General features: G+C 42.0%; 417 protein-coding genes, 14 tRNA genes, 3 rRNA genes, 1 other RNA gene, 1 pseudogene and 2 riboswitches (1 of these 438 only partly in view). Of the genes and pseudogenes, 253 read left to right on the top strand and 183 right to left on the bottom strand.

Annotated features, from left to right (window positions below; translation table 11 throughout):
• On the top strand, positions 1-430 hold the end of the coding sequence (locus C727_RS0102210) for an alginate lyase family protein (protein WP_026052516.1). 1,805 nt of this gene lie to the left of the window's left edge; the window shows 430 of its 2,235 coding nt (coding positions 1,806-2,235); the start codon falls outside the window, past its left edge; the stop codon is at positions 428-430.
• Between the two features lie 139 nt (positions 431-569).
• Positions 570-1,172, top strand: coding sequence for a uracil-DNA glycosylase family protein (locus C727_RS0102205; protein WP_017443991.1), 603 nt, complete (start codon positions 570-572; stop codon positions 1,170-1,172).
• Here the strand turns inward: C727_RS0102205 and C727_RS17805 are convergent.
• Positions 1,150-2,298, bottom strand: a complete 1,149-nt coding sequence (locus tag C727_RS17805) for a DUF1570 domain-containing protein (protein ID WP_017443990.1) — start codon at positions 2,296-2,298, stop codon at positions 1,150-1,152. The genes C727_RS0102205 and C727_RS17805 overlap by 23 nt on opposite strands.
• A gap of 198 nt (positions 2,299-2,496) precedes the next feature.
• On the opposite strand from C727_RS17805, the gene C727_RS0102195 reads away from it, so the two are divergent.
• Together C727_RS0102195 and C727_RS0102190 are read left to right on the top strand one after the other, a co-directional pair.
• Positions 2,497-5,637, top strand: a complete 3,141-nt coding sequence (locus C727_RS0102195) for a DEAD/DEAH box helicase (RefSeq protein WP_017443989.1) — start codon at positions 2,497-2,499, stop codon at positions 5,635-5,637.
• Between the two features lie 35 nt (positions 5,638-5,672).
• On the top strand, positions 5,673-6,677 hold the full coding sequence (locus tag C727_RS0102190; RefSeq protein WP_017443988.1) for a YecA family protein: 1,005 nt from the start codon (positions 5,673-5,675) through the stop codon (positions 6,675-6,677).
• 340 nt (positions 6,678-7,017) lie between these two features.
• Here C727_RS0102190 and C727_RS19945 read toward each other — a convergent pair whose 3' ends face one another.
• The 5 genes from C727_RS19945 to ubiE form a co-directional block, all read right to left on the bottom strand.
• Positions 7,018-7,206 (bottom strand): phage integrase central domain-containing protein, encoded by a 189-nt coding sequence (locus C727_RS19945; RefSeq protein WP_420196312.1) that lies wholly within the window; start codon positions 7,204-7,206, stop codon positions 7,018-7,020.
• Positions 7,207-7,541: 335 nt separating this feature from the next.
• Positions 7,542-8,414, bottom strand: coding sequence for a YicC/YloC family endoribonuclease (locus tag C727_RS0102180; protein WP_017443986.1), 873 nt, complete (start codon positions 8,412-8,414; stop codon positions 7,542-7,544).
• A gap of 22 nt (positions 8,415-8,436) precedes the next feature.
• A complete protein-coding gene (gene ubiB, locus C727_RS0102175; protein WP_017443985.1) occupies positions 8,437-10,065 on the bottom strand; it encodes a ubiquinone biosynthesis regulatory protein kinase UbiB in 1,629 nt (542 codons plus the stop codon).
• A 9-nt stretch (positions 10,066-10,074) separates the two neighbouring features.
• The gene (locus C727_RS0102170; protein WP_017443984.1) at positions 10,075-10,692 is read right to left on the bottom strand and encodes a ubiquinone biosynthesis accessory factor UbiJ; all 618 of its coding nucleotides are present in this window, start codon (positions 10,690-10,692) and stop codon (positions 10,075-10,077) included.
• On the bottom strand, positions 10,692-11,447 hold the full coding sequence (gene ubiE, locus C727_RS0102165; RefSeq protein WP_017443983.1) for a bifunctional demethylmenaquinone methyltransferase/2-methoxy-6-polyprenyl-1,4-benzoquinol methylase UbiE: 756 nt from the start codon (positions 11,445-11,447) through the stop codon (positions 10,692-10,694). Before ubiE ends, C727_RS0102170 begins: the two co-directional genes overlap by 1 nt.
• A 231-nt stretch (positions 11,448-11,678) precedes the next feature.
• On the opposite strand from ubiE, the gene C727_RS0102160 reads away from it, so the two are divergent.
• Positions 11,679-12,188, top strand: a complete 510-nt coding sequence (locus C727_RS0102160) for a DUF3087 family protein (RefSeq protein ID WP_017443982.1) — start codon at positions 11,679-11,681, stop codon at positions 12,186-12,188.
• Here the strand turns inward: C727_RS0102160 and dsbD are convergent.
• The 4 genes from dsbD to C727_RS0102140 all read right to left on the bottom strand — a co-directional run bounded on the left by dsbD (position 12,182) and on the right by C727_RS0102140 (position 17,334).
• Complete coding sequence (dsbD, locus tag C727_RS0102155; RefSeq protein WP_017443981.1) at positions 12,182-13,951, bottom strand: protein-disulfide reductase DsbD; 1,770 nt, start codon at positions 13,949-13,951, stop codon at positions 12,182-12,184. The two genes, C727_RS0102160 and dsbD, sit on opposite strands and share 7 nt — an antisense overlap.
• Before the next feature lie 160 nt (positions 13,952-14,111).
• Positions 14,112-15,689 carry an alkyl hydroperoxide reductase subunit F gene (ahpF, locus tag C727_RS0102150; RefSeq protein WP_017443980.1) on the bottom strand — a complete coding sequence of 526 codons (1,578 nt, stop codon included), beginning with the start codon at positions 15,687-15,689 and terminating at the stop codon, positions 14,112-14,114.
• 71 nt (positions 15,690-15,760) lie between these two features.
• Complete coding sequence (ahpC, locus tag C727_RS0102145; protein WP_017443979.1) at positions 15,761-16,330, bottom strand: alkyl hydroperoxide reductase subunit C; 570 nt, start codon at positions 16,328-16,330, stop codon at positions 15,761-15,763.
• Between the two features lie 110 nt (positions 16,331-16,440).
• On the bottom strand, positions 16,441-17,334 hold the full coding sequence (locus C727_RS0102140; protein WP_017443978.1) for an FAD:protein FMN transferase: 894 nt from the start codon (positions 17,332-17,334) through the stop codon (positions 16,441-16,443).
• A 162-nt stretch (positions 17,335-17,496) separates the two neighbouring features.
• On the opposite strand from C727_RS0102140, the gene C727_RS0102135 reads away from it, so the two are divergent.
• The 3 genes from C727_RS0102135 to C727_RS0102125 are packed head-to-tail and all read left to right on the top strand — an operon-like array spanning position 17,497 to position 19,743.
• Positions 17,497-18,063: a hypothetical protein gene (locus C727_RS0102135; RefSeq protein ID WP_017443977.1), complete on the top strand. Its 567-nt coding sequence runs from the start codon at positions 17,497-17,499 to the stop codon at positions 18,061-18,063.
• Entirely contained in the window at positions 18,063-18,875 is an 813-nt protein-coding gene (locus C727_RS0102130) for an ion transporter (protein WP_017443976.1), read from the top strand. Before C727_RS0102135 ends, C727_RS0102130 begins: the two co-directional genes overlap by 1 nt.
• Positions 18,868-19,743, top strand: a complete 876-nt coding sequence (locus C727_RS0102125; protein ID WP_017443975.1) for a DMT family transporter — start codon at positions 18,868-18,870, stop codon at positions 19,741-19,743. Before C727_RS0102130 ends, C727_RS0102125 begins: the two co-directional genes overlap by 8 nt.
• Here the strand turns inward: C727_RS0102125 and C727_RS0102120 are convergent.
• Both C727_RS0102120 and C727_RS0102115 read right to left on the bottom strand, forming a co-directional pair.
• A complete protein-coding gene (locus tag C727_RS0102120) occupies positions 19,740-20,177 on the bottom strand; it encodes a DUF2214 family protein (protein ID WP_017443974.1) in 438 nt (145 codons plus the stop codon). The genes C727_RS0102125 and C727_RS0102120 overlap by 4 nt on opposite strands.
• Before the next feature lies 1 nt (position 20,178).
• Positions 20,179-21,135 (bottom strand): tRNA-dihydrouridine synthase, encoded by a 957-nt coding sequence (locus C727_RS0102115; protein WP_017443973.1) that lies wholly within the window; start codon positions 21,133-21,135, stop codon positions 20,179-20,181.
• 155 nt (positions 21,136-21,290) lie between these two features.
• Here C727_RS0102115 and traF point away from each other — a divergent pair, with 155 nt between their 5' ends.
• From traF to C727_RS0102100, 3 genes are all read left to right on the top strand, one after another.
• On the top strand, positions 21,291-22,523 hold the full coding sequence (gene traF / locus C727_RS0102110) for a conjugal transfer protein TraF (protein WP_017443972.1): 1,233 nt from the start codon (positions 21,291-21,293) through the stop codon (positions 22,521-22,523).
• Positions 22,524-22,692: 169 nt separating this feature from the next.
• Positions 22,693-23,307, top strand: coding sequence for a cytochrome P460 family protein (locus C727_RS0102105; RefSeq protein ID WP_017443971.1), 615 nt, complete (start codon positions 22,693-22,695; stop codon positions 23,305-23,307).
• Between the two features lie 21 nt (positions 23,308-23,328).
• Complete coding sequence (locus tag C727_RS0102100) at positions 23,329-23,874, top strand: cytochrome P460 family protein (protein ID WP_017443970.1); 546 nt, start codon at positions 23,329-23,331, stop codon at positions 23,872-23,874.
• A 16-nt stretch (positions 23,875-23,890) separates the two neighbouring features.
• Here C727_RS0102100 and atzF read toward each other — a convergent pair whose 3' ends face one another.
• From atzF to C727_RS0102060, 8 genes are all read right to left on the bottom strand, one after another.
• Positions 23,891-25,672, bottom strand: coding sequence for an allophanate hydrolase (gene atzF / locus C727_RS0102095; RefSeq protein WP_017443969.1), 1,782 nt, complete (start codon positions 25,670-25,672; stop codon positions 23,891-23,893).
• A gap of 10 nt (positions 25,673-25,682) precedes the next feature.
• Complete coding sequence (gene uca, locus C727_RS0102090; RefSeq protein WP_017443968.1) at positions 25,683-29,279, bottom strand: urea carboxylase; 3,597 nt, start codon at positions 29,277-29,279, stop codon at positions 25,683-25,685.
• Between the two features lie 88 nt (positions 29,280-29,367).
• The gene (locus C727_RS0102085) at positions 29,368-30,009 is read right to left on the bottom strand and encodes an urea amidolyase associated protein UAAP2 (RefSeq protein WP_017443967.1); all 642 of its coding nucleotides are present in this window, start codon (positions 30,007-30,009) and stop codon (positions 29,368-29,370) included.
• A gap of 16 nt (positions 30,010-30,025) precedes the next feature.
• The gene (locus C727_RS0102080; RefSeq protein ID WP_017443966.1) at positions 30,026-30,736 is read right to left on the bottom strand and encodes an urea amidolyase associated protein UAAP1; all 711 of its coding nucleotides are present in this window, start codon (positions 30,734-30,736) and stop codon (positions 30,026-30,028) included.
• Positions 30,733-31,518, bottom strand: a complete 786-nt coding sequence (locus C727_RS0102075; protein WP_017443965.1) for an ABC transporter ATP-binding protein — start codon at positions 31,516-31,518, stop codon at positions 30,733-30,735. The genes C727_RS0102080 and C727_RS0102075 overlap by 4 nt, the downstream gene beginning before the upstream one ends.
• Positions 31,515-32,336: an ABC transporter permease gene (locus C727_RS0102070; protein WP_017443964.1), complete on the bottom strand. Its 822-nt coding sequence runs from the start codon at positions 32,334-32,336 to the stop codon at positions 31,515-31,517. Before C727_RS0102070 ends, C727_RS0102075 begins: the two co-directional genes overlap by 4 nt.
• Before the next feature lie 19 nt (positions 32,337-32,355).
• Complete coding sequence (locus C727_RS0102065; protein WP_017443963.1) at positions 32,356-33,387, bottom strand: putative urea ABC transporter substrate-binding protein; 1,032 nt, start codon at positions 33,385-33,387, stop codon at positions 32,356-32,358.
• A 58-nt stretch (positions 33,388-33,445) separates the two neighbouring features.
• A riboswitch (guanidine-I (ykkC/yxkD leader) is annotated at positions 33,446-33,570 on the bottom strand.
• Between the two features lie 180 nt (positions 33,571-33,750).
• Positions 33,751-34,704 carry a LysR family transcriptional regulator gene (locus C727_RS0102060; RefSeq protein WP_017443962.1) on the bottom strand — a complete coding sequence of 318 codons (954 nt, stop codon included), beginning with the start codon at positions 34,702-34,704 and terminating at the stop codon, positions 33,751-33,753.
• A gap of 152 nt (positions 34,705-34,856) precedes the next feature.
• On the opposite strand from C727_RS0102060, the gene C727_RS0102055 reads away from it, so the two are divergent.
• The 7 genes from C727_RS0102055 to C727_RS0102025 all read left to right on the top strand — a co-directional run bounded on the left by C727_RS0102055 (position 34,857) and on the right by C727_RS0102025 (position 44,804).
• Positions 34,857-36,047 carry an efflux RND transporter periplasmic adaptor subunit gene (locus C727_RS0102055; protein ID WP_017443961.1) on the top strand — a complete coding sequence of 397 codons (1,191 nt, stop codon included), beginning with the start codon at positions 34,857-34,859 and terminating at the stop codon, positions 36,045-36,047.
• A gap of 13 nt (positions 36,048-36,060) precedes the next feature.
• Positions 36,061-39,213, top strand: a complete 3,153-nt coding sequence (locus C727_RS0102050) for an efflux RND transporter permease subunit (protein ID WP_017443960.1) — start codon at positions 36,061-36,063, stop codon at positions 39,211-39,213.
• 2 nt (positions 39,214-39,215) lie between these two features.
• Positions 39,216-40,604: a TolC family protein gene (locus tag C727_RS0102045; protein ID WP_017443959.1), complete on the top strand. Its 1,389-nt coding sequence runs from the start codon at positions 39,216-39,218 to the stop codon at positions 40,602-40,604.
• Between the two features lie 10 nt (positions 40,605-40,614).
• Positions 40,615-41,628 carry a zinc-binding dehydrogenase gene (locus C727_RS0102040; protein WP_017443958.1) on the top strand — a complete coding sequence of 338 codons (1,014 nt, stop codon included), beginning with the start codon at positions 40,615-40,617 and terminating at the stop codon, positions 41,626-41,628.
• 197 nt (positions 41,629-41,825) lie between these two features.
• Positions 41,826-42,428, top strand: coding sequence for an MlaC/ttg2D family ABC transporter substrate-binding protein (locus C727_RS0102035; protein ID WP_017443957.1), 603 nt, complete (start codon positions 41,826-41,828; stop codon positions 42,426-42,428).
• An 80-nt stretch (positions 42,429-42,508) separates the two neighbouring features.
• Positions 42,509-42,853 (top strand): DUF952 domain-containing protein, encoded by a 345-nt coding sequence (locus C727_RS0102030; RefSeq protein ID WP_017443956.1) that lies wholly within the window; start codon positions 42,509-42,511, stop codon positions 42,851-42,853.
• A gap of 88 nt (positions 42,854-42,941) precedes the next feature.
• Entirely contained in the window at positions 42,942-44,804 is a 1,863-nt protein-coding gene (locus C727_RS0102025; RefSeq protein ID WP_017443955.1) for a sulfatase-like hydrolase/transferase, read from the top strand.
• A gap of 53 nt (positions 44,805-44,857) precedes the next feature.
• On the opposite strand, the gene glmU is transcribed toward C727_RS0102025, so the two are convergent.
• Together glmU and C727_RS0102015 are read right to left on the bottom strand one after the other, a co-directional pair.
• On the bottom strand, positions 44,858-46,234 hold the full coding sequence (glmU, locus tag C727_RS0102020) for a bifunctional UDP-N-acetylglucosamine diphosphorylase/glucosamine-1-phosphate N-acetyltransferase GlmU (RefSeq protein WP_017443954.1): 1,377 nt from the start codon (positions 46,232-46,234) through the stop codon (positions 44,858-44,860).
• A gap of 19 nt (positions 46,235-46,253) precedes the next feature.
• Positions 46,254-46,826 carry a hypothetical protein gene (locus tag C727_RS0102015; protein ID WP_017443953.1) on the bottom strand — a complete coding sequence of 191 codons (573 nt, stop codon included), beginning with the start codon at positions 46,824-46,826 and terminating at the stop codon, positions 46,254-46,256.
• 197 nt (positions 46,827-47,023) lie between these two features.
• On the opposite strand from C727_RS0102015, the gene C727_RS0102010 reads away from it, so the two are divergent.
• The 6 genes from C727_RS0102010 (at position 47,024) to C727_RS0101985 (ending at position 52,814) form a co-directional block, all read left to right on the top strand.
• A complete protein-coding gene (locus tag C727_RS0102010; protein WP_017443952.1) occupies positions 47,024-47,935 on the top strand; it encodes a hypothetical protein in 912 nt (303 codons plus the stop codon).
• On the top strand, positions 47,935-48,771 hold the full coding sequence (locus C727_RS0102005) for a hypothetical protein (RefSeq protein ID WP_017443951.1): 837 nt from the start codon (positions 47,935-47,937) through the stop codon (positions 48,769-48,771). Before C727_RS0102010 ends, C727_RS0102005 begins: the two co-directional genes overlap by 1 nt.
• Positions 48,768-49,901, top strand: a complete 1,134-nt coding sequence (locus C727_RS0102000) for a hypothetical protein (RefSeq protein ID WP_017443950.1) — start codon at positions 48,768-48,770, stop codon at positions 49,899-49,901. Before C727_RS0102005 ends, C727_RS0102000 begins: the two co-directional genes overlap by 4 nt.
• Positions 49,902-51,032 carry a hypothetical protein gene (locus C727_RS0101995; protein ID WP_017443949.1) on the top strand — a complete coding sequence of 377 codons (1,131 nt, stop codon included), beginning with the start codon at positions 49,902-49,904 and terminating at the stop codon, positions 51,030-51,032.
• 1 nt (position 51,033) lies between these two features.
• Positions 51,034-51,906, top strand: a complete 873-nt coding sequence (locus C727_RS19675; RefSeq protein WP_017443948.1) for a hypothetical protein — start codon at positions 51,034-51,036, stop codon at positions 51,904-51,906.
• Positions 51,907-52,037: 131 nt separating this feature from the next.
• The gene (locus C727_RS0101985; RefSeq protein ID WP_017443947.1) at positions 52,038-52,814 is read left to right on the top strand and encodes a sulfite exporter TauE/SafE family protein; all 777 of its coding nucleotides are present in this window, start codon (positions 52,038-52,040) and stop codon (positions 52,812-52,814) included.
• Between the two features lie 3 nt (positions 52,815-52,817).
• Here C727_RS0101985 and C727_RS0101980 read toward each other — a convergent pair whose 3' ends face one another.
• The gene (locus C727_RS0101980; RefSeq protein WP_017443946.1) at positions 52,818-53,594 is read right to left on the bottom strand and encodes a 3-keto-disaccharide hydrolase; all 777 of its coding nucleotides are present in this window, start codon (positions 53,592-53,594) and stop codon (positions 52,818-52,820) included.
• 200 nt (positions 53,595-53,794) lie between these two features.
• Here C727_RS0101980 and C727_RS0101975 point away from each other — a divergent pair, with 200 nt between their 5' ends.
• Both C727_RS0101975 and C727_RS0101970 read left to right on the top strand, forming a co-directional pair.
• Positions 53,795-57,175, top strand: coding sequence for a DUF7133 domain-containing protein (locus C727_RS0101975; RefSeq protein WP_081579160.1), 3,381 nt, complete (start codon positions 53,795-53,797; stop codon positions 57,173-57,175).
• Positions 57,176-57,177: 2 nt separating this feature from the next.
• The gene (locus tag C727_RS0101970) at positions 57,178-58,053 is read left to right on the top strand and encodes a sugar phosphate isomerase/epimerase family protein (RefSeq protein WP_017443944.1); all 876 of its coding nucleotides are present in this window, start codon (positions 57,178-57,180) and stop codon (positions 58,051-58,053) included.
• On the opposite strand, the gene C727_RS0101965 is transcribed toward C727_RS0101970, so the two are convergent.
• Positions 58,050-59,960, bottom strand: coding sequence for a DNA topoisomerase III (locus C727_RS0101965; RefSeq protein WP_026052510.1), 1,911 nt, complete (start codon positions 59,958-59,960; stop codon positions 58,050-58,052). The genes C727_RS0101970 and C727_RS0101965 overlap by 4 nt on opposite strands.
• 203 nt (positions 59,961-60,163) lie before the next feature.
• On the opposite strand from C727_RS0101965, the gene C727_RS0101960 reads away from it, so the two are divergent.
• Complete coding sequence (locus tag C727_RS0101960) at positions 60,164-61,429, top strand: sensor domain-containing diguanylate cyclase (RefSeq protein WP_202803552.1); 1,266 nt, start codon at positions 60,164-60,166, stop codon at positions 61,427-61,429.
• A gap of 91 nt (positions 61,430-61,520) precedes the next feature.
• Here C727_RS0101960 and C727_RS0101955 read toward each other — a convergent pair whose 3' ends face one another.
• Together C727_RS0101955 and mutY are read right to left on the bottom strand one after the other, a co-directional pair.
• The gene (locus C727_RS0101955) at positions 61,521-61,793 is read right to left on the bottom strand and encodes an oxidative damage protection protein (protein ID WP_017443941.1); all 273 of its coding nucleotides are present in this window, start codon (positions 61,791-61,793) and stop codon (positions 61,521-61,523) included.
• A gap of 1 nt (position 61,794) precedes the next feature.
• Positions 61,795-62,871, bottom strand: a complete 1,077-nt coding sequence (mutY, locus tag C727_RS0101950) for an A/G-specific adenine glycosylase (RefSeq protein WP_017443940.1) — start codon at positions 62,869-62,871, stop codon at positions 61,795-61,797.
• A 104-nt stretch (positions 62,872-62,975) separates the two neighbouring features.
• Here mutY and mtnK point away from each other — a divergent pair, with 104 nt between their 5' ends.
• Together mtnK and C727_RS0101940 are read left to right on the top strand one after the other, a co-directional pair.
• Positions 62,976-64,187 carry an S-methyl-5-thioribose kinase gene (gene mtnK / locus C727_RS0101945; protein ID WP_017443939.1) on the top strand — a complete coding sequence of 404 codons (1,212 nt, stop codon included), beginning with the start codon at positions 62,976-62,978 and terminating at the stop codon, positions 64,185-64,187.
• Positions 64,188-64,502: an SUI1 family translation initiation factor gene (locus C727_RS0101940; RefSeq protein WP_017443938.1), complete on the top strand. Its 315-nt coding sequence runs from the start codon at positions 64,188-64,190 to the stop codon at positions 64,500-64,502. It abuts the gene before it with no gap.
• Here C727_RS0101940 and C727_RS0101935 read toward each other — a convergent pair.
• Positions 64,499-65,521: a diguanylate cyclase domain-containing protein gene (locus tag C727_RS0101935; protein ID WP_017443937.1), complete on the bottom strand. Its 1,023-nt coding sequence runs from the start codon at positions 65,519-65,521 to the stop codon at positions 64,499-64,501. The genes C727_RS0101940 and C727_RS0101935 overlap by 4 nt on opposite strands.
• Before the next feature lie 91 nt (positions 65,522-65,612).
• Positions 65,613-66,890 carry an O-acetylhomoserine aminocarboxypropyltransferase/cysteine synthase family protein gene (locus C727_RS0101930; RefSeq protein WP_017443936.1) on the bottom strand — a complete coding sequence of 426 codons (1,278 nt, stop codon included), beginning with the start codon at positions 66,888-66,890 and terminating at the stop codon, positions 65,613-65,615.
• 118 nt (positions 66,891-67,008) lie between these two features.
• Between C727_RS0101930 and C727_RS17800 the strand changes: the two genes are divergently transcribed.
• A complete protein-coding gene (locus C727_RS17800; protein ID WP_081579159.1) occupies positions 67,009-67,941 on the top strand; it encodes a 1-aminocyclopropane-1-carboxylate deaminase/D-cysteine desulfhydrase in 933 nt (310 codons plus the stop codon).
• On the opposite strand, the gene C727_RS0101920 is transcribed toward C727_RS17800, so the two are convergent.
• From C727_RS0101920 to ilvG, 6 genes are all read right to left on the bottom strand, one after another.
• Positions 67,877-69,718 carry an EAL domain-containing protein gene (locus tag C727_RS0101920; RefSeq protein ID WP_162131382.1) on the bottom strand — a complete coding sequence of 614 codons (1,842 nt, stop codon included), beginning with the start codon at positions 69,716-69,718 and terminating at the stop codon, positions 67,877-67,879. The genes C727_RS17800 and C727_RS0101920 overlap by 65 nt on opposite strands.
• A 249-nt stretch (positions 69,719-69,967) precedes the next feature.
• Positions 69,968-71,530, bottom strand: a complete 1,563-nt coding sequence (gene ilvA, locus C727_RS0101915; protein WP_017443933.1) for a threonine ammonia-lyase, biosynthetic — start codon at positions 71,528-71,530, stop codon at positions 69,968-69,970.
• A 6-nt stretch (positions 71,531-71,536) separates the two neighbouring features.
• Positions 71,537-73,378 carry a dihydroxy-acid dehydratase gene (gene ilvD, locus C727_RS0101910; RefSeq protein ID WP_017443932.1) on the bottom strand — a complete coding sequence of 614 codons (1,842 nt, stop codon included), beginning with the start codon at positions 73,376-73,378 and terminating at the stop codon, positions 71,537-71,539.
• A gap of 113 nt (positions 73,379-73,491) precedes the next feature.
• Positions 73,492-74,421, bottom strand: a complete 930-nt coding sequence (locus tag C727_RS0101905) for a branched-chain amino acid transaminase (RefSeq protein ID WP_017443931.1) — start codon at positions 74,419-74,421, stop codon at positions 73,492-73,494.
• An 18-nt stretch (positions 74,422-74,439) separates the two neighbouring features.
• Positions 74,440-74,709 (bottom strand): acetolactate synthase 2 small subunit, encoded by a 270-nt coding sequence (gene ilvM / locus C727_RS0101900; RefSeq protein WP_017443930.1) that lies wholly within the window; start codon positions 74,707-74,709, stop codon positions 74,440-74,442.
• The gene (ilvG, locus tag C727_RS0101895; protein WP_017443929.1) at positions 74,706-76,352 is read right to left on the bottom strand and encodes an acetolactate synthase 2 catalytic subunit; all 1,647 of its coding nucleotides are present in this window, start codon (positions 76,350-76,352) and stop codon (positions 74,706-74,708) included. Before ilvG ends, ilvM begins: the two co-directional genes overlap by 4 nt.
• Positions 76,353-76,797: 445 nt before the next feature.
• Here ilvG and C727_RS19450 point away from each other — a divergent pair, with 445 nt between their 5' ends.
• The 5 genes from C727_RS19450 (at position 76,798) to C727_RS0101865 (ending at position 80,638) form a co-directional block, all read left to right on the top strand.
• Positions 76,798-77,895 carry a polymorphic toxin-type HINT domain-containing protein gene (locus C727_RS19450; protein ID WP_155949144.1) on the top strand — a complete coding sequence of 366 codons (1,098 nt, stop codon included), beginning with the start codon at positions 76,798-76,800 and terminating at the stop codon, positions 77,893-77,895.
• A 47-nt stretch (positions 77,896-77,942) separates the two neighbouring features.
• Entirely contained in the window at positions 77,943-78,107 is a 165-nt protein-coding gene (locus C727_RS19445; RefSeq protein WP_017443926.1) for a hypothetical protein, read from the top strand.
• Positions 78,108-78,137: 30 nt separating this feature from the next.
• Positions 78,138-78,374: a hypothetical protein gene (locus tag C727_RS0101875; RefSeq protein ID WP_017443925.1), complete on the top strand. Its 237-nt coding sequence runs from the start codon at positions 78,138-78,140 to the stop codon at positions 78,372-78,374.
• Between the two features lie 189 nt (positions 78,375-78,563).
• The gene (locus C727_RS0101870; protein WP_017443924.1) at positions 78,564-79,658 is read left to right on the top strand and encodes a nucleoid-associated protein; all 1,095 of its coding nucleotides are present in this window, start codon (positions 78,564-78,566) and stop codon (positions 79,656-79,658) included.
• Complete coding sequence (locus tag C727_RS0101865) at positions 79,613-80,638, top strand: GTP pyrophosphokinase (protein WP_017443923.1); 1,026 nt, start codon at positions 79,613-79,615, stop codon at positions 80,636-80,638. The genes C727_RS0101870 and C727_RS0101865 overlap by 46 nt, the downstream gene beginning before the upstream one ends.
• 311 nt (positions 80,639-80,949) lie before the next feature.
• Here C727_RS0101865 and C727_RS0101860 read toward each other — a convergent pair whose 3' ends face one another.
• The 10 genes from C727_RS0101860 to metJ form a co-directional block, all read right to left on the bottom strand.
• Complete coding sequence (locus C727_RS0101860; RefSeq protein WP_017443922.1) at positions 80,950-81,858, bottom strand: tyrosine-protein phosphatase; 909 nt, start codon at positions 81,856-81,858, stop codon at positions 80,950-80,952.
• Positions 81,859-81,873: 15 nt separating this feature from the next.
• Complete coding sequence (locus tag C727_RS0101855) at positions 81,874-84,414, bottom strand: TonB-dependent receptor (RefSeq protein ID WP_017443921.1); 2,541 nt, start codon at positions 84,412-84,414, stop codon at positions 81,874-81,876.
• A gap of 136 nt (positions 84,415-84,550) precedes the next feature.
• Positions 84,551-85,726, bottom strand: a complete 1,176-nt coding sequence (locus C727_RS18935) for a hypothetical protein (RefSeq protein ID WP_017443920.1) — start codon at positions 85,724-85,726, stop codon at positions 84,551-84,553.
• Complete coding sequence (locus tag C727_RS0101845; RefSeq protein ID WP_017443919.1) at positions 85,711-86,553, bottom strand: hypothetical protein; 843 nt, start codon at positions 86,551-86,553, stop codon at positions 85,711-85,713. The genes C727_RS18935 and C727_RS0101845 overlap by 16 nt, the downstream gene beginning before the upstream one ends.
• 59 nt (positions 86,554-86,612) lie before the next feature.
• Complete coding sequence (locus C727_RS0101840; RefSeq protein WP_017443918.1) at positions 86,613-87,716, bottom strand: phosphoribosylaminoimidazolesuccinocarboxamide synthase; 1,104 nt, start codon at positions 87,714-87,716, stop codon at positions 86,613-86,615.
• Positions 87,717-87,788: 72 nt separating this feature from the next.
• Complete coding sequence (locus C727_RS0101835; RefSeq protein ID WP_017443917.1) at positions 87,789-89,168, bottom strand: ATP-binding cassette domain-containing protein; 1,380 nt, start codon at positions 89,166-89,168, stop codon at positions 87,789-87,791.
• A gap of 7 nt (positions 89,169-89,175) precedes the next feature.
• Positions 89,176-89,895 (bottom strand): DUF1499 domain-containing protein, encoded by a 720-nt coding sequence (locus tag C727_RS0101830; RefSeq protein ID WP_017443916.1) that lies wholly within the window; start codon positions 89,893-89,895, stop codon positions 89,176-89,178.
• A 4-nt stretch (positions 89,896-89,899) separates the two neighbouring features.
• Complete coding sequence (locus C727_RS0101825; protein ID WP_017443915.1) at positions 89,900-90,625, bottom strand: DUF1499 domain-containing protein; 726 nt, start codon at positions 90,623-90,625, stop codon at positions 89,900-89,902.
• Positions 90,626-90,655: 30 nt separating this feature from the next.
• Complete coding sequence (locus tag C727_RS0101820; RefSeq protein WP_017443914.1) at positions 90,656-92,998, bottom strand: DNA polymerase II; 2,343 nt, start codon at positions 92,996-92,998, stop codon at positions 90,656-90,658.
• A gap of 25 nt (positions 92,999-93,023) precedes the next feature.
• The gene (gene metJ / locus C727_RS0101815) at positions 93,024-93,350 is read right to left on the bottom strand and encodes a met regulon transcriptional regulator MetJ (protein ID WP_017443913.1); all 327 of its coding nucleotides are present in this window, start codon (positions 93,348-93,350) and stop codon (positions 93,024-93,026) included.
• Positions 93,351-93,522: 172 nt separating this feature from the next.
• Here metJ and metB point away from each other — a divergent pair, with 172 nt between their 5' ends.
• The 8 genes from metB to C727_RS0101775 all read left to right on the top strand — a co-directional run bounded on the left by metB (position 93,523) and on the right by C727_RS0101775 (position 102,474).
• Entirely contained in the window at positions 93,523-94,680 is a 1,158-nt protein-coding gene (metB, locus tag C727_RS0101810; RefSeq protein ID WP_017443912.1) for a cystathionine gamma-synthase, read from the top strand.
• Between the two features lie 180 nt (positions 94,681-94,860).
• On the top strand, positions 94,861-95,874 hold the full coding sequence (gene argC, locus C727_RS0101805) for an N-acetyl-gamma-glutamyl-phosphate reductase (protein WP_017443911.1): 1,014 nt from the start codon (positions 94,861-94,863) through the stop codon (positions 95,872-95,874).
• 3 nt (positions 95,875-95,877) lie between these two features.
• Positions 95,878-96,654, top strand: a complete 777-nt coding sequence (gene argB, locus C727_RS0101800; RefSeq protein ID WP_017443910.1) for an acetylglutamate kinase — start codon at positions 95,878-95,880, stop codon at positions 96,652-96,654.
• Between the two features lie 15 nt (positions 96,655-96,669).
• Positions 96,670-97,581, top strand: coding sequence for an ornithine carbamoyltransferase (locus C727_RS0101795; RefSeq protein WP_017443909.1), 912 nt, complete (start codon positions 96,670-96,672; stop codon positions 97,579-97,581).
• A gap of 10 nt (positions 97,582-97,591) precedes the next feature.
• The gene (locus tag C727_RS0101790) at positions 97,592-98,815 is read left to right on the top strand and encodes an argininosuccinate synthase (protein ID WP_017443908.1); all 1,224 of its coding nucleotides are present in this window, start codon (positions 97,592-97,594) and stop codon (positions 98,813-98,815) included.
• Positions 98,816-98,817: 2 nt separating this feature from the next.
• On the top strand, positions 98,818-100,182 hold the full coding sequence (gene argH / locus C727_RS0101785; protein ID WP_017443907.1) for an argininosuccinate lyase: 1,365 nt from the start codon (positions 98,818-98,820) through the stop codon (positions 100,180-100,182).
• Positions 100,182-101,513, top strand: coding sequence for an amino-acid N-acetyltransferase (gene argA / locus C727_RS0101780; RefSeq protein ID WP_017443906.1), 1,332 nt, complete (start codon positions 100,182-100,184; stop codon positions 101,511-101,513). Before argH ends, argA begins: the two co-directional genes overlap by 1 nt.
• Positions 101,514-101,733: 220 nt before the next feature.
• The gene (locus tag C727_RS0101775) at positions 101,734-102,474 is read left to right on the top strand and encodes an acyl-homoserine-lactone synthase (protein ID WP_017443905.1); all 741 of its coding nucleotides are present in this window, start codon (positions 101,734-101,736) and stop codon (positions 102,472-102,474) included.
• Here the strand turns inward: C727_RS0101775 and coaD are convergent.
• The 3 genes from coaD to C727_RS0101760 form a co-directional block, all read right to left on the bottom strand.
• Positions 102,471-102,959 carry a pantetheine-phosphate adenylyltransferase gene (coaD, locus tag C727_RS0101770; protein WP_026052505.1) on the bottom strand — a complete coding sequence of 163 codons (489 nt, stop codon included), beginning with the start codon at positions 102,957-102,959 and terminating at the stop codon, positions 102,471-102,473. The genes C727_RS0101775 and coaD overlap by 4 nt on opposite strands.
• A 58-nt stretch (positions 102,960-103,017) precedes the next feature.
• Positions 103,018-103,554, bottom strand: a complete 537-nt coding sequence (locus tag C727_RS0101765) for a DUF2878 domain-containing protein (RefSeq protein ID WP_017443903.1) — start codon at positions 103,552-103,554, stop codon at positions 103,018-103,020.
• A 90-nt stretch (positions 103,555-103,644) separates the two neighbouring features.
• Positions 103,645-104,898 carry a DUF2252 family protein gene (locus C727_RS0101760; protein WP_017443902.1) on the bottom strand — a complete coding sequence of 418 codons (1,254 nt, stop codon included), beginning with the start codon at positions 104,896-104,898 and terminating at the stop codon, positions 103,645-103,647.
• Positions 104,899-105,037: 139 nt separating this feature from the next.
• Here C727_RS0101760 and C727_RS0101755 point away from each other — a divergent pair, with 139 nt between their 5' ends.
• Genes C727_RS0101755 through cydB form a run of 3 tightly spaced genes read left to right on the top strand, consistent with a single transcriptional unit; the run spans position 105,038 to position 107,953 of the window.
• Positions 105,038-105,580: a GbsR/MarR family transcriptional regulator gene (locus tag C727_RS0101755; RefSeq protein WP_017443901.1), complete on the top strand. Its 543-nt coding sequence runs from the start codon at positions 105,038-105,040 to the stop codon at positions 105,578-105,580.
• Positions 105,581-105,594: 14 nt separating this feature from the next.
• Positions 105,595-106,962 (top strand): cytochrome ubiquinol oxidase subunit I, encoded by a 1,368-nt coding sequence (locus tag C727_RS0101750; RefSeq protein WP_017443900.1) that lies wholly within the window; start codon positions 105,595-105,597, stop codon positions 106,960-106,962.
• Entirely contained in the window at positions 106,955-107,953 is a 999-nt protein-coding gene (cydB, locus tag C727_RS0101745) for a cytochrome d ubiquinol oxidase subunit II (RefSeq protein ID WP_017443899.1), read from the top strand. Before C727_RS0101750 ends, cydB begins: the two co-directional genes overlap by 8 nt.
• On the opposite strand, the gene C727_RS0101740 is transcribed toward cydB, so the two are convergent.
• Together C727_RS0101740 and typA are read right to left on the bottom strand one after the other, a co-directional pair.
• Positions 107,950-108,201 (bottom strand): hypothetical protein, encoded by a 252-nt coding sequence (locus C727_RS0101740; protein ID WP_017443898.1) that lies wholly within the window; start codon positions 108,199-108,201, stop codon positions 107,950-107,952. The two genes, cydB and C727_RS0101740, sit on opposite strands and share 4 nt — an antisense overlap.
• Positions 108,202-108,349: 148 nt before the next feature.
• Positions 108,350-110,173 carry a translational GTPase TypA gene (gene typA / locus C727_RS0101735; protein WP_017443897.1) on the bottom strand — a complete coding sequence of 608 codons (1,824 nt, stop codon included), beginning with the start codon at positions 110,171-110,173 and terminating at the stop codon, positions 108,350-108,352.
• A gap of 416 nt (positions 110,174-110,589) precedes the next feature.
• On the opposite strand from typA, the gene glnA reads away from it, so the two are divergent.
• The 5 genes from glnA to C727_RS0101705 all read left to right on the top strand — a co-directional run bounded on the left by glnA (position 110,590) and on the right by C727_RS0101705 (position 116,257).
• Positions 110,590-111,996 (top strand): glutamate--ammonia ligase, encoded by a 1,407-nt coding sequence (gene glnA / locus C727_RS0101725; RefSeq protein WP_017443896.1) that lies wholly within the window; start codon positions 110,590-110,592, stop codon positions 111,994-111,996.
• A 114-nt stretch (positions 111,997-112,110) separates the two neighbouring features.
• Positions 112,111-112,644: a DUF4124 domain-containing protein gene (locus C727_RS0101720; RefSeq protein ID WP_017443895.1), complete on the top strand. Its 534-nt coding sequence runs from the start codon at positions 112,111-112,113 to the stop codon at positions 112,642-112,644.
• A gap of 91 nt (positions 112,645-112,735) precedes the next feature.
• On the top strand, positions 112,736-113,797 hold the full coding sequence (gene glnL, locus C727_RS0101715) for a nitrogen regulation protein NR(II) (RefSeq protein WP_017443894.1): 1,062 nt from the start codon (positions 112,736-112,738) through the stop codon (positions 113,795-113,797).
• Positions 113,794-115,212, top strand: a complete 1,419-nt coding sequence (gene glnG, locus C727_RS0101710) for a nitrogen regulation protein NR(I) (RefSeq protein WP_017443893.1) — start codon at positions 113,794-113,796, stop codon at positions 115,210-115,212. Before glnL ends, glnG begins: the two co-directional genes overlap by 4 nt.
• A gap of 55 nt (positions 115,213-115,267) precedes the next feature.
• The gene (locus C727_RS0101705) at positions 115,268-116,257 is read left to right on the top strand and encodes an alpha/beta fold hydrolase (protein WP_017443892.1); all 990 of its coding nucleotides are present in this window, start codon (positions 115,268-115,270) and stop codon (positions 116,255-116,257) included.
• 11 nt (positions 116,258-116,268) lie between these two features.
• On the opposite strand, the gene C727_RS0101700 is transcribed toward C727_RS0101705, so the two are convergent.
• The 3 genes from C727_RS0101700 to C727_RS0101690 all read right to left on the bottom strand — a co-directional run bounded on the left by C727_RS0101700 (position 116,269) and on the right by C727_RS0101690 (position 119,857).
• Positions 116,269-116,733, bottom strand: coding sequence for a tRNA (cytidine(34)-2'-O)-methyltransferase (locus C727_RS0101700; protein ID WP_017443891.1), 465 nt, complete (start codon positions 116,731-116,733; stop codon positions 116,269-116,271).
• Between the two features lies 1 nt (position 116,734).
• Positions 116,735-117,079 carry a ribonuclease E inhibitor RraB gene (locus C727_RS0101695; RefSeq protein WP_017443890.1) on the bottom strand — a complete coding sequence of 115 codons (345 nt, stop codon included), beginning with the start codon at positions 117,077-117,079 and terminating at the stop codon, positions 116,735-116,737.
• Positions 117,080-117,157: 78 nt separating this feature from the next.
• Positions 117,158-119,857, bottom strand: coding sequence for a response regulator (locus tag C727_RS0101690; RefSeq protein WP_017443889.1), 2,700 nt, complete (start codon positions 119,855-119,857; stop codon positions 117,158-117,160).
• A 208-nt stretch (positions 119,858-120,065) separates the two neighbouring features.
• Here C727_RS0101690 and pckA point away from each other — a divergent pair, with 208 nt between their 5' ends.
• A complete protein-coding gene (pckA, locus tag C727_RS0101685; protein ID WP_017443888.1) occupies positions 120,066-121,670 on the top strand; it encodes a phosphoenolpyruvate carboxykinase (ATP) in 1,605 nt (534 codons plus the stop codon).
• Positions 121,671-121,674: 4 nt separating this feature from the next.
• Here pckA and C727_RS0101680 read toward each other — a convergent pair whose 3' ends face one another.
• From C727_RS0101680 to C727_RS0101670, 3 genes are read right to left on the bottom strand one after another with little or no spacing between them, the layout of a single operon-like run.
• A complete protein-coding gene (locus C727_RS0101680; protein WP_017443887.1) occupies positions 121,675-122,184 on the bottom strand; it encodes a CC0125/CC1285 family lipoprotein in 510 nt (169 codons plus the stop codon).
• 24 nt (positions 122,185-122,208) lie between these two features.
• Positions 122,209-122,898 (bottom strand): anti-sigma factor family protein, encoded by a 690-nt coding sequence (locus C727_RS0101675; protein ID WP_017443886.1) that lies wholly within the window; start codon positions 122,896-122,898, stop codon positions 122,209-122,211.
• Positions 122,888-123,391 (bottom strand): RNA polymerase sigma factor, encoded by a 504-nt coding sequence (locus tag C727_RS0101670; RefSeq protein ID WP_017443885.1) that lies wholly within the window; start codon positions 123,389-123,391, stop codon positions 122,888-122,890. The genes C727_RS0101675 and C727_RS0101670 overlap by 11 nt, the downstream gene beginning before the upstream one ends.
• Before the next feature lie 143 nt (positions 123,392-123,534).
• Here C727_RS0101670 and C727_RS17790 point away from each other — a divergent pair, with 143 nt between their 5' ends.
• Positions 123,535-124,854, top strand: a complete 1,320-nt coding sequence (locus C727_RS17790) for a S8 family serine peptidase (protein WP_017443884.1) — start codon at positions 123,535-123,537, stop codon at positions 124,852-124,854.
• On the opposite strand, the gene C727_RS0101660 is transcribed toward C727_RS17790, so the two are convergent.
• The gene (locus C727_RS0101660; protein ID WP_017443883.1) at positions 124,837-125,748 is read right to left on the bottom strand and encodes a surface lipoprotein assembly modifier; all 912 of its coding nucleotides are present in this window, start codon (positions 125,746-125,748) and stop codon (positions 124,837-124,839) included. The genes C727_RS17790 and C727_RS0101660 overlap by 18 nt on opposite strands.
• 101 nt (positions 125,749-125,849) lie before the next feature.
• Entirely contained in the window at positions 125,850-126,617 is a 768-nt protein-coding gene (locus C727_RS0101655; RefSeq protein ID WP_017443882.1) for a hypothetical protein, read from the bottom strand.
• 423 nt (positions 126,618-127,040) lie between these two features.
• On the opposite strand from C727_RS0101655, the gene C727_RS0101650 reads away from it, so the two are divergent.
• From C727_RS0101650 to C727_RS0101625, 6 genes are all read left to right on the top strand, one after another.
• Entirely contained in the window at positions 127,041-127,358 is a 318-nt protein-coding gene (locus C727_RS0101650) for an ElaB/YgaM/YqjD family protein (protein WP_017443881.1), read from the top strand.
• A 12-nt stretch (positions 127,359-127,370) separates the two neighbouring features.
• Positions 127,371-127,769, top strand: a complete 399-nt coding sequence (locus tag C727_RS0101645) for a phage holin family protein (protein WP_017443880.1) — start codon at positions 127,371-127,373, stop codon at positions 127,767-127,769.
• A 26-nt stretch (positions 127,770-127,795) separates the two neighbouring features.
• Positions 127,796-128,038: a hypothetical protein gene (locus tag C727_RS0101640; RefSeq protein ID WP_017443879.1), complete on the top strand. Its 243-nt coding sequence runs from the start codon at positions 127,796-127,798 to the stop codon at positions 128,036-128,038.
• A 103-nt stretch (positions 128,039-128,141) separates the two neighbouring features.
• Entirely contained in the window at positions 128,142-129,053 is a 912-nt protein-coding gene (glyQ, locus tag C727_RS0101635) for a glycine--tRNA ligase subunit alpha (protein WP_026052502.1), read from the top strand.
• 10 nt (positions 129,054-129,063) lie between these two features.
• Positions 129,064-131,133 (top strand): glycine--tRNA ligase subunit beta, encoded by a 2,070-nt coding sequence (gene glyS, locus C727_RS0101630; RefSeq protein WP_017443877.1) that lies wholly within the window; start codon positions 129,064-129,066, stop codon positions 131,131-131,133.
• 12 nt (positions 131,134-131,145) lie between these two features.
• On the top strand, positions 131,146-131,631 hold the full coding sequence (locus C727_RS0101625) for an early set domain-containing protein (protein WP_017443876.1): 486 nt from the start codon (positions 131,146-131,148) through the stop codon (positions 131,629-131,631).
• A gap of 89 nt (positions 131,632-131,720) precedes the next feature.
• Here C727_RS0101625 and C727_RS0101620 read toward each other — a convergent pair whose 3' ends face one another.
• The 5 genes from C727_RS0101620 to C727_RS0101600 form a co-directional block, all read right to left on the bottom strand.
• The gene (locus C727_RS0101620; protein ID WP_017443875.1) at positions 131,721-132,338 is read right to left on the bottom strand and encodes a thiol:disulfide interchange protein DsbA/DsbL; all 618 of its coding nucleotides are present in this window, start codon (positions 132,336-132,338) and stop codon (positions 131,721-131,723) included.
• A 49-nt stretch (positions 132,339-132,387) separates the two neighbouring features.
• The gene (locus C727_RS0101615; RefSeq protein WP_017443874.1) at positions 132,388-133,380 is read right to left on the bottom strand and encodes a serine/threonine protein kinase; all 993 of its coding nucleotides are present in this window, start codon (positions 133,378-133,380) and stop codon (positions 132,388-132,390) included.
• Positions 133,381-133,398: 18 nt separating this feature from the next.
• Entirely contained in the window at positions 133,399-134,268 is an 870-nt protein-coding gene (locus tag C727_RS0101610; protein ID WP_017443873.1) for a DUF72 domain-containing protein, read from the bottom strand.
• Positions 134,268-134,642: a DUF2750 domain-containing protein gene (locus C727_RS0101605; RefSeq protein ID WP_017443872.1), complete on the bottom strand. Its 375-nt coding sequence runs from the start codon at positions 134,640-134,642 to the stop codon at positions 134,268-134,270. The genes C727_RS0101610 and C727_RS0101605 overlap by 1 nt, the downstream gene beginning before the upstream one ends.
• Before the next feature lie 70 nt (positions 134,643-134,712).
• Positions 134,713-136,572: a sulfatase-like hydrolase/transferase gene (locus tag C727_RS0101600; RefSeq protein WP_017443871.1), complete on the bottom strand. Its 1,860-nt coding sequence runs from the start codon at positions 136,570-136,572 to the stop codon at positions 134,713-134,715.
• 164 nt (positions 136,573-136,736) lie between these two features.
• On the opposite strand from C727_RS0101600, the gene C727_RS17785 reads away from it, so the two are divergent.
• The 7 genes from C727_RS17785 to trmH all read left to right on the top strand — a co-directional run bounded on the left by C727_RS17785 (position 136,737) and on the right by trmH (position 143,174).
• Positions 136,737-137,294: an RNA polymerase sigma factor gene (locus C727_RS17785; protein ID WP_017443870.1), complete on the top strand. Its 558-nt coding sequence runs from the start codon at positions 136,737-136,739 to the stop codon at positions 137,292-137,294.
• On the top strand, positions 137,291-138,778 hold the full coding sequence (locus C727_RS0101590; RefSeq protein WP_017443869.1) for a hypothetical protein: 1,488 nt from the start codon (positions 137,291-137,293) through the stop codon (positions 138,776-138,778). The genes C727_RS17785 and C727_RS0101590 overlap by 4 nt, the downstream gene beginning before the upstream one ends.
• A 50-nt stretch (positions 138,779-138,828) precedes the next feature.
• Positions 138,829-139,461 carry a guanylate kinase gene (gene gmk, locus C727_RS0101585; protein WP_017443868.1) on the top strand — a complete coding sequence of 211 codons (633 nt, stop codon included), beginning with the start codon at positions 138,829-138,831 and terminating at the stop codon, positions 139,459-139,461.
• A gap of 58 nt (positions 139,462-139,519) precedes the next feature.
• Positions 139,520-139,795: a DNA-directed RNA polymerase subunit omega gene (gene rpoZ, locus C727_RS0101580; protein ID WP_017443867.1), complete on the top strand. Its 276-nt coding sequence runs from the start codon at positions 139,520-139,522 to the stop codon at positions 139,793-139,795.
• Between the two features lie 158 nt (positions 139,796-139,953).
• Positions 139,954-142,062, top strand: coding sequence for a bifunctional GTP diphosphokinase/guanosine-3',5'-bis pyrophosphate 3'-pyrophosphohydrolase (gene spoT / locus C727_RS0101575; protein WP_017443866.1), 2,109 nt, complete (start codon positions 139,954-139,956; stop codon positions 142,060-142,062).
• 18 nt (positions 142,063-142,080) lie between these two features.
• Entirely contained in the window at positions 142,081-142,473 is a 393-nt protein-coding gene (locus C727_RS0101570) for a RidA family protein (protein ID WP_017443865.1), read from the top strand.
• Positions 142,473-143,174, top strand: coding sequence for a tRNA (guanosine(18)-2'-O)-methyltransferase TrmH (trmH, locus tag C727_RS0101565; RefSeq protein WP_017443864.1), 702 nt, complete (start codon positions 142,473-142,475; stop codon positions 143,172-143,174). Before C727_RS0101570 ends, trmH begins: the two co-directional genes overlap by 1 nt.
• A 5-nt stretch (positions 143,175-143,179) precedes the next feature.
• On the opposite strand, the gene C727_RS0101560 is transcribed toward trmH, so the two are convergent.
• From C727_RS0101560 to lptM, 10 genes are all read right to left on the bottom strand, one after another.
• Complete coding sequence (locus C727_RS0101560) at positions 143,180-146,860, bottom strand: AAA family ATPase (RefSeq protein WP_017443863.1); 3,681 nt, start codon at positions 146,858-146,860, stop codon at positions 143,180-143,182.
• A gap of 2 nt (positions 146,861-146,862) precedes the next feature.
• Complete coding sequence (sbcD, locus tag C727_RS0101555; RefSeq protein ID WP_017443862.1) at positions 146,863-148,059, bottom strand: exonuclease subunit SbcD; 1,197 nt, start codon at positions 148,057-148,059, stop codon at positions 146,863-146,865.
• A 7-nt stretch (positions 148,060-148,066) separates the two neighbouring features.
• A complete protein-coding gene (locus tag C727_RS0101550; protein ID WP_017443861.1) occupies positions 148,067-148,399 on the bottom strand; it encodes a DUF1820 family protein in 333 nt (110 codons plus the stop codon).
• A gap of 60 nt (positions 148,400-148,459) precedes the next feature.
• Positions 148,460-149,152 (bottom strand): TetR/AcrR family transcriptional regulator, encoded by a 693-nt coding sequence (locus C727_RS0101545; RefSeq protein WP_017443860.1) that lies wholly within the window; start codon positions 149,150-149,152, stop codon positions 148,460-148,462.
• A gap of 83 nt (positions 149,153-149,235) precedes the next feature.
• Positions 149,236-151,308 (bottom strand): ATP-dependent DNA helicase RecG, encoded by a 2,073-nt coding sequence (gene recG, locus C727_RS0101540; protein ID WP_017443859.1) that lies wholly within the window; start codon positions 151,306-151,308, stop codon positions 149,236-149,238.
• Between the two features lie 70 nt (positions 151,309-151,378).
• Positions 151,379-152,119 carry a ParA family protein gene (locus C727_RS0101535; protein ID WP_026052500.1) on the bottom strand — a complete coding sequence of 247 codons (741 nt, stop codon included), beginning with the start codon at positions 152,117-152,119 and terminating at the stop codon, positions 151,379-151,381.
• Between the two features lie 16 nt (positions 152,120-152,135).
• The gene (locus C727_RS0101530) at positions 152,136-153,605 is read right to left on the bottom strand and encodes a CHAD domain-containing protein (protein ID WP_017443857.1); all 1,470 of its coding nucleotides are present in this window, start codon (positions 153,603-153,605) and stop codon (positions 152,136-152,138) included.
• Positions 153,606-153,611: 6 nt separating this feature from the next.
• A complete protein-coding gene (locus tag C727_RS17780; RefSeq protein ID WP_017443856.1) occupies positions 153,612-153,791 on the bottom strand; it encodes a hypothetical protein in 180 nt (59 codons plus the stop codon).
• Positions 153,792-153,893: 102 nt separating this feature from the next.
• Positions 153,894-155,147 (bottom strand): diaminopimelate decarboxylase, encoded by a 1,254-nt coding sequence (gene lysA / locus C727_RS0101520; protein ID WP_017443855.1) that lies wholly within the window; start codon positions 155,145-155,147, stop codon positions 153,894-153,896.
• A 12-nt stretch (positions 155,148-155,159) separates the two neighbouring features.
• Positions 155,160-155,291 (bottom strand): LPS translocon maturation chaperone LptM, encoded by a 132-nt coding sequence (gene lptM, locus C727_RS19250; protein ID WP_017443854.1) that lies wholly within the window; start codon positions 155,289-155,291, stop codon positions 155,160-155,162.
• Positions 155,292-155,351: 60 nt separating this feature from the next.
• Here lptM and cyaY point away from each other — a divergent pair, with 60 nt between their 5' ends.
• Genes cyaY through C727_RS0101500 form a run of 3 tightly spaced genes read left to right on the top strand, consistent with a single transcriptional unit; the run spans position 155,352 to position 157,822 of the window.
• On the top strand, positions 155,352-155,690 hold the full coding sequence (cyaY, locus tag C727_RS0101510; RefSeq protein ID WP_017443853.1) for an iron donor protein CyaY: 339 nt from the start codon (positions 155,352-155,354) through the stop codon (positions 155,688-155,690).
• 20 nt (positions 155,691-155,710) lie between these two features.
• Positions 155,711-156,379, top strand: a complete 669-nt coding sequence (locus C727_RS0101505; protein ID WP_017443852.1) for an alpha/beta hydrolase — start codon at positions 155,711-155,713, stop codon at positions 156,377-156,379.
• Positions 156,380-157,822 (top strand): sensor domain-containing diguanylate cyclase, encoded by a 1,443-nt coding sequence (locus C727_RS0101500; RefSeq protein WP_017443851.1) that lies wholly within the window; start codon positions 156,380-156,382, stop codon positions 157,820-157,822.
• 4 nt (positions 157,823-157,826) lie between these two features.
• Here the strand turns inward: C727_RS0101500 and dtd are convergent, their stop codons facing one another.
• The 3 genes from dtd to C727_RS0101485 are packed head-to-tail and all read right to left on the bottom strand — an operon-like array spanning position 157,827 to position 160,049.
• Positions 157,827-158,264, bottom strand: a complete 438-nt coding sequence (gene dtd / locus C727_RS0101495; protein WP_017443850.1) for a D-aminoacyl-tRNA deacylase — start codon at positions 158,262-158,264, stop codon at positions 157,827-157,829.
• Positions 158,261-159,223, bottom strand: coding sequence for a prolyl aminopeptidase (gene pip, locus C727_RS0101490; protein WP_017443849.1), 963 nt, complete (start codon positions 159,221-159,223; stop codon positions 158,261-158,263). Before pip ends, dtd begins: the two co-directional genes overlap by 4 nt.
• The gene (locus C727_RS0101485; RefSeq protein ID WP_017443848.1) at positions 159,192-160,049 is read right to left on the bottom strand and encodes a YihY family inner membrane protein; all 858 of its coding nucleotides are present in this window, start codon (positions 160,047-160,049) and stop codon (positions 159,192-159,194) included. Before C727_RS0101485 ends, pip begins: the two co-directional genes overlap by 32 nt.
• A gap of 136 nt (positions 160,050-160,185) precedes the next feature.
• On the opposite strand from C727_RS0101485, the gene uvrD reads away from it, so the two are divergent.
• Entirely contained in the window at positions 160,186-162,354 is a 2,169-nt protein-coding gene (gene uvrD / locus C727_RS0101480; protein ID WP_017443847.1) for a DNA helicase II, read from the top strand.
• A 38-nt stretch (positions 162,355-162,392) separates the two neighbouring features.
• Positions 162,393-163,145, top strand: coding sequence for a lipase family protein (locus C727_RS0101475; RefSeq protein ID WP_017443846.1), 753 nt, complete (start codon positions 162,393-162,395; stop codon positions 163,143-163,145).
• Positions 163,146-163,239: 94 nt separating this feature from the next.
• Here C727_RS0101475 and gpsA read toward each other — a convergent pair whose 3' ends face one another.
• The 4 genes from gpsA to C727_RS0101455 are packed head-to-tail and all read right to left on the bottom strand — an operon-like array spanning position 163,240 to position 165,465.
• Entirely contained in the window at positions 163,240-164,247 is a 1,008-nt protein-coding gene (gene gpsA, locus C727_RS0101470) for an NAD(P)H-dependent glycerol-3-phosphate dehydrogenase (protein ID WP_420196311.1), read from the bottom strand.
• Positions 164,244-164,756, bottom strand: coding sequence for a protein-export chaperone SecB (secB, locus tag C727_RS0101465; protein WP_017443844.1), 513 nt, complete (start codon positions 164,754-164,756; stop codon positions 164,244-164,246). Before secB ends, gpsA begins: the two co-directional genes overlap by 4 nt.
• 19 nt (positions 164,757-164,775) lie before the next feature.
• Complete coding sequence (gene grxC, locus C727_RS0101460) at positions 164,776-165,030, bottom strand: glutaredoxin 3 (RefSeq protein ID WP_017443843.1); 255 nt, start codon at positions 165,028-165,030, stop codon at positions 164,776-164,778.
• 6 nt (positions 165,031-165,036) lie between these two features.
• Positions 165,037-165,465 carry a rhodanese-like domain-containing protein gene (locus C727_RS0101455; RefSeq protein WP_017443842.1) on the bottom strand — a complete coding sequence of 143 codons (429 nt, stop codon included), beginning with the start codon at positions 165,463-165,465 and terminating at the stop codon, positions 165,037-165,039.
• Positions 165,466-165,671: 206 nt separating this feature from the next.
• Between C727_RS0101455 and gpmM the strand changes: the two genes are divergently transcribed.
• The gene (gene gpmM / locus C727_RS0101450) at positions 165,672-167,219 is read left to right on the top strand and encodes a 2,3-bisphosphoglycerate-independent phosphoglycerate mutase (RefSeq protein ID WP_017443841.1); all 1,548 of its coding nucleotides are present in this window, start codon (positions 165,672-165,674) and stop codon (positions 167,217-167,219) included.
• A gap of 12 nt (positions 167,220-167,231) precedes the next feature.
• A complete protein-coding gene (locus C727_RS0101445) occupies positions 167,232-168,410 on the top strand; it encodes a murein hydrolase activator EnvC family protein (protein WP_017443840.1) in 1,179 nt (392 codons plus the stop codon).
• Here the strand turns inward: C727_RS0101445 and amt are convergent.
• Positions 168,407-171,790 carry an ammonium transporter gene (gene amt, locus C727_RS0101440; RefSeq protein WP_017443839.1) on the bottom strand — a complete coding sequence of 1,128 codons (3,384 nt, stop codon included), beginning with the start codon at positions 171,788-171,790 and terminating at the stop codon, positions 168,407-168,409. The two genes, C727_RS0101445 and amt, sit on opposite strands and share 4 nt — an antisense overlap.
• Before the next feature lie 193 nt (positions 171,791-171,983).
• Here amt and C727_RS0101435 point away from each other — a divergent pair, with 193 nt between their 5' ends.
• The gene (locus tag C727_RS0101435; RefSeq protein ID WP_017443838.1) at positions 171,984-174,329 is read left to right on the top strand and encodes a Tex family protein; all 2,346 of its coding nucleotides are present in this window, start codon (positions 171,984-171,986) and stop codon (positions 174,327-174,329) included.
• Between the two features lie 10 nt (positions 174,330-174,339).
• Here C727_RS0101435 and C727_RS0101430 read toward each other — a convergent pair whose 3' ends face one another.
• The gene (locus C727_RS0101430; protein WP_017443837.1) at positions 174,340-176,583 is read right to left on the bottom strand and encodes a bifunctional diguanylate cyclase/phosphodiesterase; all 2,244 of its coding nucleotides are present in this window, start codon (positions 176,581-176,583) and stop codon (positions 174,340-174,342) included.
• A 157-nt stretch (positions 176,584-176,740) separates the two neighbouring features.
• Positions 176,741-178,072, bottom strand: a complete 1,332-nt coding sequence (gene pmbA / locus C727_RS0101425; protein WP_017443836.1) for a metalloprotease PmbA — start codon at positions 178,070-178,072, stop codon at positions 176,741-176,743.
• Between the two features lie 79 nt (positions 178,073-178,151).
• On the opposite strand from pmbA, the gene yjgA reads away from it, so the two are divergent.
• Positions 178,152-178,691, top strand: coding sequence for a ribosome biogenesis factor YjgA (yjgA, locus tag C727_RS0101420; RefSeq protein WP_017443835.1), 540 nt, complete (start codon positions 178,152-178,154; stop codon positions 178,689-178,691).
• Positions 178,692-178,781: 90 nt separating this feature from the next.
• On the opposite strand, the gene C727_RS0101415 is transcribed toward yjgA, so the two are convergent.
• Positions 178,782-179,147, bottom strand: a complete 366-nt coding sequence (locus tag C727_RS0101415; protein WP_017443834.1) for a histidine triad nucleotide-binding protein — start codon at positions 179,145-179,147, stop codon at positions 178,782-178,784.
• A 254-nt stretch (positions 179,148-179,401) separates the two neighbouring features.
• Between C727_RS0101415 and gorA the strand changes: the two genes are divergently transcribed.
• Together gorA and C727_RS0101405 are read left to right on the top strand one after the other, a co-directional pair.
• A complete protein-coding gene (gene gorA / locus C727_RS0101410; RefSeq protein ID WP_017443833.1) occupies positions 179,402-180,751 on the top strand; it encodes a glutathione-disulfide reductase in 1,350 nt (449 codons plus the stop codon).
• 203 nt (positions 180,752-180,954) lie between these two features.
• Positions 180,955-181,872 carry a class I SAM-dependent methyltransferase gene (locus tag C727_RS0101405; protein ID WP_017443832.1) on the top strand — a complete coding sequence of 306 codons (918 nt, stop codon included), beginning with the start codon at positions 180,955-180,957 and terminating at the stop codon, positions 181,870-181,872.
• Here the strand turns inward: C727_RS0101405 and C727_RS17775 are convergent.
• The 6 genes from C727_RS17775 to C727_RS0101375 all read right to left on the bottom strand — a co-directional run bounded on the left by C727_RS17775 (position 181,869) and on the right by C727_RS0101375 (position 187,815).
• Positions 181,869-182,627 (bottom strand): NUDIX hydrolase, encoded by a 759-nt coding sequence (locus tag C727_RS17775; RefSeq protein WP_017443831.1) that lies wholly within the window; start codon positions 182,625-182,627, stop codon positions 181,869-181,871. The genes C727_RS0101405 and C727_RS17775 overlap by 4 nt on opposite strands.
• A gap of 89 nt (positions 182,628-182,716) precedes the next feature.
• The gene (locus tag C727_RS0101395; protein ID WP_017443830.1) at positions 182,717-183,673 is read right to left on the bottom strand and encodes a carbohydrate kinase family protein; all 957 of its coding nucleotides are present in this window, start codon (positions 183,671-183,673) and stop codon (positions 182,717-182,719) included.
• A gap of 455 nt (positions 183,674-184,128) precedes the next feature.
• Positions 184,129-185,403, bottom strand: a complete 1,275-nt coding sequence (locus tag C727_RS0101390) for a glycerophosphodiester phosphodiesterase family protein (protein ID WP_017443829.1) — start codon at positions 185,401-185,403, stop codon at positions 184,129-184,131.
• A 150-nt stretch (positions 185,404-185,553) separates the two neighbouring features.
• Positions 185,554-186,393, bottom strand: a complete 840-nt coding sequence (gene fghA / locus C727_RS0101385; RefSeq protein WP_026052497.1) for an S-formylglutathione hydrolase — start codon at positions 186,391-186,393, stop codon at positions 185,554-185,556.
• A gap of 15 nt (positions 186,394-186,408) precedes the next feature.
• Entirely contained in the window at positions 186,409-187,386 is a 978-nt protein-coding gene (locus C727_RS0101380) for a hypothetical protein (protein WP_017443827.1), read from the bottom strand.
• A gap of 18 nt (positions 187,387-187,404) precedes the next feature.
• On the bottom strand, positions 187,405-187,815 hold the full coding sequence (locus tag C727_RS0101375; protein ID WP_017443826.1) for an MAPEG family protein: 411 nt from the start codon (positions 187,813-187,815) through the stop codon (positions 187,405-187,407).
• Between the two features lie 93 nt (positions 187,816-187,908).
• Here C727_RS0101375 and C727_RS0101370 point away from each other — a divergent pair, with 93 nt between their 5' ends.
• Positions 187,909-189,699 carry an alkaline phosphatase D family protein gene (locus C727_RS0101370; protein ID WP_017443825.1) on the top strand — a complete coding sequence of 597 codons (1,791 nt, stop codon included), beginning with the start codon at positions 187,909-187,911 and terminating at the stop codon, positions 189,697-189,699.
• A 73-nt stretch (positions 189,700-189,772) separates the two neighbouring features.
• Here C727_RS0101370 and C727_RS0101365 read toward each other — a convergent pair whose 3' ends face one another.
• The 6 genes from C727_RS0101365 to hemC form a co-directional block, all read right to left on the bottom strand.
• A complete protein-coding gene (locus tag C727_RS0101365) occupies positions 189,773-191,035 on the bottom strand; it encodes a hypothetical protein (protein ID WP_017443824.1) in 1,263 nt (420 codons plus the stop codon).
• Positions 191,016-191,459, bottom strand: coding sequence for a hypothetical protein (locus C727_RS0101360; RefSeq protein ID WP_017443823.1), 444 nt, complete (start codon positions 191,457-191,459; stop codon positions 191,016-191,018). Before C727_RS0101360 ends, C727_RS0101365 begins: the two co-directional genes overlap by 20 nt.
• Positions 191,460-191,719: 260 nt before the next feature.
• Complete coding sequence (locus tag C727_RS0101355; protein WP_017443822.1) at positions 191,720-192,931, bottom strand: heme biosynthesis HemY N-terminal domain-containing protein; 1,212 nt, start codon at positions 192,929-192,931, stop codon at positions 191,720-191,722.
• Positions 192,928-194,400: a uroporphyrinogen-III C-methyltransferase gene (locus C727_RS0101350; protein ID WP_017443821.1), complete on the bottom strand. Its 1,473-nt coding sequence runs from the start codon at positions 194,398-194,400 to the stop codon at positions 192,928-192,930. The genes C727_RS0101355 and C727_RS0101350 overlap by 4 nt, the downstream gene beginning before the upstream one ends.
• The gene (locus tag C727_RS0101345) at positions 194,390-195,124 is read right to left on the bottom strand and encodes a uroporphyrinogen-III synthase (RefSeq protein ID WP_017443820.1); all 735 of its coding nucleotides are present in this window, start codon (positions 195,122-195,124) and stop codon (positions 194,390-194,392) included. The genes C727_RS0101350 and C727_RS0101345 overlap by 11 nt, the downstream gene beginning before the upstream one ends.
• Positions 195,125-196,054, bottom strand: coding sequence for a hydroxymethylbilane synthase (hemC, locus tag C727_RS0101340; protein WP_017443819.1), 930 nt, complete (start codon positions 196,052-196,054; stop codon positions 195,125-195,127).
• Positions 196,055-196,132: 78 nt separating this feature from the next.
• On the opposite strand from hemC, the gene C727_RS0101335 reads away from it, so the two are divergent.
• Entirely contained in the window at positions 196,133-196,972 is an 840-nt protein-coding gene (locus C727_RS0101335; protein WP_017443818.1) for a DUF6279 family lipoprotein, read from the top strand.
• A 112-nt stretch (positions 196,973-197,084) separates the two neighbouring features.
• Here the strand turns inward: C727_RS0101335 and C727_RS0101330 are convergent, their stop codons facing one another.
• The 3 genes from C727_RS0101330 to rhlB form a co-directional block, all read right to left on the bottom strand.
• Positions 197,085-197,612, bottom strand: a complete 528-nt coding sequence (locus tag C727_RS0101330; protein WP_017443817.1) for a hypothetical protein — start codon at positions 197,610-197,612, stop codon at positions 197,085-197,087.
• Positions 197,613-197,804: 192 nt separating this feature from the next.
• Positions 197,805-199,292 carry a guanosine-5'-triphosphate,3'-diphosphate diphosphatase gene (gene gppA, locus C727_RS0101325; protein WP_017443816.1) on the bottom strand — a complete coding sequence of 496 codons (1,488 nt, stop codon included), beginning with the start codon at positions 199,290-199,292 and terminating at the stop codon, positions 197,805-197,807.
• A 34-nt stretch (positions 199,293-199,326) separates the two neighbouring features.
• Positions 199,327-200,601, bottom strand: a complete 1,275-nt coding sequence (gene rhlB / locus C727_RS0101320) for an ATP-dependent RNA helicase RhlB (protein ID WP_026052494.1) — start codon at positions 200,599-200,601, stop codon at positions 199,327-199,329.
• Between the two features lie 109 nt (positions 200,602-200,710).
• Between rhlB and trxA the strand changes: the two genes are divergently transcribed.
• The 4 genes from trxA to C727_RS0101300 all read left to right on the top strand — a co-directional run bounded on the left by trxA (position 200,711) and on the right by C727_RS0101300 (position 204,765).
• Complete coding sequence (gene trxA / locus C727_RS0101315) at positions 200,711-201,040, top strand: thioredoxin TrxA (RefSeq protein ID WP_017443814.1); 330 nt, start codon at positions 200,711-200,713, stop codon at positions 201,038-201,040.
• A 193-nt stretch (positions 201,041-201,233) separates the two neighbouring features.
• Positions 201,234-202,502, top strand: coding sequence for a transcription termination factor Rho (gene rho / locus C727_RS0101310; RefSeq protein ID WP_017443813.1), 1,269 nt, complete (start codon positions 201,234-201,236; stop codon positions 202,500-202,502).
• Between the two features lie 154 nt (positions 202,503-202,656).
• Positions 202,657-204,606, top strand: coding sequence for a CASTOR/POLLUX-related putative ion channel (locus tag C727_RS0101305; RefSeq protein WP_017443812.1), 1,950 nt, complete (start codon positions 202,657-202,659; stop codon positions 204,604-204,606).
• Positions 204,607-204,688: 82 nt separating this feature from the next.
• Positions 204,689-204,765: transfer RNA gene (locus C727_RS0101300), tRNA-Arg, on the top strand.
• 11 nt (positions 204,766-204,776) lie between these two features.
• On the opposite strand, the gene C727_RS0101295 is transcribed toward C727_RS0101300, so the two are convergent.
• Both C727_RS0101295 and C727_RS0101290 read right to left on the bottom strand, forming a co-directional pair.
• Entirely contained in the window at positions 204,777-205,631 is an 855-nt protein-coding gene (locus C727_RS0101295) for a family 16 glycosylhydrolase (RefSeq protein ID WP_017443811.1), read from the bottom strand.
• Between the two features lie 203 nt (positions 205,632-205,834).
• Positions 205,835-206,908 (bottom strand): alkene reductase, encoded by a 1,074-nt coding sequence (locus C727_RS0101290; protein WP_017443810.1) that lies wholly within the window; start codon positions 206,906-206,908, stop codon positions 205,835-205,837.
• Between the two features lie 182 nt (positions 206,909-207,090).
• Between C727_RS0101290 and C727_RS0101285 the strand changes: the two genes are divergently transcribed.
• The 7 genes from C727_RS0101285 to C727_RS17770 all read left to right on the top strand — a co-directional run bounded on the left by C727_RS0101285 (position 207,091) and on the right by C727_RS17770 (position 212,925).
• Positions 207,091-207,582 (top strand): DUF2165 family protein, encoded by a 492-nt coding sequence (locus C727_RS0101285; RefSeq protein ID WP_017443809.1) that lies wholly within the window; start codon positions 207,091-207,093, stop codon positions 207,580-207,582.
• Positions 207,583-207,884: 302 nt separating this feature from the next.
• A complete protein-coding gene (locus tag C727_RS0101280; protein WP_017443808.1) occupies positions 207,885-208,634 on the top strand; it encodes a DUF3450 domain-containing protein in 750 nt (249 codons plus the stop codon).
• Positions 208,635-208,661: 27 nt separating this feature from the next.
• Positions 208,662-210,047, top strand: coding sequence for a MotA/TolQ/ExbB proton channel family protein (locus C727_RS0101275; RefSeq protein WP_017443807.1), 1,386 nt, complete (start codon positions 208,662-208,664; stop codon positions 210,045-210,047).
• 1 nt (position 210,048) lies between these two features.
• On the top strand, positions 210,049-210,567 hold the full coding sequence (locus tag C727_RS0101270; RefSeq protein ID WP_017443806.1) for a MotA/TolQ/ExbB proton channel family protein: 519 nt from the start codon (positions 210,049-210,051) through the stop codon (positions 210,565-210,567).
• A gap of 41 nt (positions 210,568-210,608) precedes the next feature.
• A complete protein-coding gene (locus C727_RS0101265; RefSeq protein WP_017443805.1) occupies positions 210,609-211,016 on the top strand; it encodes an ExbD/TolR family protein in 408 nt (135 codons plus the stop codon).
• A 10-nt stretch (positions 211,017-211,026) separates the two neighbouring features.
• Positions 211,027-211,677: an energy transducer TonB gene (locus tag C727_RS0101260; protein ID WP_017443804.1), complete on the top strand. Its 651-nt coding sequence runs from the start codon at positions 211,027-211,029 to the stop codon at positions 211,675-211,677.
• A 12-nt stretch (positions 211,678-211,689) separates the two neighbouring features.
• Positions 211,690-212,925 carry a tetratricopeptide repeat protein gene (locus C727_RS17770; RefSeq protein ID WP_017443803.1) on the top strand — a complete coding sequence of 412 codons (1,236 nt, stop codon included), beginning with the start codon at positions 211,690-211,692 and terminating at the stop codon, positions 212,923-212,925.
• A gap of 15 nt (positions 212,926-212,940) precedes the next feature.
• Here the strand turns inward: C727_RS17770 and C727_RS0101250 are convergent, their stop codons facing one another.
• Positions 212,941-213,327 carry a RidA family protein gene (locus tag C727_RS0101250; protein WP_017443802.1) on the bottom strand — a complete coding sequence of 129 codons (387 nt, stop codon included), beginning with the start codon at positions 213,325-213,327 and terminating at the stop codon, positions 212,941-212,943.
• Positions 213,328-213,527: 200 nt separating this feature from the next.
• Between C727_RS0101250 and C727_RS17765 the strand changes: the two genes are divergently transcribed.
• Genes C727_RS17765 through C727_RS0101225 form a run of 5 tightly spaced genes read left to right on the top strand, consistent with a single transcriptional unit; the run spans position 213,528 to position 219,924 of the window.
• Positions 213,528-214,805: an amidohydrolase family protein gene (locus C727_RS17765; RefSeq protein ID WP_017443801.1), complete on the top strand. Its 1,278-nt coding sequence runs from the start codon at positions 213,528-213,530 to the stop codon at positions 214,803-214,805.
• Positions 214,798-216,222: an FAD-binding oxidoreductase gene (locus C727_RS0101240; RefSeq protein WP_017443800.1), complete on the top strand. Its 1,425-nt coding sequence runs from the start codon at positions 214,798-214,800 to the stop codon at positions 216,220-216,222. Before C727_RS17765 ends, C727_RS0101240 begins: the two co-directional genes overlap by 8 nt.
• 2 nt (positions 216,223-216,224) lie before the next feature.
• On the top strand, positions 216,225-217,184 hold the full coding sequence (locus tag C727_RS0101235) for a PDR/VanB family oxidoreductase (protein ID WP_017443799.1): 960 nt from the start codon (positions 216,225-216,227) through the stop codon (positions 217,182-217,184).
• A gap of 17 nt (positions 217,185-217,201) precedes the next feature.
• Positions 217,202-218,533, top strand: coding sequence for an MFS transporter (locus tag C727_RS0101230; RefSeq protein ID WP_017443798.1), 1,332 nt, complete (start codon positions 217,202-217,204; stop codon positions 218,531-218,533).
• Between the two features lie 2 nt (positions 218,534-218,535).
• A complete protein-coding gene (locus C727_RS0101225) occupies positions 218,536-219,924 on the top strand; it encodes an amidohydrolase family protein (RefSeq protein ID WP_017443797.1) in 1,389 nt (462 codons plus the stop codon).
• Positions 219,925-219,971: 47 nt separating this feature from the next.
• On the opposite strand, the gene C727_RS0101220 is transcribed toward C727_RS0101225, so the two are convergent.
• Entirely contained in the window at positions 219,972-220,781 is an 810-nt protein-coding gene (locus tag C727_RS0101220) for a creatininase family protein (RefSeq protein ID WP_017443796.1), read from the bottom strand.
• A gap of 428 nt (positions 220,782-221,209) precedes the next feature.
• Between C727_RS0101220 and C727_RS0101210 the strand changes: the two genes are divergently transcribed.
• The 9 genes from C727_RS0101210 to C727_RS0101170 all read left to right on the top strand — a co-directional run bounded on the left by C727_RS0101210 (position 221,210) and on the right by C727_RS0101170 (position 231,572).
• The gene (locus C727_RS0101210; RefSeq protein ID WP_026052492.1) at positions 221,210-223,657 is read left to right on the top strand and encodes a TonB-dependent siderophore receptor; all 2,448 of its coding nucleotides are present in this window, start codon (positions 221,210-221,212) and stop codon (positions 223,655-223,657) included.
• A 56-nt stretch (positions 223,658-223,713) separates the two neighbouring features.
• Entirely contained in the window at positions 223,714-224,532 is an 819-nt protein-coding gene (locus C727_RS0101205; protein ID WP_017443793.1) for an ABC transporter ATP-binding protein, read from the top strand.
• Positions 224,529-225,317: an ABC transporter permease gene (locus C727_RS0101200; protein ID WP_017443792.1), complete on the top strand. Its 789-nt coding sequence runs from the start codon at positions 224,529-224,531 to the stop codon at positions 225,315-225,317. The genes C727_RS0101205 and C727_RS0101200 overlap by 4 nt, the downstream gene beginning before the upstream one ends.
• A gap of 17 nt (positions 225,318-225,334) precedes the next feature.
• Entirely contained in the window at positions 225,335-226,306 is a 972-nt protein-coding gene (locus C727_RS0101195; RefSeq protein WP_017443791.1) for an ABC transporter substrate-binding protein, read from the top strand.
• A gap of 12 nt (positions 226,307-226,318) precedes the next feature.
• Positions 226,319-227,488 carry an MFS transporter gene (locus C727_RS0101190; protein WP_017443790.1) on the top strand — a complete coding sequence of 390 codons (1,170 nt, stop codon included), beginning with the start codon at positions 226,319-226,321 and terminating at the stop codon, positions 227,486-227,488.
• 100 nt (positions 227,489-227,588) lie between these two features.
• A complete protein-coding gene (locus C727_RS0101185) occupies positions 227,589-228,293 on the top strand; it encodes a sulfite exporter TauE/SafE family protein (RefSeq protein WP_155949143.1) in 705 nt (234 codons plus the stop codon).
• A 322-nt stretch (positions 228,294-228,615) separates the two neighbouring features.
• On the top strand, positions 228,616-229,161 hold the full coding sequence (locus C727_RS0101180) for a YgjV family protein (protein ID WP_017443788.1): 546 nt from the start codon (positions 228,616-228,618) through the stop codon (positions 229,159-229,161).
• A gap of 191 nt (positions 229,162-229,352) precedes the next feature.
• The gene (locus tag C727_RS0101175) at positions 229,353-230,606 is read left to right on the top strand and encodes a glycerate kinase type-2 family protein (RefSeq protein WP_017443787.1); all 1,254 of its coding nucleotides are present in this window, start codon (positions 229,353-229,355) and stop codon (positions 230,604-230,606) included.
• Between the two features lie 72 nt (positions 230,607-230,678).
• Positions 230,679-231,572, top strand: coding sequence for a prohibitin family protein (locus C727_RS0101170; RefSeq protein ID WP_420196307.1), 894 nt, complete (start codon positions 230,679-230,681; stop codon positions 231,570-231,572).
• A gap of 18 nt (positions 231,573-231,590) precedes the next feature.
• Here C727_RS0101170 and C727_RS0101165 read toward each other — a convergent pair whose 3' ends face one another.
• From C727_RS0101165 to C727_RS0101145, 5 genes are all read right to left on the bottom strand, one after another.
• A complete protein-coding gene (locus tag C727_RS0101165; RefSeq protein ID WP_017443785.1) occupies positions 231,591-232,727 on the bottom strand; it encodes a transglycosylase SLT domain-containing protein in 1,137 nt (378 codons plus the stop codon).
• Positions 232,728-232,845: 118 nt separating this feature from the next.
• Positions 232,846-233,667 (bottom strand): sulfite exporter TauE/SafE family protein, encoded by an 822-nt coding sequence (locus tag C727_RS0101160; protein ID WP_017443784.1) that lies wholly within the window; start codon positions 233,665-233,667, stop codon positions 232,846-232,848.
• A gap of 25 nt (positions 233,668-233,692) precedes the next feature.
• Positions 233,693-235,255, bottom strand: a complete 1,563-nt coding sequence (locus C727_RS0101155) for a gamma-glutamyltransferase family protein (protein ID WP_017443783.1) — start codon at positions 235,253-235,255, stop codon at positions 233,693-233,695.
• 3 nt (positions 235,256-235,258) lie between these two features.
• Entirely contained in the window at positions 235,259-236,443 is a 1,185-nt protein-coding gene (locus tag C727_RS0101150) for an amidase family protein (protein ID WP_017443782.1), read from the bottom strand.
• An 8-nt stretch (positions 236,444-236,451) separates the two neighbouring features.
• Complete coding sequence (locus C727_RS0101145; RefSeq protein ID WP_017443781.1) at positions 236,452-236,943, bottom strand: putative 4-hydroxy-4-methyl-2-oxoglutarate aldolase; 492 nt, start codon at positions 236,941-236,943, stop codon at positions 236,452-236,454.
• A 130-nt stretch (positions 236,944-237,073) separates the two neighbouring features.
• Here C727_RS0101145 and C727_RS0101140 point away from each other — a divergent pair, with 130 nt between their 5' ends.
• The gene (locus C727_RS0101140) at positions 237,074-237,757 is read left to right on the top strand and encodes a GntR family transcriptional regulator (RefSeq protein ID WP_017443780.1); all 684 of its coding nucleotides are present in this window, start codon (positions 237,074-237,076) and stop codon (positions 237,755-237,757) included.
• A gap of 20 nt (positions 237,758-237,777) precedes the next feature.
• Here the strand turns inward: C727_RS0101140 and C727_RS0101135 are convergent, their stop codons facing one another.
• Positions 237,778-239,427 (bottom strand): alpha-glucosidase family protein, encoded by a 1,650-nt coding sequence (locus C727_RS0101135; protein ID WP_040459126.1) that lies wholly within the window; start codon positions 239,425-239,427, stop codon positions 237,778-237,780.
• Positions 239,428-239,921: 494 nt separating this feature from the next.
• Here C727_RS0101135 and C727_RS0101130 point away from each other — a divergent pair, with 494 nt between their 5' ends.
• Genes C727_RS0101130 through C727_RS0101110 form a run of 5 tightly spaced genes read left to right on the top strand, consistent with a single transcriptional unit; the run spans position 239,922 to position 250,334 of the window.
• On the top strand, positions 239,922-242,729 hold the full coding sequence (locus C727_RS0101130) for a TonB-dependent receptor (protein WP_017443778.1): 2,808 nt from the start codon (positions 239,922-239,924) through the stop codon (positions 242,727-242,729).
• Positions 242,730-242,778: 49 nt separating this feature from the next.
• Entirely contained in the window at positions 242,779-244,599 is a 1,821-nt protein-coding gene (locus C727_RS17760) for an alpha-amylase family glycosyl hydrolase (RefSeq protein ID WP_017443777.1), read from the top strand.
• Positions 244,599-246,077: an MFS transporter gene (locus tag C727_RS0101120; RefSeq protein ID WP_017443776.1), complete on the top strand. Its 1,479-nt coding sequence runs from the start codon at positions 244,599-244,601 to the stop codon at positions 246,075-246,077. The genes C727_RS17760 and C727_RS0101120 overlap by 1 nt, the downstream gene beginning before the upstream one ends.
• Before the next feature lie 13 nt (positions 246,078-246,090).
• Positions 246,091-248,478: a glycoside hydrolase family 15 protein gene (locus tag C727_RS0101115; protein WP_017443775.1), complete on the top strand. Its 2,388-nt coding sequence runs from the start codon at positions 246,091-246,093 to the stop codon at positions 248,476-248,478.
• Entirely contained in the window at positions 248,478-250,334 is a 1,857-nt protein-coding gene (locus C727_RS0101110; protein ID WP_017443774.1) for a glycoside hydrolase family 13 protein, read from the top strand. Before C727_RS0101115 ends, C727_RS0101110 begins: the two co-directional genes overlap by 1 nt.
• On the opposite strand, the gene C727_RS0101105 is transcribed toward C727_RS0101110, so the two are convergent.
• On the bottom strand, positions 250,318-251,364 hold the full coding sequence (locus C727_RS0101105) for a LacI family DNA-binding transcriptional regulator (protein WP_017443773.1): 1,047 nt from the start codon (positions 251,362-251,364) through the stop codon (positions 250,318-250,320). The two genes, C727_RS0101110 and C727_RS0101105, sit on opposite strands and share 17 nt — an antisense overlap.
• 126 nt (positions 251,365-251,490) lie before the next feature.
• On the opposite strand from C727_RS0101105, the gene C727_RS0101100 reads away from it, so the two are divergent.
• Positions 251,491-251,577: transfer RNA gene (locus tag C727_RS0101100), tRNA-Leu, on the top strand.
• A gap of 160 nt (positions 251,578-251,737) precedes the next feature.
• Positions 251,738-252,658 (top strand): sensor domain-containing diguanylate cyclase, encoded by a 921-nt coding sequence (locus C727_RS0101095; protein WP_017443772.1) that lies wholly within the window; start codon positions 251,738-251,740, stop codon positions 252,656-252,658.
• Position 252,659: 1 nt separating this feature from the next.
• On the opposite strand, the gene C727_RS0101090 is transcribed toward C727_RS0101095, so the two are convergent.
• The 4 genes from C727_RS0101090 to C727_RS0101075 all read right to left on the bottom strand — a co-directional run bounded on the left by C727_RS0101090 (position 252,660) and on the right by C727_RS0101075 (position 256,040).
• The gene (locus C727_RS0101090) at positions 252,660-253,535 is read right to left on the bottom strand and encodes a spermidine synthase (RefSeq protein ID WP_017443771.1); all 876 of its coding nucleotides are present in this window, start codon (positions 253,533-253,535) and stop codon (positions 252,660-252,662) included.
• Positions 253,528-254,145, bottom strand: a complete 618-nt coding sequence (locus tag C727_RS0101085; protein WP_017443770.1) for a fused MFS/spermidine synthase — start codon at positions 254,143-254,145, stop codon at positions 253,528-253,530. Before C727_RS0101085 ends, C727_RS0101090 begins: the two co-directional genes overlap by 8 nt.
• Positions 254,146-254,213: 68 nt before the next feature.
• Complete coding sequence (locus C727_RS17755) at positions 254,214-254,414, bottom strand: hypothetical protein (protein WP_017443769.1); 201 nt, start codon at positions 254,412-254,414, stop codon at positions 254,214-254,216.
• A 78-nt stretch (positions 254,415-254,492) separates the two neighbouring features.
• Complete coding sequence (locus tag C727_RS0101075; RefSeq protein WP_017443768.1) at positions 254,493-256,040, bottom strand: hypothetical protein; 1,548 nt, start codon at positions 256,038-256,040, stop codon at positions 254,493-254,495.
• Between the two features lie 126 nt (positions 256,041-256,166).
• Between C727_RS0101075 and C727_RS0101070 the strand changes: the two genes are divergently transcribed.
• Positions 256,167-257,090, top strand: a complete 924-nt coding sequence (locus C727_RS0101070; RefSeq protein WP_017443767.1) for a Dyp-type peroxidase — start codon at positions 256,167-256,169, stop codon at positions 257,088-257,090.
• Here C727_RS0101070 and C727_RS0101065 read toward each other — a convergent pair.
• The 4 genes from C727_RS0101065 to coaBC are packed head-to-tail and all read right to left on the bottom strand — an operon-like array spanning position 257,062 to position 260,255.
• Complete coding sequence (locus C727_RS0101065; RefSeq protein WP_081579153.1) at positions 257,062-258,048, bottom strand: WD40 repeat domain-containing protein; 987 nt, start codon at positions 258,046-258,048, stop codon at positions 257,062-257,064. The genes C727_RS0101070 and C727_RS0101065 overlap by 29 nt on opposite strands.
• Entirely contained in the window at positions 258,009-258,599 is a 591-nt protein-coding gene (slmA, locus tag C727_RS0101060; protein ID WP_017443765.1) for a nucleoid occlusion factor SlmA, read from the bottom strand. The genes C727_RS0101065 and slmA overlap by 40 nt, the downstream gene beginning before the upstream one ends.
• A gap of 11 nt (positions 258,600-258,610) precedes the next feature.
• Positions 258,611-259,069, bottom strand: coding sequence for a dUTP diphosphatase (gene dut / locus C727_RS0101055; protein ID WP_017443764.1), 459 nt, complete (start codon positions 259,067-259,069; stop codon positions 258,611-258,613).
• Positions 259,038-260,255, bottom strand: coding sequence for a bifunctional phosphopantothenoylcysteine decarboxylase/phosphopantothenate--cysteine ligase CoaBC (coaBC, locus tag C727_RS0101050; RefSeq protein WP_017443763.1), 1,218 nt, complete (start codon positions 260,253-260,255; stop codon positions 259,038-259,040). Before coaBC ends, dut begins: the two co-directional genes overlap by 32 nt.
• 99 nt (positions 260,256-260,354) lie before the next feature.
• On the opposite strand from coaBC, the gene radC reads away from it, so the two are divergent.
• The 4 genes from radC to C727_RS0101030 all read left to right on the top strand — a co-directional run bounded on the left by radC (position 260,355) and on the right by C727_RS0101030 (position 262,125).
• On the top strand, positions 260,355-261,029 hold the full coding sequence (gene radC, locus C727_RS0101045; protein WP_017443762.1) for a RadC family protein: 675 nt from the start codon (positions 260,355-260,357) through the stop codon (positions 261,027-261,029).
• 134 nt (positions 261,030-261,163) lie between these two features.
• Complete coding sequence (gene rpmB, locus C727_RS0101040; protein WP_017443761.1) at positions 261,164-261,400, top strand: 50S ribosomal protein L28; 237 nt, start codon at positions 261,164-261,166, stop codon at positions 261,398-261,400.
• An 11-nt stretch (positions 261,401-261,411) separates the two neighbouring features.
• Positions 261,412-261,567 (top strand): 50S ribosomal protein L33, encoded by a 156-nt coding sequence (gene rpmG, locus C727_RS0101035; protein ID WP_017443760.1) that lies wholly within the window; start codon positions 261,412-261,414, stop codon positions 261,565-261,567.
• Positions 261,568-261,660: 93 nt separating this feature from the next.
• Entirely contained in the window at positions 261,661-262,125 is a 465-nt protein-coding gene (locus C727_RS0101030) for a hypothetical protein (protein ID WP_017443759.1), read from the top strand.
• 42 nt (positions 262,126-262,167) lie between these two features.
• Here C727_RS0101030 and nagB-II read toward each other — a convergent pair whose 3' ends face one another.
• Genes nagB-II through C727_RS0101005 form a run of 5 tightly spaced genes read right to left on the bottom strand, consistent with a single transcriptional unit; the run spans position 262,168 to position 266,552 of the window.
• Positions 262,168-263,166, bottom strand: a complete 999-nt coding sequence (nagB-II, locus tag C727_RS0101025) for a glucosamine-6-phosphate deaminase NagB-II (protein WP_017443758.1) — start codon at positions 263,164-263,166, stop codon at positions 262,168-262,170.
• Positions 263,167-263,189: 23 nt separating this feature from the next.
• Positions 263,190-263,774, bottom strand: a complete 585-nt coding sequence (locus C727_RS0101020; protein WP_017443757.1) for a BON domain-containing protein — start codon at positions 263,772-263,774, stop codon at positions 263,190-263,192.
• 2 nt (positions 263,775-263,776) lie between these two features.
• Positions 263,777-264,361: a D-sedoheptulose-7-phosphate isomerase gene (locus C727_RS0101015; RefSeq protein ID WP_017443756.1), complete on the bottom strand. Its 585-nt coding sequence runs from the start codon at positions 264,359-264,361 to the stop codon at positions 263,777-263,779.
• 14 nt (positions 264,362-264,375) lie between these two features.
• The gene (locus C727_RS0101010) at positions 264,376-264,732 is read right to left on the bottom strand and encodes a YraN family protein (protein ID WP_017443755.1); all 357 of its coding nucleotides are present in this window, start codon (positions 264,730-264,732) and stop codon (positions 264,376-264,378) included.
• Positions 264,732-266,552: a penicillin-binding protein activator gene (locus C727_RS0101005; RefSeq protein ID WP_017443754.1), complete on the bottom strand. Its 1,821-nt coding sequence runs from the start codon at positions 266,550-266,552 to the stop codon at positions 264,732-264,734. Before C727_RS0101005 ends, C727_RS0101010 begins: the two co-directional genes overlap by 1 nt.
• 106 nt (positions 266,553-266,658) lie before the next feature.
• Here C727_RS0101005 and rsmI point away from each other — a divergent pair, with 106 nt between their 5' ends.
• Together rsmI and rnpB are read left to right on the top strand one after the other, a co-directional pair.
• Positions 266,659-267,504 carry a 16S rRNA (cytidine(1402)-2'-O)-methyltransferase gene (rsmI, locus tag C727_RS0101000; RefSeq protein ID WP_017443753.1) on the top strand — a complete coding sequence of 282 codons (846 nt, stop codon included), beginning with the start codon at positions 266,659-266,661 and terminating at the stop codon, positions 267,502-267,504.
• Positions 267,505-267,537: 33 nt separating this feature from the next.
• An RNA gene (rnpB, locus tag C727_RS18960) (RNase P RNA component class A) lies at positions 267,538-267,902 on the top strand.
• 36 nt (positions 267,903-267,938) lie between these two features.
• Here the strand turns inward: rnpB and C727_RS0100995 are convergent.
• From C727_RS0100995 to C727_RS0100985, 3 genes are all read right to left on the bottom strand, one after another.
• On the bottom strand, positions 267,939-268,133 hold the full coding sequence (locus tag C727_RS0100995) for a hypothetical protein (RefSeq protein WP_017443752.1): 195 nt from the start codon (positions 268,131-268,133) through the stop codon (positions 267,939-267,941).
• A gap of 289 nt (positions 268,134-268,422) precedes the next feature.
• Positions 268,423-270,183, bottom strand: coding sequence for a DEAD/DEAH box helicase (locus C727_RS0100990; protein WP_017443751.1), 1,761 nt, complete (start codon positions 270,181-270,183; stop codon positions 268,423-268,425).
• A 357-nt stretch (positions 270,184-270,540) separates the two neighbouring features.
• Positions 270,541-271,257 carry a ZIP family metal transporter gene (locus tag C727_RS0100985; RefSeq protein WP_017443750.1) on the bottom strand — a complete coding sequence of 239 codons (717 nt, stop codon included), beginning with the start codon at positions 271,255-271,257 and terminating at the stop codon, positions 270,541-270,543.
• Between the two features lie 129 nt (positions 271,258-271,386).
• On the opposite strand from C727_RS0100985, the gene C727_RS0100980 reads away from it, so the two are divergent.
• Complete coding sequence (locus tag C727_RS0100980) at positions 271,387-272,280, top strand: phosphoribulokinase (protein WP_026052484.1); 894 nt, start codon at positions 271,387-271,389, stop codon at positions 272,278-272,280.
• Position 272,281: 1 nt separating this feature from the next.
• On the opposite strand, the gene plsB is transcribed toward C727_RS0100980, so the two are convergent.
• Entirely contained in the window at positions 272,282-274,738 is a 2,457-nt protein-coding gene (gene plsB, locus C727_RS0100975; protein ID WP_017443748.1) for a glycerol-3-phosphate 1-O-acyltransferase PlsB, read from the bottom strand.
• A gap of 138 nt (positions 274,739-274,876) precedes the next feature.
• Between plsB and lexA the strand changes: the two genes are divergently transcribed.
• The 13 genes from lexA (at position 274,877) to amrA (ending at position 285,127) form a co-directional block, all read left to right on the top strand.
• Entirely contained in the window at positions 274,877-275,506 is a 630-nt protein-coding gene (lexA, locus tag C727_RS0100970; protein WP_026052483.1) for a transcriptional repressor LexA, read from the top strand.
• A 229-nt stretch (positions 275,507-275,735) separates the two neighbouring features.
• A complete protein-coding gene (coxB, locus tag C727_RS0100965) occupies positions 275,736-276,830 on the top strand; it encodes a cytochrome c oxidase subunit II (protein ID WP_420196310.1) in 1,095 nt (364 codons plus the stop codon).
• Between the two features lie 11 nt (positions 276,831-276,841).
• Entirely contained in the window at positions 276,842-278,431 is a 1,590-nt protein-coding gene (ctaD, locus tag C727_RS0100960) for a cytochrome c oxidase subunit I (protein WP_017443746.1), read from the top strand.
• An 8-nt stretch (positions 278,432-278,439) separates the two neighbouring features.
• The gene (locus C727_RS0100955) at positions 278,440-278,988 is read left to right on the top strand and encodes a cytochrome c oxidase assembly protein (protein ID WP_017443745.1); all 549 of its coding nucleotides are present in this window, start codon (positions 278,440-278,442) and stop codon (positions 278,986-278,988) included.
• 16 nt (positions 278,989-279,004) lie between these two features.
• A complete protein-coding gene (locus tag C727_RS0100950; RefSeq protein ID WP_017443744.1) occupies positions 279,005-279,889 on the top strand; it encodes a cytochrome c oxidase subunit 3 in 885 nt (294 codons plus the stop codon).
• Positions 279,890-280,597, top strand: a complete 708-nt coding sequence (locus tag C727_RS0100945) for an SURF1 family protein (protein ID WP_017443743.1) — start codon at positions 279,890-279,892, stop codon at positions 280,595-280,597.
• Entirely contained in the window at positions 280,587-281,093 is a 507-nt protein-coding gene (locus tag C727_RS0100940) for a hypothetical protein (RefSeq protein WP_017443742.1), read from the top strand. The genes C727_RS0100945 and C727_RS0100940 overlap by 11 nt, the downstream gene beginning before the upstream one ends.
• Positions 281,093-282,097: a COX15/CtaA family protein gene (locus C727_RS0100935; protein ID WP_017443741.1), complete on the top strand. Its 1,005-nt coding sequence runs from the start codon at positions 281,093-281,095 to the stop codon at positions 282,095-282,097. The genes C727_RS0100940 and C727_RS0100935 overlap by 1 nt, the downstream gene beginning before the upstream one ends.
• Complete coding sequence (cyoE, locus tag C727_RS0100930) at positions 282,058-282,996, top strand: heme o synthase (protein WP_420196309.1); 939 nt, start codon at positions 282,058-282,060, stop codon at positions 282,994-282,996. The genes C727_RS0100935 and cyoE overlap by 40 nt, the downstream gene beginning before the upstream one ends.
• Positions 282,993-283,589: an SCO family protein gene (locus tag C727_RS0100925; RefSeq protein ID WP_017443739.1), complete on the top strand. Its 597-nt coding sequence runs from the start codon at positions 282,993-282,995 to the stop codon at positions 283,587-283,589. The genes cyoE and C727_RS0100925 overlap by 4 nt, the downstream gene beginning before the upstream one ends.
• On the top strand, positions 283,589-283,936 hold the full coding sequence (locus C727_RS0100920; protein WP_017443738.1) for a response regulator transcription factor: 348 nt from the start codon (positions 283,589-283,591) through the stop codon (positions 283,934-283,936). The genes C727_RS0100925 and C727_RS0100920 overlap by 1 nt, the downstream gene beginning before the upstream one ends.
• Before the next feature lie 115 nt (positions 283,937-284,051).
• A complete protein-coding gene (locus tag C727_RS0100915) occupies positions 284,052-284,435 on the top strand; it encodes a MaoP family protein (protein ID WP_017443737.1) in 384 nt (127 codons plus the stop codon).
• A 107-nt stretch (positions 284,436-284,542) separates the two neighbouring features.
• Positions 284,543-285,127: an AmmeMemoRadiSam system protein A gene (gene amrA, locus C727_RS18930; RefSeq protein ID WP_017443736.1), complete on the top strand. Its 585-nt coding sequence runs from the start codon at positions 284,543-284,545 to the stop codon at positions 285,125-285,127.
• On the opposite strand, the gene C727_RS17745 is transcribed toward amrA, so the two are convergent.
• Positions 285,093-286,895 (bottom strand): GGDEF domain-containing protein, encoded by a 1,803-nt coding sequence (locus C727_RS17745; protein ID WP_017443735.1) that lies wholly within the window; start codon positions 286,893-286,895, stop codon positions 285,093-285,095. The genes amrA and C727_RS17745 overlap by 35 nt on opposite strands.
• Positions 286,896-287,084: 189 nt before the next feature.
• Here C727_RS17745 and C727_RS0100895 point away from each other — a divergent pair, with 189 nt between their 5' ends.
• Positions 287,085-288,803 (top strand): acetolactate synthase 3 large subunit, encoded by a 1,719-nt coding sequence (locus tag C727_RS0100895; protein WP_017443734.1) that lies wholly within the window; start codon positions 287,085-287,087, stop codon positions 288,801-288,803.
• Complete coding sequence (ilvN, locus tag C727_RS0100890; protein ID WP_017443733.1) at positions 288,803-289,300, top strand: acetolactate synthase small subunit; 498 nt, start codon at positions 288,803-288,805, stop codon at positions 289,298-289,300. The genes C727_RS0100895 and ilvN overlap by 1 nt, the downstream gene beginning before the upstream one ends.
• Here ilvN and C727_RS0100885 read toward each other — a convergent pair.
• The 4 genes from C727_RS0100885 to queG form a co-directional block, all read right to left on the bottom strand.
• Complete coding sequence (locus C727_RS0100885) at positions 289,297-291,033, bottom strand: bifunctional protein-serine/threonine kinase/phosphatase (RefSeq protein ID WP_017443732.1); 1,737 nt, start codon at positions 291,031-291,033, stop codon at positions 289,297-289,299. The genes ilvN and C727_RS0100885 overlap by 4 nt on opposite strands.
• Positions 291,034-291,050: 17 nt before the next feature.
• The gene (locus C727_RS0100880) at positions 291,051-291,860 is read right to left on the bottom strand and encodes a formate/nitrite transporter family protein (RefSeq protein WP_017443731.1); all 810 of its coding nucleotides are present in this window, start codon (positions 291,858-291,860) and stop codon (positions 291,051-291,053) included.
• A gap of 44 nt (positions 291,861-291,904) precedes the next feature.
• Entirely contained in the window at positions 291,905-292,345 is a 441-nt protein-coding gene (gene cynS, locus C727_RS0100875; protein WP_017443730.1) for a cyanase, read from the bottom strand.
• 192 nt (positions 292,346-292,537) lie between these two features.
• Positions 292,538-293,674, bottom strand: coding sequence for a tRNA epoxyqueuosine(34) reductase QueG (queG, locus tag C727_RS0100870; RefSeq protein ID WP_017443729.1), 1,137 nt, complete (start codon positions 293,672-293,674; stop codon positions 292,538-292,540).
• Between the two features lie 79 nt (positions 293,675-293,753).
• Here queG and C727_RS0100865 point away from each other — a divergent pair, with 79 nt between their 5' ends.
• The 26 genes from C727_RS0100865 (at position 293,754) to C727_RS19240 (ending at position 316,327) form a co-directional block, all read left to right on the top strand.
• Positions 293,754-295,259 carry a bifunctional ADP-dependent NAD(P)H-hydrate dehydratase/NAD(P)H-hydrate epimerase gene (locus tag C727_RS0100865; protein ID WP_017443728.1) on the top strand — a complete coding sequence of 502 codons (1,506 nt, stop codon included), beginning with the start codon at positions 293,754-293,756 and terminating at the stop codon, positions 295,257-295,259.
• Positions 295,256-295,711 carry a tRNA (adenosine(37)-N6)-threonylcarbamoyltransferase complex ATPase subunit type 1 TsaE gene (tsaE, locus tag C727_RS0100860; protein ID WP_017443727.1) on the top strand — a complete coding sequence of 152 codons (456 nt, stop codon included), beginning with the start codon at positions 295,256-295,258 and terminating at the stop codon, positions 295,709-295,711. The genes C727_RS0100865 and tsaE overlap by 4 nt, the downstream gene beginning before the upstream one ends.
• Positions 295,708-297,030 carry an N-acetylmuramoyl-L-alanine amidase gene (locus tag C727_RS0100855; RefSeq protein ID WP_017443726.1) on the top strand — a complete coding sequence of 441 codons (1,323 nt, stop codon included), beginning with the start codon at positions 295,708-295,710 and terminating at the stop codon, positions 297,028-297,030. Before tsaE ends, C727_RS0100855 begins: the two co-directional genes overlap by 4 nt.
• Positions 297,030-298,949, top strand: a complete 1,920-nt coding sequence (gene mutL, locus C727_RS17740; RefSeq protein ID WP_017443725.1) for a DNA mismatch repair endonuclease MutL — start codon at positions 297,030-297,032, stop codon at positions 298,947-298,949. The genes C727_RS0100855 and mutL overlap by 1 nt, the downstream gene beginning before the upstream one ends.
• A gap of 34 nt (positions 298,950-298,983) precedes the next feature.
• Positions 298,984-299,889, top strand: coding sequence for a tRNA (adenosine(37)-N6)-dimethylallyltransferase MiaA (gene miaA, locus C727_RS0100845; protein WP_202803555.1), 906 nt, complete (start codon positions 298,984-298,986; stop codon positions 299,887-299,889).
• A gap of 51 nt (positions 299,890-299,940) precedes the next feature.
• Positions 299,941-300,207: an RNA chaperone Hfq gene (gene hfq, locus C727_RS0100840; protein ID WP_017443723.1), complete on the top strand. Its 267-nt coding sequence runs from the start codon at positions 299,941-299,943 to the stop codon at positions 300,205-300,207.
• A 23-nt stretch (positions 300,208-300,230) separates the two neighbouring features.
• The gene (hflX, locus tag C727_RS0100835) at positions 300,231-301,517 is read left to right on the top strand and encodes a ribosome rescue GTPase HflX (RefSeq protein ID WP_017443722.1); all 1,287 of its coding nucleotides are present in this window, start codon (positions 300,231-300,233) and stop codon (positions 301,515-301,517) included.
• Between the two features lie 17 nt (positions 301,518-301,534).
• Positions 301,535-302,704 (top strand): FtsH protease activity modulator HflK, encoded by a 1,170-nt coding sequence (gene hflK, locus C727_RS0100830; protein WP_017443721.1) that lies wholly within the window; start codon positions 301,535-301,537, stop codon positions 302,702-302,704.
• On the top strand, positions 302,705-303,580 hold the full coding sequence (gene hflC / locus C727_RS0100825) for a protease modulator HflC (RefSeq protein WP_017443720.1): 876 nt from the start codon (positions 302,705-302,707) through the stop codon (positions 303,578-303,580).
• Positions 303,581-303,628: 48 nt separating this feature from the next.
• Positions 303,629-303,814, top strand: coding sequence for a DUF2065 domain-containing protein (locus C727_RS0100820; protein ID WP_017443719.1), 186 nt, complete (start codon positions 303,629-303,631; stop codon positions 303,812-303,814).
• A gap of 87 nt (positions 303,815-303,901) precedes the next feature.
• Complete coding sequence (locus C727_RS0100815; RefSeq protein WP_017443718.1) at positions 303,902-305,197, top strand: adenylosuccinate synthase; 1,296 nt, start codon at positions 303,902-303,904, stop codon at positions 305,195-305,197.
• 82 nt (positions 305,198-305,279) lie between these two features.
• Positions 305,280-305,597, top strand: a complete 318-nt coding sequence (locus C727_RS0100810; RefSeq protein ID WP_017443717.1) for a peptidylprolyl isomerase — start codon at positions 305,280-305,282, stop codon at positions 305,595-305,597.
• Between the two features lie 136 nt (positions 305,598-305,733).
• Positions 305,734-306,117: a 30S ribosomal protein S6 gene (gene rpsF, locus C727_RS0100805; RefSeq protein ID WP_017443716.1), complete on the top strand. Its 384-nt coding sequence runs from the start codon at positions 305,734-305,736 to the stop codon at positions 306,115-306,117.
• 2 nt (positions 306,118-306,119) lie between these two features.
• Positions 306,120-306,428: a primosomal replication protein N gene (gene priB, locus C727_RS0100800; protein ID WP_017443715.1), complete on the top strand. Its 309-nt coding sequence runs from the start codon at positions 306,120-306,122 to the stop codon at positions 306,426-306,428.
• Positions 306,429-306,438: 10 nt separating this feature from the next.
• Positions 306,439-306,666, top strand: a complete 228-nt coding sequence (gene rpsR, locus C727_RS0100795) for a 30S ribosomal protein S18 (protein ID WP_017443714.1) — start codon at positions 306,439-306,441, stop codon at positions 306,664-306,666.
• A gap of 30 nt (positions 306,667-306,696) precedes the next feature.
• Positions 306,697-307,149, top strand: a complete 453-nt coding sequence (gene rplI / locus C727_RS0100790) for a 50S ribosomal protein L9 (RefSeq protein WP_017443713.1) — start codon at positions 306,697-306,699, stop codon at positions 307,147-307,149.
• 132 nt (positions 307,150-307,281) lie between these two features.
• Positions 307,282-307,668, top strand: coding sequence for a MerC domain-containing protein (locus tag C727_RS0100785; RefSeq protein ID WP_017443712.1), 387 nt, complete (start codon positions 307,282-307,284; stop codon positions 307,666-307,668).
• 99 nt (positions 307,669-307,767) lie between these two features.
• Positions 307,768-309,774 (top strand): ATP-binding response regulator, encoded by a 2,007-nt coding sequence (locus C727_RS0100780; protein ID WP_017443711.1) that lies wholly within the window; start codon positions 307,768-307,770, stop codon positions 309,772-309,774.
• A 158-nt stretch (positions 309,775-309,932) separates the two neighbouring features.
• Positions 309,933-310,472, top strand: coding sequence for an RNA pyrophosphohydrolase (rppH, locus tag C727_RS0100775; RefSeq protein WP_017443710.1), 540 nt, complete (start codon positions 309,933-309,935; stop codon positions 310,470-310,472).
• Positions 310,469-312,739: a phosphoenolpyruvate--protein phosphotransferase gene (gene ptsP / locus C727_RS0100770; protein WP_017443709.1), complete on the top strand. Its 2,271-nt coding sequence runs from the start codon at positions 310,469-310,471 to the stop codon at positions 312,737-312,739. The genes rppH and ptsP overlap by 4 nt, the downstream gene beginning before the upstream one ends.
• Before the next feature lie 13 nt (positions 312,740-312,752).
• The gene (locus C727_RS0100765; protein ID WP_017443708.1) at positions 312,753-313,556 is read left to right on the top strand and encodes a sulfite exporter TauE/SafE family protein; all 804 of its coding nucleotides are present in this window, start codon (positions 312,753-312,755) and stop codon (positions 313,554-313,556) included.
• 15 nt (positions 313,557-313,571) lie between these two features.
• On the top strand, positions 313,572-314,387 hold the full coding sequence (lgt, locus tag C727_RS0100760; protein WP_017443707.1) for a prolipoprotein diacylglyceryl transferase: 816 nt from the start codon (positions 313,572-313,574) through the stop codon (positions 314,385-314,387).
• The gene (locus C727_RS0100755; RefSeq protein WP_017443706.1) at positions 314,384-315,235 is read left to right on the top strand and encodes a thymidylate synthase; all 852 of its coding nucleotides are present in this window, start codon (positions 314,384-314,386) and stop codon (positions 315,233-315,235) included. The genes lgt and C727_RS0100755 overlap by 4 nt, the downstream gene beginning before the upstream one ends.
• A gap of 203 nt (positions 315,236-315,438) precedes the next feature.
• Complete coding sequence (locus C727_RS19245) at positions 315,439-315,615, top strand: DUF1328 domain-containing protein (protein ID WP_017443705.1); 177 nt, start codon at positions 315,439-315,441, stop codon at positions 315,613-315,615.
• A gap of 84 nt (positions 315,616-315,699) precedes the next feature.
• Positions 315,700-315,957 (top strand): hypothetical protein, encoded by a 258-nt coding sequence (locus C727_RS0100745; RefSeq protein ID WP_017443704.1) that lies wholly within the window; start codon positions 315,700-315,702, stop codon positions 315,955-315,957.
• Positions 315,958-316,153: 196 nt separating this feature from the next.
• Positions 316,154-316,327 carry a DUF1328 domain-containing protein gene (locus C727_RS19240; RefSeq protein WP_017443703.1) on the top strand — a complete coding sequence of 58 codons (174 nt, stop codon included), beginning with the start codon at positions 316,154-316,156 and terminating at the stop codon, positions 316,325-316,327.
• Positions 316,328-316,377: 50 nt separating this feature from the next.
• On the opposite strand, the gene hemL is transcribed toward C727_RS19240, so the two are convergent.
• The 4 genes from hemL to C727_RS0100720 form a co-directional block, all read right to left on the bottom strand.
• The gene (hemL, locus tag C727_RS0100735; protein WP_017443702.1) at positions 316,378-317,664 is read right to left on the bottom strand and encodes a glutamate-1-semialdehyde 2,1-aminomutase; all 1,287 of its coding nucleotides are present in this window, start codon (positions 317,662-317,664) and stop codon (positions 316,378-316,380) included.
• Positions 317,665-318,687, bottom strand: coding sequence for an aspartate carbamoyltransferase (locus C727_RS0100730; protein WP_017443701.1), 1,023 nt, complete (start codon positions 318,685-318,687; stop codon positions 317,665-317,667).
• 63 nt (positions 318,688-318,750) lie between these two features.
• Complete coding sequence (gene hemJ, locus C727_RS0100725; RefSeq protein ID WP_017443700.1) at positions 318,751-319,179, bottom strand: protoporphyrinogen oxidase HemJ; 429 nt, start codon at positions 319,177-319,179, stop codon at positions 318,751-318,753.
• Entirely contained in the window at positions 319,176-320,879 is a 1,704-nt protein-coding gene (locus tag C727_RS0100720; RefSeq protein ID WP_026052480.1) for a chloride channel protein, read from the bottom strand. The genes hemJ and C727_RS0100720 overlap by 4 nt, the downstream gene beginning before the upstream one ends.
• A 144-nt stretch (positions 320,880-321,023) precedes the next feature.
• Here C727_RS0100720 and C727_RS0100715 point away from each other — a divergent pair, with 144 nt between their 5' ends.
• Positions 321,024-321,677 (top strand): DUF6776 family protein, encoded by a 654-nt coding sequence (locus C727_RS0100715; RefSeq protein WP_155949142.1) that lies wholly within the window; start codon positions 321,024-321,026, stop codon positions 321,675-321,677.
• Positions 321,678-321,741: 64 nt separating this feature from the next.
• A complete protein-coding gene (gene erpA, locus C727_RS0100710) occupies positions 321,742-322,077 on the top strand; it encodes an iron-sulfur cluster insertion protein ErpA (protein WP_017443697.1) in 336 nt (111 codons plus the stop codon).
• An 8-nt stretch (positions 322,078-322,085) separates the two neighbouring features.
• Here erpA and C727_RS17735 read toward each other — a convergent pair whose 3' ends face one another.
• The 3 genes from C727_RS17735 to efp form a co-directional block, all read right to left on the bottom strand.
• On the bottom strand, positions 322,086-322,607 hold the full coding sequence (locus C727_RS17735) for a TlpA family protein disulfide reductase (protein ID WP_017443696.1): 522 nt from the start codon (positions 322,605-322,607) through the stop codon (positions 322,086-322,088).
• A gap of 90 nt (positions 322,608-322,697) precedes the next feature.
• Positions 322,698-323,666, bottom strand: a complete 969-nt coding sequence (gene epmA, locus C727_RS0100700; protein ID WP_017443695.1) for an elongation factor P--(R)-beta-lysine ligase — start codon at positions 323,664-323,666, stop codon at positions 322,698-322,700.
• Positions 323,667-324,233 carry an elongation factor P gene (gene efp, locus C727_RS0100695; RefSeq protein ID WP_017443694.1) on the bottom strand — a complete coding sequence of 189 codons (567 nt, stop codon included), beginning with the start codon at positions 324,231-324,233 and terminating at the stop codon, positions 323,667-323,669.
• 141 nt (positions 324,234-324,374) lie between these two features.
• Between efp and epmB the strand changes: the two genes are divergently transcribed.
• Positions 324,375-325,379, top strand: coding sequence for an EF-P beta-lysylation protein EpmB (gene epmB, locus C727_RS0100690; RefSeq protein ID WP_017443693.1), 1,005 nt, complete (start codon positions 324,375-324,377; stop codon positions 325,377-325,379).
• On the opposite strand, the gene C727_RS0100685 is transcribed toward epmB, so the two are convergent.
• A complete protein-coding gene (locus C727_RS0100685; protein ID WP_017443692.1) occupies positions 325,376-325,567 on the bottom strand; it encodes a putative motility protein in 192 nt (63 codons plus the stop codon). The genes epmB and C727_RS0100685 overlap by 4 nt on opposite strands.
• Before the next feature lie 111 nt (positions 325,568-325,678).
• Between C727_RS0100685 and C727_RS0100680 the strand changes: the two genes are divergently transcribed.
• On the top strand, positions 325,679-326,020 hold the full coding sequence (locus C727_RS0100680; RefSeq protein ID WP_017443691.1) for a hypothetical protein: 342 nt from the start codon (positions 325,679-325,681) through the stop codon (positions 326,018-326,020).
• A 2-nt stretch (positions 326,021-326,022) separates the two neighbouring features.
• Here C727_RS0100680 and prmA read toward each other — a convergent pair whose 3' ends face one another.
• The 4 genes from prmA to aroQ form a co-directional block, all read right to left on the bottom strand.
• Positions 326,023-326,901 carry a 50S ribosomal protein L11 methyltransferase gene (gene prmA, locus C727_RS0100675; protein ID WP_017443690.1) on the bottom strand — a complete coding sequence of 293 codons (879 nt, stop codon included), beginning with the start codon at positions 326,899-326,901 and terminating at the stop codon, positions 326,023-326,025.
• Between the two features lie 78 nt (positions 326,902-326,979).
• Complete coding sequence (accC, locus tag C727_RS0100670) at positions 326,980-328,323, bottom strand: acetyl-CoA carboxylase biotin carboxylase subunit (RefSeq protein WP_017443689.1); 1,344 nt, start codon at positions 328,321-328,323, stop codon at positions 326,980-326,982.
• 10 nt (positions 328,324-328,333) lie between these two features.
• Positions 328,334-328,786 carry an acetyl-CoA carboxylase biotin carboxyl carrier protein gene (gene accB / locus C727_RS0100665; protein WP_026052479.1) on the bottom strand — a complete coding sequence of 151 codons (453 nt, stop codon included), beginning with the start codon at positions 328,784-328,786 and terminating at the stop codon, positions 328,334-328,336.
• A 24-nt stretch (positions 328,787-328,810) separates the two neighbouring features.
• Complete coding sequence (gene aroQ, locus C727_RS0100660) at positions 328,811-329,269, bottom strand: type II 3-dehydroquinate dehydratase (RefSeq protein ID WP_017443687.1); 459 nt, start codon at positions 329,267-329,269, stop codon at positions 328,811-328,813.
• A 276-nt stretch (positions 329,270-329,545) separates the two neighbouring features.
• Here aroQ and C727_RS0100655 point away from each other — a divergent pair, with 276 nt between their 5' ends.
• Positions 329,546-330,019, top strand: a complete 474-nt coding sequence (locus C727_RS0100655) for an FxsA family protein (protein WP_017443686.1) — start codon at positions 329,546-329,548, stop codon at positions 330,017-330,019.
• Positions 330,020-330,041: 22 nt separating this feature from the next.
• Complete coding sequence (locus C727_RS0100650) at positions 330,042-332,483, top strand: hypothetical protein (RefSeq protein ID WP_017443685.1); 2,442 nt, start codon at positions 330,042-330,044, stop codon at positions 332,481-332,483.
• 139 nt (positions 332,484-332,622) lie between these two features.
• Here the strand turns inward: C727_RS0100650 and C727_RS0100645 are convergent, their stop codons facing one another.
• The 6 genes from C727_RS0100645 to C727_RS0100615 form a co-directional block, all read right to left on the bottom strand.
• Positions 332,623-333,564: an alpha-L-glutamate ligase-like protein gene (locus tag C727_RS0100645; protein WP_017443684.1), complete on the bottom strand. Its 942-nt coding sequence runs from the start codon at positions 333,562-333,564 to the stop codon at positions 332,623-332,625.
• On the bottom strand, positions 333,554-335,086 hold the full coding sequence (locus tag C727_RS0100640; protein ID WP_017443683.1) for an inactive transglutaminase family protein: 1,533 nt from the start codon (positions 335,084-335,086) through the stop codon (positions 333,554-333,556). The genes C727_RS0100645 and C727_RS0100640 overlap by 11 nt, the downstream gene beginning before the upstream one ends.
• Before the next feature lie 13 nt (positions 335,087-335,099).
• Complete coding sequence (locus C727_RS0100635; protein ID WP_237742285.1) at positions 335,100-335,819, bottom strand: ATP-dependent zinc protease family protein; 720 nt, start codon at positions 335,817-335,819, stop codon at positions 335,100-335,102.
• A 218-nt stretch (positions 335,820-336,037) separates the two neighbouring features.
• Positions 336,038-337,756 (bottom strand): bifunctional ornithine lipid synthase OlsF, encoded by a 1,719-nt coding sequence (olsF, locus tag C727_RS0100625; protein ID WP_017443681.1) that lies wholly within the window; start codon positions 337,754-337,756, stop codon positions 336,038-336,040.
• Between the two features lie 136 nt (positions 337,757-337,892).
• On the bottom strand, positions 337,893-338,699 hold the full coding sequence (locus C727_RS0100620) for a UDP-2,3-diacylglucosamine diphosphatase (protein WP_017443680.1): 807 nt from the start codon (positions 338,697-338,699) through the stop codon (positions 337,893-337,895).
• 103 nt (positions 338,700-338,802) lie between these two features.
• Positions 338,803-340,176 carry a M28 family peptidase gene (locus C727_RS0100615; protein WP_017443679.1) on the bottom strand — a complete coding sequence of 458 codons (1,374 nt, stop codon included), beginning with the start codon at positions 340,174-340,176 and terminating at the stop codon, positions 338,803-338,805.
• 199 nt (positions 340,177-340,375) lie between these two features.
• On the opposite strand from C727_RS0100615, the gene C727_RS0100610 reads away from it, so the two are divergent.
• A complete protein-coding gene (locus tag C727_RS0100610; protein WP_017443678.1) occupies positions 340,376-343,261 on the top strand; it encodes a putative bifunctional diguanylate cyclase/phosphodiesterase in 2,886 nt (961 codons plus the stop codon).
• A gap of 61 nt (positions 343,262-343,322) precedes the next feature.
• On the opposite strand, the gene rpsT is transcribed toward C727_RS0100610, so the two are convergent.
• A complete protein-coding gene (rpsT, locus tag C727_RS0100605; RefSeq protein ID WP_017443677.1) occupies positions 343,323-343,583 on the bottom strand; it encodes a 30S ribosomal protein S20 in 261 nt (86 codons plus the stop codon).
• 181 nt (positions 343,584-343,764) lie between these two features.
• Between rpsT and murJ the strand changes: the two genes are divergently transcribed.
• From murJ to ubiA, 14 genes are all read left to right on the top strand, one after another.
• Entirely contained in the window at positions 343,765-345,321 is a 1,557-nt protein-coding gene (murJ, locus tag C727_RS0100600) for a murein biosynthesis integral membrane protein MurJ (RefSeq protein WP_017443676.1), read from the top strand.
• 51 nt (positions 345,322-345,372) lie between these two features.
• On the top strand, positions 345,373-346,305 hold the full coding sequence (ribF, locus tag C727_RS0100595; protein WP_026052477.1) for a bifunctional riboflavin kinase/FAD synthetase: 933 nt from the start codon (positions 345,373-345,375) through the stop codon (positions 346,303-346,305).
• 21 nt (positions 346,306-346,326) lie between these two features.
• A complete protein-coding gene (ileS, locus tag C727_RS0100590; RefSeq protein ID WP_017443674.1) occupies positions 346,327-349,152 on the top strand; it encodes an isoleucine--tRNA ligase in 2,826 nt (941 codons plus the stop codon).
• Positions 349,152-349,655, top strand: a complete 504-nt coding sequence (gene lspA / locus C727_RS0100585; RefSeq protein ID WP_017443673.1) for a signal peptidase II — start codon at positions 349,152-349,154, stop codon at positions 349,653-349,655. The genes ileS and lspA overlap by 1 nt, the downstream gene beginning before the upstream one ends.
• Positions 349,645-350,085 (top strand): FKBP-type peptidyl-prolyl cis-trans isomerase, encoded by a 441-nt coding sequence (fkpB, locus tag C727_RS0100580; RefSeq protein ID WP_017443672.1) that lies wholly within the window; start codon positions 349,645-349,647, stop codon positions 350,083-350,085. Before lspA ends, fkpB begins: the two co-directional genes overlap by 11 nt.
• Before the next feature lie 11 nt (positions 350,086-350,096).
• Entirely contained in the window at positions 350,097-351,026 is a 930-nt protein-coding gene (ispH, locus tag C727_RS0100575; RefSeq protein WP_017443671.1) for a 4-hydroxy-3-methylbut-2-enyl diphosphate reductase, read from the top strand.
• Between the two features lie 119 nt (positions 351,027-351,145).
• A complete protein-coding gene (gene pilV / locus C727_RS0100570) occupies positions 351,146-351,697 on the top strand; it encodes a type IV pilus modification protein PilV (protein WP_017443670.1) in 552 nt (183 codons plus the stop codon).
• Positions 351,698-351,705: 8 nt separating this feature from the next.
• Positions 351,706-352,740, top strand: a complete 1,035-nt coding sequence (locus C727_RS0100565) for a PilW family protein (RefSeq protein WP_017443669.1) — start codon at positions 351,706-351,708, stop codon at positions 352,738-352,740.
• A complete protein-coding gene (locus C727_RS0100560; RefSeq protein ID WP_017443668.1) occupies positions 352,728-353,204 on the top strand; it encodes a pilus assembly PilX family protein in 477 nt (158 codons plus the stop codon). Before C727_RS0100565 ends, C727_RS0100560 begins: the two co-directional genes overlap by 13 nt.
• Position 353,205: 1 nt before the next feature.
• Positions 353,206-356,928, top strand: a complete 3,723-nt coding sequence (locus tag C727_RS0100555; protein ID WP_017443667.1) for a pilus assembly protein — start codon at positions 353,206-353,208, stop codon at positions 356,926-356,928.
• Between the two features lie 2 nt (positions 356,929-356,930).
• Positions 356,931-357,377 carry a type IV pilin protein gene (locus C727_RS0100550; protein ID WP_017443666.1) on the top strand — a complete coding sequence of 149 codons (447 nt, stop codon included), beginning with the start codon at positions 356,931-356,933 and terminating at the stop codon, positions 357,375-357,377.
• Positions 357,349-357,672 (top strand): hypothetical protein, encoded by a 324-nt coding sequence (locus tag C727_RS0100545; RefSeq protein ID WP_017443665.1) that lies wholly within the window; start codon positions 357,349-357,351, stop codon positions 357,670-357,672. The genes C727_RS0100550 and C727_RS0100545 overlap by 29 nt, the downstream gene beginning before the upstream one ends.
• Before the next feature lie 64 nt (positions 357,673-357,736).
• On the top strand, positions 357,737-358,270 hold the full coding sequence (locus tag C727_RS17730) for a chorismate--pyruvate lyase family protein (RefSeq protein WP_017443664.1): 534 nt from the start codon (positions 357,737-357,739) through the stop codon (positions 358,268-358,270).
• A complete protein-coding gene (ubiA, locus tag C727_RS0100535) occupies positions 358,257-359,129 on the top strand; it encodes a 4-hydroxybenzoate octaprenyltransferase (protein WP_202803551.1) in 873 nt (290 codons plus the stop codon). Before C727_RS17730 ends, ubiA begins: the two co-directional genes overlap by 14 nt.
• Here ubiA and yacG read toward each other — a convergent pair.
• The 7 genes from yacG to C727_RS19855 form a co-directional block, all read right to left on the bottom strand.
• Positions 359,126-359,347: a DNA gyrase inhibitor YacG gene (gene yacG, locus C727_RS17725; protein ID WP_017443662.1), complete on the bottom strand. Its 222-nt coding sequence runs from the start codon at positions 359,345-359,347 to the stop codon at positions 359,126-359,128. The genes ubiA and yacG overlap by 4 nt on opposite strands.
• A complete protein-coding gene (gene zapD, locus C727_RS0100525) occupies positions 359,341-360,087 on the bottom strand; it encodes a cell division protein ZapD (RefSeq protein ID WP_017443661.1) in 747 nt (248 codons plus the stop codon). Before zapD ends, yacG begins: the two co-directional genes overlap by 7 nt.
• Before the next feature lie 4 nt (positions 360,088-360,091).
• Positions 360,092-360,721 (bottom strand): dephospho-CoA kinase, encoded by a 630-nt coding sequence (gene coaE / locus C727_RS0100520; RefSeq protein WP_017443660.1) that lies wholly within the window; start codon positions 360,719-360,721, stop codon positions 360,092-360,094.
• Positions 360,718-361,599 carry a prepilin peptidase gene (locus tag C727_RS0100515; protein ID WP_017443659.1) on the bottom strand — a complete coding sequence of 294 codons (882 nt, stop codon included), beginning with the start codon at positions 361,597-361,599 and terminating at the stop codon, positions 360,718-360,720. Before C727_RS0100515 ends, coaE begins: the two co-directional genes overlap by 4 nt.
• Entirely contained in the window at positions 361,599-362,840 is a 1,242-nt protein-coding gene (locus tag C727_RS0100510) for a type II secretion system F family protein (RefSeq protein ID WP_017443658.1), read from the bottom strand. The genes C727_RS0100515 and C727_RS0100510 overlap by 1 nt, the downstream gene beginning before the upstream one ends.
• A 28-nt stretch (positions 362,841-362,868) precedes the next feature.
• Positions 362,869-364,557, bottom strand: a complete 1,689-nt coding sequence (pilB, locus tag C727_RS0100505; RefSeq protein WP_017443657.1) for a type IV-A pilus assembly ATPase PilB — start codon at positions 364,555-364,557, stop codon at positions 362,869-362,871.
• 254 nt (positions 364,558-364,811) lie between these two features.
• The gene (locus C727_RS19855; RefSeq protein ID WP_017443656.1) at positions 364,812-365,282 is read right to left on the bottom strand and encodes a pilin; all 471 of its coding nucleotides are present in this window, start codon (positions 365,280-365,282) and stop codon (positions 364,812-364,814) included.
• Between the two features lie 485 nt (positions 365,283-365,767).
• Positions 365,768-365,939, top strand: a riboswitch (molybdenum cofactor riboswitch).
• Here C727_RS19855 and moaA point away from each other — a divergent pair.
• From moaA to C727_RS0100470, 6 genes are all read left to right on the top strand, one after another.
• The gene (gene moaA / locus C727_RS0100495; RefSeq protein WP_017443655.1) at positions 365,927-366,901 is read left to right on the top strand and encodes a GTP 3',8-cyclase MoaA; all 975 of its coding nucleotides are present in this window, start codon (positions 365,927-365,929) and stop codon (positions 366,899-366,901) included. Its footprint overlaps the riboswitch before it by 13 nt.
• 3 nt (positions 366,902-366,904) lie before the next feature.
• Positions 366,905-367,489 carry a molybdenum cofactor guanylyltransferase gene (gene mobA / locus C727_RS0100490; protein WP_017443654.1) on the top strand — a complete coding sequence of 195 codons (585 nt, stop codon included), beginning with the start codon at positions 366,905-366,907 and terminating at the stop codon, positions 367,487-367,489.
• Positions 367,486-368,031, top strand: a complete 546-nt coding sequence (gene moaB, locus C727_RS0100485; RefSeq protein ID WP_017443653.1) for a molybdenum cofactor biosynthesis protein B — start codon at positions 367,486-367,488, stop codon at positions 368,029-368,031. Before mobA ends, moaB begins: the two co-directional genes overlap by 4 nt.
• 1 nt (position 368,032) lies before the next feature.
• Positions 368,033-368,524: a cyclic pyranopterin monophosphate synthase MoaC gene (gene moaC / locus C727_RS0100480; protein WP_017443652.1), complete on the top strand. Its 492-nt coding sequence runs from the start codon at positions 368,033-368,035 to the stop codon at positions 368,522-368,524.
• 9 nt (positions 368,525-368,533) lie between these two features.
• A complete protein-coding gene (locus C727_RS0100475) occupies positions 368,534-368,788 on the top strand; it encodes a MoaD/ThiS family protein (RefSeq protein ID WP_017443651.1) in 255 nt (84 codons plus the stop codon).
• Positions 368,789-368,914: 126 nt separating this feature from the next.
• Positions 368,915-369,808: a tetratricopeptide repeat protein gene (locus tag C727_RS0100470; protein ID WP_017443650.1), complete on the top strand. Its 894-nt coding sequence runs from the start codon at positions 368,915-368,917 to the stop codon at positions 369,806-369,808.
• Positions 369,809-369,812: 4 nt separating this feature from the next.
• On the opposite strand, the gene C727_RS0100465 is transcribed toward C727_RS0100470, so the two are convergent.
• Together C727_RS0100465 and C727_RS0100460 are read right to left on the bottom strand one after the other, a co-directional pair.
• Entirely contained in the window at positions 369,813-370,436 is a 624-nt protein-coding gene (locus tag C727_RS0100465) for a tetratricopeptide repeat protein (RefSeq protein ID WP_017443649.1), read from the bottom strand.
• A gap of 119 nt (positions 370,437-370,555) precedes the next feature.
• A complete protein-coding gene (locus tag C727_RS0100460; protein WP_017443648.1) occupies positions 370,556-371,050 on the bottom strand; it encodes an RDD family protein in 495 nt (164 codons plus the stop codon).
• Between the two features lie 194 nt (positions 371,051-371,244).
• Between C727_RS0100460 and C727_RS0100455 the strand changes: the two genes are divergently transcribed.
• Positions 371,245-371,331: transfer RNA gene (locus C727_RS0100455), tRNA-Leu, on the top strand.
• A gap of 129 nt (positions 371,332-371,460) precedes the next feature.
• Here C727_RS0100455 and C727_RS18925 read toward each other — a convergent pair.
• Together C727_RS18925 and C727_RS18920 are read right to left on the bottom strand one after the other, a co-directional pair.
• Positions 371,461-372,024: pseudogene (locus C727_RS18925) on the bottom strand (alkaline phosphatase D family protein); the annotation flags it as partial.
• A gap of 75 nt (positions 372,025-372,099) precedes the next feature.
• Positions 372,100-372,903 carry a DUF7800 domain-containing protein gene (locus C727_RS18920; RefSeq protein WP_017443646.1) on the bottom strand — a complete coding sequence of 268 codons (804 nt, stop codon included), beginning with the start codon at positions 372,901-372,903 and terminating at the stop codon, positions 372,100-372,102.
• A gap of 308 nt (positions 372,904-373,211) precedes the next feature.
• On the opposite strand from C727_RS18920, the gene C727_RS0100445 reads away from it, so the two are divergent.
• The 7 genes from C727_RS0100445 (at position 373,212) to C727_RS0100415 (ending at position 381,521) form a co-directional block, all read left to right on the top strand.
• A complete protein-coding gene (locus C727_RS0100445; RefSeq protein WP_017443645.1) occupies positions 373,212-374,699 on the top strand; it encodes a hypothetical protein in 1,488 nt (495 codons plus the stop codon).
• Positions 374,700-374,782: 83 nt separating this feature from the next.
• The gene (locus tag C727_RS0100440) at positions 374,783-375,700 is read left to right on the top strand and encodes a LysR family transcriptional regulator (protein ID WP_017443644.1); all 918 of its coding nucleotides are present in this window, start codon (positions 374,783-374,785) and stop codon (positions 375,698-375,700) included.
• Between the two features lie 137 nt (positions 375,701-375,837).
• Positions 375,838-377,526, top strand: a complete 1,689-nt coding sequence (locus C727_RS0100435) for a GMC oxidoreductase (RefSeq protein ID WP_017443643.1) — start codon at positions 375,838-375,840, stop codon at positions 377,524-377,526.
• On the top strand, positions 377,527-378,099 hold the full coding sequence (locus tag C727_RS0100430; RefSeq protein WP_017443642.1) for a gluconate 2-dehydrogenase subunit 3 family protein: 573 nt from the start codon (positions 377,527-377,529) through the stop codon (positions 378,097-378,099).
• 78 nt (positions 378,100-378,177) lie between these two features.
• On the top strand, positions 378,178-378,894 hold the full coding sequence (locus C727_RS0100425; protein WP_237742284.1) for a 3-keto-disaccharide hydrolase: 717 nt from the start codon (positions 378,178-378,180) through the stop codon (positions 378,892-378,894).
• Positions 378,895-378,977: 83 nt separating this feature from the next.
• Positions 378,978-380,519, top strand: a complete 1,542-nt coding sequence (locus C727_RS0100420; RefSeq protein ID WP_155949140.1) for a carboxylesterase/lipase family protein — start codon at positions 378,978-378,980, stop codon at positions 380,517-380,519.
• A 12-nt stretch (positions 380,520-380,531) separates the two neighbouring features.
• Positions 380,532-381,521: a phospholipase A gene (locus tag C727_RS0100415; protein ID WP_017443639.1), complete on the top strand. Its 990-nt coding sequence runs from the start codon at positions 380,532-380,534 to the stop codon at positions 381,519-381,521.
• Here the strand turns inward: C727_RS0100415 and C727_RS0100410 are convergent.
• A complete protein-coding gene (locus tag C727_RS0100410) occupies positions 381,504-382,457 on the bottom strand; it encodes a helix-turn-helix domain-containing protein (protein WP_017443638.1) in 954 nt (317 codons plus the stop codon). The two genes, C727_RS0100415 and C727_RS0100410, sit on opposite strands and share 18 nt — an antisense overlap.
• A 202-nt stretch (positions 382,458-382,659) precedes the next feature.
• Between C727_RS0100410 and C727_RS0100405 the strand changes: the two genes are divergently transcribed.
• Genes C727_RS0100405 through eat form a run of 3 tightly spaced genes read left to right on the top strand, consistent with a single transcriptional unit; the run spans position 382,660 to position 386,290 of the window.
• Positions 382,660-384,051 carry an ethanolamine ammonia-lyase subunit EutB gene (locus C727_RS0100405; protein WP_017443637.1) on the top strand — a complete coding sequence of 464 codons (1,392 nt, stop codon included), beginning with the start codon at positions 382,660-382,662 and terminating at the stop codon, positions 384,049-384,051.
• A gap of 9 nt (positions 384,052-384,060) precedes the next feature.
• A complete protein-coding gene (gene eutC / locus C727_RS0100400; RefSeq protein WP_017443636.1) occupies positions 384,061-384,891 on the top strand; it encodes an ethanolamine ammonia-lyase subunit EutC in 831 nt (276 codons plus the stop codon).
• Position 384,892: 1 nt separating this feature from the next.
• Positions 384,893-386,290 (top strand): ethanolamine permease, encoded by a 1,398-nt coding sequence (gene eat, locus C727_RS0100395; protein WP_017443635.1) that lies wholly within the window; start codon positions 384,893-384,895, stop codon positions 386,288-386,290.
• 49 nt (positions 386,291-386,339) lie between these two features.
• On the opposite strand, the gene C727_RS0100390 is transcribed toward eat, so the two are convergent.
• The gene (locus C727_RS0100390) at positions 386,340-386,528 is read right to left on the bottom strand and encodes a hypothetical protein (protein ID WP_017443634.1); all 189 of its coding nucleotides are present in this window, start codon (positions 386,526-386,528) and stop codon (positions 386,340-386,342) included.
• A gap of 169 nt (positions 386,529-386,697) precedes the next feature.
• Between C727_RS0100390 and C727_RS0100380 the strand changes: the two genes are divergently transcribed.
• The 23 genes from C727_RS0100380 to arcB all read left to right on the top strand — a co-directional run bounded on the left by C727_RS0100380 (position 386,698) and on the right by arcB (position 410,494).
• Complete coding sequence (locus tag C727_RS0100380) at positions 386,698-387,132, top strand: DUF3859 domain-containing protein (RefSeq protein WP_017443632.1); 435 nt, start codon at positions 386,698-386,700, stop codon at positions 387,130-387,132.
• The gene (gene murB / locus C727_RS17715) at positions 387,132-388,148 is read left to right on the top strand and encodes a UDP-N-acetylmuramate dehydrogenase (RefSeq protein ID WP_017443631.1); all 1,017 of its coding nucleotides are present in this window, start codon (positions 387,132-387,134) and stop codon (positions 388,146-388,148) included. Before C727_RS0100380 ends, murB begins: the two co-directional genes overlap by 1 nt.
• 13 nt (positions 388,149-388,161) lie before the next feature.
• Complete coding sequence (locus C727_RS0100370) at positions 388,162-389,124, top strand: biotin--[acetyl-CoA-carboxylase] ligase (protein ID WP_017443630.1); 963 nt, start codon at positions 388,162-388,164, stop codon at positions 389,122-389,124.
• Positions 389,124-389,834 carry a type III pantothenate kinase gene (locus tag C727_RS0100365; RefSeq protein ID WP_017443629.1) on the top strand — a complete coding sequence of 237 codons (711 nt, stop codon included), beginning with the start codon at positions 389,124-389,126 and terminating at the stop codon, positions 389,832-389,834. Before C727_RS0100370 ends, C727_RS0100365 begins: the two co-directional genes overlap by 1 nt.
• A gap of 109 nt (positions 389,835-389,943) precedes the next feature.
• Positions 389,944-390,019 (top strand) — tRNA-Thr (locus C727_RS0100360).
• 17 nt (positions 390,020-390,036) lie between these two features.
• Positions 390,037-390,121 (top strand) — tRNA-Tyr (locus tag C727_RS0100355).
• A gap of 32 nt (positions 390,122-390,153) precedes the next feature.
• Positions 390,154-390,228, top strand: a tRNA-Gly gene (locus tag C727_RS0100350).
• Positions 390,229-390,234: 6 nt separating this feature from the next.
• Positions 390,235-390,310, top strand: a tRNA-Thr gene (locus C727_RS0100345).
• Between the two features lie 75 nt (positions 390,311-390,385).
• Positions 390,386-391,570 (top strand): elongation factor Tu, encoded by a 1,185-nt coding sequence (tuf, locus tag C727_RS0100340; protein WP_017443628.1) that lies wholly within the window; start codon positions 390,386-390,388, stop codon positions 391,568-391,570.
• A gap of 59 nt (positions 391,571-391,629) precedes the next feature.
• Positions 391,630-391,706: transfer RNA gene (locus C727_RS0100335), tRNA-Trp, on the top strand.
• A gap of 62 nt (positions 391,707-391,768) precedes the next feature.
• The gene (gene secE, locus C727_RS0100330) at positions 391,769-392,149 is read left to right on the top strand and encodes a preprotein translocase subunit SecE (protein ID WP_017443627.1); all 381 of its coding nucleotides are present in this window, start codon (positions 391,769-391,771) and stop codon (positions 392,147-392,149) included.
• A 4-nt stretch (positions 392,150-392,153) separates the two neighbouring features.
• Positions 392,154-392,696, top strand: coding sequence for a transcription termination/antitermination protein NusG (gene nusG / locus C727_RS0100325; protein ID WP_017443626.1), 543 nt, complete (start codon positions 392,154-392,156; stop codon positions 392,694-392,696).
• A 103-nt stretch (positions 392,697-392,799) separates the two neighbouring features.
• Positions 392,800-393,228, top strand: a complete 429-nt coding sequence (gene rplK, locus C727_RS0100320) for a 50S ribosomal protein L11 (protein ID WP_017443625.1) — start codon at positions 392,800-392,802, stop codon at positions 393,226-393,228.
• Positions 393,229-393,231: 3 nt separating this feature from the next.
• A complete protein-coding gene (gene rplA, locus C727_RS0100315; protein ID WP_017443624.1) occupies positions 393,232-393,936 on the top strand; it encodes a 50S ribosomal protein L1 in 705 nt (234 codons plus the stop codon).
• 260 nt (positions 393,937-394,196) lie between these two features.
• Complete coding sequence (gene rplJ, locus C727_RS0100310) at positions 394,197-394,691, top strand: 50S ribosomal protein L10 (protein ID WP_017443623.1); 495 nt, start codon at positions 394,197-394,199, stop codon at positions 394,689-394,691.
• Positions 394,692-394,747: 56 nt separating this feature from the next.
• Positions 394,748-395,116, top strand: a complete 369-nt coding sequence (rplL, locus tag C727_RS0100305; protein ID WP_017443622.1) for a 50S ribosomal protein L7/L12 — start codon at positions 394,748-394,750, stop codon at positions 395,114-395,116.
• A gap of 172 nt (positions 395,117-395,288) precedes the next feature.
• Positions 395,289-399,317: a DNA-directed RNA polymerase subunit beta gene (gene rpoB / locus C727_RS0100300; protein ID WP_017443621.1), complete on the top strand. Its 4,029-nt coding sequence runs from the start codon at positions 395,289-395,291 to the stop codon at positions 399,315-399,317.
• A 74-nt stretch (positions 399,318-399,391) separates the two neighbouring features.
• On the top strand, positions 399,392-403,612 hold the full coding sequence (gene rpoC / locus C727_RS0100295; RefSeq protein ID WP_017443620.1) for a DNA-directed RNA polymerase subunit beta': 4,221 nt from the start codon (positions 399,392-399,394) through the stop codon (positions 403,610-403,612).
• A gap of 156 nt (positions 403,613-403,768) precedes the next feature.
• A complete protein-coding gene (gene rpsL, locus C727_RS0100290) occupies positions 403,769-404,143 on the top strand; it encodes a 30S ribosomal protein S12 (protein WP_017443619.1) in 375 nt (124 codons plus the stop codon).
• 77 nt (positions 404,144-404,220) lie between these two features.
• Positions 404,221-404,691 carry a 30S ribosomal protein S7 gene (rpsG, locus tag C727_RS0100285; RefSeq protein WP_017443618.1) on the top strand — a complete coding sequence of 157 codons (471 nt, stop codon included), beginning with the start codon at positions 404,221-404,223 and terminating at the stop codon, positions 404,689-404,691.
• Between the two features lie 27 nt (positions 404,692-404,718).
• Positions 404,719-406,815 (top strand): elongation factor G, encoded by a 2,097-nt coding sequence (gene fusA / locus C727_RS0100280; protein ID WP_017443617.1) that lies wholly within the window; start codon positions 404,719-404,721, stop codon positions 406,813-406,815.
• A gap of 53 nt (positions 406,816-406,868) precedes the next feature.
• Positions 406,869-408,053 carry an elongation factor Tu gene (gene tuf, locus C727_RS0100275; protein WP_017443616.1) on the top strand — a complete coding sequence of 395 codons (1,185 nt, stop codon included), beginning with the start codon at positions 406,869-406,871 and terminating at the stop codon, positions 408,051-408,053.
• Positions 408,054-408,142: 89 nt separating this feature from the next.
• Entirely contained in the window at positions 408,143-410,494 is a 2,352-nt protein-coding gene (gene arcB, locus C727_RS0100270; RefSeq protein ID WP_017443615.1) for an aerobic respiration two-component sensor histidine kinase ArcB, read from the top strand.
• Between the two features lie 53 nt (positions 410,495-410,547).
• Here the strand turns inward: arcB and arcA are convergent, their stop codons facing one another.
• On the bottom strand, positions 410,548-411,258 hold the full coding sequence (gene arcA, locus C727_RS0100265; protein WP_017443614.1) for a two-component system response regulator ArcA: 711 nt from the start codon (positions 411,256-411,258) through the stop codon (positions 410,548-410,550).
• A 357-nt stretch (positions 411,259-411,615) separates the two neighbouring features.
• Here arcA and C727_RS0100255 point away from each other — a divergent pair, with 357 nt between their 5' ends.
• Positions 411,616-412,029: a DUF3293 domain-containing protein gene (locus C727_RS0100255; RefSeq protein ID WP_017443612.1), complete on the top strand. Its 414-nt coding sequence runs from the start codon at positions 411,616-411,618 to the stop codon at positions 412,027-412,029.
• Here the strand turns inward: C727_RS0100255 and C727_RS0100250 are convergent.
• From C727_RS0100250 to C727_RS0100235, 4 genes are all read right to left on the bottom strand, one after another.
• Complete coding sequence (locus C727_RS0100250; protein ID WP_155949139.1) at positions 411,998-412,324, bottom strand: hypothetical protein; 327 nt, start codon at positions 412,322-412,324, stop codon at positions 411,998-412,000. The genes C727_RS0100255 and C727_RS0100250 overlap by 32 nt on opposite strands.
• 31 nt (positions 412,325-412,355) lie before the next feature.
• Positions 412,356-413,789 (bottom strand): glycogen synthase GlgA, encoded by a 1,434-nt coding sequence (gene glgA / locus C727_RS0100245; protein WP_017443610.1) that lies wholly within the window; start codon positions 413,787-413,789, stop codon positions 412,356-412,358.
• Positions 413,790-413,792: 3 nt separating this feature from the next.
• Complete coding sequence (gene glgC / locus C727_RS0100240; protein WP_017443609.1) at positions 413,793-415,025, bottom strand: glucose-1-phosphate adenylyltransferase; 1,233 nt, start codon at positions 415,023-415,025, stop codon at positions 413,793-413,795.
• A gap of 125 nt (positions 415,026-415,150) precedes the next feature.
• Complete coding sequence (locus tag C727_RS0100235; protein WP_017443608.1) at positions 415,151-416,146, bottom strand: methyltransferase; 996 nt, start codon at positions 416,144-416,146, stop codon at positions 415,151-415,153.
• Between the two features lie 35 nt (positions 416,147-416,181).
• On the opposite strand from C727_RS0100235, the gene C727_RS0100230 reads away from it, so the two are divergent.
• The 6 genes from C727_RS0100230 (at position 416,182) to cysC (ending at position 425,247) form a co-directional block, all read left to right on the top strand.
• Positions 416,182-419,481: a hybrid sensor histidine kinase/response regulator gene (locus C727_RS0100230; protein ID WP_017443607.1), complete on the top strand. Its 3,300-nt coding sequence runs from the start codon at positions 416,182-416,184 to the stop codon at positions 419,479-419,481.
• Between the two features lie 103 nt (positions 419,482-419,584).
• A complete protein-coding gene (gene cysD / locus C727_RS0100225) occupies positions 419,585-420,493 on the top strand; it encodes a sulfate adenylyltransferase subunit CysD (protein WP_017443606.1) in 909 nt (302 codons plus the stop codon).
• A gap of 19 nt (positions 420,494-420,512) precedes the next feature.
• The gene (locus C727_RS0100220) at positions 420,513-421,475 is read left to right on the top strand and encodes a hypothetical protein (RefSeq protein ID WP_017443605.1); all 963 of its coding nucleotides are present in this window, start codon (positions 420,513-420,515) and stop codon (positions 421,473-421,475) included.
• 11 nt (positions 421,476-421,486) lie between these two features.
• Complete coding sequence (cysN, locus tag C727_RS0100215) at positions 421,487-422,905, top strand: sulfate adenylyltransferase subunit CysN (protein WP_017443604.1); 1,419 nt, start codon at positions 421,487-421,489, stop codon at positions 422,903-422,905.
• A gap of 10 nt (positions 422,906-422,915) precedes the next feature.
• Positions 422,916-424,640, top strand: a complete 1,725-nt coding sequence (locus C727_RS0100210; RefSeq protein ID WP_017443603.1) for an SLC13 family permease — start codon at positions 422,916-422,918, stop codon at positions 424,638-424,640.
• 13 nt (positions 424,641-424,653) lie between these two features.
• Positions 424,654-425,247, top strand: coding sequence for an adenylyl-sulfate kinase (gene cysC, locus C727_RS0100205; RefSeq protein WP_017443602.1), 594 nt, complete (start codon positions 424,654-424,656; stop codon positions 425,245-425,247).
• Here the strand turns inward: cysC and yrfG are convergent.
• Positions 425,216-425,905, bottom strand: a complete 690-nt coding sequence (gene yrfG, locus C727_RS17710; protein ID WP_040459117.1) for a GMP/IMP nucleotidase — start codon at positions 425,903-425,905, stop codon at positions 425,216-425,218. The genes cysC and yrfG overlap by 32 nt on opposite strands.
• Before the next feature lie 43 nt (positions 425,906-425,948).
• Between yrfG and nudE the strand changes: the two genes are divergently transcribed.
• From nudE to glpG, 5 genes are read left to right on the top strand one after another with little or no spacing between them, the layout of a single operon-like run.
• Positions 425,949-426,509, top strand: a complete 561-nt coding sequence (gene nudE, locus C727_RS0100195) for an ADP compounds hydrolase NudE (RefSeq protein WP_017443600.1) — start codon at positions 425,949-425,951, stop codon at positions 426,507-426,509.
• 4 nt (positions 426,510-426,513) lie between these two features.
• The gene (gene cysQ / locus C727_RS0100190; RefSeq protein WP_017443599.1) at positions 426,514-427,350 is read left to right on the top strand and encodes a 3'(2'),5'-bisphosphate nucleotidase CysQ; all 837 of its coding nucleotides are present in this window, start codon (positions 426,514-426,516) and stop codon (positions 427,348-427,350) included.
• Positions 427,340-427,927: a YceI family protein gene (locus C727_RS0100185; RefSeq protein WP_155949138.1), complete on the top strand. Its 588-nt coding sequence runs from the start codon at positions 427,340-427,342 to the stop codon at positions 427,925-427,927. The genes cysQ and C727_RS0100185 overlap by 11 nt, the downstream gene beginning before the upstream one ends.
• Positions 427,927-428,250 carry a thiosulfate sulfurtransferase GlpE gene (gene glpE, locus C727_RS0100180; protein WP_017443597.1) on the top strand — a complete coding sequence of 108 codons (324 nt, stop codon included), beginning with the start codon at positions 427,927-427,929 and terminating at the stop codon, positions 428,248-428,250. Before C727_RS0100185 ends, glpE begins: the two co-directional genes overlap by 1 nt.
• Positions 428,251-428,270: 20 nt before the next feature.
• Complete coding sequence (gene glpG / locus C727_RS0100175; RefSeq protein ID WP_017443596.1) at positions 428,271-429,095, top strand: rhomboid family intramembrane serine protease GlpG; 825 nt, start codon at positions 428,271-428,273, stop codon at positions 429,093-429,095.
• Here glpG and C727_RS0100170 read toward each other — a convergent pair.
• The 8 genes from C727_RS0100170 to gltX all read right to left on the bottom strand — a co-directional run bounded on the left by C727_RS0100170 (position 429,092) and on the right by gltX (position 432,809).
• Complete coding sequence (locus tag C727_RS0100170; RefSeq protein ID WP_017443595.1) at positions 429,092-429,505, bottom strand: flagellar basal body-associated protein FliL; 414 nt, start codon at positions 429,503-429,505, stop codon at positions 429,092-429,094. The two genes, glpG and C727_RS0100170, sit on opposite strands and share 4 nt — an antisense overlap.
• A 75-nt stretch (positions 429,506-429,580) precedes the next feature.
• Positions 429,581-430,150, bottom strand: a complete 570-nt coding sequence (locus tag C727_RS0100165; RefSeq protein ID WP_017443594.1) for a GspH/FimT family protein — start codon at positions 430,148-430,150, stop codon at positions 429,581-429,583.
• A gap of 115 nt (positions 430,151-430,265) precedes the next feature.
• Positions 430,266-430,859, bottom strand: coding sequence for a GspH/FimT family protein (locus tag C727_RS0100160; RefSeq protein WP_017443593.1), 594 nt, complete (start codon positions 430,857-430,859; stop codon positions 430,266-430,268).
• Between the two features lie 61 nt (positions 430,860-430,920).
• Positions 430,921-430,996, bottom strand: a tRNA-Glu gene (locus C727_RS0100155).
• 39 nt (positions 430,997-431,035) lie between these two features.
• Positions 431,036-431,111: transfer RNA gene (locus C727_RS0100150), tRNA-Glu, on the bottom strand.
• Between the two features lie 22 nt (positions 431,112-431,133).
• Positions 431,134-431,209: transfer RNA gene (locus tag C727_RS0100145), tRNA-Glu, on the bottom strand.
• Positions 431,210-431,262: 53 nt separating this feature from the next.
• Positions 431,263-431,338: transfer RNA gene (locus tag C727_RS0100140), tRNA-Ala, on the bottom strand.
• 61 nt (positions 431,339-431,399) lie between these two features.
• The gene (gene gltX / locus C727_RS0100135) at positions 431,400-432,809 is read right to left on the bottom strand and encodes a glutamate--tRNA ligase (protein ID WP_017443592.1); all 1,410 of its coding nucleotides are present in this window, start codon (positions 432,807-432,809) and stop codon (positions 431,400-431,402) included.
• 225 nt (positions 432,810-433,034) lie between these two features.
• Here gltX and C727_RS0100125 point away from each other — a divergent pair.
• From C727_RS0100125 to C727_RS0100100, 6 genes are all read left to right on the top strand, one after another.
• Positions 433,035-433,110, top strand: a tRNA-Val gene (locus C727_RS0100125).
• Between the two features lie 9 nt (positions 433,111-433,119).
• Positions 433,120-433,195, top strand: a tRNA-Val gene (locus C727_RS0100120).
• 126 nt (positions 433,196-433,321) lie between these two features.
• A complete protein-coding gene (locus C727_RS0100115) occupies positions 433,322-434,665 on the top strand; it encodes a 23S rRNA (uracil(1939)-C(5))-methyltransferase (RefSeq protein ID WP_017443590.1) in 1,344 nt (447 codons plus the stop codon).
• 12 nt (positions 434,666-434,677) lie between these two features.
• Complete coding sequence (relA, locus tag C727_RS0100110; RefSeq protein ID WP_017443589.1) at positions 434,678-436,879, top strand: GTP diphosphokinase; 2,202 nt, start codon at positions 434,678-434,680, stop codon at positions 436,877-436,879.
• A complete protein-coding gene (mazG, locus tag C727_RS0100105; protein WP_017443588.1) occupies positions 436,872-437,687 on the top strand; it encodes a nucleoside triphosphate pyrophosphohydrolase in 816 nt (271 codons plus the stop codon). Before relA ends, mazG begins: the two co-directional genes overlap by 8 nt.
• A 65-nt stretch (positions 437,688-437,752) precedes the next feature.
• A complete protein-coding gene (locus C727_RS0100100) occupies positions 437,753-438,412 on the top strand; it encodes a hypothetical protein (RefSeq protein ID WP_017443587.1) in 660 nt (219 codons plus the stop codon).
• A gap of 12 nt (positions 438,413-438,424) precedes the next feature.
• Here the strand turns inward: C727_RS0100100 and bfr (C727_RS0100095) are convergent, their stop codons facing one another.
• The 5 genes from bfr (C727_RS0100095) to C727_RS0100075 all read right to left on the bottom strand — a co-directional run bounded on the left by bfr (C727_RS0100095) (position 438,425) and on the right by C727_RS0100075 (position 442,233).
• Positions 438,425-438,892, bottom strand: a complete 468-nt coding sequence (gene bfr, locus C727_RS0100095; RefSeq protein ID WP_017443586.1) for a bacterioferritin — start codon at positions 438,890-438,892, stop codon at positions 438,425-438,427.
• Positions 438,893-438,904: 12 nt separating this feature from the next.
• Entirely contained in the window at positions 438,905-439,369 is a 465-nt protein-coding gene (bfr, locus tag C727_RS0100090) for a bacterioferritin (protein ID WP_017443585.1), read from the bottom strand.
• A 202-nt stretch (positions 439,370-439,571) separates the two neighbouring features.
• Positions 439,572-440,807, bottom strand: coding sequence for a phosphoglycerate dehydrogenase (gene serA, locus C727_RS0100085; RefSeq protein ID WP_017443584.1), 1,236 nt, complete (start codon positions 440,805-440,807; stop codon positions 439,572-439,574).
• A gap of 96 nt (positions 440,808-440,903) precedes the next feature.
• Complete coding sequence (gene rpiA, locus C727_RS0100080; RefSeq protein ID WP_017443583.1) at positions 440,904-441,560, bottom strand: ribose-5-phosphate isomerase RpiA; 657 nt, start codon at positions 441,558-441,560, stop codon at positions 440,904-440,906.
• A gap of 73 nt (positions 441,561-441,633) precedes the next feature.
• Positions 441,634-442,233: a 5-formyltetrahydrofolate cyclo-ligase gene (locus tag C727_RS0100075; RefSeq protein WP_017443582.1), complete on the bottom strand. Its 600-nt coding sequence runs from the start codon at positions 442,231-442,233 to the stop codon at positions 441,634-441,636.
• Between the two features lie 255 nt (positions 442,234-442,488).
• Between C727_RS0100075 and C727_RS0100070 the strand changes: the two genes are divergently transcribed.
• The 10 genes from C727_RS0100070 (at position 442,489) to acnB (ending at position 455,418) form a co-directional block, all read left to right on the top strand.
• Positions 442,489-444,099, top strand: a complete 1,611-nt coding sequence (locus tag C727_RS0100070; protein ID WP_017443581.1) for a hypothetical protein — start codon at positions 442,489-442,491, stop codon at positions 444,097-444,099.
• 71 nt (positions 444,100-444,170) lie between these two features.
• Positions 444,171-446,843, top strand: a complete 2,673-nt coding sequence (locus C727_RS0100065) for a TonB-dependent receptor plug domain-containing protein (protein WP_017443580.1) — start codon at positions 444,171-444,173, stop codon at positions 446,841-446,843.
• 173 nt (positions 446,844-447,016) lie between these two features.
• Complete coding sequence (locus C727_RS0100060) at positions 447,017-447,781, top strand: DUF3450 domain-containing protein (protein ID WP_017443579.1); 765 nt, start codon at positions 447,017-447,019, stop codon at positions 447,779-447,781.
• Positions 447,782-447,795: 14 nt separating this feature from the next.
• Complete coding sequence (locus C727_RS0100055; protein WP_017443578.1) at positions 447,796-449,181, top strand: MotA/TolQ/ExbB proton channel family protein; 1,386 nt, start codon at positions 447,796-447,798, stop codon at positions 449,179-449,181.
• A gap of 1 nt (position 449,182) precedes the next feature.
• A complete protein-coding gene (locus tag C727_RS0100050; RefSeq protein WP_155949137.1) occupies positions 449,183-449,710 on the top strand; it encodes a MotA/TolQ/ExbB proton channel family protein in 528 nt (175 codons plus the stop codon).
• 16 nt (positions 449,711-449,726) lie between these two features.
• Positions 449,727-450,134, top strand: a complete 408-nt coding sequence (locus C727_RS0100045; protein WP_017443576.1) for an ExbD/TolR family protein — start codon at positions 449,727-449,729, stop codon at positions 450,132-450,134.
• Between the two features lie 4 nt (positions 450,135-450,138).
• The gene (locus tag C727_RS0100040; protein WP_026052469.1) at positions 450,139-450,744 is read left to right on the top strand and encodes an energy transducer TonB; all 606 of its coding nucleotides are present in this window, start codon (positions 450,139-450,141) and stop codon (positions 450,742-450,744) included.
• Between the two features lie 11 nt (positions 450,745-450,755).
• Entirely contained in the window at positions 450,756-452,042 is a 1,287-nt protein-coding gene (locus C727_RS0100035) for a tetratricopeptide repeat protein (RefSeq protein WP_017443574.1), read from the top strand.
• Positions 452,043-452,280: 238 nt separating this feature from the next.
• Positions 452,281-452,688 carry an HIT family protein gene (locus C727_RS0100030; protein ID WP_017443573.1) on the top strand — a complete coding sequence of 136 codons (408 nt, stop codon included), beginning with the start codon at positions 452,281-452,283 and terminating at the stop codon, positions 452,686-452,688.
• 132 nt (positions 452,689-452,820) lie between these two features.
• Positions 452,821-455,418: a bifunctional aconitate hydratase 2/2-methylisocitrate dehydratase gene (gene acnB, locus C727_RS0100025; RefSeq protein WP_017443572.1), complete on the top strand. Its 2,598-nt coding sequence runs from the start codon at positions 452,821-452,823 to the stop codon at positions 455,416-455,418.
• Positions 455,419-455,466: 48 nt separating this feature from the next.
• Here acnB and greB read toward each other — a convergent pair whose 3' ends face one another.
• On the bottom strand, positions 455,467-455,940 hold the full coding sequence (greB, locus tag C727_RS0100020) for a transcription elongation factor GreB (RefSeq protein WP_017443571.1): 474 nt from the start codon (positions 455,938-455,940) through the stop codon (positions 455,467-455,469).
• Positions 455,941-456,442: 502 nt separating this feature from the next.
• On the opposite strand from greB, the gene C727_RS0100015 reads away from it, so the two are divergent.
• From C727_RS0100015 to rrf, 3 genes are all read left to right on the top strand, one after another.
• Positions 456,443-457,970 (top strand): 16S ribosomal RNA (locus C727_RS0100015).
• Between the two features lie 266 nt (positions 457,971-458,236).
• Positions 458,237-461,110: ribosomal RNA gene (locus tag C727_RS0100010) — 23S ribosomal RNA — on the top strand.
• 100 nt (positions 461,111-461,210) lie between these two features.
• Positions 461,211-461,324: ribosomal RNA gene (gene rrf, locus C727_RS0100005) — 5S ribosomal RNA — on the top strand.
• Together the 16S, 23S and 5S rRNA genes form the textbook arrangement of a ribosomal RNA operon.
• The last annotated feature ends 49 nt before the right edge of the window (positions 461,325-461,373 follow it).

Raw genomic sequence — 461,373 nt, 5'->3', positions numbered from 1 at the left:
CGCTGGTGACTTCACTCAGTTTGCCTGGATGGGCAACGGTAAATATTACACTTTAAGCTCAGCGACTCAGTCGAGTGATGAAATTTTACTTACTCGTTTAGGCGCTAACGACCCTGATTTTAATTTACGTCGTGACCCTGGCATCATTATTCGCCGGAACGAGGCCAAAGACACAATATTTGCCTCTGTCATCGAGCCTCATGGCAGTTACAGCCCGGTTAATGAGTTATCTAAAAACTCAAATAGTCATATTGCTCATTTAGCGGTGGTTCATGACGATGAACAATATACGGCTGTTAAAATCACTGATTTAGACGGTAACCAGCAGTTATTTATTGTTGCAAATCAGCAAGCGAGTCAATCGGCTCAGCACCAGCTGAAGATCAATGGTAAAAGCTACCGCTGGAGTGGTCCATATTTATATCAATAAGCTTTAAGTTAAACTTTGTTTTAGCCCCAGAATGTCTGGGGCTAAATTTTATCTGCTTGACGCCCTCTACTATCCTTGCCACCCTACCGATAATCTAGCACTAACCAAGCGCAAATCTTTAGCAAGATATTTTTAAGTTATGAATACTGATTTATTAAATCGTGTACACCAATGTACAATTTGCGAGCCACAACTGCCACTGGGCGCGCGACCTGTACTGCAATGTCATCAAGAAGCCAAAATTCTAATTGCCGGCCAAGCGCCTGGTTTAAAAGTGCATCAAACCGGCCGCCCCTTTAATGATGCCAGTGGCAAGCGATTGAGAACATGGTTAGGGGTGACTGAGCAGAGTTTTTATAACGCAAAACACTTTGCCATTTTACCTATGGGTTTTTGTTACCCAGGCAAAGGAAAATCGGGTGACTTACCACCACGTAAAGAATGTGCACCGGCTTGGCGAGCTGAGTTGCTGGCCGCAATGCCAAATATTAAGCTGACTATTGTTTTGGGAAAATATGCCCAAGCCTACCATTTACCGTGCAGTAAACATTTGCCATTAACTGAGTTAGTTAAAGCTTGGCAAGATTATTGGCCTAATTATTTACCCTTGCCGCATCCAAGCCCAAGAAACAATATCTGGTTAAAAAAGAACCCTTGGTTTGGACAAGAAGTGGTACCTGAGCTCGCCGCGCGCATTGACGCTCTGCTCACCGGTGGTATTAAAACTTGTGGGCAGTCATAGGCTGCTGCATTCTTTTATTAAACTGCTGTCGTAAATTAGGGTAAGCGTTAGTCAAAAAATGAATGCCTTTGTTTGCGTTGAACCGTTCGCACGGCTGCTGTTGCTCTTGCTTGATGTAGTTAGCTAATGCTTGTTTACCGCGTTGGGAATCCATTAAAAAGTATATTAAAGCCCAACTGCTTGCGTAGAACTGAGCTTGCGACGAGAGTGGCCAATTATCTGGCGTTTGTAATAATTGCTCTGGCGATAAAACAGCATGATTTAGCTTGTTTTGTTTTACCCAGCTTGGATTTGCATGAATGATGCGTTGCTGATGTATCACTTGGGTTCGCTCAAAGTATTCGGCCAAACCTTCATTTAACCATCTAGGCGAGCGCCCAATAAGAGTATGGTTTATGGCGTGAACGGCCTCATGCACGGCGGTTTGCATTGTTCTGGTTTCCCCGCGGTATTCTATCAGTGCGGTATTGCTTGCATGAAGGTACATTCCTATATTGCCATTTGAGTTGCCCCCGTGGCGTGATATTGCAGCTTGATAGGCGGCTCGATCCGGTAAAATGTGTAAATTAAGCTTAACCTTTTTTAAAGCTTGTTTGCCGAGTAATTCGGCATAAGCCCTGAATACTGTATTCAGTTTAACTTTTAAGGTATTTTTAAAAGCTACTGGCAAGCTTTCTGCGGTGAGTGTTAAATCAAAATAATCAAGCACATCGGTGGTTGTTAGGTTAAGTTTGGACACGTTTGTAGCTTCGGGTTTCTGATCGCTAATATTGCGGATCCCGCGTTCATCAACCCAAGTGTATAAACCTTGTACTTTTTGATATTGTACCTCGCCCAGCCCTTGTTGTTGGCAAACAAATTTATCAAGGACATGATGAGGACGGGGATTTGGCAGGGTTTGATGCTGTGTTTGTATCAGGTTATTTTGTTGCCGACTATCTTCGGCCACTGGCTGTGAATGCTGTGGTGGTTCGAACATGTGTTGTATTTGCTCAACGACAGATTGAGTGCTTTGTTCGATTTGATTAAAAAAAGATTGTTGGAAGAAAAATTGTCTATCCGTAAAAAACAGCGTTAGGCCAATAGATAAAATAATAATTAATGTGATGGTTATTCCTTTAAACATATTTTTCGCCTGAACATCTCCATGACTTTAGTCTTCAAATTATAACCTAAGCGAATTTAACTGTCTTTAACTCGAGGTGTTAGATAGAGTAGGCACCTAAAATAATCTTGCGCTGTTATTACTGATTAGCTTGGCGTGGATACTGTGGCACCTATGGGTTTTGTTATTTGATTTAGCCTTGGAGTAAAAGGAACTAACATGCAGCAAACTGGAATTTACGAGCAATTAATAACTCAGCTTATCGCTAGCCAAATAGACCGAGAACGTTTTTATGTCGGTGAGCGTGAGATGGATAGTAGCGAAGCATCGGTTTGGTTGTCCCGTTTTTTATCTCATATCTTAGAGTACGCGATTGAGTCGGTGCCGGCTGGTGACGACCGTCTACAACAGCAAATTGCTTTGTCCAATCAATTGTTATTATGGCTAAAAGCTCAGATTCAACAAAGTGATTTTATCGAAGACAATTTGCTTGCCAGTCAAGGTAAACTATTAACTGCGCTGTACGAACTTGAAAATCCAGTTTCAGCTGATTTAAAAAATTATATTAAAGATATTTTTCCTTTAACTGGCCTCACCCAAAGCGAGCTATTTTGCGGTAGTAATGCGGGGTTATCACTTGAATCAGAATTAAAGCGCGAGATCTTATCAGCGGATAAAATCTACTGGCTAGTCTCATTTATAAAGTGGGCTGGAATACGGATTTTCCGAAAAGAACTTGAGGCGTTTACTAAAAGCGGTCGTGAGTTAAAAATTATCACTACATCTTACATGGGGGCAACTGATGCTAAAGCCGTTGAGTTTTTAGCTGGTTTACCGAATACTCAAGTCAAATTAAGCTACAATACTGAGCGCGAGCGTTTACATGCTAAAAGTTATCTATTTTTACGTAATACTGGTTTCCATACCGGTTATATAGGTTCTTCCAATCTCTCGCATTCAGCTTTAACCAATGGGTTGGAGTGGAATTTAAAAATAACCTCGCAAGAAATTCCACACATTATTACAAAATCTTTGAGCACCTTTGAAACTTACTGGGCATCTGACGATTTTGAGTTGTTTAGCGGTGATGCGGTTAGTAGCGAAAAGCTAAATAAAGCTTTGAATCAGCAGCGTGGAAACTATAACGTCAACTCAACGTATTTTTTTGACATAACCCCTTTACCTCATCAAAGTGAAATCTTAGAGCAACTTGCGGTAGAGAGAAATATTCATAATCGATTTCGTAATTTGGTTGTGGCGGCCACTGGGACAGGGAAAACTTTGATTTCAGCCTTTGATTTTGCCCGGTTTAGCAAACAAAAACCGCAAGCCAAGTTTCTTTTTGTGGCGCACCGAGAAGAAATTTTAAAACAAGCTAGAGCAGCCTATCGTGGTGTACTGCGCAATAGTACTTTTGGTGAACTTTGGGTCGGAGGGCATACGCCAGAGCACTACCGGCAATTGTTTGTGTCTATCCAAACACTGAATAATCAGTTAAACCAAGTAAATTTAACAGCTGATTTTTACGATTATATAGTGATTGATGAGGTACACCATATTGCGGCATCTAGCTATCGAGCTGTGTTGGAATATTTTTGTCCGTCAATATTATTGGGTCTGACAGCTACACCTGAGCGTCATGATGGGGGAGATATTTTAGCCGATTTTGGTGACGTAATCGCTGCCGAAATCCGTTTGCCCGAAGCGATTAATCGTCGTCACCTATGCCCGTTTCAATATTTTGCTATTGATGATGAGACAGATTTGCGCGATGTTTCATGGAGTCGAGGGCGTTATGATATTGCGCAACTAACCAACCTCTACACCCACAATCAGGCTCGCTTTGACAAGATTTTATTGAGCATGCAAGAAATAGTTACGGATATAAGCAAAATAAAAGCTTTGGCTTTTTGTGTGAGTAAAGAGCATGCGCAGTATATGGCGAAACAATTGTTGCTGAGCGGCATTAACGCAGATGTACTGACCAGCGACAACAGCCAAGAACGCCAACAAAAGCAGCAAGCAATCCGCTCTGGTGGTATTAACGTGCTCTGTGTGGTTGATATTTTTAACGAAGGTGTTGATATTCCCGAAGTTGACACCCTGATGTTTTTACGGCCAACAGAAAGTTTAACAATCTTCTTACAGCAGCTGGGGCGTGGTTTACGGTTAGCTGATGGCAAAGAATGTTGTACAGTTTTAGATTTTGTTGGCAACTCACGCCCTGAGTATGATTTTGCCAATAAATTTAGAGCCTTAGTAGGTAAAAGTAATAAAGCCATAAGCGATGAGATAAAGCAGGGGTTTCCTCATGCGCCACTTGGCTGTCGAATCGAATTGAGCAAACGAACTCAAGAAATGGTGCTTAAAAACATTCGTCAAGCTTCGTTAACCTTGAAGCGTTTAGTTGATATGATTCGAGAATATCCTCAGCACTCGTCACTTCCATTAACACTTTCGAATTTTTTAACCATAAATCCTCATATCGATTTAAATGAACTTTATAAGCGAGGGAGTTGGTTCCAGCTTGTCCGGCAGGCGAAAAATGAGATTAGCGAAAATTTGTCTGATGAAAAGCTTTTGTCCATGCTAAAAAAAGCGATTTATAATCGAATTTTGACCTGTGATGATCATGCTTATTTGAGTTTTTTAAAGCGGCTCTGCCAACATAGCTTTGTTATTGAACAGGTGAACTTTCGTTATGCTTTAATGTGTCATTACGATTTTTGGCAGAAAACAGGACCAGAATGCGGGTTTGAGTCTATTGAGCAGAGCTTGCAAGCACTCAACTTTTTTGAATTAAAAGCAGAGTTAATGGATGTACTAAATTGGCAACTTGCGAAAACTAAACATGAGCAACGTCGAATGGAAGCTTTACCTGCTGCTTCGTTAAGATTGCATGCTCGATATGCGCGGGAGCAAATATTGGTTGCCTTTGGAGCAACAAAATTCAAACGCAAACCGCCAGCACGAGAAGGCGTTTTTGTTCTGAAAGATCAAAACATAGAGCTGATGTTTGTGACCTTAGATAAAAATGAAAAGCAGTTTTCGCCCACCACTATGTATCATGATTATGCGATTAATGAGCAGCTTTTTCATTGGCAGTCACAAAATAGTGCCAGACCCGATCGTGGGCGCGGCTTAGATTATATCCAGCATAAAAAATTGGGTAAACGACTATTTTTGTTTGTGCGTGAACGAAGCAAAGATGAATACGGACGTACTATGGGCTTTGTTAATTATGGCGAAGTGGAATATGTATCGCACACTGGTTCGCAACCGATGAATATTAGGTGGCAGTTAAAAGAGTCGATGCCGCACTTTATGTGGCAAGAGGCCGCTAAGTTGGCGGTAGGTTAGCTTTGCTTTATCAGCAACAAAACGGAGGAACACCAATGAAGCTCGGTCGAAACGACCCATGTCATTGTGGCAGCGGTAAAAAATACAAACGTTGTTGCATGGACAATGCATCTAAGCAACATGCCCAAGTATTCGATGAAGTTGAAGCCATGTTGGCAATGAACCCAAATTTGAGCCTTGATGAGCTCAACGCAGCGGTACAGCATAAAATGCACGACCGTAATAATCAACCACACCCCGACTTTTGTGGTGTCACACCAACACAAATGAACAACTGGCTTTATGCCCCGTTTGATGAATTACAGGGGGTGACAATCAGCACCCCAGACAGCCTTTCTGCTAGCCCAGTGATGCGTTATCTAGCCCTTATAATTGACGAGGCTATGGCACAAGGTGGATCTTTTAAAGCCACGAGCAAAGGCAATTTACCAGTTAAGTTAGTCAAGCAGGCCAGTGAGCTTTTACCTGAGTTTGCCGTAGCTCAATTCGAACTTAATATAAGTATCAGTGAGTTTGCGGGCAGTAACGAAGATAAATTTAATGCTTTGCACTACACCCGAGTGCTAGCCGAAATTAGTGGTATTATTTATCGACGTAGCGGCCGCTACCATGTTAAAAAATCTGCGCAAAAACAGTATCAGACATTAGGTATACAGGCATTTTTTAAGCCGATGTTAGAGGCCGCCACCAGCAAATATAACTGGGGCTATTTAGACGCTTTTAACATCGATGCCGACTTACGTATTTTTTGGCTGTTTATGCTTTGGCGAATTCAGAACCACCACAATGTGGATAAGCTGGTTAATGAAGTGATGACAGCTTTCCCTGATTTACTCATGTCCGTGCCAGAGGATGCCTACTCCTCGCCAGAGAGAAACTTAAGCTTGTGCATAGAAACACGATTTATTGAGCGGTTTTTGCAGTTTTGGGGATTTGTGACTATTGACCCAAGACGTTATTTAAACGGTGAGCCGGTTGTTAGAGTCGTGCAGGTACAGCCATTGTTTAAACAAACGTTTTGTTTCGCCATTAATGCATAAAAAATAACGCATAAGAAGTGCCCACCTTAAGGTCTACAAATTGTTACCTATAAAGTCACCTTGTGTAGACCTATAACCGCTGAGTTCCTCATTCTGTAAAACGCATAGACGAGTACTTTACTTGTATTTCAAACTTTTGAGGCGGTATGGGGCAAACTCCTAAGAAAACTTAACAGATTAGTACGGCTTAGTTGGGAAAACATAGAAACAATGAACCCAACGACACAATCACCCAGAACTCAGTACACCCAGTGTGTCAGCAGCGGATTTTGCGTTTGCCCGAGGTAAAGGACAAAACCTGTCAAGTTAATTGTCGCGAACCGGCCAAGCTAATTGTCGCCTAATAATCTAGCTTGTTGGCATGCCGGAACAGTTGCTTCATATACATGAGAGTATCGTTAGCGATGGTTGGCCGATTGCTATCAAAAATTCGCCGAATAATTTCTCGTACATCCAGTGCTGTTACCTGATCTATTTTAAGCTTCCCAATTACCGGTTGGATCTCTTTGGTGTAAACACGCTTTGGAATGTGTGGGTGCTTGAGCCTGTCTTTAAGATCATGCTCAAACCAGTCTTTAAACAGGTCATCGATGGTTTGAATACCGGACCGTTGGCGACGTTGTCGTTCTGCCAGTGGATTGATGCCTTGTTGGATGAGCTTACGTTGTTGGAAGGCGGCATCACGTGCGTCAGCCAGGGAAAGTTACTCACCATTTAAGGGCATACTAGATCAATCCTACTCACCACTAAACTCACCAGTTGGTTGAAAACAGAGGCAAAGACCTGAAATCTTCTGAAAACAAAAAAGCCCCTATTTACAGGGGCTTGGTAAACTTAAGTAAGCTTAGAGAGACTCAAAAAAACTTATTCAATATTCTGGATCTGCTCACGCATCTGCTCAATCAACACCTTAATCTCTACTGCTGCATTCGTCACTCTGCTGTTAATGCTCTTGGATGCCAATGTATTAGCTTCTCGGTTAAACTCTTGCATCATAAAATCTAAGCGGCGGCCGCATGGGCCGCCTTTTTTTAAGATTTTGTCGCGGGTTTCACTAATATGCGAGCCTAAGCGGTCGAGCTCTTCGGCCACATCAATACGCTGGGCAAGCATAATCAGCTCTTGCTCTAATCGGTTTTCGTCAACTTGCTCTTTTAGCTCGGCTAAGCGGGTGGTTAGGCGCTCGCGCTGCCATTGCAGTACCGCTGGCATTTCTTCACGAACAATCGCCACTTGCTCAGCAATGCCGGTTAAGCGGGTTTCTATCATAGCTTTAAGGTTTTCACCTTCGCTTGCTCGGGCACTGATAAAGTCTTTTAGCAATTCGTCAAAGGCACTGAGCAGTTCTTTTTGTTGACTATCAGCATCCCCTTCTTCGGTTTGCATAACGCCAGGCCAGCGCATGATATCCACAGGGTTAACCACAGAATTTTCAGGTAGTTTTTGCGCGATTTGGCTGGCGTGCTGGCATAGCTGTTCAACCAGAGCTTGATTAATACTTAGCTGGCCTGAGCTTTTATCTTGGTCTGATAAACGCAAGTTTATTTCTATTTTTCCGCGTTGCATGGCTTTACGGAGCTTTTCGCGCAGGGCGGGTTCTAAGCTTCTAAATTGCTCTGGCATTCTAAAATAGGTTTCTAAATACCTTTGGTTTACCGAGCGAATTTCCCAGCTAAAAGTGGCCCAATCGGCTTTAGTTTCGCGGCGGGCAAAAGCCGTCATGCTATGAATTGCCATTAGTTTGTATCTCCGAAATCTATTATTTTTTGCGGCTGCTAACCCACCAGCAGGCGGCTCCAGCGACGGCCAGTGCAATACCAGCGGCTAGCTGGTCTTTAAGGCAGTAAACTAAAACACCGGCAATTACCATCACATGACCAATTTGAGGTAATAGGCTAGGGCGGGCATTTCGCTTTTCTAATGTTTGTATTAAATGCTGTTGCTGATGCTGTAGCTCTCTATGACTGTGTAGCGCATCATAAACTAAATCCGGCAGCTCAGGCAGTTTTTCTCCCCAAAAAGGGGCGTTCTCTTTAACTGAGCGAATAATGGCGTTAATCCCTACTTGATCATGCACCCAGTTTTCTAAAAAGGGTTTGGCAGTTTTCCACAGGTCTAATTGTGGATAAAGTTGGCGGCCTAACCCCTCTATATATAATAAAGTTTTTTGCAATAAAACCAGTTGTGGTTGCACTTCCATTTGAAACCGTCGGGCGGTATTAAACAAGTTCATTAATACGTTGCCAAATGAAATTTCGGCAAGGGGTTTTTCAAAAATGGGTTCGCAAACGGTTCTAATCGCAAACTCAAAATCTTCAATATTTGTATCTCGTGGTACCCAGCCAGAATCTACGTGAAGCTCGGCAACTTTACGATAATCACGGTTAAAAAACGCTATAAAGTTATCGGCTAAATAGCGTTTATCGTCTTTATTTAAGGTGCCAACAATGCCGCAGTCTATGCCTATGTACATGGGCTCTTCAGGCGTTTCACGTGAAACGAATATGTTGCCCGGGTGCATATCAGCATGAAAAAAGCTATCTCTAAAAACTTGCGTAAAAAATATTTCTACACCGCGCTCAGCCAATAGCTTCATGTCGGTACCTTGGGCTTTTAAGGCATCAATGTCACCCACGGGGATGCCATAAATGCGTTCCATAACCATCACGTTAGAGCGGCAAAGGTCAGAAAAAACGGCTGGAATGTAAAGGCTTTTAGAGTTGGCAAAGTTGCGTTTAAGCTGAATGCTGTTCGCGGCTTCGCGCATTAAATCAAGCTCATCGAATAGCGTTTTTTGATATTCTTTTACCACTTCGACCGGCCGTAAGCGCTTACCGTCCGGCAATACTTTTGCTAATACCTGAGCCATGCTTTTCATCAGGTCTACATCGGCGCGCATAGTTTCGGCAATGCCGGGGCGAATTACTTTAATTACTATATCTTGATGGGCAAATGGCGCGCCTTCGTGCAATTGTGCAGCATGTACTTGCGCAATCGATGCCGAAGCTAACGGGGTTTCATCAAATTCGGCCAGATATTCATCTAAGTTGTCTACTTTCCAGGCTTTGGCTATTAATTCGCGGGCTTGTCTGCCGTCAAATGGGGCGACTTTATCCTGTAATATTTTGAGTTCTTCAGCTAATGCGGGCGATAACAGGTCTCGGCGGGTAGATAACATTTGGCCAAATTTTATAAACACTGGGCCTAACGATTGCAGCGCAAGTCGCAGACGGACTTCAACCGGTTCATCAGGATATTTGTTTTTTAGCCAAAAAGCGCAGTTGCGTAGTAGTTTAAACTGCCAGCGCTGAAAACGTTTAGGAATTAAGTCATCCAATCCATAAGTTAACAGGGTTCTAAAAATAATATAAAAACGCCAGATGCTCACTGTGGTTGTCTACCTGTTATTTATTGTTTGCTCAAGTTGCTCAATACGTGCGGTTAGCCGATCAGTATCTTGCCTTAATTGACGCAGATCCTGAACAAAGACTTTAACTTCGAGGGGGTGGGGCGCTAATCTTTTTTCATCCCAAATAATATTACCAAAATTGCGTTGACTGTTTTGCAGTTGCTGTTGTGCTGCCGCTGCAAATTGTTCACCAGCCTGCGTTAATTTTGCCGCAACAGGGTCAGATACAATACCCGCTAATACATCTTGCCAATAAATCAGGCTACCTTTTAGCCAATCGGCGTAGGCTTGGGCCAGTTGCACATCGCCCTCTATATCGACTTCGCCTGCTTTTATGAGAGCGGTTATTTGCTCTGGCTGCTGTAGTTTAATTAAACCACCTAAGGTGGTTATAATATGGCAGTCAGCATTATTCACCGGTGACCAAATCGATAAGTAGCCATCTTCTTGTATGTGCATCTGCAGCTGCAGGTTTAACTCGCTAATCGAAATGGCTACTTGTTTATTAAGCAATCTGGCAGGCACTTGCTGGTGACTACCGGTTTGTTTTAACCAGTAGTTTATTGTGTGTTCTAACAGGCTGCTAATAAGGCTGGCGGCTGGCATTAAAATTTAAATCCTTTATGTAGGGCAACAATGCCACCAGTTAGGTTTTGATAGCTGACTTCTTCAAAACCAGCGGTTTCCATCATGCCTTTTAGGGTTTTTTGATCAGGGTGCATGCGAATAGACTCAGCAAGGTAGCGATAGCTATCGGCATCCTGTGTGATCATCTTGCCCATTTGCGGCAAAATATTAAACGAGTACCAGTCGTACAGTTTGGCAAAGTTGTCACTAACAGGTTTAGAAAACTCTAATACCAATAAACGTCCACCTGGTTTTAAAACTCGGTAAATAGAGGCTAATGCTGCGTCTTTATCTGTGACATTGCGTAAACCAAAAGCGATTGTAACTATATCAAACTGATTGTCGGCAAACGGGAGGCATTCGGCATTAGCTTGTACACACTCAATATTGCCAACTATGCCTAGGTCGTGCAATTTAGCACGGCCAACTTGCAGCATAGATTCGTTGATATCGGCTAAAATTACTTTGCCTTGCTCGCCAACAATGCGCGAGAATTTGGCTGTTAAATCACCTGTACCACCCGCTAAATCTAAAATTTGTTGACCCGAGCGTGCGCCACTGCAAGCTATGGTATGGCGTTTCCAAATACGATGAATGCCTGCTGACATTAGGTCGTTCATAATGTCATACTTAGCGGCAACCGAATGAAAAACTTCTGCTACTTTTTCAACTTTTTCGTCTTTGGCGACGGTTTGAAAACCAAAATGAGTGGTGTTGTCCTGCTTATCTGTCATGCCGTTTCCTGCCCGATTTAAACTGCCTCTAGTGTAACTGATATTAATCAAATTTTTTAATTTTTCATCGCACTGTGTGGATTTGCCGTATAAAAAACCTCAGATCAAAGCTAACTGTTTAGTTTGGTGATAAATAAATCTGCCAACTGTCACTATAAAACTGGTTTGGCTATGTTTAAGATCATAAAAATTGAGTTAAACTAGCGCCACTATGCCCGTTAGGAATTTGTTATGATTCAGTTTGAAGCGGTTGATAAAAGCCGTTACCGAAACCACCTTAATAAAATTATTGTTGCCTCTATTGTTGTTTTAGCTGGATTAAGCTTAGCAATTTCACAAACGCTTATTTTGTTGTTTCCCGATCCGGATGGCAGTCACTTTCATTGGAATTTGTCTGGCGTAATACTCGGCTGTGTTGCGGTAGGATTGTTACTGCGTCATTTTAAAGCACACCCCTTTATGACAGAGGTTTATTATGTTTGGCGACTCAAGCAGCATTTGAACTGGATCCAACGTAAAAATAAAAGTTTAAAAACGGCGGTGGACCAAGGCGATGCGCAAGCGATGCAAATTTTATGGTTTTATTACCAAGGCTTACGTAAGCTTTGGCAATTAGATGACAATACTATCACTATGGAAGAGCTAGCTATTTGGCAAACTGAGTTAGAGAGCAAAGCAAATCAGGAGAATGTGCAATTGAGCAAAACTCAGTTTGATAAAAGCGAGTTATCGCCTTATTGAGCTTTCAGCCAACTCTTAAATTGGGCCAAGGTAAATTCGGCTTGATAAGTAAAAATAGCCTTGTTTGCCTTTTCTGGTGCAAAAATCAATAGTGATGGAGGCCCAAACAATTTGTGTTGGGCTAAAAAGTTTTGTTTAGCTGTGCTCATTTCGGTTAAATCAAGCTGCACAAACTGATAATCAGGGTAATCGCTGGCTGCAATCTTTTTAAACACTTCTTCTTCAATGATCACACAACTTACACACCAATCAGCATATAGATCCACAACCACTTTTTTATTCGATATTTGCAATAAACCATTTAAAGCCTCCACATTATCTACTCGGGTAAATAAACTAGGGTGGGTTTGTTCTAATGCAGTATCGCTTGTTTGATGGATACTTCGATCGGTTTGATAAAAATGATAAGCTGCAGCCAACAATATTAACCAAGCGAGTGCCTGACGGGATTTTTGCCAACCGCTTGCTGGTTTAACGCCACTACGTAAGCCAAGTTGCAGGGCAAGCCATAAACCAAAAGCAGACCATAAAGCAGCCGCTAATAACTCGGGTAAAATACGAGCGACAATCCATACGGCCATGGCCAGCATTAGAACGCCAAAAGTTTGTTTTACCAGTATCATCCAGCTACCGGCTTTCGGTAGTGCCTGACCTAAGCCTGCGCCCATTAAAATAAGCGGTAGACCCATGCCTAAACTCAATACAAATAAGGCGCTACCACCCAGTAAAGCATCACCCGTGGCCGAAATATATACTAATGCGCTGGCAAGTGGAGCCGAAACACAGGGAGAAAGCGCCAGCGCCGACACTCCACCGGTTACAAAGGTTGCAATCAACCCTTTTTTACCAGACCCTTGCTGGGGCAATTTTTCACGTAGCCAAGCGGGAAGTTGCAACTCGTATAAACCAAACATCGACAATGCCATGGCAATAAAAAACACAGCAAACAGTGCCACAATCCAAGGCTCTTGCAAATAAAGCTGCACATTAAATTGAGCACCAAAATAACCGACTAAAACTCCGCTTAAGGTATAAAACAGTGCCATACCTAGTACATAGGCCAGCGAGAGCAATAAACTGCTTTTTACCTGGGTGCTTTTTTGGCTGCTAATAATGCTGCTTAATATTGGCACCATAGGTAATACACAAGGGGTCAGTGACAAACCTATACCTAATACAAAAAAGCCTAATAAAGTCATTGTTAAACTATGTTCAAACAAGTCGTTAGAAAGCCCAGTTGGACCAGTGCTTTCAGTTATTTTTTGATTAACTGTACTTTGTGCGCTGAAGTTTTCAGTGGTTTGCGGCGAGCCAGTTAAAGTGGGGGTGATCGGCAGTTCTAATAATTTAGGGGGGTAACATAAACCGGCATCAGCACAGCCTTGATAAGTTAGCAGTAGAGTTTCGCCTTGTACATTTTTTAAGTCGATATTAATGTCTAATTTGTCCCTAAACACAGTCACTTCGCCAAAATACTCATCCTGTTTAAGTTTGCCCGGCTGGATAAAGTTAATCGGTAAGATACGATCGTCGGCTTTAGCTTTGGTTTGAGCTTTATATAAATAATAACCGTCGGCAATTTGCCAGCTCACTTTTAAAAACGAACCAGTTTGTACAAAGTCCATTTCAAATGCTTGCTCTACGGGTAAAAATTCGTCATCGGCAGACTGTTTTAAAAAGTCTAAATTGGCAGCTTGCACCGGCAGGCAAATAAGCAGTAATAGGCTAAGGCAATAGCTGTAAATTAACTTCGTACTGTTCAAAATGTCCCCTGTGACAATCAATTTTTATTTTAGTTTTTATAATGACATAAAAAGTGGGCAAATTGTTTCAAACTAACTGAGAAATATTGCAGACAAAAAAAAGCACAGGCGGGCGCCTGTGCCAAAGTGCACATCCTTGTTGAGAACAACACAGTAACTGTTACGCGGCTTGGCTACTATCGTCCGCATCCGGTTGGAGGCGGATGAGATAGTCAAATGCGCTGAGTGATGCAGTCGCGCCACTGCCCATTGCAATAATAATTTGTTTGTATGGACTGGTGGTTACATCACCGGCAGCAAATACGCCAGGCATCGATGTTTCACCCTTGTGGTCAATGATTATTTCACCACGAGGGCTCAACTCTAAAGAGTCTTTTAAAAACTCGCTGTTTGGCACCAAACCAATTTGCACGAAGATACCCGCCAGCTCAATTTGGTGTTCGCTATTGTCGCGGCGATCCAAATATTTAAGTGCGGTCACTTTTGCACCATCCCCAACCACTTCAGTGGTTTGGGCTTGTTTAATAATTTTGATGTTCGGTAATGAGTTGGCTTTTTTCTGTAACACTTCATCGGCTCTTAAAGTGTCAGCAAACTCTAATACAGTGACATGTTCAACAATACCGGCCAAGTCAATTGCGGCTTCTATACCTGAGTTACCGCCACCAATGACCGCCACTTTTTTGCCTTTAAATAACGGCCCGTCACAGTGCGGGCAATAAGCAACGCCTTTGCCTCGATACGCTTGCTCGCCAGGTACATTCATTTCGCGCCAGCGCGCACCGGTTGCCAAAATAACACTTTTGCTTTTTAGCTGAGCGCCACTTTTCAGTCCTACTTCAATTAAATCATTGCGGCTAAGTGAGCTCGCTAACTGATTTTGAATAATATCCACGTCGTAATCTTTAACGTGCTCTTCTAAACCGGCAACTAATTTAGGTCCTTCGGTCGCTTTAACCGAAATAAAGTTCTCTATTCCGACTGTGTCCATGACCTGACCGCCAAAACGCTCAGCAACAATGCCAGTTTTTAAACCTTTTCGAGCCGCATAAATGGCTGCGGAAGCACCCGCAGGGCCACCACCTACAACTAATACGTCGTAGTCATCTTTTTGGTTCAAAGCTGCCGCTGCTTTTTCAGCCGCACCAGAATCTACTTTATTTAAAATCTCTGCTAACGAGATACGCCCCTGTGCAAATGACTCGCCATTTAAGTAGACCGACGGAACCGCCATTATATTGCGTTGTTTAACTTCATTTTCAAATAATGCCCCATCGATCATAGTGTGCTCTACATTCGGATTTAACAGAGCGATTAAATTAAGTGCTTGCACAACCTCAGGGCAGTTTTGACAGCTCAACGAAATATAAGTCTCAAACTTTAATGGCTGATTTAACCCTTTAATTTGTTCTATGACCTCGGCTGACTGTTTAACTGGATGTCCACCAGCTTGCAGCAAGGCTAAAATTAGTGATGTAAATTCATGCCCCATAGGGACACCAGCAAATTGCACTTTATTTTGATCATTGGCGTTTTTTACAACCAACACAGGGGCACGATCTGCTTGCGCTTCGTTTTCACTGATCTCTATCAGTGGACTTAACGAGGCTAAATCTTCGGCCAAGGTGATTAATTCTTTTGCCTTGGCGCTGTCATTTACTTTAAGGCTAAGTTCTACTTTGTTTTTAAGGGCAGCAAAATGACTTTGTAATTGCTGTTTTATTTTAGTGTCTAACATAACAACTCCAGGGGAAAAAAATTATTGAGCATAAAGCTGCCAAATGGCAGCTTTATCTGAGCTCAGTTCGCTTAGATTTTGCCAACTAGGTCTAATGAAGGTGCTAAAGTTTCTTCACCTGGCTGCCAAGATGCAGGACAAACTTCACCATCGTGCTCTGCAACATATTGAGCCGCTTGTACTTTACGCACTAATTCTTTTGCGCTACGGCCAATGCCCAAGTCATGTACTTCAGCTACTTTAATTTCACCTTCTGGGTTGATTACAAAAGTACCGCGTAGTGCTAAGCCTTCTTCTTCAATCAATACTCCAAAATTGCGTGAAATTTTACCTGTTGGGTCACCTATCATTGGAAATTGGATTTTGTTAATAGTGTCTGACGAATCATGCCACGCTTTGTGAGTAAAATGCGTGTCAGTGGATACTGAATAAACTTCTACGCCCATTTCTTGCAGTTGTGCATAATGGTCAGCTAAGTCGCCTAATTCAGTTGGGCATACAAAAGTAAAATCAGCCGGGTAAAACATGACAACCGCCCACTTGCCAGCTAAATCTTTGTCAGATACTTCAACAAAGTCACCTTTGTGATAAGCAGTTGCGTTAAATTCTTTTAATTTAGTGTTGATAATAGATACAGTCATTTGTTTGTCTCCTGTGTTTTTGCTTAATTGCTTTCGACAGGGATTATATTACGCAGAGTGTTTTAATCTGTATAATTGACTGTTTCGATTGTTTTGTTCGGTTTTTTCGATTATAGCTCTATGTGATAGTTAACACCGCGGCTCAATAAAAATTCAGACGCTTGTTCCCCTTTTAACATAGCAATGGTTGCTAGGCTGCCTGCTTGGATACAATTAGGGGCCATCACTGTCACGCTCGAAGGCGCATTTTCAACTGGCCAGCCTGTTTTAGGGTTTAAAATATGGCTATATGTGCGGCCATCAATTTCGGCAAAGCGACTCGCTTGACGGCTACAGGCTAACGCACCATCGATTAATTCAAATGTTTTGGTTTTGGCGGTTTGTTTTGAACCAACGGGTAACTCAAGCAACCAAGGCTGTCGGTTTTTTCGTGGCTGGGTGATCTGAATATCGCCACCTAAATTAATTAAAATAGACAAATCAGGGGTTAATTGACGACAGGCTTGTGCAATTAAACCCGCTGCATATTCTTTTGCTATTGCACCAAAATCTATTTCCATGCCAGGCGGCATTGTAATAGTGTTTTGGTTATATTCAATTTTTTGCCAACCGACTAACTGCAATAAGGCTTTGATACGCATTTCGTTTGGCGTGCTCGTATATTCATCAAACGGCCAAGCGCGCCGTAAAATGCCTGAGGTTAAATCAAATAAACCATCGGATGACTGATAACACTTATCTGCATAGGTTAATAAGCGATACAGTTCAGCATCAATAGGAATGGTATCGCCACGGCTGGTATTGATGCGATAACAAATGTTGTCAGTACGGTAGCGGCTAAACTTATGCTCAATTCTCAATACTTGGTGATAGGCCAAAGCGGCAATCTGCTCAACTGTCGCTGCGCCTAAAGTATCGACTCGGATCTCACAATCCCCTGTCATTGCGGTAAACAAAATGCTGGCGTAATCTTGCTGGTAGCGTATTTTATAGTCAGGAGTCATAATAAGTGCTAGTGATATTCATAAGCTTATAATACTGTTTGAAATAAATAATGCTACATAAATGAAATAACTGGCCGCTTTCACATAACTCAGCTGTCTGTCTTTGCAATTCGCGAGCCGTTGCATACACTAAAGCTAACCCGTAAAAAATAGGAATTTACTATGTTTAAAAAAGCCATTCAGGCCATCTTTTTATTTGTTTTTGCCGCATCTGTACATGCGATTGATTTGTCATCGTCACAAATCGAAAAATGGATTTCAGCCGCACCTACTGTTGGTAAGTGGATGGCAAAAAATCAAGATGTACTCGATCAAGATACCAAAATTAACTTTTTTAAAGACTCTCCGGTACAAATTGCTGCCAGCGCTATGAGTGTGCTTAAAGACGCTGGTTTATATGGCGAGTTTAATAAGTTGCTGCAAACCTTTGGTTACCAGTCGGTCGAATCATTTTTTCTGCAACACTCACAAATTATTCAATCTTTTGTTGAGTATCAAATGCAAGCTTCTGGAACCATGGATGAAGCTGAAAAAGGATTAAACAGTGCGTTATCCGAGCTAAATAAATCAGAGGAGCTAAGCGAATCACAAAAAGAGATGTTAGCCGGTCAAATGCAAGGATTATTGGGTCAGTTGAAGAAAAAAGAAGAACCTAAAAATGATAACCTAAGTATCATTAAACCCTATGCACCGCAAATTCAAAAGTTATTAGAAAGCTTTGGTGACTAATGATGTTTGATGGTTTAAAGCAGCAGGAACAACAGCAGGTCCCTAGTCCATTTGATATAGCCATGATGCTGTTATCCGCCGTGTCTATGGCCATTGTTGTGGCCATTTTTATTTTGCCTAGAGGCTCAGAAACACGTCTTCTATTATTGTCTATCGATACTATGATCTGCGTGCTTTTTATCATTCATTTTATCGCCAATATGGTGATGTCTAAAAAGCCTTGGGGATACTTCAAAAGCCACTGGTTAGAGTTGCTAGCCAGTATACCCATGATAGAGCCGCTGCGTTTATTAAGGTTTTTACAGATATTTCGGGTTATACGCATGATCCGACTTGCCCGCAGTGTAATTGTTCCTATGCTGCGACAGCGGGTGCAAACGACGCTAGCGGGTTTATTGGTTTTAATGGTGTTAATAGTAGCTGGTAGTGCGATTTCTATCTTTTTGGTCGAAAGTGATGTTGAAGGTGCCAATATCAAAAACGCCGAAGATGCGCTTTGGTGGGGACTGGTAACTGTGTCGACTGTTGGTTATGGAGATTATTATCCGGTCACTAATTTGGGCCGTATCATCAGTGGGTTGTTAATAGTGAGTGGCGTGAGTTTATTTGGTGTGATTAGTGGTTATATTGCATCTAGCTTTACCTCGTCTAATCAAGAAGAAAGTGATACCCCACCGCTATGGGCGAGAAACCTGCTACAACAGCGCGAAAAACAAGAGCAAACCACACAGGCACTTAAAGACGAAGTCGCTCGTTTAAACCAGCAGGTTAAAAAACTCTCCGAGCAGCTCGACCAGCAAAAACATGATTAAAGCCCAAGGGACTATTCTGCTGGCGACCTTGTTGGTGGCTGGCTCATTTATCTCGGCGGATTATTTATCCCAATATTATCATCCTGTGCTGCTTACATGGTTAAGGTTTGTATTGGCCGCTTTGTTATTAGTCCCCTTTGTTGCGTGGCAGCCAAATGCAGGCAAACAATGCTGGGCATTATTCCCTAAAGCCGCATTAATTAGTTTGTTTTATTGCGGATTTTTTATTGCTATGTTTGCAGCGCTTGAGCAAACCAGTACTTTGAATACTGCTAGTATTTACACCCTGATCCCGCTGTTAACCGCATGTTTGTGTTTTGTTTTTTATCGTCAAAAAATGCTTTTACAAGATTTTGTTTTATATCTGTTTGGGGCTATTTGTGCACTCTGGGTGATCTTTGATGGTGATTGGCAAAAACTACAAAGTTTTAGTTTTAATCCTGGCGATAAGCTATTTTTTGTTGGTTGTTTGTCGATGGGCGCGTATGCAGCTTCATTGCGCTTGGTTTCAGACTCAGAATCTCGTTTATTAATGACATTTGCTATTATTTTAATGGCCGTTGTTTGGCTTTCGTTGGCGCTATGGGCAATGTCGGTGCCTTTGGCGTTAAATCAAATCACCAGCACAGCTGTTTGGCATTTAATCTACCTGGTCGTAGGCACTACCTTATTAACTTTATATTTGTACCAAAAAGCCACTTTGGCTTTGGGCCCCAAACGGGTGGTGGCTTATGTGTATTTAAACCCGATTTTAGTTGCAGTATTAGATTATCTGTTCAATCAGCAGGCAATAAATATTGCTGTTTTGCCTGCTGTATTGGGGGGCGTTGCAGTAACTTGCTGGTTGCAACGTCAGAAGCGTGCTTAATTTAAACCAACCCCACGTGCCATGCATACGGCTAATGCTGGGATAATTAAAATAATTAACTTTTGTACACGCAAAAACATTAAATATTTTTTAGGTATTTGGATATGACTACCACTAAAGTTTCGATTTTTTAAATAAAAAACGGTGGCCGGTAGGCTTAGTACAGCAGCGACAATAAACAGGGTAAATTTAATATGGAATAGAAAATTTCCTGTGTAAAATTCGGCTGGTTTGCCAACTGCATGCCATAAGGTCATGCCAGTTAAAAATACAATCAATGCTGAAATGCCATACATAGCATCAATACGGACAAGCTTAATAAATTGTTTTTTACTCATTTCAGCTTCAATGAGCAGGTGTTGAGCAACCATGGCAGAAACTAGAAAAAAGATCCCGAGAAAGTGAAAATAACGAACAACAAGTTCACTAGTCATATTAACTCCGTGTGGCTAAGGTTGATTGTAAATATTTTAAAATGTCAGCTTTATTATTGAGTTTTCGGATCTGCTGCAATAACTCGCTTGCTTGAGGATAGCTTATTTTGAGGTATTTTAACCACTGTTTTACCCGGTTTGCATAATATAAACCTTTTCCTTGCTCGTTGGCATGCTCACTATAGTCAATTAATACCTGCACCGCTTGAGCCCATGTGTAAGGGGTAGCATTGTGTTTAATCACTTGTGCCAAATTTGGCATGGCAAGGACACCGCGCCCGGTCATTAAACGATTGCAGCCGCTTTTAGCTATACAGTTAAACGCATCCTGACGTGTCCAAACTTCGCCATTAGCAATGATAGGTATTCGGCTAAGGGGTAAGATTTTTTTGATCTCAGACCAATAGGCAGGGGGTTTATAGCCATCTTGTTTGGTTCTTGCATGAATCGCCAACTCGCTAGCACCTGCCTCGACGACTGCTTGTACATTTTGTTCGAATAACTCGCTGTTTTCATAACCCAAACGGATTTTGGCACTGACAATATGTTCACGCGGAACAGCCTCGCGAACCGCTTTTATAATTTGGTATAAAGTTTCTGGTTCTTGCAACAAAACCGCCCCTCCTTTGGAGTTGTTTACGGTTTTTGCTGGACAGCCAAAGTTTAAATCAACACCATGCGAGCCTAATTCAATTGCTCGATACGCATTTTCAGCAAGATAAGAAGGCTGGTTGCCTAATAGCTGTACCCTTATTTTAGTACCTGATGGTGTATGTCCCTTATTGAGCTGCAACTCAGGCGCCAAGCGGTAAAAACTGCGGGCGGGGAGTAGGCCTTGGCTAACGCGCAAAAACTCAGTCACACAGAGATCAAAACCACCAATGTCACTAAGCAGTGCCCTTACTGCATGGTCAACGACCCCTTCCATAGGCGCCAATGTTAGGCTATTTATGGTCATGGTGATCTTCTTGGTTGTTAAAAAAGCGGCAGTATAGCGGATTGTTTCAATAATTACTCATGGTCTTTTTTAACTGGCTGAGTATACTTAAATTCAGCATTAAAAAATGACTTTTTGATGCATCTGTCCTGTAGTTGTTATTTGAGGAAAATAAAATGATAAAAAGATACGGAAAACTAACCGCAGTTGCCGCTGTGGTTGCAACAGTCAGTCTGCCTGCTCTGGCAAGTGGGGATGCAAGAAACATGGGCTTAGGTGGTGTAAATACTGTGGGTGGCCATTATTTAAATGCGCCGTCGGGTAACCCAGCGTTATTATCATCACAAGCGCGTGAAAGCGACGATTTTGGTTTTATGCTGCCAAACTTTAGCGCGCGTGCTGAAGATCCAGATGAGTTATTTGATTCAATTGACGATTTGCAAGACTCTATTGATGAATTAGACGAAGCCATTGATAATGCCTCAGGTTCACAAAACGTTGAAGATGCCGAGCAAGTAAAAGCCGCTCGTGATCAGGTTGTGGCTGATTTTGCAAAAACTGAAGGCGAAATTTTATTAGGTGTGAACCTAGGAACTGTAATAGCAACACATACAGGCGCGGGTTCTTTTTCATTGTCAGTATTAGGTAACTTAGATTTAATCGGTGTGACGGATATTGATGATGGCGATATTGTTGGTTTAAATGACGCCGAAACCGTTGAAGAATTAGAAGAACAATTAGATAACTTAGACTCTAAAGCTGGCATTATTGCTGCGGCGGTTGTTGATGCAGGTTTAACTTATGCTAATAAATATCAAATTGATGGTCATCAATTTGCATTTGGTACTACGTTAAAAGCTCAGCGCATTGACGTCTTTAATTACCAAGATTCTATTTCAGATTTTGATGACGAAGACTTTGATGAAGATCAGTATTTAGCAGACGACACTCAGTTTAACCTAGATTTAGGTGTTGTTTACCAGCTTAGCGAAAGCTGGACAGTAGGTTTATCGGCTCGCAACGTGTTAGGCGGTGAAGTTGAATCACAACCAATTGAAGTTGGCGGTGAAACTGTGACTTATAAAGTATCTCCTCAGGCTGCTGTGGGTATTGCCTATCAAAACCGTTTTGTGACCTTAGCCGCTGATGTTGAGTTAATGGCAGAAGAAAGATTTCTTGAATCAGAAAAAGACGATAGCCAATATGCCTCTATTGGTGCAGAATTTGATTTATACCGCTGGGCGCAATTACGCGTCGGTTTTGCTTCTGATTTAGAAAGCAACTATGAAGATAAATACACTGCGGGTATCGGCTTGAGCCCATTTGATGTACTGCACATAAACATTGGTGCACAGTACGCCGATGACCGTAAAGGGGCTGCCGGTGTGCAGCTTGCATTTACTTTTTAAAATTGTTCGCTTTTTAAACAAACTCATCTATATTCAAGGTGATAATGGCTGGTCAAACAGCCAGCCATTAATTCTCTTCTCTAGCGGTTCCTGTCGCATTTTCTGTCGTTGTTCATCAGATACAGGCTTACGAGTTTTTATTTCTAATTAAAACAAACTCGAGGTGGGTATGTTAAAAAATCTAGTAGGCGCTACTGCGCTAGTTTCTATGTTTTCGTTATTCAGTTTTTCTGCTCAGGCAGATCCTGCTTACACTATTAAAGATGGTCAGTTAGAGCGACCAACGGGCTATCGTGAGTGGGTTTATGTGGGTACGCCGGTAACCCCCAATGATATGAACAATGGTAAAGCCGCTTTTCCAGAGCACCATAATGTTTATATCGATCCGGCCAGTTGGGATTATTGGAAAAAAACCGGCAAATTCAGAGATGGCACTATTTTAGTTAAAGAACTAGTGAGCAATGGTTCTAAAGTCGCAGTGAGTGGTAATGGCTATTTTCAAGGGGAATATATCGGACTGGAAGCCACCATAAAAAGTAAAACAGATTTTCCAAATGAACCTGGCAACTGGGCGTACTTTACCTTTTCAACACCGGATCATAAAAGTTTAACTGAAACGGCAAAAGCTTTTCCAGCCGCGTCCTGCAACTCATGTCACAAAGCCGCTGCAGCCGATGATTTTGTCTTTACCCAGTACTACCCAGTATTAAGCGCTGGTAAGGGTAAAGGAAAAATAGCAAGTGGTGGTTTTGAGTCTAAATTGTCTAATAGTTATAAAAACTAATCGCACTAGCAGGAGGTTTTTATGTTTTACAAAACTTTTTTATTTATCGTTTTTATACTGCTCTCATCTATTGGGTTAACGGCCAGCGCCGGCGAGTTTTCCCCTTATGTAGATAAAAAGGGGAACATCAGCTTGCCGAAAAATTTTGAGCTAAATATGGTTCATCTTGGTGCTTGGTTTGTGCCAAGCGGCGGTGCCAGTGGATTTCATAGTGTTTTTACGACCAAAGATGCGGTTGAGTATTTTCAAAATCAGGGGCACTTTCCTGATGGTGCTGTACTGATTAAGGAGCTTAGAGCAGATATTAAAAAAGATTATACGACGGGCAGTAATGTGAGTTTTGCAACCGATGTTAAACAATGGTTTGTGATGGTTAAAGACAGTAAAAATCGTTTTAATGATCATCCTAACTGGGGGGAAGGCTGGGGGTGGGCGTTATACAAGCCTGACGATCCGGCCAAAAATCTATCAACTAACTATCAAACCGATTGTTTAGGTTGTCATGTACCCGTTAAAGACAAAGACTGGGTCTACACAGAGGCATACCCAGTTTTATTTAACAAATGACGTCTTGTGATCTCAATTAGACGGCAGCTTGGTATTTTCGCCAGCTGCCGTATTTACTAATATTGTTGCCGGTGGCGGCAGTGGCTTCGGCAATAAAACCTGTTTCCCAGCGGCCATCCGCTAATTCAACTTTGCCAAGTCCCAGCGGCGCTGCAATCCCTTGTAAAAAGCTACCAACATGCTCAATCGGTAGTCGCCAAACTTCAACTTCGAATGCATAACCTTGTTCACTACGAATTAATGCCGGGCGTTCAACTTGACCCGCCACAGAATACATTTGGTAGTGAGCGGCTGTGGTTGTGGTTTCTACTAATACAGCTTGTCTTTGTTGCAGTTGAATATTTAACGGCATGCCCGACAAGTGTGCGCCGCAGACCACCAAGTCTAAATAGCCAGTTGCTGCGCTGGTTTGTGGCTGGTTGGCGGGCAGTTGCCAATCGGTTGCACCTAACGGTAGTGAGCAGGCTTGATGAATGCGCTCAGCGTACGTTAGCAGGTTTTGATCGGATAAAGCAGAGGTAAACAATGTTATGCCGAAGGGGCGTTTACCGTTAATCAGCTGCGTTGGTACGGCAATTGCACTAAAATCTAACAGGTTCATAAAATTAGTATAATAACCTAAGTTAGAGTTGTAGGTTATCGGTTGCTCGGCAAGTTCTGCTCGGGTGTAATGACGGCCAGCCGTTGGGGTGACCATAAAGTCAGCTTTTATTATGATCTGGTCGGCTTGGCGTTTGAGTTTTTGTAATTTATAAAGGGCTGCAAACATATCGGTCGCATTTGCTTTATCGCCCGCACTAATTATCGTTCGGGTGACGTCGAGCATAGCTTCTGGATTTTTAAGGAGTATGTCTTGAGTTGCTAACCAGCGTTCAGCCACCCATGGCCCTTCGTATAGTAATTTGGCTGCCTGTAGCATAGGCTCAAAATCAAGCTCTATTTTTTTCCCCCCCAAGGCTTCCAATTGTTTAACCGAATCGGCAAATGCTTGTTGATAAATTGAATCACCAAAAAATGCCAATTGTTCGGCTTTGGGTATCGCAAACGTAAATTGAGGTGCAACTGTGGAGCCAGTTTGGTTGTATAGCGGGTTTGGGCGAGCAAATTCGTCTGATGCGTCAAATACGCTTGTTACGTTAAATACTTGTCTGGCATCACTCGCTGTTAATGCAAAAATGCTGACACAGTCTAAGCTGCGACAAGCAGGCACAACACCAGAGGTAGATAATAAACCTTTGCTTGGTTTTAAACCAACCAAGTTGTTAAAGCAGGCCGGAACACGGCCTGAACCGGCCGTATCCGTACCCAGTGAAAAACTCACAACACCAGCAGCCAGAGCCACCGCTGAGCCAGAGCTCGAACCGCCAGAAATATATTCAGGGTTAAACGCATTGGGGGTTTCACCATATGGTGAACGGGTACCCACCAGACCCGTTGCAAATTGGTCTAAATTGGTTTTACCCAGCGGAATAGCGCCAGCAGCAATGAGCTGCTCGACGACAAATGCAGAGGTTTCGGGGGTATAGGCGAACTCTGCACAAGCAGCTGTGGTTGGAACACCCGCTAAATCAATATTATCTTTAATCGCAAAGGGCACACCATATAAAGGATGTGTTTCGGGTGACTTGTCCACTAATGCGTCTAAATAGGGTTTGAGCTCGTCATCATTTAATAAATAAATCCAAACATTCTGTTGTTGTTTAGCTTTGGTTAATAAATCAGTGATCAGCTCAGCCGGTGTGCTTTCGCCACTTTTATAAGCGGCATGTAAACTATTGATATCAAGTTGTATTGTCATTGTATTTATCCTATTCGATTGTTTCCAATACCATTAATGCCTGACCAGCCTGTACTTGTTGGCCTGCTTTAACCAAAACCTTAACCACTTTGACTTTTTCTGGTGCAGGGATATCAATTTCCATTTTCATTGATTCTAAAACGGCTAATGTTTGGGCGGCATCCACTGTATCTCCAGCATTGGCGACGAGCTGCCAAACACTGCCACCGGCGTTTGATTCCACTAAAAACTGGTTCTCGCTAAGCTCGATTGCATCCGTTTTATCGGCTTGTGCTTCTTGGTATTGGTAATTGAGTTGCCCTGTGCGTTTCCATTCGGCCATTTCGGCAGCAAATGCCTGTTCCCGCTGCTCAGTAAAGGCTCTTATTTCAGCTTCTCGCTCTGCCCATTGGCGGCTCAACTCTGGCATCGAAATTTCGCTTTCTTCAATTTTCGGTGTCCAGCGACCGGTTGGAAAATCTGCCCGCATTTGGTTTAGTTCATCATGGCTGACTGGATAAAAACGGATCTGATCAAAAAATCTTAATAACCAAGGCTGCTCAAATGCCTGAGTTTGTCGGTAGCGATTCCACATCTGCACTGTGCGGCCAACAAATTGATATCCGCCTGGACCTTCCATGCCGTAAATACACATATAAGCACCGCCAATACCCACTGAATTTTCAGCGGTCCAAGTTCGTGCTGGGTTGTATTTAGTGGTCACCAACCGATGACATTGATCAAGAGGGGTCGCGACAGGTGCGCCTAAATACACATCACCTAGCCCCAATACTAAATAGCTGGCATCAAATACAATCTTTTTAACTTGTTCAATACTATCAAGACCATTAATTCGTTTAATAAATTCTAAATTCGACGGGCACCAAGGTGCATCTGGACGGACCGATTGCATGTATTTTTCGATTGCTGTTCGACATGCTTCATCGTCCCACGATAGCGGTAAGTGCACGATTCGAGATTTAAAGGTTAGTTGGCGGGTATCACCCAGTTTAAGATCAAGCTGCTTAATGCGCTCAATTAGATCACTGACAGGCAGTATTAAACTATCGTAATGAACTTGCAGCGAACGTATGCCTGGAGTCAGTTCTAGAACACCTGAAATTTTTTCTGCTTGTACTGCCTCGAGCAAGGCTTGCACTCGTGCTCGTAACGTTAAATCAAGTACAAGTTCGCCGTATTCAACCAATAAAAACTTATCACCTGCCTGCCTAAATACCAGATCCGGCTCACCATCTTCTGTCGTTAAAGTATCTAAAATAGGGCTTGTAATAGGTACTTGTTGGTACTCAACAGGAACGGGTTTCAGCAATTCAATTTGTTCAGCCTGGGCACGTTCAATCTGATTGGCGCTGGTTATATCGACCACCTCAAACCTAACTTTGTCATCGGCTTTTAGCTGGCCTAATTTCCACAAGTCAGCACTGATCACAGTGAAAGGGCAAACAAATCCACCCAAACTTGGCCCATCAGGACCTAAAATGACAGGCATGTCGCCGGTAAAATCGACGGTACCAAACGCATACGCATTGTCATGAATATTTGACGGGTGTAAGCCAGCTTCACCACCCGTTTCTCTCGCCCACTCTGGTTTTGGGCCGATTAAGCGTATCCCTGTGCGGCTGGAGTTATAGTGAATTTTCCATTCACTTTGCTGAAAGGTTTTTATATCCGCTTCGGTAAAAAAGTCTGGTGCGCCGTGCGGCCCATAGATTACCCGCAAGGTCCACTCATGGTTAATGTCAGCCTGAACTTGGCTATCCGCTGTAATTATCTCTTGTGATTGAATAAGTGGTAGTAGCTGTAAAAAGTCACCGACTCGCAGAGCACGGCCGCTGTGGCCACCAAACTGACCTAACGTAAAGGTGCTTTTACTGCCTAAATAATCGGGGCATTGAATACCACCTGCTATCGCTAAATACGCACGAGCACCGGCATTTTTGACTTGTCCTAACTGTAAGGTTTGACCCGCTTTTATATTTATAACCTGATTCGCCTGACACTCGAGGTCGTCCAGTTTGATGTCAATTTGAGCACCACAGACAGCCACTTGGGTATCGGCATAAAACTTAAGGCTTGGTCCTTGAATGGTGATCTCTAGGCCGGCCGCATCCTCCGGGTTGTTTAACAGTCGGTTTGCTAATTTAAACGAATAAAAATCAAAAGGCCCAGAAGGTGGGATCCCTATGCTCCAGTAACCTTCGCGTGCGGGGTAATCTTGGATCGTGGTCATAGTGCCAGATTTAATCACTTCAAAGCCGGTATAACTGGCCGTAAAGTCATTGAGCGTGCGGGTAAATATTTTGCCATCAACAAAAGGCTGTGACGCTAAAATTTGTCTGGCGTAATCTATGTTGGTGACTATGCCGTAAATCTGGCTGTCAGCCAGTGCTTCGTCGAGGGCCTGAATGGCCTCTTCACGACTATTTTGATGGGTGATAACTTTGGCCAGCATAGGATCAAAAAATGGCGAAACTTGAATACCGGCTTCTAACCAGTGATCAATTCTAAGGCCATCTGCTTTAGGCCATTCAACCTGAGTTAATAAACCAGCCGCTGGTTGAAAGTTTTTCATCGGATTTTCGGCATAAACCCGTGCCTGAATAGCATGACCTTGGGGGCTTAATTGTGCAAGTTCAGATAGGTCTGTACCTTCGTTGGCTGCTATTTTTAACATCCACTCAACCAGATCGATATTGTAACAAGCTTCTGTTACACCGTGTTCAACCTGTAAGCGTGTGTTTACTTCTAAAAAGTAAAACTGGTCAGCGTCATGGTCGTAAATATATTCAACGGTGCCCGCATTTAAATAATGAATAGATTGCATTAAAGCTTTAGCCGTCGCAAACATCGCTTGGCGAGTGTCTTCTGGCAGATTAGGTGCTGGACTTTCTTCAATGACTTTTTGGTTACGGCGCTGGCTAGAACAATCCCGTTCACCTAAAGTGACTACTTGTCCGCTACCATTCCCTAAAACTTGTACTTCGATATGGCGCGCTTTTTCAACAAATTTTTCTAAAAATACACCATCATTGGCAAAGTTTTGTGCGCCTAAATGTTTAACATTTTTAAAGGCTTTTTCTAATTCGGCTTCGCTGTCACATTTTTGCATGCCGATGCCGCCGCCACCAGCAGTACTTTTTAGCATCACAGGATAGCCAACTTGTAGGGCGAAAGATTTTACTTCGCTGATGTCTTCTAATAATCCACTGCCGGGTACTAATGGTACCCCAGCTTTTTCGGCGAGTGCGCGCGCTTCATGTTTTAAACCAAACTCTAACATTTGCTGGCCACGAGGCCCGATAAAAGTAATATTTTCTTGTTTAAGGCGATCGGAAAATTGTGCGTTTTCGCTTAAAAAACCATAACCTGGATGCACGGCTTGAGCGCCAGTTTGCTGGCATATTTTTATTATTTTATCTTGATCAAGGTAGGTGGTGGCTGCAGCACCTTCGCCTAAACTATAGGCTTCATCGGCGGCACTAACATGTAAAGATTCACGATCGGCTTCTGCGTAAACAGCAACGCTTTTGATACCAAGTTTTTTTAATGTGCGAATAATTCGACAAGCGATAGCGCCACGGTTAGCGATTAATACTTTAGAAAACATGATGACAGACTCCCAAATGCGGGTCGTCCCGCGAAAAACTTTTTAGTTGGTAAACAGGCCGTCCTGATACCAAAAATTTAACAGTTACTTATTGATCCCAGACCAGTACTTGAATTTGAGTCGGGTTATATGCGTTGCATGGGTTATTAAGTTGTGGACAGTTTGAGATTAGGATGATGGTGTCCATCAAAGCTTCTAGTTCAACATATTTGCCTGCTCCACTAATACCGTCAGCAAAGCTTAAACCGCCTTCAGGCGTGACAGGGACATTCATAAAAAAGTTAATGTTGTGGGTGATGTCTTTTTTTGACAAACCCAGTTCTTCGTTTTCAGCAATCGCTAACAACCAGCTATCGCGGCAGGCATGCATGCATTTTTTGTCTAATGCATAACGTACTGTGTTACTTTCAGTCGCACAAGCACCGCCTATAGTGTCGTGACGACCACAGGTATCAGCCACTATTTTTAACATAGGGTTCATATGGTTAGACAAAAGTACACTACCCGCAGTTAGGTATACTTGGCCTTGCTCACGTATGGTGTCGGTGGCGCTATAACGTTCTGCCGGATCTGCGGCACTATAAAATAAAGTATCTGCGGCTTGGTTACCTTCTACATCTAAGATGCGAACAATTTGGCCTTTTTTAATCACTTTAAGGTAATAATCGCCAGCATCAACCGTATCGCTGACCACAGCGTTTTCGGCTTTCAATTCACTTTCTACAATCACGGTTATCTTCCTTCTGTTATAAACCTAAGTGGTAAAGTCGGTTGTTTTCGAAACCACGTTGGTTTTCACCACACAGGTTTTTGCAAAAATCATCGTCAGCGACTGGGGCTGATTTTTTAATCTGATATTCAACCGGCTTAAACGGATATTCACTGGCAGGGTTTAGAGGATGCGGGCAGGTGTGCATTAATACCAATGTATCCATTTCAAACCTCAACTCAATAAAATCACCGGCTTTTGAAGCGTTTGCATGATAAATCAGCTTGCCGTTTTCATCTGGGCTGACTTTGCTAAATAAATTCAGGTTGGCTGCAAGATCTTGTTGATTTAACCCATATTTAGCGGCTTCAACCAAAAAAGCATCATGGCCATTTTGTAACCAGTTATTGCGATCGGTTTGGTAATCGCGTTTGCCATATTTTGCTGTAACATGTTTGGCATGCAGGTTACCCGACAAAGTATCATGCCACGCAAACGTATCTTCGGTGATTGAGCAAAAAATGCGCCCCATATCCGAATATAAACAATGGCCACGAGTGAGCTTAAAAGTGTGTTGGCACTTTAGTGTATCGGGTGCGTTGTAACGCTCTAAAAGGTTTTCAGGGTTGTAGAACAACATGCCGACATTGGCACCGCCTTCAATATCAATTAAACGTAAACTAGTGCCGCGACGCATCCGCATTGACCAGTGTTTACCACCGGGTAGCGTGTCTTGATATAAAATCATGGTTTAGTGACCTCCTTTTGAGTCATATTGGCTGAAATCTGCTGCAGACCAGCATCTTTAGTTTGTCGATCCAATTTTAAGTCGTAGGTGATCTGGGCCCCGTAAGCGTTTGGTGCTTGTGGATCATGACGAACTTTGTCAAACACCCATAAACGAGAACCCAATTCAAAACCTTCTTGAATGTCGTGAGTTACCATAAATATAGTAAGTTTGTTTTTTTGCCATATTTCGCGCACCAACTTGTGCATATCTTGAGTGATGCCAGGATCAAGTGCCCCGAACGGCTCATCAAGCAATAAAATTTTTGGAGATTTCATTAATGCTTGGGCGATTGCCAAGCGTTGCTGCATGCCTCCAGAAAGTTGGTGCGGGTATTTATCCAGCGCATGGTTTAAACCAACCGCTTCGATAAACTGCATAGCTTTATCTTTGATTTGTCGCTTTTTAGCGCCAAAACAGCGACCTAAAATCGGGGCATTGGCCACTTCATCTGCCAGCATCACGTTTTTTAGCACAGTTAAGTGAGGAAAAACCGAATAACGCTGAAAAACAATGCCGCGCTCAGCATCAGGCTCAGCAACCAAGGGTTTGCCTTCTAACAAAATTTCGCCGCGGGTTTGTTGTTCGCTGCCTAAAATCATTTTTAGCAGGGTCGTTTTGCCACAACCTGATGCGCCCACCATAGAAACAAACTCACCTGCCTCTACATCTACTGATAAGCGCTCTAAAATTTGTGCATCACCGTAGGATTTCCAGACATTTTTTATTTGTAAAAAACTCATTTGCCGGCCTCCTGATGAAACCACGGAAAACAGAGCTCTGATATTTTGCGCAGACTAAAGTCCATGGCAAAAGCCAGTGTCGTGATCCAAAAAACGTACGGTAAAATAATATCCATCGACATATAACGACGAACTAAAAATATCCGGTAACCTAAACCGTCTTGCGCGGCAATGGCTTCGGCCGCAATTAAAAATAACCAAGCGGCGCCGAGTGACAAACGAACAGATGCAATTAATCTAGGCATTATCTGCGGCAAAATAATACGCAAGGTCACCAACCAAGTTGAAGCCCCGAGGGTTTGTGCTTTTATTAATTGTTCGCTGGGTAGTTGCTCTACGTGAGCTTGAATGTCGCGCATAATTACTGGCGCAGTGCCAATGATCACCAACATCATTTTAGATAGCTCACCTAGCCCAAAAGTAATAAAAAGAATGGGTAAGATAGCCATCGGCGGAATTAGCGAGATGACAGTGACTAACGGTGAAAATCCTGCTCGCACCGTTGGTAAAATACCCGTTAATAAACCAACCAGCAGGCCAGCCAGTGCACTGATTGCGATGCCTGTTAAAATACGCGATAAGCTGGCACTGGTATCTTGCCAAAATAAATATTCACCAGTGCGTTTGCTTTCGGTAAAGGCATAGCGATCGATAGCGTCTGCTATTTGAGTAAAGCTGGGCAGCAGACGGTCATTCGGGTTTTCTGCGAGCCTTGCATCTGATGCGCTCCAATATAGAAGTAGCAACAAGATAAAAGGCAGCAGGGTGAGGAACAGTCGCACGGGGCGCGAAGGTTCCAGATTCATGAGACGTTTCATAATCGCGACCCCTAACTATTTATAGTTTGCCTTCGGCTGCCATTTTTACGAAGCTGGCATCAAATCTAAGCTGAATATTATTACTGTCACCAACAATACCGGCTGGCGTTTCAATGCCTATAAAACCTGCATCTGGCGCGCCTTCGCCTAATAAACCATGGTCAAAAGAGAAGTCAGCAACCTTTTTTAACAGATCTGGCAGTTCTTTGCTGGTTACAAAATCAAGCGCATTTTGGGCTTTATAAAACAGGTAGGTGCTGGCAACTTGGTTTTTGTAACCGGCGAGATCTGTACCTGAAGCGTCTGCCATATGCGAAAGCACTTTATCGTCATTCATTAACGCGAGTGTTTCGTACCAAGCGCCGGTTAACGCTTTTCCTAGTTCTGGATTGGCCTGTAACGTTGCTGTGTTAACAACCATCATATCTAGAATTTCACCAGGAATTTGTTTTGAGGTATAAACTAAGTTCGCGTCAGGTTGTTTAATAATTTCTGACAACATAGGGTTCCAAGTGACCACAGCAGTTACATCGTTGGTTGAATAGGCTGCAACTAAATCAGCATCAGCTGTGTTAACTACTTTAATATCACGCTCTGTCAAACCAACTGATTCTAGCGCTCGTGCTAAAAAGTAGTGTGAAACAGATAGCTCAACCAGGTTAACTTGTTGGCCTTTAATATCTTTAAGGCTATTTTTGCCTTTAAGTACAACGCCATCATTACCGTTAGAATAGTCACCGACAATTAAGGCGGTGCTGTCGACAAAACTGGCGGCTGGTATGGTTAGCGCATCCATGTTTGTCATAGTGCAGGCATCAAACTGACCTGAAGTGTATTGGTTGATCGATTCTATGTAGTCGTTAATTTGCACAACTTCGATTTCGATATCATATTTATCAGCCCATTTTTTTATAATGCCGTGACTGTTGGCATATTCCCAAGGCATCCAGCCAGCATAAATTGACCAACAAACAGAAAATTTATCTTTTGCGAACGAGTTAAATGAGGTGAGTAAAGCAAGTGCGAGCGTAAGGGTTTTTATGGCTTTCATAGTTGCATTCTCCAAAGTTTACACGGTTTTCGGGCACAGGGAGGCTCATTTAAATTTATCCTCCCGGGCTTTTGTCCCGCCGTGTAACCCCTGCAAATAGCAACCTGTGTTACCACAGTCACCTGGGTTGATAACTCTCGGACCAGTCACTGATAAACAGTCGGAACCCTAGATATCTCTTTGGTGAAGTCGGCTCAATTTAAATGAGCTCCTGCTGAATAGAACTATGCAGATCTTGTTCCAAGTTTTAAAATTGTAGATAAAAATATTAAAACTCAGTCGTTTAGCCTATGATTCCCTGTTTTATAAAAGTCTAGCTGGGTTCGCTAACTTGATATTTTGCACCATTTTGGTGTGTTTGCACTAACTTGGTTTGTGACCGTACATTTTTTCGAATCCCGGAATATTATGCTCCCAAATTGGGATCTCCGAGCCTATATATTCTTTCACTGCATCAAAAAAAAGCTGCGAGCGAGCGGGTAAACCTCGGTGGGGGTATACCACATTCATCTTATGATATTCAGGCAGGTGGATATGCTGCATGATAGGAATAAGGGATCCTTTGATGATTTCATCGTTCACAATAAATGCGGGTACTGCGGTATAAGCGGTACCTGAGATGACTTTAGCAAGCAATAGTTCACCATCATTGGCGCGGTATACACTGCGCATAGGTGTGGCAACTTCTTTGCCATTTTTATCTATATGTAATAACTCATGCACTTTTTTAGAATCACCGGCATAAATTGCGGCTGGCAGCTCTGCTAATTCTTCAATCGTTTTTGGCTCGCCATAGGTTTGAATAAATTCAGGAGCTGCCAAAATAAGTAAACGAGTGCGGGCGAGTGGGCGTGCGATTAAATTAGAGTCACGCGGTGGGCCAACCCTAAAAGCCAGATCATAACCTTCACCTACAATATCAACCACCCTGTCTTCGAGCCTTAACTCGACTTCCACTTGTGGAAAGCGTTTTTGAAAATCATTAATAACTGGTTGAATATAACGTTTACCCAAGATGGAAGAGCTGGTGAGCTTGAGTAGGCCTCTGGGTTCGCTATGGTAATTTTCAGCAATTTGCACGGTTTCACTTAACATTAGCCTTAGCTCCTTGGCTTTTTTTACCATTTCCGCCCCCGCCGCTGTCAGTGAAAAAGAACGTGTCGAGCGATTAAGCAAACGCACCCCAAGTTCCTCTTCTAATTTGTTTAGCTGTTTAGAAACTACAGAGCGATCTACATTTCTAAGTTCGGCTGCCCGGGCAAGGGAACCCTGCTCAACAACTTCTAAAAATATCATCAGCTTATTGGTAATATCCACCTGTAAAACCTCTAAAAAAAATACCAAACATCTAATATTTTAGCGATTCTACTCTATTGTTGCCGTTATGGCACTAATGAGTTTACTTTTGCTGTCTATTTGTTTGTTCTGCTTTTCCCTACCATATATGTAATATTCTATGGAGGTACCAAATGTTTAGAACAAAACGATATATAACCAGTGTTTTTGTGGCCGTTAGCGCGTTGTTGTTGAATGCATGCAGCCAAGCTGATTCATCAGCGAGTGCAACCCAATCTGCCGCTCCAGCTTTGCCAATTGAAGTGGCTGCTGTGGTTCAACAACCAGTACAGAGTTGGTTTACTTATACAACTAGGTTGGAGTCGCCGCAACAAATTGCACTGCGCCCGCGTGTTTCAGGTGTGGTCGATAGTGTTGAATTTGTTGAAGGTGAACAGGTAAGCCAAGGGCAATTATTATTTAAGTTAGACCCTCGTCCATTCGTCGCTGAAGTGGATCGTTTGCAAGCTCAGTTAGATAACGCCCAAGCGTTATTGGAACAAGCTCGCAATGAAGCAGCGCGCTCACAGCGCTTAAAAGCACGTAATGCCATTTCTGCCGAAGATGCCGAGTCTCGCGAAACCGCGGTTAAACAGGCACAGGCCTCACTATCTGCGATTCAAGCCCAACTTAAACTGGCACAGTTGAATTTAGAGTTTACTGAAATTACCTCGCCAATTGATGGTCTGATTTCACGTGCAGAGATTACTAAAGGTAATACGGTAACGGCTAATCAAAGTGTGCTAACTCGAATTGTTTCAAATCAAAAAATGTTTGCTTATTTTGATATCGACGAGCGAACTTGGAATCAGCATTTTGCCAACGCATCTGCTCAACAAGGTATCAGAGTTGCCATGCAGCAATTAGGCAGTGATGAGTTTTCAAAACAAGGGAAAATCGACTTTATCGACAATCAAATAGACCCGGCTACGGGCACGCTCAGAGTGAGAGCTTCGTTTGTTGATGGCGAAAATCAGCTTAGAGCCGGTTCATTTGCACGCATTCGGGTTGCTAGCCAAATGGCCACCGAACAAGTATTAATTCCTGAAACCGCATTAGGTACAGATTTAAAAAACCGTTTTGTTTTAACGGTAGATGAAAATAATACCCTGCAATATCGACCCGTTGAATTAGGCGACCGCTACGGTGACTTTCGCGCTATTTTAACCGGTTTAAAAGCAGGCGATAAAATTGCAGTAAAAGGACCGGCTCGAGTCGGTCCTGGCATGCCAATTAATCCCCAGATGATTGAATTAGACACATCTGAAATTGCGCTGACATTATTTTACGATAATAAAGAGCCAGTTTTGGCCGCTGCACAATAAAAAGGCTTAGTTTATGAATTTTTCGCACTTTTTTATTAAGCGGCCGATTTTTGCCGCCGTGCTGTCACTTATTATTTTAATTGGCGGTGCCATTTCTCTATTTAATTTACCTATTAGCGAATATCCAGAAGTGGTGCCGCCAACGGTAGTGGTGACTGCCAATTATCCGGGTGCTAACCCCAAGGTTATAGCGGAAACAGTTGCTACGCCATTAGAACAAGAAATTAATGGTGTTGAAAACATGTTATATATGTTTTCACAAGCGACCAGTGATGGCCGCATGACATTGACGGTAACCTTTGCGTTAGGCACAGATTTAGATAAAGCCCAGCAACGTGTGCAAAACCGTGTTAATTCAGCGATCCCTCGTTTACCGCAAGAAGTTCAGCGGCTGGGTGTGGTGGCAGAAAAATCATCGCCCAATTTAACTATGGTGGTGCATTTATACTCGCCAGATGAGAGCCGCACCTCAGATTATTTATCAAATTACGCTGATTTATATGTTAAAGACCAAATTGCTCGAATTGGTGGGGTAGGAAACGTCCGCGTATTTGGTGGTGGTAAATATGCCATGCGTGTCTGGTTAGATCCAGATGCGCTATCAGCTCGTCAGATCACGGCCGGTGATGTTATTGCTGCTTTACGCGAGCAGAACCAGCAGGTCGCTGCGGGATCTTTAGGTTCGCAGCCAGTCCCTAATTCGGCAAAGTTTCAAATATTATTAAATGTTAAAGGTCGCTTACAAAGCATAAAAGAATTTGAACAAGTGATTGTAAAAGTGGGTGAGCGTGGGGCTATTACTCGTTTGCAAGATGTTGCCAGAGTTGAAATCGGGCAAGATTCTTACGCTTTGCGTTCTCTACTCAATGGTCAACAAGCTGTGGCTATGCCTATCTTCCAGCGTCCAGGTTCAAATGCTATTGAGTTGTCGGATGAAGTTAGAAGCACCATGGCAATACTCGCAAAAGATTTTCCGGCGGGCATGACGTATGACATAGTTTATGATCCAACCGTTTTTGTTCGCGGCTCTATCGAAGCCGTGATTAAAACCTTATTAGAAGCAATTGTTCTTGTTGTTATTGTTGTTGTATTGTTTTTACAAACATGGCGCGCCTCTATAATTCCTTTGATAGCAGTCCCTGTTTCGCTCATTGGTACCTTTGCGGTGATGCAATGGTTGGGGGTGAGCATTAACACCTTGTCACTGTTTGGTTTGGTGTTGGCGATAGGGATAGTTGTTGATGATGCAATCGTGGTAGTAGAAAATGTTGAGCGCAACATTGAAAATGGACTGTCCCCGATGGAAGCCACTCGGGTTGCGATGAGCGAAGTAACAGGACCTATCATTGCGATTGCTTTGGTGTTATGTGCTGTGTTTATTCCAACCGCCTTTATCACTGGTTTGTCTGGGCAGTTTTATAAGCAGTTTGCATTAACTATCACAATATCAACCATTATCTCTGCAATTAACTCATTAACCTTGTCCCCTGCATTATCGGCTATTTTATTAAAGCCGCATCATGCTAAACCGGATCTTTTAACACGGGTAATGAATAAATTATTTGGTGGCTGGTTATTTAAACCGTTCAACCGTATGTTTGATAAAGCATCCAATGCGTATCAGGCAACCATTAAAAAACTTGTTAGATTCAGCATTATCGTTGCTGTGTTATATGTTGCTTTGCTGGGGTCGACTGTCTCTTTGTTTAATGCAGTGCCTGGCGGGTTTATTCCAGCGCAAGATAAACAGTATCTAGTTTCTATTGCTCAATTGCCGGACGCATCTAGTTTAGATCGCACTGAGGCGGTTGTTAGACAAATGTCAGAAATAGCTGGGAATGTGCCTGGTGTAGCAAACTCAGTTGGTTTTCCTGGGCTATCAGTCAATGGTTTTATCAACAGTCCAAATAGTGCAGTGGTTTTTACCCCGCTAGAAGACTTTAGTGACCGTCAGGGACCGGGAATGTCAGCCGGCGCTATTGCTGCTGAATTAAATAAGCGCTATGCAGTGATTGACGAAGCTTTTGTGGCAGTGTTCCCACCCCCACCAATTTTAGGTTTGGGGACAACGGGTGGTTTTAAATTGCAATTAGAAGACAGAGGGAACTTAGGTTTTGAAACCTTGTTTGGCACTTTGCAAAAGGTGATAGCGGCTGGCAACCAAAGACCTGAACTTATGGGCTTATTTTCAAGCTTTCGTATTCAGGTACCCCAAATGGATATTGAAATCGATCGCGAGCAAGCGTTATTGCAAGGGATCCCATTAAACGGTGTGTTTGAAGCGCTGCAAGTGTATTTAGGTTCTGTGTATGTAAACGACTTTAATATGTTTGGGCGCACTTATCAGGTGAATGCACAGGCCGACGCAGAGTACCGTCTGGATGCCAAACAAATACTTAACCTAAAAGTTCGAAACAGTGCTGGTGATATGGTGCCCTTGGGGGCGGTATTAAAAGCCACGCCGACCACAGGGCCTGATCAGGTGATGCATTATAACGGTTATCCAAGTGCCGAACTGAATGGTAATCCAGCACCAGGTTACAGCAGTGATCAAGCGAAACAAGCAATTGAAGCGGTTTTAGCTGAGCAATTACCTGAGGGCATGGCATTTGAGTGGACTGAAGTAACCTATCAGCAAATTTTAGCGGGTAATACTATGGTATATATTTTTCCGCTGGTGGTGTTATTAGTTTTTATGGTGTTAGCCGCTCAGTACGAAAGTTTACGATTACCGCTAGCTATCATTCTAATTGTACCTATGACCATATTCTCGGCGCTATTGGGGGTTTGGTTAATGTCGGGTGATAATAATATTTTTACTCAAATAGGTTTAATTGTTCTGGTTGCACTGGCTTGTAAAAACGCCATCTTGATGGTTGAGTTTGCTAAAGAGCAGCAAGAGACAGGTATGACCCGATTACAAGCTATTATTCATGCCGGACGCTTGCGTTTACGGCCTATATTAATGACTTCTATTGCTTTTACTGCCGGTGTCATTCCTCTGGTGTTAGCTTCAGGCGCTGGGGCTGAGATGCGTCAAGCAATGGGAATCGCTGTATTTTCTGGGATGATAGGCGTGACCTTATTTGGTTTGTTATTTACCCCTGTTTTTTACGCTTTAGTGGCTCGCGAGAGCAAAGTGCAAACAAACCAGAAGGAAGTATAATTATGAGTTTGTTAAAAACACCATTAACAGCTATGGCCGCAGCTTTGCTGCTGGCCGGTTGCGCCAATTTTAAATCACATGAGTTGGTTGAAAGTCAAAATCATGCTTATTTTGCCAGCCAAGCCTATTTAGAGCAGCAAGCAGTAACAGAGCAGGGTTTATGGTGGCAGTTTTATCAAAATAGTGAACTAAATCGTTTAATCGCTCAAGCCCTGAACGATAATCATGCACTGCAAGCGGCTGACTATAGGTACCGTGCGAGCTTAGCGCAATTAGGATACCAAGAAAATCAGCAGCTACCGCAAGGCGGACTCGCGGCTGAATTTGAGCGTCAAAAAGTGAGCGGTCAGATCACAGAGCAAACCAGCGTAGGGTTGTCAGCGACATGGCAACTAGACCTGTTTGGTCGGATATCATCCTTGGTTAATGCCGCTAAAGCACAAACTTACCAAGCCGCTGAAGCGCGTATTCAGCTTAAAGCTGAAATAGTGACGGGTGTTGCACGCAGTTATTATGAGTGGCAAGGGAACCGCCTAAAATTGAACTTAGTGCAAGCTCAAATTAAAGCTTTGGAAGAAAGCCTGGCGGTGTTGCAAGCTAGGGTTGATGAAGGCTTTGTTTCTAACTTAGATGTTGAAAGGACACTGGCGCAGCTCAATCAGCAAAAAACACTACTGCCTATTGTGCAGCAGAGCTTATTCAGAAGCCAAGCAAGTTTAGCTGTGTTGTTAGGCGTCCCAGCTGATTCTATCAATTTAACCTTTGTGAAATCAGCGTTGGATGATGCTGTCGATATTCCATTTGAAATATATCAGCCAGAAGCAGCCGTAAAACTAAGACCAGAAATTAATTTAGCTTTATACGAGCTGGCTCAACAGTATGCGTTAGATGATGCAGCCCAAGCGGCGCTTTATCCGTCGATTAGCGTGACTGGTTTTGCTGGTTTATTGAACCCAAACGGAAACAATTTGTCTGGAAAAGAAAGCTGGCAGATAAGCCCTGGCATCAATTGGTCGATTCTGAGCTGGCCTGCGTTAACGGCTCAGGCAAATGCCCAACATGCGTTAACTAAAGCGGCCTATGCCGAGTATGAAAATACCTTGGTGAATGTGATCTCAGATGCACAAACCGCGCTTAAAAACTTATATTATGGTGCGCAACTGAATGATTATTCGAGCCAGCGAGTGATGCATGCGTTAAATGCATTAGAACAAGCTCAAGCGCTTTACGAAGAGGGGAGTGTCCCTTATTTAGACTTACTAAATGCACGTCAAGAAGCCCTGCAAGCAGAGCGTGATGCATTAGATGCCAAACTTGATTTGATTCAAACCCGAATTTCCGGTTATAAAGCTTTTAGCGGCGGCTGGAGTAGAACTTTATTATCTCAGTGAGGTGACATTAATGACCCAATTCCCTAAAACCATGAAAGCAATTGTGTTAGATAGAGCTGCGGATGATTTTCAATTATCCGAAAAGCAATTACCATTGCCTGAGTGTCAATTGGGTCAAGTTTTAGTAAAAGTTGAAAAAGTGGGTTTGAATCCGCTCGATAGTAAGCTGGCTAAAGTAGGGTTAGCCGGTTGGCAATATCCCCATATTCCCGGCCTAGATGCAGTCGGCACTGTGGTACAAGCACAGCCGGGCACAGTGCCTACAGTTGGGCAGCGAGTTATGTGGCACACGGATATCCAAGGGCAAGGCACCTTAAGTGAATATGCGGTCATTGCTAATCATGCGGTTAGCATAGTGCCAGAAGAGGTTTCTAGTGAGGTGGCCGCCTCACTGCCTTTTAGTGGTATGACGGCGCAAATTGCGCTTGAAAAAGTGCAAATAAAAGAGGGAGATACGCTACTGGTTGATGGTGCTGGCGGTGCGGTCGGCCAATTGGCTATTCAATTGGCACAGTTAAAAGGCGCTCGTGTATATGCCTTGGCGGGTAAACGGCATCATGCTCGGATAAAAAAACTGGGTGTGGAAGCTGTGTTTGATCCAGCACAAGCGAACATTGATAAACAATTAAACTTATCCATTGGACCACAAGGGTTTGACGCTATCATTGATGTGCTCGGTGGACATCATACAGAGCGCAATATCGCTTGGTTAAGATTTTGTGGCCGCATTGCTTGTTTAAATGGTTTAACTGAACTTTCGCCAGAACTATTAGACAAAAAAGCACCCAATATTTGCATTGTTTCTTTGGCCGGCGCTTGGTTAATGAAGAGCGTATGTGCACAACAACGAATGCTGTTTTTTAATAACGCATTATTAGAAAAAGTTGCCTCGGGCCAGTTAATGCCTTGCCCGTTGCTTGATGTAGAGTTTACAGCGCAAAGTGTCAAAACGGCGCTGGATAAACAATTAGGGAGAGGTTTAGGAGGCAAACAAATCGTTCATGTGGAAAGTAAGCTGCGATAAAGGTCACTGATTCCACTATACGAGTAAAAAAATACTTCTTAAAATAATAGGTACTTGCGCTAATTCTCAGCTATAACTAACTCATTAGAATGATGTCATTGTTGCCAAATCGGCAATAATTAGTTTCTAGTAAAGGGCTAATTGAGCAAGGGTAATTTAGGTATAATAGCCTTATTGATTTGAACGGAGCTAAATTTATGACCATTCTAAAAAAATATATAGTGACAGCACTAGTCGCAATACCATTGTTATTTTCTACAGTGTTACAGGCTGCACAATCTCCAAATGCTCTATTAAGCAAGGTTGGTCAGCAGTTGTTTACTGAGATAAGCCAAATTGAGTCAGACCAAGCAGATAAAAAAAATCAACTTAAACAATTAGTTAAAAACCAATTGTTGCCTCATATTGATTTAAACTTTGTTTCTTTTAAGTTATTGGGAAAACATGTCCGCAACGTTAAAAAAGAACAATTAACAGAGTTTGTGGCAGCCGTCGAAGAAAACTTAAGCAGTACCTACGCCGCAGCATTAATGGGTTACAAAGGGCAAAAAGTGATTTTTGATGAAGCTGGCCAGCAAATTGACGGCAAATATGCCACTGTTAAAGCTCGCTTATTAGACAGCAGTGCGCCTGCAATTGATTTACAGTTTAAACTTCGCCAAGGCAATGATGGGGAATGGAAAGTATATGACATGGTCGCCGAAGGGATTTCATTGCTAGGTGCCAAACAAAAAGAAATTACCCGCCGTGTTTCTGAGGTTGGTTTAGATAAAGTGATTACCGAGTTAAAAAATAGCTAGTTCCTCCACACTGCGTTTTTGCCTGCCAACTCCTGGCAGGCTTTTTTTTAGCTGCATATGAATTGGGAGCAAAGAGAATAATGCAGTCAACCAGTATTTATGTGATTGTATCGCAACAAGAGTATTTAGCCGCCATTGAGGTTGGTGAATTAAACAAACCTTCCTTACAAGACGAAGGTTTTATTCATGCTAGTGGTGCTAACAATCTAACCCGAGTGGCTAATAAGTTTTATCTGCAAACTGAGTTGCCTATATTGTTGCAAGTTGAGTCGGCTGAAGTCACGGCTCCAATAAAATGGGAAACCGCGGCGAATAGCTTATATCCACATATTTATGGGCCTCTTAATATGTCTGCAGTGATTAATGCAGTGGCAATCGCTAAAAATGATCAAGGCCTTTTTGAGTTAGATAATTTTTCTGTATAAAAAATGTTGTTTATTTTGCTTTTCAGTGTCATTTTTGGTGATTGTTGACAATAATTTGATATCAACTTTTTCCGATACTGGAGTGCTTATGAAAACTTACTTGGCCGGGATAGCAGCATTAACTGTTTCTATGACAGTAGCAGCTAAACAACAGCCCAATATTTTATGGATTATTACTGACGATCACAGACCTGATTCAATTCAAGCCTATAACAGAGCCACCACGGGCAAAGATCATAGTGAACTTGGTTATGTTTCTTCGCCAAATATTGACAAGTTAGCAGAAGAGGGCGTTTTATTTACTCGAGCGTATAACCAGTCGCCTGCCTGTGGCCCATCAAGAACTTCGATGCATACCGGCCGTTACCCGTTTCGTAATGGTAAATATGCATGGGAAGCGACCCATCAGCAAGCTGACTTTACGCGGCCAGCCATCTCCCAACAGTTGTCTAGTGCAGGTTATGGTACAGCCATTATTGGTAAACAACATTTAGGTATCAGCGTATACCCGGGTTATAAGGGTAAAATTTTTGATTTTGATATTGAGTTTAACCGCGACTTGCATGCAAATGGTTTAGGTGGTTTACACTCAACTGGTGCATATGGTTTAAAAGATTCGTTGTTGTTGCGCCGAGATGCTACTGAAACGGTCAATTATGCGAATGGTGAGAGCATTACCTATACTATTTCAAAAGCTGATCGTTTATTAAATGACGAAGAACAAGCGATTAAACAAAAAGTAGAAAAAGAGTTTGATATCTTACGGGCGTATACTCGCATTAATAAAGGGTTGATACTAGGTGGTGAAAACCCTCAACCAGCAGACAAAACAGTCGATGCATACATTGTAAAAGCGTTCGAAAATTACATTAAAAACAGTGATCGCGAATATCAATCTAATTTTGGTAAAAAACTCACCGGGGCAAACTCAGACAAACCTTTGTTTGTTAATTTAGGTTTCCATCTGCCGCATACGCCTGTATTACCACCGAAAAAATTCCGTGATATGTTCAAAGATAAGGTATATGACTTGCCTAAGTTTGATACCGAAGAAATGTCGACCTTTGTTCCTCAGCAAATGCAAATTTTTAACGAATCTAAAACGCATGCTATGACGGACGCTGAAAAGCAACAGGCAATTCGAGATTATTATGCATTTACTGCATTTGGTGATCATTTAATTGGCCAAGCAGTGAAATCATTTAAAGAATATTCTGAAAAACAAGGTCGTGATTATTTAATTGTATTTACCGTTGGCGATCATGGTTGGCATTTAGGTGAGCAAGGCATAATGGCTAAGTTTGCGTCATGGAAACAATCGTTAAATGGCGCTGTTATTGTCGCAGGATCTGATACTAAAACATTTCAGCCGGGCAAAGTGGTTGATAAGCTTGTTGAGTATGTGGATTTTGCACCAACTTTCATGGCAGCCGCTGGTTTGGATTTAACACAACCTGAATATGACTATTTAGATGGTACTGACTTGGCTGTGGTGGCAAATGATAAAAAGTTTCGTCGTGATTATATTTTAGGTGAAATGAATTTAGTCAGTGGTCACAGAGCTTATCTACGTAGTAATGAGTTTGCGTTTTCGATGCGCAGTAGAGATCGCAGAACACCTGCCAAAGCGCCTTTGTTAAATGATGATATTCGCTGGGCGTTAGAAACGCATCCATTAAAAGCAGAGATGGCATTATATGATTTGCGTAAAGATCCAGATGAACGCAACAACCTAGCTTACACTTTAGAGTACAAACCACTGGCTGAGTGGTTTAGAAAAAAACTAGGTAACATAGTTCTAGGTGATGGACGGGTAGAGATGGATTGGTCAACTGAAAATAAATATAACCTGAGCAATTTTGCCGCTGGCGCTGATGATAAAAAGTTAGAGATCCCAGCACAGCTAATTCCGGATATTCCGTTAGATAGAGTGCAGCGTCCTAACTATTAAGTAAAACAGTATTAAAAAAGGCCGCTAATGAGTGGCCTTTATTTTTGTTGCGGTTATTTCGCTTTTTTCTGCGGCCGTTGCCAGCCGGTTATGTGGCGTTGTTTAGGTCGTGCAATCACCAAGTCATCTGTTTGAGTATCTTTGGTAATAGTAGAACCTGCACCCACTGTTGTGCCTTCAGCGAGTGTCACTGGGGCAACCAAAGCCGAATTGGAACCTACAAATACTTTGTCTTCAATAATGGTTTTAGATTTGTTGGCACCATCATAATTACAGGTAATAGTACCTGCACCTATATTGACGCCTGAGCCTATTTGGCTATCGCCTAGGTAAGTCAAATGGTTGGCTTTTGAACCTGCCGCGATTTGTGTATTTTTAGTCTCAACAAAGTTGCCAATATGAACACCGGATGCAAATTCTGAGTTTGGTCTAATGCGCGCAAAAGGACCAATAAAACAGCCGTCAGCAATTGTAGATGACTCAATCATACTATTGGCTTTAATGTGAGTATTATCGCCAATTTTACAGTCTTTTAAGATACAGTTGGCATCAATTTGCACATTGTCACCAAGTTCTACCTGACCTTCAAAAATAACATTTACATCAATACGCACATCTTTGCCGGCAGTAACTTGGCCTCGAATATCAACTCGATCCGGATCGGCTAGACTAACCCCCTCAACCATCAAAGCTTCAGCTTGATTGCGCTGATAAATACGTTCCAGGGTTGCTTGTTGTAGTCTATTATTCACACCTTCAACTTCGTAACTACTAGTTGGTTGGGCGGTTGCCACAGGGTAGCCTTGCTCAGCACACATTTTTATAATGTCAGTTAAATAATATTCGCCTTGCGCGTTGTCGTTATTTAACTCAGCTAACCAAGCTTTGAGTAGTTTACTGGGTGCTGTTAAGATGCCGGTATTGACTTCATTAATTTGCTTTTGCTGATCGTCGGCGTCTTTTTCTTCAACGATGGCAGCCACATTGTTTTCACTATCGCGAATGATACGGCCATAGCCTGTCGGGTTTGCTAAATTAACGGTTAACAAACCTATGCCTTGGGTCGGTGCGGCCGATAATAGGTTTTCTAATGTTGTACGGCTGATCAATGGCACATCACCGTACAAAATTAATACTTGTTCATCATCGCTTAAATGAGGAACCACTTGCTGCACTGCGTGACCCGTGCCAAGTTGTTCAGCTTGCTCTACCCAAATCAGTGACTCGTCGGCCAGTGCCGATTTTAATTGTTCGCCACCATGGCCATAAATGGCGATAATTTTCTCACTCGCAGGCAAAGATGCGGCTGCGTCAATCACGTGTTTTACCATGCTTTTTGCGCCAATGGTATGTAACACTTTGGGTTTATTAGATTTCATGCGGGTGCCTTTACCCGCAGCTAAAATCACACTGGTTGTCGATAAAGACATAATGCTCCCTGTTATTTTTTTAATTGCTTAACCGCTCGATCTCTTTAGCAAGATCTTGTTGTGCTTTATAAGCTTTAAATTCTTGATATAAAAACTTTTGATCTTGTGGATTAATATCTACGTTAGCGGTAGACACCAATTTGTCTAACATAGCTTGGGTTTGTGCTGGGCTGAGTTCCATCTTTGAACACACCTGATCAACACCGCCAATTTGAATGATGTCTGTTTTTACAACCCGAGCCCCATTCAAGGTTTGCTGGGTAATTTGTTTGCTTACTTGGCTAAAAACATTGCTAATGGAAGATTCGTCATTGGCATCGGTACGCGCAGCGTAAGTTTTGTCCATAGCTTCAATTTTGGTTGAAATTTGCTGAGCCAATTCCACACGAGTGCTGGCAGCAACCATTTTTGAGTCAACGGACAAATTACCTGAATAACGCACGCAGTCGGTTGCCGCTAAACCACTATCCGACGTTGGGTTTAACACCCAATCTGGGATTTGATCTGCAACTGGAGAACTTTGTGGGGTATTTGAACAGGCACTTACTAATAGCGCCACACTGCCGGCAGCCAAGAGTTTATAAACTTTCATATAACTTCCTTATGTATTGTAACTGGGTTGGCATGATAACTTGTTATCTTGCTATAGATACGCAAAGCATGTGCAATTATACTTTAAAAGTAAAGTTAAAAAATGACGACAGATAGGCTTGTTATCTATTTAAGTAAACTTTAAGGTTAGCGTTAAAGCTTTTGGTGTCTCACAAACAAAGTATCATGGAGTGAGTTGTGCGTTTAATTTGTCTTGTTTTGATTAGTTTGTGCAGTATTTTGGCCTGTGCCCAGTCGGCAAAAGTGCCGGATTTTGTGGCCCAACCGGTAGCGGATAGCGATAGCCATTTTGTAACCTATGGTGCAGGTACAACAGAAACGCTGGCAACTAAAGATGCTTTGGCAAAATTGAGCTTACGCTTAAGCTCGCAGGTTAGTGCCAAAGTATACACCTTGTTAGCGCAAACAGGGCAGGGACAAAAAACTAATCAGCAGCAAGGTTATTTAGAACAGAGCGAACAAATCGCAAGGCGATTTACATTTAATAATTATCAACAAATAAAAAAACAACAATTAGACGAACAAGTATACGTTGTATTAGCCGTTGAACGGCGCTCATTTTTTGCTTCGTTGTTGCAACAAAGTGAGCAACGGCTGAATACTATCGTTCAATTACAGCAGAGTAGTCTCTCACAAAAGCAAACCGCACGATTAGCACTGACACAATTTGAACTGGCCGCAATCGCGGCGCAAATTTATGCCGACGCAGCGTTGTTAAACGCGTTTAATTATCCTAATCAACTACTCACTGAGCATAAAAATGCTTTGCAGCGGGCCCAGCAGGCAGCGGCAAGCTACGACTATGAATTTGTATTGCCCCCTAAGCTAAATTTTTTAAATCCGGCTTTAAAAAACTATCGCCAAGGGGTTGGTTTTACCGCGGGTCAAGCGCCGGTGCGAATATTTATCACAGGTGCATTATTAAAAGGCCAAGTTAACCAGCAAGATGCCACTAAAGTGAGCTTTCAATTGCATTGGCTTAACCCGCAAGGACAAATGCAGCCATTTAGCCAGGTCATTGAACTAATTGGTCGTGGTGAGCAAGCTAAATCGCAAATTTTGACTCAATTGGTCGAGCGAGGGCTATAGTGAGAGCCGTTTTATTATTCTGTTTAATTGCAATCCTAGCGGCCTGTAAAAGCACAGATGTTGCTCAATTTAGAGCAGCATTACAGCAAGCTGCAGATAACATGAAACATCCGCCAAATAATAAAAAATCGGCGAACCAATCAGTCGCAGATAGCTTTGTATTGATGGCGGGTATTCGTTACTTTTCACCGCTAGAAGAAAATATGATCCTCGCGAACGAGCATCAGGTTACGGCCCCCGAAGATTTTAGCGAGTTGTCACGAGACGAGCGTGAGCAAGTATTAGAAAAAGACATTGAAGCCATGGGCACTGCGATATTCGATATTTCAAGTACCTTTAATAAAATTCAGCAAAGCACTAGTTTATATGCGCGGGAGCAATATCAACTGGTATCCCGTTATTCAGAGATTGCGCGTTATCACAGAGATGTACAGTCGTTTTTGAAAGCAAACGAGGGCAAATCAAAAGAAGAAATTGCACAAGCAGTAAAGCAGTTTGATCAAGGCGCCCGCACCAAAGCAGAAAAAATTGGTCCTAAACTAGCTGCTTATGAAAAAGCGAATCAAAAAATTTTTAGCTCAAATGCTAAATTAACCGCGTTAATTGGCCTGCAAGTGACCGAAGTTGCCGCTGCCATCAGCCGTGATGCAAGTGTATTTTGGGCAAACGAAGGCACCCAAATGTTGCTGAATTTGGGAAAGCTGCAAAAAGCAAGTCAGTTGATGCTTAACCGCCTCACTGTGGCTGAAAATGCAAACCAATTGATAGCAGATGACAAAGCCCTGATTGAGGTCACTCAGCAGATCCAGCAGCAACAAGATGCGAGGATAAAGTGAACAGATTTTTAAAGTTAACGTTTGCCGCTTTGGTATTAGCTGGCTGTGCTTCTAAAGCTAAAATTGAATATCCCAGCGAGCAGACAAATAAAACAGATAACCAAGTGGCTTCTAGCCGTTTGCAATATGCGAAGTCACCTTGGCAATTTGATGATAAAGACATTGAGGTTCCTGCTTATTTTGCCACTCAAAGTCTTAAATATTGTACTTTTGAGCGTAACAACGAAGATCCTCGCTGCCCGCTTAAAAAACCCAGCATCCGAGTGTATTTTGATGAAAACCTGGTGGTTGATAAAGATCAGCAAACCAGTGCGTTAAATCAAATTAATAATCAGCAACTGACCAATATGTTTGAAAACCTAGTGGCTGGCATTAATCGTTTTCGAATCATTACCCAAGATCAAGCAAGCTTGCAAAAAGAGCTAGAAATGCAACTTAGCCAGGATCCCGCCGCGGCAGCATTAAAAAGAGCCCAGCAAAAAGCCATTTTACCGGACTATCTCTTAAAAATAGATACCTTAAAAGCAGCCGATCGGTTTTACGCAGAATATAACGGCGTTGCTCGCTATCGGGTTGAGCTAACAGCATCTGTTTTAGATCCCTACACGGGTGAAAAAATGCCGTCTCCTAATATAGGTGTGATCCGAGTTGAGTCTAATCAAGTTCGTGAGCCGGATGAATTAGTTTTTACCGAAGTATCTGGGCGCTACTATTCGGGTTTTAATTATAGCGATCAAAAAAACGTCTTATCGGTTGTATCAGATATGATCAGCAGAGGTTTTAGAGTCTTGTTAACGCGCTTGTTAACCGAGCTACCAGCTTCCGGGCAAGTATTAGCCGTTAATGGCAATCAAATATCAATCGACAGAGGACAAAATGCAGGCATTTTACCAAAAGAAACTATGATAGTGTTTCGCTACCAGGCTGGTTTTGTGCAGCCTATTGGGGTTGCTGAAGTGACGCCAGCTAAAAACTCCTCGCTAGGCCGTATTGTTAAATGGAAAGATTCAAAAGTTGCGAAGCAAGTGCTACAGCAAGCAAAAGATACTATTTATCAACCAGCAGACAATGAAAAACTTTATGTAGTCAGTGTCGGAGCGCCCGAAGATTACCTAACAAACAGGTTATAAATGATTAAGCAGATATTATCGGCCGCGGTGTTATTCGCGGTGACCCTAACAAGCTTAGCAGACGTTGCAGTGACTGTGACAGATGACGCTTTGATATTGAACGATCAGGTTTGCGAATATGGTCGCGGGCGCACCGTTGCTGACGAATTAGAGCGGCAGATAGTGCTGAATTTTATGCAATTTTTAACCCGAGATAACCTGCTAAAAGTGGCCGAGCAGACAGCTAAAACGAAGGATCTGATCGCGGCGATTAAACCTGAAGCTGTGCGTGATGCGCTGGTCAATAATCAACTTGCTTTAAGCAATCAAAAAACTTTTTTTCAAGGTTCTGACACTTGTTTAATGGCACAACTGGTATTAAGTCCAGCTAATATGGTACAGACTGAAACGGAGAACGGGGTATGGCAGTTGCCCGAAGTATTATTTGTATATGCACAAGGTCAGGCACGGATAGAAAATCCGGCTGCAGCGTATGCAGCACAGCAAGATGCTGTTATTAATGGGCTGCGTAAAAGTCTCAATCTAATTGAGCAAAAATCGCCTGAGATTTTGAGTTTTTTAAAACAATACCAGCAAGCTGAGTTTAACGCCTTAGCGACACAAGCTTTGGCCGAACAAGATCTTTCGGCTTTATTAATAAGCCAACAAAGCTTGTTGAACTATCAAGATGAAAAAAACGTATACAGTCACCTATTGGTCTCAATTGGTAGTAATGAGCTAAAACAAAGGTTTTTAGCTATGATTAATACCGTGGCTGAGAGCCAGCTGGTATTGCAAGCCAGCCCGCTCAGTTTGCAACAGGCGTTGCGTCAATTATTAACAAAACAGGGCATAACAATTACAGAGCAGCGGCAAATGGGGCGTTTGCAGCTAACAGCGAATAGCAAAATGATTTCGGTCAGTCGCGGCTACCAAGCTTTGGTGGAACTACAATTGCTGGATGACAAGGGGAATCAACTTTGGGGTTGGCAAAACCAACCTTCGTTGATGACTGTTTCTAATAATACAGATAGTCAACTTCAGCAATTATTAATGGCGCATTTATCACTGCCCGACAATCAACAGACAATTATTCAGCAACTCGATCAGGCGTTGTTTAGGCAAGCCTTAAAAAATATAAGCAGGGAATAAAATGAAAAAATTAACGATAGCGAGCTGTTTATTAGCCGCCTTAGCGGGGGGGCAAACAGTGACTGCTCAAGCAGCTTCTAATGACCAAATTTATACTAAATTGCTCGAAAAACTAAAAAAGAGTTATGTGTCGTTAATGATCACCGAACGTCAAACGGAACATTTACGGGATAGCTTTTTGCAGTGTCAGCAAAAAGAAGTCAGTTTTGAGCAAAAACAGCAACAATTACAACAGCAACTCGATCGCCAACAAAGTATTTTTAATAGCGCCAACTCATCTGCCGAGATGCAAATTGCAGAGCGCGAAAAAATGGCACTTGAAAGTAAACAAAAAGATTTAGATAAAAGACGCCAAGAGTGTAGTAGCTTAAATGAAAATTTTGCTTCGTATGAATCTGAGTTAAAAAAAGAAGCTGCGTATTACCAGCACGAAACCAGTACCATACAAGATAAAATAGTTGAGCACCTAAGTACCCGCCATTTAGTGTTAGCGCCTAGTATGTCTCAAAGCATCGACTATCCTTGTCAAGACGATAACCAGCAAGCCTGTTTGACTAAAGCAACGAATGCAGCGGTCAATCAAATTAGTTTGCAACGTACCGCCCAACGGTTAGCCGGAACTGAGTTTTCTGAGCATTTTAGCCCAGACAGTTCGGTAAAATTAACTGAACCTGAGAAGTTTGCGCGTATTAAAGTCACAGATGCTGAGTATCGAAAAACAGACACTGGCCATTTGTACAATGTCACTGTCAATGCAAGGTTTAAAACGCAAAGCCAGCAGCAACAAAATGAGCTAGATAGCCTGCGAATTGAAGCGGCTGTTGAAAAATATTTACAGGCTCTAAAAAAGAAGTTTAATGCGAATGGTCAATAGTGTAACAGAGTAAAAATAAGTATAAAAATGGCTCAATTTGAGCCTTTTTGGCTTTTCATTACTGAGTTGCTAATATAAAATCGCGCGCCTCGTCAAATAGACTTAATCAATCGTTTTAGTGGAGCCTAAGGGTGTCATTTTTAGCAGTAGAACATATTACCCTCACCCTTATCTTTTTGAGTTTAGGCGCGTTATCTCAAACTTTAAGCGGTTTTGGTTTTGGCCTGATTGTAGTTGGTGGTTTTACACTATTTGACTTATTGCCGCTCACCTCGACCGCCTTTTTAGTCAGTGTTTTAGGTTTTATCAATTGTGCGGGTGCTTTGTTTAAAGCAATCCATCAGGTCAACAAACAAGTTATGCTGACCTTGTTACTATCGATGACTCCGGCTATGGCATTGGGTTTTTATTTATTAGAATTTTTATCTATAGAGTTTGAAGTCTGGCTAAAAGTAGTTTTGGGTTTATCTATTTTAGCTTGCTGTTTGAGTATGTTGTTGAAAAATCACCAACATGAATATCAAAGCAAACAAAGCCATTTTGCTATTGCTGGTGGGTTAGGCGGTATTCTTGGTGGTTTATTTGCAATATCTGGGCCGCCGCTCGTTTATTTATGTTATAGACAACCTTGGACGTTAGTCACTTTGCGCAGTACTCTGCTGGCCGTATTTGGCATTACTGCGTTGCTTAGGATCGGCATGGTGGGGTTTGGTACTTGGCCAGATCATAAAACGTTGGCAACCTTAGCGATTGCTCTACCCGTTGTACTTATTATGACCAGCTTAGGCAATAAACTGGCTAAGCTGGTTTCAATGCGCATGGTGCGTGGTTTGGCCATTATCCTACTGACTATTTCTGGCTGCTCACTGTTATACACCAATGGCATTCGTTTAGTCAGCGGCAGTTAAAAATTATAAAGGTTTAACCTCGATCGATTTAAATTGTGTTGGGTGGGTTTCGGCTTGAATACTAATATACCCGCTGGCCATCGAAGTACCCTGATATATTTTTTTGTATTTGTCTTCAACAGCTTTTTCTAATACAGGCTTTTGGTAACTCATAACCACTTCACCATTAACTTTGTGAATGAGCTTTTCACCACCATGGACTTCTACTTCAACCGTGACCCATTGATCACCATGGAAAGTTTTAGAGTCAGATTCTAAACAATGAGTAGTCACTCGTTTATCTTTAATATGAATATCTGAACCCGGTGTGCATAAATTGGCTGTGCTACGGGGGTTTTGCCCATCCCCACCAAGCAGTTGAACTTCGATGCTGGTCGGAAACTTTTGTTCTATAGACATAGTTTCGGGGGGTTGCGAATGCAGCATTAAACCATTATTGCGAAACGCCCAGCTATACTTTTTTTTATTAGTGACTTGCTCGCCAATAAAACGATAAGTCGCACGGATAACGTAGTGAGAATAGGGGGTTTTGTAAAACAGATGACCAAAGTCGTCATCAAATCCGTCCCAATTTGAATAATCTACCGTTAATAAGCCATCAACAACTCTGAAAGTATCTTTATAATTTTCGCCGAGAGGGTGGCCTGCAAATTTAGCCGTCCAGCCATCGAGTGATTTGCCGTCAAAAATAGGTATCCAATCTGTATCTGTTTTTTGCGCTTCAGAGCAAGCCGATAAAGTTAGACAGAGTAGAGCACAAAAGCTTGATTTTAGTTGCATAAGTATTCCATTGTAGCAATATTGTTAGCAGTATATTAATTCCGTTTTGGTAAAGCCTGCAAGTTAGAATCATATAAATTCGCCAATAAAATATAAATAACGCCGAATTTGTTCTATTTTTAACTGAATTAATACTATAGGTTTTCATCTTTTATACATAGCATTAGCTAAACCCATAAAGACCGAGAAACAAATTGCAAATGAAAAAATCACTGTCAGGGATTACTTTGACTTTATGTATGGCGTTGCTGACTGCACCGAGCAGTGCTCAAAACCAATATCAGATAGCGGCGGAAAAACGCCTTAAAAATGTCTCTTTGGCCGATGACTTTAAAATAGAGCTTTGGGCTGATCAGTCGCTTACCCAAAACCCCGCATATTTTACTTTTGATAGCCAAGGGCGGATCCTGGTTGGTGAAATTAGCCGCATTTATAAAGGCGTAGATGATGTTCGTCAGTTTTCTAAAGCAATGACGTTGGATGATATACATATTCAAACTTTAGCTGATAGGCTAGCTATGTATAAAAACCACCCTGATTTTAAAGATTTTTCGGTATATAGCAGTGCCTCAGATCAGATTCGGATAATTGGCGATAACAATAATGATGGTAAAGCTGATTGGTCTCAAGTTTATGCAGATGGATTTAACGATCCTCTAGATGGCTTAGCTGCAGGTTTGATAGAAAGGAACGGGGAAGTCTATTTTACTAACATTCCCAACTTATGGCGGTTAACGGATAAAAACCAGGATGGTGTTGCTGATGATCGTGTGGCTTTGCATACTGGGTTTGGCTTGAGTGTTAACTTTATGGGTCATGATATGCATGGTTTGACTTGGGGGCCCATGGGACGACTATATTGGAGCATTGGCGACCGTGGTTTTAATTTGACGACAAAAGAGGGTAAACATCTTTACGGCCCAAATGTTGGTGCGGTTTTTAGAATGCAACCGGACGGTTCAGATTTAGACGTTTTTTATACAGGTTTGCGTAATCCGCAGGAACTTGCATTTGATGCATATGGCAACTTAATTACCGCGGATAATGATGGGGATCATGGAGATTTTGAGCGTATCAATTACCTGATTGAAGGCGGTGATTCTGGTTGGAGACGTGGCCATCAAAATATTATGAGCTTTACCAAAAGGTTAGCGCTGCGTTCATACCAATATACGGGCAACGCGTCAGTGCCGACTGCATGGTTGAGTCATGATATGTCACTACCAGAAAATGATTTGCAGCCTGAGTTTATGTTACCAGGCATTCAGCAGTTATTTGTTGGTCCATCGGGTTTAACTTTTAACCCATCGGCCTATTTAGGAGAAGCCTATCGAGATCACTTTTTCCTTTCATTTATGGTTGGCTCGCCAGCTAACTCATTTGTTTCTACTTTTAAATTAGAACCAGACGGGGCTTCGTTTAAAGTCCCTGAGGTTAAGCGTTTTTCGGGCGGTATTAATGTGCCTGATTTAGAGTTTGGTCCAGATGGCCGCTTGTATATGTCAGAGTTTAACTATGGTAGTTGGGAGCAACAGAATGAAGGGTCGTTTATGGCTGTTTCACCCGCTTCACCAACAGCCGAATATCTGCAAACCAATAAAAAATATGCAGAGATTTTAGCCTCTGATTTTAAACAAAAAGACTTTGCTGAACTTAGTTTATTGTTAGCTGAAGACCAGCGCACCATTCGCCAGCGCGCGCAATTTGAAATGGCACGACGGGGTGCTGCAGCGAGTCAGCATTTTAAACAGTTAGCTTTAGATAAAAACGCCAATCAATTTGCTCGTATCCACAGTCTTTGGGGTTTAGGTCAGTTGGTGTTACAGCGGGATTTAAAAGCAGCGGACATTCGTTTTATACAAGATTTGATTCTCTCTGTTGATCCGCAAATTAGAGTTCAGGCGATACGGGTACTCTCTGAAGTTGCAGCAAAATATGCCTATCAAGATTTTATTAATGTGCTGAACGACGATTCTGCACAGGCGGCTATGTATGCAGCATATGGTTTGGCTAAACTAAAAATGCCAGCAGCTGTGCCCGCGATTATCAGTAAAATTAGAGCAGTGGGTGATGCCGATTTATGGTTACGACATGCTCTTGTAATGGCATTAGCCAACATAGAGCAAAGTGCTTGGCTTAACTATGCAGATGATAAAAATAAATCTGTTAGGCTTGCGGTTTTGTTGGCGCTGCGTAAGCTGAAAGATCCAAAAATAGCTCAGTTTTTAACAGATACTCATGCAAATATCCGCAATGAAGCCATATTCGCGGTAGATGATTTAGCACTTGAAGCCTTATACCCACAAGTGGCAAAGCTGCTTGATGCCAATTTGCCTGCCGGTAATAAAGCAGAGCGCTTTATCCATAGGCGTTTAATTAATGCTAACTATAACATAGGCACTCAAGCTGCCGCGAAGCGTTTATTGCATTACGCTGCCAGCCCACAGTTAGCGGACGAGTTAGCGGCTGAAGCATTGGCTGCCATCGAAGGTTGGCATCAACTTAATCCAATAGACACAGTGACTGGAGAGCCGAGCTTAGCAAGTGCTGAGCGGGCCGACATCAGTGACCTTATCAAACAAAATTTAACGTCGGTGTTAAACACTGTGAGTGGTCGTGCTTTGGTGCAAGCAATGCGAATTGCTCAAGCGAATGAGTACCAGATGGATCATGAATTATTGGTAAATATTGTTAAAAATACCGCAGCGACTAATGCGATCCGAATGCAAGCATTAGATACATTAAATGATAATGCTTATCCACAAACATTAGCGATAGCACAAACTTTGATTAGTGAAAACAACCTGGCAATGGTTGCAAAAGCTTTTACTGTGGTCTTACAGCAAGATCCTAAACAGGCTCTTAAATTAGCGGCTGAGCAACTGAAATTCGGCTCTGTGTTACAGAAAAAAGCGATTTTATCGAATTTACCAACTCAAGCTAATAACGCAGTCGATCAAGCACTGAACATGCTGCTTCAAGCTTTGCAAAGTGGACAATTGCCTAGCGAGATCATGTTAGAAGTTGAAATAGCAGCCGAAAAAAGCCAGTCAAATTTAGTGCAACAAGCGTTTAAAAACTATCAAGAGCATTTGGCATCGTTAGATTTGCAATCCCAATACCAGGCTAGTTTAAAGGGCGGAGATGCCAAACTGGGGGAAGAGTTATTTTTTGGTGGGGGTGCGGCGCAATGTATGCGTTGTCACAAAATAAATCGTCGTGGAAGTTCTGATGTTGGTCCTAATCTTGGCGGAATCGCCAGTCGCCACGATGATGGTTATTTATTGCGGGCTTTGATTGAACCAAGTGCTGATATAGCGCCAGGATTTGGCAACTTTACTTTGCAATTAAATGATGGACGTAGCGTTAATGGTTTATTTATTAGCGAGAGTGAGCAGCAAATAGTATTGGCCGATAAAAAAGGACAAGCGCACAGCTATTTAAAAGCCAATATTAATGACATACAAAGGCCCGTTTCAGGCATGCCGCCAATGGGATATTTATTAAATAAAACGCAAATTCGGGATTTAATGGCGTATTTGCAGACTCTTAAAAAACGCAAAAAAGGTGGTGGACACTAGTTATGAAATTTTTACAATCAAGTTTAATGGCAGCCGTTTTCATTTTTCTGCAAGCCTGCTCAAATGCTGACGAAAGTGGCAATGAACAATCACACACTCCGTCACTCGATGTGCCGCCGATATCGGTTCAGTTATGGTCGGTCAGGCATGCAGTTAAAGCCGATTTTGAAGGTAGTTTACGAGAGATCGCTAAAATGGGTTTTGATGGGGTCGAGTTTGCCGGCGATTATGGGCCTTATGCAAATGATCCCGCGGGTTTAAAAGCCTTTTTAGATTCTATCGGTTTGCAAGCCAGCGGCGCACATATTGCGACCAAAATTCTAACTGGGCCTGAGCGCCAAAAAACGTTAGATTTTTTAAAAACGCTTGGGATTGATCTAATCATGATCCCTATGGATTCTCGAGCATTTAACCCTGACAAAATTGACGCATTTAGTGAACTATTAACTCGCTTAACAGCTGAGTTAAAAGCGCAGGGTTTTATTTTGTCATACCATAATCATGCACAAGAATTTGCTGACTTTAACGGTGCGACTTTCTGGGACTATTTAGCCAAAAATACACCAGAAGATATGGGTTTACAGCTTGATGTTGGTTGGGTTAATTTTGCTGGCAAAGATCCAATCAGCTATGTTAAACGTTACCCAAACCGAACGTTGGCAACTCATATAAAGGTACGATCACCTAACAATAACGCCAAAAATGTTATTATTGGACAAGACAATTTTGATTGGGCCGAGCTCGTTAAAGCGGATGTTAAATATGGTGGCACTCGCTGGTTAGTGATTGAACAAGAAGAGTATCCAGAAGGCATGACACCGATGCAATCCATTAAAGCCTCTCGGGATGGTTTTGTTGCCCAATTAAAAAGACTTTAAGCTCTTTTTTTCGGCTTAAAATTGCGGCGGCGTTTTTTGCTCGCCGCTTTACCCTGACCCCGCAATGTCGAAAAGTTGGCTTGAGAAACCTCATCTAGCAGGGTTTTCAATTGGTTAGTAATAGTATTCATAAACTCTGGGTAAGCATATTTTTGATTGCAAATTGCTTCCAGTTTATTTTCCCATATCGCTGTCATATCAGGCTTAGCAACACTTTCAGGGAGTGCCCTGATCACACTTTTACCGACTTCGGTAGAATATATATCTTTGTTTTTACGAATTAGGTACCCTCGTTTAAACAATAACTCTATGATGCCAGCGCGGGTGGCTTCGGTGCCAATGCCGTCGGTATCTTTTAAAACCTTTTTAATGTCTGCTTGGCTGACATAACGGCTAATTCCAGTCATGGCCGCCAGCAAAGTAGCATCGGTAAAGCGTTTTGGTGGCGTTGTTTGTTTGTCTAAAACTTCTGCATGTTTGCAATTAACCGGATCGCCTTTTTTGACGTTAGGTAAGTTGGCAATTGAGGTCTTTTTTTCGTGATTTGATTGATAGAGTTGCAGCCAACCTGCTTTGATTAAGTCTTTTTGTTTTGCTACAAATAGACCACCTTCAACTTGAGTATCTATTTGTTTTTCACTGTATTCGGCAGCTGGGTAAAATTGGGCAAGATAGGCCCGTGCAATTAAAAAATACACATTTTTTTCATGCTGATTTAATGTCACCTGACCAGCAGCGCGACTGGTTGGAATAATGGCATGGTGCGCGGTCACTTTTTTATCGTTCCAAGCCGCTGATTTAAGGGTGAGATCTGCCTTTAACACTGCTATTTTTAAAGCTTCGTTTGCCGTTTGAATCGCTGCGGTGACTGTCTCTTTATCAGCGCGGTGGGCACTTGGCAAGTGGCGACAATCTGAGCGTGGATAGGTAATAAGTTTATGTTTTTCGTACAGGCTTTGGCAAACATCAAGAACTGTTTGGGCACTTAGAGAAAATACTTTTCCAGCTTCTATTTGTAAACTAGAAAGTGCATGTGGCAACGGCGGAGATTTACGACTATTTTTTTTAATCTGGTGGACAATAGTGCCAGCTTTTCCAGTTATTCTGGCAACCACGGTCTCAGCAAGTTTGCGGTTTAAAACACGGCCTTCTTCATCCATATAAGGCTGACAAGCGTCACTGGGTTTCCATTTTGCTTGGTATTCTTGCTGCTTTGCTGTTGCAAATGTTGCGACTACTTCATAAAAAGGCTTGCTAACAAAATTGTCAATTTGGGCATCGCGATCAACGACTAAACCCAATACAGGTGTCTGCACACGACCGATTGACAAAACACCCTGATAACCAAAGTTTTGCCCTTGGAGTGTGCACATACGGGTCATATTCATGCCGTAGAGCCAATCAGCACGGGCGCGGGCAAGCGCAGAAGTGGCTAACGCTTTAAACTCCGAATTGGCTTTTAACTGGGCCAGTGATTTTTGCACCGCAGTTTTGTTTAAATCACTAATTAAACAGCGCAGGGCTGTTTGTTTTTGATGCTGGCTGGCGCCGCAAAAGTTTATGACCTCGTCAACTAAAATTTGTCCTTCACGGTCAGGATCACCCACATTAATAATAACTTGTGCTTGTTTAATAAGCTTTTTTACAACATTAAATTGTTTTTTTGTAGTGCTTTTTACGGTTAATTGCCACTGTTCAGGAATAATAGGTAAGTCCTGCTTCTGCCATTTTTTGTATTTAGGGTCGTAAGCATCGGGGGCGGCTTGCTCAAGCAAATGACCTATACACCAGGTCACAATATCGCCGCCGCTAAGTTGAATATAGCCGTCATGTCGTTTGGCGCTACCGGGCAGCGCATCGGCTAATGCGCGACCTAAACTTGGTTTTTCAGCGATATATAACTGCATAAACAAAAATAAAAAGTTAAATGTCTATTTTAACTGTATACCTGTACAGTTTCCATATCTATTTATTGTCGATCAGCGTGGCTTAAAAGGCATCAGTGTTTGTTTAGAGTTGTTTAAAGGTAAATCTCGGCTATATTATTCTAATAAAGATTATATTAAATAAATGCCTAAAATAAGTAGTAGAGGGTAACATGGAAAACAGGGTGAACGATTTACAGGTTTTTGTTAACGGACTTGCATCTAGTGTTGCAATCATAAAAAAAGATAAAACCGAACAATTTTTTATTACCGCGTGCAATGAGTTATTTTTTGATATGGTAGGGGGGCGCCGCTCTGTCTTGCGTGAATTTCCGTTTCCGTTAGAGTCTGTTATTCCTAGCTATACACGCCGAGACTTTATTCAAAAAGTGCGTGAGTGTTTTGATACAGGTGAAGCGCTGGAGCTTGAACAGGCTTATGATTTAAAAGACAGTACTCACTGGTGGCGATTATCACTAAAACCCTTTCACTTTGGTAATAATTCTGATGATGTAAATGGAGTGATGATCACTGGCTTAGATATTACCGCCAAAATCTTGTTACAACATCAATTAGAAGTCAGTACCTCTCGCTTCAGGTCTGTGGTTAATGCTGCTTATGATGCGATTGTCACCATTGATCAGCAGCATAGAATTACATTGTTTAACCGTGCTGCTGAAGATTTGTTTGGCTATTCGCAAGATGAAGTATTGGATCAGCCAATCGAAAAAATTATTCCGATGGAGTATCGTAAAAACCACTCCGATTATATTCATAAATTTGCCCGCTCGCCAGTTCGTTCACGGCAAATGGATGAACGTAACCGAGTATATGGTTTGCATCAAGACGGCTCTAAAATCCCAGTTGAAATTGCGATTTCAAAAATCAATGTGGATGGCTTATTAGAGTTTACTGCCGTCATTCGCGATATTACCGACCGGGTTCATTTAATGGATCTGTTAGAAAAACAAGCTGCAACCGACCCTTTAACCGGGTTGCCAAACCGACGTGAATTTACGGCATTGTCAGAAGACTTTTTGAAAGAAGATCGCAACTTTTCGCTACTAATAATGGATGTAGATAAGTTTAAATTGGTCAATGATAATTATGGCCATGATGTAGGGGATGAAGTGCTGCGCGCGCTCGCCAAAGTTGGCTGTGACACAGTACGGCATAAAGATGTATTTGCCCGTTTAGGCGGCGAAGAATTTGTATTAGCAATGCCAAACACAGATCTAGAACAGGCAAAAGCGATGGCTGAACGATTGCGAAAAATTTACGCCGACAAAGATTTTGACTTTGATTGGCAAAACGAAGCTGTGCCTTTTACCGTGAGCATAGGCGTTGCTGCTTGTGAGGGGCCAAATGACTCACTGGCTAACATGCTAAAACGAGCCGACATTGCTTTATATCAAGCCAAAGAAACAGGTCGAAATAAAGTAGTCTGGTAAACAGGTTAACGCGGATAGATAGCCTGCTAAACATGCTTAACAGGCTATCACAAATGGCGGCCAAACTTTTATTGTTGGCCGCTAGAAAACTTTATTTTTCTGGCGGTGTATAACCTTCAATTTCAACATCTTTGCCTTCAAATAAAAAGCCCTGCATTTCTGCTTCTAAAAGTTTTCTATCGTCTGGATTCATCATATTGAGCTTTTTTTCGTTAATCAGCATGGTTTGTTTTTTTTGCCATAATCCCCAAGCTTCTTTCGAAATATTATCATAGATGCGTTTGCCCAATTCTCCTGGGTACATCTGAAAATCTAAGCCGTCAGCTTCTTTTTTTAAAAATTCACAATAAACAGTTCGTGACATGTTAGGTTTCCTCTGTTTGCTGATTTGTATCAGTGTCTGCCAGCAAGTCTATTAATTGCTGCGCAGGTCTGCACAAGCCAAATTTAAATGGTTTAAAAAACGGGTGCCACAGATCATCAGATTGATTAACTTGCGGCTTTATTTGCCCAGTTTCAACTAATATTGCCTGAATATCTAGATGATAATGAGTAAAAGTGTGTCTAAAGGTTTTAAAAGTTTTTATCTGCTGGGTTGTAACGTTAAATAATCGCTCAATTTCACTACTGGTTAGTTGCCGGTCTGATTCAGGAAAGCTGTACAGCCCCCCCCAAATTCCACTTTGTGGACGTTTATTTAAAAAGATATTTTGTCCATCTTTAAGTAAATACATAAAGGTATTTTTAACAGGTTTTTCTTTTTTAGGGCGCGGTTTAGGGAGCACTTTTGTCAGTTTTTGGGCAAAAGCCTGACACTTGTTTTGTAGCGGACACTGCTCACATTTAGGTTTGCTGCGCGTACAAACTGCAGAGCCTAAATCCATCATCGCTTGGTTAAAATAAGCAACGTCTTTAACGGGTGTAACTGATTCACTGAGCTGCCATAATTTTTTTTGCATGGCAGTGCTACCGGGCCACTCAGTAATGGCAAAATAACGGCACAATACCCGTTTTACGTTGCCGTCTAAAATTGCATATGCTTGATTTTCGGTTAACGATAAAATAGCCCCAGCGGTTGAACGGCCAACCCCAGGTAACGCAAGCACCTGTTCAAACTGATTTGGAAATCCTTGATGTTTTTCGACAGCAACTTTTGCAGCTTTATGTAAATTGCGGGCGCGGGCGTAATAACCTAACCCACTCCAGAGATTTAAAACTTCGTCTTGTTTGGCATTGGCAAGTGCAGCGATATTTGGAAAGCGCTCAATGAAACGATTAAAGTAAGGAATAACAGTAGTCACTTGGGTTTGCTGCAACATAATTTCTGATAACCAAGTTTTATAAAGTGACTTTTGTTGCTGCCAGGGTAGGTGCTTTCGGCCATTTTGGTGGTACCAAGTGACCACTCGTTGGGCAAATTCTGTGGTGTGATTTAGAGTCATAAAGGCAATAAACGAGCTAAGTCCTATTTTACTCAGAACTTAGGTATAATCAGAGTTCAAAAGTCGGTATTGTATACCCTAATTATCATAAATAAAGGCCAGTTATGACTGAGGACAAATTTTTTACCGAAGCAAGCGCAATTGATTACGCCCGTACTGAGCTTAATTATTTTGCCAGCGATGCTCAGTTGTCGGCAAAACCACTTGGAGACGGGGTTTTAAACCGAGTGTTTAAAGTTGTCGATGAAAACACTAAGCGTTCATTGATTGTTAAACAGTATTTACCCAAAAAAGATTATTTAGGTACGCCTTGGCCACTTACCGTGGAGCGAGCTGAAATCGCCACTAAGGTTTTGCGAGCGCATGCGTTTGCGTGCCCTCAATATACCGTTGAATTATTGCATGCGGATAGCAAACTTGGCGTGCTGGTTTTAGAAGATTTATCTGACCATTTAACTTGGCGGCAAATATTGATGCAGCGCAAGCAAGTCCCTTTTGCTGGTGAACATTTAGGCGTTTATTTAGCCAGAGCTGCGTTTTTTAACTCAGACTATTATGTGCCGTCAATGCAAAAAAAAGCGCAAGTGGCCGAGACTATGAATGCGCAAATGCTTCAGATCACCGAAAATTTAGTTTTTTCTGATCCTTATAACCGCCATGAGCGCAATAAATATAATTTATTAATGGCTAATGAAGCAGATTTAATTCAGTCTGATCAAGATTTGCACATTCGGGTCGCTCAGCTAAAGTATAAATTTTTAAATCAAAATCAAACGCTATTGCATGGCAATTTGCATAGCGACAATATTTTAGTGACCGAAACAGGTACTAAAGTGATCAACGGCGAATTTGGCTGTTATGGGCCTATTAGTTTTGATGTAGGTACTTTGTTAGCTCATTTATTACTTAATTATGTTGCTCAGCCGGGCTTAACCGATAAAAATGTGGCCGAGGTATATCAAATTTATCTGAGAGACCAGATAAGTTTGTTATGGAATACTTTTACCTCGGAGTTTGCACGCCTGATGGCAGCTGAGACCCGCGATAAAGGTTTTCGTTTAGCCGCTTATCAGAATCAAGCTTTGCAGCAGATTAATCAAGATGCTATTGGTTATGCTGGCACCGAGATGATCCGACGAGTGGTGGGTTATGAGCATGTTCCTGAATTAGACACTATTGCTCAATCTCAACAGCGGGCTGGCTGTGAATATCATGCATTATTAATAGGTAAAACCATGATTATGCAAGCTGAAGACTTAACAAGCGCAGATGATATAATGGCTCTGTTAAAACGTATTATTCAGCAGGAGAGATAAATGACACTGGTTTACAGTACTGATAAAGGGCGTATTGAGCAGCCAAAAGAAGTTGCCAAAGCAGAAGTATATAGCGATGGGTATGTCCGCATCCGTCGGGAAACCTCGGGTCGCAAAGGTAAAGGTGTGATCACGGTTCGGGGCATAGATGCCGATGCAAAAGAAATTAAAAAAATCGGCCAGCTTTTAAAAAAGAAATGTGGCACCGGTGGTTCGGTCAAAGATGGTGTAATTGAGATTCAAGGGGATAAAAGGGATTTAATAAAAAGCGAGCTGGAAAAGCTAGGCTACAAAGTTAAGTTAGCCGGTGGCTAAGCAGGCGTAGGTTTATCGGTAGCCTTATCGGCTGGGCTCTGTTTAGCTTCTGCAGAGTCTTCTTGTTGTATTTGTTCTTTTACCATCAAACGCAATTTAGAAAAAACTTTGGCTGCATTTTTTTCGTCTAGTAATGGCAAATGCGCACTGGTTAAATTGGCCTTTTGTTGTTCAAATACTTTAAGTGTTTGCAGGCGCTCACGGCAGCGCTCAGTGGCAATTTGACAACCATCATCCTGATTGCTGAATAAAAGAATAATATATTCTTCGTCAGATATTCTAAAAATAAGGTCACTGTTTCTAAAATTAACTCGCAACGCATCCGCAATTTGTACTTCAGTTTTAACTAGGTTGGCTAGTGGCATGGTTTCCCGCTCTAATAAGTCAATATTGAGCAATACCAAAGATTTTTTTAATGCATTGCGGATCGCTTGTTGCGTTAAAATTTCGCCGACTTTGACAAATTTAACCAGTGTTCTTTCGAACACTTGGCGGTTATACAAACCCGTATTAACGTCTCGTTCCATATTGCAGCAGAGCTTGAGCATATTTTGAAAGATAACTAAAGTATGCGGGTATAAAAAACGATCCAACGGCATTGCGGTAGCGACATTTAACTGCAATAAATAACCCACTTGACCTAATTCGGGAACAATAGGAAAACAGAATATCTCGCGTTTATTGCCTTCTAAACGATGCGAAACGGGGCGATGCGCTAAAAAGCTGTCTACCGCGCTACTAATTGGCTCTTTGCTATCTTTAACTTGCCACGGCATTTCCATGATCTCGTTAAACACTAAGCTTTTGGCATCGGCCACTTTGCCAATATAGTCCCCGTGTTTATGGTGTACCTCAAAGATAGTGGCCGAGCTAATCACTTTCGCTTTTATCAGCATAGAGCTGAAACCATATAACAAACTTAGTGAGTCTCGGTATTTAGACAGGTCATTTAAAAACGAAAAACTACGACGGTAGATTAGAGTTTCTTTGCTGGGTTGAATTAACGGGCTGTTCGTCATAGCTTCCTCTTGACTGCTGCGGGCTCTGCTTCCTGCTTAGTTATAGTTTTAGACGGCTTGAATTGCAACAAGCCGTCGTAAAAAATAACGGTTATGCACTCACCTTGTCTAAAGCTTGTGACACATCGGCAATAATATCATCTATCGCTTCGATCCCGACCGAAATACGGACAAGATCTTCACTGACACCTGCCGCAGCTAATTCGTCTTTATTCAGCTGGCGATGGGTGGTTGAAGCTGGGTGACAAGCTAATGATTTGGCATCACCAATATTGACTAAACGTAAAATCATTTGCAATGCATCAATAAACTCAGCACCTGATTTAACCCCCCCTTTAATGCCAAAACTTAAGATACCAGAGGCTTTGCCTGCGGTAATTTTTTGGCAGCTTTCGTTATACGGGCTATCAGGAAGCGCAGCATAGTTTACCCAGTTAACTTTATCATGTTGCTGTAAGAAAGCCGCCAGCTTTTCTGCATTTTCGCAGTGACGCTCCATACGCAAACCTAAAGTTTCTAAACCTTGCATAATTTGAAAGGCATTCATAGGTGATAAAGCTGAACCTGTATTGCGCAGTGGCACCACACGACAACGGCCAATGTAAGCAGCTTCGCCTAAAGCTTCGGTGTAGACTACACCATGATACGAAGGATCTGGTTCATTAAGGATAGCAAAACGTTTTTTATCGGCAGTCCAGTCAAATTTACCCGAGTCGACGATAATGCCACCAACACTCGTACCATGACCACCAATATATTTGGTTAACGAGTGCACTACAATATCCGCACCGTGTTCAAACGGACGGCATAAAAATGGGGTTGCTACAGTATTATCAACAATTAAAGGCACCCCATGTTTATGCGCGATTTCAGACAGCTTTTGTAAATCGACGATATTGCCGGCCGGGTTGCCGATAGACTCACAAAATACTGCTTTGGTATTTTCATCTATCGCGGCTTCAAATGCATCATAATCGTCATGCGAGCACATACGCACTTCAATACCTTGAGCTGGGAACGTATGTGCAAAAAGATTGTACGTACCACCATACAGTTGGCTCGTACTCACGATATTATCACCTGCTTTGCATAAACACTGAATAGAGTAGGTAATGGCTGCCATTCCTGACGCAACGGCCAACGCGGCGATGCCGCCTTCCATTGCTGCGACTCTTTGTTCCAACACATCGTTCGTTGGGTTCATAATACGAGTATAAATATTACCAGCGACTTTGAGATCAAAAAGATCAGCACCATGTTGGGTATCATCGAAGGTATAAGAAGTGGTTTGGTAAATTGGCACAGCCGCAGCTTTAGTAGTTGCTTCTGATGTGTAGCCGTGATGTAGCGCAAGAGATTCGAGCTTCATGGATATTCCTTTTTGTTGTCTAGTTGTAAATAGATTACCGTTAAAACAGGGTTTGGGTAAACAAAAAGAGATTAAAAAGATTATACTAGCGGTTAATTAACATAAATCAGAGTGTGTTTTGTTCAGTCAATATAATAGCCCGTTACAGGCACTATCAGGCCTAAGCTCCTTGGCAGCCGGTGCAAAAGTGTATATTAAGCGAGATGATCTACTGCATCCTTATGTGTCGGGTAATAAATGGCGTAAGCTGAAATATTTTTTGCAAAATCACGATCCAAATCGTGCTGTGCTCAGTTTTGGTGGTGCTTATAGCAATCATTTACATGCGCTTGCATTTGCCACCAGGCAGCTCGGTATTCGTTGTCACGCGATTGTGCGTGGCGACAGTGATATTAAGTTAAGTCAAACCTTGCAAGATTGCCAAAAATGGTCAATGCGGTTGCACTTTGTTGACCGGGTTGAATACAGAAAGCGTACCGATAAAGCCTATTTAACTCAATTAGCAAAAAGGTTTGATAATGCAGTGGTATTGCCAGAAGGGGGCTTTGGAGCCAGGGCAATGCAAGGCGTTGGAGAAATTATTCCCGAGCTAGAAGAGATCCAACCTAGTTATATCTTTTGTCCAGTGGGTAGCGCGGCGACAATTAGCGGCTTAATTAAAGCGGCCCCTGTTAGTTGTAAAATCATTGGCGTTGCCGCTTTAAAAAATGCAGCTTATTTAATCCCTATAATCGAACAACAAACAGGGCGTTTACATGGTGACAACTGGACCTTGTTATTAGACGCGCACCAAGGTGGTTTTGGAAAAATTAATCAGGATTTACTGGCCGCGGTGAAGGATTTTTATCTTCAGCATAAAATTTTATTAGACCCTATTTATACCAGTAAGATGTGGTTGGCATTTATCAAGTATGCACAGCAAGAGTTAACCGCTAACGATACCGCAGTACTATTGCACACAGGGGGCTTACAAGGGTGGCAAGGGTTTATTGAGAGGCAGAAGTTAAGCTCTGAATTTCTGGCAGATACTGGCCTGCATTCGGTTGATTAAAATAATTGCCTTGGGCACCGCCTAAATTGAGTTTGATAATGGTTTGCCATTCAGCTTCACTCTCAACGCCAAACGCAAACACATCAATATCCCGAGTCATACAAGCGCCTTGTAAACTGCGAATAAATATTTGGTTTTCGGTTTTCTGTTGCAGATTGCGAATAATACTCGAGTGCAGTTTAACCAGTGCAATGGGTAGATGGTTTAAATAGTCGGAGTTGTGCGGGAAACGACCCACTTGATCAACTATTACAGTCACTTTCATAATACTCATTTGGTTAATAAAGTCTTCTATCTGCTCGTTTTCTTTACAAACGACAGACTCCGAAATCTCAAACATTAAGTGCTGGCAGAGCGCAGGCGTTTGTGTGAGTTCGTGAATTAACCAGTATTTAAATTCATCATTCATTAAGGCATCTTCGCTCAGGTTGATGCTAAATTTTTGTGGCTCTTGTAGTTCACTTTTTACACGCGATAATATTTTGTTTAACGCAAGTTTTTCAAACGCGATTTGCAAGCCACATTGGCTTGCTTGCGGCATAAAAACTGGGGCGTTTAATAAATTACCTTGCTTGTCAGCTAACCTTAATAGGGTTTCATAATGATGAAGCTGAGTGCCATTGCCGGTGATTTGAACGACTGGCTGATAAATAATGGTCAGCTCGCCGCGCTGCAAGCGGCTCTCTAAAAGTGTACGCCATTGCACTGAGCCCATGTTTGCAGTGGGTGGGTTCTGTCCTTGCTCGTACATCACCCAGCTATTGATATTTTGCAACTGGGCCGCACGAACTGCTGAATCTGTTTCTTGCATAACCGAAGCACGGCTATCTCCGGGCTGATACCTAGCGACACCTATATGTAGCCAATTATCGCTTTGCATAGGGTACATAGGGCGTAGTTGACTTAGATGGTTAAATAAGTTTTTGCAGAATTTTTCCGTTTCTCGGTCGCCTATATTGCTGGTTAAAATCACAAAACTTTGTTCAGAAAAGCGGGCGAATACCCAGTCTGGGTGGCGTTTGATGAGCTGATTGATGGTTTCGGTAAACTGACTTAAAAACTCGGTCGCACCCGCTTTATTTTTTTCAATTAATAATTCCAGGTCTTGCATCCGAATACGTACTAATGCGCCAGATTCATCAACCTCTTGGCTGCTGAGCAAAGCCCCTAAATGGTTTTCGAAAAATACCCGGTTGCCTATACCTGTTTGTGGATCTAAAAAACTTTGTGCGCGAAAAAATTTATCAATTCGAGCCTGATCGCTACGTGATTTAACCAACTCTTCTAATAGGCTGTTAATTACCTCAAATACATTGATCGAGGCGGATAGATCTGTGCTTCGACGTTTGATTTGGGTGTGGAACAAGCGGCGGGCTTTTCGCTCTATATGAGTAAAATTTGTTCGCATTCGATTAACGCTTAAATACAAAACGACAAATCCTGCTCCGCAGACGAATATCAACACCACTAAACTGGTGACTAAAGTTGATTTGTCTAACACTGTATAGTTAACCTGAAACTGCATGGTTTCAGACACTCGGTAAACAGGGCTGCTGAATTCTATGCTAAGCCATTTTGCTGGTCTTAACTTATTAATTTCATTGCTTTTATTGTTAAACTGATAGCTTACTTGGTTAACCCTGTGCAATTGGCTTAACATTTCAGTTAAGGTTTCTACCGATGGTGATTGGATAGAAGTAAGCATGGTTAAGCTGGACTCTATATGTTGTTGGTTAAGCGAAATGCGGTTCCAACTCCAAAGAGTCCAGATTGACACGCTAAAAATCAATAGACAGAGCGCTAGCCTGTTTTGCCAGGTACGCAGTATTCTGGATAAAGATTTTATTGGCTGCTGAGTCATAGTCCCTGACACTTAAAACGTTCTGATTTGCTTAGTGCAAAGGATAAGGCATTTACAGAAAAATTAAATCATTTAAACGAATAAAATTTATTCAATTTTTATAAAGTGAGTATTGAGTTCAGAAATAAAGACGCAGTCACATTTTTTGTGCCACTGCGTCAAAGCTCATTCACTGTCAGCTTTTAAAAAGAATGCATAAGCGGGATTATCAGTTTCATCGTTATAGCGATAACCAATTTGGTCTAAATGCGCTAATAAATCGTTAATTTGATTATCTGGTACATCAAATCCAGCTAATACCATACCGCTAGCGGCACTATGGTTGCGGTAATGAAATAAAGTGATATTCCAGCGAGTGCCTAAAGTGCTTAAAAAGCTCATTAAAGCGCCCGGGTATTCAGGAAAATCAAAACTGAATATTCTTTCGTTATTTAAGTTAGCTGAGCGGCCACCGACCATATGTCGAACATGGAGTTTAGCCACTTCGTTGTCGGATAAGTCAAACCAGTTAATTTGGTTTTTTTCTAACTCATTAGCCACTTGCTTAAGCTCGGTTTCGCGATCTTTTAGCTTTAAACCAACATAAATATGTGCGTTTTTAGTGGGCGCATAACGGTAGTTAAATTCGGTGATAGTGCGACCGCCTAGCACTTCACAAAAGTGCTTAAATGCACCTTTTTGCTCTGGAATAGTGGCTGCAATGATGGCTTCTTTTTTCTCACCGAGCTCACTACGTTCTGAAACATAGCGCAAGGTATGAAAATTGATATTAGCACCACATAAAATAGCCCCAAGTTGCATTTTTTGTTGCGGGGTGTTTTGACTCAACCATTTTTTTATACCAGCCACCGAGATAGCACCCGCTGGCTCAGCAATAGCGCGGGTGTCATCAAAAGTATCTTTAATGGCGGCACAAATTTCATCGCTGGAGACTGTGATCACCTCGTCAACGTATTGCTGACATAACCGGAAGGGTTCTTCGCCGATGATTTTAACCGCTACACCGTCCGCAAAAATACCCACTCTGTCCAAGGGTTCACGCTGACCGCTTTGCATGGCTTTTTGCAAACAAGCAGACTCGTCAGATTCCACAGCAATGATTTTAATATTAGGTTTAAGCTGTTTAAGATAAACTGCAATACCTGCTGCTAACCCACCACCCCCAACAGCTACAAAAACCATGTCGAGGTCGCGTTTGCTGTCAAAAAGCTCTTTGGCAATCGTGCCTTGGCCGGCAATGACGTCAGCGTCATCAAATGGCGGTACATAAGTATAACCATGCTCTTTTGCTAAAGATTGAGCGTGGCCACTGGCCACGTCAAAGCTGCGGCCAATTAAAATCACATCAACCCAATCACCACCAAAACGGCGTACGGCATCTACTTTAATGTCAGGCGTGGTTTCAGGCATGACAATGGTTGCTTTAACCTGCATTTTATTCGCCGAGAGTGCAACGCCTTGTGCATGATTACCCGCAGACGCTGTGATCACACCGCGTTGTTTGGCGGCTTGGCTTAAATTAGCGATTTTGTTATACGCACCGCGGAGTTTAAACGATTTGACTGGTTGCTGATCTTCACGTTTTAACCAAACGTCATGGCCAAGCCGCTTAGACAATGCCGGCATAAAGTTTAGATCAGTATTTTTAGCCACATCATAAACAGGTGCGGTGAGTATTTTGCGCAGGTATTCCTGCGCACTCGGTTGTTGTGATTCTATTTGGCTCATTATTCCTCAGTCTTCTAATTTGCTGCGATCACGCACGGCACCTTTATCAGCGCTGGTGGCAAACATGGCAAAGGTTTTTAATGCAAAAGAAACTTCGCGCTGGCGATTTTCTGGCTTCCAACCTTTTTGTTCACGAGCCTGACGTCTTTGTGCCAGTTCTTCTTCGTCAAGCTTAAGTTGAATGCTGCGCGCTGGAATATCTATTTCTATCATATCGCCGTTTTCAACCAAGCCGATTGTCCCACCACTGGCTGCTTCTGGAGAAACGTGACCGATAGATAAACCGGATGTACCACCAGAAAAACGTCCATCAGTAATTAACGCACATTTTTTACCTAAACCTTTAGATTTAAGGAAAGTGGTTGGGTATAACATTTCTTGCATGCCAGGACCCCCTTTAGGGCCTTCATAACGGATAACTACCACATCACCGGCTTTAACTTTGTCGTTCAAGATGCCATCAACAGCATCTTCTTGGCTTTCAAAAACAATCGCTGGGCCAGTGAATTTCCAAATTTCTTCTTCAACCCCTGCGGTTTTTACAATACAGCCGTCTAATGCAATATTACCTTCTAATACAGCTAAACCACCTTCTTGGCTATAGGCGTTTTCTAAGCTGCGAATACAGCCATTGGCTCTGTCTTTATCCAGCGATGGCCAGCGGCAGTCTTGTGAAAAGGCTTGTGTCGTGCGGATACCTGCAGGGCCAGCGGCATAAAAGGTTTCGATTGCTTCGTCTTGGGTTTGCATGATATCCCACTTGGCTAATACCTCAGGCATAGTGCCACCTAGGATATGGTTTACTTGTTTGTTTAATAAACCAGCCCGATCTAATTCACCTAACAGACCCATAACACCACCTGCACGGTGAACATCTTCCATATGATATTTTTGCGTGGCCGGTGCAACTTTACTTAAGTTGGGTATTTGTCGCGACATACGGTCGATATCCGACATGTTGAAGTTTACATCACCTTCCTGTGCAGCCGCTAACAAGTGTAATACGGTATTGGTTGAACCACCCATTGCAATATCGAGTGCCATTGCATTTTCAAAAGCTTCGCGGGTTGCAATGTTACGTGGCAGGGCCGTAGCGTCATCGTTTTTGTAATAGCGCTCACATAATTCAACAATCAAGCTACCTGCACGTTTAAATAATTGCTCACGGTCGGCGTGGGTGGCGAGCATAGAACCATTACCAGGTAAAGATAAACCAAGTGCTTCGGTTAAGCAGTTCATCGAGTTTGCAGTGAACATGCCCGAGCAAGAACCACAAGTAGGGCAAGCTGAACGTTCAACTTGTTCACTTTGCTCGTCTGAAACGTCTGGGTTTGCACCCTGGATCATGGCATCCACTAAATCCAGCTTGATAATTTGATCAGATAATTTAGTTTTACCGGCTTCCATAGGACCGCCTGAAACAAACACAACTGGGATGTTTAATCGCATTGCAGCCATTAACATGCCCGGTGTGATTTTGTCACAGTTAGAAATACATACAAGTGCATCGGCACAGTGTGCATTGACCATGTATTCAACTGAGTCAGCGATTAAATCACGCGACGGCAAGCTGTATAACATGCCGCCATGACCCATAGCGATGCCGTCATCGACCGCAATGGTATTAAATTCTTTTGCAACACCACCGGCTGCTTCGATGCTGCGGGCAACCAGTTGGCCCATGTCTTTTAAGTGTACATGGCCTGGTACAAATTGGGTGAAGGAGTTAGCAACCGCAATAATAGGTTTGTTAAAGTCTTCATCTTTCATACCTGTTGCGCGCCACAACGCGCGTGCGCCGGCCATATTACGGCCTTGAGTTGTTGTTGCTGATCTGAGCTTTGGCATTGTCTTCTCCACTGCATTTAATGCATATCTTTTAAAATGCAAAAGCAGGCGCTGGGCCTGCCTTACTTATTAACTATTGATCTTGGGGCCTGAAGCAGGCATTCAAGGGCGGATTAATCGTTGATGTAATCCAACCAACCCCATTTATCTTCGGTTGTACCGTTAAATAATCCAAAGTAGGCTTTCTGAATTTTTTCGGTGATAGGGCCACGTTTGCCATCCCCAACTTGAATTTGGTCAACGCTACGGACCGGCACAACTTCGGCTGCGGTACCACACATAAATACTTCGTCGGCTAAATATAAAGCTTCACGTGGCAGCGCTTGCTCAACCACTTTGTAACCCATCTCTTCGGCTAAAGTGATTAAAGTGCCACGGGTAATACCGGGTAAAATACCTGAAGTTAATGGCGGAGTGCTGATGACGCCGTCGCGTACAACAAATAAGTTTTCGCCTGCACCTTCAGAAACATAGCCGTTATGGTCAAGGCCAATGCCTTCTACATAACCATGACGCTTAGCTTCTGTGGTAATCAAGATAGAAGATAAGTAGTTACCACCCGCTTTTGCACCTGTTGGCATGGTATTGGGGGCTAAACGATTCCAGGAAGTTACCGCCGCATCAACACCTTGTTCTAAACTTTCTTCGCCTAAATAAGAACCCCAGTTTAACGCAATGATTGATGTTTCTAATGGCACTTTAGGTGGATTTAAACCTAAGTTGTGTGCGCCCATAAACGCGAACGGACGTAAATAAGCACTTTTAAAACCATTTGCTTTAACAATGTCTTTGCAGCCTTGGTTGATTTCGTCAGCCGTGTAAGGAATATCAAAACGATATATTTTGGCTGAATCAAATAAACGTCGGGTATGCTCAGCTAAACGAAAAATAGCTGGGCCTTTTGGTGTGTCATAACAACGCACCCCTTCAAATACAGATGATCCATAATGGATGGCATGACAAACAATATGCACTGTGGCGTCTTGCCATGGAATGACTTTACCGTTGTACCAAATTAATTCCGGAAAATTCGAGTTACTCATTATGTATGTATCCTGAAGTTATGCGTTGATTGCGACTGCTTTGTTATTATCTGATATGTTGTTTTTTAGCGCGAGCTCCGACACATCATATAATTTTTCAAGCTGGTTTTTTAAATTAGTAATAGGGCGCTCGCCACTGACGGTTAGCTGGATCACTAATTGCTGATTGTCTGTATTGTTTTGCATATTGACGGCTTCTAGTGCAAAACCTCGATGGCGAACCACGCGTAACACACGTTCCATGACTTCAGGTCGTGATTGAGTGGTCAGGTATAAAGTATGTGTCATGCGTTGCCCTCCAACATTTCTTGATTTGCTTTGCCCGGTGGCACTAATGGCCAAACATTGGCTTTATCGTCAATTTGTACGTGTAATAAAAACGGACCTTGATGATTAATCATAGTGTCGATGGCAGATTCTACCTGATCACTTTGACTAATGCTTAAAGACGCTATATTAAACGCTTTTGCTAATGTGACAAAGTCTGGATTGTCACTTAAATTCGTTTCTGAATAACGCTCGTCAAAAAACAGCTCTTGCCATTGTTTAACCATACCTAAGCGCTGGTTATCTAATAGCACAATTTTAACTGGCAAGTTAAAGCGTTTAATGGTGCCAAGCTCTTGCACATTCATCATAAAAGAACCATCGCCAGACACCACGACAGAAACACTGTCGGGTCTTGCTACTTGAGCACCAATGGCAGCCGGTAAACCAAAACCCATAGTACCAGCCCCACCGCTAGATAAGTGGTTGCGAGGTGAACTAAATAACATATGTTGTGCAACCCACATTTGGTGCTGGCCAACATCACAACTTACCACATGATCTTGCGGTAAACGTTGGCTTAACTGATTTAACAGCGCAGGTGCATAAATATCTTTATTTGGATAATCATAGCGCCATGCATATTCGGCTTTTAATGCTTGGCAATGTTGTTGCCAACTATTGATATCTGCTTTAACCGCCAATTGAGGTAATAAATCTTTAAAGTCTGCCAAAATGGATACATCGGCTTGTCTAAGTTTACCTACTTCAGCGGCATCTATGTCTAAATGAATCACTTTGGCTTCTGGGGCAAAGGTATCTAACTTGCCCGTCACTCGGTCGTCGAATCGTGCGCCGGTACAAATCAGCAAGTCACATTCTTGTACCGCTAAGTTGGCTGCTTGATTACCGTGCATACCAACAAAACCCATATTGTACGCATAGTCAGATGGTACTGATCCCAAAGCTTTAAGGGTTGAAATTGCCGGAATTTGTGTCGTGTTCAATAAGGCTTCTAACTCGCTTAAAGCATCCGCTGCACCAACACCACCACCAACGTAAAACAGTGGTTTTTGTGCTTGTTCGATGAGCTCACGAGCGCTTTGAATTTCGGCTGAATCTGCTTTGCGCGCGTTAATTTCTTTAACTGGGTAAGGTTCAAAGTCGGTTGCGCCCACTTGAATATCTTTGGGGATATCAACCAAAACAGGGCCAGGACGACCCGATTGTGCCAGCTCAAAAGCTTGGTGCAGCACGTCGGCGAGCTCGTCTATGTTTTGTACTAAAAAGCTATGTTTAGTAATAGACAAAGACATGCCAAGCACATCCATCTCTTGGAACGCATCCGTTCCAATAAGGCTGCTAAATACTTGACCGGTAATAGCAACCACGGGTACAGAATCTAACATAGCATCCGCCAACCCCGTCACTAGGTTGGTTGCACCGGGTCCTGATGTGGCCATGCACACACCGACTTTTCCCGTGGAGCGCGCGTAGCCGACTGCCGAAAATGCAGCGCCTTGTTCGTGGCGACATAAAAAGTGCTCGACATCCGAATCATATAAAGCATCGTAAATGGGCATAATAGCCCCGCCTGGGTAACCAAATACGTGTTTAATGCCGTGTTGCTGTAATACTTTTAAAACCAGTTCTGCGCCGGTCATAACCTACCCTTTATTTTAATTCAGGCCTGATAACAAAAAGCCCCCGAGTCTTTCGACGCGAGGGCTAAATACTATCTGGCGTTATTATGATTAAGCCAAACTCAGCCCTCGCAGTTTAGTGACGACCACCACCACGTTGACGACTAATAGGTTAATCATAATAATAAAATTCATCGTAAAAATACTTGCCTGCAAAAAATAGTTTGCTTAGAGGGTGTATAAATACCATACAATTGCTTGTTTAACAAGCTCAAATTGGCTGGCAGTATGAATTGGTTGTATAAAATTAGCGTTTTTGTTAAAAGTGATTCGCACACTGACTATATACGCTTGGGTGATACGTTAGTTGCGCGAGTCGAGAGCAAAGGCAGTTTAGTAGATCCATCAAGTTCCCAATTTAGCCAAATACTACAGCCTAAACCATCTGATTTTGGTTTGTTATGGCGTGATCAAAACTTACCATTTTGGACTTTCGTTAAATACCCCAGCTGCAAAATCAGGCGCATTGGGTTTTACCGGACACGTTGAAGATGATAACGGCCTTGTTTATATGCAGGCACGATACTATGATCCAGTGATTGGTCGTTTTTATTCGAATGATCCTGTAGATGCTTTGGGGCATATGAGCCGTGGCAATAGCATTGCACATGGATTCAATCGTTACGCATACGCGAACAACAACCCTTATAAGTACACAGATCCAGACGGTGAGTTTGTAAACTTTGCTGTCAAGTTTGTTGCAGATGTTGCATTCGGTGCTGCGCTTAACTATGCCGAAACAGGATCACTAAATCTTGGCGGGGCGGTCACTGATGCAGCAGTTGGTGTACTAAACCCTGCCAAAACTGTTCAAAAAGCTAAAAGGCTAGCCAAGGTTATAAAGGGCGGTAGTTGCTGCTTTGTTGCTGGAACTCAGGTTTTAACTGAGGATGGCTACAAGAACATTGAAGATGTAAAACTGGGTGAGAAGCTTTGGGTAAAAAATACTGATACAGGAGAACAAGAATGGAAGCCTGTTACCAAAATTTTTGTAGAACCAGATCGTGGTATTTTCGAAATCAATTTGCTTGGAGAAGAAGGCTTTGAGCAAAAAATAGAAGCTACAGATGCTCACCCTTTCTATGTTGTTGGGAAAGGTTGGAAGCAGACTATCGAACTAGAAGTTGGTGACTTGGTCGAAACTGATGGTCACGGCTCTATGAAAGTTGTTAGTGTTATTGATGAACAACGTCTCTATTTAACATATAACTTTACTGTTGCTGACTTTCACACGTACTACGTCACGAAGAAAAATGTTCTTGTTCACAATTGCATTAAGTCTAGAAGTTCAAGACCAGACGCTTTACCAGAAGCAGAAGGTAGGCCGCATTCAATAGTTGAAAAACCCGGTGTGGATGGACAATATACAACTCATAATGGTGATGGAACATTTAAGCAGTATAGAGGTAGCGGTCAAGATCATGGTGGAATACCAAGGCCAAATGTTAAGGAAAATAAGTTAAATACAAACCCTAATACTGGTGAACAATTTCCTAGTAAATAGGAAGTCCGCCCACCGAGAGAAGATGAAATTCCAAAAGGATAGAAAATGTGTTTAGCATAGAAGAGTTTAAGTCAGTAAATACAAATGTGAATGTATTTGATTATATTCATGCATTATTTAGCAATGAAAATGTTGCACCAGATTTAGTGTTGGCAATTGACTCTATTTTTAGACCAAAGTTTAAAGAAGTTCATGGGGTTCTGTTTGTCTAGGAGTTATATTCTTCTGATAAACATGAATCCTTGGAAAAAGCTAATAAAAGCAATGGCGAAATTTCATACTGGGTTAACCTAATTGACTTAACATCGGTATTTGAAGGAGTTGATTTCCAAGTGGTTTTATCCATAGCGGAAAAAATTAAAACTAGCTGGAACAAAGAGTTAAATAGGGATTATTGTGGGTACAATGCTCAGGCTTGTCTTATAAAAGAAGAGGAGTCGAGAGAAATATATTTGACTTTAGAGTTGAAAGAAAAATAAGAGCTTTTTTGAATCCAAAGCCTCGCACTCTGACCTAGGAAGCGGGGCTTTGTTTTTTCTGGCTGTGATGGCTTGGGATTTTGTTTTCAAGGCTGGAATATTGAGCTGACTTGAGTAGAGATGGGGCTTTTTTTAATTTTAAAAAGAAGTATGATGTGGTTTGAAAAATAATAAATACAAGGTAGTAATATGCAGTTGCTGAACTTAAATATTGATCGAATTATTATTCATCAGGTCTATCAACGTGACGCTGAAGGTCAGAAAATAACACCTATGCAGAGCCATGAATTCACACGTTTTTCGCGTGAAGCAATGGAAACTTTTAAACAACGTGTTGTTGAAGCTCTAGGTGAAAGTTCAAGAGCTGTACAGATGGAAATTGTTCATCAGGAAGCTATTCACTTACCTCAGCTAGTTGAAAGATCTATTGATGAAAATGATGAAACATTTGCTGTTTCTTCATATGATTTCGCTACTCTTCTGGCTGACGCTCAACAAATGAAATCAATTCCCGGTGGTATTGTCGTTGTCTTCAGTGGTACTCAAGGCCATCCGGCTAAAAAATTTTTAGGACTGATAAAAGCAGAAACTCATAGCGCCTATGAAAAGGAAGTAGATGAACAAACAGGTGAAATCTCATTAAAATATGTAGAGGAAGTCCTGTTAACGCCAAGCTCAAAATTGTATAAAACAGCAGCTTTTTTTGAGAAATCTAACTACGCTCCTACATATTCGGACTTAAATGATAAATGGATTGTCATGGTATCGGATTCGCAGATAAATAAGGCTGGAGGTAAAGCTGCTGCTAGATATTTCTATGCTGATTTTCTTGGTTGCGGATATCCTCAAACAAGTGCCAGAACTACTAAACAGTTTTATGAATCAGCAAAAGATTTTATTACTACACTTGATGTTCCAGAAGCGAAAAAAAGCGACTATATCAACGCATTGACTACTTATTTAAAAGTCGATACTTCTTCCTCAATTAGCACTGCTGATTTTGCTTCCAAATATTTTGAAACTGATGTTCAAGATGCGTTCTCCGAACATATGGAGAATTCAGGTATTCCAACGGCTTCCTTTACTAAAGATATTGAACACATAAGTAGCAACCTAAAATTTAGAAAGGTCAGTTTTAGTAAGAATGTTAAAATTTCAGCTCCTTCAGATTCTTTTAAAGATTTAATAAATATAACTACAATAGAAGGAGAAGCAGATGAATCAGGTATGGCAACGGAATGGACCAAGGTAATAATCAAGGACAAAATAGTGACTCAAGAATGACCGAGGCTGAATTTCTTGCGAAATGGCAGGAAGATAAACCTGTCTATGATGCATGGGGTAAGTTTGTAGTTGCTGAAATTTGTTCTAGTCTTGAATCTGTAAATAAAGAGTTAGGTACATTTCTTAAAATACCTGCAAAACATAGACTAAAGGATGATCAATCTTTAATTGACAAAGCGTTCTATCGTGCGGGTAAAAACTACTCTGATCCGTATAACGATATAGAAGATAAAGTAGGTGCTAGGTTTGTAGTGTTAACGATTAGCGACATCGATTTGATCTGCAACATTATCAAATCATCGGATCTATGGACATTTGATGCTTGTAAACATTTTGATGAAGACAAAGAAAATTCTCCTTTATTGTTTACCTATCAATCGGTTCATTTTGTTTTGCGACCTAAAAAGCAAGTGTCAATTGATGGGGTTGATATACCAGAAAACGTACCTTGCGAAGTCCAAATAAGAACCCTCTTGCAACATGCTCATGCTGAGCTAACACATGATGCTATATATAAAGCAAAAACAGCGATAAAACCAAAAGTACATCGTACTGTCGCTAAAAGTATGGCTCTTATTGAAACAACAGATGATTTCTTTACTGAGGTTACAAAACAATTAAGCAAAGGGCCATTAGAAGAGTTGGCAATAGTTTCGCAACTTGATGCATTATATTATGGATTTACAGGAATTAAAGCGGATACGCAGAAGTCTATTTTAACTATCTTGGATGAATTTGAGGATCTTATTGATTCCGATTTAATCAACACGATAGAGCAATTTATCAATAATAACCCAGCTATTCCCGAAATTATAAAAAGTAAATACTCTGATGGCGCACTCTATAAGCAAAGCACCGTTTTGCTTTTGTATTGGATGTTGAAACGCAAAAAAAGAAGACTTCTTGATAATTGGCCTCTAGACAAAAAAATGCTTATTCCATTGGCAAATGACATTGGTGTTAGTACTTTAGAAAACTAAGGTTCCATATTAGTTAATTACTCAGTGAATTGGGCTAAAAAGGTTGCTGTTTAACATCTTGATGTGTACGGGACTGAAGCCGTTACGTAAAAGCTCAAAAGCTCAAAATCAATGATGGCTTTTCTGCCTTTTCCCAACAGTTGATACAAAAAAAGGGCTTTCGCCCCAGAGCATTTAAAAGTAAGCGATCATTATAGACCGTCTTTTAAGCTGAACTAAAACTTAGCTAGTACCTAGCTCAGCGCCCAAAGTCAGTGGAGCAGATAGTTTGTGTACAACCCAGCGATTTGTGATCACTGGGTTGTATGGGGCTATTTTAAATACTTTGCACGAAGTTGCACAATTTGCGCTGGACTCACTTCTAACTCGGTTTGAATATAGTTTTCAACCGAGCCAGATTGGCGTTCCATTTCAGCAAAAGCCGCTTCTAAATAGCTGGCTCGGGTGCCCATTAAGGCTTTAAGTGCCGGTTTAGGCAGGCGTGCAAAGGCCGCGTACATAGGGTCGGCTTTTTGCTCGTCAGAAGCATGCAACATCTCGGCTGGATCTAATAGTTGTTCAGACATCACATAGTCTTTAATGACTGTTTTTTTATCAACACCTAGTGAGGTTAAAATCAAAGCGGCTGCGATACCCGTTCTATCTTTACCCGCAGTACAGTGAAACAATACAGGCTTGTCTGTTTCTAACAAGCGGGCAAACATGGCTTTGTAATGTGCTTTTTGCGAATGGACTAAATCTGGGTACATTTGTATCATCAGTTGTTCCATGTCGGCTTCACTCACATTAGGTTTGCTCAACAGACGGCCAAAAGCGGCTTTATCAAATTCTAATTGATAGTCCCATGTCATGTGTTTAATTGGGTCTGCTTGCCACTGAGTTACATCTTTTGCTCTTTCGTCGTTTGCTCTAAAGTCAATAACGGTCGCGATGTCGCGCATGGCAAGTTGCTGATAGTCGGCTGGTGTCAGTTTGTGCAAGGCCCCTGAGCGGTACAATAGATCCCATTTTACCTTGCGCCCATCGGCTGCTTCGTATCCGCCGAGTTGACGAAAATTACGGCCACCCTCTAGCTGTAATACTTTTTGTTTGCTGGCGTCGCTGATTTGTTGATCTGATGCATTTTGTGCCGCCAGTTTTTGTGATTCAAGGGTTTGGCAGGCTGTCATCATTAAAGTAGCCGATAAGGTTAATACTAGGGTTTTATTATAAAGTTTCATTTTTGTTTGCTCCAATTAATAATTTACTCGCACACCCACTAAATAGCGTTTGCCATAACGTTCAATTTGGTTAGGGGTTTGTTCTGTGCCTATGTATCGGGTGTCGACTTCGTCAGTTAAATTGTTCAGGTTGGCGTACAAAGAAATGTCTGCACCGGATATTTGCCATGGCAGTTGGTAGTTTGCCGATAAATCGACACGGGTTTGGGCATCCCAGTACTCACCCATAGAATCGTTTTCTGTGGTTGATAACCAGTCATCACGGAATTGATAATTTAATCGTATCGACCAGTCGACGGATTCAAAAAAGACAGAAGCGTTATAAATCGCATCTGACGTGCCGGGTAAACTAAATTTGTTGCCGCTTAGGCTAGTAAATTCGCTGTCTAAAAAAGTAGCATTGGCACTAAACCCAAAGCCATTAAAAGGGCCATCGATAAAATCTGCCAATTGCACAATGGCGTTCAGCTCTAGGCCATTCAGTTGACCATCTTTGCCATTTACAAACCCACTATATTGCCAAGTTTCACCACTGTATTCTGGATTGTATAAACCGCCATCTACCTCTGAACTATCTGCATAAATCACATTGTCTATGCTGCGAGTAAACAAACCTGCCGACAATAAGCTGGCATCGGCTGCATACCACTCAAGTGCAAAATCAGCACCGATAGACTCTTCTGCTTTGAGCGCTGGATTACCGCCAGAAACTGTCACTGGGCTTTGGGTTAAATCGTAAGAGGCACTGCCACGCCATTCGTTGTAGGTTGGGCGGCTAATTGCGGTATTAAACGAAGCGCGCAGTTTTACTTTATCTGATAAATTGTAATTTAAATGTGCGCTGGGTAACCAATGCAGTTCAGAGTCACTATGGCTGGCTTCAGGGCCAGTGCTGGTATAATTAGTGTGTTCAGCGCGTAAGCCAATCACCCAATTGCCCCAGCCATAGTCAGTGGTTAACATGGCGTATCCACTACTGATGGTTTCATCAATTTTTATCAATAAATCGTCGCTGGGCGCTGCAAACAAACTGCCGTCCACGCTGTCTTGCCAAGCATCTTTTAAACCTTGGTTATCAAAATACTGACCTTGAATGCTATTGGTAAAGTCGCTATCCCACGAGTCTTCGGTAATAAAATCATCTATATTAACAGCTTGTGGAAAACCACCAATTGCCGCAGACATGCCAAAACCATCGGCTTGTTTGTCGTTAATCGCCACACCAAGCGTTAAAATTTGGCTATCAGCAAACAGCTTTACATACCGTTCAGCATCAATTTTTAGCTGGTTAGATTTAATTTCTAATTGCGACTCTATAGGGTAGGCCAAGTGCATGGCGTAGTCATTGTTATCTTTAGGTTGGTTAATTTCACCTGCACTGATTTGATCGTTACTACCCATTTTATACAAAGTTAATATAGGATCGGCTAAATTGCTGATATCAAATGCGCCTGCAGTTTTTCCGCCTGCGCTCATAATGATCGGCAAAGCAGTATGGTTTTCAGTTTTAGTATGGTTTAAACGACTTTCTACAAACCATTGTCCGAGTTGAATGTCGGCTCCCAAAGTGGTGGTAAAAGTAGAGTTTTTATAGACCCCATCTTCTAACATTCGCGTGACTAAAATAAGCGGCAATTCGCCACGTTCGCCAAGCGGTTGTGCAACACCCAGTGCTTCGGCTCCGCCAGCTAAATCAAATACATATTGGTTGCGTTGCTCAAAATCTTTAAATTCGCTGCGTAAACTGGATAAAAATATTCTATTTGCGCTGCCATTTGGGCGATACTCTAAACGTCCACCAATGGCGCTGTCTTCACGTTTAATTTTATAGCTGCGAAAATCCAACTCATTCACTTTCAGTTGAGCGTTTTCTAGTTCTAAATCAAATTCACGGTTGTCTGTGATCTGCTCTCGACTATTTTGTGATGCAAATGCGCTCACTCCCCATTCTTCACCGGACCAAGATAGGCGTGCGGATTGTTTTTTTACATCACCATCGCCGAGTTGTTGCTGACCGCGCCCTAAATCGGCCGATAATGCAAACCCTTGGCTGTCAAATGGATTAAAGGTATGAATATTGATAAAGCCAGCAATGCTCTCTGCTGGCATCTTGGCCGTGATGGCTTTGTTCGCTTCGATGCGGCTGGTGATCACAGATGGAAAGCTATCAAAGCGAGGAATTCGACCATTTTCAGCACCCGGAATTAAAATACCGTCAATGGCTATGCTGGTGTATCTAAAGGGCGCACCTCTAAAGTTAATATAGCGGGCTTGGCCTTGATCTCTTTCTATCGCTAACCCTGGCACTCGACCGAGTGAATCTGCTAAGTTTTGATCAGGAAAACGACCAATCGTATCGGCGGCTACAATATCCACAAAGTTATTGGCCTGCCGTTTGGCATCGATGGCCGCTTTTTGACTATCTCTTATTGGTGAAGCTACGGCCACCACTTCTTCTATTTCGGTTTGGTTTGCAAGCTGATCTGCTTGTGCGAGCGCCGAGCTACTGAGCAAAATGCTTATTACAGCAAAGCTTATTTTATTTAAGGTGTGCATGTTTTCTCCCGTGAATGTTTTTATTCAAACTTAATTTGGGAGTAGCATGAAAATATTTGATGACAATTAAATTAAATAGATATTGGATTTGATTTTATAGATATCTCTAAAAATTAAACATATATAAATCAGTTTATTAGGTTATTATTTTTATGTGTTCTTTAGGTGTTTTTAAGCGGTAAAAGTACCTTTGTGTGCGGGGATCTCGGCGTGTTTCAAATAAAAATGCTTGCGCAATTTCATCCGATAAACAACCCACAATTTCTTGTTTTATTTTGTTTCGGTTTTGGTCGAGTGTTTTTGCTTTTAAACCCACTTCACGTAAGTCATTCAGTGCTTTAGCGTGCCCATTTAAGCTTTGCATTAGCGTTATCAAAGACTTTGCTGCTTCTTTTTCAGGTCGACTCGGAGACGGGTTTAATATCCAGCCTTCTCCATCTTGTCGTTTTTGTTGAGCGTACCAATAATAATAAATAAAAGGTGTTTTGCTCAGTTGAATTTTTAAGCCTTTGATATAAATGCAAAGATGCCTAACATCAAGTGTGAGTGTATCTGGGTGACAAGCAAAAGATAAAGCTTTATCGACATGATTTAAGCGCGGGAAAACGGCGATAAAAGTATTTATTTGACTATTGGTCAAATCATTTTTTGAGCCATAACAAAGGCTGTTGATTAAAGTTTCGATCTGCTCTGCTGATAGTTGCTCGGTATGCAAGAGGCTATCGATTAGACTTTTCTGTCCGTTAGTCATTAAGCAGGTTTTTTTCGCCAAAGCAGGATCTTTTAAGTGATCAGAATACCCTTTGAGTTTTTTATGCCATTTGAGCGCATTTGCATTTAACGGGGCTGGCAAATAGCTGATCAGGGTAAAAAAAATGACGGAAAAAACAAAGTTAGCTAAAACAATTAATGGGTAATTAAGTTTTAGCTGAGTTTTAAACTCAAGCGTAAGTGGAAAATTAGAGCTCTGGTCGCTCATGCTAAAGGTATTTAAACCGGTATATTTGTGGTTTGATTGTTTAACGGCAATATTAACTAAACTAACTTCAACTTGTGTATAAAACCATGAGTTAAAAAAATTATCCTGAGCGCGGAAATCTGAGTTAATAGAATGGCGCAACTGATGTTTTCTCAGGCCTATGTCTGTAATATTTAAAAGTGCTGAGTGTATTTTTGTGGGTAGTTCTTTTTGCAGCTGAGTTTTAAGAGCATGGTTTGCAGACCAGTGTAGCCAAAACACTGAAACCAACATTAACGCCCCTGTGAGTAAGACGCATTGGATCCATTTAATTCGAGTTAAAAAATCTGGCATGGCTGTTTCTGCGAGTAGTTGAAGGTTATCTTGGCATCCATTTCTGTTAAATAAGTCAAAATCGGCTGTATTGCATGTTTAACTGCGCAAGCTACGCTTTCTGGTTGGGTATTGTCTAAATAAATTGAAGCGGCTTGCACATTTGCTGATATAAGTAATTTTTCTACGCTAAAATCGAGCTGCTTGTCAAAAGATGCACCGCTTGGGATTAGATCAATATGATTATCTTTAAACGCTTGATAAAGACTATAGGTATCATCAAAGTAGACAATATCTAAGGTTTGGGTTTGGATATTATGTTTTTTTAGCGCATCCATCGGCAATAAATAATGGGTTTGGCTGACTTCATTTGCCAATAAACCAATGCGCACTTGGGCAAAGAACTTTTTATTATATTCAGCACCCTGCATTCTGCTGTACCAATATACGCTGTAGTTATTAATATCTAGTAACTTATTAAAATAATCCTGATGGTTAGGCAATAAACCCGCTAAATTGTGATCGCGGCTCCACAATAAATTGATGTTGCCATTTAATAGATCATTAACAGTGAGTTGGTTGCGGTTTTTCCAGATAATTTCCACATGACCAAAGTGACTAGCAATTGCCTGACTTTGACATAAAGATTCAGCGATTTGCTGATTGAGTAAAGGGATCGCGGTTAAATATTTAAAGGTTTCTGTTTTATCGCTGCCGGTTGAACATTGATATTTATGATAATCGCTCAGTTGAAGCTGCACCGAGCCGGGCTGGTAGATAAAAAATAAAGCTAAACCTAATACTAGGCTCATTAAAAAAACACAGCCCAAGTAATAAAAACGAGACATGAAAGAATTACCTGAGTTATTATTTTTTAAGTATAACTCAGGTAAATGTCACTTATGTGTCAGTCGATTAATGCGTATTCGTCACGCAAAATATTAATGATTTCAGCTTTCGGATCTTCACTTAAACAAATTTTTTGACCTGTGATTTTTTCAGCAATGTTTAAATAAGTCTCAGACAGTGCCATCATGGCAGAAAGTGGCAATGCATTGTCGCGCGCAAGTGCTAAGCGTTCGTCCATGCGGTTTTTATTAAGCAGAATATCCGCGTCATCAAAATGGTTTAATAAAAACTGGCGGAAGCCTTCTTTGCTATTTTCAACAATGTTGCCGTTACGGTATTGCTCACCATCCCAAATGCGTGATGAATCCGGTGTACCTACTTCGTCCATATAAATCAGCTTTTGTTTGCCGTTTTCGTCTTCAACATAACCAAACTCAAATTTAGTATCGACAAATATTTGATCTAAGGCCGCGAGTGATTGGCTAATGCTGTTAAAACCTTCTTTGAGCAAGGTTTCGTATAAATTTATGTCGGCTGGACTGGCAAAATTAAATGCTTGGTAGTTGTCTTCGATGTTTTGTCGAGTGATGTTTACATCATCGGCTTCTGGCACACCTGGCAGACCTTTTAAAATACCTTTAGTCGACGGCGTAATTAAGACTTCATCTAGCTTTTGGTCTTTTTGCAAACCTTCAGGTAAATGAATCCCACAAAAATCTCGTTCGCCTTTTGCATACGCGCGCCACATAGAGCCGGTAATATATTGTCGGCAGATAGCCTCTATCATGACGGGTTTAGCTTTTTGCACAATCCAAACAAAGGGGTGCGGAATATCAACAATGTGACTATCTGCTAAACCTTGTTGTTTGAATTGTTTAAACCAGTGGCTAGCTATGGCGTTTAACGCAGCGCCTTTACCCGGGATCCCTTGCAAGTCACCTTCACCATGCCAAATGCAATCAAAGGCTGAGATACGGTCACTGATCACCATAATAGCTAACGGCGCATCGGCTTTTACTGGGTAATTTTTTTCTTCAATTAAGCGACGGCTATCGGCTTCAGTTAACCAATACACAGAGCGGACTTTTCCACTATGAACGGGTTTATCGGTTCTAATCGGTAAATCGTCGTTTACAGCCAAAACACTGTGCGCCAAAGTCATGAGAGTTTTCCTAAATTAAAATAACGCTAAATTTGACGCGGATAATAGCAAATTCACTGTTATCCGCCAATTTTAAAGCGCCAGCCTTTGTTTAAATAATGGTAAATGTTCGTCTTCACGATGGCTGATTAATAATATAGTCGAGTGCTGCTGGGCTTCTAATTGCTGTAAAAAGTGCAAAATCAACGCTCGATTGGCTTGGTCCAGCCCTTGAGTGGGTTCATCAAGGACCAGCAACAAAGGGCTTTTAATTAACCCTCGGGCAATGAGTACCAGCCGCTGTTCGCCATAACTTAACTGTTTAAACGAACTTTTAATTTTATCGGCTAAACCTATTTTATTGAGCCAAGCACGTGCTAAATTGATTTCGGGTTGGCTAGGCTGCTGGTAAATACCAATAGAATCGTATAAACCAGAAAGCACCACTTCTAATACCGAACAACTCACCCGATAACTGCGATGCAATTCAGAGCTCACTATGCCTAAATGTTTTTTAATATCCCAAATGGTTTCGCCATTGCCACGCAAATAGCCAAATACTTTAACATGGTTGCTAAAACACTGAGGACAGTCACCTGTGATCAGCTGAGCTAAAGTTGATTTACCCGAGCCGTTTGCGCCTGTGATTAAAGTATGTTGCTGAGCTTGTATGGTTAGGTTGATGTCACTAAAAACGGCTTTGCCATCGTATACAACGGCTGCATTTTTAATTTCAACTAACGGTTTGGTTGGCAAAGTGGTCGATTCAATCAGAGGTTTTGGCCATGGGTGCGTTAACAAACCTTGGTTTAATTGAGTGATACTTGCCAATATTTGGCTCTGTGAGTCGTTATTTTCAATTTTGTCTAATTGGTTGTGGTTTAGCAGATAAAGTTGGTGCGGCCAGTTTGGAATATCCGTTTGATTGGATAATAACAAAACCAGCGTTAATCCTTGTTTAACCAACTGGTGTAAGGTTTCGGATAAGTTTTGGCAACTGGCGGTGTCTAAACTGTCAAACGGGTTATCACAGACCAAAAGTTCACAGCCATTCAGAATGGCTTGTAAAATTAATAGCTTACGACCTTCACCTGTACTCAGTTGGCGATAGCCAGTGTGCATGCGGTGGCGTAAATTAAGCTGGTCGATTAGTGGGTTATCTAACGCATCTTGAGGCAAAAAGTCTTTTGCTAAGGTGCCAGGATCAACTTCGTTGGTGATATCACTCTGGTCTATTTTTAGCTCATGTTCATATACTTTTTGCTGCGCTTCAAATGAAATCAGCGCCACTTTGTCGGCAGTTGGCCGCTCGGCAGCTTCAGCTTTAAAGTCATTAAACTTGCCGGTTAACAGCTGGTCTATTAATTGTTTTCCGGCACCGTTTAAGCCAAACACCACAGCGCACTCAGCAGGGTTAAGCTGCCAATGGTTAATATTGAGCTGCGGGTGGCATAAAGATTTTATATTGATCATTTTTATATTATTTTATCGCTAGTTCTTTTTGGATCAGCTTGAGCAGCTGTTCGATGCGCTCGGCATTTTTGCCTAAGTCACTTTTGCCGACGCGCGATTTACTGCGTATATCTAAACGCCACAAATCGCCTTGTTCACTTAACCGGAACACTAGATCGTCTTTAAAGCCAAACCAAAAACTGGTTGCGGTTGCTTCAATAAGACCCGCGTCAAAGTCGGCATGAATCAGCTCAATCTCTAATTGTTTAACCGCCTCGAGTGCCGCATTAAAGATAGCGCGTTTGTCTTGCTGCAATAATAACGGCTCTATTTGTGGGTAGGCTTGTTTTTGCTGCGCTGCGACCTCACTGCCTGGATACTCGGCTGGATTCATCGCATTTTTGCGGTCGGGTAATAATTGCTCAAAGACCGGTGGGTTTAGCGTATCTGTGGTAATGTCGTGGATCATTGGTAGCGACTGGGCTTTTAACATCATGCTCAAGGGGATCGCGAGCGCAATACCAGCCATCACTAGGTTGCTGATTTTAAAACCCCAAGTTAGGCTTTTTTTATAAAATACTAACTCGATAAATAATAAAACAATGGCCGCAAACGCTAATACAGTGCCAAAGCGCAAGGCTTTCATTGCAGGAATTAAAGATAAGACTTCATACTTGTATAAAGGGCCAGCTAAAATAACACACAATAAAGCAAGTGTGCTGGCCGACAAAGTTAATATTTTTAACACGGGTTTACTCCTTTAACTGTTTTTTGATGCGCTCACCAATTTGCATAATACGCTCGGCATTTTTGCCTAGGTCACTTTTACCTAAACGTGATTTACTGCGAATATCGACTTTAGTTTGCCCACTTTGTTCACTAATACGCAGCACTACGTCATCTTTAAAACCAAACCATAAGGTTTTGTCTGCGCCTTCTATGCGGCCACTTGCAAGGTCACTGTCTACCAGTTTTATGCCTTGTGCATTTATCGCAGCAACCGCTGCATTAAAAACCGTTTTTTTATCTTGTTTAAAATATAAAGGTTTAAGGTCAGGGTAAGCTTTAAGTTGTTTTGCCGCGGTTTCGGCACCAGTATATTCAGCAGGGTTGGGGGCATTTTTGCGTAGTGGTTTTATCGCAACAAATTCAGGTGGGTTAACCGTATCTGTTGTAATATCGTGGATGGCAGGCACTTTTTTGGCATTGTTAAACATTACAATGGGCCCTGCAAACGCCACTAAGCTAATGCACAAACAAACTAGCGCACTGACCAAAAGGTGTTTTTGTTTTTTACCTATCGCGATAAACAATGCAATTGCAATAAAAAACGATGAGGCATACACGACAAAGTGGCTACTTTTTAAGGTTTTAAATGCAGTGCCTAAATTAATTAACTCAAACTGATATAACAAACCTGGTAATGTAACCATCGCCAGCGCAATTAAACTTGTTGCCCATAAAAGCGTTTTTAACATAAGGATGTCCTTAAAAATTATTTGTTAAGCTCAAAACAATTTTAACTGCGGTGAGCATATTTCCTCAAACGAGGTATTAATAAACGGCAATATCGCATCGGCAACAGGTTTTAACTGTTTGTCGACATAATGCTGATAGTCGATCGGATTGCTCAAATATTCAAGAGGTTGGGGGCCCACTGTAGTAATTAAATAGCGGATCCAGGCTCTATTTTGATATTTTAGCGAACGGCCTAACGATTTGTTTTTTTCATCAGCCAGCCTTGCAGCCCGTACTTGAGGTGGAATATTTTTTTGATAGTCGGCCAACTTACGGCGTAATCGCTTGCGATAAATCAATGCGCTATCGTATTTGCCTGCATAGGTTTGTTCAACCGTTTGCAATACATAATCGCGCGGATCCTGATCGTTAAATACCATCTCATACAGGCGGGTTTGAAACTCACGGGCGAGTTCTGTCCAATCGCTGCGCACAGTTTCTAACCCTTTAAAGATTAGTTTGTCTGCTTGCTGATGCTGCATATCCGCAGCTAAACCGGCGTACCTTTTTTTACTGCCTGATTCCTGACCTCGGATCGTCGGCATTAAAAATCGCTTAAAATGGGTTTCAAATTCGAGCTCTAAAAAACAATCTAAATTAAAGTCAGTGGCGAGTGTATTTTGCCATTTTAGATTAATCATTTTTTCAAGCTCTCGGCCAATCGCTTGTGCATCTGAGGCATTGAGTTCATCTTTGTTTAACCAAACAAAGGTTGAATCCGTATCCCCATAAATTACTTGATAACCGGCCTCTTGGATCCAACTGGCGGTTTGCTGCATAATTTGATGACCACGCAAGGTAATTGAACTTGCTAAGCGGGTGTCATAAAAGCGGCAACCGCCGGAACCAAGTACACCATAAAAAGAATTCATAATAATTTTAATGGCTTGCGATAAGGCCTGATTTTTTTCAGCTTTGGCGACATCCCTTTGCTGCCATAAGCTATCAATCATTTGTGGTAAAAAGTGTGTCTGGCGAGAAAACTTGGCATTTTTAAAACCGTCAATGGCATCTTCCGGTGCTTTTAAACCTTCGATCAAACCAACTGGATCGATTTTAAAGGTTCTAATAATCGACGGATACAGGCTTTTAAAATCCAGCACCAATACGTTTTTATATAAACCAGGTTGAGAGTTCATCACATAGCCACCAGGGCTTGCAAGACCACCGTCGGCTGGCAAGTTCGGCGCTATATATTTTTGCTGGTGCACAAAAGGCAAATATAAATTGGTAAAAGCAGCCACTGAGCCGCCATTGCGGTCAATTTCTAAGCCCGTTAATTGGCTGCGTAAAATTAAATAATCCAGTAGTTTAGTTTTGGCAAAAATTTGATATACCAGTTCGCAGTCTTGCAAGTTGTAGCTGGCTAGCGCGAGTTTGTCATGGGCAAAATTGTGGTTAATTTCGGCCATTCGGTTGCTTACATCATCGGCTAATTTGCCGCGACCTAATAATGTTTGTGAGACATTTTCGAGTGAAAAGCTGGCAAACTGATAAGTAGCATTTTTTAATGCTTCTATTCCGTCTATGATCACTCGACCTGCCAACTTAATAGATTTTTGCTCATTTTGTTGATTGCGCTTAAACCAGCGACCTCTGCGGCCATTACGGCCAATATTCATGGGTATTTGGTGTTTGTCGCAGCGTTTTTGGAATAAATTAAAGTCAAAGCCAATTACATTCCAGCCAATAATCACATCAGGGTCATAGCTTTGGATAAAAGCTATGATAGCTTTAATTAAACTGGCTTCATCTTCAACAAATTCTAGGTAGTCGGGCATGGTGCCCGCAGGCGCGGGGCCGCGCATAAACACTTTTTGGTAATCTGGGCTATAAAAAGCTGCACTGTATAAAACGCCTTTTTCGCTGCACTCTAAGTCAAATGAGGTCACTTTTAATGTGGGCTGCCAAGGTTTTTTTAACCGCTGCAAAGGCTTTTGCTGGTTAGTATGGTCGAGCCAGACAGAGCCATATAAGCGGCGATCAATTAAATATCTGTCATGTGGCCTAATATCGTATTCAAAACACTCAATATCTGCACTTTGCAGGCGTTTTACCGCCAGTTGATGGATCTTAAGCTGCTTAAAATAAAGGATCACCATTGGTTTTTGTGCAAAATCAAGATGCTCAATGGACCGATAGCTTAACGAGTTTTTTAAGTCAGCAAGTTGCTCTAATGCTTTTTGTAACGACTGCTGTTGAATAAAAAAATAACTCTGCTGTTGTGTTAAAATCAGCTGTTGTTGACCTTGCTCACTGTTAAACCAGTATTCAATGCAAAGGCCACGCTGAGGACAATCAAAGCTATCTCGGGTGAGTAGGAAAGCGTGCAAGGGTTATCCTGAAAAAGCGTTAAGGTTATTCAGGCAGGGTATCCTCTTCTTCATATTCTATACCCATTTGATCCATTATTTTGCGCGCTTCTGAAGGGATCCTATGTTGGCTATCTTTGGCTAGGTCATCATCTGTAGGCAACGGTTGGCCAGTAAATGCATGTAAAAACGCTTCGCATAACAGTTCGCTATTGGTGGCATGTTTTAAATTGCTGATCTGGCGCCGAGTGCGTTCATCGGTCAGTACTTTAAGTACATTAGTGGGAATAGAGACAGTGATTTTTTTTACTTTTTCGCTTTTTTTACCATGCTCTACATAAGGGTGAATATAGTTTCCGTCCCATTTAGTCATTCGTGGCGGCCTGTTTTAGTAATTTTTAAAATTTTCTTTATAATAGCAGCTTGTTACAGCATTTTATTCAACTACTTTATCTGATCCCGCACAATTGCTTGACCAGAAGTACACAACAAGATACATTTTAGCCGTATAGACGTCTAAAATGATAATTCAGGCTGCATAATATATGAGTAAAAAAAATCTCGCAACTATCGCGGTTCGCGGTGGTATTGAAAGCGATGGCCAATATAAAGCCGTAGTACCTCCTATTTATTTATCTAGTACTTACGCATTTGATGGTTTTGACCAAAAAGGACCATACGACTATAGTCGCTGTGGTAATCCATCGCGTGATATTTTAGCCAATACTTTGGCAGAACTTGAGCAGGGTGCGCACGGTATCGTCACAGCGACAGGAACAGCTGGCATGCATTTGGTCTGCCAATTATTAAATCCGGACGACTTATTGGTTGTGCCGCACGACTGTTACGGCGGTAGCTATCGTTTATTTGTTAATTTAGCTAAACGTGGTGCATTTAAGCTGCAAGTCATCGACCAAACCAACCCAGCTGAATTAGATGCAGCGTTTGCTGCTCAGCCGAAAATGATTTGGGTGGAAACACCAAGCAATCCATTGCTTCGCATTACAGATGTAAAAGATATTTGCCAGCGCGCAAAACAGCATAATACCTTAGTGGCCGTTGATAATACCTTCTTATCGCCCGTCTTCCAGCAGCCGCTGACGTTAGGTGCTGACATTGTTGTTCATTCAACCACTAAATACTTAAATGGTCATAGTGATGTGGTTGGCGGTGTTGTTATTACTAAAACCGCTGAGTTGGGCGAAGAGCTAGCTTGGTGGGCAAATTGTATTGGGATTACAGGTTCGGCGTTTGACAGCTATTTGACTTTGCGTGGTGTACGAACTTTGGTGCCAAGAATGAAGCAGCATTTAGAAAATGCATTAGCATTAGTTGAGCTATTAGATGGACATCAGGCAGTCAAACAAGTGTATCACCCTAGTTTACCTTCTCATCCAGGTCATGAAATTGCTAAAACGCAGCAACAGGGTTTTGGTGCTATGCTAAGTTTTGAGTTGGTGGGTGGTACCGACCAAGTGACTCAATTTATAAATGCATTAGCGCATTTTTCATTAGCCGAATCATTAGGTGGTACAGAAAGTTTGGTCTGCCACCCAGCGACTATGACGCATGCAGCGATGGACGAAGCCGCTCAGTTAAAAGCCGGCATTACCCAGAGCCTAATTCGCTTTTCGGTGGGTATTGAAGACAAAGACGAATTAGTTGACGCGGTTAAAACGGCTTTAGCTGCGGTTAAAATTTAAATAATTATCCATTTTTATTGAATAATTATTCGTCGCGCTTGTGCTGACGCTGACTATTGTCTATTATATGGACACTTTGATGCGCACTGCCTAGGAAATTTAACCATTCCAGGGCGTGCGCTTTATTTTTTTATGGTTTGATTGCTACAATATGCCTTTGCTTTTGTGCGGGAGTGGACAATGATTAGAGTATCTATCGTAGGTGCAAGTGGTTATGCAGGAGCCGAATTGGCTAACCTGATTCACAAACATCCAGAATTTGAAATCGCCGGTTTATATGTTTCCGAAAATAGTGCGGACGCTTATAAAGCTTTTTCTGCGATCCATGGTAAATATGCTTATCAGATCGACCGTACTCTGATCCCTATTAGTGAAAACCAAATCAGTAAAATTGTTGCCGAATGTGATGCTATCTTTTTGTGCACACCACACGAAGCCAGTGTTGAGATGGTTGCTAGGATCAGCCAAGCGGGTGGCATAGTATTCGACTTATCAGGCGCTTATCGTTTATCTGATTTAGCTGTAATCAAAGACTATTATGGTTTTTCTCATAAATTTCCGGATTTGCTCAATGAAGCTGTGTATGGCTTAGCTGAGTGGAATGAAAACGAAATTCGCAAAAGTAACCTAATTTCAGTGCCAGGCTGTTATCCAACGGCTTCATTAAGTGCGTTAAAGCCACTTAAAGAAGCTCGTTTAATCGATAACAGCGTGATGCCTATTATTAATGCAACCAGTGGTGTTTCTGGTGCTGGCCGCAGTGCGAATTTAAAAACAACTTTTTGTAATGTTAGCTTAAATCCGTATGGTGTATTAAGCCACCGTCATTTGCCTGAAATTTCAGAGCACTTAAATAACCCTGTTATTTTTACCCCACACTTGGGGAATTTTAAACGGGGTATTTTGGCAACCATTACCTTAAAACTAATGGATGGTACACGCCCAACTCAGGTCACTAAAGCGTTTAAAGATGCTTATGAAGGGCAAAAGTTAGTGCGTTTACGTCAAGCCTGGCCATCAATTCAAGATGTAGAAAGTACGCCTTTTGTTGATTTGCATTGGGAATTAGACGAAAAAACAGGTTATTTAATTGTTGTTAGCGCCATTGATAATTTATTAAAAGGTGCATCATCACAGGCCTTACAATGTGCCAACATCCGATTTGGTTTTGAGTCTAGTCGAGGGCTTATTTAACAAATGCAAAAACCTTTAGTCATTAAAGTAGGCGGTGCTTTATTAGAAGACAAAAGCTGCCTACAGGCATTTTTAACCGAGCTAAAAAAAATTCGAGAACAACAAGCGGTCGTGGTTGTACATGGCGGTGGTGCTTTAGTTCAGCAGCTGTTGGCAGACCTAGGCCTGAATAGCGAAAAAAAAGATGGTTTAAGGATCACCCCACCTGAACATATTCCATATGTTGTTGGTGGCCTTGCCGGTACGGCCAATAAACAAATGGTTGCTATGGCAAAAGCCGTTAACGATAAAGCGGTTGGTTTATCGCTGGCAGATGGCGGTGAAATTAACTGTCATGTTTCAGATCCAGATTTAGGCTGCGTAGGTGTGGTTGGTGACGGGCATGCCGGTTTGTTAACAACCTTAATCGAGTCCGGTTATCTGCCGTTAGTCAGCTCAATTGGCACTGATAGCCAAGGTAATTTATTAAACGTTAATGCTGATCAGGCCGCGGAAGCGGTTGCTCGTATGCTAAACGGGCAATTGGTCTTATTGTCAGACGTAGATGGCATCTTAGACGAAAACAAACAAGTGATAGCTGAGATGACCCGTGAACTAGCCGACCAATTGATTGCCGATAAAGTCATTACAGATGGTATGGTGGTTAAAGTGAATACTGCTTTACAAACCGCCAGTGATTTAAAAGCCCCTATTGGTATCATGAATTGGCGTCATCCAGAGCTAATATCACAATGGCTGAATGGCCAAACGTGCGGCACAACAGTGCAGCCAGTCGAATAAATTTGGAGTTAAGTTTTGCAAAACTTCCTCACAGTAAAAGATTTTCAACCACAGCAGTTAATGGATATCATTAAACTCGCAGTGGATAGTAAACAAAACCCAGCTAAGTACAGCCAAGCACTAGCTGGCAAAAGTGTTGCAACTATATACGAAAAACCTTCGTTGCGTACCCGAGTAAGTTTTGATGTCGGGATTGCTAAATTAGGAGGGCATGCCATCTATTTAGATCAGCAAAATGGGGCACTTGGCAAACGAGAATCTGTTAAAGATTTTGCCAAAAATCTGTCTTGCTGGGTTGATGCGATTGTTGCGCGTGTATTTGATCATAATACTTTATTAGAGCTAGCTGAATTCGGTTCAGTGCCTGTGGTTAATTCACTTTGTAATCTGTATCACCCTTGTCAGGCGATGGCTGACTACCAAGCTTTATATGAAGCGCGCGGCAATTCATTAACGGGTGCCTCAATTGCGTATATTGGTGATGGAAACAATGTGACCCATTCATTGATGTTGGCAGGGGCTATTTTGGGTGTTGATGTGCGTGTGATCACGCCGCTTGGATATTCACCAGATGCCCACATTACAGAACAAGCAAAAGTATTAGCCAAACAATATGGCGGAAAAATTACCCTAAGTGATAATGTAGATGACGCAATTGGTGTTGAAGCCGTTTACAATGATACTTGGGTTTCTATGGGTGACAGTAAATCACTGGACGATATAAAACGTATTTTTGCCCCTTATAGAACAGATGCTGCGTTAATGGATAAACTCGGCGCTAAATATTTTATGCATTGTCAGCCCGTTTATCGGGGCGTAGAAGCCACCGACGAAGTGGTTGATAGTGAATCATCATTATTGATGCAACAAGCAGAAAACCGCATGCACGCACAAAATGCGGTTTTAATGTCGCTATTGTGCAAGTAGGAGCATTTTCATGTCAGAGATCAAAAAAGTCGTATTAGCATACAGTGGTGGTTTAGATACTTCAGCTATCATTCCTTGGTTAAAAGAAACCTATAACAACTGTGAAGTTGTCGCCTTTTGTGCCGATGTAGGTCAAGGTGATGAAGAGCTTGAAGGTATCAAAGAAAAAGCCGTTGCCTCTGGCGCATCTGAATGTCACGTAGTTGACCTTAAAGAAGAGTTTGTTAAAGAATATATCTTCCCTATTGTTAAAACGGGTGCCGTGTACGAAGGTGAATACCTATTAGGGACTTCTATGGCTCGTCCTGTCATAGCTAAAGCACACGTTGAAGTGGCGTTAAAAGTAGGTGCTGATGCTGTTTGTCACGGTTGCACTGGTAAAGGTAACGATCAGGTTCGTTTTGAGTCTTGTTTTGCTGCACTCGCACCACAATTAAAAGTGATTGCACCTTGGCGTGAGTGGGAAATGCGTTCACGAGAAGACTTATTAAACTATTTAGCTGAACGTAATATTCCTTGTTCTGCATCATTAACTAAAATTTATAGTCGTGATGCAAACGCATGGCACATCAGCCACGAAGGTGGTGAAATTGAAGACCCATGGTGTGAGCCGTCAAAAGGTATTTGGACCATGACAGTGGATCCAATGGAAGCACCTGATGAGTCAGAAACCATTCAGTTAAGTTTTGATAAAGGTGAGTTGGTTGCGGTTGATGGTCAGCAACTGTCTGCTTACGATGCTTTGATGTATTTAAACAAAAAAGCAGCAGCTCATGGTGTCGGCCGTGTAGACATAGTAGAAAACCGTTTGGTTGGCATGAAGTCTCGTGGCTGTTATGAAACACCAGGCGGAACTGTGTTAATGAAAGCGTATAAAGCTTTAGAAACTATGATTTTAGATAAAAGCGCTCTTAAATTCCGTGAACAAGTGGGCCTTGAGTTTTCGCACGTGATTTACGACGGTCGTTGGTTCACTCCATTATCTAAATCTTTGTTAGCCGCAGCCGCCTCATTTGCTGAGAGCATTAGTGGAGATATTGTTGTTCGTTTATACAAAGGTAACTGCACTGTGACTCAACGTCGTTCAGAAAACAGCCTGTATAATGAAGAGTTCTCAACTTTTGGTGAAGACGAAGTGTATAACCAAAAAGATGCTGAAGGCTTTATCCGTTTATTCAGCTTATCTAGCCGTATCCACGCGCTAAACGAAGCAGCTAAAAAAGCGGGGAAATAAACATGGGACTCTGGGGCGGCCGTTTTAGTGGTCAAACGAGTGACTTATTTAAGCAATTTAATGACTCTCTGCCGGTGGATTACCGCATGGCAGAGCAGGATATTATTGGCTCAATCGCTTGGTCAAAAGCGTTAGCATCAGTCAATGTACTAACCTCAGATGAGCAGAGGGAGTTAGAAAGCGCATTAAATGATCTGTTAAAACAAGTTCAAGACAATCCTGAGCTGGTTTTACAATCGGACGCTGAAGACATTCATAGCTGGGTTGAAGGCAAGTTAATTGATGCAGTCGGCGATTTAGGTAAAAAATTACATACAGGTCGAAGCCGTAATGACCAGGTTGCTACCGATTTAAAACTTTGGTGTCGTGAGCAAGGGCAAAATTTAGCGGAATTGTTAGGCGGCTTATTAGACGCGCTGGTTGAGTTGGCTAAAAAACATCAAGATACCGTATTACCAGGTTATACCCACTTGCAACGTGCCCAGCCTGTCACATTTGCCCACTGGTGTTTGGCTTATGTTGAAATGTTTGAGCGCGATTTAGCTCGTTTAAACAATGCATTAAAGTTAATGGATACCTCACCTCTAGGCTGTGGTGCATTAGCGGGTACCGCGTATGCTATCGACCGAGAAGCTTTAGCAAAAGAGTTAGGTTTTGCCAGAGCGACACGTAACAGCTTAGATTCGGTCTCAGATCGCGATCATGTTTTAGAGCTGCTATCAGTTGCTTCAATTTCTAGTGTGCATTTATCACGTATGGCAGAAGATATTATCTTTTACAATACAGGTGAAGCAGGCTTTTTAGAAATGGGTGATGCGGTGACTTCTGGTTCATCATTGATGCCACAAAAGAAAAACCCGGATGCGATGGAATTAATCCGTGGTAAATGTGGTCGTGTGGTTGGTTCGTTAACCGGCATGATGGTGACCATGAAAGCACTGCCGCTGGCCTACAACAAAGACATGCAAGAAGATAAAGAAGGTTTATTTGATACCGTAGATACTTGGAGTATTTGCTTAAAAATGGCCATCTTATGTATCGAAAGCATCGAAGTTAAAGGCGAAAACACTTATAAAGCAGCGCAACAAGGGTATTCTAATGCCACTGAATTAGCTGACTATTTGGTTGCAAAAGGCATTCCATTCCGCGAAGCACACCATATTGTTGGCCGTGCTGTAGTCGCCGCAATTGAAGCTCAAAAGCCACTCGAAGATTTATCTATTGAGCAATTAAAAAGCTTTAGTGAGGTTATCGAAGCGGATGTTTATCAGCATCTAACCATCGAAGCTTGCCTTGAAAAACGAGTTGCGCTAGGGGGCACGTCTAAAGAGCAAGTTGCGCATGCGCTGAGTCGGTTTAATAAATAATGGATAACCAAGTCAGAACTACAGAGCTGGTTGACGGATTTCGTCAATCAGCACCTTATGTTAACGCACACAGAGGTAAAACTTTTGTTGTGATGTTAAGCGGTGAAGCCATTCGCCAACCTGGTTTTGACGAAATTATCAACGACATTGCTTTATTAAACAGCTTAGGCATTAAAGTTGTTTTAGTTTATGGTGCACGGCCGCAAAACAACGAAGCCGTTGCAGAAGCTGGGCTGACGAGTCAATACCATAAACGAATACGGATCACAGACGATGCTGTGATCCGCATCATCAAACAAGTGGCGGGTGAACTTTTATTAGACATCACTGCACGCTTATCTATGAGTATCAGCAATACTCCAATGCAAGGTGCTCAAATTAACGTGATAAGTGGTAACTTTGTTATGGCGCAACCACTTGGTATAGATGAAGGGGTTGACTACCAGCATACCGGTCGGGTTCGACGAATTGATGTTACAGGCATCAAGCGCCAGCTTGACAGCAATGGTATTGTATTAATGGGCCCTATTGCTGCGTCTATTACCGGTGAGAGCTTTAACTTAACCGCAGAAGAAATTGCCACTCAAGTAGCAATCCGCTTAAAAGCCGATAAAATGATAGGCTTTTGTGACTCTAACGGTATCGAAGGGGAAGATGGCAGTATTATTGCTGAGTTATTGCCAAACGATGCTGAGCAAATCCTACAGTCAATGGACCCAGAAGATGTTAGCTGCTCTGGCAAACTAGCATTTTTAAATGCTGCTATTACGGCCGCCCGTGCAGGTGTTCCGCGTTGTCACTTGGTCAGTTATGAAATTAACGGTTCGCTCTTGCAAGAATTGTTTTCTCGTGACGGTATAGGTACTCAAATAGTCACTGAACCGGCCGAAAAACTACGCAGTGCTTATATCGGTGATATTAACGGTATTTTAGATTTGATCCGGCCGTTAGAAGAGCAAGGGTTATTGGTCCGACGTTCGCGCGAACAATTAGAAATGGAAATTGACCATTTTGTATTAATTGAGCGTGATGGGCTTGTGATTGGAACCGCTGCTCTATACCCGTTTGAAGATGAGCAGATGGGGGAGTTTGCCTGTTTAGCTGTTCACCCTAAATACCGCGATGCTGATCGTGGCCAAATGTTATTAAAACACATTATTTTAAAAGCCAGAAAGCGCAACTATAAACAAATTTTTGCTTTAACAACTCGTAGCATACACTGGTTTTTAGAGCTTGGTTTTAAATTTGGGACTGTTGAAGACCTGCCTTCTCAAAAACAAGCTTTATATAACTATCAACGACGCTCAAAAATTTTAGTGTTACCATTATAATTCGACGCCTAGTTTTAAAAAATGCGTTGAACTTCACATTTTTATATATCTCTTTGCAACCTTCAGGTTACTTTAGGGTCGGTAAATGTTACTGTCCTGCAATCTTTGGTCTAATTCTATAGACATTATTTTTGGATGACTTATACTTTACCACTTGAATCCCAAAATACACGTTAAGTGGTCGTGTCACGGTTAAATCAATAAAACTGGGTACGCTGACATGCAAATTAGCGCTTGTACTAGAAAACAAAAACAACCAAAACAGATTGATATAGATCCTTGTGCGTATTTTTTTGAGCACTTTAATATACGTATAGTGAGCGCCGATCAACTAGGCCCTGTATTGAACTTGCGGTATAAAATATATTGTGAAGAAAACGATTGGGTTGGCACCCGTTACGCAGATAGAAAAATAGAAAAAGATGAACACGACGAGCGAGCGCTACACTGTGTTATTGAACATAAAGATACAAAAAAACCAGCCGCTTATGTTCGTTTAATAAAGTCTTTGGATGGACGCTTACCTATCTCTGACCATATTCATGATTTTCATGCAACACCAAACGAATGGGAAATATCTCGGTTATTAGTTTGTTCTAGCTTTCGGTATATTTGTAACGAGGTAAAAATCACTTCTTTGCTGTTCAATGCTTTATTGTTAATCAGCAGAACAATTGCTCGGCATGAAAATATCAAAAGCTTTTATCTTATTGCTGAACCTAGATTGGTCAACGTTTTAGTTAAAATGGGCTACGACCTAGAGATAGTGTCCGGTCCTTATAAAATGCGCCAACATGCCAAAAAGGGCGGGACCATTTTACGCTATATTTACCGAGTAACTGAAAAAGCCAGCGTAGACAGCAGAAATGTACTGAGATCTCGGTTAGCAAAAGAAATCGAACATACCTTATACCCAGTAAAATCACATTTAAACGCGAATAAGTTCAGGTTCAATAATTAGGTTTTATTGAGCTTTTTATTGATCGCAGTGACCACAACTGGGCTAACAAACTGAGTGACATCACCAGAATGGCGCGCTACTTCTTTAACAATGGTTGATGAAATAAAACCATTGTTTTCGCTCGGCGTTAAAAAAACAGTATCGATTTTGGGGTTGAGACTGCGGTTAACACTAGCGAGTTGAAACTCATATTCAAAATCGGCAACAGCACGAACACCTCGGATAAGAACACTTGCTTGGTATTGGCTAGCTAAATCAACCAGCAAACCCTTAAAACCAACAACCTGTATTTTACCACTGGTATCCGTGATGCTTTTTTGAGCGAGCTCAACTCGCTCTGATAACTCAAATAACGGTGTTTTGCTTTGGTTGGCGGCCACTGCTACTATCACCTGATCAAACAAACGTGCAGCGCGTTTAATTAGATCTAAATGCCCATTAGTGATTGGATCAAAAGTGCCTGGGTAAATCGCTGTAATTTGCATAGGGTTAGTCGAATAAAAAGCAATATGATGAATCAACTCGCTGGCCTTGTCTAGCCCCTTATCTGTTGTCGTCATTTTTTGTGTTATGGCTTATCTGATTAACCTTTTTTAATTGCCGCGCCAACACCAATGCATACAAAAACCAAATAACTGCATAATATGCCAAAATTAAAATTGTGGGTTGATTAGGCGTGATTGCTCCTATTTTCATGCCACTCCAATAATTAAACGCAGCACCACAGGCAAACAACACAGGCGCTAACTTAGGGGAGGCGAACAATTTTGATAAAATTGGCATAATGGTTAAATGAAAACCAACCCAAATCACCCACAACCAGTAAGGTAAAATAAAACCAGCAGAGCTTTTTATTTCAATCCAATCTAAACAAACTAAAAAAACATCGGTTAGCAATAAACATACGCTGGTTATTGGCACTAGCTTAGCTTCGTCCCGTTTAAAAGGGCTTGCGATCAAGATGATTAAACAAAAAGGCACAGTCAACCAGAGATATTGGTTTTGATAAAAAGCAGACAATAACCAAACAGCCTGGAATAATATCGCTGTTAAAATTAGGTGGCGGGCCGGTTTAAGCACAAGATTCCCAGTGAATAAAATCAATTAACGCAGTTATCTGGTTTAACGCCTAAAACGATTATTCAGATCATTGTATTGTCAGCTAGCAGACTAATAGCAAGCGCTTTGTTCTGATAATAGTCGGTGATCTGATACCAGTTGCCTGCAATATTCACGCACTGAATTGATTAAGTCTGAGCTCAGTTTTTTCGACATTGTATCGCAGACCGCCTGTTCAAAGGCATTGCTGCGGCGGTCACCGCGTGCATGCGCGAGAGCCAAAGATATTGCACACTGTTTAACATAGTATTTTAACGCTTTATCATTAGTGATCACGTCTGTTGGATCAATCGAAACTCTGGCATGGTGGCGAGAGCGAATTAACCAATGCTGCTTTTGCCATATAGCGTCATTTAAAATCAAATCAGGATTGCGCTGCATATAACGTTGACTTAAAACGGTTAAATGCGCTGGGTTTAAGCGGTTTATCGGACTTAACGCCGGAAAACTATTTATCGGTGCTGCAACTCTTTGTTGCTTAATTTCAACAATATGGTTTAGGTGCAGTTGTTGCTGATTAATTTGACCATTCGGCCCTACCAACAAATAATAGCGTAACATATTTAATGAGCCTGTCCCTGCATCCAAACGCTGAACTATATCTAATATCGTATCATTTACATACGGGGCAAAGGTGTGCTCAAGTGCATGGTACTCCTCTTTTGCTAAACGCTGAAAACGCCCGTCGATATTTTTAAAAGAAAGCGGGAATCGCTGTAAATCAACCGCTTTGGCTAACGAGCTTTTGATTAAAAAGTCTTCACCAAATGCAGCCCGTCTACAGGCTTTTAGATATCTTTTATGTAGTCTTTTTACTTTTTTAAAGTCAGTGACTACCTGATAATAATCTATTTTTTTGTCTAAAATATGCTGACATGTTTTACGATAACAGCTCAAAAAACAACTCATTATTTTCATTCGTTTGCTGATGTCTAAACAGTCTGCTGCAGCGAGCTCAATACTGACTAAAAAGCGGCAGATGTCCCATATAGCAGGCCCGTGACAGGCATCGTCAAAATCATTTGGGGCAAAAATTATATGATCGCCATGAGAGCCCTCTTCGCTAAAAAAACCAAAATTAGACAAGTGGCAATCACCCATAATAAAAGTGGCGGGCAGCTGGTATAAAGACTCAGGGATCTGGAGTAAACCCGCTGCAATATCTTGATAAAATAAGTCAGCGCTACCACGCATAAAAAAAAATGGGCTGATCTGCATTTTTTCTAACTTGGCTTGGCAAGCTTTAGCGTCTGAACCTGTTTTAGCTATTAACAAGGCTTGGATTTGCTCGTATCGACTGATCATATTCGCCCCTAATTCTGCTTAAGTATAAATAACTTTATGAGCGTATCAGAGAACATGCAAGTTTATCTGAGCAAGAAGGCTTGCAATATGGTTTTAGATATTTTAAAGTTTCAGAAATTACTGAAACTTTAAAATATCTATGAATCCAAAAATCAAAGCTTTTGTACACCACTGCGGTGAAATGGGAAGTCGTTGGGGGTTTAACCGAACCATAGGGCAAATGTGCGGTTTAATAGTGATCTCTAAAGACCCCTTATCTGCGAATGAGATATCTGATGCATTAAATATTTCACGCGGTAATGTCAGCATGGGCATTAAGGAGCTTCAAGCTTGGCGCTTGATCCAGATTCGCCACAAACCGGGTGATCGAAAAGAATACTATGCACCCTCTGGCGATATCTGGCAGATGGCGGTTCGTGTGTTTGAGGAGCGGCGAAAGCGCGAGGTAGACCCTACCTTAAGTTTGCTCAGAGATATTTTGTTGGATGATGCTAAAAACGAGCAAGAAGCTCATGCGCAGCAGAAATTACATGAAATCCATGAACTTTTAGACTCAGTTACTCGTTTTACCAGTGAGTTGCCAAAAATGGGACCAGAGAAGCTAGAACAACTGATGAAGCTGGGCAGCGGTGTAGGTAAAGTTTTAGACATGAAAGACAGGCTATTAAACAATCGTAAATAAGTGAAGGGGCTCCTATGTTAGACACCCTGGTTTTATCTCGGATACAGTTTGCTGCAAATATCAGCTTTCATATTCTTTTTCCAACCATCACGATCGCGCTAGCGTGGTTTTTATTTTATTTTAAACTGCGTTACAACCTTAGTAATGACCCTGTTTGGATGCGAATTTACCGCTTTTGGGTAAAGATATTTGCGTTGACGTTTGCGCTTGGCGTGGTCAGCGGCATTACCATGTCTTTTCAGTTTGGTACCAACTGGCCGGGTTATATGGAGACTGTCGGAAATATAGCCGGGCCCTTGTTAGGTTATGAAGTATTAACTGCCTTTTTTTTAGAAGCAACCTTTTTGGGTATTATGCTGTTTGGTATACATAGGGTTGCCCCAGCGATTCATACCTTAGCTACCTTTATCGTTGCGTTGGGCACTAGTTTGTCTGCATTTTGGATTTTAGCCCTTAATTCTTGGATGCAAACCCCTGCGGGTTTTGAAATGATCGACGGGGTTGCGCACGTAACCGACTGGTTCGATGTTATTTTTAATCCGTCTTTTCCGTATCGATTAAGCCATATGTTACTGGCCTCTTTTATTACCGCATCTTTTTTAATCGCTGGGATAAGTGCCTATCGGATATGGCGAGGAGACAACAAAATAGCCCCAAAGAAGGCGTTAAAAACTGCATTAACTGTTGCTGCTATCGTCACACCACTACAGGCATTTGTTGGTGATATGCATGGTTTAAATACTTTTGAACATCAACCGCAAAAGGTAGCGGCAATGGAAGGTGTTTGGGACACGGAGCAAGGGGCTCCATTGTTATTGTTCGCGATACCAGATGAACAAAGCCGAAGTAACCATTATGAACTGCCGCTGCCAGGCGTTGCTAGTTTAATACTCACTCATGATTGGAACGGGGAGATAAAGGGGCTGAATGAATTTAAAGGGGCGCATCCACCAGTATTCCCAGTATTTTGGGGGTTTCGCATTATGGTGGGGTTGGGCCTGTTAATGATATTGGTCGCTTGGTTTGCGCGACTTCAGTTGTTTAAATTGGGCCATCTGAAACCAATGACATTAAAAATTCTAACCGCGATGACCTTTTCTGGCTGGTTAGCAACCTTAGCTGGCTGGTATGTCACTGAAATTGGTCGCCAACCTTATTTAGTCAGTGGTGTATTGACGGTAGAAGAAGCGGCAACCGATATTGCGCCAGCCAACGTGGGTTTATCGCTAACTTTATATCTAGTGGTATACACAGCGCTGTTAATTGCTTATTTGCATACGGTCAAAATAATGGCCAAGCGAGCTGTTGAAATAGAAGAGATTTCACAAGCCGAGTTGGAAGGACAAAATTTAAATCCGCGTGAGGAGAAAGGCAATGCTTGAAGCAAATACACTGTCTGTAATTTTTATTGCCTTAATGGGGCTGGCTATATTTTTGTACGCAGTGTTAGATGGTTACGATCTTGGTGTTGGCGCTCTGCTGCCGCTTAGCGATAGTGAAAAAAGCGATCAGATGATAGCGTCAATAGGTCCATTTTGGGATGCGAATGAAACCTGGTTAGTATTGGCCGTCGGCGTGCTATTAATTGCGTTTCCGACCGCGCATAGCTTTATTCTAAAAGAGCTTTATTTGCCTGTCGCTGTGTTATTAATTGCATTAATTATGCGCGGCGTGGCCTTCGATTTTCGAGTGAAAGCTGCATTTTCTCATCGAGCAGTCTGGAATAAAGTATTTAAAACTGGCTCAATTTTAGCGGCTCTAAGTCAAGGTTATATGCTGGGGCTTTATGTAATGGGTTTTGAAGAGAGTTATAGTGCGCATTTATTTGCCCTGGTTAGTGCCTTCGGAGTATTAGCCGCCTATACCTATATAGGTGCTTGTTGGCTAGTTATGAAAACCGAGGGTGAGTTGCAAAAAAAAGCGACTCGTTGGGCACGCAAAGCAGGGCGCTTTAGCTTTGCTGGTGTTGTATTGGTTTCTATCGTTAATCCAGTGATTAACCCCGCGGTATTCGAACGCTGGTTTAGTTTACCTGGCGTCATGTTATTACTGCCAATGCCGATACTCTGTTTTATATTATTTTTAGTGGTCGATCGATTATTAAAACGTATGCCGCTGGAAAACGATGCGGCCTGCTGGATACCATTTTTGGCGGCTATTATGATATTTCTATTATCTTTTTGCGGCATAGGTTATAGCTTTTTCCCTGATATAGTGCCAGGGAAAATTAACATATTTGAGGCTGCAGCGTCCGCTAAATCGCTCATGTTTATTTTATGGGGCGCTATTATTGTGGTGCCTTGTATTTTGGCATATACCTTTTTTTCTTACCGAGTATTTTGGGGCAAGGTTAGAGAGCTTAGGTATTATTAACTGCGTAGTTTAATGGCTGGCGAGGTATCTACATGGCCCCACTCATCTAAAGTGACAATTTCATGTTGATTCTCGCGCATTAACACGGCAATTTTTCCATGCAGGGTCGTGCGAATAAATGCTAACTGGTAACCGTATCTAAATAGAGTGTTTGCGGCAAAACGCTGAGCAACTGATAAAAACACCCACCACTCATCTGGTTTGCGATAAATTGTCCGTTTATGCTTTTCAGGCGTATAATTTTGCATCGGCTCATGCCCCTTTTAATTAACGTATAAATGAGTATAAGGGATTAAATTTAGTTTGTATATTGTTTAAATAATGAGCAAAGTGTTAGGTTAAAAACAAGCATGCCCGAATTAAATACAGGGCATGCTTGGGCAGTTAGGGTTGCGGTTATTTAGCGCTTTCTCGCGCTGCGCGGCGACGTTCGTTTTCGCTTAAGAATTTTTTCCTAATACGGATGTTTTCTGGCGTTACTTCGACCAGTTCATCGTCGTCGATAAATTCAAGTGCTTGTTCTAACGTATATTTAATAGCAGGCACTAGTGTTAACGCTTCATCGGTACCGGCTGCACGAACGTTAGTTAACTGTTTACCCTTTAATGGGTTTACGGTTAAGTCGTTGTCACGGCTATGAATACCAATGACCATACCTTCGTACACTTCAGTACCATGTTCAATAAATAGGCGACCACGATCTTGCAACGTATACAAGGCGTAAGCAACCGCTTTACCCATACCGTTAGAAATTAAAACGCCGTTCTGGCGTTGGCCAATTTCTCCACCTTTATGAGCCGCATAATGATCAAATGAGTGATACATCAAACCTGTGCCTGACGTCAGCGTCATAAATTCGTTTTTAAAACCAATTAAACCACGGCTTGGAACAACAAAGTCAATGCGAATACGACCTTTACCATCCGGAACCATGTCTGTCATCTCGGCTTTACGTAAACCGAGCTTTTCCATAATGGTACCTTGGTGCTCTTCCTGGATATCAACGGTTAGCGTTTCAAAAGGTTCTTGTTTAACACCGTCAACTTCGCGCAAGATAACTTCAGGACGAGAAACTGCAAGTTCGTAACCTTCCCTGCGCATATTTTCAATAAGTACGCCTAAGTGTAGTTCACCACGGCCAGATACACGGAATTTGTCTGGATCTTCAGTTTCTTGCACGCGCAATGCCACGTTATGAACCAGTTCGCTGTTTAAGCGCTCAAGAATTTGTCGTGAGGTGACAAACTTACCTTCTTTACCGGCAAATGGTGAGTTATTCACTTGGAAAGTCATAGTCACTGTAGGTTCGTCAACGACAAGAGCAGGCATAGCTTCAACAGCATTTTGGTCACAAATAGTGTCCGATATTTTTAACTCGCCTAAACCAGTTACCGCGATAATATCGCCAGCTTGTGCTTCTTGCTGCTCGTAGCGATCCAGACCTAAATAACCTAATACTTGACCGACTTTACCATTGCGCTTTTTACCATCGGCACCGATCACAGAAACTTGTTGATTGACTCTGATAGTGCCTCGGGTAACACGGCCAATACCAATAACACCAACATAGCTAGAATAGTCTAATTGAGAAATTTGCATTTGCAGACTGCCTTGCGGATCAGCAGCTGGTGGTTCAACGTGCTCTAAGATGGCACTAAACAAGTCGTCCATATTGTCTTTTTGCACATCTTCTTCGGTCGATGCCCAACCGTTAATGGCTGAAGCGTAAACGATCGGAAAATCTAACTGCTCATCACTTGCGCCTAAGTTATCAAATAAATCAAATACTTGATCGATAACCCAATCCGGACGTGCCGCTGGTTTGTCAATTTTATTAATAACAACAATTGGCTTAAGGCCGTGAGCAAAAGCTTTTTGAGTCACAAAGCGAGTTTGCGGCATTGGCCCTTCTTGTGCATCGACCAATAAAAGTACTGAGTCGGCCATGGATAATACACGTTCTACTTCACCACCAAAATCGGCGTGGCCTGGAGTATCTAGGATATTGATGCGGTAATCTTGGTAATCAATTGCAGTGTTTTTAGCTAAGATAGTGATCCCACGCTCTTTTTCTAAAGCGTTTGAATCCATAATGCGCTCTTCACTATCACCGCGGCTTTCTAATGTACCAGACTGCTCAAGCAGTTTGTCAACCAAAGTTGTTTTACCATGGTCAACGTGTGCGATGATGGCGATATTTCTTAATTTTTCTAAATTCATAAATCAGAGGTCTTCTTTAAGTGAGTGACTGAGCGCAACTATCATTAGCAAGCCCAAAACTTTGCGCGCATTATACGTGAAGTTTGCCGTATACCAAACATGATTCTGTTCACTAAACCGCCTGAATTGATTAATTCACCGATATTCTTTAATTATTAGCAGTCAGCTATTGCCCTGAATATAGGCAATACTGTATTTTATTTAATGCTTTTTTTTAGGGATAAAGTCGTTATCATGCACCAAAATGGTGTTTTGTGCGCGCTATAATGGTGCAGTGTAAGGCATTTGCACCTCAATGGTTAACCTAAATGCTTGCCATTGCACTGTTTTTGTAATTGGCATGGTAGTTGCTTTAAAGGCTTCAAGGCGTAAATGAAGGTTACGTTTTTAAAAATAAAATTTTCCGGAGGAATGCAATGTCTGCAGAAATTCTAGATATGTTAAAAGACAACGAAGTAAAATTCGTTGACTTACGATTCACTGATACTAAAGGTAAAGAGCAACACGTCTCTATCCCAGCTCACCAAGTAAACGAAGACTTCTTCGAAGATGGTAAAATGTTTGATGGTTCTTCAATTGCCGGCTGGAAAGGTATCAACGAATCAGACATGATCCTGATGCCTGACGCTTCAACTGTTGTTATGGACCCGTTTGCCGAAGAATCTACAATGATTGTTCGTTGTGACATTATCGAACCTGCTACTATGCAGGGTTATGACCGTGACCCTCGCTCTATTGCTAAGCGTGCTGTAGAGTTTTTAAAGTCAACTGGTATCGGTGACGACGTTTATTTTGGTCCAGAGCCAGAATTTTTCTTATTTGACGACGTAAAATTCGGCCAATCAATGGCTGGTGGTTTCTATAGCGTTGACTCTGAAGAAGCGGCTTGGAACTCAGGTAAAGACTACGAAGATGGTAACTTAGGCCACCGTCCACGTGTTAAAGGCGGTTACTTCCCGGTACCACCAGTAGATTCAGCGAACGACATCCGTGCTGCAATGTGTTTGATTCTTGAAGAAATGGGTCAAGTTGTTGAAGCACATCACCACGAAGTTGCAACCTGTGGTCAGAACGAAATTGCCACTCAGTTTAACTCAATCGTTGAAAAAGCTGACGAAATTCAAATTAAAAAATACGTTATCCATAATGTAGCGCACGCTTATGGCAAAACAGCTACATTTATGCCTAAGCCAATCGTTGGTGATAACGGTTCAGGTATGCACTGTCACCAGTCAATCGCGAAAGACGGTAAAAACGTATTCGCCGGTGACAAATACGCAGGTTTATCACAAGAAGCTTTATGGTACATTGGTGGTATCATCAAACATGCTAAAGCAATCAATGCTTTTGCTAACGCATCAACGAACTCATATAAGCGTTTAGTACCACACTTCGAAGCGCCTATCATGTTAGCTTACTCTGCGCGTAACCGTTCTGCTTCTATTCGTATTCCATACGTTACAAGCGACAAAGCACGTCGTATCGAATGTCGTTTCCCTGATCCAACAGCTAACCCTTATTTAGCATTTACTTCAATGCTGATGGCTGGTCTTGACGGTATTTTGAACAAGATCGATCCAGGTGAAGCTATGGATAAAGATTTATATAATCTGCCTCCGGAAGAAGAAGCTAACATTCCAAAAGTTGCTAGCTCTTTAGAAGAAGCGTTAACTGCATTAGACAATGACCGCGCTTTCTTAACTGCTGGTGGCGTTATGAGTGACGAAATGATCGACGCTTATATCGAGCTTAAAACTGAAGAAGCTAACCAGGTGCGTGTAACACCTCATCCGGTTGAATTTGAGCTTTATTACAGTGTTTAAACTGCTCTGATTAGTTAAAAAAGTCCGCTTCGGCGGACTTTTTTTATGGATAAATTTGAATATAGGGGGTAAAGTGATCGTTAATTTACAATAGATGAAGGGATCATCGCAGAGATGTTTAGTTGTTTAAACTCTGTCAAACTAACCTCTTGTAGCTTAGTATTAGTGCTCACAACCTTTTTAACAAGCGCACAAGTTTACGTTTACAAGGATGAAAACGGAGTACCTGTATTTACCGACCAGCCCAGAGCTGGCGCTAGTGTTATATCGGCAAAAAGTAAAATTCAAGATATACCAGCAGTCCAATTTAGCTCAAACAACCCAAAGGATGCCGAAGTCGAAAAGGTTGAATATACCGTTCGTTTAATGCGCCCTGCTAACCAAGAAACCTTCCGTAACAATGCTGGAAACTTACAAGTGACAGTGCAAGTTAAACCTCTTTATGCCAGTGGCCTTAAAACCCGCATTTTATTAGACGGTAAAGTGGTGACCAAGGCACAAGCTATTTCTACTTTTCAATTACATAACATTTTTCGCGGCGAACATTCAGTTCAAGCAGAGCTTATAGATGCAAACGGCAAGATTATTGCATCCTCTGAGAGCAGAACCTTTTATATGCATCGCGCGACCGTAAACACGGCTAAATAAAACTAATAAGATTGGTCTTTTTCATTTAGCATGCTACATTTCGGTGCGCTGCTTTATTTTGGTGCGTTAACTCGAATGCAATGAGGCTAAAGTGTTAAATGACCTGATTTTAAATAACCAGAGTACTTGTGTGTTAGTCACTGACTCTGAATTACAAATAATTTATGCAAATCCTGCAGCCGAAAGCTTTTTTAAGCTGAGTGTTCGCCGTTTACAAGAGCTAAATTTTGCTCAGTTATTTCGCTACAGTTCGTTTGACTGGGAGCGGGTTCGCCAGGTGATCCCAATTCAGCAAGGTTTTACGGAAACCGAAGTTTCGTTAGTCACTATGGACGAACATCATGCGATGGCCGAGCTGACGTTTAGCCCAGTTAAACAAAAAAACCATTGTTATATGCTGATCGAGATCCACACTATCGATCAACTTAAACGGGTCAGCCAGGAAAATTTTGTGCAATCACAAATGCTGGCGTCAAGAGATTTAATTAGGGGGTTAGCTCACGAAATTAAAAATCCGTTAGGTGGGATCCGAGGGGCTGCACAATTACTTGATAAAATGGTTGAAAAAGAAGAGCTTAAAGAATGCTCGCAAGTAATTATTGCGCAATCTGACCGGTTGCGAAATTTAGTCGATCGACTGCTTGGTCCTATTCGTATGCCTAAGCGCTCGTTGGCAAACGTCCATAAAATTTTAGAGCAAGTCAGAAAGTTGATAGAGCTTGAGTTTGATGCCAACCGAGTTAAATTTGAACGCGATTATGATCCAAGTATCCCCGAATTTTCGATGGATGAAGAGCAGATCTACCAAGCGGTATTAAATATTGTGCGCAATGCTTACCAGGCATTAAAGCCGCAACGCAATGGTAAAATCAAGTTTTCAACTCGTATTGCCAGTCAAGAAACAATACATGGGAGACGCCATAAACTGGCTGCGGTGATAAAAATCACTGACAATGGTCCAGGTATCCCAGAGCATATTAGAGATACCTTGTTCTACCCCATGATCACAACCAAATCTGACGGCACTGGATTAGGTTTATCCATTGCCCAAACACTTGTTAACCAACACCAGGGGCGCATTCATTGTGAAAGCTGGCCTGGTCACACCGAATTTACCGTCTTTCTGCCGATTAAGTTACAGGATAAATCATGAGTACTACAAAAGTCTGGATCGTTGATGACGACAGCTCAATACGATGGGTTTTAGAAAAAGCATTAGATGCAGAAAATATCAGTAATACAAGTTTTGAATCCCCATTAAACTTGTTACATCAGCTAAAATCAGAAAGTCCAGATGTGATCATTTCTGACATTCGTATGCCTGAAATGGATGGTATGGAACTATTAGCCCAAGTGCAAGAATATGATAGTGAAATACCCGTTATTATCATGACAGCGCATTCAGATTTAGATTCGGCTGTGAACGCGTACCAGAGTGGTGCTTTTGAATACTTGCCGAAACCCTTTGATATTGATGATGCTGTGAGCTTAGTTAACCGAGCGCTGACGCATGTAAAAGAAAACAGCAAAAAGCAACGAGCCAAACCGGTTGAAGATCCTATTTCGACTGACATTATTGGCGAAGCGCCAGCAATGCAAGAGGTATTTCGAGCGATAGGTCGTTTGTCTCGTTCCAGTATCAGTGTTTTGATTAACGGGCAATCAGGCACAGGTAAAGAACTAGTGGCGCGTGCTTTACACAAACATAGCCCGCGAAAAAACAATACTTTTATCGCCCTTAACATGGCAGCCATCCCCAATGATCTCATAGAGTCGGAACTATTTGGCCATGAAAAAGGGGCTTTTACTGGAGCTAACACTATTCGTGAGGGGCGTTTTGAGCAGGCTAATGGCGGCACATTATTTCTCGATGAAATTGGTGATATGCCATTGCAAGTGCAGACCCGCCTTCTAAGGGTCCTGGCTGACGGTCAGTTCTATCGTGTTGGGGGTAGACAGCCATTAAATGCCGATGTGAGGATCATTGCCGCGACTCACCAGAACTTAGAAAAACTGGTAGCTGAAGGTAAATTCAGGGAAGATTTATTTCATCGGTTAAATGTTATTCGTATTCATTTACCGCCACTAAATGAGCGTAAAGAGGATATTCCTAAGTTACCTGCGCAGTTTTTAAAACGAGCCGCAGAAGAAATGAGCGTAGAAGAAAAACGACTATCACCTCAAGCCGCCGAATATCTTAGCAATCAATCATGGCCGGGGAATGTGCGCCAGTTAGAAAATACCTGTCGCTGGTTAACTGTAATGGCCAGTGGTCAAGAAATTTTAATTTCAGACTTACCACCAGAGCTCACTGCAACGGAACGCACGACAAGCAGTCCGAGTGAACAAGTGCTCAGTGGCGATTGGGAAAGTTTATTAACTCAGTGGGTTGATGAGCAGTTAGCGAGCGGCAAAAATAACATTTTAGACGAAGCACTCATGGTATTTGAAACTATCATGCTTAAACGTGCGCTGCAACATACGATGGGGCATAAACAGGAAGCCGCCAAACGTTTAGGTTGGGGACGCAATACCATTACCCGAAAAATGAAGGAATTGGATATTTAAATTTTGTGGTTTATCGGATAGGCTTTTAAGGTATCTACTTTTAAAAGCTGAGTCTATGAACACACACATTAATACGGTTCCTGAATTATCTGAGCGAGAAGCTTCTTGGCAAGCTTTTATCGCTCGTTTCATTCGTCCGTTCTGGCAAAGCTACGCGCATGAATTTGTTGTGCAAGCCGATCCTAAGGTCGATCTCCACTGCTTAGAAATGCATCACCCTTCCCCAAAGATGAATTTAATTATCTTGCCAGGTCGGGTTGAAAGTTATTTAAAGTACCAAGAAGTTTGTTTTGATTTTTTTCACCAGGGTTGCAATATATTTTCTATTGACCATAGAGGGCAGGGGCAGTCGAGCCGATTATTAAAAGATCCAGAAAAAGGCCATATTGATAGTTTTGATACTTATGCAGCAGATCTTGAATTAGCGCTCGATCAATGTGGCTTTTTAGAAACTAATCTGCCGACTCATATTCTCGCGCATTCAATGGGTGGGGCGATTGCGTTAAACTGGCTGTACTTATACCGGCACAATATCGATAAACTTGTATTATCAGCGCCTATGCTGGGCATTAATGCGGGTTTATTGCCACAGCGCAGCGCTTTAGCTGTGGCCAGGACTATGCACAATTTGTCGAATAAGATTTGCCCTGAATCCCCTTATTTTCCTGGTCAAGCCGGTTATAATAAAACCTTATTCGAATTAAACCCACTGACACATAGCCGAGCACGTTACGAATTCAGTCAGCAAATTTTACAAGATCACAAGCTGGGCGGGGTTACTGCTGGTTGGTTGTACGAAGCGTTAAAAATCATCAAACTTCTGCCGACGATCAGTGCTGAGCTGACGTTAGATATTTTATTACTGCAAGCAGAAAAAGACCTCATCGTGAGTCTATCGGCACAAGACCGCTGGTTTGATAAAGTGAGCCAAAAAAACCAAGGTGTGAGCAAAAGAGTGATAGCAGATGCCAAACACGAAATTTTAATGGAAAAAGATTCGATCAGAGCTCCCGTTATTGAAGAGATCACGCACTTTTTTAAATAGCTGTCAGGCGCTTAATTAGCGCCCGCAAAACCCAGCTGTCGCCAAGCTTCGTAGCTGATAATAGCGACCGAGTTAGATAAATTTAAACTGCGGTTATTATCCATCATAGGAATTTTAATGCGCTGTTCAGGGACGACAGAATTCATCGCTTGTTCCGATAAACCATGAGTTTCTGCACCAAACAGTAATACATCGTCAGCCTGGTAGTTAACCTCAGTGTGGGCTCTAGTGCCTTTAGTGGTACAGGCAAAAATCCTTTTACCAGCCATATATTGGCTAAATTCGGTAAAGTTTTTATGCATTTTTATTTTTGCGAGATCATGGTAATCCAATCCAGCTCGGCGGACCTTTTTTTCATCAAACGAAAAACCAAGGGGCTCAATTAAATGGAGTTGGCAGCCATTATTAGCCGCTAAACGAATAATATTGCCCGTGTTTGGGGCGATTTGGGGTTCAAATAATGCAATATGAAACATCTTACAATCCTATGCCCCAACCGTCTGAATAACCCTTCACTCCTTCTACACAGGCGGTAAAAGCTTGATCGAGTTCATCCAGCGCATCTTTTTGCGCCAGCATAGTTAAACTGGCAATCACTTCGTATCCGCCACCTTGTTCAGGTTTTTGCAATACGACTGAACTGAACTTATAGTTGCCTAAAGTAAAACTTTTAATTTTAGGTAACGCCTTTTCAGCTTGTTCTTTAAATTCGAATACGGCAAAAAAATCAATTTTCACCGGCTGACTTAAATCAATGCCTTCCGCTTCCATCTCAGCTAAAATTTCAGCGGTTTCGTCGGTTTCAGGCGGCAGAATAAACATAGACATCATCCACGAGAGAAAAGTTGTATTATACGCTGTTAACTGATTTTTACGCAAAATTATGCTGTCTAAGTCGCATTAGACTTTATTCTCAATACACTCAGCTAAGGTATGACTTAATTCATTAATATCTAGCGGTTTACTTAAATGTTTATTGCAACCACAAGCAAAAGCCCGTTGTTTGTCTTCAGGCATGGCATCTGCAGTTAGTGCAATAATAGGAATATATGAATCAAACGCACGAATGGTTCGGGTGGCTTCATAACCGTCCATCACTGGCATTTGGCAATCCATTAATATGGCGTCATAGTTGTTTTGCTGGGCCATAGTGACTGCTTCTTGACCGTTATTAGCAAGATCAAAATTAACCTTTAATAATTTTAGCGATTCAGCAATCACCAGCTGATTAATTTCATTATCTTCAGCGACCAACAGTTTTAAACCAGCGCTAAGCTGAGCTCTGCTGAGATGAATTTTTTGCGGCTTTTGCTGGCTATTGTTGAGCCAAATTTGGGCGATAAAGCGGCAACCTTGGGGCTTATTTTCGCGAACAATAATTTCGCCCTGCATCATAAGGCAAAGTTGTTTAACAATCGTCAATCCAAGCCCTGTTCCGCCATATTTACGACTGGTTGAATTATCAGCCTGATTAAATGCATTAAACAGCTTCTCGGCATTTTTTGCACTGATGCCAATCCCGGTATCCGAAACCTCTAAACAAATAAGGCTTTTATCCTGCTGTTGCTCTATTACCCGAGCAACCAGTTTCACCTGCCCGTTATGGGTGAACTTAATGGCATTGTTGGTTAAGTTTATGAGAATTTGCTCAACTCTAAGAGGGTCGCCAATAAAATAATGTTGCGAGCCTAGTTGATTTTCAACTTGCCAGATATTTTGTTTATCAGCAGCGCTTTCTTCAAATAATACCCGCACCCGATCCAAAATTTCAGTTAAATCAAACGGAATTGCTTCTAAAGAGAGTTTATCTGATTCAATCTTTGAAATATCCAAAATATCATTAATTAACGTAAGCAAAGTAATACTGGAGAGATTTATTTTGCTTAAATAACTTTTAATTTTATCTGTGTCAGATGTGCTTGAGGCCAGCTGGGCAAAACCAGAAACTGCATTTAAGGGTGTTCGTATCTCATGGCTCATATTGGCTAAAAAGCGGCTCTTGGCTAAATTCGCTTCGTCAGCTTTTTGTTTGGCTTTTTTTAATGAGCGAGTACGCCGTTTAACCATAGTGTCTAATAATCTATGTTTATTTTGACTCATTAATACAATCAAAATAGCTAACGCAACTATGACTAACTCGAACAATAATAAAACAGTAAAACTGTTTGAGTGGTAGTTGCTTACAAAAGAGTTATTGGTTTTTAATGCCAGTGTCCATTGCCGGCCCGCGAGTTGATAATTACTTGTTTTCCAACTGGCATTTAATTCATCAGGTCGCTCTGACAGGTTGCTGGCGATGACCTGATCGGCAGCTGTATCTTTTAAAATATATAATAAACTTTTTATTTTATTTTCTTGCAAACTTTGTTGCATTACACGCTCTGCAATAACACCTGTTGCGATAAAGCCGATTACGTTTTTGCGAATGTTTAAGGCATTTTGTTCGCTGAAAAACTCGTAGACAGGCGCAAAAATAATATACGCAGGTAGCTCAGTCACCCCAGAAGATAACATAGTCACTTCGGTTGCCTGCGGTGCTTCGTTTTTTAAGGCGGCTAACATAGCATGGCGGCGGTTGGGATCAGAAGCTAGATTAAAACCTAAAACTTTATGGTGTGTTTCATAATTAGATAAATACTTTACGTACGAATGAAAATCGCCGGCTATGACTGAATTACCTTTTAGTGTCAGCGGCTTCTGATAAATAGCTTCAAGCTCATTTTTAAATGTAGCAAGTTCATTGGTTGCAACAATTGGGTTCCATGAAAAGGCTATCGTGGCAGTATCTTCTGCTGTGGTTTCAGCGACAAAGGTTTCGAATGCCTGGCGATTTAATTGTGGGTTATTTTGCACATGTGCGGTGACTTGGTGTAGTTGTTTTAAGCTCATTTGCAGCGACTGGTTTAAATTACTTTCGATAATTTGCATCTGTCGGTTAGCAATCTGGCGCGCTGAATCTTTATTCATTTGTTTAAATAAAAGGGTAAAAATTGTGATGCTGATAAAAATAAAAGCGCACGAAAACAGAACCATCAGAGGGTAAGGACCCGTTTGTTTTTTATTTAACAAAAATATTAAAAAAGGGGTTGTTATTAATACTCCCATTGCGTCACCAGCCCACCAAATGAGCCAATAGTGAAAATAATCTTGTATAAAATAATGGTCATTAAATTGTGTTAATGCAAAAACACCAATAGAAGCCGAAATAATATTAACTAAAAAACCAGGCAGGCAAATAAATGTAATAATTTGTTTTTCACTACTGGCTCGGGTCAAGGAACCTATTTTTGACAAAACATAAGACCCAACTGCAGCCTGCATAGTAGCACCAGCCGCAATCAAAAAGGCTTGCAAAGTGACATTAACAGACGCTATGGCTTCTGAATCTATACTTAACTGAGCATATAAATTAAAACTCGCCGAACCAAAAAATACAGCGGGTAAAAAACGCCAACCCAAAAAATAACATCCACTCAGCGCAATGCCAGCTGGCAGCCAAATCGGTACGACTTGGCCAGAGGTGGCTGTTGAAGCTAACAAAATGCCAACCGCCGGGTAGGCTAACATCAGCAGGATATAAGTCACTGGGTTAGGTGACATCTGACAAGCTCCAATATTTGATAGATAAGTCTTTGAGATTACCCTGATTTATTAAAATAGCAAGTTACGGCTGACCGTTCTAAACAAAGCAAAGTCTACGAGCAGGTTTTTAGGCATATTTATTACACAAAATTAGGTCCAATAAACATAATTTGAACTAAGCTTAACTAGGACTTTGGTTAGCGGACACATCAGGATTGAACACTCTATGCAAAAAATACTCACGGATTTAAAAAAATACGGCATCGACTCTGCCAATGAAATTATCTACAACCCTTCATATCAACAGCTATTTAGCGAAACGTTAAAATCAGATCTGGACGGCTATGAAAAAGGCGTTTTAACTGAATCAGGGGCGGTGGCGGTAGACACAGGGATCTTTACTGGCCGCTCGCCAAAAGACAAATACATAGTTTTGGATGAAACCACTCAAAACACCTTGTGGTGGGCGCATCAAGGCAAAAATGATAACAAAGCGATTGACCAAGCTTTGTGGGAACAACTAAAAACAACCGTCACAGATCAGTTGTCGGGTAAAACTTTGTTTGTAGTGGATGCATTTTGCGGCGCTAACCCTAATACTCGCTTAGCGGTGCGTTTTGTGACCGAAGTTGCTTGGCAAGCACACTTTGTCAAAAACATGTTTATTAGACCTGATATGCAAGAGCTAAGCGATTTTAAGCCCGATTTTGTCGTTTTGAATGGTTCCAAAACCAGTTATAAAGCGTGGCAGCAAGCTGGTATGAATTCAGAAAATTTTGTTGCGTTTAATTTAACCGAAAATATGCAGCTTATTGGCGGGACCTGGTATGGCGGGGAAATGAAAAAAGGTTTATTTTCGGTCATGAATTACCGGCTACCTTTGCAAGGCATTGCTTCTATGCATGCTAGCGCCAATGTTGGTGAAGAAGGTGACGTTGCCTTATTTTTTGGTTTGTCTGGGACAGGTAAAACGACTTTATCCACAGATCCTAAGCGTGCTCTGATCGGTGACGACGAACATGGCTGGGATGACGAGGGTGTATTTAATTTTGAGGGCGGTTGTTACGCAAAAACGCTTAATTTAGACAAAGAAGCCGAACCAGAAATTTACCAAGCAATCCGGCGCAATGCATTATTAGAAAACGTGGTGCTAGATAAGCAAGGCAAAGTAGATTATAACGATGCGAGTAAAACACAAAATGGGCGAGTATCCTACCCAATAGAGCATATTCATAATATTGTTAAACCAATTTCAAAAGCGGGTCATGCAACTAAAGTTATATTTTTAACTGCAGATGCGTTTGGCGTATTGCCGCCACTGGCTAAATTAGATCCGGCACAAACCGAATATTATTTTTTGTCTGGGTTTACTGCAAAATTAGCTGGAACAGAGCGTGGCATTAATGCGCCTCAGCCAACGTTTTCAGCATGTTTCGGGGCGGCATTTTTATTTTTACATCCAACCCAATACAGTAGAGTGCTTAACCAGCGTATGCAAACGGCTGGCGCCACCGCATATTTGGTGAATACCGGCTGGAATGGCCAAGGTAAACGTATTTCGATTCAAGCCACGAGAGCCATTATAGATGCTATTTTAAATGGTGAAGCTGACGCTGCACCTTGCCAGACGTTACCGGTTTTTAATTTGGCGATCCCGACCCAAATCAACGGCGTGGCTGCATCGGTATTAGATCCAAGAAGTAGTTACCTGTCGGCAAGTGAATGGCAACATAAAGCTCAAAACCTCGCAAAGATGTTTATCGCCAACTTTGAACAGTACGCGGATACAGAGCACGGCCATGACTTAATCAAGGCCGGCCCTAAACCCTAATCTTTTACTGGCGGGTTAACTCTAATAGGTTATCGTAAACTTCTTGTGCCTGATAGGCGTTATCGCTGTCGGGCAATTCACCTTTTCCCATGGTGATCTCGAGTATGCTCTCTATGTCACTGTCGTTTCCACTTAGATCCATAGATAAACCTACGCTGGTGCTTGGGCCTGCATCTGTGCAACCCAATAAGCCGCAACGGCGGCCATAGGTTTGACCCACGCTCACGCCAGTGCCCTGATTAATTCTTTGGTTATCGACCAAGGTTTGCCTGTCGTTTATCGTGAACCAATCAAAACCATTGTTTTTTGTGATCTCGGCAGCTCGCAATAACGCAAAATTCATAGCAGCCCCTTTATCTTCGCTGCGAATTTTAAATTGAACCCGATATTTTTTATTTGTAATTTGTGTTTCTTTGTAGCCATAACCATTGCCTTCAGCGGGGCGATAGGGTGGTTTGCTGGCACACGCAGATAATAAAACTCCAATGAGCATAGTAACGATTAATGGTTTCATTTTGTATTCTCCTGCATCCAAAGTTTAACGGTTTAATTTTTCTGCTTCTTGCGTTTTATTTAACAGGCCGCCGACCGCCATTTGCGAAATGGCTTGGCGCATGATATCCGTCTGCCCCGACGCGGTTGCGTATTCTTCTGCAACTTGAGGGGCTAGGCCAAACTGACTTAGTTGTTTACGCCACCCTTGCTCAGTACGGCAAGCTAAGTGTTGTGAACTGTGATCTGGCTCACTAATTTGATACTGTCGGCAGAGGTTTCCATCGGCGTTCACAAAAGAGAGCAGCGGCTGAATTGTCCGGCCTTGTTCATCTATTACAGCTTCACCACTTAAACTAGAGTCTAGTACTTGTACTTGCGCCTGCCATGCAGAGTTCAGATTATTTTTTTGCGGTAACCAGATACCCACCAATAAACCCACTACCAGAGCAACACTGGCCGCCATACTGGCTGGGCGAAACCAATTCGACAATTGATAAACATTTGCGCTTTGCGGTACTTGATCTATGTTTAATAAAGCTTCGATTTCTGCTGGTACCTTGTTGTTATTAATGCTCGAATACACCTGCTTAATTTGTTCATCAACCATAGCCAAATCGGCTAATCGCTGTGCCAAAGCTTCATCTTCAATCAGAGCTTCTCGGATAGCTTGCATTTGAATTTCGTCTAACTCAGCATCTAAAAAAGCCGATAAATCTTGTTCACTAAATATCATGGTTTGGCTCCAATTGCTGCTGTTTTAAAGATTGGCTGACACTCGCTCGTGCACGTGCCAATCGACTCATCACTGTCCCTAGCGGTAATTTAAGGGCTTCGGCAGTATCGCGGTAAGAAAGCCCTTGCATAGCAACTAACGCTAGTACAGAGCGCTGATCTTCAGGTAACAGATCCATTGCATGATTAACTTGTTTTAGAGTGTTTGCCTTTTCTTGTGCTTGCTCGCTATCTTCTGTGCTAATTGCTTCTGGTACTTCTGGCGAATAGCTCGCTTGTGTGCGAACCTTACGGTTGCGGTACTCGTCGATCCATAAGTTTTTACAGACTCGAAATGACCATTTCATCAAACTATGTTCATCTAAATCTTGCGGTTGTTTGAGCAGTTTTAGCACTGTATTTTGCAATAAATCATCCGCATCATCCGCATCACCGGTTAATGCAAAAGCAAAGCGTCTTAACTGAGGCAGCAAAGATTTTAATTGTTCTTTCATCGTTATCGCTCGTTTTACCTGTTTACCTTTAATTAACGTGGCAGTGGGATTTTTATTCCAATTTTTTTTAAAAAACTTTATCTTGGGATTATATCGCAGGCTGAACCGTTGTACTTAAAGTTTAGCCAATTTGGAGATGAGGTATGTTTAAGCTAAGTTTTAGACAAATTATAACGGTAGCTATGACCTTTTTTAGCTGTACATCAGCCTTTGCTTTGACCGGAGTACTTGATGATGTTCATGCTGTCGTGGAACAAAATACAGAGTTAGCTGATGAAATAAGCCAGCAAATATCCGACGAGGTAGTGTTGCAAGTGAGCGCTGAACAATTGGTTGGCATGACGGTAGAGGGTTTAAACGAGCTACTGGGTGAGCAACAGCTTGACTCATTTGTACACGAAGCACTTGATGAAAACGGGCAAGCGGTTGTTGCATTCGAATGGATGATTTTGTTAACTGATGATGAATATCAAAAGTTTACCCAACTCAAGTTAGATGGGGTTCAAAATATTGATGTTAAACGTTTACCTGAGCTGAATTTGCACATTGTAAAAATGAGGGTTAATCCTCAATTTGACAGCGCTGAACAGATTAAAAAAACGCTTAATTTATCAGAACAGACGATTATAGAACGCAACCATATTTATCAGCCGCAAGCCGCTGATAGTGGTCAGGCGCGCCACTTTAAACACCAAACTGCTTGTTCAGATCCGCTAAAATTTGGTCTTATTGATAGTCAGGTAAACCACAAGTTAGCCGCTTTTAAGCAAGCCAACATTATCTCAAAAAGTTTTTTACCCCCCGCCCAAACGGCAGCATTCGAACACGGTACTCAAGTGGCCAGCCTGCTGGTTGGCAAAGACGAACAGATAAACCCGCTATTGCCAAATGCTAAATTATTTTCAGCCGGCGTCTTTTATCAGCGGCCGAATGGTCAGCAAGGGGCAACAGCGGTCAGTTTGGCTGAATCAATTGATTGGTTGTTAGCCGAGCGAGTTGCAGTGATTAATTTAAGTTTAACGGGTCCTCACAACCAGATCTTACAGTTAGCGGTGCAAGCAGCTGATAAAAAAGGCGCAGTGTTAGTGGCGGCGGTTGGCAATCAAGGGGCGGCCGCCGCAGAGCTTTACCCAGCCGCGTATCAATCAGTGATTGCTGTAACAGCTGTAAATTGGCAAGATCAAGGCTATCTATTTGCCAGCCAAGGCAAACATTTGGATTTTTCTGCGTTTGGTGTCAGTGTTAATGTACTGCAGGCCAATGGCGAGCCAATAAGTGCTTCGGGAACTTCCTTTGCAGCGCCTGTTGTAGCTGCGCATTTTGCATGTTTACGAGCAACCGGACTGGCGTCCGCAAAAGTGCTTAATAAACTCAGCCGACAAGCCAAAGATTTAGGCCAGCCCGGTAAAGATAAGCAGTTTGGTTATGGGCGAATTGGTGAGTCTTTAAAAGCTCACCGTTAAACTCATATCAAGCAGGCGCTCACTATAATCGGCCGCTGCTAAATTAGAACTTTTATCAGCATACTCAAAACCTGTATTCAGGCTCAACCATTGACTGACAGATTGCTCAAGTATGAGCTTTATGCTTTGGCTATTATCATCTCTATGTTGCTGTGAATCCGCTATAAGCCAGTTTTGATAGTCTTTTTGCTGATATTGGAAAACCAGCTGAGCTTTTCCTGGCTGTTTAAAGAGTTGATAAGCTTGACTAAAAGTTGCTTTTAACTGCTGTTGGTCAAAATTAAAAAAGGGATCATCGGCTTCTTCAGTTTCATAACTTAAGTTCAAATTAATAAATTGTTTGTTATTAAAAAAATAATAACTGTCAACGGCGCTTATATTCGCAGAGGCATCACGATTGTCATAAGGTTCAGCAAACGTTTTATCGCGAAACGTATGGGCTAAGCGCAAATAAAAGTGCTCGTTAAATAGATAGCCAGCATCTAACGTCAGCATATTCAAGTCTAAAAAATCATCTCCAGCCAGTTTTATATCGGCAAAGTTATAACGCGCCGCTAATTTTACACCAGCAAGTTTGTGGCTATAGGTGGCACCTATTAAATGGTACTGGGTATCGTAGTCATTGGCGCTTTGATAGTCTTTTTGGTTAAAACTATAGCTGGCTTGAACTGTTTGTTGTTCGTTTTGCCAGTTTAATTTAGCTGAAGCCTTCAGTTGACGCGCGGTATCACTTTGGTTTTCGCTTGTACCATCAAGCTCAGCAATCGTTAGCTGGCTATCGTGGATCACACCCACTTGACTATTAAACTCAGACGAAAACTCTGCCAAAACAGGGCAAGTGATCGTTAAAGCTAGGGCTGATAATGAAATTTTAGAATAGTTATACGGGTTCATCTTGATACTCCCAACATATAGGGCTTGGCCATGATTAAATTTATATTGAGTGATAAAAAGCGGGGGCAAGGCCCCCAGGCTATTGATGCATCAGCTTGTTATTATAAACCTATTGAGTTTGATACATTCATTGCATTTTCAGCGTTGCTTTCGACTGCGCCTTCAACTTGTTCGTTTAAAGTGGCATCCAGTTCGCCCTGCACACTGTTTTCAGTACTCGCTTGAGTAGCCGCTTCTAATGTATCTGTCACTGAGCTTTCAACATTGCCACTAATGGTATTGCTGGTCTCAAGCGATGATGAGATACCACTGTCAACCACAGAGCTGACGTTAGATTCAATATCTTGTGCGGTATTTAACGTTGCATTCACTGATGATTCAACTTGACCGCTGATTTGACTGCCAAGTTCAGTGGCTGTGTCGGCAGATTGGTTAATATTTGCAGACACACTTTGTGATAAATTGCTTGTAAGCGCCCGGCCGCTTGTTTGCGTAGTTTGGCTTTGAGTATTAGCCGTGTTTTGCAATTGATTATTCTGCTCAGCTGTATTTTGCTCGCTGCCTGTGTGTTGATGATTGGATTGCACGTTTATGCTATTTAATGCTTCAGCCGATGTGTTGGTCGATTGAGCATTCTGGTTTTGGACACCAGCATTGGATTGATTTTGAGTCGCATTGGCCATAATACTGCTGTCTGTTGATGATTGGCCATAGGTGTTTACAGCACCATTTTGACTTGTTTCAGTTTGAGCTTCAGTGCGCTGGTTAGTGTTTACACTAGCCGAAATGTTAGCGGCGAAGGTTTGAGCTGCAAAACTACTGGTAAAAATCATGGTGCTTGCGATTAAGGTTTTGTTTAACGTTTTCATCTGCTTTCTCCTGCTTACTGTGATTTTTTTTAATAATGGCGTTTTGCCATCAAAGTCACTTATTCAACGAAGTAGCTTGGCTTTTTATTCCGTCTATTTTTTGTAAAACGAAAAACATGTGCACTGAGTCACAGTTTATTGTTGTTCACTGGATTAACCCTTTGTATTCGAGGTGAAGCTGAGTAGCACATTTTTTTTAAAGCTCAATATTTAACCTGTAAATTTTACCTGTGTTTTATATTTGGTACTGTAATAATTACTTTTACAAAATCGTCAGGGTGCCGTTAAATATAGGGAATGGATTTATTTTTATTTTAAATCAATGGTTTATGTTTTTGTTTTGAGTTGGCATGCTTTCTGCTCTAACTAAAGTGACGGCAAGCAAAGGGTGCTTAGCCGCAACTAAGTTTTTAGGAGGATATAATGGCTAATTCAACTCAAACCAGTAATTCACGTGCACAGGATATTGATATTCAAAAATCAATTACTGAAGCCGCTACCAAGGCCGCACACGAAGCAGTTGAAAAGTTAAATCAGAAAGCCTCTCCAGCCGAAAGCAAGCTGCGAAGCAAGGCCGCTCATGCAAGCGAAGCGTTACATGAAAAGCAAGAGCAATTGCAAAAACAAATCAATCAGTCAGTGGATTCAGCCCGTACATTGGCAAAAGAAAATCCGTTAGCAACCGTGGGCATTGCATTTGCTGCCGGTGCTTTGTTAACTTCTTTACTGTCCAAGCGGTAAGAGGTAAGCGACATGGATGCGAGCAACAAAGCCGCACAGCCTGCTTCAGGCGAGGATAATTCCTCGTTTGAAGCCTGCCGTACCCTAATACTTAAAATTAGGGAGTCTTTTCGCGACCAGGCTCGCGATGTTGGTGCTATATTTCACACAGAACTCAACTTAAATATAAAAAGTTTATGGGCTGTGTTAATACTTTCAGTCATGGTAATTGTTTTTGCAACCTTATCTTGGTTGGGAATCATGTCTGCAATTGTATGGGGACTTCACCAGTTAGCTGCTCCGCTTTGGCTATCGATTGTCATATTTATTGGTTTAAACCTGCTGATGTTATTTGTTTCGGCGCGTGCCATTCTCAAACTGATCAAAGAAATAGGGTTTAAAGAAACCTTAGACTGCTTTATTTCACGATAAGTGTTTAATCATTCAGGAGAAGGAAGATGTTGATTTCATGGTTTTTATATAAAGAGAAAAAACAACTAAAACAGTTAAAAATCCGTTTGGCCGTTGATGAAACACGCCAACAGCAATATCAAACCTTATTAAAAGAACGACTTAAAAAAGATTTAAATACCCCACAAGGACATGCGCTAAGTTTTACCGCAGGCGGTGTGACAGGACTGGTTGCCAGCCGACCTTTTTTATTAAAAACCTTAATAGGGTTAGGCCTTAAGGCGTTTTAACACTGGTTGCAGTGCCCTCAGTCAGTTATAATCGAGCCATTTGGGATGGTCTCTGCCAATCCCTGTTTAAAGCAAATTAAATCAATAAGGTACTCAATCCCAAATGGCTAAGTACGACATCAAGACATTTCAGGGCATGATTTTAGCTCTGCAGGATTACTGGGCGCAGCAAGGCTGTGTGATTGTTCAACCATTAGATATGGAAGTAGGTGCGGGTACTTTCCACCCAATGACCTTTTTGCGCTCCCTAGGTCCTGAACCCCATCATTGTGCTTATGTACAGCCCTGCCGTCGGCCGACCGACGGGCGCTATGGCGAAAACCCAAACCGCTTACAGCACTACTATCAGTTTCAAGTTATTTTAAAACCTTCACCAGACAATATTCAGGAACTTTATTTAGGTTCATTAGAAATGCTTGGTTTTGATACTAAAACTCACGATGTGCGCTTTGTTGAAGATAATTGGGAATCGCCCACACTAGGTGCTTGGGGGCTTGGTTGGGAAGTTTGGTTAAATGGCATGGAAGTCACCCAATTTACCTATTTTCAGCAAGTTGGCGGTTTAGAGTGTCGACCTGTATCCGGTGAAATTACTTATGGTATCGAACGTTTAGCTATGTATATTCAAGGTGTCGATAGCATTTACGATTTAGTCTGGTCAGACGGCCCTATGGGTAAAGTGACATATGGTGATGTGTTTCATCAAAACGAAGTTGAGCAGTCTACCTATAACTTTGAATATGCAGATGTTGATGCCTTATTTGCCCAATTTGACCAGTGCGAAAAAGAAAGTGCTAAGTTAATTGAAGCAGGTTTGCCTTTACCTGCTTATGAGCAAGTGATGAAAGCATCCCATGCGTTTAACCTGTTAGATGCTCGGCACGCTATTTCAGTGACCGAACGACAGCGTTATATTTTACGGGTACGGACACTGGCCAAAGCCTGTGCTGAAGCCTACTATGCTGCGCGCGAAGCACTCGGCTTCCCCTTGCTAAAACAACAAAAAGATTCTTAGGATTAAGCCGATGACACAAGAAAATTTATTAATCGAAATAGGCACCGAAGAGCTACCACCAAAAGCCTTGCGTAAACTGGCCGAAGCTTTTGCTCAAAATATTACCGCTGGTTTAAACAGTGCCGAGCTGGCTTATGACAGTGTTCAATGGTTGGCTAGCCCACGTCGATTAGCCGTGAAAGTGATTGCCCTGGCCGATAAACAAGAAGATAAAGTTGTTGAAAAACGTGGCCCTGCAATTGCCGCCGCGTATGATAAAGACGGTAATCCAACCAAAGCAGCGCTCGGTTGGGCGCGGGGCAATGGTATTGAACTTTCACAAGCCGAAACACTCGAAACAGAAAAAGGGGCTTGGTTATTATACAAAGCCCAAGTTAGCGGTCAGCCAGTGGCCGATTTGATCCCAGAGATAGCTGCACAAGCGTTAGCTAAGTTGCCTATACCTAAACCTATGCGGTGGGGAAGCAGCGACGTTCAGTTTATCCGTCCTGTGCATACAGCCACTATTTTTTATGGCGAGCAAGCGATCAAAGCGAACTTATTAGGCGTTGAAACGAGCAATCAATTATTAGGTCATAGATTTCATGCCAATGGTTTAGTCACTATTCAGCATGCAGATGAATACGTTAATATATTAAAAGAAGCTTATGTCGTTGCTGACTTTAATGAGCGAAAACAGCAAATTAAAGCACAGGTAGAAGCCAAAGCAGCTGAGCTAGGCGGGGTAGCTGATGTTGATGAAGATCTTTTAGAAGAAGTTACAGGTTTGGTTGAATGGCCTGTGGTTTTAGTTGCTTCATTTGAAGAAAAGTTTTTGGCGGTACCAGATGAAGCTCTGATCTACACCATGAAAGGCGATCAAAAATATTTTCCGGTATTAGATAAAAATGGCGCGTTAATGAACAAGTTTATTTTTATTTCTAATATTGAAAGCCGAGATCCAAGCCAGGTGATTCAAGGGAATGAAAAAGTTGTTCGTCCTCGTTTAGCCGATGCTGAATTCTTTTTTAATACTGACCGTAAAAAGACGTTAGAAAGCCGTTTAGACAGCTTAAAAACTGTGTTGTTTCAACAAAAGCTAGGTACGTTATATGAAAAATCAGAACGTATTAGCCAATTAGCAGGTTATATCGCTGAGCAAATTGGCGCTGATGTCAATCAGGCAAAACGGGCAGGTCTGTTGTGTAAAACAGATTTAATGACAGAAATGGTAATGGAATTTACCGAAGTGCAGGGTGTGATGGGCATGCATTATGCTCGCCACGACGGCGAAGCCGAAGCCGTTGCGTTGGCCATGAATGAGCAGTACAAACCTAAATTTGCCGGTGATACTTTGCCGCAAAGTGGTGTTAGCTGTGCTGTCGCATTAGCCGATAAGTTTGATACACTCGCAGGTATCTTTGGCATAGGTTTATTGCCTAAAGGGGATAAAGATCCTTTTGCATTACGCCGAGCGGCTTTAGGTGCACTGCGGATTATTGTCGAAAACGCACTGCCACTTGATATCAATCAATTGGTTGATAGAGCATTAGCTGAATTTGGCAATAAGCTCGACAATGCATCTGCGAAAGAAGATATAACTGACTTTATTTTTGCCCGTTTTAGAAGCTGGTATCAAGACCAAGGTTATCCAGTTGAGATTATTCAAGCAGTGTTAGAGCAGCGCCCAGCAGAACCAGTTGACTTTGATGCGCGTGTCAAAGCCGTGTCTGAGTTTAAAAAGCTAGATGCAGCTGAAGCATTAGCGGCCGCCAACAAACGGGTAAGCAATATTTTAGCTAAAAACCCAGCGCAATTACCGGCTAGTGTAAACTCTGAGTTATTAGAGCAAGACGAAGAAAAAGCTTTGTATGCTCAGGTTTCTCAATTGCAAACTGAGTTAGCCCCTGTATTTGCACAAAATGATTATCAGCGGGCATTGAGTCAATTGGCTGAGTTGCGCGGTGCTGTGGATGCGTTTTTTGATAACGTGATGGTTATGGCTGAAGATGAAGCTGTACGTTTAAACCGCTTGTTAATTTTGTTTGAACTGCGTAACCTGTTCTTAAAAGTTGCAGATATCTCGGTACTGCAAAACTAAAAAGGAAAGCTTATGAAAACAGTCAGCAAAGGGGTCTGCTGTCTGTTCGCCGCTATAGTGGCAGCAGGCTGTAGTATGACACCACAGGTGAATAACGACAGCAGTACCAGTGATGATCGTGAAAACTATTTGTACTTACGAGGTAACTTCACTTGGTGGGATATCGAAGAACACGCCAAAGTAAAACACGTAGAAGGTAATACGTATAAGTCGACAGTTGAATTAATTGCCGACGGGCAGCCATACGAGTTCAAATTTGCCGATGAAAATTGGAGCTTGGGCGCTAATTGTGGCTATTTAGAAAAAGCCGAGCAAGTGGTTACTATTGGCAGCAAGTCAACGGCCAATTGCAAAGCTAAGTTTGAGCCTTTTATCTTTGTACCGAAAAAAACGGGTGAATACGATTTTTTCATCGACTTTGACAACCCAGAGACCCCTGAAATTTGGATAGAACCGGCAGAACCTGGTTTGTTTGATAGTTTAGTGCCAACGCTTTAATTTACTCAAACTGAGCATAAAAAATAAAAAAGCCGTCAAGGAAGACCTTTGGCGGCTTTTTAATAAAATCAATTAAAACTAATTTATCATTACTTCTGCTTTAATAAGTAGTTAACTAATTCTACGTATTCTTTTTCAGATTTTACCGAACCTGCTTTAACTTTAAATTTACCATTGATAACTAAGGTAGGTACGCTGGTAATTTTATACGACTTTTGCTCGTTGCTCATTTGTTTTGCACGGCCTGCAGTCATAAAGTTGTTATAAGCATTATCATATTTTGATGGTTCTATATCGGCTTTTTGAATCAATACACTGCGCACATCATTCATGCTGTTAAAAGATTTACGGTCAACGTGGAGATGTTTAAATAAAACAGCGACACCATCCTCTTCTTTTTTTAACAGTTCTAATGCGGCTAATGATTTGCCTAAGCCTTCGGCCACTTCACGGTTGTTACGAGGCATAAAATCAACATGGCTTTTGACAAATTTAGCGTCTGCCGGCAGTGATTTTTTTATGTCGTCCATAATAGGCTCAAACGAAAAACAGTGCGGACAGTAAAATGAGAAAAACTCTTTTACTTCGGGTTTTGCGGTGGCGGGTTTACTCAGTACTTCGTAGTGTTCGCCGGCTTTAAAGTTATCGGCACAGGCTGCTAAAGGCATTAGAATAACGGCCCATAATAAGCTTTTAAGTTTATTCATATGGATATATCCAGTTGATAATTAATATTTTAGTTAAAAAATTACCTGATCATAGACCAGACATCAAGCGTAAAGGTTCCTCATCGAGCTGTGCAAGCTGCTCTTTAAAGGCTAAAATTTGGCCTTCCCAGTATTTTTGCTCAGCAAACCAAGAAAAACTATGCTGAAACGCTGGATCTTGCCAGCGTTTAGCAATCCATCCCATGTAGTGAACCATTCGCATAGCTCGCAAAGGTTCTATTAATTTAAGTTCCTTGGCGTCAAGCTCACTAAATTCTTGGTAGCCTTCTAACATAGTATCTAGTTGTAACATTTGATTATCCCGGCTGCCCGATAACATCATCCAGATATCCTGAATAGCTGGGCCGCTGCGGGCATCATCTAAATCAACAAAAAAGGGGCCGTCGCGCCATAGAATATTGCCAGCGTGGCAGTCGCCGTGCAATCTTTGACTGTTAAAACTCTGTGCATGCCATACACTTTTAGTCTGTTTAATGAGCGGATCTAAAATCGCAAAAAAGGCGGTTGTTAAGTTATCTGGTAACATCTCACTTTGTATTATGGCATCGCGCGCTGCATCTAAATAGGTGGCTGGTCCAATAGCGGGTCGTTCAACAAAGTTTTGTTTTTTTGCCGTTAAGTGCAGGCGGCCGATAAAGCGGCCCATCCATTCAAGTTGATCTAAATTATCGTTTTCAAACGAACGTCCACCAACACTCGGAAACAAAGTAAAACGATAGCCTTGATGTTCAAATAGCGTTTGCCCATTAAAAACTATTGGGGGAACTAACGGCACTTCATTTTCAGCTAGCTGGAGCGCAAATTCATGCTCTTCTAATATTTGTGCATTACTCCAGCGCTGTGGCCGATAAAATTTTACCACGTATCTTTTATTGTCATCGGCAACGAACTGATAAACCCGATTTTCGTAGCTGTTTAATGGGATCAAACCTGAACTTGGGTAAATACCAAGGGACTCGATCGCGTCTAAAATAAGATCTGGAGTTAAGTTTGAAAAACTAAAATCCTGTTGGTTTTGCATATCAGGGGTTCGCTAATGTTAAAATAAACTGTTCTGGGTGGCTGGCACTAGTGAACTAAAGTCGTTGGCAAACGGTTGTTGTTCAAGTATTGGTTGCAACATCTGCTGCCATAGTGCCGCTAATGCATGCACGTTAGCATTATCCGCGCTATGAATAAATAAAAAAGGCTGCCGGCCTTGGGCGATCCATTGTTTAAAATGTGCAAGCCAAGGTTGAATAAAAGCCATATTTTGTTCGGTTTGCATTTGCCCTATAAAGCGTACTATTGGGTGTTGCCCGGTTGCCAATACATGCACTGGTAGTTTTGGTTTTTTCTTTTGCGCATCTATGGTGGCTGGGTTATCGGCTTTTTCGGTATGCACTGGGCGTGTGTCTATCATCACTCTATCAATGTTATGCGCCATTAATAGTCGATTGAGCTCACGTTCACTCTCGCTTTTGTTAAAAAACTCAGGATGCCTCACTTCAACAGCGAGCGGTAATTGTTTTTTGTAAGTTTGAATAAATTCAACCAAAGCCGGCGATTGTGCAGCAGAAAAGTTAGGCGGTAATTGCACAAAAACTTTTCCTAGTTGTTGTTTTTGGATGAGGGGAGACAGTCTTGTTAAATATGCTTGCATTAACTCGGCAACATCATGTAAATGGCGTTCGTGGGTAATTTCGCGCGGCAGTTTAAAACAAAACTTAAAGCCTTCGCTGACGCTGTTTGACCATTTTTTAAAGGTTTCGTCCGATGGCAGTGCGTAAAAAGTTGAGTTACCTTCAACGCTTGTATAGTGCTGGCTGTAGTAGCTTAGATGTTGGTTTGCAGACAAAGCGGCAGGAAAAAAAGTGCTGCGCCATTGTGGTAACGTCCACATGGCACAGCCTAGGTGTATCAAGGGCATTATTCGGCTTCCTTGTATACTCCACTTTCTGCCAGAACTCGGGCTAGCTCAACCATTTCAACTTCAATATTTTCGCCGTTGTCTTGCCAGTTCAGACCAATCATAACGCCATCTTGGCCAAGTTCTTCTAACCAAAAATCAAAATATTCAGCTAACGGGATAGCACTCGGTTTATAATTTGACCATTCTTCGGTGCAAGTGGCTGCGGCCGCTTCTTGGCTGTGCCAAACTAATAAAACTTCGGTGTCTTCATAGGATTGAGAATCAACAACGACCCAATCTTCTTCGGCAGGATCTGCGGTTAATCCCCATAGGGTTTGCGAGCTGCGTACTTGCTCGGCGAAAGCTTGCATGGCGGCAATTTTATCAGTCATGGTTTAGTTACCTTGGTCCGTTAAATTGCCGCCATCATAAACGCCTTTTTATTAAATTACTATGGCACTTTTATTTAGGCAGAATATTTGCTGGAATATCGATTTTTTTATCATCTGCACCTTTTGCAAAATTACTAATATGATAGCTGTTGGCTTTTGACCAGTCGGCTTCTGCGCGGCCATCTCCTAAAACGATATTGCCTAGTTTTTGTCTAAACCACGCGGCTAATTTTTGATATTCAGGATCGTTAGCCACGTTGTTGCGCTCCATAGGATCGTATTTAAGGTCATATAAGGCTAACTCTGCTTTTTCGACCGGTGCGGTTAACGCCCATTGCAGGTTTTTGCCAAGCTGATTTTCCTTCACCCAGTTGTTAAATGGGCGGGTGCGCATCGAAAATCTGAATCTGTCAGTTACCATGTAAGCGCGTGGACCAATAACGATATTCACTTCGCCTAACGCATATTCACGCTTAGGTGCGTTGCCATTAATTACATCCACTAAGCTATAACCATCTAAATAGTCAAACTTTTTATCGTTAACTTTATAACCTGCGGCTTGCAGAACAGTGGGAGCAAAATCAACAAACTCAACTATATCTCGGTTAACTTTATTCGCCGGAATTAAATTTTTGTCAGAGGCTGCCACAATCGCCGCGTTGGCTATAGACTGATTCCAAGGACCAAATTTCGCTATAATGCCTTGCTCGCCTAAATGCCAGCCATGATCGCCAACAGTAACAATGATCAGATACTCTTGATTATATTTTTTGTTATAGGCTTTAAAGGCATCTATCGCTTCGCCAATTAACTGGTCACCATAAGCACAAAATGCGTAATAATCAGCAATTGCTTGTTGGCGTTCAGCCGGTGTTAACCCTTCGGCTTTCATGGCTTTGTATAAGCGTTGCAGTTGATCTGGCATTTTTGCGACCTCGGTTTTATCAAACGCAGGGACTTTATAAGTGTGTTTTTTAAAACGATCGCGAAAGCTTTTGGGCGGTAATACTGGCGTATGTGGCAGGTGGAAACCCAAGTGTACAAATTGAGGTTTATTTGGATCAGCCCCCTGCATAACCTCACCATACATGGTTTTATATGTTTTACCGGCGTTTGCAAAGTGATTGATAAACTCATCAACAATGTAAGCATCCACTGTTTTGCCGGCCGGCTGAGGGTTTTCACCGCCGATAATTAGATTTGGGTTAGCGCGGGTATAAGAACGTAACAAGCTAAATTCTTTATTTGATTGCTCAAACCCTTCGCGGTCCGCACTCGTCAGTTGGCCTTCTTTGCGCCGTAAATAATATTTACGGCTGCTGCCATCTGGATAAATCACTTTTTCGACTGTACCTGTCATCTTATATTGGCCGCCGATATGTTCATATTCGGCTTTGGTAAAAAGATCGCCAAAGCCATTTTTTTGCAAGTCGTGTTTAAAATGAACATTTTTATCGTATAGGTTAGCATCATGAAAACCTTGGCCCGGCCCCCATTTAAAGATGTAAGCATCTTCTTTGCCAAAAGTTGCCGTTTCATAACCGGCATCACGCATGTTTTGGGAGACGGTTGGTTTAATAAAATCAGGGTTTTGATGCGTAAGTTCAAAGGCGTAATGGCCATTTCTAAACGGGTAGCGGCCAGAGTGCATAGAGCCACGGGAAGGGCCACAAACGGGTGAGTTGTTAAATGCCTGAGTGAATAATACCCCTTCTTGGGCTAATTTATCTAAATTAGGTGATTCGACATACCCGATTGGGCTGTTTTTTTGACCAAATACAGCTTGGTTATAGGCTGCTACTGAGTCAGCCCTTTGGTCATCGGTAATTATCCACAAAATATTGGGCTGTTTAATATTTGCAGCTTGTATTTGCAAGGCCGAGCTTAATACAACTGTGGTCATTAGCGCACCACGGATTAATTTTTTCATAGTTTTAAGCACTTAATTTTATTAACATGTATATAAATATTGTTGCAGTGGTTGTATATGACACATTGTTAACTGTATTTTTTTAACTTTATTTGTATTTTTCTTTTTTGCCCGTTGAGTGTCATTAACCGGCGCAAGTAACAACTATAAACAGAGGGTCACATTTGACAATCGCGGACGATAATCACTGGTTAAATAAAGCAAGGCGTGGGGACGTTAAAGCGTTTTCGCGTTTAGTGGCAAAATATCAGGGTGATGTACGCTATTTTTTAGCCTCAAGAATGCAAGATTTAGACGAAGCAGAAGATTTAGCTCAAGAAGCTTTTATTGTTGCGTTCCAAAAGCTGAATGAGTTCAGTCAAGATAAAGCGTTTAAGCCGTGGGTTATGGGTATTGCTGCAAACCTAATGCGAAATTATATGCGTAAAGCCAAACCCGTATTAGTGGATGAAACCAACGAGATCGAGCGTTTAATGGAGTCTGCTATAGAAAAAATTGCTTCGGTAGATAGCATGGGATCACGTGGTGCGGCTTTAAAAGCCTGCCTTGATGAGCTGGATGGTGAATATAAACAACTTTTAATTATGCACTATGTCGAAGGTTATACCGTAGGTGAACTTACAAAGCAGCTTCAGGTTAAACATTCAACAATGACAATGCGCTTATATAGGATCCGAGATCTGCTGCGCAAATGTGTAACAGGTAAAACAGGCGAAGCATGAACGAGCAACAAATCAGGTTAATCGAACTTTATTTAAGCGGTCAGCGAGATGATCCTGAAGTTATGGCGGCGATTAAAAACAACCCGCATTTAATTGAAGAGCTGGCACGTGATAAAGTCGCCCAACGTTTAATTAAACATCAGCTATCAGCCGTGAGTGAGAATGAATTTACAGCTCAGGTCAGCGCTCGTTTAAGACAACAATCTGCGACGAACAGACCTTGGTGGGCGGTGGCAGTTGCAGCCTGTTTAGTTCTGGTCGCTGTGGTGAGTTTAACAAACGCTATTTTGCCGCCGCAGTCAACACAAACCTTAGTTAAAAATACTGAGCAAAATAACCATCAGCCAGAGCCGGTTGAACATCAGCAGAAATTGAATGCAAGTACAACGAATGATAGCAGCCAGTTAGCGCAAATAAATAACCAGCACACCGCTAAAACAAAAACAGACAGCCTAATAGACAGTGAAATGAGTCTGAGCCGCTTTGAGGTTGTTAGCGAAGGGAACTTATTACCAGCCGAAGATGCGTATTTTGAGCAAGGGAATATGGCCAATTGGCAAGTCACTGACGATAGTGTTGGTTTTGCCGAAGTGCGTCGAAATGCGGGCAAAACCGGCCAGTATGGTATTTATGTCAATACCTTAGCTGGCAAAGCTGATTTATTGTTATCTGGAATAATGTTACCAGAGTCATTTTTAAAAGGGCAAACACCACTGCGGTTAAGCTTTGACATTAAAAACCTGTCGGCGAAAGAGAATGTATTTGGCGGCTTCTCACGTATTAGTCACATGAGTAATCACCAGTATTATCGCAGTGTTCAAGGCCGCTGGTTTAATGCCCATAAAAAGTCATGGCAAAAGTTTGAACGGCTGATTTGGGTTGAAAACTTTCCACCTTCGCATAACCGTTTAGAAATTAATTTTAGAGTCGCAGGTCAAGAATGGCTGCTGGATAATATTGAGCTAACCCATGTTGCGCGTTACAAAAATTTATTGCGCGGCGACAATGCCGGTTTTGAGTCAGGTCAAGAGACCCCTTATTTGGTTGAAAAATTATACCCAGGTTACGAGAGCCAAGCGTTTGTTGAAGTGAATGAGGCTGCGGCTATAGATGGGCGCTATGGTTTGTATGTTGACTCTTACCCCGGTGAAATGAAACTTAAATTTTTACACTGGGCGTTTGATTTATCGGATTTGCCCGAAGTTGAAACCTATTGGCTGACCTTTGATGTGAGGGTGGTGCATGGTAACGCTTCGTTTGAAATTCGCCCTCGAGGCGGTGAGTCGTTGACTATCCCCAGCTGGCCAGCATCCGGATTTGCGATGACACAGTCGCAAGTGGGGGATGACGGTCTGGTTAAAGTAACAGCCCGTGTGCCAGCTGAACTGGTTAAACGTAGCCATTTTGATATCAGTGTTCATCTTAAAAAGGGCGCAATTGTGCATTTAGATAATTTTGCCTTTTCACCAATTGAGGAAGAATAGTTGCTCAATTGGTCTCGACAAGGGTAAAATAACCGTTTTCTTTACGGGTTATGCTGATGTCTTTTAAAGGTACGCTATATGTTGTTTCCGCGCCTAGCGGCGCAGGTAAATCCAGTTTAATCAAAGCTTATCTGCAGTCACATAAGGGACAGGCCGCTGTATCTGTCTCACATACTACGCGTGCACCTCGGCCGGGAGAAGAAAACCAGGTGCATTACCACTTTGTTGACTCCACGCAATTTAAACAGATGATCGAACAGCAAGATTTTTTTGAGTGGGCGCAGGTGTTTGGTAATTATTATGGCACTTCTAAAAGAGCCATTGCTGACTTATTAGATGCGGGTTTAGATGTATTTTTAGACATAGATTGGCAAGGAGCCCGCCAAGTTCGCGAACTCGCACCAGACAGCCGCACAATTTTTATTGCGCCCCCCTCGCGCGATGAATTAGAGCGGCGGTTAAAAAACCGAGGACAAGATTCCGAAGAGGTCATTGCAAAACGTATGGCCGAAGCACAAAGTGAAATGTCGCACTATCAAGAGTTTGACTATATTATTGTAAATAACGATTTTGATACCGCATTGGCCGATTTAGCGTCCATTTTGCGGGCAAATCGGTGTCGCAGTGCTCGTCAGAGCAAAAAGTATCAGACATTGTTTGCTGAACTATTGGCGAACGGCTAAGAATTCAGTACACTATTTACCCTTTTTTCCAGTTTAAGCAACGAATAGCGGAGTAAGTATGGCTCGCGTAACTGTCGAAGATGCAGTAGATAAAGTAGGTAACCGATTTGATTTGATTCTGGTTGCAGCGCGTCGCGCTCGTCAGATCGCTTCTGAAGGCAAAGAGCCTTTAGTCGATATTGATAATGATAAACCCACAGTAGTAGCCCTTCGTGAAATTGAAGAAGGTTTAATGAGCTCAGCGATTATGGATGAGCAAGAAAGACGCGAAACTCAAGCGCAAGAAGCGGCAGAAATTGCTGCGGTTGCCGCGTTTGCACAGAATCGCGAATAAACATAGGTACCGACCTGTGCCGACAGGTCGGTTGTTCTGCTAACGATTTCTAATTCAGTACTGACGTTTTTTCGCTAAATTTAATCAGCGTAAAGGGACCCAGACTTGCAGGCTGTCCGGCCTTAATTTCAATCAACTTGTTATTTAGAGGAAGTGCGGTGGACTATTGGATCGATTTACAGAAAGCACTTGATTATTTGCCTGAAGATCAGGTTGCGCTTATCGAAAAAGCGTATCAAGTTGCTGAAGAAGCACACAAACCACAAAAGCGGTCCAGTGGTGAACCTTATATTACGCATCCAGTGGCGGTTGCCCGTATTTTAGCTGGCATGCACTTAGATTATGAAACTCTGTGTGCCGCACTACTGCACGATGTAATTGAAGATACCCCTATTACCCAAGACGAATTGGCAGAAGACTTTGGCCCTGTGATTGCCGAGTTAGTTGAGGGCGTTAGTAAGCTGGATAAAATCCACTTTAATAGCAAACAAGAAGCGCAAGCCGAAAACTTTCGCAAAATGATTATGGCGATGGTGCAGGATATTCGGGTTATTTTGATAAAACTCGCTGACCGCACACATAATATGCGTACCCTAGATGCGTTAAGACCCGATAAACGTCGCCGCATTGCCACCGAAACACTTGAGATATACTCGCCAATTGCTCACCGTTTAGGCATTCACGATGCTAAAAATGAGTTAGAAAACTTAGGGTTTAAAGCCATGTACCCAATGCGTTACAAGGCTTTGTTATCGGCGGTAAAAAGTTCTCGTGGCCATCGCAAAGATGTGATTGAAAAAATCGGCAATGAAATTCGTAAGCGTATTTCTGAAACCCAGATCGAATGCCAAGTTAAAGGGCGCGAAAAGCATTTGTATAGCATCTATAAAAAGATGAAAAACAAAGAGCTGATGTTTAACGATGTTATGGACATTTATGCGTTTAGAATTATCGTTAAAGATGTGGACACTTGTTACCGCACACTTGGCATAGTGCACAATTTATATAAACCCATTGGCAACCGATTTAAGGATTATATTGCAATCCCACGAATTAATGGTTACCAGTCGCTGCATACATCTCTGATTGGGCCGCATGGTATTCCGGTTGAAATTCAAATCAGAACACAAGATATGGAGCTGACGGCAGACCGTGGGGTGGCAGCACATTGGATGTATAAAGGCGCTGGGGACAGCGGTACTACAGCGCAGGTAAGAGCTCAGCGCTGGATGAATACTTTGCTTGAGTTACAGCAAAGTGCTGGCAACTCGTTTGAATTTATAGAAAACGTAAAATCAGACTTATTTCCTGAAGAAATTTATGTGTTTACGCCGAAAGGGCGAATTATTGAATTACCCAAAGGTGCCACATCTGTCGATTTTGCATTTGCTTTGCATACAGATATTGGTTTTACCTGTGTTGGCGCGACCGTAGATCGTAAGCCCATCCCATTAAACCAAGCGTTGCAAAGTGGTCAAACTGTACATATTGTCACCTCAAAGGGTGCACGCCCAAATGCTAATTGGCTTAATTTTGTGATCACACCGAGAGCCCGTTTGCGCATTCGTAACTACTTAAAAAAGCTCAAAGCAGAAGAATCAGTTGAGCTCGGCAAGCGCTTATTAAAAGTGGCGTTGGGGGATGTTGAACTGAATGATATCCCAGACCAAAACATTGAAGATGTGTTAAAAGAAACCAAAGTTGCGACTGTTCACCAATTATTAGCCGAAATTGGTTTGGGCAACTTAATGAGTATTGTGGTTGCCCGTAAACTGTTAAAAACTGAAGTTAAAGAAGAAAAAGATCCCCTTTTTGATGAGCGTAAAGTCAGTATTAAAGGCGCAGAAGGCATGTTGGTGTCTTACGCTAAGTGCTGTCAGCCGATTCCAGGCGATCCTATCATTGGTCATGTTAGTCCAGGTAAAGGCATAGTGATTCATGTTGATAATTGCCATAACGTTCAGCGCGATCAGCATATCGAGCCATCAAAGTATTTTAATGTGAGCTGGGATAATTCGCCGTCCGAAGAATTTTCCTGCGCACTACGTATTGAGCTGCATAATGTGCATGGTGCTCTGGCTCAGGTCACCAGTGCCATTGCCAAAATGGGTTCAAACATTCAAAGTTTATATTCTGAAGAAAAAGATAGTTATATTTATATCGTTGACTTGATTTTAACCGTTAACGACCGCAAACACTTGGCGCAAATTATTAAAAAAGTGCGCCATATTGATGAAGTTCAGCGCATTGTGCGCCACAGAAAATAACCGTTAAGGATTTTATTTATGTCCAAACAAGTCATTTCTACCGACAGTGCTCCGTCAGCGATAGGCACTTATAGTCAAGCTGTTAAAGTGGGTTCAACCGTTTATCTTTCAGGGCAAATTCCTTTGCGAGCAGAAGATATGGAAATGGTCACCACTGGGTTTGCCGATGAAGCGCATCAGGTATTTAAAAACTTAGCAGCCGTTTGTGAAGCCGCTGGTGGCTCTTTAAACGACTTAGCAAAAGTGAACATCTACTTAACTGATTTGGCCAATTTTGCGCAAGTGAATGAAATCATGTCGCAATATTTTGCTAAACCTTATCCAGCACGAGCAGCAATTGGTATTAACCAACTGCCAAAAGGTGCGCAAATTGAGATCGATGGGGTAATGGAGATTCCAGGGATCAACTAATGACACCAGCCCGACTTGCGCGCTTAAAGCGATTTTTTGACAACCGCCAGACAGACTTAACCGTTTGTCTGGAGCATGTCCATAAAACCCATAACCTGTCTGCTATTGTTCGCACTGCCGATGCTGTCGGGGTACATAATGTACATGCTATTATGGCGCTTGATAATCCGCTACGCAGTGGCCTACGCACAGGCACCGCCCGAGGCACTCAAAACTGGGTTAACGTGCATAAACATGATCAGTTATCAGATGCGCTACAAACTTTTAAAGCACAAGGTATGCAGTTAGTCGCCACTCATTTATCGGATACCGCGATTGATTTTAGAGAGGTTGACTACACTAAACCCACTGCAATTTTATTGGGCCAAGAAAAATACGGTATTTCTAAGCAAGCGCTCGCCGCTGCCGATCAGCACATAATGATCCCAATGGTTGGCATGGTGCAGTCACTTAATGTTTCGGTCGCGTCTGCTTTAATTTTGTATGAAGCTCAGGCTCAACGTGAAAAAGCCGGATTATATGGCCGCTGTACACTTGATGAAGCCGAGCAACAAAGATTGTTATTTGAACGGGGTCATCCGGTTTTTGCCGAACTTTGCATTCGCAAAGGTTTGCCTTATCCATACATTAATCAAGAAGGCGAAATCGAGGCGGATGATGACTGGTGGCAAAAAATGCAAGCAGTACAAACACCGGCTTAAAGCAGCTAACCGGCGGGTACTTTAACAGCAAACTCAGGATCTAAACGGCTATAACCCAAGCCGTTATTTTTATGTACTTTAATTTGTACAGGTATCCGTTCTTTTAATGACTCTATATGGCTTATCACCCCTATCATGCGGCCGCTTGCATTCAATCTGTCTAAACAGTCAAGCGCTATATCCAGCGTATCGGCATCTAAAGTGCCAAAACCTTCATCTAAAAAGAGAGATTCGATTTGGGTTTTATGACTGACTAAATCAGACAAAGCTAATGCCAGTGCTAAACTCACTAAAAAGCTTTCACCGCCAGACAGAGTTCTAGTATCTCTAGCCGTATCGGCTTGCCAAGTATCAATGATAGATAGTTCTAAATTGTCTTCCGGTTTACGGGCTAATTGGTAACGCTCGTGCAGTTGTAACAGGTGCTGGTTTGCCAGCAAAACCAATTGCTGAAGCGTTAAACTTTGGGCATAACGTCTGAACTTATTGCCGTCGGCAGAACCGATTAAACTATTTAAGCGGGTCCAATGTTGCCAATCTGTTTGTCGTTGCTGCCATTGTTCTAATTGCTTAGCATGGCGCTGACGATTAACCGAATCGGCTTTTAACTGCTCACTGAACCGACCAATATGCTGTAAACATTCTTGATATTTTTGACTGAGTTGTTCGGCTTCGGCCGTTAAATCAGTGTATTGCGTTTCTTTGTAATGGGCTGGCTGTTGAGCTTGGTGCTGCTGATTAGCGTGCTGGTAGAATGAGAGTTGTTGTTCACTTTGCTGCAAATTGTTTTGCATTTTTGCAAACTCAGTTTCCTGTCGTTTTATCTTTTCTGCTGGCCAGCAGGCTTGCTGCCATGTTTGTTGGTCACTAAAAGGGCTCGCTTCTAACGCATTTTGCCAGCGTTTTAGCGCGTTCTGGTATGTTTCATCAAGTTCGCTGAGGTGTTGCTCTAATATCGATTGGCGGCTTTGTAAGCCAGATAATTCGTTGCTTAACTGGTTATGATGGTTTTGCGCTTGTTGCATAGCTTGCAGTTGTTGCTGTGCATCTTGCTGCATCTTTGCACGCCACTGGGTGATGCTTAAACCTGTTAATAACTGATCCAGCGATTGTTGCAATTTTTGTTGTTTTTGCTGAGCATTTTCAACTTGTTGGTTTAGCTCTGCATGTTTGCTGGTTAACTCAGTCAGTTGTTCAGTTAAATATTGTGCTTGCTGAGAGAGTTGTTCAGTTTCTTGTTGAATTTTAAGTTGTGCTGAAAATTGCTGCTGATAAGCTTGCCAGCGTTCAGTGAGTATTTGAGGCCAGTTATTTTGCCTGTCAGTATTTATGCCAAAAGCCATTAATTGTTGTGCCAGCGCTTGTTGCTGCAGCTCTGCTTCAGTTTGCAATTGAGTCATTCGGGCTTCAAGCGTGTGCAGCTGGTGCTCAGTTTGCTCAAGCTGTATTTTATTGTGCTGTTGAGCTTGCTGGTTGTGCTGCAACTGATGCTGACATTCAAGCTGAGCTTGCTGCTGATCTTTTAGCTCGCTTTGACATTGCTCAAGTTGTTGGTGGCAGTGTTTGTCTTGTTCAATTTGCTGTTGTAGGTCTTTCGGGATCTCGGTTGCCAAAGTCAGCGCTAACTCGGGCAAATATTCTTGTACTTGGTTGACAATTTGCTGACTGCGGTTTTGCAATAGAGTTAATCGCTGTTGCAGGCGATCTTGTTCTGTTTGCAACTGGGTAATTTGCTGGCGCTTCGCCGATTGGTCACCTTTAAGTTGCACGCCTTGTTCAGTTTGCTCGGCAATTTCTTGCTCTAATTGCTGTCGGCGTTGTTGGTACTCGGCGACAGGGTTGGCTGGTAGGTCATTTGCAAATGGGTGTTCGGTCGCACCACATAAAGGGCAAGCTTGCCCGGCCATCAGTTCAGCGCGTTCAGCTTCCAGTCGTTCGATTTTTTGACTTTGTTGAATGAGGCGGTTTAAGTCGGCAACATGGATATTTTTTTGTCTAACCTGTTGTCGCATTGTTGCTAATTCTTGCTCCATTTGAGCTACTTGCTGCTGCAAGTTTTGTTGCTGTGCTTGCTGTTCTACAAGATCTTTTTGGTGGTGTTTAAGTTGCGTATTCGAATCATCTAATTGCTGAATATGGTATGCCAATGTTAATAATTGAGTCGCAGTAAGGCTGGGCCAATGCAGTTGATTTTTCAGCACACTGATGGTTTTTTCTTGCTGTTGGTTTTTATTGAATAGCTGCTGCTGTTGCTGCTGATAAAGCTGATATTGCTCTACGAGCTTGTTGCGGTTCTGCCAGAGTTTTTGCTGCTGGTCACTGGCCTGCTGATGTGCTTGTTGCTGTTGTTGGATAGTGTTTTGCAGCTGTTTAATACTATGAGCCTGTTCTTGCCAGTAACTGATTTTATCCTGATTTAATTGCTCGTCTTGAGCATGTTTTTGTAGCCACTCATCAATTTGTTTTAAGCGCTGTTGATTATTTTGCAGGGTTTGTTGCACTGGCTGCTGTTTTTGTTCTGCCTTTTGCTGTTCGAACGTTATTTTTTTTTGTTGTTGGGATAAGGCGTTTAGCTCAGTCGTGATTTCAATAATTTGTTTATTCAGTGGCTCTGCTTGATCTTGCAGCATTTGTTTTTGCTGCTGATGTAAATCGTTTAGCTGATGACTCTGTCGCTCGGCTAAGGTCAATTGCTCAGCTGCTTGCTCTTTGTATTGCTCACAATGCAAGATTTTTTGCTGGGTTAGCGAGACTTGCTCGCGGGTTTTGTTCAGTTGTTCTGCTAACTCTTGCGTTTTTTGCCAGCTTGGCTGCAATTCGGCGGCTTGTTGTACTGCTTGTAATAAGTGGCGCTGGTGCTCGCTTGTTTGCCAGTGTTGTTGGTTTTGATTAACCTCAGTTTGTGCTTGCCTTATTTGTTGTTGTAATTTTTGTGCTTGCTGACGCCAATTGAGGATTTCATTTAGTTGCTCTTGTTGCTGTTTAAGGTGCTGGGCTTGATTTTGTTTATCGGCTAAAGCTTGCTCTATATCTTGTTTGTCTTGTTCACCTAACAATTGAATATTATCGAGCTGGTCTTTTATACGTGTTAATTCAAGTTCGCTATTTTTATGATTCAGGTGTACTTGTTTGGAGATCTGACTATAAATTTCTGTGCCGGTTAGTTCTTCTAACAACTCGGCTTTTTCATTACTTTTGGCGTTTAAAAACTCGGCAAAGCGGCCCTGAGATAACATCATGGATTGGGTAAATCGGCTAAAGTTTAAACCACTTAGAGATTCTATTTGGCGTTTTACTTCCGGCAACTTGTCAGCCAAAATTTTGCCTTCTGACAGGGATTTTAACTCTGCTTTTGGCGGTTGTAGGCGGCCATCTGATTTACCCCTTGAACGTTTTTGTTGCCAGCTAGCTTGGTAATGCTGACCTTTAATGGCAAACTCAACTTCGGCGTAGCAGTGTGCTGTGTGCCGAGTCATAAGCTCATTTTGTGACTGTGACACTTGGAGTCTGGGCGTTTCATGGTAAAGGGCTAAACAAATAGCATCGAGCAAGGTACTCTTGCCTGCACCTGTCGCGCCAGAAATCACAAATAACCCATTGCTGACAAAAGGCTCTTGCTCAAAGTTTATTTGCCAGTCTCCTTTTAGAGCATTTAAGTTGGTAAAACGGATACGACAAATTTTCATAACTAAAGTGGTTCTTTATTCACTTGTTCTAGGCATTGTAAAAACCGAGTTTGCAAAGCTCGACTTTGCTCAGAATCCAGCTCGATTTCTGTGAGCCGTTGATTAAACACATCGGTGACTTTTAATTCGGTTAACGAGCTGGTTTGGATAAAAGCGGGATCTAGTTGAGCGGCTTTGCGGGCACGCCGAACCAGCAGTACTTCAACCGGATAATCGGCCGCAATTTCATGCACCTGCTGTTGTACTTTTGCATGATAGTCGGTGGCTGAGATTTCAATGTCTAACCAATAGGGCAGCTTATGTGCAGGTAATGCGGCGAGCTCTGCCGGTAACTGCTGTAAACTACAGCAGATTTGTTTAAGAGGTTGAAATTCAGGCACTGCTAATAAATGAATAGGATCTGCTGCTAAAGTGTCGTATATAACCACAGATTTTTCACTGCTTTTTTCATCAAAACTCATCGCTAACGGTGAGCCTGAATAGCGTATTTTGCCCGTTGGGCCGATTGCTTGTGGTTGATGGATATGGCCAAGTGCCAAATAGTCAAAATCGGGTAAAACAGACGCAGGCAAGGCTTCTAAGCTGCCGATATAAATATCTCGAACAGAGTTGGTTTTTTTAGAGTTTAATAAAGTTAAGTGGCCACTGCCGATGATAGGCAAAGACGCTATTCCAACTTGCTGGCTGAGGGCCTGTGCTCGCTCAAATAAAGCTTGATAATGACGACTTATGGCGTGTTGCAGATCCTGATGGCTGCTTTCGCTTGCAGATAAAATATCTCTTGGCCGTAAAAACGGGACGGCACAAAAGACAGCCGCAGGCTCGCCTTGGGCGTTTTGTAACGTGAAAATCTGTTCTTGAATAGCGCTTGCTTGCGCTGTGGTGACTAAACGGCAATTTAGCGCCGCATATAACGACTGGCACTCGTTTAACACAGCGACAGAGTCATGGTTGCCTGCTAATAAAATTAGCTGACAATTTAGCTGACTGAGTTGAACAACAAACTGGTTTAGCATTTTGCGGGCGTAACTTGCAGGTGCGCCCGTATCAAAGATGTCGCCCGCAACTAATACTAGATCTATTTGCTGATCACGTACCGTTTTTATTAGCCAGTCTATCAATGCCTGATGTTCGGCACTACGGTTGCGGTTATAAAAGTTTTGTCCCAAATGCCAGTCTGAAGTATGTAAAATTCGCAAAATAAGTCTACTTTTTAGGGCTCGGTGTATAAACGGGACGGTTTAGCTGCGTAACCTTGTCTGACAAGCTGGTTATTTTAGCCGTGCCTTGTTTTTGTACCTGATCGATCCTAAGCACATTGTGCATTGGCAAATAGGTTCGTTCAACATTTTCAAACTCAGACTTTAGTTTTTCTTCGCTGGTATCTAATACCAGGCTGCTATGGGTGTTCCATACGAAGTCACCAATTTCTATAAAACCAAATAAGCTGCTAGTTGATAGGCTTTTTACATAAACTTCGTACTGCTCGCCATTGTTGATGAACTGAATTTTATATAAAGGTTGATTTTTATCGCTCATAAAAACTCGTTAATTGTGCTAATTACAAAAGCACTATTTTAATCAAGCTGATGCACTGCGTCAGTCAGTTTTTGCAAAAATATTGCTAAGTCCCCAGAATCTAGAACCGCTGCGCTCGCTTTTATCGTCAATATAACCCCGCCATAGTTGTTCTAACGCCTGCCGTGACTCTTGTTTAAAATCAGGTTGGATCAGGCTAAAATTTTGCGTTTTGGGTTCGGCTGGATGACTGATTTGCCAAATACCTAGCAGTAAGGCATAACTGCGCATTAATAGCTGGGCACAATTAACAGGGTTGTCTTGGTTGATTTTTGTGGCAAGTATTTTTGCACATTGGTTAAGCATTTCAGACAGTGCTTGCCTAAATTCGGTCAGTCGTTCTGCTGCGACATTTTTTTCAATGATGGAGGTGCTTAAACTGGCTAATGAAAAAAATTGTGGTTGTTGTTCTATATAGTGGCAAAGGGCATTAATCCATTGTTCTATGTTAGGTTTATCATCCTGCAGCGCTTCATTGATATCGTTAAACCAAGCTTGATAATGACGCTTTAGCATGGCTAAAAAGATTTCTTCTTTGCTTTTAAAATATAAATATACTGTGCCTTTAGCAACACCAGAGTGCTGAGCAATCTCAGATGATGTAGGCAATGCGTCTGGATTTTGATCAAATAAGTCTGAGGCCGCTTGTAAAATGCGTTCTCGCTTCTGGTTTTTAGCTTCGTCTGTACGTGCGCGCTTGCCTGTGGTTGACATTTTTATCTCTCCTTGTTTTTTGACTGTTTTTCAGCCACCCTGAATACTATTCTATCCTTGCCTTTGTATTAGGGTCAAACCTTCTATGCCTGACTGTAGTCTTCGTTATGGCTGGTCCAGCGGTGAATTATTTTATCCGCCTGCGCTGGTGCATTTTGTAATAGCGCATTGGCGCACTCGCGAGCCGGCTCAATAAGCTTTTGATCACGCATTAAGTCGGCAATTTTAAATGCCATATCACCGGTTTGCCGAGTGCCTAATAGCTCACCGGGACCGCGGATCTCTAAATCTTTTTGTGCAATATAAAAACCATCGGTGCTTTCTCGCATCACGCCCAGACGTTTATGGCCGATATCAGACAAAGGGGTTTTATACATTAATAGGCAGTGGCTTGCGACACTGCCCCGACCGACACGACCACGCAATTGGTGCAACTGAGCCAACCCTAAACGTTCAGGGTTTTCAATAATCATCAAACTGGCATTTGGAACATCTACACCAACCTCTATGACTGTGGTGGCAACTAATAAATCTATTTGATTATTTTTAAATGCATCCATTACCTGTTGTTTTTCTGCCGCTCGCATACGGCCATGAACTAAACCTATGCTTAATTGAGGTAGCTGATTCTGTAATTGGCTGGCGGTCTCTTCAGCCGCCTGGCATTGCAAGGCTTCAGATTCTTCTATTAAAGTGCAAACCCAATAGGCCTGACGTTTATCTTTGTGACAGGCATCGGCAACACGCTGAATCACTTCCTCGCGGCGGCTATCTGGTACTACGAGCGTTTGTACTTGGGTACGCCCTGGCGGTAACTCATCAATGATTGAGGTGTTTAAATCGGCATAAGCTGTCATCGCCAAGGTACGCGGGATGGGGGTGGCTGTCATAATGAGCTGATGCGGAAAAATATCTTGTTGTTGGCCTTTTTCACGTAAACTAAGCCTTTGATGAACACCAAACCTATGCTGTTCGTCAATTATGATCAGGGCCAGAGATTTAAATTCGACGGAGGCCTGAAAAAGAGCATGGGTGCCTATGACCATCTGGCTTTCACCGCTGGCAATGCGCTCGCTGGCTTCTCGTTTTTGTTTGCTGGTTAAGCGGCCCACCAGCCAGTCTACTTTTATCCCAAGTGGTGTAAACCAGTTGGCAAAATTAACTGCATGCTGCTCGGCCAGAATTTCAGTGGGCGCCATGAGCGCAACCTGATGTCCATTGCCAAGTGCAGTCAAGGCGGCCAGCGCTGCAACGAGCGTTTTGCCTGAGCCAACATCACCTTGCACCAAGCGCATCATAGGGTAGCTATTAAGCATATCTTGTTTGATTTCACTGCTCACTCTGAGTTGTGCTTGAGTGGGCTGAAAACTAAGGCTTTTTAAAAATTGTAAAACCAGCTCTTTGTCGGGTTGCATGGCGTAGGCTTGGTGAGCTTGTACAGCCGCGCGGATTTTCTGCATGCTTAGGTTGTGAGCGACTAACTCTTCTAGTGCCAAGCGCTGTTGAGCTGGATGTCTGCCAGCTTCAAGCTCGGTTAATAAAACTTCGGATGGTGGTCTGTGCAAGATTTGCAACGCTTGTGGCAAACTAAGGCAACCTGGTGTTAAATGTGCCGGTAATAATTCTTCTATTTCGCTCGCTGCCAATTTGTTCAATGCTTGTTCGGTTAGCTGGCGTAAACTTGATTGTTTTAGTCCTTCTGTTGTTGGATAAACGGGCGTAAAAGTATCATCTAGTGGTTTATTTTGCTGGCTGTGATAATCCGGATGGATCATTTCTAGGCCATCACGACCGCGTTTTACTTCGCCATAAATAGTGAGTTTAAGGCCCTCATGGAATTGTTTTTTTTGGGCCGCGGAAAAAGCAAAAAATTTCATTGTCAGTTGGCCGCTGCCGTCGCTGACTCTCACTGTTAATAGACGTTTTTTTAGGATCACTATATTGGCATGCACAACTTCGGCGCAGATTGTGGCGTGGCTATCAGGTTGAAGGTCGGTAATTGCGGTTATCCGGGTGCGATCTTCATACCGTAGCGGCAAATGAAATAGCAGGTCTTCAACTGAAAAAAGATTGAGTCGTTTTAGCTTTTCGGCAATTTTAGGGCCAACCCCTTTTAATGAAGTTAAAGGCTGGCTGGCGAGTCGGCTTAAAGACATAGGCGCTAATATACTGTTAAAATTACCAGTATATTAGCTCGCTAGCGGTATAATTCAAGTTTAATGCCGTTTATAAACGTTCACGAACCGCTTGCCACAATGACTGTACATGGGTGAAAACTGGTTTACCACTGGCAAATTCACCTAATGGTTGGCGATGTTCACCCATTTTTTCTAGGTCGGCCGCAAACGGAATTGTTACATCAATAAAGCTGCTGTAGCGCTCTTTTAAACGGGTTATGCTGTCGGCATGCATATGTTTTTGTTTTTGCACCATAGAAAAAAACGGGGTGATTTTATCTGTGTTTAATTTATATTCGTCAAAATACTGGTACAGCTGATCTAGAGTACGCTCTGATAGGGTGGTTGGAATAACAGGTACTAATACAAGATCACTGGTATAAAACACAGCCTCAGATAAGTTACTTATGGTTGGCGGGCAATCTAATATGATGAGGTCATAACTAGATTTAAAACCTTTTAGAACCTTTTTTAATCCTTTTTCTGGTTTACTAATGTCGCTAAGGTTGATATCAAAGTTGCGAAATGAAAAATGTGCCGGCAGTACATCAAGGTTTTCGTAATCGGCTTCTTTGATATGTTTAAGCAAGTACTCATGATCCTGAAAAAACTTTTCATCCCATGGTTTTTTTTTGCTTTTAACACGAAAGTAGAAAGATGAAGCACCCTGCGGATCTAAGTCAATTAACAAGGTTTTGTAGCCTGCGCGTGCTGCAAACCAGGCAATATTAACGGCAGTAGCGGTTTTTCCGACACCGCCTTTCATACTATAACAAGCAAGTGTTTTCACGTGAGCTCCTTAATGATTATGCCTGGCTAAGTTGTTTAACCAGTTGTTGAGTATCGGCTTTGGCGAACTCGGCAAATTGTTTCTGTATTTTTTTGCGAACTGATTTTTGCTCGCTCGCATATGTTTCGGCTAACATGATGGCCGCTTGCGCAGCGGTCGCGGGCGCATTTTCGGCAAATTGTCTTAACTTGTTTTGTTGTACTGAGTTATCGTTAAAATCACCCAATGAATTTTGCAATTTTTTTAGTTTTTTCTGTATCTGACTGGCAGCTTGAGCGGCTGGCAGTTGCTGCATATATTCAGTTAAATAGCGCAGTTTTTTACAGCTTAAACGTAACTCATGAACTTCTTCATCAGGGCTCTTGGCATGAATAGATTGACCGGTAGCAAGGACTTTTTTATAGTTTTTACGTAATAGTTTTTGCAAGCAGGGTTGAATACTCTGTTGGCTGTCAATTTGCAATAAACAGCTGATTAAATGATATATGTGATCAACTTTTTGCTGATAGTTTTGGCTGCTTAACCAGCTTTTTAGTTCACGGCGGCAGCCCCGCTGACGCGCTTCAAACGCACTAAAAAGTTGCTCTAATCCTTTTTGGTGATTAGTGTCTAATCGGTTAAAAAAGCTCTTTTTGTTATGCAGATAAACATCAAGATCGCGTAGTTCGTTGGTTTTTTTAGCTAAAAAAGCGAGCTCTTGTTGCAACTCAGATATTAATGTTTTTGGCAGTTGCTTTTTAAATAAACTTATTAGACCTCGAATTTTACGAATGGCAACGCGGTAGTCATGTAAAAATTCGATATCGTCATTATGCGCTAAAATACCGGCTTCATTCTCTCGAGCTAAATTAAAATAGGTATAGGCATATTGATGTACTGCTTGTTCAGGCGGCATATCAGCAGTCAGATTAAATTTAAGCGACAAGCTATATGTGGTGGGTGTAAAACCAGAGTGTGCCAATAACAAATGATAATCGGGTGCTATTTCAGTGATCTCATTATCGGTTGGCATTTGTTTGGCGAAACTGCGTGCTTGTTTTTCGTAACCACGCAATGCAGTGGCAGTTAACAAACAATGTTGGCTGTCGCAGGTGGCGGTGAGCCTTAAAATAACTTTACCTTCGTTATCACGTAAAACCCACTGTTGGCGAGTCACTAATATATTTTTTTGTAATCCTAATTTGCGCGCACCTACCACTTTATTTAGTTGCTCAGCGATATCTTCATCCTCTATATGGTGAGCAAATTTAGGGAGTTGCGGCAACAAGTGGTGTGTTTGCTCTGGGCTTATCCAATAGAAGCTATCATCTTGTTTAATCAAACAGGCTTTTTGTTTGAATATATGGTCTTCAAAGTCATCAAAAAAGCTAATTTGATGGCTTTCTTCTGAGTTTAAATCAGCCCTAAAGGCACTAAGTTTAGCTGATTTTTGAAGCGTTTCTTGCAGAAAATGAATGACTGAGTCGGTTTTTATTAGCCAGCGCATAAAACATTAATCCATTTTAATTTTATTGTGAAGGTAGGCTGTTACCAATTGCTCCAGAACTTTTTGCACTGAAGTATTTTCTGACGCCGCTTTATCTTTAAGAGCCTGCAAAGTGTCGCCATCTAACCGTAATGAGGTATTTTTTTTATTTTGTTTTTTTTCTTTATCTTTTTTAGTTTTTGGCATGGCTAACCCCTAAAAGTGACGTCACTTAGGGTTAGCCTACTGAATGTTTAAACTTTAAGCAAGTGTAAATGTCATTTTCATGACGCTTATGTGAAGTTTAGGTTATCCTGGGAATCTGTGTTCGCCTTTCCATAAGTCGGTCAGCTGCTCGCGCTCGCGCACTAAAAACACTTGTTCGCCGTCGACCATCACCTCGGCAGCGCGGACGCGTGAGTTATAGTTAGAGCTCATGGTGAAACCATACGCGCCACTGCTGCAAACCGCTAATAAATCACCTTCAGAAATAGCCAATTGGCGGTCTTTCCCTAAAAAGTCGCCCGTTTCACAAATTGGGCCAACGATATCGTAGTTGGCTAAAGCAGACTGGCTATTTTGTGCCACCGGAATGATATTTTGCCAAGCTTGATAGAGCGAAGGACGAATTAAATCGTTCATAGCTGCATCAACAATCGCAAAGTTTTTATCTTCACCCTGTTTGATAAATTCAACCTGAGTTAATAAAATACCGGCGTTGGCCATGATGGCTCGCCCCGGTTCAAACAAGACTTTTAGCTCGCGGCGGTTATTAAGTTTAGCTAATAGCTCTGACACATACTCTTGTGGTGCTGGTGGCGTTTCATTGTCGTATTTAACACCTAACCCCCCTCCAACATCTAAATGGCTTACTTGAATACCTGCTGCGCTGAGTTCATCAATTAAGTTTAACACTTTATCTAATGCGTCAACAAAAGGCTGAGTTTCGGTTAACTGAGAGCCGATATGACAGTCGATACCTTTTACTTCAAGGTGGCTTAATGCGTTGGCTTCTTTGTACACTTCAATGGCACGCTCTTTAGCAATACCAAACTTATTGGCTTTTAAACCAGTGGAGATATACGGATGCGTTTTGGCATCAACATCTGGGTTAACACGAATTGATATAGGGGCTTTTTTATTCAATTCAGCCGCAACTTTATTAATTCGTTTTAATTCTGGCTCTGACTCAACATTAAAGCAATAGATTCCAGCTTCTAACGCATATTCAATTTCGGCTTCAGTTTTGCCAACGCCGGAAAATACAACTTTTCCTGGTTCACCGCCCGCTTCGATAACACGGGCGAGTTCGCCGCCTGAAACAATGTCAAAACCCGATCCTAAGCGAGCTAAAACGCTTAATACACCTATGTTTGAATTCGCTTTAACGGCATAACAGATAAGATGCGGGTGCTCGCCTGCGGCCTCATCAAATGCTTTCCATTGAGTTTCAATTGCGTTTTTGGAATAGATGTAACAAGGTGTGTTAAACTGCTCCGCAATTTTAGTTACAGGTGTGCTTTCGGCATGCAGGCTGTTGTTTTGATATGTAAAATAGTCCAAGGATGAATCCGCCTATGTTGGTTTATCTGTGGGCTGCTGTGATGGCTGCGTTGGTTGCTCTGGAAGGTACAATGGCCCTTTTTGACCACAACCTGCTAACAGCGCAGATAACAAAATGCTTAAATAAATCGTTTTAAATCTCATCACAAGCCTTATACTGTCGAACAATGCGCAATATGATCGCACTCATGGGAGGAAAATCAAGTGAAAGTAACAAGTGAGTTAACCGAAACCCAATTTCATCAGTACGTTGACGATATTTTATTACAAATAGAAGAAAAATTAGAAAGTCTAGAAGAAGATTTAGACTTGGATTACGAAAACTCTGGCGGCAAATTAGATATAGAATTTGCAGACGGCAGTAAAATTATTATTAATAAACAAGAGCCTTTGTTACAGCTCTGGGTTGCCACTAAGTTTAATGGTCATCATTTTAATTATGTTGATGGCAAATGGATTGACGAACGTTTTGGCGATGAGTTTTGGCATTTTATTGAGCAAGCCGCGAGTAAACAGGCTGGTCAACTGATTAACTTTAAATAACAGGGATACCGAGGCAGAGCATGGCAAAGCCACTTGAATATATTGATGTTAACCCAGCAGGGGATGTTAAAAAACTGGTTGTTTGGATGCATGGCTTGGGTGACTCGGGGCACGGTTTTGCACCGATTGTTCCCCAGCTTAAACTGAGCAGCACATTAGGTGTGCGTTTTGTTTTTCCGCATGCGCCACAGCGAGCGGTCACTATCAATAATGGTTTAAGCATGCCTGCTTGGTACGATATTAAAAACATAGATTTTGCTTCACGGGTGGATATGGCTGGCGTTAGTGAGTCAGCGAGTTCGTTGATACAGTTGATAGAAACACAATTAGCAGAATATCAATTAACGTATCAGGATTTAGTGATAGCGGGTTTTTCACAAGGTGGTGTAATGACGTATCATCTAGCGCATCTTATTCAAGAGCCATGTGCTGGTTTGTTAGCTTTATCTTGTTATTCTGCAACGCCAGAGCCTGTTAAGCCACTTAATAAAAATGTTTTGAATACTCCTGTTATGGCAATGCATGGTCGAGCTGATAATGTTGTCCCTTTTGAATTGGGTAAAGCAGCGGCTGAAAAAATGCAGAGCGCAGGTTTTACTGTCACTTGGCATGATTATGCAATGCAGCATAACGTATGCCCTCAACAAATTGAGCAGATATCGACGTGGTTAACTGAGTTATTAGCGTAAATGAACAACTCAGCAACGCGGGGCTATCGCGCTAAGTTTATATCCATAGTGACCTTGTTAATTTTAGCTGGGTTTATCGTGAATAGTTTGGCCAGCTATTATACAGCTTACAATTCAGTATCATCACATATTCGGGATGATACCCTGCCACTTTCCAGCGATAATATTTATTCTGAAATTCAACGCGATTTATTAAGTCCAATCTTTATTTCATCAATGATGGCGCAAGATACTTTTTTGCGTGATTGGGTGTTAGATGGTGAAGTGGATGCAAGCGCGTTAGTTAAATATTTAAAGGGCGTGCAGGACAGATATCAGTCTGAAACTGCATTTTTTGTTTCTGAAAAAACTCGCCGTTATTATCATAGCTCAGGTGTTTTAGCGACAGTGGAAAAAGGTAAAGCCATTAACGAGTGGTATTTTAGAGTCGCACAAATGGATGATACTTATGAAATTAATGTTGATCATGACACCGCTAATCCGAGTGAAATTTCAGTTTTTATTAATTATAAAGTATTTGATTATCAGCAAAATTTTATTGGCGCGACCGGGGTTGGTTTATCCTTAAGTGAGGTAGAAGCCTTAATTGACAGTTACAGTAGCAAATATCATAGACAAGTGTATTTTGTCGACCGCTCTGGAGAATTGACATTACGTGGCCAACTCTTTGATTACGATGTTTCTAACGAAACTCTAAAAATTTTGCAAAAAGATCCGAGCCTGGAGCAATTAGCGGCAAGCAAAGGTTTAGACTACTCTGAAGGGAATCATAAAGTTTATGTTAATTTACGCTATATCCCTGAGTTTGATTGGTTTTTAGTGATTGAAGAACGGGATGTAATGCAAAAACAAGTGTTGTATCAATCATTGGCACTTAATATTAGTTTAGGTGTTGTGGTCAGTGTCATTGTTCTTATCCTAAGTTGGTTTACCTTGTCTGGTTATCAAAAGCGGTTAGAAATAATGGCCACAACAGATAAATTATCAGGTGCGCTCAACCGACATAGTTTTGACTTAATTTTTGAGCGTTATGTGGCGCTTAAAAAACGTAAACAAAGTGCTCTGTCTGGCATTATTTTAGATATTGACTGGTTTAAACAAGTGAATGATCAACATGGGCACTTGGTCGGCGATCGTTTAATTCGCGAGGTGGCGGATGTGCTGCGTGCCGAAATGCGAGACAGTGATGTAATTTGTCGCTGGGGCGGTGAAGAATATTTAATTTTATTGGCAGACTGCGATATTGCCTCGGCTGAAAAAATCGCGAATAATTTTTGCCAAACCATAGCACACCATACCTTTGAGGGTGGTAAAAATATGACAGCAAGTTTAGGTGTGGCTGAACTGGCACCTAATCAAACACAAAACGACTGGTTGCAAAAAATGGACAATGCGCTTTATAAAGCTAAAGCGAATGGCCGCAATCGAGTAGAGTTAGCTTGACAGTTCAGCTTTCTAAGCTGAATGTCATGGGGCCATCATTGATTAGCGCTACTTGCATGTCGGCTTGAAACTGACCCTGTTTAACAGTCAGTGAAGCCGCTTGTAAGGTTTGGCAAAAATCCAGGTACAGCTGCTTTGCAAGTTGTGGAGGTGCTGCATTTGAAAAACTGGGCCGCATGCCTTTGCGGGTGTCGGCCGCTAACGTAAACTGTGAGACGACCAAAACCTCGCCTTGAATATCTTTAACACTTAAGTTTGTTTTACCGTCAGCATCAGCAAAGATGCGATAGCCAGCAACACGCTCTGCCATGCGTTTGCTACGTGCTTGAGTATCGTCTTTTTCTACGGCTAAAAACACCAGTAGGCCATGTTCAATCGCAGAAATCAATTGGCCGTCGACACTCACGCTAGCCTGCGAAACTCTTTGTAACAGGGCTTTCATAATTTTGACTTTTGTCCTTTTAAAAATACCGCCATACTATTGCTTGCTTTGCAAAAGGCCTCACTGATGGCTTTTTCTTTTAATGAATGGCCAGCACTACCCACACATATTAGGGCACTTGCAGGCCAGCTTTGATTGAGCAGATCGGCTTGTGAAAAATCGCAAACGCTATCATAGCGGCCATGGATAATAGTGGCTGGAATATCCTTTATTTTGTCGATATTTGCAATAATTTGGTTTTCTTTTATAAACGAACTATGGCTAAAATAATGACTTTCAAGCAGAGCCATCGCTAGGGCATGATGAGGATTTAGGTCTTCTTCAATCTTGGTATGATCGGCGTGCAGGACAGAAATTCGGCTTTCCCACTGACACCAGTTGCGGGCGGCTGATAATTTATCGAGCTCATTATCACTGGTCAGACGGCGATAATAAGTGTTAATGAGTTGCTCAGGGTCATCACAAGGATGAGGGTTAAAATCGCGATAATAATCGCTAAATAAACGCGCTGCCCCATGACTTGAGTAAAGCCAGAATAAGTCTTGCTGACGGGCTAAAAAAATTCCGCGTAATAAAAAAGCAGCGACATGCTGAGGATACTGTTGCCCATAAAGCAATGCTAAGGTGGTTCCCCAACTGCCACCCGCCAGCAGCATTTTAGAGATGGATAACTGTTTTCTTAAAAGCTCTATATCGTTTATTAAATGTGCTGTGGTATTGTTATGCAAACTCATAAAGGGCTCACTCAGTCCGCAGCCTCTTTGATCAAACTGAATGATTCGGTAATACTCAGGATCAAATAATCGTCGTACAAAAGGGCTGCTGCCACCCCCAGGGCCGCCATGGCAATATATCACTGGGTAGCCATTGGCATTTCCAGACTCTTCATAATAAATCTTATGACCGTCCTCGGTTTTAATAAAATCGTTATAGTTGGTTTTTATCTGTGGATACAGCATTTTTATCATCCTTTTTATTTGGATTTTTAAATTCATCTAATACACAGGTTAGTTCAGCGCCTAATAAAACCACCATCCAGTTAAAATAAACCCATAAAAAGAAGATAGGGATAGCGGCTAATGAGCCGTATATCACTTGATAAGTTGGGAACGCGCGAATATACCAACTAAATAAATATTTGCAGGCTTCAAATAATAATGCAGTGATCACAGCGCCAATGACTGCAACTTGGCTGCTTGGTGGTTTGGCTGGAACAATGCGGTACAAGAGTAAAAAATAGAAAAATGAAAATAACATAGGGATGAGCGCATTAAATGACTTATCTGGAAACCAACTGGCGACCTCTTGTAACCAAGACATTGCCAGTAGCGCACTGGTCGCGATTAAACTTAAACCGATCAGAGCTGGGCCTAATAAAATGACAATTAAGTAGATTAATATATCCTGCCAGAGAGGTTTGACCTTTTTAGTCACAAAAATGCGGTTGAGTTCTTTATCAATGTTTTTTAACAAACTCAGCGCTATAACAACCAAAGCCAGCGCACTTAAGCCTGTCATTTTGCCAATATTTTGCATAAAGTGTTGTAGGTGTTCACGGATCTCTGTGCCGGCATTTGGCACAAACTGATCAAAGATAAAAGACTCTAACATTCTTTGAGCTTCGTCAAAAAAGCTGAAAGTACTCAGTGTACTTAAGATTACGGTGACAAAAGGTACAAAACTTAGCAATGTCACAAATGCCAAGTGACCGGCTGTCATTGTCAACTCGTCCTGTTTAGATTTTTCGAAAAATCGCAATACAAATTGTTTTGCGGTATCAAGCATAACTTTTGGCTCCCTGTATATCTTTGATCTCTATCATAGCAGGCGAATCGAGTGGTATTACAAGTTAAATTTGGGTCATGTGCATTTATACAGTACAATAACTGTTTATTTTTACTTTTACGAGTGAGCTAAGCTAATGGATGAAATTAGTCTAATAGATGGTTTAAATGACAAACAAAGAGAAGCCGTTGCTGCCCCTCAGCAATCTATGCTGCTGTTAGCTGGTGCCGGTAGTGGTAAAACCCGAGTACTGGTACAGCGAATTGCTTGGTTAATACGGGTAGAGCATATTTCATCTCATTCGATTTTAGCTGTTACTTTTACCAACAAAGCTGCTGCCGAAATGCGCAGCCGGGTAGAAGATATTTTAAAAACCTCAGTGCAAAGCATGTGGATAGGCACTTTTCATGGCATGGCTCATCGATTATTACGTTTACATCACGCCGACGCTGGTTTACCCGAAGGCTTTCAGATTTTAGATGCTGACGATCAATTAAGGTTGCTGAAGCGGATCGTGCGGGCATTGGATTTAGATGATAAAAAATGGCCACCAAAACAGGCAATGTGGTATATCAATGGCAAAAAGGATGAAGGTTTAAGGCCGCAACATATAGAAACCTGGGGCAATCAACACGAAGCCGTCTGGGTTAAAATTTATCAAGCGTATCAAGAAACTTGCGATCGTTCGGGGTTGGTGGATTTTGCTGAGCTTTTGTTGCGTGCGCATGAGTTATGGTTAAAAAAACCGCATATACTGGCTCATTATCAGCAAAGATTTAAACATATTTTGGTTGATGAGTTTCAAGATACCAATGCCATTCAGTACGCTTGGCTAAAAATGCTTGCCGAAGGTGATAATTTTATCAGTATTGTGGGGGACGACGATCAATCAATCTATGGCTGGCGAGGTGCGAGAGTTGAAAATATTCAAAAGTTTTTGGACGATTTTCCAGACGCCCATACCATACGTTTAGAGCAAAACTATCGTTCAACCGGCAATATTCTAAAAGCAGCAAATGCGGTGATTTCAAATAACAGTGAGCGGTTAGGTAAAAACTTGTGGACAGAAGCGAATGATGGTGAGGTTATCTCGGTTTATAGCGCTTTTAATGAAATTGATGAAGCAAGATTTGTTGTTAGCCGTATAAAAGACTGGTTTGAAAAAGGCAATGCATTGGCGGATAGTGCCATCTTATATCGAAGTAATGCTCAGTCGAGGGTATTAGAAGAAGTTTTAATCAGCGAAAATATCCCGTATCGAATTTATGGCGGATTGCGCTTTTTTGAACGACAAGAAATAAAAGATGCTTTGGCATATTTACGTTTAATTAATAACCGCCAAGATGATGCGGCTTTTGAACGAATCGTGAATACGCCAACTAGGGGGATTGGTGATAAGTCGTTGAGCCAAGTACGCCAGTATGCTCAGCAACACAATATAACCCTGTGGCAGGCTGCGGAGTCATTAATAAACGAGCGCTTATTAGCTGGCCGTGCAGCGTCAGCGATTGCCAGCTTTATCGCATTAATAAAAGACATGGACGAGCTGATAGAACCACTTGTTTTATACAAACAGGCAGAGCAGGTGATAAAAAAGTCTGGCCTTTATACCATGTATCAAAATGATAAAAGTGAAAAGGCGCAAGCGCGGGTCGAAAACTTAGAAGAATTAGTGTCTGCTTGTAAGGTGTTTGAAAATACGCAAAACGAACTCACAGAATTAAACGCCTTTTTATCACACGCTGCACTTGAAGCGGGCGAGAACCAAGCTGAGCGAGATCAGGATTCTGTTCAGCTAATGACACTACACAGCGCCAAAGGGCTGGAGTTTCCGCTGGTGTTTATGGTGGGTGTTGAAGAGGGGATGTTTCCAAGCTTGCAAACCAGCGAGGAATCCGGCCGGATGGAAGAAGAACGTCGCTTATGTTATGTCGGTATGACAAGGGCGATGCAAAAGTTATATTTAACCCATGCGGAAACACGCCGGATTTATGGCAAAGAACAATATCATGCGCCGAGCCGTTTTTTGCGCGAAATACCGACCCAGTGTTTGGATGAAGTACGACTGAATAATCAGGTGAGTCGACCCTATGGTGTTAGCCGCAATACTCATAGCATGCCGATAGATATGGCAGATGAAAGTCCTGCATATCAGTTAGGACAAAGAGTGTTACATCATAAATTTGGTGAAGGCACTGTATTAGATATTGAAGGTAGCGGCAAAGGTTGTCGGGTCCAAGTCAATTTTGATTTTGAAGGTAGCAAATGGTTAGTCGCGTCATTAGCTAACCTTGAGTGTATTTAGAGACTGCAGATGCGTAGTTAAACTTGTGAGATAAGGATATGGCGATCGTTCCGACTAAAGGTATTTGCTTATGTTTGTTTTTATTAATTGTTAGTACATCTTTGCGCGCAAAAGACTGTGTTATTTTATTGCATGGTTTGGCACGAGGGGCTGATTCAATGCAGCAGCTACAAAAAGGACTAGAACAGGCTGGTTATTCAGTGGCGAATATTGATTACCCGTCACGCCAGGCTAGAGTAGAAAATTTGGCTGGCATTGCCATTAACGAAGGCATTGCTCAGTGCAGATTAAAAAATGCTCGAAACATAAACTTTGTCACACATTCGATGGGGGGGATTTTAGTCAGGTATTTTTTGGCAAAAAAAACAATCGAAGATCTAGCTCGAGTGGTTATGTTGGGCCCACCGAATAAAGGGAGTGAAGTGGTCGATGAGCTAAAAAGTTTAGAGATATTCGAATGGATAAATGGCCCTGCAGGCCAACAATTAGGTACAGATGAGCAAAGTTTGGTTAATCAACTTGGCAAAGTTGATTTTGAACTGGGAGTAATTGCTGGCACCCGAACGATTAATCCAATTTTATCGACTATTTTACCAGAGCAAGATGATGGAAAAGTGACCGTGAAAAATACCAAAGTGGAGGGCATGTGTAGTTTTGTAAAATTACCTGTAACACATACCTTTATGATGATGAATGATACGGTTGAACGCCAAGTACTCTCGTTTCTTAATAATGGGCAGTTTTCTCACCCGTCAGCACAAAACGACCTGTGCGGTAAAAAAGGGTTTTAGAACAATACAAGCCGATGGGGTTTGAGCAATAAGAATAAAAAATCCGATGCTGAGAGATCATCGGACTTTTAGTTGTCATTTTTTGGCTAAAGATTTATTCAAACTTTTGCTCGCGGGCGAGCAGTGCAGAGGCAGCACTGGCTGGCGATTTACCTTGGTATAATACCTGATAAATTTCGCTAACAATTGGCATCTCAACATTGTTTGCTTGCGCCAACATATAAACTTCTTTGGTATTGCGATAACCCTCAACCACCTGGCCTATGCCTTCCATCGCTTGCTCAACTGATTTACCTTGCCCTAACGCCAAACCAAAACGACGGTTACGTGATTGGTTATCGGTGCAGGTTAACACTAAATCGCCTAATCCAGCCATGCCCATGAAGGTTTCGGTTTTTGCACCTAAAGCGGCCCCAAGGCGCATTAACTCGGTTAAACCACGAGTGATTAAAGCGGTTCTTGCATTGGCGCCAAAACCTATGCCGTCGGCCATACCTGCACCTATCGCGATCACATTTTTGACCGCGCCACCCATTTGTACACCGATAAAATCATTGTTTTTATAAACACGTAATGATCGTTCACAATGCATCAGCGTGGATAACGACTGGATAAAATCGGCGTCTTTAGAAGAGACGGAAATGGCTGTTGGTAAACCGGCAGCTAGCTCCTTTGCAAAGGTCGGTCCGCTGATCACGGCGAGTGGATGTTTGTCTTGCAAACAATCATAAGCAACGTCTTGCAATAAACGACCAGATTCTGGCTCTAGACCTTTAGTTGCCCAAGCAATGCTGGCATTGCTTTGTAACCAAGGTTTAATGGTGGCTAACGTTTGCGAAAACGCATGGCTAGGTACAACAATTAAAATCTTGTCGGCGACACTGACTGTGTGTTGTAGGTCAGAGCTAACCGTCAAACTTGGTGGTAGCTTAATACCTGGCAGGTAACGGGCGTTTTCGCGATGCTCATCAATTTGTTTAATTTGTTCGGCATCACGTCCCCATAAACAGACGTTGTAGCCGTTGCGGGCAATTGCGATAGCCAGAGCAGTGCCGTAAGAGCCGGCACCTAAAACACAAATATCAATCGGAGAGGACATTATGAGTCTAACTTCTGTTCGCCACCTTGAGCTTCAGCTTCTTTCTGTGCAACTTGCTGCATATAGCTAGCAAATAATGCATCAAAGTTAACTGGCGCAAGGTTTAACGCTGGGAAAGTACCTCGGTTTACTAAGTTAGAAACGGCTTCACGAGCATAGGGGAATAAAATACCTGGCGCCATTGAGCCAACTGTATGAGCCATTTGCTGCGGAGGTAAATTAGCAATTGCAAAAATACCTGCTTGTTCTACTTCAACTAAAAAGGCTGTTTTTTCGCCTACTTTAGCGGTTACAGTGACAGATAAAACAATTTCATAAACGTCTTTTTCTAATTCACGGCTCTTGGTGTCTATATCTAATTGCACATCTGGTTTCCATTGAGCTGTGAAAACTTCGGGTGAATTAGGCGTTTCAAACGAAATATTTTTTGCATAAATGCGTTGAATTGCAAATTGTGGTGCTTGTGCATCGGCAGCGTTTTCTGCTGGGTTCTGCGTATTTTCTTCAGACATTATAATACCTATTTTTTAGTTATGTGTTGAGCAATTTATCTAATTCGCCTGAGGCGTTTGCGGCTGCCAAGTCGTCCCAGCCTCCGACATGATGCTCGTTGATAAAAACTTGTGGCACAGTGGTGCGTTGGCTTAATTGGATCATTTGATCGCGCAGTTCAGGGTGTTTGCCAATATCGATTTCGTCAAAATCAACCTGTTTATCTTTTAACAACTGCTTAGCGCGCATACAAAAAGGGCACCATTGTTTGCTATACATGGTTACTTTAGCCATAAAATATTATCCTTTTACGACAGGCAGGTTTGCTCCAGTCCAAGCGCTCATGCCGCCGCTGAGTATATTGACGTTTTCGAAACCCGCAGAAGCTAACTGACCTGCTGTTTTGCCAGCCGTCATTCCAGAGGCACATAATATAATAATGGGCGCACTTTTATGATTTTCAAGTTTAGCGTTTTTACCGCTAATGGCTTGCTCATGCGTTAGGTTAATTGCACCAGCAATATGCCCTTTATTAAAGTCCGCAGCTGGACGAGTATCTACTAATAACGCGTCTTCTCGGTTAACCAATTGGGTCAGTTGTTGCGGATTTATGCGTGTAAAAGGCGAAATTTTTGCCTGTACAAACGAATAAATGACAGCGATAAAAAGTACGACCCAAGCACCGCTCATGATAGGGTGAGCTATAAAAAAATTAATATATTCCTGCATTGTGAACCTAATCAATAAATTATCTGGCGCAGATTATATACATAATCTGAGAGATTTTGCGAGAATAAGCAGACTTGAAAGCCACATTCAAATGCTTAGTATAAAAGAAATAACCAAGATTCAATCTTTTAATCGGAATTTCACTGATTTGTCCGTTGAACTCGGGTAAAATCAGCTTAACCGGAAGCAAATAACAGGTAAAGATTATGACAGCCACTAAAAAACCGTTAGTTTTAATTATTATGGATGGTTGGGGATACAGCGAAAATCCAGAAAACAATGCCATTCTTGCCGCCAATACACCCAATTTAGACCGCTTATGGAAAGACTATCCAAGCACTCTGATTTCAGGCTCAGGTTTAGATGTAGGTTTACCAAATGGCCAAATGGGTAACAGTGAAGTAGGCCATGTTAACTTAGGCGCAGGTCGTATTGTTTATCAAGACTTTACCCGTATTACTAAAGATATTGAAGACAAAACATTTAGCCAGAACGCTGCGTTAAGCAATGCTGTGGATAGTGCGGTTGCTGCTGGAAAAGCCGTACATATCATGGGACTGGCATCACCAGGTGGTGTGCATGCGCATTCAGATCATATTAAAGCTATGATTGAAATGGCGGCAGAAAAAGGTGCTGAGCAAATTTTTGTGCATGCATTTACGGATGGGCGCGATACAGCGCCGCGTAGCGCCGAAGCCCCCTTAGCTGAGCTGGACGAAACATTGGCAAAAACAGGCAAAGGGAGAGTGGCAAGTTTAATTGGTCGCTATTATGCAATGGATCGTGATAAGCGTTGGGATCGTGTGCAAGCTTGTTATGATTTGTTGACTCAAGGCAAAGCTGAATTTACCGCTAACTCAGCCGTGGCTGGTTTGCAAGCCGCTTACGAGCGCGATGAAAATGATGAATTTGTAAAAGCGACAGCGGTTGTTGATGCGGATGGTCAAGTGGCTAAAGTTGAAGACGGCGATGCGGTTATTTTTATGAACTTCCGTGCTGACCGCGCGCGCGAAATCACCCGCGCTTTTGTTGACACAGATTTTGACGGTTTTGAGCGTGCAGTCACACCAAAATTATCCGACTTTGTCATGCTAACCCAATATGCTGCTGATATTAAAGCCAGCTGTGCGTATCCACCAGAAGATTTAGTCAATGTAATGGGCGAGTGGTTAGAAAAGCATAATAAAACTCAGTTGCGTATTTCAGAAACTGAAAAATATGCGCATGTCACGTTTTTTTATAGCGGTGGTCGAGAAGATGAATTTAATGGCGAAGAACGTATTTTAATACCTTCACCTCAAGTAGCTACTTACGATGAACAGCCAGAAATGAACTCGGTTTTATTAACTGACAAGTTAGTTGAAGCAATCAAATCACAAAAGTTTGATGCCATTATTTGTAATTATCCGAATGGTGACATGGTTGGCCACACTGGTGTATTTGATGCGGCGGTTAAAGCCTGTGAAGCAGTGGATACAGCGATTGGCCGAGTGATAGAAGCCTTGGCTGAAGTTGGCGGCGAATGCTTAATAACGGCTGACCATGGTAATGCTGAGCAAATGGTTAACCCACAAACAGGTCAGGCGCACACAGCGCACACCAGCGAGCCCGTGCCATTTATTTATTATGGCCGCAATGCCAAAGTTGCGAAACAAAACGGGGTATTAAGTGATGTTGCTCCGACTATGTTGCATTTGATGGGCATGGAGCAGCCGGCTGAAATGACAGGCCAGCCAATTATGAAACTGGTTTAAGCACGCTTGTTGGTGAGCACCTTTAACCACTACATTAAAGGGTTATCAGCCAGCATTTTTGCTGGCTGTGTTATTTTATTTAGTGCAACTTTTAGTCTGACTGTTAGCGCTGACGAAGCAGAAGATATTGCCCGCAAAAAAGCCCAGCTAAAACAAGTTCAAGCTCGTATTGTTGAGCAGCGTGAACACATTAGTCAGCAGCAAGATCAACTCGGTGAGATAGAATCAGCGCTGAGGGAAACTGAACAAAAAGTCGCGCAAGCCGCACGGGCGTTACACCAAACTCAAATTGAAATAACTCGTACGCAGGCACAAATTAAACACCTCAAAAATCAACTCGACGATTTGTCTGCTGAGCAGCAAAAACAATTAAACATTTTAAAAAAGCAAATCCAAAGTGCCTATCAGCTTGGGGAGCAAGACTTTTTAAAAATGCTGTTAAATCAGCAAGAGGCCGGCCAAATCGAGCGCATGTTAAGTTATTACCAATATTTTAACCAGGCTCGTATCAAAGCCATTGAGGCACTCGCTGAAGTAGTCGCTCAAATAAAAGAAAAACAAAAGGTATTGAGCGAACAAGAGACGAGTTTAATCGCGTTAAAAGATCTGCAAATAGAAAAACAAACGGCGCTTAAAAACACTGAAGCAGCACAACAAACGTCGGCCAAAAAATTGCAACAGGCAATTGCCGCTGGCAGCCAACAAATCGAGCGGTTGCAAACGAACCAAAATGCTTTAAATAGAGCAATCAGCGAGTTACAGGAAGCGTTAGCTGCCATGCCTGAACAGGTTGAATTAAATGGACTGCAGCAAGTTAAAGGCCGTTTATTATGGCCAAGTGAAGGTAAAGTTGAAAATTTATTTGGCCAGCGCCGCAGTGGTCAGGTGCGTTGGAAGGGAAGCCGTATACTAGCAGACAGTGGCTCACCTGTGCGCAGTGTTTATGCCGGCCAAGTGGTGTTTGCAGATTGGTTAAACGGGTATGGTTTGGTGATTGTTGTGGATCATGGCAAAGGTTTTATGACCTTGTATGGTAATAACCAAACTGTGCTGAAAGAAGTCGGTAACAGGGTACAAACCGGCGAACCCGTTGCTCTAGCGGGACAATCGGGTGGCCAGTTACAAAGTGGCGTTTATTTTGAAATCCGTTATCAAGGCACGCCGTTAAATCCTTCGCAGTGGTGTCGCTAAGCCTTTTTATAGGATAAAGGTTCAGGTTTGTGAATATAAAAGCCTTGCAGATAGTCTATTCCTAATTTTTTAATGATGTTTTGTTTATCTTCGCTGTCTACATATTCGACTATGGTTTTGAGTGACAGTGTATGACCTATGCTATTGATTGCCTGCAACATCGCCTGATCGGTTTCACTGTCGACCAAGTCTCGGGTAAAAGCGCCGTCAATTTTTAAATAGTCTATTGGTAGACTTTTTAAATAGCTAAAAGATGATAAACCACTACCAAAATCATCTAATGCAAAACTGATGTTTTTTTGTTTCAGGCGCTCGAATATTTTTTCGGCTTTGGCTAAATTAGCAATAGCCAATGTTTCTGTCACTTCAAAAATGATATGCCTGCCATCAAGCTGATGTTCAGTTAATTGGGATTCAATAAATTGGCTTAAATCACTTTTATTGATAGATTCGCCAGACAGATTAATGCTGAGGCAGAAATTATTTTTTTGCAGTTGCTCTTGATATTGCTGCAGCCATTTAAACGTATGAGTGATCACCCATTTGTCGATTTCATACATAAGGTTGTAACGTTCCGCAGCTGGCAAAAATGCGCCAGGTGGCACTATCGAACCGTCAGCTTGACGCAAGCGAATTAAAACCTCACAAATCCAAGGTGCACCCTCTTGCAGAGGTTTTATTTTTTGATGATAAAGCTCAAAGCGATTTTCTTTTAACGCATCACGTATTTGACTGACCCAGTTGACTTGGTTGTTTCGCTGCGCTAATTGATTGTCATCATTGCGGTAAACATATATTTGATTACGGCCCGCGTCTTTCGAAGCGTAACAAGCCGTGTCTGCTTTATTTAATAATTGCTGACTATTTTTACTGTCTGCATCAATAGGAATTAAGCCTATACTGGCAGTTACTCTAAACTCTTTGTCTTGCCAGCTAAAACGAAAGCTTTCAACCTCACCCCGAATACGCTCGGCAATTTGCACACCTTTTGCAGATTGGCAGTTTTCTAATAAAATAGCAAATTCATCACCACCCAGCCTAGCTAGCGTATCGCCACTGCGAATGAGAGGCTGCAAACGGCGACTTAACTGCTTAAGAAGTTCATCACCAGCGTTGTGCCCACAAAGGTCATTAACTAACTTAAATCTATCCAAATCTATGTACATTAAAATATGCGCTTGCGCTAACTGGTTAGCCGATTCAACGAGCACTTTTAGACGTTTATCAAACTCGCTTCGGTTGACCAAACCGGTAAGCGGGTCATGGCTGGCCTGATAACTTAGTTGCCGGTTTGCAGCTTGTGTTTGGGTAACATCTTGAAAGACAATAACAGCCCCAGCTAAAGTTTTTTCACTATTGCTGATTGGAGAAATGGTCTGTCGAATCACTTTAACTTCACCATCACGGCAAAATAATAAATGATCTTGCTCACACACTAATGCTTGACCTGTTTGCAGCACTTTATTAAGTAACTGATTGTCGGCTCTTTGATCTGGCCGCTCAACAACTTGCATAATTTGATGTAATTGTTTGCCACGTGCTTTTTCGATTTCCCAACCGGTTAGCGCTTGTGCGATTGGATTCATGTATTGAACAGTGCCATTTATATTAACTCGAATAACACCATCACCAATGGACTCCAAAGTAGTATGAATACGTTCTCTTTGTTCATGAAGTTTATTTTCAACCACTTTGTAAGCAGTCATATCATTAACTAAACAAATAAAATCCGTGCCTGAATGACTGCTGGTGGTGATTAATATTTCAAGGTATTTTTTGGTACCAGAACTTAATGTCGTTCCTTCAATATCTAAATGATTTTGGCGAATAAGCAAATCATCACTTAGTTGAACTTCAACTATGCTGCCGTCAGGTTTCTTTTGTCTAACGGAAGCAAGATTGAATATTTGGCTGACGGGTAAACCAAGCGCTTGGTTTGCATCAATTTCAAAAATTTGCTGGGCTGCCGGGTTAACGCTGTGAATAATACCTCGCTCATCTAAGGTGATCACACCAGCACGAATATCTTTCACTATCGCATGCGTTTTACCCGAAGCCAGTTCAATATCGTCTAACATATGGTTAAAGTGTTCGGCAATTAACCCGACCTCAGTGTACGGCTCAACGGGCAATCTTTGTTTTATGTCGCCTTGTTTATTTAAACTTTGCAAAAAATCATATAAATCATTTTTGGCGTCATGTTCAGATAGGTTTAAACCTGACACTTCGGCTTGTGGGCTGACTCTAAATGGATAAAACTTATTTATGAGCTTAAGCAAACAATAACTTACGCCAAACGCCCAAAGTGCGCATAAGCATATGCCAGTCAATTGAACGATCAACTGATCAGCGCGTGAAATGGGCAAATCTTGAGCAAACAAAGCAACGGCTAAAGTGCCCCAGATGCCAGCGGCCAGATGAACAGGCACAGCACCTAACGCATCATCTATTTTCAATTTGCCCAATAATAGTGCACAAGCAGACATGCAGATAGCACCGATTGCACCAATAACAATGGCACTTGTTTGCGACACCATATGACAAGCTGCAGTGATAGAAACCAAGCCTGCAATTAAACCGTTAATGCCCGCAGTGCTCGGGTCGAGCATTACGTGTTTTTTTACATTGCTCAATAAATGTGCAACAGCACCACCGGCGGCGGCTGCTAATAGAGTATTTAAAACTATCTGAGGTATTTTATCATTAAATGCCAGCGTACTGCCTGCATTAAAGCCAATCCAACCAATTAAAAATAAGATAGCGCCTAATGCAGCAGCAGGTAGGTTACTGTATGCGATGGGTGTAATACGCCCGTCTTTGGTAAAGCGCCCCTGACGTGGACCTATGATTAATACAGCGGCTAAAGCAACCCAACCACCAACACTATGAACAACGGTAGAACCCGCAAAATCAATAAAACCAAGTTGGGCTAACCAACCTGTACCCAGCTCTGGTCGTAAAGCGCCAGCCCAAACCCAATGTGCGAATATTGGATAAACTAAAGCGACAATTAATAAGGTAATGATTTTATAGGCAGTAAAGCGAGTTCGTTCAGCCACAGCACCAGATACTATAGTTGCAGCGGTGGCACAAAACATGGCCTGAAACACAAAAAAGCTGATCTCGACACTTGAATAACGCTCGCCATCAAAGAAAAAACCTGTGCTGCCGAAACTACTAACCAGGCTGAAACCAAAGGTAATTGCATAACTGGATACCCACCAGACCAAAAGGGTCAATAACAAGTCGCTGATATTTTTCAGCGCAACATTCACCGCATTTTTTGAACGTGTCATCCCTGACTCCAGTAGCAAAAAACCGCCTTGCATTATTAATACTAGAATCGAGCAGACTACTAGCCAAAACACGTCAAAATTCATGAGGACTCCTGCAATTTTAAGAATTAGCTTTTATGCATAAGATATACCAGAATCTCGTAAGCATGTATAAAAAATTATTCATTCAAAAATAGAGGTGGGGGGTTAGGCTCACTTTTATTTTTTTAGTGGGTATCACTTTAATATTAAGTTAAAATCGGCGCAGCATGCAGGTAGAGCAGAAACAGGATAACTGATGACAGAGATTGAAAGTTTAATTGCCGCTGAACTGAATGTGGCATCACCACAAGTATCAGCCGCCGTCAAGCTGTTAGATGAAGGTGCCACTGTGCCTTTTATTGCCCGTTACCGAAAAGAGGTGACCGGCGGATTAGATGATAGCCAACTACGTAGTTTAGAAAGCCGTTTAGCTTATTTACGTGAATTAAACGAGCGCCGTCAGGTGATTTTAAAAACGATTCGAGAGCAAGGTAAATTAACTGACGAGCTTGCCAAAGAAATAACGGCGGTAAATAGTAAAACTGACTTAGAAGAATTATACCTGCCGTATAAACCTAAGCGCAGAACCAAAGGTCAAATTGCAATTGAAGCAGGTTTACAGCCACTTGCAGACGCTTTGTTAGCAGATTTATCACTTGATCCCGAAGTAGAAGCGCAAAAATATCTGGATGCTGATAAAGGCATTGCCGATAATAAAGCCGCACTTGAAGGTGCCCGCGCTATTATTATCGAAGCGTTAGCGGTTGATACAGGGTTATTAAAAAAAATCCGCTATTATTTAAAAAATAATGCGGCTATCGAAGCAAAAGTAGAAGCTGGTAAAGAAAAAGAAGCGTCCAAGTTTGCTGATTATTTTGAATTTTCTGAGGCCATCGATAAAATTCCTTCCCATCGAGCGTTGGCGATTTTACGTGGCCGCAATGAGGGTTTTTTAAAACTTAAACTAAACCCAGAGCCGGGCAAAGACGAAAGTGAACAAAATAGTCTCATTGAGCAGATGATCGCCGAACATATGGCTATTCGTTGGCAAGGTAAGGCTGGCGAAGCCTATATGCGACAAGTTATCAGTTGGGCATGGCGGGTTAAGATCATGCTGCATATGGAAACTGAGCTATTTGCCGAAATGCGCGAAAAGGCCGAATTAGATGCCATTAAAGTATTTGCATCTAACCTTAAAGACCTATTAATGGCGGCGCCGGCAGGTGCTAAAGTGACTATGGGGCTAGATCCGGGTATTCGCACTGGCGTTAAAGTGGCTATTGTTGATCAAACGGGCAAGTTATTGGCTACTTCGACCATCTTCCCACATCCCCCGCAAAATGCGTGGGATAAAAGTAAACGCACTCTGGCTAACTTAATTCGTCAACATAAAGTGAGTTTAATTAGTATTGGTAATGGCACAGGTTCGCGTGAAACAGACAAGCTGGTTGCTGAGCTAATGAAAGAAGAAGCTGAGCTTAAACTGAGCAAAATAATGGTTAGCGAAGCAGGTGCATCGGTTTATTCTGCGTCTGAATTTGCGGCTAAAGAGTTTCCTGATTTAGATGTTTCTTTGCGAGGTGCGGTTTCTATTGCCCGCCGGTTACAAGATCCCTTGGCTGAATTGGTTAAAATTGAACCTAAATCTATTGGTGTTGGCCAATATCAACATGATGTCAGTCAAGTAAATTTGAGCAAAGCATTAGACTCTGTTATCGAAGACTGTGTAAATGCAGTTGGGGTCGATTTAAACACAGCTTCCGTGCCCCTGCTTGAGAGAGTTTCCGGGTTATCTAAATCGATTGCGGCGAATGTGGTTGCATTTAGAGATGAAAACGGTGGTTTTAAAAACCGTGCTGAATTGAAAAAAGTGAGCCGGTTAGGGCCAAAAGCTTTTGAACAATGCGCTGGCTTTTTAAAGATCGCAGAAGGTGATAATCCGTTGGATGCTTCGGCAGTCCACCCAGAAGCCTACCCAGTGGTCGAAAAAATATTAAAAGCCAATGAGCTGGACATTAAATCTTTAATTGGACAAAGCAGCCGCATTCGACAAATAAATGCAAAGGATTTTATTGACGACAAGTTTGGTTTACCAACCGTTAAAGATATCTTGCAAGAGTTAGAAAAACCGGGCCGCGACCCACGTCCAGAATTTAAAACGGCTCAGTTCAAAGAAGGCGTTGAAAAGATTGATGATCTCAAACCTGGTATGAAATTAGAAGGCGTAGTGACTAATGTGGCAAACTTTGGCGCTTTTGTTGATATTGGGGTACATCAAGACGGTTTAGTGCATATTTCTGCGATGTCAGATACTTTTATAGATGATCCTCGAAAAGTAGTTAAAGCCGGAGATATTGTTAAAGTAACAGTGTTAGAGGTTGATGCGCCCCGTAAACGTATTGGTCTAAGCATGAAATCAGATGCCAGTGCGCAGGCTATGAATCAAACGGCTAGTCATAATAAAGGTGTAGGCAAGCGATCAGCACCGGCAAGTAAAAACAATCGTAAAAGTGCGCCGCAAGGCAAAAAGCCGCAACCCGCCAATGCCATGATGGGCAATGCTTTTGCAGAGGCATTTGCTAAAGCTAAAAAAGGTCAATAAAAAAGGGGAGTTATTTTTTTGCTTGGTCTGTCAGCATTTTTATGAAAGTGCCGGCATCAACGGGCGGACACAATAAATAACCTTGCATTGCTGTCACTTGTTTTTGCGCCAATAACTCTTGTTGTTGGCGCGTCTCTATGCCTTCCGCCACTATGTGTAAACCTAAACTTTTTCCTAGATCGATAATAGTGTTAACTATCTTTTCTCCACGCTCGCTAAGCGCCATACGTTCCACAAAATGACGGTCGATCTTTATTTCATCGACAGGCAGCTTTTCTAAATAGTTAAGTGAAGAATAACCAGTGCCAAAATCATCAATTGATAATTTAAAACCTTTGACAGCGAGACGCCGAAACTGCTCTATTGTTTGCACTAAATTAGATGCAAGCACACTTTCTGTGAGCTCTAGCGTAAAGTTATTGGCCTCTAGTTGATGGCTATGCAGTAAACTGACTAAATTATCGATTAACTTTTTATCGGTAAAGTCGTATGCACTTAAATTGACCGACAAAGAAAATTGTTTAGGTTGAATATCCAGCTCTTGGGCGGTTTTAAATAACAAACAGGCATCGGCAAAAACTTTTAAGTCGATTGAGCTGATAAAACCCATTTTTTCGGCAAAGGGTAAAAACTCATCGGGTGATATTTTTCCTTTTTCTGGGTGATGCCAGCGGACCAAAGCTTCAGCCCCTATTATTAGACCAGCGGGACTCATTTGTGGCTGAAAATGGGCGGCTAATTGACCGTTTTGCAAAGCTAACAATAACTCACTTTCGAGTGCTAGATTGCGGTTTAGTTTGTTTTTAAGGGCCGGATTAAAAATCACATATTGACTGTTGGTGCGGGCTTTACACTCAAACATGGCTGAATGTGCCTGCTGCAAAACCTCATCGAGTGAAAGCTGATTATTAAAAATACAAATACCAATACTAGCCGACACTTTAAACTGATGTGGATATAGATCGATTTTATCTTCTAAAGTTTTGTGTAACTTAATTGTTTTGCGGCGGCAGGTCCTTAACAAATTGATTTGAGAGCTAAATGGGCGACGAATTAAAATGGCAAATTCATCACCCGAAAAACGGGCCAGCAGGCTCATTTCAGTTGTTTTTTGTTTAAACCTTTTAGCGACAACTTTTAAAATTTCATCGCCCGCCACATAACCAAGTGCATCGTTAATACGTTTAAAGTTATTTAAGTTAATAATAAGTAAAGCAGAATATTCAGCAAACTCGAGGTTCTTTAATACCCAAGCTAAGCGTTTTTTTAATAAATTACGATTTGCCAAACTGGTTAATTCATCATAATAAGCGCGCTGTTTAAGCTTTTGTTCGGCTTGATTGCGCGCACTGGTATCACGAATTAATAACATCACTTTATCCGCTTGGTTGTCACCAGACCAACTTACCGGCGCGATTCTGGCTTCGTAATAATATTTAGTGTTCTGGTAACAATAACAATAATCGAGAGAGGTGATTTGTTTAGTGCTGAGCGCTTCGTAAATCTTAAATTGTATTTTACGGCCTGTTTTTTCATTAACGTAAGAATCCAGTCGGGTATGAATTAAAGATTCAGGTACAGCTAACGGGATATGTCCAAACGCATCATAAATGACGGTATGGCGGTCGCAAATCAACACGGCATCAGGCAAAATTTTGCCATAAGTTTCTAGCTGGCTATGGCTACGCTGAATCGCTTGAATCAGGTTTTTTTGTTGTTTTTCGTCATTCCAACGGCAAATAGCAATGCAGCAAAATGATGAAAACCGCTGAATTAACGAATATTTATCTGCACTGGGTGTGACTGAGGTTGAATGATACACCGCAAAGCTACCCATGATTTCATTCAGTGAATTTAAAATTGGAATAGACCAGCAAGAGCGTAACCCATATGGCTCAGCCAAAGGTTTAGCAATTGCCCATCTAGGATCTGTGGTGATATCACTGACAAGCACAGGAAACTTTAAAAACATAGCTGTGCCACATGAACCAACTTTTTCTCCGATTGGAATGCCAATCAGTGAAGCCGAGTAGTCTTTCGGTAAAGCCGCACTATAGCTGTTAATAATGCGCTGACCATCCGTTAATACAACAGAACTGATCGCTGCTTCTTCTACCAATAAACTGTCTAGGAGCTGGCAAATGTGCTGCAAAACTTTATCGAGATCTATACCCGAAGCAATCATTTCAAGCACTTCACGCTGCGCATCGAGAATTTTAGAGTACCATAAACTCAAGGCATGAGACGCTGCCATATATCACCCATCTATATTCGTTCAGTTTGCCCTTAGCTACGACATAAAGGGGGAGAAGGAAAGCCACTTAAAGTTATAATTTTGAATGAGGTTCTTGCTTAAAGCTAGTGCTTAACGCCGTGAGCGTCAAGCACTAACTATCGTTCTAAACAGCCATTTAATTGCCGGCGACTGTCATTTCGTCAACCAGCACAGAGCCGCATTGAATGGCACCTCGTTTTTCAACATCTGAGCCTACCGCTCTGATATTTTTGAACATATTTTTTAGTTGGCCAGCGATAGTGATCTCGTCAACCGGATATTGAATCTGACCATTTTCAACCCAAAAACCAGCTGCGCCTCGAGAGTAGTCACCTGTGACCAAGTTCACACCTTGTCCCATCATTTCGGTGACTAAAAGGCCTGTATCTAGTTGTTTCAGCATATCATCAAACTGGCCGGCATTCGCACCCACAAGCCAATTATGAATGCCACCTGCATGACCAGTCGATTGTAATTTTAGTTTGCGTGCAGCATACGAATTTAATAACCAAGTGTTTAATACACCAGAGCTAATAATCTCTTTTTGTTGAGTGGCAACACCTTCAGAATCGAAAGCTCGGCTGGATAAACCTTGTTTTATAAAAGGATCTTCTTGGATATTTAACCAATCCGGGAAAACTTGAGTATTCAGGGCATCTAATAAAAAGGTTGATTTTCGGTAAAGGTTGCCACCACTGATTGCGCCAATAAAGTGACCAAATAAGCTACTGGCAATTTGATTGTTAAATAAAACAGGTACTTTAGCCGTTTTTATTTTGCGGCTGTGCAGCCTTGAAACAGCTTCTTTTGCAGCTTCTACACCAACGTTTTCGGCACTGTTTAAATGGGCAAAGTTACGGCTCACGGTATAGGCATAATCGCGTTGCATATCCTCTTTATCTTGGGCAATGAGTGAGCAGCTTAAGCTATGCCGCGAGCTAGGATAAGCGGCAATGAGGCCTTGGCTGTTGCCATACACCTTAAACCCCTGATGCGACGAAAAAGAAGCGCCATCGCTGTTTTTTATTCGTGAGTCAAAATCTAGCCCAGATTGCTCACACGCCATTACCAAATCAATGGCTTGCTGATTAGACAGGCTTGATGGGTGATGCAGATCTAGATCGGGAATTTTATCTGCGTTGATCAAAAGTTCGGCATCTGCCGGGCCTGAAAACGGATCTTCGGAGGTATAGCGCGCAATATTACAAGCAGCTTCGACCGTTTCTCTGAGTGCTTGAGCAGATAAATCAGAAGTAGAGGCATTGCCTTTGCGCTGACCAAACCATACCGCAATGCCTAACGCACCACCACGATCATACTCAATGGTTTCTACCTCTTGCATGCGGCAGTTTAATGAGAGACCTTGCTGTTTAGAAATAGAGACCTCAGTGGCACTTGCGCCTAACTGTTTGGCATAGGCAAGGGCATCCGCGACCGCCTGTTTTACTTGATTCATTTCTTCTATCATAGCGCACTCTTAACAATACAAAATCAATGGAATAGTGTACCATAGATTGTTATGAGTGTTACGACAGGTAGATGAAAGAATGAGTAAATATGACTGGCAGGATCCAAATGATCCGGTTGATGATGAAGAAATAATTTATGTCAGCAAGTCTGAACTCAAACGAGATTCACAAGAAATGCAGCAGCTGGCCGATGATATTTTGGCGCTGTCGCCGGTAAATTTAGCCAAATTACCGCTGGATGATGAATTAGACAAAGCGATTCAAGTTGCCGTTAAAATCCGCAATAAACCGGCAGCATTTCGCCGCCAAATTAATTTTATTGGTAAATTATTGCGCCATCGTGATGCTGAGCCGATTCAAATGGCTATGGCAAAAGTTAAAAACCAGCATTTGTTGGTTAATCAGCATTTTCACCAGCTGGAAACTTTGCGTGATCGCATCATAGAGCAAGGGGATACAGCCATTAATGAAGCTGTGTCTGCATACCCTCAATTAGAACGCAGTAAATTAAGGCAGCTTGCCCGTCAAGCTAAAAAAGAACAGCAAAAAGAGCAATCACCTAAATCAGCTCGTCAGATCTTCCAATATTTAAAAGAATCTATCCCTCAAGAAGACTAGCGGCCGAACGGTTAAATTAAGATGATTTAACCGCTCGAGTCTAGCGAGCGGATAAATTTAGTAAAAACAACTGGTCACTAAGGTAAACGCTTAAATTTGTTTAACTTTGTCAGAGTAAGGCGGCCAGCCTAAAGTTTTGCCGGCTAACATATGAAGATGAATATGGTAAACAGATTGTCCGCCGTCTTTATTGCAATTCATGACAACTCGGTAACCATTTTCGGCAACCCCTTGCTGTTTAGCGATCTCGGCAGCGGCTAAATAGAGTTGGCCTATTAATTGAGCATCTTCCGGCTGAATGTCATTGATGGTTGCAATCGCCTTTTTAGGAATAATTAAACAGTGAAATGGCGCTTGTGGGCTAATGTCATTAAACGCAAGTACTTCATCGGTTTCGTAAATAATATCAGCCGGTATTTCTTTTTTGATGATTTTGTCAAAAATAGTGTCTGCCATACGTCGGTCTCCTCTTTAATAGGGAAAGGCGATTAAAATAATCTGATAAACAAATTACACACATTAAAGATCTTTAGCTAAGATAGTATGCGAAAGGCTGTCATAGAGTCCAGTTTTGTAAAGATGTAATTATCCGGCTATAAAAACAAACGCCGTCCGCGCTGTCTGGAAAATTCAGCTTGTCTGATATCTACATATAAAATATCGGAAACCACAAACTTATAAATCAATAAATTATTTTAAAAGGAAACATTATGACCCAGCATTTTGATTTTATCGCTATTGGTGGTGGTAGCGGTGGTATTGCCAGCGCCAACCGAGCCGCCCGTTTGGGTAAAAAAGCGGCTGTCATCGAAGCCAAGTACATTGGTGGAACCTGTGTAAACGTAGGCTGTGTGCCCAAAAAAGCCATGTGGTATGCCGGACAAATTGCCGATGCTATGACCTACGCGGCTGATTATGGTTTTAATATAGAAAAAAAAGGGCTTGATTGGGCAACCTTAGTAAAAAACCGCAGTGCTTATATTGAGCGTATTCATGCGTCATACAATCGTGGTTTTGCCAACAATGGGGTGACTGTCATCGAAGGGTTTGGCAAATTTAAAGATAAAAATACTGTGGTTGTTGATGGCCAAGAATATACGGCAGACCACATTGTTATTGCAACTGGCGGACGACCTAGTGTTCCAAGTATCCCAGGTGCAGAATATGGTATTACTTCAGATGGCTTTTTTGAACTGACTTCGCAGCCACAGCGGGTTGCTGTTGTCGGGGCGGGTTATATCGCTGTCGAATTGGCCGGCGTGATGCATGCATTAGGGTCAGAAACTCACTTGTTAGTGCGTAAACATAAACCTTTACGCGAATTTGACGACATGATGGCGGATACTTTGGTTGAAGTTATGAAAGAAGATGGGCCTGAATTGCATACTGAATTTAGCCCATCTGAAGTGGTTAAAAATGAAGATGGCAGTTTAACTGTTAAAGCACAAGATGGTCGCGAATTACCGCCGGTGGATTGTTTAATTTGGGCAATTGGACGCGCGCCAGCAACTGATAACTTAAATTTAGAAGTCACTGGCGTTGAGCTGAACGATCGTGGTTTTATTGTGACTGACGAATATCAAAATACTAGTGTGGACGGCATTTACGCTGTTGGTGATAACACAGGTCGGGCTGCGCTAACACCAGTAGCTGTCGCTGCGGGTAGACGTTTATGCGAACGTTTGTTTAATGGCAAAACTGAACTTAAATTAGATTATGAAAATATTGCGACTGTTGTATTTAGTCACCCACCAATAGGTACGGTTGGTTTAACTGAAAAACAAGCGGTTGATCAGTATGGTCAAGAAAACATAAAAGTGTATACCTCACAGTTTACCGCGCTTTATCAAGCAATGACACAGCATAGACAACCGACAAAAATGAAGCTGATTTGTCTAGGCGAAGAAGAAAAAATCATAGGTATTCATAGCATAGGCTTCGGTTCAGATGAGTTATTGCAAGGGTTTGCAGTGGCGCTAAAAATGGGTGCAACCAAAGCTGATTTTGATAATACAGTGGCAATTCATCCAACCAGTGCAGAAGAGTTCGTGACCATGTAAGGGGTTTGCAAACCTGGTTGCAGCGGCCAAGGTGCATAAATTTAAACCACTTAAGTTGTTTTTGCTTAAGTGGTTTTTATTTGTTTGGCTAACCGTTGTTATAAGCTAACTTTAATGTCACAGAAATTTTTGAATAGCGACTTTAAGCTTATAAGGTTTAATCGGTTATACTGAGCAGCATTTTTCTGCCTAATATTTTGTTTATGTTAAAACACCTCTTTTTACCCGACACACTAGAAACACAAAGACTTTTTCATGGCCGCGGCCACGCTTATCCAGGTTTAGAACATATCTGTATTGATTGGTTTGCGCCTGTCGTTTTGATTACCGCCTATAAAGAGATAGAGGCGGAGTTACTTGCTCAACTGGTAGCATTTTATCAGCAGTCACCGCGCGTTGAGTCTATTCAGTTGCAGCAAAGATACCAGCGCCAAGCGCCTGTTAGTGTGTTGGCGGGTGCCGAGGTCAACGAATTGGTATTGCTTGAAAATGGCTTAAAATATCATGCCACTTTGGGCCGTTCGCAAAATCACGGTTTATTTTTAGATATGCTTAACGGGCGTGATTGGGTGCGCGATAATAGCAAAAATAAACGTGTATTAAATTTATTTGCTTACACTTGTGCGTTTTCGGTTGCGGCTCAAGCGGGTGGCGCGCAAAAAGTGGTTAATCTTGATATGAGCAAAGCGGCACTGAGGCGTGGCCGCGAGAACCATAATTTAAACGGGCAGCCTACGGATAACATTCAGTTTGAAGCTCTGGACTTATTTAAGTCTTTTGGCCGGGTACGTAAATACGGGCCTTACGACTTAATTATTTGTGATCCCCCCGCTTTTCAAAAAGGCAGTGTCAATATTGCGCGTGATTATAAAAAAATTATTCGCCGCTTGCCTGAATTTGCGGCCGATCAGGCACTGGTGATGTTATGTTTAAACGCGCCAGATTTGGATCAGGCTTTTTTGCGGCAAACTGTTGCTGATAATTGCCAACAGTGTGAATATTTAGCTGACCTATCGGCCCCTGAGGTGTTTAAAGAGGCCATTAAAGGTAAAGGGCTTAAAATACAAATTTACCGCTATCATGCCCCTGCACCCTCGACTCAGGCAGAGACTGCCGATTAATCAGCGATAATAAAAAGATCACGGCGCTGCACGCCTTGTTCTTGGCTGGGTACGCTTGCGGTCAGTTTAAGGCCGGGATTGTGCGCCAAATTATTTTTAATCGTTTTAACCAAGTCGCGAACAAATTCACTTTGTTCGCTATCTTGAATAAATTCATCAATATCTAACCAACGAACTTCGGCAATTTCGTTCGGATCTTGTATTTGCGTGTTTTGTGTTTTGGCCTCAAGCTGGCAAACAAAGTATAAATTAGACTTACCGTATCTATAGGGGTGTTTATGAATAAAACCTAATACCCTGTTAAACTCAGCCTTAATGCCGGTTTCTTCAAACACTTCGCGCTCAGCCGCTATATGTATATCTTCACCAAGTTCAACATGACCGCCGGGCAGTTTAAAACCTCGGTACTGACCAAAGTTGTCGCGGACCATTAAGATCTGGTTTTTATCATTTATGACCACAGCGCCGGCACCCACAGTATGGGTTGGCGAAAATGGTGCATAGGCATCGGCTTGCAAACGGTAAATCAGGGTGATTTGATCGGGTAAACAATTATGGTACTCAAACCCTAATTTGATGCAGTCGGGGACAAAGTCGGCTTGTTCAGCGGCTAGAGTTAGCCACACGACTTTTTTATTAGCTGCGCCAAACTCAGCTAACAGGGTTTTTAAATGGCTGGTAAAGTCACTTGAATAAAACTCAGTGTTAATATTTAAGTGTACACCAGCAAATTGATTAAATTGGTAGTTGAACAAATAAACCCCCAAGGCAAAAGACAAATCATAACATAGGGGGCTCTTTTATTTCACATACCAAGTTTATTTAACATACCAAGGTACTGCGGCTAGTTTTTGTTCAGCTCTTTTTTTGTCTTGGCAATGCTTTGATAGTCTGACAGGCCCGTCATGGGTCCTAGATGTTCACAAACAATGCCACTGACTTTATTGGCAAAGAGTACATAATCGGCAATAGTGTCAAAGTCACAATCTGGCTGCTTAGCAAGCTGATACAAAAGCGCGCCGATAAATGAATCACCCGCGCCGGTCGTATCAATAGGTTTGATTTTATAGGCGGGAATCATCGCTTGCTGCTGTTGGGTGGATAAATAACAGCCTTTAGGCCCTAGAGTGACTGTGATAATTTTTGCCCCTAAATCGTGTAGATATTGGCAGCCATCAGCCAGATCTTGTTTGCCTGTTAATAAAGTCAATTCTTCATCACTGACTTTTACCAGTTTGGCATGGCGAATAAACTGCAAACTACGCTCAACAAACTCTTGCTCACGGTCTGGCCACAAGTCAATTCGGTAATTCGGATCAAAACAAACGGGTACATCGCATTCGATAGCAGCGCGTAGTGCCTGCTGATAGGTTTGGTACAGTTCATCACCTAACAGTGCCGTCGCCGAGCCTAAATGCAAAATGCTGCAACCTTGCATTATATTTTTAACTTGTTTATCGGACAGTTGATATTGGCCATCGGCACCGCGATTAAAAACAAATTCACGTTCTCCATCGGCAGCGAGCGAGATAAAAGCTAAGGTTGTTGGGGTTGGGAGTTGGACCACTAAGCTGGTATCCACTTGACGTGTTTGTAGGGCCTCTATCAAGCTATCACCAAAAGGGTCTTTGCCAACCGCTCCTGCAAATTGGCTTTGTCCGCCCAGCTTAGCAATACAAGCGGCAACATTGGCTGGTGCCCCGCCGGTTTTTTTTAAAAAATGCACTGAGTCTTTCATTGGGGTTTGCTGATCGGTGCAAACAAAATCAATTAATAATTCTCCTATACAAACCACGTTCATATTTTGGGGCTCCAACAAGTAAATGAGTCGTTTATTAAATTAAAGGTTTAAATGGTTATTTAGCTAAAGTGTAGTTGCAAATATGTAGTAGGGAAACTCCTATTTTTTTAACATAGGTGGCAATATGAAAACCATGAGGGTATCCACTAGGTTGAGTGATCACTTGATTGCTAGCCACCTTGTATTTGGTTTCGGCCGCTCAGGTGCCAGCGGATAGGAGGGCTGATTAACGCTGGTGCGATCACCGAAATATAATAAATAATATGCGTAATTAAACCCTAAGATAAAATTGAAATGACAGTGATCACTATTCAATTGAAGAGGCGAGACTTGAATCTCACCTCCAAATCGACGGACGGGCCTTCGTTAAAAATTTGTTTCAGCACATCAAATACCAAAAATTTAGCCTAGCATAAGAATAGCCGAAGCAACTAAATTAAAACGGGTGGCTTATTCTACAAACCCATGCAGTTGGCATAGTAGGTTGTAGTTGCCGGCCAGTCTGAAAAAACACCTAATACTTCAACGTCTTTTGCCAGCACATCCAAGAGCTCGTAAACCACACCTTCGTTGTCAGTCACTTCGGCAATGCTTTGATAATACCAGCCACCGCCTTGGTTAAGTTGACCAGAGCGCTCTAGCGACCAAGCAATAATTTTTAAACCTGCGGCTTTTGCCGCTTTAGCATATTCTGACGGGACAATTTTATCGTTTTCAACCGCCACTAATACCCATAATGGTGGTGCAATAATTTGCACACCTTTTGCTTTTAGTTCTGTCATTGACGGGCTAAACGAATTTAGGTTTTGTGGGTCAAAACCATCAATGCCGTATCTGTCATCTAAATAAACGGCTTGTTGACCAAAGTCACTTACAGTGTTCACCCAGTATTCTACATCGGCTAAATTAAACGACTGCGGAAAAACTTTATTTGCTGAAACACCGGCTTCGACATATTCATCGATCATTTTTTGTGCATAGTCTTGCTGACTCATACCATCAAATGGCATCTCCACTTGCGGTGACTTTAGCTCAGGCGTCATTTTTACACCGGCATTTTTAAATAATTCGATGCTTTCTTTGTGGGTCATTAAGGTGGCACAGCTTGAGTGTAAATCAGTGCGCCAGTTTGCAGTCCCGTTCATATATTCTTCAGCGGTGGTCGCGTTTACATTTGCACCATCCATTTTGCCGCATAAAGATTTAAATTCGGCGAGTGTTATATCGCTTGTGCAGCATAGTGCTGAAGCGGTTACCCCATTGTCTGGATCTGCTGGGGTAAAACCTGAGCTACATTTGTTAGCGAGCTCTGGGCGACCTAAAATGTCCGTCGTGGTATGTAAGTCGCACTGAGCATGGCGGCAAACCAGTTCTTTGTCTTTGGTGAAAGTGACATCACATTCAACTATCCCTGCCCCTGAGTCAATAGCCGCCTGATACGCCTCTTGGGTATGTTCAGGAAACATTAAGGAAGCACCGCGGTGGCCAATGCTCCAATCGGTGCGATAAAAATGTTGGTCTTTGCACTGAGCCAGCTGATTTTTAAGCGCACCATCTTCCATTTGTTCAACTAAAAACAAAGGTCGTGGACCTATGTGGGCAACAGCGTTATCCGGTTTTGCTTGTGAGTTTGCATCAGACTCTGTATTAATATCTAAACTACAGGCCGCGAGAGCAAATATAAAAAGACCGCTGGTGAATAGATTAAGTTTGCGTTTTAGTGTTTTCATTGTTCCTTCCCGTTTGGTTTATATGAAATAAATTGCTCAAAAAACATACAAAAAGTAAATGAAAAATAAAAAACGCTTTAATGACAAAACAATGACGTCATTTGGCAAAGTGACTAAGTGGTCACTTTGCCGTTTACGCCCAAATACCGGTTAGTCTTTGAGGTATTTGTGGTGGAATCTTAAATGCTGTTCGATAAAACTCGCGATAAAATAATAGCTATGGTCGTAATTTTCGTGCAAATTGATTTCGATTGGATAATCAACTGCTGCAGCTGCCGTTTCTAACGTTGAGGTTTTTAGTTGCTCAACTAAAAAATTATCGGCTTTGCCTTGGTCAACCCGTGCAGGTACAAACTGTTTAGCTTTTTGTATTAAGACGCTGCTGTCGTAATCGGCCCAAGTTGACCGATCGTCACCTAAATACGCGGTAAAGGCTTTTTCTCCCCAAGGGCAATTAATTGGATTACAGATTGGACTGAATGCAGAGACTGACTGATAAGCTTGTGGGTTTTTTAACGCGATTGTGAGGGCACCATGGCCACCCATAGAGTGACCCGAAATTGATTTTTTATCGCTAACCGGAAAGTTAGCTTGGATTAAAGCTGGCAGTTCTTGGTTTATGTAATCATACATCTGATAGTGTTTTTGCCATGGATCTTGCGTCGCATTTAAATAAAAACCAGCACCTTGCCCTAAATCGTAGCTTTCATCATTAGCAACATCGTCTCCTCGCGGGCTAGTATCGGGGGCAACTATCGCAATGCCTAACTCGGCGGCCATTTGCTGTGCCCCCGCTTTCTGCATAAAGTTTTCGTCGGTGCAGGTTAAACCAGAAAGCCAATATAAAACAGGCACTGGGCTCTTTGCAGAGGCTTGCGGGGGTAAATAAATGGCAAATTGCATTTCACATGCGGTCGTTTTCGCGGCATGTTTGTATTGTTTATGCCACCCACCAAATGAAAAGTTTTGGCTAATTAAATTCAGCATCATAAGTCCTTGTTGGGTTTAATTGGGCGTTTGGTTTGCATCAGCTGCTGTGATGGTTAAATTTAACAGAGAAACTACTTTTTTTAAGTCTTGTTTAGCAAGCGCTTGTTTTATTTTAGTTTCGAGCAAAGCAATATCGCCGTTTTCGCTTGGCGCAATTGCTAACGTTAAACTTTTACCGCCTAGCATAAAGGTTTCTAAACTAGCCAACAGTTGGGTTCTAAAATCAGCTAAATCTGGCGGAATGGCAATTGCGGTATTCATTTCAAGTGCTTGTTTAATTTGCTTGCGCAAATCGCTTTCACTTTGTTTAGATTGCTCGCTGGCGATTTTCATTAAGGCTTCGATAGCGCCTGTATCTGAGTACGCTAAAGATAGCTCTTTTAGCTGGCCGTTGCGCAATGTTTGCATCGTTTGCATGTCGTTTTTGTCATCAGATGAGTTATCCATTAATAATTCGAGCGGGATATTATTCGTGACTAAATTCAATTTGGCGTGACCAACATCTGGCAGGTAACTACTGACCTCGCTGACATAATGCTGTTGGTCGCTTTCGTCATATTCATAACTAACATTAAAGGTTAGCGGCAGGTGATTGGTATATCCGAGTTGTTCAACGTATTTAGCAAACAGGTTTGATGTTTGCAGCGCAGCTTCTTGTAAGTTAACCGGCAAAGTAAAACCTTTAATAGCCAAGTTCATATAATGAGGTGTTGCGTGGTCCTGATCAAATTCTTTCACCTGAATTTGATGAATCCTTATGCTTTCGTCAGAATCGACAGGTGTGATCGTTAAATCGCTGATCTTGGCAGTGCCAAAAGGGCTGGCATCTATGTTTTGGTAGCTCACTTTAGCTAAGGTGCCATTTTTTGTGGTTTTAGCTATATAGTCGTCAAATGCGAGTTTAACTTGTTGATCGATTTTTTTATCTAAAAAAAGATAGCTACCAACGGCTGCTGCAGCAATAATGACGCCTGCTATGAGTGCTTTTTTCATAAAAGTCCTTTAACGGTTTTAGTAATTCGTATAAACGGCCACTAGGATAGCAAGCCAAAGCCCGATCAGGCAAAAGGTGCTCAGCCAAAATGCTAACATACGATGTAACAATTGGTTGTAACCCATTAGGATTACAGCATGCAGATACCTGAATATTACAAACAGATACGCAAAGCAATAAAAGGTTTGATGGCCAATGCCTGTGGCTTCTATATACAAGCACGCTGTGTAAAAGATCAGCGGCATTTGAAATTGGTTGTTGTAGGCGTTTTCGGCTTGCACAGTTTGTCGATCCGGGCCTTGACCTTCTTTTAAACGGTAATAACCGGCTTTTACTTGGCCTTGTTTAACCGATTGTACGCGCAAATAAAACAACCTGAAGCCAATGATAAAGGTTAGTACAACCATCAAAGAGAGTGGAATTAGCATTGTCATGTTCACTTAAAGTTCATTGTATTTTCATATAGTGCCAGCATTATGGCCGCCGTTCCAACAGATAATTCTAAATCCACGGAGATAACAATGAAAATTTCACGGCGTGATTTTATTCGACGTAGCTTAGCTAGCGCAACTGCAGTTTATGTCACGACTGCTTTAACGGGTTGTCAGGTTACTTTTAGCACCGACGACGAAAAATTACAGAACGCATGGTTTGATCATGGGGTCGCTTCGGGTGATCCGCTTACCGATAGTGTAATTCTTTGGACTCGGGCAACCCCTGAAAATGGCAAAACTGAAACACGTATTGCCTGGGATATTGCAACAGATAAAAGTTTTACCAATATTATTGCAAGCGATACTGGCATAGCCAAACAAGCGCATGACTTTACGCTCAAAGTTGACGTTAAAAATCTGCAAGCGGGCCAGCATTATTTTTACCGTTTTCGTAGCGCCAACCAAACTAGCGCGACGGGACGTGCATTAACAGCCCCAAGCGGTCAAACCAGCCGATTAACGATGGCTGTGGTGTCTTGCTCGAATTATCCGGCTGGTTATTTTCATGTTTACCAAGACATTGCTAAAGCCGCCAACAAAGGCGACTTAGATATTTTATTGCACTTGGGCGATTATATTTATGAATATGCAGCAGATGGTTATGCCACCGCGCAGGCCGAAGCCTTGGGGCGTGTGCCAGTGCCGGCTGGTGAGATCATTAGCTTGCAAGATTACCGTATGCGTTATGCTCAGTACCGTAGTGATACTGATTTACAAGCAGCCCATGCCGCACTACCGTTTGTGGTTGTTTGGGATGATCATGAGATCACGAACGATACGTGGAAAAACGGCGCAGAAAATCACAACGAAGGTGAAGGCAGTTTTGCCGCTCGAAAAGAAGCGGCTATTCAGGCTTATTTTGAGTGGATGCCGATCCGTCCAGCCAGCAGCGAAGATTTATTTGCCAGTACTGAAATTTACCGCAATTTCCAATGGGGCGAATTAGCTAACATTTTAATGTTAGATACACGGAACGAAGGTCGAGACGAACAATTGTCTATGGCGGCTTTTTATAATCCAGTAACAGCTTCAATCGACTTTGATAGTTTTTTTGCCGCTGTCAAAGCGAGTGACCGAGCGCTGTTAGGTCATACTCAAATGCTTTGGTTAGAAAACCAGCTGAATACATCAAATGCTACTTGGCAGATTTTGGGGCAGCAAGTGTTAATGGGCAAAATGTATCTACCTGGCGCTGTTGGCACTCAGCAAATGTCGATTGGTCAGTATGCCGAAGTAGCGCCTTTAGCCGTGTTAGCTCAGCGTGTACAAGCGTCTGACCCAAGTTTAACCAGCGAGGAGATTGCGTATTTTGAAGCCAATAAAAACAAGCTGACTGATCAAATAATGGCTTTATTACAATTGCCAAGTGTGCCATATAACTTAGATGCTTGGGATGGTTATCATGCTGAGCGTGAAGCTGTATATGCCGCGGCTAAGCGCAATAATGCAAATCTAGTGGTGCTTGCTGGAGATACACACAATGCGTGGGCGAGCCAGTTAGTTGACGAAGACGGACATAATGTAGGCGTTGAGTTAGCCACCGCTTCAGTTTCTTCACCGGGTCTTGAATATTATTTAGGCGTGTCTGCAGAAGATATGCCCGCCACCGAAGCGGGTTTAGTTCAACTGATTGGTGATTTAAAATATGTAAACGCGATGGATCGAGGTTACATGACAGTCTCTTTTAGCACTTCAAAAATGACTTGTAACTGGACTTATGTTTCAGACATTAAAAAACCGGATTACCAAGTTTTAACTGAACGAGCTAAATCGGCAAAAGTTGAAGTGAGTTCAGCAAATCAACTTCAGTTGGGTTAATAATCGTCTTATTTTTAAAAAGAAGGGTAATTTAACCTGTTTAAATTACCCTGAGTTGAATAAAAAGATTTGCTTAAAATACCCAATTCCAACTCACAGAAAAGACGGTTACAGAGGCACTTGATTGGTTTTTAAAGCGCTCTGTTTTTGGCCACAAGTTACTTCCGTTTTTGCCAATATCATAGTGATCGGCTTGCACCTTTAACGCCATACCTGGAAAAAAGTCCCAACGCGCACCCAAGGTTAAGCTATTTTGATCAATCTTTTGCTGCAACTCATTATTTATGCCGTTTATCAAATAGGCGAGTTGCATTTGCTGCTGTTCTGGTACTGCGTCACCCAACTCTGGAAGCTCATAATTTAGATCTGTCGCATCTGGATTGAAAAAACCTGCTCTAAAGTAGGGCGTGATTTGGTCTACTCGGTAAGCTAAGCTGGCATAACCATAGTGACCAATCGCATTTAACGCCCAATTAGAATGGTTGATACCAAATTCAGCTTGCAATATCCATTGAGCGTCATCGAACTGAATTGCTAAAGCTGAGTAAGTCATACTTTTGTCTGTTGTACTGATGCTATCAACTACCAGAGGTCTGTCCGGCCATAGTTGCACAGGGACAGTGTTGAGCATTTTAATTGCAGGACTGAAGATCACTGAATCATATTCGCCAAAATCGATCTGTGCAGACGAGGCTTTAAATAACCAATAGTCAATTTCGTATTGAACTGACGCCACTATGATAGAATCTACTGTCAAATTAACACGATTTTTGTCGTCGTACATTGCAGCTTTGGACTGTCCCCACTGCCCGGTGACTGTGATAAACCCAGGGCCTAGATTATTCCGATATTGTAAATCTGCGCCATCAATATTTGATACAACAGCAGCGTGAGCATAATAGTCTTTTGGCGGACGGATCCAAGGATAGGCGTAGCTGACGGGTTTAAACTCTGAAAGTAGATACCCGTTGCTATTAATGCGTCCAATTCTTGCGGTTAGGTTGCGATTAATGCGGTATCTGGCAAACGCCAGCTCGATATAATTATTTAAGCTGGTTTCAGCACTGTCGTCGAGCACTAGCTGTATCACTGTGTCGAATTCATGTGAAAAACTAACCTCCATTTGTAACCCCACTGAGCTGTCGGCGGCGATAGAAAAACCATCTCTGCGATTAGATAAAAAGCTAGTACTATATTCAAATTCGTCACTGTTTTCGTAAGTTGCCGATACATTCATAAACCCACTAAAGTTCACCTCAGCGGCTATCCCTTGAAGTGATAACAGGCTTAAAGACACGAGGTTGAACAGGTGTTTTTTATTTAAACGAAAAAACAATTTTCATCTCCTCAGTGACATCTGATTTTGGTAAATAAAATAGGCTGTTTGGTTTAAGTTTGATAATTTTAAAAAGTTCATCCCGTGAATCAATCGAATAAGGAGGGCGCGCCCGGCCAGAAAAATGAAGACGCGACCAATATGAACGAATTTTTGTCTCGGGCAGATTAACAAGCTTTAAATAGAATTGCTGTTTAATTTTGGAGCCACTGGGATAGTCGATAGGAAATGCTGGCTCTCCATTCGGGAACGTATCATACCGTCCCATATAAATATCGATTATTTGGCGACGAGTTAACGATTTAACCGGGTTGGGCAGCGGCACTGCCACCACAATAGTATTCAAATCAACTTCAGCTTTGCTTAAATTAACGTAAAAAAAACAGCTTAAGCCGATCAGTAATCTAAGTATAACTTTTTGCACAATACATCCCATTTGCACAATGAGCACTTATCTTCTTAAAGTAGCAGATTCAAAGTTATTGTTGAAGTTAATTAAATGACGATTTTTACCAAGCTTGCATTCCCTAGCCTGCTTTAAAAGGTATTCATCTAAAAACGACGGGCTAAGTCAAAAAATGACAAGAGTGAAAGCCAGAGATAGTTGAGTTGACGCAATTTAAAATATAAAGGCCACCAAAACTGAAGTTTTAAACAGTTTAGGGGGCCGTTATTTTTGGCTTATTATTTGAGCTCTATTAGCTTTTTATCTTCACGGCTTTCTTTTGCATCTAGTGCTAAGCGGTAATTTTCACGCGACTTCTCAATCTCTCCGGTGTGGCTTTGAATATCACCTAACAAAGTAAAGTTTTCCATGGTTGGCATGACTTCAATGCAATCAGACATGGCACGCTCAGCTAATTCCCAATTGGCTGCTTTGCTGGCTAGCACAGCTAAGACTGCTTTTAACCAGTGATCTGAAGGGTCTTTCTGTAACTTTTTTTCAACCCAGTCAATGAGCGGTTGTGGTTCATTAATGGGTAAACTGGCAATTAGATTTATGGTTTGCTGGTTTTTATGTTGCTCAGACGACAGCATATTTTTAATGTGTTTATCCACCGGCTTGGGTTCACCAGCCGCCAATAGCGCCGATAAATACATAGCCGTTGCAGGCTGTTCATCATTTAGCAGCTTATTAATGCGGCGATATTCGGTTTTAATAGCTTTATAATCGTTTTGCTCGGCATAATGATTAAATAGGGGCTGCCAAGCGTTTAAAGCGATTTTTTCTAGCTCACTGTGACTGATCTCTGAGTATTTTGCGACCTGAGGTAAAATGTCTCTCAGCTTTTCAAACGCTGCTTGCGCTTGATAGATACGGGCCAGTAATAACAGGTTAGCACCATCTTTGTGATTGTCCTGATATAACTGCTCGGCAACTCTTTGTGCTTTGTCTAATTTGCCTTCTTGCACCAAAATTTTAACCATAGCTTGTTGCTTAGCCTGCTCGCTGCTGTTTTCTTCTGCACGTAAGGTATATAAATTGGCCTCGTCATCATGACCAAGTTTTCGCGCAGCTTCAGCGGCCACCAAATAGTGACTCTTGGCTATCGGGCTATGTTTAACATAGCGTAAGCTGTATTTTTCAGCTCTTTGCCAGTTACCTTTAAACAAAGCTTCTATGGCGGTTTGCAGGCCGTTTAGGCTGGCTTTTTGTTTTTTCTGGCTGCGCCAATGAGAGAGGTTTTTACGCGCTCCTAAAATACTGCCAAGAATGAAAAAAACAATTTTATAAATACAATACAAAACCAATAAAATAAATAAAAAGCCAATCACACTGGCTTCCCAGGTCCAGCCTGCGACTTGGATTAGAACATATCCACGCTCGTCGACTAACAAAGAGCCGACACCTAACATGCAGCTAAAAACAATAAATAAGATGAATATTTTTATCATAAGCTGCTGTCCACCTGTTTAAGGCTCTGTAATTCAACTTGCTGATACTGAGCATTAAGCGATTGTTGCGAAAGCGTTTTTAGCTCTCTTATGGCGTCAACAACGCCGTCATTGTTTTGCTGGTAAAAACTATTTAGCCAATCAATTGCCGTTTTTAAGCTGCTCTCAAATACTATTGGCTGTTGGTTAAGAACAGCCCACTGAGCCTGGTTAAGCTTGCTTAACATATTCCATCTTAGGTTTTGCATTTGCTCAGGGTTTAATAATGCTTGTCGTTTTTCGTCATGACGATAAGGTTTAAACAACGACAAAAAGTCTTGCCAGATATGTTCTAGGTTTTGCAAGCTCATTTGGTCGCTTACTGTATCGGTTGCAGTGGCTTTTTTACGGCTTTGCACTTGACTGCTGAGGGGTAAGTTTTCAACCTGAGTTATGACTTGATTGAGTTTATAAAATAAGTCTGATGTATTGAGATCAGGCAGTGCTTTAAGCGTGCCTATATCAGAACTTATAGCGGCTTTTAGCTCAGCCATTTGAGCCGAATTTACCGCTATGGTTTGATACGCCATTTCTAATGCACGTAGCGCGGCGGTTTTGTCATTTGCTAAAAATAATTGTTGCGAAGCTAGTTTTATTAATTCGTTTAAATTTTCTCTTTGTAAGGCTTGGCGTGCTTCTTCGCTGCTTTGGTCCAGTTTTTTTAAGCTGCGTTGTAGCGCTTGTTCTTGCTCTGTAAACTTTTGTTGCTGTTCGAGCATGTTGTTTTTAAGTTTAGCAATTTCTTGCTCAACATTTTGCTGAAGTTGGTTTGACGCTTGCGACTGACCCTGCTGCAAACGATTTTTTACCATATCAACTTCCTGCTGCAATTGTGCCAAATTTTGCTGAATTTGTTGTTTTTGCTGCTGTAAGGCTTGTTGCAGCGCGGCTTGCAGATCGGCGATATTTTGCTGCTGTTTGTTTATTAACTGCTGTTGTGATTGCTCAAACGATTTGCCTGTTGCATTCAGCGAGCTTTTTAGTTCGGTTAAGGCATTTTGATTTGCTGCTATTTGCTGCGCAAATTGTTTGTTGTTTGACTCATCTGTTAGCAGTTGCTGAAACTTATTTGGGTTTTGCCAATATAACCAGCCGCCAGCACCACCTAATGCAATTAATATTAATAGTGACAAATTGCCAGACCAGCTGCTTTTTTTAATTATTTTAGTCTCTGGTTGAGGGGATGATACCTTGTTATCTTGCTGAGCTGTGTCTGATTGCTCAGAGGTCCCTTTGCTTTCAGCTTGGATTGCACTATTTTTGTCATCGTGATCACCTGCTTTAGCGGTCGGGGCTGCAGCGGGCGTGTTTGTTTTCATTTCAGCGTCTTGGGTTTGAGAATCTGCTTTGTTATCTTTTTTGACTGCACGCTCTAGCGAAGGATCTGACTGCTCGTTTTCTTCGCGTCGATTAGAACTTTCATTGCTCATTGGCATCGCCTTTTAAATTTTTTAAATAATCCATAACTGTTACGTTGGCTGCGGTATTCAGGTTTACTAGCTGCGTAAAGCCATTCAGGCTCAACAGATCGCAGATTCTAGAGGAAGGTACCAAACAGAGTTTATCTGTAATTGAAATACCATTTTGCGATAGTTGCCGGTGTAAAGTCAGGGCAATTTCTCCGCTGGTTAAGACAAAAATATCCGCTTGTTTAATGTGCTGTAATTGTTTATTTGATAAATGCAGCCATTGTCGTTTATACACATTGTAGGTAGTCAGCTTTTGTTTTGCCAACTGTAGGCTTTGAGAAATTTTATCGCGCCCTTGTTCGCCTTTAAACAGAACGGCATCTTTGGCGCTGGTAATGCAAGTTAAGGTTAACAAGCCTTCAGAGGTTTGCTCTTCTGGCACAAATATCTGTGTAAAACCCGCTTTTTGTAAGGCGTTTGCTGTACCTTGGCCGACAGCAGCGACCGCTACTGTTTTTAACTTTGCCCACTGCATTGCGGGCAAATATTTTTGCAAATAAGGTACCACATGACGACTGGTCACAATAAGGCAATCTGGCTGCAAATTAAATGATGTCAGTTGCGGTGCTTGATGGCCTTCACTAATTTGCAGCACAGGAATATTAACCGGCTGCCACTGATGCGCCGCCAGCATCTTGTTTAACGCATTGCCTGATTCTCCAACTCGGCTGTGATAAACCTTCATTTACGCGTTTTTATAAACCTCATCTAAAACTTTTTTAGCGCCTGCTTGTAGCAGTTCGTCAGCAGCGGCTTGGCCTAACTGAGCAGCTTCTTCTGGTAAACCCGACTGCTCGCTATAAAATACTTGTTTGCCATCTACCGATGCGACCAAACCGCGGAAAAAAAGTTCCTGTCCTTTATATTCTGCATAACCGGCAATTGGTACCTGGCAGCCGCCATTTAAGCGTTTATTAAAAGCGCGCTCTGCCGTTAGGTGAATACGGGTATCTTTATCTTCTAAAACAGATAACAAATTTTGGGTTTGTTTATCATCGCTACGGCACTCGATGCCCACAGCGCCTTGACCAACGGCCGGTAACATAATGTCATCATTAATTTGGCTGCGAATGCGGTCAGTTAATTTTAGTCGAATTAATCCCGCACAGGCTAATACAATGGCATCATATTGGCCTTCATCTAGTTTACGTAAACGGGTTTGTACATTGCCGCGAAGCCAGTTTACTTTCAAGTCAGGTCGGTAATTTAAAATTTGACATTGGCGGCGCAGGCTAGAGGTCCCTACTATTGCCCCAGCCGGTAGATCATCTAAGTTGTTATAATGATTAGACACAAAAGCATCACCTGGGTTTTCGCGCTGACAAATGACCGACAGCATTAAACCGTCCGGAAATTCCATAGGTACATCTTTCATCGAATGCACGGCAATATCCGCATCGCCATTTAACATAGCGACTTCGAGCTCTTTTACAAACAGGCCTTTGCCGCCTATTTTTGCTAACGGGGTATCTAATATTTTATCACCGCGGGTTTTTATTTTAACCAAAGAGACGGTTAAGTCCGAGTGCGCTTGCTCGAGTTTTTCTTTGACATATTCTGCCTGCCAAAGGGCCAGTAAACTATCGCGGGTGGCAATGCGTATATGTTTTTGCATAAATAGAAATAATCTTTATTAAACTTTTGATGAGATATCTTATCTTAATTAATTCGATCACCCAAGCCGGATACTTTTATGAAAGCTCGATTTATTGTGATTATTTGTCTCTTTCCAGTGTTAATGAGTTGTGGTATCTCATTAACCTATAACCGTTTACCTTGGTTAGCAGATTGGTATATTGATGATTACGTAAGCTTAAACGATGCGCAAGAAGCCGAGTTCGAGCGCCAGTTTAAAAGTTGGCATAACTGGCATAGACGCACTCAGTTGCCGCTTTATCAGGCTCAACTTAATGAACTGACAGAAGAGTTTAAGCAAGGTTTGAACCTGGCTGGGGTACAGCGACATTTTAGGCAATTTGAGCAGCATTGGTATAGGATTGTAAATTATGTAAGTCCTGAACTTATTGCTATGTTGAAATCATTGCAGGCGAATCAAAAACAAGAACTGCTTGATAACTTGCACGAAAAGTTAAACGAAGATATTGAAGACTGGCAAGACAAAAGAGACGATGAATCTTATGCAGAGCGTCGTTTAGATCGGATCCAAGAATCAAGTGAAAAGTGGTTAGATGATTTAACCGAAGCTCAAAACCAACTCGCAGAGCAGGCGGCACAGAATTATATTCCCACACGCCGTATGTGGTTTGATTACAGACGCAATTGGCTAGCGGCATTAGAAACGGCTTTGTTTGAAAAAGATACTAAGCAATTTGAAGCTCAGCTTGATTTATTAATTAATGAACCTTGGCGGTGGCGTAGCGAACTTTTACAACAAGCGTTACAAAAAAACCGACAAACATCCGCGCAATTGATCGCTGATTTAACCGCTGATTTGCAGGTTGATCAAAAAAGCTACTTGTTAGAACAACTTCAAGACTATCAGACGACCATTAGCGACTTAATCAAAGATTAACAGGCTTTTGAAAAAAGCGGTCAGCGCCCGGAGAAATAAACCTCTGCGCGGAACTAAATGTGCAGAGGCTTAAGCAGTGGCTATAGAGCGACGCGAGCCGAGAATTAAGGCGCTAAAAAGAACTCGATAGGCTTTCAGCTTGCGTACGCATAATAGATTTTGCTTGCGAGCTTTGAATTTTATTTTTTGCATGCACGATTAAAACCCATTTGTTATGTTGGTTAGCATCGCGGGCTGATTGCATGAGCGGATCTTGATCGGGGCGCAACGAAATGAGCCCAGCGGCAAACATACCAAGCATGGCAAATATAATACATAATACCGCATAGCTAACAAACGGCTGCTCTAATACAAAAGTGACGCCTGAAAAATCTAGGTAGGTAGCGACTAAAAATCCAAAGGTCGCACCCAGAGCAGCTAAAATGATATGAGTGCTAGACAGGGTTTTGCGAACACCTTTGTCTTCGGGCTGTAGTTTATTGTGCAAACTGTCATCCTGGGGGGGCACTATTTTGATATCTTGCTCAGTCAAATGAGCCTCTTCTTTAAGGTGCTTGGCTACAGACTCGGTTTGTTCGCGAGTGGGATAAACGGCACTGACTTTATGTGGATAGGTTTCTTCATTAAGATGTGTTTGCATAACTTTCTCCTTATCGAAAACACAGTAGGAGAAAGACTGCAAAAAAAACACCAACTTGATGGTTTTATTTAAGTGTATGATTAATATGAACTTTAATGGGGTTTTTTTAAACACTCAGTAAGTTTTTTGCGACACCATTGTAAATATTACCGACTTCAGTAAATCTTTCACGTAACCAAGCGCTGTGTATGATTAACTAAAAGTAAACTGCCAGCCGGCTTTTTCTTGATACTCTTGCTCTAGGTGAAGCTCGTTTTCCATCAACGGATGTTGGGCTAACCAATGTTTGGGAAAACGTAAGCTAAGCGTCTGCTGGTCGGCAAAGGCTGTAAATTTAGGCAAAGCTTCGTTTTTTCGGCGCATGGTTAAAATAACAGCGAGTCGTAAAATACGAACCAAAGCGGCTGCTAACTGAGGATCTGTCATAGTTTGCTGGTTGATTTGTTCCAGTTTAATATCATCGCGATAATTACTCACTAGGGTGATCAGCAGTTTTCTTTGCGCTAAACTAAAACCAGGTATGGACGTATTGCTCAAAATATACCCTGCATGGGCGGGGGCGTCTTTAAAGTCTATTGCTAAACCCACTTCGTGTAAAACGCCCGCAGCATGTAATACGGCGCGACTTTCAAATTGATCAAGCGCCCAATGTTGAGAGAGCTGATCGAATAATGCGAGGGCGGTATCACAAACGCGTATGCTGTGCTCTTTATCTAACTGATATCTTTGTACAAAGCTGTTTAATGAACGCTGGCGAATATCTTTTTGCTGTAAATCGGGCAGCATGCTATAAACGATGCCTTCGCGCAGCGCACCACCAGCAACCACCATATACTCTATATTAAGGGCTTTAAAAGCAGCCATTAATATAATTAAACCACTAATAAAAACCGGCCGCCGTTCTTCTCTAAGGCCTGGCAAGGTGAGCTCATCAATATGACCACAAGCAATTGAAAGTTCGACCAAGTGTTCTAGTTTAGCTAAGGTGATTAGCTCACTTTGCCCCATCGCAATTAACACTTCTTGAATCGCTTGTGGGGTGCCAGATGCCCCTAAACAAGACTGCCAACCTTGGTTTTGATATTCTGCAACCAGAGGTAAAATTTGTTCGCTGGCATTTTGCAAAGCAGCATTAATAGTGGCCGAAGTAATAGTACCATTGTTAAAATAGTGACTGCGGCAGGTCACACAGCCTAAATTTAAGCTATTAACGAGTTTAGGTTTAAAGCCTTCACCTACGATAATTTCTGTGCTGGCACCCCCAATATCAATCACCAGTTTTTTGCGACTTGTACCTGAGGTGTTAGCGACCCCAATATAAATCAAGCGACCCTCTTCGGTGCCTTCTATTACTTCGATCTTATGCTGTAAAATAGCTTCAGCACGGGTTAAAAACTCGGCTCTATTTTTGGCTAACCTAAGCGCAGCAGTACCAACTATGCGAACATTTGCGCTTGGAATATCCTGTAGCCGTTCGGCAAATAATGATAAACAATCCCAACCGCGAGCCATAGCTGCCTGATTTAAATTGCCGTGTGTGTCTAGCCCAGAGGCTAATCGCACTTTACGTTTAATTTTGCCTATCGTCTGAACACTACCTTCCACCGAGCGAACAATCAGCATATGAAAGCTATTGGACCCTAAATCGATGGCAGCATATACAGGATATCTTTGTTCCACTATCGCCGTTCTCCGATACTGAAGTTATTTATTATTATGATGCCTGGCTTTTTCTTTTTTGTGGTGAACGGCGGTTATCCTGCCGTCCACGCTGCATTCTGCGTTTAGGTTGTGACTTAGGTGCAATCACATCATCTAACAAGGCATCTTTATCATATTTGCTAACGGGTAATACATTACCTATATATTCTTCGATTGCAGGTAAGTTATATACATATTTTTCGCAAGCGAAACTAATGGATTTTCCATATTCGCCGGCACGACCGGTTCGTCCGATACGATGCACATAATCTTCGCAATCGTCTGGTAAGTCATAGTTAAATACATGAGTTACAGAGGGAATGTGCAAACCACGGGCAGCAACGTCAGTCGCTACTAAGATATCTAATTGACCTTCGGTAAACTGTTTTAATATCGTTAAGCGTTTTTTCTGCGGAACATCACCAGTTAACAGACCCACTCTGTGTTTGTCTGCTTTTAACCAACGATACACTTTTTCACAATCGTGTTTGGTATTACTAAAAACAATGGCCTTATCTGGCCATTCTTCTTCCATTAAAGTTAACAACAACAGCATTTTATCTTCGTTTGCTGGATAAAATAACTCTTGAGTAATGCGCTTATTCGTCATTTCTTTAGGCGCAATTTGAATATGGGTTGGGCTATCCATATGCTCATAAGCCAACTCTTGCACGCGCATTGACAAGGTTGCTGAAAATAACATGCTTAATCGTTCTGAAGGCGGTGGCATGCGGCGGAACAAATATCTAATGTCTTTTATAAAGCCTAAATCAAACATACGATCAGCTTCGTCGAGCACAATAGATTCTAATTTGCTTAGATCAATAAGACCTTGCTTATAATAATCTATAATACGCCCAGTGGTGCCAATAACTATGTCTGCGCCTGCTTCTAATTGCGCATTTTGACTGTCGTAACCCTCGCCACCATAAATAAGTGCCAATTTCAAACCTGTATGTTTAGCGAGCAGCTCTGCGTCTTTATGAATCTGCACAGCCAGTTCACGAGTGGGTGCCATAACCAAAGCTCTAATATGTTTAGCTTCGCGGTCTGACGGGGCTTCGTGGGTTAGTAAATGGTTAAAAATAGCCAGCAAAAAAGCCATAGTTTTACCGGTACCCGTTTGCGCCTGGCCGGCGACATCTTGACCAGTTAAAGCAACTGGAAGGCTCTGCGCCTGAATTGGGGTACAGTGTTTATAGCCTGCCTCGATAAGGGCTTGCTGAATCGTTTGATGCATCGAAAAGGATGCAAATTCTACTTCGGATAAATGTGTTTGTATTGTCATAGTTGCATTAGCATATCAGTTTGGACTTGCAAAAAATATCTGAATGGATTAAAAAACCATTCTGTTTTATCCTCATCGGTTTTAAAAGCCGCTAAATTTGGAGAAATTAATGAGCTCTGATGCTATTGTAACCCTTTCAGATTCAAGTTTTGAGTCTGATGTTTTAAATGCCGACAAGCCTGTATTAGTAGACTTCTGGGCTGAGTGGTGTGGTCCATGCAAAATGATAGCACCTGTTTTGGATGAAGTTGCATCTGAGTATGCAGATAAATTGACGGTTGGTAAACTAAATATTGACCAAAACAATGCTTCACCTGCTAAATATGGTGTAAGAGGCATACCAACGTTATTGTTATTTAAGTCGGGTAGTGTTGCCGCAACTAAAGTTGGCGCGCTTTCTAAGACCCAACTTAAACAGTGGTTAGATGAAAATATCTAAGCATTTTAAGCAATTAAAAAGAAGCTCAATTTTGAGCTTCTTTTTTTGTGGATCTCTGCTGTATTAAGTGCTAGTCTATCCCGCGTTGTTAAGTTGAATAACTTTAACATTCAGAATTTTTTTAATGAATCCCTAATTAATCTAATCAAGCATGTACTGTTTCAGCCAGTCTCTGAGATAAGAACCCACCAATATGAATTTAACGGAACTCAAAAATAAACCTATAAATGAATTAGTTCAGCTTGCTGAATCTATGGGTCTAGATAATATGGCCCGATTGCGCAAGCAAGACATCATTTTTGCGATCCTAAAAAGACACGCTAAAAGCGGCGAAGATATTTTCGGCGATGGCGTATTAGAAATACTGCAGGACGGATTTGGCTTCCTGCGCTCAGCTGATTCATCATTTTTGGCCGGGCCGGACGACATTTATGTATCACCGTCGCAAATAAGACGTTTTAATCTTAGAACTGGCGACTCTTTGGCTGGTAAAATCCGCCCGCCAAAAGAAGGTGAACGCTACTTTGCCCTGTTAAAAATTAACGAAGTCAACTTCGACAAACCTGAAAACTCCCGCAATAAAATCCTTTTTGAAAACCTAACACCATTGCATGCCAACGAACGTTTGCGTATGGAACGGGGCAATGGTAGTACCGAGGACATTACTGCGCGTGTTTTAGATTTGGCTTCACCTATTGGTAAAGGCCAACGTGGTTTAGTGGTCGCGCCGCCTAAAGCCGGTAAAACCATGTTAATGCAAAACTTGGCTCAGTCGATTGCTGCCAACCACCCAGAATGTCAGTTAATGGTGTTATTAATTGACGAACGGCCTGAAGAGGTCACCGAGATGCAGCGTTTGGTGCACGGGGAAGTGGTTGCCTCGACCTTTGATGAGCCAGCCAGTCGTCACGTGCAAGTGGCTGAAATGGTAATTGAAAAAGCCAAGCGTTTAGTTGAACACAAAAAAGATGTAGTGATTTTATTAGACTCTATCACTCGTTTAGCGCGTGCATATAACACAGTGATCCCATCATCAGGTAAAGTATTAACCGGTGGTGTTGATGCCAACGCTTTGCATAAACCAAAACGCTTTTTTGGTGCGGCCCGTAACGTTGAAGAAGGTGGCAGTTTAACCATTATTGCAACGGCCTTGATTGACACTGGATCTAAAATGGATGAAGTCATCTATGAAGAGTTTAAAGGAACAGGTAACTCTGAAATCCACTTAAATCGCAAGATAGCAGAAAAACGTGTTTTCCCTGCGATTGATATTAATCGTTCCGGTACTCGTCGTGAAGAATTATTAACGTCAACAGACGAATTACAAAAGATGTGGATCTTGCGTAAGATCGTACACGACATGTCTGAAATCGATGCAATGGAATTTTTAATTGATAAGCTGTCAATGACCAAAACAAACGACGAATTTTTTGATGCAATGAAGCGCCAAAAAAGCAGCTAACTAACGCGTGATTAAAATTTTAAAAAAGGCTTTTGTGGAATATTCCGCAAAAGCCTTTTTTTATGTCTAAAATAAAATATTTGCATCGCTTTATTGAGCTTTTTAAGGTATTTAAGCTTACTTTTTCTCCAGCGTTTAATTTTTCGGAAGGCCTATGTATTTAAAATCTACCGTTTTACAGCCAATCGATCGGCTAAAATATTTTGTCGAGCGCCAACTTGTTAAAGGCGCCGGCTATCAACTTTTTGTGATAGTTGCCTGTATTGCCCTGGTTTCTTTATTCGGCGGCTTATTGTTATCGCCAGTAAGTAGTTTATCTGGCCATACCTTGTCTGAAGATGTTTGGTGGGCGTTTTTACGGTTGACCGACCCAGGCTATTTAGGTGATGATCAAGGCGCTTGGCCGCGAACCGTGTCTACCATTTTAACGCTATGCGGTTATGTCCTGTTTATGGGTACATTAGTGGCTATTATGACCCGCTGGTTAATTGCTTTTATGGAAAAATTAGAGCAGGGTTTAACGCCAGTTTCGGTAAAACAACATATCGTCATTTTGGGTATGAGCAGCCGCACTGTGCCTGTAATTAGAGAGTTGTTAGGGGTAGAAGTTAATCGCAGCTTATATAAAAAACAAAACAACGATAAAGATCTTGGCATAGTATTGTTGGCCGAAGAAGTGAATGCAGTGGTCCATCAACAATTGCTAGCTGAATTATCGCTGGCACACAAATATGCCCGCCGTATTGTTTTACGTTCCGGCAAAGCTTTGCAAGCAGAAGCTTTGCATCGAGTCGCTTGTTTAAATGCGTCTGCGGTTATTTTAAGCAATCAATACCAGCGTAGTGACTCCACAGTCACAACAGATGTAGAAACCATAAAAGCGCTGCTAACGATTAATGTATTAGCTAAATCAGCACAGCAGTTTCCAAGGTTGGTGGTTGAATTAGATGATGGTCGCCATAGTCAGTTGGCTTTAAAATCCTATCAAGGACAGTTGAACGTTTTGGCCACAGACCAAACAGTGAGCCGATTAGTCGCTCAGTGTGTCGTGATGCCTGGGTTATTAAAAGTATACAGCCATATCTTAACCGCTTATCAAAATGGACAGTTTTTCTTTAAAGCGGTTGAAGCACAGCGCGGAAAAACTTTAGCCGAAGCTCGAAAATTTTTCAGTAAAGCTATGTTAATTGGGTTTATCGACGCGCATGATAAACAATTTTATTTAGCGATAGGCGAGCAAGCTAAACACAAACTTGAAGCCGAAGATATGCTGGTTTTTATTGGAAACCAGGTTCAGCAATTAGTGCCTGATAATCAGCCGTATAAACAGCTCAACTTGCCCAAAGTTAAACAAACTAAGTTAGAAGCACAAAGCCGTAAACCTAAAAAGCGTTTACTCATTTTAGGTTGGAACAGACGTATTCCTAATATTATTAAAGAATTAGATTTATACCGCCATGAATCTTTTGAAATTACTCTAGTGTCTACATTAGCTAGCCAAAAGCGTCAGCAAGACATAGATAAACTGAGCCGTTTAAGTAGCCGCATTCAGCTTAATCTGGTTGAAGGGGATTATATGGTTGAAACCGAAATGCGAGATTTTGATCCTCACCATCAAGACATTATTATGCTGGTTTATAGTGACCGTATGGATTCAGCCGATGAAGCCGATGCTAGAGTTTTAGTGGGGGCTATGGCGTTAAACGAAATTTTAAAAGAGCATGTTAAACGGCCACATGTATTAATTGAGCTCAGCGATCCGTCAAACGAAAGCTTTTTAGAGCAAGCCAGCTCAGATACCTTTATCACGCCGTTGTTAATGAGTCATTTGCTCTCTCAGGTGGCTTTAGTACCAGAAAGCCAGATATTGTTCGAAACGTTAATGAACGCCGAAGGTGCACAAATTAAAGTTAAACCTGTTGCTGACTACAGTGATAAAGATTTATTAAAAGTTGTGGATGCTAAACCCTTAGTTGAAGCACACGAGCAAATTTTAATCGGCGTAATACAAGAGTCAGAGGGCAATGCAAAGGTGTGTTTAAACCTAGATAACGAGATGCGTATCTCGGCATTGGCAAAAGACTTGTTGGTTGTAATTGGCTAATTTATAAGCGTTTGAAGCCAGTCTTTGCAAAAAAGACTGGCAAAACATTAAAAGATGATTACAATCTAACTCTCAACTTTGCGCGTCCGTAGCTCAGCTGGATAGAGTAGGTGGCTTCGAACCACTTGGTCGGGAGTTCGAATCTCTCCGGGCGTGCCATTCTTTTTTATTTAATTCCAAACTCTAAAATAATCAACGTAATAAAACGAATAGTTTTGGCTAGGCTCGTTTGCGCCTTGTTGCCAATCGTAAACTAGAATGTCTAAGATCACTGGCATACTTTTGTCACCCGGCCAATATTCTGGCGCAACTGAACTTTTCCAAATGGTTCTAACATTTTCGCCGTCGACATAAAAGCGGATGCTGGCTTCATCCCTTAGCACACCATAAATATGCCAATCGGTTACCACGCCCGCGTTGGGCATATCGACGGGCGATTCGTAATTTGGGATTTGATCAACATTACCATCTTCAGGTGTCCAAATAAAATAATGGATGTTGCTCTTAAATTTTTTATGGCTGTTCCAACCTTGGTAAGGGAAGTGCTCATAAACATCAATTTCAAATTGGTGACCATTATCTGGGTTGCGGTTAAAAAACCAGAAGCTGCTGGCAATATTATTATTGGCCGCTTTTGCTTTCACCTCAAAATAGCCGTATTTAAACGCGGTTTTGGACGAAGCTATGCCTGTGGTGTGTTTATCTCCAACATTTGCACCGTTTCTGGCTTCTAAAACCAAGTTTCCATTATGTGTATATGCAAGGCTTCCACTATATGTAAAACTGTTGTTGCCAAGCCAGCCAGTAGGGTGGTAACGATTCCATTTAGTTGTCTCTGGCGTCTGCCAATTTCCAGGTTGATTAAATTCATCACTGACATTTGCATTAAATTGCCAATTTTTTTGGTTTTTAATCCAATTTCCTGTGCCATCTAGGTTCGGGGTGAAATTGGCGTGCGCAGAAAATGCCGCAGTAACTAGCGTAGACAATGTGAGTTGCTTGAGACTTGCTTTTCCAATAAACATACATATTCCTGTTTTTATATAAATTCATTTCGTCATATTTAAATGACTATTGGATTGTATATTTTTGTTTATTGTGTGTAAATGGTTTGTTTTTGTGTGTGGTATGAATGTTTCAATAGTTTGGCTGTGCAACGGAAAAAGAAATAGAGAGGGCGGGATCTGGGTTGATCCCGCATTCTTCATATAACTTTGGGTTTAACAACCTACTCCGCTAAACTCGGATAGTCCGTATAGCCTTTAGCACCGCCGGTATAAAAATAATCTGGCTGAGGTTCATTTAGCTCGGCATTTTTGGCATAGCGGGTCACTAAGTCTGGATTCGCTAAAAAAGGCACGCCAAATGCAACTGCATCCACTTGCTTTTGGCTAATCACTTGTTGCGCTTCGTCTTTATCATAGCCCATATTAGCAATCAGATTGCCGCTGTAATGTTTACGTGCTGGGCTGATCACATCAGCGTTTTGCTCACCTTTAAAATCCGCGCGCATTATATGCCAATAGGCTAAATTGAGTGGGCTAAGGTGTTTAGCTAAATACTCTGTGGTGGCCACAGGGTCGCTATCGCGCATGCTATTAAAGCCGTTTAGCGGTGAGGTTCTTAAACCCACTTTGCCACTGCCCCAAACTTCAATAACGGCTTGTAGCACTTCAAATAAAAACCGCGCACGGTTTTCAATTGAGCCACCGTATTGATCTTTGCGTTTATTTGCGCTGTCGCGTAAAAAGCTATCAATTAAATAACCGTTTGCACCATGCACTTCAACGCCGTCAAAACCAGCGGCTTTGGCGTTTTCTGCAGCCGTTTTAAAACCTTTAATAATTTCAGGGATCTCGTCGAGTGCTAACGCTCTTGGCGTTACGTATGACTTTTTACCTTCTGGGGTATGAATTTCGTCAGAGGTAATCGCTATGGCGCTAGGCGCAACAGGCGTTCTGCCTTGGTTTAACACTGGGTGACAAGCGCGGCCGCCGTGCCAAAGTTGTAAAAATATTTTGCCGCCATTGTTGTGTACTTGGTCTGTTACTTTTTTCCATCCATCAATTTGGGCTTGTGAATAAATACCTGGCTCGGCAACAAACGCCGAGTTGCCTTCCATTACCATAGTGGCTTCGGCAATAATTAAACCTGCTTCGGCGCGCTGAGCATAGTAGGTTGCCATTAAATCTGTAGGCACATGGTCTTCGGCACGCGCTCGGGTCAATGGTGCCATTATGGCTCTGTTATTAATTTTGATATCACCCAATTGCAGGGTAGAAAATAAATCAGTTGCCGACATAAAAACTCCTGTTTGCTGTATGTTAGTTGTATGCTACGTAGCCTATATACGCAGAGCAAGGGTGCATGGTGCAAGACACTGGTGAATAATTGGCAACAATAGGTGAAGTAATTTAATCAGAGTAATTTAGGCGTAGATCTTGCTGGGTTTATTTTTTTATAAAAGCTAGATGAGGATTCTACATGCACCAAATCAGAACAATAAAAACCGTTTTAGTCGCTAGTATGGCGTTATTTGCTAGTTTAGTCGCATTTAATAATATTACTGACTACCAATCTAACTTTGCATTCGTCCAGCACGTGCTGATGATGGATACAACCTTCGAAGGCAATCGTTTAATGTATCGAGCGATTGAATCGCAGCTGCTACATCACCTTTTTTATCTGTTAATCATTCTGGCTGAGGCTATGGTTGGTTTGTTATGTGGATACGGGGCTTGGAAGTTATGGCAAGCTAAAGACGCGCCAGAGGGGCAATTTAAGGTGGCTAAAAAATTTGCCAATTTGGGTTTAACTTTAGGTGTTTTATTGTGGTTTGTAGGGTTTATGACCATAGGTGCTGAATGGTTTGCGATGTGGCAATCACAAAGCTGGAATGGTCAAGATGCCGCTTTTAAGTTTATTGTTATCCTGTTTTTAACCCTATTATTCTTAAATCAATCAGAAGAACCCTAAATTTCAAGCAATAAAAATAATCCTGTCTAAACGGGCAGGATATGTTTTTTGGGTTTCTTTTTGCTTCAAAATAACGCCTTTTTATAGAGCGAAATGATGCAAAAAGGTGCATTAGAGAAGCCTTTTTACATGTTTTACCTGTGGTTTTTAGTCCTCCGCCCCTTTAAAATCAACATCTTTTTTAAATATTGACCGATTGGATAATTTTGGCACTCATTCTGCAGGGTAAACAATAACCTTGTTCGGCAGGATGAAGCTTAGCTTTAGCCAGACCTTATTTATAATTGTCGGTGGATGACTCAATGTTAAAAAAATCAGTACTTATTTTAAGCCTTGCAACTTGTTTTCAGTTCGCTTCAGCTGAGACTGTAGAAGGCAGTAAGCAGGTTCAAAAACAGATTAATGAAGAGGCTGTAAGCAGCCAGAAAAAAATAAATGTCATGGCAGACGAAGCGACTCAAGCATTGCAGGCCTATCGCGCCGCTTTGCAACGTGCCGAGAGCCTGCAAATATATAATGCCCAACTGCAAAAGCTGGTCTCCTCACAAAGTACTGAGATGGCGTCTATTGTTGAGCAAACTGAGCAAATTGAGCAAATCGAAATGGGGGTTTTGCCATTGATGGTAAAAATGGTGGATACGCTCGATAAATTGGTTGCTACGGACACGCCATTTTTAATTCATGAAAGAACCGCTAGGGTAGAAAACTTAAAAACCTTAATCGATAGAGCCGATGTCAGTATCGGCGAAAAGTATCGCCGCATTATGGAAGCCTACAATGTCGAAATGGAATACGGCAAAACCATTGAAGCTTACACAGGTGAAATTGTTAAAGCGGGACAACCCAAGTCGGTAGATTTTTTACGGATTGGTCGTGTTGGATTGTACTACCAAAGCCTAGATGGAAAAGAGAGTGGACGTTGGGACAAAAAAAATCAACTGTGGACGCTAGTGGATGCCAGCTATCGCCGTTCAATCCGAGATGGGTTGAGAGTCGCTCGCAAACAAGCACCACCAGAATTATTAACGCTTCCAGTCGCCATTTCTGAATAAACATTATTAGATTAGGGTAAATCCAGTATGAATATTTTATCTCACAACCTGACCAAAAAAACGGCCGCACACTTGGTCATTGTTAGCAGTTTATGTTTTTCCTCGTTTGGTGTAATCGCTGATCCCTTGAGTGATCTTTTATCAAATGTGAAATCAGAGCTTAAAGCTGAGCGAGTGCATAATCAGCAGCGAGAAGCCGAGTTTAAATCTTCGCTGCAAAAACAAACTCAGTTGCAAAAAGAAGCGGATGCCGAAGTGGCTGCACAAATAGCTAAAAGGGATCAACTGAAAAGTGATTTTGATAAAAACGAAGTGAAATTGACCGAACTGAACGAGCTTCTGACTCGCAGAACGGGCGACTTAGGGGAGTTGTTTGGGGTGTTTAAACAAATGGCTGGTGATGTTCAGTCTAATTTGTATGACTCATTGACCAGTTTAGAGATGCCTGAGCGCAAACAAAGCATTGATATTTTAGCCAGCCGCAAAGAGGTCCCACGGATTGAAGAGATGACAAAGTTATGGACCTTAATGTTAGACGAGATCCAAGCAAGTGGTAGCATTTCTCGTTTTGATGCCCAAGTTGTAAAACCGAGCGGTAGCCATTATCAAGCTGAAGTCACTCGAATTGGAACCTTTAATGTAGTGGCAAACGACGTATTTTTAAACTATTTACCCGAAAACGAGCAATTAGTGGAATTTGCGCGCCAACCTTCAAGCCAGTATCGAGATAGTGCAGAAGCTTTATCGAAAGCGTCTAGCGGTGAAGAAGTACCTTTTGCTATCGACCCATCTCGAGGCGTTTTATTAAGCTTGCTCGTTCAGTCTCCTAATTTAATGGAGCGTATTGAGCAGGGTAAAGAAGTCGGTTACGCCATTTTGGGTCTTTTGGCGATAGGAATGCTCATTGTTTTGCAACGTTTATTTGAATTAAAACGAATTGGCGGCGGTATTAAAAGGCAGCTTAAAGATTTAGAGCATTTTGATGAAGGTAACCCGCTTGGCCGTGCGTTAGGGGTTTATTATAGCTCCAGCCACCTTGAAGTTGATGTTTTATCTAAAAAATTAGAGGAAGTTATCATCAAAGACATTAACGAGATTAAAAAAGGTTTACCGTTAATTAAGGTACTGGCCGCTGTTGCGCCTTTGATGGGCTTACTGGGTACGGTCACAGGTATGATTGGAACCTTCCAAGCGATCACTTTATTTGGTACAGGCGATCCTAAACTTATGGCTGGCGGCATTTCGCAAGCCTTGGTGACCACGGTACTGGGGCTAGTAGCCGCCATTCCTCTATTGCTTTCTCATAGTGTGCTAAGTAGCCGGGCTCAAACTTTGACCAAAATATTATCCGAGCAAGCGGCTGGTATGGTTGCTTCGCAAGCAGAAAAAATGGCCGCAGGGAAAAAAGCTTAAGATGCCTGATTTAATTCTTTTAATACGAGACTTTTTAGACATCGGGGGAAGTGTGCTCTGGTTGATACTTGCATCAACCATAGTCACCTGGTGGCTGATTCTAGATAGATTTAGTTATATCTATCGCGAGTTTCCCAAAGCGTTTCAACAAACATCACAGCGATGGGAAACCCGCCAAGATAAATCCTCTTGGTATGGTGATTGTGTGCGTAAGCAGTGGATCTCAGAGTTAGATTGTGCGCTGAGCGCTAACATGAAAATAATACCTGCTCTGGTTGCTCTACTACCCATGTTAGGACTGCTGGGTACGGTAACCGGCATGATTCAGGTGTTTGATGTATTGGCCGTAACTGGCTCTAGTAATCCAAGGTCGATGGCGGATGGCGTGAGCGCAGCCACCATCCCCACGATGGCCGGCATGGTGGCGGCACTCACAGCGCTACCCGTGATGACGATTTTAGATCGGCGTTACAAAAACGAACTTAGACGTGTGCAAGATGCATTGGCACAAGTGCATTAATTGTTGCCTTAAAAAGATTAACGACCCTAGAGGGCTGAATCATGAATTTAGAAAAATACTCAGAAATGGAAGAAGAAAGTCAGGTTGATATGACTCCTATGCTGGATGTTGTGTTTATCATGTTGATTTTTTTCATTGTAACTTCGTCATTTGTTCGAGAAACGGGTGTCGATGTTACCCGTCCGAACGCAGAAACAGCGGTTGCCACAGAAGCTGGTGGTGTGCAGATTGGTATTAGTAGCAATAATGAAATTTGGATCGACAAAAGACGTATCGACCCTCGTGCAGTGCGCGCAAATGTAGAAAAAGCTTTAGCCGAAAACCCTGGTGGTGCTGTAGTAATAGTGGCGGATGAGGGGTCGAATACCAATATTCTAATTAAGGTTATGGATCAGGCCAGGTTGGCTGGTGCCGCCAATGTTTCAGTAGCCGCAAAAAGCTCAGATTAAGGAGTCACCTATGATTGGCAGGCAGTTAATCACCTTAACCGTGGCCGTTTCCATTGCTTTGACTTTATTTTTTATCATGCAGTGGATGATAAAGCCTGATAGTGAGCTGTTTGGAAAAAAAAGCGACACTGCTCAGTTAAACTTTGTTCGTGTTAAGGTGTCCGAGCAAGCGGCAAAAACCAAAGAACGACAAATGCCTAAAGAGCCACCACCACCCGAGCAACCGCCACAAACACCAGATGTATCGGTTAGCGAGAGCAGCACCCAGCAAAGCGTGCAACCATTGGCGATGAATTTGCCTAGCCTAGATATTCCAATGAATGGTGGAGAAGGTCCTTTTTTAGGCTCGCCAGGTAGTGCCGGTGGGGGGATTGCTGGATTTGACTCAGATGTGATCCCCGTTGTGCAAGTGGCCCCAGTTTATCCGCGCAAGGCTAAACAAGCCAAAATAGAAGGGTTTGTCAAAATGGAAGTATCTATTCGGCCTGATGGCACTGTAAGTAATGCAAAGGTGATTGAGTCTAAGCCAGGGCGTTTATTTAATAAAGCAGCAATGGCGGCCATGATGCGTTGGAAATTTAGGCCCAAAATGGTGGATGGGCAGCCTCAGCCACAAACTGCAACACAAACTATAGAATTTACTTTGGCCAATGCCAGTTAAGCAGAGGTTTATATGCACAAATGTTATTTAAAAAAGGTCCATAAACTCAGTTTAGCTGTCTGTATCTTGGTTGGTTTGAGTCAACCACTGCAGGCTGAGTCACTGTCGCCGTCCACCTATAAAAAACTAAACGATATTCAAACGTTAATGAGCGAGAACAAGTTAACGGAGGCGCTGTCACAAATTAAAAAATTAGAAGGAAATGTTGCTGAAGATAGTTTATCTAAAGCCATTGTTCTGCAAACTTGGGGTTATTTAGAAATGTCTAATAACCGCTATTCTCAGGCCGCTGAAAAGTTTAGGCAGAGTCTTGCTGTGGGTAAGTTACCAGAGAAGGCAGCTCTAAATGTCAGGTTTATGATGGCGCAATTATATGCAGGCGAAGGACAGTTTGAAAAAGCCCTAAACGAAGCGAATGTTTGGTATGCCGCACTGTCTGAATTTAAAGCCAGTGACCATATTTTTATGGCCAACATTTACGCTCAATTAAAACAATATGCGAATGCACAAGAGTATGCCTATAAAGCGATTGAGTTAGTGGAAGAACCCAAAGAAGCTTGGTTTCAGTTGGTCTTGGCTGCACAGTTTGAGCAAAAACATTATCAACAAGCAGCCAAAACCTTAGGGATACTTATTCAACATTGGCCTGATAAAAAAACTTACTGGGAACAAGCCGCGAGTGTGCAAATGCTGCTGGAAAACGAGCTGGATGCTTTGGCAATTCTGCAATTAGCTTGGAAGCAAAAAATGTTGGATAAACAGGCCAGTATTATTTCTATGGTTCAATTGGCAAACGCAAATCAAATGCCTGAGCCAGCCGCTAGGTTGTTGACAAAGGCATTAAATGAAGAATTTATCGAGCGCAATGAAAAACACTTAAAAATGTTGGCTGGTGCCTGGGAGCAAGCACGTGAAAAAAGCAAAGCCGCGCAGGCGTATGGAGATTTAGCCAGCGTTACCCAAAAGGGTGATGACTTACTAAAACAGGCGCAACTATTAATCGATTTAGAGCAATGGACTGAGGCTGAGGCTGTACTTAAGCGGGCGCTCGATTTAGGTCTTAAAAAAACGGATAAAGCATGGTTGTTATTGGGCGTTACCCAGGTGCAGGATGGTCGCTTCGACAGTGCTAAAAAAACATTAGAAAAAGCCAGAGCGTTTAAGTCAGTTGCCAGTCAGGCCAATGCTTGGATCGCGTATGCACGGCAAAAGCACGAATATCAAAAGTGGAAAAAAGCCCAAAGCTAAATAACAAGCCGCTGATTAGTCAGCGGTTGCGGTTAGCTCTATTTCAACTTTAAATTCTGGTAGGGTGAATCCTGAAACAATTAATAAAGTTGATGCCGGTGGTGTGATGTTACCTAAAAATTCATCTCGTGCCTGCATATATTCGGCCATATATTGGCGGTCGGTCACGTAGGCCGTAAGGTGAATAATATCAGATTTTTGCATTTGGGCTTGTTCTAACAAGCGCGCTAAATTTTGAAAAATGAGTGTGGCTTGTTGATAAGCAGATTGAGGAATCTGTTTATCTAAAGATAAAGCAAGTTGCCCAGAAGTTTTTAATAAACGCTGCTTTTGAGACACTAAAACAGCATGTGAGTAACGGCCAAATGGGGCGGCCATTGAAGTGGGGTTAATGGTTTTCATAAATCTCCAAAGTAAGGTTAATTGATTTAAGGTGACATATTAAAGTATATAAAATTAACGCATAAAGTAAAGTTAACCTTTTGATTTTAAAGTGTTAATTTTTATTATCCAGCTATCTTCTGGCACAAGTTAAAGGGCCTGTTGGTGTTTTAAAGCTAAAGCTTTAAGACGGTTTTATGCCATCTATTTAGGGCCTCTAAATGAATAGTGATAAAGAAAAAGTTTTATTGTTAAATGTCAAAGTGCCTGTCACTTTGTACAGGAGTCAGAGCCAACCAATTGAACTTGCGGGGGATGATTGTCTGCAGGGCGATCTTTTGCTCGAGCAGAACCAAGTTGTTGGTTTCTGTAATGCCGACGAATTAGATCCGGATGGACACATCTCTCGAATTAACCTTCAGCAAAATATTATCTTGCCAAAATTTAACGAAGTACATGTACATCTAGATAAGTGCCATACGGTAGACAGGTTAGGCATAGTGGGTGGCAATTTAATGCAGGCAATTGATGTTATGCAGAAAGACAAGCAGAACTGGACAGTACAAGATATCCATGAACGCGCGGGCCGAGCGTTAGGAGATTTGTATCAAAGCGGGTGTCAGGCTGTGCGCACGCATGTGGATTGGGGAGATGAGGCTGAACCTCCGATAGCTTGGGCTGTTATGCATCAGCTTGCGATCGAGTGGAAAAATAAACTCACATTGCAGGTAGCCGCATTAACCTCGTTGGAGTTGTTTGACGATGCTCAAAAAGCTGAGCAAGTTGTTGCTCAGATTGCTAAAGATAATGGGGTGTTGGGCGTGTTCGTCCTATACCAAACCGGCAAGCGTACGGCTATCAAGAGAGTTTTTGAGCTGGCAAAAAAATACAAATTAATGCTGGATTTTCATGTGGATGAAGGCCTAGACACAGAGTTAAACGGAATACAGCTGATTGCCGAAACAGCGATTAGCAGTCAGTTTGAGGGGACCATTTTATGTGGCCATGTTTGCAACTTGATTAATTATCAAGATGCCCGATTAGCGACAATTTTAGCTCAGCTTAAACAAGCCAATATATCTGTGGCCACTTTGCCATCGACTAACTTGTATCTGCAAGGGCGCACTGATGGAACACCGGATCGTCGCGGCCTAACAAGAGTAAAAGAGTTACAAGCGGCTGGGGTGAGTTTAGTGGTTGGTAGTGACAATGTCGAAGATGCTTTTTGTCCCATCGGACAGCACTCACCACTATATGCTCTATCACTGGCTGTGCTCACAGGTCATTTAGACCCCCCGTTAGCAATTTGGTTGGAAAGTATTAGTACTAGGGCGGCAGCCGCGTTGGGGTTAAAGCCAACCTATGTCAGCGGTGGCTCAATAGATGATTTATTAATTGCCAATTGCACAAGTTTACCGTCACTGGTGTCAGGATCATCTCACATTAAACCGTTAGCGGCATTTTTATCAGATATCAATAAGGATCAGGTCAATGACTGAATCAAGTTTTTCTATTTCCGGCAAAATAAAAATCAACTGGCAAGAGTTTGTTGCTCAATTAAACGGAATTCGGGTTATGCAAAAGCCAGCTCAGGTAAAAAAAGCATCCCGTGACTTTTTCTGGTATAGCCCAATTTTAGAGCAGCAGTTAAGCGATAAATTCGCTGATATTGTTTTGCAGCCACAGAATCAGGATGAATTGAGCCATTGTTTAAAAGTCGCTTATCAATGGGATTTACCTATTGTTGTACGCGGCGGAGGAACGGGAAATTATGGTCAGGCAGTACCCCTTGAAGGGGGGATTATTATTGATATTACAGCGATTAATCAAATTTTAGAGATTGGTGACGGTTTTGTCACCGTTGAGGCTGGCTGTAATATTGAAAAATTAAACCAAACACTTAAAAACCAAGGTTATGAACTGCCTGTGTTCCCCTCTACACAAAATATTGCCACCATTGGTGGGTTCATTGCAGGGGGATCGGCCGGTATAGGGACCATGAACAATGGGCCGCTACGAGAAAAAGGCAACATTATTCGTCTTAAGGTGCTTTCGGTTGAAGCAGAGCCTAAAACCCACAATTTTTGTGGTGATGATACCTTATTGGTCCATCATGCGTGGGGGATTAATGGTGTTATCTCTGAAGTGACGCTACGCACAGTACCCAGTCGTGATTGGTTAAATTGTATTGCGACCTTCGATGACTATGTGACAGCTTACGCCGCTGGATTGCAAGTGGCTAAAAATGCAAAGATTGAATGCAAGTTATTATCTGTTTTGGATGCTAGATACGGAAATTATTTTGTTACCTTAGAAAACCACATTCAAAAAGGCCGAGCCTTAATGATCACTATGGTTGATGCACGTGAAGTTGCAGGTTTAAAAAAAGATGTTGAGGCCTGTGGTGGTGTGCTTGAATTAATTAAAACTGATGCCGAAATAAAAGCAGAAAAACTGCCGCATGTGTATGAGTTTTCTTATAACCATTGCAACTTGCAGGTTTTAAAAGCAGATAAAGCTATGACCTACTTGCAAGTGTCTTTTCCACAGCCACTTACGGTAGATAAGGTAAAAGAGCTGCAGCCACTACTCAAAAAAGAAGTATTTCAGCACCATGAATTTGCCACCATTAACGGTGAATTGATTGCTTTTGATGTGCCAGCGGTGCGCTATACCACTGAAAAGCGATTGTACGAGATCATTGATATCTATGAACAGCATGGCTGTTCTGTGGCCGATCCGCATAAATATCAGATTGAAGCAGGGCATATGCATAAAGCAAATTTTATCCACCTGGCATGGAAAAAGCGTCTGGATCCCAAAGGGCTACTAAACCCAGGAAAGAGCATGGCTTGGGAAAGGGTCAGCCATTTAAGTGCAGATGAGATCGAAAAGTTAACGGGTTTGGAGGGGTAATTATGTCAAATCTAAATAAACAGTCTTTAGTGGTTAGTAAAATCATTAATGAAAGTGAGACGGTAAAAACGTTTAAGTTGAGCTACCCAGATCTGTCACCTGTACCTAGCGTGACTGCAGGTGCGCATTTGGTTTGTTACCTAGGTAATGGGTTGACTCGCCAGTACTCTTTAATTAATGGAGAGCAGCAAACCGATGCTTATTATATCAGTGTATTGAAAGATGCTGACAGTCGAGGGGGATCCGCTTGGATGCATGAAAACCTAAAAGTTGGAGATAGTTTACTGGTTTCTGGGCCCAAAAATCAGTTTCCCTTGGTAATAGGAGCGGAGCGTTCGATTTTGATTGGCGGTGGGATAGGCATTACGCCTCTGTTATCTATGGCCAAAACCCTGTTTAAGCAAGGTAGTGATTTTGTGCTGTATTATTGCGCTCGTTATCAAAAGGACGCTGCCTTCGTTGAACATTTAAAAAATTGTGAATTTGCAGACAAGGTTCAATTTTATTTCTCCCGTGACGCGGGTGGTCGCCGTATGCCGATCACAGATATTGTCAAAACAATTTTGCCAGGACAACACTTGTATTGTTGTGGGCCTAATCTATTGATGGACGCTGTCGCTAATGCGACTTTGCATTGGCCACGCGGATCAGTGCATTTTGAAAAGTTTAAAGCCAATCAAAAAATCTATGAAGACAAGCCTTTTGTGTTGGAGCTAAGTCGTTCTCAGAAAACTTTCCAGGTGCCAGCGGAGCAAAATGCGTTGGAGGTTCTCCACGAAAATGGTTACGACATTGACATGGTTTGTGGCGAGGGCATCTGCGGAGCCTGTCTTGTGAATGTTTCTGCCGGTGAGATCGAGCATAGAGATGAAGTCCTAAGCGACGATGAAAAGGCCGAAAATGACATAATGACGCTATGCTGTTCTCGAGCAAAATCGAACAAAATAGTGATCGAACTATAGCAGATATGGATATCGCAATGTTAATCGGCATTATGTTGTTAACAGCATTGCATGCCTTTAATGAGCTCGTATTGCTGGTCGTGATGCCAGCAATTACTGAGCAGTTTGACTCAGACCAGTGGTACGGGTTAATGATGGCCGCTTACGTGGTCAGTTCAGTGTCTGCCATGGTATGGACAGGTAAGCGGATAGATTTTACCGGTCCGTTGCCTATATTTTATTTGGCATTGGCCTGTTTATTCAGTGGTCATTGTTTGGCGATAGCGAGCTGGGATGTAGTCAGTTTTGTGGTCGCAAGAGTATTACAAGGTATCGGCGGTGGAATGGGGCTAACCTTAGCGTTCGCCTTACTAAAACTGAGTTTTTCTGCCGCACATAGGAATAAAGCGTTATCGCTCGTGGATTTTGCCTGGGTGATCCCTTCATTAATAGCCCCTTTATTGGGGGGCTGGTTAATAGAGTTTGCCCATTGGCGATGGACTTTTGTTATTCAGTTTCTGCCCTTAATCAGTGCTTTTGTTTTGTTAAAAAGCCGGTTGTATGTCAAAGAAGTGAGTATTAAATCTCCTTTTTTGCCCACCTTATCCGAGCCTTTGGTGATGGCCGTTAGTATGGCGTTGGTATTGTACTTAATCGCTGCACCGCCTGGTTACCTTTCTTGGCTCTTGCTGCCTGCTAGTCTCGGATTAGCTTGGGCCATAAACCAAAATTTACCGGCATATTGGTGGCGAGCTGTAACCCCGTTAAATAAAGCCATTTGGGTGACTTTGATAAGCTGTTTGGTGTTTTTTAGCATTCAAAGTTATTTTCCTGTGTATTTAATGAAAGCGCATGGGGTCAGTGCTTCATATGCTGGGTTCATTCTGACTCTTGCCAGTTTGGGTTGGTTAACGGGGACGAATGTGCGTGCGCGATGGTTAAGCGCTATCAGTCAGGTTGGCTGTATGCAAGTTGGTTTTAGCTTTATGCTGCTTGGAATTTTACTAAATGGGTGTGTCATCAACGGGGTATTTAGCGTGCACTATTCCGTAGTGTCATGGTTGTGTTGTGGTTTTGCCATGGGCATTTTATCACATAGCTCTAAAACTTATGCGTTGGCTAATATCGATAATCAGTCATCTGGAATGACAGCCACAGCCATGTCGTTAACGTCAAATTTAGCCATTGCTTTTGCAGTTAGTTATGGGGGCGCATTAAAAAACCTCTACATGCAGGAAGAAAATGGAATGCAAGAGGCGATGTTATTTATTTGGATAACCGCTGCAATTTTAGTTCTGTTTACTTGGTTGTTTGTAATGTGTTTAAAGCGTACCCAGTCTACTTATGCCCCTATTAAAAATAAGGAATAATAATGTATAAAAATATTTGTGCTGTGACCCTGCATGCAATCTTTTGCTTGCTGATGGTAGGTATTTTTGGAACCGCCTACGCAAAGACTCAGCTATTTGAAAATGCTACTTTGCTGACGTTAGATGATAAAAAGCCAGTTGTATTTCAGGGTTTTTTATTGCTTAAAAATAATAAAATCGAAAAAGTTTCAGCGGGTGTTTATAACGGTGATTTGCCGATAGACCTGCGTTTAGATATGAAACAAAAAATTATTATGCCTGGCTTTGTGTCTGGTCATAACCATTTATGGCAAAGCGCTTTTAGAGGCATAGCTTCGGACCAAGAATTATATGGCTGGTTAGATCAGTTACACCGAACTTATGGTAAGTACTTCTCTATTGGTGATTATTATCAATTTACTTTGCACGGCGCGCTAGATCAATTATTACATGGGATCACAACAACTTATAATCATTCACAGAGAATGGGCGCTGAGGAGTCTATTTATATGGAGAGTTTGGACGCTTCAGTTGCCAGTGGTCAAAATACAATTTTTGCCTATAATGCGGATTTTAAAACTTCTTTTAAAGAGGTGGAGATTGCATTTTCGAATGCGGTAGCAAAAGTCAGGGCATTAAATGATAAAAACTTATTAGGGATTTCGCTGAATGCTGTTGGCAATTTTGTTAAAAGTCAGGAGAAGATGGATTTTGAGGTGGCTTTGGCAAGAAAGTACGGAGCCACATTGCAATACCATTATCTTGAATCTTATGCTCATCAAGATAGAGATCTGAAAGCTTGGCCGAGTTTTAAACAAGCCGATGCAGTAAAAGCAGATGTCTCATTTGCACATTTTATCCATGCCGATGATCAGGTTTTGGCCGATGTCGCGAGCGGCGGGGCCGCAATGATTTGGAATCCATTATCAAATGGTCGGTTAGCTTCAGGGCTAGCCGATATACCTAAGTATCTGAAATTAGGTATCCCTGTCGGTATGGGAGTTGATGGTGCCGCGAGTGCTGATATTTCGGACCCTTTTGAAAATATGCGCATGGGATTATACGCATTACGCATGCAGTACAAAAACGCGAGTGTTATGTCACCGATTGAGGTTATAAAACTGCACACTTTAGCGACCGCAAAGATATTAAAAGTAGACCATTTGGTTGGCAGCTTAAGCGAAGGCAAACGGGCCGACTTTTTGGTTATTGATATGGCAAAACCAGCTACGGGGGCACTCTTTGATGTGCCAGCTAATCTGGTTTTTAGTGTAAGCTCGGCAAATATTGAAGCCGTTTATGTAAACGGTGAAAAGCTCGTGCAATCAGGGCAACCAATACAACATGATATGCATGAGATTCAAGTGGAGGTTGAAAAACGAATTCGACGAATTCGTGCACAAACCAAATAAGATAGTACCAACAAGCCGATATTGCGCTTGTTGGTTTTTTTATTAACTTATTTCCAATCAGAACGATTTCGAATCCAATCTAACGGGTATTTAGCGACATCAACTAAAAGGTTTTTTAGCCCTTCGGTATAGTGGTCTGTGTATAGTTTACCAAGCTCTGAAGTGGCTAAAGTTGCATCTCCTGAGCATCCGCATGGATGAAGATCCTGGGCTTGCCAGCCAACGTAAGTGCTGCCGATTATTCTTAGATGCTCAAAATTATTTTCAACGTCTTTTAATAAACCTTCAAAGTTTTGCGCATGTTCCATTTTTACTAATTCAGGTGCTAAATGTAGCATAATTGAAGTTTCAACTTGGCCTGCATGGATACCATGTTTGCGTTCATCTTCGGGAATATCTTGAGTGTCAGGAGAGCCAAAGCTCCAACCACTGGCGCCTACAGTGAGCATATCAAATTTAACTCTAAGTTCACGGCAGCAGACTTCCATAATTTGTGGCTGACCACCATGTGCGTTGAAAAATACTAACTTCTGAATACCTGCTTTGTGGACACTTTCACCAATCTCCATCCATACGTCTAACAGGGTGTGAGCGCTATGTGTCAGAGTGCCTTCAAAACAAGCGTGCTCAGTTGATTTACCTACTTCTTGGGTAGGCATTAGTAATAAGTTGATGTCTTCGGGGACTTTTTCTGCAGCCAACTTGCACAGTTCTTCTGCTATTAAAGCATCTGTCGACATAGGCAGATGAGGCCCGTGTGGTTCAATTGCTCCAAGTGGTAATAATGCAATTGTATTATGTGGGTCTATGTTTTCGAAATCTAACGTTGATAGATCTTTCCAAAGCTTTAAAGCCATTGAGTACTCCTGATTATTTTGGGTGTGTATGCAGAAAAATAGTTAAGAAGTGATTTTTAAGGTCTTTTTATTCTGCGCTTGGCTTTATTTAAAATTAAATGAATACCAGCGTCAATACAATTCTGTCTAAATGGTCAGTAACTTTTCTTGGTAGGGTTTTATGCTTCATCAGGACGCATTTTTTTGCTGTCACATAGTGCGAATGTGCTGAATTGGTGCGGTTTTTTGAGTTTTAAAGATGATTTTATGGACTCTTAAACATTGATTTAAAGTTTTAAAAATGTCTTTATACGCCATTAATTCACTGCAGTTTGTAAAATCTTGTCCGAGTGGTTAGTTTTGGTACGGGCTTTGCAATGACTTAAGGGGTGTAAAAACACCACTTAAATAATTTGGCCATATATAAAACCAGTATCGGGAGATGTCACGTGAACAACTATAAGTCTTTAATGGCGGTTGGTTTAGCTACTATGAGTTTTGCCACTATCGCGCAAGAAGGTGAAGAGCCTGTCGAGCTAGATACTTATGTAACTGAAGAAGTATCAGATGACTTGGGTCTAATGCAGTCTGAGCCGGTAAGCTCTGTTTTTGGCTTTGGCAAATCGGCTCTAGAAACGCCGCGTTCTTTGAGCTCAGTCAGCAGTGAATTTATTGATCAATTTAATGTATCTAGCATTAACGACGTGGCATCTTTTGTTCCTGGTTCTTTTACAACTTCATTTTTTGGTGTGGCGGGATCATTGGATATCCGTGGAACGGCGGCGGATAATTATTTTAGAGGCGTTAAACGTTTAACAAACGATGGTACTTACCCGACCGCAATTGGCGCAAGCAACCGTATTGATGTAATTCGTGGCCCTATGTCACCTATCTTTGGCCCCAGCCGAGTCGGTGGAGCGATGAACTTTGTGCCAAAAACCGCTCGTGCTGAAACCGGGGCCTACTTGCCTAAACCTACCGGTAGTGTGAGTTATACAACGGGTTCTTGGAATAAGAATCAGTTCAAAGGTGAAGTTGGCGGGCCTATGACGGTCGCCGAAAAAACCTTGGGCTATTATATTTATGGTGAATTTGAAGACTCAGATAGTTTTTATAACAATGATTTTACCAAACAAACTTTAGTTCAAGCCGCGTTTAACATGGATGTTGGTGAATCTACCCGTATCGAGTTTGGCGGTATGTACCAAGATTGGAAAGGTCATGAAAATGGCGGATGGAACCGTGTAACCGCAGATTTGTTAGAAAATGGAACCTATGTTACCGGTCAGCCGAGCTTTACGCCAACCGATACAAATGGCGATGGTATGTTAAATGATGCAGAAGTTGTTGCGGGTTTTACCGACAAAAACGGTAGTAACTTTGATGGAGCAAATTGCTGGGGAGGAAGTATTCAGGCATTTTGTACTGGCGTTGACGGTGAATCCGGTCCTGCTGCGCTAACCGCTGATTCGTTTCATCCAGATTATTCTATTGTTCCGACCGGTGAAGTCCAGTTAGATGGTAGCAATGTACTAATAGACCCTAATGACTATTACGAAACACAAGTAATGACTTTGTTTTTTGATTTAATTCACGAAACTGAAAGTGGTTGGACTATCACTAACAAAGCATTTTATGAAAGTGTAGAAAGCGAAGCACTGGTATCTTATGGCTTTTCTAAAGCGGGTGATACTTGGGGGTTTGAGGATCAGCTAATTTTCGCAAAACAATTTTATTTTGATGGATTTAGCTCGAACATACAGGTATCACCATCAATTCGATACATTGATGGTTGGAGTGCGAACGATTTTATCCATGAGGTATTTGACCGAGTTGATCTGACCGAGGGATACAATGCAAGTAGTTATATGGCTTCACCATTAAATTCGGACGATTTGTGGGGCGTAAACGATTACAACAAGATGACTCAGTTAGGCTTTTCGTTTATGTCAGATAACAAAATTGGCGATAATCTTAGTATTTTATTTGGTGCTCGCTACGATTATATAGACTTGGAAGTCGAAGAAGGTGAGGTGACCGATATCAACAACTTTTCACGCACCAGCTTTGACAAGTTTGAAGATTCAGATGGTGGTTTTTCGTACAACTTAAGTATTTCTTATCAATTACCAAACGGTATGATCCCATATGTGACGGTTGCAGAGCAGTCAACTGTTTTAACTGGTGTGCATGATACTATTGACCCTGCAATTGTTGCAGCCGGTACTTGGTTAGGTGAGTCTGAAATGACCGAAGTCGGTATTAAAGCCAATTGGTTAGATGGACGTTTATTTGCGGCTGTGGCTGCATTTGACCAAGAGCGTGTTGCGGTAAATGGTAATGCAGCAGCGGGTGAATCGAACGAAGCCATTCGTTCAAAAGGGGTTGAGCTTGAAGTAAGATATTTGGCAACTGATAAATTGCAGATTATGGCGAGTGCCGCGCAAATGACGGCAGAGCATACTGCGCTAAATAACGTGAAATTTTCGTTTATTGGCTCGTCCGATATCCCAGGTGTTGATCCTACCTTGTATTGGGGCGGAATCTTAGGTGGCAATGTTTATGTGGAAGATAGTCCGGCTCGCGGTGGTATTCCTGAGGTCGTCTACAGTGTATCTGGGCGTTATGAGATCACCGAAGCGATCAGCAGTACGTTGAGCTACTCGTATGTTGATGAAGTCGCAGCTTCACCCACTGAAACTTTAATGATCCCCTCTTACTCGTTAGTGAACGCATCTGTTAACTATGAGTCTCCGAAATACCGTGTTGCTTTTAGTGTAAACAACCTTTTAGACGAAGAGTACTATCGTGCAAACTTTCCAGGGCTGTACGGTAACTTGAGTATCTTGCCAGAGAAAGAGCGTGGGTATACCGCGACCTTTACTTACAAGTTTTAAATCGTTGTATTTGTTCCCGGCTGTTATCAGCCGGGACAAAAGACAGGAGAAAATGAGTGTCCAACTTAAAAGCAGTTAGTGGTTATGCGCCAACCGAATCTGAAGCGAGTTCGTCTACGCCTACTGCCATTTCAATCAAAAATTTATATAAACGCTATGGCAATGGTCCAGTTATTTTAAATGATATTAACCTAGACATTAAAAAAGACGATTTTATAGCATTAATTGGTCCAAGTGGTTGTGGCAAATCGACGGTTTTAAAACTCTTAGCGGGGTTAACTGACAAAACATCGGGAGATATCCAATTTTTAACATCTCATAATAAACAACAACCTAAAATGGGAGTCGTTTTTCAAGACGCTAATTTAATGCCCTGGCTTACGGTCATGGATAACGTCGCTTTACCTTTAGGGTTGAAGGGAATGGACAAAAGCGAAGCCAATAAAAAAGCTGAAGCTCTAATTGAAATGGTCGGGCTGGGACATGTAAAAAATCATTACCCTAGACAATTATCTGGGGGCATGAAAATGAGGGTTTCAATTGCACGAGCGTTGTCCGTTGAGCCTGAACTTCTATTATTAGATGAACCATTCGGCGCGTTAGATGAGATGACGAGGGATGATTTAAATGAAGAACTATTAAAATTACGTCAAACACATGGTTGGTCGGGTGTTTTTGTTACACATTCGGTGACTGAATCTGTATTTTTATCTTCTAGGGTATTGGTTATGTCAGCCAATCCAGGTCAAGTCTATCGTGAAATTAAAATTGATTTCCCTTTTCCTAGAACCGCTGAAACACGTCAATTAAAAGCGTTTCAAGAAAAAGTTGTTGAAGTTACTCAGGCATTGCATGAGTTAAGGAGTTTGGCATGAACACTGCCCGAATAAGACAAATATTACCACCGATAATTGTCGGGTTTATCCTGATATCTCTCTGGTACTTAGCGATTTTTTTATTTGATATTCCAATTTTCCAACTACCCACACCTCACGAAATTATCGAAGCAGGAATGCATGAAAAAGGCACGCTCATCAGTGGTGCCCTGCAAACAACCTTGGCTTGTTTAATTGGCTTTTTCACCTCTTTAATTGGTGGGGTTTTGCTTTCTATTTTACTTGCATACAGTAGTTGGGCGTATAAAGGTTTTTATCCTTACATTTTGTTATTAAAAATGATGCCAGTTATTGTACTCGCGCCCATCATTATACTTTGGTTTGGCCAAGGATTAGCTAGCATCACAGTAATCACTTTTTTAATTTGTTTTTTCCCGATTGTAGCCAATACAACAATGGGTTTGTGTTCTACCGATAAAAACTTAGTTGATGTGTTCAGAGCTTATAACGCGAGTGCTAAAGATGAAATGTTGAAATTAAGAATTCCTTATGCGATGCCTTATTTTTTAACAGGGTTGAAAGTTGCTGCTGCATTAACGCCTATAGGTGCATTATATGGTGACACAGTGGCGGGCATGGGTGCAGGTTCAGAAGCCGGCTTAGGTTTTGTAGTGGTCGTGTTTAGCTCACAATTAAAAATACCCGCTCTCTATGCAGCCGCATTTACCGCCTGTGCTATTGGGTTCATTTTTGTTGGATTAGTTAACTTTCTACACTGGTGGATGTTGCACAAGTGGCATGATTCGTACGCTCAGAATACTTAACAATATAGGAGTAACAAATGAAACCTTTTTTACTTGCCCTTGTACTGCCTTGGTTGATATTAAGCTGCAGCAATGATCAACCGGAAGAAAAACAGCTGAGTAAAATCATTCTAATGACGGATTGGTATCCCCAGCCTGAACATGGCGGCTTTTATCAGGCGTTAGCGCAGGGGTATTATGAAGCAGAAGGCTTAGAAGTAGAAATTCGATCAGGGGCAAACTTGATGGATATACGTTCACCCGTCGCCTTAGGGCAAATAGATTTTGCCATTGGAACCAGTGATACCACTTTAATTGGTGTGGGGCGTGGTTTACCTTTAGTTGGGATGTTTCCGTATTTTCAGCATGACCCTCAATGTGTCATGTTTCATCCTGAAAATGATATTAAAACTTTATATGATTTATCAGATCGAACGGTAATGTTACAGTCATCTCTGTCATATACGGAACATATGATTAAGTCGCTAAAAATTGATATGAATTTAATTCCGATGGATTATTCGTTGGCTCGATTTGCCACAGATCCTGAGTTTATTCAGCAATGTTTTGTTACCAGTGAGCCGATTCATCTTAAAAAACAAGGGGTTGAAGCTAAGGTGATTATGTTGTCAGAATCTGGATTTGATCCCTACCGACATATTTATACTAGTAAAAAAACCTTACAGACCAAACGAGCTGAGGCTGAGGCATTTACGCGGGCGTCAATTAAAGGTTGGCAGGAGTTTATGAATGGAGATCCTACTCCTGCATTTAATTTAATTGCTAGTTTAAATCAACAGCAAACGCCAGAATTAATGAAAGCTGGCCTTGCAGCAATGAAAAAGTACGCGATTGTTGCCGGGGATAGCAGCAAGGGAGAGAGCCTAGGGGCTTATCAAAAATCGCGTTTGCATGCCCAATATCAGCAATTGGATGAATTAAATTTGCTAGATCAGTCTTTTAATGTTGATGAATATTTTGATTTAACCTTGTTACCCCAGTCGGATTAAGAGAGTGATCAAATGCGCGATGCGCTTAAATTATTAAGGATTATTTTGCCCTGTTATGGGCTTTTATATGTTGGCAATGGATTGCTGTCTACTTTGATTAGTGTGCGTGCCGAAATTGAAGGTTTTAATATTGTCGCTATTGGTTTTATTATGGCGGCTTATTTTTTTGGCATTTTAATCAGTACCCTGCTGACTCAAAAGGTTTTGCCCCTGTTGGGTTACGCACGATCTTTTGTTATTTTTACTTTAATTATTATTCTTTGCACTTTTTTATATCAAATATTTATTCAACCGATCGCTTGGATCTTGATCCGTTTTGTCGCTGGGTTTGCAGTTGGCAGCATTTTAATTATTACCGAAAGCTGGGTGAATGGTAGCTCGAGCAACAAGGTTCGAGGGCGAGTTTTATCTGTTTATATGTTGGTTAACAATACAGCGCTTGGTTTAGGTCAAATTATATTTACTCTGCAAGATCCAGCAAGTAATATTTTGTTCAATGTGGCGGGCGCTATTTTTATTTTCTCTGTGTTGCCTTTGTTGGTGATGGACATCAAAGCACCGCAGGCGAGCATAAACCGAGATATGGCTTTGTTAAAAGTGATTAAACGAGTGCCACTGGGTTTATTGTGTGCGTTTACTGCGGGCGTTATCAATGCTTCTATTCTGAGCCTTGGTCCTGTATTTACCCAAAAAATAGGATTTAGTTATTTTGAAACTGGGTACTTTATGGCTGCAGTGCTGATTGGAGGGCTCTTATTACAGCTGCCAGTAGGGCGTTTATCTGATGGTTTAGACCGCCGCCTAGTCATGTTAGGTGCTGCGCTTTTATCAGCGCTTGTCTGTCTTGTTATTGTTCATTTGAGTTCAGGAAATCAAGTTGAATTGTCTGTGCTTTTTATAATAGCTTCAGTTGCTTATGGTGCATTAAGTATGACGTTAAGCCCAATTGGAACTGCCTATTCAAATGATAACTTTGGCCCGTCTGGGAGTTCACAAGTCTCTAGTGCTGTTTTGATGTCTTATGGTGTGGGCGCAATTTTAGGCCCTATTTTAGCTTCAACTTTAATGAGCCAGTTTGGTGGGGCTGGGTTATTTATTAGCAATTTTGTTGCTTTATCCATGTTTATATTCGTGTTGGGGTTAAGCTTATGCAGGCCAAAAGGATACGCACCTAGGGTTTAGTTTAGATAAAAAGTTCAAAAAATTATTTGTGGATGACTCAGGCGTTCATGGGGTATTAAAATGGTCTGATGTGCTAGAATCTTGGTTTTGGGTAGTCGTAATGGAATTAATTTGGGTTAATCTGTTTTTATTTGCAGGGGCATTTGTGCAAGGGATTGTTGGCATGGGATTAGGGATTTTAAGCGCCCCGCTTGTTTTTATGGTTTATCCACAAATGGTGCCTGGCCCTATGATTGTGAACTCTATTATTTTGTGTTTGATCATATTCAAAGATAACCGTTCACAAGGTGATTTGAAAATCGTTAGCTGGCCTATTTTAGGTAGTATTGCAGGCAGCGCGGCAGCGGCCAGTTTGTTGTTTGGGATAGACGAACGTTTATTTGCTTTAGTTTTTGCCTGTTTTTTGTTTGTTTTAATTATCTTGTCCGTGATCCGGTTAAACATCCCAATTAATCCTTTTACGGGTTTATTTGCTGGTTTTTTATCGGCACTGTCCGGCACTATTACCGCAATTGGCGGCCCACCCATTGCTTTGTTAATGCAAAACCTCAACCCAAAAGCAATACGTGCCAACCTATCGTTATTTTTTATCGGCTCTAGCATAGTGGCAATGATTGCGCTGGCTAGCATTGGCAAGCTGGGATTGGTTGAATTAAAGCTGTCGTTATTAACTATACCGGGCGTTTTAATTGGCTTTTATTCTTCTCGTTTAGTGGTGAAAAAAGTACCTCAGCAGTTGGTTAGATACTTAGTGCTTGCAATGAGTGCCGCGTCTGGGGTGTTTTTGGTTATTAAATATTTATAATCAAATGTTAAACAGGTAAATGTGGTTTGATTGATGTTGTATTTTTTAACCAATTTTTAATTTTTTCTGTGTGTTAAAGCCTGTTTTTTAGTTGTTTTATATGTTTTATAGGTGTTAATGTATGTTACCGACAGGTAACTTATAAAACCGCAAAGTAAATATAAAAAACCTTTTAATATCAATAATGTTAGGGTTTGATATTTTTCGTTTTTATTGCTTGAATTAGCTCGACATGACCCAGTTTAAATTGAGATAATAAGTTCATTCGCTGTTCTGCGACTTAAATTTCTTTTTTCTCAATTCTATTCGAGGTTATCCAAACATGGATATGATGATGTTGGGGCAAGCGCTGGGTGTGCTAAGTTTTGCTCTCGGCGTTGCCAGCTTTCTGCAAAAAGACGATAAACGTCTTAAACAGCTTATGTTATTAATGAATATTAACCATAGCATTCACTTTTTTCTCATTGGTGCAATGACATCGGCTGTTTCAGTTGCTTTAGGGGCGGGGCGCACCGCTATGTCGATGAAAACAAGTTCACCTTGGGTTGCTGCGCTTTTTGTAGCTGCGTTAGTGGGTGTGAGTAGCCAGTGGGCACAAGCCTGGTACGACTGGCTTGCAGTGGCTGGCGCCAGTTGTGGCACTGTAGGCCTGTTTTGTTTAACTGGCATTAAGATGCGGCTAGCTTTATTATCTGGCTCACTTTGCTGGTTAACCAATAATTTGATTGTGGGCTCTATTGGTGGCGTGTTATTAGAGTCTTTGGCTATTTGTGTCAATTTATCTACTATCTATGCGTTACATAAAATCAACCGTATTGACAGTCATAGTGCGGTGCTAGATTCCGAAAAAGCCTGTGCTAACTGCTAACCCCCTTCTAACACATATTCATAACGGGTGCTTAAGCGCCCGTTATGACAATAAATAATTGCTCTTAACTATGCGACCTTTAATGTGGTAGGCTGTTTTTTGTAGCTTGTCATGTCGCGGCACCGTCGTCGCAATTTACCTTACCTGTTTTTGGTTTTTTATGTTCACCATCTGACATAGGACGGATAAAGATGATAGATAACCCCAAAGCATTTTTAACTGATTTATTTACCACGGCTTACACAGCCTGCAAAGCAGAATATGCGATGCCTGAATATTTAAAAAAAATTCAGGTTAAAGACAAGGTGTGTATTTTAGGGGCCGGTAAAGCCGCTGCTGAAATGGCCGCCGCTGCGTATCAGTATTATGGCGACAAATGTTATGGCGCAGTTGTCACTCGTTATGGCTACGAAACCGATAAAGCCACGGGGGCAATAGAGGTATTAACAGCCAGTCACCCAGCGCCAGATGAAAATAGTTTAAAAGCTGGGCGTTATTTATTGCAGCTGGCGGCAGAAGCACCGGCTGATGTACCTGTGGTATTTTTAATATCGGGCGGTGGTTCAGCGTTGGCTTGTGTTCCAGCCGAGGGTTTGTCGTTTTCCGAAAAACTTAAAGTGCATAAGTTTTTGGTTAAAAGCGGCGCATCAATTAATCAAATTAATGTGGTTCGGAAACATTTATCGGGTTTTAAAGGCGGTAAATTAGCAGCCGCTTGCCGTGGTCAATTAACCTCGCTAATTTTATCTGATGTAGTCGGTGATGACTTAAGTATTATTGCTTCCGGCCCCACGGTCAGCGACCCAAGTGAGCCGAGTGAAGCGTTAGCCATTTTAAAACAATATCAATACCCTATCACTGCAGAAATCGAAGCAGTATTACAGCGCCCCGCAGATCCTGCGTTAAAACAATTAACAGACACACAGAACTACTTAATTGGCAATGCAAACGTGGCGATTGATGCTGGTGCGGTAGCTGCCCGCGCGCAAGGTTTAGAAACGCAAATAATTTCATACGAGGTCGAAGGGGATGCACAAGCGGCAGCAAAAGCTCATTTGCCGATAGTAGAACAAGCGCTGGCGCAAAACAAAACCCTTTTGTTATTGTCGGGCGGTGAGTTAACTGTAACTGCAACCGGTAGTTTGGGTGAAGGCGGCCCTAATCAAGAATACGTACTTGCTTTGGCCATTGCACTACAAGGCAAAGCGGGTGTATATGCGCTGGCGTGTGATACCGATGGTGTGGATGGAAGTCAGGATGTTGCTGGGGCTTATATTGATCCCACCAGCTTGCAGCGGGCAAGCGCTGCAGGTGTTGACGCACAAGCCATGCTCGCGGCACATGATAGTTATCATTTTTTTAAAGCCATTGATGATTTAATTATAAGTGGCCCAACGAATACCAATGTAAATGATTTCAGAGCCATTTTGGTGGTGCCTAGCTAAATATACTGGCGGTCGGCTTAGCTTGTTCAATTGCATTTTGTTGACTAAACTTGGTCGACTTAAATAAAAAGGATGAGTGTTTTGGAAGTGATGAGACCGGTTGGCCGCCCAACTCAAAAAAAAGCAATTGCATTTGGTATTATTGGTATTTTTTCAATCGCTGTGGTGGCGAGCAGTATTTATACCGTAGAAGAAGGCCACGTCGGAATTGTTAAGCGCTTTGGCGAAGCCAAATACCAAGAAAATCCGGGCCTGCATTTTAAGCTGCCATTTATTGACTCAGTTGAGCCAATCGAAGTCAGAACACGCAAAAATGCTGAAAAAATGGCGTCATCCACGAAAGAACAAATGCCGGTGACTATTGAAGTTTCTGTTAACTGGACAGCTGACAAAGAAGCTGCGCTCGATCTATTCCGTAAATACGGTGGCCTAATGCAATTTGAGCAGCGTATTTTAGATCCAAGGTTTCGATCAGCGACAAAAGACACTATCCCAAGATTTGAAGCGGAGCAACTTATTCAAGATAGGGCGTTAGCAATTCAGGGCATAGAGCAACGTTTAATTGCCGAAATGGAAGGTTTTCCAGTGGTGGTTGATAACATTCAAATCGAAAATATCGAGTTGCCTGCCAAATATATTCAGTCAATTGAAATAAAACAAACCGAAAAGAATTTAGCTGCAGCCGAAGAGCATAAACTAGAGCGTCAGCGCTTAGAAGCATTAAGAGAAGTAAATACCGCCGATGCGAAAGCACAAGGCATTATAAAAGTGGCCGAAGCAGAGGCACAAGCCATAGTCCTAAAAGGTGAAGCCGAAGCGCAAGCAATTGAAGCAAAAGCCAAAGCCCTGCGCGATAATCCGTTAATTGTTAGTTTGACCGAAGCGCAAAACTGGGACGGCAAACTCCCGCAAACTATGTTAGCAGAAGGCGGGATGCCGATTTTGGATATGCGAAGCAATAAATAACAGCGCCAAATATAAAACTTATTGATTCGCTTGTGACAGCTTTTGCTGGTACTCGCCGGTGCGCTTAGTGACCCGAGCTAAATAATGTTTGGTTTCATCGTACGGTAAGTTTTTATACAAGTGCTGATATATTTGTTTTGGCGTCATTTGGTTAGCCACCGCACTGGTTTTAGTTAACGAGGTGGTACCTGTTAAGGTTCTGGCAACGTTACCTGGCCCCGTATTATAGGCAGCAATAGAAAGAAAAATGCGCGACACTGGATTTTTTACCGACTTAAAATAGCGGTTGCTTAAAATGTAAAAATAAACGCTGCCCGCTTCAACATTTTTATCGGCCTGATATAAATAATCTGGGCTGTACAAAATGCTTTTGCCTTGTAAAAACTTACTGACATCTTTGCCTGCCGAGCCGGGCACTATTTGCATTAAACCAAAAGCAGGGACCGGCGATCGGGCGAGTGGATTAAAGCTAGATTCAGTATGAATAATGGCTAATAAAAGGGCCGCATCTAAGCCATATTTATTCGCTTGTTTTTGTACCTCTGGATAAAACTTGGCCGCTTGTGCCGATAACAACTCGGGTTTGGCCAACTGATAAACTACTTTTACCGTATCTTGCTGCTGAGTTACTTTAATAGGCGGCTGTTTGCTCGCTTGTTTAACAACGGCTTCTGGTAATATTTTTTGCTCGGCTATTGCCGTTGGTTGGCTGGCTTTGTTTGCGTTATAAACCGGATCTTTTTTTAACTCTTGGTTCACACTGCTGGTGGCGAGTTGTTCAAGTTGTTGTTTTGCGTAAGCAATGGCTTTTTGTTGATCTTTTTGATTTTTTACTTCGATAACCACTTGGGCATTTTTGTAGTCGACGGTTGTTCTATTATTTAAGTCAGGGCTATAGGTCACCCACTGGGTTTGGTCGGGTAGTCGGCCATCTTGCCAATGCTGTTTAATCTTTTTTAAATAAGCTTTTTGCGCAGCTTGCCATGCCGCTGCATATTCTGAAAATGCTTTATATTGTGCTGTTTGATACGCCGCAAAGTCACCGTTTTGGGATGATAAAAATTCGCGATACCCTGACTCTTGGGCGTGGCTAATATGAATGCTATTCAGCGCACAGACAAAAAACGCTAGTTTAATTAAGTGGCGGTGACTCATAAAAATACAATCCTCTGTTAACCTGAGCCGATATCAGCCTTTATACTTGCATAAAGTGATAGGAATACCAAGGTTAAACAGAGGTTGTAAAGGCTATTTATATTAACGGGCGTTGGTTTTAGCCAAGCACCTCAAAAATCATCCTAATGCCTGTGATCACTAATAATACCGCAAATCCTTTTTTAAGCTGGGCGCTGTTTAAGCGGCTGCCAATATTGGCACCAATAGGCGCAAATAATATGGTTAGTGGCATTAAAATTAAAAATGCTGGTAAGCTAATTAATCCCCAGTTACCAAAAGGCGCATCTGCTGGCGCAATGCCTGTTAACAACATAACCAGGGTACCGGGCACAGCAATGAGCAAACCAAAAACAGCGGCAGTGCCAACGGCTTTATGGGCGGCGACGTTAAAAGAAGTTAATAATGGCACCCCAATAGTGCCGCCACCTATGCCTATCATCACAGATAAACCGCCAACCGCCGCGGCCATAATACGTTGTAGAAAACGCCCTGGTAGTTGATTAAATAAAGCCGGCGCGCCTGATCTAAATAACATATTTAAGCTCACTAATAGAGCGATAACGGCAAACATCAGGGTTAAGCTATGGCCGCTTATTTGGCTCGCGGCAAAGCTGCCGAGCACGGCAAACAAAATAATAATAGGTCCCCAAAGTTTTAATAAAGCACCATGGATATTGCCTTTTTTTTGGTGGGCACGAATTGACGAAACTGAGGTTGGAATAATCGTCGCTAACGAGGTGGCCGTTGCAATTTGCATGGCCGATTCGGGCGATACATTAAACTGCTGCAGTAAAAAATAAAGCACAGGTACTATGACTATGCCGCCGCCAACGCCAAATAATCCTGCTAAAATGCCAGCAAAAACACCCGTTGCTGCGAGCCCAGCAAAAATAGGCCAGGCTTGTAAAAGTTCATTCATTTTGTTTTGTCCATTTGATTATTATTTATAAATTTAAGACCTTAGCCGCGCCATCTGATCTGGGATCAGTGGCCGCTTCTAAATGGCCATTGGGATGCTGGACAATAGCCCCTGCATGCCCCATGATTTCGTTATTGTCGGCGACCGTTTGCCAATTATGGCCACATCTATCAAGTGAATCGGCAATCTTAGCTGCTAAGCTGGCTTCCACTTTTAAATTGTTGCTATCGTCACCCCAAGTTCGGCCAAGTAACCAGCGCGGTTGGCTGATGGCAGAAGCTAATGACTGTTGACGCCAAACATAGCGAGAAAATATTGCTGCTTGCGTTTGGGGTTGTCCTTCGCCCCCCATAGTACCATAGACCATTTTGCGACCATCTTTTAAGTGGGCAAGCGCGGGGTTTAATGTATGAGCCGGTTTTTTTCCGGCGGCAATTTTATTAATTTGCCCTGGTAATAAGCTAAAACTGGTGGCACGGTTATTCCAGACAAAACCACCTTCTTGCATAGCAATACCACTGCCAAACTCCCAATACACACTTTGAATAAAGCTCACCATTTGGCCGTTTTTATCGCGCGCACCCATCCATACCGTATCACCTGGAAGATTATCAAAAGGGTATGGGTGTGCTTTATTCATTTGGATATTATCGGCTAAATAACGGATAGACTCCTGACTGAGTGCTTGATCATAAACATGATTTAAACAGTTTGGGTCAGCCCAAATTTGTGATTTCAGGGCAAAACTTTGTTTACTTGCTTCAACTATCAGATGCACCCATTGCGCCTCTGTGTTGGCAGCTGCTTTAAGCCTATCTAAAATCGCTAAAATTTGTAATGAATGCACCCCTTGGGTCGGCGCTGGTAGGTTATAACAAGTGGCATCCGATAGTTTTACCGAGAGGGGGGACACGACCTGAGCTTGGGTTTTGTTAATATCATTTAAGGTGAGTAGACTACCAGCATCGGCCAAATCCTTGGCAAAACTTTCAGCCAGTTCGCCTTGGTAAAAAGCCGCTAAACCATGCTGACTTAAATAACTAAAAGTATTGGCTAACGCTGGATTGGTAAAGTTTTCACCGGCCGTTAATATTCGCTTTTCAGGTTCATATATGTGTTTAAATGCTTGGTTTCGCTGGGTAACAGAAAATAACTTGCGACTGGCTGAAACTAAGCTCTCATTAACAGTGAAACCCTCTTTAGCTACGGAAATTGCCGGCTCTAAAATACGACTTAATGGCAGCTTGGCATTTGGGTCTCGCGTTAATGCTGCTTTCCAGCCACTAATAGTGCCTGCTTGCGTGAGGGCACTTAACCCGCCACGTTCATCAATTTGAGTCAATGCTTGAATATTTTGTTCACTAAAAGGGGCCCTGCCACAAGCATCAATTGCAATTGGCTCGGCATTTGGATTATCAATTAACCAAAAACCGTCCCCGCCAATAGAGTTCATATGGGGGTAAACCACAGAAATCACCGCTGCTGCACAGACCATAGCTTCGCAAGCCGTAGCGCCTTCTGATAATAGTGTTATCGCTGCGTCGGTAGCGGCTTGATGAGGTGCGGTAAACGCAAATTGTTGAGACATTTATTATTTCCAGACATCTAGTTGGCTTAAACGAACGGCTAAGTTCAATAAACTTAAATCAGCCCCCGCGGGCATCAATAAAGAAAAACCGTATGGACCGTCAATTGCTTCAGTGGTGAGCGGCAAATGTACCTGACAACTACCGGTTAGGCCACAAATTGCGGTGAGTTGCATGGTTTGCACTCTTAAATTACTCACATCAGCACCGATTTTTGGGGCGATCGTTGGTGTGCTTGGCAGGAATAAAGCCGCGTCATCGGTTAAATGTGTGCTGATCCATTGTTTAATTTTATGCTGGGTCCGGCGTGCAGCGACCGCAAGTTTAGCATCCATTTGCAAGGCTAACTGAAATCGCTGAGCAATCGCAGGTGCAAATTCGGGGTTCTCTTGCTGCAACCATTCCCTGTGGGTATCGGCGATGTTGAGAGCTTGTAAAACACGAAAAGCCTCACTCAACTCAGTTAATAAAGACGTGGGCATTTCTACTATTTGCACTTCGGCAAAACTATCTCGAATCGCAGTGAGGCTTTTTTGCACACTGTCTTTGCATGCTGGCTCGAGCAGTTCAAACAATGCTGGGCAGACCACAATTTTATTTATCTTTTGCACTGGTGCGTCGGGCAATAATACTTGCCCTACTTTCTGCAATAATTGAGCATTGGCCGTCAACCATCCAATGGTGTCAAATTCAGGGGCTAAACCTGTTAAGCCGTCGCGAGCAATTTGGTGATAACTCGGCCTGATGCCAAACAAGCCTGTATAACAGGCAGGCACTCGAATCGAGCCGCCAGTGTCTGTGCCTAGACCTATTTGGGCATACCCGGACGCAACAGCCGCTGCACAACCCATACTGCTGCCACCGCAGGTGTGGCCAGGTTTAGCGGGGTTTTCTGCACAACCATAATGGATGTTATTGCCTTCTAAGCTATAAGCGAGTTCGTCGGTATGAACATAACTTTGCACGATGGCGCCGGCAGACAATAATTTATTGATCGACGATGCGGTTTGGGTTGCTGGGGCATGAGTCGCAAGCCAAGTCGGGTTACCTGCAGCATGTCGATAACCTTTTATTGAAAATACATCTTTAACCGCGATGTTTTGCTGCTGCAATATGCCCGAATTGCAGGTTTGCAAGTGTTTGGGCCCATGTTGGCAATAGATCTGTTCAGGCCATTTCGCTTGTCTCATAGATATCCTTATATATTGAGTGCTGTCTGGCTAATAATAATGCCGTTTTCATCAGCGTATAACCAGTCTGCTGGTGTTATTGTTTGTTCCAGAAGTTCGACCGCTTGGTTAACTTGCCCTAACCCGCGTTTGACTGTGCTCGCTGGAGTATGGCCAAGCGCCATAACAGGTAAATCTAGCGTTCGCAAAATTTCAATGTCGCGCACACAAGCGTTAACCACTACGCCTTGCCAGCCATTTTTTAGTGCCTCTAACGCCATGTTATCTCCTAAGTAAGCATGTTTAAGATCGCCAAAACCGTCAATCAGCAGCACTTTACCCTGACCGGCTTGTTTAAGCATAGCGACGGCTTGTGAATTATCGTTTGGGCAACTGACAGTTACAACTTGACCATAAAAATGCTTAATTGCACCGAAGTGGTGAAGACCCGCTGGCATAGCTGTGATCTTATCTCTGTGTAGATCATAAAGATCAGGTGTTGAAAAACTCAGTTTTTGCATGTTAAATCCGATATCTGAAGGTGTGTTATGTCAATAGATACTCATCAAGCTGAGAATCGCCTATACTGAAAATGACAAATAATCTATTAATGCTAGCAATTTCCATTCCAGTGCTAGCTATGGAGTTGTTTTGATAGATAAACAAACAGAAATTGAAAGGATAGTCTCGGTTATTGCTAGAGCTATCATGCAGCGCCGGCTAAAACCCGGGCAAAGGTTAGTTGAGTTGCAGGTGGCTGAATCATTAAAAGCCAATCGCAATCATGTGCAAGCCGCGATGCAACGTTTAGCGTTAAATAAATACGTTAGTATTGAGCGCAATAAAGGGGCGTTTGTTGCTAAACCCAGTAGCTTAGAAGCCAAAGAAGTGTTCACCGGACGCCGAGTGATAGAGCGTGGCATTGTTGAGTTGATCACGCCAGAAAAATATCACAAACATAAATCTGTCATTGAGCAACACATGGCCAACGAGCAAGCGGCCATTGATGGCGGTGATAGGCAAAAAATTATCCAAGCGTTAAGTGGTTTTCATTTAATGTTGGCGCAAATTGCTGAAAACAGTGTTTTGTACGATATGTTTGAAAACATATTAATTCGCAGCGCCTTGATTGTTGCTTTGTATCAAAAAAATGATGTGCCTGCCTGCGCAACAGGCGAACATCAAAGTATATTGAGGGCATTAAAACAAGGCGATACAGGCACCGCGTGCGACTTAATGCAACGCCATTTAGACAAACTAGAAACTCAATTGGTCCTAGATGACCAAAGCGAAAAGCCTCTGACCCTTGCAGAAGCTTTGCAGGAGAGCTGTTAAATCAGCGCTAAGCTCTGTTTTTAGTGGTTAGCTTGCGCAATAAAATAGCCATAAGCGGGGAGCGTTAAACTAGTCTCAGAAGGCATTAAAGGCTTGTCTGTGTAACCTTGACAAGCTGTTAATGGCGTTTGTGAAAACTCAGCTAAATTAAGCGTTTGTGGCTGCTCAGATAAATTAAATACACAAAACAAAGACGCTTCTTCATGCTTGCGCCAAAAGGCTAATATAGGTTCGTCGGTATCAATAAACTTGATATCACCTTCCAACAAAGCAACTTGTTGTTGTCGCCAGTGTAAAAATGTCCGGTTGGCGTTTAATACAGAGTCAGCACATGTATCTTGTTTAGCCACGGCTTGGGCTTGATGATTTTTATCAACCGGCAACCAAGGTTTAGTTTGGCTGAAACCTGCATGTAAACTGGTTTCATCGGCTTGCCAAGGCATCGGCGTACGGCAGCCATCACGGCCTTTAAAGTTTGGCCAAAATGTGATGCCATAAGGGTCTTGTAAATCGGCAAATGCGACTTCAGCTTCGCCTAACCCTAATTCTTCACCCTGATATAAACAAGTGCTGCCACGCAGTGAGGTTAATAACGCCACTAGCATTTTACACTGTTGTGGATCAACAATGCCTTTGGGATTCCAGCGGCTTGCGACTCGCTCAACATCGTGGTTACTAAAAGCCCAGCATGGCCAACCTTCAGTCATGCTATTTTCTAATTGTTCGACTGTACTGCGAATATAAGCAACACTATAGTCTTTAGTTAATAGCTCAAAGCTGTATCCCATATGCAGTTTATCGCCACCCGATGTATATTCAGCCATGGTTGTCAGTGAATCTTCGGAGGAGATTTCACCTAAAGATACTGTGCCCGGGTATTGATCGAGCAAGGCCCGGATTTCTCGCATAAATGCAAGATTCTCTGGTTGGGTATTATTATAAAAATGGTATTGAAACGCATACGGATTATCTTCACTAAAACCGCGCCCAGTCCGTTTTTCTGGCGGTTTAGCAGGGTTGTCTCTAAGTTGCTTGTCGTGAAAACAAAAATTGATAGCATCTAGCCGAAACCCGTCGACCCCTTTATCTAACCAATATTTTACATTACCAAGAACCGCTTCACGGACTTCAGGGTTGTGAAAGTTTAAGTCGGGCTGACCGGTTAAAAAGTTATGTAAATAGTATTGGCCGCGTCGCGGCTCCCATTGCCATGCTGGTCCGCCAAAAATAGATAACCAGTTGTTTGGTTGAGTACCATCAGGTCTCGCATCGGCCCAGACATACCAGTCAGCTTTGTCGTTAGTTTTATCTTCGCGACTTTGCAAAAACCAAGGGTGTTCATCAGAGGTATGGCTTAATACCTGATCGATAATGATTTTTATGTTTTTTTGATGAGCTTTTTCGATGAGTTCGTCAAAATCGTCCATCTCTCCAAACAAGGGGTCAATAGCACGATAGTCGCTAATGTCATAACCAAAATCTTTCATCGGTGATTTAAAAAATGGAGATATCCAAATGGCATCAACGGCAAGGCTTTTAATATAATCTAAGCGCTGAATAATGCCTTGGAGATCACCGACACCATCCTGATTACTGTCTTGAAAACTGCGTGGGTAAACTTGATAGATAACTGCCCCTTTCCACCAGTTTAACTGTTCTGCATGCGCCATAGCCTGCTCCAAATGTTTTAACTTTGTAAATAAAATAACATTGTTAAAAAGCATAAGGGAAAGTTTTAAAACCACAAAGTTGCTGCATACGTATGCATTTAAAATAATATTTTTATAAAAGGTTTTTAACAGCGGAAAACATTGTTTGAAAAATGCTTGATTCAATAATAAGTGATTGATTTTAAATGAATAAAATTGCCGGTTTAACAACCAGTTGGCGGCCGCTTGAAAAAATAAATTATGTTTAAGTTCAGCGCAGGCGTTTTTTCATCTTGAATAAAACCTGCTGAGGGAAGCCCTTGTTAATAATTTCGATTTATCTTAATTTCTTCAAATTTTCAGAAAAAACAATAGGTTAAATTAATTCCATAGTCTTGTTATGTTAATTAAATGTTTTGAATACGTATGCATCTGCTTGGTAAGTTGTTTGTCACGGGGCTAGTATCTGGGCGTAACGAATTGATTAAATCCTGTTTAACCAGATGAGGCAAACAATGAAACAATTTAACTTAAATATGCTTACCTGTGCACTTTTTACAAGTTTGGCATCAGCCAATGTTGCAGCAGCAGAGCCTCAGGATGAGAAAAACCAAGCCACCGAAAAACAAATCGAAGTTATTAAAGTGGGTGGTTTTAGAGCCAGTGTTGTTGAATCTATCAATACTAAACGTTTTTCACCCGAGTTGGTTGAGTCTATTTCAGCAGAAGATATCGGTAAATTGCCTGATTCTTCTATTGCCGAGTCAATTGCTCGATTGCCTGGTATTACCGCTCAGCGTCTAGATGGCCGTGCTAGCAGAGTTAGTGTGCGTGGTTTTAGTGAAAACGAAAGTGCAACGACTTTTAATGGCCGAGAGCAGGTTTCTATTGGAGATAGTCGAGGCGTTGAATTCGATTTATACCCATCAGAGATCATGAGTGGGGTTACCGTATACAAAACCCCAAGCGCTTCACTTGATGCTGAAGGCATTGCTGGTGTAATCGATATGCAAACGGTCAAACCGTTAAAAAAATCAGAGCGTGTGGTAATGGTGAATGGCCAGTATGAAAAAAACAGTTTTGATAAATTAAATCCAGACGGTGATGATTCAGGTTTCCGAGGCACTCTGTCTTATATTGACCAGTTTATGGACGATACGCTCGGGGTTGCTGTGGCGGTTAATACTATGTCTTCGCCAAATCAAGAAAAGCGTTGGAATGCTTGGGGTTACCCTGAGTTTGAAGGTGATGATGGTAAAAACTACTCGTTGTTAGGGGGCGCTAAACCTTTTGTTCGTTCTTCAACTTTAGAGCGTGACAGTGCTATGTTGGTGATTCAATCGCGTCCAAACGACAAATTAGACATGACATTTGATGCTTTATATGTTGATTTTAGTGATCAAAAAATTCTCCGAGGCATCGAAATTCCTTTTGGTTGGGGACAAACCGGCGCGGTTGATCCAGACTCTGTTGTGATTGATGAAAATACAGGTTTTATTACCCAAGCGACAACAGAAGGTGAGCGGTTAATCGTACGTAATGACCATGAAACGCGTGAAGCCGAACTGACTCAATTTGGTTTTAACTTAGAATATTTATTATCAGATTTTTGGACGATGGAAGCCGACGTCAGTCACTCATCGGTTGAGCGTCAAGTTTGGAGTATCGAAAGTTATTCAGGGACAGGGCGCGGTTCAGCTAATGGTGCGGCGGATGATGTCACCTACAGCTTTGATGGTGGTAATACCGGAGCAACTTTTACGCCAAGTTTAGATTATAGTGATTATGCATTGATTCAGCTCGGTGGCCCGTTAAGCTGGGGGACCAGTACAGCATTAAACGAAGTGTATGGTATTAATGACGAAAATAACCCGTTTAGAAATACCGCGCAAGATGGTTTTATTAATGCGCCGGAAATCGAAGACGAGCTCAATACTTTTAAAGTAAACTTTAGCCGCGCGTTAGACAACGACTATTTTAGCCAGTTGCATTTAGGCATGTCGTATCGTGACCGTGAAAAAAGTAAAGTTTCTGAAGGTTATTATTTATCACTTAAAGATTTATCTTATCCAGATAACCCTTATACATTAGAAGTCCCAGAGCAATACCGCCTTGGCACAGCCAGTTTAGACTTTATCGGTATGGGTGAGATGATTGCTTACGATACCCGCGCATTAATTGATGATGGTTATTTCAGTTTGTTGGCTGAAAGCTTATCAGATAGCAAACATAAAACGCGTAGCTGGACAGTGCAAGAAGAAGTGACAACTGCATTTGTACAAGCAGATATTTATAGCGAGATCGCAGGCATACCTGTCAGTGGTAACCTTGGTGTGCGTTATGTGCAAACCGAACAAAGTTCAAATGGTTTTGTTGCCGCTGTGGTCGATGGTGTGGTTGAAGTTGAAGATCGTCACTTATCGCACGATTATTCACATGTATTACCTAGTTTAAATTTAAACTTTGAAATCGACCAAGATCAAACAGTGCGTTTAGGTTTAGCCAAAACCATTTCTCGTGCCCGTATGGATGATATGAATGCGTCTATTTCTCGTGAATATAAAAACACGGTAGACGAAAACGGAAATAACTGGGAGATCACCGGCGGTAACTTAAATTTAGAACCTAAAGAAGCCACTGGGCTAGATTTAAGCTACGAAAACTACTTTAGCGCCGAAGGTTATTTTTCTACGGCGATCTTCTATAAAGATATCAATCAGTGGACCTTTGACGATAACTATGAAGAAGATTTAACTGGCGTTGTAAACCCAGCAACAGGAGAAGTTCCAGCCAACCCAACGGCCACTCGTAAGAGTAAAGTCAATGGTGGCGGTGGTAGCCTGTGGGGTTATGAATTAGCAGTAACTTTACCGTTTAGCTTGTTTGATGAGTCTTTAGAAGGCATAGGTTTGATTGCAAGCCACACGGGTGTTGAGCAAGATATCCAAGATCATAATGGAAATGATTATGAGCTGCCTGGTTTATCCGACAAGGTGCAAAGTTTCACGCTCTATTACGAGCAAAATGGTATTCAAGCCCGTACCAGTATGCGTAAACGTAGCGATTTTAAAGGAGAAGTCTATGGTGTTGGTTTTAGCTCAGAACAAGTGGATATTTTAGGTGAAACTATCTGGGATGCGCAGCTAGGTTATGATTTTGCTTATTCAGGAATCGACGGGCTGGAGAAGTTATCAGTGACTTTCCAAATTCAAAATTTAACTGAAGAACCCTTTACCTCGCTTAATGGTGACAATGCCTTGAAAGTACGAGATTACCAAGACTATGGCCGTACTTATCTACTAGGCTTTAGTTACCAGTTATAATTATGGCCGTCAGGCCACAACTGAGTTGTGGCCTGTTATGGGGAAAGTTATGAAAAAATATACAGGCATTATCAGTGTTTTAATGCTGTTGAGCGCGCCGCTATACTCAGCTGACAAAGCCGCTCAGCAAACCGCAAAAAAACAACAAAAACCAGTCGTTTACCAGGTTTTTACGCGGCTTTTTGGTAACCAGAATACAACGAACAAAAAATGGGGCACGATAGCTGAAAATGGGGTGGGTAAATTTAATGACTTTACCGACACCGCCTTGCAAAGCATTAAAAAACAAGGTTTTACTCATATTTGGTATACCGGTGTACTCCATCATGCAACTGCCACAGATTATACCTCTGCCGGTATTTCATTAGACGACCCTGATGTTGTTAAAGGCCGCGCAGGATCTCCTTATGCGGTCAAAGATTATTATAATGTTGACCCGGATCTGGCTGTTGACCTAGATAAACGGTTAGACGAATTTAAAGCATTAATAAAACGTACTCACCAAGCTGGACTCAAAGTGATCATTGATATAGTGCCAAATCATGTTGCACGTAATTATCAATCAGTATCAGCGCCCGCTGGCGTTCGCGATTTTGGTGCTGATGATAATAAGCAGCTTGAGTATGCCAGAGACAATAATTTTTATTATGTACCTGGGCAGTCGTTTCAAGTACCAGCAGGCACGGCAGGACAAGTATTAGGTGGACAACCGCACCCACTGGCAGATGGGCAATTTAATGAAACCCCAGCTAAATGGACAGGGAATGGTGCACGCGCGGCACAGCCGGACAAAAACGATTGGTATGAAACGGTTAAAATTAATTTTGGTGTTAAACCAGATGGCAGTTATGACTTTCCTCGCTTACCCAACAGTTATGTTAATAAAAATCACCAAGCGCATTATGCTTTTTGGCAAGGTAAAGATGTACCAGATAGTTGGTTAAAATTTAAAAACATAGTGTCTTATTGGCTGGATATGGGCGTCGACGGCTTTCGTTTTGATATGGCCGAAATGGTGCCTGTAGCGTTTTGGAGTTATTTAAACTCAAATATAAAACAAATAAATCCTGATGCATTTTTATTAGCAGAAGTGTATAACCCTGAGCTTTATCGGCCTTATATCCTGCTAGGAAAAATGGACTATTTATATGATAAAGTGGGTTTTTACGACCAGTTAAAACAGATCATTCAGCAGAAAGCGCCAGCCCATACCTTATACTCGGTGCAACAAAAAGTCGCCGATATTAATCACCACATGCTGCACTTTTTAGAAAATCATGATGAACAAAGGATCGCCAGCCCAGAGTTTGCCGGCGATGCGCGTTGGGGGATCCCTGCGTTTGCTGTGTCAGCACTCATGAACCAAGGCCCAGCCATGGTCTACTTTGGTCAGATGCAAGGTGAAGATGGCAGCGAATCGGCCGGGTTTGGTCAGCCGAGTCGCACCAGCATTTTTGATTATATTGGCGTGCCCGCGCATCAAGCTTGGATGAATCAAGGGGCTTTTGATGGCGGTGCATTAAGCGACGCACAAAAAAGCTTGCAGCAGGCCTATCAGCAATTATTGGCGATTGTGCAATTACCACCTGCCGTTGATGGCGATCTGCGCTGGTTAACCACCTCAGATGATGAGTCCGTTATTGCATTTACCCGGACTAAACCGTCACACCAGTTATTAGTGATCACTAATTTTGCTGCCAGTGGCAGTCGTCAAATCACCTTATCTAGCGACCAGCTAAACGTCAAAGTTACCAATGCAAAAACCCTGTTTTCGTATCAAACTCAAGGCTGTCAATGGCAACAGCCGCAGCTGAAATTAACTGTTAAACCTTTTGCCACTTGTGTGATTAAAGTGCGGGGAGAAAAATAATGCAGCAAAAACCTCAACTCAGTTTTTGGCAGATCTGGAACATGTGTTTTGGATTTTTAGGGGTTCAATTTGGGTTTGCTTTGCAAAATGCTAATGTTAGCCGGATCTTTCAAACCTTAGGCGCTGAGATCGATGATCTCCCTATTTTATGGATCGCAGCCCCATTAACTGGTTTGATCGTGCAACCTATTATTGGTTATTGGAGTGACAATACTTGGACCAGAATGGGACGACGTCGGCCGTTTTTCTTTTTCGGCGCCATTTTAACCACGCTTGCGTTATTTATTATGCCCAATTCACCAAGCTTGTGGATAGCCGCGGGTATGCTTTGGATTATGGATGCGTCAATCAATGTCACTATGGAACCATTTCGAGCTTTTGTTGGTGACCAGCTAAATAAAAAACAGCGTGCCACTGGTTATGCCATGCAGTCGTTTTTTATTGGGATTGGCGCTGTAGTAGCATCAGCCGCGCCTTGGATGATGAGTAATTGGTTTGGCGTCAGCAATACTGCTGCAGAAGGCGTTATTCCTCAATCTGTGCAATATTCTTTTTATATTGGTGGGGTGGTTTTATTACTGGCTGTCTTTTGGACAGTGTTTACGACTAAAGAATACAGCCCGCAGCAATTGGCAGAATTTTCTGGCCGTGATAATCAAGTTAAAGAACTAAAACAGCAAGTGAAGTTTGTCCGTAGCGGTATCATCTCGGCGCTGTTTGGGGCCATAATATTAGGTTTAGTGGTATCGCCCTCATTGGAAAAAGAGCTCTACTTGTTGGCTTTTGGTTTGTTAGCTTTTAGTGCCATCGTTTTTATTAGCAATGGTCTGCAAAGCGCCAACAAAACAGAAAATGGCTTTTTTGAAATTATGTATGATTTATTTCAAATGCCCAAAACCATGCGCCAATTGGCATGGGTGCAGTTTTTTAGCTGGTTTTCTCTGTTTGCGATGTGGATCTATACCACTGCAGCAGTCACGAGTTTTCATTATGGCACCTTAAACACACAATCGGCTGCTTATAACGATGGTGCCGACTGGGTGGGAGTGCTATTTGCTGCCTACAATGGTTTTGCCGCCATAGCCGCTATTATCATTCCAATTATGGTGCGCCATGTGGGGCTTAAGTTGACCCATAGCATAAATTTGATCTTAGGTGCGCTGGCGTTATTCAGCTTTTTGTTTATTCATAATCCGAGCCATTTATGGATACCTATGATAGGCATAGGTTTCGCTTGGGCTTCTATTTTATCTCTGCCTTACGCCATGTTAAGCAACAGTTTACCAGAGCACAAAATGGGCGTTTATATGGGAATTTTTAACTTTTTTATCGTTATTCCTCAACTATTGGCAGCCAGTATTTTGGGCCTGTTAATTCGCCACTTTTTTGCCGGCGAAGCAATTTATGCTCTGATAATTGGTGGTGTTTGTTATTTGTTAGCCGCTGTATCTGTGGTGCGTGTTAAGTTACACAACTAAATAAGGTGTGGTCATGAAAAAATCTAATTTATTTAAAGTCAGTTTATTATCAGCAGCTTTGCTGGCTTGTCAGTCGCCGGTGGAACAAAAAATACAAACAGAAATTGCCCCGGGCGCACCCGGTGATAAACCTTTTTGGGCTTATTCGGGCAAACAAGGCATAGGAACTTCATACGAAGCTTATCAAAACGGTCAATATAATGATCACGCAAAAACCGGAAAAGTGTCTAAGGTCTGGTTCTCGCTAGCCAAAGGTATGATCACAGAAACCATGTTTGGTTTAATCCATCAAGCGCAGATTAAAGACATGCAATTTATTGTGGTTGGGGATGAATTTGTGGTGGCCGAGCAGGATGGTTTAGAGCATGAGATTGAATACTTGCATACGGACGACAGTGGGCGACCTTTATCATTGGCTTATAAAATAATTAGCCGCGACAAAAAAGGACGTTTTACATTAGAAAAACACGTTTTTACCGATCCCGAAAGCCAGTCTTTATTTGTTCGAGCTATTTTCAAAAGCCAACAAAAAGGTTTAAAGGCTTATGTGCAGGTCAATCCTTATGTAAATAATAATGGCATCGGCGATAGAGCTTTTGTAAAAGGTCAGCGCTTAATAGCGGCAGATGGGGATAACTTTTTAACCTTGCAAAGCAAGCAAGGTTTTGCTCACCAAGGTGTTGGTTATATTGGTCAGTCTGACTTAATCACTCAACTAAAAAGCGATAAACAACCTGTTTTTTACCGCAGCACAGGTGCCCAAAGTGGCAATGTAGCGATGGCGGCTGAGCTGGGTGATATTGGTCAGCGTAGCGAGTTTGATTTAGTGTTAAGTTTTGCAAAAACTCCAGCTAGTAGTGCTGCCGAAGGTCAGCAAGCACTCGCACGTGGTTATCAAAGGGTATTAAACGATTACGCAGGTAAAGGTGATTATTACGGCTGGTCAGATTATTTAAATGACTTATCGCCATTAAAGCGTATGTATGCGCAGACGGCCGATCAAGGGGATTTATTAAATGTCAGTGCTATGGTTTTAAAAGCACAAGAAGATAAAACCCATGCTGGGGCTTTGATTGCAAGTTTATCTAACCCTTGGGGCGATACAGTACCAGCATTAGAAGGTCATACCGGCTATAAAGCCGTTTGGGTGCGTGATTTTTATCAAGTGGCGATGGCGTTTTTAGCGATGGGCGATAAAGCCACAGCAAAAACAGCGTTTGAATATCTTGAAAAAGTTCAAGTGACAGATAAAACGCCAGGGAACCGTGGTGATACAGGCTGGTTTTTACAAAAAACACATGTCGATGGTGAGTTAGAATGGGTTGCGGTGCAAATGGACCAAACGGCCATGCCGATTATGCTCGCGCTGAAGTTGTATCAAGCTGATGTATTATCAAGCGAAGAGCTGAGTTACTGGTACCATAAAATGCTTAAACCGGCTGCTCAGTTTTTAGTCAAAGGTGGCAAGGCGAGTATTTTATGGAATGATACACAAATTGAGCCACCTTTTACTCAACAAGAGCGATGGGAAGAACAAAGTGGTTATTCACCGTCTACTATGGCTGCCATAGTCGGTGGTTTAGTGAGTGCGGCAAAAATTGCTCAATTGAGCCAAGATACAGTCGCAGCTGAGCTGTATTTAAACAAAGCTAAAGAATATAACAAACAAATCGAAGCGCTGACTTTTACCCAAAATGGTCAATTAAAATCAGCTGATAGTGATGGTCAATATTATTTCCGTATTAATCCAGGGCAAGGCAAAAATCAGCTCAAAGATAACAATGGTCGAGCAGGATTGGAAAAAAGCCTGATTTTAGACGGTGGTTTTTTAGAGCTGGCTCGTTACGGAGTTAGAGCGGCGAATGACCCGCATATTTTGTCAAGCTTGCCGGAATATGAAGATGAAAGCATTGAGGAAAATTTACGGGTTAAATATACCTTTACCAATGCCCAAGGGCAGAAGTATCCAGGGTATCGCCGTTACGGAAATGATGGTTATGGCGAATTAACCAAAGATGGCGGTAATTATGCACATAGTGGAACCAATCATGCGTCGCAGCGCGGCCGTGTATGGCCGTTTTTCACTGGTGAACGTGGGCATTACGAAATTGCCAAAGCTAAACAAAATAAAACGTTAGATACCAGTAAAAAACAACAAATTAAACAAACCTATGTGTTTGGTATGGAGCAGTTTGCAAATCAAGGTTTAATGTTGCCAGAGCAGGTTTGGGATGGTGTCGGCGAAAAACCTGACGGTTATCAAACAGGTCAAGGTACCAACTCGGCTACGCCACTGGCTTGGACACATGCTGAATACGTCAAGCTAGTGCGCTCGCTCAGCGAAGGCCAGGTTTGGGATTATTATCCCGAAGTACGTGCGACTTTAGCTGGAGATCAATAATGCAAAAACTATTTAGTGGCTTTTTATTATTGGCCTTGTCACTGACGGTTCAGGCGCAAAACAATTTGCTGCAGCGTATTGAGCCTGCTAACTGGTGGGTTGGTATGCACAATCCAGAATTGCAAATACTTTTACACGGTGACAAGCTCGCTGGTTTAACCGTAAAAGTTGACTACCCTGGTGTGCAATTAGAACAAGTAGTTAATGTAACGAATCCAAACTACTTGTTTATATATTTGAAGCTAACGGAGCAGGTCGAAGCTGGCGACGTACCCATTTTGCTGTATAAAAATGGTCAGCTAGTTGAAAAAATCAGCTATCCGTTGCTTGCGCGATCGGCCGACTCAAAACATCGACAAGGATTTGATAGCTCAGATGTGATGTATTTAATTACTCCAGACAGATTCGCCAATGGGAACTTAAATAATGACAATATTGCGGGGATGGCGGATAAATTAGATCGTGCTCACCCAGGGGGACGTCATGGTGGTGATATTGAAGGCATTCGAAAAAACCTCGACTATATCCAACAGATGGGTTTTACCGCAATTTGGCTAAACCCTGTGTTAGAGAATGATATGCCTGAATATTCATACCATGGTTATGCGGCCACAGATATGTACAAAGTGGATGCCAGATTTGGCAGTAATGAGGAATATAAAGCTTTTATTGCTGAAGCTAAACAAAAAGGCATTAAGGTCATCATGGATATGATAGTAAATCATGTTGGTTCTGAGCATTGGTTTGTAAAAGATCAACCAACGGCCGACTGGATTAATTTTGCTGATGAATTTGTCGGCACATCGCACAGACGGAATACAGTGCAAGATTTATATGCTTCAGAATACGATAAAAAGCGCTTTTCAGATGGTTGGTTTGTTGAAACCATGCCGGATCTCAACCAAAAAAATCCTTTGTTGGCGGACTATTTAATCCAGAATACGCTTTGGTGGATTGAATATTCAGGGATCACTGGGATCAGAATGGATACTTACCCCTATCCAGATAAAAACTTTATGGCCCGCTGGACTTGCGAAGTTATGACAGAATATCCTAACTTTAATATCGTAGGTGAAGAGTGGGTGACAGACCCTGCAATTGTTTCATACTGGCAAGGTGGCAAACAAAACCATGATGGATACACCTCATGCTTACCGTCATTGATGGACTTTCCACTGCAAGCGGCGATTGTGGAAGGTTTAACGACTGAAGAAAAAACTTATGGCAGTGGGTTGATTCAAAGTTATAAGATGCTTGCAAAAGACTTTTTATATGCAGCGCCAGAAGCGTTAGTGATTTTTCCAGACAATCACGATATGAATCGTTTTTTCAGCCAAGTTAATGAGGACATTGACTTGTTTAAAATGGGTATGGTGTATTTTGCCACCATGCGGGGTGTTCCACAAATTTTTTATGGCACAGAAGTGTTGATGAAAAACGACCCAAAGCGTGCAGATCATGGCGAAATACGCTCAGATTTTCCTGGTGGTTGGCCAGGTGATAAAAGCAATGCAATGACAGGCAAAAACCTGACGGCTGAACAACAAGATGCACAAAACTACCTGAAAAAGTTATTAAACTGGCGGAAATCGAGCCCAGTGATCCATCGGGGTAAACTGATGCAGTATGTGCCTGACGATGGGGTTTATGTATATTTTCGCTATGATGATAAACAAACATTGATGATTGTTATGAATAAAAACGATAGCACACGTAGGTTAAATACAGAGCGCTTTAGTGAACGAGTTGGCAGCTATCAAATAGCCACCGAAGTATTAAGCAAACAAAGTTATAAACTTGCCAATGGTTTGCCGTTAGCCGCCAAAACTGCTTATATTTTTAACCTTGAGCGTTAGCTTCACCACCACAAGACCCCCGCACGATAAGTTGTGGGGGTAACAAAGCACTACTAGCATCTACAGGAATGTCATCAATTAACGACAGTAAATTAGACACCAGCATTTGGCCTGCGAGCGTAGTGTTTTGCCTGACAGTGGTGAGTGGTGGAAGACTAAATCTTGCTACGGCTAAATCATCAAAGCCGACCACAGAGACATCGTTAGGCACATTTAGTCCGGCTTCTTGTAAAGCTTTTATCACGCCGATGGCGATCAGATCACTGGCAGCGAAGATGGCATCAAAATCTGTATTGTTCGCTAACAAAGACTGGGTTGCATGATAACCAGAGGCTTCGGTTGATATTGCCCTTATTGTATTGCGTTCACTCAATTTCACGCCAAGGTTTTGTAAGGTGTTTTTAAAACCTAAAAAGCGTTCGTAAAATTCGGGGCTATGCTCCGAGGCATCACCAATAAAGGCAAAGTTTTTACGTCTTAGATTAAGTAAATGTTCAGCGACCCGTTCACCACCGGAATAATTGTCGCAACAAACAGTCAGCTCGGGTGAGCCATCGACCTGCGCGCCCCAACAGACGAATTTAGTTCCTTCCTCCAATAGCCGTTTAAAACGGGGTTGGTAATCGATATAATCGCCATACCCTAACAAAATAATGCCATCGGCTCTGTGAGTTTCAGCATAATCGGCGTGCCAGTCATCACTGGCCGATTGAAACGAAACTAATAAATCATAACCTTGTTTTGCACAGGCGCGAGTAATTGAGCCTAACATTGAAAGAAAAAACGGATTAATATTCGACTCATCTGAGGTTGGATCTTCAAACAATAATACAGCCAAGGTGCTACTATGTTGAGCCCTTAAGTTACTCGCGTTTTTATCAATTTTATAATTTAATTTTTTTGCGACCTGTTGTACTTTTAACCGAGTTTCTTCACTGACTAAGGGGCTATTGCGGAGGGCTCGCGAGACAGTGGATTGAGAAACCCCCGCATAATGAGCAATATCAAACGAGGTAGCTTTTGATTTCATATGTTTATCTTTAAGATCCTTAACTCTAACCTAGTATATTTATCAGTTATCGGCATCGAATTTGCAAGTTTTTTGTCAAATTTTGTTTGACACTAAAGTTAACTCTCATTATAGTACGCGCCACTTGCCCAGGTGGTGAAATTGGTAGACACGCTAGCTTCAGGTGCTAGTGACCTCACGGTCGTGGCGGTTCAAGTCCGCCCCTGGGCACCACTTATCCCGGATCATCCTAAAATTTTCTTTTCTCATTATTTCTTCTATCTTTATAAAGCTATTTGCAAACAAATTGTATATTTAAGTTAATCTCAGCAGGCCTTTATGTTGTTGTCTGCTCGAAAGACCTCAGGGTCAACTTTCGAGAAGGAAACCAACAGTGCAATTACAAAATAAAGAAGCCTTTTTTCAGCACATTATCGATGCCATTCCAGAACATATTGCTGTCATAAACAAGCAGGGCGAGATCATTTTTGTTAACCAAAAATGGCGGGGTAGTCAGCATTGTATTGAAAAAAACGACGATGACCTTTGGTTGGGTCAAAATTATATTGAGGTCTGTAAAAAAGCGGCAGAAGCAGGTGATACTTATGCAAAATTAGCTGTTAAAGGTATCTTGCGGGTCGTTGCCGAGCAGCAGCAACAATTTTATTTTGAATACCCGTGTGCGCACGAAGAAGTCACTCAATGGTTTATGATGCGAATTGGTCCACTAGATATGGGAGAAAAAACTTATTATGTGATCACCCATCAGGATATTACTGAGCGGCGTTTGGCAGAAGACAAGATTGCGTGTTTAGCCCGCCAAGATGGTTTAACTAAATTAGCAAATCGACATGCGTTTGATGAGTTTGTATTACGTGAGTGGCGCCGCTGTATGCGAGCTAAACTACCTATTACGCTCGCTCTGATAGACTTAGATTTTTTTAAACAACTTAATGATAATTACGGTCATGCAGCGGGAGACGAGGCGCTTAAAAAAACTGCCTTGGTATTAAAAAAGTTTGTTAACAGGGCGGGTGATTTAGCCTCTAGGTACGGCGGTGAAGAGTTTGTTTTAATATGGTCTGAAACCCATGCGTGCCATGGCATATTATTGGCTAAGTTAATTTGCAAAGAAATCGAGCGCTTAAAAATTACTAATACAGGATCTCTCATCAGCGATTTTTTAACCGCTAGTATTGGCATAGCTTCGTGTATCCCAGACCCAACGCTGAATTGCGAAGAGTTGCTGCAAGCGGCCGATAAAAACCTTTATATCGCAAAAGGTCACGGCCGCAATCGAGTTCATCCAAGCTAATCTATTTTAGTAAATTAGCAGGTGAGTATTCGTCTGTTAAAATTTGGGTATCTGTCTGCCAGTCAACCTTGTCATCAATGTGCGTAAATACCTGCTTTAGGTCAACATCGTATTTTTGCAAATGCTCAAGAAGAGGAGCTGGAGCTGTTTTGACAGAAAATTTAAACGGAGCACAATTGCATGCAAATAACACTCGGTTGCCGCGGGTTGGTGCTCTATAGGTCCATAGTTTATTAAATACAGCAGCGTAGGTATTAGATTCATAATCGTACAGATCACTTGTGCTAAACGTATTCGCAGATACAATGCCGTTTTTATTCAACAGCTGTTTAACCTCGCTCAAAAATTCATATGTCATCATATGCTCAGGAATATAATCTCCGTTAAACGCATCAAGAATAATCCAATCAAACGTTTCTTTTTTTAATAGAGCACGTTTAACAAATACTCGGCCATCTTGGATGACACTGGTGACTTGTTTGTTTTCACGGTAATTAAAATAGTCTTTGGCCAGTTTAACAACGGCTGGATCTATATCGACGGAAACAATTTCACTATCAGGGGAAAGCTGATGAATAAGGTTAGATAATACGCCACCACCTAGGCCTAAAATAAGAACCCGGCTAGGTTTAGGTTGATGAGCAAGTGCAGCGAGTGTTCCATGGGCGTATTCAAAAACTAAACGTTGCGGTTTTTTAAGATCGATACAGGCTTGGTTAGTTGCTAATTTACGACGGGTTTCAAACTGCATACAGCGGATATTATCGCTTTCGTTTATCACAATATTGCGATAAATAGAACGCTCTTTATGAACCGTTTCTGCGGCACTGGCAAAAGAGACAAAACTCATCAGCATAATTAAAAGTTTTTTAAGCATATTCAGCCTCTTCGTTTTGTTTATATTTGAACGCACACAACAAGGCGGTCACCGCACAGAAGAGTAAAAGTCCAATAATTAAACATAAAATTTCGCTCACCGTTAGCCAAAGGACTAAATAAAACGACGTCATTATTGTGCCTAGTGCACTACCTAAGGTAGAAACAAAGTACAAAAAACCTGCAGTTTGACCGGATGCACGCGCTGATACGGTCAATAAACGTACTGAGTAAGGGGATATCATACCCAAAATAATACTGGGTACTAAAAATACACAAAGAGCGGCTAATAAAGATCCGTATCTAGGATCTTCAACTTTCAAAAACACCCATTCAAATATGGGTTGCGAAAAAAATAACGAAGGCAATAAGCTGACAGAGGCGGCAATAAAAATGCAGGCAAACTTTTTCAAATTTGGGGAATATACTGATAAACGTCCACCAAAAAGGTAACCAAGAGACAGAGCGAGCATAAAGACGGTAATGATGCTGCCCCAAACATAAACGCTGCTACCAAAATACGGGGCTAACATGCGACCACCGAGTAGCTCAAATGCCATAATGGAAAAACCTGCTAAAAAAGCAAGCAGGCTAATGGTAAGTTTTTGCATAGACATCCTTTTTTGAAGTTTTACACAAGATACAGATAACAGGATGTCATGGCAATGTTGCAACTGAGTTATTTAGACTTATCTATGCCGTGTTTTTTAATAAATTCGGCAGCATTCTGGATATCGCCAAACGCGCCAATTAGCATATTTTTACCATGTTCTTTTAATTTAGGATTATCTTGGTTCATTAATAACTGATACCAAGTTTTAACCAAAGGAACTGGAGGTGTATTGTTAGTTTTATTATTATTGTTAAATTTATTGTCCATTTAGCTAGCTTGCAAAAGTATAAGGTAATTTCATTGTACCTAAAAGCAGCAATCAGGATATCCTACCAGTACTATTTTTTATCGATATTTGACGTAGCGCCCATTTATTTTAAGAGATCCATCAGTGCGCCAAAATTGTGCTGAAGAAATTTGTAAATCCCACACCTCGGTTGCATCCCAGCTAAAGTGGTTACCAAACTTGAGCTCTAAAACTTGCGGTGATAAATAGGATAGTTTCCGGGTCTCGGCAAAATATAGATTGCTTTCTTGGCAAATAATGAGTTCACCGCTGCCAATAAACTGAAGTTGTCTGCGGGTAACCTGCTTGGCAATAGGTTCGTCTTCATCGAACGGTAATAACGAAGAAACTAACGCTTTTTCGATTTCGCCATTTTCTTCTTGAATAAAATATACGCCACTGCCGATTGGAAAACGCCCCAGGATTTTTTGTAAATTTTGGGTGTAATCTTTGCGATATTGATTAGCTTTCAATCCAGCTAAAAATATCTGGTTACAGGCATGGATTTGTTGGTAGTTATAATTTTCTTTGGTGGATAAAGCCACAGATGCAAACACCATGGGGAGTCGAAGCAAGTCACCCATAGGATCATTGGTAACCTGTAAACGCTGTAAAATATGTTGACTTAACTGGTACGACTGCAAATTATCTTTGTCATCCGGATTCAATTGCGTAAATGACGAAATATAAAATTGTGAGTGATTATAAATGGCGTCCAGTAGCTTTGCTCTTTGTTTATTAGGCAGTTTTTGATAGCTGTTTTCGCCAAACAAAGCTTTAGCTGCTGGGCTGTAGCGGCCAATAGAGTGAACTAAAGCGGCTCTTAATAAAGGTTTGAGTATTAGTTGATCATATTCATTGCGTATATCATCCGGCATGTATTGGCCACATTTAGCAGTGCGTAACGAATCGCTAAATGCACTTTTATGTGCAATTAAGCTGTAATCAATTGTCTCATCTTGGTGTTTAAAAATTTGCTCAGCCAAAGGCGCTAAATAACGGCACTTTAGTTGTTTGTTTCGTCTCAGGTGGTCAAACAATAATACACTTAACGCACCAATTAACAGGGGTTTGCTTTTTTCGTTTCGCAAACAGCGGTTTTTAGAGTCAGCTGACGGAGATGATAATATTAAGCTACCGATGAACTGATTGAAGCTATGCAAACCACTGAGCATGGATAGAACTTGCTCGCAAATCCGCTCTAACCGTTCGGCATTATCCATTTGCTGCTGGCGAATATTTTGCTGTAAATCGCTTTGCTGATGGTTTGTTTTATCTAATAAGTGATGTAGACGAACTAAATAACGACTAGAAGACTCTTGGTTTTTTATTTTTGGTAGTTTTCCATTTTTAGATTTATAGTCTTCTAAAAATTTAATTTGCTCTTTGTAAGCAGAAATTAGTTTTTGGTTTTTTTTCAGTGCCTTGCAATTATCGTCGTAAGTGATATAAAAAGCTTCAGCAGACTCGATTAGCCGACTATATTGATATTGAATAGTGGTAATTTTATTTGAGATGCTATTTGCATAAGTTTGGCTACTGGGCTGCCAGTCATTCAGTAAAATATTAGATTTAGTCGGGGCATTTTGGGGGCGTTTGAGTAACATTTTAAACGTTGGGTATTCCGATTACACAATAAAACAGCTTTTAGCTTTACAAGTTAATTAAAAATTTACACTTTCGCAATGAAAATCAGCTCGTTGAGCTATTTTTTGAATATAGGCAATTTTTATATGCAATTTCAACAAGGGCTCATCGCGCAAGCGAATTTACATGGAATGTTTTTGATGATGAATGCGGCTGAAGGCGCTGAAGGGCAACTTAGGCGGCAACTTCCACAAGTCGTAAACACTATAGCATTGTTGCGTGAGCAGTATTCTGAAGCTGAATTATCTGGGTTTGTCGCTGTTGGGCTGGGGTATTGGGATATCTTGTATCCTGGAACACGACCAGATTTTGTGGATTTATCGACCCTGGGGTTGGCAGATGAAGCGAAAGCAAAACTGCCAGATACACCCTTTGATCTGTTTGTTCAAATTAAGTCGGATCGATATGACATCAATCACATGCTGATTCAATCCATCCGTCAAATTTTAGATAAGAATGTATTTGTGGTAGAACAAATTAAAGGCTTTAGGTATCTGGATGGTCGTAATTTATTGGGTTTTCATTCACCTTATCGCAATATCAGTGGTAAATCTAGGCAGCAACTTGCGTTAGTGGATCATTTAAACCCAGATTATGTTGGTGGTAGTTACATTTTAATGCAAAGGTGTCGTTACCATATTGCTGAGTGGGAGCGCTTAACGCTCACACAGCAAGAGCGCATTTATGGCCTCCACAAAGCGGATGGAAGGGCATTGCCTGAAGCCAGTTACGAAGCGTCACATAGTGGGGTGCTAAATGGGACTCTGTACGGGGGCGGATCCCCTTTTTTTGTGAGCCATGATATGCCATTTGGCGGCATGCACTTTCAAGGAGAAATTAGTGTTGCCTGTGCGGCTGATTGTCAAGTGTTTGCGAACTGGCTTAAAAACCGATTCGGAGCGGGCGAGCAAGTTGCTGATCCCTTATTGGACTATGTTAAATTAGATGCAAGTGCGTTATTTTTTGCACCGCCAAGCCATTTTATGGCTGCGTGGGCAGAGCGAGTTTAATGGTTTGAATTTTACCTGAGCTGATGGCGACATACAGGGTTTGATCATCTGCCGAAAAAGCTAAATCTAACGCTGCAGCTGAAAAACTATCAGCCATAAACGCACTGGTAAAAATGAGCTCGCCTGTCTCCACCGCCCAGATTTTAATTTTTTGTCCCGGAGCACCTGTGGCGAGCCAGCGACCATTGTGCGAAAAAGTAACGGCTGAGAATATTTGTTGGCGTGCAAAATAGTTGAGCCGGCTCAGTGCCTCACCCGTCCTTAAATCCCATATTTGAGAATGGTTAGTGCTGTTTGCGGTAAAGGCATAACGGCCGAGGCGATCTAAGCTAATTTGGGTAATGCGTCCTTGCAGTGAAAAATCATACACAATTTGAGCATCTTGACTACGCCATAGGTAAGCCGAACCATCATAACTGCCACTTAAGATATAGTCACCGTTTGCAGAAATTGCGACGCGACTAATTCTCTCTGTATGTCCCAGAAAATACAGACGGCGGCCAGTTTTGGGTGTCACGACTAATAATTGCCCACTGAGCATACCTAATACTAACTGTTGGCCGGAATCGGCAACCGCACAGTCGGTAATTAAATCTTCTTCGATATTAAAATACGCCTGGTTGGCTCCGGTTTGCATATTCCAAAGTGCAAACTCATTATCAGTGGTCGTCAGCGCTGTTTGGTTGTTATCGCTAAGCGAAACACAATGCACCCTATTTTGATAGCCGGGTTTATGTGACCATAAAAATTTGTTGGTCGCCGAGCGGCGATCCCATAAAGTGACGCCTGTTTGGGTGCTCATCGCGGACAGTTCACCCATTGCCGATAAATCGCCAGCAAAAGCCCCGTCAGGGGTCTGTTTGACGATCGCTTCTGGCGCTGGCTGGCAAGCTAAAGTGGCCGCTGCCAAGAGACAGCTTAGGGTGTATCGAATATAGTTTGCTGGAGTAGTTTCCATTGTTTTGGCAACTTAGTCGATGGAAGATGGGTGAAGCGACTACGGACGTATTGGCGGATCTGCCCTTCGATCCAACTCGTGATCAAATTAGCCAAAATTTGCTCGTTTTCGGTTAATGATTTTCCTTCTCGCATTGGCCGTTCTCGCAATACTTGTTTGAACTGGGTTTCTAGCTTTTCAAAAATACTGTTAACCCGGGTGCGTAATCTTTCCTGCTCGCCTGTTAAGGCTTCACCACTTAATAAGCTACTGATACCCGGGTTTTTTTCAGCAAAAATTAGTACCAGTTGGGCAATTTTATAGCAGCGGCTAGCAGATTGTTTGTCTTCATCTAGAATGCGGTTGATTCGAACCAAAATGGTTTCTTCGACAAAATCCAATAACCCTTCAAACATCCGTGCTTTACTTGGGAAATGGCGATACAAAGCGGCTTCGGTTACACCCACGGCTTGCGCAAGACGAGCTGTGGTGATCCTTTGACCAGGTGCGCTTTCCAACATAGTGGCGAGTGCTTGCAGTATCTCTTGTTTACGATTGGTGTTTTTTTTCATTGTTATGCTTCTTATTGACGGCCTGAATGACCAAATCCACCTTCGCCTCTAACGCTTTGTTGAAAATCATCAACAAGTTCAAACTCAGCTTGAACGACGGGTACAAATACCAATTGTGCAATGCGTTCGCCCGGCTCGATAGTAAATTCAGTTTGACCGCGATTCCATACCGACACCATTAATTGTCCCTGATAATCTGAATCAATTAAGCCGACTAAATTGCCAAGTACTATGCCATGTTTATGGCCTAAACCAGAGCGTGGTAAAATCGTTGCTGCCAAATTGGGATCGGCAATATAAATTGCAAGTCCAGTGGGCAGCAGCTCGGTTTGCCCTGGTTTTAACCTGATGGGGGCATCTAAACAGGCGCGTAAATCCATTCCAGCAGATCCATCTGTGGCATAAGCCGGCAGTGGAAATTGATTGCCAATTCGGGGATCAAGAATTTTTAATTGAATGTTTTTTTTCATAATGTTGGTTAATTATTGTTAGTAGTTCATAAGATAGGTCTAATTTATCGGCGGCAGAAAAAGATTGTTGACCATCGTGCCATAATAAAGTGACCGCATTTTGGTTGCTATTAAAACCAATTGTGGGATCAGAAACATCATTTGCCACTATCATATCAAGATTTTTACTGTTGAGTTTGCCTCTTGCATAACTTTCTACGTGTTGCGTTTCGGCGGCAAAACCGACGCAGAAAGGGCGTTCTTTTTGTTTGGCTATGGTTGCTAAAATATCTGGGTTACGAGTAAATGTAAGCGTTAATTCGGCCTGTTGTTTTTTTATTTTCTGTTGCGCTGGTTGGCTGTATTGGTAATCAGCGACGGCTGCACAGGCAATAAATATATTATCGCCTGTTATATTTTGCTGGCAGGCGGCTAACATTTGTTCAGCACTTTCTACCATGATACGTTTAGCACCTTGCGGGCAAGGTAAATCACAAGGTCCAGACACAAGTGTCACCTGGGCACCATAAGCAAGTGCAGCTTGCGCTAAAGCATACCCCATTTTACCTGAACTATGGTTGCTTATATATCGCACCGGATCGAGTGGCTCGCGGGTGGGGCCAGCAGTGATCACCAGATGTTTGTTACGTAAGATTTGTGGGGCAAAAATTTGGGGTAATAACTGACAGATCTGTTCGGGCTCTAACATGCGACCCAAACCAACATCCCCACATGCCTGCTGACCGGTGGCTGGACCTAGAATGATTCGTTTATCTTCACGGATTAAGTTTAAATTTCTTTGCGTTGGTCGTGCAGCCCACATTTGCTGATTCATAGCCGGTGCAACGGCAATCGGGGCCTGGGTTGCGATACACAGGGTCGTTAACAGGTCATCGGCTAACCCATTCGCCAAGCGAGCGATAAAGTTGGCGCTGGCAGGTGCAATTAAAATTAAATCGGCCCATTTAGCCAGTTCAATATGACCCATAGCCGCTTCAGCTGACTCGTCTAACAAATCTAAGCTGACAGGGTTGCCAGATAATGCTTGAAAGGTTAACGGTGTAATAAAAGCTTGTGCGGACTCTGTCATTACGACCCTGACGTTAACGCCCAACTCAATAAGTTGGCGAGTTAAGATCGCACTTTTATAAGCGGCAATGCCCCCTGTGACACCGAGAATGATTTTTTTATTGGCTAAGATCTTCACTACCGTTGAAAAATTGCAGATTGCGATGGCTTAACTATACTCCTGATTAAAACAAATTGCATTTTTGATCTCATCTGTTGGCATAAAAAGGAAGCTTTGATGGCGATAAAAGATTGGCCTGAGCAAACTCGGCCACGCGAAAAGTTATTGACTGGCGGGGCTGCCTCGTTAAACGATGCTGAGCTGTTGGCGATTTTTTTACGAACGGGCGCAGCGGGTGTTAGTGCCGTTGAGCTAGCACAGCATTTGTTGGTTGAATTTGGCAGTTTACGTGCGTTAATGGCAGCTTCAAAAGAGGCCTTTATAAAGGGCAAAGGTTTAGGTGAAGCAAAGTTTTGCCAGCTCCAGGCTTGTTTAGAGATGAGTCGTCGCTATTTGGCTGAAGTTGTGCAAAAAGGACAAGCGTTAACTTCGGTTGAAGCGGTAAAAAGTTTTTTAAGTATTGAGTTGCGTGATTTACATAATGAAGTGTTTGCCTGTTTATTTTTAGACAACCAGCATAAGGTGATTTCATTTGATGTTTTATTTCATGGCACCATAGACGGAGCCTCTGTTTACCCAAGGGTTGTTGCCGAAGAAGCATTGAACAAACATGCAGCAGCGGTCATTTTTGCCCATAATCATCCGTCTGGTGTTGCCGAACCCAGCCAAGCAGACAAACAAATTACCAGTCGCTTAAAAGATGCTTTGGCATTATTTGATATTCGCGTGCTAGATCATTTTATCATTGGCGAAGGTCCTCCAATGTCGTTTGCTGAGCACGGATTGCTGTAAATTTCAGCAAATTTTACAAAATATATTGACTCAAACCCCTATCTCATGTATAAAATGCGCCCTCTTGAATCAGGGTACGCAACAAGATTTGTCTCAGAGCAGCAACTCTGTGGCACGTATTTGGAGACACAGCAATGTCTAAAGTATGCCAAGTGACTGGTAAAGCGCCTGTGGTCGGTAACCACCGTTCGCACGCAAACAACGCGACTAAGCGTCGTTTTTTACCTAACTTACAATCGCACCGTTTTTGGGTTGCGAGCGAAAACCGTTTTGTTAAACTGCGTGTATCCACTAAAGGTATGCGTATCATTGACAAAAATGGTATTGATGCCGTTTTAGCAGATGTCCGCAAACGCGGCATTAAAGTATAAGGAAGCCGACCATGCGAGATAAAATTCGATTGGTTTCTAGTGCCGGTACTGGATATTTTTACACTACCGACAAGAACAAAAAGAACATGCCGGGCAAATTTGAAATCAAAAAATTTGATCCAGTTGTTCGCAAACATGTTGTTTTTAAAGAAGCTAAAATTAAATAAGCTTTGCTAAAACAGTTAAAAAAAACCCGGCTTGCCGGGTTTTTTTATATCTGTAAGATAGGGCTAGTCGATCTTAAATTTAACGGAGCTGGCATGACACGTCGTGGTTGGAATAATGTTCTGATATTTAGCACCCTGATCATGATTTTTTTATTCAATGGTTTACACCACAAGCTTTTTTCTAGCGAAGCCGATGTAGAAGTGATACTGCCGCCCAATCAGCATCTTTATAGCATTGACTTTCCGGGAGTCAGCGTGCAAAAAATGTCTGATGGGCAATGGCAAATGATGACTGCGCAGGATATTTATTGGTCGAGTAAACGTATAGAGCAATTAGTTCATCAATGGCAGCAACTAAAAGCAGAGATACTAACAGATCCGCCTACATTTAAAGGTTATCCAGAGGCGACCGTCAGCTTTTGGTTCAGCAATCAACAGAAAGCGTTTGTAGCGCGTTTATACCAGCAGCAAGGGCACTTGTACTTAACGAATGGTAAAAACGTTTATATGCTGCCTGAGAGCCAAAATTTAGAGGCATTGTTACCATTGCTTCAATAAGCAATTTTTTGTGCCTCATGCCAGCTTTAGTGTGTATTGCGCTTAAAGCGTTTCTATGATTTTTTGTACCCTTGGTGGTTGGTCAATGTTAAGACCTCTAACTTTCGCTATTTCTGGTAGCTCAAGGTAAAAACGCTGTAATAAAGTCAACGGCTGCATAATGCCGGGAACCTGTTGTTGTGGTAAATATATATCGGTTATATTGATGTTTTGTTCACGCATTGATTGGATTTGCTGCATGTGCAACGGGTAAGATTGATCTTCTATAATGGCGTTAAATAGCGGAAGCTCTTGTTCTAATAGAGCAACAGCCGCATGCAAAAATTCAGCAGTACTATAAGCCTCAGCGTGGATACCACACATACCTTTAAGTTTTAGTGCTATCTCTTTACAGGCCGAATAGCCAAAACCTCGGCTCAATACAGCACAATTCCGAATATTTTTAAAATCTTCTGGATCACACATATTTTCGGCTGCAACCGCCTTGCTCAAATACTCAGGAAGTTGTCTGATTTGTTGTTTTAACGGTTTGTTATTGGCCCAAGCTGCCGCTAGTTGGATTAATGATGATAGGCTTGTTAAGAAGGTTTTACTCGCCCCAATCGCGTTTTGTTGGCCGGCTTTAAGCGGTAAAATAACATCAATCAGATCGGCTAACGGTGAGTCTTCGTCGTTAACCATAGCAACCACATAAGCCCCAGATTGACGTGCCATTTTGGCCTGTTCTAAAACATCGGGACTACGCCCTGATTGAGAAACGACTAAAACCAGAGATTGTTCTAAGTGAAGCTTCTGACCAAAAATGCTGGTGACGGATGGGGCAGCTTGTACAACTGGCACCCCCAGTTGGGTTTCGAACAAGTATTTAGCATACCCATACGCATGTTCAGAAGTCCCGCGCCCAACCATGTAAACAAAACGCGGACGCATGATCCTTAAATGAGAGCTTAGTTTTTCGATTGTGTGTTCGTTTTCATCTAGTTGCAAGGCAATGCGCTCAGGGGCTTCTGCTGCTTCCTGAGCAAAAAGGCTGTCTCTCATTTTAAGTCTCCGCGGACAATGAGTTAATTGTTTTGGTAAGGCTCTATGACGTTGACGACGTTTTTTACGCCATCGATATTACGCGCAATAGTTAATGCGATCTTTTTTTCGTGCTCATTCAATAGACCCATTAAAAATACTTCGCCATTTTCGGTTACTACTTTTACCTGGTGTCCATCTAGCTCTTTATCTGCAAGCATGCGTGATTTTATTTTTGTCGTCAGCCAAGTATCTTGCGTTTGTTGAGCTGCGCTGATTTTTTGACTTACCCGTATTTCATTAAAAATATCGCGAAAGTTAGGGTAGCGGGTGGCTGCAGTTAATATTTTATTGCGTACCTCGACTGAATCAGCTTGGCCTACCAACAAAACGTTGCGGTTAAAGCTGATTATGGTTACATCATATTTGCCTTTGATAGATTCATCTTCGGCAAGCCAGTCTTCAATGTTTTTTTCTATTTCATGATCTTCAATTTGTGCGCCTAAAGAGCGTCTGTCATTGGCAACCATAGCCGTGGTGGCTGCTGCTCCGCCAAACAGTGCAACTGCACAACCGTTCAGAATAGGCACCAGCAGGGTAACAAGTAGCAATAACTTAGACTTTTGCATGATTACATTCCTGGAAATAAAGTTTTTTCTATTGCATCGACAATACTATGTACAACGAGTTGGTGGACCTCCAATGTGCGCAATGCACTCTCAGAGGGAATGCGAATATCAACATCGTTAGGTCCTAATAAACCAGCCACTTCACCGCCGTCTCCACCTGTTAATGCAACTACTAACATATCTTTTGACAAGCCAGCCTCAATTGTGCGCAACATACTGGCAGAATGCCCCATGCCTGCGATACACACAAGGACATCACCAGGCTGTGCAATCGCTTTCAACGGCAATGCAAATAAATGGTCACTTTGAGCACCTTCACACAATAAAGAACTAGAGATTGCATCTGGGTTGAGTGCGAGTGCTGGCAATGATGGGCGTTCATGTTCAAGTTTGTAGTTTAGTGCGTTGGCTAGAACGTTTGCGGCAGAATGGGAAAAACCATCACCACAACAAAGGACTTTACGTTCTGCCAAAAGCGCATTTAAGATGACAGTTGCAGCATTTTCTATCACAGGCGCGAGCACGTCCAAAGCTGCGATTTTTGTGTGTATGCTTTCTGTGAAGCTTTGTTTTATTAATTCTTGCATAAGTTATAAATATCTCAAAACGCGTTTTTTATCCAGTTTAGCTGCTCGATATTTGAATCAAACGCAATTACATCAAAGCGAAACCGAGTATGGGCTACATTATAGCCATTTGATTGTAAATAAAACATTGCTGAACGTTTGATTTTGTTTTGTTTTTGCGGCGAAATTGTCGCCGCGGCCCCGCCATAACGATTTTGGCCTCTAAACCTGACTTCAACAAAAACCAATGTTGGCTCCAAAAAACAAATAATATCAATTTCGCCCATTCGGCAATTAAAGTTTCGGGTAACAATTTGGCCACCCTGAGCAACTAAAAACTGAGCGGCTCTTTGTTCAAAAATTTCACCCTTGGCGCGTTTATTCGTTCCCATTATGGGTTAACCGCAACAATCCGGCTACGACTAAATTTAGCCCAACTTAGAGATCGCTCAACTTTATTGCCAGCTAACGTCAACCGACCACTTAATCCATCATAAGCATAATTTGGCAGGTGTTTCATTTTTAATAAATGCTGAGTTAACTGATATGCATCAAAACCAAAAGCAAAAAAACGACTCTTGTCATCAGACGCATTTTGCCACACCAGCTGCATTTGATTCGCTAATTTAGTGTGTTTTGCTCGGCCCGGCAATAACCAAGGCATGTCGCTAAAAATTATGCGATTTAAATCCCGCATATCCGCATTGTTCAAGCGGCTGCTAAAACTACGTGAACTGGCATAAATAGGTACAAGTGGCGCAAATGGCGACGTATTTACATCGATATAAGGTTTAATAATTCGAGTTTCGGTTTCGTTACCTATGATATAAATCGAATCTATGTCTTGGCGGTTGCGAGCATCCGCTTCAAATTTGGGAGAATTATTCAATAGCTGTTTGACGGTGCGAATACGGCTTTTGCTGGTGCCGGTTTCCATTAAGCGCTCTACCGTATCTTCCATTTCTTCTGGGTTGCTAAAATAGCCATAACCAACCACAGGGCTGCCTTGGTCTGCATAAACTTGGCGAAACGCCTCACTCATACGACGGCCATAATTATCGTTAGATGCCAACACTATCGGTTGTTGAAGACCGTTTTTTAGCATTTTGAGAGCAGCTTGGCGAGCTTCTGCTTCGGGGGCTAGGGCATAATAAAAACGCTGTGGGTGATTTGGCAGATCCTCTTGTTTTGCTTCATTGAGCAGGAGCATTGGCTGATTAGGTTGCTGCTCTATTAAACGAGTAATATTGCTTTTTAATAGTGGGCCTATATAAAAATCATAGTTGGCGGTGGCCAATTGATTATAATCGAGTGTTTCACTGTCTAAAAAGGTAACTGTTTGTTGCTTATTGCCCTGTTCGAACTGCGCCGCGATAATACCTTGTTGTACCGCTTCCCCTTGCTGAGCAAATTGCCCACTTAGTGGTAAAATAACGGCTAAATTTTGCGGCCGAATTGGGGTGTCTTGTAGGGCTGTTATGAGCGGTTGTGGCAGGTGTTTAGAGGCTGGATGATTTGCTGATTGTTGCTGCCATTGCAAGACCTTTTGTAATAACTCAGTGGGTTGATGAAGTTGTTCGTAGCTGAGGGCTAACAAGGTTAACCAGCCATCTAGTTCGCTTCCTGAGATCCTTGCCATTTGTTGGCTTTCAGGCCAAGGTAAATGAATGAGTGTTTGCCAAATTTTATTATTAAAGTCTTGTTGTTCGGTGAACTTGATATAAGGTCTAAGTTTATCTATTAGTTGAATAGCATGCTGATAATGGCCGGCTAACCTGGCACTTTCGAATTGAGTATGAAACAGGCGGCCCGAGAATCCTTCAATCTGGTCAATCTCTTTCACTAAAAAATAGCTCAATTTGGGCTCTGATAGTGCGAGTAAGGCTTCGGCTTTAAATAAATCTTTTTGTTTTTTTAATTCAGGTTCAAGTTGTGTTTCAGTTTGTTGCATTAACAGCGCTAGTGCTTTAGCAGGTTGCTCTTCGAATAAAAGGCGATCCGCTGCTCTTAGGTAGAGTTGAGGTTGCGCTTCAATTGATGCCTGTGCAGCTTTGTCTAGGTAGCTTTGTGCCGAGATGTCAGAGGGTTCAACTGATTGTTCTGGCGTTGTTACTTTTGGGGCTTCTGTTTGGCGTTTTGGCGCAGAACCACAGGCGGAAAGTAACAGAACGACTGGCAAAGCCAGACAGCCAATTTGTTTAAATGTCTTCATGCTTCCTCAAAATACGCGATTAATTTTTGATAAGTTGTTTCATCTATCAAATTGATTCTAGTATATTACGTCCACTCTTAATTAAAAAGTCAGGTTATCAGCAAAGATGCAGTCACCCGGAACCTTATACGTAGTCGCAACGCCAATTGGTAATTTAAATGATATCACTCAAAGGGCTTTGCAAATACTTGCAGAGGTTGACTATATCGCGGCTGAAGATACCCGCAATGCCGCTAAATTATTAAATCATTTTACCATTACCACTAAGTGTGTTGCATATCACGATCATAATGAAGAGCAACAGTCGGTTAATTTGATAGAAATGCTAAAAAATGGAAATCAGATCGCACTTATCTCGGATGCAGGCACGCCACTAATTAATGATCCAGGTTATCGAATCGTGGCTTTAGCGCGACAACAGGGTTTTAAAGTCGTTCCTGTGCCAGGTTGCAGCGCTGTTATCGCTGCATTGTCTGCGGCTGGCATTGCCACAGATCAGTTTTATTTTGGTGGTTTTTTGCCAGCTAAAAAACAAGCCAGACAAAACAAAATTAGTGCCATCAAAGAATCGCCAGCAACGGCTGTTTTTTACGAATCTCGTCATCGTATTTTAGCCTGTTTAGATGATTTAACGGCTGTACTTGGCGATGATCATTATTTGGTTATAGCGCGCGAATTGACTAAAACTTATGAAAGTTTTTATGCGGGTAGTGTGGCAGAAGTAAAAGCATTGATTAGTGGCGACGCTAATCAGCAAAAAGGTGAGTTTGTCATTATGCTCGAGGGGACGAAAGAGGTGAGTGATGTTGATCAAAAAAGTTTGCAGTTGATCAATAAGCTGTTGCCGTATATGCCGTTAAAAACGGCCGCAGGGATAGCTGCAGAGACCTTGGGTGGCAAAAAAAATCAATTATATAAAGCTGCGTTGCATTTAAACAAGGATAGTGATTGACCTATTTGACAGTTAGGTTACAATCGCCGGCGAAAAGATAACTGGGCAATCGCTGCTTGTTTAGGCAAGGGGAGGAAAGTCCGGGCTCCATAGGGCAGAGTGCCAGATAACGTCTGGGCGGCGTGAGCCGACGACAAGTGCAGCAGAGAGGATACCGCCGATGCAATTGTGAGATTGCAGGTAAGGGTGAAAGGGTGCGGTAAGAGCGCACCGCACGGCTGGTAACAGTTCGTGGCAAGGTAAACTCCACTCGGAGCAAGATCAAATAGGGTTCCGTCGGTGCGGCCCGCACTGGAACCGGGTAGATTGCTTGAGCCCAACAGCAATGTTGCGCCTAGATGAATGATTGCCACCTTGGCAACAAGGTACAGAACCCGGCTTATAAGTTATCTTTTCCCTTTTTAAAGGCATGCTTTAAACCGCAGTTATTGTAGTTAGTGCAGACTGCTTTTACGTTTTACGCGACGCCGCGCTCGCCAAAGGGCCTTGGCGTTAACGTGGTCGGGTCTTCGTCGGTAGTTTTTTTCGGCAACCCTCAAACCGTACTCCGGAAATATACGATAGATCAAATGCTTACCTAAAAACCATAAGAGTAAAACCACTGCGATAAACTCTAATAGTTCAACCATTTTTGTATGTCCTCAAATTAAATAATTTTTTATTTGTGAATAAATTCACTTTGTTATTATGTTCAATATTAGACCTTAACCTTGATTATAAATCAAACAGTTGTTGAATATTTTTGATATTGACGCTTGGTCACTATTTATCCTTATGATTTGTCTTAATATTTTTATTAAACCCACTTGGGGGAATGTAGAGGGCGTGTGAAGGAGATTGATGTTTTATGGGGAGTGGTCAGTAAGGTTAATAATAAATGCAGCCTCGCGGAGAGGCTGCTTCAAAGCTTAATTCGAGTTAGTTAAAGCTACGCTTTTCGCGACCTTTAAACGAACGCTCTTGGCGTTGGTTACCCGCTGAATTAGAAGCAATTGTTGGTGATATTTTATGGTTGCGTATCATCACCTTTTGTAATTTTTGAAACAAGGGCTTTGGCATGCCTTTAGGTAGATCGACATGGGCGTGCTGATCAAATAACTTAATGTGACCAATATGTTTGCTGTCTAGGTTTATTTCGTTGGCAACTGCACCAACAATATCACCCGGACGAACACCATGTTCACGACCTACTTCAAAGCGGAAAGTATCAAATTCTTCATTCGAGCGTGGGCCTGCATCTCGGCCTCCTTTACGGCCAGCATTGCGGCGACCATCACGGCTATCCCGACCATCACGTACGTCTCTACCGCCTCGCGGGTTATCATTTCGGCTATTGCGGTCGCGGCCGACTGGATCGTTTTCTGGAAACAGAGGTTGTTTTTTCTGTTGTTCGAACAACAAAGCTGCTGCCAGTTTTTTAACATCCCATTCATTTTGCTCAGCAAAACTTTCAACCACTTTTTCAAACTCATCAAGCTTAGGGTTGTCCATTAACTGGCTAATTTGTGATTGCAAACGTTCGATACGAACCTGACCTAATTGTTTTGCGTCTGGCATATTGAAGTCTTCAATTTTACCTTCGGTTGCACGCTCTAGGCGGAATAAAGTGCGCATTTCACGGCCATTAGCAAATAAAATGGCTTCACCACTGCGACCTGCTCGACCGGTACGGCCAATACGGTGAACATAAGATTCTGAATCAGCAGGTAAGTCATAGTTAATAACATGGCTAATTCTAGGAACATCTAAACCACGGGCTACGACGTCTGTTGCAATTAAGATAGAGACTTTGCCACGTTTTAACTGCTCAACAATACGTTCACGATCTCCTTGGTTCATATCCCCATTTAAAGCAGCCGCAGGAAACCCTTTACTAATTAAATGTTCAGCTAAGCTTAAGGTATCATTTCGCGTGCGCACGAAGACGATCATGGCATCATAATCTAAAGTTTCTGCTAATCTTTCTAAGCCCGCTGTTTTACCGATGCGGCTAACACGCCAAGCTCGTTGGGTAATATTCGCTTTAGCTTGTTTGACTGCAGCGATTTTTACATGCACAGGCTCTTTTAAAAATTGTTGTGTCACTTTACGGATAGCTGCTGGCATAGTGGCAGAGAAAAACGCCATTTGGGTGTTTTCTGGCACATGTTTTAGTATCCATTCGATGTCTTCTAAAAATCCCATATTCAGCATTTCGTCTGCTTCGTCTAGTACACAGCTTTTTAAATTGTCTAACTTTAAGCGACCTTTATCGATATGATCCATTAGACGGCCTGGCGTACCGACAACAATTTGAGGGCCAGCACGAAGTTCACGGATTTGTGGCGTATAAGATTGACCACCATAAACAGTTGCAACTTTTAAACCACGTACATATTTGGCAAAGTCAGTGATAGCTTTGGCTACCTGAATAGCAAGTTCGCGAGTTGGGCATACTACTAACATTTGGGTTTCGCGTAACCCTGCATCTAACCGTGACAATAAAGGTAAACCAAACGCGGCTGTTTTACCTGTACCTGTCTGAGCCTCACCCAGAATATCGTTCCCTTCTAATAAAGCCGGAATAGATTGTGCTTGAATCGGAGTTGGCTCATTAAAACCCATTTCTTCAATTGCTTTTAAAACAGGTGTAGGCAAGCCCAGCTCTGAAAAAAGAACTGTTGATGAATCATTCTGCATATTTTTACTCTATATTTAAATCTAAAAAGATGAGGTATCAGCGCGGGTTCAGAGTAAACGAAAGCCTGCTTTAGGCAAGCATACGATTTACTGAGTGTATCACTTTCATGATGCTAAACTGTTAGCAACTAGGACATTAAATTGTGTCCGCATTATTTCACACTGGTAGCGCGACTACCTCGACAAACCAGCGCGACTTTAACTTTGAGATGGTTAAACTACCATCGGTGACAGACTTTATATCATCTGTTGGAAAAGCCTTGGGCTGGGAGGCGCACTATACAGGTTTTAAACTTAAATGCAAGTTTAATTGCATTTAACGCAAGGGCACTTTGTACCTCATAGTTCATTTGTTGGCTATGTATGAGTCAGAATTTTGGCTAAAAACGCGATGCAAAAACCAAACACGCCACCGAGTCCGGGCAGCCAGTGGTGGTTTAATTTGATTTGCGGCGCAATATCCTGAAATATAAGGTATAAAATTCCGCCTGATGCAACAAGCATTAAAACACCGAGAATCACAGGGAAATCTGCTAATACATAAAAGCCTAATAAACCACATATTGGCCCCAACAACGCTAGTCCACACATCCAAATCAGAGTCGTTTTCTTTTTATGATTAACGGCTAATAACTCTCGGTAGGCATTAAAACCTTCTGGCAAGTTTTGTAAGCCGATTAAAATTGCAACTGTTAACGCGGTTGGCGCATGCAAAGCAATTAAACCACCCAAAGCGACAGCCTCTGGTAAATAATCCAGTAGGGTGCCGATTAATTGAGGGGCGGCTGCTTGATGATTAGCGAGATAGCGCTCAAGTAATAAAAACACGCCACCGCCCGCTAAAATTAATCCAGGAGTGAGCATGGGATGGGGCATTTTGTGGTGACCTTCGGGCACTAAAACAAAAGCAACTGCACCAACTAAAATACCGCCCCCTAATGCAATAATAAAATGTCTAAGCTCATCTTCGAGCCATTTGGGTTGAAGATGCTCAATACTTGCAAGCCAGCCGCCGAATGGAATGCAGATACCGGCTAAACTGGTGTAGATTAAAATTTGGATCAGTTCGTTCACATTGTGCTCCGTGCGCTTTTACTAGGGTGATTGCTCTTTCTATACGGCAAAGTTTTAGTGAGAGTTCGCTTTTTAATTTAATTAATGATTAAATTAGGTTCAATTAAACAAATTTTTTGGAAACCATTTATGTCAGCAAAGCATCCAATTATTGCTATTACTGGTTCCTCGGGGGCTGGGACCTCGACAACAACGCTGGCTTTTCGACATATCTTTCGTAGTTTTGGTATTCAAGCCGCCGAAGTAGAAGGGGATAGCTTTCATCGTTATACTCGGGCAGAAATGGAAGTTGAAATTCGAAAAGCAGAAGAGCAAGGGCGCCATATTAGTTATTTTGGTCCCCAAGCAAACGATTTTGCCCTACTAGAAGATTTGTTCCAAACCTATGGTGAAACTGGCTCTGGGCGCATCCGTCGTTACCTGCATTCATTTGACGAAGCTGTTCCTTATAACCAAATGCCAGGTACTTTTACACCTTGGCAAGAATTGCCTGAATCAGATTTGCTGTTTTATGAAGGTTTACACGGGGGCGTGCAAACCGATGAAAATAATGTTGCCGAACATGTTGATTTGCTGATTGGCATGGTGCCAATAGTTAACTTGGAGTGGATTCAAAAAATCATTCGAGATACCAGTGATCGTGGCCATAGTCATGAGGCTGTAATGGCATCTATTGTGCGTAGCATGGATGACTATATCAATTATATTACGCCGCAATTTAGCCGTACTCATATCAACTTTCAGCGAGTGCCAACGGTTGATACATCCAACCCTTTTGCAGCTAAAGATATCCCGAGTTTAGATGAGAGTTTTGTGGTGATCCGTTTTCGTGGCACTCGCGGAGTCGACTTTCCGTATTACCTGAATATGATCGACGGCGCATTTATGTCACGCGTGAATACTATGGTGGTGCCGGGCGGTAAAATGGGGTTGGCAATGGAGTTAATCATTACCCCATTAATTGAAGAATTAATGAAAAAAAAGGGCAAACGAATTGCCCCAACTGAATGGTTTATGCGCTAATTTATTTATCGCTGCGCTGGCTCGCTTTTTTGATGGTATGAAAAATATCCCCATCAATTAAGCTATAGATATTGGCGGCTAGATCTTTCAACTCCAAGGTTGGGACATAGCGGCCTTCTGTTTTTATCACGATCAACTCTTTTTCTCTTAATAAACCAACAAACTGGCTAAGGATACTTTTATCAGTAAACTCAGGCCCTTTAATGTCATGCATTTTTGCAAGATAGCGTGCTGTTGCTTGTCCAGTTCGTTCTAATTCTGAGCGGCTTAATCCATCAGAGCTGCGCTCTAGGGTTAATAATACAGCCGCGTACCTTTGCAGTGTTTCTTGCACCAATAAGCTTAATAAATGCAATTGCATGTATGGGGCTTTTGCATGATCCACGGCAATGATATTTTCACCGTCGATTTCTATTAAACCATGCGACTTCATGGCAACTAGGTTCTGCTCAACATAACTGATCAGTTGTGCTGGCTGATAACTGAAAAAATATTCATTGGCTAATAATGGCGCTGTTTGTTCTATTAACTTCAATAAATATTTTTTGTCCACCGCTTGCTGCTCAATTAGCACAGCTGCAATGACACTTGGGATCATATATAAGTGGATAATATTATTTCGGTAATAAGTCATCTCAACAGTGCTTTCTTGAGGTAGACGAATAATATCCGGGCTATCTGTATCCAAAGTGAATTTTTCCATTTTTAACGCATTTTCGAGCAGCTCGGTTGGATTTGCTTCAGGCGGCAATGACAGGTTGGTGAAAATTGCATTGTCTGTTTGCAAATCGGTTAACAAACTTAAAAATTGCTCTAAATCTTGCCGGAAAAGCGTGTTTTTATTAGCAACAGTGAGTGCCATGGCGGTCATGGTAACACCGTTTAACGCAGCCGCTTGGTTAATATTGCACATGACGTTGTGACTAACCTGATTTATAAAATTAGGTAACCAGCTGGGTTTAGGTGGTGAGTAAGGGTGTATTTCTTTTTTCCAATCTGGGTTTTGCTCGTTTAATAGCTTATTTAATAAAATAGGGGTGCCAAAATTAACATAGCCGCGGCCAAAATGGCGTAGGTTTTTTAGTACGCTGAATAAGTGTAAAAAAGACTCTTTTTTCTTTTTTGCGCCACTTAGCTCACGTAAATAGGTTTTGACTTCCATTACGTGTTCATACCCGATATAAACAGGAACTATAGTGACAGGGCGGTCTTGCCCACGAAAAAGGGTCTGTATGACCATGGCTAACATACCTGTTTTAGGTTTTAGCAAACGGCCTGTGCGAGATCGACCTGATTCAGGATAAAATTTGATTGAATGACCACGAAAAATTAATTGGGCCAAATATTCTCGAAAAATTTCAGAGTAGAGCTTGTTGCCGCGAAATGAGCGGCGCATAAAAAACGCACCAGCACGACGAAAGACACCACCCATAGGCCAAAAATCTAAATTTACCCCAGCCGCAATGTGCGGTGGCACTAGTCCCTGATAATAGATGACATAAGTTAATAACAGGTAATCCATATGGCTGCGGTGGCAGGGCATATAGATAATTTCATGGCCTTCTTGTGCGAGTTTGCGTACCGCTTCACCATTTTGAATATGCAAACCAGAGTAGAGTTTGTTCCAAACCCAAGTTAAAACACGATCTAAAAATCTGATCCAGCCACCGCGGTAATCAGCAACCATTTCTTCTAAATAGGTGCGGGCGGTCGTGCGCGCTTGTTCACGGCTAATATTTTTACTTTTAGCCTCATCGGCGATGGCTTTTTTAATCACTGGAGAAGCCATCAAGGCGGTGATAAATTGATCTCTGTGCCAAAGTCTGGGTCCAGACATCATTAACTGACGGCGCTGAAAGTGAAATCTAGCCACTCGTAACAGCTTGCGCGCTATGCTGCTATCATAACCATGTTGGTCTACTGTATAACGCAAGGAAACAGGATCATCAATCGAGATAAAGTTATCTCGGCCACGAAACGTCACTATATACAGCTTTTTTAGCCAGCTTGGTTTGCTAAAGTCATCAAATAACGGCTGTTCTTTAGCTGAGTGGCGGCCCGGAGAACGACCCCAATTGATAAAACAAGGAACCAACTGTGCGTCGAGCTCTGGATGTTGTTGATGTAATTCTAATGCAAGTTCCATCAGCGCCATCGCATCCGTTGTGCCACGTTTTTTACTAATCACTGGGTGTAGTTTATCTAAGCACAAGTATCGTTTTATTTTTTGATCACCCAGTTTTACCCTTGAAAACGGACTTGGCAAACCTGCTTTGCGACAAGCGATATCTAAAACGACTAAATCACTGGCTGAGTCGTGTTTAACCACGTAAAACAGGGGTTTGTTTAAATTATTACCATCTAGTTTTTCATAATTGGCCAATACCAACTTGGTTTTGGTTAATACGCGTATTGGCAATGTTAGCATATAGCTCAACAGTTTTTTAAAATCAGCCATCCTGTTCCATTTTTCAAATCGACTTATATACCGATAATTGTAACATGCTAATAGTAAAATTTTGCAGTAAATTGAATGGTTGCGTTTTTGTACAAGCTGTTTATACTTACAGTATTTGTACTGTATAGATAACCACCTATGAGACCATTAACCGCCCGACAAAAACAGATTCTAGAGTTGATTAAAGATAATATTCTGCAAACCGGAATGCCGCCTACACGTGCCGAGATCGCTAGGATTTTAGGGTTTAAGTCTCCCAATGCCGCCGAAGAACATCTAAAAGCTTTAGCTAAAAAAGGCATGATCGAAATCATTGCAGGTACCAGCAGGGGGATTCGTCTAATCGATCAGGGAGAAGACGAAGCTGCCAATGAGGCTGAGGGTTTGCCCCTTATCGGTCGTGTAGCTGCCGGTAGCCCTATTTTGGCTGAACAACACGTAGAAAGCCACTACCAAGTTGATCCTATGTTATTTAAACCCGGTGCTGATTTTTTATTACGGGTATATGGTGACAGCATGATTAATGTTGGCATTTTAGATGGAGATTTATTGGCTGTGCATCGTACACAATCGGTTCAAAATGGACAGGTTGTCGTTGCCCGAGTGGGTGATGAAGTCACGGTAAAACGCTATCAACAAAAAGGTGCTAAAGTATTGTTGTTGGCCGAAAACGATGACTTTGATCCGATTGAGGTGGACTTAACGCAAAATGAGTTTGCCATAGAAGGCTTAGCGGTTGGAGTCGTACGTAACTCTGGCGGTTTTTAATTTGTTTTCACCTACTTTTGTTGCCAGTGAAATACTGGTTTTAATTTTAAGTTAATATATTTTTAATATAACCGCGTTATTTTTTTAAAAAAATTTTGTCAATTTGTTTTTTGTTGTCTATTTTTTATTCATGTCTTTTTACAAGGCAATTATCAGATAACAACAAAGCAAGGAGATATGCGTGGTTTCATCTGCCCAACGAGTACTGCTGCTTTGCCTTTTTACAGGCATCCAGGTTTTACCGGCCGCGGCCAGCGAATCTTCCATTAACCTTAGAAAAGGGGTTACTGACATCAGTCATCAGGTTTACGACCTGCATATGACTATTTTTTATATTTGTGTCGTCATTGCCTTACTGGTATTTGGGGTGATGTTGTATGCAATGGTATTTCACCGTAAATCTCGTGGCGCCAAACCCGCTAATTTTCATGAAAGTATTAAAGTTGAAATTGCCTGGACCATAGTGCCGTTTTTAATTTTGATTGCTATGGCGGTCCCAGCCACGTCCACCTTGATTGACATGGAAGATGCCAGCCAAGCCGATTTGACCATTCGAGTAACAGGTTCGCAGTGGAAATGGCATTACCAGTACCATGGTCATGGCATTGAGTTTTATAGCTTGTTAGACACGCCAATGGAACAAATTCAAAATAAATGGATAAAAGGAGATGACTATCTGTTAGAGGTGGATAAACCGTTAATTATTCCGACCGAGCGTAAAGTTCGATTTTTAATGACCTCGGATGATGTTATTCATAGTTGGTGGGTACCTGATTTTGCGGTAAAAAAAGATGCGAATCCTGGGTTTATTAATGAAGCTTGGACTCGTGTGAATGAAGCGGGTATTTACCGAGGACAGTGTGCAGAGTTGTGCGGTAAAGATCATGGTTTTATGCCCATTGTAGTTAAAGCCGTTCCACCCGCGGAGTTTGACAGTTGGATGCTGCAACAAAAAGAGTTTATTCGCCAAGCCAAGGCTGAAGAGCAGCGCTTATTAGCAATGAGTATGTCGTTTGATGAATTAATGGCTGAAGGTGAAAAAGTGTATGGCGCTTATTGTGCCGCTTGCCATCAACCCAATGGTGCTGGTTTACCTGGGGTGTTTCCGGGGTTGATAAATAGTGTTGTGACCCGAGGGCCTGTCGCAGACCATATTGAAATTGTACTGAATGGTAAAAATGGCACAGCGATGCAGGCCTTTGCAAAACAGTTAACGCTAAAACAGTTAGCGGCTGTGATCACCTATGAGCGAAACGCTTGGGGCATGAATTCGGGCGACATAGTGCAACCCAAAGACGTTCATTTACATAAGCAAGGCCAATAAGGAGCGCGAGAATGAATTCAGTGGCAAGTACAACAACACAGGATACTGATGATCACGGACCTGCTAAAGGGATAAAGCGCTGGTTATTTACCACCAATCATAAAGACATAGGCACCCTCTATTTATGGTTTGCTTTTATTATGTTTTTGACGGGTGGTGCTATGGCGATGGTGATCCGGGCTGAGTTGTTTCAGCCAGGTTTGCAGATTGTTGAACCACACTTTTTTAATCAAATGACAACAGTGCATGGTTTGATCATGGTTTTTGGTGCTGTAATGCCTGCTTTTACAGGTTTAGCTAACTGGATGATCCCAATTATGATTGGGGCGCCTGATATGGCGCTTCCACGTATGAATAACCTAAGTTTTTGGATTTTACCTTTTGCGTTTACCATTTTATTGGCTAGCTTATTTGTTGAAGGTGGTGGTCCAGCGTTCGGATGGACATTTTATGCACCTTTATCTACCACTTATAGTGGCGATAGCACTGCCCTGTTTGTTTTTTCAGTGCATATAATGGGGATATCTTCGATTATGGGGGCGATAAACGTTATTGTAACCATTTGCAATATGCGGGCGCCTGGCATGACATGGATGAAGATGCCGTTATTTGTTTGGACCTGGCTTATCACAGCCTTTTTATTAATCGCGGTAATGCCAGTACTTGCAGGTGCAGTTACTATGGTATTAACCGACAAATATTTTGGCACCTCATTTTTTGATGCAGCCGGTGGCGGTGATCCTGTTATGTTTCAGCATATTTTTTGGTTTTTTGGTCACCCAGAAGTTTATATTATGATTTTGCCAGCCTTTGGCATTATCTCAACCATAGTCCCTACCTTTAGTCGCAAGCCATTATTTGGCTACTCGTCTATGGTGTATGCCACCGCTTCGATTGCACTGCTAAGTTTTATTGTTTGGGCTCACCATATGTTTACCACTGGGATGCCAGTCTATGCTGAATTGTTTTTTATGTATTGCACTATGCTTATCTCTGTGCCAACTGGGGTGAAAGTGTTTAACTGGGTCGCGACTATGTGGCGGGGCGCTATTTCTTATGAGGTGCCTATGATGTTTTCAGTTGCTTTTATTGTTTTGTTTACTTTTGGTGGCTTTTCGGGCTTGATGCTAGCGATCACTCCCGTCGACTTTCAATATCATGACACCTATTTTGTTGTTGCGCATTTTCACTACGTGTTGGTTACCGGCGCTATTTTTTCATTGATAGCTGCAACTTATTACTGGCTGCCTAAATGGACTGGGGTCATGTATGACTTAGTGTTGGCTAAATGGCATTTTTGGTGTTCTCTGATATCTGTAAATCTACTGTTTTTTCCTATGCACTTTATTGGTTTAGCCGGAATGCCACGAAGGATCCCTGATTATTCGATTCAATTTGCTGGCTGGAACCAGCTAATAAGCATCGGCGGTTTTGCGTTTGGTTTATCCCAACTTATCTTTTTGGTATTGGTCATAAAAGCTTGTCGAAAACGTGGGGCTGTGGTCAACCATCAAGTTTGGGATGGGGCCAAAGGGCTCGAATGGCAACTGCCATCACCAGCGCCTTACCATACCTTTGAAAAACCGCCAAAAATTGAGTGAGGTGACGAATGGACACTGAAGCCGCGCAAAAAAAACTGATTAAACGTTTATGTTTGGTTGTTGTTTGCATGTTTGCTTTTGGCTTTGCGCTTGTCCCTTTATATGACGTTTTTTGCGACGTAACTGGGATTAACGGCCGCACTGTCAATCGTGTGCAATTGACCGATAAGCTGCCAACGCAGGTTGATGCAAACCGACAACTCAAAGTTGAGTTTATCAGCATCAATCAAGGTGGTAATGATTGGTCATTTGAGAGTTTGGCAAATCAAATGCTGTTGCAACCGGGCGCGATGCAAGAAGTCAGCTTCAATATCCAAAATCACAGCCAGCAAGACGCTTATGTGCAAACAATACCTTCGGTGTCACCGGGGCAAGCTGCTTTATATCTGCATAAACTTGAGTGTTTTTGTTTTGAACAGCAGAAGGTTGCAGCCGGTGAAAGCAAAAATTTTGTTATTAAGTTTTATATTGATACTGAGCTACCGCAGAACATTCAACAACTGACGCTGGCTTATACTTTATACCCGATCACAGACAAAGTGACCGCGTCGCGGTAATTAACGGGAGAAGACTATGTCACAACAAGATAAGAGTCAATATTATGTACCAGCGCAGAGTCCATGGCCGATTGTCGGTGCTTGTGCGTTTTTTTTAATTGCTTTCGGCGCGGGTCACATGGTTGCCGACTTGCAAGATCCTCAAGCAAGCCAGTGGGGCAGTTTGCTGTTAATTGCTGGCGTTCTGGTGCTATTTATCATGCTCGCTGGTTGGTTTAAAGATCAGATCAATGAAAGCCGTAGCGGATTACATAATCGGCAACTGGGCATCTCGTATCGGCAAGGCATGTTGTGGTTTATCTTTTCAGAAATAATGTTTTTTGCCGCTTTTTTTGGCGCACTTTTGTATTTACGTGTGATTGCAGTGCCATGGTTAGGTGGGGATAGTAACAATGCAATGACACACGCCGTATTATGGCCTGACTTTGTGCCTCAATGGCCGTTAACCGAAACACCAGACGGTACCAAAACACAAGCGATGGGCTACTGGGGATTGCCGCTCATTAATACAGTGATTTTGTTAACTTCCTCCGTCACTATTCATTTTGCTGATCTGGGACTTAAAAAAGGCAATCGAAAACAACTTAGCAGCATGTTATTTATCACTATTTTACTCGGTATTGGCTTTTTATTTTTACAAGTTGAAGAGTATATACATGCCTATCAGGATTTAGGGCTTACGTTAAGCTCTGGCGTTTATGGTAATACCTTTTTTATGTTAACCGGATTTCATGGTTTACACGTGACTTTGGGCACCCTCTTTTTATTGGTCATGTGGTTGAGGATTGTACGCGGACACTTTAGTTCGGAGAATCATTTTGCTTTTTTAGCGGCTAGTTGGTATTGGCACTTTGTCGATATAGTTTGGTTGTGTTTGTTTTTGTTTGTTTATGTTTTGTAAATGCAGATAAAAGGTCGAATTTGGACATTGGTATTTATTATAGTAATCACTGGATTATTTTTTAGTCTGGCAAGTTGGCAATTGTTTAGAGGTCTAGATAAAGCACAAAGAGCCCAAACCATAGCTAATGTGAGTCATACGAATGATTTAGCAAAGTTGTCCGCGACTGGTGCAGAGCTTGCCCATGTGCGTTTGACGTTGAAGCTTGCAAAACGGTCGCAAAGTTCAGTTTGGTTACAAGACAATATGCTAAATCAACAAAGGCTTGGCGTAGATGTTTGGCAAATAGCACAAGTTGGTCAGCCACAACAAAATATTTTGGTTCGATTAGGTTGGTTGCCATTAAATCAACATCGTTTGCCAGAGGGTTTTATTGCAGAAGAAGCACGCAGCTGGGAGGTTACAGGTGTGCTCACTAAACCTGCGGATAACCCTTTTATTCGCGCGCTCGTTGAGCAGCGCCAGGGTTGGACACTTATTGGTGAGCCAGATATAGCGCTAGTGCAAAAACATCAAAATAAGCCATTATCTAACTTTGTTTTTTATCCAGATAAAGCGGACACAGGGCTGCAAAATAGAAAATATCAAGTGAATCAAATGACGCCTGATCGTCATTTTGCATATGCACTGCAATGGATCTTAATTGCTTGTGCTTGGTTAATTGTTAGTCTTTGGGCTGTCAACACGCGGGGTAAACATGCTGGCTAAACAAAAAATGTCAATGATTGCGCTAGTTGCTTGTTTTTTAGTGCCTTTTATTATGGCGATCATTGCTAAACAAGCTGGTTGGTTCAATAGTGCTAAAACCAATCAAGGAACCTTATTACAACCCGTTTTAGAATTAGATCGTAGTCAATGGCCCGCGCCTTTAAAACAAAGTTGGCTGCTGATTTATGCCAGCGATAAACATTGCAGCCATTGCCAACAGGCTGCCTATTTAATGCAGCAAGTTAAAGTGGCACTAGGGCGTGAACAAGCACGTTTAACCTTGCTAACGAATCAAAATATCCCAACACAAACTGAGGTTGTTGAACTAAAAACTTTTGGCCGTAAGCTCATGCAGGACTATTTGTATATCAGTGATCCTTTAGGGTTTGTGATGCTGAAATACCCGGTACCAAGCGATCAAAAAGAGGTTATTTCAACGGCTAAACAAGTATTGTCCGATTTACGACGCTTGTTAAAACTATCAAAGGTGGGTTAATGCTTAAATTAACAAGGTTAGCTTTGCTGTTGTCTTTGGCTGTTGTGATCTTAGGGGCTTATACTCGTTTAACTGAAGCTGGTTTGGGTTGCCCTGATTGGCCGGGCTGTTATGGTCATTTAAAAGTTCCGCACGACACTCAGATTGCAACCGCCCAAGCTCGTTTTCCAGAGCAGCCGATAGAAGTGGATAAAGCATGGAATGAAATGATCCACAGGTATTTCGCCGGCGCATTAGGTATGTTTATTACTGCTTTATTAACGCTTGCGTGGCGACGGCAATCACAGCAAAAAAATCAATTTAACCTAAAGATTTTGCGACATACGCTATTGTTATTTGCACTGGTTGTTTTCCAAGCTTTGTTAGGGATGTGGACAGTGACGCTTATGTTGATGCCACTCGTCGTGATGGGCCATTTATTAGGAGGCTTTAGCATAGTGATTTTACTACTGCTGCTTGAGCGGCGTTTAGTCAAACCGGCTGAGCAACAACCGCATTTGAATTCAGCGGTTAAAAAAACATTGCCGTCGTTTGCTTGGTTAGCTCTGGTGCTGCTAGTGGTTCAGATTGCGCTGGGCGGTTGGACTGCGGCCAACTACGCCGCGACCGCTTGCACTCAATTGCCGATTTGTGAAGGCAACTGGAAGGATAATTTACAGATATCAGAGGCCTTTTCGTTACCGCCAGAAGCTCAGAGTTATCAGTATGGCGTGTTATCTTATGAGGCACGTGCAACCATACATATTTTCCATCGCTTTGGCGCTGTATTAACTTTTATTTTTTTACTCTTGTGGTTTGGTCGCCTAGCATTGCCGCATAAACCACAACTTTTACGTTTAATCGCGCAGGTTGGGATGGGGCTATTGGCCATTCAAGTATCGTTAGGCATTGCCAATGTTGTGTTGGCATTACCATTAGCGGTAGCTGTGTTACATAACGCAGTCGCTTTGTTATTGCTCGCCACATTAGTGCTGAGTTTATACTACCGGAGGCAGACAGTATGAGTTTTAGAATACCTCTTTTACCCAGTTATAAAACGGCTCAGTTACATTGGCGAGATTATTTTGAGCTGACCAAACCTAAAGTTGTTGCGCTAATCCTGTTAACAGCTTTAGTCGGCATGCTAGTGGCGCAAACCAGGTTGCCAGATTGGCAACTCATATTTTGGGCTTTTACCGGTATTGCTTTATTGTCTGGTTCAGCGGCTTGTTTTAATCACGTTTTAGATCGAAACATTGACCAGAAAATGGCTAGAACCTATATGCGACCTGTGGCTAAAGGCCGGGTGGAACAAGGCCAAGCGGTGACTTTTGCTAGTATGCTGGCATTGTTGGGATTTGCCTTACTTTATTATTTTGTAAACCCACTTACCGCTTGGTTAACCTTTGCATCGTTATTGGGTTATGCCCTGGTATATACGGTATTTTTAAAGCGGTATACCCCACAAAATATTGTCATTGGTGGCTTGGCGGGCGCAATGCCGCCTCTCCTAGGATGGACCTCGGTTACAGGCGAAGTGGCACCTAATGCTTTATTATTAGTTTTAATTATTTTTACTTGGACACCACCACATTTTTGGGCGTTAGCGATTCACCGCAAAAACGAATATAAAAATGCGAATGTTCCTATGTTACCAGTGACCCACGGCATTGAATTTACTAAAACTATGATTTTATCTTATACCGTTTTATTGCTTTTGGTGTCTTTATTACCTTGGTTAAATGGATTATTTTCATCGTTTTATGCTGTTATGGTCGGTTTTTTGAATCTCTATTTTATTATTTACGCAGTTCGCCTTAAATGGTTTGATAGGCCATTATTGGCGTATAAAATGTTTAAATTTTCTGTTTGGCATTTATTATGGGTATTTGTTGTTATGTTGTTGGACCATTTCATGTTATGAAAAGACTTTTAATTGGTATCTGTTTGTTTGTCCTTGTCGGCTGTCAGCCGAATAAAACGAGTTTTGATAATCTTCTTGTTTATCCGGAAGGTAAAACATTACAAGCGTTTACCGTGATGGATCATCATGAAAATACTTTCGACAATCAATCATTAAAAGGACATTGGAGTATCTTATTTCTGGGCTTTACTTTTTGTCCCGACATTTGTCCAACGACCTTAACTGATTTAAACCGGGTTTACCCAGAGCTTAAAAAAATCGACGAAAAGGTTCAGGTGCTTTTGTTGACCGCAGATCCGAGCAGAGATACCCCAGCACGGCTGAAAGCTTACATAGAGTTTTTTAATCCTGAATTTGTTGCCTTGCGTGCGCCTCACAAAGATTTATTGCCATTTACTAGAAATTTAGGGTTAGTGTATGCCATGCATGGTGAAGGTGATGATTATTTAATCAATCATTCGGCCAGTTTGGTGATAATTGGACCGGATGGACGGATCAGAGCCATGCTAAAACCTGATGCAGGCGGTGTCCCGCCCAGTGTCGATTTAAGTCAATTGCCCGCGGTTGTGAAATATTTAAAGAATACTTTGTAATGCAAAATTTATTAATTGTTGAGCCGGATCCGCTTATGTCGGATTTGTATCAAACCTTATTTAACGAACATAAAGTCGATTTTGTTTTGCATCAAACGGCTGGATCTGCATTATCGTATGCGGCAGAAAACTCGTTTAGCGTTATTATTTTTGATCTCCATGCGGTAGAAATGCCCGTTGAATCGTTTGTTGATTCAATCGTGCAAACTCAAACCACTCGACCAAAGATAATCTGCATTAGCTTTTTTAATAGCAAAGCGGTTCAGCAAGCTGCGTTCGAAGCGGGTGTGGATGAATGTATTAATAAACCTTTTAACCCGGATTATTTGCTCGATTTAATACGGTAAATAAAAATTCATACAGTTTTATTTTGACAGAGTCCAAGTTTAGGGTTAAAAGTCAGATCGTATATTCAGGATCCCCTGAAGCGTTTTGATACTATTGTCTGTTGAGAGGTTAAAAATGTCTAAAACAAAACAACAATTGTTAGCGCGTATTTATGACGACCCTAAAAATTATCCTTATGGATTTCGCCGCTCGGGCGATTTTTCAATCCGAGAATCGGAAGCTTTGTCTGCCTACGGCAACTTGTTTAATGCTCTATACAAGGGCGAAATAGAGCCTTCAGATGAAGAGGATGACCGTATTATTGCTGTGATGCAGGGGCGTGTGGAACCTCAAACCGTTCCTGAAAAAGCTTGGTTAAAATATCAATCTCGGCTCAATCGACCAAAACTCGGTAGTTTGTACGGTAATAAAAAAGCAACCTATACGAGTGACGAAGACGATGCTATTGAAGTTGACGACGATACAGAGCTCGCCACCAGTATAGGGAGTGATGATTAAAACAAATAAAAAAATTTGGCTGGGTAAGTTAAAATCTCAGCCTTTGCTTAGTTGCCAGAATATGTTAGGTTGATATTTGCTCCGTCAAACTAGGGTTACAGCATCTTATGTTAGAGAGACTAAACAGCTTTGCCGTTGAGCAAGCCATACGGGGAATTGTCTCCGATACCCTTAACTATGCCCTTGACCATAATGGCCAACGGATCCCTGATTATCAGCTAACCAACAACACCGAATTACAAAACGCTTATGCTTGTTATATTTGGCTGCTCAATCAAGGTACTTTACGTGGCTGTTATGGTTCAGCTGTTGCCGGCTATCGACTCGACTATCATCTTGCTGATACAGCCTACTCGGCGGCTTTTAAAGATCCTAGATTTGATGCGATTAAAGTTGATGAGCGTGCCCACCTCTCTTATAAGGTTGCTATCCTGTCTCCATTAAAAGCAATCTGTGTCAACAGTGAGGACGAATTAGTCGCCTATTTGCAACAGCACAAACCCGGTTTAAATATTCGTTACGGCCAATTGCAGGCTAGTTTTTTGCCATGCCAATGGCAGTTTTATAAAAATTCGAGTGATTTTTTGGCCGCGCTTAAAGAGAAAGCCAACTGGCCTGAACACGGTTGGACATCAGCGATGAAAGCATTTACTTTCACTACCCTTGAAGTTGCAGGGGATCTTGCTGTTTAGCAGGGTAAGCAAATAGGCTGGTAGGTATTTTTCGACGGCAGAAGAAAATCTCGCCAGGTTGCATTTTTTTAGCCTGTTTTTTTGCATCAGTGGCAAGCTCTGCAACATGGTGGTGTGATTGACAACAATGGATATCAGGAGAAACGACACCGATAGCAAGGCTTATCAGTGGGTAAAATGCTTCTTCACCACTTCTTGTGTGACCATAATAACCTTGTTTTTGTTTATCTTCTTCGCTAAAAAATGCATCGATTCGTTTATTAAAGTTTTGCATGATTTGGTTGAGTAATTCACCGTAATTGTTCTGATAAAAAATAACTACAAAATCATCACCGCCAATATGACCGACAAAACAGCTATTGGCTGGGCAAATATCTTGTAAAAGGTTAGCTAGCATTAAAATCACTTGATCACCTTTGGCATAACCATAGTGATCGTTATAAGCTTTAAAGTGATTTAAATCTATATATGCAAAGTGAAAGTTCTGACGGCGTGCCAACAACGCATCTAGTTCTTTTTCTATTGGTACATTACCAGGTAAATTCGATAATGGATTGCTATGTTGTGCGCGTTCAATTTTAGCCAACGTCATTCGTTTTAATAACGAGCGGATAGATACCAAACCTAAATAGCAATTGTTTTGTAAAATGACTATAGGTATACGGGCTTCAGGTCGACTTTCATCGGTGACAATAAGGCTGAGTTTATCAATGGGACAGTTATGTTCAACCGCGACAAAATTACTGCGCATAATCTGACTAATGGGTTTGTTCTCGTACAAAGCTAAACTTAAAGGAAGTGAAAAACGCTCCATTAGCTCTTCTCGCGTAATAATTCCAATGACCTTGTCTTGCTCTAGAATTGGAATTGTGAACAAGGTTTTGTCATCCCGAAAGCGTTTCAATATCTGTCCAGTAGTCGTTTGCCATTGAGCGCCCTCAACAGGTTCTAACAAGTGAACGACCGTTTCATTATTAAATACTGCGGGTGTGGGCAACTCAGGTTGACATTGCAAGGCCAAAGGTGTGGTAAGTTTTGGTTCGGCGCACGGTTTGCACAACAAGAAACCTTGAGCAAAATGAATCCCTAAACGACGAATACAAGTGAGCTCTTGCTCTGTTTCTATGCCCTCTACTATGGTAAGTGCGTGGGTGTTATTGGCAAGCTCTAACAGGGCACGTAAGAAGGTTTGTTTTGTACTATCTTGCTCACACCCTCGTGCAAAATGGCGATCAATTTTGATGATATCAGGTCGTATTTGTGACCATTGAATCAGGCCAGAAAAACCAGCCCCTAAATCATCGATGGCAAACTGAATACCTAGTGTGCGTAAACGAGCTATAATATGGGTTAAATCAGTCAATTGTTCAGCTGGATTTTGCTCAGTGATCTCAATGACAATTTTTTCACCCGCTATTTGGAAGCGCTTAAATAGGCTTTTAAAAAAGTTTAAACAATCAGGTTGAGTGACTAAAAATTCTGGGCTTAGGTTAATAAAAAGTTTGTGTGTTAACTTTAACCTTGCATAGTTTTTTAACGCACTTTCTACACAGATAGCTTCTAAGTCGTTCAGACAACCACATAATTGTGCTTGGTTAAAAAGCTCAATCGGTGAGCGCAACGAACTCTGTGCGGGTCCACGGGTGAGGGCTTCATAGCCTAATATCTGATTATTGGACAAGTTATAAATTGCTTGAAAGTGAGTTTCTATTTGTGTGGTGCGGATCACATCAACAACAGACAATATTGAAACACTCGAATCAAACATAATAAATACACCAACAACAGCTTTAAAATAATTATTTTATATTTGTAATGTGAATGATTAATGACATGGAGTCATTTAGTTTTTTGCGTTTATCGAGTATTTTTTAGGAATAATTAAACAATCCATTTTTTATATTGTTCTAAAATTGGTATCCTTGCCGATAAACTTAAATTTTAGGGGAAATCTATCGTGGAAATGATGTCTGGTGCCGATATGGTCGTGCGGGCTCTTACCCAGGTGGGTGTAAAACATATTTTTGGTTATCCGGGCGGTGCTGTTCTGGATATTTATGATGCTTTATTTGAAGCTGAAGGTATAGAGCATATTTTAGTGCGCCATGAGCAAGCTGCGGCTCATATGGCGGATGGTTATGCGCGGGCAACAGGTAAAGTTGGTACTGTGTTAGTCACGTCAGGCCCGGGCGCAACCAATACTATTACCGGAATCGCTACGGCTTATATGGATTCGATTCCTATGGTTGTTTTATCAGGTCAGGTCGCCACAAGCTTAATAGGTGAAGATGCGTTCCAAGAGTGCGATATGGTGGGCTGCTCACGACCTGTGGTTAAACACAGCTTTTTGGTAAAACGTGCCGAAGATATTCCGGCTACTATTGCAAAAGCTTATCATATTGCCGCGACTGGCCGACCGGGCCCTGTAGTTGTTGATATTCCAAAAGATATTGTTAACCCGAAAGAACAACACCCGTATGTGTTTCCTGAATCCGTACAGATGCGCTCCTATAACCCTCATGTAAAAGGGCATAGAGGGCAAATAAAAAAGGCCCTGCAAATATTGTTAGCAGGGAAACAACCTGTACTTTATTTAGGTGGTGGTGCCATAGCGGCTAATTGTAGTGAGTTAATTACGGCATTTGCTGAACGACTCAATTTACCCGTTACCAATACTTTAATGGGGTTGGGTGCATTCCCTGGAACTCACAAACAATGTTTAGGTATGCTAGGCATGCATGGGACTTTGGAAGCAAATAATACCATGCACCATGCCGACGTTATTTTAGCTCTGGGTGCCAGATTTGATGACAGGGTGACTAATAATGTTAAAAAGTTCTGCCCGAATGCAACCATCTTGCATGTTGATATAGATCCGGCTTCAATTTCAAAAACCATTAGTGCGGATGTGCCTATTGTTGGCTCTGTTGAGCAAGTGGTTAATGACATGATGTCGCTGCTTGATAGCAAGAGTGAAAATTTTGAACCACAAAATTTATCGGATTGGTGGATGCAAATCGATACGTGGCGAGAAAGAAATTGTTTGGCCTATGAAAAATCAGCGCAAACAATTAAACCCCAGCAAGTGGTCGAGGCTTTATACAAACACACCAATGGTGAAGCTTATGTCTGTTCTGATGTCGGCCAACACCAAATGTTTGCCGCCCTATATTATCCATTTGACAAACCTCGACGTTGGATTAACTCTGGCGGTTTAGGCACTATGGGGTTTGGTTTACCGGCGGCAATGGGCGCGAAAGTTGCACTACCTGATAGTATTGCTGTTTGTATTACGGGTGATGGTAGCATTCAAATGAATATTCAAGAACTTTCGACTTGTTTACAATACAACATCCCAGTTAAAGTGATTTCACTAAATAACCAGGCGTTAGGTATGGTTAGACAGTGGCAGGATCTCATTTATGGAGGGCGCCACAGTCATTCTTACATGGAATCTTTGCCTGATTTTGTCGCACTAGCGGAAGCTTACGGTCATGTGGGTATTAGAGTTTCTGACCCAGCTGAACTCGATGCCGCGATGGAAAAATGTTTTGCGATGGAAGACAGAGTGGTATTTATGGACATCCTGGTTGATCAAAACGAGCATGTATACCCAATGCAAATTAAGTTTGGTGCAATGGACGAAATGTTACTAAGCAAGACGGAGCGTACCTAATGAGAAGAATCTTGTCTGTATTATTAGAAAATGAGCCTGGTGCTTTATCCCGCATTGTCGGTTTATTTTCGCAGCGTGGTTACAATATCGAAAGTTTGACCGTTGCACCAACGGATGATGAAACTCTGTCGCGCTTAACAGTGATCACAGAAGGTGATGATAAGGTTATTGAACAGATCACCAAACAAGTAAATAAGCTTATCGATGTGCTTAAAATTCAGGATATCACTGAAGGGGAGCATATCGAGCGTGAATTAATGCTGATTAAAATTAAAGTCGATAGCTTAAGCACTCGAGCCGAAATAAAAGGCTTAAGTGATATTTTCAGAGCGCAAATTGTCGATGTATCTACTTCTACTTATGTCGTTCAAATTGTTGGCACAACCAGTAAGTTAGACGCTTTTATTGAAGCAGTCCGCAGCGAAGCTGAAATTATTGAAGTCTCTCGAACTGGGGTCACAGGCTTATCACGTGGCGAAAAATCACTGCGTTTTTAAACACAGCCGGCCTGGTGTAATAACCAGGCTAAATAACCACAGACGATTATTAAAATACCACTTAACCCTTGCCAAAAAGCCATTGGATTACGCTGTATTAGCGGTAATTTTTGCGGTTTTAAATAGCTTGGGTTGGGTCGGTTTAAGTCTTGTAAAAACTCAAACAAACTATCATATCTAAGATTGGGTTGCACGGCCAAAGCGCGTGCGAGTGTTTTGTCTACCCAATTGGGAATATCTTCTCGGTAATGGCGAATATCTGTGTAGCTCAATGCCCTTTGAGAAGCTAATGATTTGCATCTTGCCACCTTATTACCGTACGGATACTGGCCTGTTAATAGATAATACGCAAGTACTGCGATAGAAAAAAGATCCGAGCTTGTACTGCCTTGTTCACCTAAAAAATATTCTGGAGCACTATATAAAGCTGTGCCCTGCAGATATGTTGCTGGTGGACTGTTTTCTAACTCGCCGATACCTTGAATATAAACAGAACCAAAATCAGCAATTTTAATGGTGCCGTCTTCATCGATGATAATATTTTCCGGCCGTATATCCTGGTGTAACATGTCTTTACGGTGAAAAGCATACAGCCCCTTACACAGCTGCTGTAAAATGTCCCTGACCAGAGTTAACGATGGGGTTGGATTATCAACTGCCCATTGAGCCAGCGTCTGGTTGCCGGCGTATTCAGTCACTACGTAGAGCGCGCTTTTTGCAGTGGATTGAGGTGGGCTATTTACAACATGAACACTATTGATGCGGCGTGCGACCCACTCTTCGGTTAATAGTTTACTCAAAAACTCGGGGTTTTGAGCACTTTCGCCACTAGGGAATTTAATTGCATAGTATTTTTTATCGGTATCTTGGGCAAGAAACACCTGGCTGCGACTGCTGTGATGGAGCTGCCGGATCAATCGGTATTGATCAACTTGTTGACCAGCCGCCAACTGCTTTAATATGGGGAGCTGTTCAACATCTTTTTGTAGTTGCCAATGTAATTGCTCGGGCAGTTGATCAATGCGCGCAATTTGCAGGCTTAAGTTGTCTTTACTGCCTCGCGCCAATGCGGTTTTACATAAACGTTTAGCTAACTGATTTAAATTACGAGGATCCCGTTTAAGTTCATTTGAAATCTCAGCCATTGGTAAATATTCGTACACACCGTCGGTAACCAACAATAAAATATCACCTCGTTCAATACGGCAACTAAAATATTCAAATTCAGCTTGTGGTTCTATACCAAGGGCTTGAGATAAATAGCTATGATTGGCACTGGTCCAAATCCTATGATCTTTACTTAACTGCTCAATACCAGTTTTACTAATGTGGTAAATGCGAGAGTCACCAATATGAAAAACATGCGCTGTTTGGTTTTTTAAAACTAAACCACTGAAGGTGCAAACATAGCCCTTTTCTTTATTGTAACGACCCGCACCTTGCATGGTTTGGTTGTATAACCACCGATTAAGCGCTTGGCAGACTTTTAAACCCGCGGTTTTTACGGTCCAGCTCTCTGGCGTACTATAATAATCACTAATAAAATTCTTAACGGCAATTTCGCTTGCCTGATGGCTATGAGGACTGGGGCTGATGCCATCGGCAATGGCTAAAGCAACCCCTTTAATATCTAACGTCCAGCCATCTGGGTGATGCGCATTAATACTATCTTGGTTGAGGCTTTTTTTACCCTGTTCAGAGTATTGCCCAATACTCACTTTTAATGCTTGCATACCCATACCTTTGTTTATTAACGACTGCGTTTAGGTGAAGTTCGCACGTGAGTTGAATACAGGGTTAAGCCTGTAAACGCAAGACCACCGACTAGGTTACCTAGCGCCGTTGGTATTTCGTTCCAAATAAGATAATCTGCAACTGAAAATTCCCCGCCCATAATGATACCGAATGGGAACAAAAACATATTCACAACCGAATGCTCAAAACCCATGAAAAAGAACAAAAATATCGGCATCCACATGGCAATGACCTTGCCGCTGACATTGGTTGAGATCATAGCGCCAACAACACCCATAGAAACCATCCAGTTACATAACATGCCGCGGATAAAAATCGTCATCCAACCGGCAAAACCATGCTCTGCGTAACCTAGAGTTCGCGCTTCACCAATGCCAGCAATCTTCTCTCCAATGACACCCGCGTCAACGTTATAACCATAGGTAAAAATAAAAGACATCATAAAGGCAACCGTGAGAGCACCTGCAAAGTTACCAACAAAAACCAATCCCCAGTTGCGTAAAATACCACTAATTGTGACACCAGCTCTTTTATCTAACCAAGCCAGCGGAGCCAATACAAAAACACCCGTTAGCAGGTCAAATCCCATAAGGTACAACATGCAAAAACCGACAGGAAATAAGATGGCTCCCAATAAAAAACTACCGGTTTGCACGGCAATGGTAACCGCAAAAACGGCAGCTAAAGCTAAAATGGCGCCCGCCATAAAAGCACGGATTAAAGTGTCTTTAGTCGACATAAATATTTTAGATTCACCGGCATCTACCATTTTTGTGGCAAATTCGGCGGGTGCTAAATAAGACATAACTCAGTCCTCTTCAGTGGATGTTAGAATAAAAGAATGAATATTTACCAAGATTTGTAGGGTAAAAACTTACCGTTTAAGGTGAGCAAAACACGATCGCCTTTAGGATCTTCAATTTTGTCGACTTCCATTGAAAAGTCGATTGCACTCATAATCCCGTCGCCAAATTTTTCTTGGATGACTTCTTTTAAGGTATCCCCGTAAACCCCCACAACTTCGTATAGACGATAAATAAGCGGGTCCGTTGGCACCGCTTGGTCCCATATTTTAGTTGGGTAAGCGATCAGCGCTTCTGTCACAGCATCTGGTAAATCTAAGTAGGCAGTGATTTTAGCTGCTTTTTCTTTTGGGGCGCTGTTCATACCCAAACAGGCTGATGTTAACCATACCGGCGAAAAACCTAAATCATTGGCGATTTTCTCCCAGCTGAGCCCTTTAGCCAGCTTTTTTTGTACAATTAAATCCGTCATAGTTTCTTTATTCATGTTAGCGTCCTTATCCAATGCACCCTTGTGGTGCTTAATTAGATGATTAATACCGTTAAGTGGTAATTTTAGTACCATTATTGGTGCACCAAAGATAGTTTTAATAATGGTCGTTAGGGATAGTGCAAAAGAAGTGCCAAAATCGAAAGTGGGTAAAGGTCGCTTTCGACAGCGTAAAAGCGGTAAAAGTGTTCAAGCGTCGCGTGGCAGGCCTTTTTCAACTGCTTTTATCAAACGTCGGGTTTTATTATTTTGTTGAAAACCGGCTTGTTGTTCTTTAATCGCCCATTCAATATGCTCGCTTAACAGCACATCATCAGAAACTTGGGGTAAGCGCGCCTTTAATGCTGTTAAAAGCGCGTCGGAAGCAGGCGCATTGCCCATAGCAACCGCTAAATTACGCTGCCAAAAGCGATAACCTATGCGGCGGATGGCAGAGCCTTGGGTATTGTTTAAAAATGTCTGCTCTGACCACTGCCAAAGGCTTAATAAATCAGCTTGGTCGATTTGTTGGCGAGGGCTAAAGTCACCTTCACTAGTGACCTTAGCAAACCGGTTCCATGGACAGATCAACTGGCAGTCGTCACAACCGTATATTCGATTGCCGATCGCCTTGCGATAAGCCAGCGGAATACTGCCTTTGTATTCTATTGTTAAATAGCTGATACATTTATTGGCGTCTACTTGATACGGCTCAACAATCGCATTAGTGGGGCAAATGGTCATGCAAGCAACGCAGCTTCCGCATTGGTCTGTTTTGGGATGATCAACTGGTAGTGGTAGATTAATTAAAAGTTCACCTAAAAAAAACCAGCTACCTGATTCGGCATCTAATACTAAACTATGCTTACCTGTCCAACCTAGGCCGGCTTTCACTGCCAGAGGCCGCTCTAAAATAGGCGCTGAATCAACAAAGGGGCGAAAACCTATATTTAATTCGGTTTGCTGTTCGATGATTTGGCCCAGTTTTTTTAGTTTATTACGTAGCGTTTTATGATAGTCACGACCTAATGCATAACGGCTAATATAGGCCTTATGTGGATTTTTTAAAGTTTTGGCAAAGCCGGCTTTGGGGGGGAGGTAATCCATTCGTACGCTGATACAGCGTACGCTACCCGGATGCAGTTCTGCAGGTCGGGTTCTGAGCGTACCATGGCGCGCCATATAATCCATCTCGCCATGGTAGCCTTTATCTAGCCAGTTTTGTAGAGCGGCTTCATGCTCAGTTAAGTCTAGATCACTAATGCCAACTTGCTGAAAGCCCAGACTGAGTGCCCATTGTTTAATTTGTTTGGCCAGTTTTTCTAACTGTTTATCACTTAACGGCATGCTTATTTGATTTCGGCTGAACTGGTCGTAAATTTAACGTATTATAACCTTAAATGTGATTGATTAATATTGAATTAAGATGCTTCTACATAGTACCCAAAACTTACCAGAACGCTTATTTACCGCTGCTCAAGTTGCGCATGCTGAAAAAATGATGCAGCAAAATAATCAAGTTGATTTATACCAGTTAATGAAAAAAGCGGCGGTGGCGCTATTTGAGGTTATTTGTGCATGTCAGGCACCACATAAACAATTAGCTATTTTATTGGGAAAAGGCAATAACGCGGGGGATGGTTTGGCTGTGGCGCAATTAGCGCTAATGGCGGGTTGGCGAGTCACCTTATTACCAATGCCAGGTTGTGCCAATTGGCAAGGGGCTGCTGGGCAAGCCTATGCCGATCTGTCATCTGGCGGACAGTGGGCGAACCCCAATGATGCAGATTTTTCGCAATTTGAAATAGTGTTAGATGCAGTTTGTGGAATAGGTTTTAAATACGAATTTAGTGACGAATGGCGAGATATTTTAAAGCGGGTGAACCAAGCGGCCACTTGTGTCGTAAGTGCGGATATTCCAAGTGGGTTAAACGCAAACAATGGTTATGCAGTGACAGGGACATTAAAAGCAAGCCACACAGTTACTTTTCTGGCGGTTAAACCTGGCTTGTTGACCGGTGATGCTAAAGACTATGTTGGCCAGATACACTTCGCTGGTTTGGACGTGCAAGATGAAGTTGTTAGGTATAACCGGAGTTATTTTCATCGTTTAGACTTTAATCAACTTAAACAAAGCATTCCAGCACGGGCTGCCAACAGCCATAAAGGGGATTTTGGGCGAGTTTTATGTATCGGTGGTGACAAAGGTATGTCTGGGGCTATTCGTTTAGCTGCGCTCGGCGCATTAAGAGCTGGTGCGGGCACAGTCACGGTGCTGACTCATCCAGACAACTATGGGCTGGTGGCGGGTGGGCAACCCGAGTTAATGGTGCTGGCGGCTAACGGCCTGACACCGCAGGTTAAAAAACAAATTGAGCAGGCAGATTGCATCTTAATTGGACCTGGTTTAAATACAGGTGGCTTTGCAAACGGCTTGATGCAATATATTTGTGGTTTGCCACAAGCTAAGGTCGTTGATGCAGATGCTCTCAACTGGCTTGCAGCCAATCCACAAAAGCAGCACAATTGGATATTAACACCGCATCCGGGGGAAGCAGGTCGGTTATTAAAATTGACCACAGCTCGAGTGCAGCAAAGTCGATTTGATGTTGCCAGCGAAATCCAAGCGCGCTATGGAGGCGTTTGCATTTTAAAAGGTGCGGGCAGCATCGTTAGCAATGAATATAACAGTGCAATCTGTACATTAGGCAACCCAGGTATGGCTGCTGGTGGCATGGGCGATTTGCTAGCCGGCATTTGTATTGCTTTATTAGGACAAAAATTTAGTTTACAGCGAGCGGCTGAGATAGCGGTTTGTGTCCACGCTAAAGCGGGTGATTTAGCGGCTAGGAAAGGTCAAAGAGGCATGATTGCCAGTGATTTATTGCCGTTTGTTCGGCAGCTTTTAAACCAAGCGGTAGACATAGAATGAAGATTATAAAAAGATTAGAGAGTAGCGAACAAACTGTGCAATATGCCAGTCAGCTCAGTAGAGTCAGCCAAGCGCCGCTCGTTATTTTTTTAACAGGTGATTTAGGTGCCGGCAAAACAACATTTTCGCGTGGTTTTATTCAGGGTTTGGGGTTTGACGGCAATGTAAAATCTCCGACTTATACTTTAGTGGAACCTTATCAATTTGCAGATATCGAAATATATCATTTTGATTTGTACCGATTGAGCTCTCCAGAGGAGCTGGAGTTTATTGGCATTGAGGAATATTTTACCGCAAAAAGTATCACCTTGATCGAGTGGCCTGATAAAGGAGCTGGATGGTTGCCACAAGCAGATATACATGTTGAATTAATGCATGATAACAACCAACGGGTTGTCACCTTAGTGGCAGGTACAGAAATTGGACAAAAAATATTAAACGCACTTGAATGAAACAGACTATTTTAACTAAATTTATTGCAACGATATTGACTTTAAGCGCTTTGATTGCGCCAGTGTTTGCTGCCAATAAAATAGAAAGTGTTCGTATTTGGCCGTCACCAGATAGTACCCGAGTGGTATTTGATCTTAGTGATAAACCCGAATATAGCTATTTTTTTCTAAGCAATCCTGATCGTTTGGTGATTGATCTGCGCCACACCAACCGCAGCATTAAATTAACTTCGGTTAAAGCAAAAGGTGATTTGCTTAAACGCTTGCGTTATAGCTCGCCTGAATACAAAAATTCAACTCGGGTTGTTTTAGATTTAAATAAAAGTCTACAAGCGGGAATTTTTGCACTGCCGCCAGTGGGGCAGTACGGCAACCGTTTGGTGGTGGATTTAAAAGATGCACAAGCTTCAATATCGGCGAAGCCACCAGAAAGTATCAGCGCCAATCCGCTTCGTGATCTGATTATTGCCGTGGATGCTGGCCATGGGGGAGAAGATCCAGGCTCGATTGGCCCCTCTGGCTTATACGAAAAAGTTGTTACGTTTCAAATTGCCCAAAAGGTAAAAGACTATATTGATAATACGCCTGGGATGAGGGCTGTATTAACCCGTGAAGGTGACTATTATGTGCATGTTAATAAACGTTCTGAAATAGCGCGGCAAAAAAAAGCAGATTTATTAATTTCAATTCATGCGGATGCTTTCACTAGTCCACAACCTAGAGGCGGATCCGTTTGGATTTTGTCAATGCGCCGCGCGAATACAGAAATTGGTCGTTGGATAGAGCAAACAGAGCAGCAGGCAGAATTATTAGGGGGCGCTGGACGTATTATTCAAGATAAAAAAAGCGAAAAATATCTTGCTCATGCTTTGTTAGAAATGTCGATGGACCATAGCATCTCAAGTAGCTATTTGCTCAGTGAAAAGATGGTTGAAGCCATGTCAAAAGTTACTCGTATGCATAAGTCGACACCACAAGCGGCTAGTTTGGGCGTTTTAAAATCTCCAGATATACCCTCTCTGCTGGTAGAAACTGGGTTTATGTCAAATCCATCAGAGGAGCGTTTATTAAGCCAGCATGAGCATCAAACTAAGTTAGCAAAAGCCATTACAAAAGCCATTGATAGTTATTTTACCGATTATCCCATTGCAGGTACTTGGCATGCCAGCCAACAAAAATCACAGCAGCATGTGGTTAAACGTGGTGAATCGTTGTCGCGTATTGCCAAACGATATTCAACTTCAGTGGCGGCCCTTAAATCAAATAATCAGCTAACATCAGATTTGTTAAAAGTTGGCCAAGTGCTTAAAATACCCTAATGCCCATAAAAATACTTTCTGCACAACTTGCCAATCAGATAGCTGCCGGTGAAGTGGTCGAGCGACCTGCTTCTGTGGTCAAAGAATTGGTAGAAAATAGCTTAGATGCGGGTGCGACTAAAATTGAGCTTGAGATTGAAGGTGGTGGTAGCCGTTTGATTAAAGTTCGAGACAATGGTGTTGGCATCGCCCAAGCTGAATTGGCGTTAGCATTATCTCGCCATGCAACATCAAAAATTAGTGATTTAAGCGACCTCGATAAAATTATGAGTTTGGGCTTTCGTGGTGAAGCGTTAGCCAGTATTAGTTCAGTTGCTCGGCTAACGCTTACATCTTGTACGGCTGATCAAAACTGTGCCTATGCAGCTTCCGCGGAAGGTCGTGAGATGACTGTCGAGGTTAGGGCTGCTGCACACCCGCAGGGAACGACTGTCGAAGTTGCAGATCTATTTTTTAATACCCCTGCTCGACGGCGTTTTTTACGTACTGAAAAAACTGAATTTAGTCATATTGATGAGGTGATCCGACGCATTGCGCTAAGTTGTTTTAACATCCAGTTTAGACTAAGTCACAATGGACAATTAGTCCGTCAATATATGCCAGCAAGTGACAGCCAAGCTCAAGACAAGCGTATTAAAGCGATTTGTGGTGCTCACTTTTTACAAAACTCGTTGAAAATAAACGCCAGTTATGACGGTTTAGAACTTTCCGGCTGGCTTGGCAGTCGGCGTGCGGCACGAAACCAAGCTGATTTACAATATACCTACGTCAATGGTCGAATGATGCGTGATAAATTGCTTAATCACGCCATTCGTCAAGCGTTTTCTGATAAGTTAGCCAATGAGCAGTATCCAGCATTTGTATTATATTTAACGTTAGATCCTAGCCAGGTTGATGTGAATGTACACCCAGCCAAACATGAAGTTCGTTTTCACCAAGCACGCATGGTACATGATTATGTTTATCGGGTATTAGCAGAAACATTAGAGCAAGATGATATTCAGGTGGCAGCACAAAATGAGTATGCTCAGCCAAGCATTGCTGACACTGTTGATATGGCAAATACTAAGGATCGCGAGACCAGTCCTGATCTAGTTAACGATCAGGTTAGTTGTTACAAACACCCGCCGCAAAAAGCCAGCAATGAATATCAAAAAAGCAAAGCTGAACAAGTTCCAGAGAGTCGTCCAGTACATGCTATTAGCACTCTTTTTCCGGGCCAAAAGCACTTAACAGGTGTTAGCGCAGCGCGCGCAAAAACAGGACAAACCGATACACAGGCGCAATCGAGCCATTTATACGGGCAGCTTATTAAACCATCTTCGGTTTTACCTCAAGCAAAACAAACTGGGTATAACTCCAACACGGCTAGCGATAAAGATTGGCTATATTTAACTTTGGTGCAAGAAAAATGGTTACTCTTTAACTACCAAGGACATTTACATGCAACGGCTGCATTGCCTTGCTGTGAGTTTTTGGCAAAAAACAAGTTGAGTCGCAGTTTAGCCACTGGTATTGTCAGTCAACCTCTATTGTTGCCTGTTGCTATCTCAGTTGAAAATGCAGAAATTGAATTGTTAAAAACGCATCGCGACCAGTTTGAAGCGCTGGGATTTGCTGTAAAAATATCGCCGAGCAATAAGCTGGTGGTGCAAAAAATTCCGGCAGTAGTCAAAGATTTTCAGATAAACTCTATTATTTTTAAGCTTTTGCGAAAGATCAGTGAACAAAACGAGCAATTGAATAGTCATAATTGGCTAAACGCACTGAGCCAGGCGGTTGCACCTGAGCTAATTACTCAGCCTCAGCACTTTAGTTTATGGTTGAATGATGTTTCTGAGCAAGCCGAATCGCAGTTGCAAACGTATTTGCAGCAAAATAGCGTTAAAATGGATTTAAATCAGTGGTTGGATAGTTGAATTGAAATTAAAGAATAAACAAACTTTATGTTTAATGGGGCCGACAGCGTCGGGAAAAACGGCGTTAGCACTTGCTATTAGTGAACGTATCCCGTGTGAAATTATCAGTGTTGATTCGGCACTCGTATACCGGGGTATGGATATAGGTACAGCCAAACCGAGCGAGCAAGAGCGGTCTTTAGTGCCTCATCATTTAATTGATATTCTTGATCCCGCGCAAACATATTCGGCTGCGGATTTTAGACTTGACGCATTAAAGCTGATTGAACAAATTCATGCACGTGGTAAAACGCCCTTGTTAGTTGGCGGTACAATGTTGTATTTTAAAGCTTTATTAGAAGGTTTATCACCATTACCTGCGGCTGATGCAAAGGTACGGTCTGAGTTAGCTCAAGAGGCAGAAATCTGTGGTTGGACTGGATTACATGCACAATTGGCAGCTATTGACCCTCAGTCGGCAGCAAAAATTCACCCGAATGATCCACAAAGAATCAATCGGGCACTTGAAGTTTATCGCATCAGTGGCCAAACTATGAGCGAGCTGACAGCAGGACAGGATAGTGTATTTCCTTATCCAGTTATGCAGCTGGCGATAGGGCCGCAAGACAGAGCCGTGTTGCATCAGCGTATAGAGCAACGTTTTCGGCAAATGTTGGCGCAAGGATTTGAAGCTGAGGTGTTAAAACTCTATCAAAGAGGTGATCTAAATGCAGATTTACCCTCTATCAGATGTGTAGGGTATCGCCAAATGTGGGATTATCTTGAAAAAAAATCAAACTATGATGAAATGACCTTTCGAGGCATAGTGGCAACTCGGCAACTGGCCAAGCGTCAAATGACGTGGTTGCGGGGGTGGCCAAATATTAATTGGCTTGATAGTGAATCATCAGGGTTGATAAATCGTGCTTTAGCACTCATTAAAGAAAATACTGCTAGTTAAAAGAAATTTAACAGTCTAGAATGCTGGTAAAAAAACAATAAGGAGCCGAACATGGCCAAAGGACAATCATTACAAGACCCATTTTTAAATGCACTGCGTCGTGAACGTATTCCAGTGTCAATTTATCTAGTAAATGGTATAAAACTTCAGGGACAGATAGAGTCTTTTGACCAATTTGTCATTTTGTTAAAAAACACGGTCAGCCAGATGGTATATAAACACGCGATTTCAACTGTGGTACCGGCACGACCCTTTCAAACTAACCCAAATGCGCAACCAACCAATTACAGTAACGAAAACGAGATTGAACAACAGTAATTTTTGTTTTAGGAGTCTGACGCTTGTTTGATAGATACAAAGCAGGCGAGCAGGCCATATTAGTACATGTTGATCTGGACGACGAAATCGCCAGAGAAGACTTAGACGAATTAAAGATGTTAGCGTCTTCAGCGGGAGTGAATACTCTAGCTGTGGTGACGGCGTCACGAGGTAAACCTGATCCCAAATATTTTGTTGGTACAGGTAAAGCTGAAGAAATTCAGCAGACTGTGGTCGCGCTAGAAGCTAATGTTGTCATTTTTAATCACGCATTAAGCCCATCGCAGGAAAAGAGTCTGGAAGCATTGTTTAAATGTAGGGTGTTAGATAGAACCACCTTAATTTTAGATATATTTGCCCAAAGAGCTCGTACGCATGAGGGTAATTTGCAAGTTGAACTGGCTCAGTTAAAGCACATTTCAACTCGCTTAGTTCGTGGTTGGACTCACCTTGAACGGCAAAAAGGTGGTATAGGTTTACGTGGGCCGGGTGAAACTCAGCTGGAAACCGATCGCCGTTTAATTCGAGGGCGGATCAAAAATATTCAACGTCGTTTAGAAAAGGTTGAAAAACAACGAGATCAAGGGCGACGGGCTCGTAAACGATCAGATACGCCGACGATTTCTCTGGTCGGTTATACCAATGCGGGCAAATCGACGTTATTTAATCGTTTAACCGAAGCCGACGTGTATGCAGCTGACCAATTGTTTGCAACATTAGACCCGACGTTGCGAAAGCTTTCGCTTGGAGAAGTTGGCGATGTCATTTTTGCCGACACTGTTGGTTTTATTCGCCATTTGCCGCATGATTTGGTGGCAGCGTTTAAAGCAACCTTACAAGAAACGCGTGACGCAGATATTCAATTACACGTAATAGACGCATCTGATGAGCGCCGAGCTGAGAACATTGAATCAGTCACCCGAGTGCTCGAAGAAATTGAAGCGGACGATATTCCGCAGATCCTCGTTTATAACAAAATCGATCAGCTGGATGGGGTTCGACCGCATGTTGATAGAGATGACGAGGGTAATATTGTGCGGGTTTGGTTATCTGCACAAACAGGAGAAGGTTGCCAATTGCTGCTAGATGCATTGCAAGAGCGGTTGGCTCGCCAAATGGTTGAATATCAATTGGCAATACCTCAAAGTGAACAACAATGGCGAGGCATATTTTATGCGTTAGATTGCATAAAAAATGAATCCTATAGTGAGATTGGCGATTGGTTAATTGATGTGCGAATGCAGAGCGAGGATTGGAATCGCTTAAATAAGCAACACAATAACCAATTAGAAGCATTCATAATTCATTGATTTAGTTGGAGTGTATTATGGCCTGGAACGAACCGGGTAATAACAACAATAAAGACCCTTGGGGTAATCGTGGTGGAAAAAATCAGGGGCCCCCTGATTTAGATGAGATTTATAAAGATACCATGAAAAAAATTCGCAAATCTTTTGGCGGTGGCAATGGTGGCAATAGTAACAATCAAGGTGGTGGCTTTAGTAGCACTGGTTTGATTTTAGTACTGGTCATATTTTTATTGGTCTGGATCTATTTAGGTGCCAATACCATCCGCGAAGCCGAGCGGGGTGTGGTATTAAGGTTTGGTCAATTCCACAGCATTATCGAACCAGGCTTGCAATGGCAACCCGCATTTATTGATAAGGTTTACCCTGTTAATGTTGAAAGTGTTGAGTCGTTAACTTCAAATGGTGTGATGTTGACTCGCGACGAAAACGTGGTGATGGTTGAGATCGAAGTTCAATACCGGATCGAAAACCCGAGGGACTTTTTATTTAGTGTGACTGAACCCGTTTATAGCTTGCGCCAAGCAACCGATAGCGCATTGCGATATGTTGTAGGTCACTCAACAATGGATGATGTACTCACTAAGGGTCGTGAGCAAGTGCGCCAGCAAACTTGGGAAAACATCGAAAATACGATTGAAAAGTACAATACCGGGTTGCAAGTGGTTGACGTTAACTTTTTAGCGGTACGCCCGCCAGAAGAAGTCAAACCGGCGTTTGATGACGCAATCGCTGCGCAAGAAGACGAAAACCGATATATCCAAGAAGCACAAGCCTACGCCAGAGCGCGTGAGCCTGAAGCGCGTGGTAAGGTGCGTCGTATTCAAGAAGAAGCAGAAGCTTATAAGCAGCAAGTTATTCTAAAAGCTCGCGGTGAAGTTGTACGTTTTGAAAAGTTACTCCCTCAGTATGAAACGGCACCAGAGGTGACACGTAAACGTTTGTATTTAGAAACAATGGAAAGCGTTTATAGTAAAACCAGCAAAATTGTGGTCGACACTGAAGGCAATGGCAACATGATTTATTTGCCGCTGGACAAAATTTTAGAGCGACAAAATGGCACAGAGCAAAAGAAAAACACTGAAAACACCGATAGTGGACGCTATACGCCGCCAGTGAATGTCTCCAATGATCAGTCCAGACAGTCGGGCAGTTTACGGGATTCAGGTCGTTATACAGGAGGCCGATAAATGAAAAATTTAATTATCATTGTTATAGCTGCTGTGGCGATCACTTCGTTCTCATCACTATTTGTTGTAAGTGAAGGAGAGCGCAGTATTGTCAGTCAGTTTGGTAAGGTTAAACGTGATAGCCAAGACCGTACTGTTGTTTATGAACCAGGTCTGCATTTTAAGATCCCATTGATTGAAAAAGTACGTATTTTGGATGCACGTATTCAAACCTTAGACAGCGAATCAGATCGATTTGTTACATCAGAGAAAAAAGACTTAATTGTTGATTCTTATGTCAAGTGGCGGATCCAAGATTTTGAGCAATACTACTTAAAAACCAGTGGTATCAAATCGAACGCCGAAGCCTTGTTAGCGAGGAAGTTTAACAATGGTTTACGCAGCGAAATTGGGACTAGAACCATAGCTGAAATTGTTTCGGGCGAACGCGATGAGTTAATGGATAAAGCATTAGCTTCAGTGAAAGAAAGCGCACGAGAGTTGGGTATTGAAGTTGTTGATGTACGAGTTAAAAAGATCAACTTACCAGATGAAGTGAGCTCTTACATTTATGATCGCATGCGTGCTGAGCGTAATGCGGTGGCTGCTGAGCACAGGTCACAAGGTAAAGAGCAAGCTGAATTTATCCGCGCAGATGTTGATGCAAAAATTACAGTAATGATTGCGGATGCTGAGCGTAACTCACGTGCGATTCGTGGTGAAGGGGATGCAGAAGCGGCTAAAATTTATGCTGAAGCCTACAATCAAGATCCAGAGTTTTACGCCTTTATTCGAAGTTTAGAGGCGTATCGCGCGAGCTTTAACGAAAAATCTGATGTGATACTGGTTAAACCAGATAGTGAGTTTTTTGAATACATGAAGCTGGCTGGCGAATGATTAAAAAACCCTGCTTAGGCAGGGTTTTTTGCTTTTGGGAGGCTGATAATGCAATTAGATTGGATTAAATTAATTGCCTTAGTATTGATAGTTGAAGCAATTGGGCCGTTTTTATTTCCACAAAAGTGGCAAAAATACCTAGCGCAAATGGCCCGTATGCCGACTGAACACTTGCGGATGGTCGGTGCAATTTTATTGGCAACAGGCACAATAATTCTTTGGTTGGCGGGTTAAAAATAAAAAATCTGCTTTTGTTAATGATCTTAGCGGCGTAACTTGATAAAATCCGCGCCCTGCTTTTTTGGAAAAGATTCGGTGATCATGGGTAAAAACGTTGTTGTTCTAGGCACCCAATGGGGTGACGAAGGTAAAGGTAAGGTTGTTGACCTGCTGACAGATAAAGTCAAATATGTGGTGCGCTACCAAGGCGGCCATAATGCAGGCCACACGTTAGTCATTGATGGTGAAAAAACTGTCTTGCATTTAATACCATCAGGTATTTTAAGAGATAATGTTACCTGCATTATCGGCAATGGTGTTGTGTTATCCCCAGAAGCTTTATTAACTGAAATGAAAATGCTTAAAGAGCGTGGTGTTCCAGTTGAAGAGCGTCTGAAGATCAGTGAAGCCTGTCCGCTTATTTTGCCTTACCATGTTGCGTTAGATAAAGCGCGTGAAGTGGCTCGTGGCGAAAATAAAATTGGCACGACAGGACGCGGCATAGGTCCAGCGTATGAAGATAAAGTTGCACGCCGTGGTTTGCGGGTAGGCGATTTATTCTGTAAGGATTCTTTTGCTGAAAAGCTAAAAGAGGTTATGGCGTTACATAACTTTACTTTGCAAAACTATTACCAAGCCGAGCCAGTTGATTATGATAAAACTTTGGCTGATGCGTTAGAGTTGCGTGATATTTTAACCAGCATGGTTGTTGATGTAACCGAAGTGTTAGACAATGCCCGCAAAAAGGGTGAATCCATTTTATTTGAAGGTGCTCAAGGGACTTTGCTTGATATTGACCACGGCACTTACCCTTATGTTACTTCGTCTAATACGACTGTCGGTGGTGTTGCAACTGGTTGTGGTTTTGGTCCACGTTATTTAGACTATGTTCTCGGTATTGTAAAAGCCTATACGACCCGAGTAGGCTCAGGGCCGTTTCCTACCGAACTAGACTGTGAAGTGGGCCAACATCTTGGTGTTAAAGGTCATGAATTTGGTGCAACCACAGGGCGTAAACGTCGCACTGGCTGGTTTGATGCAGTTGCCATGCGTCGTGCAGTGCAAATTAACTCAATCAGTGGTTTTTGTGTCACTAAATTAGATGTCTTAGACGGTTTAAAAGAAGTTAAAATCTGCGTCGGTTATAAAGACGAAAATGGTCAAGTCAGTAGTGTCCCGCCAATGGCCGCAGACGGTTATGAGTGTGTAACCCCTGTTTACGAAACCATGCCAGGTTGGGATGCTAACACTTTTGGTGTCACTGAATACGACAAGCTGCCTCAAGCAGCAAAAAATTATTTAAAACGAATAGAAGAGATCTTGGAAGTGCCGGTGCATATTATTTCGACCGGTCCGGATCGTAACGAAACTATGATTTTAGAAAACCCATTTGGCTAAAATGAAAACAGCCCAAATGATGGTTTAAAAACCGGCTTAGGCCGGTTTTTTTATAACTAAAGTAAAATACAGGAGCTAAAAAATGGTGGTAATGGCTGGTAAATCTGCACGCCCTGGCAAACCTATGTATGCCTCTGCGCAACATATCCTAACGCGTAATCCAGAACGAATAAAAAAAGCCCAGCAGGAACTAGAAAAAGGGGCTGATTTTGCTTTGCTCGCTAAGCGTTATTCAAATTGCCCAACGGCGAAAAAAGGCGGTGATTTAGGTGAGTTTAAACGCGGCGTTATGGTGAAGTCATTTGATGCTGCAGTTTTTTCGGCTAAACCTGGTCAGATAGTTGGTCCAGTTAAAACTAAATTTGGTTACCACTTAATCAAAGTCCATTATCTTAAATAAACAAGATTGCTGCTTGTCTTTTGAGCAGCTTTAACGTAAACTTCGCGCCCTCAAATCAGTCATTTATTAAGTTCCTTGCCTCCATAGGCAGTCTGACTGAGCTGTTCTCGGGGCTAACTAACCGTAAGGAGCACACATGCGTCATTACGAAATCGTATTTATGGTCCACCCGGATCAGAGTGAGCAGGTTGCTGGCATGATCGAGCGCTATGAAGGCATCGTTAAAAATGCTGGTGGTCAAATTCACCGTCTGGAAGACTGGGGTCGCCGTCAACTGGCTTATCCAATCGAAAAACTACATAAAGCACACTATGTACTTATGAATGTTGAAGCAACAACTGCTGCCATCGAAGAACTGGAAACCGCTTTCCGTTTCAATGATGCGGTATTACGCAACATCATCATGCGTACTAAAAATGCTGTCACTGAAGCTTCTCCAATGGCGAAGAAAGAAGAGACTAGCACGCGTGCCCCACGTGGTGAAAAAGCTGAAGAAAGCAAGGCTCAGGCTGCTGAATAAGCGTGCTTGAAAATAGCCTGGTTATTGCTGGCAAGCTTGTTAAAGCGCCTAAATTTAGCACTAGCCCAGCCGGTATTCCACATTGTCATTTTGTTTTAGAGCATTTGTCTGAGCAATATGAAGCAGGTATGCCACGTAGGGTTTGGTGTCGAATTAAAGTGGTTGCAAGTGGGCTAACAATACAGCAGCAAGTTAAGAATTTAACCGCTGAGCAGTTAGTCAGAGCTGAAGGGTTTTTGCAACGGCAAGAATCTATTAACGGTCTGGCTCAATTAATTTTGCATGCACAGCGAATTCAACAAATAGATTAGGAGAAAGCCAATGGCTCGTTATTTCAGACGTCGTAAATTTTGCCGTTTCACGGCTGAAGGCGTAAGCGAAATCGATTATAAAGATATCGCTACTTTAAAAAACTATGTCACTGAAAGTGGCAAAATCGTACCAAGCCGTATCACAGGTACTAGTGCTAAGTATCAGCGCCAATTAGCTCGTGCAATCAAGCGCGCTCGTTATTTGTCGTTGTTACCATACACTGACTTACACGCTTAATCACCGAATAAATAGTTTAAAGGTAGCAAGATGGATATCATTCTTCTCGATAAAATTGCCAACCTGGGCACATTAGGTGATCAGGTTTCAGTTAAAGCCGGTTACGCGCGTAACTTCCTGTTTCCACAGGGTAAAGCAGTACCAGCCAACAAAGCGAACGTAGAATATTTTGAGCAACAGCGTGCGGAGCTTGAAGCTAAATTAGCAGACGTATTAAGCGCTGCTGAAGCACGTGCTGAAAAAATCAATGAACTGTCATCAGTCACTATTGCTTCTAAAGCAGGTGAAGAAGGCAAATTGTTCGGTTCTATCGGTACTCGCGATATTGCTGATGCTGTCACTGCAGCTGGTGTAGAGGTTGCTAAGTCTGAAGTTAAATTACCAGAAGGTGCGATCCGCAACACTGGTGAATTTGAAATCAGCCTGCAATTACACGCAGATGTTATTACAACTATCAAGCTAGAAGTTATTGCTGAAGCTTAAGCTTGATACCCCGTACCTAAGATTCAAGAATTGAAAGCACCGTCTTGCTGGGCGGTGTTTTTCACTTACCCCCTTTATTTTTTCTACAAATGTTATATCATTACAAGCTTACTTCGGCGGTAGGATTTATGTATGCAAGATAAACTCAACAAAAATAACTGGCTCGACAGAATGAGTATTGCTGCGACCTCTTTGTGTGCAGTTCACTGTATCTTTTTGCCTGTTCTGTTGCCTGTGTTACCTTTGTTAGGTTTATCTATGGTCGCTGAAGATACGTTTGAGCACCTCATTTTATTAATTACACTGGTAATGGGTTTTATTGCGTTATTTGCTGGTTTTCATAAATATCATAAAAAACTTTACCCATTTTATTCACTAGCTTTGGGTGGCATTATTTATGCTAGCAAACACGAAGTGAGTGAAGCCGTGCAACCATACATGATTGCGGCAGGTGCAGGCCTTATCGTACTGGCCCACATTTTAAACATTCGTTTATGTAAAAGCTGTAAAAGCTGCTAAATTTCGACCAAATTAACGTCATTTTTTACTCGAATTCTAGCTTTGCTTAACTTAAACTAGCGCTAAGTTTATCAATCAAGACTCGGATTCGTTGCGCCTGTGGCCATCATACAACTTTTAAAAAACCTATTGCGCCAATATGGAGTCTTAACGCTGCTGTTAAGTAGCATTGCTTGTTTATACTGTGTCGCTCTATTTCAGGTATCAGAAGCACAAGACGAAAACCATTTTTTTAGCGAACAATTATACACCCAAAGCAGTACCTTAAATGAGTTAAGTGTGGTGTTGTTAAATGCTAATACAGATATGCGTCACTTACGTTATCTCAAATCTCGCTTGAACAGTGTTCAGTCTAGTTTAGCGGCAGCAGAAAAATTACATGCTTTACAACAAAGCAATGCCATTATGCTGCAACAATTACAAGCTTTATTAGATGAAGAGCCGTATGCAAAACAAGCATTATTAGATTCATTTGAAGATGTTTATTTGCAAATGCAAGCCGCGCAAAAATCGCTCACACAAACGCGTCGTTCACACAGCCATATCTATAAAGTAATGTCACTTTTTTTGCCAGTTTTGATAATTTTGTCATTAGTTATTTTTTATCAATATCGTTATAAACCTCTATATCGCAGAATCAGCCATTTTTATCAGAATGAAAAACAGGCAAAATTTTTATTAGAAAAACGTGGCCAGATCAGTGAAGCTTTGCAACAAAATCATCTTAATATGATTTATAAGGTGGGGCACCTAATGCGGGTTTCGTTAAATAGTGCTTTAGGTATGCTACAGATTGCCACAACCGAATCGGCTGATAAAGACGCTGCTTTGGCTAAAACTACACAAGCTATCTTAGACATGCAAGATGCAATTAATGTGGCCTCTGAATATGCTGAGCTTGAACAAGGCAGTATCGTGCCCAAAGCGCGTCCTTTTTGTTTATTTAGTGCGTTAGCTGAGATCCAGCATAGATATCTAAATAAACTCGTTGCCACACCTGTTAAGTTTATTATGCAAGTTACCCCAAATGTACCTATGAGTTTGGTCGCTGATGAGTATCTGCTGCAAAGAGTACTGAATCATCTATTAGATAATGCTATTGAACATACCGAAACGGGTAAAATCAGGGTTGTTTTTACCGTTTCAGAAAAAAAGTCTGACCATCTTAAAATACAAGTATTAGATACAGGTACTGGGATCTCAGCACGGCAATTAGAGCATATAAAAAAAGGTCAATTACAATTAGACACAGACTCTCAAGTTGAAGCAAACGCAACTGGTTTGGGCATATACACAGTTGCTCGTATTATAAAACTGCTTGCAGGCCATATCGAATATCATAGCCAACCAGGCCATGGAACTAACGTTATTTTGGAAATACCATTCCAACAAGATTGTGAGCGTCACTATTTACCAAGTTTACAAACGGATCTTTTAGTTAAATATAAACAAGTGCAGGTAGTCACTGAAGATCTGCTGTTATGGCAATATTATCAAATGTTATTTAGCAAGCTGGCACTCACTGTCGAGCAGCAAGCTGATTGTGTGATTGAAGCTAATTCAGACACGTTATACCTAATTGATAAAAAATGTCACCATCATGATCATTTCCATGATACCCAGAATGTGATTATATTAGCTTCCCAAACCCGTAGCTGTAGCCGTTATTTGCTGCCTAGATATGCCACCCTAGAGCTTATTAGTACACAACTTGACCTCGAACCTCAGCGAAGTTCGCAAACATTAGCCAATAAAAGCGTATTAGTGGTTGAAGATAATGATATTAATCAAGAAGTTATTTTGGCCCAGCTCAGTCAGTTCAAAATCGAAAGTCAGGTGGTTGCAAATGGCGAAGAGGCGATAGCCATATTAGCGGATGAAAAGTTTGATTTAATTTTAATGGATTTAAACATGCCTAAAATGGATGGGCTGGCATGTACGAAAGCATTACGAGCAAGAGGTTTAACCACTCCGATTATTGCACTTACTGCACACACGCTAAGACAAGACGAAATTAAGTGTTTAGAAGCGGGTATGAATGGCTTTTTACGAAAACCGCTCGCACCAGATACCTTGTCTCAAACTCTTCAACATTATCTAATGTGAACAACAAGCCCCCAAATAGGTATTTTGGGGCTTCATTGCTCGAATAAAACCGAATGTGATGAATAAAAATAGCTTTTAACGTAAGACTTTGTTTGCTCATGTGACTAGATTGTGAAAGAATCAGACATATAGCAAGACTTTTAAGTGTGAGTTGAAAAGTGATAGACGCCGATGGTTATCGCGCCAATATCGGCATAGTAATTTGCAATCGATCTGGCCAAGTTTTTTGGGCGAGAAGATATGGGCAGCACTCTTGGCAATTTCCTCAAGGTGGTATGGATCCGGGTGAAACCCCAGAACAAACCATGTATCGGGAATTGTACGAAGAAGTTGGGTTAAAACAGAAAGACGTAGAGATTATGTATGTCACTAAAAATTGGCATAAATATCGTTTACCTCGACGCTTAGTGCGAAAAGATTCTAACCCAGTTTGTATCGGGCAAAAACAAAAGTGGTTTTTACTACGACTAACCTGTGCAGAGAGTGATGTAAACCTTTTAAGTTCTAACCATCCGGAGTTTGATGAGTGGCGTTGGGTAAGTTTTTGGTATCCAGTTCGTCAAGTGGTTTCATTTAAACGGGATGTATACCGCAAGGTAATGAAAGAGTTTGCGCCAATTGCTATGCCTAATAAGCGACACAAAGAACATAAACGCCACAATCAAAACAATCGAAAACGGAGATCTTATCGTCGATGATTAACACGCTCAAGCGCATTGTTGATGAAATGACCCGCCAGCCAGTGCTTGAAAAAGCATTGGCTAGAGTCGCTCATTTGACCAAAGATGCGATGAAAACTGAGTGTTGTTCAATTTATCTTGCCGATGAAGAAAATAAACATTATTTACTGATGGCTACCGATGGTTTGTCCCCAGCTGCTGTGGGGTCGGTGGCTATAGGTTTTAATGAAGGTTTAGTGGGTTTAGTCGGCCAAAAAGAAGAGCCGGTTAATGTTGCAAATGCGCATGCCCACCCAAGATTTTTGGTAACTCCCCAAGTTTTAGAAGACGGATATAACTCTTTTTTGGGTGCGCCAATTATTCATCAACGACAAGTCGTGGGTGTTATTAGCGTACAACATTCCCGCCATGAAGTTTTTGACGAAAACCAAGTTGCTTTTTTGGTCACTTTGGCAACACAATTAGGCTCAGCAGTTGCGCACGCAGAAGCACGAGAAGCTCTGAACCGTACCGAAAGTCCTGAATTAAAAAAACGCGCTCGAGCGATGCGAGGGGTGGCCGGTTCAACGGGGATTGCACTGGGCACTGCTTTTGCAATCCAGCCTCATATCACTTTTTCGTCCATTGTGCCACGCCGCACCCGCAATGTTGGCCGCGAGATCGTGCGGTTTAAACAAGCGGTTAAAAAAACACAAATAGAACTAAAAGAGTTGTCAGTTAAAATGACAACCATTTTGCCAAGCGATACGTCAGCCATCTTTGACGTATATCATCATATGCTTAATGACGATTTATTAGGTGATAGAGTACAGCAACAAATCCACAATGGGTGGAGCTGTGCGACCTCACTTAAAATAGTGATCGAAGAGTTGTGTGCCGAACTAGGGCAAATGGAAGACAGTTATATTCGTGAAAGGATCACGGATATTCGCGATATAGGGCAGCGTGTATTAACCAACCTGGTTAAAAAAGAAATGCAAAAGCGGCCGATGCCGGACGATCTTGTATTGGTGGCTGAAGAAGTCACAGCCTCTATGTTGGCGGAAATACCACGAGAAAAATTACGCGGTATTTGTTCAATGCGGGGGTCTAATAATTCGCACGCTGCTATTTTGGCTCGCGCATTGGGGATCCCGGCTGTAATGGGTCTAGAAGACCTACCAATGAACAATATTGATGGTCGTTCGACGATTTTAGATGGCTACAGTGGTTTAGTTTATTTTAATCCTGATCCTGTTGTTATTAAAGAATACCGGCAATTGTTAATGGAAGAACAAGAGCTTGAAGACCTAGTAAAAACCGTTGCTGACGAAGCGGCTAGAACGAAAGATGGTGAACCTTTATCACTTAGCATAAATACAGGGTTAGCTGCGGACTTTGAGGTGGTGCGGGGTATTCACGCCGACGGTGTTGGTCTTTACCGAACCGAAATACCTTTTATGATGCGCAGTTGTTTTCCATCTGAGCAAGAACAATATGATTTATACGCCAAAGCATTAGATGCCTACCCGGGAAAGTCTGTGCTGATGCGTACTTTGGATGTTGGTGGTGATAAGCCACTACCTTATTTTCCGATAGAAGAAGACAACCCCTTTTTGGGTTGGCGCGGCATCCGGATGACGCTCGATCATCCTGAAATCCTTTTAGTCCAAGTCCGAGCAATGTTGAGGGCTAACATTGGACGCGGAAATTTGAAAATTTTGTTGCCTATGATCACTTCGGTGCAGGAAGTGGCTGATTGTATGCGCTTAATTCAGCAAGCTCACCATGAACTTGAAGAAGAGTTAAAATGTGATGTGCCTTGGCCTCCTATTGGCGCCATGTTAGAAGTACCGGCGGCTATTTACCAAATTGGTTTATTGTCGCAAATGGTTGATTTTTTCTCGGTTGGTAGCAATGATTTAACTCAATATTTATTGGCAGTTGACCGCAACAACCCAAAAGTTGCTAGCTTGTATGATTGTTATCATCCTGGCGTGTTAGAAGCGCTTGGTTTTATAGCTCAGCAATGTAAACGCTTTAAAGTGCCGGTCAGCGTTTGTGGAGAAATGGCTGGCGAACCTATAGGACTGCTGCTGTTAGTGGCAATGGGCTACCGTAGTTTTAGTATGAGTGCGCAAAACCTGCTAAAAGCCAAGTGGGTTCTTAAAAGTGTCACCCTTGATGAAGTAGAATATCTTAAAAATCAAATCCGCGAGTTGGCTTGTCCCGAGCAAATTAAAAAAATGGTCACGCAGAAGCTTGAAGACTTAGGGATGGGTGGTTTTATCCGCGCCGGTAAATAACTAACAGGCTGTTATGGATCTCATTTTTATTTTAATGTTTTTAGCGAGTGGTGTCGTTGCAGGCATATTAGCTGGTTTTTTAGGCATAGGCGGCGGTTTAGTGGTTGTGCCTTTATTATCTTTTGTATTACCTATGGTTGGTGTACCTGAACAAAACCTCATGGTGATTGCAGTGGGTACCTCAATGGCAACCATCATTTTTACTGCGCTCGCTTCCACCAACAGCCACCGAAAAAATCATAATGTGGTTTGGCCAGCTGTTTTTAGCTTGTTTCCAGGCCTTATGTTTGGCGCCTTATTAGGCGGCACCCTTGGTTCACAAATGAGCAATAACAGTTTAGCGTTATTTTTTGGTGTTTTTTGCAGCTTTTTAGCACTTTATGTGGTTTTTGGCCAGCGCTACATCCGCCCAGTATCTGATTATGCGCAAAGTCGGGTCTGGTTGAGTTTAATTGGTTTTATTACAGGCCTCATATCTAGTTTAGTTGGGATCGGTGGCGGCACCATGTTAGGGCCTGCGCTTATCTGGTTAGGTTTAGAAGCCAGACGCGCTGTTGGCACCTCAGCAACCTGCGGTTTATTGATCGCTGTGTTTGGCTCGTTAAGCTATGTTATCAACGGCGCAAATGCGGTAGACTTGCCACCCTATACCATAGGTTATGTTTATTTACCGGCATTTTTTGCGATCATAACCACCTCTATGTTATTTGCCCCTTTGGGCGCAAAAATGGCAACACATTTTTCAGAGCGCGTAATACGTATTTGTTTAGGTATAGCCTTAGCGGCTTCTGCGCTAAAAATGTTTATTAGTTTTTAAGTTGGAGAATTTACAGTGCAAGAATATTGGCAATTTCCCGCCATAGATCCTGTTATTTTTGAGGTCGGCCCTATCGCATTACGTTGGTACGGTTTAATGTACTTAATTGGATTTGCAGGCGCTATGTACCTTGCTAACCGCCGCGCTGAAGAAAAAGGTTGTTTATGGACTAAAGACCAACTGAGTGACATGCTGTTTTATGGCTTTTTAGGGGTTATTCTAGGCGGTCGCATAGGCTATGTATTATTTTACCAGTTCCCATTATTTTTAGATGATCCTAGCTATTTGTTTAAAATCTGGGAAGGTGGCATGTCTTTCCATGGTGGATTTTTAGGGGTTGTTGTTGCAATGTTTTGGTTTGCTCACAAAACCAAAACCACATTTTTGCAAGTTGCAGATTTCATTGCCCCGCTGGTTCCGCTTGGTTTAGGCGCAGGCCGTATCGGTAATTTTATTAACGCAGAGCTATGGGGACGAACCACAGATGTGCCCTGGGCAATTGTTTTTCCAAATGCAGGTGACTTACCTCGACATCCCTCTCAGTTGTATGAATTTTTTTTAGAAGGGTTAGTCCTTTTTATTATCCTCAACTGGGTTCGTCGTAAACAGCCACCAACAGGCATGATTGCCGGTCTATTTGCGTTAGGTTATGGTAGTTTCCGTTTTATCGTTGAATATTTCAGAGAGCCAGATGCACATCTGCAAAACTTTATGGGTGGTTTTATGACCATGGGGCAACTTTTGTGTGTACCTATGATACTTGTCGGTTTGGCTTTGATTATCTATGCATGCAAAAATAGACAACAGGCAAATAAGGCAGCAAAAGCATGAAACAGTATCTAAAACTTGCACAGCGCATTATCGACGAAGGCATCTGGGTAGAAAATAAACGCACAGGTACTCGCTGTTTGACGGTTGTGAATGCCGATCTTGAGTATGATGTTGGCGCAAACCAATTTCCAATTATTACCACCCGAAAAAGTTATTATAAAGCGGCCATCGCCGAACTGCTTGGTTATTTGCGAGGATATAGCAGCGCCGCTGATTTTAGAGCCATCGGCTGTAATACTTGGAATGCCAACGCGAATGATAACCAGGCTTGGCTCAATAATCCTCACCGTGCAGGTGAAGATGACATGGGGCGAGTATATGGCGTACAGGCTCGCGGCTGGCAAAAACCTGATGGCAGCAAATTAGACCAACTTAAAAAAGTGGTCGATAATTTAAAAAATGGCATTGATGACAGAGCCGAAATTGTGACTTTTTATAACCCTGGTGAATTTGAGCTAGGGTGTTTGCGGCCTTGCATGCATACACATACATTTTCGTTGTTGGGTGATACTCTGTATTTAACTTCTTATCAGCGCAGTTGTGATGTGCCACTTGGATTAAATTTTAATCAAATCCAATGTTTTGTATTGCTGGCGCTAATGGCCCGTATTACGGGCCATAAACCAGGTAAAGCCTATCATAAAATTGTTAATGCCCACATATATGAAAACCAATTGCCATTAATGCGTGATGTACAGCTTAAACGTGATCCGTATCCGTCACCGACGCTCACCATAAACCCTGAGATTAAATCTTTAGAAGATCTAGAGACCTGGGTCACTCGTGATGACTTTCAGGTCGAAGGGTATCAATATCATCCCGCCATTGCATATCCCTTTACTGTCTAAAAAATATGCCCCTACGTGTAAAAGTTACATACGGGGCTTGCAATAATTTCTGTTTAAATGCAAACCTTAGTCCGTGAAAAACTTCTGAAGACCAGCCTTTTAAAATAAATAAACATTAAAAATCAATATCTTATAAATTTTTTTTAAAGTTGGCATAAGCTTCGCAATACAACTATTACATTCGCATCTAAAGGAGAAAGCAAATGTTAGGTTGGAGTCTTGTATTTTTAATTGTCGCTATTGTTGCGGGTATTTTAGGTTTTTCTGGGGTTGCTGGTGCAGCTGCAGGGATTGCCAAAATATTATTTTTCGTTTTTGTCGTATTGTTAATTATTTCGTTAATTTCTAATGCGGTACGCGGAAAATCACCTAAACCCTAATCAATATGAAGCATCACATGTGTTAGGGATAGCGCATGCAAGGAACAACGGATGTTTGTTTTTTAACTATTAAGGAGTCAGATCATGAAAATTTCAAACCTTTTAAAAACGGCATTGGTAAGTTCGGCGTTAGTATTGAGCCCAGTTGCGTTGGCTGATGACCATGAAGAGGCTGCGGAAGAAGTGGAAGATCAATGGGACAACTTAGTTGATGAAACTGAAGACGCAGTTGAAGATGCTCAAGAAGAAACCGAAGATGCAGCAGAAGATGCTGGCAATCAGGTTGAAGACTGGTGTGAAGATGCTAAAGAAGAAGCAGACGCCGACGACACAGATTGTTAATGGTAGGCGTTAGGTTAACCAGCCGCATATGCGGCTGGTCCTCATAAACCGATCGCATTTTTCACCATAAGTTAATATCATTCTTGTATCTTTCACCCTCCAAACACGTATTGTTCAGACCTGAACACACTTTATGGATTTTTCGAATATTCGACTAAAATAATAACACCTGAGCATTTATAGCGAGGCACTAAATATGTTGGGGTGGAGCTTTTTATTTTTGGTTATTGCTTTGATATCCGGCGTACTGGGGTTTACTGGCATTGCAGGCGTTGCGACTGAAATAGCAAAAATATTATTTATTCTATTTTTAATATTGTGGTTGATTGCATTGTTAGCGAATGCGTTGCGAGGCCGACCACCAAATTAGTTTGGAATGTAAATAAAACTAGACTGCAGGGCAGTCTAGTTTTATATATTTTACAATGCTGAAAAGGCATTTTTTGCTGCTTTGATGGTGTTCTCTATATCTTCATCTGTATGAGCACTAGAAACAAACCCAGCTTCAAATGCAGAAGGTGCTAAATACACACCTTGCTTTAACATCAGTTGGTAAAACTGTTTAAACCTTTTTTGGTCGCAAGCTGTTGCTTGTGAAAATGAATTCACTTGTGATTGCTCAGTAAAGAAAAAACCAAACATAGCGCCAGCTTGGTTAGTAGTTAACGCAATACCTGCTTCACTTGCAGCTTGTTTAAAACCATCACATAAACGGCTTGCTTTGGCCGCTAATGCAGGATACAGCTCGTTTGCTGAGCTTTGCAGAATAGATAAGGCAGTAATACCTGCAGCCATTGCGATCGGATTACCGGATAAAGTACCGGCTTGGTAAACTGGGCCAACGGGTGCGATATAGTCCATAATCTCTTTTTTTCCACCAAAAGCACCGACTGGCATACCACCGCCAATGATTTTACCTAAAGTGGTTAAATCTGGGGTAATACCATAATGCGCTTGTGCACCGCCTAAAGCCACTCGAAAGCCAGTCATGACTTCATCAAAAATCAGCACAGCACCGTATTCGTCACAGATATCTCTCAGTCCCTGTAAAAAACCAGCTTGTGGCGGTATACAGTTCATATTACCCGCAACGGGTTCTACAATAATACAAGCGATATCATCACCGGCTTCAGCAAAAACGGCTTTGACTGAATCTAGGTTATTAAATTCAACCGTTAATGTGTGTTTGGCAAAGTCTGCCGGTACACCAGGCGAGTTAGGCACACCAAGGGTCAATGCACCAGATCCTGCTTTAACTAACAAGCTGTCGGCATGACCATGATAACACCCTTCAAATTTGACCAGTTTATTGCGGCCAGTATAACCTCGGGCCAAGCGGATCGCCGACATGGTTGCTTCGGTACCTGAGTTTACCATACGAACACTGTCCATAGAGGGCACTATTGATTTTACAAGGGCAGCCATTTGTGTTTCTGAGGCGGTCGGTGCACCATAACTTAGGCCTTTGTCCACTGCTTGATGCACAGCTTGACGGATTTCAGGGTGATTATGGCCTAAAATCATGGGCCCCCAAGAGCCTACATAATCAATATATTTTTGCCCATCGGCATCAAATAAATAAGCGCCTTCAGCGTAATCAATAAATACAGGTGTGCCACCCACACCTTTAAATGCGCGTACAGGCGAATTGACACCACCTGGGATATGCTGTTGGGCTTGTTCGAATAAAAGTTCTGAATTAGACATTTAATTTACCGTATTTCCTTTGTTACTGTACCAGCGTACTTCTGATTCATAGCGGTTGACTAAGTTTTCAACCCCTAAAGTGGCTGCAAAAAGCGCCATTCGCACTAATACGCCATTATCCGCTTGACGGAAAATAGCTAGGTTTGGATTTAGATTTAAATCATTATCCAGTTCGTTGGCATCAGATCGTGAGTCGCGCGGCAGTGGGTGCATGATCACTGTATTAGACTTACAGTGTTTGGTATAAATAGATTGATTTAAACGGAAACGGCCGCGGTATAGATTTGCTTCTTGTTCAGATGGAAACCTTTCTTGCTGAATACGGGTTTGATAGACAATATCAGCATCTAAGTGGCCTTCTAGCTGCTCTGTAATAATACACTGGTGACCCGCATTTTCGATTGCTGAAATGACTTTATCTGGCATGGCTAATTCGGCTGGCGAGATAAGGGTAATTTTTAAGTCTTTATACAGGCATAATAATTGACACAAAGAGTGCACCGTACGGCCATATTTTAAATCACCGATGAGCGCTATGTGCATGCCATCAATACCTAATTGATGGGCGTGTTGCTCTTTTTGTATGGTGTATAAATCTAATAGTGCTTGGGTTGGATGTTCGTTCGCACCATCACCACCGTTGATGACGGGGACACGGCTGCCGGTGGCAAATTCAGCCACAGATCCAGAATCAGGATGCCGCATCGCAATAACATCACTGTAGCTACTTAATACACGGGCTGTGTCATATAAAGATTCACCCTTGGCCAACGCTGAGCTTTTTAACCCAGTGGTTTCACGGACATGCCCGCCTAACAGATTAAATGCGGTGCCAAAACTCACTCGGGTTCGGGTACTGGCTTCGAAAAACAAATTGCCTAAAATTGCTCCATCAAGAACATGCGTTCTTTTATGACGGTGAGCATAAGGTTGCATCGCATCGGCAATGCGAAAAAGATATTCAATACTCTCGCGATCAAATTGCTGTACTGAGAGTATATTCGCCCCTTCAAATTTAAACATGAAACACCTGCTTAGCTGAGTCCAAAACTGGCGCTATGATAGCATACTTGGCACGCTGCAAAATCAAAAAGGTTTGACGACGGCCAGTATAATAATGGCAAATAATAAGATGACAGGGGCTTCATTAAAATAGCGGTAAAAACGCGCTGAGCGTTTGTTCCGACCAGCTTTAAAGCGTTTTAACAGCACAAAACAATAACCATGGTAAACATAAAGCAAAGTGACTAATGTCAGTTTTGCATGTAACCAGCCGCTGGTTTTTAGCCACTCACTTCCGTATAACACCATTAAGCATATACCAAAAACTGCGGTTAAAATGGCAAATGGAGTGACAAAATACAGCAGACGTCGTTCCATAATACAAAATTGTTGGTGGACCTGGTCTGATTGGTTTTGCGCGTGATAAACCAGCAGTCGAGGAAAATAAAAAATGCCTGCAAACCAAGCGACCATAAATATAATGTGTAGCGCTTTCAGCCATAAAATGATCATTCAAACACCTGATACGAACCTTTAGTTAACCTGAGTCTAAGCTGCTCCCAGCTGATCACACCGATAATCTGGTCAAGCTGATCTGCAAATATATAAACTGAGCCAGAACGGCGATCTTGCAATATTTCATAAGGCTCAGCTAGGGTATATCTAGACTCTACCCCTTGCAGGTCTTCAAAACTAAAAGGTGAATTTTGCAAGGGATCTAAAGAAACATTGTAATTGACCAGTTTAAAGCTGGTTCCATCTGGGTGATCTTCTTTTAAAATCACAGGGCGTTTACCAGCCCGGTCGAGCGCCCGTTTTAACGCCTCGTCGTCTTTGCGTTTAATTAGAATAAAGTTGCGTGTCATGGCCGCCAGAACACCGGTTTTTTGTAAAATATCATAGGTTGGTGGGGATTGGTAATCTAGTTTTTGTGTTTCGAGCTGTAACAAAAATAGCGAACGATTACGGAAAATTTGGCTGGAAACCACATGAGCACAGACGATCACTAACATAGCTGGGACTACTATATCTGGGTTATAGGTCATTTCTAACGCAGTGACTAAGGCGGCGAGTGGCGCATTCAAACAAGCCGCCATGAGTGCTGCTAACCCTAAAACACCGTAAATATCGGCATAGTCGTGCACGTCACCAATAAAAATTGATGCCATTAGGGCAAGTAAAGTGCCCAGCATCATGCCTAAGCCTAAAATTGGGCCAATGATGCCACCTGGTATCCCTAACCCAATTGCAAAAAAAGTCAGTGCGGCTTTGCTGATAAAAACCGTCATCAATAATTGGGCATTTCCGGTTTCTTGTTGGGCAATGGAGATCGCGCCTAACCCTATGCCTAAAGCTTCGGGAACAATCGCGCCTATGATTGCTGTGACTGTGGCAGCTAAAGCAAGGCGTGGGATCATATTTACGTATTTGAACGAGCGGATAATTTCTATTAACTGGCGGTTAAAAGCAAAAGCAAAACAACCGACTATGACGCCCATAAAAACCAAATAAGGGTAATGTTGAATACCCAGTAGGTTAATATCCAAGGTACTTAGGTCATGTTCATGACCAAATACAAAACGATTAGCCGTTGCGCCGGCTACAGAAGCCAGCATCACGGGTACGAAAATATGAATTTTATACTCACGCAGAACGACTTCCATTACAAAAATTACAGCTGCCAAAGGCGTATTAAACGAAGCTGAAATCGCGGCGGCCATGCCGCAAGCGGATAAAGTACGAACTGAGTTGTAGGGGAGTTTAAGACCGGCCGCTAGGTAACTGGCCGCACCAGCCCCGAGATGTACAGCTGGGCCCTCACGGCCAACCGAAAAACCACTCGACATAGCGATAATACCGCCAAAAAACTGATTAATCGTATTGCGCATTGGCATCATGCCATAAAAGGCTTTCAATCGATAAATAACAAAGGGGATACCCAATCGAAAATATTTAAAATCAGTAAACCAGCCTAATAGTGCGATGAGTGCGATGCCAATAAACGGCAGAATTAAGTGGAAAAACGTATTCAGTGAGGTAAAGTCATCTGGGTTATCCAAATATAACAATTGCACGTTTTCAAGTACCCAGCGAAATGCGAGAATAAAAGCAGATGCACAGATCCCAGCTAATAAACCTAGAATACTCAATTGAATTGAGATTTTGGGATAAGCTAATTGGCGTCTAAGTAGCTGGAGTTGATTTTGCAGCACGTTTGCATATTTTGTTGGCGAATAGTTAATTAACAGATTAATCAAGCTAACTGGATTTGTCACTGATTTTGCTAAATTTTTTAAAAAGGATGAGGTTTGGTTAAAGCTAATAAGCAAAAAATAAAGATAATTCGCAACGCAAACGTGAGATTTTACAGTTCTTTAATCGGCGTAGGCATTGCGATTTTGTGTTTTTTAGCGGGTATGCAGGTTAATCAGATACGACTGACTCAAAATGAGAATAAAATTGCTCAGCTAGAGACTCGTTTACAAGAAAAGCAGCAGGCTTTGATACAAGTTGAGCAAAAGTTAAATTTTGTCAACGTTGAAAATGAGATTAACCAAATGGGAGTGCAAAAGATACAGCAGCAATTGCAAGCGTTAAATGAAGATAAACAGAACTTGCAAGCTCAGCTGACTTTTTATGAAAGAGTCATGGCGCCCGAATTAACCGATGATCGATTGAGGGTTGAATCTTTGGTTGTACAAGCCGTTGACAACAACGAATATCTGGTGCGTTTGGCACTGGTGAAAAATCCAACCGAGCAAGGGTATGTAGCTGGTCATGTAAAGATGCAGCTCAAGTATGGCGAACAGAGTATCAATATATTGCCAGAGCAAGAGGGCACATTTAATTTTAAGTATTTTCAAATTATGGAGCAGCGTTTTCAATTGCCTGAAACCGAGCAGCCAAAACAATTGTTTTTGCAAGTTACAGTCAAAAAAGGTAAAAAATTCGAGTTAACAAAGGTTCTAGATTGGCGCGAGGGCACCTTGATCCCAGCTCGTTCAGATTAAATAGTTGAACGTTTTACTCAGGTATTAGATAATAACCTATGAATTTATTAATGAGGTTTTGTGCATGAATGATATTCCTTTAAATTTCACTGATGCGGCGGCGCAGCAAGTGAAAGTATTGATCGAAGAAGAGGAAAATCCCAACCTGAAATTTCGTGTCTATATCACGGGGGGCGGATGCTCAGGATTTCAATATGGTTTTATGTTTGACGAAAAGGTCAATGACGGTGACATATTGATTGAAAAAGAGGGTGTTAACCTAGTGGTTGATCCTATGAGCCTGCAATATTTAATGGGTGGTGAAGTTGATTATATGTCTGGTTTAGAAGGTTCACGCTTTTTTGTCAAAAATCCCAATGCTACGACAACTTGTGGCTGTGGTGCTAGTTTTTCAGTTTAATAAGCGGGTTATGGTTGCTCTGCAAGGGCAGCCATAATTAATGCCTCAACCGCTTGCTGTTTACTTTTATCATATCCTGACACTCGAGTGATCTCTTTCCGGTTTTGATCGAATACGATTAATGTGGGTAAACCCCGTACCTTAAATGCTTGTTGTAAGCTAGCATTGCTGTCGTAAAATACCGGAATATCCTGCAACTGATTGCGCTTTAAAAACGCATCTGCATTTTTTTTATCGAGATCTTGATTTACCGCAACCCACTGTAACTTCTCTGCCGTAAAGGGTGCAAATAAACTTTTATAATGCGGCAATGAGTCAGCGCATGGTACACACCAGCTTGCCCAAAAATCGATCACTAAAAATTGACTGTCAAATTCAGCTAAACTTTGTATTTGCATGTTAGCTGGAAACTTTTTTTGCCAGTGATCATGCGTTGGTGGTAAAAATATGTGGGTGGCGGCATAAATACCTGAAACGAGGGCAATAATAGCTAAGCTGGCAAAACTAACTGTTTTAAATGATGTTTTCATAAACCTATCTTGTCTGAATGCGGCTGTAAAACTAGCATACAAATAAAGGGCTGATAAAGCCAGTAGACTGCATTGTTTAGCTAAGGGGTGCTAACAGCGATCAAGTGGAAACGCTAATACTTGGTTGATATGTTCAGCACCAGTGGCCAGCATAATTAAACGGTCTAACCCTAATGCGATGCCAGAGCATTGCGGTAAGCCTGCTGCAAGTGCTTGCAGCAAATAGCTGTCGATTGGTTTTTCGGCTTTATTTAGTTGTCGACGCCGCCCATTATCAGCTTCAAATCTGGCTTGCTGCTGTTTTGCACAGGTTAGCTCATCAAAACCGTTTGCCAGCTCTATGCCTTGATAGTAAAGCTCAAAACGTTCAGCAACACGAGGATCTTGAGGCGATAGTTTGGCTAGGCTAGCTTGTTCGGCCGGAAACTGATAAATAAAACAAGGTTGATTCTGAGCTATCACTGGCTCTATCAGTTGACTGAAGATCCATTGCAGCAAGGTGTGTTTATCCTCGGTTAAAGCGGCCAAATCTGCTAATTTATGCTGACATAATAGTGCTTTCAGTTCAGCCACATTGGCCGTTAACGGGTCTATATCCAACTGAGCTAAAAACGCTTGTTGGTAAGTTATAATATCAGCGGTGGGTACTTGTAAGACCTGACTAACAAGAGCGCTGGTTTCTGCCATGAGTTGATGGGCTGTAAATCCAGGTCGGTACCATTCTAACAGGCTAAACTCTAAATTATGATAACGGCCCGATTCGTCATCTCGAAACGCTTTGCAAATTTGAAAAATACTACCGCTGCCAGCAGCCAATAACCGTTTCATGGCATATTCAGGGGATGTTTGCAGATGTAATCGCAAACCATCTGGGTGGCCAGGGCCTTTATATTGGGTGTTTAAATTTTCTAAATGTACATCGCTCACCCCAAATCTAGCTAAACTTGGGGTTTCGACCTCGAGCACGTCTCTTTGCCAAAAAAACTCTCTAATCTGGCGTATGACAGCCGCCCGCTGACGCAAAAACTCTATACTGGCCGACGGTTGCCATTGATTCATTTATTTTACCCGAGAGACATATTCACCAGAGCGAGTATCTACTTTGATAACTTCGCCAATTTGTACAAACAAAGGAACGCGAACAACAGCGCCTGTGCTCAATGTCGCAGGTTTACCGCCTGTTCCGGCTGTATCGCCTTTTAATCCTGGATCTGTCTCTGTAACTTCTAATTCAACAAAGTTAGGTGGCGTAACGGCAATCGGATTACCGTCCCACAGCGTGATAATGCAAGTGTCTTGTTCAACCAGCCATTTTTCATTATCACCAACCGCTTTAGCATCTGCAGCAATTTGCTCAAAAGTTTCATTATTCATAAAGTGCCAGAACTCACCGTCGTTATATAAATAGGCCAATTCATGGTCCATTATTTCGGCTTTTTCAACACTTTCGCCTGATTTAAAGGTTTTTTCTAAAACTTTACCTGAGATCAATTTACGAATTTTAACACGGTTAAAGGCCTGTCCTTTACCCGGTTTTACAAATTCATTTTCAATAATGGCACAAGGTTCGCCATCTAACATGATTTTTAGGCCGCCACGAAATTCATTGGTGCTTACAGTTGCCATGCTTTCCTCAATTAGGTTTAAATTACAAATCACCGAATTTTAACTGATTTTAGTGCGCTTTGGCAGTCTAGTCGTCAGTTTATTTAGAGTTCGGCAAAACAAACAGGTAGAATATGGGTTTTTATAAAAAATCAAAGCTGTATGTTTAATTACGAAACAAATTGGCAAAAAGAGCTGGCATCTGCCATTAAAGACCCACAACATTTGGTCAAACTGCTTAATTTAGATGAATCCCACTGGCAAACCAGTTTTTCGGCTCGGAAACTGTTTGCGATGCAAGTACCTAGACCTTTTGTGGCTCGGATGAAAGCCGGTGATCCCAATGATCCTTTATTGTTGCAGGTAATGACACAAGCGGACGAGTTTTTAAAGGTTGAAGGCTATCAAAAAGATCCGTTAGCTGAGCATCAAAGTGTATTGCCTGGTTTATTGCATAAGTATCAAAGCCGAGTGCTGCTAATGGTTCGGGGGGGCTGTGCAATCAATTGCCGCTATTGTTTCAGGCGCCATTTCCCGTATCAAGATAACGTTTTTAAGCGCAGCGATATGCAGGCGATTAAAGATTATGTTTTGGCTCATCCAGATATAAACGAAGTTGTTTTAAGTGGTGGAGATCCGTTAATGGCAAATGATCAGCACCTTAGTTGGTTGTTTGCTGAGCTTGCACAACTAAAGCAACTCACCCGTATTCGTATTCATACACGATTGCCGGTGGTGATCCCGCAACGTATCACGCCACAGTTAAGCCGCTTGCTGGCAAACCATTCGCAAAAAGTTGTGATGGTGCTGCATATTAACCACGCCAATGAGATTAATACATGGGTTAAAGACGCCTTCGCCGCTCTGAGGCAGCCAAATGTTACTCTATTAAACCAAGCGACCTTATTAAATAAAGTCAATGATACGGTAACCGCTCAGGTCGCGCTTAGTGAGGCTTTGTTTGCCGCTGGTATATTGCCGTATTATTTGTTTTTGTTGGATAAAGTTGAAGGCGCAGCGCATTTTGATTGTGACGAGGATAAAGTCGGACAGTTACAAGCGGGTATGCTTAAAGCATTACCTGGCTTTTTAGTGCCAAAAATTGCACGAGAAGTAGCGGGGCTTGCTAGTAAAAGCCCCATAATGTTTAAAACTCAGGCAAGCTAAACTTTAATATTTATGTTTTGGCCAATAGCTGGGTCGGCCGACGGTGCCGGCGCGGCTGATTCAAGCAGCTTTAAACTTGCTTGGCCTTCGGCTTGTTGTTGGTCTTTAGCCAGTTGAGCACCGCGTAGTTCGGCACTGGCTGGTGTCTGCACACCTGTCATACTGGTATTCGCCGGGTTTATATCCATACTGACTCCTGGTTTAAGTGGTATAATGTTGGCTATTCTTTATCGGCAGACAAAGGCTAAACTTTAATATTAATTTGGCTGAAAAAAAATAAACTTATGAGGGGCAATAATTTGCAAAATTTAGTTGAATCCATTCGTGAAAACTTAGCACAAGCGCATCGCCGAGCGTTAGATTGTGATGCTTATTTAGATGCATTAAAAGAGCAAGGGCATGGTCAATTTAGCTGTATCTTTAAAGAGGGCTTTAATGTGCAAGCAGATAGATTTATGCCTTATGTTGAAGACGTGGCGAAAGATTTTTATGAGGTAACCCAACTGCGTCAAGCACAGTTAGAAAATTTGGATCAACAAAAACTGAGTAGTATAGTTGCCCGGTTAGAGCTGATTTTTACTACTCAGGCACAGTTTTTGGAAGTTATTCAAGCCGAAAGCAATCAAGCTGGCGAACTTTGATATTAACTTCGTTTGGTGCCAGATACGCGGCACCAATCCCCTTCTTGGGCAATTGGATCTAGCTCAAACCACTCACTGTATAGTTGAGCTATTTCTTCAGCTTGGCTGGCTAATAAACCTGACAACGCGATTTTTCCACCCGGGCGGACATAGCCGGCAATAATCTCTTTTAATTCACGCAGCGGTCCAGCCAGGATATTGGCAACGACTAAATCTACTTCTAACGTGGGTTGTTGTTCGGGTAAAAACAATTCTAACTGATTTTGCACAGCATTGCGTTCAGCATTGGCAGTAGAGGCATCAATTGCTTGGGGATCTATGTCGATACCAATCGCTTTTGAACAGCCAAGTTTAAGCCCTGCAACAGCCAAAATGCCAGAACCACAGCCAAAGTCAACTAAAGTTTCGCCTCCTTTAACTTCATCTGCTAGCCACTTTAAACATAAAGATGTTGTTGCGTGTGTGCCTGTGCCAAAGGCTAAACCCGGATCTAAAATAATATTTACGGCACTGGGGTCTGGGATCTCACACCAGCTTGGACAAACCCATAATTTATCAGCAAATTGAATCGGCGAAAAACTATCCATCCATTCACGGATCCAGTCTTTATCTTCTAGTTGCTCTACTTTGTAGCTGCCTTGTTGGCCGCTGTTTAGCTTTTTCAACTCACCAATAATTTGTTCAGGATCTGTTTCGGCATCGAATAACCCCATGGTTATTGTGCTATCCCATAACAAAAAATCACCGGGTTTAGGTTCGTAAATTGGGGTGTCTTCAGCATCTAAAAAGGTCACTGAAAAAGCGCCTAGTTCTAACATGCTGTCGGCAATTAACTCAGCATTTTTTTTATCTGTTGTGTAACGTATTTGAATCCAGGCCATTTTATATTCCGTTGTCTATCTAATAAAAAAGCCGAACGAGAGTTCGGCTTTTATCAAAGGCAATAGCTTACCAGAGTATTAAGAAATTCCGAGCTTTTTCTCAAGATAGTGGATGTTAGTGCCACCATTTTGGAAATTTTCGTCTTTCATAATCTCTTTATGCAAGCTGACATTTGTTTTAATACCATCAACCACTAATTCACTTAAGGCATTTTGCATCCGAGCGATCGCAATACCCCGGTTTTCACCGTAGGTGATAAGCTTGCCTATCATAGAATCGTAGTTCGGCGGTACGCTATAACCTGCATAAATATGAGAATCCCAACGAACACCTAGACCACCTGGCGAGTGGAAACGGTTAATTTTACCTGGGCATGGCATAAAAGTTGACGGATCCTCTGCATTAATCCGGCATTCAATGGCATGGCCGCGAATACGAATTTCGTCTTGAGTAATTGAAAGCGGTTGACCAGCCGCTATTTTCAACTGCTCTTTAATCAAATCAACACCTGTGATCATTTCTGTAACTGGGTGTTCAACCTGAATTCGAGTATTCATTTCGATAAAATAAAACTCGCCGTTTTCAAATAAAAATTCAAAAGTACCGGCACCGCGATAACCGATTTCTATACAAGCACGACGGCAACGGTCTCCGATGAATTTACGCATTTCTTCGGTAATTCCAGGCGCTGGTGCTTCTTCTACCACTTTCTGGTGACGACGTTGCATAGAACAATCACGTTCACCCAAGTGAATGGCATTACCTTGCCCGTCAGACAGAACTTGAACCTCTACGTGACGTGGGTTTTCAAGGAATTTTTCCATGTAAACCACATCATTGTTAAAGGCAGCACCTGCTTCTTGTTTAGTTAATTCAATCGACTTAATTAACTCTTTCTCGCTGCGAACGACTCGCATACCACGGCCACCACCACCACCAGCGGCTTTAATTATGACTGGGTAGCCAATGCGTTTAGCAATTTGTAGATTCTTTTGATCGTCCTCACCGAGTGGACCATCAGAGCCAGGAACACATGGTACGCCAGCTTTTTTCATTGCATTGATCGCAGAAACTTTATCACCCATTAAACGAATAGAGTCTGCTGTTGGGCCGATAAAGATGAAACCTGATTTTTCGACTTGTTCAGCAAAATCAGCGTTTTCTGATAAAAAGCCGTAACCCGGATGTATGGCGACTGAATCGGTCACTTCAGCGGCGGCTATAATTCGCGGGATATTTAAATAACTCTCTGTGGCCGGTGCTTTACCAATGCAAATGGTTTCATCGGCAAGTAACACATGTTTGAGCTCACGGTCTGCAACCGAATGCACAGCCACTGTTTTAATGCCGAGTTCTTTACAGGCCCGTAAAATCCGCAGTGCGATTTCGCCGCGATTGGCGATTAAAACCTTATCAATCATAGGTAACCCCTTAAGCTATGATGAATAGAGGCTGTTCAAACTCAACCGCATCGCCATTTTGTACCATAATCTTTTTCACTGTACCTGCTTTGTCAGCTGTGATTTCGTTCATCATTTTCATCGCTTCAATGATACAAAGAGTATCACCGATGTTGACGCTGTCACCTTCACTGACAAAATCAGCTGCTCCAGGTTTTGGTGCTGCGTAATATGTACCCACCATAGGTGATTTAACCTGGTGTCCGGCTTCTTCGGCAGCGGCTGGTGCGGCTGTGGCCGCTTCAGCAATTGGCGCTGCCGGCGCTGGCGCTGAGATTGGTTGTGCAGCAACTGGCTGGGCAAAATTTGCCACAGGTGCAGCTCGGCTAATACGAACAGACTCTTCACCTTCGGTGATCTCTAATTCAGAGATGCCTGATTCTTCTACTAATTCGATTAGTTTTTTAACTTTGCGAATATCCATTGCCATTGTCTTTCTCTCTTTAATCTAGTGTGACTCATGGTTTAAAGCTTGATGCACGGCATCAAGCGCGTAAAAATATCCCTGACTGCCCAAACCGCAAATAACGGCTTCGGCGATGTCAGAAAAGTATGAATGATGGCGAAAAGCTTCGCGCTTGTGAATATTAGATAAATGAACTTCAATGCAAGGGACAGAGACAGATAAGATGGCGTCTCTTAATGCAACGCTGGTATGAGTAAACGCAGCCGGATTAATAATGATATAATCTAACTGGCCAAAGTGTTGATGCAGTATATCAATCAATTGAAATTCGGCGTTGGACTGCTGGTGGATCAGCTCTATATTTAAAGCTGACGCTTTATCTGTTAGCTGAGAAACTATTTCGGCGAGGCTAGTGCTGCCGTATATTTCAGGTTCACGTTTTCCTAACATATTTAGGTTAGGGCCGTTTAACAAAAGCACTTTAAATTTTTTGTTTTGCATTAAAACTGTCTTTTTATCCAGGTTATTCGAAGAAAAATCTGAGAAAATGCTGTTAAGTTACATTTTGCCGTTAATCATAGAAGAAATATCATTAATTTGAAATCAAAAATCAAAAAAATTCTAAATAATTCGTTTTAATCGACTTTTAGTGGATATTTAACCTGCTTTTTACCGAATTTGGCAGCACGGATTAGATTAAGCAAAAGCTTTTAAAAAAGTGAACTTGTTAACGTTTTTTTGATCTAAATTTTAATCAGTGAGTACAACAGGATACTTATGTCTTTTAAATTATTTTTTTTATTTATCGTTCTGCCTATCGCTGAAATTGCCGTGTTACTGCATGTTGGCGATCTCATTGGTGGTTGGAATACGTTTTTTATTGTCATCTTGACCGCGCTAGCTGGTGCCCACCTTGTGCGAAATCAAGGTTTAGCGACTTTAGCCGAAATTCAGAAAAAAGCGAGTCAAGGGGTGTTACCAGCAGAGTCATTAACTGAAGGTCTAATGATTTTAGTGGCTGGCATATTGTTAGTAACCCCTGGTTTTATTACTGACATTTTCGGTCTACTCTTAACATTACCGTTAACGCGTAAACCATTAGCCAAAGTTGTGATGGCACAGGTCGGCCATAAAGTGTTTGTTGCCCAATCTCAGAATGTTTATGGTAGCGAGCAAAATTATTATTCAAAAGAGCGTAAACAGCAAAACGAAGTTATTGAAGGGCAATGGGAACGCAAAGACGATAATTAATGAAATTTTATAGGAGCAGAAAATGCGTTTTGCACGGATCAGTTTAGCGGTCGTCCTTTTTTTAATGATATCAATTGTCACCTTTGACTATCTATTTGATCGTACTGGAGTCACTAATAAGTTAGTTTCTGATGCGCTAAAACCTTATCCGTTTACAGTTCAGATTGGTAAGGTTGAACATAAATTGTTGGCGCCAGGGCAATTAATGTTGACAGACATTAAGTGGCAGGATGAGTATGGTGATACCATTTTGCTGGAAAAACTAGACTTAAATTTAAATTGGCAAGCATTACTGTCTGGTACTGTCGATGTTGATAGCTTGATTTTAACTGGTTTAAAAGTTAAAGGTTCACAAAAAGGACTGCAATCGTTACAAAATAACTTGCCACCCGCTGTAAAAGACAGTGGCAACGAGCAGGATGACGAGAGCTATTTTTCGACTGCTGAGCTTGACTATTTTGCCGTTCGTTCGTTTGATGTTGATTTTAACACTGCCGCTGAATCTATCCAAATTAATGAAGCCAGCATCGAGCTCTCCGACTGGCAGTTATCACCTATTTTTCCTTTTGATCTTAATGCTTTGGTGGGGCATGTGGTCGTGATATTGGAAAAAGTCGAGTTTGAACAAAACAATGAGCAGCAGCAATTAATTGCACAATTTACCAAAACAGAGCTCGCGGCAAACTTGCAAAGTGGTTCACAAAAGCCTCTCCTGAGCCTAACTAAACTTAATAACTCAGCATCATTGATTAAGTTTGTACAGCGAATTTCGCCGACAGATGATAATAAAAATTTCGTTGAAGAATCAGATCTGGTGACGGAAAATAGTGCCCAGTCGAGCACGCAAAATATCAACCCTCTGATCCCATCGCTGCCATTTGAACTCGCAATTGGCGATATGCATTTTAACAATAACGATTTGAGTTTAGAGATACCTGAGCAATCCGTTTTAGTTCAAGATCTAGATATTGAACTATCGGATATTCAGTTAAATTTGCAAGCCAAACGCTGGCAAGATCTGATTAATATTCGCCTGCAAAGTCAACTTGAACATGTCATTGCAGATCCTTATCAAATTGATGATCTATCGTTCACCAGTCGGTTGGCAAAAGACGAGTTTTTTTTGGATGAGCTAGTGTTCAAAACGTTTGAGGGTGAGATGTCAATGCAAGCTCATAGTAATTTATCTGAGCCTTATGCTTTTGTGTTAGATGATCTTGTGGCTAAAAATCTGGCGGTAAAAGTTGAGCAGGCAAAACCAGTTGAGCCAGAAAACCCTCAATCGACCACCGACAGCAATAGTGCGGGGGCAGGCGATACAAATAAAACTCAGCAGAGCGAAGGTGAAACCAGCGATAATGAACTCACTGAGGGGGCGGCAAGTGACAGTCAGCCCAATGAACAACAAGAGAGCAAGACAAACGAAGCGCTTGAAAAAGTGCGGTTGGCGCGTATTGAAAAGATACATTTAGAAAATATAACCGTTAAAGTCACTGATCCTAATACCCAAGAAGTCTGGTTAGATGTGCATCCGATCCACTTTTTTGCCGATCAATTTACCTTGATAGAAAATGGCCAGATTAAACAGTTAAGCGATTTTAAGCCAGGTGCAAATTTAGGTGTTGATATTGCAAATATTCAGTATCTACAAACACGTTTAAAAGATCTAAAGATGAATGCTAATACCATAGACGCAGGTGTTCACTTAACCGATGCTAGTGTGACTTTAGACGATGGCAGTGCTTTGGTAAACGGGGATATTCAGCAGCAAGGTAAACAAATTAAAGTCAACCTTATCTCTAAGATAGATCAGCTTAATTTAGATAAGCTGGCACCTATGTTGGTGTCCAGCCCAATTAAACCCACGGGTTTATTAAATGCAGAATTTTCTTCAGATCTTGTATTAGATGAAGGTGCTGAGTTACCGGCGGGTGTAAATGGTGAGTTTTGGTTGAAGACAGACGACTTTAACTTGAATGGTTTAGCATTAGACAAAATTTTAGATGGTTTTAAAGCCAGTCAAGAAACCTCATTGTTCGATATTGGAACCTTTTTAGTGACAGGACCAGTCGGTATGATTGCCATGCAATTTGTCCAATTAGGTTCAGGGGCAATGCAGTTAAAAGGCTCAACAAAAGTAGAGCAGATAGAGGTGCATGGCCAAATTAATCAAAGTGTCGTGAAAATTGCCAATACACGCATCAAAACCCAAGATAACCATTTAGGTTTTTATGGTGGCATAGATCTGGTCAATAATGCGTTTAAAGATTTTAAGTTTGGTTTATTAAAAGAGGACGGCTGCGCGCCAGTACAGCAAAAATTAGATGGTCCTTTTTCAAAAGTTCGTGACGTGCTGTTTAATACCACCAGTGGTGCTGTTACTAGCCCGCTATCAAGCGTTTTACGGACCGCCAGTGATGTGGCTGGTGGTGGTTGCAAGAAGTTTTTTCCTCAACCCGAGTAATACAGATTAAACAAAAAGTCTAATCGGCTGGCCGTTGATTTAAAACAATATATTTGCAGCGGCCTGGTCAATAAAAACTTTTTAAACAGCATTAATTGATGTGAGGATCTGTTGAACGAGAGAAGTGGGCCCTTTCCTTTTAAAGAAGGGCCATTTCTGTTTGACTAAATTTTACCCGCTCGGCTGGTGTCCGAGTAAGCGTTTGTTTTTCGACTAATTTGAGGCGAGGTTTAAGACCGCAACCATTCGCAATTTGAATTGATAAGCCCGGTCTGGCATTGAGTTCTAATAATAAAGGACCATGTTTTACATCCAGTACTATATCAGCGCCTAAATAACCAAGCTCTGTTCTTTCATAACACTTCGCCGCTAACTCTAATAAAGAGGTCCAGTCGGGCACTTTCAGCTCTTTTAGGTTTTGTCCGGTATCCGGATGATGACTGATAGGCTCACCGAATTGCACTGCATGTAACGCCTGACCGTTTTTTAAATCTAAGCCAACCCCAACGGCACCTTGATGTAAATTAGCTTTACCATCCGACGCTTCTGTCGAAAGTCGCATCATGGCCATAACAGGGTAACCTTGAAAGATGATCACTCGAATATCTGGCACACCTTCAAAACTGTAATCAGCAAATAGCTGATCAAAGTTAATTAAGCGTTCAATGATAGCGACATCGGGTTTGCCACCTAGGCTATACAAACCGGCTAGAATATTAGAACAATGGTGCTGTAAATGATCGATTTGCAAACTTTGCCCACTGGGTTTTACAAACTCAGTTTGATGGTTTTCCTGAACCACTAAGATTCCCTTACCGCCACTGCCCTTAGACGGTTTAATGACAAAACCACCTGTTTTAGGCAGATGCTGAAACAGGTTTCTGACATCAAACTGATGTTTAATCGTGGCTAATAACTCAGGTACATGGATATCGGAATTCATCAGCAGTTTTTTGGTTTTGAGCTTGTCATCTACCAGTGGAAAATGACGGCGTTTGTTATATTTAGAGATATAACAAATGTTGCGTTCGTTCATGCCAAGGATGCCCATGCGGGCTAATGCAAATGGGTTAGTTAGCATTTTGTTTGTCCTTGACCATGCTTTTAAAGCGGAATAACTCGAACAAACGGTAGCCAGTATAGTTGCCAAGTGCCAAAATAAAGGACAACAAGATCAGCTGCATCCCTAAAAAGTTAAAAGTTAAATGGCGAACCCATTCATTGGTCATTGCCAGATAAGCAATGATCGCAGTTAACAAGCTTCCACCACCTTGGATCATGACCTCTTTGGTCCCTTCTTCTTCCCACAAAATTGACATTCGCTCTATCGTCCAGGATAAAATAATCATAGGGAAGAAGGTAACTTTAAGGCCTTCACTTAAACCAACTTGGTAACTGACCAAACTAAACAAGGAGATGATAGCAATAACACTAATAATGACGGCTGAAATCCGTGCAACCAATAGCAGGTTAAGCTGAGATAGGTAGCCGCGGAGCATTAAACCGGTAAAAACAATCAATAAAAAGCCAACTAAACCTGTAACTAACGAAGTTTGTATAAACGCCAGGGCGATCAATACTGGCATAAAAGTTCCGGAAGTTCGTAAACCAACTAAAATTCGTAATAAACAGACTACGAGTGCACCTACAGGCAATAATAAAATGGTTTTAAACAACGCCTGTTCTTCTAGCGGTAAACTATGAATTGAAAAATTAATTAAATCATGTGAATTATCGTGTTGTGCACGCACAGCACCTGTAATACTTTCTTGTTGGCGAATGATTGCAAAATTGACACTTGAGTTTTCACCACCGATAACTTCTAACAAAGGCAAACCAGCTGATTGCCAAATGATGTGATTTTCGGGCAATCCTTGTTGACCGCTTCGAGGATCAAAAATGACACTCTTGTTATCACTTACCCAAACCCGAATCAATGGGACGAGTTGTTGTCGCCGACGACCATCTTCAAGCCTTAGTGCACGAATGGTCGCGGCTTTGATCTCTGCTTGGTTTAATAGTTTTACGGCTAATGTCGCACTGTCTGGTTGGGCGTTTTTTAATAAGGAGATGTTCTGTCCAGTTGGGTTATCTTTCTGTTTTAGTGTTAAAAATAATTGCTGTGCAAAACTAATAGGGTCAGCAGAACGGGCGTGCACACTTTGTAATAATTGCTCTGCTGCTGTGTTATAAGGCTCTTGCCAAACCACTGTGGGTAAACTCGGGGCGGGTGGCTCGCTCCCAGTTTGAGCGTTATCAACTAAAAATTCTGTGCGGTAGAACAATGTTTGTGTACCGGTTGCACTGCGTTTAGTCCACTCGATACGATCTGGCGTATTTTGATAAACAACGCCAAAACCAGGTGAAGCAGTTGATTCGTTGATACGGGTAAAACCAGGCTGGTCGGTTGGTCGCGCCAAGCGCACTGATACGGGATCATCACCAGCCAATAATTCAACTCTGGCCTCTAACGACCAGGTCGTTAGGCTTTCACCTGGTAACCAAGGCACCTGGTATTCAATGTGGCGAAAAATAGAGAGCAATAAGCCACTAAAAAACAAGATAAAGATAAGGGCATGAAAGCGCCAGCGGGAATGTTGCATAATAAAGCCCCGATTATTGTTCGTTAGAATATTTGTCGTGTAAATACGACTGACCAACGTCAATTAAAGAGACGTCACGCAAAAATTCACGTCCTAGCAACACTGGAAAGTTCATCTCACTGCGATCTGCTAAGGTAAATTCGGCTTTTTGTTTTAGCTGTTTACCTAAATAAAGGTTAAGCTCAACCACTAAACGGCGTTCTGTTTCGTCGGCTGAGGCCTGGCGGATACGAACCTTTCTAACAACTGGCGCTTCTAAGGTTTCTTCTAGGCCCGTATCTGTGTGGATCATATCAAAGCGCACCCAGTTATCGCCGTCACGTTCGAACTTTTGTATGTTTTTGGCGCTGATTGATGAAGTGGTGGCGCCAGAATCTACTCGGGCTTTGAAGTGCCTGTCTAGCTCAGGAAAATAAACCCATTCAGCCATGCCCAATATTACCTTACCATCCACCTCATAAGATGGTTTTTTACACTCTGTATAGGTTGGCTGAGTGACTTTAGGTTGTTTTATCTTTTTTAGTATCTGTTGCTGAGTTTGATTAAGCTGGACAAGTGACTGCTGCAGTTGTTGGTCACTGTATTGTAGATCGCTCAGCTGTTTATTATGGTATGTATAGCAGGCGGTTATTTGGTTTGATAATTTGTTAAGTTCAGCTTTTTGTTCTTCATGTTGAGCCTGAAAAAAACTCGCACAACCGGTATGCAACAGAGCAAACGGTATTAACATCATGTATTTCAAGGTTTTCATTTCCATGTTTACAGCAATTTTATTTAATGGGTTATATTCGCATTTTCACGCTTATAGTGGCAAGTTATCGCCGCAAAAATGTTAATTGTGCGGCAAAAAACGCTTTAAAATAACTATATAACGAAGGTTTGAGAGGTTTGGATTAATTTAACTTGCGTAAAAAGTAAAAGTCGCGCCTAACGGACGCGACTTTTTAACTATTATTCGCCATCAGTGCCTAGATAACGGGCTTTTTTATTGTCTTTAAGTTTCTGAATATCAACAAGTACCAAACCATCAATACAGTCAGCAAAATCAGGATCAACACCAAAATCTAAAAACTCAACCCCACCATCATCACAAAGCTCACTATATTGTTTGTACAAGGTTGGGATGCTTGTGCCCATATTGGCTAACATAGATTTAAGCTTTACAAAGTCTTCTTTGTAACTCTCTCCAGTAAACTCTTCTTTTAACGCAGAAACCGTATCATTGGGGATCTGGTATGGTTGTTTATGGCGAGCAATTTCGGTATTTTTTTGAAAGTGCAATTTGTAAAAGTACACCATGAGATCTTTGGCCGCCTTGGGCATACTGTTGCTCATGCTAACTGGGCCGAACAAATAGCGAATTTCAGGGTGCTGGCGTAAATAAGCACCAATACCATACCATAAATAGTCTAAGCTACGGCGACCCCAATATTTAGGCTGCACAAAACTGCGGCCAAGCTCCAACCCGCGTGTTAAATACACTTCCATTTGCTCAGCATAATTAAATAAAGAGTCTGTATAGAGGCTATTTTGACCATATTCAGAAACAATTTTTTGGGTATCACCAAGGCGATAAGCACCCACTATTTCAGCGTCTTTTTCGTCCCATAAAATTAAGTGTTCATAATAAGCGTCGTATTTATCAATATCTCTGCGTTTACCACTGCCTTCACCAACAGCCCGAAACGCGACTTCTCGCAAACGGCCTATTTCTCTCATTACAGGTGAACTATCGGTAAAGCGATATAAATAGATATCTTTATTATCACTGGTGTGACCCAGATGCATACACTTTTTAAGTGCAGCTTTTAATTCGTCTCGGTTTTCAGCTCGAGCAATTGCTGACTCAGTCGCAAAACAGCCTTTTTTTTGCTTGCCGATACGGTATAAGTGGCGTTGGAATAAGCGGATTTGCTCTTTGTTGTTTAGCTGTAACCCTTTAAAACCGTCATAAGGAATTAATTCGCCAACTTTCACAGGCATATTTTTATCTTGTTGGCGGAACATTTCTTTAACTAAAAACAGTGTTGAAAGTGGTTTGTACATCATAGATAACAAATAAAATGATGTAGAGTTTTTGCCACTAACATGAATAGGCAAAATTGGTGAATGAGTCGCTTTAGCAAACTTTAAAAAACCGCCGTTCCACTTGCTATCGCGAATACCAATAGGTTTTAACCGAGAGACTTCACCGGCTGGGAAAATCAATACAGCACCTTCGTTATTGAGGTAATCTTGTATCCCTCGGATGTTCTCACGAGCTGTGCCGCCGCCCATATTATTAACCGGCAGCAACAATTCACGTAATGGCGAAATGGCCATCAACAGCTCATTTGCGACCACTTTAAAGTCCTTGCGGACCTCACTTAAGAGCTTTATCAGCGCTAAACCATCAAGGGAACCAATCGGATGGTTTGCAATAATAACGCAGCGGCCATGGCTTGGGATACGCTCTAAATCACGCGCTGATATGGTGTAGCTAAAATCGAAATAATCTAGCACCTGCTCTACAAAGTCTAAACCTTTTAAATGGGGATATTTTTCGCCAAACTCTATAAACTCACGCTCGTGCAATAAACGACGTAAAGCTGCACGGGTAATAGAGGTGAGTAGAGGATGCTTTTGTAATTGAGGTAAATTTTTCTCAATAACTTCGTCTACGGTAAACATATAAAATGACACTCCAGATCTTAATCTGCAGCACTTTAAACGCAAAATGTGAACTGATTTTGTGTTTTTTATTTCACTTTTGTTTCTTATTCGCCCACCGACTATATAACAGCTTAATGCTGGACAATTGTCAGGCTTAAGCAGCCTGATTGGCTGTTTTTACTGTTTTTTGAGCAGAATAATGAGACAGGCGTTGCACAGTCTCAGTCCAATATATTAATTCAATGCTGCCATCCAAATTTTCAGCAAGCATGGTACAGTTTTCTAACCAGTCACCATCATTGCAATATAAGATATTATCTTGGTAAATCACGTCGGGCTGGTGAATGTGACCACAAATAATGCCATCGGTTCCGTTTTTAATCGCATATTCAATCGCGGCTTGGCGGTAACGTTCAATGGCTTCGTTGGCACCCTTAACCCGACTTTTAATATAGCCTGCTAATGACCAATAGCCAAAACCGAATAACTTTCTTATTTTAAAACATGTACGATTTAAAAATAAAAGAAGGTCGTACAATACATCACCAAGGCGTGATTGCCAGGCACCCAAACAAACGTCACCATCAAACTCATCACCGTGTACGACAATAAATTTTTTGTTATCAACCGTGGTGTGAATATAATGGCTGTGAATTTCAATGTCAGCGAACGTCATACCTATATATCGGCGAACTTTTTCATCATGGTTACCCGGCACGTAGATAACTTTAACGCCATTTTTTGCTTTTTCTATGAGTGTATCTACAACTTGATGGTGGCTTTGCGGCCAATTAAAACGTTTTTCTAAAGCCCAGATATCAAAGATATCGCCAACCAAATAGATTGTTTTGGCGTCAACTTTCTCGAGCAAATCTAATAGGTATTCTGCTTTGCAATCTCGACAGCCAAGATGAATGTCAGATAAAAAAATACTTTGATATTGAGTTTTTGTGTTAGCCATGCAAGTTCTCGCTTCTATTGATACCTGTGCCTATGAGCACAGGTATAGAGTGCGAAAGCTGCGTTAAGCTAACTTGACTGTTTAGTGAAGCTTTAATGAAGCCTTACTTAAAAGCCATCTGGGAGGCGGCGCTAACATATAAAAATGCGCTTAAGGTCGCAGTAAGCTGTTGCATATCGGTTAATTCAACTTTATCAAACGTATCGTTTGCTGAGTGTAGATATTTAAAAAATTCATCGGGTTGTTGTATCCAGCTGATCACTGGGACATTTTGTTGAATTAAAAAGTGGGTTTGAGAGCCGCCAATTGAATGGTTATGACCGCGGGTTATGTTCAGATCACTTAATAGAGTATGTAAGCGATCTGCGCTGCTTAAAAAATTTTCGTTTAGGCGGCTATCCATACGTATAACAGCGCCTGCACCCATATCTAATTCGGTTGCCACCTGAGTATTTTTGATGAGTTCTGAGTTGGCAGAGATAAAGTCTTGAATGCCAATTGGGGCCAAGCGGCTAGAGCCGATAAAGACCATTACAATATTACGTTCCAAGTCTTTATTTAATTGTACTAGGTGTTTCATACTTGCTAACATAGTACCAACGCCCGCAGCATTATCCAACGCTCCTGTGCCCAAAGACCAAGAATCAATATGGGTTATCAGGAGAATATTTTCGGCTGTTTGTTTTGGACTTTTTAATGTAGCAATAATATTACTGGTATCTAGCCACTTATTTTCAGTGTTATTTAAAATAAGCTTAACTCTCGTTGTTTGGTTACGGTTGATGATACGGTCTAACAAATCAGCATCTGAGGTAGAAATGGCCGCCGCTGGAATCTTCTTTATATCTTTTTGATATTTTATTAAACCTGTGTGGGGTAATTTAGAGCGGGCAATGCTAACTGACCGTTGGATCACGGCTAGCGCCCCTTTACGAGCAGCCAAATTAATACTTTGCTGACGTAATAAGCTGGCTTGATAATAATCAGATAGTGGTTTTTGTTTAGATAGTTTGCGGTCGATATAAACTATTTTACCTGCCAGCGCTTTTGCATCAATACCACGCAGATGTTCTAGTGAGCTCACTTTAACTACCTCAGCCTCTACCCCTGTGGCTGGTGTGGCTATGCTACCTGCTAGTGAAACCGCATTAAGGTTATGTGAGTAAGGGCTTACTATTTCTACAGATGCTGATTGGTTAGTCCAATTTCTGGCTCGAGTTTTTTGTTTTTGAATGGTTATTTGTGGATATTGGGTTAACTCAGACACTATCCATTGAATAGTTTTTTCTGCCGCTGCTGAGCCAGGCATTCGACCACCAAATTCGGTGCTAATTTTTTCGGCATTAAAGTAGGCAATATCTTCGCTTAACGCTTGTTCTTTTAACGCAGCCAATGTTTTTGCGTTAAATTGTGCAAATACATTTTGCCCAAGCAAAAAAGACAAAACTAAGCAGGAAATAAAAATACGTTTTAACATTAAAATATTCAATCGAAACAAAAAACTTTAATTACACCAGTTATTGGCTAAGAATGCTAGTTTGATGGTGCTTTTATTAATTATAGGCTAGTCACTGGTTGTTTTATAATATTTCTAATATAGTTGTATATGAAACATACAAAGGGGTGGGCTTAGCGAGAGCAGCGCCTACAAGTTTGACCAGAAAGGATATTTATGCATGAACTTAGTGTTGAGTAGTTTTAACATAACGATAGGGATGTTTATGTTAACTGCTGTGATGTCGCTGAGCTTACTCTGTGTCAGCCAGAATAGAGTTAGATTGTTTTCATTAACAGCTCTGTGTGTGATTGGAACCGCATTTCAAATTCTCAGTGTAAAAATTGCATTGACGAACGATTTAGCGTTTGCAATTGAACTACAGCGCTGGCGTGCTTGTGTGGTTGCTTTTTATATTCCTTTTTTATTGGCGTTGTTAGCCAGTTATTTAGGTGGTCGTGCCTATTATTACTTAATTATCGTATTTGCTTTGGGTTTTGCTACGCTCGCAGTGGCAAACCTGATACTTCCTTATGGCATTAAGTTTTCCCAGCAGCCTGAACTCCTTTCAACTTTTGTTGAGGGAACTCGTTTTTATTATTTGGTCGGACTAGGCGGCGTTTGGAGTTTAGTATGGTTTATAGCGCTCTTTAGTGGTTTGTTATTAGCTGTTTTTTGGGCAGTAAAAGTCTATCGTAAAGATCCTATGGTATCTCTGGGTTTAGCGGCATACCTTATCGTTCAATTGTTCATAACAGCGGTAAATATTTATGGACAGACTGAAATTGCCTATGTAATTCAGACGGATGGTTTTGCATTAGTTTTATTTGTGTTATTTGTCAGTATTGGGGTTGGTTACAATGCGTTTAATACGAATCTTGAGTTAAAAAAACTAACCGAAAAGATGCAACTTGAAGTTCAACAGAGCATTAAGTTAAAAAATGAAAAAGTGGTGTTGGCTCGAATTGTAGAAGAAGAACCCGTTGCAACTCATATTGTTGATGCCGGTGGCCGGGTGCTTATGTGTAATTCGGCGAGTCGGGAGTTCTGGCAACAAGATTTAAGCGAAAGTCAGTTTAACCTGATTGAGTTTATCAGAATTGCTTGTCAGCAAAATAACCTGAGTTTCAAGTTAGCGAATGATTTTGTTCACCTACCTGAACTCAATATTAAATCCGGTTTAGGGTATTTTTTACCGGAAGGCATCAATGTATGTTGGTTGAGTGTAGATCTATTCCCATTAACCGAGCAGCAACAGGCACAAAGATATTGCATCAGAGTGATTGATATTTCCCACCAAAAATCAGTAGAAGAGGCCGTTAAAAAAGTTGCATCTGCGGTGACAGCCAACTGGGGCAGCCAATTTTATTCGCAAATGGTGCGCATGCTAAATCAAACCTTTAACAGTGATTACGCTTTTATTGCGAGGATATCGGATGATGGGCTAACAATGCATACAGTGGCCGTCGCACATGGTGAACATATTTTAGATAACTTTTCATATAGCTTAGAGGGTACCCCTTGTGCCAAAACTCAGGATAAAGGCGTTTGCTGGTACCCGAACAATGTTCAGCAGTGTTTTCCTAACGATTTATTATTACAAGATTTAAACGTACAGGGGTATTTAGGGGCGGCATTAACTCATGCTGATTCTGGTTTTATCGGGGTCTTAGCCGTTATGAGTGTCGACCCAATTGAGGTGCCTGGGAGTATTAGCGAGTTATTAGATGTTTTTGTTGCTAGGGTTTCGGCCGAATTTCAGTTGGAAGAGGCACAACAAAAAATAAAAACGCTCGCTTATTATGACTACCTGACCGAATTGCCCAACAGGGCCCAATTGCAAGAGCGTTTATCTTTTAAGTTATCAACCTATTCAGCTGATGAGCACTCTGCATTGTTAATGTTAGATTTAGATAATTTTAAATATATCAATGATTCTTTAGGTAATGATGTAGCCGACCAGGTTTTACGCGAAGTAGGGCGACGATTGAACAGCCATTCAACCCTAATGGTTGCGCGATATGGTGGTGATGAATTTGTGGTAATTTCTGAAAAGCATACTAAAAAGACAATTAAAGCCCACGCCATTGAGATCGGTGGAGATATTATCGAATCTATCGAAAAGCCGATTCAAATTGGTAATTTGATTGTGAACGTATCGGCGACTATTGGCGTGTGTATTTTTCCATTGCAAAGTACCGACAGACTGGAAATTTTAAGTTTTGCGGAAACCGCGCTCATTCAAGCTAAAAAACATGGGCGCGGTTTATTGCATTTATTTGATCCAGAAGTACAACAGCAAATTGAGCGTAAAATTATACTGCAAAATGCCTTAAAAAGAGCAATAGAAGAAAACCAACTGACGTTAGCAGTACAACCGCAAATCAGGCTTGATACGAAACAAATTTCGGGTGAAGTATTATTACGCTGGACAAATACCGAGGGTGAAATTATTTCACCGGCAGAGTTTATACCTGTAGCTGAAGAGAGCGGACTGATCCACCCACTTGGAGACTGGGTGTTAGAAAGAACAATAAAATTAATTTCGCAGTGGCAGTCGCAGCCTAACTTTGGTGGTTTGGCAATGAATTTATCCGCTTGGCAGTTTGCCGATAGTGAATTTGTTTTTAAGCTCTTTCGCAGCGTGCAAAATGCAAAGATTAACGCCGAGCTGCTGACACTAGAATTAACCGAAACTAGCTTATTACGGGATGTCAATGAAACTAAACTGAGGTTAATTCAATTACGTAAAGGTGGTTTTAGGGTGTCGCTTGATGATTTTGGTACCGGCTACTCATCACTGTCGTATTTACGTGAGTTGTCACTGGATGAGATTAAAATAGATAAAAGTTTTGTTGATGAGATCAATGGTGAAAATGGCACACCTTTAATAGAGTCTATCATCTCGATTGCTGAACATTTAAACTTAGAAGTGTTAGCAGAAGGTGTCGAAACAGAAAATCAGCAAAACGCGTTAAGTAAAATTGGCTGCCGGGCTTTTCAAGGTTATTATTTTGCTCGACCGCTGACAATTGACGCTTTTACTGACTATTTAAAACAAGCATAAAAAAACCAGAGCATGCTCTGGTTTTTTGTACGTATACATCTCTGTTTATAATCTAAGCAAATTATAAAGCTTTGATTTGAGCAGCTAAACGGCTCTTATGACGTGCAGCTTTATTTTTGTGGATTAAACCACGTGAAGCAAAACGGTCTAACAGAGGTTGAACTGTTTGGAAAGCAGAAGTCGCAGCTTCTTTATCACCAGCTTCAATAGCGGTAACAACTTTCTTTAAATATGTACGCATCATTGAACGACGGCTTGCATTATGCTGGCGACTTTTCTCAGCTTGAACCGCACGTTTTTTAGCAGACTTGATGTTAGCCAAAACTAAACTCCTAAATACTCGAAAATCAGGGTTACCCTTATCTAAAGGCGCGAAAATATGCCTGTTTAAGCGCTAAATGTCAATCGATTTCGCATAAAAAATACACTTTAACGAAAAATGCCCGTGAATTCACACAAGAGTGCCCTTATACTGCGTGCAAATTTATTACGGAGGCAGTTCATTGGCTAAAAACTTATTAAGGTCTGGGATTATTTTTAGCGCTATGACTATGGTATCACGCATATTAGGGCTAGTTAGAGATATTGTGATTGCTAATTTGCTCGGTGCAGGTGCGGCAGCGGATGTGTTCATTTTAACAAATAAAATTCCTAACTTTTTGCGCCGCTTGTTTGCCGAAGGTGCTTTTGCGCAGGCGTTTGTACCCGTATTAACCGAATATAAAGAGCAAAAAGGCCTTGCCGAAACCAGGTTATTGATCGCTCGGGTATCTGGTACCTTAGGCACAATAGTCATGCTCACCACTATTTTGGGGGTGATTGGTTCACCGGTTGTGGTGGCTTTATTCGGCACAGGTTGGTTTTTAGATTGGCTGCAGGGCGGTGCTGACGGCGCTAAATATGAGCTGGCCAGCCTGATGTTAAAAATCACTTTTCCGTATTTGGCTTTTATTGCGCTCACAGCGCTCGCTGGGGCGGTACTAAATACTTGGGGCCAATTTGGTGCCGCTGCGTTTACCCCAGTACTTTTAAATATCAGCATGATCACAGCCGCGGTGTTTTTTGCCGATTTTTTCCATGAACCTGCATTTGCGTTAGCCTGGGGGGTGTTTTTTGGTGGCATGCTGCAATTTATGTTTCAGATCCCTTTTATGATTAAAGCTGGTGTCCTTTCTAGGCCGCGTTGGGGCTGGCATGACCCCGGGGTAAGCCGTATTCGAAAACTAATGATCCCTGCATTGTTTGGTGTTTCGGTCAGTCAAATTAATTTATTATTTGATACTGTGCTGGCCAGTTTTTTACAATCAGGCTCTATTAGTTGGTTATATTATTCAGACCGTTTGTTAGAGTTTCCACTGGGTCTGTTTGGCGTTGCCATTGCGACTGTGATCTTACCGGCATTATCACGTGACCATGTGCAAACTGATCCTGAGTCTTTTAAAAGGACCCTGGATTGGGGCATAAAAATGGTGTGTTTTCTGGGTTTACCTTCGTCGCTGGGGCTTATTGTGCTGGCTCAGCCTATGATAATGGTGTTATTTATGCGCGGCGAATTTGATGCGAATGATGCGGCGCAAAGTGAATTAAGTTTGGTTGCCTATGCCCTGGGTTTGTTATTTTTTATGTTGATTAAAGTATTGGCTGGCGCCTTTTTTTCGCGGCAAGATACGGCAACACCCGTTTCTATCGGCATTAAAGCTATGCTATTGAATATGGTGTTTAATATCATACTCATTTTCCCACTGGCGCATGTTGGGCTTGCTTTAGCGACAAGCCTTTCAGCGGCTTTTAACGCGGGTTTATTATATTGTTATCTTAAGCGAGAGGCGGTTTATTCTATTAGCCGTGAATCCATTGCGACTTTGCTACGCTGTATCTTTGCCAGTTGTGTTATGCTGTTGTTTTTATATTTTATTCAACCCAACACCAATGAATGGTTGCAAATGGACCTTAGTCAGCGAATTGGGTATTTAATTGCGCTAATCGGTGCCGGTGGTTTAGTGTATTTGCTCGCTGTCGCCCTATTTGGCTTACGAGTTCGTCACTTGAAGGCTGCATAGTTGGGTCAGCTAAGTTATAATCGCGCGGATTTTACTAAAAAACAGGTCAGCATGGAGTTAATTCGGGGAATTTACAATATTTCAGACACCCACAAAGGTTGTGTGGTGACCATAGGCAACTTTGATGGGGTGCACCTAGGGCATTTGAGTGTTTTACGTCAAGTTAAACAGAAAGCCGAAGCCTTACAGCTGCCATCTACTGTGGTGGTCTTTGAACCTCAGCCTGCTGAATTTTTTGCACCGGTTAAAGCACCCGCAAGATTGACTCGTTGGCGTGATAAATACCAATTGCTTAAACAGCATGTCGATCGTTTATTGGTGATCCGTTTTAATGCTGAGTTTGCGCAAATGACCGCAGAAGCTTTTGTGCAAGATATTTTAGTGGGCAAACTGGGTGTTCGCCATTTAGTTGTTGGTGATGATTTTAGATTTGGTAAACAAAGAGCTGGCAACTTTGCCTTGCTGCAGGCCGCCGCAGAAAAAAATAATTTTACTTTAGAAGATACGCACACTCACAGCTTGCAAGGTGGTAGGGTGAGTAGTACAGCAATCCGCCAAGCGTTAAAACAAGGTGAGTTTAACAAAGCAAGTATATTGCTTGGGCGAGATTATTCGATGCAAGGGCGTGTTGTACACGGGCAAAAAAAAGGACGCCAAATTGGTTTTCCAACGGCAAACTTATTGCTCGGGCGAAAAAAATCACCGTTAACTGGTGTTTTTGCGGTGACAGTCAAAGTCGCTGGGTGCATCTATTACGGTGTTGCTAATATTGGTCACCGACCGACGGTGGCTGGCCAAGGTGAGCAATTAGAAGTCCATTTGTTTGACTTTTCAGATAATTTATATGGACAACAGATTGAAGTGTTTTTTTGTAAAAAGTTACGCAGTGAGCAAAAGTTTGATTCTTTTGCACTTTTACAACAACAAATACAAATAGATAGTGAGCAGGCAAAAGCATTTTTTGGCTGTCAGACAAGTTCTTAAAAAGCAGGATAATGGCATAAGATGAGTAATTATAAACAAACGCTAAATTTACCTGAAACCGCATTCCCGATGCGAGGGGATTTAGCCAAGCGCGAGCCTAAGATGCTCAATGAGTGGCAGCAAAAAGGTTTATATCAGGCAATTCGTCAAGCGCGTCAGGGCTGTGAGCAGTTCATTTTGCACGATGGCCCTCCGTATGCCAATGGTAATATCCATCTAGGCCATGCTGTTAATAAAGTTCTAAAAGATATCATTGTTAAATCTAAAACCCTATCTGGTTATGATGCACCTTATGTTCCAGGTTGGGATTGCCACGGTTTGCCAATCGAGTTACAGGTTGAGAAAAAAGTTGGTAAACCTGGGCATAAAGTCAGCGCAGCGGCTTTTCGTGAAAAATGTCGTGAATATGCAGGCAAACAAGTCGCTGGCCAAAAAGAAGATTTTATCCGTTTAGGTGTGCTTGGTGAGTGGGATAATCCTTACCTAACGATGGATTATAAGTTTGAAGCAAATATTATCCGCTCTCTGGGCAAAATTGCCGATAACGGCCATCTAGAAAAAGGCTTTAAACCAGTTCATTGGTGCACAGATTGTGGTTCAGCTTTAGCCGAAGCCGAAGTTGAGTATAAAGACAAACAATCCCCAGCGATTGATGTGCGTTTTACGTTAACCGATGAGTCCGTTGCAGATAAGTTTGACCATCCTGACGGGCATAGTGGCCGTGGCCCTATTTCAGTGGTTATCTGGACAACCACACCTTGGACATTGCCAGCAAACAGAGCCGTTGCTGTGCACCCTGAACTTGAATATAGCTTGATTCAAGTTGAAGGCGAGCAACCAGAGCGCTTGATTTTAGCAACCGACTTAGTGACTGCCGCGATGGACAGGTTCGGCATTGATAAATATCACGCATTGGGTTTTTGCAAAGGTGCCGAATTAGAACTTAGTCAGGCTCAGCATCCGTTTTACGACTTTACTGTGCCAGTCATTTTAGGTTTACACGTAACGACAGAATCAGGCACTGGTTGTGTGCACACAGCGCCTGGTCATGGTCAAGACGACTTTATCGTCGGTCAAAAATATCAGTTGGAAGTAGCTAACCCTGTCGGTGCTAATGGTGTTTATTTAGAAGGAACCCCGTTATTTGCAGGCCAACACGTTAGCAAAGCAAACCAAGTTATTGTTGACTTACTGCACGAAAAAGGCGCTTTATTACATCATCATGCGTATGAACATAGTTATCCGCATTGCTGGCGCCATAAGACGCCGATCATCTTCCGAGCAACACCACAATGGTTTATCTCTATGGATAAAGGTGGTTTACGCGAACGCTCATTAACGGCGATTAAAGAAACTCAGTGGATCCCCGCGTGGGGTGAAGGACGCATTAGTAATATGGTAGAAGGCCGCCCTGACTGGTGTATCTCGCGCCAGCGTACTTGGGGGGTGCCGATTGCATTATTGATTAATAAACAGACGGGTGAGTTGCATCCTGATACGGCTGAGATTATTGAAAAAGTAGCCTTAGCGGTAGAAGAAAAAGGTATTCAAGCTTGGTTCGATATGACAGTCGAGGATCTGTTAACAACAGATGCTGAGCAATATGAAAAAGTGGCTGATACACTCGATGTCTGGTTTGACTCGGGGGTAACACACGCGTGTGTGCTGGATGCCAGAGATACGTTTACCAAAAAACAAGCAGACATTTATTTAGAGGGTTCAGACCAACATAGAGGTTGGTTTATGTCTTCGTTGATGACAGGTATTAGCATTAAGGACGAAGCACCATATAAACAAGTGTTAACCCATGGTTTTACGGTTGATAAAGATGGCCGTAAAATGTCTAAATCTTTAGGTAATACCATTAGTCCTCAGCAAGTGATTGGTAAATTTGGTGCTGATATTTTACGTTTATGGATTGCATCGGCCAACTACACTGGCGAGATTACAGTCTCAGACGAAATCATCAAACGTTCGGCAGATGCTTATCGCCGGATCCGCAACACAGCTCGCTTTTTGTTATCCAACCTAAATGGTTTTGACCCAGCTAAAGATGCGGTTGCCTTAGCAGATATGGTTGAACTGGATCGCTGGGCTGTAGCACAGGCTTATCAGGTGCAAAACGATATTATAACGGCTTACGATGAGTATCAGTGTCTGCAAGTAGTGCAAAAACTCATGCATTTTTGTTCGATCGAAATGGGTAGTTTTTATCTGGATATCATTAAAGATAGGCAGTACACAGCCAAAGAGGATGGACATGCCCGTCGCTCTTGTCAAACTGCCATGTATTTAATTGCTGAAGCACTGACTCGCTGGATGGCGCCCATATTAAGCTTTACCGCTCAAGAGATCTGGCAACAATTGCCAGGCGAGCGAGATGAATTTGTATTTACCCAGGAGTGGTACACAGAATTAGCCGATTTTGATGGTGATAACCGTTTATCAAACCATGATTGGTCACAGCTGATGCAGGTAAAAGATCAAGTAAACCGATTAATCGAAAGCGCTCGAAAAGAAAATGTTTTAGGGGCATCGTTGCAAGCTGAAGTGACCTTGTACGCTGAGCAACAGCTATTTGATTTATTAACTAAATTAGATGATGAGTTAAGGTTTGTATTAATCACCTCAGGCGCTAGTGTTAAACCATTAAGCGAAGCCAATGAGCAAGCTCAAGATTGTGAGTTGTCGGGGCTTAAAATTGCTATTGCCGCAAGTGCTGGCGGAAAGTGTGAGCGTTGCTGGCATTATCGCGATGATGTTGGTGCTAATGAAAGCCACAAGAGCTTGTGCTCTCGTTGTATCGTTAATATCGAAGGGGACGGTGAAAGCCGTCAATACGCTTAATGAATGCTTTTAAAAACACCGGGCTGGCCTATTTATGGTTAGCCATTGCATTGCTGATAGTCGATCAGGTTAGCAAAATTATTGTAGTCGATAACTTTTATTTAGGTGAAAGTATTGCCGTTACCGACTTTTTTAATTTAACGTATGTTCATAACTATGGCGCAGCATTTAGCTTTTTAGCAGATAGTGGCGGCTGGCAACGCTGGTTTTTTACCGCCATTGCCATTTTTGCTGTTGTACTGATTAGCATTTGGTTAAAGCGCACAGACAAATCACAGACAGCTTTAGTCATTGGTTTTAACTGTATTCTAGGTGGTGCGGCTGGTAATCTGGTTGACCGTGTTGCTTATGGTTACGTGGTTGACTTTTTAGATTTCACTATTCCACTTTATGGGCGCTGGCCAGCTTTTAACGTGGCTGATATGGCGATTGTGATTGGAGCAGGTTTGGTATTATTAGACGCTTTTATCAATAAACAAGAAGATACAAAAGATGAGTCATGATTTAATTACCCATGGCAGTAAGGTAACTCTGCACTTTTCGATTATCTTAGCCGATGGTAGCGCGGCTGATAGCACTAAGGTGCATGGTAAACCAGCCCAATTTAATATTGGTGACGGTTCTATGACAGATACTTTCGAAGCTTGTTTATTAGGGTTAAAAGCAGGTGATAGTGAAAAATTCACTTTGCCGCCAGAGCAGGCTTTTGGGCAGCCCAACCCAGACAATATTTATTATTTAGAGCGCAATCGTTTTGCCGCTGATGCACCGGCAGAAGTGGGCAGTATTATTGCTTTTGCACAACCTGATGGTAGCGAGCTTCCCGGGATTATTCGTGAAGTGAGTGGCGACTCTGTAACGGTTGATTTTAATCATCCTTTATGTGGTCAAACAGTGACCTTTGATGTTGAAATCATTGCCGTAGAAAATTAACTAGGTGACTTATGCAAATTAAATTAGCAAATCCAAGAGGCTTTTGTGCTGGGGTTGACCGTGCTATTAGCATAGTAGAGCGAGCATTAGAAATATTCGAAAAACCTATTTATGTTCGCCACGAAGTTGTACATAACAAATATGTAGTGGACGGTTTAAAAGGCCGCGGAGCCGTATTTGTTGATGAACTCAGTGAAGTGCCAGATGATAGCATTGTTATTTTCAGTGCCCACGGGGTGTCTCAAGCGGTTCGTGGAGAAGCTAAATCACGCGGCCTAAAGGTGTTTGATGCCACTTGCCCGTTGGTGACCAAAGTGCATATGGAAGTCACCAGAGCGAGTCGTAAAGGGGTAGAGTGCATTTTAATTGGTCACGATGGTCATCCTGAAGTTGAAGGGACTATGGGACAATACAATAATCCAGAAGGGGGAATTTACCTTGTTGAATCAGCTGCTGATGTTGCGGGTTTAACGGTTAAAGATCCGGATAATTTGTATTATTGCTCTCAAACGACCTTATCGGTTGATGATACCGCAGATGTTATTGATGCTTTACGGGCCCGTTTTCCGAATATTAATGGCCCACGTAAAGACGACATTTGTTACGCGACACAAAACCGACAAGATGCTGTGCGTGAACTCGCCGCTAGCAATCCTGTTGTATTAGTCGTAGGTGCGAAAAACAGTTCTAATTCAAATCGTTTACGCGAATTAGCTGAAAAAGTGGGTAGTAAAGCTTATTTAATTGATACCGCCGACGACATAGACGCAAGCTGGTTGCAAGGGGTTGCCTCAGTTGGGGTGACCGCAGGTGCTTCTGCACCTGAAGTCCTAGTCAAACAAGTTGTAGCAAAACTAGAAGACTTATGTGACGGAGTTGTTGAAGAGCGTCCCGGAATTGAGGAAAACGTCGTATTTTCGCTACCAGTTGAATTAAGGTAATAGTTTTTCTGCCATTTTGATCTATAGTATGCGTATGAAATTTATTCAATGCATAGTGAGATTAGGTGGTACTCTATGAAAACTTGTTTTACGGTAAACTCGTTTAGGGTTGCGGTACAATGAAAGCCGTTTCCTGTCACAAAGGTTTTTCGCTCGTTGAACTCATTATTGCCATGGCCGTTATGGCCATTGGTATAGTGGGAGCTGTTGCCACCCAAGCAACGGCTAAACGTAGCGGCTTGGATGCTAGCCAACGCTCTAAAGCGACCTACTTTGCCAATGATATTATTGAACGCATGCGTTTAAACCCAACCCAACTCGATGCATACCAAGCCACTGACTATGGCTCATCTACTTTTTCTATTGAAACTGAAGTTGACTGCTCACCCACAAATATGTGTTCACCCGACCAACTCGCTTTATATGACCAATTTCAATGGCATTTATTACTGTCTGGTAAATCTGTCATTAATGGTAAACGTCAAGTCGGTGGATTGATTAAACCGACGGGTTGTATAAAAAATGACGCTGGTTATGTCACTGTGGTCGTAAGCTGGTTAAGCCGGGAAGGCAGTAAAGATGCCGCTGCAGATCAAAGCAACTTTGAAAAAGCTTGTGGTGATGAAAGCAATAAACGTCGCCAAGTAAAAATACAAGCTCACGTACATTGAGAAGTATTATGAAACTATCGTTGAAGCAGACAGGTTTTTCTTTAGTTGAGCTTTTAGTCTCGCTGGCTGTTGGTGCTATTATTTTTACCGGTATTATCGGCTTGTTAATTGCGTCAGACGAAACCGTTGATGAAACCCTGCAGCAGGGTGAGTTACAAGAAAATGGCCGAATTGCTATGTCTTTAATCAGTCGGGATATCAAAATGGCTGGATACTGGGGCAATTTTACCGGTATGGCGATTCATGAAGCGGCTGGTGCTGATGTGCAAGCTGTTCGGCTAAATGAAACCGGCGGAAAAAAAGTGGCTGTGCCAGCTGATTGTGTGGGTGGTGGCATGAATAATGGCACATTTTTTATTGAAGATAGTGATTTTTATTTTCGCAATTTGTGGGGTAACCACGCCAATCAAACTGAATTATACGGCGGCTGTATTAATAACGCTAAAATTGGCAGCGATACCTTGCAGATAAAACGAGTTAAAGGTGAGGAAGTCGATAGCGGCGATGAAATAAAAACTCGCTATTATTTTATTTCTACCGAAAATCAGGGGGTATTTTATGCGGGTTCAGACCCGACACCCGATATGGAAGACGGCCTAATTAGTGAATATTTGCATCACATTTATTATGTTGCCGAAGAAACGCGTGGAGATTATTTGATCCCTGTGCTGCAACGTAAATATTTATATAAAAATGAGAGCAGTGGGCCAAACGAAGGAAAGTTAAAAGCGTATAATTTAGTTGAAGGCATAGAACAATTGGGTTTTTTATACGGTGTTGATACAGATGACGATGGCACTGTTAATTATTTTGCATCGGCAGAGAAGATTCCAAGAGAAGTTTGGGAAAACGAAGATGCCGCCATATTAGCGGTTCGCATTCACGTATTAGTACGCGCACTTTCACCCGATGCGGGTTACCAGAATAATAATGTTTATGATTTGGGCAGCTATAGCTTTACCGCCAATGACAATTATCGCCGTATGTTATTTATTAGCACTGTCAGTATTTTAAATTCAGGAACCAAATTATGGCGCAGTTAATCCATAAACCTAAACAGCAAGGGGCCGCGCTGGCTGTGGGGTTAGTTTTGATGACAGTGTTAACCACATTGGCTGTAACCCTTATGTATAACTCGGCTCTGGACACTAAAATGTCGACTGCTGCTGCTGTTAAAAATGCTTCTGTTAATGCTGCGCTCGGCGGCTCAGATGAGTTTATTTATCGTGCTACGCGTAAAGATGCGATGTTTGGTGGCGTTAATCCGCTGACGATGAACCAGGATATTGCCAAAAAAAACCTAGAAGGACAAAAAGTCACCGCTGAAGCTGAAGCCTTAAATGCGGTGCCAACCAACTGCCCCCATTTCGACCGCAGTGATGCAAGCGACAGTTATATTCAATGTAATCGCTTTGAGGTTAAAGTTGATCATAAATATGGCAAGCGAGACCAAGGCAACAGCCAGGTGGTTACATCGGTAGCCAGTCAAATACCCGGAGTCAATTAAAATGAAGTTTATTAATTTTCCATCCGCATTGGCCAGCATAGCTGCCCTAATGACGAGCTTAACTCTGGTTCATGCTGAAGATATTGAGCTTTATGTTCATAGCTTAGATGATAGAGCGGGTGAAGCCCCTCAGGTGATGATTATTTTTGATAACTCCGGCAGTATGCGATCGACCGAGCGAGTTAAAAAACCATATGACCCGTTAGAAAATTATTCTGGTAAGTATGGGAAAGGTTCTAAAGAGCAAGTCTTGTTTAGTGTCGGGACTTCAGGTGTCGAAGAGTTACCTGAACCCACTGGAAATAGCCGCCGTTTTAATGCGGAAATTAATGCCTGTTATCAAGCTCGTGTGGCTTTATATGGTTTGTGGAAGCACAAAAGTAATAATAATACTAAGCTGGGTGATGAATTAAGCAATAGCGATAAAAATAACTATACAAAGCTAATTGAAGGTGGCCAAGGTTTTTATGTGGATAAAGTGGCTGAATATGATAAAAATACTTGGGTAAGTTTAAAACAAAACAATGGTTTAAATACCAATAGTATTGTTGATTGTCGCGGTGATATTTTAGCTCGTAATCAAACCAGTATTGAAGTGTCACAAGGTAGTCGCTCCGAGACGCTTGGGTACGGTTTGCCTGTTGATAATTATCGCCCAGTGCTCTCCTCAGATGGAGAGCTGGGGGACTATGCTAGCCACTATTATGTTAGCAATACGAATAAAATTGAAGAAAATGCCATTTATCAAGCGTACAAGTCCTCCTTTTCGAATATATCAACAGTGACGTTATACTCACCCAATTATTTAAATTGGAAAACTGCAGATACAAATTCATCAAACACAACTAACCGCACTCGTTTAGATATCGCCAAAGATGCAATTACGACAGTGATCAGCGCAACATCCACCGTAGATTTTGGCTTAGCGCTATTTAATTATAATACGAGCAGCTATAACGACGGTGGTCGTATTGTTTCTAAAGTAGCCTCAAGATCAGAAAGTGAAACTCGTACTTTATTGAATACCATTGACGATATTAAAGCGCAAACCAATACACCTTTGTGTGAAACTATGTACGAGGTGTATCGATATTATGGGGCTAAATCTGTTTTTCATGGTAATGAAAATAGAAGCACTTATGGCAGTGGTAGTAATTACATCTTGCCAGGTAAAGATTGGTCGGCCGAAAAAAATGACAACTATATTTCACCGTTTGACGGCGCGTGTCGAGATGAAGCTTATGTTATTTTAATTACTGATGGTGCACCGACACAAGACTCGGCCGATAATTACTATATCAGCTCATTACCTGGTGCCAAAACCAGTTTAAGGGTAAACAATAACTATTTGCCAGTGTTGACTGAATGGATGTACACGCATGATGTTAATGATAAAAAAGATGGCACTCAAAAAGTGGTGACTTACACCATAGGTTTCAGCTCAGGTGCATCGAGCGCCGTACCTATTTTAACTGCAGCGGCCAATAATGCAGGCGGACAGTATTTCCCTGCAACAGATCCTGATGAATTATCAAGTGCTTTGCAAAAAGCACTTATTAGCATCTTAGAAGAAAGCGCCTCTTTTACTTCGCCTTCAGTCGCGGCGAATAATTTTGACCGTACAGAAAGTTTAGATAATGTGTATTTTTCGATGTTTTATCCGAGTGAAGGGAGCCGCTGGGGGGGCAACCTAAAAAAACTCAAAGTACAAGAAGGACAAATAGTCGATTCGAACGGTAATCTTGCGATAAATTCAGGCGGCAATATTAGCTCTTCTGCTTACACCTATTGGGGTGGCAGCAAAATTTGTGATTCGGGTAATCAATGTGCTGACGGTAATGATGTTGACCGTGGCGGCGTTTCAGAATATTTACAATTGATAAATGTCGCATCGCGCAATCTGTATATAGATTTATCTGGACAGCTAACTAAGTTAGACCCAGATAAAGTGGCGAGCAAAGTAGTTTCTATATTAGAAGATACGGCCTCGGATGTTATCGATTTAATCGATGATACAAGTTCAAATACAACCACTGAAATAAAAAGTTTATTAAACTGGGCTATTGGCTACGATACGCTGGATGAAGATCGTGACGGCAAAACCAATGATGCACGACCAGACATCTTCGGAGATCCGCTGCACTCAAAACCCGCAGTGATTAACTATGGCGGTGATAATGCAAACGAGCAGGATATTCGGGTAGTTATTGGCACCAATCAAGGTTTTTTGCATATGTTCAACGACAAAGGGGATACGGTTGAAGAAAGCTGGGCCTTCAGCCCTAATTCGTTATTAAAAAATATATTCTCGTTACGGCAAAACAGCGCAGAGACTGGCAAAATTTATGGCATGGATGGCTCACCAATCGTTTATGTTAAAGATCAAGATGGGCATGTTAAAGAAAGTCAAGACGACAAAGTCTGGTTATTTACCGGTATGCGGCGTGGGGGGGATCAATATTATGCCTTAGATGTGACAAACCCGGACTCGCCAAAGTTAAAATGGGTATTGGATGGGGGCACTTCGGAGTTTCCCACCTTGGGTCAAAGCTGGTCGCAACCACAAGTTGTGTATATCGACATGAAAGACCATGATTCTAGCGTGCCTGTGCTTATTTTTGCCGCTGGTTATGTCAGTGATACAGATGATACAGGGTTAACCGATTTAGGGCGGGGTATTTATATAGTGAATGCTGATACAGGTAAACGCTTATGGAGCTTTACCCCAAAAGCTGGATTAAATAAAAATACTTTTGCCAATATACTTGATGCTATGCCGGCGAAAGTGGGCGTATTAGACTCTGATTTTGACGGTTTTGTTGATCGCATTTACGCAACCGATTTAGGCGGTAATGTGTGGCGCATGGATTTAGCCGGGAGCGATCCTGAGAATTGGAGTATTTTTAAGTTAGCTAGTTTACGAGGCTCTGGTGAAGCGGCGCAAAGACACTTTTTTAACGAACCTGCGATTGTTCGAACTTTTTACAAACAGAAAAAAAGCGTTTCAATTGAAGGACAGGAAAATAGCCAAGTGGTGGTGTCGAAAGAGATACCCTACGAAGGCATAGTGCTGGGATCTGGCAATAGGGCTAAACCCAATGCGACAAACATAAATGATCAACTTTACGTGATCCAAGATAGAAACATAGTCACACAAAGTTTTAAAACCGCGCCGAGTTGGAGCAATATTAAGCTATCGGATCTATATGACATGACGGATGACCCGGTCGCCGCTGCCGTTAAAAACGGTACCTTAGAATCTTTAATGGTGAATGAACTGGCTACGAGCAAAGGTTGGTACGTTAACTTGAAAAATAGCGGAGAAAAGTCGTTATCTTCTGCAAGAGTCATTGGTGGTGTTGCTTATTTCACCTCATATACGCCACCAGGCAGTGAAGTTTTAACAAATTCATGTAGTGCTAAATCGGGTGGTGGGGCTTTGTACGCACTAGATTTAAGTTTTGGCACCCAGATTTACGATTGGCGCACTTTAGATATAGGAAACCGTATTCCTGACACGCCAGTCGTCTTTGCGGGTAAAAATGAAGACGGTGAGAGCTTGTTATCATTTGTTGGTGTTGGCCAAGGTGAGGGGGCAAGTGGCATTATCAAAGCGCGTGGTTCAAGTGGAGAACCAGGCGAAGGTTGTAATGTTGAAGGCGACTGTGAAGTCAGTTTTGGCTTAAGAACCTATAAATTGCACAGCAAAGTGACGGAGGAATAAAAATGGAGACCCAGTTAAAAAAAGTGTCAGGTATGACATTGATTGAAATTTTAGTCACACTAGCCATTATTGGTATAATCACAGCGGTTGCGTACCCCGCTTATGTTGAATATTATGCGCAAAGTTATCGTGCTGACGTGTTACGAGATCTAGCCCGTGCGGTGAATAAACAAGAGTCATATTATGCAGATCAGCTCACTTATACGGCAAATATGAAAGACTTAGGATATGGCGCAGACCCATGTAAAGTTGAAACAGGTGCTTACACACTGGATGTAAAAACGGATTCTTCAACCGATTTAGAGAGTGAGTTTCTCTTGCAAGCAACCGCGAGCAGCGCACAAAAACAAAATGACCCTTCTTGTGCTGTTATAAGTATTAACCACTTAGGTGAAAAATTTGCAGAGGATACCCAAGGCAATGATACAACTCAAACATGTTGGTATTAGTTTAGCTGGCTTAAGCTTGTGCTGGAGCTTAACAGGATATTCAGCCGAGTTATTTAAAGAAGATTTTAAATGTTTTTCAGTGCTGGCTGATACGGGTGAAAAAGTGGTTTCGTTAGTTAGTTTTAGAGTGGCTTCGAGTAATCAAGCAGCGGCCCAAGAAGCCAAAAACATTGGTTATTATGATAGTGAAAGCGGCCGGTTAAGACCAATAGCCTCAGTCTATGAATGTGTTCGTTTTAGCCAAACTTTTAGTCAGCAAGAAGCCAACGATATTTTTGCTAAAACACCATTCTGATTTAACATTTGTGGTCGCTAGCTGTTATCATGCGCAGCATCAGTGATAAATACAGGAGTATCGGGTGTCATTTGATTTCCCGTATGGCATGCCGTCAAATTGGTCGACGACACTAACCGCAAATGCAGAGTTCACAAACTGGCTGGTTGATCAAGGGTCACTTACGGCTCGTTTAAAATCGTTTTACAATAGCTTTTCTGTGCAAGTATTAGGTGAACGCTGGTTGTCTGGTGAAAACGATGAGCAAAAGTACTATATCAGGGAAGTGCTCCTGATTGCCGATCAAAAAGCAAGAGTTTATGCACATACACAAATTCCGAAAGCCTGTATTGAGCACAACCAAACTCTCACTGAACTTGGGTCACAGCCATTAGGAGAGTTTTTATTTAAGCAAGGTGATTTAAGTCGCGGGCCGATTGAATATGCTCAGATTAACAAAAACGAGCCAATTTATGAGCTCGCCCAACAACTGACCAGTAAAAAAATGCCGGAACAATTATATGCTCGGCGATCGAATTTTATTTTAAACGGGCAAACCCTAAGTGTTTGCGAAGTGTTTTTAACTGATAGCCCTCTATATACGCATGATGAACTCTAATAAAGTTTTAGCTTTTATTCAGTTAACTCGACTGAATCGCCCTATTGGAAGCTACTTATTGCTGTGGCCGACTTTATGGGCATTATGGACAGCTTCTGACGGTATTCCGCAAATTAAACATTTAATTATCTTTACCCTAGGCGTTTTCATTATGCGTTCGGCTGGTTGTGTGATTAATGATTTTGCCGACCGTAAATTAGACGGACATGTAAAAAGAACTAAAAATCGTCCATTAGCTACAGGTGTCGTTACAGCAAAAGAGGCATTAATACTTTTTTTTGTGTTATTGGTTTTTGCATTGATTTTAGTCCTGCAGCTAAATATAGAAACCATTTTTCTATCTTTTATCGCGTTATTTTTAGCCTCTTTGTATCCTTTTATGAAGCGCTATACCCATTTACCTCAGCTCTTTTTAGGCGCGGCTTTTAGCATGGCAATACCTATGGCCTTTACCGCTGTTCAGGGGCAGGTGACTTTTGTCGGGTGGCTTTTATTTGCATGCAATCTAGTTTGGACAGTGGCTTATGATACCTTGTATGCCATGGTAGATAGAGACGATGATTTAAAAGTTGGCATAAAGTCGACTGCCGTATTATTTGGCCGCTATGATAAGCTGATTGTTTTTATATTGCATTTAATCACCGTTAGTGGGCTCTTTTTTGTAGGCATAATACAAGGCTTTTATCCCGTTTATTTTTCTTGTTTAGGGCTGGCGCTGGCATTATTTTGTTATCAGCAGTGGCAAGTTCGCCAACGTGACCGAGACGCTTGTTTTAATGCTTTTTTACAAAACCACTATGCGGGTTTATTGGTTTTGTTCGGTATTATATTGCATTACGCCCAAGCGGCAGCGGCTTAATTTTTAAAAAAGTCACCTTCGGCCGGAAAACTTGCTTCGATATCAAACTCATTCATACCCGAAAACGCGTCTTTATCGTCGGCTGGGATGCGATTCCGCTCGCTGGCCCATTCGCCTAAATCGATTAATTTACAGCGTTCACAGCAAAATGGACGAAATTTATTGCTGGTATCCCAAACAGATTCTTTTTGACAGGTTGGACAAGTGACTTTTAACATATGGCTAATTCAAAGTTTAAGGTATCTTCACAGCTGCTTTTGCCTTGCTGTTCATCTGGTTGCATAAACCGAATGCTAAAGCGGCTTTTGTGGCCACTGACAGTTGGATAATAAATGCAGTTTAGCGGTAATTTTAACCTCAGAAGTTCCACGCTATCAACAGATTTTTGGTAAGCGCCTGCCACCGCAGCCACTGTCTCAAAATTAGACTTTTCACGTAGCATTTTAAGATTTAAGATCACAGCGTTTTTAAGTGGTTCTAACTTTTTTAACCATTTTTGCTGGTCTTGACTAGTAATATCATTGTTTTGATGCAGCCATTGGTGCAAATTCGGCAGATCAAAACAACAATTGCCACCCGGAATAGCAAACCTTTGTTTAATTGGTGATAAAAACCTGTCATCGCGCAGCGACTGGCCTAATTTAGCGCTATTGGCTAAATGACTGCTCATATCAACTAACTGAGTCAGAGTTGCTTGCAGGGCCGTGTTATCTATGCCTGGGTGTTGTGACCAGAGCACTAGCTGTTTTTCGTGCTTTTCTAAGTCTTTTAAAAGATCAGACTTTAGATCCCCTCGCTCAACCACGTCTAACAGAGCAAAAAGTGCATTTAAAAAATCCATTTTTGCCCAAACGTCCGGGTGAGCTAATTGAGCTTCGGCACGTTTTACTAAAGTTTCAACCCGCAGATAGGTGCGGATTTTTTCGTTTAATGGAAATTCATATAATAAATCTGCCATAAGTTTAGTCTTCTAATGACCCTTTTAATACCTTTTTAGCTGCAAGTTTAAGGTATTTTTGATGAAACTCGATAACTTGAGTGTACATCATTTTTTTATCTATTTCTGTGCTGATGATATCATCTGCACGGTTTAACCTTTCTTCACGATCGATTTGGCTTTGCATTATCTTAGTAACTAAATGGCTGTCGCACTTGTCTCTGGCCATAGTCCGTTTGATTTGGGTTGCGGGTAGACAGTCGGTTACTAACACTCTGTCTGTTAGATGCTCTAGCTTGTTTTCAAATAACAAGGGTATCATTAAAACCACGTAAGGGGAGCTGGCTTGCTGACATTGGATTTGCATATGCTCTCGGATGCGCGGATGCAGCAAATCGTTGAGCCAAGTTTTAGCTGAATGATCGGCAAAAATCAGTTGTCTTAAGTGCGCCCGATTTAAGCCGCCTGTAGCAGGATCGATAACTTCGGCACCAAACTTTTGCTCGATTCGCTTAAGACAGTCACTACCAGGTGCAACTAAATCACGTGCAATTTGATCTGCATCCACCACATAAATTGACTGCTCGGAAAATATCTTAGCAACGGTCGATTTTCCTGACCCTATGCCGCCAGTTAAGCCTAAAACCCAACTCATCCGTGTAGCCAGCCATGCAGATAAAAATGGGTTAGGGCTTCCCGCCAGTAAAATGATATCCAACCAGCTACCGCTAGATAAGGCCCAAATGGCATCGCTTGTTGGCTATCTTTTTGCTGCACTTTTAATAAAATAAAACCTAAAATAGCACCCACAACCGACGAGATTAAAATAACCGGAATTAACGCCTGCCAGCCCATCCAAGCACCCAAAGCGGCCAATAATTTGAAGTCACCGTAACCCATGCCTTCTTTGCCGGTAACTAGTTTAAATAACCAAAAAATGCTCCATAAGCTTAAATAACCGACCGTAGCCCCGATGACAGCGGATTCGATTGTTGCGAAGGTGCCATTTAAGTTAATTAATAAACCTAACCAAAGCAATGGTAGAGTGATTTCGTCGGGCAATAACATGGTATCAAAATCGATAAAAAATAAAGTGAGCAAAGCAAAGGTGAATATGAGCGCCCATAAAGTCGCTAGACTAACACCAAAATGCCAAGCAGCGACTAATGCAAGTAGCCCGGCTGCCAGTTCAATTAGAGGGTATCTAGGTGAAATGGGTTGCTGACACTCAGCACATCGTCCGCGCAGTATTAACCAGCCAACAATTGGCACATTAAACCAAGGTTTTATTTTAGTCTGGCAATGTGGGCAGGTTGACGCCGGTTGTACCAAATTAAACACAGGTTCGGTTTTAGTCGGAGGCTGGTTTAATATCACTTCACATTCCGAGCGCCAGTTGCTTTCTAACATGCGGGGCAACCGGTAGATAACGACATTTAAAAAACTGCCAACTAAAATGCTAAAAATAAAGACACAAACAAAAAAGAATACCGGCGACTGCTCAAACGCGTTGATTAAAGTTGTGATACTCATTAGCTGACAATTTTCCCAAGTTGGAAGATAGGCAAGTACATGGCAATGATTAAACCACCAATGACGACACCTAAAACGGCCATAATCATTGGTTCTATCAGCGCAGATAAACCGTCTACGGCATCATCAACTTCCTGCTCATAAACATTTGCGACCTTGTTGAGCATATCATCAACAGAACCGGATTCTTCACCTATTTGCACCATCTGCACCACCATATCCGGAAATATTTTTGTATTCCGCATCGACATATTCATGGGTATACCGGATGAAACTTCATCTCTTATTTGCAAAATAGCATTCCGATAAACGGCATTACCAGACGCGCCAGCGGCTGATTCGAGCGCTTCTATTAATGGCACCCCAGCGGCAAAAGTTGTGGCTAGGGTACGGGAGAAGCGAGCGAGCGCGGCTTTGTTAATGATCATGCCAAAAACAGGGATTTTAAGCAGATAACCATCTAATGCGTCTCTTAGTTTGCGCGAGTTTTTGTAAGCCCTAAAAAATAGAGCTGCGCCAATAATGACGGCAATTAAAATTAATAAACCATTATTTTGCAGTACGTTTGACATGCCAATGACCATTTGCGTAAACGCAGGGAGTTCGGCATTAAAGCTGGCAAATATTTGCTGAAACTGAGGCACAACAAAAACCAATAAAATAATAGTGACAATTGCGGCAATAGAGAGCACCGCAATCGGGTAGGTCATGGCCTTTTTTATTTTTGATTTTAGCGCTTCGGATTTTTCTTTGTAGGTAGCAATACGGTCGTACATGCCTTCAAGCGCCCCAGACTGCTCACCGGCTTTGACCAAATCGCAATAAAGGTCATCAAAGTATTTAGGGTGCTCCCGCAAAACTTCGTTTAATGGTGTGCCCGCTTGAATACTTAAACTAATTTCGCCTAAAAGCTTTCGCATATTGGCATTTTCATGGCCTTTGCCGATGAGATCAAAAGACTGAACTAAAGGCACACCGGCCGATAACATGGTGGCTATTTGCCGGCTCAACACAGCGATGTCTTTTGGCGCTATTTTTTTTGCACCACCAAACAGGGGTTTAGGTTTCTTTTTTACCTTGGTTGGATTGATCCCTTGGGCTTTAAGTTGAGTTCTAGCATCCTGAATCGTTTCGGCAAATAGCTCTCCATTTACAATTTTTCCGCGTCGGTTTACCCCGACCCAAGTAAAGGTATCCTGGGCTTTAACTTTATCTTTGTTATTTTTTGCGGCTACAGCCATACTGCGATTCCTTAAATAATTGCTATAATTAGCTGGTCACTCGGCTGATTTCGGCCAAACTGGTAACACCAGAGATGGCTTTGACTATGCCGGATTGCCTTAAATTGTTGATTTTTTCTTTGCGCGCTTGCTCTGCAATTTCAAGTGCATTCCCTTCGTGCATAATAATTGAAGCCATCTCTTGGCTGATTGGCATCACCTCGTAGATACCCACTCGGCCTTTGTAGCCATTAGAACAAAAGTCACAACCAACGGCTTCGTATAAGGTTAGCTCAGACAGTTGTTCTTCGCTAAAACCAAAATCTAATAATTCTTGACGGTCGGGTAAGGCTTCGGCTGGCCGTTTGCACTCTTTGCATAAACGTCTAGCCAGTCGCTGCGCTATGATTAAACTGACTGAGCTAGCAATATTAAAGCTAGGCACGCCCATATTTAATAAACGGGTTAGGGTTTCTGGGGCTGAGTTGGTGTGCAGCGTTGATAATACCAAGTGACCGGTTTGAGCCGCTTTAATGGCGATTTCGGCCGTTTCTAAATCTCGGATCTCACCCACCATGACGATGTCGGGATCTTGACGTAAAAATGAACGCAACGCCTCGGCAAAAGTGAGCCCAGCTTTGGGGTTCATTTGCACTTGGTTAATGCCTTCTAAGTTAATTTCGACCGGGTCTTCGGCCGTTGAAATATTTCGCTCCGGCGTATTTAAAATATTCAAACCCGTATACAAAGACACAGTTTTACCTGAGCCCGTTGGCCCTGTGACTAAAATCATGCCTTGCGGTTTGGCTAATGCATCTAAATAATGTTTTTTTTGCTCGGGTTCGTACCCTAAAACATCTATGCCCAACATGGCGCTGGATGAGTCTAAAATACGCATTACGATTTTTTCGCCCCACATTGTAGGTAACGACGAAACACGAAAATCGATAGACTTTTTAGACGACACTTTTAGTTTAATGCGCCCATCTTGGGGTTTTCGTTTTTCAGCAATATCCAAACGCGACATGACTTTTAACCGGGCCGCCATCCGTGCACTTAAATTAACAGGTGGACTGGCCACTTCTTGCAAAATACCATCAATACGGAACCTAACCCGATAGCTTTTTTCGTATGGTTCAAAGTGTAAATCTGAGGCCCCTTTACGGATCGCGTCCATTAAAATTTTATTAATGTATTTAACGATAGGCGCATCGTCTTTTTCGGGCTGGTCATCATCTTGGTCATTAGTGTCTTCAGCAACCTCTAAATTTGCTAAATCTTCGTCACTAAATTCGTCCATGTGGAGTTCGCCTTCCGGCGACTCAAACAACTTATTTATCGCAGTGGCTAATTTACTGGCTTCAACACACACATATTCAACATTAAAACCTGTGCTAAATTGAAAATCATCAGCTGCTGCATTGTCGATAGGGTTGGTGGTTGCAACAAACAAAGTTCGGCCGCGGCTATATAAAGGCAAAGCACCATGGCGACGAGAAAGTTTTTCTTTTAATAATTTATCGCCGATCACTGAGCTATCAAAAGCATCTAAATCAAAAAATGGGCAATGGTTAAAAGTGGCTGTATCCAATGCAAAATCATATTCGCTATACCAGCCATTCTGAGCAATAAACTGAACTGCTTCGATATAGGTTTTTGGTTGTTTTTCTTTTAATTGATCGAGTTGCAGCGGTGATAAAATGCCGGAAGAAAATAGACGATAATCTAAGCTGGCCATTTAAAAATCCTTTACTTTTATATTCTGTTAATAAACATAACAAAAAAAGGGCAAGGTGCAAACTGAATAAAGTACCCGCGGATAAACTATATTGCCATTAACTCGGGGTGGTCTTAAGATATACGTATTGGAATAGAGCGGATTTGCGTAACTGCAGACTAATATATATTGAGTAGATTAAAATCCTCCTTAAAAAAGAGGAGAATTTTAATCTTTCGGGTTGTTAAAGTTTCCTATTGATGAACTTTAAATTGTTATTCAGAAGCTATTTTACAAGTAGGAATTGTCCCACTTGTGGTTTCTGTGCTTGCGAATGTTATTTGGCCGTCAGTATAAGTCGGAGTCAACTGGATAGCATAATTTAAGGTACCTGAACCATCTGTTGAAGCACTGACACACACAACACCGTCAGTTACTGACGCACCAGCAATAGTTGATTTAGCACCAGCAGTTTTGTCTATTGCAGCGGGAATGCTGTTGGTGCCACTGTCGCAAGGAGTTTTAATAGTGTCTTTATCCGCTGTTTCACCAAGTAATGCAGCTTGTTTCAGAATACAAGCTGCAACAGGTTTCTTCAACGCATCAGCTTGCTGAATGGCTTCAGTCGAACGAGCTGATTTAAAATATTCATTATAAGCAGGTACAGCAACGGCTGCTAAAATACCTATAATGGCCACAACTATCATTAGTTCAATAAGGGTAAAACCCTGATTACTGCGTTTCATTGTACTTCTCCAATGTCAATTTTAATTTGGTATGCCTGCCTTTGCGTCCTCCACAAAGGATATTTGCATGCGGCAGTGCTTTTACATTAGTTGATTATTTTTTTTTAAACAAGTCCTGATATTGTAAATTAATAAAAAAATAATGCTTTAGCTTTATTTTAGTGACACGTCTCTATTTATCTTGTTTGAACCTAGGTGAGCGCGCTTAAAATGCTAGCTAAACTAGTTGTTTCAATCTGTTATTCGAACAGACTGGTTCGATAATTGCTTGTTAATTCATTAGTTAATCTCTAATTATCAGGGGTGTATTTATATTGGTGATCATTATTCAACTATTTTGCTGAAATGTACCCTAGGTAATCAAATGTAAGAGATATCTTACAAACATTAGGTCAAACTAACTGTATAGAGCGCGCTGTATTTATCTGACGCTTTCTGTATAGTAGGTTAAACAAAGTTAGTCATTTATTGATAACTTTTAAATTAATTAAAAATAACTCCGAGCTTGTTTACCTAAGCCACTGTCGTTGATTGATGATTTTGAGCATCGTTAAACATGGTGGTACGGTAATCCAGCCGCAAAACTTAGTTTTGCCAGGGTTGGTTAAGAAATGCGCCAGCCTCCCGTATTTGGAAAGGTGTTTATGTTATACGATCCTTTAGGTCGCGAGTTTCATTATTTGCGTCTGTCGGTGACTGATGTCTGTAACTTTAAATGCAGCTATTGTTTACCGGACGGCTATCAATGTGAAACGCCGCGCAACTTTTTAACTGTACCAGAGATCCGTCGACTGGTGTCTGCTTTTGGTGCAACTGGCACTTCTAAGGTGCGCATTACTGGCGGTGAACCAGGTTTACGCAAAGATTTGCCCGAGATAATTAAAACCTGTGCTAATACATCGGGTATTGAGCAAGTGGCGTTGACCACGAATGGTTTTAACTTAGAAAAAAATATTCAAAGCTGGGTAGAAGCGGGTTTAACCTCACTTAATGTAAGCATTGATAGTTTAAAACCTGAAGTATTCAGGCGTATCACTGGTTTTGATCGTTTGCAGAGTATATTTGCGGGTTTGGCCAAAGCGGCTGAACTGGGCTTAAGCCAAATAAAAGTCAACGCTGTACTGATGCAAACCTTTAACGCGGATGAGTTGAGTAGTTTTTTGCAATGGATAAAAGATAAACCTTATACGCTGAGGTTTATTGAGCTGATGGAGACGGGCGATAATAAGGCTTTTTATCAGCAAAACCATGTTAGCGGTTACGCTATTAAACAGCATTTATTAAATAATGGCTGGTTACCTGTATTAAAAGCTAAAAATGCTGGCCCTGCAGAAGAGTTTTATCACCCCAACTATCAAGGTAAAATTGGTTTGATTATGCCTTATAGCCCAGACTTTTGTAAAACGTGTAATCGTTTGCGGGTAAGTGCTTTAGGGAAACTTCATTTATGTTTGTTTGGTGAGCAAGGTTATGACTTGCGGCAATTATTGACGTCGGATCAACAGCAAGCCGAATTACAACAGTATATTCAAGCCTGTTTGAGTGATAAAAAAGATAGCCACTTTTTACATCAGGGCAATACAGGTATCACTCAGCATTTAGCCATGATTGGCGGATAAGTCATGTTAGTAGATCTGTATGCTGGTATTGTTTTAAATGGCGGCCAGTCTAAACGCATGGGGCAAGCAAAATCCGAGTTAATGGTTGCGGGATTAAGTTTGTTAGATCGTACCCAATTATGTATGCAAAAAGCGGGCATTCAAAAGGTTTTTATCAGTGGTTCTGCGGAGGGTCAAATCGCCGACATTTATCAAAACCTTGGGCCTTTAGCGGGTGTGCAGGCGGTGCTCGAATATTTAAAGTTAACGTCTTATCAGCATGTCGTGGTGATGCCGGTGGATATGCCGTTAGTGCAGCCATCTGATATCAAAAAACTTATCCAGCAAGCCGCACACCAACAAACCAGTCTCTATTATGCAAGCAGCATAATGCCTTTTATAGTTTATAACTTTAAATTTCAGACTGAACCATTAACACACTTATTAAAACAAGCCGAAGCTAGCTCGAGTCGAGGACCTTCATTTAAACAATTTTTACAACAGATCTCGGCACGTGAAATACAAGCAGATAACCCAAAACATTTATTAAATGTGAATACCCCGGAAGCTTTTGCTCAAATTGAGCAAATGAATGGAGAGATTTTATGAGCGGAAAAACCAAAACACCATTTAAAGCATTAAATATCTGTGTTTTAACTATTTCAGATACTCGCACAGCCGAAACCGATACCTCGGGTCAATATCTTGCAGAGGCGGTAAAACAGGCTGGACATCGACTGGCGGACCATCAAATTGTTAAAGATGATATTTATCAAATTAGATCCTTATTGTCACAGTGGATTGCCTCTGATGAGATTCAAGCAGTGATCACCACCGGCGGAACCGGCTTTACTGGACGAGATTCGACCCCTGAAGCGGTCGCTCCATTATTTGATAAAACTGTTGAAGGTTTTGGTGAGATTTTTAGACAGGTCTCTTGGCAAGAAATTGGCAGCTCTACCATTCAATCCCGTGCCTTGGCTGGTTTGGCGAATGGCGTAGTTATATTTTGCTTGCCGGGCTCCACGGGCGCTTGTAAAACGGGCTGGACACAACTCATTGCAGAGCAATTAGACGCCTCGCACAAACCTTGTAATTTTGTCGGTCAATTAAAAGATGTAAATAACATGAGTTGTCAAAGCCGGGGATAAAATGAGCAAGTTAACCCATTTAAATGAAGCAGGTGAAGCCAATATGGTAGATGTGAGTGATAAAAATGTCACTACACGAGAGGCGCGCGCACAAGTGAGTGTTTATATGAATGCAGCCGCATTTGTTAGTTTACAGGCGGGCCAAAATAAAAAAGGAGACGTGATAGCTACCGCACGCATCGCTGGGATTCAGGCTGCAAAAAAAACCTCTGAGCTCATCCCCTTATGTCACCCGCTGATGTTAAAAAAAGTGCAAGTAGATTTTGATATAGACAAGCAAATGCATGCCGTACATATTAAAACCTATTGCAAAGTGGCCGACCAAACGGGCGTAGAGATGGAAGCTTTAACCGCGGCATCAGTTGCAGCGCTAACTATTTACGATATGTGCAAAGCGGTTGATAAACACATGCGTATTGAAGGTTTACAGGTGGTCGCTAAATCCGGTGGCAAAGCCGGCGATTGGGAAATCGATCCAGCGCAAACAAAATAAGGTATAAATATGATTAAAGTTTTATTTTTTGCATCATTAAGAGAAGAGTTGGGTACGAGTGAGTTGACAATTGAAGCCGAGCACCTGCCCGAACTAAATATTCGTGGCGTAAAAAACTATTTGATCGAATTACATCCCGAATGGAACATAGCTCTACAGCAGCCTGCCTTATTGGCGGCCTGTGATCAGGTTATGGTTAAACCCGAAAGTCAGATTCAAGACGGTGCTGAAGTGGCTTTTTTTCCACCGGTTACAGGTGGCTAACAGAGATTGATTCGATTTAGCGGACAATTATCTTTTAAACCGTGTAAAAACGTCACATAACCTTGATATTTTTTAACTTAGTCTTATTTTAGTATTAAGTTTTATTCTATTAAGAGAGAGACAAAAGTGCAGGATTTTTTATCTGGTCAAACAGCGCCGGCAAGCGGGAATGTTGTTGAAATAGACGCGCAGAACTTTCAACAAGAAATTTTACAAGGAAGTCAGCAAAAGCTGGTGGTGATTGAGTTTTATGCCAGTCAAAGCCAAGACAGTTTAGCTCTATCACCTAAATTAGAAAAACTCTTAGCTCAGTTTCCAGATACTGTAACTTTGGCGCGGGTAAACTGCGAAGAGCCACAGATGCAGCAGCTAGCAATGCAATTTGGTGTGCAAGGTTTACCCACGGTAATTATTTTTAAAGACGGCCAGGGGGTAGATGCGTTTGCTGGTGATAAAAACGAACAAGAGCTAGACACCTTTTTTGCTGAGTATCTACCTAAACCAGAAGATGCTTTATTGGCCGATGCGCAGCAAAAAGTTGCAGCCGGGCAGTTTAATGAAGCCTTAGCACCCGCCAAACAGGCTTTAGAATTAGCACCTCAGCGAGCCGATATAAAAAAAGTTGTTATTGAAGTTTTATTGAATACCGGCAATAACAGCGAAGCAGAAACTTTATTATCTGAGATCACCATGGTTGATCAAGATGATTATTACAAACGCCTGCAAGCTCAGTTAGAACTCAATCAGCAAGCGGCCGAAACGCCAGAAATTAAAGCGTTAAAAGCTGATCTGGCTGCCAATCCAGAATCACCCGAAATTACTTTAAAGCTGGCTGTGCAGTTGCATCAAGCACAGCAAAATGAAGAAGCATTAGACATTTTATTTGCAGTGCTTAAAAAAGATTTAAACGCCATGGATGGTGAGCTTAAAAAAGCCTTTATGGATATTTTAGCCACAGCGGCGCAAGGCGACCCTGTAGCCACCCGAATGCGTCGCAAGTTATATAGTTTGTTGTACTAATGGTTTAACGACTTTCTGCTCGTTTGGCTTTTTCAACTAAACGAGCAGGCATTTTTTTTGCAAGTTTTGCCAGTTCTTGGCTTGCCTGCTGATGCAGCTTTTTATCGCTGATCACCGTATTATGTAGCCAGTGATACGCATCAGCAAAGTCGACTGGGCTGCCGTGCCCCTGATTATATAGCTGAACCAGTTGAATCCGAGCTTTGATATGCCCCATGCTGGCTGCTTCACGTAAATAATTGATTGCACGTTGATAATCTTGCTGTACTAAAATGCCTTTTGCATAATAACGACCCATTTGCTCAAGCCCTGCGGGTAAACCTTGTAAAGCCGATTCTTTAATATAGTGCAAGCCTAGCTCTGCATTTTTATCGATGCAAACCCCCCAAGCTAGCATGTCGCCCCATAAAAACTGATACGCCGGTGTTTTTACTTTCACAGCTCGGGCTTCAATGTCCTGAACCAGCTGACAGCGGTCGTCTAATACACGATTGAGGTGTTGATTTTTATTGATCCAGCTAATCAACTCTTCTTGTGAATAAATTTGTACCACCTTCAAGCTTTCGTCCGCCCACATCGGCTGACTAATTAATAAACCTATTAATAATAACTTAGTGAGATATTTCATAGCTTGTTTAGATCTTTGATAAAAGGAACCCTGTCAAAAAAACGTCGAATCGAACAAGTTAAACGTATTATCAAGTAGTAAGCTAAATATATGCCAATCTTAGCCTAATGGTTAAACTATTACATATAGCCTTTCCAGTTAACGTGTTTATTATCTTCTTTGCTCAGAACTATCACTTCGGTGCCGGATGCAATATCTTGCAGCGCTCGTTTTTTAAAAGGCGGTAATAAAACCAAGAGATTGCCTAGGCCAAAAAACGAAAATGCTAAACGCAAAAGGCATTGAATATGGGTTAAAGGTTGGCCGTTTAAACTTCTAATTTGCAAGCGCCAAGTTTTTAAACCAGCGGTTTGACCGCCGCGGCGCCAAAACCAAATATAAAAAGAAAAAAAACAAAGTGCTAACCAAGCTTGATAAAAGAGGTTGGTGCGCGCGTATTCGGCAAGATCTTGACCTGCTTCAAATTCAATTAAAGCTGTGCTGTTTAATAAGTGAATAAATAAAATCCCAAGCCCAGAGGCCAACAGCATAATTGCAGTGATCACTAAAGCATCGTATACCCAAGCGCCAATGCGACGGATAAGGCCTGCGCGTTCTAATTTAACTTCCGACATAGTTGCTAATTGTTAATTTAAAAAACACTATCATACGGGCAAATGGCCGGGCTGCAAAGTTTTGTCATATTGATGTTTATTTAAGCATTTAATTTAAAAGTGTAAAAAAATGCTTGCCCTAACAATTTGCGCTTGTATAATTCTCGCCACTGTTTAAGACAGTAGCGTTACAAAAGATATATTTGATATACAGTGCCAGCGTGATGAAATTGGTAGACATAGGGGATTCAAAATCCCCCGCCTTCACGGGCGTGGCGGTTCGAGTCCGCCCGCTGGTACCACTCCTTAAATTTCCCCGACACGTTTTAACAAATATAGCATTTGAATAAACAAAACAAACCATTCCTACGTGGCAGTTAATCATCAGGTTAAATCGCTCCCTTGTTGAAAGTTTTTGAGAGTGTTTTACACTAATGACTTATCTCACTAAGATTAACCGTAAAACGTTTGAACGTTTGGCCGGTTTGATTAATGGCACTGAAAGTTACAGTGGGATCGTCAAGACTGAAATCAAAACTTAGATCTCCCCAAAAATTGCCTTTGTTATAAGACCACAAAGCTTCGTCTCTGGTTGGGTGAGTATGCAGGTTGGTGACTTTCCCCGTTAAAAATTCGTACAGTGGATAACTGCCAGGGTTGTCGTTTTTCCAGATCTCGGTTCTATGTCTGTCGCCTGACAATAAAATGACACCATTAATTTTTTCGTTTTTTATTAAAGCGAATATTTGATCTCTTTCATCGACAAAGCGTGGCGCACTCCATGAATCATGGCCTTTTTTATCCGCGTGATCTGTCCACATAGTGCCTGATGCGATAATTTTAAATTGCGCAGTTGATGCTTTTAGTCCTTTTAATAACCATTTTTTTTGCTCTGGCCCTAACATAGTACCTGGGTTTGTTTTGTCATCAGTGCGGTTAAAGCGACCATCTGTCATAAAAACTTCTACTGGACCAATTTTAAAGTTGTGATATGTCCCTGTGGGTTTGTTTTCATTGCCGTAAAACGGATTTAGCCAATTTTGTTTAAATACCGCTAAGTTTTTGGTTTTTCATGGCTGCTCTGTTAAACCTCCAAATGAGTCATTTAAACCAAAGTCATGATCGTCCCAAACGGCATACATGCTAGTTTGACTAATAAAATCTCGATATTCTTTTTTTAACATCCGACGATAATAGTGTAGGCGTTGAGTGTCTTGCTGATGGGTTGCATCAATATAAACATTGTCGCCTAGCGCTAAATAAGCGAGCGGACCAGACTCTGCAATTTTATCCCAAATTTTTTCATTTTGGGGGATATAACGTGAACATGCACCAAACGCGATATTAAATTTTATTTTGGTTTTATTCGTGGGGTAGGTTACAAAATGAAATGCTTCATTTTTATATGCTTTTTCATTCACTAAAACATAATATTTGTATTTTGTATTAGGAGTGAGGCCGCTAATGTCTGCAATACCCGTAAAGTCATCAGACTGCTTAGTTGTTATAGTTTGAGACTTCAGCTGGTCGTTGATAATTATTTGAACCCTTGCGCTTCCGGCGGTTCTCACCCAAAACTTCGCAGAATCTTGGGTAACGGCCCCCAACATAGGGCCATTAAATAAACTTAAATCATGTTTGGCAATCAAGGTATTAAAGTCCACCTGAGTTAATAGATTATCTAGGCTACCATCGGGGCCATAACGTCCGGAACTTGTTACTTTAAACTCATGTGGAGTGTCTCGCAGTGCTTTAATCATGATAGGGTCTAGATCCAGCATCACAGGATCGGTTTCATGCTCGGTTACAGGCGCTTTAGCCTGTGATGTACAAATAACCAAAAACATAGATACTAAGCAAATGATTTTATTCATTGTTTCATCCTACTAATGAGTAAGTTACCGAGTTGTTGTGTAGTGGATTTTTATATCTTCAAAAAATCTACGTGAAGAACTTTTTGTTGCTATAATTTATACATCACTGTGGTGCACGCTGCAAAGTTTTTATCAATATGATCTCTATCGGGCCTCTTTTTAAGTAATAGATGATCAGATTACTATAAAGAATTTTATGAGTTCATGAAAAGTCTAATTTTTTTAGCTTTTTTGAGTTGGTGTGATTAAAGTTTAACCAGTCTGTTCTAAACTTAACTTCCTACCGTTTGTTAAAAAGGAAGATTAAGATGAGTATTGAACTAGTGACTTTAGGGGATAGTGTTTCGCAAGGGTTTATGAGCGGAGCGGCCGCTTCAACTCATTTAAGTTATAGCAGTGTCATCGCCAAAACAATCGGCATTGCTGATGCGGATTACCATTACCTACCGTACCCAGAGCAGCTTAAATTAAAATGGGACATAGAGTTATTGTTACGTGCATTAGAGTCTCGTTATGGCACTGACATTCGAGGTTTAGAATGGCCATTTGCAATAAACCACTGTGCTCAACTATTTGATAAAAGCGAAAGTTTTTACGAACGAGGCCAAGGTCGACCTTCGCAACCAGTTAAATTGCCAAAAACTTGGCAAAATTTTGATGGTTTTCATAACCTCGCGGTTGAAGGTATGGATGTTGGCGATCTTTATACAGTGACTCCAAAAAGCGCTTTAGCGACGATCAAGCAAAATAAAAAATCGAGCCAAAATAATTTTTTTGCAGTGGCATCAGAGCCATTTAGTCGCAGTGCCTATCGAACACTAAATCCATACGCAAACGAGGCGTATGATGATTATTCAGCGGTTGGCTGGCTAAAACATCATGCGAGCCAAAAAGGGGTAAAAAATATCATCTTATGGGCAGGCGCGAATAATGCGCTTGGTACAGTGTTAGATCTTAAAATAAAATTTACCGATGGCGATGGTGCTATTTTAACAAAAACTAGAAAAGAGCGGTTAGAAAAAAATTTATGGCACCCTTATGATTTTCAGTTGGAATATACCCAATTACTGCAATCAGTGGTGGATGCGCTGGCAAATAATCAATACCAAGATTGGCATTGTTATTTGGGCACTGTGCCTTTAGTGACTATAGCACCTATTGCCAAAGGGGTAGGTGAAGCTAGGTTAATTAAAGATCCAGCGGGTAGTGGTAAAACCTATCGTTATTTTCAGTACTATACTTATTTTGCGATGTCAGAAAAAGCGGCGCTAAAAACGGGAAAATTTTTAAAATTTAGAGATGCACTATTTATCGATCGCTGCATTATTCAATTTAACCGAATCGTTCGCCAGTTGGCTAAAAACTATAATCAAAGTTTAGGTCGCGATGCTTTTATCATTGTTGATACTTCACAAGCGTTAACCGATATGGCTTGGAAGCGCAATAGTGGTGAGCCTAGTTATCCGTTCCCAGCCAGTTTTGACTTTTTATATCCGCCGGTTGATACCAAGTATTATCATGCTAATACTCGTGGCGAGATTGAAAAAGGGGGCGTATTTAGCTTAGATGGTGTGCATCCGTCAGTGATAGGGCAGGGTTTGATAGCCCATGAGTTTTTATCGGTGATGCAAAAGCAAAATGGGTCCCAGTATGCTCCCAAAAATATAGACTGGCCTAGTATATTTGCCGCAGATTCATTAAGAACTCAGCCAATCAAGTTAATGCATGAGCTCTATCAACACGATAAACTTATCCAGTTGGTTGGTGACGTCTGTAGTTGGATAAGAAGCCATTAAATAGTTGCTTAATATTTTATTATCTGGTTGATAATCTTATGTTAAAGTCTAGTTTTTCAAAATGACATTGAAGATAAATACGGATGAAAAATATACTAGATTTACGCATATTTGTCGAAACCGCCCATCAAGGCAGTTTGTCAGCCTGTGCTCGTAAAATGGATTTGTCTCCTGCTGTGGTCAGTGCATCGGTTAAACGGTTAGAAGCTGAGTTAAATACATTGTTATTTGTGCGCTCAACAAGGAAATTACGGCTCACTCAAAAAGGAGAGTCGTTTTTAACTCAGTGCCGCAATGCGTTAGAAATACTTGATCAAGCAGCGATTTCACTGCAAACCCAAACCCCAGAGTTAACTGGCACTATCCAGCTATCGGCACCCTCAGATTTAGGTCGAAATTTTTTAGTACCTTGGTTCGACGAATTTTTAGCTGAACACAATAAGGTTAATTTACGTCTGGAGCTTAGCGACAGTCCGTCAGATCTGTTTAGCCAGCCAGTGGATTTAGCCATTCGATATGGCGTGCCAAAAGACTCGTCTTTAATCGCAAAGTCTTTGTGCAAAAACAATCAGCCTGTTTTAGTTGCATCGCCGGAATATTTAAAAAAGTTTGGTACGCCGACAGAACCCAATGATCTGTTGCAGCACAACTGTTTATGTCATGGATTAAATAACGTATTGCATTCACGCTGGAGCTTTTTTAAAGATGGACAAAACCAACTGGTTGAGGTCACTGGTGATCGTCAGTGCAAAGATGGTGATGTCACCCGCCGCTGGGCGGTTGCCGGGCGCGGTATAGCGTATAAATCTAAACTGGATGTTGCCGAAGATTGTTTGGCCGGGCGGCTAAAAATTATCAAATTAGGGGGGTGGCAGGGTGAAGCTTTACCATTAAATTTAGTGTGTGCCGAAAGGCGTTTGTTAAGCCCAACGGTCAGAGCGTTGGAGACTTTTCTGCGTGACAAAATGAAAACTCTGTTGGCTGATGAGCGTTTAATTTAATCGATTATATCGGTGAACATTATGTTTAATGTCACCACAGATGGTTTTAACTTGCATTTTGTGTACTGTAAAAGTTGTTTAAATATAAAAATATTGTTATTTTTATATTTGAATTTTTCTTTGCATAAGGTGGAAGAATGTCAAATAGCACTCAATATGACGCCATCGTCGTCGGCTCTGGTATCAGCGGCGGCTGGGCAGCTAAAGAACTCACCGAAAAAGGCTTAAAAGTATTGATGCTAGAGCGCGGGCGTAATATTGAGCATATTACTGGTTATAAAAATGCGTTTAAAGAAGCGTGGGACTACCCGCATAGAGATAAAGCCACCATTCAAATGCAAGAAGATTATCCGGTTCTAAAGCGGGACTATGCGTTAAACGAGTCTACCTACGGCATGTGGGCAAACGAGCAAGAAAATCCTTATACCGAAGTTAAAAGATTTGACTGGTTTCGCGGTTATCATTTAGGTGGCCGCTCTTTGTTATGGGGCCGTCAGAGTTATCGCCTTAACCGAGAAGATTTTTTAGCTAACGCCAAAGAAGGCATTGCGGTCGATTGGCCAATTCGGTACGAAGACATAGCACCCTGGTACGATTATGTAGAATCATTTGCCGGTATTAGCGGACAAAGGGACGGCTTAGATGTGCTGCCAGATGGTCAATTTATGCCACCTATACCGCTTAATATCGTTGAAACCCAAGTTGCCAAACGGATCCAAAAAGCTTTTAAAGGCCGACGCCATTTAATTAATGCCAGATGTGCCAATATCACCCAACCTAAACCAGAACAAAATAGGCCCGGTTGCCAATATCGAGCCAAATGTTGGTTAGGCTGCCCTTTTGGTGGCTATTTTAGTACCCAATCTTCTACCCTGCCGATGGCAATGAAAACCGGCAACCTTACTGTGCGGCCTTATTCAATTGTTGCTGAGCTTATTTACGATAAAGACAAACAGCGGGCGACTGGGGTTGCTGTGATTGATGCCCAAACAAATGAGCGTCATATTTATCAAAGTAAAATTATCTTTTTAAATGCTTCAAGTTTTAACTCAACTTGGATCTTAATGAACTCAGCCACAGATGTTTGGCCGGGTGGCCTTGGTAGTAGCAGTGGTGAGCTGGGTTATAATGTAATGGATCATCACTTTAGAGCCGGCGCCTATGCGCAAGTAGAGGGGTTTGAAGATAAATATTATTCGGGCCGCCGACCCGCTGGTTTTTATATTCCGAGATTTGCCAACTGGGGTGACGACAAGCGCAATTATTTACGTGGTTTTGGTTATCAAGGCTCAGCCAGTCGCAGTGGCTGGAAGCGAAATATTGCTGAGCTTGGCGTTGGCGCTGAGCTTAAATCTGCGTTGAGTGAGCCAGGGCCATGGCGGATTGGCATGACAGCTTTTGGTGAAATACTGCCATATCACAAAAACCGAATATATCTTGATAAAGTTAACTTGGATAAGTGGGGGCTGCCCACGCTGGTGATGGATGTAGAGCTTAAAAGCAACGAATTAGCGATGCGTAAAGATATGCAGCAGGAAGGCATGGCAATATTGGAAGCTGCTGGTTTAAAAAACGTGCGAGGGTATGACAGTGAATATTATCCGGGTATGGGTATCCATGAAATGGGCACTGCTCGAATGGGGCGCGACCCTAAAACTTCGGTGTTAAACGCCTTTAACCAAGTATGGGATGCGCCGAACGTTTTTGTCACCGATGGTGCTTGCATGACATCAGCCTCTTGTGTTAACCCTTCCCTCACTTATATGGCGCTTACTGCGAGGGCTGCAGATTATGCAGTTAAAGCGTTAAAAAGAGGAGATCTGTAAATGCAAAGGCGCACTTTATTAAAAGCAATTGCAGGCTTAACAGGATGGGCGTTTATTGGTCAAACCGCGTTAGCCTACCAAACAAGTCCAGACGCGACTAACTTGAACAAAACCGTATTTAGCGAGAAAGATATCCGCTTGTTAGATGAAATAGCCGAAACCATTATCCCACAAACAGATACACCAGGCGCTAAAGCGGCTGGCTGTGGTGCTGCGATGGCGGTTATGGTCCATGATTGTTATACCAAAGCCGAGCGCGATATGTTTGTATTAGGACTTAAACAACTAAATAACGAATGCCAGCAGCTTTACCAGCAAGATTTTATTACTTTGGCAGACAATGACAAACAGGCGCTATTAAATCAATTGGATGCTTCGGCAAAAAAATTTAATCGCAATGGGCAAACCAGCGCTACCTTGCCGCATTATTTTACCCTGTTTAAGCAATTAACTTTGTTTTGTTTTTTTACCTCAAAAGTGGGGGCAACTCAGGTATTAAGGTATTCGGCCATTCCTGGGAAATATGATGGTGATTTAGACTACCAGCCAGGCGATAAAGCCTGGGCGACTTAATGATTATTTAACTATCTGGAGATAGCTTTGTTAAACCAATATTTTAATCAGCTTAACGCGACAGCAAAAACAGTTGTAGTGAGCAGTTTGCTCTGTTTTACAGTAAATGCAGCCGATGGACCGACAAATTACCAAAAAGCCCAAGTAACAGAGGTTTGGCAGCCTGAACCTGCAATTGTTGATACACATTCTAGTGCCATACCATCGGATGCAGAAGTTTTATTTACCGGAGATGATTTGGCGCAATGGCAAAGTGTTAAAGGTGGGCCAGCAAACTGGACTGTCGACAATGGTACCGTTACCGTTAAACCAGGCAGTGGCGATATTAAAACAAAAAATAAATATTGTGATGTGCAATTACATTTAGAATGGAAAACACCTACACCTGACTTAAAGAAAAAAGGCCAGGGTCGAAATAATAGCGGGGTCTTTTTTCAACAAAGATACGAAATACAAATTTTGGATTCATATCAAAACAGAACCTATAGCAATGGACAGGCTGGCTCTGTATACAAACAACATATTCCATTAGTAAATGCCACCAGACCGCCAGAAACTTGGCAAACATATGATATTATTTTTAACGCACCTAGATTTGATGGTGATAAATTAATCAAACCAGCGTACGTCACTGTATTACATAATGGCGTGTTAGTGCAAAACCATGTGCAACTGCAAGGCCCCACCTCATATATCGGACTGCCGCAATACAAAGCCCACGGTTGTGATTCAATTAAATTGCAAGATCATGGCAATTTTGTTAGCTATCGCAATATTTGGGTGCGACCATTGTAAATAAGCAGCGGATGAGCTAGTCAATTTAGTCTTATTCAAGCTACACTTGGCGGCAGGATTAATTAAACGTGCCGCTTTTTATTATGCAAATAAAACTAATTATCATCAGTTTTCTGGCTGTCGCGTTAATCGCGTGCAGCCATTCTCAACTGCCAAAAGTGCAAACTCAAATAAATACTCAACACGGAATTGTTCAGGGATATAGTGAACAAGGAATCAATATTTTTAAAGGGATCCCTTATGCTAAACCGCCAGTCGGATCGTTACGATGGCAAGCACCACAATCACTTGCAAGTTGGTCGGGGATTAAACAAACAACTAAATTTGCCAGCGATTGCATGCAGTTGCCATTTGCTCAAGATGCTGCACCTTTAACGACAAAACCTAGTGAAGATTGTTTGTATTTAAATGTATGGGCACCACAGCGAGTTACAGCAGAGCAAAAATATCCGGTCGCGGTTTGGATACATGGCGGTGGATATGTAAACGGTGGCAGTTCACCTGAGGTTTATCATGGCGATTCTTTTGCCCAGAATGATGTAGTATTTGTGAGTTTTAATTATCGTTTAGGTCGTTTTGGTTTTTTTGCTCACCCAGCACTTAAACAAACAGAGCAATTGGCTAATTTTGCATTTAGCGATCAACTTGCTGCGCTTGCATGGGTGCAAAATAATATTGCTGCATTTGGCGGCGATCCAGATAACGTCACCCTGATTGGAGAGTCAGCTGGCGGTGATTCTGTATTAACACTCATGCGTCACCGGAAAGCGGAAGATTTATTTTCAAAAGCGGTTGTTATGTCCGGTGGCGATGGCCAACTAATGGGTATGAGCTCACGCGCTCAAGCTGAACAAGCTGGGCTGAACTTTGCAAAACAGAATGGCATTAAACAAGGAGAAAACAGTTTAGCTGAATTAATCGCTTTACCGGCTGAAAAAATAGTGGCGGATTTAAATCTGGCAACCTTGTCAAGCGTGAATCAAAATGGCTTATCATATAGTGGGCCTGTGCAAGACGGAGTCATGTTAAAAGGAACATTTACTGAGCAAGGTCAAGCGGATGAAGTACATGTAGTGCCACTTATGGTTGGGACAACTAATCAGGATTTGGGGCGGGGGAATTATGCCAATAAAACCGCTTTATTTGCCTCGTTTGGTCAATTTAGTGAGCTGGCGAAAAATATTTATGATCAACATGGTAAAACCCCATTAGCAGATTTGATCTATCAAGTGGGGCAGGATAGATTGATGCAAGCGCCGGCTCGCCAGCTGGCAAAGTTTATTAGCCAGGCCGAACAGCCAGCATATTTATATAGATTTTCGTATGTCGCCAGCCAATTGGAGCCTGCCAAGGGGGCGTTGCATGCCAGTGAAATTCCGTACTTTTTCAATACCGCCGCGGTTAATTATCAGCTGAGTCAAAGAGATCAAAGCGCAATGTTTATTGCCCATCGCTATTTGCTGAATTTTATAAAAAATGGTGATCCGAACGAGCCAAATTTGGCTAAATGGGCTCAGTTTGAATTAAGTAAGTCTAATATGCAGATAATTACTCCAGAGGGGCAGGCCATTCATCGGATTGATCCCCGAAGAGCGCAATTAAATTTAATCGAGAGGATTAAATAGCCTGTGGTTAATATGTTTAAACTGTCCATTCTTGTATTAACGATTGCGGGCTTTAGTGTTCCAACTTTAGCAAATGAAAAACAAGCGTTAGACTGTTTACTTAAAGCGTTAGATGCTGCTTCTGAACATACGCGGGTGGCTGAACTTAAACACAATTGTTTAGCGGATCGCAAGCAATACCAACAAACTTTGGGGGCACTCAGTCAGCGGGTTATTCGTGAGCGTGAGGAGGAGTTTGACCCTTTTGTGATCACACCGCACAAAATGAACTATATCTTGCCTGCGTTCACGACGAATGCAATTAATCATAAAGCCTATGAAAAACTCAGTGAGATTGCTGATAACTACGAAAAACTTGAAGCTAAATTTCAAATTAGCATTAAAGTGCCTTTACATACAGGCGATATGCTGTTTGATAATGATGGTCTGTATTTTGCCTTTACAACCGAAGCTTGGTGGCAAATTTATTCAAAAGATGTTTCAAAACCTTTTCGTGAAACCAATTACCAACCTGAAATTTTTTATATAACGCCGAGCGATTGGCATCCGTTTGAGAGTAATACGGGGTTCGTGGTCGGGTTAGAGCATCAATCAAATGGGCGCAGTACCATTTTGTCCCGTAGTTGGAATCGTTATTACGCGGGCCTCATAGTGGAAAAAAATAATCTAGCGATCTTTTTACGCGTTTGGCAGCGGTTGAATGAAGATCCTAAAGCGCATCCAGACGATAGCAAAGGGGATGATAACCCAGACATAAGTCACTACATGGGCTATTTTGAATTGAGTTCAGCCTACACATGGAATGATTATGAAATAAGTAGTGAACTTAGGCAAAACTTCAATAGTCACAAAGGCGCCTTGCAGCTTAATTTTACCTTTCCATTATGGGGGCGATTGCGTGGTTATGTGCAGGCCTTTACCGGTTATGGCGAGAGTTTAATTGATTACAACCATGCACAAACGCGGTTTGGGATTGGAATAGCCTTAACCGATCTCTTGTAAGCGCTGCGCGTTCAAGCGAGTTTGACCAGCCGTTTCGCCAAACATGCTTTTATAATCTTGGCTAAATTGACCTAAATGGAAGTAGCCAAAATCGTTCGCTATTTGGTAAATAGGCCGCTGGTCGTGAAAGTCTGATAAACATCGGCGGATTTGATTGAGCCGAACGGCTTTAACAAAAGTTTTGGCGCTAATGCCTAATACATCCTGAAAACAGGCTTGAAGCGTTCGTCGGCTAACATGAGTTAACATGCATAAATCAGCCATAGTGATCGGCAAGTGCGTGTCAGTCGACATTATATAGGCGCGGATCTCTTGAATAATTTGTTGGCGTCTTTTAAAACTCGGTTTAGTGACACTGCAGGTTTGGCTGCCACTGATTAGGCTCTGAACCGCGTCTGTGATCACTCTTTGTTGGCAAGAGGCTCGCCAATATTGATGTGCTGGGTTTAATAAACGATTTAATAAATATAAAAAGGCATTCACCTGAGATGCAGGCACTGAGGCGACTTTAGCTGGTTCGTAAAAGTTGTCAGGCAGTAAGCTGCGCTCTAATAAAACACTGTAGATCACCGTATTTTGTTCTGTGATAAGTTCAAAATCTTGTTGGCCACTGTGCCATAACAAGCTTTGATTGTTGGCACGCACGCCATTTAAACGACTGTCCTGCACTCCTTGACTGAAACCCAACCAAAAACCACCCCGTTCGACATAACATTCTTGGCGCAGGGCTTGACTGGAAAATTCACGGGAAATATCCAATTGCGGTAAATTTACTTGTTTTAGTTGCCCACGAAATGCTCCGCGAGAAATTTGATCATAGCTTTGCTGCCAATTAGTCAGGTGTTCTGCTTGCCAGCTTGCATCAAAAGTGTTGGCAATGCTCACTTTTGGTGCACCATTCAGGGTTGAATTTGAGTTTGTTTCTAATGACTGCATAGTTAAGCTACCTGATTCAATGCACTCCCCCTGTGCAGATTTATTACATCTCATTGAATTTTATTGTTTTTCTAAAACTGCCGATTTTTGATATTAGGTTGGAATATATCTAGCTTCAGCTTAAAGCATTAAGTCTTTACCGCTGTGTCTTTGCAAAGAAGCAAGTAACACACCATTACACAGCAACAGTGAGCGATAATTTATGTCAAAAATTTATAAACAGCAAATAGGTAGTCGAACTTATCAATTTGATAATTTAGCCGAAGTGATGGCGAAAGCAACGCCGCTGCGCTCTGGTGATCAGTTAGCAGGATTGGCTGCAGAAACTGCCGAAGAAAGGGTTGTTGCGCAAATGGTTTTAGCCGAGATCCCATTAAACACCTTTTTAACAGAGGCATTAATCCCTTACGAACAAGATGAAGTGACTCGGTTAATCATTGATAGTCATGATGCGCACGCGTTTGCACCTATCGCACATTTAACGGTTGGGGACTTTCGAAATTGGTTATTAAGTGAAGAAGCAGATGAAGATGCATTAACGCACATACGTGCTGGGGTAACCCCAGAAATGGCGGCAGCCGTCAGTAAAATTATGCGAAATCAAGATTTGATCTTGGTCGCTAAAAAATGCCGCGTTATTACTAAGTTTCGCAATACGATAGGGCTGCAAAATCGTTTATCCACTAGATTACAGCCCAATCACCCAACTGATGCTCTAAATGGCATTGCGGCATCTATTCTGGATGGTTTGATGTTTGGTAATGGCGATGCTGTGATTGGCATTAATCCAGCGACGGACAATGTTCCGCAAGCAATTAAATTAATGCAATTGATGGATGACTTAATTCAGCGTTATCAGATACCTACACAAAGCTGTGTATTAACTCATGTGACCAATACGATAGAAGCGATTGAGCAGGGAGCTCCGGTCGATTTGATTTTCCAGTCAATTGCCGGAACGCAGGCTGCAAATGATAGTTTTGGTATCAATTTAAATATTTTACATGAAGCTTATCAAGCGGGTTTGTCCTTAAATCGCGGTACCCAAGGCAACAACCTAATGTATTTTGAGACTGGCCAGGGCAGTGCTTTGTCTGCCGATGCGCATCATGGACTTGACCAACAAACCTGTGAGGCTAGAGCTTATGCGGTGGCTAGGCATTTTAATCCGTTGCTAGTCAATACGGTCGTCGGGTTTATTGGACCTGAATATTTGTTTGATGGAAAACAAATTATGCGCGCGGGGTTAGAAGATCATTTTTGTGCCAAATTATTAGGTTTGCCGATGGGCTGTGACATTTGTTATACCAACCACGCTTATGCAGATCAAAACGATATGGACACCCTATTAACACTGTTGGGGGTCGCGGGTTGCTCTTTTATTATGGGGATCCCAGGCTCAGATGACATCATGCTCAATTACCAAACTACCTCCTTTCATGATGCTTTATATGCCCGCAAAGTGTTAGGCCTGCAGCCAGCACCCGAATTTGAACAATGGCTTACCGATTTTGAAATTTTTCAAGATGTGCCCGCCGTTAAGTTGAACGACAGCATGGCCAAGCCATTTTTAAATTTAGTAAATAATATATAGGGGGCGTTGGTGAAAGCGATTCAAAAAAAACAGATTGTTAAACAAAGTCCCTGGCAAAAATTGCGATCTTTTACCGACGCTCGTATCGCCCTTGGTAGAGCCGGTAGTAGTGTGCCCACTGCAGAACTGCTTAAATTTCAGTTGGCCCATGCGCAAGCAATTGATGCCGTGCATAGTCAACTACCAATCAATCAATTAGCTCAGTCATTGCCTCTACCAAGTTTAAAATTGCAAAGCCAGGCCATTGATCGCATGCAATATTTGCAACGGCCAGATTTAGGCAGACGCTTAAGTGAAACCAGCTATCAGCAACTGGTGGACTATCGTATGCAAGCTGACTGTCAGTACGATTTAGTGATCGCTATTTGTGATGGGTTGTCTGCCGCGGCCATCGAACATCATGCAGCCAAATTTATCCGAGCGTTTTTAACCAGTCAGCCGCCATCGTCACAGCTTAAGTTTGCACCGATAGCCATTGTTGAGCAGGGACGGGTTGCCGCCGGTGATGATGTTTGTGAAGCACTAAAAGCCAAAGCTGTATTGTTACTCGTTGGAGAGCGGCCAGGATTATCATCACCAGATAGTCTTGGCCTGTATTTAACTTGGCAAGCAAAACGTGGCTGTAAAGATGCCTTTAGAAACTGTATTTCTAATGTGAGACCTGCGGGGTTGAGTTATCAAGAAGCCGCAGACAAAGCTTGGTATCTGTTAGCAGAAGCAAAAAAATTAGGAACTTCTGGGGTTGCGGTCAAAGACCGCACGTCAGTTGCACAACAAGACAGCCTGGATGGCCAAAAATCTCAATCATTTTTATCTAACAACACAGAGCGAGGCAGTTAATATGACAGTCAATAAAGAGTATCTTGCCAAACGGCAATTAAAAAAGGGCACAGCAGGATGGGTTTTGCTCGCAGGTTTAGGTGTGTCTTATGTTATTTCCGGTGATTTTGCCGGCTGGAACTTTGGTATTGGGCAAGCGGGATGGGGCGGTTTTGTGATCGCAGCAATCGCGATGGCTGTAATGTATTTTACCTTGGTATTGTCCTTAGCAGAAATGTCATCGGCGATCCCAGCTGCGGGTGGCGGATATAGTTTTGCTCGCCAAGCTATGGGACCCTTTGCTGGTTTTGTTACGGGTTTGGCTGTGTTAATTGAATATGCACTGGCACCTGCTGCGATTGTTATTTTTATTGGTTCTGCATTTAATGAACTTACTGGGTTTGATGGTCCGCTCGTTTATGCCGGCTTTTACGCTGTATTTGTTGCTATTCATTTAAAAGGCGTCGGCGAAGCGCTCAAAGTAATGATGGTCATTAGTGGTTTAGCTGTGTTTGCGATTTTGGCAACCATTTTTGCGCTAATAGGGGATTTTAACTGGCAAAATCTATTTGATATTGCCGCCACTGACGCCGCTGGTGCAAGTGATATTTTACCATTTGGTTGGTACGGTGTTTGGGCGGCATTGCCATTTGCAATGTGGTTATTTTTAGCGGTGGAAGGTGTGCCTTTGGCGGCGGAAGAAGCCAAAAACCCATCTAAAGATGTGCCAAAAGGCATCATAGGTGCAATGTTGTTTTTAATATTAACTGCGGTTGCTGTGGTTGTTTTATTAGCTGGCGCTGCTGGTTCCGGCATGATTGCCGAGAGCGCAGTACCTTTAGTGGATGCTTTAAATGCAACCGGCTCTGAGCAATTAGCAACCTTGGTTAATTTATTAGGGTTAGCCGGTTTAATAGCTTCATTTTTTTCGATTATTTATGGTTATAGCCGTTTGGTATTTGCGCTATCAAGAGCCGGTTATTTACCGAGCAGTTTGTCTATTACCAATAAAAATAAAACTCCGACGCTCGCCCTGATAGTACCCGCTGTGTTTGGCTTTGTGGTATCACTGACCGGTGAAGGTGATTTAATTTTAGCGATGGCAGTTGTCGGTGCTACCGTATCTTATGCGTTGATGGCGATTAGCCATATTGTGCTGAGAGTTAAACAGCCAGAGATGCAGCGCCCTTATAAAACGCCAGGTGGAATCGTGACCTCATCGATTGCGTTACTGCTTTCACTAGTCGCGATGACAGGGGTGTACGCATTTGATCCAAAAGCTTTTTATATGACAATTGGGCTTTTTGTTATTGGCCTAGTTTATTATGGCTTGTATGGCAAAAAAACATCAATGTCAGCAGAAGAAGAGTTTGCTATGTTAGCCGCGGCAGAAGAGAGTTTGCAGGTAGAAGTTAAATAATCTGTTTGGGATTGGCAAAGGGCGCCGGACTGGAAGTCCGGCATCTTTTTTAGATTAACCAGAAAACCAAAAAAACGGCTAAACTAGAAATACTAAAAAATGCGTTTTCGATACGAAGGACCTGTTGTTGGTCTGCATTTTCACTTTTTTCAATGATGCCCAATACTGCAAATGTGATAAACATGGCTAATGCCAATAAGGTCAGGTTGACCTCGAGCGCACTTAAAATATTTTCCATGATGTAAAGACCCAAGTTTGATTAAATTTTTTGCGTATTTTAATAAAGCCGCCCGCTAATGTAAAAGTATTATTCGGTAATAAACTGATCTGGATCGCCTTTTCTTGCATTTATTTGTCTTTATCCGCATTATTTGGCCTTTTTAAACGTTATCCATGGGCTTGTGACAATGGCAAAAGATAAATCTCAAGTAGAGATCCTAAGCTATGGGATTTATGAAAAGTGGGACAATAAGCGAAAATCTTTACCCAAAGTTCAAACATTTACTCTATCGATTCCTGCCGAAGTTGATATTGAATTTGGTTTTATTATCAATATTAAAAAAGCGAAAGGGCAAAAGATACGTTTTGAGATCGACCATCCAGGCATTTTAGATAAAAAAGGACGGCCATTACCGCCGTTTGAAGGGGAAGAGTATATTCGAGACAATAACTGGCAGTTTTATCTTGGAGATACTATTTGGCTGCCGCTGGATGATAAAGTTGGTCAGTGGCGGATGTCTGTTGAGTTAGCTGGCAATATAATCGCTGAAAAGTGTTTTGAGGTATATTATGCCGATGAAGCTGATAATGTGGCTGCATTTTGGAAAAAACGAGGATTTTAATGGGTATAAAAATAGCCAATACAATGGCTGTTACGGTAACCGCTAAACAGTGTATTGAGTGGCCGCAGGATAGAAAATTATTTGATCCTAACTCCCCTTTTTTAATTTGTGGTGATGCGAGTAACCTGTTGTTTGTAGACCCCTTTTTCAATGGGCAATTGGTGCGTTCGAACAACCAAAAGTTTAATATTGAACAAACAAATGAAGTTTATCGTATCACTTTAGGCGCCGCGTTAAATTGGCATCAAACGGTTAAAAAATTGACCGAATTCGGTGTTGCGGGGATCCAAAATCTAGCATTTATTCCAGGTACAGTGGGCGCTGCTCCAGTGCAAAATATAGGCGCGTACGGAGTTGAAATAGCAGATTTTATTAGTACGGTAACCATTATCGATTTAAATAATCAGCAAAAACGCCTGTTGTCAGGCAGAGAGTGTCAATTTGGTTACCGCGATTCTGTTTTTAAACGCGCCATTGCTCGGTATTGGCTGATTGATGAAATCTGTTTAAAGATACCGTTAAATAGTCCATTAAAAACCCATTATGGGCCGCTGCAAAGTCTTCAGATAGACTCCCCGCAAACTTTATTTGAACAAGTATGTAAGATTCGTAAACAAAAATTGCCCGATCCAGAGTTGATAGGTAATGCAGGTAGTTTTTTTAAAAACCCAATCATCACAGTGAGCGAATTAAAAAAATTGCAAGAGCAGCTGCCCGACATCCCGGTTTTTAATAGTGAGTTAGGGATTAAAATCCCAGCCGCTTATTTAATTGATCGAGCGGGTTTGAAAGGTTTTCAGCTAAATCAAGCCAGAGTGCATCCCCAACAACCATTGGTGTTAACTAATCTGGGGCAAGCAAACGGACAAAATATTGCTGCATTAGCTGCTTTGGTTCGCCAGCATGTGTTTACCAAATATCAAGTAAAACTAGAGCCCGAGGTTCGTTTTATTTCGACAGATGGTGAAATTGATGGTGCGGGTTATCTTGATAACATTTCTCAAAATAACAATTAAAAGAGGATAAAAAATGCAACTGGATGCTTTACTCGAAGTTTTATGTGATGGTCAGTGCCATTCAGGCCAAGCCTTGTCGCAACAGTTTAATATCAGTCGCACCAGTATTTCTAAATGGATTAAAAGATTAATTGAAGCGGGCTACCCGGTAGACGTAATTCCTGGCAAAGGGTATCAGTTTGCAGCAGACAGCAAGCCGCTAAACTTTGGCTCATTAGCAAAAGCTCTACCACAACGGCTAGATGTGCAGTTTAAACGCAGCACAGAGTCGACAAACTTAGATGTTAAACAGGCCCTGAAGGCGGGTAAAAATGCACCTTTGTTAGTGATCGCTGAGCGGCAGACCGCTGGCCGAGGTCGTCGTGGTCGGGATTGGTATTCACCTTTTGCGCAAAATATATATTTTAGTTTAGGTCTAAGTCTGAATTTATCTTTGGCAGAACTGTCTGGTTTAAGTATTAGAGTGGGTTTGGCCGTAGCAGATTGTCTTCGTGCGAATGGCTGGCCGGTGCAATTAAAGTGGCCCAACGATATCTATTTAGATGGTGCAAAACTTGGTGGCATTTTAGTTGAGCTGGAAGGCGCGTTTGATCCCCCCTGCCTAGTGATCATTGGTATTGGTTTAAACGTTAATATGACAAAAAATGCACAAAGCATAGAACAAGCATGGCAAAGCCTCGCTCAGTTTAAAGGTCAGTGTATTCAACGTGATAAATTATGCCAGCAATTAGTGCAATATGTTAATAATGAACTCGCGACTTTTAGTCAGCCAAAATCTAACGTCAGCCCTATCGCTGAGCGCTGGCGTGCATATGATCTGTATTTAAACCAACCAGTTAATGTGATTTCGGCCGCTGATACCTTAAAGGGCATTAATACCGGAATTAATGAACAAGGTAATCTAATATTAGCAACAGAGAGTGGAGACTTGTCTATCTCGGGTGGTGAAGTTAGCTTACGGTCTGGAGTTTTATAATGACGGTATTGTTTGCAGATATCGGTAATACCCGGGTTAAATTTTCCATCTTAAAAAATGAAGAGATCACTTGGGTCAGTGCAGAGACGGTAATGGCTTGGCCAGCCGATTCGGTGAATGAAATTTGGTTAGCGGATGTCAGTGAAAGCCAACCCGCATTGATTGCCTGCTTGTGTCAAAAACATCCAAGTGCCAAAATTTTTAAAGTGGATAATACCCAAGCAAAAATTAATTTTAAACATACCTATGCCAGGCCGGAGAAGTTAGGCGTAGATCGTTTTTTAGCTATGTTGGCCGCGCCATCAGAACAGGGTGCTTTGGTGGTTGATGCAGGGACGGCGTTAACAATAGATGCCGTTTACCAAAAGCAACACTTGGGAGGGTATATAGTGCCAGGTTTAACCCTTAGTCGGAGAGCATTAGCAGGACAAAAATCAGTTTTGCTAAGCGATCAGAATAGCGATGCGATTGAATTTGGCCGAACAACCGAAACTTGCATCAGCCATGGCACCTTGATGGCACAACTGAGTTTAATCCAAACCAGCTTTGCTCATCTGCAACAAAAGTATCCGCAAGCTGAACTTATTATTGCTGGGGGAGACGGCTCATTGTTGCATCAGCATTTATTAGCGCTGGGGTTAAAAAATAAATTTATCTCTGATTTAGTCTTCAATGGGCTTCGCATATATCGAAAAAGCCTAATAAAATAGCGCTTTTTGGGTAAAAAATGTTCGAACTGATAAAATAATGCATTTTTTATAAAAAAAGGGTTGCAAGGTGAGTCTGCTTTCAATAAACTTCGCACCACTTTTTGACAGGGCCGACTTAGCTCAGTTGGTAGAGCAACTGACTTGTAATCAGTAGGTCGCCAGTTCGATTCCGGCAGTCGGCACCATCAAAAATAAAAAATTCGGAGGGGTTCCCGAGTGGCCAAAGGGATCAGACTGTAAATCTGACGGCTCAGCCTTCGCTGGTTCGAATCCAGCCCCCTCCACCATTATTATCACAGTTTGAGGTTTTGCTCTGGAAGCGGGCATCGTATAATGGCTATTACCTCAGCCTTCCAAGCTGATGATGCGGGTTCGATTCCCGCTGCCCGCTCCAAATTTTGCTGATATAGCTCAGTCGGTAGAGCGCACCCTTGGTAAGGGTGAGGTCCCCAGTTCAAATCTGGGTATCAGCACCATCTTTAGCATCCTCCTATTGTGGCACATGTGACTCATCCTGTTTTTAATCAGTAAATTAAAGTTGAGGTCTTAAAGTGGCTAAAGCAAAATTTGAACGTACTAAACCGCACGTTAACGTTGGCACAATTGGTCACGTTGACCATGGTAAAACAACTTTAACAGCAGCAATCACAACTGTACTTGCAAAAGTACACGGTGGTGAAGCTAAAGATTTCGCATCAATCGATAATGCGCCAGAAGAGCGTGAGCGTGGTATTACAATTTCTACTTCACACGTAGAATATGACACACCATCACGTCACTACGCGCACGTAGATTGCCCAGGACACGCTGACTATGTTAAAAACATGATCACAGGTGCTGCGCAAATGGATGGTGCTATCTTAGTAGTATCAGCTGCAGATGGTCCTATGCCACAAACACGTGAGCACATCTTGTTATCACGTCAGGTCGGTGTACCTTATATCATCGTATTCATGAACAAATGTGACATGGTAGATGACGAAGAATTGTTAGAATTAGTAGAAATGGAAGTACGTGAGTTACTTTCAGAGTACGACTTCCCAGGTGATGATTTACCATTAATCCAAGGTTCAGCGTTAAAAGCTTTAGAAGGCGATGAGCAGTGGGAAGCTAAAATTGTAGAATTAGGCGAAGCTTTAGATTCATACATTCCAGAGCCAGAGCGTGACATCGATAAGCCTTTCTTGATGCCAGTAGAAGATGTATTCTCAATCTCAGGCCGTGGTACAGTAGTCACAGGTCGTGTAGAGCGTGGGATCATCAACGTAGGTGACGAGATCGAAATCGTTGGTATGAAAGATACTCAGAAGACGACTTGTACAGGTGTAGAAATGTTCCGTAAACTGCTTGACGAAGGTCGTGCAGGTGAGAACATTGGTGCATTATTACGTGGTACTAAGCGTGACGACGTAGAGCGTGGTCAAGTATTATGTAAGCCTGGTTCAATCACACCACACACTAAGTTTGAATCAGAAGTTTATGTATTATCAAAAGAAGAAGGTGGTCGTCATACTCCTTTCTTTAAAGGTTACCGTCCACAATTCTACTTCCGTACAACTGACGTAACAGGTGCAGTTGAATTACCGGAAGGTGTAGAAATGGTAATGCCAGGTGATAACATCAAAATGGTAGTAGAACTGATTGCGCCAATCGCGATGGACGAAGGTTTACGCTTCGCTATCCGTGAAGGTGGCCGTACAGTTGGTGCTGGTGTTGTTGCTAAAATTATCCAATAATTAATAGGATAATGACCCAAAGCCCCGTTGAGGGGCTTTTGTGTTTAAAAAATTAATTCAGGGGTGTAGTTCCAATTGGTAGAACAGCGGTCTCCAAAACCGATGGTTGGGGGTTCGAGTCCCTCCACCCCTGCCATTAAAAGTAACCTCGCTTGATGCGGGGCATTTTTGTCTGTAAACCCGAAAAAGGTTTAACAAATGAGCGTTGAAACAGAAAATCAAGGATCGGGTATGGACCCGGTAAAATGGGGGCTGACCTTTATCATTCTGGCTGCAGCTGTAGTTGGAAATTATTGGTACAGCGAACAGGTTTCAGTATTGTGGCGAGCAATCGCTGTGGTTGCTGCTGTTGTGGTTGCTGGCTTAATAGCTGCACAAACAGCTAAAGGTAAATCAGCCATTACTTTTTCAAAAGAAGCACGCACTGAAGTTCGTAAGGTCATCTGGCCAACCCGTGATGAAGCATTACGTACCACAGTCATAGTACTGATAGCGACGTTAATCATGTCTTTGCTGTTATGGGGTTTAGACGGCATTATGGTCAGAGCAGTGTCTTTTTTAACTGGATTGGGGCTATAAAATAATGTCTGAAGCTAAACTCCGTTGGTATGTCGTGCAAGCGTTTTCTGGCTATGAAGGCCGAGTTGCAACGACATTAAAAGAACATATCGCGCTAAACCAAATGGAAGACTATTTTGGTGAGATCCTAGTGCCAACCGAAGAAGTGGTTGAAATGCGCGCAGGACAAAAGCGTAAAAGCGAACGTAAATTTTTTCCAGGCTACGTATTAGTGCAAATGATTATGAATGATGAATCATGGCACTTGGTTAAAAGTACGCCGAGAGTACTAGGTTTCATTGGTGGTACGAGTGACCGGCCTGCGCCTATTTCCGATCGCGAAGCACAAGCTATCTTAAATCGTCTGCAAGAAACACACGATAAACCACGTCCTAAAACACTCTTTGAACCGGGTGAAGTCGTTCGTGTTAATGATGGTCCGTTTGCAGACTTTAATGGTGTAGTTGAAGAAGTTGACTATGAAAAAAGTCGCCTGAAAGTATCAGTATTGATTTTTGGTCGCTCTACACCGGTAGAACTTGAATTTTCACAAGTTGAAAAGGCTTAAAGATTAGACTATAATCCGCGGCCAAATTTTTGTTTGGGAAGCCGTTGAGTAAGTGTCCTCGCACTTACGAGGCGTTCGACCCCTTTATATGAGGTAATTTAAAATGGCTAAAAAAGTACAAGCCTTAGTTAAGCTGCAAGTTGCAGCTGGCATGGCAAACCCGAGTCCACCAGTTGGTCCAGCTTTGGGTGCACAAGGTGTGAACATCATGGAATTCTGTAAAGCGTTTAACGCAAAAACAGAAAGCATCGAAAAAGGCGCACCAGTTCCTGTTGTTATTACAGTTTATAACGATCGTTCTTTCACGTTCGAAACTAAAACGCCACCAGCTTCATTTTTATTGAAAAAAGCTGCCAAAATCAAAAGTGGTTCTGCTAAGCCGCACGTTGATAAAGTGGGCACAGTGACTCGTGCACAATTAGAAGAAATTGCAAAAGCAAAAGAACCTGATCTGACTGCGGCTGATCTGGATGCTGCTGTAAATACAATCGCTGGTTCTGCCCGTTCAATGGGCTTGGTTGTGGAGGGTTAATCAATGGCTAAGTTAAGCAAAAAAGCACGTTTAATTCGTGAAAAAGTTGATGCAACCAAAGTTTATGAAATTAACGAAGCGGTTGAGTTATTAAAAGAGCTGGCAACAGCTAAATTTACTGAAAGCTTTGATGCTGCGATCAATTTAGGTATTGACGCACGTAAATCAGATCAAAACGTTCGTGGCGCGACTGTGTTACCTCATGGTACTGGTCGTACAGTTCGTGTTGCTGTATTTACCCAAGGCGCAAATGCTGAAGCTGCTAAAGAAGCTGGTGCTGACATTGTTGGTATGGAAGATTTAGCCGAGCAGGTTAAAAAAGGTGAAATGAACTTTGACGTGGTTGTTGCTTCTCCAGATGCAATGCGCGTTGTTGGTCAATTAGGTCAAATCTTAGGTCCACGTGGCCTGATGCCTAACCCTAAAACAGGTACAGTAACGCCTAACGTTGCTGATGCTGTTAAAAATGCTAAAGCAGGTCAGGTACGCTACCGTAACGATAAAAATGGTATTATCCATTCTACTATCGGTAAAGCGGATTTTTCTAACGAGCAAATTAAAGAAAACTTAGAAGCTTTAATTATCGCGTTGAAAAAAGCAAAACCTGCTTCTTCAAAAGGTCAGTACATTGGTAAAATCAGTCTGTCTACAACTATGGGTGCTGGCATCCAAGTTGATGCAGGTAGCCTGACTACAACGACTGCTTAATTGTTGAACAAAAAGCTTTACAGGCTCGCGTAGTTTAGGTAAACTGCGCGATCTGATTTTAAGGTCGTGCCGCAAGGCTCACGTCCAAGACCGCAGGGGCAAATTGTTTGTTTTTTGCTTAATTATCCTGCGTAGACGGTGAAGGAACCTCGAAGATTTAATCCTCTTCTGGACCTAATCCGTAGATCCGTGCCCAAATGTTAAATTTGGGATAATTTTAATCTAGACTATATTGTCTAGGATATCCAGGAGTTACACTAATGGCATTAGGACTCGCAGGCAAAAAAGAAATTGTCGCACAGGTCAACGAAGCTGCCAAAGGTGCACTTTCTGCAGTGATTGCTGACTCTCGTGGTGTAAAAGTTGCTGATATGACTGCTCTGCGCAAAAGTGCGCGTGAAGCAGGCGTTCAACTTCAAGTTGTTCGTAATACATTAGCTCGCCGCGCAGTAGAAGGCACAGACTACGAATGCTTATCTGAGTTTTTCGTTGGTCCAACTTTGATTGCATTTTCAGCAGAGCACCCAGGTGCCGCTGCTCGAATTTTAAAAGACTTTGCAAAAAACAACAAAGCTTTAGAAATCAAAGGTGCTGCGTTTGAAGGTGCGGTAGCAGACGTAGAAGTATTAGCTTCTCTGCCTACATACGAAGAAGGTCTGGCAAAACTGATGAGCTGCATGAAAGAAGCGGCTGCAGGCAAACTTGTTCGTACTATTGCAGCTGTTCGCGATCAGAAAGAAGAAGCAGCCGCTTAATGCGTGCTGTTGCATAAATTATTCATTAGTTTAAAAATTTATTCAGGATTAAAAGTATGTCTATCACTAAAGACCAAATCATTGATGCAATTGCAGAAATGTCAGTTATGGATGTTGTAGAACTGGTTTCTGCAATGGAAGAAAAATTCGGCGTATCAGCTGCTGCTGCAGTTGTTGCTGGCCCTGCAGGTGCTGGTGAAGCAGCTGAAGAGCAAACAGAATTCGACGTAATTCTGAAAGCTGCTGGTGGTAACAAAGTTGCGACTATCAAAGCTGTTCGTGGCGCTACCGGTCTGGGTCTGAAAGAAGCTAAAGCTTTAGTTGATGGTGCTCCTGCTCCAATCAAAGAAGGCGCTTCTAAAGAAGAAGCTGAAGAACTGAAAAAAGCACTTGAAGAAGCTGGTGCTGAAGTTGAAGTTAAATAAGCTGTTTTTTAACAGTTTATATGCCTTAACGGGCGAGGGCTGGCGCTGCTAAAGTGCCGGCCTTTTTGCGCTATAGAGCTTTGTGCCAAAAAGCTCAAAAAAGTCTATTATGATTGCCGGTTACAAACACAGCCAAGATTGTAATCTTTAAATCAGCAAGCTGAGGAACCCCATGGCTTATTCTTATACCGAAAAGAAACGCATTCGTAAGGATTTTGGTAAGCGTCCACAGGTTCTGGATGTCCCTTACTTACTTTCCATCCAGTTAGACTCTTTCCGAAAATTCATTGATGCAGATCCTGATGGCCAATACGGTCTGGAAGCTGCATTCCGTTCTGTATTCCCGATTGTCAGTTATTCAGGCAATGCTGAGCTTCAGTATGTCAGTTATCTGCTGGGCGAGCCCGTATTTGATGTTAAAGAATGTCAAATCCGTGGGGTAACCTATTCGGCGCCGCTGCGCGTAAAACTCAGACTTGTGCTGTACGATAAAGAAGCACCAGCTGGTACGATCAAAGATATCAAAGAACAAGAAGTATACATGGGTGAAATTCCACTCATGACAGAAAATGGTACCTTTGTGATTAATGGCACAGAGCGTGTTATTGTTTCTCAGCTTCACCGTTCGCCTGGTGTGTTTTTTGACCATGATAAAGGTAAAACACACTCGTCAGGTAAAGTGTTATATAACGCTCGAGTGATCCCTTACCGTGGATCTTGGTTAGATTTTGAGTTTGATCCAAAAGACAACTTATTTGTGCGTATTGACCGCCGCAGAAAATTACCTGCGTCTATCATCTTGCGTGCATTAGATTATTCAACTGAAGAAATCTTGGATATCTTCTTTGAATCAGTTAATTTTGAAATAAAAAACAACGGCTGCAGCATGGAGCTGGTGCCAGAGCGTTTATTAGGTGAAACTGCATCATTTGATATATTAGATGGCGAAGGCAATGTTTTAGTTGAGCAAGGCCGTCGTATCACAGCGCGTCATATCCGCCAACTAAGCAAAGCCAATATCACCGAATTAGAAGTGCCAGTAGAATACCTGATTGGTAAATTACTGAAAAAATCTTATGTAGATGAATCTACCGGTGAAGTAATTGCTGAAGCCAATAGCGAAATTACGTTAGAGTTATTAGCTGAATTGAGCAAAGCGGGTCACAAATCGTTAGAAACTCTATATATTAATGATTTAGACCACGGCGCTTATATGGCAGAAACCTTGCGTGTGGATAGCACAAGCAACCGTTTAGAGGCCTTAGTTGAAATCTATCGCATGATGCGACCAGGTGAGCCACCAACAAAAGAAGCGGCCGAAGCTTTATTTGAAAATCTGTTCTTTAATGACGAGCGCTATGACTTATCAAACGTAGGTCGTATGAAGTTCAACCGTCGTGTTAAACGTGATGAGTTGACTGGCGAAGGAACCTTATCAAACCAAGACATTATTGATGTGATGAAAACACTTATCGACATCCGTGATGGTAAAGGTGAAGTGGACGATATCGACCACTTGGGTAACCGCCGTATTCGTAGCGTTGGTGAAATGGCTGAAAACCAGTTCCGTGTTGGTTTAGTGCGTGTTGAGCGTGCGGTTAAAGAAAGATTAAGCTTAGGTGATTTAGATAACCTGACACCACAAGATTTAATTAACGCTAAACCTATTTCGGCGGCTGTTAAAGAGTATTTTGGTTCATCACAATTATCACAATTTATGGATCAGAATAACCCGTTGTCAGAAGTGACACACAAGCGTCGTATTTCTGCGTTAGGTCCGGGTGGTTTAACTCGTGAACGAGCTGGGTTTGAGGTTCGAGACGTACATCCAACTCACTATGGACGTTTATGTCCGATCGAAACACCTGAAGGTCCAAATATCGGTTTGATTAACTCGCTAGCGAGTTATGCCAGAACGAATGATTTTGGCTTTTTAGAAACACCTTACCGAAAAGTAGTTGATGGTCAGGTAACGGACGAAATCGAATATCTGTCTGCGATTGAAGAAGGCAACTTTGTTATCGCACAGGCAAGCGCGGCAACGGACGAAGACGGCAAATTAACAGACGAATTAGTTAACTGCCGTTATAAGAGTGAATTCACCCTGATGAACTCAGAAGAAGTTCAGTATATGGATGTTTCACCACAACAAATCGTTTCGGTAGCTGCGTCTTTGATTCCATTCCTTGAGCACGATGATGCTAACCGTGCCTTGATGGGTTCAAACATGCAACGTCAAGCGGTTCCTACATTAAAAGCTGATAAGCCATTAGTAGGTACTGGCGTTGAAAAAACAGTTGCTAAGGATTCAGGTGTTACTGTTGTTGCTAAACGGGGTGGTGTGATCGAATACGTTGATGCCAGCCGTATCGTTGTTAAAGTGAATGACGCTGAAACCGTACCGGGTGAAGCAGGTATAGATATTTATAACCTGACTAAATACACACGTTCTAATCAGAACACTTGTATAAATCAGCGTCCAACCGTTGAGCCCGGCATCCCAGTGGTTCGAGGTGACGTGTTAGCCGACGGTCCGTCAACTGACTTAGGTGAATTAGCGTTAGGGCAAAACATGCGTATCGCATTTATGCCTTGGAACGGTTATAACTTCGAAGATTCAATCTTGGTGTCTGAGCGTGTTGTTCAGGAAGACAGATTAACGACCATTCATATTCAAGAGTTATCTTGTATTGCTCGTGATACTAAATTAGGTCCAGAAGAGATTACTTCGGATATTCCTAACGTTGGTGAGTCTGCATTATCTAAGTTAGATGAGTCTGGTGTTGTTTATATTGGTGCCGAAGTTAAAGGTGGCGATATTCTGGTTGGTAAAGTGACACCAAAAGGTGAAACTCAATTAACACCAGAAGAAAAACTACTAAGAGCTATTTTTGGTGAAAAAGCCTCTGATGTAAAAGATAGCTCATTGCGTGTACCTACCAGCGTGACGGGTACAGTAATAGATGTTCAAGTATTTACTCGTGACGGGGTTGAAAAAGACCAAAGAGCGAAAGAAATTGAACAAATGCAAGTGGCCGAAATCAAAAAAGATTTAGGCACAGAAATGAAGATATTCGAAGACGATATCTTTGCTCGTGCACGTGCTGTATTAATCAAAGGTGGTATTGCCGAGTCTGTGATTGATTCATTAGATAAAGCTAAATGGTTTAATCAAAGCTTGAACGATGAAGAAGCACAAAATGAATTAGAAGCGATTTCTGAGCAATACCAAGATCTACATGACGAGTTTGACAAAAAGTTAGAAGCTAAACGACGTAAGATCACTCAAGGTGATGATTTAGCACCGGGTGTTTTGAAAATTGTTAAAGTTTATTTAGCGGTTAAACGTCATATTCAGTCTGGTGATAAGATGGCGGGGCGTCACGGTAACAAAGGTGTTATCTCAACTATCCTGCCAATCGAAGATATGCCATACGATGAAACAGGCGAGCCTGTCGATATTGTATTAAACCCATTGGGTGTACCGTCACGGATGAACGTAGGGCAGATCTTAGAAACTCACTTAGGTGCAGCCGCACGTGGTATCGGGACTCAAATTAACAAGATGTTAGCTGAGCAACGTGAGTTGCATGAGTTACGTAATTACCTGCAGAGCGTGTATGATGTTGGTGGTAATACCCAAGGCGTAGATATTGCCAGCTTTAGCGATGAAGAAGTTTATCGTTTGGCCGAACACCTGAAAAAAGGTTTACCTGTTGCAACGCCAGTATTTGACGGTGCAAAAGAGCCTGAATTAAAAGAATTATTGACCCTGGCCGGGATCCCGGAAGATGGTCAGATTCAACTGTATGACGGCCGTACTGGTCGTGAGTTTGAGCGTAAAGTAACTGTTGGTTACATGTATATGCTTAAACTTAACCACTTGGTTGATGATAAAATGCACGCGCGTTCAACTGGCTCTTACAGCTTAGTAACGCAGCAACCATTAGGTGGTAAAGCACAGTTTGGTGGTCAGCGCTTCGGTGAGATGGAAGTGTGGGCACTTGAAGCTTATGGTGCATCTTATACGCTGCAAGAAATGCTTACGGTTAAGTCGGATGACGTGAATGGCCGTACTAAGATGTACAAAAATATTGTTGATGGTAATCATAAAATGGAGCCAGGTATTCCTGAATCCTTTAACGTATTACTTAAAGAGATTCGCTCTCTGGGCATCAACATCGAGCTGGAAGAAGAATAAGCTTCATCGGCTAGACATGAGAGGCTGCGGTGTTACACCGCAGCTTGGATTTTAACTCCGAGTGGAGAATCAGCGTGAAAGACTTACTGAAGTTTCTCAAGCAGCAGAATAAAACTGAAGAATTTGACAGTATTCGCATTGGTCTGGCATCACCAGATATGATCCGTTCATGGTCATTTGGTGAAGTTAAAAAGCCTGAAACCATTAACTATCGTACCTTTAAACCGGAACGCGATGGTTTATTCTGTGCGCGTATCTTTGGTCCTGTTAAAGATTACGAATGTTTGTGTGGTAAATACAAACGTCTTAAGCACCGTGGTGTAATTTGTGAAAAGTGTGGCGTTGAAGTGACGCTCACTAAAGTGCGTCGTGAGCGCATGGGTCACATCGAATTAGCGAGCCCAGTTGCCCACATATGGTTCTTAAAATCATTACCGTCCCGTATTGGTTTAATGTTAGATATGACCTTACGTGACATCGAACGCGTTTTATATTTTGAATCATTTGTTGTCACTGAGCCTGGCATGACCAGTTTAGAGCGCAGCCAGCTTTTAAATGAAGAAGATTATCTAGATGCGCTAGAAGAATATGGTGACGAGTTTGAAGCTAAAATGGGTGCAGAAGCGGTTCTGGACTTATTAAAGCATATAGATTTAGAGCAACAGATCCGCGAAATGCGCGAAGAATTGCCTGAAACCAACTCAGAAACTAAGCGTAAAAAGATCACTAAACGTCTTAAGTTAATGGAAGCGTTTCACCAATCAGGGAATGATCCTGTTTGGATGATCATGACAGTATTGCCGGTACTGCCACCTGATTTACGACCTTTAGTACCATTGGACGGTGGTCGTTTTGCAACGTCTGATCTGAACGATTTATATCGTCGAGTGATCAACCGTAACAACCGTTTAAAGCGCTTGTTAGATTTAGCTGCGCCGGACATTATTGTTCGCAATGAAAAACGTATGTTACAAGAAGCGGTTGACGCCTTATTAGACAATGGTCGCCGTGGCCGAGCTATCACTGGCTCTAACAAACGTCCATTAAAATCTTTGGCCGACATGATCAAAGGTAAACAAGGTCGTTTCCGTCAGAACTTGTTGGGTAAGCGTGTTGACTACTCTGGTCGTTCTGTTATCACAGTAGGCCCAACGTTACGCTTACACCAGTGTGGTTTACCGAAAAAAATGGCACTTGAATTATTCAAACCATTTATTTACGGCAAATTAGAATTACGCGGTTTAGCAACAACCATCAAAGCTGCTAAAAAATTAGTAGAGCGTGAAGCACCAGAAGTTTGGGATGTGTTAGATGAAGTAATTCGTGAACACCCGGTTTTATTAAACCGTGCACCTACTTTGCACAGATTAGGTATCCAGGCGTTTGAACCTGTTTTAATCGAAGGTAAAGCAATTCATCTGCATCCATTAGTTTGTGCGGCGTATAACGCTGACTTCGATGGTGACCAGATGGCGGTTCACGTACCACTGACATTAGAAGCACAGTTAGAAGCTCGTGCGCTTATGATGTCAACCAACAACATTTTATCACCTGCTAATGGTGAGCCTATTATCGTTCCTTCACAGGACGTTGTATTGGGCTTGTACTATATGACGCGTGATAAAGTGAATGGTTTAGGCGAAGGCACAGTATTTAAAGATCCAAAAGAAGCTGAAAAAGCATATCGCACTGGATTTGTTGAGCTGCACTCTCGCGTAAAAGTTCGTTTAACCGAATATGTTGAAAACGAACAAGGTGAAATGGAAGCTAAAACCAGCATCGTTGATACAACTGCGGGTCGTGCTATCTTATCACTAATTTTACCTAAAGGTATGCCGTTTGAGTTAATCAACCAACCTATGGGTAAAAAGCAGATTTCACGTTTATTGAACACTTCGTACCGTTCATTAGGTCTGAAAGATACCGTTATTTTTGCTGACCAAATTATGTATACAGGTTTCCATTATGCAATGGTTTCAGGTGTATCTGTGGGTCTGCAAGATATGGTTATTCCAGAAGCGAAAAAAGGCATCATTGATGAAGCCGAAGCTGAAGTAAGCGAAATTCAGGAGCAGTTCCAATCTGGTTTAGTGACCGCTGGCGAAAAATACAATAAAATTATTGATATTTGGTCGTCTGCGAACGAACGTGTTGCTAAGTCAATGATGGATAACCTGTCTAAAGATATAGTGACCAATGCCAAAGGTGAAGAAGAGGAACAAGCTAGCTTTAACTCTATTTACATGATGGCTGACTCTGGTGCACGGGGTTCACCTGCTCAGATCCGTCAGTTAGCAGGTATGCGTGGTTTGATGGCTAAGCCAGATGGTTCAATCATCGAAACCCCAATTATTGCTAACTTCCGTGAAGGTTTAAACGTACTTCAGTACTTTATTTCAACTCACGGTGCGCGTAAAGGTTTGGCTGATACCGCATTAAAAACTGCAAACTCTGGTTATTTGACCCGTCGTTTAGTTGACGTCGCGCAAGACATGGTTGTAATGGGCGAAGATTGTGGTACCGAAAACGGCACTTGGATGCGTCCATTAATTGAAGGTGGTGACGTTGTAGAACCACTACGTGAGCGTGTACTGGGTCGTGTTGTTGCTGAAGATGTGTTAGACACAGATGGCAGTGTGTTAATCGAGCGCAACATCATGATTGATGAAGCCTTGTGTGACCTGTTAGAAGCCAAATCAATTGATGAAGTTAAAGTACGCTCCGTTATCACTTGTAACAATGACTTTGGCGTCTGTGGTAAATGTTACGGTCGTGACTTAGCTCGTGGACACCTGATTAACCAAGGCGAGTCTGTTGGGGTTATCGCAGCTCAATCAATCGGTGAACCAGGTACTCAGTTAACCATGCGTACTTTCCACATTGGTGGTGCTGCATCAAGAGCCTCTGCTGAAAACAGCATTCAGGTTAAAACGGATGGTTCTATCAAGTTAGCCCGTGTGAAGCACGTAACTAATTCTAATAACGAATTAGTGATTACTTCACGTTCAAGCGAATTAACTGTTATCGATGAGCAAGGCCGTCAGCGTGAGCGTTATAAAATCCCTTATGGTGCAACGTTAACTAAAGCCGAAGGTGAAGCTGTTACTGGTGGCGAAGTGATTGCAACTTGGGATCCGCATACGCACCCAATTATCACAGAGGTCGCGGGTAAAGTTCAGTTCCACGATATGGTTGATGGTGTAACTATTACGCGTCAAACAGACGAATTGACAGGTTTATCTAGCATCGTTGTTATCGATCCAAAAGATCGCACTGGTTCGGGTAAAGAAATGCGTCCCGCTATCCGTTTGGTTGATGAAAATGGCCAAGCGGTAAATATGAGTGGTACCGAAATGCCAGCTCAGTACTTCTTACCAGGTAATGCGTTAGTCAACCTAGAAGATGGTGCTCAAGTGCATTCAGGTGACGCCATTGCACGTATCCCGCAGGAGAGTTCAAAAACTCGGGATATTACGGGTGGTCTGCCACGCGTTGCCGATTTGTTTGAAGCGCGCAAACCAAAAGATCCAGCTATTTTGGCAGAGATCTCTGGGACCGTTAGTTTTGGTAAAGAGACAAAAGGCAAGCGTCGCTTAATCATTACCGCAGACCAGGCTGGCGTCCAGCACGAAGAAATGATCCCGAAATGGCGTCAGTTAAACGTCTTTGAAGGTGAACAAGTTGAAAAAGGTGAGGTCATTGCAGATGGTCCAGAATCACCACATGACATTTTACGTTTACGTGGTATCCAGGATGTTTGTAACTACATCGTCAACGAAGTTCAAGAAGTATACCGTTTGCAAGGTGTAAAAATTAACGATAAGCACATTGAAGTCATCGTACGTCAAATGTTGCGTAAGTGCGAAATTAAGTCAGCTGGTGATAGCCAGTTCTTAGCCGGAGAAACAGCAGAAGTGGCTGCGGTTAATATCGCCAATCGTGAATTAGAAGCCGAAAACAAACAACCGGCGTCTTACGAATACCTCTTATTAGGTATCACTAAAGCGTCACTATCAACAGAATCATTTATTTCTGCGGCTTCGTTCCAAGAAACGACCCGTGTATTAACTGAAGCAGCTGTTGGTGGTAAAGCCGATGATTTACGTGGTTTGAAAGAAAACGTAATTGTTGGTCGCTTAATTCCAGCCGGTACAGGTTTTGCGTATCATCAGAAACGACAGCAAAAACGTCAGCAGGCGCAAGAGCCTGTTATTGAAACCTCGGTTTCAGCCGACGAAGCTGAACGCGCCCTGACTGATGCGTTAAATGCCGATTTCAGTAGTGATAATGACTAAAATGTCATAAAAATGTCGCATGCAGCCGAGATAATCACCTTTAGGCTGCGTGTTACCATTGACAGTTCATTACTTGACCATTAAAATTCCGCGGCCTCTAGTCATAGAGGCGCGGATTTTTCATTTTAACGCTAATTAATATTTTAGGAGCAGTTAATGGCAACTATTAACCAGCTCGTGCGCAAGCCTCGCGTAAAGCAGGTTGCTAAAAGCAACGTACCTGCATTAGAAGCTTGTCCACAGCGACGTGGTGTTTGTACTCGTGTTTATACGACAACACCAAAAAAACCAAACTCGGCATTACGTAAAGTTTGTCGTGTACGTTTAACCAATGGTTATGAAGTATCTTCATACATTGGTGGAGAAGGCCACAACTTACAAGAGCACAGTGTTGTTCTGATTCGTGGTGGTCGTGTAAAAGATTTACCAGGTGTGCGTTATCACACTGTTCGTGGTTCTTTGGACTGCGCAGGCGTAAATAACCGCAAGCAGGGCCGTTCTAAGTACGGTGCCAAGAGACCTAAGGCTTAACGGTTCTCCGATCCGAGTAAGGCCAAGCAAGTAAATTTTTAGTTTTGGGTGATCCCTGAAAAATTGGAGTAATTAAAATGCCAAGAAGAAGAGTCATAGGTCAGCGTAAAATTCTGCCTGATCCTAAGTTCAATAGTGAACTATTAGCAAAATTCGTAAATGTCGTTATGTTAGACGGCAAAAAATCAACAGCTGAAAAAATCGTATACGGTGCATTAGATGCGGCGGCTGAAAAGTCTAGCAAAGAGCACTTAGACGTATTTGAAGCCGCTCTGGACAATGTTCGTCCAGCGGTTGAGGTTAAATCTCGCCGTGTAGGTGGTTCTACTTACCAAGTTCCAGTAGAAGTACGTCCAGTTCGTCGTAATACATTAGGTATGCGTTGGTTGGTTGAAGCTGCTCGTAAGCGTGGTGAAAAATCTATGGCCCTGCGTCTGGCCGCTGAAATATTAGATGCGTCTGAAAATAAAGGTACTGCTGTTAAGAAGCGTGAAGATGTTCACCGTATGGCAGAAGCCAACAAAGCGTTCGCTCACTACCGTTGGTAATCAGTTCGAACTAAGAGGATATATATTGTGGCTCGTAAAACACCAATTGAGCGCTATCGGAATATAGGTATATGTGCACACGTTGACGCGGGTAAAACCACGACAACTGAGCGTGTACTTTTTTATACCGGACTTAGCCATAAAATTGGTGAAGTTCACGATGGTGCTGCAACCATGGACTGGATGGAACAAGAACAGGAACGTGGTATTACTATTACATCGGCTGCAACCACTACGTTTTGGCGTGGTATGGATGCACAATATGATGAGCACAGAATAAACATCATAGATACACCAGGACACGTTGACTTTACGATTGAAGTTGAGCGTTCACTGCGGGTATTAGATGGTGCTGTGGTTGTTTTTTGTGCCTCGTCAGGCGTGCAGCCTCAGTCTGAAACCGTTTGGCGTCAGGCTGATAAATACCATGTACCGCGAATGGTTTTTGTCAATAAAATGGACCGTACAGGCGCTGACTTTTTAGCGGTTGTGCGCCAAATTGAAAAACGCCTGAACGCAACCCCTGTTCCTATTCAGTTACCTGTTGGCGCAGAAGACGACTTCACCGGTGTAGTCGATCTGCTAAAAATGAAGTACATTAACTGGAATGAAGAAGATCGAGGAATGACCTTCTCGTACGAAGAAATTCCAGCTGACATGGTTGATGAATGCCAAGAGTGGCGCGAGAAAATGATCGAAGCCGCTGCTGAAGCAAACGAAGAGCTCATGGACAAGTATTTAGAAGGTGAAGAGTTGAGTGAAGCTGAGATCAAATCAGCTTTGCGCCAGCGCACCCTAAATAACGAAATTGTTTTATGTACTTGTGGTTCAGCGTTCAAAAATAAAGGTGTTCAAGCAGTATTGGATGCTGTCATCGACTTTATGCCATCACCTGTTGATGTGCCGCCAATTGAAGGGATTAACCCGGATGAAAGTACTGGCGTACGTAAGTCAGATGATGACGAGCCATTTGCAGCGCTCGCATTTAAAATTGCGACTGACCCGTTTGTTGGGACTTTAACTTTTTTCCGAGTTTATTCGGGTGTTGTGAAAACTGGTGACGCTTCATTTAATCCAGTTAAAAGCAACAAAGAACGTTTTGGTCGAATTGTGCAAATGCACTCCAATAAACGTGAAGAGCTTAAAGAAGTGCGTGCGGGCGATATAGCTGCTGCGATCGGTCTAAAAGATGTTACTACTGGCGATACTTTATGTGACCCAGAAGCAATTATCACATTGGAACGCATGGAATTTCCGGATCCGGTTATTTCAGTCGCGGTAGAGCCTAAAACGAAAGCCGATCAAGAAAAAATGGGCATAGCGTTAGGCAAACTTGCAGCAGAAGATCCTTCTTTTCGAGTTGAAACGGATGATGAATCTGGGCAAACAATTATATCAGGTATGGGTGAACTGCACCTTGACATTATTGTTGACCGGATGCGCCGAGAATTTAAAGTAGAAGCGAACGTCGGTAAACCACAAGTGGCTTACCGAGAAACGATACGTTCTACTGTTGAAGTAGAGGGTAAGTTCGTTCGTCAGTCAGGTGGTCGTGGTCAATACGGTCATGTCTGGCTTAAAATTGAGCCTCAGGAAGAAGGTGCAGGTTACGAATTCGTCAATGATATCGTTGGCGGTGTTGTACCCAAAGAATATATTCCTGCGGTGGATAAAGGTATCCAGGAGCAGATGCGGTCAGGTGTACTGGCGGGTTATCCTGTTCTGGACGTTAAAGTCACATTATTTGATGGTTCTTATCATGATGTTGACTCTAACGAAATGGCGTTTAAAATTGCCGGGTCAATGGGCTTCAAAAAAGGCTCAGCTGAAGCAAACCCTGTTATACTTGAACCAGTAATGAAGGTTGAAGTAACAACTCCTGAGGAGTTTATGGGGGATGTAGTAGGTGATCTAAACCGTCGTCGTGGTATGATTGACGGGATGGAAGATGGCCCTGGCGGCATTAAGCTAGTAAACGCTAAAGTACCACTGGCTGAAATGTTTGGGTACGCAACTGATCTGCGTTCGCAGACTCAAGGTCGTGCATCTTACTCAATGGAGTTCCTGAACTACGGTGAGGCTCCTAAAAATATTACTGATCAAATTATTGAATCACGTAATTAATAATTGTTAGGATAGGCCTCCTTTGAGGCCGTCAGATAAAAAGGTAATTGAAAGTGGCTAAAGCAAAATTTGAACGTACTAAACCGCACGTTAACGTAGGCACCATCGGTCACGTTGACCATGGTAAAACAACTTTAACAGCAGCAATCACAACTGTACTTGCAAAAGTACACGGTGGTGAAGCTAAAGATTTCGCATCAATCGATAATGCGCCAGAAGAGCGTGAGCGTGGTATTACAATTTCTACTTCACACGTAGAATATGACACACCATCACGTCACTACGCGCACGTAGATTGCCCAGGACACGCTGACTATGTTAAAAACATGATCACAGGTGCTGCGCAAATGGATGGTGCTATCTTAGTAGTATCAGCTGCAGATGGTCCTATGCCACAAACACGTGAGCACATCTTGTTATCACGTCAGGTCGGTGTACCTTATATCATCGTATTCATGAACAAATGTGACATGGTAGATGACGAAGAATTGTTAGAATTAGTAGAAATGGAAGTACGTGAGTTACTTTCAGAGTACGACTTCCCAGGTGATGATTTACCATTAATCCAAGGTTCAGCGTTAAAAGCTTTAGAAGGCGATGAGCAGTGGGAAGCTAAAATTGTAGAATTAGGCGAAGCTTTAGATTCATACATTCCAGAGCCAGAGCGTGACATCGATAAGCCTTTCTTGATGCCAGTAGAAGATGTATTCTCAATCTCAGGCCGTGGTACAGTAGTCACAGGTCGTGTAGAGCGTGGGATCATCAACGTAGGTGACGAGATCGAAATCGTTGGTATGAAAGATACTCAGAAGACGACTTGTACAGGTGTAGAAATGTTCCGTAAACTGCTTGACGAAGGTCGTGCAGGTGAGAACATTGGTGCATTATTACGTGGTACTAAGCGTGACGACGTAGAGCGTGGTCAAGTATTATGTAAGCCTGGTTCAATCACGCCACACACTAAGTTTGAATCAGAAGTTTATGTATTATCAAAAGAAGAAGGTGGTCGTCATACTCCTTTCTTTAAAGGTTACCGTCCACAATTCTACTTCCGTACAACTGACGTAACAGGTGCAGTTGAATTACCGGAAGGTGTAGAAATGGTAATGCCAGGTGATAACATCAAAATGGTAGTAGAACTGATTGCGCCAATCGCGATGGACGAAGGTTTACGCTTCGCTATCCGTGAAGGTGGCCGTACAGTTGGTGCTGGTGTTGTTGCTAAAATCATGGATTAATCTAAATCTAATTTAGATTAATTGCTTAAAAGGGCGCCGATTGGCGCCTTTTTTGTTTATAAGCCGAATATCTGCGTAGCGAGAAACACATGTTAAAAAAATCAGCAAAGTTATCTTGGCCAGAGCGTGTTGCGCGTATGGTGAATCGTTTTGGCACCGTCAGGGTCAGTTTAGTTATTTTAGCTTTGGGGATGAGCTTAACCATAGCTGAAGTCACTATTTTAAACTATCTCTTATACGGACAAATCGATATACGTGATTATGTTGATCCTGTGCTGTTGACTTTATTGACTATGCCTTGGGTACTTTATTTTATTTCGGAGCTGGTACGCCGTCTTGAACGTTCACGCGAACATCTCACCCAAGTCATTGATCAACTTGAAGCGCTACGCAAACAAGATAAAGCTTCTGCGTTAAATTTACGGCAAAATATACAAAAACTAAACTTTGAGATAGAAGAACGAAAAAGAGCGGAATTACAACGCGAGGAAGCCATTCGGTTACTCAAACAGCAAATTGAAGAACGTCAGAAAACGCAACAAAATTTATATGATCAGTCGGTGTTATTACGTTCATGTTTCGATTGCTCGCCTGATATTATCTACTACCGTGATGAAAGTGGTCGCTTTTCAGGATGCAACCGTTCGTTTGAAGAATTAACCGGTAAAACTGAAGAAGAAATGGTGGGTTTAACACCTTGGGAAGTGTACTCAGAAGAGATCGCAGAAAAGGTCGTTGCCTCAGATCGTGAGGTGCTGGCTACGAATGCAAGTTTAACCTATGATATGTGGTTAACTTACCCAAATGGTGACAAAAAATTATTTTTGATTAAAAAGGTGCCATTTTTTAATCAGGAAGGTAAACGGATTGGATTGTTGGGTTTTGGCCGTGACATCATGGAAAAACAAAAAGCTCAAGAAGCATTGGAAAAAGCCAGTAGAGATAAAACTTCATTCATTTCAACGATCAGTCACGAACTACGTACTCCACTTAATGGTATTGTTGGTATCAGCCGAATTTTAAAAGACTCTAAATTGACAGCTGAACAGCACAACCATGTAAATACGATTTTTGCTTGTGCGGTTACCTTGGGTAATATTTTTAATGATATTATCGACTTGGATAAAATAGAGCGGAAAAAGCTTACTATTAATCCGGAGCCGGTTGAGCTGTCAGGTTTTGCATTTGAGCTCAATAGTGTTGCAAGCTTAATGGCCGAGCAAAAACACCTTAATTTTAATTTTTCTTCGAATATTCCAGAGCAAACTTGGGTCAGTGCAGATCCCACGCGCTTACGGCAAGTTTTATGGAATTTACTGGCGAATGCTGTGAAATTTACCTTAAAAGGTGATGTCGAATTTAACGTTGAATGCCATATTCGTAATTCATTTGCTTGGGTAGATTTTGAAATTATTGACAGTGGTATTGGTATACCAGAAGAAGAAATTGATAATATCTTTACCATGTATTACCAAGTTGACCGAGAAGAAGTACGTGCTGGTACAGGGACAGGGATAGGCTTGGCAATCTCTAAAATTCTAATCGACTCTATGGGTGGTCAAATTGAAGTGCATAGTGAGATTAACGAGGGTAGTAGCTTTTCAGTCTCACTCAAACTTGATCTGGTAGAGCCACCACAAGATCAGATCACAGAGTCTAATGTCAACGGTCTGTCTATTTTATTGGTGGAAGATGTTGAGCTCAACATAGTAGTTGCCAATTCTATCTTAAAAAAATTAGGTCACAGTGTTGTGGTTGCTAAATCAGGTCAGCAGGCAATTGATAGCTTTAAAGTTGGTAAATTTGATATTGTCCTGCTGGATATTCAATTGCCCGACATGACTGGTTTTGATGTACTTAAACAGTGGCAAGATGAACAGCTATCGCTACCACCAGTTGTTGCATTAACGGCTAATGTAATAAAAACCCGAGAAGACTACTTAAATAAAGGGCTGACTGATGTGATCGCAAAACCGATTAAAATGGAAAGTGTGAACAAAGTTTTTAATCGTTTGTTTGAACAAAACAATTCGTTAGAAACCAGTCAGCAAGCACTGCAAACGGATAGAGCGTCGTTAGACGATTGCATGAGTGAGTTGTTAGACACCGACTTTTTAATTCAGATGATAGATACTATAGGTCATGACCAGTTGATGCAAAACTTGGCTTTATTTGAAAATCTGATCGACGAGTATATGATGATTTTAGAGTCGAACTTGTGTGCTAAAGATAAAGAAGAAATTGGCAAACAAGCACATAAAATCAAGGGTGCAGCGGCTTCAATGGGGCTAAAACACATGCAGTCGATTGCTAATCAAATTCAGCTGACAGATACACCAGCCTGGTGGGAAAACTTAGATGATAGAGTGGAACAGTTAAAACATGCTGTAGAAGCTGATTTGAAGGAGTTAAAAAATTGGTTGGCTTGCGCTAAGCAGTAAGGGAAAAGCAGCCGTTAGGCTGCTTTTGCGAACCCTAAATTAATGACCTAAAATCACTCGTCAATTTCACCGCAAAAGCGATAGCCTTCGCCGTGAATGGTTGAGATGATTTCAGGCGTGTCTGGTAACGCTTCAAAGTGCTTGCGGAGGCGACGGATAGTCACATCTACAGTACGGTCATTAGGCTTTAATTCACGCCCTGTCATTTCTTTAATTAATTGCTCACGTGTTAATATCTTACCTGGGTTATCTAACAATAACTTAAGTGCACGATATTCACTCTTAGGTAATCTGGTTGCTTCACCTTGAGGTGAAACTAAAGAGCGGCTGTCACAGTCTAGTACCCAGCCATTAAATTTGTATTCGCTCACGGCTTCAACTGGCTCATTCGGTGCAGTTTGAGTACGATTCATCAGATTACGCGCGCGAATAGTTAATTCACGTGGGTTAAAGGGTTTAACCAAATAATCATCAGCACCAATTTCTAAACCTAAAATACGGTCAACATCATTGTCACGGCCAGTTAAGAAAATAAGGCCCATGTTTTTATTATCACGCAATTCACGCGCTAACATTAATCCGTTTTTACCCGGTAAGTTGATATCCATAACAACCAAATTAATCTCGTTGTTTTTCAGGATAGTATGCATTTCTTCACCGTCTTCGGCGGAAAAAACTTGATAGCCTTCGGCTTCAAATAGACTCACTAGAGTGTTGCGTGTGACGGCTTCGTCTTCGACAATTAAAATATTATGTGTTTGCATTGGCTTAGGATTCTTTTGTTAGTTAAAAGGACGAAAAATTGAGTATTTAACAAATTACGTTTGATTATAGTTATTCATCATACAAGACTCAATGTAAACGTTTTGGTTTCATGACCAATTTCGTGTTTTTTTTAACATTTTTCAAGTCCCAACGTAAAAAAATTTCAGTTTTAGGCTGTTTTTTTTTAAAAGAGGGTTTTTTAGACAATTTTTCTTACTTAAATTACGCAAATTGATTAAAAAATAAGCTTGCCTACGAAGCTGACAAAAGCTACATTATCTCAGCAATTTTTTGCAATCATGGTCCAATCAGATGTTCCATGCGTCTATTTCAACAGACAACCAAAGGACTTTAGGATGGCTTCCTTGTGGCAAAAGTATCAAAATGTGGTTTTTGAGCTAGAGCAATCAGTTTCAGAGCAACTTAGTTTGGCGATTATTACCGCGTATAATCCCCGTGGTGAGCTGTTATCTAATGGCCACAACCGAATGTTAGACAAAACCCTGTTAAAAGACATAGACAGTTTAAATGTGCCGTACCGACGCATTGTCGGCTGTGATCCGAATCGAACTCATAGTGAGCCTAGTTGGCTGGTCGCCATGGATAAATCAGCCGCCATCGAGTTAGGAAATCGCTATCAGCAAAATGCTATTTATTGGGTTGAAGCGAACCAGCTTTATTTAACACCTTGCCAAATGCAACAACAAGAAATATGTTTAGGAAGTTTTTCACAGCGTGTTATTTTAACTGAAGGCTCGGTTGCCCTGTAATTAGTTCAATTAAATCATCCGAATTAATTTGATATTTTTGTTGTAGTGAAAAAAGCACTTGCTGATGACCCGCTGACAATTGACTTTTATCAAGCTGGTTTTTTTGCAAACTTTTTGGTAGGTCACTCAAACAAATGCAAAGTGCTTTGTTTTTAATAGACTTATCGTCAGTTTCTATTGAGCGTATCATTGCATGATGGCAGACGGTGGTGACCGGCTGGTAACGTATGCATTGCTGGATATCTGCTTCTTGAGCTTGAATTTGTCCGCCGCTTGACGTAACAAAAACAAGCATACCAAAAAGTCGATACTTAGAATTAAATAAACTAGTTAACAAGGCTTTGATACAGAGCTTCGTATTTAAGTGCCGATTGATGCCAGTCAAAGCGTGTTAACATGGCTTTTTGTCGTACATGGCTAAAAGTTTGTGGGTATTCATGATAAAACAACAATGCTTTGCGAACACAGTTCAATAATTCTTCACTATCTGGGCGATAAAAGATAAAACCATTGCCGTTTTTAGGATCTTCTTCTAAATCTGTAATGGTATCTTTTAAGCCACCTACCGCTCTAACAATTGGTAATGTGCCGTAAGCCAATGAGTACATCTGGTTTAAACCACAAGGCTCGAACAAAGATGGCATCATAAAAAAGTCGCTACCTGCTGTGATCAGATGAGAGACACTTAAGCTAAACTCATTAATAAAATAGAACTTGTTTCTATGTTTTTTACTTAATGCGTTTAGTTGCGCCACCAAATGTGGATCGCCAGTGCCTATCATTACAAACTGAACATTGTGATGAAAAATGTTTTCTAAGATAGGCAGCAAGTATCCGAACCCTTTTTGCTCAGTAACACGACACACCATGCCAATCAGTGGGATTTTTGAGTCGACCGTCAAGTGTCCAAGTTGTTGTAAACTAGACTTGCAAAAATCTTTGCCACGCATGTTGTCGGGTGTGTAATTAGCTGGGATCATCTTATCGTTTGCGGGATCCCACTGACTATAATCACAGCCATTGATGATCCCTAACATATCAGCCGAACGACTACGGAAGTAATCACCCATGTGATGAGAGCCAAGGTCAGTTTGCAACTCTTGTGCATAACTTGGGCTTACCGCAACAATTTTACTGGCATACCGTACTGCTACTTTTAAATAGTTAACAGTACCATGCTGTAAGTCATAGTGGTCAATACCGCTCTGTGCTAAAAAGGGCACAGTATTGATATCAAAAACCCCTTGGAATGCCCCGTTGTGAACAGACAAAACGGTTTTTGCATTTGCCAGATAAGGGTTGTTATACCAATGTTTTTTGAGATAAAGAGGGATTAAACCTGTGTGCCAGTCATTACAGTGAATGACGTCAGTTTTAAACTCTAATAACTGAGCCAAATGTAGAGCCGCCATGCTAAAAAAGGCATAGCGTTCACCGTTATCATCATAGGCTTCGTAACCATCACTGTAGATACCTTTACGGGCAAAATATTCTGGGTAGTCAACTAAATATACAGTGACGCCTTCTAACTCGACCATCTTAACGCTATAGCTGTAAACACTTGCGCCTGCGTGCATTTCCACATCTTTAAGCACTGTGGTCGCAGTCTCGACATTCTGACTTGTTTGATACAAAGGAGTCACGATGCGAACATCATGACCCACTTGTTTGAAGGTGAGTGGCAGGGCCTTAGCCACATCGGCAAGACCGCCGGTTTTTGCCAGTCCCTCTACTTCGGAAGAAACAAAGAGTATATTCATTATTTAGTCGTCAAATCCTACTCGAGTACCTTTTGGAACAGTGACAATACCATTTTTAGAAATAGTAAAACCACGTTTTTCGTCTTGATCGTGATCTAAACCAATTTGTGTGCCTGGTGCGACTTCTACGTTTTTATCTAAAATAGCTCTATGGAGTGTGACGCCTTTACCGATTTTGTTTGAACCCATAATGACACTTTCAGTGATGCTTGCACCTTCATCCACCATGACTTCGTAACCTAAAACTGATTTGTTAATTTTGGCACACTTAATCACACAACCTGATGCAATAGAGCTATCGCTTATTTGATTGTGTTCGGCACTATCACAGCTATAAATTTGTGCTGCTGGCAGCGTTGGGTGGTAGGTACGCATTGGCCATTTAGGGTTGTATAAATCTAAAGCACTGTCTGCGTCTAACAGATCCATCGAAGCCTGCCAGTATGAATCTATCGTACCTACATCACGCCAATAAAAAGGGTCGCCTTGTTCGCCTGGAATTTCATTGTTGGCAAAATCGTAAACAAAAACATTTCCATCAGCCATGAGCTTTGGAATGATGTTTTTGCCAAAATCGTGCGAAGAGTTTGCATCCTGTGCATCTTCTTTTAACGAACGATATAACACATCTGGAGAGAAGGTGTAGTTACCCATAGATATCAGAGCGATATCCGGGTTGCCAGGTAAAGATTTAGGATTGGCTGGTTTTTCTTCAAATCCTACCATGCGTCCTTCGTCATCAATTTCAATTACGCCAAATTGATGAGCTTCTTCAATCGGTACACGGATAGCCGCTACTGTTAAATCTGCTCGTTTTTGTTTATGAAAGTCAGTCATTTGACGAACATTCATTTTATAAATGTGGTCGCTACCAAAAATAACAACTAAATCTGGATCATGAATTTCAATTAGACGAAGGTTTTGATAAATCGCATCAGCTGTCCCTTCATACCAACGTTTACCCATTCGCATTTGAGCTGGGATGGGGTCAATAAAATGATCGGTCAGACCAGAAAAGTGCCAAGCTTGCCTTAAATGAATATTTAATGATTGTGACTTAAACTGAGTTAATACATAAATTTTTAATAAATCAGAATTAACAAAGTTATTAAGAACAAAGTCGATGAGTCGATATTGACCTGCAAATGGTACAGCTGGTTTAGTACGCGTTTCTGTCAGCGGAAACAAGCGAGTGCCTGCGCCGCCAGCTAAAATCATTGATAAGATCCCTGCCATAGTCGTGCCTTGGTATTTGAAAAAAACCAGAACGAAACTTTCACTGCACTCAGTGTTACGGTAAAACCGTTAACCGAACCCTGTATTTTTAGCAGTTTATATGTCCGTACTGCGATTTTTATAGGTTAACGATTGTAAGCACAATAAACTTTAAATTTATTGTCCTCAGCGACCACTTCAACCCGCTGGAAGTGGTTTTTTAATAATTGAGGATATTTTAAAAATCGGTTTGCAACTAGATAAATACGTCCATTCGTATATAAAACATCTTTGCAACCTTTTATAAAAGCCTCAGTAATATGGTAGTCTATTTTTAAGCCTGTGTGAAAGGGGGGATTAGTAAAAATCCAATTGAACCTAGATGAAATTTTTGTTAAGCCATCAGCAACGATATTTTGACCTGAAATGTCATTAATACGCTGAGTTTCTGCCGTTGCTGATATCGCCAAACAATCAATATCACTTTGGGTTAAATGAACTTCTGGGTGCAGCTTTTTTATATAGCTGCCAATCACCCCACACCCACAAGCAAAGTCTAGTACATGACCTTGGATTTTGTCAGGTAAATTTTGCAGTAAAAGTTTACTTCCCTCATCTAACTCATTATGGCTAAATACCCCAGGTAAGCTGGCCACCTGAATACTTTGATGATTAACGGTCACTGGAAAATAGCTAAAACCCTTGCTTTCGGCATTGTTTGGCTGATAACAGGCTCGATAGAGTAAACAATGATTTCCCGAAGCAACTTTTTGCATATTGTCCAATGCCGGCACGGACATTTTGGGTAAACTCCGGATGCCTCCCTTGTTGTGGCCAATAATGTAAACTTGCGCCGATTGAGATAAACTATCTTTCAGTTGAGCAAGTAACCAGTTTAGCTTTGCTTTCGCTTTGGGAAAAAAGATGATCACAGTTGCATATTGGTTGGCTGGTGTTTGCGGAAAACTAATAGTATCTTGATGACTGTGCCGAATGTCTTTAAAAAGCCAAACACTTGCATTGCGAAATGCACTATCAGCAAAATCCTCAGCGTTGAGTGGGTCGACAACCAGGCTGTTCGCTAGACTCGTCTCTTCGATGTGGCGAGCTAACAACTGGCTCGCGGGTGATGGTTTTGACATATTAATTCTTTTATCTTTGGAATGTTATCAGTTTAATGCAAGGATTATATTCTATTTTAAATAAAATTAGGTTAGAGCAATGGGCAATTGTTAGCTTTTTAATTTGTGGCTTTGCTATTCTAACATTTGCATTAATCATACATTCGATTGCTGTGCATTATGTGTCAGACGCTAAAAAACAGCAACTCGCTGTGCAAAGTGAATTATTATTGTCGCAGATCAATCAGATTAACCAAACTGAACTGGCTGCGCTTAATGTGTGGACTGAACAAGCAATTGTAAGTGAATTTGCTAAACAACTATTGTTGCGGACGAGCAACGACCAGCTTGTTGCGAGCGAAATGGATTATCTTGCTGTTCTTATTGAAAATGGATTAAGGGCCAAAGGTCGTTATCAAAATAACTATATTTTTTCTGTTGAAGGTGAATTAATTTGGCAAGCGGAATCCGGTGAAGCGGATTTTTTTCTAAATGAAACTGAAAGAAACTTATGGCTAAAACAATTGCGGCGTGGCCGCTCTAATTTCATCTACTTAAGTAAAAACCGCCTTGCGCGTTTTTATATCCCTGTTTTGTATTCTGTTCCTGTTTTTCAAGATGGCGAGATTATTGCTATTTTATCGCTCGAGGTTGAGCAAAGTTTGTCAATTAAGTTTTTATTAGATGCGGTGGCAACTCATGCTGAGTTTGTTTTATATGACGAAACAGGCAATATTTTGTTATCGGATTCAGGCGCCTGGAGTCGGGTAAATTTACAGGGGTTATCGCTTGCTGGGGTGGCAAACTCTGGGGTCAGTGATCAAGCCGATGATTTAGTTTACGCCAGTAGTTGGCACCCAGATAGCCAGTTAGGTGTGGTGGCTCAATATTCTCAACATCAATTTGATCAAGATGTGCAGCCTATCTGGCGGGCTATTCTCGGCTTATGTGCCACCACACTGGTCGTTATCTTAGGATTAATTATAGCGGTACAAATTAGTCGCAATAGGTTAAACGAAAAACAACAAAGTTTAATCCGGCATCAGAAGCAGTTGACTCATGTTCAAGCTTTAGCCAATATCGCCTGCGTTGAGCTAGACGCTGACAACAAAATCAAATGGTACGGTGGTTTTGAGTTTTTAGGTGAATTGACTGAAAGTGGCAGGCAGACACCGCTCGGTTTGTTTGAAAAACTCAATGAGGTGCAAAAAAGCGAGATCCGTAGCGCATTAAAACAAACTCGGTTCACTGAAACAGCGCAAGAATGTGAAATTTATTTTCAAACCTTGGTGCAGTTCAAATGTTTTAATTTACGTTTTTTTCCGCAATTTGATGATACTAAGTTTCTTTCTACTCTGATCTTAATTAATGATATCAGTGAGCATAAACGGCAGCACAAAGAAGCACTGCAAGCTGAAGTGGATTATCGTGATTTGATTTTACAAAGTGCGCATGATGGCATTGTTAGTGTTGATGTGAATGGTCGAGTAACCCTATGCAATATCGCCAGCCAACGGATGTTAAATTTTGATAGCGGCCAACTTTTAAATTTAAAATTGTATGAGTTTTTAGACGATATAGAAAATAATAGTGAAGTGACTCCGCCTTGCCTGCAAGCGATAAAATCTAGGCGAACAGTCGCTGGTTTATTTTGGTTTAGACGAGACAAAGGAACATTGTTCCCAGCTGAATGTCGCGTTAATCCTATTATTCGTGACGGACAAGCGGTTGGCGCCGTTTACTTATTTCATGATATTTCAGAAAAACTCAAACTAGAAGTTGAGTTAAGAGAGAGAGAACAAAGGTATCGGCGTGTGATTGAAGGCACGGCTGATGCCACGTTTGAGTGGAATATGTTAGACGATAGTTTACATTTTAGCTCACGGTTTTGGGAAATGCTGAAGTACCCGAGTGCGCAAACCGAAACTAAAGCCTTAACAGAATCGTCGTGGCAGGAAACGGTTGCGGTAGAACATTTACCTAAGGTTGCGTACGCCATTCAGACTCATTTAATAAAAAATCAAAGGTTTGATGTTGAATTTAAAGCAAATGCGACCAATGAGCAAAATGTTTGGTTGCGTGTACGGGGCCAAGCTGTGCGAGAAGAAGGACGCTTTATTTATTTGTCCGGCACTATCTCTGATATTTCCAATGTAAAAGAAGCTGAGGCTGAAAATAGAAAACTACAAGAGCAGTTGGTGCACGCACAAAAAATGGAAGCGATAGGGCAGTTAACTGGCGGCATTGCACATGACTTTAATAACATTCTGGCTTCTGTATTAGGTTATGCTGAACTGGCCCAAGACTGTATTGAATATAATATGCCGGAAAAAATGGATGGTTATTTAAATCAAATTATTCAAGCCGGCGTTAAAGCACGCGACCTCATCCACAAGATGATGGTATTTAGTCGAAAAGATCAGCACAAGGTAAAGCCTTTATCACTAGATGACACTTTATCGGATATCTTTACCATGGTGAAACCTTTATTGACGAGTTCAATTCAAACAGAGTTAGCGCTCAGTTCTGACGTTGTTGTTAAAACAGATGCGGTACAAATTCAGCAAATATTAATGAACCTTATGATTAATGCCCGAGATGCGATGCAGGGCCGTGGGCATCTAACTGTGGTTAGCTACCAAGAGCAGGTTAGTCAGTTTCAGTGTACTTCCTGCCGGAAAAATTTTACTGGTCAAATGGCATGTATTGAAGTGAGTGATTCGGGCTCAGGGATTGATGAAGCCCGTTTACAGAGAATATTTGATCCCTATTTTACCACTAAAGGGCTTGGTAAAGGGACAGGTATGGGCCTATCAATTGTACATGGCATGGTTCATCAATTGGGCGGACACTTGTTGGTCAGCAGCGAATTAGGCAAAGGCACTTCGTTTAAAGTTTATTTGCCGATAGCGACTCAGGTTGCGCAGGAAAATATAAATAAATTGCCAAAGCTGACTTCGGTTAAAGCAGCAAGTGCGCCTATGATTTATTTGGTCGATGATGAGCCTTCTGTGGCTGACTTTATTTCTGAAAAACTTTTGCTCAATCAGTATCAGTGCCGAGTGTTTTATTCTGCTCAGGCTGTGTTAGATGAGCTTTCTGTTGACCCTCAAGCCTGTGCACTGATTATTAGCGATCAGACTATGCCAAGCATAGATGGTGTGACATTATTACAATCAGCGCGTGAGTTAAATCCTAAACTCAAAAGCATTATAATGACAGGCTACAGTGATTTGGTTGATGAAAGCAGTGTGCAAGAATTTGGTATCGATGGTTTTATTCATAAACCTATCGAAACCAGTCAATTATTTCATTTAATCGAACGCCTGCTAAAAACAACCAGCAGCCAAAGTTAAAGTTATATCAAATAACAAATTTGATTATGGAAGGCACTTAGAATGGTTTATTCTAAGCATATAATTTTATGAAAATTTAGTGACAACTATAGAAGCGAACGCCATGTCAGAACATAGATTAACGCATTTAAAACAGCTTGAAGCTGAATCCATCCATATCATTCGAGAAGTGGTTGCCGAATTTGATAACCCTGTAATGTTATATTCAATCGGTAAAGACTCATCGGTATTATTGCATTTGGCACGTAAAGCCTTTTACCCGGCTAAAATCCCGTTTCCTTTGTTGCATGTGGATACCACGTGGAAGTTTAAAGAAATGTATGAGTTTAGAGATCGTTTAGCCAAAGAGTATGGGTTTGATTTATTGGTTCATCAAAATCCGGAAGGGTTAGCAATGAACATCAGCCCTTTCACTCATGGTAGTGCAAAGCACACAGATATCATGAAAACTCAGGGCCTTAAACAAGCATTAGACAAATATGGCTTTGATGCCGCTTTTGGTGGTGCACGTCGAGATGAAGAAAAATCACGCGCAAAAGAACGTGTTTATTCATTCCGTGATAAAAATCACCGCTGGGATCCAAAAAATCAGCGTCCAGAATTATGGAACTTATATAACAGCAAAGTAGATAAAGGCGAAAGTATTCGTGTATTCCCATTGTCAAACTGGACTGAGTTAGATATTTGGCAATATATCTACTTAGAAAATATTGACTTGGTGCCACTATATTATGCAAAAGAGCGCCCAGTGGTAGAGCGTGATGGTGTTAAAATTATGGTCGACGATGAGCGTATGCCATTAAAAGACGGTGAAACACCCACCATGGAAAAAGTTCGTTTTAGAACGTTAGGCTGTTATCCGTTGACAGGGGCGGTTGAATCAGAAGCGGAAACTTTACCGCAGATTATTCAAGAAATGTTGTTAACGTCAACATCTGAACGTCAAGGCCGTGTCATCGATAGTGACTCTTCAGCGTCGATGGAAAAGAAAAAGATCGAAGGTTATTTTTAACCAAAAGCAGGACGCAAACGTGCAAAATTACGACATTTTTAATGGTGATGCGGATGGGGTGTGTGCCCTTATCCAGCTGAGATTGGCAGAGCCTAAACAAAGTAAACTGGTCACAGGTGTAAAGCGGGATATTAAGTTAATCGAAAAGATTAACCCGCTACCAGGTGACGGGGTTACTGTGTTAGATATCTCAATGGACAAAAATAAACCAGCTTTGTTAAACATTTTAGAGCGTGGTGCTCAAGTGTTTTATTGCGATCACCATTTTGCTGGCGATATTCCATCGCACCCTAGCTTGTTGGCATTGATTGATACAGCGGCTGATACCTGTACCAGTTTATTGATTAATCAGTATTTAGATAACCGTTACGCCAACTGGGCGATTGCAGCCGCTTTTGGCGATAATATGATGGTGGCTGCCGAAACACTGGCGCAGCAACAGGGGTTGAATCAAGCGCAAACGGACAGCTTAAAAATGTTGGGTATTGCTATAAATTACAATGGTTATGGCGCTTGTGAATCCGACTTGCATATTCATCCAGCTGATTTATATCAGGCGCTGGTTGCTTATTCTGATCCGCTGACATTAATTGCAGAAGACGCGCAAATATATCAGCAGCTGGTTAGCAACTATCAAGCAGATATGAAGCGGGTTGATTCAGCAAAACAATTGCATAGCTCAGCTGCCGGTAAGGTATATCTATTACCGAACCAAGCTTGGGCGCGACGTGTTTCTGGCGTTTGGGGCAACCAACTAGCCAATGATGCCCGCGAATTGGCGCATGCGGTATTAACAGAGCAGGCAGATGGCAGCTATTTAGTATCGGTACGAGCGCCCAAAGTCAATGCAGAAGGGGCAGATACCCTATGTATGAAATTTGCAACTGGCGGCGGACGAAAAGCGGCAGCAGGTATCAACCAATTGCCAGCCAATGAATTATCCAGATTTATCGCTGAGTTTGATCAGCAATTTACCGTATAAGAGGAATTTTCATGTCACATCAATCTGACCTGATAGAACAAGACATACTCGCTTATTTAAAAGAGCACGAAAATAAAGAGCTACTGCGTTTTTTAACTTGTGGTAGTGTAGATGATGGTAAAAGCACCTTAATAGGACGTTTGCTGCATGATTCTAAAATGATTTACGAAGATCAGCTTGCAGCTATCACCAAAGACAGTAAAAAATCAGGTACGACAGGGGATGAAGTTGACCTTGCTCTATTAGTAGATGGTTTGCAATCTGAGCGAGAGCAGGGCATTACGATTGACGTAGCTTACCGTTATTTTTCAACCTCTAAGCGTAAATTCATCATTGCTGACACCCCAGGACACGAGCAATATACTCGTAATATGGCGACCGGCGCATCAACTTGTGATTTAGCCATCATCTTAATTGATGCTCGTGAAGGGGTAAAAACACAAACCCGCCGACATAGTTTTATTGTTTCTTTGTTGGGTATTAAACACGTTATTGTTGCCATTAACAAAATGGATTTAAAAAACTATGACGAAGCGGTTTATAACCAAATTCGTGAAGACTATTTAGACTTTGCCCAAGAGCTAAATATTCCAGATATTCGTTTTGTGCCATTATCCGCGTTAAAAGGCGACAACGTCGTCAATAAAAGCGAAAACACGCCTTGGTATAGCGGCGAAACCCTAATGCAAACACTAGAAAGTGTGCAAATTGCGTCAGACCGCAACTTAAGCGACTTCCGCATGCCAGTGCAATATGTTAACCGTCCAAACCTAAACTATCGTGGTTTTGCCGGTACCATCGCCTCTGGGATCATTCGCAAAGGGGATGAAATTGTTGCTATGCCATCTGGTAAAACCTCCAAGGTAAAAAGCATTGATACCTTTGATGGTGAAATTGCCGAAGCTTTTGCACCTATGTCAGTGACTTTAACGTTAGAAGACGAAATCGACATTAGTCGGGGAGATGTGATTGCAGCCGGCGACAACGCCCCTGCAGTGACGCAAGCGGTTAAAGCGCATCTGGTATGGATGGATGAAAGCGATCTGCAAGTAGGCAAAGTGTATGATTTTAAACTCGGCACCAAAACCACCAGCGGTCAAGTGACCAAAATCAACTATGGTATCAATGTGAACACGTTAGCACATGATGCGCGAGAGCAATTGTCACTGAATGAGATTGCGGTTTGTGAAGTTGAATTTAACGCTCCGGTGATCATCGAAAACTATGATAATAATCGCGCTTTAGGTGGGTTTATTGTCATTGACCGATTAAGTAATATCACAGTCGGTGCAGGTATGGTGATGCAAGCCACTGAACGTGCGGCGAGCACAGTCAGCGAGTTTTCTGAATTTGAGCTTGAGTTGAATCAGTTGATCCGCAAACACTTCCCGCACTGGCAGGCGCTGGATTTAAACAAACTAAACAAATAATATACCGCCTATGACACTTGCACAGGCTGCAGTCGCAGCCATTTTTGTGGCGACGATCGTTGCGCTTGTGCTGACCCGATGGCGTCCTGTTAATATATTTTCAGGCGCCATACTCAGCCTGTTGGCGTTTAACTTAACCAGCTTGGATAATGCCCTTGAAAAAGCGGTTAACCCTGGGGTCGTGACTCTATTAGCGTTAATGTTGGCCTCGCGGGCACTTGAGCGAACGGTTTTATTAAAACAGTTTGCACGTAGCTCTATTGAGCAAAGCCCACGCAAAAGTTTATTAAAACTCACTTCGTTAACGGCATTTGCCTCTGCATTTTTAAACAATACAGCCGTGGTAGCCGCGTTATTGCGGCCCGTTAAAAATCAAAAACGGGTTGCTGCGTCTAAACTCTTACTGCCGCTCAGCTATGCTGCGATTTTAGGGGGCACTTGCACCCTCATTGGCACCTCGACCAATATGGTCGTCAATAGCTTTTGGATGGATGCGGGATACCCATCACTTGGTTTTTTTGACTTTTTGCCTGTGGGGTTAGCTTTGGTTGTGGTTGGCACCGGAGTGATGTTGTTAATGGACAAAAGATTGCCGGATATTCATTTAAATGAAAAACAAAAACAATATTTTGTCGATATAAAAATCATGCCAGGCTCACCACTTGTGGGTAAAAGTGTGTCGGATAACCGGTTACGAAACCTCAATAGCTTTTTTTTAGTAGAAATTATTCGTCGTGGGCAATCGTTGAGCCCGGTGCAACCGAGTCATATCATTGAAACTGGTGACCGCTTAGTATTTAGTGGTGAAGCAAAATTTATTGACGAGCTGCAGAGTTTGCCAGGCGTTAAATTATTTGCTGAGCACAGCGGTTTAATGAGCGACAACCTGATTGAAGTTGTGTTAAAAAATGGCTCTAGTTTAAATGGTAAAACCCTAAAAGTATCAGGGTTTAGAGCCATGTTTGACGCTGCCGTTGTTGGTCTAAAACGTAATGGATTAAGTGTGCCAGGCAAGCTTGGTGAAGTGGTGCTAAAAGAAGGGGATAGCCTATTATTGGCCACAGGTAGCGACTTTAAAAGCCGTAAAAACCTTGACCGGCATTTTATCATTGTCTCGGATTTACAGGTAGAGCAGCCGCTTAGTCAGCAGATGAATTTTGCCATTATTGGCAGTTTTGCGCTGGTTATTGGATTAGCGGCAACCGGTGTGATCAGCTTATTGGCTGGGTTGGTATTTTTTATTGCCGCCAGTGTGGCGTTAAATGTCACTAAATCGGCCGAGCTTAAACGTTTATTTCCTTTTGACCTTTGGCTCATTATTACGGCTGCGTTAACCTTGGCTGATGCCATGATGAGCAGTGGTTTAAGTCAGTTATTAGCCGAGCAATTGCACACCAGTTTTAGTCAGCAGCCCGCTTATGTCGCATTTATCGGCATTTTATTGGCGACCCTGATACTGACAGAGTTAGTGACCAATAATGCGGCTGCAGCACTGATGTTTCCGCTGGCCCTAAGTTTAGCAGAAAGTTTTGGTGTGGCCCCCCAGAGCTTTGTGATGGCAGTGGCATTTGGTGCCAGTGCGAGCTTTTTAAGCCCCTATGGCTATCAAACCAATTTAATAGTATTTAACTCGGGTGGTTATAAAATAAACGATTTTATCCGTTATGGTTTGCCAATGAGCTTTATGTATATTTTGGTATCTAGTTTATTAATACCCTGGTTTTTTCCGTTTTAAGGTGACCTAAGATATGAACGAAAACATTGTCTGGCATACAACTAATGTCAGTAAAACAGAGCGAAGTGCACAAAAAAAACAAAAACCGTGCATTTTATGGTTTACTGGGTTAAGTGGCTCAGGTAAATCCACGGTTGCGAACGCCGTTGAAGCGCAATTATTTGAAGCTGGCGCCCATAGTTATTTGCTTGATGGAGATAACGTGCGCCACGGCATCAATAAAGATTTAAGCTTTAGTGATGAAGACAGGATTGAAAACATTCGTCGTATTGGTGAGATCAGCAAACTTTTTGTTGATTCGGGTTTGTTAGTTTTAACCGCATTTATTTCACCCTTTAGAGGGGATCGCGAGATGGTCCGCAACCTGGTTGAGCAAGGTGAGTTTATTGAAGTTTTTATCGATACCCCACTCGCGGTTTGTGAGCAGCGCGACCCTAAAGGTTTATATAAAAAAGCGCGTGACGGTAAAATTCCACATTTTACTGGTATCAGCTCACCATACGAAGCACCTGAGGAGCCGGAGATCCACATTAAAACAGCGGATAAAAGCATTGCCGAATGCGCTGAGCAAGTAGTTAGCTATTTGCGTGAGCAAGGCTATTTTTAAGATCTCGGGTGAGTTCATCAAAGTGGGTCAACGCATTAAACTGGTTGATTTGGCGCACTGGCTGTTGACTATCAGGCTGGTTAACAGCTATTAAATGAGCTATGCCATAAGTTTGCGCAGCCTGTAATACAGCTAAACTATCGTCAATAAAGAGACTCTGCTCGGGTTTAAACTCTAATGCAGTTTCGGCCGCTTGCCAAAATGCTTGCTGCTCTTTGCAGTAGCCATAATCATGGCTACTAATGACTTGATCAAAATATTGCTCGATATCCGTTAGCGCAAACTTCATTTGTAATCCTTTTCGGTGCGAGTTGGTTAATAAAATGACCTTGCAGTGTGACTGTTTAAGCGCAGTTAAAAAATCAATGACACTGGGTCTTATTTTAATCAAGTGCGCGAGCTCCTGTTTAAGCGGCATTAATTCTAAATTTAACTCACGTTCCCAAAAGTCAAAACAGTACCAGTCGAGCTGACCTTGCATAGCTTGATATTTGGCAGCCATTTGCTGCTGTACTTGAGCCGGCGGTAGTTGATTCAGTTCAGCATATCTTTTCGGCAGATGGTGGATCCAAAATTGATTGTCAAAATGGAGATCCAGCAAGGTCCCATCCATATCGAGTAACACGGTTTCAATATCTTGCCATTGCAGCATAATCATTATTAGGTTATTTTGAAAAAAACGATTTAAGTATAACAGGCAGATGAAAAAATCCCTAACTGACAAGCAACTCCCCGAGATCCTTGAGCAAAAAACAGTGGCGTCGAGTCGGCTATTCAAAATTGAACAATTGCAGCTCAAGTTCAGCAATGGTCAAGAACGGGAGTACGAGCGCTTAAGAGGTAATCGCCGAACGTATGGCGCGGTAATGATGATCCCTATGTTAGACGCGGAAACCATATTGTTGATCCGTGAATACTCAGCCGGAACCCATAACTACCAGCTGGGTTTTCCAAAAGGACTGATTGATGAAGGAGAAGATTTCAAAGCTGCCGCTAACCGGGAGTTAAAAGAAGAAATAGGTATGGGCAGCCGGGAACTGATCCCTCTTAAAAGTTTAACGGTTGCCCCTGGATATTTTGGTGCCAGTATGAACATTGTGTTAGCTAAGTCTCTTTATGAAGAAAAATTGGCCGGGGATGAGCCAGAACCTTTGGATATTGTGCCTTGGTCGATTCATAATATAAAAGAGCTGTTAGCTCGAGACGATTTTTGTGAAGCGCGCAGTGTTGCCGCTTTATTTATGGCACAAGAGTATTTTTAAATCCATGACTGATCCCCTCGTATATTTAGCAGATGTAAAAAATATTGCCAAACAAGCCGGCCAAGCGATTTTAGACATATACCATGCCGGCGACTTTGCCGTTTTTGAAAAGTCAGATGATTCTCCAGTGACGACGGCTGACTTTGCCGCAAATGAAGTGTTAATGAAAGCACTGGCCAAGTTAACCCCTAATATACCCATTTTGTCAGAAGAAGCTTGTGATGTAAGTTTTCGTGAGCGCCGTAAATGGCAGCAATATTGGTTATTAGATCCTATGGATGGAACCCAAGAGTTTGTTTCTAGAAGTGGAGATTTTGCTGTTAATGTTGCTTTGATAATTGCTGGTGTACCAAGTCTAGGGGTCGTTTATTGGCCGACTCAGGATACTTGGTATTATGCTGTAAAGGACCAAGGTGCGTTTAAACAGGTCGGTGATAAAATTACCCGTATTTATGCCAACCAGGTGAATTTGACAAAACCTTTCCGCATGGCTGTATCTCGAGTGCAAGATCATGCTAAAGTAGCGCAATATATTAAAGGGCAACACTCATATAAAACCATTGCTTTAGGTAGTTGTTCGCTTAAAAGCTGTTTAATTGCTGAAGGTGGCGCCGACTGTTATTTACGGTTAGGGCCAACCGGTGAATGGGATACGGGCGCTTGTCACTGTATCTTGCGTGAAGCTGGCGGTGACATTATAGATAGCGAGTTTGCAGAATTAAGCTACAACCAACGTGAAACCTTGTCTAATCCAGATTTTTTTGTGTTAGGCGATCCAAGCGTAAATTGGCAGAGTGTTATTATTCCGCATAAAACTGAAAGGATGTTAGATGATGAATAAACTAAAAATGTGTTTTTTATCTGCTGTGTTAATGACAGTGAGCAGCCCATTGATGGCAGCCTGGACACTAGATAACTCAGCTAGCCAAATCAACTTCTTATCTACCAAAAAAAGCCAGATAACTGAGCTTCACAAATTTGATACGCTGTCAGGAAAGCTGTCGGATTCAGGCCAAGCGACTATCTCGATTGACTTAACTTCAGTTAATACAAGTATTGAGATCCGTGATCAGCGTATGCAAAAGTTTTTATTTAAAACAGAGCAGTTTGCGACAGCTGAACTAACCGCTAAACTTAGCGCTGAGCAATACCGTACTTTGGCCGTTGGTGAAAGTAAAAATATTGAATTTGATGCCAGTTTGAGCTTACACGGGCAAACTCAGTCGCTAAATATTAAAGCGGTTGTATTTAAAACGAACCAGGGTGATTTAGTTGTTAATGCACGTCAGCCTGTATTGATTAATGCAGCAGACTTTGCGCTAGTGGCGGGGTTAAACAAACTGCAAGAACTTGCAGCATTACCGTCGATCACTCAGACGGTTCCAGTGACTTTTAATTTGACCTTTAAACAAAAATAATGACAGATTTTAAACATATTAACTGTGAGCAATTAAAAGCTTTACAAGCAAAAAACAGCTTAGAGATTGTTGATATTCGTGATCAAAATAGCTTTTTAAACCGTCATATTAAAGGCGCGTTCCATTTAACGAATAGCTCGCTTAATGAGTTTGTCAGCCAAACAGAGTATGAAACGCCTGTGGTGGTTGTGTGTTACCATGGTATTTCAAGTCAGGGAGCGGCACAATATATCGCGCAGCAAGGGTTTACTGAGGTTTACAGCCTGGATGGCGGTTTTGAAGCTTGGCATAAGAGCTTTCCAGAGCATACCGAAGCGGGTTAAATGAGCAGGGCGGAGTTAGATTGATACACCTGGCAACTTTTGCAGACAAGCGCACAGCCAAAGCGTTTGCCGACTACCTACATGTGCAAGGCATCGACAACCAAATCGTTGACAGCGAAGCGGGCGCTGAACTCAGCCTTTATGACGCTAACCGCTTTGATGAAGCCAAACATTTACTTGATCAGTTTGTGAATAACCCAAACGATAAAAAGTTTTTAGATGCATCTTGGCAACGGGGCGAAACAGATAATATTCTTAGGTCTCAAACCGTAGGCACTATGGGATTAAAAAGCATCTGGCGAGATTCAGGGTTTTTTGTTCGTATTAGCACCATGTTGATGTTAGTGATATATGGTGTTGAAGTATTGGGTGGTGCAAACTGGCTTTATCAAAGGTTTAGCTTTCCAGCGTCCGCAGAGCATTTTGAACTATTAGAGATCTATCGCCTGATCACTCCTGCTTTGATGCATGGCAGCCCGACTCATTTAGTCTTTAATTTGTTTTGGTGGTTTTGGTTGGGTGGCCAATTAGAAAAACATTATGGCGCTCCATGGCTGCTGAATTTATTTTTATTATCGGCTGTCGCTGCTCATGCATTGCAATATGTAATGGAAAATCCATGGTTTTTAGGGCTATCTGGTGTGGTATATGGGCTATTAGGTTATGCCATGGTCGCGCAAGCTAAAAATAAATTACCCTTTAAAGTCCCTAACGGCATTTTTATTATGATGTTGTTATGGTTGGTGATCGGCTTTACCGGTTTTTTGCCAATCCCAATGGCAAATTGGGCGCATTTAGGCGGTTTAATTGCTGGTATCGGTTATGGGCTTGCCTCACGACGTTAGCTATCGTAAATATAATTAGTAAACAATACATCCCGAATTAATGGATTGCCTGTTTCTTTTTGCAGTAGGCTTTTTATTTTGTCGACACATTGTTTACGTAAAGACTCCCGCCCACTGAGCGATTTTATTTGCTCTTCTGGTGCTTGGCCTATAATTTCAACAATTGCATCTCTGAGCAACGGAGAATGGTGCTCAACCAAGTTTAAGTAGTCTGTCTTTTCTACCATTAACTCAATACTTAAACGCACATAACCTGGTTTGTTTCGGTTATTAATATAATTGGTAATGATATCTGGTTCAAAACCATAATAAGCAAAATCATCTTGTTGAGCGATACTTTTAGATGCCCAAACAAGCAGTAACAGGCTGATAAGCAAATTAACTGTGGTTTTTTTGGGGGATGCTTGCATCTATACTACTCGGTATCTATTGACTAAAAAACTAAACTAATATTACTCGGTATCTGGCGCGATTAAAATTCTTTTTTATTCTAAACAGCGAATATGATCATTTGCCCCAGCCAGTTCATCCTTACCATCACCATCAATATCGGCTGATTGACGAGGCCGACCTGATAAACTCACCACAATAGCCCGCGCATAAACTGACTCTGAATCAGCAAGGGGACAATATCTAAAAGTACCAGCGCGACCACTAAGGTGACCAAGTGGATTAAATTTGAGCATACGGCCACCGCTATAAGTCAGCCTATCTTTGTTATTTATATGTTGCGACCGAGAAATTAAAGTATCGATTTTTTCTTGGTATTTGCGGTCGTCGTTTTTATCGATAAAAATACTATAACCTTGTTTCCAATTTGTTTCGCATCGGCCGGATGCAGTTAATGGACAAATGATAATAGACTCTTCTTTTTGAATGGCTAAAGTACGAGCCAAAATAATGCTCTGATTGAGCTGAATGATGGCGTTATTGACTCTATGTTCGACCAGAATTTCCAGCAAGCTTGGCACGCCGATCGTCAGTCCAATAGTCATTAGAGCGAGAGTGATTAATAGCTCTAACAGGGTAAATCCGAATGCTGATGTCGTTTCCATGTTCTGCCTGCCATCTTGCAATGTATCTATTCATTTTAGCCAAGTCGACTCAGGAGTGGGCAGGGTGGTCTAATTGGTTTAATATCAGGGGCGTGATTTTTGTAAACTTTAGTTGTCAGTTATTACCGCAAGTAATATGTTCGTTGGCTGAATAGATTTCATCACGGCCATCATTGTCTAAATCTTGACTCATTCTAGGCCGGCCACTAATACTGATCAATAGCGCTTTTGAATATCGCTGGGGTTCATCTACTTCTGGGCAGTAGCTGAAAATGGCCTCATCATTGTTAGCAAAACTATTAATTGTGGTGCCGTCAAAGCGGTACTGGATAAATTTTCCATCGCTAAAAATAAAGGTATCTGCATTATCTATTTTATTGCGAACCACTAGCTTTTTTTCGTCAGTGCTATCAAATTTAGCATTTTGGTTGTGGTCGGTGAATAAGGTATAGCCGTTTTTCCAATTATCCGTACATTCATTTTTATCACTAAGTGGGCAAAGAGTAACATTGGTTTCGTAACTGATAGCAAAGCTGCGAGCTGCAATTATGTCTTGGTTTAAATCCATCATCACAGTTTTCACTCGGTTTTCTGTCATGGTATCTAATAAACTGGGAATGCCTGTGGTTAAAACAATGGCAGCGAGTGCTAATGTAATTAACAATTCTAGTAGGGTGAAACCAAATGCAGGTTTATGATTGGTTTTCATATACAGCTCTTACGGCATGAAAGTGAATTTATTATGGCATACAAAATGATAAGAGAAAAGATGGCGTCCCATAGGGGATTCGAACCCCTGTTACCGCCGTGAAAGGGCGGTGTCCTAGGCCTCTAGACGAATGGGACGCTGAAAGTGACTAAATTTTATTGCTGAGTGCCAAAAGATGGCGTCCCATAGGGGATTCGAACCCCTGTTACCGCCGTGAAAGGGCGGTGTCCTAGGCCTCTAGACGAATGGGACATAGGTACAGCAAAAAATAAAGTGGCGTCCCATAGGGGATTCGAACCCCTGTTACCGCCGTGAAAGGGCGGTGTCCTAGGCCTCTAGACGAATGGGACGCTGAATACTTCAGAACAACATAAAGTTGTTAGGCCAATGCACAAAGAATAATTGGTGGAGCCAAGCGGGATCGAACCGCTGACCTCAACACTGCCAGTGTTGCGCTCTCCCAGCTGAGCTATGGCCCCAAGTCATTCCCTAAGTGCGGGGCGCATTCTATTCACAGCGCCCCAGCATGTCAACTAAAAATTATGAATTTTCTCGCTTATTTATAAATTCTAATGCGAGTGCTATTCTTTTGAGCGATCTTTGTTTACCAATTAAACAAATTGTTTGATCAAGTGAAGGCGAATTACCACTACCAGAAACGGCCACACGCAAAGGCATACCTACTTTACCCATGCCTACGCCTAGCTCTTCTGCTGTTTGATTAATAACTGTGTGCAACGCTTCGGTTGTCCAGTTATCTAAATCATTTAATTTTTCGGCGACTTTTTCTAAAGCGTCTTTAGCGACAGGGCGCAAATGTTTTTTTGCCGCTTTTTCGTCAAATTCGTCAAAATCTTCATAAAAGTAACGTGAAACAGAAACCAGCTCAGCCAAAGTTTTAACTCGATCAGCTTGAATTTGAATTACATCTTCAATTGCAGGGCCTTCGCTGATGTCTAATTTTTGTTGTTTAAGATGCCATTGTAAGTGCGCGGCGACCTCACTTGCTGGCAGAGTTTTAATATAGTGTTGGTTTAACCACACAAGTTTTTCGGTATTAAATGCGCTGGCAGCTTTGTTAATACCTTCTAAGGTAAATAACTTAAGCATTTCTTCACGGCTAAAGATTTCCTGATCGCCATGCGACCAGCCCAGTCGTACTAAATAATTTAACAGGGCTTGTGGTAAATACCCTTCATCTCTGTATTGCATAACGCTAACCGCGCCATGACGTTTAGAAAGCTTTTTACCATCATCACCTAAAATCATAGACACGTGGGCATATTCAGGAATAGGGGCGTTCAGCGCTTTTAGAATATTGATTTGTCGTGGGGTATTATTAATATGATCTTCACCACGTACAACATGAGTAATGCCCATATCCCAATCGTCTACCACAACACAAAAGTTGTATGTAGGTGAGCCATCTGAACGCTGAATAATTAAGTCGTCCAATTCGCTGTTAGATACTTCAATGCGTCCCCGGATTTTATCATCAAAAACAACACTGCCGGTTTGAGGATTTTTAAAGCGGATCACATAAGGCTGGCCTTCAGGATGATCCTCCCGATCACGCCATTTTCCGTTATATCTGGCTTTTTCGCCTGCCGCCATTTGTTTTTCACGCATTTCTTCTAATTCTTCAGCACTGCAAAAACATTTGTACGCTTGACCTTGCTGCAATAACTGTTCGATTAAACTTTTATAGCGATCAAATCTTTCGGTTTGAAAATACGGTCCTTGGTCCCAACTTAAATCTAACCATTGCATACCGTCCATAATGGCGTCAATAGCGGCCTGAGTCGAGCGCTCTATGTCTGTATCTTCTATTCTTAAGACAAATTCGCCACCATTGGCTTTTGCAAATAACCAAGAATAAAGTGCGGTGCGGGCGCCACCTACATGTAAATAGCCGGTTGGGCTGGGGGCAAAACGTGTTTTAATCGTCATTTTTAATACCGTCAGTGAATAATTAACTTCAAAGGCTTATTTTAACAATGCTAAGGCAGCTTGACTAACCCCATTTTCAAATGAATTTTGTGGACATTGGCTGTTTATTGAACAAACTGAAAAATAACCCATTTTTTTTATCTTTTTTTGTTGACAGATATTCTCGCATGCCTATAATGCGCACCACACACAGCGACGCAGGGTTTGAATCTGCGAAGTTATGTCGGACGCTTAGCTCAGTTGGGAGAGCATCGCCCTTACAAGGCGAGGGTCACTGGTTCAAGTCCAGTAGCGTCCACCACTTTTTTTAGGATGCTTAGCTCAGTTGGGAGAGCATCGCCCTTACAAGGCGAGGGTCACTGGTTCAAGTCCAGTAGCATCCACCATTCCTTTACCGCGCAAATAAATTTCTACTCTTTTGTTTAAAAACTAAGTCTTTAATTCTGCAAAAAGATAAACAATTTTTTTCTATCGCGTATAATCAAACCGAATGATTGTAAACGAGACACCTAATGGTACAGCTATTTAAATCGCCAGCCAAAAAAACACAAAAGAGCAAAACGTTATCAAAACTAGTTGTGACTGGTATAGATCAAAAAGGCCGTGGTGTTGCTCGCCAAGCGGGTAAAGTTATTTTTATTGATGGCGCTTTGCCTGATGAAATAGTTGATGCCACCTGTATAGAAAATAAAAAAAATCATACAGTCGCCCGCCTCAATCAAATCCATCAGGTTAGTCGGGCGCGAACAAAGCCCTTTTGTGCTTGGTATGATAAATGCGGTGGTTGTCAGTTGCAGCATTTAAATCGTTCGGAACAATTGTCCGTTAAAAAAGATTTTGTGAATGGTTTATTTAACAAAATTGGTATTGCGGATTTGCCTTGGCAGCCTCCAGTACAAAGTTCGCAACAGAATTATCGTAATCGGGCTCGATTAGCGGCTTGGTACCAAGGGAAAAAAGATCGCTTGCAAATTGGTTTTAGAGCGGCAGGCAGTAAAAAAATAGTGGCGATTAATCATTGTGCGGTGCTGGACCACCCATTGAAGCAAAAAATATCAGAATTGACCGAATGTTTAAACAAACTCAGCTGTAAAAAAGATATTTTCCATGTCGAGTTGCACCACGCCACAACAACAGCATTTATTATATTACGGCTTGCAAAGCAGCCAAATTTAAATGACTTAGGGTATTTAGCCCAATTTAGTAAAACTTATAATGTTGAATTTGTTGCTCAGCTAGACAATCACCAAGTTTATCCATTAACAGATCCCTCATTGGATTTGTCAAAAACATCTTATCAATTGGATGGCTTAACGCTCCGATTACCTCTGACCGCTTTTACTCAAATAAATAGTCAAGTTAATCAGCAAATGGTGGCATTAGCCATTAATTGGTTATCGTTAACAGCGGCAGATAGCGTATTAGATTTGTTTTGCGGCAGTGGTAATTTTTCGCTGCCAATTGCACAATATGTTGCGAAGGTAACTGGTTATGAAGGGGTCGCCTCTGCAGTGGAGAGTGCTCGTCAGAGCGCTAAATTAAATCAACTAACCAATGTTGAGTTTGCGCAGCTTGATCTGGCTGATAAAACGAGTTTGCAGCAGATTAATTACAATGGTGTGAACAAAATCATTCTGGATCCCTCAAGAGAAGGAGCAGCTAGCCTGTGCGCCGAAAGTGCGCAATGGTCAGCCAGCCATGTTCTCTATATTGCCTGTGATGCTAACTCGCTCGTCAGAGACAGCCAATTTTTACAACAAAATGGCTATCAGATTGATAAAATTGCCCTGCTTGACATGTTTCCTCATACTGCCCATGTTGAAACTATGGCTCTATTTAGAAAAACTTCCCGATAATGGAATAGGATTATGGTTACTGTTAGACAGTCTCATGAAAAAGACAAAGCCTTTATGACGTTTGACGAGTGGATACAAACACTCGACTTTCCCGACCCCGAGCGGCTTGAAGGCGTCAAACATTGTCACCAACAACTTGCTGAAATTAGCAGCGAGCCGCTATTATTAAATATCTCACGTGAGTTGGTTGAGATATTAAATACCTTAAATATGGATCTTGAGACGTTAAGTGCGGCGATGATCTATCCATATTGGCAGCAATCTTTGATTAGTGAAGAAGCCATTACTTCTGAATATAACCAAACAATTTGGCAGTTAGTGCAGGGCATTGAAAAGATGGCTGCTATCCACATTTTGCACCATCAAAAGCATGGTGAATTGTCAGCCGACCAAGTTGATAATATCCGTAAAATGCTGTTGGCTATGGTCGAAGACGTTCGTGCTGTTGTGATTAAGCTGGCCTTATGTATTATCGAATTAAGGTTGGCAAAAAATGCCGATGAAGAAACTCGAGTATTAGTGGCGAAAGAGGCAGCAACTATCTATGCGCCACTGGCTAACCGATTAGGAATTGGGCAGATCAAGTGGGAGATAGAGGATTATTGTTTTCGCTACCAGCATCCTATTTCGTATAAAAAAATTGCGGGTATGTTGGATGAAAAGCGGCGCGACAGAACCAAATACATTCGCAATTTTGTTGGTGAGGTGAAAGCGGCACTTAAAAGCTTAGATATTCAAGGAGAGGTGTTTGGACGTCCAAAACACATTTATAGCATTTGGAAAAAAATGCAGAAAAAAGGCCTTAGCTTTGAGCGTTTATTTGATATTAGAGCGGTCAGAATATTAGTCAATGACGAAGCTGAGTGTTATCGGGTTTTAGGGGCTGTGCACATGAAGTGGCGGCCATTGTCGAAAGAATTTGATGATTATATATCAGCGCCTAAAGCAAATGGCTATCAGTCAATTCATACTGTCGTTATTGGGCCAGAAGGAAAGCCAGTTGAAATCCAAATTCGTACTTTCAAGATGCACGAAGAGTCTGAGCTCGGGGTCGCTGCGCACTGGCGTTATAAAGAAGGTACCGCAAACGGTAAAGAAGATAGTTACCAAGAAAAAATTAATTGGTTACGCAAACTATTGCAGTGGCAAGAAGATGTCAACGGCGAAGGTGATATGCTTGAAGAACTTCGTAGCCAAGTGTTTGAAGATAGAGTTTATGTGTTTACGCCAAAGGGTGACATTGTAGATCTTCCGCAAGGTAGTACACCATTAGACTTTGCCTATTATATTCATAGTAATGTTGGGCACTGTTGCATTGGGGCAAAAATTTCAGGCCGGATTGTGCCTTTTAGCTATCAGCTGCAAAACGGTGATCAAGTTGAAATTATGACGGCTAAAGAGCCGAACCCGAAGCGGGACTGGTTGAACGTGAATTTGGGTTATGTTAATTCAAGCCGCGCGCGCGCTAAAATACAGCACTTCTTTAAGCAGCAAGACAAAGAGAAAAACTTTAATGAAGGCAAAGAAACCTTAGAAGCCGATTTACGCCGCAATGGTTTAACGTTGCAGGATGCTGAAGCCGCTGTGAGTCGTTTTAACATGCATACCTTGGACGACTTGATCGCAGCAGTCGGTGGTGGTGATATCAGTGCTAGCCAAATTATTAACTTTATCCAAAGCCGATTAGAGAAAAATCAAGCAACGCCTGATGTTGAGCGCTTGATTAAAAAGAGTGAACCTGGCCGTCATAAAAATAGTCAAAACAAAGGTGTTGTGGTTGAAGGTGTTGGTAATTTATTAACCTATTTAGCTGGCTGCTGTGAACCGGTTAAAGGCGATATGATCACAGGTTATATTACCCAGGGGAAAGGTATCTCAGTACATAAAAGCGCCTGTGATCAGTTGCAGCAAATGTTAAAACAACATCCAGAACGACAAGTAGATGTTAACTGGGGCGGCCATGAGGCGGATGGCTATCGGGTAACAGTACGGGTTATAGCACTCGACCGAAGTGGTTTATTGCGTGATATTACGACCATCTTAGCTAACGAAAAAGCTTATGTATTGGGCGTCTCTAGCCATTCGGACGAAAAGAAAAACGAAGCGGCCATCGACATTAATATGTCGGTGCCCAATCTAGAAGTTTTGACTCGGTTAATGTCTAAAATTAGCCAGTTGCCAGATATTTACGAAGCCTTGAGGTTGTATGGTTAAAAAGAACGCGTATCAATTAGATGATTTGATAAAAATTATGCAGTCACTAAGAGATCCGGATTCAGGTTGCCCTTGGGATTTGAAACAGACTTATCAAAGTATAGTGCCTTATACATTAGAAGAAGCCTACGAAGTGGCAGATGCGATTGAACGTGCCAGCTACTCAGAATTAAAAGGTGAACTTGGCGATCTTTTGTTTCAGGTTATTTTTTATTGTCAACTTGCCACTGAAGAGGGACGTTTTGGTTTTTCAGACGTTGTTGATACGGTTTGCGAAAAGTTAGTGCGTCGCCACCCTCATGTATTCGGCGACCAAATCCTTGCTGACGAGGCGCAAATTAAAGCAAATTGGGAAGCTGAAAAAGCCAAAGAGCGACAAGCCCGTGCACAAACGGCCACCAGTGTTTTAGATGATATTCCAACCCGTTTACCCGCATTGTCGCGCGCGCAAAAAATGCAAAAGCGCTGCGCAGCGATTGGCTTTGACTGGCCGCATCTGCAAGGCGCATTAGCGAAAGTGCATGAAGAACTTGCAGAGCTTGATGTCGAACTCGAGCAGCCAAATAACCAAGCCAGAGTAGAAGAAGAGCTAGGCGATTTAATGTTTGCATTAGTGAATGTTAGCCGGCATTTAAAAATTGATGCTGAGCAGTGTTTACGTAAAGCCAGTGATAAGTTTGAAACCAGGTTTAGGCAAGTTGAGACGTTACATCTATGCCAGGCACCCGAACAAAAATTTACACAATTGTCTCTTGCTGAGATGGAACACTTATGGCAACAAGCAAAAAAAATCACTCAGACTAAGTGAAACCTGTATCTTAAACGAATTAACGTCTAATATAAGGTACATTGTAATCTAGATGGATTCTAAGTGTGGCAAGAATAGAGTCATTAATTTTAGTACTAATCATAGCTTTTGTTGTTTTTCGTTTGGTGGGAGAGGTTTTTGATGACACGGAGGCGTCAAGCGTTGCACAACCTACTGTTACAACTCAGGTCACAAAAAACAAAGTAGATGGCGAAAAAGACGCCCAAAGTATCTTATGGAATGAATTAATGAGTCAGAAATTGCCTAAAGTTTATTCAGTGCAGCGTTTGATTCATTTAGCGGCTGAAAACAATCAGAGGGCATTTCATAAATATTTAGATGAGTGGATTAACAATAACCCACAGCAGTTATATCAAAGGGTCTTTAAGTCGAGTGAGAATGATATTAGCGACTATCTAAAAGGCCAAATAATACAGCGTACTGTGATCATTTATCCAGCTAAAGTGACAAAAATACTGGCGACAATAAAAACCGAAAAAGAGGCTTTTGTACAAGCGCATTTAGCGGCTGGTTATTATATCTCTTATCCAGAAGTACTACCCGAGTTTTTAGAGCACACACCCGCATTTACCCATATCCCTGGGCCAGCGGCCGATCTTTTTGTTGCAGAGATATATCGGCTCGGTCAAGTAGAAGCAGCCAGTTGGATTGCTGAAACTGCCCCCTTTTCGAACGTGCCTAAATATCAACAAAAGGTCAACTAAAACTGAATTGGCCTACATTTGCGATTGTAAATAGTTTGGAAGCCCTAACATTTTAATTAAGCGTAATTGTTGCTCAAGCCACCAAGCATGATCGACTTCAGTATCTTCAAGCAGCTTTTGTAAGATATCACGGGTAACATAGTCACTTTCTTGCTCACACAAGGCAATCGTTTCTTTAAGCAGTTTATCTACAGTATATTCGACACGTAGATCACTTTCTAACATTGAAGGTACGTCTGTGCCAATCTGTAAACCATCACGTTTACTCATGTCTGGCGTTCCTTCTAAAAATAAAATACGCTCAATAAGTGCAGAGGCATGACCTTTTTCGTCATCAAACTCGTGATCAATACGTTCAAAAAGCTTATTTAAACCCCAATCTTGATACATCCGTGAATGGATAAAATACTGATCCATTGCGGCCAATTCGTTGGCTAATAAACGGTTCAGTGCAGCTATAATGTTTTGTTTGCCTTTCATAATTAACTCCGCTTAAAGTTGCGCCTGAAGGTAGTTTTGCAGACCCATATTTTCAATTTGATATAGCTGGGTTTCGATCCAGTCAATATGCTCTTCTTCGTATTCTAAAATGTCTTCAAGTAGATCTCGACTGACATAATCTTGCGCGTTTTCACACAAGGCTATTGCTTGTTTTAATAGCTCTATTTGTTCAACTTGAAACGCCATATCACAGCTAAGCATCTCTTCACAGTTTTCACCAATTCTCAGCGAGCCTAAGCGCTGAAGGTTAGGTAAGCCCTCTAACATTAATACACGTTCAATCAAATCATCCGCCTGCTTCATGTCTTTGATCGATTTTTTATAACTGATGCCATTCAGTTGATTTAAACCCCAGTTTTTGTACATTCGGGCATGTAAAAAGTATTGGTTAATCGACGTGAGCTCTGCGGTGAGTACGCGGTTTAGGATCTCGATAACTTTTTTGTCGCCTTGCATAGATTAAACTCCAGTAGCTGGCTAAATTTTGACCCTAGTATAGATCAAAATACGGATAAGTCAAAAAATCTTTTAATATCAATGGTTTGCAATTGTTAAGAACTATCATTTAGATTTCGCTTTGTGCTCAAGCTATAAATACTAATGCAAAAAAAAAGAGGCCAATGGCCTCTTAATATAGATAGCAAAAATTAAAGTTAACTTACAGCAATACGCGTGCTCTAATAGTACCTTCAATGTTTTTTAATTGTGTAAGTGCTAATTGGCTGTCATCCCAATCAACTTCCAATACCACATAACCTATATCACCACTGGTTTGTAAATATTGGGCGGAAATGTTGATACCTTTATCTGCAAATGCTTGGTTGATTTGGGTTAAAATGCCAGGTTTGTTTTTGTGCACATGCAACAAGCGGCTACGACCTTCATGAGACGGCAACGAAACTTCTGGGAAATTAACTGCAGATAAAGTAGAACCGTTGTCACTGTATTTAGCCAGTTTGCCGGCCACTTCGATACCAATGTTTTCTTGAGCTTCTAATGTTGAACCACCAATGTGCGGTGTTAATAATACATTTTTCAAACCACGTAATGGCGAAACAAATTCTTCATTGTTTGACTTAGGCTCAACAGGGAATACGTCAATTGCAGCGCCACCTAAATAGGGTTGATCACCAGACAAGTATTCGGCTAATGCGTCGATATCTACCACTGTACCCCGTGAGGCGTTGATAAACATCGCGCCTTTTTTCATTGCTTTAAACTGCTCAGCACCAAACATATTTTGTGTTGATTTAGTTTCGGGGACATGTAATGAAACCGCATCTGACAAGGCTAACATTTCGTCTAATGAATGAACCTGTTTTGCGTTACCAAGCGGTAATTTGTCTTCGATATCGTAAAAAACAACATTCATACCAATGGTTTCAGCTAAAATACCTAGTTGCGTACCTATATGGCCATAACCGATGATACCTAAAGTTTTACCTCTAGCTTCGATGGCACCATTGGCTGTTTTTTGCCAAATACCTTGATGAGCAGCAGTACTTTTTTCTGGAATACGGCGGAATAATAATAATATTTCACCAATAACAAGCTCAGCAACTGAACGGGTATTAGAAAATGGTGCGTTAAACACTGGAATACCCAGTTCTTGCGCAGCTGCTAAATCTACCTGATTGGTACCAATGCAAAAACATCCAATGCCAATTAACTTTTCGGCTTGAGTTAACACATTTCGGGTTAACTGAGTGCGCGAGCGAATGCCAACAAAATGAGCATCTTTAATTTTTTCAATTAGCTCATCTTCGGCTAATGACGTTTTAAGATATTCAATGTTGGTGTAACCGGCTTTATTAAGAGTGTTCACGGCGCTTTGGTGGACACCTTCAAGTAGAAGGATGCGAATTTTATCTTTCGCTAAAGAAAATTTACTCATGTGCTTCCCACGGCATTAATGACAATGCGCACAATTATATAGATTAACGAAAAACTTGCATCCTTTTTTGCTTTTGGGCGTTGAACAGCGACCTATTTAGCTACGCGTTTTAACGCCCGAGTCGGTTGCCACCAATACAACATCAGCCGCGCGCTGGGCAAATAAACCATTGGTCACAACGCCAGTGATCTGGTTAAGTTTATGCTCGAGCGAAACAGGATCTTCTATTATTAAGTTATGAACGTCTAAAATAACGTTGCCATTATCGGTCACCACACCTTCTCGGTATACAGGGTCACCACCGAGTTTGACTATTTCTCGGGCGACATAACTACGTGCCATCGGGATCACTTCAATCGGCAGAGGAAACTTTCCTAGTTTTGTCACTTCTTTACTATCGTCAACGATGCAAACAAATTGTTTAGCGACCGCTGCAACTATTTTTTCTCTAGTTAGCGCAGCACCGCCACCTTTAATCATATGTTTATTCGGGTTTACTTCATCAGCTCCATCGACATAGATATCGAAAGAGGCGACTTGATTTAAATCAAAAACTTCGATGCCAAGTGATTCAAGTCGCTCTGTAGAAGCTTGGGAGCTTGAAACCGCGCCTTCGATATCCGCTGCAATCGGCGCAAGCGCATCTATAAAATAATTGGTTGTGCTACCTGTACCGACCCCTATGATGTCACCTTTTTTAACGTATTGGATTGCGGCTTCAGCAACGGCCTTTTTCTTTTGATCTTGATTCATAAAAAACTTATTCAACAAAAATTTGATTAAATTATAGCGTTCTCTGGGTCTTTATCACAGAGAGAATAAAAAATTAACAGCGAATAAATTGCTCTGGCGTCAAAATCCCATGTAGCGGGATATCCCAGCTTTCAACCGGCAAAGCTTCAACCTCCTGACATTGATGGGCTAACCCAATCAATTTTGGTGTGCCTGGCGGTGAAACGGAAAGCGTTCTGTCATAAAAACCGCCCCCCATACCCATTCGGTTCCCCATTTTATCAAACCCCACCAAAGGCAAAAAAATGATATCAAGCTGATTTACGGGACAGACATGACGAGCGTCCAAAACGGGTTCAGGGATACCATATCTGTTCACTGTCATTTGGTTATTAGTTTGATATCGATAGAAGGCTAAATGACCTTTTGCAAACGGGTGTAGTACAGGCAGGTAAGTTTTAATGCCTAATGATTGTGCGCTTTGTAATAATGGCATGGCATTTAATTCGCCGTCATTAGCAAGGTAAAACGCTGCGGATGATACCTTATTAAGCAGCAGGTGTTCATTTGCTTGGCGCACAATTGCCGTGGCTGCAATTTGCTGTGCATGGGCCGATAATTGATTCCGTTTTTGGCGAATGCTTTGACGAATAGCTTGTTTATTCATTGCAAATAAATGGGTATAAAAAATCATATTGAATAACAAAGTTTAACCTAATGCAAATGCTTGAGTTTTGGTTGTCACAAAAAGGTCATGAATGGGTCGAGTTTGAGCGGACGGGGTGGTTTGTAAGTTATTGATTTATCGTGTTAACCAAATTTTCACATATACAGGAAATTACAACTTGTCACACAACTGTAATATTACTGGCAACTAATTGTCATTTTTTGCCAGTAGCCTAAGCGCAAATTAATTACGCATGTTCAGATAATATACATGGAGATTTACATGAAACTTAAGCACATTTTTGCAATGACAGCGGTTGCTGCATCTTTAACTTTGGCTGGTTGTGGTGGTGACATCAACATTACTCCAACTTCTATCGATAACAGTGTAGATAACAGCACTAATAACTCTAATAACTCGTCAACAACTAACCCAGGTACAGGTTCTGATACATTAGAGTGTGCCTCTTATGAAAAAGACGGCGCTACTGTTGAAGGCACAGTTGAAGGTAATAACTGTATTTATGACAAAGACTTCGTAAGCGCAGCTTCACCAATCTTAACAGACCTTACTTTAGAAGCTTTACCTAACGGTGGTGTTCATTATTTTGAAAAAACTTTAATGATCGGCGAAAGCTGCCACACAACCAATGACAACTGTACAATTGAGCTTGATGGTCCTACTTTAACCATTGAAGCGGGTACGACTATTGTTTTTGATGACGCTTCTTCACGTGTGCAAATTAACCGCGGTGCGAATATCGAAGCTATAGGTACTTATAGCGACCCAATTATTTTCACTTCTGCAAATGCTATCGACAGCTTAAAAGTTAAAGCACCAGAGCCGCAAGACTGGGGTGGCATCATGATCGACGGTTTAGCGCGTACTGACCAATGTACTGATGACGAGCGTACCGCTGGTACTTGTAACGCAGAAACTGAAGGTGCTGTGACTTATTACGGTGGCAACGATGACACAGATGACAGCGGTACTTTGAAGTTTGTTAAAATTCATTATGCCGGTGGTTTACCAGCAGGTGCTCAAGAAGGTAACGACCTTAACTCTTTAACTTTAGCTGCAGTCGGTTCAGGTACTACGATTGAGTACATCGACATCTACGCAGGTTATGATGACGGTATCGAATTATTTGGTGGTACTGTTAACTTAAAATATATCACAGTGACAGATACTCAAGATGACAGCATTGATATCGATGCGGGTTGGCAGGGTAATGCTCAGTTTATCTTTATTAAACACGGCACTGTTAAAAACGATGCTGGCCAAGACATCAACATGGGTAACGGTGGTTTTGAATCTGATGGTGTAAAAGTTTCAGGCACTTCTGTACCAGCATCTGCGCCTAAAATCGCTAACGTAACAGTGATCACAACGGATGAGCTTTCAGTTCGAGATAATGGTGCTTCTATCGCCGTTAAACTAGACGATTCAATTTCTGCAACTTGGTACAACACTGTATTAATTAAAACAGCTGCCAATAACACTTACTGTATTGATTATAAAGATGATGCATCAGATCAAATAGTTAATAATGAAGTTAGCTTTGAGAACTCGGTTGCCGCTTGTGCCAAGTTAAATGATGATGGTGCAGATGTTGTAACAGCAAAAGCAGATGGTACTACGACCGTTGCTTTAGCAACTTGGTTTGAAAATGGCGGTTCTAATGAGCTGCTAAACTCAGATGCGGCTATCTTAACTGGTTTTGCAACTTTACCAAAAGCTGATGCTGACTACACAATTGATGCAAAAGATATGTCTACAGAAGATGCATTCTTTACTGCAACTGACTTTATCGGTGCGATTTCTAGCACAGATACAAGCTCAGATTGGTACGACTGGGTTAAAGATGCTTACACCAATGCAGACGACGAGTAATTTATAACTTGTTTATTGATTAGGCGTACTCTTGTTACGCCTTTTTTTTGTATTGGCAATAGGATTAAGCGATGAATACTCAATATAGAGCGAAAAAAATATCACTCGCTGTGGCGCTGACTTTTTGCTCAGGCACCGCTATTGCACAGGATGCCGCGATGGAAGAAGTTGTGGCAACTGCGAGCCGACTGCAGGGGACTGCCGCCGCCGTTATCGAAGAACGTAAAAATCAGGCGTTCGTAGCGGATATTTTAGGCGCGGAGCAAATCTCCAGAACTGGCGATAGTGATGCCGCATCAGCGTTGCGTCGTGTAACAGGTTTGACTTTGGTTGATGGTAAGTACATTTATGTACGTGGTTTAGGTGAGCGTTATTCAAGTGCTCGCTTAAATGGCGCCGCCATCCCTAGCCCAGACTTAACTCGTAACGTAATCCCTATGGATATCTTCCCGACTAGTGTTATTGAAAGTCTGTCGGTGCAGAAGTCTTTTTCACCTAACATGCCAGCGGCATTTGGGGGTGGTAGTGTTGATATTAGAACTAAATCGACCCCATCTGAATTTACCGCAGGTATCCAGTTAGGCATAGGTACGAATACTAATAACTCAGATGGTTATACTTATGATCGCAATGAAGGTGGTTTAGCGCAAGCTGTCAGCAATGCAATTGTGCAGTATAACGGCGATTTCAGCACCCGTGGCATTATTGAAAAAGATAGTGTGACGAGCGCAGAAGCGACTGAAATTAATAAAAACCTGCTTAAGTTGTTCCCACGTAATTTGCAGCTTAAGCAGGAGTCGTTAGACCCAGATTTGTCTTTTCAAGGCCATATCGGCAATACTTTCGATGAAGACATTTTTGGTGGTTCTATTGGCGTTTTAGCAACCGTTTCTTATGACAATAAATGGCAATACCGAGAAGGTATTGACGCAGTTATCCGACCAGAAAATGAATTACCGGACAACTGTAAAATTTATTATGAAACGCGTGACGACCTTAACAATTCATGCCATGAAACACGTTCGGATTCTCGTACTAGTACAGAAAATGAGCGTCTAAATGGTTTGCTAACCGTTGGCTATCGTTTGAATACTCATAATTTAAGTTATACCCGTATTCACATCGAAGACAACGAAGATGAATCTTCAGTTGGTTATACCGAAAAGCAAGAAGGTAATGCGACTATCGTTGAAAACTCGGCTGACCGATCATACGAGTTTGAATACCAGGAGCGCACCCTTGAAGTTGACCAATTTAAAGGCCAGCACACCTTTTTAGATTTAATGGGACTAGGGTTTGATTGGCAGTATACTGACTCGCAAGCGAGTACAGATATTCCGTTAAAAGCGACATATAACTTTGCCGATACTTTTGATAACTTTAACTACGTTGGTTCAGAGGTCAGTGGCGGTAACGGCCAGATAAACTATGAATTTGTAGAAATGGATGACTTTTTAAAGTCTTACGGCGGTAATGTTAATTTGCCTCTGACGATTAGCGGCCTAGAAATTGAATTAAAAGGCGGCTGGGACTTTATTGAGCGAGGTCGTTATTATACTACATCAAGCTTTTTCGTGAATAACACAGGTGCACCTATTAGTGTTGATTCAACAGCCGAAACAACGGATGATCTGCAAAACTATTATAACAATAGCCTAGGTTTGACTAATTATCTGTCCAACGACTTTATTGATAACAATAATGTTGCACTCGCTTTTAACGAGCCAGATATTGATCAGGCTGATGACTATATGGCAGCACAAAAAGTTGATGCGGGTTATGGTCAATTTGATGTCTTTTTAGACCAATCATGGCGTTTAAGTGGTGGTGTTCGGTATGAGCGTTTCCAGCAGGTTGCGTTAGAGTTTACTAGCTCTGATTTATCGCCAACGGCCATAGAAACCCTGTTTAACGAAGATAAAGTGCAAGCAAGAACCATCAATGAAGATGATTTTTACCCAGCATTAAGTTTGACTTATATTGGTGAAGGGTATCAGTTACGTTTTGGGTATGGTGAGACAGTTGTTCGCCCCGACTTACGTGAAGTTGTACCCGTCAGTTATACAGACCCGTTAACAGATATACTAACTCGAGGTAATACGTCGTTAGTCTCTAGTACGCTAAAGAACTATGATATGCGATATGAGCTTTATTATGACAATGGTGATAACCTAGCTCTATCTGCATTTTATAAAGATATAAGCAAGCCAATTGAATCTGTTTTACAGGTGGGTGATTCGGCTTATAGTGCTGGTTTTACTAACGGTGAGTCAGGCGAATTATTTGGGATTGAAGCTGAGTGGTTGTACGATTTGAGTTACTTAACCAGTGGATTATTTACCACAGGTAACTTAACTTTAAGTGACTCAGAGGTAACCATTGCAGGTGAAAATGCCGGTAGTTTAACCAACGCGACTAAACGTATGACAGGTCATTCTCAGTATGTTGTTAACTTACAACTGGGTTATGACTCTGATAACGGTGAACATAGTGCATCACTTGTATACAACGTATTTGGCGAGCGAATTATCGCGTCAGGCATCGGTGGCCGTCAAGATGCTTACGAACAGCCTTTCCACTCGTTAGACGCTGTGTACACTTATTACCCTGACTTCAATACAACGGTTAAGTTAAAATTGCAAAACTTATTAGGTGAAGATCAAGAAGTGACTCAATCTGATATAGTGGTGCGTTCTCGTGACCGTGGCGTGGGTGCAAGTTTATCTTATCGCTACGAATTTTAGTTTTTCTAATGATAAAGACACCCAGTTTAGGGTGTCTTTATATCCTCTATCTAATGTCTTTATAAGACACCCGTCATAAATCTGTAATATTTGATTAATCCAGCTGTCATCTAAACGCAATACAGTATCACCAAATTTCTCGGAAACACTCAAAATTATTTAGGAAGCTACATATGAGCCTTTCGCAATTGTTTAAAACAACGGTGATTGCATCAGCCGTTGCTGTTGGTTCTTTCGCCTTTGCGGCTGACAGTTTGGAGCCAGCGATAGAAGCAGGCAAAAAAATAAATCAATCAGCTGAAAAGTCACAACAAAAAATTGACCGTATCAGTGACGATATTCAAGAGCGCTTGCAGCAATTCAAAGCGATTAATAAAGAAATTGAAGGTTTGATGGTATACAACCGTCAGCTGGAAAAACAAATCGGCGCACAAGAAGCTGAAATGGCAGATATTAACGAGTCTATTGATAAGGTTTCAGTGGTCGAACGCCAGGTCACGCCATTGATGATACGCATGATAGACGGTTTAGAGCAATTTGTTGCTTTAGACGTACCTTTTTTACCAGACGAGCGCGCTAAGCGTATTGCCGATTTAAAAAGCATGATGGATCGTGCTGATGTTTCTCCGTCAGAAAAATTCCGTCGCGTATTGGAAGCTTATCAAGTGGAAGTAGATTATGGCAAAACGATAGAAGCTTATACAAGTACGTTAGAAATTGATGGTCAAGAGCGTGATGTCGATTTTTTACGTGTTGGCCGTGTGGCTTTGATTTATCAAACGCGTGATGGCAAAGACAGTGGTGCCTGGGATAACAATGCAAAAGAATTTGTTGAGTTATCACAAGAATATCGCACGCGCATCAGCAAAGGTTTACGAATCGCACGTAAGCAGCTGGCACCTGATTTGTTAATTTTGCCAATCAACTCAGCTGAGTAAGAGGATTGAATAAGATGAATAAAATGATAAAAAATACAATTGCTACAGTCGCATTGAGCACTGTCATGGCTTGCTCGGCATTTGCAGCAGAAAACAATCCGGTTAACTTAGATGAGTTATTAACTAAGCTTGAGCAAGGTCAATTATTTCAAAACAAACAAAATGCTCAGCGCGAAGCCGAGTTCATGGCGAAAAAAGATCAGCAAGTGCAAATGCTCAACGACGCAGCTGCGCGACGCGATCAGTTAGTCCAGAGAAGTGAAAATTTAGAAACAAAGTTTGAAGAAAACGAAATTCATTTAGCCGACTTAAGCGATACCTTAAATAACCGTATGGGTTCATTAAAGGAGCTATTTGGTGTTTTACAGCAAGTTTCTGGTGACTTACAAGGTAAATTTAAAACTTCAATCATTTCAGCTCAATTTCCTAACCGAGAAGTATTTTTAGACGAGCTGGCGCAAAAAATGGGGCAAAGCTCTAAACTTGCTTCGGTTGAAGAAATTGAGCGAGTATGGTTTGAATTACAACGTGAAATGACAGAGTCAGGTAAAGTTGTCCGTTTTAACGCCCCTGTCGTTTCAGCTGAAACCGGGACCAAAACTGAGCAAGAAGTGGTCCGAGTTGGTTCATTTAACCTAGTCTCAAATGGCAAATTTTTAGAGTTTGTTCAACAGACAGGTTCATTGGCTGAGCTGGGTCGTCAACCTGTAGACCGCTATCAAGAAACGGCATCAAATGTACAAGAAGCCAATGGTGAAATCGTACCTTTTGCATTAGATCCAACTGGTGGTTCTATTTTAGGTTTATTAGTACAAGCGCCTAACATGAAAGAGCGCGTTGAACAAGGTGGTACAGTTGGTTATGTTATTTTAGCGGTTGGCGCCGTTGGTGTATTACTTGCGATTTGGCGATTTATTGCACTTTCATTGATTGGTGGCAAGATCAAGCGTCAGCTAAAAGATCCAACACCACGCAAAGACAATGCCCTGGGGCGTGTTATGGCTGTTAAATCTGAAAACCCAGATGCTGACAGCGAGACTTTGGAGCTTAAGTTAAGTGAAGCGATTTTACGTGAAGTGCCTAAGATTTCAGCGTATTTAACCTTTATTAAAATCATCTCAGTGGTTGCTCCTTTATTAGGTCTATTAGGGACAGTAACGGGTATGATTAATACCTTCCAAGCCATTACCTTGTTCGGTACAGGTGACCCTAAATTAATGGCTGGTGGTATTTCACAAGCCTTGGTGACAACAGTATTAGGTTTGGTTGTTGCTATACCAACACTGTTACTTTACACCATATTAAATACTCGCAGCCGTGGTCTGATTTCTATCTTACAAGAGCAGAGCACAGGTATTATTGCAGAACGAGCTGAAGCCGAAGCAAAACAAGGAGAATAAGGTGTACACTTTATTCGAAATGATGGACGCAATTCAAAGTTTCATGGAAACTGGCGGTAATGTACTGCAGTGGATTGCGGCACTGATCTTCGTGATGTGGATACTGATATTCGAGCGAATCGCTTTTCTTAAATTTGGTTATAAACAATATGAAAAAAGCATTCGTGATTCTTGGGAAGCGCGCCGGGAGCGAACCTCCTGGAACGCGCACCAGATTCGACAAGCAGTTATCTCACGCGCGAACAATAAATTGAATCAAAACTTGATGCTATTAGGGGCTTTAGTCGCTTTATGTCCCTTATTAGGACTAATGGGAACGGTAACAGGCATGATCGAAGTATTCGATGTTATGGCCATCACTGGCACAGGTAGTGCGCGTTCTATGGCATCAGGCGTTTCGAAAGCAACAATTCCAACAATGGCCGGTATGGTAGGCGCACTATCCGGTGTATTTGCGCAAACCTGGTTAAACCGTACCGCGAAGCGTGAAGCTGAGTTGCTAGAAGATCATTTAACAATGGATCACTAATACAAGGTTATTAATTATGCGAGCAAGTCCATTAAATAAAATCATGGAAGAAGAAGAGCAGACTATTGATATGACGCCAATGCTGGACGTTGTATTTATCATGCTTATCTTTTTCATCGTTACCGCATCATTTGTCAAAGAATCTGGTATTGATGTTAACCGCCCGGATGCACCAACGGCCGTTAAAAAAGAACGTGCAAATATACTTATTGCAATTAGCGACAAAGGGGAAATTTGGATTGATAAGCGCCGCGTTGATGTGCGCGCAGTGCAAGCAAATATTGAGCGCTTAAAAGCAGAAAACCCGCAAGGTTCGGTGGTTGTTCAGGCCGATAAAAAAGCGGATGTAGAAACTTTAATTAAAGTCATGGATGCGTCTCGAGCAGCAGGCGCTTACGATGTTTCAATAGCGGCGAACGACTAATATTATGATTAGATATATAATCGCAATTGCCTTATCTGTAGTGATAACCTTTTTTATCTTCTACGGAATGCAGTCGCTGATTCAAAGCGGGGAAGGGGCTCTAACTGAGCCACCTCGTGGCAGCGTATTGGATTTTGTGAGAGTTAAAAAAGAGTCGTCGCCAGAAAAAAAGGACAGAAAACCGAAAAAGCCACCTAAACCACAAGAGCCACCACCGCCAATGGAGCAACCGCAAATGGATTCACCTGATCCAAATGCAAATGCGGTAAGCAATGATTTTGGCGCCGATATAGAGGCAGATGTTGGTTTAGAGGGTGGACTTTCATTAGAATCGGGTGATGGAGAATATTTACCCATAGTTAAAGTGCAGCCGATTTATCCAAGACGTGCTCAACAACGTGGTATTGAAGGTTATGTTATCGTTGAGTTTACCGTGAGTAAGCTAGGTACAGTGGTTAACCCAAGAGTAGTTGAAGCAGAGCCGGCAAATATCTTTGATAATGCAGCCTTGCAAGCAGCGGCGAAATTTAAATATAAGCCAAGGGTTGTAAACGGTGAACCAGTTGAAGTAGCTGGGGTTCAAAACCGGATTACCTTTAAAATTGACTAACGGGTGAGACAATGATGCATATTTCAAAAAAACTTGTGCTGATGGCATTACTCGCTACTTTAGGTAGTGCGCCAGTCGCATCCTTTGCTGCTGATGACACGGCAAAGCCAAACACAGTAAAAGTACCAGCGATGCGCTCGAAAGTATATGAGCAGCTCGCACGCGCTCAAAAATTAGCCGATGAAGGCAAGGCAGACGAAGCGATTGCAGCGCTGGATAATGTAAATAGTAAACGTAGCTCAATGAATAGTTATGAAATCGCTATGATGAATAACTTTTATGCGTTTATTTATTACAACATGGAGCGTGTTCCAGAAGCGATCGAGAGCTTTGAAAAAGTTGTTGCTGAAGAGGCTATACCTGAGAGTTTGCGTAAGAGTACTTTATACAGTTTAGCGCAGTTACATATGTCGCAAGAAAACTACCAAAAAACCATCCAGATGATGGAACGTTGGGTGAAAGCCGGTGGTGATGCGGATAATACCAACGCTATGGTACTTAAAGCACAAGCTTATTATCAGTTAAAAGAATATGAAAACGCATTAGCTGAGTTAAAACAGGCGATAAAAATTATTTCAGATGGTGGTGAAACACCAAAAGAAAGTCTGTTTGTTTTGCAGCGTGCGATTTATTATTCGCTCAAAGATCCAGCTGCAGTAACGGATGTGACTGAAACCCTAGTTCGTTTATTTAACAAACCTGAATATTGGATCCAGTTAGCGGGTTTATATGGCGAGATAGGATTAGAGAAAAAGCAGTTAGCGATGATGGAAGTCGCTTATCAGCAAGGTTTTATCACCAAACGTAGTGACATCCTGACACTTGCTCAATTGTATGTTTACCATCAAGTACCATACAAAGCGGCAGTATTATTAGATAAAGCTATTAAAGAGGGTGTGGTTGAAGATAGTGTTAAAAACCTGCAGTTTTTAGCACAAGCTTATACTTTGTCAAAAAATGATGAAGAAGCCGTTCCTGTATTAGCTAAAGCGGCAGAAAAATCAGAAGATGGCAATTTAGATGCGCAACTCGGCCAAACCTATCTGAATATGGAAAAATATGAAGAAGCCATTGCTGCCACTAAACGAGCTTTAGAAAAAGGAAATTTAAAAGACCAAGGCACAGCCCAGCTTGTGCTAGGCATGGCTTATTTCAATTTAAAACAGTTTGATAAATCATTGCAAGCGTTAGACGTTGCCGCTGAGCACCAGTCAAGCAAAGCCATGGCAACACAATGGAAAAAATACGTATCTAAAGAACAACAAAATGCAAAAGCGATGGCCGATATATCAGCCTAAACTTAGCTTTTATTTGTTTATGATTAAAAGGCGCTACGGCGCCTTTTTTGTTACATTTTTTGCTTCATTAAAGTTTTCAAGCTCGCATCTTGCTTCGAAATACTCTAAGCTAGCTAAGACGATTAGTTATCGTAGCGCATCTTTTTTCAATACAATAATTCTAACAATCCAGCGCCCTTGTAAGGCTTAATTTAGCAGCTTTATTTGCAATATTTATTCATTTCGAGTGGAGTTTATAATGAGTTTTCTGTTAGATTCTCGTTTGAAACGAGAATGTTTTGAAATTGCTGATTTAGAGTTAAGTAAACTTTTATTGATGAATAATCGCAGTGTGCCTTGGTTAATACTCGTGCCTAGAGTTGAAATGGTAGATGAAATTGTTGACTTAAGGGCGACCGAGCAAGCAATCTTGATGGATGAAATTAACTTAGTCAGCAAAATCATTCAAAAACAATTTTCGCCAGATAAACTAAATACAGCTGCGATCGGAAATATGGTACGTCAGTTACACATTCATATTGTCGGGCGCTATGTTATTGATCCCGCCTGGCCAGCGCCGGTGTGGGGAAATTTGCCAGTTAACCATTATCATGAAGGAGAAGCACAGCAACGTATTCAACTGTTGCGGCACGCAGTTTGTGTTTAATTCATAAAGCAGCCTTATGATCGGTATTTTGCAGTAAACAATGAGCAAGCTATTAATTTGTGAAGCATCACTTATACTTGATAGCATAAAGTAAGAATCGTAAATTTTAAGTACAATTTAGAGGAAAAGACTGTGTTAGAAGCATATAGAAAACACGTCGCTGAACGTGCAGAACAAGGCATAGTTCCTAAGCCACTGGATGCGGAACAAACAGCACAACTAGTTGAGCTGTTAAAAAATCCCCCCCAAGGAGAAGAAGATTTTCTCTATGAGCTAATTGCAAACCGGGTACCGCCTGGGGTAGATGATGCCGCTTACGTAAAAGCTGGTTTTTTAGCTGCGATAGCTAAAGGCGAAACCAGTTCACCAATTATCACTGCGGAGCAAGCAACAGAGTTATTAGGCACTATGTTGGGTGGGTACAACATTCAGCCATTAATAGACTTGTTAGATGATGACAAGCTTGCGCCGATCGCAGGCAAAGCATTATCAAAAACTTTATTAATGTTTGATGCATTTCATGATGTAAAAGAAAAAGCAGACGCTGGTAATACTGAAGCGAAAGCTGTGATTCAGTCATGGGCTGATGCTGAGTGGTTCACGAGCAAACCAGAAATCGCTGAAAAAATTACGGTCACTGTTTTTAAAGTATCAGGCGAAACGAACACGGATGACTTATCTCCAGCGCCGGATGCTTGGTCTCGTCCAGACATTCCATTGCATGCGCTTGCTATGCTAAAAAATGAGCGTGAAGGAATAGAGCCCGATGTACCCGGCGAAGTCGGTCCAATTAAACAAATCGAAGCGCTGCAAGAAAAAGGTTTCCCTTTAGCTTACGTAGGGGATGTTGTCGGTACAGGCTCGTCACGTAAATCTGCGACTAACTCAGTGCTTTGGTTTATGGGTGAAGAAATCCCATATGTACCAAACAAAAAAAATGGTGGTGTTTGTTTAGGTGGTAAAATCGCACCTATCTTCTTTAATACGATGGAAGATTCAGGTGCTTTGCCAATTGAATTAGACGTTGATAAAATGGAAATGGGTGATGTGATTGATATCTATCCATTTGAAAAATGTGTTAAACGTCATGGCACCGATGAAGTTATCAGCACTTTTGATTATAAATCGAACATTATTTTAGACGAAGTTCGTGCCGGTGGTCGTATACCATTAATCATTGGGCGCGGGTTAACAGATAAAGCAAGGGAAGTTTTAGGTTTAGAACCGTCTGATGTCTTTAAACGTCCAGAAGTTGTCGAAGCCAATGATAAAGGTTTTACATTAGCACAAAAAATGGTTGGTAAAGCTTGTGGTGTTGAAGGTGTACGTCCTGGACAATACTGTGAACCCAAAATGACGACTGTGGGATCGCAAGATACCACAGGCCCAATGACTCGAGACGAGCTAAAAGACTTAGCTTGTTTAGGTTTTTCTGCTGACTTAGTGATGCAGTCATTCTGTCATACCAGTGCCTATCCTAAACCAGTCGACGTTGATACACACCACACATTACCTGATTTTATCATGAACCGTGGTGGTGTTTCATTGCGTCCTGGTGATGGCATTATTCACTCGTGGTTAAACCGCATGTTATTACCAGACACTGTGGGTACTGGTGGTGATTCCCATACTCGTTTTCCTTTAGGTATTTCATTCCCTGCGGGGTCTGGTTTAGTTGCTTTTGCTGCCGCGACAGGTGTTATGCCGTTAGATATGCCAGAATCTGTATTAGTACGCTTTAAAGGGAAAATGCAGCCTGGTATCACCTTGCGTGACTTAGTCCATGCGATTCCTCTATACGCCATTAAACAAGGCTTATTAACCGTTGAAAAACGAGGTAAGAAAAATGCGTTTTCTGGCCGAGTTTTAGAGATCGAAGGGTTAGAGCACTTAACGGTAGAGCAAGCGTTTGAATTATCAGATGCATCGGCAGAGCGTAGTGCTGGTGGTTGTACAATTAACCTCAGCGAAGAATCAATTGCCGAATATCTGAAATCTAATATCACTATGCTTAAGTGGATGATCAGCGAAGGCTATGGTGATGTGCGCACAATCGAACGCCGAATTTTAGCAATGGAAGAGTGGTTAGCTAATCCAACACTGATGCGTGCGGATAAAGATGCTGAATACGCTGAAGTCATTGAAATTGACTTAGCCGAAATTAAAGAGCCAATTTTATGTGCGCCGAACGATCCAGATGACGCAAGAACTTTATCGGATGTTGCGGGTGATAAGGTTGATGAGGTTTTCATTGGTTCTTGTATGACGAATATCGGCCACTTCCGCGCAGCGGGTAAACTCATTGATAAGTTCAAAGGCACAATCCCAACACGGTTATGGGTTGCTCCACCCACTAAAATGGACCAGGCTCAATTAACTGAAGAAGGTTATTATAGTATCTTTGGTCGTTCGGGTGCGCGTATTGAAACACCAGGGTGTTCACTGTGCATGGGTAACCAAGCCCGGGTAGCAGACGGTGCCACAGTACTGTCAACATCAACTCGTAACTTCCCGAATCGATTAGGTAAAGGTGCAAATGTTTATTTAGCATCCGCCGAATTATCAGTAGTGGGTTCTATCTTAGGTCGCATTCCGACCGCAGATGAATATTTAGAGTATGCAAAAGAAATTGATGCGACAGCTGCTGATACATATCGTTATTTGAACTTCCACTTAATGGATGCTTACACAGAAAAAGCAGACAAAGTGATTGTTCAGCAACCAGCCTAAACGGATAGGTTGAATAGATGACACTAAAACCCGGCATTTGCCGGGTTTTTATTTTTCATACCAGATTTTATTTACGTACCAACGACAGCTGCCTTCAGGGGTTTTAACGATTACTTCGTCATCTATTTGCGCTTTTATCAAGGCTCTTGCCATCGGAGAGTCGATAGAGATCGCGTCTTTACGGTCATATATTTCATCCACACCAACAATTTGCAGTTGTTTATTTTGTGTCTGCTCATTTTCTATTTCGACCCAAGCGCCAAAATATACACGGCCTTCTTGTTGCGGTGAATAATCGACTATTTGGAATTCTTCAAAGCGCTTACGTAAATAGCGAACACGCCTGTCTATTTGTCTTAATAAGCGCTTATTGTATTGATAGTCAGCATTTTCCGAGCGATCACCCAAACTAGCTGCCCAAGTGACAATTTTGGTCACCTCAGGACGTTTTTTAAACCATAGCTCATCATGTTCAGCTTTTAATTTGTTATAACCGCGGCGGGTAACCAGTTTATTTTTCATGTTATCTATATCCAAGTCTTGCTTTAACGGCGAATAATAAAATAGTGACTGGTCAACTGGCAAACAAGGAGTGTAAAAATAACAGGAGAATCGGCGTATATTTGAACGTATCGTGCAAAAAACAAACGAACAAAATTAATTTGATTATTTTTACTAAAAAAGCATTGACGGCACTTAATATCTCTCTATAATGCGCCCCCACAACGCAGCGACACGGCAACAAACGCCGGGAAGCAAAGCGACGCAAGTTAAGCCCAATCGGCTCAAACTAAAAAGTTTTAAACGATTGAAAATAAAGGCTTGACAAGCAAGTTGAGAAGCGTAAAATGCGCGCCTCACTTGAGCAGTTTAAAACAACCGCTCAAGCAAAATGTTCTTTAAAAATTTGGTAACCTTATTTATCTGTGTGGGCACTCGCATCATTTGAATAGACAAAAAATTATTCAGTTGATTGAGTGACTAAACAGTCAATTCAGTACGATTGAAGCAAAGATTAAAACTTTTTTTGAAGAGTTTGATCATGGCTCAGATTGAACGCTGGCGGCAGGCCTAACACATGCAAGTCGAGCGGAAACGAGAATAGCTTGCTATTCGGCGTCGAGCGGCGGACGGGTGAGTAATGCTTGGGGATCTGCCTCGTTGTGGGGGATAACCATTGGAAACGATGGCTAATACCGCATAATACCTACGGGTTAAAGAGGGCTTAGGCTCTTGCGACGAGATGAACCCAAGTGAGATTAGCTAGTTGGTGAGGTAATGGCTCACCAAGGCGACGATCTCTAGCTGGTTTGAGAGGATGATCAGCCACACTGGAACTGAGACACGGTCCAGACTCCTACGGGAGGCAGCAGTGGGGAATATTGCACAATGGGCGCAAGCCTGATGCAGCCATGCCGCGTGTGTGAAGAAGGCCTTCGGGTTGTAAAGCACTTTCAGCAGTGAGGAAAGGGTGTTGGTTAATACCCATCATCTGTGACGTTAACTGCAGAAGAAGCACCGGCTAACTCCGTGCCAGCAGCCGCGGTAATACGGAGGGTGCGAGCGTTAATCGGAATTACTGGGCGTAAAGCGCACGTAGGTGGATAGATAAGCTGGTTGTGAAAAACCGGAGCTCAACTCCGGCCGTGCATCCAGAACTGTCTGTCTAGAGTAAGGGAGAGGGGGGTAGAATTTCAGGTGTAGCGGTGAAATGCGTAGAGATCTGAAGGAATACCGGTGGCGAAGGCGGCCCCCTGGCCCATTACTGACACTGAGGTGCGAAAGCGTGGGTAGCGAACAGGATTAGATACCCTGGTAGTCCACGCCGTAAACGATGTCTACTTGCTGTGTGTGTCTTTAAGACGTGCGTAGCGCAGCTAACGCGATAAGTAGACCGCCTGGGGAGTACGGCCGCAAGGTTAAAACTCAAATGAATTGACGGGGGCCCGCACAAGCGGTGGAGCATGTGGTTTAATTCGATGCAACGCGAAGAACCTTACCATCCCTTGACATCCACAGGAGAGCGTAGAGATATGCTTGTGCCTTCGGGAACTGTGAGACAGGTGCTGCATGGCTGTCGTCAGCTCGTGTTGTGAAATGTTGGGTTAAGTCCCGCAACGAGCGCAACCCTTATCCTTAGTTGCCAGCATTTAGTTGGGGACTCTAAGGAGACTGCCGGTGATAAACCGGAGGAAGGTGGGGACGACGTCAAGTCATCATGGCCCTTACGGGATGGGCTACACACGTGCTACAATGGACAGTACAGAGGGAAGCGAACTTGCGAGAGTAAGCGGATCCCTTAAAGCTGTTCGTAGTCCGGATTGGAGTCTGCAACTCGACTCCATGAAGTCGGAATCGCTAGTAATCGCAGATCAGAATGCTGCGGTGAATACGTTCCCGGGCCTTGTACACACCGCCCGTCACACCATGGGAGTGGGCTGCAAAAGAAGTAGGTAGCTTAACATTGGGCGCTTACCACTTTGTGGTTCATGACTGGGGTGAAGTCGTAACAAGGTAGCCCTAGGGGAACCTGGGGCTGGATCACCTCCTTAACGATGCTATTTAAAGTGCTGAGTGTTCACACAGATAAATAATGGGTTACTAAATATAAAGCTATTGATATCAGCGCAAAGTGAATGTTAATCATTTTGCAGTGATATCAATCACCTGCTCTTTAACAATCTGGATTGTAGTAAATATCTCTAATAGAGAATTAAATTTGTTCAATTTAAAACTGAAACGAGTTTGATCAAGCAAGACCAAGTATTCAATAAACGATGGTGCTTATTGTATAACCTGATAAACATTCGGGTTGTATGGTTAAGTGACTAAGCGTGCACGGTGGATGCCTTGGCAATTGGAGGCGATGAAGGACGTGTTAATCTGCGATAAGCTATGACGAGTCGATAAAAGACGCATGAGTTATAGATTTCCGAATGGGGCAACCCACCCTTTTAGGGTATCTTAATGTGAATATATAGCATTAAGAAGCGAACCGGGAGAACTGAAACATCTAAGTACCCCGAGGAAAAGAAATCAACCGAGATACCGAAAGTAGCGGCGAGCGAAATCGGTGCAGCCGATAAGATTAAGTCCAGCAGAACATTCTGGAAAGTTTGGCCATAGCAGGTGACAGCCCTGTATGCGAAAGACTTAAGCTTACATATTAAGTAGGTCGGGACACGTGATATCCTGACTGAAGATGGGGGGACCATCCTCCAAGGCTAAATACTCCCAATTGACCGATAGTGAACCAGTACCGTGAGGGAAAGGCGAAAAGAACCCCTGTGAGGGGAGTGAAATAGAACCTGAAACCGTGTACGTACAAGCAGTGGGAGCTCTTCGGAGTGACTGCGTACCTTTTGTATAATGGGTCAGCGACTTATATTTTGTAGCGAGGTTAACCGAATAGGGAAGCCGTAGCGAAAGCGAGTCTTAACTGGGCGCTTAGTTGCAAGGTATAGACCCGAAACCCGGCGATCTACCCATGGGCAGGTTGAAGGTTGAGTAACATCAACTGGAGGACCGAACTCACTAACGTTGAAAAGTTAGGAGATGACTTGTGGGTCGGAGTGAAAGGCTAATCAAGCCGGGAGATAGCTGGTTCTCCCCGAAAGCTATTTAGGTAGCGCCTCGGACGAATACCACTGGGGGTAGAGCACTGTTAAGGCTAGGGGGTCATCCCGACTTACCAACCCTTTGCAAACTCCGAATACCAGTGAGTACTATCCGGGAGACACACGGCGGGTGCTAACGTCCGTCGTGAAGAGGGCAACAACCCAGACCGCCAGCTAAGGTCCCAAATACCAATTAAGTGGGAAACGATGTGGGAAGGCTTAGACAGCTAGGAGGTTGGCTTAGAAGCAGCCACCCTTTAAAGAAAGCGTAATAGCTCACTAGTCGAGTCGGCCTGCGCGGAAGATGTAACGGGGCTAAATTGGTAACCGAAGCTGCGGATTTAATCTTAGATTAAGTGGTAGGGGAGCGTTCTGTAAGTGGATGAAGGTGTGTTGTAAAGCATGCTGGACATATCAGAAGTGCGAATGCTGACATGAGTAACGATAAAGCGGGTGAAAAACCCGCTCGCCGAAAGACCAAGGTTTCCTGTCCCATGCTAATCAGGGCAGGGTAAGTCGGCCCCTAAGGTGAGGGCGAAAGCCGTAATCGATGGGAAACGGGTTAATATTCCCGTACTTTTATTGACTGCGATGGAGAGACGGAGAAGGCTAAACTGGCTTGGCGATGGTTGTCCAAGTGAAAAGTTGTAGGTTGAGGGCTTAGGCAAATCCGGGCCCTTAAGACTGAGAACTGAGACGAGTATCTACGGATACGAAGCAGTTGATGCCCGGCTTCCAGGAAAATCTTCTAAGCTTCAGGTCAATAAAAACCGTACCCCAAACCGACACAGGTGGTCAGGTAGAGAATACTAAGGCGCTTGAGAGAACCCGGGTGAAGGAACTAGGCAAAATAGTACCGTAACTTCGGGAGAAGGTACGCCACGTTATTGTGAAAGGCTTAACGTCTGGAGCGAGAGGTGGTCGAAGTAACCAGGTGGCTGGAACTGTTTATTAAAAACACAGCACTCTGCTAATTCGAAAGAAGACGTATAGGGTGTGACACCTGCCCGGTGCCGGAAGGTTAATTGATGGGGTTATCCATATGGAGAAGCTCTTGATCGAAGCCCCGGTAAACGGCGGCCGTAACTATAACGGTCCTAAGGTAGCGAAATTCCTTGTCGGGTAAGTTCCGACCTGCACGAATGGTGTAATCATGGCCACGCTGTCTCCACCCGGGACTCAGTGAAATTGAACTTGCTGTGAAGATGCAGTGTACCCGCGGCTAGACGGAAAGACCCCGTGAACCTTTACTACAGCTTGGCAGTGAACATTGAACCTACATGTGTAGGATAGGTGGGAGGCTATGAATCAGCGTCGCTAGATGTTGTGGAGCCATCCTTGAAATACCACCCTTGTATGTTTGATGTTCTAACCTCGGCCCATCATCTGGGTCAGGGACACTGCCTGGTGGGTAGTTTGACTGGGGCGGTCTCCTCCCAAATAGTAACGGAGGAGCACGAAGGTTGGCTAAGTACGGTCGGACATCGTACGGTTAGTGCAATGGCATAAGCCAGCTTAACTGCGAGACAGACACGTCGAGCAGGTGCGAAAGCAGGTCATAGTGATCCGGTGGTTCTGAATGGAAGGGCCATCGCTCAACGGATAAAAGGTACTCCGGGGATAACAGGCTGATACCGCCCAAGAGTTCATATCGACGGCGGTGTTTGGCACCTCGATGTCGGCTCATCACATCCTGGGGCTGAAGTCGGTCCCAAGGGTATGGCTGTTCGCCATTTAAAGTGGTACGCGAGCTGGGTTTAGAACGTCGTGAGACAGTTCGGTCCCTATCTGCCGTGGGCGTTTGAGAATTGAGGGGGGCTTCTCCTAGTACGAGAGGACCGGAGTGGACGAACCTCTGGTGTTCCGGTTGTTCTGCCAAGAGCATTGCCGGGTAGCTAAGTTCGGAATCGATAACCGCTGAAAGCATCTAAGCGGGAAGCGAGCCCCAAGATGAGTTTTCACAGACCCTAGAGGTCCTGTAGGGCCCTTGTAGACTACAAGGTTGATAGGTTGGGTGTGTAAGTGCTGTGAGGCATTGAGCTAACCAATACTAATTGCCCGTGCGGCTTAACCATACAACGCCAAATGTTTATTGGGTTAAACTCGAAGCGAAAGCGAAAAACAGAATAAAGCGAACAAATTTAAAACTACAATCAAGATTGTGACCAGTTTATGCCTGACGGCGATAGCATTGTGGAACCACCTGATCCATTTCGAACTCAGAAGTGAAACACAATAGCGGCGATGGTAGTGTGGGGTTTCCCATGTGAGAGTAGCACACCGTCAGGCTTCTCCTTCGAAGCCCTGAGTGAATACTCAGGGCTTTTTTTATACCTGC

The sequence above is a fragment of the Gayadomonas joobiniege G7 genome (assembly GCF_000300815.1).
GTDB lineage: Bacteria > Pseudomonadota > Gammaproteobacteria > Enterobacterales > Alteromonadaceae > Catenovulum > Catenovulum joobiniege.
Note: the sequence above shows the minus strand (reverse complement) of the source record. Positions and strands in the feature narration are given on the sequence as shown.

What these genes read in the sequence shown, in the direction of transcription:
- C727_RS0102205 (WP_017443991.1), top strand. Translation starts at nt 570, where the DNA reads ATGAATACTGATTTATTAAATCGTGTACACCAATGTACAATTTGCGAG.
- C727_RS17805 (WP_017443990.1), bottom strand. Translation starts at nt 2,298, where the DNA reads ATGTTTAAAGGAATAACCATCACATTAATTATTATTTTATCTATTGGC.
- C727_RS0102195 (WP_017443989.1), top strand. Translation starts at nt 2,497, where the DNA reads ATGCAGCAAACTGGAATTTACGAGCAATTAATAACTCAGCTTATCGCT.
- C727_RS0102190 (WP_017443988.1), top strand. Translation starts at nt 5,673, where the DNA reads ATGAAGCTCGGTCGAAACGACCCATGTCATTGTGGCAGCGGTAAAAAA.
- C727_RS0102180 (WP_017443986.1), bottom strand. Translation starts at nt 8,414, where the DNA reads ATGGCAATTCATAGCATGACGGCTTTTGCCCGCCGCGAAACTAAAGCC.
- C727_RS0102170 (WP_017443984.1), bottom strand. Translation starts at nt 10,692, where the DNA reads ATGCCAGCCGCCAGCCTTATTAGCAGCCTGTTAGAACACACAATAAAC.
- ubiE (WP_017443983.1), bottom strand. Translation starts at nt 11,447, where the DNA reads ATGACAGATAAGCAGGACAACACCACTCATTTTGGTTTTCAAACCGTC.
- C727_RS0102160 (WP_017443982.1), top strand. Translation starts at nt 11,679, where the DNA reads ATGATTCAGTTTGAAGCGGTTGATAAAAGCCGTTACCGAAACCACCTT.
- ahpF (WP_017443980.1), bottom strand. Translation starts at nt 15,689, where the DNA reads ATGTTAGACACTAAAATAAAACAGCAATTACAAAGTCATTTTGCTGCC.
- ahpC (WP_017443979.1), bottom strand. Translation starts at nt 16,330, where the DNA reads ATGACTGTATCTATTATCAACACTAAATTAAAAGAATTTAACGCAACT.
- C727_RS0102140 (WP_017443978.1), bottom strand. Translation starts at nt 17,334, where the DNA reads ATGACTCCTGACTATAAAATACGCTACCAGCAAGATTACGCCAGCATT.
- C727_RS0102135 (WP_017443977.1), top strand. Translation starts at nt 17,497, where the DNA reads ATGTTTAAAAAAGCCATTCAGGCCATCTTTTTATTTGTTTTTGCCGCA.
- C727_RS0102130 (WP_017443976.1), top strand. Translation starts at nt 18,063, where the DNA reads ATGATGTTTGATGGTTTAAAGCAGCAGGAACAACAGCAGGTCCCTAGT.
- C727_RS0102125 (WP_017443975.1), top strand. Translation starts at nt 18,868, where the DNA reads ATGATTAAAGCCCAAGGGACTATTCTGCTGGCGACCTTGTTGGTGGCT.
- C727_RS0102120 (WP_017443974.1), bottom strand. Translation starts at nt 20,177, where the DNA reads ATGACTAGTGAACTTGTTGTTCGTTATTTTCACTTTCTCGGGATCTTT.
- C727_RS0102115 (WP_017443973.1), bottom strand. Translation starts at nt 21,135, where the DNA reads ATGACCATAAATAGCCTAACATTGGCGCCTATGGAAGGGGTCGTTGAC.
- traF (WP_017443972.1), top strand. Translation starts at nt 21,291, where the DNA reads ATGATAAAAAGATACGGAAAACTAACCGCAGTTGCCGCTGTGGTTGCA.
- C727_RS0102105 (WP_017443971.1), top strand. Translation starts at nt 22,693, where the DNA reads ATGTTAAAAAATCTAGTAGGCGCTACTGCGCTAGTTTCTATGTTTTCG.
- C727_RS0102100 (WP_017443970.1), top strand. Translation starts at nt 23,329, where the DNA reads ATGTTTTACAAAACTTTTTTATTTATCGTTTTTATACTGCTCTCATCT.
- atzF (WP_017443969.1), bottom strand. Translation starts at nt 25,672, where the DNA reads ATGACAATACAACTTGATATCAATAGTTTACATGCCGCTTATAAAAGT.
- uca (WP_017443968.1), bottom strand. Translation starts at nt 29,279, where the DNA reads ATGTTTTCTAAAGTATTAATCGCTAACCGTGGCGCTATCGCTTGTCGA.
- C727_RS0102080 (WP_017443966.1), bottom strand. Translation starts at nt 30,736, where the DNA reads ATGATTTTATATCAAGACACGCTACCCGGTGGTAAACACTGGTCAATG.
- C727_RS0102075 (WP_017443965.1), bottom strand. Translation starts at nt 31,518, where the DNA reads ATGAGTTTTTTACAAATAAAAAATGTCTGGAAATCCTACGGTGATGCA.
- C727_RS0102070 (WP_017443964.1), bottom strand. Translation starts at nt 32,336, where the DNA reads ATGAAACGTCTCATGAATCTGGAACCTTCGCGCCCCGTGCGACTGTTC.
- C727_RS0102065 (WP_017443963.1), bottom strand. Translation starts at nt 33,387, where the DNA reads ATGAAAGCCATAAAAACCCTTACGCTCGCACTTGCTTTACTCACCTCA.
- C727_RS0102055 (WP_017443961.1), top strand. Translation starts at nt 34,857, where the DNA reads ATGTTTAGAACAAAACGATATATAACCAGTGTTTTTGTGGCCGTTAGC.
- C727_RS0102050 (WP_017443960.1), top strand. Translation starts at nt 36,061, where the DNA reads ATGAATTTTTCGCACTTTTTTATTAAGCGGCCGATTTTTGCCGCCGTG.
- C727_RS0102045 (WP_017443959.1), top strand. Translation starts at nt 39,216, where the DNA reads ATGAGTTTGTTAAAAACACCATTAACAGCTATGGCCGCAGCTTTGCTG.
- C727_RS0102040 (WP_017443958.1), top strand. Translation starts at nt 40,615, where the DNA reads ATGACCCAATTCCCTAAAACCATGAAAGCAATTGTGTTAGATAGAGCT.
- C727_RS0102035 (WP_017443957.1), top strand. Translation starts at nt 41,826, where the DNA reads ATGACCATTCTAAAAAAATATATAGTGACAGCACTAGTCGCAATACCA.
- C727_RS0102030 (WP_017443956.1), top strand. Translation starts at nt 42,509, where the DNA reads ATGCAGTCAACCAGTATTTATGTGATTGTATCGCAACAAGAGTATTTA.
- C727_RS0102025 (WP_017443955.1), top strand. Translation starts at nt 42,942, where the DNA reads ATGAAAACTTACTTGGCCGGGATAGCAGCATTAACTGTTTCTATGACA.
- glmU (WP_017443954.1), bottom strand. Translation starts at nt 46,234, where the DNA reads ATGTCTTTATCGACAACCAGTGTGATTTTAGCTGCGGGTAAAGGCACC.
- C727_RS0102015 (WP_017443953.1), bottom strand. Translation starts at nt 46,826, where the DNA reads ATGAAAGTTTATAAACTCTTGGCTGCCGGCAGTGTGGCGCTATTAGTA.
- C727_RS0101995 (WP_017443949.1), top strand. Translation starts at nt 49,902, where the DNA reads ATGATTAAGCAGATATTATCGGCCGCGGTGTTATTCGCGGTGACCCTA.
- C727_RS19675 (WP_017443948.1), top strand. Translation starts at nt 51,034, where the DNA reads ATGAAAAAATTAACGATAGCGAGCTGTTTATTAGCCGCCTTAGCGGGG.
- C727_RS0101980 (WP_017443946.1), bottom strand. Translation starts at nt 53,594, where the DNA reads ATGCAACTAAAATCAAGCTTTTGTGCTCTACTCTGTCTAACTTTATCG.
- C727_RS0101975 (WP_081579160.1), top strand. Translation starts at nt 53,795, where the DNA reads ATGAAAAAATCACTGTCAGGGATTACTTTGACTTTATGTATGGCGTTG.
- C727_RS0101970 (WP_017443944.1), top strand. Translation starts at nt 57,178, where the DNA reads ATGAAATTTTTACAATCAAGTTTAATGGCAGCCGTTTTCATTTTTCTG.
- C727_RS0101965 (WP_026052510.1), bottom strand. Translation starts at nt 59,960, where the DNA reads ATGCAGTTATATATCGCTGAAAAACCAAGTTTAGGTCGCGCATTAGCC.
- C727_RS0101955 (WP_017443941.1), bottom strand. Translation starts at nt 61,793, where the DNA reads ATGTCACGAACTGTTTATTGTGAATTTTTAAAAAAAGAAGCTGACGGC.
- mutY (WP_017443940.1), bottom strand. Translation starts at nt 62,871, where the DNA reads ATGACTCTAAATCACACCACAGAATTTGCCCAACGAGTGGTCACTTGG.
- mtnK (WP_017443939.1), top strand. Translation starts at nt 62,976, where the DNA reads ATGACTGAGGACAAATTTTTTACCGAAGCAAGCGCAATTGATTACGCC.
- C727_RS0101940 (WP_017443938.1), top strand. Translation starts at nt 64,188, where the DNA reads ATGACACTGGTTTACAGTACTGATAAAGGGCGTATTGAGCAGCCAAAA.
- C727_RS0101935 (WP_017443937.1), bottom strand. Translation starts at nt 65,521, where the DNA reads ATGACGAACAGCCCGTTAATTCAACCCAGCAAAGAAACTCTAATCTAC.
- C727_RS0101930 (WP_017443936.1), bottom strand. Translation starts at nt 66,890, where the DNA reads ATGAAGCTCGAATCTCTTGCGCTACATCACGGCTACACATCAGAAGCA.
- ilvA (WP_017443933.1), bottom strand. Translation starts at nt 71,530, where the DNA reads ATGAGCCAAATAGAATCACAACAACCGAGTGCGCAGGAATACCTGCGC.
- ilvD (WP_017443932.1), bottom strand. Translation starts at nt 73,378, where the DNA reads ATGCCAAAGCTCAGATCAGCAACAACAACTCAAGGCCGTAATATGGCC.
- C727_RS0101905 (WP_017443931.1), bottom strand. Translation starts at nt 74,421, where the DNA reads ATGAGTAACTCGAATTTTCCGGAATTAATTTGGTACAACGGTAAAGTC.
- ilvM (WP_017443930.1), bottom strand. Translation starts at nt 74,709, where the DNA reads ATGACACATACTTTATACCTGACCACTCAATCACGACCTGAAGTCATG.
- ilvG (WP_017443929.1), bottom strand. Translation starts at nt 76,352, where the DNA reads ATGACCGGCGCAGAACTGGTTTTAAAAGTATTACAGCAACACGGCATT.
- C727_RS0101870 (WP_017443924.1), top strand. Translation starts at nt 78,564, where the DNA reads ATGCAGTTGCTGAACTTAAATATTGATCGAATTATTATTCATCAGGTC.
- C727_RS0101865 (WP_017443923.1), top strand. Translation starts at nt 79,613, where the DNA reads ATGGACCAAGGTAATAATCAAGGACAAAATAGTGACTCAAGAATGACC.
- C727_RS0101860 (WP_017443922.1), bottom strand. Translation starts at nt 81,858, where the DNA reads ATGAAACTTTATAATAAAACCCTAGTATTAACCTTATCGGCTACTTTA.
- C727_RS0101855 (WP_017443921.1), bottom strand. Translation starts at nt 84,414, where the DNA reads ATGCACACCTTAAATAAAATAAGCTTTGCTGTAATAAGCATTTTGCTC.
- C727_RS18935 (WP_017443920.1), bottom strand. Translation starts at nt 85,726, where the DNA reads ATGCCAGATTTTTTAACTCGAATTAAATGGATCCAATGCGTCTTACTC.
- C727_RS0101845 (WP_017443919.1), bottom strand. Translation starts at nt 86,553, where the DNA reads ATGTCTCGTTTTTATTACTTGGGCTGTGTTTTTTTAATGAGCCTAGTA.
- C727_RS0101840 (WP_017443918.1), bottom strand. Translation starts at nt 87,716, where the DNA reads ATGACTTTGGCGCACAGTGTTTTGGCTGTAAACGACGATTTACCGATT.
- C727_RS0101835 (WP_017443917.1), bottom strand. Translation starts at nt 89,168, where the DNA reads ATGATCAATATAAAATCTTTATGCCACCCGCAGCTCAATATTAACCAT.
- C727_RS0101825 (WP_017443915.1), bottom strand. Translation starts at nt 90,625, where the DNA reads ATGTTAAAAACGCTTTTATGGGCAACAAGTTTAATTGCGCTGGCGATG.
- metJ (WP_017443913.1), bottom strand. Translation starts at nt 93,350, where the DNA reads ATGACTAAATGGGACGGAAACTATATTCACCCTTATGTAGAGCATGGT.
- metB (WP_017443912.1), top strand. Translation starts at nt 93,523, where the DNA reads ATGAGTAAAAAAAATCTCGCAACTATCGCGGTTCGCGGTGGTATTGAA.
- argC (WP_017443911.1), top strand. Translation starts at nt 94,861, where the DNA reads ATGATTAGAGTATCTATCGTAGGTGCAAGTGGTTATGCAGGAGCCGAA.
- argB (WP_017443910.1), top strand. Translation starts at nt 95,878, where the DNA reads ATGCAAAAACCTTTAGTCATTAAAGTAGGCGGTGCTTTATTAGAAGAC.
- C727_RS0101790 (WP_017443908.1), top strand. Translation starts at nt 97,592, where the DNA reads ATGTCAGAGATCAAAAAAGTCGTATTAGCATACAGTGGTGGTTTAGAT.
- argH (WP_017443907.1), top strand. Translation starts at nt 98,818, where the DNA reads ATGGGACTCTGGGGCGGCCGTTTTAGTGGTCAAACGAGTGACTTATTT.
- argA (WP_017443906.1), top strand. Translation starts at nt 100,182, where the DNA reads ATGGATAACCAAGTCAGAACTACAGAGCTGGTTGACGGATTTCGTCAA.
- C727_RS0101775 (WP_017443905.1), top strand. Translation starts at nt 101,734, where the DNA reads ATGCAAATTAGCGCTTGTACTAGAAAACAAAAACAACCAAAACAGATT.
- coaD (WP_026052505.1), bottom strand. Translation starts at nt 102,959, where the DNA reads ATGCAAATTACAGCGATTTACCCAGGCACTTTTGATCCAATCACTAAT.
- C727_RS0101760 (WP_017443902.1), bottom strand. Translation starts at nt 104,898, where the DNA reads ATGATCAGTCGATACGAGCAAATCCAAGCCTTGTTAATAGCTAAAACA.
- C727_RS0101755 (WP_017443901.1), top strand. Translation starts at nt 105,038, where the DNA reads ATGAATCCAAAAATCAAAGCTTTTGTACACCACTGCGGTGAAATGGGA.
- C727_RS0101750 (WP_017443900.1), top strand. Translation starts at nt 105,595, where the DNA reads ATGTTAGACACCCTGGTTTTATCTCGGATACAGTTTGCTGCAAATATC.
- cydB (WP_017443899.1), top strand. Translation starts at nt 106,955, where the DNA reads ATGCTTGAAGCAAATACACTGTCTGTAATTTTTATTGCCTTAATGGGG.
- C727_RS0101740 (WP_017443898.1), bottom strand. Translation starts at nt 108,201, where the DNA reads ATGCAAAATTATACGCCTGAAAAGCATAAACGGACAATTTATCGCAAA.
- typA (WP_017443897.1), bottom strand. Translation starts at nt 110,173, where the DNA reads ATGAATTTAGAAAAATTAAGAAATATCGCCATCATCGCACACGTTGAC.
- glnA (WP_017443896.1), top strand. Translation starts at nt 110,590, where the DNA reads ATGTCTGCAGAAATTCTAGATATGTTAAAAGACAACGAAGTAAAATTC.
- C727_RS0101720 (WP_017443895.1), top strand. Translation starts at nt 112,111, where the DNA reads ATGTTTAGTTGTTTAAACTCTGTCAAACTAACCTCTTGTAGCTTAGTA.
- glnG (WP_017443893.1), top strand. Translation starts at nt 113,794, where the DNA reads ATGAGTACTACAAAAGTCTGGATCGTTGATGACGACAGCTCAATACGA.
- C727_RS0101705 (WP_017443892.1), top strand. Translation starts at nt 115,268, where the DNA reads ATGAACACACACATTAATACGGTTCCTGAATTATCTGAGCGAGAAGCT.
- C727_RS0101700 (WP_017443891.1), bottom strand. Translation starts at nt 116,733, where the DNA reads ATGTTTCATATTGCATTATTTGAACCCCAAATCGCCCCAAACACGGGC.
- C727_RS0101695 (WP_017443890.1), bottom strand. Translation starts at nt 117,079, where the DNA reads ATGTTTATTCTGCCGCCTGAAACCGACGAAACCGCTGAAATTTTAGCT.
- C727_RS0101690 (WP_017443889.1), bottom strand. Translation starts at nt 119,857, where the DNA reads ATGTCACCTAACCCAGTGACTTATATCCTGCTGATGTTAGCCTACCCG.
- pckA (WP_017443888.1), top strand. Translation starts at nt 120,066, where the DNA reads ATGCAAAAAATACTCACGGATTTAAAAAAATACGGCATCGACTCTGCC.
- C727_RS0101680 (WP_017443887.1), bottom strand. Translation starts at nt 122,184, where the DNA reads ATGAAACCATTAATCGTTACTATGCTCATTGGAGTTTTATTATCTGCG.
- C727_RS0101675 (WP_017443886.1), bottom strand. Translation starts at nt 122,898, where the DNA reads ATGATATTTAGTGAACAAGATTTATCGGCTTTTTTAGATGCTGAGTTA.
- C727_RS0101670 (WP_017443885.1), bottom strand. Translation starts at nt 123,391, where the DNA reads ATGAAAGAACAATTAAAATCTTTGCTGCCTCAGTTAAGACGCTTTGCT.
- C727_RS17790 (WP_017443884.1), top strand. Translation starts at nt 123,535, where the DNA reads ATGTTTAAGCTAAGTTTTAGACAAATTATAACGGTAGCTATGACCTTT.
- C727_RS0101660 (WP_017443883.1), bottom strand. Translation starts at nt 125,748, where the DNA reads ATGAACCCGTATAACTATTCTAAAATTTCATTATCAGCCCTAGCTTTA.
- C727_RS0101655 (WP_017443882.1), bottom strand. Translation starts at nt 126,617, where the DNA reads ATGAAAACGTTAAACAAAACCTTAATCGCAAGCACCATGATTTTTACC.
- C727_RS0101650 (WP_017443881.1), top strand. Translation starts at nt 127,041, where the DNA reads ATGGCTAATTCAACTCAAACCAGTAATTCACGTGCACAGGATATTGAT.
- C727_RS0101645 (WP_017443880.1), top strand. Translation starts at nt 127,371, where the DNA reads ATGGATGCGAGCAACAAAGCCGCACAGCCTGCTTCAGGCGAGGATAAT.
- C727_RS0101640 (WP_017443879.1), top strand. Translation starts at nt 127,796, where the DNA reads ATGTTGATTTCATGGTTTTTATATAAAGAGAAAAAACAACTAAAACAG.
- glyQ (WP_026052502.1), top strand. Translation starts at nt 128,142, where the DNA reads ATGGCTAAGTACGACATCAAGACATTTCAGGGCATGATTTTAGCTCTG.
- glyS (WP_017443877.1), top strand. Translation starts at nt 129,064, where the DNA reads ATGACACAAGAAAATTTATTAATCGAAATAGGCACCGAAGAGCTACCA.
- C727_RS0101625 (WP_017443876.1), top strand. Translation starts at nt 131,146, where the DNA reads ATGAAAACAGTCAGCAAAGGGGTCTGCTGTCTGTTCGCCGCTATAGTG.
- C727_RS0101620 (WP_017443875.1), bottom strand. Translation starts at nt 132,338, where the DNA reads ATGAATAAACTTAAAAGCTTATTATGGGCCGTTATTCTAATGCCTTTA.
- C727_RS0101615 (WP_017443874.1), bottom strand. Translation starts at nt 133,380, where the DNA reads ATGCAAAACCAACAGGATTTTAGTTTTTCAAACTTAACTCCAGATCTT.
- C727_RS0101610 (WP_017443873.1), bottom strand. Translation starts at nt 134,268, where the DNA reads ATGCCCTTGATACACCTAGGCTGTGCCATGTGGACGTTACCACAATGG.
- C727_RS0101605 (WP_017443872.1), bottom strand. Translation starts at nt 134,642, where the DNA reads ATGACTGATAAAATTGCCGCCATGCAAGCTTTCGCCGAGCAAGTACGC.
- C727_RS0101600 (WP_017443871.1), bottom strand. Translation starts at nt 136,572, where the DNA reads ATGAAAAAATTAATCCGTGGTGCGCTAATGACCACAGTTGTATTAAGC.
- C727_RS0101590 (WP_017443869.1), top strand. Translation starts at nt 137,291, where the DNA reads ATGAACGAGCAACAAATCAGGTTAATCGAACTTTATTTAAGCGGTCAG.
- gmk (WP_017443868.1), top strand. Translation starts at nt 138,829, where the DNA reads ATGCTGATGTCTTTTAAAGGTACGCTATATGTTGTTTCCGCGCCTAGC.
- rpoZ (WP_017443867.1), top strand. Translation starts at nt 139,520, where the DNA reads ATGGCTCGCGTAACTGTCGAAGATGCAGTAGATAAAGTAGGTAACCGA.
- C727_RS0101570 (WP_017443865.1), top strand. Translation starts at nt 142,081, where the DNA reads ATGTCCAAACAAGTCATTTCTACCGACAGTGCTCCGTCAGCGATAGGC.
- trmH (WP_017443864.1), top strand. Translation starts at nt 142,473, where the DNA reads ATGACACCAGCCCGACTTGCGCGCTTAAAGCGATTTTTTGACAACCGC.
- C727_RS0101560 (WP_017443863.1), bottom strand. Translation starts at nt 146,860, where the DNA reads ATGAAAATTTGTCGTATCCGTTTTACCAACTTAAATGCTCTAAAAGGA.
- C727_RS0101550 (WP_017443861.1), bottom strand. Translation starts at nt 148,399, where the DNA reads ATGAGCGATAAAAATCAACCTTTATATAAAATTCAGTTCATCAACAAT.
- C727_RS0101545 (WP_017443860.1), bottom strand. Translation starts at nt 149,152, where the DNA reads ATGTCAACCACAGGCAAGCGCGCACGTACAGACGAAGCTAAAAACCAG.
- recG (WP_017443859.1), bottom strand. Translation starts at nt 151,308, where the DNA reads ATGTCTTTAAGCCGACTCGCCAGCCAGCCTTTAACTTCATTAAAAGGG.
- C727_RS0101530 (WP_017443857.1), bottom strand. Translation starts at nt 153,605, where the DNA reads ATGCGCTGGCTAATAAAAACCGACTCAGTCATTCATTTTCTGCAAGAA.
- C727_RS17780 (WP_017443856.1), bottom strand. Translation starts at nt 153,791, where the DNA reads ATGCCAAAAACTAAAAAAGATAAAGAAAAAAAACAAAATAAAAAAAAT.
- lptM (WP_017443854.1), bottom strand. Translation starts at nt 155,291, where the DNA reads ATGAGATTTAAAACGATTTATTTAAGCATTTTGTTATCTGCGCTGTTA.
- C727_RS0101505 (WP_017443852.1), top strand. Translation starts at nt 155,711, where the DNA reads ATGGCAAAGCCACTTGAATATATTGATGTTAACCCAGCAGGGGATGTT.
- C727_RS0101500 (WP_017443851.1), top strand. Translation starts at nt 156,380, where the DNA reads ATGAACAACTCAGCAACGCGGGGCTATCGCGCTAAGTTTATATCCATA.
- dtd (WP_017443850.1), bottom strand. Translation starts at nt 158,264, where the DNA reads ATGAAAGCCCTGTTACAAAGAGTTTCGCAGGCTAGCGTGAGTGTCGAC.
- pip (WP_017443849.1), bottom strand. Translation starts at nt 159,223, where the DNA reads ATGCTGTATCCACAGATAAAAACCAACTATAACGATTTTATTAAAACC.
- C727_RS0101485 (WP_017443848.1), bottom strand. Translation starts at nt 160,049, where the DNA reads ATGCTTGATACCGCAAAACAATTTGTATTGCGATTTTTCGAAAAATCT.
- uvrD (WP_017443847.1), top strand. Translation starts at nt 160,186, where the DNA reads ATGGATGAAATTAGTCTAATAGATGGTTTAAATGACAAACAAAGAGAA.
- C727_RS0101475 (WP_017443846.1), top strand. Translation starts at nt 162,393, where the DNA reads ATGGCGATCGTTCCGACTAAAGGTATTTGCTTATGTTTGTTTTTATTA.
- secB (WP_017443844.1), bottom strand. Translation starts at nt 164,756, where the DNA reads ATGTCTGAAGAAAATACGCAGAACCCAGCAGAAAACGCTGCCGATGCA.
- grxC (WP_017443843.1), bottom strand. Translation starts at nt 165,030, where the DNA reads ATGGCTAAAGTAACCATGTATAGCAAACAATGGTGCCCTTTTTGTATG.
- C727_RS0101455 (WP_017443842.1), bottom strand. Translation starts at nt 165,465, where the DNA reads ATGCAGGAATATATTAATTTTTTTATAGCTCACCCTATCATGAGCGGT.
- gpmM (WP_017443841.1), top strand. Translation starts at nt 165,672, where the DNA reads ATGACAGCCACTAAAAAACCGTTAGTTTTAATTATTATGGATGGTTGG.
- amt (WP_017443839.1), bottom strand. Translation starts at nt 171,790, where the DNA reads ATGAATTTTGACGTGTTTTGGCTAGTAGTCTGCTCGATTCTAGTATTA.
- C727_RS0101435 (WP_017443838.1), top strand. Translation starts at nt 171,984, where the DNA reads ATGACAGAGATTGAAAGTTTAATTGCCGCTGAACTGAATGTGGCATCA.
- C727_RS0101430 (WP_017443837.1), bottom strand. Translation starts at nt 176,583, where the DNA reads ATGGCAGCGTCTCATGCCTTGAGTTTATGGTACTCTAAAATTCTCGAT.
- pmbA (WP_017443836.1), bottom strand. Translation starts at nt 178,072, where the DNA reads ATGATAGAAGAAATGAATCAAGTAAAACAGGCGGTCGCGGATGCCCTT.
- yjgA (WP_017443835.1), top strand. Translation starts at nt 178,152, where the DNA reads ATGAGTAAATATGACTGGCAGGATCCAAATGATCCGGTTGATGATGAA.
- C727_RS0101415 (WP_017443834.1), bottom strand. Translation starts at nt 179,147, where the DNA reads ATGGCAGACACTATTTTTGACAAAATCATCAAAAAAGAAATACCGGCT.
- gorA (WP_017443833.1), top strand. Translation starts at nt 179,402, where the DNA reads ATGACCCAGCATTTTGATTTTATCGCTATTGGTGGTGGTAGCGGTGGT.
- C727_RS0101405 (WP_017443832.1), top strand. Translation starts at nt 180,955, where the DNA reads ATGTTAAAACACCTCTTTTTACCCGACACACTAGAAACACAAAGACTT.
- C727_RS0101395 (WP_017443830.1), bottom strand. Translation starts at nt 183,673, where the DNA reads ATGAACGTGGTTTGTATAGGAGAATTATTAATTGATTTTGTTTGCACC.
- C727_RS0101390 (WP_017443829.1), bottom strand. Translation starts at nt 185,403, where the DNA reads ATGAAAACACTAAAACGCAAACTTAATCTATTCACCAGCGGTCTTTTT.
- fghA (WP_026052497.1), bottom strand. Translation starts at nt 186,393, where the DNA reads ATGATGCTGAATTTAATTAGCCAAAACTTTTCATTTGGTGGGTGGCAT.
- C727_RS0101380 (WP_017443827.1), bottom strand. Translation starts at nt 187,386, where the DNA reads ATGAAAAAAGCACTCATAGCAGGCGTCATTATTGCTGCAGCAGCCGTT.
- C727_RS0101375 (WP_017443826.1), bottom strand. Translation starts at nt 187,815, where the DNA reads ATGCTAATTCCACTCTCTTTGATGGTTGTACTAACCTTTATCATTGGC.
- C727_RS0101370 (WP_017443825.1), top strand. Translation starts at nt 187,909, where the DNA reads ATGAAAATTTCACGGCGTGATTTTATTCGACGTAGCTTAGCTAGCGCA.
- C727_RS0101355 (WP_017443822.1), bottom strand. Translation starts at nt 192,931, where the DNA reads ATGATAAAAATATTCATCTTATTTATTGTTTTTAGCTGCATGTTAGGT.
- C727_RS0101350 (WP_017443821.1), bottom strand. Translation starts at nt 194,400, where the DNA reads ATGAGCAATGAAAGTTCTAATCGACGCGAAGAAAACGAGCAGTCAGAT.
- C727_RS0101345 (WP_017443820.1), bottom strand. Translation starts at nt 195,124, where the DNA reads ATGAAGGTTTATCACAGCCGAGTTGGAGAATCAGGCAATGCGTTAAAC.
- hemC (WP_017443819.1), bottom strand. Translation starts at nt 196,054, where the DNA reads ATGCAAAAACATATACGCATTGCCACCCGCGATAGTTTACTGGCCCTT.
- C727_RS0101335 (WP_017443818.1), top strand. Translation starts at nt 196,133, where the DNA reads ATGAAAGCTCGATTTATTGTGATTATTTGTCTCTTTCCAGTGTTAATG.
- C727_RS0101330 (WP_017443817.1), bottom strand. Translation starts at nt 197,612, where the DNA reads ATGCAAACACATCTTAATGAAGAAACCTATCCACATAAAGTCAGTGCC.
- rhlB (WP_026052494.1), bottom strand. Translation starts at nt 200,601, where the DNA reads ATGACAATACAAACACATTTATCCGAAGTAGAATTTGCATCCTTTTCG.
- trxA (WP_017443814.1), top strand. Translation starts at nt 200,711, where the DNA reads ATGAGCTCTGATGCTATTGTAACCCTTTCAGATTCAAGTTTTGAGTCT.
- rho (WP_017443813.1), top strand. Translation starts at nt 201,234, where the DNA reads ATGAATTTAACGGAACTCAAAAATAAACCTATAAATGAATTAGTTCAG.
- C727_RS0101305 (WP_017443812.1), top strand. Translation starts at nt 202,657, where the DNA reads ATGTATTTAAAATCTACCGTTTTACAGCCAATCGATCGGCTAAAATAT.
- C727_RS0101295 (WP_017443811.1), bottom strand. Translation starts at nt 205,631, where the DNA reads ATGTTTATTGGAAAAGCAAGTCTCAAGCAACTCACATTGTCTACGCTA.
- C727_RS0101290 (WP_017443810.1), bottom strand. Translation starts at nt 206,908, where the DNA reads ATGTCGGCAACTGATTTATTTTCTACCCTGCAATTGGGTGATATCAAA.
- C727_RS0101285 (WP_017443809.1), top strand. Translation starts at nt 207,091, where the DNA reads ATGCACCAAATCAGAACAATAAAAACCGTTTTAGTCGCTAGTATGGCG.
- C727_RS0101280 (WP_017443808.1), top strand. Translation starts at nt 207,885, where the DNA reads ATGTTAAAAAAATCAGTACTTATTTTAAGCCTTGCAACTTGTTTTCAG.
- C727_RS0101275 (WP_017443807.1), top strand. Translation starts at nt 208,662, where the DNA reads ATGAATATTTTATCTCACAACCTGACCAAAAAAACGGCCGCACACTTG.
- C727_RS0101270 (WP_017443806.1), top strand. Translation starts at nt 210,049, where the DNA reads ATGCCTGATTTAATTCTTTTAATACGAGACTTTTTAGACATCGGGGGA.
- C727_RS0101265 (WP_017443805.1), top strand. Translation starts at nt 210,609, where the DNA reads ATGAATTTAGAAAAATACTCAGAAATGGAAGAAGAAAGTCAGGTTGAT.
- C727_RS0101260 (WP_017443804.1), top strand. Translation starts at nt 211,027, where the DNA reads ATGATTGGCAGGCAGTTAATCACCTTAACCGTGGCCGTTTCCATTGCT.
- C727_RS17770 (WP_017443803.1), top strand. Translation starts at nt 211,690, where the DNA reads ATGCACAAATGTTATTTAAAAAAGGTCCATAAACTCAGTTTAGCTGTC.
- C727_RS0101250 (WP_017443802.1), bottom strand. Translation starts at nt 213,327, where the DNA reads ATGAAAACCATTAACCCCACTTCAATGGCCGCCCCATTTGGCCGTTAC.
- C727_RS17765 (WP_017443801.1), top strand. Translation starts at nt 213,528, where the DNA reads ATGAATAGTGATAAAGAAAAAGTTTTATTGTTAAATGTCAAAGTGCCT.
- C727_RS0101240 (WP_017443800.1), top strand. Translation starts at nt 214,798, where the DNA reads ATGACTGAATCAAGTTTTTCTATTTCCGGCAAAATAAAAATCAACTGG.
- C727_RS0101235 (WP_017443799.1), top strand. Translation starts at nt 216,225, where the DNA reads ATGTCAAATCTAAATAAACAGTCTTTAGTGGTTAGTAAAATCATTAAT.
- C727_RS0101230 (WP_017443798.1), top strand. Translation starts at nt 217,202, where the DNA reads ATGTTAATCGGCATTATGTTGTTAACAGCATTGCATGCCTTTAATGAG.
- C727_RS0101225 (WP_017443797.1), top strand. Translation starts at nt 218,536, where the DNA reads ATGTATAAAAATATTTGTGCTGTGACCCTGCATGCAATCTTTTGCTTG.
- C727_RS0101220 (WP_017443796.1), bottom strand. Translation starts at nt 220,781, where the DNA reads ATGGCTTTAAAGCTTTGGAAAGATCTATCAACGTTAGATTTCGAAAAC.
- C727_RS0101200 (WP_017443792.1), top strand. Translation starts at nt 224,529, where the DNA reads ATGAACACTGCCCGAATAAGACAAATATTACCACCGATAATTGTCGGG.
- C727_RS0101195 (WP_017443791.1), top strand. Translation starts at nt 225,335, where the DNA reads ATGAAACCTTTTTTACTTGCCCTTGTACTGCCTTGGTTGATATTAAGC.
- C727_RS0101190 (WP_017443790.1), top strand. Translation starts at nt 226,319, where the DNA reads ATGCGCGATGCGCTTAAATTATTAAGGATTATTTTGCCCTGTTATGGG.
- C727_RS0101185 (WP_155949143.1), top strand. Translation starts at nt 227,589, where the DNA reads ATGGAATTAATTTGGGTTAATCTGTTTTTATTTGCAGGGGCATTTGTG.
- C727_RS0101180 (WP_017443788.1), top strand. Translation starts at nt 228,616, where the DNA reads ATGGATATGATGATGTTGGGGCAAGCGCTGGGTGTGCTAAGTTTTGCT.
- C727_RS0101175 (WP_017443787.1), top strand. Translation starts at nt 229,353, where the DNA reads ATGATAGATAACCCCAAAGCATTTTTAACTGATTTATTTACCACGGCT.
- C727_RS0101170 (WP_420196307.1), top strand. Translation starts at nt 230,679, where the DNA reads ATGAGTGTTTTGGAAGTGATGAGACCGGTTGGCCGCCCAACTCAAAAA.
- C727_RS0101165 (WP_017443785.1), bottom strand. Translation starts at nt 232,727, where the DNA reads ATGAGTCACCGCCACTTAATTAAACTAGCGTTTTTTGTCTGTGCGCTG.
- C727_RS0101160 (WP_017443784.1), bottom strand. Translation starts at nt 233,667, where the DNA reads ATGAATGAACTTTTACAAGCCTGGCCTATTTTTGCTGGGCTCGCAGCA.
- C727_RS0101155 (WP_017443783.1), bottom strand. Translation starts at nt 235,255, where the DNA reads ATGTCTCAACAATTTGCGTTTACCGCACCTCATCAAGCCGCTACCGAC.
- C727_RS0101150 (WP_017443782.1), bottom strand. Translation starts at nt 236,443, where the DNA reads ATGAGACAAGCGAAATGGCCTGAACAGATCTATTGCCAACATGGGCCC.
- C727_RS0101145 (WP_017443781.1), bottom strand. Translation starts at nt 236,943, where the DNA reads ATGCAAAAACTGAGTTTTTCAACACCTGATCTTTATGATCTACACAGA.
- C727_RS0101135 (WP_040459126.1), bottom strand. Translation starts at nt 239,427, where the DNA reads ATGGCGCATGCAGAACAGTTAAACTGGTGGAAAGGGGCAGTTATCTAT.
- C727_RS0101130 (WP_017443778.1), top strand. Translation starts at nt 239,922, where the DNA reads ATGAAACAATTTAACTTAAATATGCTTACCTGTGCACTTTTTACAAGT.
- C727_RS17760 (WP_017443777.1), top strand. Translation starts at nt 242,779, where the DNA reads ATGAAAAAATATACAGGCATTATCAGTGTTTTAATGCTGTTGAGCGCG.
- C727_RS0101120 (WP_017443776.1), top strand. Translation starts at nt 244,599, where the DNA reads ATGCAGCAAAAACCTCAACTCAGTTTTTGGCAGATCTGGAACATGTGT.
- C727_RS0101115 (WP_017443775.1), top strand. Translation starts at nt 246,091, where the DNA reads ATGAAAAAATCTAATTTATTTAAAGTCAGTTTATTATCAGCAGCTTTG.
- C727_RS0101110 (WP_017443774.1), top strand. Translation starts at nt 248,478, where the DNA reads ATGCAAAAACTATTTAGTGGCTTTTTATTATTGGCCTTGTCACTGACG.
- C727_RS0101105 (WP_017443773.1), bottom strand. Translation starts at nt 251,364, where the DNA reads ATGAAATCAAAAGCTACCTCGTTTGATATTGCTCATTATGCGGGGGTT.
- C727_RS0101090 (WP_017443771.1), bottom strand. Translation starts at nt 253,535, where the DNA reads ATGCTTAAAAAACTTTTAATTATGCTGATGAGTTTTGTCTCTTTTGCC.
- C727_RS0101085 (WP_017443770.1), bottom strand. Translation starts at nt 254,145, where the DNA reads ATGCAAAAACTTACCATTAGCCTGCTTGCTTTTTTAGCAGGTTTTTCC.
- C727_RS17755 (WP_017443769.1), bottom strand. Translation starts at nt 254,414, where the DNA reads ATGGACAATAAATTTAACAATAATAATAAAACTAACAATACACCTCCA.
- C727_RS0101075 (WP_017443768.1), bottom strand. Translation starts at nt 256,040, where the DNA reads ATGTTACTCAAACGCCCCCAAAATGCCCCGACTAAATCTAATATTTTA.
- C727_RS0101070 (WP_017443767.1), top strand. Translation starts at nt 256,167, where the DNA reads ATGCAATTTCAACAAGGGCTCATCGCGCAAGCGAATTTACATGGAATG.
- C727_RS0101065 (WP_081579153.1), bottom strand. Translation starts at nt 258,048, where the DNA reads ATGGAAACTACTCCAGCAAACTATATTCGATACACCCTAAGCTGTCTC.
- slmA (WP_017443765.1), bottom strand. Translation starts at nt 258,599, where the DNA reads ATGAAAAAAAACACCAATCGTAAACAAGAGATACTGCAAGCACTCGCC.
- dut (WP_017443764.1), bottom strand. Translation starts at nt 259,069, where the DNA reads ATGAAAAAAAACATTCAATTAAAAATTCTTGATCCCCGAATTGGCAAT.
- radC (WP_017443762.1), top strand. Translation starts at nt 260,355, where the DNA reads ATGGCGATAAAAGATTGGCCTGAGCAAACTCGGCCACGCGAAAAGTTA.
- rpmB (WP_017443761.1), top strand. Translation starts at nt 261,164, where the DNA reads ATGTCTAAAGTATGCCAAGTGACTGGTAAAGCGCCTGTGGTCGGTAAC.
- rpmG (WP_017443760.1), top strand. Translation starts at nt 261,412, where the DNA reads ATGCGAGATAAAATTCGATTGGTTTCTAGTGCCGGTACTGGATATTTT.
- C727_RS0101030 (WP_017443759.1), top strand. Translation starts at nt 261,661, where the DNA reads ATGACACGTCGTGGTTGGAATAATGTTCTGATATTTAGCACCCTGATC.
- nagB-II (WP_017443758.1), bottom strand. Translation starts at nt 263,166, where the DNA reads ATGAGAGACAGCCTTTTTGCTCAGGAAGCAGCAGAAGCCCCTGAGCGC.
- C727_RS0101020 (WP_017443757.1), bottom strand. Translation starts at nt 263,774, where the DNA reads ATGCAAAAGTCTAAGTTATTGCTACTTGTTACCCTGCTGGTGCCTATT.
- C727_RS0101015 (WP_017443756.1), bottom strand. Translation starts at nt 264,361, where the DNA reads ATGCAAGAATTAATAAAACAAAGCTTCACAGAAAGCATACACACAAAA.
- C727_RS0101010 (WP_017443755.1), bottom strand. Translation starts at nt 264,732, where the DNA reads ATGGGAACGAATAAACGCGCCAAGGGTGAAATTTTTGAACAAAGAGCC.
- C727_RS0101005 (WP_017443754.1), bottom strand. Translation starts at nt 266,552, where the DNA reads ATGAAGACATTTAAACAAATTGGCTGTCTGGCTTTGCCAGTCGTTCTG.
- rsmI (WP_017443753.1), top strand. Translation starts at nt 266,659, where the DNA reads ATGCAGTCACCCGGAACCTTATACGTAGTCGCAACGCCAATTGGTAAT.
- C727_RS0100995 (WP_017443752.1), bottom strand. Translation starts at nt 268,133, where the DNA reads ATGGTTGAACTATTAGAGTTTATCGCAGTGGTTTTACTCTTATGGTTT.
- C727_RS0100990 (WP_017443751.1), bottom strand. Translation starts at nt 270,183, where the DNA reads ATGCAGAATGATTCATCAACAGTTCTTTTTTCAGAGCTGGGCTTGCCT.
- C727_RS0100980 (WP_026052484.1), top strand. Translation starts at nt 271,387, where the DNA reads ATGTCAGCAAAGCATCCAATTATTGCTATTACTGGTTCCTCGGGGGCT.
- plsB (WP_017443748.1), bottom strand. Translation starts at nt 274,738, where the DNA reads ATGGCTGATTTTAAAAAACTGTTGAGCTATATGCTAACATTGCCAATA.
- lexA (WP_026052483.1), top strand. Translation starts at nt 274,877, where the DNA reads ATGAGACCATTAACCGCCCGACAAAAACAGATTCTAGAGTTGATTAAA.
- ctaD (WP_017443746.1), top strand. Translation starts at nt 276,842, where the DNA reads ATGAATTCAGTGGCAAGTACAACAACACAGGATACTGATGATCACGGA.
- C727_RS0100955 (WP_017443745.1), top strand. Translation starts at nt 278,440, where the DNA reads ATGGACACTGAAGCCGCGCAAAAAAAACTGATTAAACGTTTATGTTTG.
- C727_RS0100950 (WP_017443744.1), top strand. Translation starts at nt 279,005, where the DNA reads ATGTCACAACAAGATAAGAGTCAATATTATGTACCAGCGCAGAGTCCA.
- C727_RS0100945 (WP_017443743.1), top strand. Translation starts at nt 279,890, where the DNA reads ATGCAGATAAAAGGTCGAATTTGGACATTGGTATTTATTATAGTAATC.
- C727_RS0100940 (WP_017443742.1), top strand. Translation starts at nt 280,587, where the DNA reads ATGCTGGCTAAACAAAAAATGTCAATGATTGCGCTAGTTGCTTGTTTT.
- C727_RS0100935 (WP_017443741.1), top strand. Translation starts at nt 281,093, where the DNA reads ATGCTTAAATTAACAAGGTTAGCTTTGCTGTTGTCTTTGGCTGTTGTG.
- C727_RS0100925 (WP_017443739.1), top strand. Translation starts at nt 282,993, where the DNA reads ATGAAAAGACTTTTAATTGGTATCTGTTTGTTTGTCCTTGTCGGCTGT.
- C727_RS0100920 (WP_017443738.1), top strand. Translation starts at nt 283,589, where the DNA reads ATGCAAAATTTATTAATTGTTGAGCCGGATCCGCTTATGTCGGATTTG.
- C727_RS0100915 (WP_017443737.1), top strand. Translation starts at nt 284,052, where the DNA reads ATGTCTAAAACAAAACAACAATTGTTAGCGCGTATTTATGACGACCCT.
- amrA (WP_017443736.1), top strand. Translation starts at nt 284,543, where the DNA reads ATGTTAGAGAGACTAAACAGCTTTGCCGTTGAGCAAGCCATACGGGGA.
- C727_RS17745 (WP_017443735.1), bottom strand. Translation starts at nt 286,895, where the DNA reads ATGTTTGATTCGAGTGTTTCAATATTGTCTGTTGTTGATGTGATCCGC.
- ilvN (WP_017443733.1), top strand. Translation starts at nt 288,803, where the DNA reads ATGAGAAGAATCTTGTCTGTATTATTAGAAAATGAGCCTGGTGCTTTA.
- C727_RS0100885 (WP_017443732.1), bottom strand. Translation starts at nt 291,033, where the DNA reads ATGCAAGCATTAAAAGTGAGTATTGGGCAATACTCTGAACAGGGTAAA.
- C727_RS0100880 (WP_017443731.1), bottom strand. Translation starts at nt 291,860, where the DNA reads ATGTCTTATTTAGCACCCGCCGAATTTGCCACAAAAATGGTAGATGCC.
- cynS (WP_017443730.1), bottom strand. Translation starts at nt 292,345, where the DNA reads ATGAATAAAGAAACTATGACGGATTTAATTGTACAAAAAAAGCTGGCT.
- queG (WP_017443729.1), bottom strand. Translation starts at nt 293,674, where the DNA reads ATGCCGTTAAGTGATAAACAGTTAGAAAAACTGGCCAAACAAATTAAA.
- C727_RS0100865 (WP_017443728.1), top strand. Translation starts at nt 293,754, where the DNA reads ATGCTTCTACATAGTACCCAAAACTTACCAGAACGCTTATTTACCGCT.
- tsaE (WP_017443727.1), top strand. Translation starts at nt 295,256, where the DNA reads ATGAAGATTATAAAAAGATTAGAGAGTAGCGAACAAACTGTGCAATAT.
- C727_RS0100855 (WP_017443726.1), top strand. Translation starts at nt 295,708, where the DNA reads ATGAAACAGACTATTTTAACTAAATTTATTGCAACGATATTGACTTTA.
- mutL (WP_017443725.1), top strand. Translation starts at nt 297,030, where the DNA reads ATGCCCATAAAAATACTTTCTGCACAACTTGCCAATCAGATAGCTGCC.
- miaA (WP_202803555.1), top strand. Translation starts at nt 298,984, where the DNA reads ATGGGGCCGACAGCGTCGGGAAAAACGGCGTTAGCACTTGCTATTAGT.
- hfq (WP_017443723.1), top strand. Translation starts at nt 299,941, where the DNA reads ATGGCCAAAGGACAATCATTACAAGACCCATTTTTAAATGCACTGCGT.
- hflK (WP_017443721.1), top strand. Translation starts at nt 301,535, where the DNA reads ATGGCCTGGAACGAACCGGGTAATAACAACAATAAAGACCCTTGGGGT.
- hflC (WP_017443720.1), top strand. Translation starts at nt 302,705, where the DNA reads ATGAAAAATTTAATTATCATTGTTATAGCTGCTGTGGCGATCACTTCG.
- C727_RS0100820 (WP_017443719.1), top strand. Translation starts at nt 303,629, where the DNA reads ATGCAATTAGATTGGATTAAATTAATTGCCTTAGTATTGATAGTTGAA.
- C727_RS0100815 (WP_017443718.1), top strand. Translation starts at nt 303,902, where the DNA reads ATGGGTAAAAACGTTGTTGTTCTAGGCACCCAATGGGGTGACGAAGGT.
- C727_RS0100810 (WP_017443717.1), top strand. Translation starts at nt 305,280, where the DNA reads ATGGTGGTAATGGCTGGTAAATCTGCACGCCCTGGCAAACCTATGTAT.
- rpsF (WP_017443716.1), top strand. Translation starts at nt 305,734, where the DNA reads ATGCGTCATTACGAAATCGTATTTATGGTCCACCCGGATCAGAGTGAG.
- rpsR (WP_017443714.1), top strand. Translation starts at nt 306,439, where the DNA reads ATGGCTCGTTATTTCAGACGTCGTAAATTTTGCCGTTTCACGGCTGAA.
- rplI (WP_017443713.1), top strand. Translation starts at nt 306,697, where the DNA reads ATGGATATCATTCTTCTCGATAAAATTGCCAACCTGGGCACATTAGGT.
- C727_RS0100785 (WP_017443712.1), top strand. Translation starts at nt 307,282, where the DNA reads ATGCAAGATAAACTCAACAAAAATAACTGGCTCGACAGAATGAGTATT.
- ptsP (WP_017443709.1), top strand. Translation starts at nt 310,469, where the DNA reads ATGATTAACACGCTCAAGCGCATTGTTGATGAAATGACCCGCCAGCCA.
- C727_RS0100765 (WP_017443708.1), top strand. Translation starts at nt 312,753, where the DNA reads ATGGATCTCATTTTTATTTTAATGTTTTTAGCGAGTGGTGTCGTTGCA.
- C727_RS0100755 (WP_017443706.1), top strand. Translation starts at nt 314,384, where the DNA reads ATGAAACAGTATCTAAAACTTGCACAGCGCATTATCGACGAAGGCATC.
- C727_RS19245 (WP_017443705.1), top strand. Translation starts at nt 315,439, where the DNA reads ATGTTAGGTTGGAGTCTTGTATTTTTAATTGTCGCTATTGTTGCGGGT.
- C727_RS0100745 (WP_017443704.1), top strand. Translation starts at nt 315,700, where the DNA reads ATGAAAATTTCAAACCTTTTAAAAACGGCATTGGTAAGTTCGGCGTTA.
- C727_RS19240 (WP_017443703.1), top strand. Translation starts at nt 316,154, where the DNA reads ATGTTGGGGTGGAGCTTTTTATTTTTGGTTATTGCTTTGATATCCGGC.
- hemL (WP_017443702.1), bottom strand. Translation starts at nt 317,664, where the DNA reads ATGTCTAATTCAGAACTTTTATTCGAACAAGCCCAACAGCATATCCCA.
- C727_RS0100730 (WP_017443701.1), bottom strand. Translation starts at nt 318,687, where the DNA reads ATGTTTAAATTTGAAGGGGCGAATATACTCTCAGTACAGCAATTTGAT.
- hemJ (WP_017443700.1), bottom strand. Translation starts at nt 319,179, where the DNA reads ATGATCATTTTATGGCTGAAAGCGCTACACATTATATTTATGGTCGCT.
- erpA (WP_017443697.1), top strand. Translation starts at nt 321,742, where the DNA reads ATGAATGATATTCCTTTAAATTTCACTGATGCGGCGGCGCAGCAAGTG.
- C727_RS17735 (WP_017443696.1), bottom strand. Translation starts at nt 322,607, where the DNA reads ATGAAAACATCATTTAAAACAGTTAGTTTTGCCAGCTTAGCTATTATT.
- epmA (WP_017443695.1), bottom strand. Translation starts at nt 323,666, where the DNA reads ATGAATCAATGGCAACCGTCGGCCAGTATAGAGTTTTTGCGTCAGCGG.
- efp (WP_017443694.1), bottom strand. Translation starts at nt 324,233, where the DNA reads ATGGCAACTGTAAGCACCAATGAATTTCGTGGCGGCCTAAAAATCATG.
- epmB (WP_017443693.1), top strand. Translation starts at nt 324,375, where the DNA reads ATGTTTAATTACGAAACAAATTGGCAAAAAGAGCTGGCATCTGCCATT.
- C727_RS0100685 (WP_017443692.1), bottom strand. Translation starts at nt 325,567, where the DNA reads ATGGATATAAACCCGGCGAATACCAGTATGACAGGTGTGCAGACACCA.
- prmA (WP_017443690.1), bottom strand. Translation starts at nt 326,901, where the DNA reads ATGGCCTGGATTCAAATACGTTACACAACAGATAAAAAAAATGCTGAG.
- accC (WP_017443689.1), bottom strand. Translation starts at nt 328,323, where the DNA reads ATGATTGATAAGGTTTTAATCGCCAATCGCGGCGAAATCGCACTGCGG.
- accB (WP_026052479.1), bottom strand. Translation starts at nt 328,786, where the DNA reads ATGGATATTCGCAAAGTTAAAAAACTAATCGAATTAGTAGAAGAATCA.
- aroQ (WP_017443687.1), bottom strand. Translation starts at nt 329,269, where the DNA reads ATGCAAAACAAAAAATTTAAAGTGCTTTTGTTAAACGGCCCTAACCTA.
- C727_RS0100655 (WP_017443686.1), top strand. Translation starts at nt 329,546, where the DNA reads ATGTCTTTTAAATTATTTTTTTTATTTATCGTTCTGCCTATCGCTGAA.
- C727_RS0100650 (WP_017443685.1), top strand. Translation starts at nt 330,042, where the DNA reads ATGCGTTTTGCACGGATCAGTTTAGCGGTCGTCCTTTTTTTAATGATA.
- C727_RS0100645 (WP_017443684.1), bottom strand. Translation starts at nt 333,564, where the DNA reads ATGCTAACTAACCCATTTGCATTAGCCCGCATGGGCATCCTTGGCATG.
- C727_RS0100640 (WP_017443683.1), bottom strand. Translation starts at nt 335,086, where the DNA reads ATGCAACATTCCCGCTGGCGCTTTCATGCCCTTATCTTTATCTTGTTT.
- C727_RS0100635 (WP_237742285.1), bottom strand. Translation starts at nt 335,819, where the DNA reads ATGATGTTAATACCGTTTGCTCTGTTGCATACCGGTTGTGCGAGTTTT.
- olsF (WP_017443681.1), bottom strand. Translation starts at nt 337,756, where the DNA reads ATGTTTACCGTAGACGAAGTTATTGAGAAAAATTTACCTCAATTACAA.
- C727_RS0100620 (WP_017443680.1), bottom strand. Translation starts at nt 338,699, where the DNA reads ATGGCTAACACAAAAACTCAATATCAAAGTATTTTTTTATCTGACATT.
- C727_RS0100615 (WP_017443679.1), bottom strand. Translation starts at nt 340,176, where the DNA reads ATGTTAAAACGTATTTTTATTTCCTGCTTAGTTTTGTCTTTTTTGCTT.
- C727_RS0100610 (WP_017443678.1), top strand. Translation starts at nt 340,376, where the DNA reads ATGAACTTAGTGTTGAGTAGTTTTAACATAACGATAGGGATGTTTATG.
- ribF (WP_026052477.1), top strand. Translation starts at nt 345,373, where the DNA reads ATGGAGTTAATTCGGGGAATTTACAATATTTCAGACACCCACAAAGGT.
- ileS (WP_017443674.1), top strand. Translation starts at nt 346,327, where the DNA reads ATGAGTAATTATAAACAAACGCTAAATTTACCTGAAACCGCATTCCCG.
- lspA (WP_017443673.1), top strand. Translation starts at nt 349,152, where the DNA reads ATGAATGCTTTTAAAAACACCGGGCTGGCCTATTTATGGTTAGCCATT.
- fkpB (WP_017443672.1), top strand. Translation starts at nt 349,645, where the DNA reads ATGAGTCATGATTTAATTACCCATGGCAGTAAGGTAACTCTGCACTTT.
- ispH (WP_017443671.1), top strand. Translation starts at nt 350,097, where the DNA reads ATGCAAATTAAATTAGCAAATCCAAGAGGCTTTTGTGCTGGGGTTGAC.
- pilV (WP_017443670.1), top strand. Translation starts at nt 351,146, where the DNA reads ATGAAAGCCGTTTCCTGTCACAAAGGTTTTTCGCTCGTTGAACTCATT.
- C727_RS0100565 (WP_017443669.1), top strand. Translation starts at nt 351,706, where the DNA reads ATGAAACTATCGTTGAAGCAGACAGGTTTTTCTTTAGTTGAGCTTTTA.
- C727_RS0100560 (WP_017443668.1), top strand. Translation starts at nt 352,728, where the DNA reads ATGGCGCAGTTAATCCATAAACCTAAACAGCAAGGGGCCGCGCTGGCT.
- C727_RS0100555 (WP_017443667.1), top strand. Translation starts at nt 353,206, where the DNA reads ATGAAGTTTATTAATTTTCCATCCGCATTGGCCAGCATAGCTGCCCTA.
- C727_RS0100550 (WP_017443666.1), top strand. Translation starts at nt 356,931, where the DNA reads ATGGAGACCCAGTTAAAAAAAGTGTCAGGTATGACATTGATTGAAATT.
- C727_RS0100545 (WP_017443665.1), top strand. Translation starts at nt 357,349, where the DNA reads ATGATACAACTCAAACATGTTGGTATTAGTTTAGCTGGCTTAAGCTTG.
- ubiA (WP_202803551.1), top strand. Translation starts at nt 358,257, where the DNA reads ATGATGAACTCTAATAAAGTTTTAGCTTTTATTCAGTTAACTCGACTG.
- yacG (WP_017443662.1), bottom strand. Translation starts at nt 359,347, where the DNA reads ATGTTAAAAGTCACTTGTCCAACCTGTCAAAAAGAATCTGTTTGGGAT.
- zapD (WP_017443661.1), bottom strand. Translation starts at nt 360,087, where the DNA reads ATGGCAGATTTATTATATGAATTTCCATTAAACGAAAAAATCCGCACC.
- coaE (WP_017443660.1), bottom strand. Translation starts at nt 360,721, where the DNA reads ATGAGTTGGGTTTTAGGCTTAACTGGCGGCATAGGGTCAGGAAAATCG.
- C727_RS0100515 (WP_017443659.1), bottom strand. Translation starts at nt 361,599, where the DNA reads ATGAGTATCACAACTTTAATCAACGCGTTTGAGCAGTCGCCGGTATTC.
- C727_RS0100510 (WP_017443658.1), bottom strand. Translation starts at nt 362,840, where the DNA reads ATGGCTGTAGCCGCAAAAAATAACAAAGATAAAGTTAAAGCCCAGGAT.
- pilB (WP_017443657.1), bottom strand. Translation starts at nt 364,557, where the DNA reads ATGGCCAGCTTAGATTATCGTCTATTTTCTTCCGGCATTTTATCACCG.
- C727_RS19855 (WP_017443656.1), bottom strand. Translation starts at nt 365,282, where the DNA reads ATGAAACGCAGTAATCAGGGTTTTACCCTTATTGAACTAATGATAGTT.
- moaA (WP_017443655.1), top strand. Translation starts at nt 365,927, where the DNA reads ATGTTATACGATCCTTTAGGTCGCGAGTTTCATTATTTGCGTCTGTCG.
- mobA (WP_017443654.1), top strand. Translation starts at nt 366,905, where the DNA reads ATGTTAGTAGATCTGTATGCTGGTATTGTTTTAAATGGCGGCCAGTCT.
- moaB (WP_017443653.1), top strand. Translation starts at nt 367,486, where the DNA reads ATGAGCGGAAAAACCAAAACACCATTTAAAGCATTAAATATCTGTGTT.
- moaC (WP_017443652.1), top strand. Translation starts at nt 368,033, where the DNA reads ATGAGCAAGTTAACCCATTTAAATGAAGCAGGTGAAGCCAATATGGTA.
- C727_RS0100475 (WP_017443651.1), top strand. Translation starts at nt 368,534, where the DNA reads ATGATTAAAGTTTTATTTTTTGCATCATTAAGAGAAGAGTTGGGTACG.
- C727_RS0100465 (WP_017443649.1), bottom strand. Translation starts at nt 370,436, where the DNA reads ATGAAATATCTCACTAAGTTATTATTAATAGGTTTATTAATTAGTCAG.
- C727_RS0100460 (WP_017443648.1), bottom strand. Translation starts at nt 371,050, where the DNA reads ATGTCGGAAGTTAAATTAGAACGCGCAGGCCTTATCCGTCGCATTGGC.
- C727_RS18920 (WP_017443646.1), bottom strand. Translation starts at nt 372,903, where the DNA reads ATGAATAAAATCATTTGCTTAGTATCTATGTTTTTGGTTATTTGTACA.
- C727_RS0100445 (WP_017443645.1), top strand. Translation starts at nt 373,212, where the DNA reads ATGAGTATTGAACTAGTGACTTTAGGGGATAGTGTTTCGCAAGGGTTT.
- C727_RS0100440 (WP_017443644.1), top strand. Translation starts at nt 374,783, where the DNA reads ATGAAAAATATACTAGATTTACGCATATTTGTCGAAACCGCCCATCAA.
- C727_RS0100435 (WP_017443643.1), top strand. Translation starts at nt 375,838, where the DNA reads ATGTCAAATAGCACTCAATATGACGCCATCGTCGTCGGCTCTGGTATC.
- C727_RS0100430 (WP_017443642.1), top strand. Translation starts at nt 377,527, where the DNA reads ATGCAAAGGCGCACTTTATTAAAAGCAATTGCAGGCTTAACAGGATGG.
- C727_RS0100420 (WP_155949140.1), top strand. Translation starts at nt 378,978, where the DNA reads ATGCAAATAAAACTAATTATCATCAGTTTTCTGGCTGTCGCGTTAATC.
- C727_RS0100415 (WP_017443639.1), top strand. Translation starts at nt 380,532, where the DNA reads ATGTTTAAACTGTCCATTCTTGTATTAACGATTGCGGGCTTTAGTGTT.
- C727_RS0100410 (WP_017443638.1), bottom strand. Translation starts at nt 382,457, where the DNA reads ATGCAGTCATTAGAAACAAACTCAAATTCAACCCTGAATGGTGCACCA.
- C727_RS0100405 (WP_017443637.1), top strand. Translation starts at nt 382,660, where the DNA reads ATGTCAAAAATTTATAAACAGCAAATAGGTAGTCGAACTTATCAATTT.
- eat (WP_017443635.1), top strand. Translation starts at nt 384,893, where the DNA reads ATGACAGTCAATAAAGAGTATCTTGCCAAACGGCAATTAAAAAAGGGC.
- C727_RS0100390 (WP_017443634.1), bottom strand. Translation starts at nt 386,528, where the DNA reads ATGGAAAATATTTTAAGTGCGCTCGAGGTCAACCTGACCTTATTGGCA.
- C727_RS0100380 (WP_017443632.1), top strand. Translation starts at nt 386,698, where the DNA reads ATGGCAAAAGATAAATCTCAAGTAGAGATCCTAAGCTATGGGATTTAT.
- murB (WP_017443631.1), top strand. Translation starts at nt 387,132, where the DNA reads ATGGGTATAAAAATAGCCAATACAATGGCTGTTACGGTAACCGCTAAA.
- C727_RS0100370 (WP_017443630.1), top strand. Translation starts at nt 388,162, where the DNA reads ATGCAACTGGATGCTTTACTCGAAGTTTTATGTGATGGTCAGTGCCAT.
- C727_RS0100365 (WP_017443629.1), top strand. Translation starts at nt 389,124, where the DNA reads ATGACGGTATTGTTTGCAGATATCGGTAATACCCGGGTTAAATTTTCC.
- secE (WP_017443627.1), top strand. Translation starts at nt 391,769, where the DNA reads ATGAGCGTTGAAACAGAAAATCAAGGATCGGGTATGGACCCGGTAAAA.
- nusG (WP_017443626.1), top strand. Translation starts at nt 392,154, where the DNA reads ATGTCTGAAGCTAAACTCCGTTGGTATGTCGTGCAAGCGTTTTCTGGC.
- rplK (WP_017443625.1), top strand. Translation starts at nt 392,800, where the DNA reads ATGGCTAAAAAAGTACAAGCCTTAGTTAAGCTGCAAGTTGCAGCTGGC.
- rplA (WP_017443624.1), top strand. Translation starts at nt 393,232, where the DNA reads ATGGCTAAGTTAAGCAAAAAAGCACGTTTAATTCGTGAAAAAGTTGAT.
- rplJ (WP_017443623.1), top strand. Translation starts at nt 394,197, where the DNA reads ATGGCATTAGGACTCGCAGGCAAAAAAGAAATTGTCGCACAGGTCAAC.
- rplL (WP_017443622.1), top strand. Translation starts at nt 394,748, where the DNA reads ATGTCTATCACTAAAGACCAAATCATTGATGCAATTGCAGAAATGTCA.
- rpoB (WP_017443621.1), top strand. Translation starts at nt 395,289, where the DNA reads ATGGCTTATTCTTATACCGAAAAGAAACGCATTCGTAAGGATTTTGGT.
- rpsL (WP_017443619.1), top strand. Translation starts at nt 403,769, where the DNA reads ATGGCAACTATTAACCAGCTCGTGCGCAAGCCTCGCGTAAAGCAGGTT.
- rpsG (WP_017443618.1), top strand. Translation starts at nt 404,221, where the DNA reads ATGCCAAGAAGAAGAGTCATAGGTCAGCGTAAAATTCTGCCTGATCCT.
- arcB (WP_017443615.1), top strand. Translation starts at nt 408,143, where the DNA reads ATGTTAAAAAAATCAGCAAAGTTATCTTGGCCAGAGCGTGTTGCGCGT.
- arcA (WP_017443614.1), bottom strand. Translation starts at nt 411,258, where the DNA reads ATGCAAACACATAATATTTTAATTGTCGAAGACGAAGCCGTCACACGC.
- C727_RS0100255 (WP_017443612.1), top strand. Translation starts at nt 411,616, where the DNA reads ATGGCTTCCTTGTGGCAAAAGTATCAAAATGTGGTTTTTGAGCTAGAG.
- C727_RS0100250 (WP_155949139.1), bottom strand. Translation starts at nt 412,324, where the DNA reads ATGCTTGTTTTTGTTACGTCAAGCGGCGGACAAATTCAAGCTCAAGAA.
- glgA (WP_017443610.1), bottom strand. Translation starts at nt 413,789, where the DNA reads ATGAATATACTCTTTGTTTCTTCCGAAGTAGAGGGACTGGCAAAAACC.
- glgC (WP_017443609.1), bottom strand. Translation starts at nt 415,025, where the DNA reads ATGGCAGGGATCTTATCAATGATTTTAGCTGGCGGCGCAGGCACTCGC.
- C727_RS0100235 (WP_017443608.1), bottom strand. Translation starts at nt 416,146, where the DNA reads ATGTCAAAACCATCACCCGCGAGCCAGTTGTTAGCTCGCCACATCGAA.
- C727_RS0100230 (WP_017443607.1), top strand. Translation starts at nt 416,182, where the DNA reads ATGCAAGGATTATATTCTATTTTAAATAAAATTAGGTTAGAGCAATGG.
- cysD (WP_017443606.1), top strand. Translation starts at nt 419,585, where the DNA reads ATGTCAGAACATAGATTAACGCATTTAAAACAGCTTGAAGCTGAATCC.
- cysN (WP_017443604.1), top strand. Translation starts at nt 421,487, where the DNA reads ATGTCACATCAATCTGACCTGATAGAACAAGACATACTCGCTTATTTA.
- C727_RS0100210 (WP_017443603.1), top strand. Translation starts at nt 422,916, where the DNA reads ATGACACTTGCACAGGCTGCAGTCGCAGCCATTTTTGTGGCGACGATC.
- cysC (WP_017443602.1), top strand. Translation starts at nt 424,654, where the DNA reads ATGAACGAAAACATTGTCTGGCATACAACTAATGTCAGTAAAACAGAG.
- yrfG (WP_040459117.1), bottom strand. Translation starts at nt 425,905, where the DNA reads ATGATTATGCTGCAATGGCAAGATATTGAAACCGTGTTACTCGATATG.
- nudE (WP_017443600.1), top strand. Translation starts at nt 425,949, where the DNA reads ATGAAAAAATCCCTAACTGACAAGCAACTCCCCGAGATCCTTGAGCAA.
- cysQ (WP_017443599.1), top strand. Translation starts at nt 426,514, where the DNA reads ATGACTGATCCCCTCGTATATTTAGCAGATGTAAAAAATATTGCCAAA.
- C727_RS0100185 (WP_155949138.1), top strand. Translation starts at nt 427,340, where the DNA reads ATGATGAATAAACTAAAAATGTGTTTTTTATCTGCTGTGTTAATGACA.
- glpE (WP_017443597.1), top strand. Translation starts at nt 427,927, where the DNA reads ATGACAGATTTTAAACATATTAACTGTGAGCAATTAAAAGCTTTACAA.
- C727_RS0100170 (WP_017443595.1), bottom strand. Translation starts at nt 429,505, where the DNA reads ATGCAAGCATCCCCCAAAAAAACCACAGTTAATTTGCTTATCAGCCTG.
- C727_RS0100165 (WP_017443594.1), bottom strand. Translation starts at nt 430,150, where the DNA reads ATGGAAACGACATCAGCATTCGGATTTACCCTGTTAGAGCTATTAATC.
- C727_RS0100160 (WP_017443593.1), bottom strand. Translation starts at nt 430,859, where the DNA reads ATGAAAACCAATCATAAACCTGCATTTGGTTTCACCCTACTAGAATTG.
- gltX (WP_017443592.1), bottom strand. Translation starts at nt 432,809, where the DNA reads ATGACGATTAAAACACGTTTTGCCCCCAGCCCAACCGGCTATTTACAT.
- C727_RS0100115 (WP_017443590.1), top strand. Translation starts at nt 433,322, where the DNA reads ATGGTACAGCTATTTAAATCGCCAGCCAAAAAAACACAAAAGAGCAAA.
- relA (WP_017443589.1), top strand. Translation starts at nt 434,678, where the DNA reads ATGGTTACTGTTAGACAGTCTCATGAAAAAGACAAAGCCTTTATGACG.
- mazG (WP_017443588.1), top strand. Translation starts at nt 436,872, where the DNA reads ATGGTTAAAAAGAACGCGTATCAATTAGATGATTTGATAAAAATTATG.
- bfr (WP_017443586.1), bottom strand. Translation starts at nt 438,892, where the DNA reads ATGAAAGGCAAACAAAACATTATAGCTGCACTGAACCGTTTATTAGCC.
- bfr (WP_017443585.1), bottom strand. Translation starts at nt 439,369, where the DNA reads ATGCAAGGCGACAAAAAAGTTATCGAGATCCTAAACCGCGTACTCACC.
- serA (WP_017443584.1), bottom strand. Translation starts at nt 440,807, where the DNA reads ATGAGTAAATTTTCTTTAGCGAAAGATAAAATTCGCATCCTTCTACTT.
- rpiA (WP_017443583.1), bottom strand. Translation starts at nt 441,560, where the DNA reads ATGAATCAAGATCAAAAGAAAAAGGCCGTTGCTGAAGCCGCAATCCAA.
- C727_RS0100075 (WP_017443582.1), bottom strand. Translation starts at nt 442,233, where the DNA reads ATGATTTTTTATACCCATTTATTTGCAATGAATAAACAAGCTATTCGT.
- C727_RS0100070 (WP_017443581.1), top strand. Translation starts at nt 442,489, where the DNA reads ATGAAACTTAAGCACATTTTTGCAATGACAGCGGTTGCTGCATCTTTA.
- C727_RS0100065 (WP_017443580.1), top strand. Translation starts at nt 444,171, where the DNA reads ATGAATACTCAATATAGAGCGAAAAAAATATCACTCGCTGTGGCGCTG.
- C727_RS0100060 (WP_017443579.1), top strand. Translation starts at nt 447,017, where the DNA reads ATGAGCCTTTCGCAATTGTTTAAAACAACGGTGATTGCATCAGCCGTT.
- C727_RS0100055 (WP_017443578.1), top strand. Translation starts at nt 447,796, where the DNA reads ATGAATAAAATGATAAAAAATACAATTGCTACAGTCGCATTGAGCACT.
- C727_RS0100045 (WP_017443576.1), top strand. Translation starts at nt 449,727, where the DNA reads ATGCGAGCAAGTCCATTAAATAAAATCATGGAAGAAGAAGAGCAGACT.
- C727_RS0100040 (WP_026052469.1), top strand. Translation starts at nt 450,139, where the DNA reads ATGATTAGATATATAATCGCAATTGCCTTATCTGTAGTGATAACCTTT.
- C727_RS0100035 (WP_017443574.1), top strand. Translation starts at nt 450,756, where the DNA reads ATGATGCATATTTCAAAAAAACTTGTGCTGATGGCATTACTCGCTACT.
- C727_RS0100030 (WP_017443573.1), top strand. Translation starts at nt 452,281, where the DNA reads ATGAGTTTTCTGTTAGATTCTCGTTTGAAACGAGAATGTTTTGAAATT.
- greB (WP_017443571.1), bottom strand. Translation starts at nt 455,940, where the DNA reads ATGAAAAATAAACTGGTTACCCGCCGCGGTTATAACAAATTAAAAGCT.